The organism is Streptomyces sp. NBC_00670, from assembly GCF_036226765.1.
In the GTDB taxonomy this organism is placed as follows: domain Bacteria; phylum Actinomycetota; class Actinomycetes; order Streptomycetales; family Streptomycetaceae; genus Streptomyces.
This window is the reverse complement of sequence record NZ_CP109017.1, coordinates 5975501-6436873: the sequence shown is the minus strand read 5'-3', so window position 1 is coordinate 6436873 and position 461373 is coordinate 5975501. Positions and strand designations below refer to the sequence as shown.

The following is a 461373-nucleotide window of genomic DNA, read 5'->3' as shown; positions in this document are numbered from 1 at the left end:
GCGCGGGCGACCCGCACGGTCTCGCCCTGCCCGGACTGATCGCCTGGGCGCGGGAGTTGGCGGCGGATGTGGAGCGCGGCGGCGAGCCGGTGGACGCGGCGGCCCGGGCCCCTCGGCTGCGCGGTGACGCACGGGGCTGAGCCCTCGCCCGGAGCGCCGCACGGAGCCTTTGGACGGAGCCGCCGCACGCGTGGTCAGTGGCGTGCGGCAGACTCGGGGACGTGCGAGAGATTCATGTCATCGGCATCGGCGCGGGCGACCCCGACCAGCTCACCCTGCAAGCGGTCAGGGCGCTGAGGAGCACCGACGTGTTCTTCCTCCTGGACAAGGGCGAGGTGAAGTCGGACCTCGTACGGCTGCGCCGCGACATCCTCGACGCGCACCTGCCCGAGGGCACGTACCGGGTGGCCGAGGCCCGCGACCCCGAGCGCGACCGGACGGCCGGCAGCGCCGCCTACTCCCCCGCCGTCGGCGACTGGCGCAGCGCCCGCGCCGGCATCTACGAGCGGCTGATCGCCGAGGAACTCGGCGAGGAGGAGAGCGGGGCGTTCCTGGTCTGGGGCGACCCCGCGCTGTACGACAGCACGCTGGGCATCCTGGAGGAGGTGCTGGAGCGGGGGAAGGTCACGTTCACGTACGACGTCGTCCCCGGCATCAGCAGCGTCTCCGCACTGGCCGCCCGGCACCGCACGGGCCTGAACCGGGTGGCCCGCCCGGTCCAGATCACCACCGGCCGCCGCCTCGCGGAGGGCTTCCCGGAGGGGGTGGACGACGTGGTGGTGATGCTCGACGCGCACCAGGCGTTCCTGCGCCATGCGCAGGACGACGACCTCGACATCTACTGGGGGGCGTACATCGGCACGCCGGACGAGATCCTGGCGTCGGGTCCGATCACGGAGACGGCTCCCGAGATCGAACGGCTGCGGGCGGAGGCGCGGGAGCGGAAGGGTTGGATCATGGACACGTATCTGCTCCGCAGGAGGCCGGGGAATTAAGGGCGCCCTACGCCCTACCTCCGCGTGCGCGAAAGAGCTCGGGGGCGGTCGGTTCGTTGGCGGGCGCGGGTGGGTTGGTGGTTGCTCGCGCAGTTCCCCGCGCCCCTGAAGGGGCGCGGGGAACTGCGCGAAACGGGGCGAAGCCCCGCGCCGGGGTCCAAGGGGCGGAGCCCCTTGAGGGGATGGGAAGGGCAGGGGCGGCGGGGGCGAAAAAACACCCGGTCGAACACCCCCCACATGCGCCCCCACACCCCCGGTGTGATCGTGAACCCGTGACCACGACCGAGGACACCGCGCGCGCCCCCGCCCAGCAACCCCCCGTCCTGGACCGCCGCCGCCGCAACATCGTCTTCGCCACGATCATGCTCGGCATGCTCCTCGCCGCCCTCGACCAGACCATCGTCGGCACCGCGCTGCCCACGATCGTCGCGGACCTCGGCGGCGCCGCACACATGTCGTGGGTCGTCACGTCGTACCTGCTCGCGGAGACCGTCGCGACCGTCCTCGTCGGCAAGTTCGGCGACCTCTTCGGCCGCAAGATCGTCTTCCAGCTCAGCGCGGTCGTCTTCATCACCGGCTCGTTCCTCTGCGGCCTCGCCACCAACATGACGCTGCTGATCGCCTGGCGGGCGATGCAGGGGGTGGGCGCCGGCGGCCTGATGGTGACGGCGATGGCGCTGATCGCGGACGTCATCCCGCTGCGGGAGCGCGGCAAGTACCAGGGCGCGATCGGCGCCGTCTTCGGCGTGGCCACGGTGATCGGCCCGCTGCTCGGCGGCCTGTTCACCGACCACCTGAGCTGGCGCTGGGCGTTCTACGTCAACGTGCCGGTGGCGATCGTCGTGGTGGTCGCCGCGGCCCGCACGATTCCCCGGGTCCGGGCTGCGGTCCGCCCGCGCATCGACTACCTGGGCATCGCCCTGGTCGCGATCGGCGCGAGCGCGCTGATCCTGGCGACGAGCTGGGGCGGCAACCAGTACCCGTGGGGCTCCGGGGTGATCATCGGCCTGTTCGCGCTGGGCGCGGCCGGTCTGGTGCTGTTCTGCTGGGCGGAGACGCGGGCCACCGAGCCGATGCTGCCGATGCGGCTGTTCGGTACGCCGGTGTTCGCCGTCTGTTCGATCCTGAGCTTCATCGTCGGTTTCGCGATGCTCGGCGCGCTCACCTATCTGCCGACGTATCTGCAGTATGTGGACGGCGACTCGGCGACGATCTCCGGCGTGCGCACGCTGCCCATGGTGATCGGTCTGCTGATCGCCTCGGTCGCGAGCGGCAACGTGGTGAGCCGGACCGGTCACTACCGGTACTTTCCGATCGTCGGCTCGCTGGTGATGGCGCTCGGGCTGTTTCTGATGTCGCGCATGGGCCCGGACAGCGGCGTATGGCTGGAGTCGCTGTACATGTTCGTGCTCGGCACCGGCATCGGGCTGTCGATGCAGGTGCTGACGATCGCCGTGCAGAACACCGTGGACTACGCCGACCTCGGCACCGCGACCTCCGGCGTCACCTTCTTCCGCACGCTGGGCAGCTCGTTCGGCACGGCGGTGTTCGGCACGATCTACGCCAACTCGCTGACGCCGAACCTGACGGACGGGGTCGCGGCCGCGGCCCGGACGGGCGCCGCGGACCCGGCGACGCTGGCCCGGGCCGCGCAGAGCCCGGAGGGGGTGCACTCCCTGCCGCCCGCGGCGGCGTCGCCGATCGTGAACGCGTACGCCGACACCTTGCAGACGGTGTTCCTGTGGACCGTGCCGGTCGCGCTGCTCGGCTTCGTCGTCGCGCTGTGCCTGCGGCAGGTACGGCTGCGGGACAGCGCGCGGGCCGGGTCCTCGGACCTCGGCGAGGGGTTCGCGTCGCCGAGCAGCGCGGACTCGCGGCTCCAGCTCGAACGAGCCGTCGCGAAGATTCTCGGCAGTACGGAACGGGCCACGGCCCGGCGGATCGTCCGGGAGTCCGAGACCCGGCTGGACGTGGCCGGGGCGTGGGCGGTGATGCAGGTCGAACTGTTCACCCGGCTGGTGGGGCACGCGAGCCTGGGGCTGCTGGCGGCCGGACGGCGGGTGCCGCCGGAGGTGCTGCTGCCGGTGTTCGACCGGATGGTGGCGGAGGGGTATCTGACCCGGGACGGCACGCTGTACTCCCACACGGAGGCGGGCGAACGGGAGGCGCGGCTGATCACGGCGGCGTGGGGACGGTGGCTGGCGGACCGGGTGGAGCGGGATGTGGGGCGGGCGTCGGATGCGGAGTTGAGGGCGGCGGTGGACGGGATCGCGAAGCGGGTGCTGGCGGAGGATCTCGCGCATGACCTGCCGTCCCGGCTGGCGGAGGGGGCGCCTGCGCGGGGCTGAGTCGGGCGGGGCCCGGGGTGTGGGCTGCGCCCAAGAGCTCGGGAGGATGCGTTTTTGGGCGAGTGCGGGGTGCGTTGTGGCTTGTCGCGCCCACGCGGCGGAGCCGCAGATCGACACAGCCCCGGGCCCCTACTCAGCCAGGCCCAGGCTTCGCAACGCACCCGGCACATCCCCCACCGCCGTAACCCCCTCCGGCAGCGGAGGGCGTTGGACGAGCACGACCGGAACGTCCAGTCGGTGGGCCGCCGTGAGTTTCGGGACCGTCGCCCTGCCGCCGCTGTCCTTCGTCACCAGGAGCTGGATGGCGTGGTGGCGGAGGAGGGTCAGCTCGTCGTCGAGGGTGAAGGGGCCCCGGGCGAGGAGTACCTCCGTGTGGGCCGGCAGTGGAGGATCCGGGGGTTCCACCGAACGTACGACGAACTCGTGGTGGTCCAGTGCGGCGAACGCCGCCAGGCCCAGGCGGCCGGTGGTGAGGAGGATCCGGCGGGGGTCGAGCCCGGCCAGGGTCTCGGCCGCGGCGGTCAGGGACGGGACCGGGGTCCAGTGGGCGTCCGGGGTGGTGGGGGTGAAGCCGGGGCGGCGCAGGAACACCGCCGGGACGCCGGTCGCCGCGGCGGCCCGGGCCGCGTGGGCGGTGATGCGCTCGGCGAAGGGATGGGTGGCGTCGACCAGGGCGTCGACGGCGTGGGCGCGCAGCCAGTCGGCGAGCCCCTCGGCGCCGCCGAAGCCGCCGATGCGTACCTCGCCGGGGAGTGCGCCGGGGCGGGCGACGCGGCCGGCGAGGGAAGTGGTCACCCGTACGCCGGGGCGGGCGGAGAGCGCGGCGGCGAGGTGCCGGGCCTCTGTGGTGCCGCCGAGGATCAGGACGTGCGGGGACATGCCGGTGAGCGTACGTGCCGGGCTCACCGCAGGAGGAGCTGGATGCCTCCGACGACGGTCGCCGCGATGACGAGGCGTTCGAAGAGGCGCTGGTTGATGCGGTGCACGGCCCACTTGCCGAGGAGGGCGCCCGGGACCACGAACGCCACGAGCGCCGCGTCGAGCAGCAGCGAGGAGCCGTCGATCAGGCCGAGAGCCGCGCTGAACGGCACCTTGGAGACGTTGACGATGAGGAAGAAGAACGCGGAGGTGCCCAGGAAGCCGAGCTTGCGGAAGCCCGCGGAGAGCAGGTAAAGCGACATCACGGGGCCGCCCGCGTTGGCGACCATCGTGGTGAAACCGCCGAGGACGCCGTAGGAGCGGGCCTTGACACGGCCGCTCCGGGTGGTCACCGCCTCGGGGTCGCTCTCGTGTGCGGCGGTGCGCCGGCGCCACACCGTGACCGCCGCCATCAGCAGCAGGATCGCGCCGATCGACACCCGTACGACCCCGTCGTCTGCCCACACCAGGAACCCGGTGCCGAGGACGACGCCGACCGCGACCGCGGGGAACAGCCGCCACAGGGTGGGCCAGTGGGCGTGCCGCCGGTAGGTGAGGACGGCGAGGACGTCACCGGCGATGAGGATGGGCAGCAGTACGCCGGTCGACGCGCGGGCCGGCAGCACGGCCGCGAAGACCGCCAGGCTGACGGTGTTGGCGCCGCTCACCGCGGTCTTGGAGAAGCCGACGAGGAGGGCCGCGGCGGCGAGCGCGGCGAACCCCCACGGGGAGATGTGCGTCAGCGAGATCGTGTCCATGCGGGAACCGATGCTATGCCCGCCCCACCTGGGAGGTAAGGAGCGTCTCGCCTGTCGGTCCTGGGCGGTGCGGGCGGTCCGGGCCGGGTTTCCGACGGGGGGTCGTGGGCACCCGCGTGAGCGTGGGGAAGAGACGCGGGGCCCCGAGAACCCGCGAGGAGAGACAAGACTAAGGAGAACCGCGGCATGACCGTTGTGAAGAGCACGCTCCCCGACGAGGCCCGTCGAGTGGCCGGGGACGCCCTCCAGCAGACGCTGGTGGATCTGCTCGGCCTCTCGCTCGTCGGCAAGCAGGCCCACTGGAGCATCGTCGGGCCCCGGTTCCGTTCGATCCACCTCCAGCTCGACGAGGTCGTGGACACCGCCCGTACGTACTCCGACACCGTGGCCGAGCGCGCCGCGGCGATCGGCGTGCCGCCGGACGGCCGTCCCGAGACCATCGCCGCCTCGTTCAACCTGGGCGGCCCGAAGGTCGGCTGGGTGCGCGACACCGATGTCGTCCAGGTGATCGTGGACGCCCTGGAGGCCGCCATCAAGCGGCTGCGGGAGCGGATCGAGGCCACCGACAAGCCGGACCCGGTCACCCAGGACCTGCTGATCGCGATCACCGCCGATCTGGAGAAGCAGCGGTGGATGTTCGACGCGGAGAACTACCCGCACGAGGAGGGCTGACCCCTCGGGAACACGGCGGGCCCGCGACGACGACGGCGCCCGCCGGCGGCACGTCCGGATACGCGCACGGAAGGGGTACGTCATGACGGACGCCCTCGAACTCGACACGCTGTGGGACGAGTTCCACCGCGTGGTGAACATGACCTCCCAGGAACTGGCGGCCTGGCTGCGGGTCCAGGACGCCGGGGAGGAGACCGAGCCACTGCCCGAGCAGGCCGGCCCGGAGACCGGTCAGCACGTGCTGGCCATCCTGCAGAAGCGGCGCACGGACCTCACCGACGCCGACATCGACGTGATGTACGAGGTCGTGGACGCCGTCAACGCCGAGCAGGACCGGGCCGACGAGCCCGAGCCGGAGCGGGCCGACAGCGACGCGGACACGGCCCGGCGCCACCGCCTGATGTCCCTCGGCCACGACCCGCTCAAACCGGACCGGACGGAGTCCCGGTCGCAGGCCCGATGAGCCCGGCGCAACAGACGAGCACCGATGAGCACTGACGACGCCCTGCCCGTCCTGCACACGCTCGGCGAGCTGGGCGCCCTGGTGCGGGGCGAACCGGATCTGTACGTCCGCTGGTCGCACGGCCCGCACGCCGATCTGGGCGCGCAGGGCAGCAGGGACGATCTGACGGGCGTGCGGATGCCCGGTCTGTCGGCCAATCCGCTCGGCGTGGAGCCGTGGTGGGAGGACCGGCCGGTGGAGCTGTGGGTGGCCCGCCGGCTCCACGACTACTCCCATCTGCCCCGCGAGAAGGGCCCCGGCGTGCGCCCCTGGGTGCTGCGGGGCCAGGAGCTGGGGCGCGGCCCGGACAACGAGCCGCTGGTGCGGGACGTGGAACCGGTCGGCTGGATAGACGAACGCGTGATCAAGGAAGCTCGCACGGCGGTCGACCGCCAGGGCGGCGACTGGGGCCCCCTGCGGCGTGCGCCGTAGGGGGCCTTCCCGTAGGACGCCCCAACCTCACCCGTCCGCACGAGTTCAGCTCCCGCTCCCCCGGGTACTCAGGCGGCTCCGCCGTGCGACTCCCCCCGCGCGCGGCGCAGCCGAGGATTCACCGTGGGAGCGCGATGACTGACAAGAACCCCGTGAGGGCATTCGCAGAGAAGGCCGCCGACGCACTCCGCGGCGACGGACCGCCCGAGGGCATACCGGGCCGTCCGGGCCCGGAGACCCCCACCGTCGCGGAGCCGACCGAGCCCCGGGAGCCGCTGCCGCCCAAGCCGGACCAGGGCACCCCGGAGACCGTCAGCCCCACCGGCCAGGAGACCGGCACCGATCCGAGGCGGATGGGGCAGGCCGGCGCCTATCTGACCACGGCGCAGGGCGCGCGGCTCTACGACACCGACCACTCCCTCAAGGCCGGTCCGCGCGGTCCCGTGCTGTTGCAGGACCACCATCTGCGGGAGAAGATCACCCACTTCGACCACGAGCGCATCCCGGAGCGGGTCGTGCACGCGCGCGGTGCCGCGGCGCACGGCGTCTTCAAGGGGTACGGCACCGCGGCGAGCGTCACCAAGGCGGCGTTCCTCGGCAAGGACGTCGAGACGCCGGTGTTCACCCGCTTCTCCACGGTGCTCGGCTCGCGCGGCTCGGCGGACACCGTGCGCGACACCCGGGGCTTCGCGACGAAGTTCTACACCACCGAGGGCACGTTCGACCTGGTCGGGAACAACATCCCGGTCTTCTTCATCCAGGACGCGATCAAGTTCCCGGACATCGTGCACGCCGCCAAGCCGCACCCCGACCGGGAGATCCCGCAGGCCCAGTCCGCGCACGACACGCACTGGGACTTCGTCACCCTGCACACCGAGGCCACCCACCACGTGCTGTGGAACATGTCGGACCGGGGGATCCCGCGGTCGTACCGCATGATGGAGGGCTTCGGCGTCCACACCTTCCGGCTGGTGAACGCCGAGGGTGCCACCACGCTGGTGAAGTTCCACTGGAAGCCGAAGCTGGGCGTGCACTCCCTGGTGTGGGAGGAGGCGCAGATCACCGGCGGGGTGGACCCCGACTTCCACCGCCGGGACCTGGCCGACGCGATCGAGGCGGGCGCGTACCCGCAGTGGGAGCTGGGCATCCAGACGTTCCCGGACAACGCCGAGCAGATGTTCGAGGGGATCGATCTGCTCGATCCGACGAACATCGTCCCCGAGGAGCTGGCGCCGGTGCAGCCGATCGGGCTGCTGACGCTGAACCGGAACCCGTCGAACTACTTCGCGGAGACGGAGCAGGTCGCGTTCCACCCGGGCCATCTGGTGCCGGGCATCGACGTCACCGACGACCCGCTCCTTGCGGGGCGGCTGTTCTCGTACCTGGACACGCAGATCACCCGGCTCGCCGGCCCCAACTTCGCGCAGATCCCGATCAACCGCACGCACGCGCCGGTCAACGACATGCTGCGGGACGGCTTCCACCAGGACGCCGTGCACACGGGGGTGGCCCCGTACCGGCCCAACTCGCTCGACGGGGGCTGCCCGTTCACCGCGGGCGCGGACAACGGGGCGTTCGTCGAGGTGCCGGTGACGGTGCCGCAGTCGAAGAAGGTCCGCGAGGCTCCGGAGACGTTCGCGGACCACTTCAGCCAGCCGCGCAGGTTCTGGCGGAGCATGAGCCCGGTGGAGCGGGAACACATCGTCTCGGCGTACACCTTCGAGCTCGGCAAGTGCTACGAGCAGGCGGTCAAGGAGCGCGGACTGCAGGTGCTGGCCAACATCGACCCGGAGCTGTGCGCGCCGGTCGCCGCCGGGCTCGGGCTGCCCGCGCCGGCGCCGACGGTGGCCCTGGAGGAGGTCGAGCCGAGCCCGGCCCTGTCCCAGGTGGGGCGGAGCTGGCCGACGGACGGCCGGATGATCGCCGTCGTCACCGACGGGCAGGGCGACCTGGACGGTGTGCGCGCGGTACGGCAGGCCGTGCTCGACGGCGGCATGGTGCCGCTGGTCGTCGCCCCGGCGGGCGGCAAGCTGGACGCCGAGGGCGCCGAACCGGTCACCGTGCAGCGCACGTTCGCCACCGCGCGGTCGATCGAGTTCGACGCGGTGCTGGTGGCCGGGGTGCCGGGAGTGGGCGCCGACGCCTTCGGCGCCCGGGACGCGAAGGCGGCGGAGCCGGCGGCCGGGGCGGCGACGGACCCCCGGGTGCTGCTGTTGCTGGACGAGGCGTTCCGGCACGGGAAGGCGATCGCCGTCTGGGGCGGCGGGCAGGCCGTGCTGGAGGCGGCGGGCATCCCCGCCGGGGCGGCCGGCGTCGTGACGGCCGCCGACGGCCCGGCGGCCCTCGCCGAGGTGACGCAGCTCCTGGCCACCCACCGCGTCTGGGAGCGCTTCGCGGTCGCGGAGTAGGTCTGCGGAGCAGGTCTCCCCGCCCCCGCCGCCCCTTCAGGGCAGGTCGCCGCTCGTTCGGAGGTGCGGCTCTGTCGTGGCGGCGGGGGTCAGGGTGACGAACACGACCAGGGCCGCCAGGGCGAGCGCGGCCATGACCGTGGCCATGGGTACGGCGTCGTGCGCGTCCGGGAGCCCCACGAGCGGTGCGGCGAGCCCCCCGAACAGGAACTGGCCGCAGCCGAGGAGCGCCGCCGCCGCGCCGGCGTGGGAGCCGCGCTGCCGCAGCACCAGCGCGGGCGCGTTCGGCAGCACCAGTCCGACGTGGGCGATCGCCACGAACAGCGCCGCGAGGACCGGCCACAGCCCCGCGCCGGCGAGCGCGAGGACGAGCAGGACGACGCTCGCGGCGGCCGAACCGGTCACCCCGGCACGCAGCAGGGACCGGGCACCGAGGCGGCCGACGAGGACGCCGCTCACCCCCGCGGCGGCGACGAGTCCGCACGCGTTCACCGCGAACACCAGGCTGTACTGCCCGGCACCGAGTCCGTACAGGCTCTGCAGGACGAACGGGGAGCCCGCGATGTACGCGAACATCACCGCGAACGACAGGGCGTTGGCGAGGACGGGGCCGAGCAGGGAACGGTCGCGCAGCAGACGGCCGTAGACCGGGCCCGCCCGGCGCCAGGACCGTTCCTGGCGCAGATGCGGCGGGTGGCTCTCCGGCAGCGACCCCGCGCCCGCGGCGAGGACGAGGGCGCTGAGCACGGAGGTCGCCACGAAGACCGCCCGCCAGCCCCACGCCTGGAGGAGTTGCGCCCCGACGAGCGGGGCGAGCACCGGGGCCAGGCCGGTGACGAGCGTGAGCAGGGAGAAGTAGCGCGCCGCCGCCTTCCCCTCGTGCAGGTCGCTGACGTACGCGTAGGCGATCACCAGGGCGAAGGCCCCGCCGAGTCCCTGCGCCGCGCGCAGCACGACGAGCAGCCAGATCGTCGGGGCGAGGCCGCACAGCAGCCCCGCCCCGGTGTAGAGGCTCAGCCCGTACAGCAGGGGCCGCCGCCGGCCCAGCGCGTCGCTCAGCGGACCGGCCACCAGCTGGCCGACGGCCAGGCCCGCCAGGCAGGCGGTGACGGTGAGCTGGACCGCCCATGCCGGACTGTGCAGGCTCTCGGCGAGCCGGGGCAGACCGGGGATGTACGCGTCGATGGACACCGGGCCGAGGGCGCTGAGGCTCGCGAGGATCACCAGCACCCGGACCCTGTGGCCTGCCCCGGCCCCGGCCCCGTCGCCGGCCCGGGGAACCACCGCGTTCTCCGTCGTCATCGGGTCAGGAGGTCCGGGCCGTGCGCACCAGGTCCGCGAGGGGGCGCGGGGCGCGGCCGGTCACGTCGGCCACCACCCCGCTGACCCCGGCGAGGAACCCGCCGCGCGTGGCCGCACCGAACGAGGTCACGAGGTCCGCGACCGGCTCCGGCAGGCCCGCACTGCCCAGTGCGACGGCGAACGCGTGGTCGTCGACGTCCACGAGTTCGACGTCACGGCCGCCGAGGTCACGGGCGAGACGCAGCAGATCGAGGGCACCGACCGCCTCCGGACCGGTGACGTCCACGGCCTGGTTCTCGTACCCGCCCCGGGTGAGGATTTCGGCGGCCACCGCCGCGCAGTCCTCCCGGGTGACGTACGCCGCCGCGCCGCTGCCGCTGTTGGTCATCAGACGGCCCGTGGCGGCGGCCTGTTCCACGACGGACACCTGCATGTGCGCGTACAGGTTGTTGCGCAGGGCGGTCCAGCGCAGTCCGCTCTCCCGCAGCGCCCGCTCCGTTCCGGCGTGGTCGGCCACCACCACCGCGGGGTTGGCGGACACCGGCTCGGGAACGGAGGTGTACGCCACGTAGGAGACCCCTGCCCCGGCCGCCGCCGCGAGGGCGGCCCGCTGCTGGTCGAGGCGGGAGCCCACCGCGTCGGTGGAGATGAGCAGCAGCCGTTCGACACCGGCGAACGCCGCCTCCAGGGTGCGCGGGTCGCCGAAGTCGGCCCGCCTCACCCGCGCACCGCGGTCGGCGAGGTCGGCGAGCGCCTGTGGCGTCCGCGTGGTGAGGACCACCTCGCGGGGGTCGACGGTACGCAGCACCAGTTCGGCGGTGGCGCGTCCGAGGGAGCCGGACGCACCCGTGATGCCGATCATGATCACACCAATCCGTAGCAATGATGATTACAGTAGAGGACTGTAATCATCACGACTACGAAATGGCAAGGAGCTCCCGGCGAGCACCGGACCGACCGGGTCAGGTGCGGCGGTGCCGCAGGAGGGCGAACCGCAGGGCCGACAGCACCGGCTCCTCCGGGGGCGGGCCGTCCACGCTCCTGACGACCGCCCGCGCCACCAGCCGCAGCTTCACGTTCGCCCGCTGCGAGGTCTCCCGCAGGATCCCCCACGCCTCCTCCGCCGTGCACACCTCCGCCGCCATCAGCACGCCCGTCGCCCGGTCGATCAACGGCCGTGACACCAGGGCCTGTCGCAGCTGTTCGACCTCCTCCTCCAGCTGCCGGGCGAGCTCCTCCCGCTCCCGGGCGGCCGCCGACGGTCCGGGCGCCGGAGCCCCGTCGTCGTCGAGCGCGGTGAACTCCAGCACTCTGCGCGGCCGGCCGCTCCAGTGGACGGTCCGTACGGGGATGCCCGTACGCCGCTGGAAGTCGTCGACGGCCCGCAGGAAGGCGAGGCCGGCGGAGTCCATGTAGGTGACACCGGCCATGTCGAGCGTCACGCTCCCGGCGTCGGCGGGCACGCGCGTCAGGACGCCGGTCAGTGGCTCGACGGTGCCGTGGACGATCTCCCCGCGCAGGGTGAACAGCACACCGCCGTCACCACGCCTTTCGTCGACGACGATGCCCACGGACATGTCCGTGCCGGTGCACAGCATCTCCCAACCCCCGACGGGATGTCTCGGCGGCCCTTGGGATCACTCCTGCCCGGGGCGGGGTGTTCCACGCGTACGGGGCCCCGCGCAGGCGGCAAGAGGTCGGTAAGAGACGGGATCCGGGGGGCGGCGCGCGCACCGAGGGGCCGGAGTGACGGTCCGCCAACCGCCGCTCCGGCCCCTCCACCTACCCCTGTTTCCGGTAGTGGTCTCTGTTCCCCGTGCCCGTCTCAGTCCTCGCCCCGGATGATGTTCCCCTCGGAGTCCCGGACCGCTTCCGTCCCGCGCAGTTCGCCGCGCTCCTCGACCGCCGGCACGCAGGTGCGTACGCCCTTCCCCCGGACCTGCCTGGCCTTGGCCCAGCCGGTCTCCGGTCGGTCGGCGACGCAGGTTTCAGCTATGTGCGCGGTCACAGTGAGTCATCTTCCTTCTTCATCCTGGAAAACGGGACGTTCCGGTGCCCACGGCTGCGGGTGCCCTTCGCCCCACGGCCGAAACACCTCACAGCTCCCGGGGTTCCAGCGGCCGCAGGGCCGGGCCCTGGACGACCGCGCCGTCCGGGTCGAAGCGGGAGCCGTGGCACGGGCACTCCCAGGCGCGTTCGGCACGGTTGAAGGCGACCAGACAGCCCAGGTGGGTGCAGCGCGCGGAGACGGCGTGCAGGGCGCCGGCCTCGTCGCGGTACACGGCGGTGCGCTTGCCGTCGACGTGGACGATCGCGCCGTCACCGGGGGCGATCTCGTCGACGCCGGGGCCGCTCATCGAGGTGAGCCGGTCGCCGACGAAGTGCTTGGCGACCTTGGCCTGGTTCTTGAGGAACTCCCCGCCCTCGCGGACCACCGAGCCGAGCCGCCGCGGGTCGTACAGTCCGCTCCACTCGGGCGTGCGCCCGCCGATCAGATCGGCGAGCAGCCGGCCCGCCATGATGCCGCCGCTCAGCCCCCAGCCGCCGAACCCGGTGGCCACATAGGCGTGCCGGCTGCCCTGGTGCAGGGGGCCGACGAGCGGGACGGTGTCCGTGGAGTCGTTGTCCTGGGTGGCCCAGCGGTGGCTGAGGCGGAGGTCGCCGAAGTGGCGCCCGGCCCATTCGACGAGCCGGCCGAACCGCTCCTCGACGTCCTCCCCGGCGCCCGGGGTGAAGTGCTCGCCGGTGATCACCAGCAGCCGCTTGCCGTCCGTGTACGGGGCCGTCCGCACCGAACGGGTGTTCTCATCGGGCGTGATGTACATGCCGTGCGGTGCGGCCTCGGCCTCGATGGGGGCGGCGATCACGAGTTCGCGGCGCGGGGAGAGCCGGGTGAACAGCAGCGCACGGTCGAAGACGGGGTAGTGCGTGGCGACGACGACCGCCCCCGCCTTCACCTCCGCCCCCGCCTCCGTGGTGAGCACACAGGGCTCGCCCTCGGTGAGCCCGGTGACGCGGGTGTTCTCGTGCAGGGTGCCGCCCCGGCGGCGGATGTCCTCGGCGAGCGCCCTGAGGTACTTGACGGGGTGGAACTGGGCCTGGTCGGTGACCTTGACGGCGCCCGCGACGGGGAAGGGCAGGTCGGTGTCGGTGGTGAACTCGGCGGGCAGCCCGGCCTCGCGGGCGGCCTCGGCCTCGGCGCGCAGCTCGTCGACGCGGCCGGCCTGCCGCGTGAAGGTGTAGGCCGTGCTCTCCTCCCACTCGCACTCGATGCCGAGCTCGGCGGCGATCTCCCCGGCGTGCCGGACGGCCTCGTACTGGGAACGGGCGTACAGCCGGGCGGCCTCGGCGTCGCGGGTGCGGCGCAGCTTGTCGTAGATCAGGGTGTGCTGGGCGGTCAGCTTCGCCGTGGTGTACCCGGTGACCCCGGCGGCGAGCCGGCCGGCCTCCAGGACGGCGACGCGGTGGCCGTCGCGGGCCAGTTCCCAGGCGGTGCTGAGCCCGGCGATGCCGCCGCCGACGACGGCGACGTCCACGGTGAGGCCGTCGGCCGGGGGCGGTCCGGGTTCGCCCGCGGGGGCCGTCTCGAGCCAGTACGACCGGTGAAGTGCTGCCTGCTCGTCCATGTGGCCCCGGGTTCCCCCGGCGCCCGGGGCCACACCGCGCGGCGACGCTCGTCGCGCGTTCAGACCAGGTCGGCCCCCAGGACGGGGCGGCCCAGGGCGCGGCCGCCGGCGTCGGCGTCCCCGTCGCCGGCGTCGTCGCCGTCGGTTGCGTCGACGTCGTCGAGGAAGCCGCCCGACTGGTGCTGCCACAGCTTGGCGTAGGCCCCCTCGGAGGCGAGGAGCTGCTGGTGGGTGCCCTGCTCGATGATCCGGCCGCGGTCGAGGACGACGAGCCGGTCCATGCCGGCGACCGTGCTCAGCCGGTGGGCGACGACGAGCGCCGTGCGCCCCTCCATGAGCCGCCACAGTGCCTCCTGGATCAGCACCTCGCTCTCGGAGTCCAGGGCGCTGGTCGCCTCGTCGAGCAGCAGGATCGGCGCGTCCCGCAGGATCGCGCGGGCGAGGGCGACCCGCTGGCGCTGGCCGCCGGAGAGCTTGACGCCGCGCTCGCCGACCATGGTGTCGAAGCCGTCCGGCAGCCCGTCGGCGAACTCGGTGACGTGCGCCGCCTCGGCCGCGCGGCGGATCTCGGCCTCGGTGGCGCCCGGCCGGGCGAACGCGATGTTCTCGCGCAGGGTGCGGTGGAACATCGCCGGGTCCTGCGGCACGTACGCCATCAGGCTGCGCAGGTCGGCCTGGCGGAGCCGGGTGATGTCCTGGCCGCCGACCAGGATGCGGCCGGCGTCGATGTCCGTCATCCGCAGCAGCAGCCGGGTGAGGGTGGTCTTGCCGCCGCCGGAGCGGCCGACCAGGCCGATCTTCGCCCCGTCGGGCACGGTCAGCTCCAGGCCCCGGAAGAGCGGCTTGCCGCCGCCGTGGGCGAAGGTCACCCGGTCGAAGCGGATGCCGGCGGGCCCGGGGCGCAGCGGTTCGGGGGCGGGCGGGTCGAGCACGGTCGGCGGTTTCAGCAGCAGGTCGGTGAATTGCGCGGCCTCCGTCATCGCGCTCTCCAGGCGCCGGTAGATCTGGTTGAACTCGAACATGATCCGGGTGGCGTTGCCGTAGTAGGTGAACGCCACCACGACCGCCTCCACGCCGTGCGCGCCGCCGCCGAGGACGACGGCGAGCAGCAGGCCCAGCGCGTTGGTCAGCACCGACATCGGCGCGACGAAGGTGTCGATGCGCAGATTGCCGTAGTCCCACGAGCGCAGCGTCAGCCGCCGGGAGTGGGCGACGCGGTCGCGGTGTTCGGCGGCCTCGCGCTCCTCGGCGGCGAACGCGCGGACCGTGTCCATGTTCATCAGACTGTCGGCGACATGCCCCGCGACCCGGGCGATGGCCTCCTCGCGCCGGCGCACCAGGGCCTGTCGGCGCCGGATGAGGGGCGCCACGCAGAACGTCGTGGTCAGGAGCATCGCCAGCAGGCCGACGACGAGCAGCGGCTCGTAGCGCCACAGCACCACGGCCCCGAAGGCCAGGGGCACGATCCGGCCGATGACCTGGAACGTCATCGTGTCGACGCAGTCCTCGAAGCGGGAGGCGAAGCTGAGGACCCGTTTGGTCAGCGCCCCGGCGAAGTTGTCGTGGAAGAACGCGGCGTCCTTCGCGAACAGTTCGTCCATCCCGATGATGTACAGCCGTTCGATGCCGCGGGCGGCGAGGCGGTTGAGGCAGTGCAGGCCGAGGCGCCACAGCAGCTCGGCGAAGAGCAGGACCCCGGCGAAGCCGAGGACGTACGGCAACGAGCTGCCGAGGCCGAGCTCGGTGTGGTCCGCGATGCGTCCGACGAGCTTGGCGACGACCAGCGGGGCGACGTAGTTGATGCCGATGTTGCCCAGCGCGGGCAGCAGCATCGCGCCCGTGGTCAGCCACTTGCGCCGGGCGAGTTCCCGGCCGTAGTAACGGAGCGCGAGGAGGACGGGGCCGGTGCGTTTGGACCGGCCCGGCGGGGAATCGTGCACTTGTTGTGACTGCATGGAAACCCTCCGTAGTCATGAGGGGGCGCACCGCACGGCAGTCGTGTGTGAGGAGCCCGGTGGAAGAGGGCAGTGTCCCGCGCGGGGGCCGGGGCGGTCCAAGAGTTTTTTCGCCGCCCGTACGGTGTGCGAACAGGTTCGGCCACGGGTCCGTGCACGTCCGGGAATTCCTGCGCGTCCGGGAAATGCGTGCCCGCCCGGCTTCCGGGCCTGCGGGAATGACGAAGACCGGCCGGGAATGACGAAGGCCGGTTTCGGATGTCCTCCGAAACCGGCCCTGAACGGCGACTCTCGCGAGTCGGGACGACAGGATTTGAACCTGCGACCCCTTGACCCCCAGTCAAGTGCGCTACCAAGCTGCGCCACGTCCCGTTGCCCGTCTGACCTGGGGTTTCCCCCGGGTGAACGCGCACGGAAACCATACCGCACTCCGGGCGGTCGCCGCGCACGGCTTTTCCGCGCGGTGACCGCGCCGACGGGCGCGCGGTGCCCGGGCCGCGGGGTGCCGGTCAGCCGGTGGCCGGGAGGCCGAGCGTCGGGTGGGCCTCCAGGAGACGGGGCGGGGCCGCCTGACGCCAGGAGTCGGCGAGGATGTCGCGCAGCTCCGCCTCGTCCTCCAGGGCCGCGAGCCGTGCGCGCACCCAGGCGAAGGACGCCTCGTGGCCCGCGATCCAGAACTTGCCGGGCTCGGCGAGCACGAGTTCGTCGCGCTCCACCTTCGGGCAGCGCACGGCGAGCGACGTCTCGTCCTCGGGCAGGGTGGCGAACATCTTGCCCGCGACGCGGAACGTGGGCATGCTCCAGGCGGTCTTCTCCGCCGTGTCCGGCAGGGAGAGGGCGATACGGCGTACGTCTTCGGCATCCGGCATGCCCGCACGGTAACCAACGCCACTGACACCGGGGCGCCGGGGCGAGGTGCTTTCAGTGCGCCGTCGCGGCCTCGGTCAGCGCGTCCAGTACGGGGCGGATCAGCGGGTGCTCCTCCGCGCCCCGGCGCACCGCCGCGAACACCCGGCGCGTGGGGGCCACGCCGTCCACCGGCCGGACCACGACCCCGCTGAGGTCCATTCCGCGCAGCGCCGAGCGGGGCACGAGCGCCACGCCGGCCCCGGCGGAGGCCAGCGAGATGACGGCGCTGAAGTCGTCGGAGGAGTGTTCGAGACGGGGCTGGAAGCCGGCGTGCTCGCAGGCCAGGACGACCACGTCGTGGCAGGGGTTGCCCGGGTAGGGGCCGATCCAGGCGTCCTTGGCGAGCTCGGCGAGCGGCACGACCTCCGCCCCGGCCAGCCGGTGGGCGACCGGCACGACCGCCTCGAACGGTTCGGCGTACAGCGCGATGTGGGTGAGCCGGGGGTCGTCGGCGCCCGGGGCGCCCCGGTACTCGACGGCGACCGCCACGTCCACCTGCCGGGCCAGGACCATCGGCAGGCTGGCGTCGCCCTCGGCGTCCTGGACGCGGACGCGGATGCCGGGTGCGGTACGGCCCAGGGTGGCCAGGGCCGGGGCGACGACCAGGCCGATGCCGGTGGCGAACGCGGCGAGCGTCACCGTGCCCGCCGAGCCCCCGCTGTACGCCGCGAGCTCGGCCTCCGCGCGCTCCAGCTGGGCGAGGACGGCGTGGGTGTGACCGAGCAGGATCTCGCCGGCCGCGGTCAGCCGCACGCCCTTGGCGCCGCGCTCGACGAGGCGGTGACCGGTCTCCTGCTCCAGTGCGGCCAGTTGCTGCGAGACGGCGGACGGCGTGAGGTACAGCGCCGCGGCGGCCGCGGTCACCGTGCGGTGATCCGCCACCGCCCGAAGAATGTGCAACCGTCGCGCCTCAATCACGCGTCCGATTATCGCAAGCCGGGGGTTTTCGCCCCCGCCGCCCCTACCCTCCCCATCCCTTCAAGGGGCTCCGCCCCTTGGACCCCGGGGGGGGTGCGTTGTCGGCTGACGGCCGGTGGGGCTTCTCGCGCAGTTCCCCGCGCCCCTGAAGACTGGGGGGCACCCCCCCTTGCTTTTAAGGGGCGCGGGGAACTGCGCGAGCAACCACATCCCCGCCCGCGCCCGCCGACGAACCCCCAGCCACCCGAGCTCTCCCGCGCTCCCTCAGCCCGCCAGCTCGGCTCGTGCCGCGGCGAACGCCGCCACCGCCCGCTCCACGTCCTCCGTCGAGTGCGCGGCGGACAGCTGGACCCGGATGCGTGCCGCGCCCTCCGGTACCACCGGGTACGAGAACCCGATCACGTACACGCCCCGCTCCAGCAGCAGCTCGGCCATGCGGCCCGCTTCCGCCGCGTCACCGATCATCACCGGGGCGATCGCGTGGTCGCCGGGAAGGACGTCGAACCCCTCCTCCCCCATCCGCCGCCGGAACAGCTCCGTGTTCGCCGCCAGCCGCTCCCGCAGCTCCCCCGCCGACTCCAGCAGGTCCAGCACCTTCAGCGACGCCGCCGCGATCACCGGGGCCAGCGTGTTCGAGAACAGGTACGGCCGCGAGCGCTGGCGGAGCAGTGCGACGATCTCGGCGCGGGCGGCCACGTACCCGCCGGAGGCGCCGCCGAGGGCCTTGCCGAGCGTGCCGGTGAGGATGTCGACCCGGTCCATGACCCCGTGCAGTTCGGGCGTGCCCCGCCCGCCGGGTCCGACGAAGCCCACGGCGTGCGAGTCGTCGACCATGACCATGGCGTCGTACCGGTCGGCGAGGTCGCAGATCTCGGCGAGCGGCGCCACGTAGCCGTCCATCGAGAAGACGCCGTCGGTCACGATCAGCCGGCGCCGGGCGTCCCCGGCCGCCTTGAGCTGCGCCTCCAGGTCGGCCATGTCCCGGTTGGCGTAGCGGAAGCGGCGGGCCTTGGACAGCCGGATGCCGTCGATGATCGAGGCGTGGTTCAGCGCGTCGGAGATCACCGCGTCCTCGGCGCCGAGCAGCGTCTCGAAGACGCCGCCGTTGGCGTCGAAGCAGGAGGAGTAGAGGATCGTGTCCTCCTGGCCGAGGAAGGCGGAGAGCCGGGCCTCCAGCTCCTTGTGCACCTCCTGCGTGCCGCAGATGAAGCGGACGGAGGCCATGCCGTAACCCCAGCGGTCCAGCGCCTCGTGGGCGGCGGCGACCACCTCGGGGTGGTCGGCGAGGCCGAGGTAGTTGTTGGCGCAGAAGTTGAGGACCTCGCCGGGCCGCCCGCCGGCGGTGACGGCGACGGTCGCGGACTGCGGGGTGCCGAGGACGCGCTCGGGCTTGTGCAGCCCGGCGGCGCGGATCTCGTCGAGGGTGGCGCGGAGGTCGTCGCGTACGGAGGCGAACATGTCAGAAGCTCCTGGGGATGCGGGAGAGGAGGGTGGCTCACACGGTCCAGTCGAGGATGACCTTGCCGCCCCGGCCGCTCGCGGCGTCGGCGAACGCGGCCTCGTACTCGGCGTAGCCGTACCGGCCGGTGATGACGGGGGCGAGGTCGAGTCCGCCCTCCAGCAGGACGGACATCGCGTACCAGGTCTCGAACATCTCGCGGCCGTAGATGCCCTTGAGGGTGAGCATCGACGTGACGATCCGGGCGAAGTCGACGGGGAACTCCTCGGCGGGCAGGCCGAGCATGGCGATCCGGCCGCCGTGGGTCATGTTGGCGATCATGTCGCGCAGCGCCTCGGGGCGGCCGGACATCTCCAGGCCGACGTCGAAGCCCTCGCGCAGCCCCAGCTCGCGCTGTCCGTCGGCGATCGTGGCGCCGGAGACGTTCAGGGCGAGGCTGACGCCGATCTTGCGGGCCAGTTCGAGGCGCTCCTCGCTGACGTCGGTGACGACGACGTGGCGGGCGCCGGCGTGGCGGGCCACGGCGGCGGCCATCAGGCCGATGGGTCCGGCGCCGGTGACCAGCACGTCCTCGCCGACCAGCGGGAAGGACAGCGCGGTGTGCACGGCGTTGCCGAACGGGTCGAAGATGGCGGCGACGTCGAGATCGACGGGGACGCGGTGCACCCACACGTTGGACGCGGGCAGGGCGACGTACTCGGCGAACGCGCCGTCGCGCCCGACGCCGAGGCCGACGGTGGCCCGGCACAGATGGCGGCGTCCGGCCAGGCAGTTGCGGCACGTGCCGCACACCAGGTGGCCCTCGCCGCTGACCCGGTCGCCGGTGTCGATGCCGGTGACGTCGCGGCCGGTGTCGACGACCTCGCCGACGAACTCGTGGCCGAGCACCAGCGGGGTGGTGATGGTCTGCCGCGCCCACCCGTCCCAGGAGCGGATGTGCAGATCGGTGCCGCAGATCCCGGTGCGCAGCACCTTGATCAGTACGTCACCGGGGCCGATGGTCGGTTCGGGTACGTCCCGGAGCCACAGACCGGGCTCCGCCTTCTGCTTGACCAGCGCTTTCACGCGTACGGCTCCTGTGGTTCGACGGCGCGGTCCCCGGTGGGAGACCCCTGAGGGAATCTGCCGTACGGCCGGGCCGGCGGTCCATCGAGACTTTCTTAAGCGCGCCCGCAGCTTTCCTTCACGCGCGGTCGCGGTGGGGGTCGCGCCGACCGCCGTGCTCGTCCGTCCCGGGCACCTCGCGGGTCTCGTGCGCCTCGCGTCCCACGAGCCGTTCGGTCAGTTCCGCGGCGAGCCCCTTGATGGTCTGAAGCCCCTCCCGGCCCCAGCGGCGCGGGATGACGTCGGCGACGCAGACCGTGCCGAGCGCGATGCCGGACGGGTCGGGCAGCGGGGCGCCGAGGTAGGCGTGGACGCCGGTCTCGTCGACGATCGGGTTGCCGGCGAAGCGGGGGTAGTCGCGGACGTCCTCCAGGGCGAGCGCCCGGCGGCGGACCACGACGTGCGGGCAGAAGCCGTGGTCGCGGGCGAGCAGCCGGGCCCGTCCGGTGCCGTCCGCGCCGGTGGCCGCGGGCAGCGGGAGGCCGCCCGGGGTGTGCAGTCCGGCGAGGAACTGCCGTTGCTCACCGACGAAGTTGACCATCGCGTACGGCGCCGCCAGCACCTGGGCGAGCCGGTCCGCGAAGGCGTCCAGGGCGGGATCGGCGCGCTCCCCCGGTTCGAGGGCGAGACCGAGGGCGCGCAGCCGTCGTACGCGGGCGGGGGCGTCCTCGTCCTGGGGGGTCAGCAGCAGTCGGCGGGGGCTCATGTGCGGGCTCCGTGGTGCGGCGCCGGGGTGGCCGGAATGTGGGCGAGGAGGTGGGTGACGAGGGCGAGCAGGGTCTGCACGCCGGAGCTGGAGATCCGGGCGTCGCAGCGGACGACGGGGACGCGGCGGTCGAGGTCGAGGGCGGCGCGCACCTCCTCGGGGTCGTAGCGGTGGGCGCCGTCGAACTCGTTGATCGCGACGATGAAGCCGAGGCCGCGTTCCTCGAAGAAGTCGACGGCGGCGAAGCACTCCTGGAGCCGGCGGGTGTCGGCGAGGATCACCGCGCCGAGGGCGCCCTCGGAGAGTTCGTCCCACATGAACCAGAACCGTTCCTGGCCGGGGGTGCCGAACAGGTAGAGGACGTGGCGCGGGTCGAGGGTGATCCGGCCGAAGTCCATCGCCACGGTCGTCTCGACCTTGTTCTCGATGCCGTCGAGGTTGTCGGTGGCGGCGCTGACCGTGGTGAGGAGTTCCTCCGTGCTGAGCGGCGCGATCTCGCTGACCGCGCCCACGAAGGTGGTCTTGCCGACTCCGAACCCGCCCGCCACGAGGATCTTCAGCGCGGTGGGGAAGGGGTCAGAGCTGTCGTCGTAGTCCATCGAGCACTGCCTCCAGAAGGGACCGGTCCGTGGGGTTGTGGTGGAAGGCCGGGGGCCTGGTGGTGAGCGCCCCGCTGTCGACGAGGTCGGACAGCAGCACCTTGGCGACCGCGACCGGCAGCCCGAGCTGTCCGGCGACCTCGGCGACGGAGACGGGGCCCCGGCAGAGGTCGAGCGCCTGGGCGTACTCGGGGGCGAGGTGGCCGAGGGGGGTGGCCCCGGTGGCTCTCACCTGGGTGAGCAGGTCGAACGCGGCGGTCGGCCGGGTCCGCCCGTTGCTGACCTGGTACGGGCGGACCAGCCGGCCGGCCGCGTCGTCGAGCCAGGGCCCGTCGCCGGCGGTGGCCGCGCTCAAGGCCTGAGCGCCGGGGGGCGGCCGGCGGGCTGCCGGGGCGCGGTGACCAGGTACGGGCGGACGCTTTTGACCAGCATCGCCATCTCGTAGCCGAGCACGGCGGCGTCGGCCTCGCGGTCGGCGAGGACGGCGAGGCAGGTGCCGGAGCCGGCGGTGGAGACGAACAGCAGCGAGGAGTCGAGTTCGACGACGACCTGGCGGACGTCGCCGCCGCCCCCGAACCGGACGCCGGCGCTGCGGCCGAGCGAGTACAGGCCGGAGGCGAGCGCGGCCATGTGGTCGGCGCTGTCCTTCTCCAGCCCGTGCACGGACTTGACCAGCCCGTCGCAGGAGAGCAGCACCGCACTCCTGGTGTGCGGCACGCGCTGCACGAGAGAGCTCATCAGCCAGTCGAGGTCGGACGCGTGCCCGGTCGGCGCTTCACTCGCCATGGTGGATCGACTCCTTGGGGTATGGGGGGCGGGGGTAGGGGGGTTGCTGCGAAACGTCCTGCTCACCCGGCGGACCCTCTCCCGTCACGCCAGCCGGCGCCCTCGGAAGCGGCTCGCCCGCCGACTATGCGCACGGGGGCGCTGCCGCCGTCGCCGACGGAGCGGTGCGGCTCGGCGGCCGGGGCCGGGTGCGACGGTTCGCCCGGCGGGGCGGGCGCTTCGTACGACGGCTCGCCCGGCACGGGAGGAGCCTGGTGTGGTGGCTCGGTCGGCAGGGTGGGAGCCGGATGCCGCGGCCCGGGGAGGTCGCCGGGCGTCGGGCCGGGTGGCTCGGTCGGTCCACCGGCCGCCGGGCGGGACGGCTCCGACGGCTCCGTGGAAGGCGTCTGGGCCTCGGCGAGGCCGATGCCGCGTTGGAAGGCTGCCATCAGGCCGGGGTCGTGCTCGACGTACTCCCCGGTGTCCTCTCGGGGCCCGGGCACGGGGCCGCCGCGGAGCTGGGGTGCGAGGTGCTCCTGGGCGCGGCGGCGGGGCAGCTTGGGCTTGCCCATGGTGCCGCGGACGGGGCCGACGCGAGGGGTGGGCGGCAGCACCGTGTTCTCCGCGAGCAGCCGCCGGTGCCCGGCGCCGATGCCGGGCTGTGCCTCGGCGGGGTTCGGCCGCGCGGCGCGCTGCCCCCGCACGGGCAACGGCGGCGGAGCGCCGGGCCCGGCGTGGGCCACCTCGGCACCGGCGCCCGTGGGCGTGGGGCCGGGGGCGGATCCCTCGCTCCCGGTCACGCGCATGTCCGGGGCGCCGAACCCGGGGGCGTCGGGCCGGAACACGGACGGCGCCGGCATGCCGCGTCCGTCCGAGCCGGACGCGTCGACGGGCAGCCGCGCGTCCGGGGCACTTGGCGCGGGCGCGCCCGTACCGACGGCCCCGGGCCCCGGGGAGGTCCCGCCGAAGGTGGGCCCGCCGGCGTCCGGACCGTCCGGTCCCGCGTCCCGACGCCCGGCCGACGGAGCCGCCGTCGACTCCGGTCCCCGTCGATGCGTCGGCTCCGTGGCCCCCTCGCCCGCCCAGTCCTGCGGACGCGCCGCACCCGGCACCCGGCCGGACGCCCCGCCCGGCGCGGGCATCCCGCCGGGCGACGGCGCCCCACCCGAGGCCCCGGCCGCGCCGGACCCGGGCGCGCCCCGCCCCGGCGCCCCGCCCGCCACCGGCTGCGACGTCGGCGACAGCTCCGGCCGAGGTGCGCCCAGCACCTCTGTCGGCAGGACCAGGACCGCCTGGACGCCGCCGTAGATGTTGGTGCCCAGGCGCACCTGGATGCCATGCCGGCGGGCGAGCTGGGAGACGACGTACAGGCCGATCCGGCCGTCCTGCAGCAGGCTGGCGACGTTCACCTGGTCGGGGTCGGCGAGCAGCGCGTTCATCCGGTGCTGCTCGGCGAGCGGCATGCCCAGGCCCCGGTCCTCGACCTCGACCGCGAGCCCGGCGGTGACCAGGTTGGCGCGGAGCAGCACCTGGGTGTGCGGCGCGGAGAACACCGTCGCGTTCTCGACGAGTTCGGCCAGCAGATGGATGACGTCGGCGACGGCGTGCCCGCGCAGCCGGCCGTCGACCGGCGGCACCAGCCGCACCCGCGCGTACTGCTCGACCTCCGCGATGGCCGACCGCAGCACCTCGGTCATCTCCACCGGGTTGCTCCACTGCCGGCGGGAGACCGCGCCGCCAAGGACCGCCAGGTTCTCCGCGTGGCGGCGGATCCGGGTGGAGAGGTGGTCGACGTGGAAGAGGCCCTTGAGGAGGTCGGGGTCCTCGATCTCGTTCTCCAGCTCGTCCAGGGTGGAGATCTCCCGGTGGACGAGGGACTGCAGTCGCCGGGCCAGGTTGAGGAAGACCTCGAGCTTCTGCTCGCTGCCTGCCCGGCTGGAGAGCTGCGCGGCCCGCACAACGGCCGCGACCGCCCCGTCGCGCGCCCGGGCGAGGTCTGCGGCGAGGAGCTCGAAGTCGTCGGCCCCGGAGGTGTCGGCCGCAGGCCGCCCCCGCCCGCCCCGCTTCGGCACGGTCTCGCCGCGCCGCAGCGCCTCGACGAGGGCGCGCAGATCGGCCTCGCCGCGGGTGGCCGTACGCCGCAGCGTGTCCACCCGCTCCTTGACGGAGTCCGCCGCCCGGCCCGCGGCCACCGCCGCGGTCAGCACCCCCGCGACGGCCACCCCGAGCGCGCCGGCGAGCACACCCCACAGCGTCGGCGTGGGCAACGTGCCGGTGGAGCGGACGGTGAAGAGCACGGCGGCGCAGCCGGCGAGCGCCACCGCGACGGGGGGCAGCACCGCCAGCCGCAGCAGCTGCGGCCGCAGGTGCGTCTCGGCCGGGGCGGGGGCGGTGCGGGCGGCCGGTCGCCCGTGCCGCCCGCCCTCACGGCGGTCCGCACGGGCGGCCGGTGCGCGTAGGTGAGACATCGGTGTCCTCGTACTGGGGGCTCGGGGGCACATGGCTCCCGCGGTCGGCGCGACGTGGACGTGCGCCCTCGCTGTGCCGGCCGGGAGGCCCGCGAAAAGCGGTCCCGCGCCGTCCGGCGGCGACTCACAGTAGTCGGGGTGGGGCCGTGTGCGGCGGGCAGTTGGCAAAGTCCTCCGGGGAGCATCCCGCTCTGGTATGAGGCGTCGTACGACAGACCGATAACCGTCTCGGACGCACGTTCCCTCGATCGGGTGAAGCGATCAGAGCTGGTCAGAACCGGTCACGAGTGGGCGACGGCTCGGGCGGGGCCGCGACCCGGCCCGTCGCCGTCGGCCCGCTCCCGTACCCCGCCGACCGGCCCCCGTGGCACCCGCGGACCCCCGGCGGTCCACCCCGCCGCCCCCCCTCCGACGTCACGGGGCGTGTCCGCCCCGGCCATGGCCCCGCCCCGTCCCCGATCGGCCCGGAAGGGCGTCAGGAACTACTGTTGACAGCAGCGGGCCCCACCGGTCCCGCGGTGGCACGGCCCCCGGCCCCCGGGCCCACGGCGTCCGGACGCCACCGCGCGGCCCCGGCCGCGGCCCGACGCGCGAGGCAAGCGGGAGGCGACGTGGCGGCTGAGGGTGCCGCCGGCGGTGCCGGACACGGGCACCCGGCCGGCGAGCCGGACGGCCCCGGCCGCCCCGGCGAAGTCGACCGCCCCGGCGAAGCCGACGGCCGCGGCGACCCCGGCCGCCCCGGCGGTCCCGGCGCCCCACCGGAGGACCACGACGCCCGCACCGGCACCGACACCCCCGCACCCGCACCCGCACCCGCACCCGCACCCGCACCCGCCGAGGCCACTCCCCCAGGAACCCCCGACCCTCGAGCCACCCCCCACCACACCTCCCGCGACACCGTCCTCCACGCCCTCTCCGACATGAGCGAAGGCTTCCTCGCCCTCGACGACACCTGGCGGATCTCCTTCGCCAACCGGGAGGCCGTCCGCATCCTGGGCGCCGAACGGGTCCGGCCGGGCACCAGCCTCCGGGACGTGGCCGCGCTCGGCGTGCCCGGCCTGGAGGGCCAGTGCCGCCGCGCCGCCGCCGAGGGCCGGCCGATCGGCTTCGACCTCACCCACCCGATCGACGGACGCCTGTACCTCCTCCGTCTGGTCCCCGTCCCGGACGGCGGCCTCGGCATCTCCTTCGTCGACGTCACCGACCGCCGCCTGCGCGAGGCCGGCCACGACCCCGGCGAACCGGCCGGCGAGCGTGCCGCACGCATGTCCGAACTGACCCTTGCCCTGGCCGAGGCCGTCACGTCCAAGGACGTCGTACGGGCCGTCGCCGAGCACGTACTGCCTCCCGTCGGTGCCGACGGACTGGTCGTGGAGACCCTGGAGGCCGGCCGGATCCGCGTCGTGGACTCCGTGGGGTACGACCAGCGGTTCCTGGACCGGATCGACGGCATCCCGCTCGCCGACCACATGGCCGTCGCCGACGTGCTCCGCGACCGCACACCCCTGTTCGTCGGATCGGCCGCCGAGTTCGTGGAGCTCTACCCGAAGCTGGAGTACCTGTCGGACAACTCACCGTCCAAGGCCTGGGTCTTCCTGCCGCTGATCGTGTCCGGCCGGGCCACCGGCTCCTTCGTCATCTCCTTCTCCGAACCGCGCACCTTCAGCGAGGACGACCGCACCCTGCTCACCGCGCTCAGCGGCCTGGTCGCCCAGGCGCTGGAACGGGCCCGGCTGTTCGACGTCGAGCACACCCGCGCCCAGGGCCTCCAGCGCGGCCTGCTCCCCCGTACGCTGCCGTCGCTGCCCGCGGTCTCGGCGGCGGCGCGGTATCTGCCGGCCGGCCGGGGCGACGAGGTGGGCGGGGACTGGTACGACGTCATCCCGCTCTCCGGCGACCGGGTCGCCATGGTGATCGGCGACGTCATGGGGCACGGCATCACCGAGGCCGCCACCATGGGCCGGCTGCGCACGGCCGTGCGCACCCTGGCCGACCTGGACATGGACCCCGACGAGCTGCTGACCCACCTCAGCGAGATCGTCGGCGACCTCGGCTACGACTACTACGCGACCTGTCTGTACGCGGTGTTCGACCCGGTCACCCGGATCTGCTCGTACGCGCTCGCCGGTCATCTGCCGCCGGTCCTGGTCCACCCCGACGGCACGGTCCACTCCCCCGACGTCGACATCGACCCGCCCCTGGGCGCCGCCGACCCGCCGTTCGACGTGCACGAGCTGCGACTGCCGGACGAGAGCCTGCTGGTGTTCTGCACCGACGGGCTGGTCGAGTCCCCGGACCGGGACGCCGACCAGGGGATGGCGCTGCTGCGCCAGACCCTGGCCTCGGCGGTGGCCCGTACGGGGTACTTCGCCCCGCGGGAGGCCGGAACCCCGGGGGCGGGCACCGCCGACCGGCTGGACGAGCTGTGCGACCTCGTCGTCTCGACGCTCCTGCCGGACCACGCGGGCATCAACGACGACGCGGCCCTGCTGATCGCCCACACCCGCTCCACCCCCGCCGGCAATGTCGCCTCGTGCAGCCTCCCCGAGGACCCCCGGGCGGCCGGCCAGGCCCGGGAGTACGTGCGCAGCCAGCTCGACGTCTGGGGCCTCGACGACCTGGTGATGAGTACGGAGCTGCTGGTCAGCGAGCTGATCGGCAACGTCGTACGGCACGCCGGGGGACCGATCCGGCTCCGTCTGATGCGCAGCCGGTCCCTGATCTGCGAGGTCTACGACGGCAGCCTCACCACACCCCGCATCCGCCGCGTCGGCCAGACCGACGAGGGCGGCCGCGGCCTGCACCTGGTGGCCGCCCTGTCCCGCCGCTGGGGCACCCGCTTCCTGGCCGACGGCAAATGCATCTGGACGGAACAGGACCTGCCGGGACCGCCGGAGGCCCACTGACCACGCCCACGGACCGCACTTCCGTCACTGCCACCGCGGTGGCAGTGACGGAAGACGCGGAGGTTACTTCTCGATCCGCTCGCGCACCGCGGCGGCGGTCGCCTGGTGGCCGGCCGCGTTGGGGTGGGCGGAGCCGGGGGTCACCGGCAGCAGCGGGTTGATCCACCGCGTGGACTCGGGCCGGCACATGTCCTTGCCCTCGAACGCCTTGGACGTGTCGACGAAGTCGGCGTGCCGGGCGACCGCCGACGCCTCCAGCAGGGAGTTCAGCCGGTCGGTGGTCTGGTGGAGCCAGGTGACGTCGCCCTTGGCCAGCGGCACGGAGGAACCGCAGCCGCTTCCCTCGGCGGGGAACGGGTTGGGGTAGCCGACCACGACGACGCGGGCCTCGGGGCTGCGCTGCTCGATGTCCGCGACCGTCTCGGGCAGCCGGTCGGCCAGCTTGGTGAAGGCGGCCTCCACGTCACCGGAGACCTTGTCGCGGCAGGGAGCCCCTTCCTTGGTGACGAGTCCGGCCAGCACGCACTGGACGATTACGTCGGTGAAGCCGAGGTCGTTGCCGCCGAGCGTGACGGTCACCAGGTCGGTGTCCTGGGTGAGGGCGTCGAGCTGGGGTGCGGCCGAGCCGTCGCTGTCGCGCAGCGAGTCGGTGGTGGCCCCGCTGCAGGTGACGTCCGCGAACACCTCCGGCTCGAACGTGCCGGCCAGCAGCGAGGGGTAACTGCCCTTGCCGCGCTCGCAGTCCGCGTCGGTCTGTTCGGCCAGCCCGGTACCGGCGGCGTAGGAGTCACCGAGCGCGACGTAGTGCTTGTAGTTCCCCTGGGCCAAGTCGCCGGCCGCCGAGGCCGGGGCGGCCCCGCAGGTCAGCAGCGAGGCCGCGGCCGCGGTGACGGCGAGCGCGGCCATCCCCGCGCGGGCGTTCGGGAGTGGACGGAGATGAACCATGTGGTCCCCTTGAGACGGAGAGGGGCCGGCCGCAACGCCGGCCTGCCCCGTGCGCGGCGTCGCGCACGGGCATGTCGTCCGTCCAGACGGTGAGGGACCCCTTCCGGTTCACTCCGCGGCGGCACCAGAGGATCTCAACTCCCTTGCGGCGAGGCGGAGATCAGGCCTGGGTCAGCGCCCACCCGCGAGGTCGAGGTCCTCCTTCGTCGTCCCGGCCGCGCCCTCGATGTTCCGCGGGCGGCGCCACGGGCGCGGGATCGGGCGGGACACCGCCCGCCACCACGTCTCCACCGGCAGCTCCCCCGCCGGTTCGAAGGGCTCGCCCGGCCGGGGGAAGGCCACCGCCTGCCCCGCCTCCCCGGCGGCGTCCCTCGTCCACTCGGCCGGCTCGGCCCACGGGTGCGGTGCCAGGTTGAACGTGCCCCAGTGGATCGGCAGCAGTACTCCGCCCGGAGCGCCGCCCTGCAGGTCGAGGTGGGCGCGGACGGCCTCCTCGGGGGTCATGTGGATGTCCGGCCACATGTCGCTGTAGGCGCCGAGCTGGATCATCGTCGCGTCGAACGGGCCGTGTTCCGTGCCGATGTCCTTGAAGCCGAAGAAGTAGCCGGTGTCGCCGCTGTGGTAGATCCGGTGGTTCTCGCCCGCGACCACCCAGGACGCCCACAGGGTGTGCTGCCTGTTGCGGATGCCCCGGCCGCAGAAGTGGCGGGCGGGGGTGGCGGTCAGGGTGAGGCCGCCGATCTTCGCCGACTCGTTCCAGTCCAGCTCGCGCAGCCGGTCCGGGGAGACGCCCCAGCGTTCCAGGTGGGCGCCGACGCCGAGCGGCACCGCGAAGAGCGTGTCCGTGCCGGCCAGGGCCTTGATCGTGGGCAGGTCGAGGTGGTCGTAGTGGTCGTGCGAGATGACGACGACGTCGACCGGGCCGAGCGCGGCCAGCGGCAGCGGGACGGGGTGCAGCCGCTTGGGGCCGACGAAGTCGAACGGCGAGCAGCGCTTGCCCCACACCGGGTCGAACAGCACGCGGTGGCCGTCGATCTCGGCGAGGATGCTGGAGTGGCCCGTCCAGGTGAGCCGGAGGCCGGTCTTCGGGGGGCGGGCGAGGTCGGCGACGGTCGTGGCGTGCACGGGGATCGTGCCGGTGGGGGCGCGGCGGGCGCGGGAGTCCTTCTGGAAGTACTGCCTGGCCATGTCCAGGGCGGAGGCGCCGGACTCGCGGGTGCGGGTGCCGTCGGGGTTGACGAAGACGCCGCCGGAGAAGTTCGGGGAGCGGCGGATGCGGGCCATGCGCTCGCCCGTCGGGTCCGCGCCGAAGGAAAGGGGCCGTATCGGGCGCGGCCCGGGGGTGGGGGTACGTAGGCCGGTCACGGCGTCTCCTGTGGGGTACGTGGGGCGGTTCGTTCTCCGCGTCAACGGTTGTGGGGCGGCTGTGGGTTCCCGTGGGGGCGGGTGCGGCGGGGATTGTTCTCGCCCCCGCCGCCCCTGCCCTTCCCGCCCCCGGACCCCCAAGAGATTGCGCTCACGCGGCGGAGCCGCACATTGACACAGCCCCGCGCCCCTTGTTCAGACCGCCGTCCCGATCCGCATCCTGATGTCCTCGGGGGACAGGGGGCCCTTGGCCACCGCCTGGTCTCCGGAGGACTGGCCGCGCAGGCGGCGGCCTATCCACGGCACGAGATGCTCCCGCGCCCAGTGGATGTCGTCGCGGCGGATCTCCAGCGTGCCGCGCGGCGGCAGCGGCGGCCAGGGTTGGTCGGGGTCGGCCGGGACGTCGAGGCCGAGCAACTGGCCGGCGCGCAGCGCGACCCGGGTGTGGCCCTCGGGCGAGAGGTGCAGCCGGTCGGTGTCCCAGGCCCGGCGGTCCTGCACCGTCCGCAGCGACCACAGGTCGAGCACGGGGCAGCCGTACCGGTCGGCGATGGCCCGCACATGCCCGTTGTACGTCGCGATCTTGCCGCGCAGATGCTTGAGGACGGGGACGCCGCGGGTGTCGAAGCCGGTGGTGACCATCACCGTGCCGATCGTGCCGGTGAGGCGGGCCACCGCGCGTTCGAACCGTTCGGCGACCTCGTCCGGGTCGGTGCCGGGCCGGATGATGTCGTTGCCGCCCGCGCAGAAGGAGACCAGGTCGGGGGCGAGCGCCAGGGCCCGCGGGAGCTGGTCCGCGACGATCTGGTCGAGCAGCTTCCCGCGTACGGCGAGGTTGGTGTACCGGAAGTCGCCCTCGGGCCGCCGGTCGGCGAGGAGGACCGCGAAACGGTCGGCCCAGCCGACGAAGGCCCCGTCCGGGCCGGGGTCGCCGACGCCTTCGGTGAAGCTGTCCCCCACCGCCACGTACGACCCGATCACTGATCTGTTGTCACTCTTCGAATCGTCTGCCACGTCGGCCCATCCTTCCTCCTGGGATGTGAGCTACGCGACCGTAGGGAGGGGTTGACGGGCGGTGAGATACCCCACGGGTCAAGGCTTGGTCAACAGCGGAATAAGCCCTGATCCTGGTCCTGGTCCTGGTCCTGGTCCTGGTCCGGTGGAGTGTCCGGACACGGCCGAAGGCCGGACCCCGGGGATCGGGGGGTCCGGCCTTCGGGGAGGCGGGGGCCGTCAGACGGTGACGCCGTGGGCGCGCAGGTAGGCGACCGGGTCCACGTCCGAGCCGTAGTCCGGGGTGGTGCGGATCTCGAAGTGCAGGTGCGGCCCGGTGACGTTGCCGGTGGCACCGGAGAGGCCGAGCTGCTGGCCCTCGGTCACGGTCTGGCCGGCCGAGACGGAGAGCTGCGAGAGGTGGGCGTACTGGGCGTAGTAGCCGTCGGCGAGCTTCAGGACGACCTGGTTGCCGTACGCGCCGCCCCAGCCGGCGGAGACGACGGTGGCGTTGGCTATGGCCTTGACGCTGGTGCCGGTCGGGACCACGAAGTCGGTGCCGGTGTGGTAGCCGCTGGACCACATGCTGCCCGCGGTGTGGTAGGCGGTGCCGACGGTGGCGCCCTGGACCGGGAGCGTGTAGCCGGAGCCGCTGCTCGCGGCGGGCTTCGCGGCGGCGGAGTCGTCCTTGGCGGCGGACTGACTGCCCTGGGCGGCCTCGGACTTCTGCGCGGTACCGGACTTCTCGGCGGGCGCGGACTTCTCGGCGGAGCCGCTCTCGGCCGGGGACTCGTCCGAGGAGGAGCTGCCGGCGTGCGCGGGGGCCTTGGCGCCCAGCGTGAGCTTCAGGCCGGGGTGGATGAGCGACGGGTCGCTGCCGACGGCCTCGCGGTTGTCGTCGTAGAGCTTGTGCCAGCCGCCGGCGACGTGCTGCTCACCGGCGATCTTGGCGAGCCAGTCGCCGGACTTCACGGTGTAGGTCCGCGCGGCGTCCTCGTGCGCGCTCGCGGCGACGGAGGTGGCGGCGTGCTCGGGCGCGGCGGCCGGGGTGGCGGCGTGGGCGCCGGTGGCGCTCAAGAGGGGCAGCGCGAGCGCGGCGCCTCCGGTTCCGGCGGCGGCGAGGGTCGTGGTGATGAACCGGGCCTTGGTACGGCGGTGCTTACCCTTCGCGGGCATGTCGAATTCCTCTCCGGCGCCTGCGAGGTGAGCTGTCGGGTGCGAGCTGGAGATGCCCGGCCGCGCACTGTGCGCGGCTTTACCCCGAGCCTGTTCCGGAAGACCGGCCCAGGCGATGTACCTGTGGGTCCCCCGCTCCTGCCAGTACGGGTGGGTGAGTGCGGATTCCGGGCGGCGGCAGGATTCGGCGTTCCGCTCGGAACGTTGGGGAACGTAAGCGAAATGGCGCCGCGACCACAAGCTTTGGCTTTCCCCGGCACCGCTTTCCCTTGATCGATTCACAGAATTCACAGCACGGCACAGGAATGATCGATCTTCCCTTCCCGCCGAATTCCCCGACAGAACAGGTGAATTACGTGAACATGATGCTCGACGCCCCGTCACGAATATGACCCTGCTCACGCGTCACTCGTCGACGTAGCGCATTACCGGGCCAGTTGGACTGAAGGAGTCAATTCGGACAGAAAGGTCCGGATGGGGATTGGCCGGATAATCGAGTCGCCCGTTTCGCGGCATTCACGGTGGTACGGGGCACGGGTGGGATGTGTGTACGGAGCACGGTTGCCGGGGGCATCCGTGCCGTATCGTCGTCGGCGAACGCGCCCCGCCGACGAGCCGCGTCGGCGGACGGATGGGAGGAGCACCCGTGACACAGCAGGTCCCGTCGACCGAACCCGAGCTGGCCGGAGTGCGCAACTTCCGCGATCTGGGCGGGCTGCCGACCGCGGACGGCCGGCGCGTGGCCTACGGCAGGCTGTTCCGCAGCGGCCACCTCGCCCATGCGACGGCCGAGGACGCGGTCTTCCTCGCCTCCCTGAACCTGCGCACGGTCTTCGACTTCCGCAACGCCGCGGACCACAAGCTGGAGGGCCCGGACGTCGAGCTGCCGGGGGTGCGCAACGTCGGCCTGCCGCTGTCCGACCCGGCCGACGGGGCGGAGTTCTGGCGGCTGGTGCGCGAGGGTGACCTGGAGCAGCTGCGGGAACTGCTGTCCGACGGCCGGGCCGAGGCACGCATGCTCACCTCGTACCGGGCGATCGTGCGCGGGCGTACGGCGGAGCACGCGCGCGTGCTGGGCGCGCTGGCCGACGGCGGCGCGCCCGCGCTGATGCACTGTTCGGCGGGGAAGGACCGGGCGGGGCTGTCGATCGCCGTGACGCTGCTCGCGCTGGGCGTGGAGCGGGACGCGATCGTCGCCGACTATCTGGAGTCCAACGCGAAGCACCGCCGGTACAAGGTGCGGCGCAGCGCGTCCTCGGGGGACGCGTACTCCCCCGAGGTGATGGAGCTGCTCGCTCCGCTGTTCGACGCGCGTGCCGAGTACCTCCAGGCGGCGTTCGCCACGATCGAGGAGACCTGGGGCGGGGTGGACGCCTATCTGGAGCAGGGGCTCGGGGTCACCCCCGAGGTGCGCGCACGGCTACGCGAGCACCTGCTGGACTGAGGGCTTCCGGGGCAGCGGCTACTTGGCGCCCACCTCGAACAGCAGCCAGATGAACGCGGCGAAGAGGTGCCCGACGGCCAGGTACACGAGCAGCCTGACCCACAGGGCACGCGGGAACTTGGTCTCGAAGTCGCTCATGGGGTGTCTCCGGTGAGGGGGCCGAGGCAGAGCGCGGTGCTGGGGCTCTGCAGGAGGGTGTGGACGAACAGCAGGTCGCAGCCGGCGCGGTCGGCGGCGGCGAGGCGGTGCGGGGTGAGCGAGTCGAAGTGCGCGCTGTCCCCGGCGTCGAGGAGGTGCGCGGTGTCGCCGAGGCGGAGGCGGAGCCGGCCCTTGAGGACGTACAGCCACTCCTCGCCGGGGTGGACGCGGACGATGTCGCCCTGCGTGCCGTGGGGAACGTGGACGCGCAGTGCCTGCATGCCGCGGGCGGGGGCGCCGGCCTGCCAGTACGTCCAGCCGCCGGCGTGGGTCGGTTCCGCGTGGGCGGCGCGGACGACGGCGTCGCGTTCGGTGACGGTCTCGCCGAGCAGTTCGGAGACGGTCGTACCGTAGATGCGGGCGAGGGTGAGGAGGACGGGAAGGGAGGGGTGGCGGTGGCCGGTCTCCAGGCGGGAGAGGTGGGCCGGGGAGAGGTTCGCGGCCCGGGCCGCGGTCTCCAGGGTCATCGCTGTGCGGTGGCGGAGGGCGCGGAGCTGCGGGGCGACGGTGGGCAGACCCGCGCCGGGCTCCGCCGGAGGCGGCGGATCGGAAGCGCTCATACCCCCGATTGAGCCAGACTTTTGCCCAGGGGGCAATTTTCTTGCCTAGGAGGCAAAAGGCCGGTGGGTGGGGGTGCGCCCCCAGTTCATCGCCCCCGCGCCCCTGTCCAGGGGCGCGGGGAACTGCGCAAAACGGGGCGAAGCCCCGTACGGGGTCCAAGGGGCGGAGCCCCTTGAAGGGACGGGAAGGGTAGGGGCGGCGGGGGCGAAAAACCTCCCGGGCGAACCCCGCCCTACCTCGTCGCCACCGCCTGCTTCACCAGTGTCTTGCCGAAGTCCCACATGAGACCCCCGTCATGCGCGTCGTCCATCACCGCGGTGAACGCCTCCACGAACCGGTCGACATCCGCCTCGTCCACCACCAACGGCGGAATCAGCTTGATCACCTCCAAGTGGTCCCCCGACACCTGCGTCAGGATCCGGTGCCGCTGCAACAAAGGCACCACCACCATCTGCGCGAACAACCCCTTCCGCGCCGCCTGCAGCATCGCCCACCGACTCCGCAGTTTCAGCGACTTCGGCCGGCCGAACTCGATGCCGATCATCAGCCCCCGCCCCCGCACCTCGGCGAGCAGCTCGTACCGCTCCGTCAGCGCCGCGAGCCCCGACCTCAGCCGCTCCCCCATCGCCCGCGCATGGGCGACGGTCTGCTCGTTCTCCATGACGTGCAGCACCGCGAGACCCGCCGCCATCGCCTGCGCGTTGGCGCCGAAGCTGGCGGAGTGGACGAGCACGCGGTCCATGGACGAGTAGACCTTCTTGAAGATCCAGTCCTTGCCGAGCGTCGCCGACACCGGCACGTAACCGCCCGACAGGGACTTCGCCACGCACACCAGGTCCGGCTCGACGCCCTCCTCGTGCTGGTAGGCGTAGAAGTCGCCGGTGCGGCCGAGCCCGGTCTGCACCTCGTCGGCGATGAGCAGCGCCTTGTGCTTGTGCAGCAGCTCCTGCGCCGCGCGCAGATAGCCGGGCGGGGCCTCGTGCACGCCCTTGCCCTGGATCGGCTCGACGATGAGCGCGGCGACGTCGCCCTTCTTCAGCTCCCGGGCCAGCGCGTCGAGGTCGCCGAGCGGGACCGCGGTGTCGGGGAGCAGCGGCGCGAAGCCGTCGCGGAAGCTGTCCTCGCCGTTGACGGAAAGCGACCCGGTGGTCAGTCCGTGGAAGGCGTGGGCGCAGTACAGGACGCGGCGCCGCCCGGTGGCGTACCGGGCGAACTTGAGCGCGGTCTCGACCGCCTCGGTGCCGCTGTTGCCGAAGAAGACCCGGTCCAGGTGCGGGCTGTGGGACAGCAGCTTCTCGGCGAGCAGTCCGGGCAGCGGCGGGCAGTCGAACCGGGTCAGGTCGGCGAGGTCGGCGTCGAGGACGTCGTGCAGGGCCTTGCGCACCACCGGGTGATGGCGGCCGAGGCCCATGACGCCGAACCCGGCGAGCATGTCGAGATAGTCGTTGCCGTCGGCGTCCCAGAAGTGGGCGCCCTCGGCCCGTTCGTAGACCTTGTCGAAGCCGATGGTGTGCAGCATGCGCGGCAGCTGGTGGTTGACGTAGCGGCCGTGCAGGTCGTAGCGCTCGCCCCCGCGCGCGGCCAGCAGCCCCGCGAGGTCGAACTCCCCGCCCTTCGCGGCCTCCTGGCTCGGGGCGGATTCCGCGGTGGTCATACGTGGCTCTCCTCGGACGTCTTCGCTTGCGGTTCGGTCTGCTGCCCCGGCCGGGTGCCGACGGTGCCCTCCGCACCCGTCGTGAGGCAGCCGCTGATCCGGCCCGCGATCTCGACGGGGGTCAGCCCGATGTCGGCGAGCACCTCGCCGCGCTTGGCGTGCGCGAGGAACTGCTCCGGGATGCCGAAGCGCCGTACGGGCACGTCCACGTCGGCGTCGCCGAGGGCGAGCGCGACGGCGGAACCGACCCCGGCGGCCCGGCTGTTGTCCTCGACGACGGCGACGAGGCGGTGCCGGGCGGCGAGGCCGGGCAGGGCGGGGTCGACGGGTTTGACCCAGCGCGGGTCGACGACGGTGCAGTGGATGCCGCGCGCTTCGAGGAGGTCGGCCGCCTGGAGGCAGACGGGCGCCATGACGCCGACGGCGACCAGGAGCACCTGGGGGTCCTCCGCCCGGTGCAGTACGTCCATGCCGCCGACGCGGTCGAGCGCGGGGATCGCGGGGCCGACCGACTCCTTGGGGAAGCGGACCAGCGTGGGCGCGTCGTCCACGGCGAGGGCCTCGCGCAGTTCGGCACGGAGCTGGTCGGCGTCGCGCGGCGCGGCGATGCGCAGCCCGGGGACGACCTGAAGCATCGACATGTCCCACATGCCGTTGTGCGAGGGCCCGTCGACGCCGGTGACGCCGGCCCGGTCCAGGACGAAGGTGACCCCGCAGCGGTGCAGGGCCACGTCCATCAGGAGCTGGTCGAAGGCGCGGTTGAGGAAGGTGGCGTAGACGGCGACGACGGGGTGCAGTCCCCCGGTGGCGAGTCCGGCCGCGCTGACGGCGGCGTGCTGCTCGGCGATGCCGACGTCCCACACCCGGTCGGGGAACCGTTCGGCGAACTTCCCCAGGCCCACGGGGTGCAGCATGGCGGCCGTGATCGCGACGACGTCCTCGCGTTCCTCGCCGATCGCCGCGATCTCCTCGCCGAACACCGAGGTCCAGGAGGGGCCACCGGCCGGGGCGAGGGGTGCGCAGGTCAGCGGGTCCATGACGCCGACGGTGTGGAAGTGGTCCTCCTCATGGGCCAGCGCGGGTTCGTAGCCGCGGCCCTTCTCGGTGAGGCAGTGGACCAGGACGGGGCCGTGGAAGCGTTTCGCGCGCCGCAGCGCGGACTCGACGGCCCCGATGTCGTGTCCGTCGATGGGACCGACGTACTTCAGACCCAGGTCCTCGAACATGCCCTGCGGGGCGACGGCGTCCTTGAACCCCTTCTTGGCGCCGTGCAGGGCCTCGTAGACGGTGTTGCCGACGACGGGGGTGCGCTGGAGCATGCCCTTGCCCCAGGCGAGCGCCTTCTCGTAGCCGTCGGTGGTGCGCAGGGTGGCCAGGTGGTTGGCGAGGCCGCCGATGGTGGGCGCGTAGGAGCGTTCGTTGTCGTTGACGACGATGATCAGCGGCCGGTCCTTGGCGGCGGCGATGTTGTTCAGCGCCTCCCAGGCCATGCCACCGGTGAGCGCGCCGTCGCCGATGACGGCGACGACGTGCCCCTCCTCGCCACGCACCTCGCGGGCCTTGGCGAGGCCGTCGGCCCAGCCGAGCGCCGTGGAGGCGTGGCTGTTCTCGATGACGTCGTGCTCGGACTCCTCGCGCGAGGGGTAGCCGGACAGTCCGCCCTTGCCGCGCAGCTTGGAGAAGTCCTGACGGCCCGTCAGGAGCTTGTGGACGTAGCTCTGGTGGCCGGTGTCCCACAGGATGCGGTCGGCCGGCGACTCGAAGACCCGGTGGAGCGCGATGGTCAGTTCCACCACGCCCAGGTTGGGCCCCAGGTGTCCGCCGGTCCTGGCGACCGCGTGAATGAGGAACTCCCGGATCTCTTCGGACAGTTCACCGAGTTCCGCCTCGGACAGCGCCTTCAGGTCGCGTGGTCCCCGGATGTTCTCCAGCTTGGTCACGCTCGGGCCCCCTCTCGGTCCGTGCTGTTCAGCTCACGGTGACGGCCGGCTCCCCCGAACCGGTGCCGTCCTTCTCCATCTGCTCCGCGATCTTCATCGCCTCGTCGATGAGGGTCTCCACGATCTTCGACTCGGGGACGGTCTTGATGACCTCGCCCTTGACGAAGATCTGCCCCTTGCCGTTGCCGGAGGCCACCCCCAGGTCCGCCTCACGGGCCTCACCGGGCCCGTTCACGACACAGCCCATGACCGCGACGCGCAACGGCACCTCCATGCCCTCCAGGCCCGCCGTGACCTCCTCGGCCAGCTTGTAGACGTCCACCTGCGCCCGCCCGCAGGAGGGGCAGGAGACGATCTCCAGCCGGCGCTCCCGCAGCCCCAGCGACTGAAGGATCTGGATGCCGACCTTGACCTCCTCGGCCGGCGGCGCGGACAGCGACACCCGGATGGTGTCGCCGATGCCCTGCGAGAGCAGCGCACCGAAGGCGACCGCCGACTTGATCGTGCCCTGGAAGGCGGGGCCGGCCTCGGTGACGCCGAGGTGGAGCGGGTACTCGCAGGCCTCGGCGAGCTGCCGGTAGGCCTCGATCATCACGACCGGGTCGTTGTGCTTGACCGAGATCTTGATGTCCCGGAAGCCGTGCTCCTCGAAGAGGGACGCCTCCCACAGCGCGGACTCGACGAGAGCCTCGGGGGTGGCCTTGCCGTACTTCTGGAGCAGCCGGCGGTCCAGGGAGCCCGCGTTGACGCCGATGCGGATCGGCGTGCCGTGGTCCTTGGCCGCCCTGGCGATCTCCTTGACCTTGTCGTCGAACTGCTTGATGTTGCCCGGGTTGACGCGGACGGCCGCGCAGCCGGCCTCGATGGCGGCGAAGACGTACTTGGGCTGGAAGTGGATGTCCGCGATGACCGGGATCTGCGACTTCCGCGCGATGGTCGCCAGCGCGTCCGCGTCGTCCTGCGTGGGGCAGGCGACGCGGACGATCTGGCAGCCGGAGGCGGTCAGCTCCGCGATCTGCTGGAGCGTGGCGCCGATGTCGGAGGTACGGGTCGTCGTCATCGACTGCACCGACACCGGGGCACCGCCCCCGACCGCCACGGGACCGACGTGGATCTGCCGCGACACACGCCGCGGCGCCACCGGCCTCATGGGCACTTCGGGGACGCCCAGGGAAACGGCGGTCATGGCCTCACCTGGAGCTTCCCGCGTTCGCCGCGTTTCCGGCGACCGTCTCCCGCATGGCACGCAGGGACTCCTTGAGCGAGCCCATGGTGGCCATGACGGCGGTCGGCTCGTAGCCGCAGTGCGCCATGCAGTTGTCGCAGCGCGGGTCCTTGCCGCGGCCGTACTTGTCCCAGTCGGTCTTCTCGATCAGCTCCCGGTACGTCGGCACATAGCCGTCCGCCATCAGATAGCAGGGGCGCTGCCAGCCGAAGAGCGAGTAGTTGGGGATCGCCCAGGCGGTGCACGGGAAGTCGACCTTGCCCTCGAGGAAGTCGAGGAACAGCGGCGAGTGGTTGAGCCGCCACTTGCGGCGGTTGCCGCCCGCGAAGCTCTTCTTGAACAGCTCGCGGGTCTGCTCCACGCCCAGGAAGTGGTCCTGATCGGGCGCCTTCTCGTAGGCGTAGGCGGGCGAGATCATCATCTCGTCGACCTTGAGGTCGTCGTTGAGGTAGTTGAGCACCTCGATGATGGTCTGCGGGGTGTCGGTGTTGAAGAAGGTCGAGTTGGTGGTGACCCGGAAGCCGCGCCGCTTGGCCTCCTTGATCGCCTCCACCGCCTCGTCGAACACGCCCTCCTTGGCCACCGACTCGTCGTGGCGCTCGCGCAGGCCGTCGATGTGCACGGTGAACGCGAAGTAGGGGGAGGGCGTGAACTTGTCCATCTTCTTGCGCAGCAGCATGGCGTTGGTGCACAGGAAGACGTACTTCCGCTTCGCCACCAGCTGGCGCACGATCTCGTCGATCTGGGGGTGCATCAGCGGCTCGCCGCCGGCGATCGACACCATCGGCGCGCCGGACTCCAGCACCGCGCCGACGGCCTGGGCCACCGGCATGCGCTGCTTGAGCACCCCGGCCGGGTGCTGGATCTTGCCGCAGCCCTCGCACTTCAGATTGCAGGCGTAGAGAGGTTCCAGCTCGACGATGAGCGGAAACTTGTCCCGCTTGCGGAGCTTCTGTTCAGCCAGATACGTAGCGACCTTGATGGACTGGCGCAACGGCATGGCCATCGGGCTCACCTCCGGGGGAGCAGCAAGGATCGGTGCCATTCGAAAAATGCGGGAAGCACGGCACGGAGGACTCGGAAAGCAGATATTCCACCGCGCACCGTGCCGATTCGGACGAGTTCATGTTCTGGAGCGTCCACGACCACTCGGACGGCCGCAACCGGGCGCGCGCCCGTGCGTACGGCGCTGTGGAGCGTGGCGGCGGACTCCATGTCCACCGCGATCGCGCCGGTGGCGAGCAGGTCGGCGCGTTCGTGGCCGCGCACGACGTGGTCGGAGCCGGTGAGCGGGCCGGTGTGCACGGTACGGCCGGGCACGGCCCGTACCAACTCCTTGACCAGCAGTTCGGTGCCGACGCAGGGGGTGGCGCCGCGTGGATCGCGGGTCTCCTCCGCGACGACGAGGTCGCCGGGGTGCATGCCGGGCGCGAGCCCGGCGCAGAACCCCGTGGCCACCACGGCGGCGTCGCGCAGCGCGGGGCCGGCGAGCATCCGGGTGACCGCGCGCTCGGCGGCCTGGGGGCCCATGCCGGTGCGCAGTACGGTGACCGGCCCGCCCCCGGCGCCGGGACGGCCGGCGCCGCGCCCGCCGCCGCTGCGCAGCGCGAGGCGCTCGATGCCGAGCGCACAGGCGACGAGCAGCGGGGTGGGGGCGGGCCGGGTGGTCATCCGCGCCCCTCGGTGCCGGCGAGGGCCCCGCCCGTGCGCCCGGTGAGCTTGGTGAAGGGCTCGCCGTGGACGTAGCGGCCGAGCGCGGTCAGCGGGAAGACCTGCCGGTAGAGGTGGTAGTTGATGGAGAAGTCCCAGGGGAAGCCGGTGCCGGTGAACTGGGGTTCGTCCCAGGAGCCGTCCTCGCGCTGGGTGGCGGCCAGCCAGGCGATGCCCCGCTCGACGGCCTTGGAGTCGTGCTCCCCGGCCGCGAGGAGCGCCATCAGCGCCCAGGCGGTCTGGGAGGCGGTGGAGTCGCCGCGGCCGCTCCACTTGGCGACCTCGTGGTAGGAGCGCAGATCCTCGCCCCAGCCGCCGTCGTCGTTCTGCACGGACTCCAGCCAGGCCACCGCACGGCGGATGGCGGGGTGGGAGGCGGGCAGCCCGGCGGCGGTCAGCGCGGGCACCACCGAGCCGGTGCCGTAGATGTAGTTGACGCCCCAGCGCCCGAACCAGGAGCCGTCCTCCTCCTGTTCGGCGAGCAGCCAGTCGACGCCGCGGCGGGTGCGCGGGTCGTGGGCGAGGCCCTCGACGGCGAGCATCTCCACCACGTGCGCGGTGACGTCGGCGGACGGCGGGTCGATGACCTCGCCGAAGTCGCAGAACGGCAGCCGGTTGGGGAATCTGCTGGTGTTGTCGACGTCGAAGGCGCCCCAGGCGCCGTTCTTCGACTGCATGCCCAGGTTCCACACGACGCCGCGGGCGATCGCCTTCTCCACCCGCCGGGGGTCGTGGTGGCCGACCCGGCGCAGGGCGAGAACGACCTCGGCGGTGTCGTCGATGTCGGGGTAGTTGTCGTTGTGGAACTCGAACGCCCAGCCGCCGGGCGGCAGTCCGGGGCGCTTCACCGACCAGTCGCCGGGGCGCACGATCTGCTCGCCGAGCATCCAGTCGGCCGCCTTGACCAACTGCGGGTGGTCGGCGGGCAGTCCGGCGTCCGCGAGGGCGATGGTGGCGAGACAGGTGTCCCAGACCGGGGACTGGCAGGCCTCGATCATCCGGGCGCCGTCCTCGCGCCAGACGGCGAAACGGTCCAGCGAGTCCAGGCCCGCGCGCATCACGGGGTGCTGGAGGTCGTAGCCGAGCAGGTAGAGGGCGATGACGGAGTAGACGGCGGGCGGCTGGATGCCGCCCCAGCAGCCGTCGTTCTCCTGCCGTTCGACGATCCACCGGGCGGCGCTGTTCATGGCGGCCCGGCGCAGCCGGCGCGGTGCCACCTTGCGGAAACGGTGCAGCGCCTTGTCCAGACGCTGGAAGACGCCGTCCCAGGTGCCCAGGGGCGCGAACGGCCGGGGCGGATTGGGGCGGTCGGGGTCGACGTGGAGTTCGTCCAGGGGAAAGGGCGCCGGACGCACCGGGCGCTTGGCGGAGACGATGGTCAGGGGCACGATCGTCTGCCGTGCCCAGCAGCCGAAGTCATAAATGTTGAGCGGGAACCAAGTGGGGAAGTAAATGAGCTCCGGCGGGAGCTCGGGCAGGTCCTCCCATTTCCACCAGCCGAACAGGGCCAGCCAGATCCGGGTGAAGACGCGGGACGCGGCGATGCCGCCCTGTGCGCGGACCCAGGCGGAGGCCTTCGCCATGTGCGGGGCGTCCGGGGCGTCGCCGGCCAGCCGCAGGGCGACGTAGGCCTCGATGGTGGTGGACAGTTCGGCGGGGCCGCCGTGGAAGGTGGCCCAGGTGCCGTCCGCGCGCTGCTCGCCGCGGATGAAGAGGGCGGCGGCCTGGGTGGTGCGGTCGTCGCGGATGCCCAGGAACTGGCGGAGCAGGAGGTCCTCGGCGTCCATGGTGACGTTGGTCTCCAGGTCGCCCTTCCACCAGCCCTGGGCGTCCTGGCGGGCGAGCAGGAAGTCGGTGGCGCGCAGCATGGCGCGGGTGGCGACGTCGCGGGTGCCGGCCGCGGCGGGGGCCTTGGTGGTGCTGGTCGTGCTGATCTTTCCGGTGGTGCTGATGTTGCCGATGGTGCTTTCGCTGGCCGAGGCAGCGCGGGGCGGCAGGGCCCCGGTACTTCCGTCGGTCGTCGCTGTCATGGCTTCCCCTTCGTGCAGTGGTGTCTCTCTGCTGGGTCCGCCGTCGACCGGTGCTCGCGGCACCGGCCGGCGACTACGCGAGGCTCGTTGAACCGATAGTGATCATCTCTTCCGTACGACGACGAAGTCGGCGAGCGCGGTGAGCTGCGCCCGCACCTGGTCCGGCATCCGGACCGAGTCCAGTGCCCGCACGGCCACCTCGTGCTGGCGGCGGGCCTCCTTCTCGGTCCACTCGCGGCCGCCGGCCTCCTCGATCAGGGCGGCGCGCGCGGCGAACTCCTCCTCGGTGAAGTTCTCGAAGTCGCTGTTCTTGGCGTCCTCGGCGAGGATCCGCCCGAGCTTCTCGGAGGCGGGTCCGCCCGCGGCGAGCGCGGCGACGACGGGGAGGGACTTCTTGCGCTGACGCAGATCGCTCCAGGCCTGTTTGCCGGTGGCGTCCGGGTCGCCCCAGATGCCGAGGAGGTCGTCGACGGCCTGGAAGGCGAGGCCGAGGTGGTGGCCGTACGTCTCGAGGGTGTCGGCCGTCGCGTCGTCCGCGCCGCCGAGCACCGCGCCGATGGAGCAGGCGCAGGCGAGCAGGGCGCCGGTCTTGTTGCCCTCCATCTCCAGGCACTCCTCGACGCTGACGCGGTCGCGGTGCTCGTAGGAGATGTCCTGGGCCTGACCGTCGATCAGGGCGCGGCTGGCGGCGGTGAGCCGGCGGGTGGCGCGGCCGGCCTCGACGGTGCCGAGTTCCAGCAGCACCTCGTTGGCCAGCGCGAACAGGGCGTCGCCGACCAGGATGGCCTGGGCGGGGCCGTGCACCTTCCACACCGTGTCGCGGTGCCGGCGCTGCTCGTCGCCGTCCATCAGGTCGTCGTGCAGCAGGGAGAAGTTGTGCACCAGTTCGACGGCGACGGCGCCGGGGACGCCGACCTCGGGGGCGGCTCCGGCGGCCTGCGCGGAGAGCAGCGCGAGGGCGGGGCGCACGGCCTTGCCGCCGTCGCCGTCGGCGGGGTTGCCGGCCGCGTCGATCCAGCCGAAGTGGTAGGCGGCGACGGTGTCCATCGGCGGCGCCAAGCGGTCGACGGCCGCCCGAAGCACCGGGGTGGCCAGGGTGCGGCCGCGCTCCAGGAGCGCGGTCACGTCCACCGCGGTCGCTGACGCGGCCGGGGACGCCGGGGGCACGGTGGGCACAGTCTCTCCTCTTGTCGCATGAGCGGGAGCCCGGGTGGCAGTTCCCCGCTGATCGGCTTTCATGCCGCCTCCTCGTGCAGGGCGAGGAGATGGTCCCGGGGCCGGCCCAGCGCGCCGAGCGCGGCGTCCGCGGCGGCGGCGCCGCTGCGGACCGCGCCCTCCATGGTCGCGGGCCACCCGGTGGCGGTCCACGCGCCGGCCAGGTAGAGGCCGGGGGCGTGGGTGCGGGCGCCGGGCCGCAGCCGTGCGGTGCCCGGGGCGGGGGCGAAGGTGGCGGTGCGTTCCCGGGTGACGAAGAAGTCGCGCACGCGGGCCTCGCGGGCGGCGGGCAGCAGTCGCTCCAGCTCGGGCAGGAACCGCTCCCGCAGGGCGGCGACGGGCTCGTCGATCAGGTCCTGGGCGGCCGACTGGGACAGCGCCAGGTACTGGCCCTCGCGCAGCCCGGAGGCCTCGGTGCGGTCGAAGACCCACTGCACCGGTGAGCCGAGGGCGGCGAAGAAGGGCCGGGCCAGCACGCGGCGGTCGTAGACCACGTGGACGTTGAGGATCGGCGCGGTGCCGAGCTCCAGCAGCCGCTCCGGCTCCTCCAGCGCCCCCGCGGGCAGCAGGGCGTGCGCCTCGCGCTGGGGCACGGCGAGGACGACGGTGTCGGCCTCGAGGGTCTCGCCGGGAACCTGAACCGCCCAGCGCCCGTTCCCGTAAGGGGAGACGGAGGTGACTCGTGTACGGACTTCGGTACGCACGCCCGCGGAGTCGAGCGCCTTGCGGGCCAGGGTGTCGTGCAGTTCGCCCAGCGGGACGCGGGCCCAGCCGATGTCGGCGGCCCCCGGGTCGGACAGCAGACCGGTCTTGAACACCATCGCGGCGAGCGCCAGGGAGGCGTCCTGGGCCACCGCGTTGAGGGTGGCGACCCCCACGAGGTCCCACAGTGCCTCGACGGCACGCTCCGACTGACCGTGTGCGGCCAGCCAGCTGCCGAAGTCCTGGGTGTCCAGCGCCGGGTCCCCGAGGTCCAGGGCACGGAGGGCGAGGGCGGCTCTGCCCACCTTCGCGCGCTCGGCGAGCGAGAGGTGCGGGTAGGTGGCGAGGCTGCGCCCGAGGTGCAGGGGCACGGGCAGCGCGTCGCGCCGCAGGGTGCCGAGTCTGCGTCCCGGTTTTCGCCGCGGGTCGACGACGGGGACTTCGAGCCGGTCCTGCAACGGGGCGAGGGAGGCGGCGTCGATGCGGTCGAGGAACCAGCGGTAGGCGGTGCAGCAGCGCAAGTAGACGTGCTGGCCGTTGTCGACGGTGAGGTCGCCCCGGTGGAAGGAGAAGGCGAGGCCGCCCAGGCGCGGTCTGCCTTCGAGGAGGGTGACCCGTACGCCGGCGTCGGCGAGCGCGAGCGCGGCGGTGACGCCGGCGAGTCCGCCGCCGACCACGACGGCCGTGGCCGGTCCCCCGGCACCGCCGGCCGGTTCCGTCCCCGGCTCGCCCGGCAGCGTGGCCTCGCTCATCGCACACCCTCCCCCGCGGCGCCACCGCGCGGGCGCGCCACCGTTGTCAGGGACGCCGCGCACCGCCGGAGGGTTGCCTGCCGGTTCCCGCCGGTCACCGCAGGCCGCCGCGGGCGGAGGGGACCGTCCGGGCCGACGGCCGCCGACGCCGGCGGGCGAGCGGAGCCGCCGCCCGTCGCGGGCGCGCTCCCCGCTGCGCGTGCGCCGCACGCGCCGGTGACCGGCGAGGGCGGCAGGCGGTGCGCGCCGTCCCGGCCGGGCACCGCGGTGGCCTCCGGCGGCAGCGGGCAGTGGTCGCCCGGCGCGGGCGGCAGCGGGCGGGCCTGGTGGCCCGCGCCGGGTGCGGGCGGCGGTCCGTAGGTCGTTGCCTGGGTGCGGCGCATCACACGCGCCTCCTGACCGTGCGCCGGGTGACGTTGCGGGCGTCGAGGCCGGAGAGGCCGCGGACGGCGACGTAGGCCTTCTCGCGGCCGGGCAGCGAGACCCGGCCGCGCAGCACGGCCTCCGGTTCGCGTGCGATGCGGTCCAGGAGCCGGCGGTAGATGCCCGCCATCGCGGCGACGCACGCGCCGCTGCGCCGGTCGAGCATGGGCAGCAGCCGGTAGCCCTCGGCGAAAAGAGCGCGGGCCCGACGCACTTCGAAGTGCACGAGGCCCGCGAAGTCGGAGCCCTCCGGTGGAGTGGGTCCGCTGAACCCGGCCGAGCAGCCGAATTTGGCGAGGTCGTCGGCGGGCAGATAGGTACGCCCGGTCTCGGCGTCCTCCCGTACATCCCTGAGGATGTTGGTGAGCTGGAGGGCGAGCCCCAGGGTGTCGGCGTACTCGGAGGCCCGCTCGGCGCCGCGCGCCCCCGGCTCGGTGCCGAACACGCCGAGCGAGAGCCGTCCGATCGCGCCGGCGACGCAGCGGCAGTACGCCTTGAGGTCGTCCCACGTCTCGTAGGTCTCGCCGCCGACGTCCATCAGGACGCCGTCGATGAGCTCGTCGAGCCCGCCGAGCGGGATCGGGAACCGGTCGGCGGCGTGCGCGAGGGCGACGGCCACCGGGTCGGTGTCGTCCTCGCCGACCTCTCCCCCGCGCACCCGGGCGAGCAGTGCCCGGGTGTCCTCCAGACGGGTCTTCTTGACGTCGTCCGCCAGCTCGCCGTCACCGATGTCGTCCACCCGCCGGGAGAACGCGTACAGCGCGGACATCGCCCGGCGCTTCGGCGCCGGCAGCAGTCTGATGCCGTAGGCGAAGTTGCGGGCCTGCTGCCCGGTGACGGTCTCGCAGTAGCGGTACGCGGCGAGTACCGGTGGGGACACGTGCTGTTCCGACTCCACGGTCCGGATCACCCCTCTCCTCGCAGAGTCACGCCCACCTCGCGCAGCAACCGGAGCTTGCCGGGTTTGGGCGGGCCGGGAAGTACGTCGAAATCGGCGGCGGCGATCGCCCGGATCGCCGCCCTTCCTCCTGCCACGAACCCCGCGAGCAGCAGTCTGAGTCTGCCGTGGACGCTACCCACCAGGGGGGCGCCTTCATTCAGCAGGCCGAGGGCGCGTTCTGCTTCGTATGCAACCAGTGCGCGCACCGATGCGCCTGCTGAGGGGGTGGCGAGATCCGCCTCCTGGACGTGAAAGCGTTTCATGTCCTCGGCGGGGAGGTAGATGCGGTCGCGGCCCAGGTCCTCGGCGACGTCCTGGAGGTGCTCGACGATCTGCAGTGCGGTGCAGATGAGATCGGAGCGACGGACGCGCTCGGGGGTCGTGGTGCCGGTGACGGCGAGTACGAGCCGGCCGACGGGGTTGGCCGACAGCTCGCAGTAGGCGAGCAGGTCGTCGTAGGTCTCGTAGCGGTTGACGAGCTGGTCCTGGCGGTTGGCGGCGATCAGCCCGAGGAAGGGTTCGGGGGTCAGCGCGCGGCGCCGGACCGTCGGCTGCAAGCGGCGCAGCAGGGGGTGGCGCGGGGTGGCGTCGAAGACGCGGCGCAAATCGGCCTCGAAGGCGTCCAGCATGACGAGGCGGTCGTCCGCCTGTTCGGGTGCGACGCCGAGGAGCCGGGCGTCGGCTCCGCCGGGGGCGAGATCGCCGTCACCGATGTCGTCGACGAGGCGGGCGAAGCCGTAGACGGCCATCAGGTCGTCGCGCCAGGGGCGGGGCAGGAAGAACGGGGCCACCGGGAAGTTCTCGTCCGCGGCCTTGTCGAGGGTGTCGCGCTCGGGATCGCCGGCCCGCGTCGCGCCGGCGTCGGTCACCATGTGCCGCCCGGCCCGGGGACGGCGCATGCCTCGCGGAGGTGGAGATCATCCGTAGCCATTGCCGTCACAACTCCCGTTCTACCCTGCGGACCGAATACATCCTATTTAGAACACGTCGCCCGGATGTCCGCGCCGCGCGGCGTTCGTGCCGATGGCGCGCGTTATCGACCCAGTTGCCGCGAATCAGCACTCAGCTCAGCTTACGTTGTACAACTAAGCGTGCCGCGCGGGGGTGTCCTGCACATCACAACAACACACCGATTGCCGTCAAGATTCCTAACGCCCGCAGGAGTTGACGTTTCTTTTGCGAATGACAGGGGCCCCGCCGGAGTGATCCGGCGGGGCCCCTGGGCATGAGCGGGTCGTTGTGGGCTATTTGCCCGTGAACTTCTCGTACTCCTTGAGGACCTCGGCGGTCGGGCCGTCCATGCGCAGCTCACCGCGTTCCAGCCACAGCACCCGGTCGCAGGTGTCGCGGATCGACTTGTTGTTGTGGCTGACGAGGAAGACGGTGCCGGCCTGCTTGCGCAGTTCCCGGATGCGTTCCTCGGAGCGCTTCTGGAACTTGCGGTCGCCGGTGGCGAGCGCCTCGTCGATCATGAGGACGTCGTGGTCCTTGGCGGCGGCGATGGAGAACCGCAGCCGGGCCGCCATGCCGGAGGAGTACGTCCGCATCGGCAGCGTGATGAAGTCGCCCTTCTCGTTGATGCCCGAGAAGTCGACGATGGACTGGTAACGCTCCCTGATCTGCTCCCGGGACATGCCCATGGCGAGTCCGCCGAGGATGACGTTGCGTTCGCCGGTGAGGTCGTTCATCAGGGCCGCGTTGACGCCGAGCAGCGAGGGCTGGCCGTCGGTGTAGACCTTGCCGCTCTCGGCGGGCAGCAGTCCGGCGATGGCCCGCAGCAGGGTGGACTTGCCGGAGCCGTTGGAGCCGATCAGGCCGATGGCCTCGCCCCGGTAGGAGGTGAAGGAGACCCCGCGCACGGCGTGCACCTTGCGCACGCCCCGCTCCTCTCCCCGCTTCAGTATGCGGCTGAGGGCGGAGGTGGCGCTGCCCTTGCCGGTGCGGGCGCCGTTGACCCGGTAGACGATGTGCAGCTCGTCCGCGATCACGGTGGGGCGGTCGGAAAGCTCAGCCACGGCCGTACCTCTCTTCCGCCTTCCAGAAGAACACGAACCCGCCCGCGAAGAGGGCGACGGCCCAGAACGCCGCGATCGCCCAGACGTGCGACGGCAGGTTGGAGGAGCCGTACTCGTCGATCAGCGCGAAGCGCATCAGGTCCATGTAGACGGCCGCCGGGTTCACCTGGAGCACGTCGGCGATCCACCCCGGCTTGCCCTTGAGCATGTGCGTGATGGAGAACATGACGCCGGAGGCGTACATCCAGGTGCGCATCACGAACGGCATCAGCTGGGCGAGGTCCGGGGTCTTGGACCCCAACCGGGCCATGATCATCGCGAGCCCGGTGTTGAACAGGAACTGCAGCACCAGGACCGGCACGATCAGCACCCAGGACAGCCCCGGCAGGCTGCCGAAGCCGACCACCACGAGCACCATGACGATCATCGAGAACAGCAGCTGCTGGAGCTGCTGGAGGGCGAACGAGATGGGGAGCGAGGCGCGTGGGAAGTGCAGCGCGCGCACCAACCCGAGGTTGCCGGAGATCGCCCGCACGCCCGACATCACCGAGCTCTGGGTGAACGTGAAGGTGAAGACACCTGTCACCAGGAACGGGATGTACACGTCGTGCGACATGCCCCGGCTGGCGTTCAGGATCAGTCCGAAGATCAGGTAGTAGACGGCCGCGTTGAGCAGCGGCGTCGCCACCTGCCACAGCTGACCCAGCTTGGCCTGGCTGTACTGGGCGGTGAGCTTCGCCTGCGAGAAGGCGAGGATGAAGTGGCGCCGCCCCCACAGCTGGCGGACGTACTCGACGAGCCCGGGCCGGGCGCCGCTGACGCTCAGTCCGTACTTGGCGGCCAGGTCGGCCGCGCTCATCCCGTCATCGGGCGACGGCCGGGCGCTCACCGCGACTCCGCCGTCATGCGTGGTCTCACTCACAGGTAGGAAGCTTTCGTCCTCAAGGAAGCGCGCCGGATCGGGCAGGGAAGAGCCCGGGGCGTGGTGTCGCCCGCATGCTCTCAGATATCGAGCTTGTCAGATGACCGGAGGCCGGCCCAGTCGGGTCAGCCGCCACACCGTACGCCACTTCATGGGCCGCCGGGGTCCGCACGGGGACGCCCAGCCCTCGCGGAAGCCGCCGAACCAGGCCTTGAGCGCGGCCCCCGAGGGGCGCCGGGCCAGCGTGAGCAGCAGCCAGACCCCGAGATAGACGGGGACGAGCAGCGCGGGCAGGTTGCGGCGGGCGAGCCAGACGCGGTTGCGGGCGACCATGCGGTGGTAGACCGCGTGCCGGGAGGGCGCCGTCGTGGGGTGGTACAGCACCATGTCGGCGCGGTAGTCGATCATCCAGCCGGCGTTCAGCGCCCGCCAGGCCAGATCGGTCTCCTCGTGGGCGTAGAAGAACTCGTCGGGCAGCCCGCCGACCTCGGCGAACACCTTCGTGCGGACGGCGTTGGCGCCGCCGAGGAAGGTGGTCACCCGCGAGGAGCGCATCGGGTCCGACGCCCGCAGCCGCGGCACGTGACGGCGCTGGGTGACGCCGGTCTCGGGGTCCGCGATGCGGAAGCTGACGATGCCGAGTTCCGGGTCGGCGGCGAACGCCCGCCGGCACAGCTCGGCGGTGTCGGTGCGGGCGAGCAGGCCGTCGTCGTCCAGGAAGAGCAGGATGTCGACGTCCCGGCCGCCCGGGCCGAAGGCCTCGATGCCGACGTTGCGGCCGCCGGGGATGCCGAGGTTCTCCGGCAGCTCCACCGTCCGCACGCCGTCCGGGACCTCGGGCACCGGCGAGCCGTTGCCGACCACGACCGCCGCGACCGGGTCGCCGTCCTGCTTGGCGACCGAGTCGAGCAGGGCGCGCAGCTCGTCGGGGCGGTTGCCCATGGTGATGATCACCGCGCCGACCTTCGGGGCGGCGGTCTCCCCGCCGGTGCCGGTGCTCACTTCAGCCTGCTCGAGGCGAGGATGGACACCAGGTGCAGCAGGGTCTGCAGCAGCGCGATGCCCGCGAGGACGGCGACCCCGAGCCGGGAGAAGAACAGATCGCCGCGGATCTGGTCGACGATCGCGAGGACCAGGATCAGCAGGGACGCCTCGATGCCCAGCACGAGCCGGTGGAACTTGAACGCGGCGGCGGCCCGGCGGGCCAGCGCCATCCCGGAGGAGCGCGGCTCGGACGCCGACTCCTTGACGGGCTCCTTGCCGGTCTGGTGGCGGGCGACGCCGACCAGGTCGGTCTCCGCCTTGATCAGGATGGCGCCGAGCGCGGCGAGCGTGCCGAGGAAGGCCCACAGCCAGTCGATCCGCCCGCTGCCGAACAGGTCGGCGGCGCGCAGCCCGAAGCCGACCAGGACGGCGGCGTCGGTGAGGTAGGCGCCGACCCGGTCGAGGTAGACCCCGCCGAGCGAGAACTGCTTCTTCCAGCGGGCGACCTCGCCGTCCACGCAGTCAAGGAGCAGATACAGCTGGACGGCGACGACGCCGAGGACGGCGCCCGGGATGCCGGGCACCAGCAGCGCCGGTGCGGCAAGCACCCCGCAGACGGTCATCAGGTACGTCAGCTGGTTGGGCGTGACCCGGGTGTTCACCAGGTGCCGGTCTATGCGCAGCGAGATCTCGCGCATGTAGAGGCGGCCGCCCCAGTGCTCCCCGCTGCGCCGGTCCTTGACCCCCGCGGGGTGGACGACCGGGCGGAGCTCAGCTACCGATGGCTTTTGCATAGTCGGCGTATGCGTCCCTGATCTGGTCGGTGGACAGGTCGAGGTGTTCGAGGATGGTGTAGCGGCCGGGGCGGGTGCTCGGGGCGAACTCCACGACCTGGACGAACTCCTCCGGGGTGAAGCCGATCTCCTCCGGCAGCACCGGCAGGCCGTGGCGGCGCAGCACCGAGGCCATGTACGCCGCCTCCTCGCGCGCGCCGCGCAGATGCATCGCGAAGCCCGCGCCCAGCCCGCACTGCTCGCCGTGGCTGGCGGCGCGGCGCGGGAAGAGCAGGTCGAAGGCGTGGTTGATCTCGTGGCAGGCGCCGGAGGCGGGGCGGGAGTCGCCCGCGACCGACATGGAGATGCCGGTGAGGACCAGGCCCTCGGCGAGCACCTGGAGGAACCCGTCGTCGCCGACGCCGCCGGGGTGGCGCAGCACGGCCTCGCCGGCCTGCCGGGCCATCGCGGCGGCGAGGCCGTCTATGGACTCGCCCTTCTCGCGGTTGGCCAGCTCCCAGTCCGCCACCGCGGAGATGTTGGACAGGGCGTCGCCGATGCCGGAGCGCACATAGCGGACCGGGGCCTCGCGGATGACGTCGAGGTCGATGACGACCGCGATCGGGTTCGGCACGCCGTACGAGCCGCGCCCGGCGTCGTTGTCGAGGGTGGCGACGGGCGAGCACAGGCCGTCGTGCGACAGGTTGGTCGCGACGGCGACCAGCGGCAGGCCGACGCGCGCCGCGGCGAACTTGGCGCAGTCGATGATCTTGCCGCCGCCCAGGCCCACGACCGCGTCGTAGTGGCCGCGCTTCATGGCCTCGGCGAGCTTGATCGCGTTGTCCAGGGTGCCGCCGCCGACCTCGAACCAGTCGGCGTCGGGCAGCGCGGGCGAGATCCGCTCGCGCAGCCGGGCGCCGGAGCCGCCGCTGATGGCGACGGCGAGCTTGCCGGAGGAGGAGATCCGCTGGTCGGCCAGGACCGTGGCCAGATCGTCGAGGGCACCCGGGCGGATGTCCACGACGATCGGCGAGGGGATGAGCCTGGTCAGTACCGGCACGCGATCTCACGTCCCTTGGCGAGGTCGTCGTGGTTGTCGATCTCGACCCACTGGACGTCACCGATGGGCGCGACGTCGATCCGGAAGCCCCGGTTGACGAGCTCCTGGTAGCCGTGCTCGTAGAACTGCTGCGGGTCGGTCTCCCAGACCGTCTTCAGCGCGTCGCCGAGCTCGTCGGCGGCCTCGCCCTCGATGAGGGTGACGCCGATGTACTCGCCGGAGGCCTCGGCCGGGTCCATCAGCTTGGTGATCTTCGTCATGCCCTTGGCGGGGTCGACGACGACCTTCATCTCCTCGTCGGCCAGCGACTTCACCGTGTCGACGGCGAGGATGATCTTCCTTCCGTCGCCGCGGGCGGCCAGCAGGGTCTTCTCGACGGAGACCGGGTGCACGGTGTCGCCGTTGGCGAGGATCACCGAGTGCTTGATGGCGTCACGCCCGCACCACAGGGAGTAGGCGTTGTTCCACTCCTCGGCCTTGTCGTTGTCGATCAGGGTGATCTTCAGGCCGTAACGCTGCTCGAGGGCCTCGCGGCGCTCGTAGATGGCCTCCTTGGCGTACCCGACGATGATCGCGACCTCGGACAGGCCGATCTCGGCGAAGTTGCCGAGGGCGATGTCCAGGACGGTGATGCTGTCCTCCGCGCCTTCGGGGCCGACCGGCACCAGCGCCTTGGGCAGGGTGTCGGTGTAGGGGCGCAGACGCCGTCCGGCGCCGGCCGCCAGCACGAGGCCGATCATGCGGGTTCTCCTTCATCGTGTACGGCGGGTGCTCCTGCGGAGACCCAGAAGCGGATGCTCTCGGCGAGCACCACGAGTGCCACGGCCACGGCGAGGACCGTGAGCGCGACGGGAAAAGCGGTGGCGGTGAGGGCCGCGGCGAGGACGGCGACGAGCAGGGTCCTGCCGTCGTGCCCCCCGATCGCCCGCACCAGCCGGCGCGGGGGCGCGCCGGCGTTGCCGCGGATGCGGTACACCGTGTCGTAGTGATGGTAGGCGACCGCCGCAACCAGCCCGAAAGCCGCCGGCAGCGCCCCGTTCACCTCGGATTCGGCCGCGAGCACGAGGATCGTGCCGTATTCGGCGGCGCGGAAGAAGGGCGGCACGAGCCAGTCGAGCGCGCCGGTGAGGGGGCGTACGACGGCGGCGGCGGAGGTGAGCACGTAGACGGCGGCGCACGCCGCGGTGGCCCAGCTCGCGCCCCACACGGCGGCGGCGATCACGACGAGGGCACCGCCGAGGGCGGCGAGGAACGGGGCGGCGCCGCCGGGGACCCGGCGCACGGCCGGGGTCAGCGCCTCGGTGAGCGGTCCGGCGTCGGCGAGGTCGGCCAGCGCGCGGGCGGCGCGTTCGGTGCGGCGGGCCCTGCGGGTCAGCGAGCGCAGGACGCGCCCGGAGGTGGTGTAGAGGGCGGCGAGGGCGCAGCCGATCAGCAGCACGACGAAGGTGATGCGGGGGGTGGTGACCGCGGTGAGGACGGCGATCATGGCCCAGCGCTCGCCGATCGGCAGCACGATCATGCGGCGCAGCCAGACGGTCCAGCCGACGCTGTCGAGCTTGCCGGAGAGGGCGGCGGTGGGGCTGGTGTTGGCCTCGGCGTCGTGGTTGGCCTCGTTGAAGGAGAAGTCGACGACGTGCCGGCAGGTCTGGAGCACCATGGCGCCGAGCGCGAGCGCCCATACGTCGTCGTGGCCGCCGGAGCGGGCGGCGCCGAGGGCGAGGCCGGCGTAGTAGGCGTACTCCTTGGCGCGGTCGAAGGTAGCGTCGAGCCAGGCGCCGAGCGTGGAGTACTGCAGCGAGTAGCGGGCGAGCTGGCCGTCGGTGCAGTCCAGGACGAACGAGGCGATCAGCAGGATGCCGGCGGCGACGAAGCCGGGGCGGGTGCCGGTGGCCGCGCAGCCGGCCGCGATCAGCGCGGTGAGCAGGGAGGCGGTGGTGACCTGGTTGGGGGTCAGGCCGCGGCGGGCGCACCAGCGGGCGAGGTAGCGGGAGTAGGGGCTGATGAAGTGCGTGGTGAAGAACCCGTCGCGGGACTTCACGGCGGACTTCAGCCGGATCGCCTCGTCGTCGACGGCGGCGACGGCCTGCCGGGCCTCGTTGCGGGTCTGCGGGTCGGTGGGGACGGTGGCGACGAGCGAGCCGAGTTCGGGGCGGTGCACGGGGACGTCGTCGGCGTCCAGCCCGGCGGCCAGGCGCCCGGGAAGGTCGGGCAGCTCCTCCAGGACGACGGTGGCGGTGGCGCCGCCGGGGTCGGTGGCCCCGGCGGTGGCCGCGCGGGCGCCGGCCATGGCCCGGATCAGCGCCTGGCGGGCGGCGGGGCGCGCGGTGACGGCGCCGGGGAGGGCGGCGGCGTCGAAGCGGGGGTCGGTGAGGCCGAGCCGCAGGGCGTGCGGGTGGCCGACGAAGCGGGCGTCGACGAGGGCGACGCGCTGATCGGCGGGGAGGGTGGTGAGCAGGGCCTCGGCGTCACCGATGTCCGAGGCGACCCGCACGTCGAAGCCGAGGGACCGCAGATCGCCCTCGAGCGACGATCCGGGTACCGGCTGTCCGGTGAGGATGGCGGTCGACAGCGAACTCACTCCCTGGGCCGACGCGGGCACGCGGCGGGCGTGCGCGATGAAAGGGGACGCCGTACGTCCCTGGGCGTGCTGCCCGGTGGGGCGACGTGTCGGCAGAGGTTATCGGATGACCGGAAGCGCGAGTTCACCGCGTGTTCACACGCGGCTCGCCCCACCGGCCGACCGCCCCTGACCGCGATCATCTTGCGGGATACGGGCGGTGGGCTCCAAACCGGGGGGTTGCCCCACGGGGCGAACCGTACGAAATGGCTCCGCCGGCGGGGGGGGGTGGGTGGGCTCGCCCGGGGTTCGGTGCCGGGGGCACGGGGGTGGAGCGCCTTCTGGGTTGGGGGTTCGGGTGGGTCGGCGGGTGCGGGTGGGTTGGTGGCTGGTCGCGCAGTTCCCCGCGCCCCTGGGTTGGCCGGGGCCTGCCGGGGGCGTGAAGGCGCGGTCGGCCGCAGGAGGCCCGAGCCCCTGCTTTTAAGGGGCGCGGGGAACTGCGCGAGAAGTCCCCACCCGCCCGCACCCCCCGACGAAACCCCACCCACCCGAGCTCTCCCGGGGTGCAAGGGGCGGAGCCCCTTGAAGGGACGGGAAGGGTAGGGGCGGCGGGGGCGCGGACCCCGGCGTAAGGTGAGGCGTCATGACCTGGCTGATCACCGGCGGAGCCGGTTACATCGGGGCGCACGTGGTCCGGGCCATGACCACCGCGAACGAACCCGTCGTCGTCCTCGACGACCTCTCCGCCGGCGTCCCCGACCGCCTCCCCCCCGACATCCCCCTCGTCTCCGGCTCCTCCCTCGACGCCCCCCTCCTCAAGCGCGTGCTCTCCGAGCACGCCGTCACCGGCATCGTCCACCTCGCCGCCCGCAAACAGGTCGGCGAATCCGTCGCCGAGCCGGCCCGCTACTACCAGGAGAACATCGGCGGCCTCGCCACCCTCCTGGACGCCGCCGCCGGCGCCGGCGTCGAGCGGTTCCTCTTCTCCTCCTCCGCCGCCGTCTACGGCAACCCCGACGTGGACCTCATCACGGAGGACACCCCCTGCGCCCCCGTGAACCCCTACGGCGAGACGAAGCTCGCCGGCGAGTGGCTGGTCCGGGCCGCCGGCCGGGCGCACGGCATCGCGACGACCTGCCTGCGCTACTTCAACGTCGCCGGCGCCGGCGACCCCGTCCTCTCGGACACCGGCGTCTTCAACATCGTCCCCATGGTCTTCGACCGCCTCACCCGCGGCGAGGCCCCCCGGATCTTCGGCGACGACTACCCCACCCCGGACGGCACCTGCGTCCGCGACTACATCCATGTGGCGGACCTCGCCGAGGCCCACCTCGCCGCCACCCGCCGGCTCTCCTCCGGCACCGCGACCGGCGACCTGACGCTGAACATCGGCCGCGGCGAGGGCGTCTCCGTGCGCGAGCTGGTCACCCTCATCGGCGAGGTCACCGGCGACGCCACCCCGGCGCGCGTCGAACCGCGCCGCCCCGGCGACGCCCCGCGCGCCGTCGCGTCCGCCGCGCGCGCCGCGCGCGAACTGGACTGGCGCGCCCGGCGCGGGATGCGCGAGATGGTGGAGTCGGCCTGGCAGGGCTGGCAGCTGCACCACCCGGCGGCGGCACGCCGGTGAGTGCGCCCCGGCGGGGCGGTTCCCGGCCGCCGCCACCGGGCACGATCAGGACTCACGGCGACAACCGGTGACCGCCCGGTCACGTTCCGGTGGCCGCCGGGGCGACCGTCCGCGAGGCCCCCGCGGCCGGTTTCCCCCCCGGCGGCGACGGGACATGCGGGGCAGTGAAGTGCCGGGAGTGCCGGATTCGTACGGCAGACTTGGGGCTGGAAGACCGAGGCGAAGGATGGGTATGGCGATCACACCTGCCACCGCGACGCACAGTGCGTCGAACGGCACCGCGGAAGCGATCATGCTGGAGCTGGTGGACGAGGACGGCACCACGATCGGCACCGCGGAGAAGCTCGCCGCCCATCAGCCGCCGGGGCAGTTGCACCGGGCGTTCTCGGTGTTCCTCTTCGACGAACGGGGCCGGCTGCTGCTCCAGCAGCGCGCGCTCGGCAAGTACCACTCACCCGGCGTGTGGTCCAACACGTGCTGCGGCCACCCGTACCCCGACGAGTCCCCCTTCGCGGCGGCGGCCCGGCGGACGTACGAGGAGCTCGGCGTCTCGCCGACGCTGCTCGCCGAGGCGGGCACCGTCCGCTACAACCACCCGGACCCCGACTCCGGGCTGGTCGAGCAGGAGTACAACCACCTCTTCGTGGGCCTGGTGCAGTCGCCGGTGCGGCCGGATCCGGAGGAGGTCGGCGCGACCGCGTTCGTGACGCCGGAGGAGCTGGCGGAGCGCCACGCGCGGGACCGTTTCTCCTCCTGGTTCATGACCGTGCTCGACGCGGCCCGCCCGGCGGTCCGGGAGCTGACGGGCGACTCCGCGGGCTGGTAGCCCCGCAGGACATACGGACTACGGCAGCGGACGCAGCGGCAGGGTGGCCCAGATCACCTTGCCGCCGCTCGCCGTGTGCGCCATGTCGCACATCCCGCCCGCCTCCCGGGCGATCTCGCGCACCAGCAGCAGTCCGCGTCCGCCGGTGCGCCCGTGGTCGGTCTCCAGGGCGGTGGGCCGGTAGGGGTGCTCGTCCTCGACGGAGACGCGCACCCAGTCCGCGCCGACGGCCACCTCGACGGCGAGCATCGGGGAGAGCACCGCCGCGTGCCGGACCGCGTTGGTGGCCAGTTCGGAGACGATCAGCAGCAGTCCGTCGACCACGTCCTCGGCGGCGGGCACGCGTTGCCGGGCCAGCAGGTCCCGCACGGCCCGCCGGGCCTGCGGCACGGAGGCGTCCACGGCGGGCGCGGTGAACCGCCACACCCCCTCGTAGGGCAGCGCTCCCGGCGGTCTGCCGCCCTCGGGAGCCTCCCCGCCGTCGGGGCGTGGGCCGCCGGCCTCGCGCCCCGCGTCGTCCATCGTCCGGTCGCCGTCCTCGCGCTCGATTGTCACCACGAGTCGAGTGTTGGGAACGTACCGCGCCCCACCGAGAAGCTGAACACAAGTCAGCACGTATCGACGGCTTCCGATCGGTCTCGCATGCCCCGTGCGCCCTCCCGACCGCTTCCGATCGCACCGTGGCCGGGTGGATACCATCCGGTCATGCTCATGGAGCCCCAGCTGCTGCACCGGGTGACCGGCCCGGTCGCCACCGTCGTCCTCCACCATCCGGCCCGGCGCAACGCCATGACGGCCGGCATGTGGCGGGCGCTGCCGTCGCTGCTCGACCGCCTGGCCGCCGATCCCGCCGTACGGGTGCTGGTGCTGACCGGCGAGGGCGGCACGTTCTGCGCCGGCGCCGACCTCACCGGACTGCGGGACTCCCCGGAGGAGGCCCAGGGGCTCGCCGTCGAGGCCGAGGAGGCGCTGGCCGCCTTCCCCGGGCCGACGCTGGCCGCCGTGCGGGGGTACTGCGTGGGCGGCGGGGCGCAGCTGGCGGCCGCCTGCGATCTGCGGTTCGCCGAGGAGGGCGCCCGGTTCGGGGTGACACCGGCCAGGCTGGGCATCGTCTACCCGTCCTCCGCGACCCGGCGGCTGACCGCGCTGGTGGGTCCGGCCACCGCCAAGTACCTGCTGTTCTCGGGCGAGTTGATCGACACCGGGCGGGCGCTGCGTACGGGCCTGGTCGACGAGGTGCTGCCGGCCGGCGCGCTCGACGCGCGGGTCGCGGAGTTCACCGCCGTCCTGGCCGCGCGCTCGCGGCTCACCCAGGCCGCGGCGAAGGAGTTCGCGGACGGGCGCACGGACCGGGACGCGCACTGGACCGCGCAGGCGCGCGCGAGCGGCGACGCCGCGGAGGGCGTCGCCGCGTTCCTGGAGCGCCGGGAGCCGCACTTCGCCTGGACGCCGGAGACACCGGGCCGGACGACCGTGACTACACCTGAGTGAAGCGGCTCCGCTCGCGCAGCCGTTCGACGAGGCGAGCGGGCGCCTTCTCCGGTGATCCGGCGTCGTAGGGCGGCTGCGGGTCGTACTCGGTCAGCAACTGGACGGCCTGGGCGTGCTCGTCGCCCGCGATCCGGCCGAGCAGGGTGAGGCCCATGTCGATGCCGGAGGAGACGCCGGCGGCGGTGACGTACTTGCCGTCGGTCACCACCCGCTCCCCCGTCGGCTCGGCGCCGAACCGCTTCAGCTCGTTGAGCGCCAGCCAGTGGGAGGTGGCCCGGCGGCCCCGGAGCAGGCCGGCGGCGGCCAGCAGCAGGGAGCCGGTGCAGACGGAGGTGGTCCAGGCGCTGGTGGCGTCGGCGGCGCGCAGCCAGTCGAGCAGGACGGGGTTCTCCATCTGCGCGCTCTGCCCGGGGCCGCCGGGTACGACGACGAGGTCCGGGCGGGCGACCTCGGCGAGGGCCCGGTCGGCGGTGAGCGCGAGGGTGCCGCTCTCGTTGCGGACGGGGCCCGCCTGCTCGGCGACGAACACGGTTTCCGCGCCCGGGAGCCGGCCGAGGGTCTCGTAGGGGCCGACGGCGTCGAGGGCGGTGAAGCGGTCGAAGAGGACGACGGCGATCTGCATGCGGGTGCCTTTCGGGAGCGGGCGGGACGTGAGTGGTGGCGTCGGGGGGCCGTAGGAAAGCGGTGGCGGTCTCAGGGGCGCGTCGCCGGGCGGAAGCGGCGTCGGTACTCGGCGGGGGCCGTGCCGAGCGCCTTGACGAAGGCGCGGCGCATCGCCTCGGGTGTGCCGTAGCCGCTGGTGCGGGAGACCTCCTCGACCCCGTCGGCGGTGTCCTCCAGCAGGCGCCGGGCGTGTTCGAGGCGGACCCGGTCGACGTAGCGGCCGGGGGTCATACCCGTCTCGGCGCGGAAGGCACGGGCGAAGTGCCGGGGCGAGAGCCGGGCGCGGGCGGCGAGCGCGTCGACGCCGAGGTCGTCGCCGGGGTGCTCGGTGATCCACTGTTGGACCTCCCGCAGCGGCTCGCGCCGGGCGGTCTGCGCGGCCAGCTGGGCGCTGAACTGGGCCTGGCCGCCGGGGCGGCGCAGGAAGACGACGAGGTGGCGCGCGACGGTGAGCGCGGTCTCGCGGCCCAGGTCCTCCTCGACGAGGGCCAGCGCCAGGTCGATGCCGGAGGTGACCCCGGCGGAGGTGGCGATGCGTCCGTCGCGGACGTAGATGGGGTCGGGGTCGACGTCGATGCCCGGGTGTTCGCGGGCGAGCCGGTCGCAGTACGCCCAGTGGGTGGTGGCCCGGTGGCCCTCCAGCAGACCCGCCTCGGCGAGCAGCAGGGCGCCGGTGCAGACGGAGACCAGGCGGCCGGCGCGGGGGCCGTGGTGGCGCAGCCAGGCGAGCAGGTCCGGGTCGGGGGCGCGGGTGCCCTCGCCGCCGGGAACCAGCAGGGTGTCCGGGTCGGGGACGTCGGCGAGGGCGTGGTCGGGGACGAGGGTGAGGCCGGAGGAGGTGCGGACGGGGGCGCCGTCCAGGGAGGCGGTGGTGAGGCGGTAGGTCCCGGGGGTGTGTTGCTCGGCGCCCGCGAAGACCTCCACCGGGCCGGTGACGTCGAGGCTCTGCACACGGTCGAAGAGGACGACCAGGACGTTTCGCATGCTCACGATTGTGGGCGGCGGCCGTCGACGGCCGCAATGACGAGTACCCCACCTTTCCTGCCATCGGTTCCGGCCCCGGGGACCCTGCCGGCTTCCGTACGTACTGACCAGTCGGTAACCTCCGGACATGACCTCTTCTCTTCCGGAGCGCGCCGGGCGGCGCTGCCACAACGTGCTCAACCCGCTGCACTCGACGCACTACTTCTCGCCGGACCTGGGGCGGGAGCTGGCCGCGGTGGGGGTCGGGGACCCGGCGGCCGCCTATCTCGCGGCACGCGCGGCGGCGATGGGTGCGGTGGGCGCCGGGGTGGTGACCGCCGCGTTCTACAACTTCCGGCCCGGTCTGGTGGCGCGGCATGTGCCGGCCGTCTGGGAGGCCGCCTCCCCCGCCGTGGTGCTGGCAGCACGCGTGCGTGCCGTCGACGCGACGCTGCGGCGGCTGCTGGGCGAGGAGGTGCGCACCGCGAAGGAGGTGGCCGAGGCGGCGGAGCTGGCGCTGCGGGCCGCGGAGGCGTGTACGCCGGTCGCACGCCCCCTGTACGCGGCGCACGCCGGGCTGCCGGTGCCGGAGGAACCGCATCTCGCGCTCTGGCACGCGGCGACGCTGCTGCGCGAGCACCGCGGTGACGGTCATCTGGCGGTGTTGCTGGCCGCGGAGCTGGACCCGGTCGAGGCCCTGGTCAGCCATACCGCGACCGGCAAGGGCATGGCGCCGAAGTGGGCGCTGGGCACGCGGGGCTGGAAGCGGGAGGACTGGGAGGCGGCGGTCGGACGGCTGCGCGGGCGGGGGCTGCTCGACGGGGACGGGGAGCTGACCGGGGCCGGGGTCGCCCTGCGGCGGGAGATCGAGGTGGAGACGGACCGCCTTGACCGGGGGCCGTACGAGCATCTGGGGGCGGCGGGGGTCGGGCGGTTGACCGAACTGGCCGGGGAGTTGGCGGGGCGGGTGCTGGCGGCGGGGGCGTTTCCGGCGGGCATGGTGGGGAGGGGCTGAGGGTACCCGGATCTCTCCCGGCGGACCTGCCGGGAGAGTGGAAGGGGAAGTGCTGTGTTCCGAGCGATTGCGGATGTGCTGCGGCAGATCGGTGGGGCTGTGGCGACGGTGGTGACGTTGCCGTTCCGGGCGGTGGCGCGGTTGTTCGGGGGTGCGTCGAGCAGTACGCGGAGGGCTTGAGCGGGGTGGGTGGGGTTCGCGTGGGGGGTTTTCGCCCCCGCCGCCCCTACCCTTCCCGTCCCTTCAAGGGGCTCCGCCCCTTGGACCCCGGGGGTGCGTTGTCGGCTGCCGGCCGGTGAGGCTTCTCGCGCAGTTCCCCGCGCCCCATACGGGGCGCTGTCAGTGTCGCCTGTCAGAATTGCCCGGCAAGCCGGGAACTGAGAAGGCGGTACGGGAACGTGACGACAGCCGGGGTCATTGGGGCAGGGTCGATCGAGGGCAGGATCGCCGAGGAGCTCGGCGTGCGGGAGCGGCAGGTGAAGGCCGCGGTGGAGCTGCTCGACGGCGGTTCGACGGTGCCGTTCATCGCCCGCTACCGCAAGGAAGCGACCGAGATGCTCGACGACGCGCAGCTGCGCACGCTCGAGGAGCGGCTGCGCTATCTGCGTGAGCTGGAGGAGCGCCGCACGGCGGTCCTGGAGTCGGTGCGCGAGCAGGGCAAGCTCACCGACGAGCTTCAGGCGCGGATCCGCGGCGCCGAGACGAAGGCGCGGCTGGAGGACATCTACCTCCCGTACAAGCCCAAGCGCCGCACCAAGGCGCAGATCGCCCGCGAGGCGGGTCTGGAGCCGCTGGCGGAGGGGCTGCTCCGGGACCCGTCGGTCGAGCCGCTCGCCGCGGCCGCCGCGTTCGTGGACGCGGACAAGGGCGTCGCCGAGCCGCAGGCCGCGCTGGACGGCGCCCGGGCGATCCTGACCGAGCGGTTCTCGGAGGACGCCGACCTCATCGGCGAGCTGCGCGAGCGCATGTGGGTACGGGGCCGGCTGGCCGCGAAGGTGCGGGACGGCAAGGAGGAGGCGGGCGCCAAGTTCGCCGACTACTTCGACTTCGCGGAGCCGTTCACGGAGCTGCCCTCGCACCGGATCCTGGCGATGCTGCGCGGCGAGAAGGAGGAGGTCCTCGACCTCGTCCTGGAGCCGGAGGAGCCGACCGAGGGGCCGTCGTCGTACGAGGGGATCGTCGCCGGCCGGTTCGGGATCGCCGCCCAGGGGCGTCCGGCGGACAAGTGGCTGGCGGACACCGTCCGCTGGGCCTGGCGCACGCGCATCCTCGTCCACCTCGGCATCGACCTGCGGCTGCGGCTGCGGACGGCCGCCGAGGACGAGGCGGTACGGGTGTTCGCGGCCAACCTGCGCGATCTGCTGCTCGCCGCCCCGGCCGGCACGCGCGCGACGCTGGGCCTGGACCCCGGGTTCCGTACGGGTGTGAAGGTGGCGGTGGTGGACGCGACGGGCAAGGTGGTCGCGACCGACGTCATCCACCCGCACGTACCGGCCAACCGGTGGGACGAGGCGCTGGCCAAGCTGGCGCGGCTGGCGAAGGAGCACGCGGTCGAGCTGATCGCGATCGGCAACGGCACGGCGTCCCGGGAGACGGACAAGCTCGCCGGTGAACTGATCACCAAGCACCCGGAGTTGAAGCTCACCAAGGTGATGGTGTCGGAGGCGGGCGCGTCGGTGTACTCGGCGTCGGCGTTCGCCTCGCAGGAGCTGCCGGACATGGACGTGTCGCTGCGCGGCGCCGTCTCGATCGCGCGCCGGCTCCAGGACCCGCTGGCCGAGCTGGTGAAGATCGACCCGAAGTCGATCGGCGTCGGCCAGTACCAGCACGACCTGTCCGAGGTGAAGCTGTCCCGGTCGCTGGACGCGGTGGTGGAGGACTGCGTGAACGGCGTGGGCGTGGACGTCAACACGGCCTCCGCGCCGCTGCTGGCCCGGGTCTCCGGCATCACCTCCGGGCTCGCCGAGAACATCGTCACGCACCGGGACACCAACGGCCCGTTCACCTCCCGCGCGCAGCTGAAGAACGTGGCGCGGCTCGGTCCGAAGGCGTACGAGCAGTGCGCGGGCTTCCTGCGCATCCGCGGCGGCGAGGACCCGCTGGACGCGTCCAGCGTGCACCCGGAGGCGTACCCGGTGGTGCGGCGGATGGTGAAGACGGCGGGCAGCGAGGTGGCCGCGCTGATCGGCAACACGGGCGTGCTGCGGTCGCTGCGGCCGCAGGAGTTCGTCGACGACACGTTCGGGCTGCCGACGGTGACCGACATCCTCAAGGAGCTGGAGAAGCCGGGCCGCGACCCGCGTCCGGCCTTCAAGACTGCCGTCTTCAAGGAGGGCGTGGAGAAGATCTCCGACCTGTCCTCCGGGATGGTCCTGGAGGGTGTGGTGACGAACGTGGCGGCGTTCGGGGCGTTCGTGGACGTCGGGGTGCACCAGGACGGTCTGGTGCATGTGTCGGCGATGTCGAAGACGTTCGTGAAGGACCCGCGCGATGTGGTGAAGCCGGGCGACATCGTGAAGGTCAAAGTGCTGGACGTCGACATCCCGCGCAAGCGGATCTCGTTGACGTTGCGGCTGGACGACGAGGCGGGGGCGGCGTCGTCCTCTTCGGGCGGCGGGCGCCCGCAGCGGGGTGGCGGGCGGGCGCCGCAGCCGCGGCAGGGTGGTGGGCGCGGCGCTCCCCGGCAGGCGCCGGCCCCGGCCAACAGTGCGATGGCGGACGCGCTGCGGCGTGCGGGGCTGGTGAACCCGAAGGGTCGGTGACCGCGGAGGTTTCCGCCCCCGCCGCCCCTACCCTTCCCGTCCCCGGGGGCTCCGCCCCCCGGACCCCGGTAAAGGATTGCGCAGTTCCCCGCGCCCCTCGAAGGGGCGCGGGGCGCTGTAACGGCCGGATGGCGATCGTGTGGCGGGCGACGCCATGGACATGACGGGCCCGTCAGGGACTCAATAGGCTCCGTAACGGTTTCACCGGACCTCGGACCCCCACCCCTTGGAGTTCCCGTGCACCGCAGACTCATCGTTCCGGGCGCGCTCGCGGCCGCCTCCCTGCTGCTGGCGATCCCGGCATCGGCGGCCGGCGCCTCGCCCGGGGCGCCGGGTATCGGCGACCCCTACTACCCGTACTACGGCAACGGCGGCTACGACGTCTCCCACTACGACCTGCGGCTGACGTACCGGCCGACGACCGACGAGCTGTCCGGCACCGCGACGATCCTGGCCCGGACCACGCAGGACCTCTCCCGCTTCGACCTCGACTTCCTGCTCGACGTGAGCGAGGTCCGCGTCAACGGCGCCAGGGCGACGTTCGCCGCCTCCGGCGAGCACGAACTGGAGGTCACGCCGAGCAGCCCGCTGCCCGCGGGCACGCCGGTGACCGTCGTCGTCCGCTACAGCGGGGTGCCGTCGACGAAGAGCGCGTACGGGTTCACGACCTGGCACCGCACCCCGGACGGCGCGGTCGCGGCGGACGAGCCCGAGTCGGCGTGGTGGTGGTTCCCGAGCAACGACCACCCCAGCGACAAGGCCACCTACGACGTCTCGGTCGCCGTCCCCGACGGCACCCAGGCGGTCTCCAACGGCACGCTCCAGTCGACGAGTTCGCAGCGCGGCTGGACGCGTTACAACTGGCGGCAGAACAAACCCCAGGCGACATATCTGGCCACTCTCGCGCTCGGCCGCTTCGACATCACCACGGGCACCTCCGACGGCGGTGTCCCCGTCGTCAACGCCTACAGCAAGGACCTCGGCGACAACGACGGGGCGGCCCGGGCGAGCGTCGAGCGGACCGGGGAGATCGTCGACTGGCTGAGCGGCTACTTCGGCCCGTACCCGTTCTCCTCGGCCGGCGGGTATGTGCCGAACACGACCACCGGGTACGCGCTGGAGACCCAGACGCGGGTCTACTACTCCCCCAGGCAGTTCGCGAACGGGTCCAACACGTCGGTCGTGGTGCACGAGCTGGCCCACCAGTGGTACGGCGACGACGTGTCGCTCGCCGGGTGGAAGGACATCTGGCTGAACGAGGGCTTCGCCCGGTACGCGCAGTGGCTGTGGTCGGAGCACGAGGGCGAGGGGACGGCGCAGGAGCTGGCGGACTATGTGTACGCGTCGCATCCGGCGGACGATCCGTTCTGGACGGTCGCGCCCGGGGATCCGGGGGCGGAGAACCAGTTCGACACGGCGGTGTACGACCGGGGGGCGCTGGCGGTGCAGGCGTTGCGGAACGCGGTCGGGGACGAGACGTTCTTCGCGATCCTGAAGGGGTGGCCGAAGGAGCGGGCGTACGGGAACGCGTCCGTGGGGGATTTCCGGCGGTATGCGGAGGGGGTGTCCGGGCGGTCGTTGGGTGACCTGTTCGACACGTGGCTGTACGACACGGTGAAGCCGGCGGAGCCGGCGGTGGCGAGGCGGGGGGAAGCCGGGTTGGCCCCCGCGCGCCCCAAGTCCTGGCCCAAGATCCAGGCCACGAACGGGGTCCACGCCGGATAGTTTCCTCGCCCCCGCCGCCCCTACCCTTCCCATCCTCAACCCGGGGGCTCCGCCCCCAGGCTCCCCGGGGAGGGCGCGAGAGAGCTCGGGTGGGTGGGTTCGCCGGCGGATGCGGGTGGGTCCGTGGCTGGTCGCGCAGTTCCCCGCGCCCCTGACGGGGCACAGTGAGCGCTCGCGCCCACGCGGCGGAGCCGCAGAGCGACACAGCCCCGCGCCCCTGATCAGGGGCGCGGGGAACTGCGCAACGGGGCGGAGCCCCGTTCCGGGGTCCAAGGGGCGGAGCCCCTTGAAGGGACGGGAAGGGTAGGGGCGGCGGGGGCGGAAAAAATGCCCCGCCCCCTCTCCCGCACCCTCACCCCCCGTCCGCGAACCGCTCCCCCCGCTCAGCCATCCGCACCAACAACGCCGGCGGTGCGAACCGCTCCCCGTACCGCTCCGCCAACTCCCGCGCCCGCGCGACGAACCCCGGCAGCCCGCCCTCGTACCCGTTGACGTACTGCAGCACACCCCCCGTCCACCCCGGGAACCCGATCCCGAAGATCGACCCGATGTTCGCGTCGGCGACCGATGTCAGCACCCCCTCCTCAAGCAGCCGCACCGTGTCCAACGCCTCCGCGAACAACATCCGTTCCTGCATGTCACGGAACGGGATCTCATGCCCGGGCTTGGTGAAGTGCTCGCGCAGCCCCGGCCACAGGCCACCCCGCCGCCCGTCCTCGCCGTACTCGTAGAAGCCCGCGCCGCCACTGCGCCCGGTCCGCCCGAACTCGTCGACCATGCGGTCGACGACGGCCTCGGCGGGGTGCGCGGTCCACGTGCCGCCCGCCTCCTCCACCGCCCGCCGCGTCTCGGTACGGATCTTGCGCGGCAGGGTCAGCGTGAGCTCGTCCATCAGGGAGAGCACCTTCGCCGGGTATCCGGCCTGTGCCGCCGCCTGTTCGACCGACGCCGGTTCGATGCCCTCGCCGACCATCGCCACGCCCTCGTTGAGGAAGTGCCCGATGACCCGCGAGGTGAAGAAGCCGCGCGAGTCGTTGACGACGATCGGCGTCTTGTTGATCTGCCGGACCAGGTCGAACGCGCGGGCCAGCGCCTCGTCGCCGGTCCGCTCGCCCTTGATGATCTCGACGAGCGGCATCTTGTCGACGGGTGAGAAGAAGTGCAGCCCGATGAAGTCGGTCTGGCGTTCGACTCCCTCGGCGAGCGCCGTGATGGGGAGCGTGGAGGTGTTGGAGCAGAGCAGCGCGTCGGGGGCGACGACGTGCTCGATCTCCTGGAACACCTTGTGCTTGAGCGAGGTGTCCTCGAACACCGCCTCGATCACCGCGTCGCAGCCCGCGAGGTCGGCCGCCTCGGCGGTCGGCGTGATGCGGGCGAGCAGGGCGTCGGCCTTGTCCTGCGTGGTGCGGCCGCGCGAGACGGCCTTGGCGCACAGCTTCTCGCTGTACCCCTTGCCCTTGACGGCGGCCTCCAGGGACACGTCCTTGAGGACGACCTCGATGCCCGCGCGGGCGCAGGAGTAGGCGATGCCGGCGCCCATCATCCCGGCGCCGAGGACGGCGACCCGCCGCACCTGACGCTTGGCCACGTCCCTGGGCCGGTTGGCGCCGGAGTTGACGGCCTGGAGGTCGAAGAAGAACGCCTGGATCATGTTCTTGGCCGTCTGCCCGGCGGCCAGTTCGACGAAGTACCGCGCCTCGATGAGCTGCGCGGTCTCGAAGTCGACCTGGGAGCCCTCGACGGCGGCGGCCATGATGTTGCGCGGCGCCGGGTAGGGCGCGCCGTTCGTCTGCTTGCGCAGGTTGGCCGGGAAGGCGGGCAGGTTGGTCGCGAACTTGGGGTTGGCGGGGGTGCCGCCGGGGATGCGGTAACCCGGCTTGTCCCAGGGCTGGGCGGACTCGGGGTGGGCGTCGATGAAGGCGCGGGCCCTGGCGAGCATGTCCTCGGGGCTGTCGGCGACCTCGTCGACCAGGCCGTTCTCCTGGGCGCGGCGCGGGTTGTACTGGGTGCCCTGGAGGAGGACCTTCAGCAGCGCGTCGGCGATGCCGAGCATCCGTACCGTACGGACGACGCCGCCGCCCCCGGGGAGCAGGCCGAGGGTGACCTCGGGGCAGCCGATGCGGGAGCCGGGAGCGTCCAGGGCGACGCGGTGGTGGCAGGCGAGGGCGATCTCGTAACCGCCGCCGAGGGCCGCGCCGTTGAGCGCGGCGACGACCGGCTTGCCGAGGGTCTCGATGCGGCGCAGGTTCCGCTTGATCGCCATGCCGCCGTCGAAGAGTTCCTGGGCGGTCTCGGGCGTGACGCGGATGAGGTCGCGCAGGTCGCCGCCGGCGAAGAAGGTCTTCTTCGCGGAGGTGACGATGACGCCGCGGACCGCGTCCTTCTCGGCCTCCAGGCGGTCGGCGACCGCGGCGAGGGAGTCACGGAACGCCTGGTTCATGGTGTTCGCGGACTGGGCGGGGTCGTCGAGGACGAGGGTGACGATCCCGGTGTCGTCCTGTTCCCAGCGGATGGTGGTGGCTTCGGTGGTCATGAGGGGAGCTCCAGAGGATCAGGGGGTCGGTGGTCCGTCGGGAGGGGTCAGACGCGCTCGACGACGGTGGCGATGCCCATGCCGCCGCCCACGCAGAGGGTGGCGAGCCCGAACCGCTTGTCCTGGCGCTCCAGTTCGTCGACGAGCGTGCCGAGGATCATGGCGCCGGTGGCGCCGAGCGGGTGGCCGAGCGCGATGGCGCCGCCGTTGACGTTGACCTTGTCCAGGGACAGTCCCATGTCCTTGACGAAGCGGAGCACGACGGCCGCGAACGCCTCGTTGATCTCGACGAGGTCGATGTCGTCGATGGTCAGCCCGGCCCGGGCGAGCGCCTTGCGGGTGGCGGGGGCGGGACCGGTGAGCATGATGGTGGGCTCGGAGCCGGAGACGGCGGCGGAGACGATCCGGGCGCGCGGGGTGAGGCCGTAGCGCTCACCGATCTCCTTCGAGCCGATCGCGACGAGCGCGGAACCGTCCACGATGCCGGAGGAGTTGCCCGCGTGGTGGACGTGGTCGATCTTCTCCACCCAGTGGTACTTCTGCAGCGCGACGGCGTCGAAGCCGCCCAGGTCGCCGATGTCGGCGAAGGACGGCTTCAGCTTGGCGAGGGAGTCGGCGGTGGTGCCCGGCCGCAGGTGCTCGTCGTGGTCAAGGACGGTGAGCCCCGCGCGGTCCTTGACCGGGACGACGGACCGCTCGAAGCGGCCCTCCTTCCAGGCGGTGGCGGCGCGCTCCTGGGACAGGGCCGCGTACTCGTCGACGTCGCGCCGCGAGAATCCCTCGATCGTGGCGATGAGGTCGGCCCCGATGCCCTGGGGGACGAAGTTGGTGGCGAGGTTGGTCATCGGGTCGGCGAACCAGGCGCCGCCGTCGGAGGCCATCGGCACCCGGGACATCGACTCCACGCCGCCCGCCAGCACCAGGTCCTCCCAGCCGGAACGCACCTTGGCGGCGGCCATGTTGACCGCTTCGAGCCCGGAGGCGCAGAAGCGGTTCTCCTGCACGCCGGCCACCGTGTCGGGCAGTCCGGCGGCGATCGCGGCGATCCGGGCGATGTCGGAGCCCTGGTCGCCGACGGGGCCGACGACGCCGAGCACGATGTCGTCGACGGCGGCCGGGTCGAGTTGGGGCCAGCGGGCGCGCAGCTCGTGGATGAGGCCGGTGACGAGGTCGATGGGCTTGGTGCCGTGCAGGGCCCCGTTGGCCTTGCCACGGCCGCGCGGGGTGCGGATCGCGTCGTAGACGTACGCTTCGGTGCTCACGGGCTGACCTTTCGGGAGGCGTGCGGGGGTCGGGGGGCGTCGGTGGTGAGGTGCGGCAGGTCCCAGTCCCGGGCGACGGCCGCCGTGTCGGCGCCGGGCCGGGCGGGAGCGCTGCGGACGGCCGTGGGGGTCGCGGAGAAACGGGGCGCGGGGGCCGGCTGGGTGAGGCCGCCGTGGTCGGTGAAGGTACCGCGCGCGGCGAGGTGCGGGTCGGCCGGGGCCTCGCGCAGCGACCGGACGGGCGCCACGCAGGCGTCGGAGCCGGCGAAGACCTCGGTCCACTCGGCGCGGGTACGGGTGCGGAAGCGGGCGGCGACGGCGGCGCGCAGCTCGGGCCAGCGGGCCGGGTCGTCGCGCGGCGGAAGCGGTTCCTCGGTGCCGAGGAGGGCGGTGAACTCGGCGTAGAACCGTTCCTCCAGGGCGCCGACGGCCATGTGGTGGCCGTCGGAGGTCTCGTAGGTGCCGTAGAACGGGCAGCCGCCGTCGAGGAGGTTGGCGCCGCGCCGGTCCTGCCACGCCCCGGCGGCGAGCATGCCGTGCAGCATCGCGGTGAGGTGGACGGTGCCGTCGACGATGGCGGCGTCCACGACCTGGCCGGTGCCGGTGGCGCGGGCGTGGTGCAGTGCGGCGAGGGCGCCGACGACGAGGTAGAGGGCGCCGCCCGCGTAGTCGCCGAGGAGGTTGGCGGGGGCGACGGGCGGGCGGTCGGGGTCGCCGGTGATGCCGAGGGCGCCGGTGCGGGCGAGGTAGGCGAGGTCGTGGCCGGCGCGGTCGGCGAGGGGGCCCTCCTGGCCCCAGCCGGTCATCCGGCCGTAGACCAGGCGGGGGTTGCGGGCGTGGCAGTCGGCGGGGCCGACGCCGAGCCGTTCGGCGACGCCGGGGCGGTAGCCCTCCAGCAGGATGTCGGCGCGTGCGGCCAGGTCCAGGACGCGGGCGGGGCCGTCGGGGGATTTCAGGTCGAGGACGACGGAGCGCTTGTTGCGGTTGGTGACGTCGAGGGCGGGGTCGATGCCGAGGCCGGGGCCGGTGGGGCGGTCCACGCGGACGACGTCCGCGCCGAGGTCGGCGAGGAGCATGGCGGCGAAGGGGGCGGGGCCGATGCCGGCGAGTTCGACGACGCGGACGTCCGTGAGGGGGCCGGTGGGGGCGGGTGGTGGTGCGGGTGTCGCCGACGGTGCGGGTGGTGTCGTTGCCTCGGACATCGGGCTCCCCTGGGGCGAGCAAGCGCTTGGTTATGCGGTTGGGCTCCAAGGGTAGGCCACGGGGGGCGATTTTTCTCGCCCCCCGCCGCCCCTGGACTCAGGGAGTCGCCCTCTTCAGAGCCGCACGGCACAGGGTGTCCGCTCTGCGGGTTGTCTCCGGGAGGCGGTACCTCGGGGACAGGGCCAGGGTGTGGGCGCAGGCGTTGTCGAGGGTCACCCGGTGGCCCGTGGAGACGAAGACCGGTTTGACGCCGGTCCGGGTGCGCAGGGCGCGGCCTACCTCCTCGGTGCCGTCGGCGAGCAGGGGGCTGGTGCTGCCGCGCGGGGCGGCGGGAGGTTCGTAGGTGAAGGTGAACGGGTTCTTCGCGACGCCGATGACCGGGAGCCCGGTGAGGACGCCCAGGTGGCTGGCGAGGCCGAAGCGGCGGGGGTGGGCGCGGCCGTAGCCGTCGCAGACGACCAGGCCCGGGTCGCACGGCAGCGCCTCCAGCGCGGCCAGGACCGCGGGGAGCTCGCGGAAGGCCAGCAGGCCGGGCACGTACGGGAAGGAGACCTCGCCGACGGCGGTGGCCTCGGCCACCGGCTCCAGGGTGGCCGCGTCGAGGACGACGGCCGCCGCGGCGACGACGTTGCGCGCGTCGTCGTAGGCGACGTCCACGCCCGTCACGTTGCCGGTTCCCGGCGGCGGTCCGGGCTCGTCGAGGATCACCCGGCCGCGCAGGGCGTCCTGGACGGCCAGTGCCTCTTCCTCGGTGGCGGGGGCGGGCGGGCCCGCGGGGATGCGTACGGTCGTCATGGTGGGACGAGGGTACGGCCCCGCGGGCGGCGCTCACTTGCCGAGAGCTCGCTGGAGCTGGGCCTTGTTCATGTCCGAACGGCCGTGGACGTTCTTCTTCTTGGCCTCTTCGTAGAGCTGGTCGTACGTCGGTCCCTGCGCCCCCTTGCCGGAGCGCTGGCCGCCGCGCTTGCCGGACGACATGTCCTGGGTCGAGGTCCTGCTCTTCTGCTTGGCCTCGCCGGACCGGGCGCGCTCCTTGTTCACCGTGCGCGCGGCGATCTCCTTCGCGCGGCCGGTGCTCTCGCCGCGGTCCTCGGCGCTCTTCTTGATGTGCTCGTACTGGCGTTCACGCTTCGGGCTCGACCCGCTGGGCATGGACGTTCACTTCCTTTCGGGACACGTGAGGACCGGGTACCCCTCATCCCCCAGGCAAGCACCGCGTCCGTCGCACCGCGCGGCCACTACTCCGGCCGGGCGGGAACCGGGAGCCGCGCGCGGGTGTCTTCTCGAAGTGTCACGGTGTCCGGGTGTCGACGTCACGGTGATTGGACTCGGTGACAGAGGTCACTCGCACCTCGTGTGCACGGAACGGCCGGTTCCGGCGTCTTTTTGGACGACGGGTTCCGGCCACCGGGAGTCCGTCCGGCCCATCACAAGGGAGCAAGGCGATGTCCACCGTCATAGAGCAGCCCGTCGAGGCACGCCTGGTCGCCGCCGCGCCGCGGATGTCGAGCATCCCCGCCGCGCTCCACTACGACCGCGCGGACCCGTTCGCCGTCCGCATGACCTTCCCGGCGCCGGCGACGCTGGAAGGGGTGGACGTGTGCTGGACGTTCGCGCGGGAGCTGCTGGCGGCGGGGCTGGAGCGGGCGGAGGGGGACGGGGACGTGCGGGTGCGGCCGTACGGGTACGACCGGACGGTGCTGGAGTTCCATGCGCCGGAGGGGACGGCTGTGGTGCATGTGCACTCGCGTGACGTGCGGAGGTTCTTGCGGGCGGCGGGGGAATTGGTGCCGGTGGGGCTGGAGCATCTCCAGATCGACCTGGACCGGGACCTGGCGGAGCTGATGCGGGACGCGTGAGGAGTGAGGTGGGTGTGTTGTCGGGTGCGGGTGGGTGGGTGGGTGGTTGCTCGCGCAGTTCCCCGCGCCCCTGAAAGCGTGGGGCGCCCCCTGCTTTTGAGGGCTCGCCAACGAACCGAACCCCCGAGCTCTCAGGCGCCGCCCACCCTCGTCTCCACCGCCGCTGCCAGGCCTTCGCGGATCTCCCTCGCGACCGGGTCCGTCGCCAGGGCGGGCGCGGACGTGGCGGGGGGCAGCCCCGCCGTCGCCGCCAGCGCGGCCAGCGCCGCCTCGTCCGGCGGTGCCGCGGCTCCCGCGGTCAGCGCGCGGCGGACCGCGGCCTGGAGCGCCGTCGTCTTCTCGACGTCGACCAGCGTGTAGTCCACCGTCGGCAGGAAGCCCAGCGCCCGCCGCTTCCCGGGGCGGAGGAGGCCGTCGGCCGCCAGGCCGGCGCGTACCGCGTCGAGGGTGACGGAGGCGTGTGCCGTCACCCACTCCGCCCAGGTGCGCGGGCGGGACTCCTGGACCAGTTCGAGGAAGTCGTCGAGCGCGTCGTCGCCCGTCGTCGCGTCGAGGTCGACCGGGGTGACGATGCCGTCCACGTCGGCCAGCAGCCCGCGCCGCGCCAGTTCCGTGAGGGCGCCGGCCCGTACCAGGTACGGCAGCCGGTCGACGGCGACCGGCTCCCCCGTCGCCGTGTCCCAGGACAGCAGGCAGAGGCGGGCGGGCAGGCTGAGGGAGCCATCAAGCACGTCGGCCTCCTTGCGTCAGGTCGGACCGTGGGCCGGGGGCCGGTCCACGGATATTCCGTTGACACACCTCGTACCCGTTCCTACCGTGGACACCGGTTCTGTTGCCGTCGATCGGAGAAGGACGTTGCTCGTCTGAGGTCCTGGGACACCGCGCCGCACGCTCACCCGGCCGCGCTGAGTCGAGTCGAACTCAGCCCCGCCGTGCCGAGCCGCCCGCGCGTCGTGTGCGACCTCGATCCACGAGCCGTCCCGCCGACGGAGGACCGTCAGCCCTGCCGGGTCCTCCTCGCGGTGTCCCGTACGCGTGTTCATGATTCGCCCCCACACGCCCCTGCGAGGCCCGTATGCATACCCATACCTCTGTCACCTGTACGTCCCTGTCCTTCGCCTGGCCGGACGGCACCCCCGTCCTGGACGGTCTCGACGCGGCGTTCGGCCCCGGCCGCACCGGACTCGTCGGCGTCAACGGCTCGGGGAAGTCGACCCTGCTGAAACTGCTCGCCGGGGAACTGACCCCGGCGGACGGCACCGTGCGCGTCACCGGCGAGGTCGGGTACCTGCCGCAGAACGTCACGCTCGACACCTCCCTGCGCGTCGACGAGGCGCTCGGCATCGCCTCCGTGCGCGCCGCGCTGCACGCCATCGAGGCGGGCGACGTGGCCGAGGAGCACTTCACGGCCGTCGGCGACGACTGGGACGTCGAGGAGCGCGCGCTCGCGGTCCTCGGCGAGCTGGGCCTCGGCCACATCGGCCTGGACCGCACGCTCGGCGAGGTCTCCGGCGGCGAGTCCGTCCTGCTCCGGCTGGCCGCCCTGCTGCTGCGCCGCCCCGACGTGCTGCTGCTCGACGAGCCCACCAACAACCTCGACCTGCACGCGCGCCGCCGGCTGTACGAGGCGGTGGACGCGTGGTCCGGGCCGGGCGCGCTGGTGGTGGTCAGCCACGACCGCGATCTCCTCGACCGCGTCGACCAGATCGCCGATCTGCGCGCCGGGGAGCTCACCTGGTACGGCGGCAACCTCTCCGCGTACGAGGAGGCCCTCGCCGTCGAACAGGACGCCGCCGCGCGGATGGTGCGCGTGGCCGAGGCGGACCTGCGCAAGCAGAAGCGCGAACTCGTCGACGCGCAGGCGAAGCTGGCCCGCCGCAAGCGGTACGGGCAGAAGATGAACGACAACAAGCGCGAACCGAAGATCGTCATGGGAGCGCGCAAGCGGGCCGCGCAGGAGTCCGCGGGCAAGCACCGCATCCTGCACGAGGAGCGGCTGGCCGCGGCCCGGGAGCGGCTCGACGAGGCCGCCGACGCCGTCCGGGACGACGACGAGATCCGCGTCGAACTGCCGTACACGGCCGTGCCGCCGGGCCGGAGCGTGCTCACCCTGCGCGATCTGGAGGTGTCGTACGGGGGTCTGCTCGAGGGCGGGCTCGATCTGCACGGGCCCGAGCGGGTCGCGCTGATCGGGCGCAACGGCGCGGGCAAGACCACGCTGCTGCGCACGGTCGCGGGCGAGCTGCCGCCGGTGCGGGGCGAGGCGACGGTCCATGTGCCCGCGCGGTTCCTGCCGCAGCGGCTCGACGTGCTCGACGACACACTGACCGTGGCGCAGAACGTGGCCCGGTTCGCGCCCGGCGCCACCGACAACCGGATCCGGGCGCGGCTGGCCCGCTTCCTGTTCCGGGGTGCCCGGGCCGACCGGGCGGCGGGGACCCTGTCCGGCGGGGAGCGGTTCCGCGCGGCCCTGGCCGCGTTGATGCTCGCCGAGCCCGCGCCCCAGCTGCTGCTGCTCGACGAGCCGACCAACAACCTCGACATGGCGAGCGTGCGGCAGCTGACCTCCGCGCTGGAGTCGTACGAGGGCGCCCTCCTGATCGCCTCCCACGACCTGCCGTTCCTCCAGTCCGTCGGCATCACCCGCTGGCTGCTCCTGGACGGGGGCGAGCTGCGCGAGACGTCGGCCGAGGAGGTGGCGGCGGGTTGACCGGAAAGGAGTCCGGCGGACATGTGGTGCTGCTGATGCGCCTCTGATCCGTCCCTCGGTACGGAGGCGGGGACCGCGCGCCTGATCAGCGGCCTTTACAGCGCGCTTAACCTACGGCTGCGTAACCTACGGTCTCGTAGCCTACGACGCCGTAGGTTACGGCGCCGTAGGTCCCGTCGGCGCCGCCCCAGGCGTCGCAGGCCGTGCGGGCCCACCGCTCGGGTCCGCCCGCCGCACACACGCACCACCCTTCCGTCCCCCGTTCGTCCCCCTGGAGTGCCTCGTGACCGTTACCTCCCCCCTTCTCGGCAGCCCGTCCGCCTGGACCGACGCGCGGCTGCTGTACGCGCTGGAGGAAGTGGTCGAGCAGGAGCTGAACCGGCATCTGAAGGTCGCCAAGGACTGGATGCCGCACGAGTACGTGCCGTGGGGCGACGCGCGCAACTTCCCCGGGTTCTTCGAGGACGGCGAGGCCTGGCAGAAGGACCAGTCCAAGGTCACCGAGATCGGCCGCACCGCCCTGGTGGTCAATCTGCTGACCGAGGACAACCTCCCCAGCTACCACCACGAGATCGCCACCCTGTTCGGCCGCGACGGCGCCTGGGGCACCTGGGTGCACCGCTGGACGGCGGAGGAGGGCCGGCACGGCATCGTCATGCGCGACTATCTGCTCGCCTCGCGCGCGGTCGACCCGGACAAGCTGGAGCAGTTCCGGATGGCGCACATGAGCGAGGGCTTCGAGTCGGACAACGCGCACTCGATGCTCCACTCGATCGCGTACGTCGCCTTCCAGGAACTGGCCACGCGCATCTCGCACCGCAACACCGGGCACCAGTCGGGCGACCCGGTGTGCGACCGGATGCTGGCGCGGATCGCCACGGACGAGAACCTGCACATGGTCTTCTACCGCAACCTGCTCAAGGCCGCGTTCGAACTCGCGCCCGACCTGACGATGCGGGCGGTGCGGGACGTGGTCGTCGAGTTCCGCATGCCGGGCCACGGCATTCCCGGCTTCGAGCGGGCGGCGGCGCAGATGGCGATAGGCGAGGTCTACAACCTGCGCATCCACCACGACGACGTGCTCCAGCCGGTGCTGCGCCACCTGAAGGTGATGCAGCTCGACGGGCTGGGCCCGGAGGGGCTGAAGGCCCAGGAGGAACTGGGCCTGTTCATGGGTGGGCTGGACGCGGAGGCGTCGAAGTTCGACGAGAGGCTCGCGGCGCGGAAGGCGCGGATGGCGGCGCGGGCGGCGGGCTGACGCGGCGCGGTGTGCGGGCCCGCGAGGGCCTTCGGGCGCCGCGCTTCAGCCCTCGTCCGCGCGGACGAGGCGCAGGCGCTCCTTCTCCGACAGGCCGCCCCAGACACCGAATCGTTCGTCGTGGCGGAGGGCGTATTCGAGGCAGACGGAGCGGGTCTCGCACATGCCGCAGATGCGTTTGGCGTCGCGGAGGGAGCTGCCGGGCTCGGGGAAGAAGAAGTCCGCGCCCGTCTGGGCGCAGAGGGCGCGCTGCTGCCAGGCGAGGTCGGCGGCGGTGAGGGGTTCCGAGTGCATGGGGCGATGCTGCCGGGGCCCGAAAAACGTCCGATCAACGAGGGATCAACGGGGGTGGGTGCGGCATTTTTTCCTCGCCCCCGCCGCCCCTGCCCTTCCCGTCCCGACAAGGGGCTCCCGCCCCTTTGACCCCGGGAGAGCTCGGGTGGGTGGGGTTGTGTGGGGGGCGCGGGTGGGTGGGGGCTCTCGCGCAGTTCCTCGCGCCCCTCGAAAGCAGGGGGCGCCCCACGCTTTTAGGGGCGCGGGGAACTGCGCGATCGGCCACGGCGCACCCGCACCCGCCGACGTACCCGCCCGTCCGAGTTCTCGGGCGCCCCGCGCGTGGTGGGTGGAGGGATGGCAGACTCTCACGTGGGGACCACGGGACCTTGCGGAGGAGCCGGACATGCTCAGTACGCGTTACGTCAGCGGCGCACCCAACTGGCTCGACGTCGGCGCCCCCGACATCGACGCCGCCGCCTCCTTCTACGCCGCCCTCTTCGGCTGGCACTTCACCCCCGCCGGCCCGGGCGCCGGCGGCTACGGCTTCTTCCGGCTCACCGAGCAGACCGTCGCCGGGGGCATGCCGATCACCCCCGAGCAGGGCCCGCCGTCCTGGAACGTGTACTTCCAGGTCCCGGACGCCGGCGCCACCGCGAAGACCGTCGAGCAGGCGGGCGGCCGCGTCCTGGTGCCGCCGATGGACGTGATGGGCGAGGGCACGATGGCGGTCTTCGCCGACCGCGCGGGCGCCACGTTCGGCGTCTGGCAGCCGGGCCGCGTCAAGGGACTGGACGTCGCGGGCGGCCTCGGCGCCCTGTGCTGGGTCGAGCTGCACACCGCGGACGTCCCCGCCTCGGCCGCGTTCTACCACAAGGTCTTCGGCTGGGAGATCGAGGGCGTGCCCTGGCCCGGCGGCGACACGTACACCACCGTCAACCCGGCGGACGGCGGCCCGGACACCATGTTCGGCGGCCTGGTCGCGACGGCCGACGACCCCACCGGGGCCCAGGGCGGGGCGGACGCGCACTGGCTGCCGTACTTCTCCGTCGCGGACACGGACGCCGTGGCGACGAGGGCCGGGGACGAGGGCGGCGGCGTCCGGCTCCCGCCGACGGACGTACCCGACGTGGGCCGGATCGCCCGCCTCACCGACCCCTACGGCGCACGGTTCGCGGTGCTCAAGCCCGCGCCCCGCCAGGGCTGACCGGCAGCTCGCGGCACACGGTTCACGCGGAGGCGCGCCGCACCAGCGTGGTGGGCAGCACCATCCCGGCGGGCGTGCCGTCCGCCTCCGTGCCCACTCCTCCCCCGCCGCCGTCGCGGTCCAGCGTGCGCAGCAGCAGGCGGGCCATGAGCCGCCCCATCTCCTCGATGTCCTGGCGGACGGTGGTGAGCGGCGGGTCGGTCTGCTCGGCGACGGGCAGCATGTCGTCGAAGCCGACGACGGCGACGTCGTCCGGCACCCGCCGCCCCGTCTCCCGCAGCACCCGCAGGGCGCCCGCCGCGGTCAGGTCGTTGGCGGCGAACACGGCGTCCACGTCGGGCCGTCGCTCCAGCAGCTCCCGCATCGCCCGCTCCCCGCCGGCGGGTGTGAAGTCGCCCTCCGCCACGAGGCCGGGGTCGCCGTCGCCCATGACGTCCCGGAACCCTTCCAGCCGGTCCACGCCGGAGGTCTGGTCGAGGGCCCCGGCGATGTGCGCGATGCGCGTACGGCCGAGGGCGACGAGGTGGCGTACGGCCTCGCGGGCGCCGCCGCGGTTGTCGCTGTCGACGTAGACCGCCTCGCCCGTGCCGTCGGTGCCGTCGCCCCAGTCGGGCCGCCCGCCGAACACGGTGGGCACGCCGGCCCGGCGCACCAGGCTCGGCAGCGGGTCGTCGAGGTGCAGGGAGAAGACGAGCGCCCCGTCGACATGCCCGCCGGCGAGATAGCGGCCGACGCGGGCGTGGTCCTCGCGGCCCTCGGTGAGCAGCAGCACGAGCTGGGAGTCGTGGGCGGTGAGTTCCTTGCTGATGCCGCGCAGCTGGACGGCGAAGAAGGGGTCGGCGAAGACCCGGGCCTCGGGTTCGGCGATGACGACGGCGACGGCGTCGTGCCGCTTGGTGACGAGGCTGCGGGCGGCCTGGTTGGGTACGTAGCCGAGTTCGTCGACGGCCCGGCGCACCCGCTCGGCGAGGCGTTCGCGGACGCCGTCGCCGCCGTTGACGACCCGGGAGACGGTGGCCCGGGAGACACCGGCCCGGGCGGCCACCGCCTCCAGCGTGGGCCGCGGCGCGGTCTCGGTCACTCGGCACTCCTCCTCGGCGGGCTGCCGTCAGGATAGCTCCGCCGCTCACCCGTCCCCGGCCGTGCTCCGACGGCCACCGCGCGGGTGCGCCGGGGCGTCCTTGCGGGCGCGGCTGGGCTGTACGCGCTTGGGCTCGCCCGGCATCTTGGGGTACTCGGGCGGGTACGGCAGGTCGCCGAGGCCGTGTTCGTGCTCGTCGCGGCGGGCGAGGTCGAGGAGGGCGTCCAGGGAGTAGGCGTGGTCGTCCATGTCCGCGTGGACGTCGCCGAGTTCGGCGAAGCGGCGGGGCATGGTCTCCAGGTCGAAGTCGCGGGGGCGGGCGTCGGGGACCTCGTCCCAGCGCAGCGGGGCCGAGACGGGGGCGTGCGCCTTGGGCCGTACCGAGTAGGCGGAGGCGATGGTGCGGTCACGGGCGGTCTGGTTGTAGTCGACGAAGGTCTTGCTCCCGCGTTCCTCCTTCCACCACGCGGTGGTGACCTGTTCCGGCATCCGGCGCTCGACCTCGCGGGCGACGGCGATGGCGGCGCGGCGGACCTGGGTGAAGGTCCAGCGCGGCTCGATCGGCACGAAGACGTGCAGTCCCCGGCCGCCGGAGGTCTTGGGCCAGCCGCGCAGCCCGCCGAACTCCTCCAGTACGGCGCGGAGTTCGTGGGCGGCGCGGACGGCCTCGACGTAGCCGGTGCCGGGCTGCGGGTCGAGGTCGATGCGGAGTTCGTCGGGCCGGTCGACGTCCGTGCGCCGCACCGGCCAGGGGTGGAAGGTGAGGGTGCCGTACTGGGCGGCCCACAGGACGGCGGCCTCCTCGGTGGGGCACATCTCGTCGGCGCTGCGGCCGCTGGGGAAGGTGATGTGGGCGGTGGGGATCCAGTCGGGCATGCCCTTGGGCGCGCGCTTCTGGAAGAACCACTCGCCGCCGACGCCGTCCGGGTACCGCTCCAGGGTGGTGGGGCGGTCGCGCAGGGCGCGCAGGATGCCGGGGGCGACGGCCTGGTAGTAGCGCGCGACGTCCAGCTTGGTGAAGCCGCGCTCCGGAAAGAACACCTTGTCCGGGCTGGACAGCCGTACGGTCCGCCCCGCCACCCGCAGTTCCACCGCTTCGCCCATGCGAGCCACGGTAGGCGTACGCCGCATACCTCGCACACCGGGCGAAGGCGGGCGTACGGCCGCAGAATCGGGCCATGGACCTGCCGGTGATGCCTCCCGTTCTGCCGATGCTCGCCAAGTCCGTGGCGCGGATTCCGCCGGACATGCAGTACGAGGCGAAGTGGGACGGGTTCCGGGCGATCGTCTTCCGCGACGGCGCCGAGGTGGAGCTGGGCAGCCGCAATGGCAAGCCGCTGACCAGGTACTTCCCCGAGTTGGTGGACGCGCTGCGGGAGCGGCTGCCGGAGCGGTGCGTGGTGGACGGGGAGATCGTGGTCGCCCGGGACGGACGGCTGGACTTCGACGCGCTGAGCGAGCGCATCCACCCGGCGGCCTCGCGGGTGCGGACGCTCGCCGAGCGGACGCCGGCGTCGTTCGTCGCGTTCGATCTGCTGGCGCTGGACGACGAGGCGCTGCTGTCCGCCCCGCTCACGGACCGGCGCGCGCTGCTGGAGCGGGCGCTCGCCGGTGTCTCGGCGCCGGTGCACCTGGCGCCCGCGACGCGCGACCGGGCGGAGGCCGAGCGGTGGTTCGAACAGTTCGAGGGGGCGGGGCTCGACGGGGTGGTGGCCAAGCCGCTGACGTTGCGGTACCGGCCGGACGAGCGGGCGATGTTCAAGATCAAGCACGAGCGGACGGCGGACGTGGTGGTGGCCGGGTACCGCTTCCACAAGAGCGGCCCGGTCGTCGGCTCGCTGCTGCTCGGGCTGTACGACGGGGCGGGGGTGCTGCAGCACGTGGGGGTGTGCGCGGCGTTCACGATGAAGCGGCGGGCGGAGCTGGTGGAGGAGCTGGAGCCGCTGCGGATGGAGGACGTGGCGGGGCATCCGTGGGCGGCGTGGGGGGACGAGGCGGCGCATGCGGGGGCGCGGTTGCCGGGGGCGCCGAGTCGGTGGTCGGGGAAGAAGGATCTGTCGTGGGTGCCGGTGCGGCCGGAGCGGGTGGCCGAGGTGGCGTACGACCATATGGAGAACGGGGTGCGGTTTCGCCATACGGCGCGGTTTCGGCGGTGGCGGGTGGACCGGGACGCGGCGAGCTGCACGTTCGGCCAACTGGAGGAGCCGGTGCGGTACGACTTGGCGGAGGTGTTGGGGGGCGCCCTGTGAGGGGTTTCGCCCCCGCCGCCCCTACCCTCCCCGTCCTCTGCGGGCGGGTGGGTGGTTGCTCGCGCAGTTCCCCGCGCCCCTTCAGGGCGCGGGGTGTCAGGGGCGCGGGGAACTGCGCGACCGGCCACGACGCCCCCGCAGCCGCCGAACCACAGAAGCTCCCGAGCGGTTGGGCGCTTCGCGAAAGACCCCCTACGGCTTCATCAGGACCTTGACCGCGCCCTCCTGCTTCTTCTGGAACATGTCGTACGCGTGGGGCGCGTCCGACAGGGGGACGTGGTGCGTCGCGAACGTGTCGACGCCCAGGGGGTCCGCCTCCGTGAGGAGGGGGATGATGTCGTCGGTCCAGCGGCGCACGTTCGCCTGGCCCATGCGCAGCTGGATCTGTTTGTCGAACATGGTGAGCAGCGGCATCGGGTCCGCCTGCCCCCCGTACACCCCGGACAGCGAGATCGTGCCGCCCCGCCGCACCAGGTCGATCGCCGTGTACAGCGCGGCGAGCCGGTCGACGCTGAACCGTTCCGCGATCTTCGAGCCGATCGCCCGCGGCAGCACACCCGCCGCGGTCTGCGCGAGCTTCGCGGTCCCACTGCCGTGCGCCTCCGTGCCGACCGCGTCGATGACGGCGTCCGGGCCGCGCCCGGCGGTCTTGTCGCGGATCGCCTCGACGAGCTCCTTCTCGCTGTCGAAGTCGCGCAGGTCGAACGTCTCCACACCGCGCTCCCGCATCCGCCGCAGCCGCTCGGGCACGAGGTCCACGCCGAACACCCGCTCGGCACCCTGGTGGAGGGCGATCCGGCAGGCCATGTCCCCGATCGGCCCGAGGCCGAGCACGGCGACGGTGCCGCCGGCCGGGACGGCCGCGTACTGGACCGCCTGCCAGGCGGTGGGCAGCACGTCCGAGAGGTAGACGAAGCGGTCGTCCGGCGGCCCCTCGGGCACCTTCATCGGCCCGAACTGCGCCTGCGGCACCCGCAGGTACTCGGCCTGGGCGCCCGGCACGGCGCCGTAGAGCCGGGTGTAGCCGAACAGCGCGGCGCCCATGCCCTCGCCGGACACCTGGGTGGTCTCGCACTGCGTGTAGAGCCCCGTGCCGCACATCCAGCAGTGCCCGCAGGCGATCTGGAACGGTACGACCACGCGGTCGCCCGGCCGCAGGTTCGTCACCTCGGCCCCGACCTCCTCGACGATGCCCATGGGCTCGTGGCCCAGGATGTCGCCCGGGGTCATGAACGGCGTCAGCACCTCGTACAGGTGCAGGTCGGAGCCGCACAGGCCGCTGGAGGTGATGCGGATGACCGCGTCCGTGGGCTGCTCGATGCGCGGGTCGGGCACGTCCTCCACGCGCACGTCCCGTTTGCCCTGCCACGTCACTGCCTTCATCGGCTCGTGCCCCTTCGTTCAGGTCCGCTGGGTAGGGACCGACGGGTACCCGGGGCGCCGTGCGCGAACCCGCCCCGTTGCCCGGAACGGCCCTGTCCGGGGCGCGCCACGCGCTCCGCACCGGTATGGCAGGGATCGTACGAAGGTCACACAATTGACGGGTGGGCATGAGACGCACGACGGGGGCGGCCCGACCGGCCGCGAGAACGCGGACGACGGCGGCCGCGAGGCCGCGGACGACGCGGACGACACGGACGGCGGGCCTGACAGGCCTGGTCGCCGCCGCCCTGCTGGGCCCGCTCCTCGCGGGCTGCACCGGCGGGGACGGCGGCGGCGCGGACGACGGCGGCTCCGGGAGGCACAGCCGCAGCCCCGGCGAGAGCGCCCGGCCCGCCGGACCACTGCTCGCCGTCAAGGTCGACAACGTGGGCCCGGCCCGCCCGCAGGCCGGGCTCGACGCGGCGGACGTCGTCTACGCCGAGCAGGTCGAGGGCGGCCTGAGCCGGCTGATGGCCGTGTTCGCCACCGAGCTGCCCGAGGCGGTCGGCCCCGTCCGCAGCGCACGCGAGTCCGACCTGGAGCTGCTGCGCCAGTTCGACGACCCGACGCTCGCCTTCTCCGGCGCCCAGCACAAGCTCCTCCCCCTGATCGACAAGGCACCCCTGCGGGCCGCGACCCCGGAGTCGGCCCCGGACGCGTACGACCGGGCGAAGGGCCGCCCGGCACCGCACGACCTCTTCCTGCACCCGCGCGCGCTGCTGAAGTCCGCGCCGGGCGCGGACGCGCTCACCACCGGCTTCACCTTCGGTGACGCGCCCTCGGGCGGCTCCCCCGAGACCGACCGCACGGTCCGCTTCCCGGCGGCCCGGTTCGCCTTCGCCTGGTCCGCCGACCGGCACCGCTGGCTGGTCTCGACGGACGGACGGCCGACCGTGACGACCGACGGCACCCGGGTGGCCCCCGCCACGGTGGTCGTGCAGTACGTGACCGTGCGCGCCTCCCGCTTCCACGACTACCTCGGCAGCACGACGCCGTACACGCAGACCGTGGGCACGGGCCGGGCGGAGGTGCTGCGCGACGGCCGCGCGTACGAGGGCCACTGGAAGCGGGACTCCGCGACGGACGGCACGAAGTTCACCACCGCGGACGGTGCGCCGCTGAACTTCGCCAAGGGCCAGGTGTGGGTGGTGCTGGCGAAGAAGCCGTGACGGACCGGCCCGGGCGCCCCACGGGCTCAGACCGCGCGCAGCTTCTCCGCCGCGTCGGACACCCGGCCGATGAGGGCGAAGAACTGCTCCTGCTCCTCGGCGGTGAGCGGGGCGAGGAAGACCTGGTTCATCCGCGCCGTGCGGACCGTCAGCCGGCGGTGGACGCGCCCGCCCTCCTCGGTCAGGTCGAGCAGGAAGCGGCGGCCGTCCCGCGGGTCGCGGACCTTGTCGAGCAGACCCCGGCGGCTCAGCCGGCTGATGACCTCGGCGATGGTCGACCGGTCCAGGCCGACCCGCTCCCCCACCGTGCGCTGGTCGAGCCCCGGCTCGGCGACGAGCGCGTTGAGCACCGCGAACTGGGGCGAGGTGATCTCCTCGGAGACCATCGTGTTCCACAGCAGGTAGTGCGCCTGCTGGAGCCGCCGGGCCAGGTGCCCGGGATGGGTGGAGAGGTCCACCGCGGCCATGTGAGCTCCTCGGGATGCCGGGTGCCGGATTTCGTTGGTGCACTGAATGATATCCGGGGGAAGGGGACCGTGTCGCACCCTTCCACCAGTGCACCATTGCCGCTGTGACCTGCGAATTTACTGTCGAGGTCTTGACGGCACCGACGCGCGGTGGCAGCGTGTGGCTCACCTCGCTGAAATACTCAGTGCGCTGACTAAACGCCCCGCTTCGACGACGAAGGAGCCGCACGGATGGACAAGGTGATCGCCACGGCCGCGGAGGCGGTGGCGGACGTACCGGAGGGCGCGTCGCTCGCGGTGGGCGGGTTCGGGCTCAGCGGTGTGCCGAACGTGCTGATCGAGGCGCTGTACGAGCGGGGCGTCGGCGGACTGAGCGTGGTCTCCAACAACTGCGGCGCCATGGAGTCAGGCCTCGCGGTGCTGCTCGCGGCCGGGCGGATCGTCCGGGTGACCGGCTCCTACATCGGCGGGAACAAGGAGTTCGCCCGGCAGTACCTCGGCGGCGAACTGGAGCTGGAGCTCATCCCGCAGGGCACGCTGGCCGAGCGGCTGCGGGCCGGCGGCGCCGGGATCCCCGCGTTCTACACCCCGGCGGGCGTCGGCACCCAGGTCGCCGAGGGCGGGCTGCCCTGGCGCTACGACGGCTCCGGCGGGGTCGCGCTGGCCTCGCCGCCCAAGGAGGTCCGCGAGTTCGACGGCACGGAGTACGTGCTGGAGCGCGGCATCCGCACCGACTTCGCGCTGGTCCGGGCCGCGAAGGGCGACCGGCACGGCAACCTCGTCTTCCACAGGTCCACCCGCAACTTCAACCCGCTGGCGGCCATGGCGGGCAGGGTCGCGATCGCCGAGGTCGAGGAACTGGTGGAGCCCGGCGAGATCGAGCCGGACGCGGTCCATCTGCCCGGCATCTTCGTGCAGCGCGTGGTCGCGCTCACCCCCGAGCAGGCGGCCGACAAGCGGATCGAGAAGCGGACGGTGAGTTCCTGATGGCCTGGACACGCGAGCAGATGGCCGCCCGCGCGGCCCGTGAACTTCGGGACGGCCAGTACGTCAACCTGGGCATCGGCCTGCCCACCCTGATCCCGAACTACCTCCCCTCCGACGTCGAGGTGATCCTCGAGTCCGAGAACGGCATCCTGGGCACCGGCCCCTACCCCGCCGAGGACGCCGTCGACCCGGACCTGATCAACGCGGGCAAGGAGACCGTCACGGTCCTGCCGGGCGCCTCCTTCTTCGACTCGGCGCTCTCCTTCGGCATGATCCGCGGCGGTCACATCGACGTCGCCGTACTGGGCGCCATGCAGGTCTCCGAGAAGGGCGACCTGGCCAACTGGGCCGTCCCGGGCAAGATGGTCACCGGGATCGGCGGGGCGATGGACCTCGTCCACGGCGCCCGTACGGTCATCGTCGTGATGACGCACACCGCCAAGGACGGCTCGCCGAAGATCCGCACCGAGTGCGCGCTGCCGCTGACCGGCAAGGGGTGCGTCGACCGGATCATCACCGACCTCGGCGTCCTGGACGTCACCGACGACGGACTCGTCCTCGTCGAGACCGCCCCCGGTGTGACGGTGGCGGAGATCACCGCCGCGACCGACGCCGAACTCACCCTCGCGAAGGGCCTGGAGGAGCTGCTGTGAAGGACGTCTACCTCGTCGACGCGGTCCGTACCCCGATCGGCCGCTACAACGGCGGCCTGGCCTCCGTCCGCCCGGACGACCTCGCCGCCCATACCATCCGCCAACTCCTCGCCCGTACGCCCGACTTGGACCCCTCCCGCATCGAGGACGTCTACTACGGCAACGCCAACGGCGCCGGCGAGGAGAACCGCAACGTCGCCCGCATGGCAGGCCTGCTCGCCGGGCTGCCGACCTCCGTGCCCGGCGTCACCGTCAACCGCCTGTGCGCCTCCGGGCTCGAAGCCGTCGTCCAGGCGGCCCGCGCCATCGCCGTCGGAGACGCCTCCGTCGTCCTGGCGGGCGGCGTCGAGTCGATGACCCGGGCCCCGTACGTCCTGCCCAAGAGCGACAAGCCCTTCCCCGCCGCCCATACCGAGCTGTACTCCACCACCCTCGGCTGGCGCATGGCCAACCCGGACATGGACCCGCAGTGGACCGTCCCGCTCGGCGAATCGGCCGAACTCATCGCCGACAAGCACGGGATCGGCCGCGAGCAGCAGGACGAGTTCGCGTTCGGGAGCCACCAGAAGGCGGCGAAGGCGCAGGCCGAAGGGTTGTTCGACGCGGAGATCACTCCCGTGCCGGTCCCGCGGCGCAAGGGCGAGCAGGTCCTCTTCGACGCCGACGAGTCCGTACGCGGCAACGCCTCCCTCGACACGATGGCCAAGCTCAAGCCGTCCTTCCGCAAGGACGGCGGGACCGTCACCGCCGGGAACGCCTCGCCGTTGAACGACGGCGCCGCCGCCCTGCTCCTGACCGACGAGGAGGGCCTGAGGGCCACCGGCCGCGAGCCCCTCGCCCGTGTCTCCGCCACCGGCGTGCACGCCGTCGACCCGCACTACTTCGGCCTCGCCCCCGTCGAGGCCGTCAACCGGGCCCTCGCCAAGGCGGGGAGGTCCTTCGCCGACCTCGACGTGCTGGAGCTGAACGAGGCGTTCGCCGCCCAGGTGCTCGGCTGCCTCGCCGAGTGGCCCGAGTTCGACCCGGCGGTCCTCAACCCGCAGGGGGGCGCCATCGCCCTCGGCCACCCCCTCGGCGCCTCCGGAGCCCGTCTCGCCGGCACCGTCGCCCACCAGCTCGCCCGCAAGGGCGGCGGAGTCGGCGTCGCCACGCTGTGCATCGGCGTCGGCCAGGGCCTCGCACTCGTCCTCGAACGCTGAACCGCCACCCCCGCAAGGGCCCTCACACGACGAAGGAGTCCGGCCCATGGCCCTGACCCAGTACGACATCGACCAGGAGATGGCGGCGGAGCGCGAGGCGTACGACAAGCGCGTCGCCGGGGGCGCGCCCGTCGAGCACCACCCGCGCCGGGACTACGCCCCCTACCGCTCCTCGGTGCTGCGCCACCCCCGGCAGCCGCCCGTCGCGATCGACGTGACGAAGGACCCGGAGATGGTGGAGCTGTCCTCCCCCGCCTTCGGCGAGCGCGACCTCACCGCCATCGACAACGACCTCACCCGGCAGCACCCCGGGGAGCCGGTCGGCGAGCGCATCACCGTCTCGGGCCGGCTCCTGGATCGCGAAGGGCGCCCGGTGCGGGGGCAGTTGGTGGAGATCTGGCAGGCCAACTCGGCCGGCCGCTACGCCCACCAGCGCGAGCAGCACGACGCCCCGCTCGACCCCAACTTCACCGGCACCGGGCGCACCCTCACCGACGACGAGGGCCGCTACCGGTTCACCACCGTCCAGCCGGGCCCGTACCCGTGGCGCAACCACGTGGGCGCCTGGCGGCCGGCGCACATCCACTTCTCCCTGTTCGGGTCGGCGTTCACCCAGCGGCTGGTGACGCAGATGTACTTCCCGAACGACCCGCTGTTCCCGTACGACCCGATCCTGCAGTCGGTGACGGACGAGGCGGCCCGGCAGCGGCTGATCGCCACCTACGACCACAGTCTGTCGGTGCCGGAGTTCTCGCTCGGCTACCACTGGGACATCGTGCTCGACGGCCCGCACGCCACCTGGATCGAGGAAGGACGCTGACCTGCCATGACGAGGATCGACACGAGCAGCCCGGAGAGCGTGCTGCCCACCCCGTCGCACACGGTCGGGCCCTTCTACGGGTACTCCCTGCCGTTCACCGGCGGTGAGGAGATCGCCCCGCTGGGCCACCCGGACACCGTCACCGTGCACGGGTACGTGCGCGACGGCGAGGGCAACCCGCTGCCCGACGCGCTGGTCGAGGTGTGGGGCGCCGACCCGGAGGGCCGGGTGCCGACGGTCGACGGCTCCATGCGGCGCGACCCGGCGAGCGGCGGCTACCTCGGCCGCAACGGGGTGGAGTTCACCGGCTGGGGCCGTATCCAGACGGATGCCGACGGCCACTGGTACGTGCGGACGCTGCGGCCGGGGGCGCGTGGGAACAGCGCACCGTATCTGAGCGTGTGCGTGTTCGCGCGCGGGCTGCTGGTGCACCTGTTCACCCGGATCTATCTGCCGGGCGACGACGCCGCGCTCGCCGCCGACCCGCTGCTGGGGCGACTCGACGACGAGCGGCGGGCCACGCTGATCGCGACGGACGAGGGCGCCGCGTACCGTTTCGACATCCGCCTTCAGGGCGAAGGAGAAACGGTCTTTCTGGAGTACCGGTGACATTTACCGATCAGGACGCCGGCCGACCCGGTGAGCGGGACGCCGGTCTGCTCGCCCCCGGGTGGGTCGGCGCACCCGCCGAGGGCGCCGCCTCGGACGCCGCGTATCTGCGGGCCCTGCTGGAGGCGGAGGCCGCGCTCACCCGGGCGCAGGCGGCGCTGGGGCAGGCCCCGGCCGCCGCCGCGACCGCGGTGACCGAGGCGGCGGCCGACCCGGAGCGCTTCGCGCTCCGGGACCTCGCCGAGCGGGCCCGCGACGGCGGCAACCCGGTGATCCCGCTGGTCGGAGAGCTGACCCGGGCCGTCGGCGACGCGCACGGGCCGTACGTCCACCGGGGCGCGACCAGCCAGGACATCATGGACACGGCGACGATGCTGGTCGCCGCCCGCACCCTGGACCTCGTCCTCGCCGACCTCACCCGCACCGAACGGGCACTGGCCCGGCTGGCGGCCGAACACCGGGACACGGCGATGCCGGGCCGGACCCTCACCCAGCACGCGGTGCCGACCACCTTCGGGCTCAAGGCCGCCGGGTGGCGGTCACTGGTCCTGGACGCCCGGGACCGGGTACGTACCGTACGGGACCGGCTGCCCGCCCAACTCGGCGGCGCGGCGGGCACGTTGGCGGCGTTCACGGCGTACGGCGCCGAGGACGCGACCGCGCTGCCGGCCGCGTACGCCCGGGAACTCGGGCTCGCCGCCCCGGAGTTGCCCTGGCACACGCTGCGCACGCCGATCGCCGACCTCGCCGGGTGCCTCGCGTTCACGGCGGGCGCGCTGGGCAAGCTCGCGGCCGACGTGCTCGTCCTCGCCCGTACCGAGATCGCCGAGCTGGCGGAGGGCAGCGGCGGCGGCTCGTCCGCGATGCCGCACAAGGCCAACCCCGTGCGCGCCACGCTGCTCGCGGCGGCCGCCCGGCGGGCGCCGGGGCTCGCGGCGACGCTGTACGGGTCGCTGGCCGCCGAGGACGAGCGGCCGGCCGGCGCCTGGCACGCCGAGTGGGAGCCGCTGCGGGACCTGCTGCGGCTGACCGGCGGCGCCGCGCGGGACGCCGCCGAGCTGACCGAGGGGCTGCGGGTGCGTGCCGACGCGATGCGGCGCCATCTGGACCTCACCCACGGGCTGATCGTCTCCGAGCGGCTCTCGGCGGAGCTGGCGCCCGTGCTGGGCCGGGCGCGGGCGAAGGACCTGCTCACCGGGGCGGCCCGGCGCGCCTACGCGGAGGACCGCCCGCTCGCCGACGTCCTCGCCGAGGAGCCCGAGTTGAAGGGTGTGGTCGACCTGGCCGACCTCACCGACCCCGCCCACTACACCGGCTCCGCCGGAGCCCTCACCGACCGCGCCCTGGAGCGACGTTGACCGACACCCTCCTCGACCACCGTGCGGAAGGCCCCGCCTCCGCTCCCCCGCTGCTGCTCGGGCCCTCGCTGGGCACGTCGTCCGCGCTGTGGGACCGGGTCGCGCCCGAACTGTCCATATCCCACCGGGTGATCCGCTGGGACCTGCCCGGGCACGGCGGCTCGTCGCCGGATCTGATCGGGCCCGGTGCGACGGTCGCCGACCTCGCGGACCTCGTGCTCGCGCTCGCCGACTCGCTGGGGGTGGAGCGATTCGCGTACGCGGGGGTGTCGCTGGGCGGTGCGGTCGGGCTGCACCTCGCCGTCCATCACCCCGAGCGGGTCTCCTCGCTCGCCGTGCTCTGCTCCTCCGCGCACTTCGACGGGGCGAACGGGGCGCAGGGGTGGATCGAGCGGGCCGCGCGGGTGCGGGCGGAGGGGGTGGAGTGGCTGGCCGGGACCGCGGACGCGCGGTGGTTCACGCCCGGGTTCACGGTGCCGGAGCTGGTCGAGGACCAGCGGCGGGCCGATCCGGGGGCGTATGCGGCGTGCTGTGACGCGTTGGCCTCCTACGACCTGCGTGGGGAGCTGTCCCGGATCGGCGCGCCGACGCTGGTGGTCGCCGGGCGGGAGGATCCCGCGACGCCGCCGGCGCATCTGCGGGAGATCGCCGACGCGGTGCCGGGGGCGGCTCTCGTGGAGCTGCCGGGTGCCTCGCACCTGGCGCCGGCGGAGCGGCCGGAGGCCGTGCTGACCGCGTTGCGCGGACACTTCGGCGGTGCTGCCGGGGGTGCGCGGCGGGGGATGGCCGTGCGGCGGGAGGTGCTCGGGGATGCGCACGTGGACCGTGCGCAGGCGCGGCAGACGGCGTTCACCGCGCGGTTCCAGGACTTCATCTCGCGGTATGCGTGGGGGGAGGTGTGGACGGATCCGACGTTGTCGCGGCGGGAGCGGAGCATGGTGACGTTGACGGCGCTCGTCGCGCACGGGCATGACGAGGAGCTCGCGATGCATGTGCGGGCGGCGCGGCGGAACGGGCTGACGCCGGAGGAGATCGGGGCGGTGCTGTTGCAGGTGGGCGTGTACTGCGGGGTGCCCGCGGCGAACTCGGCGTTCGCGGTGGCGCAGCGGGTCCTGTCGGAGGAGACCTGAATCTTCTTCTTCGCCCCCGCCGCCCCTACCCTCCCCCTGCTCGAGCGAAGCCGAGAGCTTGGGGGAGGGTAGGGGCTGCGGGGGGCGAGGAAAGATCTCAGACGTGCCGCAGCGCGGAGATCGCTCGTGCCGCGACGCCGTCCGCCCCGCAGGACTCCGCCAGCGTCAGCGCACGTTCCAGCTCCGGCCGCGACGCTGTCGCGATGCCGTACTCCAGGCGCGCCGCCGCGTGCTCGTAGGCGGCCGGTGACGTCTCCAGATACGTCACCGCCCGCTCGTACAGCACCACCGCCCTCCGCCCCGTCTCCAACGCGGCAGCACACCGCAACGCCTCCCCGATCGCCGTATCCGTCCCGAACCGCTCCGCCTCCCGCCGCGCCCCCGCCGCCAGCTCCGCGGCCCGCCGCGGATCGGTCCCGGCCAGCGCCCGCGCGAGGTCCAGCGCCCACGGCGCGAGCACCGTGTTGTGGTGCCCCCGCGCACTCGCCGCCTTCTCCGCGTCCTCCAGCTCGTTGATGCCGTCCTGCGTACGCCCGGTGGCCAGCAGCAACCGCCCCCGCACGGACCGGATGTCGGGCAGCACGATCGTCGACGGGTACGGCGGCCCGAACCCGTACTCCTCGGCCACCTTCGCCGCCTCCTGAGCGTGCCCGCGCGCGAGCAGCGTGTCGACGAGGCCACAGGTCGCGGACCAGTGCAGCGGCAGCCCGCGGCCGACCCGCTCGGCGAGCCGGAGCGCCTCGCGCTGCGACTCCTCGGCCTCCCGCAGCCGCCCCCGCCTGCGGTGGGCGAGCCCGACGAAGGCATGGGCGAGGGCCAGGTGGCCGCCACTCCAGCCGGCGGTGGTGTAGGCGTGCAGGGCTTCGGAGAAGAGGGCCTCGGCGCGGTCGAGGTGGTCGGCGTAGGCGTACGAGCTGCCGAGCATCATCAGCAGCTCCATGCCCCACTCGGTGTCGGTCCAGCCGAGTCCGGGGGCGAGCCTGCCGTTGACGAGGGCGCGGTCGCTGAACTCCACGACCTGCTCGGCGCTCTCGCCGTGGGTCATGGCGTCGAAGCCGCGCAGGATCAATAACGCCCGCTCGGCGTTGTCCCGGCCGGTGCAGGCGGCCGCGAGGTCGGCGAGTCCGGTGGAGCGGGAGGGGGTGCCCTCCTCGGGGGCGTGTATGCCCTCCCACATGTAGTGCACGGCCCGCAGCCGGGTCCTCGCGGGACCGTCCGGCAGCCGCGCGGCCTCGGCGTCGACCGTGCGGACGGCCTCCTCCAGTTGGTCGTTGTGCAGCAGCGCCTGGGAGAGCCGGTGGACGGCGTCGACGCGGACGTCGCCCTCCAGACCGGGCAGGGCGAGGGCCTCGCGGAGGTATTCGACGGTGGTCGCGGGCGAGGTGAGCAGGCTGGCGCAGCCCAGTTCGTACAGGACGTGCGGGTGGACCTCGGGGCGGGGCGGTTCGGCGAGCGCGCGTTCCAAGCAGCGGCGGGCGGGGTCGGGGGCGCCGACGGCGAGGTGTTCGCGGGCGGCCTCCCGCATCTGCTCGACCAGTTCGGCGTCGTCGTCCGGGTGGACGAACATCAGGTGCCGGGAGATGACGGCGGCGCCCATGCCGCAGTCGGCGACGACCCGTGCGGCGATGCCGTGCATGGCGGTGCGCAGCGCGTCGGGGATCGCCTGGTAGATGTCGGTGGCGACCAGTGAGTGGACGAACTCCAGCTCGCCAACGAGGGCTCCACTGCCGAGGGCTCCGCCGCCGAGGCCTCCGCTGCCGGCGGTGGGGTCGGAGGCGGTGAGCACGCGGGCGGTGGTGAGGAGTTCGGCGCAGTGCGCGGCGTCCTGCCGGTCCAGGCCGGCGAGGCGGGCCACGAGGTCGACGGTGATGCCGTTGCCGAGGATCGCGGCGGCCCAGGCGAACCGGGTGGCGTCCACGCCGAGTTGTTCGAGGCGGGCGAGGAGTCCGCGGCCGCGGGCCGACTTGTTCAGTACGCGCAGCTCGGTGGCGGAGGACTCGACGGGTTCGAGCCGGCTGTCCCGCACCTTGGCGAGCAGTTCCACGGTGTCGTACGGGTTGCCGCCGGTGACCGCCCACACCTCGCGGCAGAAGGGGGCGTCGGCCCGTGCGCCGAGGGTGTCGCGGGTGAGTCCCGCGGTGGCCTCGGGGGTGAGCGGGCGCAGCGGGATCGCGGGGCGGGCGGCGCGGGCGGCGACGGCGTCGAGGTGGCGGGCGGCGGCCTCGCCGGCCTCGCCGGGGCGGCGGGCGACGACGACCAGGGCGGGCAGGTCGCCGCCCTGCTCGACGAACGCGGCGAGCCAGCCGAGGGTCTCCTGGTCGGCCCAGTGGGCGTCGTCGATGAGCAGCACGAGCGGCCATTCGCGGCGGGCGAGCCGGCGTACGGCGGTGACGAGGCCGTCGCACACGGCCTGCGGGTCCGGCGGGCGGGCGCCGGGGTCGGTTATGCCGAGGGCGGGGCCGGAGACCTCGTACCAGTCGCCGAGGTAGTCGTGGGCCTCGTCGGGGGTGAGCTGGACGAGTGCGGGCTGGAGGAGCTGGCGTAAGACGTTGAACGGGACGGAGGCGACGGTCTCGCCGCCGCGGGCGTACCAGACCGTGCAGCCGAGTTTCTCGGCGCGGTCGCGGACCTCGCCGAGCAGGGCGGTCTTGCCGAGCCCCGCCTCCCCGGTGACGACGAGCACGCTCCCGGTGCCCGGGGCGCCGCCGGCGTCGGCGGGCGCGTCGGCGCGCAGGGATTCGACGGCCCTGGAAACGGTGCGGAGCTCGTCCTCGCGTTCCCACAGGGAAGCCGAGGGGACCGCGTCCGGCGGTACCTCCGTCATCCCGCTACCTCCCCAGGCCGCCCAAATGACGTACAGGCATTGAGCGTAGCCGTCCCGGCCGACGGAGGGGACGGCTGTCGGACACGTGTTGCCGGTTGCACCGGAAACGGGGTACGGGGAGGCGGGGCGGTGGTATAGGAGCGGATCACGACGGGAAAGGGGTGCCCTCTCATCCCGCTTTCACGGTGGGCTCATACGGTGGGGTCATGACGCAGGTGACTCCCCCCGGGTGGTATCCCGACCCCGGGCAGAACAGTGACGGCCCCGCCACGGAACGCTGGTGGGACGGCAAGGCCTGGACGGAACGCATCCGCCCGGGTTCCGCGAGCACGGGGCTCGCGGGCGGGAGCCCGGCGGGCGACGACTCCGCCGCCGCGGGCGCGGACGCCGCTTCCACCGACGGGGGTCCGGCGGAGGCCGGCCCCACCGGGGCGGGGTCCGCGGCCGCTGGCGCGAGTCCGGCAGGTACCGGCTCCGCAGGCGCGCCGCCGGTGGGCGGAAGCCCTGCCGGCGCGGGCACCGCGGGCGCGGACGCCGCTTCCACCGGCGGGGATCCGGCGGACGCCGACCCCGCCGAAGCGGGCGCCGCGGGCTCGGTTCCCGGCGCGAGCCCGGCGGCTCCGGGTGGCGGCGGAGCCCCGGGTGCCGGGGGCCCGGCGACCCCGGGTGGGGCGGCCTTCGGCGGGGGGCCGGAGGCGGGCAGTGCGCAGGTCCCGTACGGCGGCCCGACTGCCGGCGGGCCCCCGGCCCCGGACGGGACCCCGTACTTCGGCGGGCCGCCGGCCCCCGGCGGAGCCTCCTACTTCGGCGGGGCCCCGGGCGGGGCGTACCCGGGGGCCTACCCCGCGCCGTATCCCGCCCCCGCCCCCGCCCCCGCGCGCCGAGGGCTTCGGGTCGGGATAGCCGTGGGTGCGGCCGTCGCCGTGCTGGCCGGGATCGGGGTCGGAACGTACGTGCTGACCAAGGACGACGGCGGCAACGGCGGGAGCAGCAGCGCGCAGGGGCCGGGCGGCGGTGGCCGCAACGGCGGTCAGGGCGGCGGCCCCTTCGGGCAGGGCGGCAACGGCGGACCGGAAGGCGGCTCCGGTGGCTCGGGGGGCTCCGGCGGTTCCGGTGGGGAGTCGCCGGCGCCGGACGAGTCCGAGGCGCCGAAGATCGAGAGCGGTTCCGTCACCGACCCGGTCGACGGGATCAGCCTGCCGGTCCCGGACGGCTGGTACGGCCAGCAGGGCCAGATCGGCGCCCAGCTGTCGTCGAAGGACTCGTACAAGTGCCCCGGCGACACGTCCAAGACGTGCACGCGCGGCGGCGCGTACTCCACGCCCGCGCTCGCCCTCGGCACCAAGGGCAGCACCGCCGAGGAGGTGGCGAAGGCGGACATCGCCGCCAACGCCGAGGAGTCCTACGGAGGCAGCAGCTACGGCAGCATCACCTCGCACGAGGTGCTCGCCTCCAAGGCGGTGACCGTGGCCGGCCAGAAGGGCTACCTGGTGCGCTGGAAGGCGGTCACCAGCAAGGGCGCGGACGGCTATGTGCAGTCGCTCGCGTTCCCGTCGCCCGCCAGTGCCAAGCAGATCGTCGTGGTCCGGTTCGGCGTCGACGTGGGGCAGAAGCAGTCCCTCCTCGACGACATCACCGAGGGCATCAAGGTCTCCGAGGGCGGCGGCAGCGGCCAGAACGTCTGACCCGCGCACCGCACACCGCACACACGGGTCCGGCCGGGTGGACCCCCTCTCCGCTCCGGAGGGGGTCCACCCGGCCGGGTGGTGCGCCGCGCCCGTCCCCACGGTGCGGCGCGCAGGCCGTCGTCCGGTCATCCCACGGACGGCGGGCCTGGTTCTAGGGCCCGTCCGGGCCGAGGCCGAGCGCCGGAAGGACCGCCGCCTCGACGAAACGCTCGAGGTACGCGCCGTCCGCGTACTTTCCCTCGAGCATGGGGCGGATCCGCGCCATGCCGATGATCTGCGCCGGCACGTACGGCAGCGCCGGGTGGTCCGCGCGCACCTCACCGCGCTCGACCCCCCGCCGCACGATCGCCTCCAGCATCCGCACCTCGGGCTCGACCAGCGCCTCGCGCAGCGCCCCCCGCAGTTCCTGGTCCAGCATCACCGCGTTGCCGAGCGCCTGCATCAGCCGGGTGTCCCGCCCGGACTCCCCCGCCGCCCGCGCGACCGCCCGCAGGTCCCCGGCGAGCGACCCGGTGTCGATGCCCGCGAACCGTACGCACCGGCTGGAGCGGAGTGCCGCGGCGACGAACCGCGGCTTGGACTGCCACTGCCGGTAGAGCGTGGACTTGCTGCAGCGGGTGGTGGCCGCGACGCCCTCCATGGTGACCGCCTCGTAGCCGCATTCGCGGACCTGTTCGAGTACGGCGTCGAAGAACTCCTGCTCGCGCTCGGGGGTGAGCTTGGAGCGGCGCGAGGCGGCCCCCGACGGGGACGCGTCCGCTGCCTGCGACGTCATGAACTCCGCGCCTCCCTCTCCTGCTCCCGCGCGCCTGCGCTTCCGGCTCGGTGGTGCCCCGCGGCCCGGTGGTTCAATCCGCGACGACCCGTGGTGCTCTTCACACAGTACATCGATACGCCAGTGTACCGATACGCGACCGTATCGGTACACTGGCGTATCGATGAGTCCGGCGTGCTCCCGCACGGCCCGGGCTCCGTACCACCGTCAGCAAAAGGACCGCGGGATGGCTTCCAGAACCGAGCCGCCGGACAGCGAACCATCCGGCAGCGGGACCGACGCGTCCGTCAGGCCGCCGCTCCTACGTGAACTCCTCCTCGTCGTCGGCCTGTTCCTTCTCTACAAGGCCGGCCGGCGACTGGCCGACGGCCATGTCGCGGAGGCCTTCGGCAACGCCCACCGGGTCTGGGACCTGGAACGGGCCGTGCACCTGCCGGGCGAGGGGGCCGTGCAGTCCCTGCTGCTGCACGGCGACGCCCTGGTGCACGTGGCCAACACCTACTACGCGGTGGTGCACTTCCCCGCCACCGTCGCCTTCCTCGTCTGGCTGTACCTGCGCCGCCCGGCGCACTACGTGTGGTCCCGCCGGGTCCTCGCCCTGGTCACCGGCGCGGCACTCGTCCTGCACCTGACCTTCCCGCTCGCCCCGCCGCGCCTGCTCGGCGCCGCCCGTCTGGTGGACACCGGACAGGTCTACGGGCCGACGGTCTACGGGGCCCACCCGGCGACCGACTCGATGGCGAACCAGTTCGCGGCCATGCCGTCGCTGCACTTCGGGTGGGCGCTGATGGTCGCGCTCGGGCTGATCGCGGCGACCCGGTCGCGGTGGCGGTGGCTGTGGCTGCTGCACCCGGCGGTGACGCTGCTGGTCATCGTCGGCACGGCGAACCACTTCTGGCTGGACTCCCTGGTGGTGGCGGCGCTGCTCGGCATCGCGCTCGCCGTCGTCCCGTCGCCGGTGCGGCGGGCGAAGGCAACGCGTAAGGCCACGGCCGGGGCGGGTGCGCCGCCGGACGGGGCCGAAGGCGGCCGACCGGCCGACACCCCGGGCGCCGAACCCGCCGCCGGGGGCGCGAGCACCGGAGGCAAGGGGCTCGTGGGGGCGCGGCGATGAGCGCGACCGTCCTCGCCGTCGCGCTGTCCCTGGTTTCCGCCGTCGCCTACGCGGCCGCCGCGGTGGCGCAGGAACGGCTCGCCGCCCGCAGCGCGCGCACCGGTCTGCTGCGACTGCTCGCGCACGGGGCCTGGTGGTGGTCGGTGCTGCTCAACGCGGCGGCCGCGCTGCTGCACGTCGCCGCGCTCACGTACGGCACCCTCACACTGGTGCAGCCGCTGGGCGCCCTGACCCTGGTGGCCGCGGTGCCGCTGGGGGCCCGGGCGGCCGGACGGCGGGTCACCGCGGCGGAGTGGCGCGGCACCGCGCTGACCCTGGCCGGGCTGGCGGCGCTGCTGGTCGCCGCGTCCGGGCCGGCCCCGGAGCGGATCCTGAGCCTGCCGCAGGCGCTCGCGGTCGCCGGGGCGACGACGGCGCTCATCGGCATGCTGGCCCGGCCGCGCGCCCGGCCCGGACTGCGGCACGCGACGGCGTCCGGAGTCGCGTCGGGTGTGGCCTCCGCGCTGACCCAGACGGTGACGGTGGCCGCGACCGACCGCGCCGAACCGGCGCTCGGCGCGCACGTCGTCGTCGTCGCGCTGCTGGTGGCGGCGTTCGCGGCGGCGGGCCTGCTGCTGTCGCAGACGGCGTACCGGGGCGGCCTGGGCGCGCCGCTCGCGGTGGTGACGCTGGCCAACCCGGTCGCGGCGGCGGCGATCGGCGTGACGCTGCTGGGCGATCGGCTGCGCGGCGGCCTGGAGGGACTGCCGGCCGGGGCGGTCGGGGCGGCGCTGGCCGCGTGGGGGGTCGTGGTGCTGTCCCGGGCGGCCCGGGACGTGGGCGCGCTACCGGTACCGGCCGCGGTGGCCGTGCCGGACGAGCACCCCGTCGCCGCGGTGCTCGCGCTGGACCCCGCGAGCTGCCCCACGGAGGCGGCGCCACGGCGCTCCTCGCCCCCGCCCGTCGTACCCGCTCCCCGGGGCTCGACGGTTCCCAGTCAGTGAGCCGGTGAAGGGGCCGGTGGAGGGGAGCGGACCCCGCCCCCCCTCCACCCTCCCGGGTTCGGCCCTCACAGATCCAGGACCAGCCGCTCCCCCCGGCACCGGGAGACGCAGATCATCATGGTCTCGCCCCCCGCCCGCTCCTCCTCGGTCAGCACCGAGTCACGATGCTCGGGCGCCCCTTCCAGCACGTCCGTCTCGCACGTCCCGCACGTCCCCTCCGTGCAGGAGTACAGCACCTCGACGCCCGCACCCCGCACCGCGTCCAGTACCGAGGTCCCCGCCGGCACGGTCACCCTCTTCCCCGACCGCCGCAGCTCCACCTCGAACTCCGCGTCCGGCCCGCCCGGCCGCTCCACCGGCCGGAACCGCTCCACGTGCAGCACCCCCGCCGGGCACCGCGACTCCATGGCGTCCAGCAGCGCCCCGGGCCCGCAGCAGTACACGAGCGTGCCCTCCGCGAGCCCGTCGAGCGCGGCGGCCAGGTCGAGCAGGCCCACCTCGTCCTGCGGGGCGAGGGTCACGCGGTCGCCGTACCGCCGCAGCAGCTCCTCGGTGAACGCCATCGACGCCCGCGTCCGCCCGCCGTACAGCAGTGACCACTCGGCGCCCGCCGCTTCCGCCGCCGCGAGCATCGGCAGCATCGGGGTGATGCCGATGCCGCCCGCGACGAACAGGTACCGCGTGGCGGGCCGCAGCGCGAAGTGGTTGCGCGGGCCGCGCACCCGCACCTTGTCGCCCTGCCGCAGCTCGCCGTGGACGTGAGCCGAACCTCCCCGCCCGCCCGGCTCGCGCAGCACGGCGATCCGCCAGGCGGTCCGGTCGGCGGGATCGCCGCACAGCGAGTACTGCCGTTCCAGCCCCGGTCCCAGCAGCAGGTCCACATGTGCGCCCGGCTCCCATCCGGGCAGCTCCCGCCCGAGCGGATGGCGAAGGGTGAGTGCCAGGACGCCTTCGGCCACCGGCTGCCGCGCGGACACGACGAGTTCCAGCTCGCTCATCGTGCGGTCCCTGTCTCCCCGAGCCGGTGCCCCTCGGGGTGGGCCAGCATCCACTCCCACATCTCCACCGGATCCTGCGCGGTGTGCTCCGTCCCGCAGTGACAGGTGCCGTGCAGAAGATCCGTGCCCGGCACCCAGTCGACGCGGTAGACCTCACCGGGAGAAGCCGCCCCGCTCACCGCACCCCCTCCACCGGCTTCTCGCCCTCCTCCACAAGGCGGGCCAGGATCCGCCGCGCCGCCAGGCCGCCGGTGTCGATGTTGATGCTCAGCTCCTGGTAGCCGGTGCGCTCGGTGCCGAGCGTGCGCTGCAGCAGGTTGAGCGCGTCGACGTCCTGCCTCACCACGGTGTGGTTGTTGGCCCGCAGGAACTCGGTGACCTCGGCGTCCTCGACCGCCCAGTCCCGCGAGACCATCCAGAAGTCGTACACGTGGCCGTCGGCGGAGGGCGTGATGGCGTACGTGATCTCGGTGTGGAAGCCGTGCGGGTCGCTGCCGTCCGGCTCGGGCACGACGCCGACCGGGGCGATGCGGCTGTGCAGCAGATACAGACAGGGGGCGTGGTACTCGATGTCCTGCCAACGGGAGATCCGGCCCTCGAGGCCGGTGGAGCGGGCGTAGAAGGAGGGGCACTCGGCGTCGTCCATGTGGCGGCTGACCCGTACGATCCCGGCGCCCTCGTCGACCTCCGTGGTGATCGGCGTCTCGGCGACCTCGGGGGTGCCGATGTAGCCGCCGTGGAGGTAGGTCTCGTGGGAGAGGTCGAGCAGGTTGTCCACGAGGAGCCCGTAGTCGGCGTCGATGGGCTCCATGCCGCGCACCGTGACCCAGCCGGGGGCGTCGAGGTGCCGGGCGCGCGGCACGGCCTCCGGATCGGCGAGCGCGGGGTCGCCGATCCACACCCACACCAGGGAGTCCCGCTCGACGACGGGATAGGAGGCGACACGGGCGGTACGCGGGACCCGCTTCTGTCCGGGTACGAACACGCAGGCGCCGGTGGTGTCGTAGGTGAACCCGTGGTAGCCGCAGACGACACGGTCGCCGTCGAGCCGGCTCGCGGAGAGCGGGTAGCGGCGGTGCACGCACCGGTCGTGCAGTGCGACGGGGGTGCCGTCCTCCTCGGTGCGGTAGAGGACGAGCGGCTCCCCGAGGATCGTCCGGCCGAGCAGTTCCTCGCGTCCGACCTCGTGACTGTAGGCGGCGACGTACCACTGGTTCCTGGCGAAGGCGGTGAGGTGCGGCATGGCGTTCCCGTCCCTGAGAGCGGGGCGTCGGCGCCCCGCGTGCCGTGGTTGACCACAGATTCGTGACGCACGACACACCCGGGCAAGGGCTCTTCCGTCAGACGGAACACCGCCTCACCGACGGCTCCGTGTCCGGGCGGATCGCGGACCGGCGCCGTACGCCCGTTGTACTTCCTCCCGTCACAGGAGTGCCCTCGCGCCCTTCCCTGTCGTTCGGTGCACTTGGAACACTCCATGCGCGTACGACGAAGCGCCCCCGGCGGGCCGGCCCGCCGGGGACCGAGCAGAAGGAGAGGGCCCCGCCCATGCCCGAGGTCAACCGGCGCCGATTCCTGCAACTGGCGGGCGCCACCGCCGGTTTCAGCGCCCTGTCCGGCAGCATCGAGCGCGCCGCCGCGCTCCCCGCGCACCACGGCTCCGGCACGATCGAGGACGTCGAGCACATCGTCGTCCTCATGCAGGAGAACCGGTCCTTCGACCACTACTTCGGCTCCCTCAGAGGCGTCCGCGGCTTCGGCGACCCGCACCCCGTGACCCTGCCGAGCGGGAAGTCCGTGTGGCACCAGCCGGACGGCGCCAAGGAGGTGCTGCCCTTCCGTCCCGACGCCGACGACCTGGGCCTGGCGTTCATCCAGGACCTCCCGCACGGCTGGAACGACGGCCACGCGGCGTTCGCCGGGGGGAGGTACGACGGCTGGGTGGGCGCCAAGTCGGCCACCACCATGGCGTATCTGACCCGCGAGGACATCCCGTTCCACTACGCCCTCGCCGACACCTTCACCGTCTGCGACGCCTACCACTGCTCGTTCCTCGGCTCCACCGACCCCAACCGCTACTACATGTGGACGGGGTACACCGGCAACGACGGCAGCGGCGGCGGCCCCGTCCTCGGCAACGACGAGGCCGGTTACCACTGGACGACGTACCCCGAGCGGCTGGAGAAGGCGGGCGTCTCCTGGAAGATCTACCAGGACGTCGGCGACGGCCTGGACGCGGCCGGCGGCTGGGGCTGGATCCAGGACGCCTACCGCGGCAACTACGGCGACAACTCGCTGCTCTACTTCGACCAGTACCGCGATGCCGAGCCCGGCGACCCGCTCTACGACAAGGCCCGCACCGGCACGGACGCCCGGAAGGGCGAGGGCTTCTTCGACCTGCTGCGCGCGGACGTCACCGGCGGCAGGCTCCCGAAGATCTCCTGGATCGTCGCCCCCGAGGCGTTCACCGAGCACCCCAACTGGCCCGCCAACTACGGCGCCTGGTACATCTCCCAGGTCCTGGACGCGCTCACCGCCGACCCCGGGGTGTGGGCGCGGACGGCGCTGTTCGTGACCTATGACGAGAACGACGGCTTCTTCGACCACGTTGTCCCGCCCTTCCCGCCCGCCTCCGCCGCGCAGGGCGGATCGGCGGTCGACGCGAGCCCGGACGTGTTCCCCGGGAACGCCTCGCTCGTCGCCGGGCCGTACGGCCTTGGCCAGCGGGTGCCGATGCTCGTCGTCTCGCCCTGGAGCAAGGGCGGTTACGTCTGCTCCGAGACGCTGGACCACACCTCGATCATCCGGTTCATGGAGCGCCGCTTCGGTGTCCACGAGCCGAACATCTCGCCCTGGCGACGCACGGTCTGCGGCGATCTGACCGCCGCGTTCGACTTCTCCCGCCGGGACACCGCGGACGTCTCACTGCCGGGCACGGACGGCTACCGCCCCAAGGACGACCGGCGCCACCCCGACTACGTGCCCACCCCGCCGGCCACCGGCGCCCTGCCCCGGCAGGAGCGCGGCACGCGCCCGGCGCGGCCCCTGAAGTACGTGCCCCACGTGGACGGTTCGATCGACCCGGCCGCCGGGACGCTGACGCTCACCTTCGCCTCCGGCGCGCACGCGGGGGCCGCGTTCCTGGTGACGTCCGGCGATGCCGCCGACGAGGGCCCGTGGACGTACACGGCGGCGTCCGGCCGTACGGTCTCCGGCACCTGGGACCGGGGCGCGGCGAAGGGCGCGTACGACCTCACCGTGCACGGGCCCAACGGGTTCCTGCGGGAGTTCGCGGGCACGACGGGGGCCGGCGCCCCCGAGGTGACCGCGCGGCACGCCCACGGCGACCTGGAGCTGACCTTCACGGGCGGCCGTACCGGCACCACGCGGTTCACGCTCACGGGAGCGCGGGGCGGGGCACGGACGGTGCGGGTGCGGGCCGGGGGACGGGTACGGCACCGGGTGCCGCTCGCGGCGAGCCGGCGCTGGTACGACCTGACCGTCACCGTCGAGGCGGACCCGTCCTTCCGGCGCCGGTTCGCGGGCCACGTGGAGAACGGCAGGGCGGGCGTGAGCGACCCGGCGCTGGGCGGCGAGTGACGGGGGTTGCGTCGTGGGTGGCTCGCGGTAGTGTGCCCCGGTGACCACGCATTCGAACACTCCTGCAGGCTGGTACCCGGATCCGCACGGTGCGGTACAGACCCTGCGCTACTGGGACGGCACCCAGTGGACCCAGCACACCACCCCGGATCAGCAGGGTGCGCAGCAGGCGCCGCCCGCCCCGGGGGCCGCCCCGGCCATGCCCCAGCAGCCCGCCGCGCCCGACCCCCGTGTGCAGCGCCAGGTGCAGCAGCAGGCGGGGATCGCCCCGGGCGCGGCGGGCGGCGGTTCGCTGTTCAGCGAGCCGGTGCTCGTGGTGAACCAGAAGGCCAAGCTGATCGAACTCACCAACGAGTACAAGGTCTTCGACCAGCAGGGCAACCAGATCGGCTCGGTGGCGGAGGTCGGGCAGAGCGGCCTGAAGAAGGCGCTGCGGTTCGTCTCCAGCCTGGACCAGTACATGACCCACAGGCTGGAGATCCGTGACGCGTACGGGCAGCCGCAGCTGCTGCTGACGCGGCCTGCGAAGTTCATCAAGTCCCGGGTGGTCGTGGAGCGTCCGGACGGGCAGCCGGTGGGCGAGATCGTCCAGCAGAACGCGATAGGGAAGATCAACTTCTCGATCAACGCGGGGGGTCAGAAGATCGGCGCGATCAAGGCCGAGAACTGGCGGGCGTGGAACTTCGCGATCACCGACCACTCGGAGAACGAGGTCGCCCGCATCACGAAGACGTGGGAGGGCCTCGCCAAGACGATGTTCACCACGTCGGACAACTACGTCCTCCAGATCCACTTCCAGCTCCCGGAGCCGCTGCGGAGCCTTGTCGTGGCGACGGCGCTGACGGTCGACACGGCGCTCAAGCAGGACGCGCGCGGCCTGGGCTGACGCCCACGGTCGATGCGGGCTCGCGCCCGAAGCCATGCGCGGGTCCGTTGTGGTTGCTCGCGCCCACGCGGCGGAGCCGCACATCGACACAGCCCCGCGCCCCTTGAAAGCCGGGGGGTGCCCCCAGGTTTTCAGGGGCGCGGGGAACTGCGCGACCAGCCCCCACCGGCCGTCAGCCGACAACGAACCCCACCCCCCAGCCCTCCGCAGGGGCACACCACGCTTTCATAACGTCAACAATATTGTCAGCCATGGCCATTGACCATGGCCCACCCGCACCTCTAACTTCCCGGGCAGCACCACTGCGCACCACCGTCGGATCACCGTCGCCGCACAGAGGAGCCAGCCCATGCGTCGCCTGCTCGCCGCGCTCGCGGTCGGAGCGTTCGTGGCCGCCACGTCGGCCTGCGGATCGTCGGACGGTTCCTCGGGGACGTCGTCCGCGTCCTCCGGCACCACCACCACGGTCAAGGTCGGGATCATCCCCATCCTCGATGTCGCCCCGCTCTACCTGGGGCAGCAACAGGGCATCTACAAGAAGCACGGCCTGAAGCTGGAGATGACCCCCGCCCAGGGCGGCGCGGCCATCGTGCCCGCCGTGGTCAGCGGCCAACTCCAGTTCGGCTTCAGCAACATGGCCTCGCTGATGCTCGCCCAGACCAACAACGTGCCCGTCAAGGCGGTCGTCGAGGGCGTCAACTCCACCGGCGTGGACGGCAAGGACTTCGGCGCGACCGTCGTCAAGAAGGGCAGCCCCCTCTCGTCCGCCAAGGACCTGGAGGGCAAGAAGGTCGCCGTCAACACGCTGAAGAACATCAACGACACCACCGTGCGCGAGTCGGTGCGCGAGGCCGGCGGCGACCCGTCGAAGGTGAAGCTCGTGGAGCTGGCCTTCGACCAGATGCCGGCCGCGCTCGACAAGGGCCAGGTCGACGCCGCGTTCGCGGTGGAGCCCGCGCTCACCACCATCAAGGAGCAGGGCGGCACCGAGATCGCCTCGTCGTACGTGGACGTGGCGAAGGACCTCACCGTGGCGATGTACTTCACCTCGCAGAGCTACGAGCAGAAGAACCCGGAGACGGTGAAGAAGTTCCGGGAGGCGACCGAGGAGTCCCTCAAGTACGCCGACGGACACCCGGACGAGGTCCGCAAGGTGCTCACCACGTACACCAAGATCCCCTCCACCCTGCTGTCGAAGCTGACGCTGCCGAGCTGGCCCGCCCAGGCCAACCGCGCCTCCATCGAGAAGCTCATGAAGCTCGGACAGCAGGACGGTCTGTACGCGTCCGAGCCCGACCTGGACAAGCTCCTGCCGTGAGCGGCCGGAACCGCGCACACCGCGGAACCTCCGAGAACACCCTCCTCGGCCTCACCGGCCTCCTCGCCTTCCTCGCCCTCGGCGAGGCGGTGCCCCGGCTCGGCCTGGTCAAGGAGGACTACTTCCCGCCCACCAGCCGTATCGCCGACGCCCTCGGCCACGAGCTCGCCGACGGCGCCTTCTGGACCGCCCTCGGCGACACCCTCACCGGCTGGGCGCTCGGCCTGGCGCTCGCGGTGGGCGCCGGCGTCGCGGCCGGGGTGCTCGTCTCCGTCGTGCCGTATCTGCGCGAGGTCACCGCCTCGACGATCGAGTTCCTGCGCCCCATCCCCTCCGTCGCCCTGATCCCCCTCGCCGTCCTCCTCTACGGCACCGAACTGCGCTCGGTCCTGCTGCTGGTGGTGTACGCCTCCTTCTGGCAGGTGCTCATCCAGGTGCTGTACGGCATCCAGGACGTCGACCCGGTGGCCGAGGAGACCGCCCGCGCCTACGACCTCGGCACCTGGGCCCGGATCCGCCACGTGCTGTGGCCGACCGCGCTGCCGTACGTCATGACCGGGGTCCGGCTGGCCGCCGCGGTCGCGCTGATCCTCGCCATCACCGCCGAACTCGTCATCGGGGCACCGGGGCTGGGCTCCCGCATCGCGGTGGCGCAGACCTCGCAGGCCGTGCCCGAGATGTACGCGCTCGTCGTCGTCACCGGGCTGCTCGGACTGCTGATCAACGTGGGCGCACGCGCGGTGGAGCGGCGTGCGCTGGCCTGGCACCAGTCGGTGCGCGGGGAGGTGGCGGTGTGAAACGGGTCCTGCTCGGGGTGGTGTACGCGGGCGCGCTGCCCGTCCTGCTGGTCGTCGGCTGGTGGCTGGCCTCCGACGGCTCCACCAACGTCTACTGGCCGCCGCTGCGCACGATCCTCGAGGCGTTCCCCGACGTGTGGACCGGCGACCGGCTGCGCGCCGACGTGCTGCCCAGCGTGTGGCGGCTGCTCGCCGGGTACGCGGCCGCCGCCGTCGTGGGTGTGGCGCTCGGCACGGTGATCGGCTCCCACCGGCGGGTGCGCGCGGTGTGCGAGCCGGTCCTGGAGTTCCTGCGGGCGGTGCCGCCGCCCGTCCTGGTACCGGTCATCATGCTGTTCGCGGGCATCGGCGACGGCATGAAGATCACCGTCATCGCGAGCGGCTGCGTCTGGCCGGTGCTGCTCAACACCGTCGAGGGCGTCCGCGCCGTGGACCCGGTGATGGCGGAGACGGCCCGCAGCTACGGCATCACCGGCACCGCCCGGCTGCGCACGGTGGTGCTGCGCGCGGCGAGCCCGGGGATCGTCGCCGGGCTGCGGCAGGCGCTGTCGATCGGCATCATCCTCATGGTCATCAGCGAGATGTTCGCGGCCGACAGCGGACTGGGCTTCACCATCGTGCAGTTCCAGCGCGGGTTCGCGATCCCCGGCATGTGGACCGGGATCCTGCTGCTCGGGCTGCTGGGGTTCGTGCTGTCGGTCCTGTTCCAGCTGGTCGAGCGGCGGGTGCTCGGCTGGTACCACGGGCTGCGCGCGGCCGGCCGGCGGTCCTCGTGAATCCTCCAGTCATGCGAAAGGGCAGTGCATGCTCGACGTACGCGGATTGAGAAAGGTCTACGAGGGCTCCGGGCGCCGGGTGGAGGCGGTCCGGGACCTCACGTTCACGGTCGCGGCGGGCGAACTGGTCTGCGTGGTGGGCCCGTCGGGCTGCGGCAAGACCACACTGCTGAAGTGCGTCGCCGGACTGCTCACCCCGACCGGCGGCGAGGTGCTCCTGGACGGGCGCCGGGTGACCGGTCCGCCGCCCGGCATGGCGGTGGTGTTCCAGGAGTACGGGCGCAGTCTCTTCCCCTGGATGCGGGTCGGCGAGAACGTCGAACTGCCCTTGAAGCAGAAGGGGTTGGCGAAGTCCCGGCGGCGGGAGCTGGTGGCCGACGCGCTGGCGTCGGTGGGGCTCGCGGACGCGGCGGGCGCCTACCCCTGGCAGCTCTCCGGCGGGATGCAGCAGCGGGTGGCGATCGCCCGCGCGCTGGCGTACGAGCCGGACGTGCTGCTGATGGACGAGCCGTTCGCGGCGGTGGACGCGCAGACCCGGGCCGATCTGGAGGACCTGGTCCGGGGGCTGTGGCGGGAGCGGCGCATCACCATCGTGTTCGTCACCCACGACATCGACGAGGCGGTCTACCTCGGCGAGCGGGTGGTGGTCCTGTCCGCCTCCCCCACCGTCGTGCGGGAGGAGCTGCGGGTGGACCTGCCCGAGGAGCGGGACCAGGTCCACACACGGGTCGCCCCGCGCTTCGCGGATCTGCGTACACATGTGTACGAGCAGATCCAGGCGGCGAAGCGCGGGACGGCCGTGCCGGGGCCGGGCCCGGCGGTGGGGTCCCCGGCGGGTCAGGAACCGCCGGGCGACCGGGCACCGGCCCTCGTCAAGGAGGATCTCCCGGATCCCCCGGGTCCCGCGGCGGCTACTGCAGATACGCCTCCACCTCGCTGAACTGGGCCGCCGGCCAGCCGGTGTTGGCGGTCACGTTCAGCTTCAGATAGCGCAGGTCGGCGTTGCTCGGCAGGGTGACGGTGGCCGTGTTGCCGGAGGCCGGGTCGAAGCGGTAGTCCTTCGACGCGACGACCGTGGAGTACCCGGAGCCGTCGGTGCTGCCGAGCACGGACAGGGTTTCGGTGCGGGCGCCCCACGCGGAGGACGGCGGCAGCTTCAGCACGAGCCGCCGTACGGCCTGCGCGGACCCCAGGTCGACGGTGAGCGCCTGCGGGAAGGCGTTGTTCGTCGACTCCCAGTAGCTGTTCGCGTCGCCGTCGACCGCCTTGCCCGGGGTGTAGACGTCCTGGGAGCCGGTGGCCGAGGCCGGGCGGCCCTTGGCGAGGTTGCGGCCGGGGTCGGGGTCGGGGTTGCCCTGGCCGGGCTGGGGCCAGGTGGAGCAGTCCGACCAGGTGCTGTCCCAGCCGGAGTTCCCGCCGCCGTCGGTGAGCGTGAACGTGCCCGAGTTGGCCGGGTAGGGGCAGTTGTAGATGCCGGCCGCGCCCACGCTGGTGGCGGTCACGTTCTTGAAGGTGGCCGCGCCCTGCGCCTCCGCCTGGACGACGACCGTGCCGGTGTTCTTCACCGTGGCGCCGGAGACGTTGACGTTCTTGACCGGGTAGCCGGTGCCACCGCCGGAGACGAATTCGAAGGCGCTGTACGGGCTGTCGGTGATCGTGGTGTTGGTGATGTTGACCGTGGCGTTGATCTGGCTGTCGTAGGAGTCGACGCGCAGCGCGCCCATCGGGTGCTTCCAGTTGGGGTTCATCGCCCCGGCGCGGACGAGCGTGTTGCCGTCGACCGTGATCGTTCCGGCGAGCGGGCTGAACGGGTCGAGGAACTTCTGGTTGGAGATGGCGATGCCGCTGCCGAGGGCGTTGGTGTCGGAGATCAGGTTGTTCTTCACCGTGATGTCGGTGCCGCCGTAGATGGCGATGCCGTTGGCGAGGTTGGGCTGCGAGATGGTGTTGTTCTCGAAGGCGCTGCCCGTGTCCGGTGAGTAGAGCGACCACATGGCGAGCGAGTCGTCGCCCTGGTTGCGCAGGAAGTTGTCGCGGACGTGGACGTTCTTGGCGCTGCCGTTGAGGTTGAGGCCGTCGGCGGTGGTGTCGAGGATGCGGTTGTTCTCGACGACGAGGTTGTCGTTGGTGCCGGTGAGCCAGAAGCCGCACTTGAGGTGCTGGAGCCACATCCCGGAGACGGAGGAGTTCGCGCCGAGGGAGCCGTTGACGAAGTTGTCCGGGCTGCCGTCGTTGCGCTCGGTGACCTCGCCGATCACCGCGAAGTCCTTGAGGTGGACGTTGCCCGCGCTGCTCTGCTGGTTGATGAAGCTGGAGCTGTGCACCACGGAGTGCCAGCTGCCGGCGCCCTGGAGGGTGACGTTCTGCACGTTCTGGAGCGAGGAGGACACCTTGTAGTCGCCCGGCGGTATCCACACCACCCCGCCCTGGGCGGCGGAGATGGCGTCGCGGAAGGCCTGGGTGGAGTCGCCCTGGCCGCTGGGGTCGGCGCCCTTGTCGGTGACGGAGACCGCCCCGGACGGCTTGCCGGCGGCGTCGGCGACCTGCTCGAAGTCGGCGACGTCGACGGTGACCTGCACGTTGGTGGCCTGGAAGGCGATCTTGTCGCCCGTCTGGACGTCGCGGCCGAGCAGCATCCGGGCGTTGTCGAAGAAGTGGTGGGTCTTGGAGCCGGTGATCCAGCTCGTGTCGACGTAGGAGTATTTCGAGGTGACGGGGAGCGTCTTGTCGAGCTTGGTGCCGTTGACGTACACGTCGAGGCTGCCGGACTGGCCGTCGGGCACGTTGTAGGAGACGTTCACGGCGTTGGCGGCGCGCGGCACGGTGAACTCCACGCGCTGGCCGGAGCTGAGGCGTACCGCCTGCCGTCCGGAGGCCTCGGAGGCGAGCGTGCCCTGGGTGTAGTCGGGGCCGATCTTGGCACCGGTGCTGCTCGCCGACTCGGCCTCGACGGAGGTGAACGGCAGGGTGGCCCCGGCGGCCGCGTGGGCGGCGGGTGCGCCGAGGGTGACGAGCATGCCGGCCGCGAGGGCCACGGCGGTGCCGACGGCGGAGAGCCGGCCGGCGGCTCTCACGGTGGTGCGGTGGTGCGTGGTGCCGTGTGACATGGTGCTGATCCCTTCGAGTGGGGGTGCGGGGATAGCGGGTCGCGCGGTCGTGGCCGTCAGTCGCGGAGCCAGACCGCGGTGTCCTGCGGCAGCCGCCCGTCGTCGGTCAACGGGCCGCTGGAGAGCAGGGGTTGGGCGGGGGTGGGGAGTGCGACGGGGTCCTCGCCGAGGTTCACCACGCAGCGGACGCCGTCGGCGCGGGTGAAGGCGAGGACTCCCTCCGGGGCGGGCAGCCAGGTGAGCGGCCCGTCGCCGAAGACGGGGCGGAGGCGGATCGCCTCGCGGTAGAGGGTGAGCATCGAGTGCGGGTCGGCGGCCTGCCGGTCGGCGGCGTACGCGGCCCAGTCGGCGGGCTGCGGCAGCCACGGCTCCTCGCGGGAGCCGAAACCGGCGTACGGCGCGCCGGCCGTCCAGGGCAGCGGGACCCGGCAGCCGTCGCGGCCGGGGTCGGTGCCGCCGGAGCGGGCGTGCATCGGGTCCTGGATGCGCTCGCGGGGGATGTCGGCCTCGGGCAGGCCCAGTTCCTCGCCCTGGTAGACGTAGACCGAGCCGGGCAGGGCGAGGGTCAGCAGGGCGGCGGCGCGGGCGCGGCGGGTGCCCAGCGCGAGGTCGGTGGGGGTGCCGAAGGCCTTGGTGGCGAACTCGAAGCCGGTGTCGGCGCGGCCGTAGCGGGTGACCGTACGGGTCACGTCGTGGTTGCAGAGCACCCAGGTGGCGGGGGCGCCGACGGGGGCGTGCTCGGCGAGGGTGTCGTCGATGGAGGCGCGCAGCCGGGCGGGGTCCCAGGGGCAGGAGAGGAAGGAGAAGTTGAAGGCGGTGTGCAGTTCGTCGGGGCGCAGATAGCGGGCGAAGCGCTCGGCGTCGGGGAGCCAGACCTCGCCGACGAAGACGCCGTCGTACTCGTCGGCGACGCGGCGCCAGGAGCGGTAGACGTCGTGGAGCTCGTCGCGGTCGACGTACGGGTGCGGGTCGCGCCCGGCGGTGAAGTCGGGCAGCGCGGGGTCCTTGACCAGGAGGGCGGCGGAGTCGATCCGCACCCCGGCGACGCCTCGCTCGAACCAGAACCGCAGCACGTCCTCGTGCTCCTGGCGGACGGCCGGGTGGGCCCAGTTGAGGTCGGGCTGCTCGGGGGCGAACAGGTGCAGGTACCAGTCGCCGTCGTCGAGCCGGCTCCAGGCGGGGCCGCCGAACTCCGACTGCCAGTCGTTGGGCGGGAGTTCGCCGTGGTCGCCGCGGCCGGTGCGGAAGTGGAACAGCTCGCGCTCGGGGCCGCCCTCCAGGGCCTTGCGGAACCAGGGGTGCTGGTCGGAGACATGGTTGGGGACGATGTCGACGATCGTGCGGATGCCCAGTTCGCGGGCCTCGGCGATCAGTTTCTCGGCCTCGGCGAGGGTGCCGAAGGCGGGGTCGATGGTGCGGTAGTCGGCGACGTCGTAGCCGCCGTCCTTCATCGGGGAGAGGTACCAGGGGCTGAACCACAGGGCGTCGACGCCGAGTTCGGCGAGGTGGGAGAGCCGGGCGCGGACGCCCGCGAGGTCGCCGGTGCCGTCCCCGTCGCCGTCGGCGAAGCTGCGGACGTACACCTGGTAGATGACGGCGGAGCGCCACCAGTCGGTCCCTTTTCGGGCAGGGGTGGGCTGTCCCACGGTGCGTGCCTTTCTGTTCGGTGGGGGTGGCGGGCGGGGCCGTCGCCGCGGAGACGGCCGTCAGCCCTTGGTGCTGCCCGCGCTGATGCCGGCGATGATGTGCCGCTGGAAGACGAGGAACAGGGCGACCATCGGGATGCTGGCGATCACCATGGCGGCGATGAGCACGGTGAGCTGGATGTTCTGCGACAGCTGCACCAGGGCGACGCTGATGGGCTGTTTGTCGGTGTCGGAGAACACCATCAGCGGCCACAGGAAGTCCTGCCAGACGGCGACCAGGGCGAAGATCGACACCACGCCGAGCACGGGCCGTGACATGGGCAGCACGACGGACCACAGGGTGCGCAGCTTGCCGGCGCCGTCGATCTCGGCGGCCTCCAGCACGTCCTTGGGGAGCTGGTCGAAGAACCGCTTGAGCAGGTAGAGGTTGAAGGCGTTGGCGACGGCGGGCAGCCAGATGCCGAGCGGGTCGTTGAGCAGACTGGTGTGCAGGAACGGCAGGTCGGCGACGGTGAGGTACTTCGGCACGACGAGTGCCTGCGTCGGCACCATCAGGGTGGCGAGGATGCCGCCGAGGATCACCTTGCCGAAGACGGGCCTCAGCCGGGACAGGGCGTAGGCGGCGGCGGTGCAGAACACCAGCTGGAAGGCCCAGGCGCCGGCGGCCTGGACAACGGTGTTCCACAGGTGCTGCGGGAGCTGCATCAGGTCCCAGGCGTCGGTGTAGCCGCTGAGGTGCCAGTGCTCGGGGACCAGGGTGGGCGGGGTGCGGGCGACCTCGTCCGGGGACTTCATCGCGCCGGTGACCATCCAGTACACGGGGAAGAGGAAGGCGAGCGCGAACAGCAGGACGACGGCGGTGAAGACGCCCCAGTAGATCGCCTTGCCGCGCGGGCGGGCCAGCGCGGCCGGGGAGACGAGGGTACGGGTGCCGTTGCTCATGCGTCCTCCCCGTCGGTGCGGGTGAGCCGGAGGTAGAGGGCGGAGAAGAGGCCGAGGAGCACGAGCAGCATGACGCTGAGCGCGCAGGCGCCGCCGAAGTCGTTGTAGAGGAAGGCGTACTTGTAGATGAGGTAGAGCACGGTGACGGTGGAGTTCTCCGGGCCGCCGCCGGTGATGACGAACGGTTCGGTGAAGACCTGCATGGTGGCGATGATCTGCAGCAGCATCAGCATGAGGATCACGAACCGGGTCTGCGGGATCGTGACGTGCCGTATCCGCTGGAGCAGACTGGCGCCGTCCAGTTCGGCGGCCTCGTAGAGCTCGCCGGGGATGGACTGCAGGGCCGCCAGGTAGATGAGGACGGTGCCGCCCATGTTGGCCCAGGTGGCGACGAGGACGAGGGAGACGAGTGCGGTGTCGGCACCGTTGGACCAGTTGGACGTGGGCAGGTGCAGGAACCGCAGCGCCTCGTTGGCGAGGCCGGAACCGGGGTCGTAGAACCACTTCCACAGCAGGGCGCTGACCACCGGCGGGATCATCACCGGCAGGTAGACGGCGACCCGGAAGAACGCCTTGGCGTGCCGGAGTTCGTTGAGGACCAGGGCGAGGACGAACGGGACGGCGAAGCCGATGAGCAGGGCGAGCCCGGTGAAGGTGAGCGTGTTGCGCCAGGCGTCGCCGAACTCGGGGTCGTGCAGGACGCGGGTGAAGTTGTCGGTGCCGACCCACTCCGGGGCGGAGCCGGGGGTGTACTTCTGGAAGGCGATCACGACCGCGCGGATCGCCGGGTACCAGGAGAACAGGGCGAAGCAGAGCAGTCCGCCGAGGAGGAAGGCGTAGGCGCGGGCCTGGTCGCCGAGGCGGCGCCGCCGGCCGGCCCCCGACGCCGGGGAGGGCGTCCTCGCGGGGGCCGGGCGGGCGGCGGGTGCCTCGACGGGAGGGCGGGAGGCCGTCTTGGTCATCGGTGCTCAGCTCCGGGCGAGGATGCTGTCGATCTTCCCGGAGGCCTCCTTGAGGAGTGAGTCGATGTCGGCGTCCTTCTTGGTGAGGACGGCGGAGACGACGCCGTCGAGGACGGAGTAGAGCTGCTGGGCGTGCGGCGGCTCGATCTTCATCTGAAGGCTCTGGTTGCCGTCCAGGAAGCTCTGGTAGTTCTCCACGGGCACGTTGGCGTTGGCCTTCTTGACCTGCTGGTCCTTGGCGTCGGCGGCGCCGGTGAACAGGCGCGGCTCGGGCAGTCCGACGGGGCCGCCGTTCTTCTTGGCGCGGGCGTAGTCGCCGAGGAAGCCCTTGCCGGGGGTGAGGAACATGTGGTCGAGCCACTTGAGGCCGGCGCGGATCTGGGCGGGGCTGTCCTTCTTGTTGAACATGTAGCCGTCGCCGCCGATGAGGGTGCCCTTGCCGCCGGGCATGGGGGCGAGCGCGAGGTCCTTGTAGTTGCCGCCCTTCTCCTTGACCAGGATCGGGATGTTGTCGGGGGCGGCGAGGTACATGCCGAGCTTGCCGGAACCCATCATCTGCTGGGCGTCGTTGATGACGAGGAGCTGCTTGCTGCCCATGGAGTCGTCGTTCCACCGCATGTCGTGCAGGTTCTGCAGGACGGCGTGGCCCTCGGGGGTGTCGACGGTGGCCTTCTTGCCGTCGGCGCTGACGACGTTGCCGCCCTGGGAGTACAGCTCGGCGGTGAAGTGCCAGCCGCCCTGGTTCTGGGCGCTGTAGTCGGCGTAGCCGACGGTGCCGTTGCCGAGGGCGGCGATCTTCTTGGCGTCGGCGCGCACCTCTTCCCAGGTGGCCGGGGGCTTGTCGGGGGCGAGTCCGGCCTTCTCGAACAGCTTCCGGTTGTAGATGAGGCCCATCGAGTAGCCGGTGCGCGGGATGCCGTAGACCTTGCCGTCGACGGTGTAGATGTCCTTGAGCTGCTTCTGCAGCGTGGAGTAGCTCTTCAACTCCTTGACGTACGGGGTGAGATCGGCGGCCTGGTTGATGTCGACGACGTGCCGCGCGTCGGTGAAGTACGTGTAGAACACGTCCTCCATCTGGCCGCCGGCGAGCTTGGCGTCGAAGGTCTTGGGGTCCTGGCAGGGGAAGGCGTCGTGGGCGACGACGTCGATGTCCGGGTTCTGCTTCTCGAAGGACGCGATGTCCTCCTCGAAGAACTTCCGGTCGACCTTGGCGCTCTTGGGCGGCATGCAGTTGACGGTGATGCGGGTCTTGCCGCCCGCCGCGTCGTCGTCGCTGCCGCCGCAGGCGGTGACGGCGAGGGAGGCGAGGGAACAGACGCCGATCGCGACGAAGGTACGGCGGAACCCGGTGCGTGTCATCGGTGGACCCCTTTGGGCAGGAGCGTGGAAAGGCCCACGGGGGTACGGCGACCGCGCTTGGCCGATGCGTGACCGCGCATGGTCCGTACCACCCGTGACTGGCGACGCACACTCAAGCACCGGGAGGGAGGTTGCGCAATAGATCGCGCGAACTTTGCAATTATTCGACAGCAGAGCGGATCTTGTCGGCTGCCGAGTGAATCGTTTCGACGTGAGTCAGGCGCGGGGTGCCTGCGCGGTCGAGCCCCGGACCACCAGCTCCGGCTCGAACAGCAGCTCGTCGGCGGGTACGGAGCTGCCGGCGATCTGCGCGTTGAGCAGTTCGACGGCGGCCTTGCCCATGGCGTCGATGGGCTGGCGGACGGTGGTCAGCGGGGGCTCGGTGCAGTTCATCAGCGCGGAGTCGTCGTAGCCGACGACGGAGATCTCGCCGGGGACGTCGAGCCCGCGGCGGCGGGCGGCGCGGATGACGCCGAGGGCGAGCGGGTCGGAGGCGCAGATGAACCCGGTGACGCCGCGGTCGATGAGCTTGGCCGCGGCCGCGTGGCCGCCCTCGATGGAGAAGATGGCGCGGCCGACGGCGTCGTCGGGCAGCGCGTCGCCCGCCACCGCGCGGGCGGCGGCGAGCTTGCGCGCGGAGGGCATGTGGTCGGCGGGGCCGAGCACCAGGCCGATCCGCTCGTGCCCGAGGGAGGCCAGGTGGCGCCAGGCCTGCTCGACGGCAACGGCGTCGTCGCAGGAGACGGCGGGGAAGCCGAGGCGGGCGATGGCGGCGTTCACCAGGACGACGGGGATGTTGCGCTCGGCGAGCTGGCGGTAGTGGTCGTGCGGGGCGTCGGCCTGGGCGTACAGGCCGCCGGCGAACACGACGCCGGACACTTGCTGTTGCAGGAGGAGGGTGACGTAGTCGGCCTCGGAGACGCCGCCCTTGGTCTGCGTGCACAGCACGGGGGTGAGCCCGTGCTGTGCGAGCGCGCCGCCGATCACCTCGGCGAAGGCCGGGAAGATCGGGTTCTGCAGCTCGGGCAGGACGAGGCCGACGAGGCGGGCGCGTTCGCCCCTGAGCTGGGTCGGGCGCTCGTACCCGAGGACGTCGAGCGCGGACAGAACGGACTGCCGGGTGGCCTCGGAGACCCCCGGCTTCCCGTTCAACACGCGACTGACGGTGGCTTCGCTGACCCCGACCTTTTTCGCGACCTCGGCGAGACGACGTGTCATGCCGCAAGGATAACGCAAGCCGCGCAAACGGCTTGCGTTGTTGTTGCGTTGCGGTGCGTGGGGGGGGTGGGGGTTCGTGTGGGCGGGCGAGTGCGGGTGGGTGAGTGGCTTGTGTCGCGCAGTTCCCCGCGCCCCTGGGGGTGGGGTGGTGAGCTTGCGTCGTCGGGTGCGAGTGGCTCGTGGCTGGTCGCGTCCACGCGGCGGAGCCGCACATCGGTACGGTCCCGCGCCCCTGGGGCCCCTGGGGCCTGGGGCACAGGAGGGACCTCGCCAGTGCACTCCCGACCAACCCCGGCCAACTCAGGGGCGCGGGGAACTGCGCGAGCGACCACATCGCATCTGCACCCGACCACGTACAGGCACCCCCAGTCCATAAGGCGCCCGGGGCCCGACCCCGGGACCCCGGCGCCGTCGGCGACCTGAACGTCGACGGAGCCGGGGTCCAGCTCTTGGCGGGAAGGGAGCCGGAGGGCGTCAGCCCTCCACGGCCGGCACCACCCGCAGGCGCGCCCCCGCCCTCGCCGCCTCCCGCAACACCAACGTCAACCGCACATACCCCACCTCACGCAGAGTCCGAGGCGTCTCCCCCACCACCCGGCACACCCCGCCCCACCGGGGGTCGGGGTGGTGCAACGGCCGCACCGCCCCGTCCGGCTCCCCCGCATCCGCCCCCACCGCCCGCAGCCAGTGCGGCACCCCGTGCCGATAGGCGACGTCCATGATCGGGTCCTGCGCGATCTCGCGCCGGATCGCCTGCAACCCCCGGTCGTGCCCGTGCCGCTCCACCGCCGACGCGAAGTCGGCGAGCATCGGCAGCGCCCAGCTCGACTCGTGCTCCCCGAGCACCCGCGCCGCGTCCGGATGGAACAGCACGAACCGCAGCAGGTTGTCGCCCGGCATGGCCGTGGGATGCGGCCCGACCCCCGCGAACAGCTCCTCGTACGCGGAGTTGGCGAGCACGACGTCCCACCGGTGGTCGTGGACGACCGACGGGAAGGGCGTGGACTCGAGCAGCGCCGCGTAGTCCCGCAGATACGCGCGCACCTCGGGACGTCCGGGCACGGACCGCGGTACCGACCGCTGTCCCCCTGCCTGCTGCACCATCGGGTGGTCACCCCTCTTGCCCTGGGTCCCGCACTCTCCGGCCGGTCCCGCTCACCCGCCGTCACGCGGAGCCCCGATACTCGGGGCCACCGCCGACGCGTGTCAACTATCGTGGCATTCCCGCGCCGGGGACGGCTGAATCTCGCCACAGTTGTGGCGAGACCTGGATGCGAGTTCGAAGGAGCCGTTACTCTCCGGGTGGTTCGGGACACACGACACGGGTCGTCCCTGTTCATACCCGCCCTTCCTGAGAGCGCGCTGAGGAAACGGCCTGAGAGACATGGGAGTTGGGTCGGTGACGGATGGCTACGAGGTTCCGGACGCCGCGGCGACGGGGCTGCTGACGGCCGTCGTCTCCCGGGTCACCGCCCTCGCCGACCGGCTCGGCGTACCGCACGCCGAGGTGTTCGACACCGGCCGCCTTTCAGCGGCGTCGGGCGTACCGGATCCCGTGGTGAAGGCGCTGCTCGCCGGGCGTCCGGCGGGCGAACCGGACCTCCAGGCCCGCTTCCTGCAACGGCTCGGACTGTTGCGCCGGACCCGGCTGAAACCGAACGGCCGCAAGTACACCCAGCAGGAGATCGCCGACGGCGCGGGCATGTCGCGCCAGCAGGCCGGCGCGCTCATCAACGGCGACCGCCGCCCCACGATGGAGCACTGCGACGCCATCCAGCGCTTCTTCCGCGTGCACGCCGGCTTCCTGACCGCCGACGACCCGGACGCGCTCGCCACCGCACTCCAGCACATCGAACAGGACCTGCTCCAGCAACTCGCGGACCGCGGGGGCACGGCGGGCCGCCCGGAGGGGCCGGACCGCGAGCGTACGGGCCAGGAACGCGCCGTGCGCGAGGACGGGACCGCCGCGCACGCGGACGCGCCACCCGCCCCCGACGATCCACTGGAACGGCTGCTGCAGGACCACGGCGTGCGCGGCATCGCCTGGCGGGCCGCGCAGTTGCCCACCGACCAGCACCGCGACAAGGTCGCGGAGTGGCTGGACATGCTCCTGGAGAGCGTCAAACGGCCCGAGTCCTGAGCCGGGAGGGGGAAGACCGACCATGGGCATTGGCAGGGACATGCGCCGTCTGTGCGGCGCACTCGTCGCGGAACTCACGCTCCCGGCACCGGCGGACCCGTCCGCCCTGTACGCGGCGCTGTGCTCCGGCATGAGCCGGCGGCGCGGCCGGCCCGTCCAGTTCCGTACCGCCGTCTTCCCGCCCGGGACGGCCAGCGGGCTCTGGCTGGACATGGCCGAGCAGGACCTCGTCGTCGTCGAGGAACGCACCGCCCCCGACCACCAGTTGGTGATCCTGGGCCACGAACTGTGGCACATGAGCGCCGGGCACCACGGCCACCACGTGGAGGGCGCCGCCGTCGCCGCGCGCTTACTGAGCGACACCGCCGATCTCCAGGCCACCGTCCACTCGGTGGCCGCCCGCACCCGGTTCGACCTCGCGCACGAGAAGGACGCCGAGAGCTTCGGCCTGCTCCTCGCCAGCAAGTGCCGTACCTGGCTGGCGGGTTCCTCGATGCGCGGTCCCGTGCGCCGCGACGACCTGGCCGGGCGCATCGAGGCGTCGCTCGGCTACCGCGGACCGCAGGGCTAGAGGGGACTGGCGCACCGACACGATGGACGGCTCCGGCTACTACCTCCCCTCCGCCGCGATGGCGGTGGCGCTCACCGTCAAGGCGCCCGCGTTGCGGCGCGCGTGGCGCGATCCGCTGCTGCGCTCGGTGTGCGTACTGCTCGCGCTGGCGGGCCTGGTCTTCTGCTTCGCCGCGCCGCCGACGATCGCGCAGGTCAACGAGTGGACCGGCATCGTCAACTTCTCGGCGCCGCTGGTGTACTGCCTGCTGAGCGCCTTCAGCGCGTCCTGTCTCGTGCTGGTGGTCAACTGGCGCGGCGGACCGCCCGCCCGGACCCGTCTGATCAACCGGTGGATCACCGCCGGGTACGGCGTGGTGATCGTCGCCCTCGTCGTGCTGTTCGTGCTCGGCAGCGCGCCGGTGGAGCGGCTGCGGGACTTCGACACGTACTACGCGCGCACGCCGTACCTCCGCGAGCTGATCGTGCTCTACCTCGTGGCGCTGACGGTGGCGGGCGTCGCGATGAACGTCATGTGCGGGCGCTGGGCGCTGCAGGTGCGGGGCTGGCTGCGGGCCGGGCTGCTGATCATCGTCGTCGGCTATCTGTTCAACCTGGCCTACCTGGCCACCAAGTTCACGGCGGTGATCGCCCGCTGGCGCGGGGCCGACCTGGACTATCTGAGCAGTGACTGGGCGCCGGTGCTGGCCTCCGCGGGGGCGCAGATCAGCGCGGTCGGGTTCTGCATCCCGCTGGCCTGCCGGCGGGCCGGGGACAGCTGGCAGACCTGGGCCACCTACCGTCGGCTCGGCCCGCTCTGGCGCGAACTGCGGCCGGTGGCCGCGCAGTCGCACCGGGGCGTGCGGATCGCCTGGTGGTCACCGGCCGAACTGCGGGTGACCCAGCGGGAGTCCGACATCCACGACGGCATGCTCGGCCTGTACCCGTACTTCGACGCCGGACTGCGCCGGCGCGCCCGGGACGCGGCGCTGGCCGCGGGGTCCGACCCCGAGCAGGCGCGGGCCGAGGCCGACGCGGCGATGGTGGCGGCGGCCGTACGGGCCCGGGCCGCCGACCCGGAGGGCAGGCTGATCGACGCGGCCGGCGCCCACGACGACGCCCGCCGCGCCACCGCCGAAGCGGCCCCGTCCGCCCCCTCCGCCTCCGACGACGGTCCCCGGGACCTCGTGCGGATGTCCCTCGCCCTGCGTCAGTCACCCGTCGTCGCGGCCGTCCGGGGACGGACCGCCACCAGGTCAGGAAGCGATCTCCATGAGTGAACCCGTCGGCACCGCCAGCGGTGCCGCACCCCGTCGTGCCGTCGTGATCGGCGGGGGCATGGCCGGCATGCTCGCCGCCGCCGCGCTGAGCGCGTACGCCGAGGTCACCGTCGTCGAGCGCGACGCGCTGCCCGAGGGCCCCGAGCCGCGCAAGGGGCTGCCGCAGGCCCGGCACGTGCACGTGATCTGGTCCGGGGGCGCCCGGGCGATGGAGGAGCTGCTGCCGGGGGTGACCGACGCGTGGCTGGCCGGCGGGGCACGGCGGATCCCGCTGCCGACGGGGCTGGTGTCGATGCAGCCGCGCGGCTGGTTCCGGCGGTGGCCGGAGATGCAGTTCATGATCGCGTGCAGCCGGGACCTGCTGGACTGGGTGGTGCGCGAACGGGTGGTCAAGGACCCGCGGGTCACCGTGGTGCAGCGGGCCGAACTGCTGTCCCTGGAGGGTGACGCCGGGCGGGTGACGGGCGTACGGGTACGGGCGACCGACGGCGAGGAGCGGGTGCTCTCCGCCGACCTCGTCGTCGACGCGGCCGGGCGCGGCTCCCGGGCGCAGCGGTGGCTGGGCGAACTGGGCGTGGCGGACGCGCCGATGGAGGAGGTCGACTCCGGGCTCGCCTACTCCAGCCGGCTCTACCGGGCGCCCGCGGGCACGGAGGAGTTCCCGCTGGTCAATGTGCAGTCGGACGCGACGGTGCCGGTGCCGGGGCGGACCACGACCATCGAGCCCGTGGAGGGCGGGCGCTGGCTGGTGACGCTGTCGGGCACGCGGGGCGGCGAACCGCCCGCCTCCGCCGAGGAGTTCGAGACGTTCGCGCGGGAGAGCGTGCGGCATCCGGTGGTGGGCGAGCTGATCGCGCACGCGGAGCCGCTGTCGGAGCCGGTGCTGACGCGCAGCACGGTCAACCGGCGGCGCTACTACGAGAAGGTGAAGGGCTGGCCGGAGGGGTTCGTCGCGATCGGCGACTGTGTCGCCACGTACAACCCCGTGTACGGGCACGGGCTGTCGGTCGCGGCGCAGGGCGTGCTCGCGCTGCGCGACGAGGTGGCCCGCGCGGGACTTTCCGCGGCGGGCCTTTCACGGCGGGTGCAGCGGGCGGTGGCGCGGCCGGTGGCGACGGCGTGGTCGCTGGCGACGAGCACGGACATCCACTATCCGGGGGCGATAGGCAAGGCGCCGGGGTTGGGCAACCGGGTGCTGGGGGCGTACGTCAACCGGTTGATGCTGACGGCGACGGGGCGGCCGTTGGTGGCGCGGGCGTTCTTCGACGTGGTGACGCTCTCGAAGCCGGTGACCGAGCTGGTGCGCCCGGCGGTCCTCATCGCGGTCCTGCGCGGCCCGCGCCGCGAGCGCCTCGCGGAGCCGCCGTTGACTGAGGCGGAGTGGGGGGCGGTGCGGGGCGGGTGACCGGCTGGGGGATGGGTGGCGGTGCGGCCGGTTTTCCCGCCCCCGCCGCCCCTTCCCGTCCCACCCCGGGGGGGGCAAGCCCCCGGACCCCCAGAAGATGCGCAGTTCCCCGCGCCCCTGTCGACGGACATGCGCCCCCGAGCCGTCAGGCGCCCACCGTCACCGCCGTCGCCAGCAGGCCCCGTCCCACGGTCCACCGGCCGTCGAACGCCCGCACGACGCGGCCGTCGACGAGCGGCCCGTCGACCAGCAGCGACGCCCGGAAGCCGCCGGACGTCGCGGAACCGGCGGCGGGGCGGATCTCCACGTCCGCCTCGAGGAAGTCCAGCCATCGCCCGGTCAGCGGGAACCACGCCTTGTAGACCGATTCCTTCGCGCTGAACAGCAGCCGGTCCCAGTGGACCGCCGGGTGTGCCGCCGACAGCGCGCGCACCCGCTCCCGCTCGCCGGGCGCGGCCACCGCGTCGAGCACGCCCTCGGGCAGCGCCTCGTGCGGCTCGGCGTCGATGCCGAGCGAGGCCAGGTCGCCGGCGCGGACGAGGGCCGCCGCGCAGTAGCCCGTGCAGTGGGTCATGCTGCCGAGCAGCCCCTCGGGCCAGCCCGGCGCCCCGCGCGTACCGGGCAGCACCGGCGCCGGCGCCACGCCGAGCTTCTCCATCGCGCGCCGCGCACAGACCCGTACCGCCGTGAACTCGCGCCGCCGCTTGGCGACCGCGCGGGCGACGACGGCCCGCTCCTCGGGATACAGCGGCGCGTCGTCGACGGCCGCCTCGGCGCCGTAGGCCTCCACGGCGACGACGGACCCCGGAAGCAGCTCCTCGATCACCGGTTCTCCCCTCCGCACGCGGCACGGCCGACGGCAACGACGGTAGCCCATGCGTGGCACTGCTCCGGAGGCCCTATGATCGCCCCAACACCTCCCACGGACGCGTCGAAAACGTACGTCGCCGCGGTGTGCCTCCTACTCCCTCCGGCCGGGCTCGGCCTGCTGTGCCGTGCCCGCGCGACCCCGAAAGGCGGCCTGCATGGTTTCTCCCGTACGCGTCTGGCTCAACCGCACGTACGCGGAGAACGTGTTCTTCATCGATCAGCTCCGACGAAATCCCGACGGCCGTGCCGTCGAGGTCCATGCCACGCACGGCGACGCCGACTCCCCCGTGCTGGCCGCCGCCGACACGGCCGAGCTGGAACCGGAGGGTCTGTCCCCGGCCGCGTACGTCGAGTACGCGCTCGCCCAGTGCCGCCGTCGGGGCATCGACGTGTTCGTGCCCCGGCTGCACCAGGAGGCGGTCGTCGCCCACCGCGCGGAGTTCACGGCCGCCGGTACGGCGCTGCTGGCGCCGTCCGCCGAGGCGGTCGCGGTGTTCGGGGACAAGGTGACGGCGTACGAGGCCGCGCGCTCGGTGGGGCTGCCCGTGCCGCCGTGGTTCCGGGTGCGCGACGAGGGTGAACTCCTGCACGCCGTGGAGGAGTTGGAGTCCGCCAGGCACACCGCGTGCTTCAAGCCGGCGGACGGCGCGGGCGGTGTCGGGTTCCGGGTGGTCACCCGGAACCGGTTCTCGCTGGCGCAGCTCGCCGGTTTCCCGAGCCCGCAGGTGCCGCTGGACCTCGTCGTCCGGGCGGTCCGGGAGGCCGGGGAGCCGGTGAACTGGCTGGTCATGCCCCGCCTTGGGCAGCCGGAGGTGTCCGTGGACTGTCTCACCGGGTCCGACAACCGTGTCCGCATGGCGATCGGCCGGACGAAGAACGGCCGCCGGCGCGGGTTCACGCTGCACGAGCGCTGGATCACCCCGGCGGTGCGGCTCGCGGAGACGTTCGGGCTGCACCATCTGTCGAACATCCAGTTCCGTATGTTCGAGGACCCCGGGCACCCCGAGGGCGTCCGTCCCGTCCTGCTCGACGTCAACACCCGCCCCGCGGGCGGGCTGCACCAGCTGTCGCTGTGCGGCGTGAACGCGCCCTGGGCCGCCGTCCGGCTCGCCCTCGGCGACGATCCGGGCCGGGTCGTACCGCCGTGCGTCGGGGACGACTACGCGGTGGTCTCCGGGCCCCGCCCGGTGCGGGCGGTCGGGGTGCCGAAGCCCCGGGAGGCGGCCGCGGGTTCCGCGCGGGCCGCGGCCACTCCCCTGCCTCTGTAGCCGCCCCGCCCGCGCACACATTCCCAGCCGGTCCGGACCAATTGCCGTCGTCCCCCTTGACGCCGCAATTGGTCCATACCAAATTGATGAGCGCACCCTTCCGCAGCACCTTGCTCGCACCGTCCCGCTGCGTCCGGCACCACTGCGTCCCGCACCACCCGGCACTCCCGAATTCCCCATTCCCCACAGGGAGATCGCGTGCGCACTCCTCGCTCATCGTCAGCCTCGTCAGGTTTCCTGGGGCGCTCCAGACGCGCCCTCGTCGCCGTGCTCGGCTCCGCCGCGCTGGCCCTCGCCGGGGCCCTCGCGGTACCCGGCACGGCCCACGCGGCCAACGTCCTGTCCAACCCCGGCTTCGAGTCGGGCTCCCTCTCCCCCTGGTCCTGTTCCGGCAACCTCGGCTCGGTCGTCTCCTCCCCGGTGCACGGCGGCTCCAAGGCCCTCGCGGGCGCGGTCACCTCCAGTGACAACGCCCAGTGCACCCAGACCGTTTCCGTCCAGCCCAACACCGCCTACACGCTGAGCGGTTGGGTCCGGGGCTCGTACGTCTACCTCGGCGTCGACGGCGGCGCCTCCACGTGGACCTCCTCGCCCTCCACGTACAGCCAGCTGAAGGTGCCGTTCACCACCGGCGCCTCCCAGACCAGCGTGAAGCTGTACGTCCACGGCTGGTACGCCCAGGGCACCTACTACGCCGACGACATCGCGCTCGACGGCCCGGGCGGCGGCAACAGCTCCGACACCCAGGCGCCCAGCGCGCCGACGAACCTGACGTCGACCGGCAAGACGTCCTCCAGCGTCTCGCTGTCCTGGTCGGCGGCCTCGGACAACGTGGGCGTCACCGGCTACGACGTCTACAGCGGCGGCAACCAGGTGCTCAGCGTCTCCGGCACCAGCGCCACCGTCGGCGGGCTGTCGGCGAGCACCGCCTACACGTTCACCGTCAAGGCGCGGGACGCGGCCGGGAACACCTCGGCGGCCTCCAACTCCGTGAGCGTCACCACCAGCGCGGGCAGTGGCAGCGGCACCGGCTTCAAGCAGGCGGCGCCCTACCTCTACCTCGGCTGGGGCGACCCGCCGAGCGCGACCTCGGTGATGAGCGCGACCGGCATCAAGTGGTACACGATGGCGTTCATGCTCGACTCGGGCGGCTGCAACCCCGCCTGGGACGGCAGCCGGGCGCTGACCGGCGGCGTCGACCAGAGCACCATCAACCAGATCCGCTCGGCCGGCGGCGACATCGTGCCCTCGTTCGGCGGCTGGCAGGGCAGCAAGCTCGGCGCCAACTGCTCCTCCGCGGGCGCGCTCGCCGGGGCGCTGCAGAAGGTGATCGACGCCTACTCGCTCAAGGCGATCGACATGGACATCGAGAACACGGACGAGTTCGAGAACGAGGCCGTCCAGGCGCGGATCCTCACCGCGCTGAAGACGGTCAAGGCGAACAACCCGGGCCTCAAGACCATCGTCACCTTCGGCACCTCGACGACCGGGCCGACCTACTACGGCAACCGGCTCATCGAGCAGGCCAAGTCGCTCGACGCCGGAATCGACGTCTTCACCATCATGCCGTTCGACTTCGGCGGCGGCTCCGACATGTACGGCAACACGGTGAACGCCGCCGAGGGCCTGAAGGCCAAGCTGAAGTCGACCTTCGGGTGGGACGACGCCACCGCCTACTCCCACATCGGCATCTCCGGCATGAACGGCCTCTCCGACCAGCAGGAGAACACCACCCCGGCGATCTGGACGTCGATCCGGGACTGGGCCAACTCGCACCACATCGCGCGGCTGGCGTACTGGGCGGTCAACCGCGACCGGCCGTGCGCGGGCGGCGGCGTGGTGAGCAACTGCTCCGGGATCTCCCAGAGCGACTGGCAGTTCACCTCGATCACGGCCGGTTTCACGGGCTGAGACCCGCGCTCCGGCGTCCGGCTCAGCGTGGGGGTACCCGCTCCGGGTACCCCCACTTCCGTGCCAACTCCCTCAGCCTGGGCGGCAGTTCGGCCTCCGGGTCGGCGGGACGGGCCCGCTGGACGCGACCGGACTTCAGGGTGCCGCTCCAGTCGCCGAGCTGCGGGCGGAAGGTGCCGTGGTCCTTGCTGCCGTAGTCGAGCATGCCGGGCTCCCACGGCACATCGAGATACCCGCACAGCGCCCGGGTGGCCCGTTCGGGGTCGGCGGTGAGCTCCTCGTACGTCAGCACGTGCGGGTCGAGGTGCTGCCGGGCCTCCTCCAGTTTCTCGGCGTACTCCAGCACCTCGGCGCGGATCGCGGCGTGGTCGGGGTCGGTGCGGCGGCTGGTGAGCGAGGTGACGACCGCGCCGGGCTCGCGCAGCAGCAGGATGTACCGGGCGTCGGGCCAGCACCGGCGCAGCCGGGGCCAGATGAGGGTGTTGGCCGGGGTCTTGTCGACGATGACGTCCTTGCCGCTGCGGGCGAGTTCGAGGTGCAGCACCCGGTCCCAGAGGACGTGCTCCAGCTCCGCGCGGTCCAGTTCCAGCGCCTTCATGGCCTCGGCGGTGAAGTCCCGGGACAGACGCACGTGCAGGGTGCGCAGATGCATCTCGTGCGGGGCGCGGATCCGGCTGTGGCTGTTGAGCAGGACCCGCAGCAGGGTCGAACCGGAGCGGACCGAGGAGAGCACGAAGACCGGCGAGGACACCAGCCGCGGGGCGCACGGCGCGGTGTACGCGGCGGTCTCCGGGGTGCGCGGGCCGGGTACGGCGTCCAGGGTGCGGCGCGGCGGGCTCACGGCCTGCATCACCAGTCTGCCGCGCCGCCTCAGTCCCTTGCCGATCACTGTGAGCCGGGGGTCCCGCACGGTGCCGCTCCCTTCCCTCGCGCGCCTTCGTCTGCTGCTCCGCATTGCAGGGGCGGCGGGCGAAGGGAAGGTGACGCGGAGGCGAAGCGCGGGGGCCGCGGCGGCCGGCGCACCGGTGGTGACCTGCGCACTTACCGCTCTCTTAATGTTTCATGGGAACGCGCGTCCGGCGGGCTACCGCAGATAGGCCAGGCCCGGGTGGACGGCGGTGTACCCCTCCACCAGCCTGCGGGCGACGTCGACCGAGTCGACGAGCGGGTGCAGGGCGAACGCCTTCACCGCGGTCGTACGGGACCCGGACGCGGCCGCCGACAGCACCTCGCGCTCGACCGCCTTCACCGCGCACACCAGTGCCGTGGCGTGGCCGGGCAGCGGGTCGACGGCGACCGGGTGCGCGCCGTTCGCGTCGACCAGGCAGGGCACCTCGATGACGGCGTCGGCGTCCAGGGCGGCGAGGGTGGTGCCGTTGCGGACGTTGAGGATGAGGGTGGCGCGTTCGTCGCGGGCGATGGCCCGCATCAGGGCGAGGGCGACGTTCTCGTAGCCGCCGGAGAGGTCCTCGGCGGCGCGCTCGCCGGCGCCGGCGGTCTCCCGGTTCTCCGCCATGTAGGTGGCCTCGCGTTCGGCGCGGGTGCGGTCCCACAGGTCGAGGGCGGGGATGTCCGGGCGGGCGGCGCGGGCGTAGAAGTCGGCCTGCTGGTCGAGGAGGAAGGCGCCGCGGGTCTTCTCCACCTCCTGGTAGGCGCGGACGGTCTCGCGGTTGAAGTAGTAGTAGTGCAGGTATTCGTTGGGGATCGCGCCGAGGGAGCGCAGCCAGTCGGGGCCGAAGAGCCTGCCCTCCTCGAAGGAGCCGAGCAGGGCGGGGTCGGCGAGCAGGCGCGGGAGTTCGTCGCGGCCGTCGACGTGGAGGCCGCGGACCCAGCCGAGGTGGTTGAGGCCGACGTAGTCGATCCACGCGGTGGCGGGGTCGGCGCCGAGGGTACGGGCGATGCGGCGGCCGAGGCCGACGGGGGAGTCGCAGATGCCGAGGACACGGTCGCCGAGGTGGTGGGACATGGCCTCGGTGACGAGGCCCGCGGGGTTGGTGAAGTTGATGACCCAGGCGTCGGGGGCGAGGCGGGCGATGCGGCGGGCGAGGTCGGTGGCGACGGGGACGGTGCGCAGGCCGTAGGCGATGCCGCCGGCGCCGACGGTCTCCTGGCCGAGGACGCCCTCGGCGAGCGCGACGCGCTCGTCGTTCGCGCGGCCTTCGAGGCCGCCGACGCGGATGGCGGAGAACACGAAGTCCGCGCCGCGGAGGGCTTCGTCGAGGTCGGTGGTGGAGGTGACGGTGAGGCGGGTGTGCTCTGGGTGCTGGGTGGCCTGGTCGGCCAGGACGCGGGTGATGGCGGTGAGGCGGGTGGGGTCGAGGTCGTGGAGGGTGAGGTGGGTGATGCGGTGGGGGTTTTCGGTGTCGGCGAGGAGGGCGGCGTGGACGAGGGGCACGCGGAATCCGCCCCCGCCGAGGAGGGTGAGCTTCATGAAGCCTTCCGGTTCGTACGGGTTGGGCTCCCCTCATTTTCCTCGCCCCCGCCGCCCTTACCCTTCCCATCCTTGACAAGGGGCTCCGCCCCTTGGACCCCGGGGGAGCTCGGGTGGGTGGGGTTGGGTGGGGAGTGCGGGTGGGTGGGGGGCTGGTCGCGCAGTTCCCCGCGCCCCTGAAGGGCGCGGGGCCGCGCACCCGGCCACGTACCCCAAGCCCTCTCCCCCTCCCCCTCCTCCGGCCGTCCGGCCTTCCTGCGGCATGCTGTGGGGGCCGCCCGCGTCGTCCCAGCCCGCGCCGAAGGAACCGTCATCGTCGAACAGCCACCCCGCTCCGCCCCCGACCGGCTTCTCTCCGTGCTCGCCGCGTTCGATCACGCGCATCCCGCCCTCTCCCTCTCCGAGATCGCCCGCCGCGCGGCGCTCCCGCTCACCACCACCCACCGTCTCGTCGGCGCGCTCACCGCGTGGGGCGCGCTGGAGCGGGACGGGGCCGGCGTGTACCACGTCGGCCTGCGGCTCTGGGAGGTCGCCGCGCTCGCCCCGCGCGGCCTCGCGCTGCGGCAGGTCGCGCTCCCGTACCTCGAGGACCTCTACGAGGCCACGCACGAGAACGTGCAGCTGGCCGTCCGCGACGGCGGCGAGGTCGTGTACATCGAGTGGCTGTCCGGCCGCAGCGCCGTGGGCGTGCACATCCGTGTCGGCGCCCGCTGGCCCCTGCACGCCACCGGCGTGGGGCTCGCCCTGCTGGCCCACAGCGACCAGTCCGTGCAGGAGGAGTACTGCGCCGGCCCGCTCGCCGCGTTCACCCCGCACACGGTCACCGACCCGGCCCAACTGCGCCGCCGGCTCGCCGAGGTGCGCCGCGCGGGCGTGGCGGTGAGCAGCCGCCAGATCACCGACGACGCGGTCTCGGTGGCGGCACCGGTCCGCGGCCCGGACGGCCGGGTGACGGCGGCGGTGTCGCTCGTCGTCCCCCTCGACGACGTCCACCTCCCGGCGCTCACCCCGACCGTACGCCTGGCCGCCCGCGGCATCAGCCGCGCCCTGGGGTGGCGCCCGGCAACGCCCTGAGCGACACGGAAGCCGCACGGCGCGGGGGGAGTGCGCCGTGCGGCTTCCGACCGTGAAGAGGGGGGAATCGGCGGCCGGGTTCCACGGACGCGGATCTTCTTCGACGACGGGCCTGCGGCGCACACGAGCCGCGCACCCCCCTCACGGCCGGGCCGTCCACCGGCTCGCGACCCGCTCCCACTCGCACCCCCACGCCGCGATCCGCCGCCGCCGCACCGCCCACGCGGCAGCCATGTACGCCAGCCGTCCCAGCACCAGCACCCCGGCTCCCGCGAGAATCCCGGACCCGATGGCCCGGCTGCGGATCTGCTCCGCCGTGAGCGGCGGCTCGGCGAGCGCGCCCGCCGCGTCCGTCCACACCCGTACCCGGTCCCCCGCCGTGAGCCCGGGCGCCACCTCGGCGGTGGCGGTGCGGACCGTCCCGTCGGCCGTGGTGTACCGCACCTTTGCCGGGTAGCGGCTCTCCTGCTCCTCCTCCGACCCGGGCTCCGGGTGCCGGGGCACGTCCTGGACCAGTACGGCGGTGGTGTGCCGCCCGGCGTCGACCTGCGCGCGGGCGCTGTGCGTCGCCCGGTCGTACACGGCGGTGCCGACGGCGTACCCGGTCAGCGGCGTGGCCGCGGCGACCACCGCGCCCAGCAGCAGTCCGGCCCAGGCAAGGAGCAGGTCCCCGGGCCGGCGCAGCGGGCCGGGGCGCCAGCGCCACCAGCGGTCGGCGGAAACGGCCGGCGGCGGTTCGGCACGCGGAACGAGGTCGGGCATGTCGCCTCCTTCGTACGACATCGGACAGGACGGACGGGACGGACGGGGCGGCCGGCCCCCGACGGTCAGGCGGGGCCCGCCGGGCCGACCGGTGTCGCCAGGACGGGATGGCGCCGCGCCGAGTCCAGCGCGGCGGCCGCCCCACGCACGGCGGCGGTGTGCGGCCGGGGCACCGGCCGGACGGAGGTGTTGAGCTGCCGGGCGAGCCGGTGGACCAGCTCCGGGCGCAGCGCGCCGCCCCCGCCGAGCAGCGGTCCCCGTGCGAGCGCGTCGACGAACTCCGGGCGGGGGTCCTCCCGCACGAGGCCGGTGACCGCCTCGGTGACCCGGTCGGCCAGTCGCCTCGCGGTCAGTGTCGGCAGATCGCCGGTGCCGTGTTCCACGCGGCGGGCGGCGGAGACGGTGCCGTCGCACAGCAGGGCGACCTCGGTGAGCTGGGCACCGAGGTCGACGACGAGCAGCGGCCGGGACAGGTCGGCACCGGCCGCGAGCGCGAGCGCACGGACGGTGTCGATCGCCAGCACGCTGCGCGGCCGCAGCCCGGCCAGCACCGCGGCGAGCTCCGCCCGGTGCTCCGCACCGCCGAGCACCGGGGTGGTGCACACGATCACGGGGCGGGCGTACCGGGGGACGCGGGGGGCGAGCAGCCGGGTGAGCAGCCGCGCGGCCCCGTCGGAGTCGACGATGGCACCGCGCTCGACGGGGCGGACGACACCGGCGTCGTCCGCGGGACCGAACGAGACCGTGGGCGCGTCGAGGATGGTGTGTGCCCGGGTCCAGACGCGCGTCCGGGCGCTGCCGAGGTCGAGCGCGAGGCCCGAGGAGCGCCGCAGCGCCCGCCACGCGGGCTCGCGCCGTGCGGACGTCACCGGTTCACCTCCCTGGTCCGGTGGCAGGGGGCGCAGTAGCGCGCCTGGGGGACGATGCGGAGGCGGGGCAGGTCCATGGGGTGGCCGCAGCGCAGGCAGAGTCCGTAGCTGCCCTCGTCCATCCGGGCGAGGGCGGCCTCGACGTCGGCGAGCACCATGCGGGCGGACGCACACAGCTTGACGTGCACCTCCAGCTGCGAGGGCACGCCCCGCTCCCGGGCCCGCTGGGCCCGCGCGGGCGCGACATGCCCGAGCTGCGCGAGCTGATCGAGCCGAAACGCCCGCTGCTCGACCAGACCCTCCCGCAACCCACCCAGCTCCCCGGGCCCGATCCCGGCATTGACACCACCGACAACGACCTGATGCTCCATCGCTTACCCCTCTCCGAACGGGACGCGACGCGGACGGCTGCCTACGAACCCCGGCCGCCCCCTGCTTTCAAGGGGCGCGGGGAACTGCGCGAGAAGCCCCCACCCACCCGCACCCCGGGGTCCAAGGGGCGGAGCCCCTTGAAGGGACGGGAAGGGTAGGGGCGGCGGGGGCGAAGAAACCCTCGTCACCCCACCCGCTGCGCACACGGCACGCACGACCCCGCATAGGGAAGGATCTCCAGCCGCTCCACCGGAATCGGCTTCGCACACCCCCCGCACACCCCGTAGGACCCGTCCTCCAGCCTCCCGAACGCCGCCTCGATGTCCTTCAGCGCCCTCCGCACAGCCATCCGCTGCGCCGACACCAGGTCGTCGGCGACCGCGTCCCCCTGCCCCTCGCGCAACGCCTCCAACTGCGCGAGCCGCGTGTTGCGCTCGTGCTCCAGGCGCTGCCGGGCCTCGTGCATGCTCAGACGCCCGGCGGACGAGCCGGCGCGGGCGGTGTCCAGCGACATCGCAACAGGTCCTTTCCACGAAAAGCGGCTCCGGGGCCCGGGCCGGCCCGTCCGTCCCTCACGTCGGACGGACCGACCCCGACCGGGGCCGACGGGCGCCCCGGGAGCCGGGCGGGAAGCTGACGGTCTCCCCGCTCGCCCTCCACCCTCGTCGACCACCCCTGAACGGGCCATCGGTCGCGGACCCCATTTCCGGTGGGTCGCGCAGTGCACTCCGACGGGCCCCCCGGCCCCCGCGCGCCACGCAGATGGGGCCCGCTCCCCATCGACCCCCGCCCGCCCGGCACGGCAGTCTTGGCACTGGGGCGGCCACCGCGCCACCCCACCCTCCGTGACCCCACGGCCGGTGGCCGCCCGCGAACGGCGATAGTGGACGTACGCGCACACCCGACACGTACCGAACGACCGAGCACGTACCGCACGACCGAGCGCGTACCCGATGACAACGACGGAAGGCATGACCCCCGGTGTCCCTGTTCTGGCGGATCTTCGGCCTGAACGCCCTCGTCCTGGGCGCGGCCACCGCGCTCCTGCTGTGGGCCCCGGTGACCGTCTCGGTGCCGGTGGTGCTGACCGAGGCCGTGATCCTGCTGGCCGGCCTCGCGGTGATGCTGGTGGCCAACGCCGCCCTGCTCCGCATCGGCCTGGCCCCGCTGGAGCGGCTGTCGCGGCTGATGTCCACCGTCGATCTGCTGCGCCCGGGGCAGCGGCTGCCCGTCCCCGCGCAGAGCGGCGTCGCGGAGCTGATCCGCACGTTCAACGCGATGCTGGACCGGCTGGAGACCGAGCGCGCCACCTCCAGCGCCCGCGTGCTGTCCGCCCAGGAGGCCGAGCGGCGCCGGATCGCCGCCGAGCTGCACGACGAGGTCGGCCAGAGCCTGACCGCCGTGCTGCTCGGCCTGAAGCGCGCCGCCGACCAGGCACCGGAACCGCTCCGCGAGGATCTGCGGCAGGCGCAGGAGATCACCCGGGAGAGCCTGGACGAGGTGCGCCGGCTGGCCCGCCGGCTGCGTCCCGGCGTGCTGGAGGACCTCGGCCTGATCGCCGCGCTCACCTCGCTCGCCACCGACTTCGCCACCCACACCGGACTGCGGGTCGTGCGCCGGCTGGAGAACGGGCTGCCCCCGCTGGACCGGGAGGCGGAGCTGGTGCTCTACCGGGTCGCCCAGGAGGGCCTGACGAACATCGCCCGGCACGCGGAGGCGGAGTGCGCCGTGCTCGCCCTGCGCCGCACCGGCACCGCCGTCGTCCTGGAGATCACCGACGACGGCCGTGGCATCGGCCCGGCCCGGGAGGGCGCCGGCATCCGCGGCATGCGGGAGCGCGCCCTGCTGCTGGGCGCCGCCCTCGACCTCTCCCCCGCCCCCGAGGGCGGCACCCGGCTCCTGCTGACCGTGCCCACCACGACCGTGCCCCCCGCCCCGACCGAGCCGCCGCCCGCCCCCGCCGCACCCACCCGGAAGAACGCCTGACCCATGACCGAACCGACCACCCCACCGGCCGCCGCCACCCGCACCCGCATCCTGCTGGCCGACGACCACGCCCTGGTGCGCCGCGGGGTGCGGCTCATCCTGGAGGGCGAACCCGACTTCGAGGTCGTCGCGGAGGCCGGTGACGGCGCCGAGGCCGTCCAGGCCGCCCGAACCCACCGCCCCGACCTCGCGATCCTGGACGTCGCCATGCCGCGCATGACCGGACTCCAGGCCGCCCGGGAGCTCTCCCAGCTCCAGCCCGACCTGCGCATCCTCATGCTGAGCATGTACGACAACGAGCAGTACTTCTTCCAGGCCCTCAAGGCCGGCGCGTGCGGCTACGTCCTGAAGTCGGTGGCCGACCGCGACCTGGTCGAGGCCTGCCGCGCTGCGGTACGGGGCGAGCCGTTCCTGTACCCGGGCGCGGTCACGGCGCTGATCCGCAACTTCCTGGACCGGGTCCGCTCGGGCGACGAGGCCCCGGACAGCGTGCTGACGCCGCGCGAGGAGGAGGTCCTCAAGCTGATCGCGGAGGGCCACTCCTCCAAGGAGATCGCCGACACCCTGTTCATCAGCATCAAGACCGTCCAGCGCCACCGGGCGAACCTGCTGCACAAGCTCGGCCTGCGGGACCGCCTGGAACTGACCCGGTACGCCATCCGGGCGGGCCTGGTCGAACCCTGACCGTCCGGCCGGGCTCCCACCCCGGCCCGCTCCCCCCTGACACACCGGCACGGCACGCGTCGGACGACCTCGCGCGCCGACCTGCATACCCATACCCCGTACCCGTATCCGTACCTACCCACAAGCCGTACGGCTGGAGCCCTCCTGTGAAACGCGTCGACCGCGTGCAACGCGCCTCCCGTGTGCGGGCCGTCCTGGCCCTCGTCGTCCTGGCCCTGTCCGTGTACATCGCGCTCACCGTCCCGCCCCGGCTGGGGCTCGACCTGCGCGGCGGCACGCAGATCGTGCTGCAGACCCGCGACTCGGACACCGCGAAGGCGGACGCGGACGCCACCGACCGGGCCCTGGAGGTGCTGCGCCGCCGGATCGACGGACTGGGGGTGTCGGAACCCAACCTGGTCCGCTCCGGCGAGGACCGGATCATCGTCGAGCTGCCGGGCGTGCAGGATCCGCGCCAGGCCGCCGACGTCCTCGGCCGCACCGCACAGATGACGTTCCACCCCGTCCTCGGCACCGCCGCCCAGCAGGACTCGGGCTCCTCCGGCGGGCGCGTCCTGGCCGACGAGGACGGGCAGCGGCTGCGGCTCGGTCCGGCCGCGATGACCGGCGAGCACGTCAAGGGCGCCGAGGGCCGGATCGACCCGCAGCAGGCGGTGGGCTGGTTCGTCACCGTGGACTTCGGCGGCAAGGGCAGCGACCTGTGGGCGAAGCTGACCGGTGAGGCCGCGTGCAACCCGGCCGGGGACCCGGCCCGCCGGGTGGCCATCGTCCTCGACGACGAGATCATCTCCTCGCCCCAGGTCGACCCGTCGGTCTCCTGCGGCACGGGGATCGCGGGCGGCTCGACGCAGATCACCGGCGGGTTCTCCGACAGCGAGGCGAAGGAGCTGGCGCTGCTGGTCAACGGCGGGGCGCTGCCCGTGCCGGTGGAGACGATCGAGCAGCGCACGATCGGCCCCACCCTGGGCGCGGAGGCGATCACCGCGAGCGCGTGGGCCGCCGTCATCGGCGCGGCGCTGACCTCGCTGTTCGTGATCGTCGTCTACCGGCTGCTCGGCGCGCTCGCCACCCTCGCGCTGGCCTGCTACGCCCTCGTCTCCTACGCCGCCCTGGCCGCGCTCGGCGCCACGCTCACCCTGCCGGGGCTGGCCGGCTTCGTGCTGGCGATCGGCATGGCGGTGGACGCCAACGTCCTGGTCTTCGAACGGGCGCGGGAGGAGTACACCGCGCGCCGGAGCACGACCCCGCGCACGGCGCTCAACGTGGGCTTCCGCAAGGCGTTCAGCGCGATCGCGGACTCCAACATCACCACGCTGATCGCGGCCGGACTGCTGTTCTTCCTCGCCTCGGGGCCGGTGCGCGGCTTCGGTGTCACCCTCTGCATCGGGGTGCTGGCGTCGATGTTCAGCGCGCTGGTCATCACCCGGGTGCTGGCCGAGTTCGCCGTCAACCGGCGTGCGGTGCGCACGCGTCCGGCGTGGTCCGGCATCGACCGCACGGGGCGGGTGCGGGCCTGGCTGGGCCGCCGCGACCCGGATCTGATGCGGCGGCCGCGGCGCTGGCTGGCCGTGTCGGGGGTCGCGCTGGTGCTGGCGACGGCGGGCATCGCGATGCGCGGGGTGGAGCTGGGAGTGGAGTTCACCGGCGGCCGGCTCATCGAGTACTCCACCCCCCGCACCGTCTCCGCCGACGACGCCCGGGAGGCGCTCGCGGACGCCGGGTTCCCGCGCGCGGTCGTGCACTCCTCCGCCGACGGCGATCTCACCGTCCGTACGACCGATCTGACCGACGCCGAGGAGCGGGAGGTACGGGAGGCCGTCGGCGAACTCGGCGGGAAGACGGCGAAGGTGCGCGACGAGATGATCGGGCCCAGCCTCGGCGACGAACTGCGCACCAACGCGCTGCTCGCCCTCGGCGCCGCCCTCGCGACCCAACTGCTGTATCTCGCCGTACGGTTCCGCTGGACGTACGCGACCTCGGCCGTGGTGGCGCTCGCCCATGACGTCGTCCTGCTGATCGGGGTGTTCGCCTGGCTCGGCAAGCCGCTCGACGGCGTCTTCCTGGCGGCCCTGCTCACGGTCATCGGCTACTCGGTCAACGACTCCGTCGTCGTCTTCGACCGGGTCCGCGAACTCACCGCCGGCGACCGGAGCGGACCCTTCGTGAGGATCGCCAACTCGGCGGTCCTCAGCACCCTGCCACGGACCGTCAACACGGGGATCGGGGCGCTGTTCATCCTGGTCGCCCTGGTGGTGCTGGGCGGCGACACGTTGACGGACTTCGCGCTGGCCCTGCTCATCGGCATCGTGGTGGGCACGTACTCGTCGGTCTTCACGGCGACCCCGCTGGCCGTGGCGCTACAGGGCCGCGAGACGCGAGGGTCCGGCGGGCGCGGCGGACGGCGCGACGGCGGCTCCGAGGGCGCGCGGGGCGCCCGTACGCCGTCCCGGGCGTCCTGACCGGGGAGGCGACGAGACGAAGGGGGCGGTGCATCCCGTACCGCCCCCTACCGCCCCCTTCACTCCTTGAACTCCCGCACACGGAAAGTGATTTCCCCGCTTTACCTCTTGACGGCCGGGGCACCGGAGAGCACATTGAGCGCGCGCTCTGAGAGCGCTCTCAGCAGGCTCCCGGAGTGCATGCACCACCCGCGTACCCCCACTCCCCGTACGTGAAGAGGCATTCATCAGATGACCGAGACATCCTCCTCCGGCAGCCGCCGGACCCACCACAGACGCCGTTCACTGCGGCGCGCGCTCGTCGCCGTCATCGGCACCCTGGGCCTGGCGGCCGCCGCGGCGACCGCCACCACCGGTTCCGCCAGCGCCTCGGCGCCCACTCCCCCGGCGGGCTGGTCCCAGGTCTTCCTGGACGACTTCAACGGTGCCGCGGGCACCGGGGTCGACACCAACAACTGGCAGTACGACACGGGCACTTCGTACCCCGGCGGCGCCGCCAACTGGGGCACGGGCGAGGTCGAGACGATGACCTCCAGCACCAGCAACGTCGCGCTCGACGGGGCCGGCAATCTGCAGATCACCCCGCGCCGCGACGCCTCCGGGCACTGGACCTCCGGCCGCATCGAGACCCGCCGCACCGACTTCCAGCCGCCGGCCGGCGGGAAGCTGCGGGTGCAGGCCCGCATCCAGCTGCCCAACGTCACCGGCGCGGCGGCCAAGGGCTACTGGCCGGCGTTCTGGACGCTGGGCGCCCCGTTCCGCGGCAACTACCAGAACTGGCCGGCCGTCGGTGAGCTGGACATCATGGAGAACGTCCAGGGGCTCAACACCGACTGGGCCACGATGCACTGCGGCACCAACCCGGGCGGCCCCTGCAACGAGACGACCGGCATCGGCGGTTCGACCCCGTGCAGCGGCACCACCTGCCAGGCCGGGTTCCACACCTACGCGATGGAGTGGGACAGGTCGACGAGCCCGGAGGAGGTGCGGTTCTACCTCGACGGGGTCAACTTCCACACCGTGCGGGCCAATCAGGTCGACGCGACGACGTGGGCGAACGCCACGAACCACGGCTACTTCGTGATTCTCAACGTCGCGATGGGCGGGGGCTTCCCGGGCGCCTTCGGCGGCGGTCCGGACGCCGGCACGGAGCCGGGGCACCCGATGACCGTGGACTATGTGCAGGTGCTGTCGTCCTCGGGCGATGGGAGCGGTACCACCCCGCCGCCGACCGGGAACCGGGATGCCTACGGGACGATCCAGGCGGAGTCGTTCGACAGCCAGTCGGGGACGTTCACGGAGTCCACGTCCGACAGCGGCGGCGGCCAGAACATCGGCGCGGTCGCGAACGGGGACTGGGCGCTCTACAAGGGCGTCAACTTCGGGTCCAGCGCGGCGCACCAGTTCAGTGCGCGGGTCGCGAGCGGGGCGGGGAGCGGGGTGAGCGGTCTGGTCGAAGTACGGCTGGACAGCCGCAGCGCGGCGCCGATCGGGAGTTTCGCGCTGGCGAACACGGGGGGCTGGCAGAGCTGGCGGACGGTGCCGGCGAACATCAGTGGGGTGACGGGGACGCATGACGTCTACCTGACCTTCACCAGCGGCCAGCCGGCCGACTTCGTCAACGTCAACTGGTTCACCTTCGGCCACTGAGGTGCAACCCCCGCCGCCCCTGCCCGCCCCCGGGCTCCCGGCGTCCCCCCTGGTCGGGGGAGGCCGGGAAGCCGGGAGGCGGGGCAGGGGCGGCGTTCCTTCATGGCGGGGAACGGCATGATGCCTGTCTGTTCCACCCCGCTTCAGGACGCCGGAACCCGCACCCCGTACGCTCAGCCGGGATCAGCCCTGCGGGACCAGCTTCCCCCGCTTGAGCATCAGGGTCTCGTCGCAGGCGGCGGCGACCTCCCTGGAGTGCGTCACGACGATCACGCACTTGCCGTCGTCGTGCGCCAGCTTCTGGAAGACCTTGATGATGCCGGCGGCGGTCTCGTGGTCGAGGGCGCCGGTCGGCTCGTCGGCGAAGAGGATGTCGACCTCGCAGGCGAGCGCGCGGGCGATGGCGACGCGCTGCTGCTGGCCACCCGAGAGTTGGAGGGTGCGGCGGGTGCGGTCGACGGGCTCGATGCCGAGGAGCTCGAGCAGTTCGTTGGCGCGCTGCTTCCTGCGGCCGCCCCTGACACCGGTGATCTCCATGGCGGAGGTCACGTTCTGGACGGCGTTCATGTAGGTGAGCAGGTTCAGTGACTGGAACACGGTGGCCACGTGCCGGTTGCGGTACGTGCCGAGTCCGAGCTCGGCCACGTCGCGGCCCTGGAAGCGGATGCTTCCCGAGGTGGGCGCGTCGAGGCCGCTGGCCAGGGACAGCAGCGTCGTCTTGCCGGAGCCGGACGGGCCGACGACGGCGTACATGCGGCCGGTCTCGAAGGCGTACGAGACGGACTTGAGGACGACGCGGCGACGGTTGCCGGTGCTGTACGTGCGGGTCACGTCGGCGAGTTCGAGGATCGGCGCGGCCGGTGCGCCGGGTGCGTTCGGGTCGGTGGCGGGAGCGGTGGTCACGTCAGTTGCCCTTCGTGAGGATGTCGCGCGGGTTGAGGCGCAGGACGCGGGCGCCGGGGACGAGGGTGGCCAGGGCGGCGATGCCGAGTCCGGTGGCACCGACCTCGGCGATGTCGGCCGGGCCGAGGTGCACGTCGAGCGAGTCGATCGGCCCGGCCTCGGGCCCGCCGTCTTCCCGCATGCTCACGCCGTTGGGGTCGCTGGGGTCGCGTCGGAGGCTGTCGTTCTCGGCATCCTGCCTGGCCGAGTCGACCTCGCCGGCGAGCAACTTGTTGCCGATCGCCTCGGAGAGGAACTGGCTGCTCACGCCCGCGAGTCCGATCGCGATGACGGCGCAGGCGACGACTTCGACGAGGTGCTGGCCGAGCAGCTTGGGCTTCTTCTCGCCGAGGGAGAGCAGGACGCCCAGCTCGCCGCGGCGCTCGCGCAGGTTGGAGGCGACAATGAGGGCGAGGATGAGCGTGCCGGCGACGGCGACGAGCCACACAGTGACCGTCGCGAAGCCCGCGGTCTTGGTGATGGGGCCGACGAGCGTCTTGTACTGCTTGTCGTTGACCGAGATCGGGAAGATCTGGAGATCTGCGCCCGCCTTCCGGGCGTCTTCCTTGAGCCGGCCCAGGTCATCGGGGTCGGCCAGCGTGAAGGTGGCCGCTCTGAGGGTGCCGCCGTCCTTGGTGGTCTTTCCGCCGAGGAGGCTGGCTCCCTCGATGCTCGTGTAGACCTGGTTGGCCGGGTCCATCATCGCGGGCACGTACTGGCCCGTGTCGGCCGTGCCGTTCTTGTAGATGCCGATGACCTCGAACTCGTGCTCCGAGGTGTCCACGCCCGGCATGACCTCGCCGATCTTGAGTTTGGCCCTGTCACCGATCCCGAGCCTGTTCTCCTTGGCCACCCGCTCCTCGACGACGATCTCGTCCTTCTTGGTGTCCGGCCCGATGCCCTTTCCGGCGATCATCCTGGAGTCGCCGTTGCGGAAGGCGCTCACCTCGGAGAGCTTGCGCACTCCGTCCACCTTGAACAGGTCGGTGCCGGCGCTGTCCTGGCCGACAGGCGCCGGGACCGGCTGGTAGAGCTTGGTGGTCGCGGTGGGGAAGGCTGCTCCGTCGGCCGTGTAGTTGCAGTCGGTGACCACCGACGACCCGCAGATCTTGTCGACCAGGTCGCGCTTCAGATCGCCGGCAGATCCGATGGTGCCGGGGTTCGGCCCGCTGCCCTGGTTCCCGTCGTTCTTGCCCGACGCCATCAACCCGTTCAGGTCGAGCTGCATCGTGGCCGCCGCGCCCACGCTCTTCTTGGCGCTGTCGGCCGCGCGCGCCGCCGCCGACCGGATCAGAAAGCCGGACAGCGCCAGGGTGCAGACGACGAAGAACAGGCCGACCAGCGTCAAGGTCTTGCCCGGGGCTCCGGTGAGCCGCCACCACGCACGTTTGGAGAAGTTCATGGACGGCACGCTATGAGGCCGGCGTTTTGAGTGACATTTGCCAGGAGAGTCACTCACGCGCACTCTCATACACGAATCAAATACGGCATCTGGTAGACGTGACGGAAACACCGGAAACGGTCGGAATCCCTTCGGCCGCGCCCCGGCTTCTCAGGAATTTCTCAGAAACGGCGAAAGGGCGGTGCCCGTGCGGGTTTTAGTGGTCGAGGACGAGCAGTACATGGCGCGCGTCCTGGAACTCGGGCTGCGACGCGAGGCCATCGCCGTCGACGTCGTCCACGACGGGACGACGGCCTTGGAGCGGGTCACGGTGTACGACTACGACGCCGTGGTCCTGGACCGCGACCTGCCGGGGGTGCACGGCGACGAGGTGTGCCGCCGCATCGTCGCCATGGGCGCGGAATGCCGCGTGCTGATGCTCACAGCGGCCGGCCGGCTCGGCGACAAGGTGGAGGGCCTGGGCCTCGGCGCAGACGACTATCTCGCGAAGCCCTTCGACTTCCCCGAACTGGTCGCCCGACTCCGCGCCCTGTACCGGCGCAGCCCCATGGCTCACTCCCCGACCCTGACATTCGCCGGCCTGACCCTCGACACCCATAGGCGCCAGGCGGTCCGCGACGGCACGGAAATCAGACTCACTCCGAAGGAAATGGCCGTCCTGGAACTGCTGATGCGCGCCAACGGCGGAGTACTGAGCGCGGAATACCTGCTCGACAAGGCGTGGGACGCGCACGCCGATCCGCTCACGAACGCCGTCCGGCTCGTGGTGCACACGCTGCGCAAGAAGCTCGGCGAGCCACGACTCGTGCACACCGCGATCGGCGCGGGCTATTACCTGGGCGCGAAGTGAGGCGGCCTCGGAGCCGCGAACACCGGCCGCGCACACTGAGCATCCACACCCGGCTCTTCCTCGGCTTCGGCACCGCGCTCGCGGCCTGCTCCACACTCATGGTGGCGATCATCTACACCGGGATCCGTTACCTGCCGACATACGACTTCACGACACCGATCGCCCTGCCGCGGACCGAGGCGAGCCCGCCCCACGTCGCACCGACGTACGAGCCGGACGTCCAGGACCCGCCCCTGAAGCGGGGCGAGCCGATCGATGCGTCCGGCCTGATCCGCGACAAGGAGGATGTGTGGGCCACGGTCCTCGCGCTGTCCATCGGCGGCGTGATCGTGGTCCTCGGCATCGGCCTGGGCGCGGGCTGGCTCCTGTCACGCCGGCTGCTCGCACCACTGCACACCATCAACCGGGCGGCGGCCAAGGCCGGCGAGGGCGACCTGACCTATCGGATCAACGCCCAAGGCCCCCACGACGAACTGAAGCAGCTCGCCGACACCTTCGACACGACGCTGGCGCGCCTTGAGGAATCGTTCGCGGCGCACCGGCGGTTCGCCGCGAACGCCTCACACGAACTGCTGACACCGCTCGCGACAACGCGGGCGATCCTCCAGATGACCGGCAGTGACACGTCGGAGGAGGAGTTCGCCGAACTGCTGCCGATGCTGCGCGAGACCAACGAGCGCAACATCCAGGTCGTGCAGCAGTTGCTGCGGCTCGCGGCAACGGAGCGGGAGATCCATGACACCGAACCGGTGGACCTGGCCGAACTGACGGAAAAGACCGTCGCCGAGCAGCGGGCCGGGACCGGCAACGTGACGATCACCGCCGCGATCGACACCCGCGAACCCTGGGAGGTCATGGGCAGCGAGACGCTGCTGCGGCAGCTCGTCGTGAACCTCCTCGACAACGCCTGTACGCACAATGTGTCCGACGGGACGGTCGATGTACGGGTCGACCGGGTGGACGACGCGATCGTCCTGGAGGTCGCCAACACGGGTCCGGCGGTCGACCCCGAGGCGGTGGACCGGCTCTTCGAACCCTTCTACCGGGCCCGCCCCCGCGTGGCCAGCGACCGCAGCGGCCACGGTCTGGGCCTCGCGATCGTACGCTCCATCGTGCACGGCCACCACGGCACCGTGACGGCACGGGCGCGGGCCACCGGCGGTCTCCTCGTACGCGTCGAGCTGCCGGCCTGGCAGGAGACCGATGGGGCTCCCGTGGGAGCACGTTGAGGAGGACACGTGGACGGCAGAAGCGATTTCCCGCAGGCCCGGCTCAGCGACGCTCTCGCCGCCGCGGGGGTGCCGGAAAAGGAGGTGGCCGACGTACGGGGACTCGGCGGTGGCACCTTCAACACCGTCTTCCGGGTGCGCCGGACCGACGGCACCCAACTGGTGGTGAAGCTGGCACCCGATCCGAGCGAGCCCGTACTGCGGTACGAGCACCGCATCCTAGCCACGGAGGCCTGGTTCTACGACACGGTCCGGAAGGCCACCGGCGTCCCCGTACCGGCCGTCCTCACTCCGCCCGGTGACAAGGGCACCGCCGCCGGCGACCACCTGGTCATGTCGGAGTGCCCCGGCGGCAACTGGTACGAGTTGGGGGACGCGGTGGAGGCCGGTGACCGGCGACGCCTGCGCACCGAGCTGGGGCGCTTCACGGCCGCCCTGCACTCGATCACCGGCGAGGCCTTCGGGTATCCGGCCGAACCGCTGGGTCCGTTGCGCGGGAGCTGGCGGGAGGCGTTCCTCGAGATGGTCGGCGCCGTCCTCACGGACGCCGGGCGCTTCGCCGTCGAGCTGCCCGAAGACGCCGATCGCATCCGGGAGTTGTTCGCGGCGCAGAGCGCGGTCCTCGACGAGGTGAGCACTCCGCGGCTCGTCCACTTCGACCTGTGGGACGGCAACATCCTGGTGGACCGCGGCCCGGCGGGCGCACGGATCGGCGCGCTCATCGATGCCGAGCGGGCCTTCTGGGGCGATCCGCTGGCCGAGTTCGTCTCGCTGTCGCTCTTCGACGACATGGAGCGTGACGACGCCTTCCTGGAAGGGTACCGAACGGCGGGCGGCACCGTGACGTTCGACGCGTCCGCGCGACGGCGGCTGACCCTCTACCGTTCGTACCTCTACTTGATCATGTGGGTGGAGGCGGTGCCACGCCGGTTCGACGCCGAGCGGTGCGCCTGGCTCCGTCGGCAGGTCGTACAACCCCTCGCGGCCACCTTCGATCTCTGGGCGGCCCAGGGGCGGGAAAGGCCGGCATGATCGCGACACCGGCCTCCGGCGCTACACCGCGCGTACACGTCCCCGGGCTGTACGCCCAGGCCGAGCGGGAGAGGAGGCTTCTGCTGGCTCCCCCCCCCCGGACGCCCCCGGACGCCCCCGACGTAGTCGCCAGACGGCGCATCACCGACCTGTATCTGGCGTACACGCGCCTGCGGTTGCGCCGGACACGAGACGAGGACGCCACGTCGTTCCGCCGCCCGTCCACATGCGTCGCGGAGGTGACCGACGACCTCCGCTTCACCGGTGGCAGCCTCGTGGGTGCCGCGCGGGAGGAACTGCTGTCCTGGCCGGCCGAGTACGGACTGGAGGGCACTGTCCGGCCCGCGTGTCCGACCGACCGGAACTCTCGGTCGAACAGTGGTCCCCCGGCTCACCCCTGACCGCGCGGCGCGTCGAGGAGCCACCGGCCGGGGCGTGCGGAGGGAACACGGGAAACCGCCCCCTCACCCCACCTCCGCTCGAAACATCGCCGGCGTCAGCCCGGTCCGCTGGTGGAAGTACTTCGAGAAGTTCGCCGCGTCCGGGAACCCAAGAGCCGCGCCCACGCGGCCCACCGGCACATCCGTATGCGCCAACAACCGCTTCGCCTCCAGCACCACCCTCTTGTCGATGAACCCCTTCGGCGTCTCCCCCGTCGCCGCGCGCACCGCGCGCACCAGCGTGCGCCGGCTGTACCCGAGCGCATCCGCGTACGCGCTCACGCTGTGGTTGGTCGCGAAGTCCCGTTCCACCGCCTCCCGGAACCGCCCGAACGTCGTGCTGTCCGCCCCCTCCGCTCCCGGCCGCCCCGCCGAGCCGACGGCGAGGTGGGCGAGGCGGTACAGGAACGCCGTCAGCGTGTGCCGCAGCACCGCCGTGTGCAGGCTCAACGGCAACGTCGCCGTGTCGACGTACTCCCGCTCCAGCTGCCGCAAGCAGTGCCGCAGCGCATCCAACTGCGCCGGATCGGGGCGCAGCAGCGGCGGCAGGTCGTACCGGTACAGCCCCGTCGCCTCGACGATCGCCCGCGGCAGGAACCCGGGCTGCATCGTCAGCGCGGTCCCCCGGTACGCGTGCGCGGGCCGGAACCGGTGGACCTGCCCGGGCCGGATCCACAGCACGTCACCCGCCCGCGCCTCATGATCGGTGAAGTCGATCATGTGGGTCACCGGCCCCCCGGTGAACAGCATGACGACGTGGAAGTCCACCCGGTGGACCCGCTCCGGCACCGCCCGGGACTGCCACGTCGGCCCGTCCTCCCCCATGGGCCCGATCTGCATCCCGACCCCGCTCACGCTCGCGCGCGGATCGAACGGAAAGGTCTGGATCGCCCCCGCCGGTCTCTGCGAGGGGCCGATCTCCTCGTCGGAGGTCTGGAACGCGTCTCCGTAGGTACCCGTGCCCGTGTCCACCATGTCCGTCTCGTGTGAGTTCATCCGGCCGCACGGCGCCCGCCGACCGGGGCCGTGTCCCACTTTCACCGAAGCGTGGCACAGTGCGACCTGGCCCGCCAAAAGTCAGACTTTTAGATTTGAAGGCGTCCGACCGGTCTATCCGCATGATGTGAGGACTTCTTGAAGATGAGTATTCAGAACCTCGGCCGCCCCGGCCGCCTGGAGTGGACCGAGCTCGACCGCCGTGCCGTCGACACGGCCCGTGTCCTGGCCGCCGACGCCGTGCAGAAGGTCGGCAACGGCCACCCGGGTACGGCGATGAGCCTGGCCCCGGCGGCGTACACGCTCTTTCAGAAGGTGATGCGGCACGACCCGGCCGACCCGGAGTGGACCGGCCGCGACCGCTTCGTCCTCTCCCCGGGCCACACCTCCCTCACGCTCTACACCCAGCTCTACCTCTCCGGTTACGAGCTGGAGCTGGACGACCTGAAGGCGTTCCGCACCCACGGCTCCAAGACCCCCGGCCACCCCGAGTACGGGCACACGGCCGGCGTCGAGACGACGACGGGACCGCTGGGCCAGGGCGTGGCCAACGCCGTCGGCATGGCGATGGCCGCCCGCTACGAGCGCGGTCTGTTCGACCCGGAGGCACCCGAGGGCGAGTCCCCCTTCGACCACACCGTCTGGGCGATCGTCTCCGACGGCGACCTGGAGGAGGGCATCTCCGCCGAGGCCTCCTCGCTCGCCGGCCACCAGCGGCTCGGCAACCTCGTCTTCCTCTACGACGACAACCACATCTCCATCGAGGGCGACACCGCGACCGCGTTCTCCGAGGACGTACTGAAGCGCTACGAGGCGTACGGGTGGCACGTCCAGCGCATCGAGCCCGCCGAGAACGGCGACGTCGATGTGCACGCGCTGTACACGGCGCTCGGTGAGGCGCAGGCCGAGACCGCGCGCCCCTCGATCATCGCCATGCGCACGATCATCGCCTGGCCCGCCCCGCACGCCCAGAATACCGAGGCCGCGCACGGCTCGGCGCTCGGCGCGGACGAGGTCGCGGCCACCAAGCGCGTCCTGGGCTTCGACCCGGACAAGAGCTTCGAGGTCGCCGACGACGTCCTCGCGCACACCCGCAAGGCGCTCGACCGGGGCGCGGAGGCGCACGCGGCCTGGGACAAGGAGCTGGCCGGCTGGCGCGAGGCCGACGGCGAGCGCGCGGAGCTGTTCGACCGGGTCGTGGCCGGCCGCCTGCCCGAGGGCTGGGAGGACGCCCTGCCGGTGTTCGAGGAGGGCAAGGCCGTCGCCACCCGCGCCGCCTCCGGCAAGGTGCTCCAGGCGCTCGGCGCGATCCTGCCCGAACTGTGGGGCGGCTCCGCCGACCTCGCCGGTTCGAACAACACCACGATCGACAAGACCAGCTCCTTCCTCCCGAAGGGCAACCCGCTCCCCGAGGCCGACCCGTACGGCCGCACGGTGCACTTCGGCATCCGCGAGCACAGCATGGCCGCGGAGATGAACGGCATCGCGCTGCACGGCAACACCCGCGTGTACGGCGGCACGTTCCTGGTCTTCTCCGACTACATGCGCAACGCCGTACGGCTGTCCGCCCTCATGCAGCTCCCGGTGACGTACGTCTGGACGCACGACTCCATCGGCCTCGGCGAGGACGGCCCCACGCACCAGCCGGTCGAACACCTGGCCTCGCTGCGCGCGATCCCCGGCCTCAACGTCGTCCGCCCGGCCGACGCCAACGAGACCGCGCTCGCCTGGGCCGAGATCCTGCGCCGGCACGCCACGCACCCGGCCCCGCACGGCCTGGCCCTGACCCGCCAGGGCGTGCCGACGTACGCGCCCAATCCCGAGACGGTCAAGGGCGCCTACATCCTCCAGGAGGCCTCCACCGGCACCCCGGACGTCATCCTGCTCGCCACCGGCTCCGAGGTGCAGCTCGCCGTAGGCGCCCGGGAGCAGCTGGAGGCCGAGGGCGTCGCCACCCGCGTGGTGTCGGTGCCGTCGGTCGAGTGGTTCGAGGAGCAGGGCCCGGAGTACCGCGAGCGGGTACTGCCGGCCGCCGTGAAGGCGCGCGTCGCCGTCGAAGCCGGCATCGGCCTGACCTGGCACAAGTACGTCGGGGACGCCGGCCGCATCGTCTCCCTCGAACACTTCGGCGCCTCCGCGGACGCCAAGACGCTCTTCGCCGAGTTCGGGTTCACCGCGGAGCACGTGGCCGCCGCGGCGAAGGAGTCCCTGGCCGCCGCGCGCGGCTGACCCGCGCCGCTTCCCGCCCGCATCCGCAGCAGAAGGAAAGAAAGATCACTGTGACCACCGAAGGAACGTCCGCCGCCTCCTCCCCCGAGCCGCTCGCGCTGCTGGCGAAGGAGGGTGTCTCCGTGTGGCTGGACGACCTCTCCCGCCGCCGTATCGCCTCCGGCAACCTGGCCGGGCTGATCGCGGACAAGCACGTCGTCGGCGTGACCACCAACCCGTCCATCTTCCGCGCGGCCATCGGCTCGGGCGAGGGGTACGAGGAGCAGCTCGCCGACCTGGCCGTGCGCGGGGTGACGGTCGACGAGGCCGTACGGATGATGACCACCGCCGACGTACGGGCCGCCGCCGACGTGCTGCGCCCGGTGTACGAGGCGACCGGCGGCCGGGACGGCCGGGTCTCCATCGAGGTGGATCCGCGGCTCGCGCACGACACGGACGCCACGGTCGCCGAGGCCGTGCAGCTGTCCTGGCTGGTCGACCGGCCCAACGTGATGATCAAGATTCCGGCCACCGGGGCCGGGCTGCCCGCGATCACCGAGGTGATCGCCCGGGGCATCAGCGTCAACGTGACGCTGATCTTCTCCCTGGCCCGCTACCGCCAGGTGATGGACGCCTACCTCACCGGTCTGGAGCAGGCCCGGGAGCGCGGCACGGAGCTGTCCGGCATCCACTCGGTGGCCTCGTTCTTCGTCTCCCGCGTGGACGCCGAGATCGACAAGCGGCTGACCGCGCTGGGCACGGACGAGGCCCTCGGCCTGCGCGGCCGCGCGGCGCTCGCCAACGCGCGCCTGGCCTACCAGGCGTACGAGGAGCTCTTCGGGACGGAGCGCTGGGCGGCCCTGGAGAGCGCCGGAGCCAACCGGCAGCGCCCCCTGTGGGCCTCCACCGGGGTGAAGGACCCCGCCTACAAGGACACCCTGTACGTGGACGAACTGGTCGCCCCCGGCACCGTCAACACCATGCCGGAGGCCACGCTGGACGCCACCGCCGATCACGGTGACGTCCGGGGTGACACGGTCACCGGTGGGTACGCGCAGGCCCGGGCCGACCTCGACGCGGTGGCACGGCTGGGCATCTCGTACGACGAGGTGGTCGGGCTGCTGGAGGACGAGGGCGTGGCGAAGTTCGAGGCCGCCTGGCAGGAGCTGCTGGACGCGGTCGCGGCCTCGCTGCGCGGCAAGGACGGCGCCGACGACGACGGCAAGGAGGTGCACGCCTGATGAGCGACGACGAGACGGCCGCCAAGGCCACCAAGCGCGCGGCCAAGGGCACGAGGAGCAGGGCCACCGGGTCCGCCGGGACCGGGTCCCGGGCTGCCGGGCCCAAGGCGGCCCGGGCATCCGAGGCCCAGGCAACCCCAGCCCGGGCAACCGAAGGGACGCCACAGAGTCCCGAGGAGTCCCAGGAACCCACAGCCCCACAGAACTCCCAGAACCCCCGAGCCGCCCAGGAAGCCGTGGGCGCCTGCGCCACCCCGGACGAGCTGCTCGGCGACTGGGCCAACGAGCTGCGTGACCCCCGGGACCGCCGGCTGCCCCGTATCGCTGGCCCCTCCGGCCTGGTGATCTTCGGCGTCACGGGCGACCTGTCCCGCCGCAAGCTGATGCCGGCCGTGTACGACCTGGCCAACCGCGGTCTGCTGCCGCCGGGCTTCTCACTGGTCGGGTTCGCCCGCCGGGACTGGGAGGACCAGGACTTCGCGCAGGTCGTGCACGACGCGGTGCGCGAGCACGCCCGTACGCCGTTCCGCGAGGAGGTCTGGCAGCAGCTCGCCGAGGGCATGCGGTTCATCCCCGGCGACTTCGACGACGACACGGCGTTCAAGCAGCTCCGCGCCGCCGTCGACGAGCTGGACGCCTCCCGCGGCACCTGCGGCAACTACGCCTTCTACCTCTCCGTGCCGCCGAAGTTCTTCCCCAAGGTCGTCCAGCAGCTCAAGAAGCACGGGCTGGCGGACGCCCCGCAGGGTTCCTGGCGGCGCGCGGTCATCGAGAAGCCGTTCGGCCGGGACCTGGGAAGCGCGCGCGAGCTGAACGCGCTCGTGCACGAGGTGTTCGCCCCGGACCAGGTGTTCCGCATCGACCACTACCTGGGCAAGGAGACCGTCCAGAACATCCTGGCGCTGCGCTTCGCCAACCAGATGTACGAGCCGATCTGGAACCGCTCGTTCGTCGACCATGTGCAGATCACGATGGCCGAGGACATCGGCATCGGCGGCCGGGCCGGCTACTACGACGGCATCGGCTCGGCGCGTGACGTCATCCAGAACCACCTGCTCCAACTGCTCGCGCTCACCGCGATGGAGGAGCCGGCCGCGTTCGACGCGGAGTCGCTGCTGACCGAGAAGCTGAAGGTGCTCAAGGCGGTCAAGCTGCCCGAGGACCTGGGCGCGCACACCGTGCGCGGGCAGTACGAGGGCGGCTGGCAGGGCGGCGAGCCGGTGCGCGGCTATCTGGAGGAGGACGGCATCGACCCCGGGTCGAAGACCGACACCTTCGCCGCGATCAAACTGGAGATCGACAACCGCCGCTGGGCGGGCGTGCCGTTCTACCTGCGCACCGGCAAGCGGCTCGGCCGCCGGGTCACCGAGATCGCGGTCGTCCTCCAGCGGGCCCCGCACTCGCCGTTCGACTCGACGGCCACCGAGGAGCTGGGCCAGAACGCGATCGTGTTCCGGGTCCAGCCCGACGAGGGCATGACCGTGCGGTTCGGCTCCAAGGTGCCGGGCACGTCCATGGAGATCCGGGACGTGACGATGGACTTCGCCTACGGCGAGTCGTTCACCGAGTCCAGCCCGGAGGCGTACGAGCGGCTCATCCTCGACGTACTGCTCGGCGACGCCAACCTGTTCCCGCGCCACCAGGAAGTGGAAGAGTCCTGGAAGATCCTCGACCCGATCGAGGGGTACTGGGACGCGCACGGCACGCCCGCGCAGTACGCCTCGGGAAGCTGGGGTCCCGAGGAAGCCGACGAGATGCTCGCACGAGACGGACGGAGCTGGCGCAGGCCATGAAGATCGACCTGACCGACACCACGGCAAGCAAGATCAACAAGGCGTTGGTGCGGGGCCGCCGCGCGATCGGCACCCCGGCCGTGGGCATGGTCCTGACGATGGTGATCGTCACGGACGAGGAGAACGCCTACGACGCCCTGAAGGCGGCCGAGGAGGCCTCGCACGAGCACCCCTCGCGCACCCTGGTCGTCATCAAGCGGCACGCCCGTACCCTGCGCGACCGCACCACCTCCCGGCTGGACGCCGAGGTGCGGGTCGGCTCCGAGGCGGGCACCGGCGAGACGGTCGTCCTGCGGCTGTACGGCGAGGTGACCGGGCACGCGGACTCGGTGGTGCTGCCGCTGCTGCTGCCGGACGCGCCCGTCGTCGTCTGGTGGCCGGTGGACGCGCCGGAGAACCCGGCGAAGGACCCGCTGGGCGCGCTCGCCCAGCGCCGGATCACAGATCTGTACGCCGTCGAGTCCCCGATGGACGTACTGCGCACCCGGGCCGCCTCCTACGCGCCCGGCGACACCGACCTGGCCTGGACCCGGCTCACCCTGTGGCGGTCGATGCTGGCCGCCGCCCTGGACCAGGCCCGTACGCCGGTGACCTCGGCAGCGGTGGAGGCCGAGGCCGACAACCCCAGCGCCGAGCTGCTGGCGCGCTGGCTGGAGGCCCGGCTGAAGGTGGACGTGGACCGGGTGGAGAGCGGCGGCCCGGTGGTGACGACGGTGCGGCTCGGCACGGACAAGGGCGAGATCGTCCTGGACCGCCCGGCCGGACCGCTGGCCACGCTCACGCTGCCCGGGCAGCCCCCGCGCTCCCTGGCGCTGAAGGTGCGCCCGCTGTCCGAGCTGATCGCCGAGGAGCTGCGTCGGCTGGACGCGGACGAGATGTACGAGGTGGCACTGCGCGGCGCCGACGCCTCCACCGAGGAGGCCGTGGCCCGTGTCTGAGCCCGTTTCCCCCTCCTCCGGCCACCACCCCTGGCTCACCCGCCGCCCCGAGTGGACGGCCCTGGAGGACCACCGCGCCGACGCGATACCGCAGCCCCGGCTGCGCGAGCTGTTCGCCACGGACCCCGGGCGCGCCCAGCGGTACCGCGTCCGGGCCGGCGATCTGCTCATCGACTACTCCAAGCACCTGATCACCGACGAGACGCTGGCCCTGCTCCAGGAACTGGCCACCGCCACCGACGTGTTCGGACGGCGGGACGCGATGTTCCGCGGCGAGCGCGTCAACACCACGGAGAACCGCGCGGTCCTGCACACCGCGCTGCGCGCCCCGCGGGACGCGGTGATCGAGGTGGACGGCGAGAACGTCGTCCCGGCCGTGCACCAAGTCCTGGACCGCATGGCCGACTTCGCGGACCGCGTCCGCTCCGGCGAGTGGACCGGCCACACCGGCCGCCGCATCCGGAACGTCGTCAACATCGGCATCGGCGGCTCCGACCTGGGCCCCGCGATGGCCTACGAGGCGCTGCGCGCGTTCACCGACCGGGATCTCACCGTCCGGTTCGTGTCGAACGTGGACGGCGCGGACCTGCACGAGAACCTGCGGGACCTGGACCCGGCGGAGACGCTGTTCATCGTGGCGTCGAAGACGTTCACGACGATCGAGACGATCACCAACGCCACGTCGGCCCGCTCCTGGCTGCTCGCCGGGCTCGGCGGCGAGGACAAGGCGGTCGCGAAGCACTTCGTGGCGCTGTCGACGAACGCGGATAGGGTTTCCGACTTCGGCATCCACACGGCCAACATGTTCGAGTTCTGGGACTGGGTCGGCGGCCGCTACTCGTACGACTCGGCGATCGGCCTCTCGCTCATGCTGGCGATCGGCCCGGACCGCTTCCGCGAGATGCTCGACGGCTTCCACACCATCGACGAGCACTTCCGCACCGCCCCCGCCGAGGCCAACGCCCCGCTGCTCCTCGCCCTGCTGGGCATCTGGTACGGCAACTTCCACGACGCGCAGTCGCACGCCGTGCTGCCGTACTCGCACTATCTCTCCCGGTTCACCGCCTACCTCCAGCAGCTCGACATGGAGTCCAACGGCAAGTCCGTCGACCTCGACGGCCGTCCGGTGGAGTGGCAGACGGGGCCCGTGGTGTGGGGCACCCCCGGCACCAACGGCCAACACGCGTACTACCAGTTGATCCACCAGGGCACCAGGCTCATCCCGGCGGACTTCATCGGCTTCGCCCGTCCGGTGGCGGAGCTGAGCGACGAACTGGCGGCGCAGCACGACCTGTTGATGGCCAACTTCTTCGCCCAGACGCAAGCACTCGCGTTCGGCAGGACGGCGGAGGAGGTGCGCGCGGAGGGCGTGCCGGAGGAGCAGGTGCCGCACCGCACGTTCCGCGGCAACCACCCCACCACCACGATCCTCGCCCCCGAACTGACCCCCTCGGTCCTCGGCCAGCTCATCGCGCTCTACGAGCACAAGGTGTTCGTGCAGGGCGCGGTGTGGGGGATCGACTCCTTCGACCAGTGGGGCGTCGAACTGGGCAAGGTCCTCGCCAAGCGCGTCGAGCCCGCGCTCAGCGAGGGCGCCGATGTCCCCGGTCTCGACCCGTCCACGGCCGCGCTGGTGGCCGACTACCGTGAACTCAAGTCCAGGGAAGTGAAGTGACATGCAGCTCGGCCTGATCGGTCTCGGCAAGATGGGCGGCAACATGCGGGAGCGGCTGCGCCGCGCCGGCCACACCGTCGTCGGCTACGACCGCAACCCCGACCTCTCCGACGTCAAGGACCTCGCGGAACTGGTCGACAAGCTCGAAGCCCCGCGCACCGTCTGGGTGATGGTCCCGGCCGGCAACGCCACCCAGTCCGTCATCGACGAGCTGAAGGATCTGCTCTCCCCCGGTGACACGGTGGTCGACGGCGGCAACTCCCGCTGGTCGGACGACGAGAAGCACGCCGCCGAACTCGGCGTCAAGGAGATCGGCTTCGTCGACGCGGGCGTCTCCGGCGGCGTGTGGGGCCTGGAGAACGGCTACGCGCTCATGGTCGGCGGCAGCAAGGAGCACGTGGACCGGCTCCAGCCGATCTTCGACGCGCTCAAGCCGGAGGGCCCGTACGGCTACGTCCACGCGGGCAAGGTGGGCGCCGGGCACTTCTCCAAGATGGTCCACAACGGCATCGAGTACGCCATGATGCAGGCGTACGCCGAGGGCTGGGAGCTCCTGGAGAAGGTCAAGTCGGTGGACAACGTCCGCGAGGTGTTCCGCTCCTGGCAGGAGGGCACGGTCATCCGCTCCTGGCTGCTCGACCTCGCGGTCAACGCCCTGGACGACGACGCCCACCTGGACAAGCTGCGCGGCTACGCCGAGGACTCCGGCGAGGGCCGCTGGACGGTCGAGGCGGCCATCGACAACGCGGTCCCGCTGCCCGCCATCACGGCCTCCCTGTTCGCCCGGTTCGCCTCGCGCCAGGACGACTCGCCGCAGATGAAGATGGTCGCGGCACTGCGCAACCAGTTCGGCGGCCACGCGGTGGAGTCCGCGAAGAAGTAGGCCACATGAAGGTGCGGCCGGTCCCGGGGACCGGCCGCACCTTCGTGCCGTCGGGGGGCTGTTGACATCCGGGGCCGCCCCGGCGAAAGTCCCCGTTGATGGAGATCAACGAGCTGACGGCGGCCGAGCGGCGCGTGTGGGAGGCGTTCCCCGACGGCACGGAGGTGGACTTCCGGCAGTCACCGGACGAGGACCCCGCCGACGGCGCCGGCTGGGGCCCCGAACGCACCGTACGCGCCCGGGTGTTGCGGTCCCTGCTCCTGGACGGCCCCGCCCGCGCCGCCGAGATACCGGTCCTCAAACTCAACGGCGCCCGCATCACCGGCAAGCTCGACCTCAAGTACGCCACGATCGACCACGCCGTGGAGCTGAAGCACTGCCACTTCGCGGACGGCCCCGCGCTGTACGACTTCCGCGTCCGCCAGCTCAACCTGCGCGGCTCGGTCATGCCCGGCCTGCACGCCGCGCGCCTCCAGGTGGACGGCGTCCTGCGGCTGACCGGCTGCCGGATCACCCATCAGGTACGGCTCGGCGGCTCCCGCATCGCCGGAGCACTGTTCCTCGACGAGGCACACCTCACCTCTTCGGACCTGACCGAACCGGTGCTCCAGCTCAACCAGGTCACCATCGGCGACGCGCTCTGGGCCCCGGGACTGCGGGTCGAGGGCGAAACGCGACTGGAGAGCGCGACGGTGACCGGCATGGTCATGCTCAAGAACGCCCACTTCCACCACCCCGGTGCGACGGCCCTGCAGGGGCGGAACCTCACGGTGGACTCCGACGTGCAGGCGGGCTGCCTGGTCGCCCACGGCATGCTGAACCTGCGCGGTGCGCGCATCCCCGGTCAACTGAACCTGTCGTACGGCCGGCTGTCCCACTCCGAGGGCACGGCGCTGCGGGTGAGCAGCGCGGTGATCGGCGAGCTGTGGCTGCGCGAGCCCGAGGGGATCGAGGGCGCGCTCAACCTCCGCCGCGCCCGTATCGACGCGCTGCACGCGGCGCCGGAGGTGTGGCCCGAGGAGCTGTGCCTGGACAGCCTCACGTACACCACCCTCACCCCGCACGCCGCGGCGGAGCGGCGCCTGGCCGTGCTCGAGCGGGACGCGGACGGCTATGTCCCGTACGCCTACGAGCAGTTGGCGGCGGCGTACCGACGCGTCGGCGACGAGCACGCCGCCCGTACGGTGCAGCTCGCGAAGCTGCGGCGGCACCGGGGGACGCTGCCGTGGTACGGGAGGGTGTGGGGGCATGTGCAGGACGCGACGGTGGGCTACGGGTTCCGGCCGTTGCGGGCGGCCGGGTGGCTGCTGTCGCTGCTGGTGGTCGGCGCGGTGGCGTTCGGCGTGCACCCGCCCGCCGCGCTCAAGCCGGCCGAGGCCCCGCCCTTCAACCCGGTCTTCTACGCCCTGGACCTGATGCTCCCGGTCATCTCCTTCGGCCAGGAGGCCGCGTTCGCCCCCCGGGGCTGGTACCAGGCCCTGTCCTACGCCCTGATCCTGACGGGCTGGATCCTGGCGACGACGGTACTGGCAGGCGTCACCCGCGCGGTGAGCCGCCAGTAGTTCTTCCGCCCCCGCCGCCCCTACCCGACCCATCCTCGACAAGGGGCTCCGCCCCTTGCACCCCGTTGGGCGCGTTGTCCGCTGACGGCCGGTGGGGGCTTGTCGCGCAGTTCCCCGCGCCCCGTGAAAGCCGGGGACGCCCCTCGATCTTTCAGGGGCGCGGGGAACTGCGCGAGCAACCACGAACCCGCCCGCACCCGCCAACGAACCCGGGATCCAAGGGGCGGAGCCCCTTGAGGGGACGGGAAGGGTAAGGGCGGCGGGGGCGAGAAACTCACCGTTCACCCACCGCCGCATCCAACACCACCCCCAACTCCCCCACCACCGCCTCCAACGCCCGCACATCCCGCTCCGCCCGCGCCACCACCACCGCCCCCTCCACCGCGCTCACCATCACCACGGCGAGCCCCCCGGCTCGCCCCGCCGGCACACCCATCCCCACCAACGCCTCCCCCACCGCCCCCACCCACTCCCCGAACGCCCCCGCCGCCGCCACCCGCGTCGACTCCACCGACTCCGCACACCCCACGGTCGCCGCCACCACCGGGCAACCCCCCGCGAACCCCTCCCGCGCGAACTCCTCCGTCCACTGCCCCACCATCGCCGCGAACAGCCCACTCGGCGTCGGCTCCGCCATCCCCGCCACGAACCTCGCGACCCGCTTCGCCGCATACCGCCCGGCCCACCGCACCGCCTCGTTGACGAGCTGCTCCTTCCCGCCCGGGAAGTAGTGCTGCAACGACCCCCGCGGCGCATGCGCGTGCGCCACCACGTCCCGCATCCCCGCCCCGGCCACTCCCCGCCGCCGGATGAGCTGAGCGGCACTGAAGACCATCCGCTCCCGAGGCCCCCGCTCGGACTCCGTCATCGTCCACCTCCTCACCCGCCCCGAACCACCCGAAGCGGGCGGACAGCTTACGACCGCGTCCGAACCCCACCCCGCCATGACAGCTGTCATAATCAGCCCACTATGACAACCGTCATAGCCAGCCGTCACACACACCCGGTGGTCGCAATGCGCACAGTGGGATTCCTCGGCCTCGGCGTCATGGGCACCCCCATGGCCCTCAACCTGGCCCGCGCGGGCACCCCCCTCATCACCTGGAACCGCACCCCCCACAGAACGGAACCCCTCCGCACCGCCGGCGCGACGATCGCCGCGACCCCCGCGGAAGTCTTCGCGAAGGCCGACACCGTCATCCTCATGCTGGCGAACGACCACGCCACCGACGCCGTACTCGAACGCGGAACCCCCGCCTTCCGCGCCCTCACCGCCGACCGCACGGTGGTGAACATGGGCACCACCGCCCCCGAGTACGCCCGCGCCCTGGCGGCGGACATCCACGAAGCGGGCGGCCGCTACGTAGAAGCCCCGGTCTCCGGCTCCCGCATCCCCGCCGAACAGGGAAAGCTGGTGGCCATGCTGGCCGGAGACGAGGAAGCCGTGACAGACATCGCACCCCTCCTCTCCCCCATGTGCCACGAGACGTTCTCCTGCGGCCCCGTACCGAACGCCCTCCTCATGAAACTGTCCGTGAACCTCTTCCTGATCACCCAGGTCACCGGCCTCACGGAGGCGTTCCACTTCGCCGACCGGCACCACCTCGACCGCCGGCTCTTCCTCGACGTCCTGGACGCGGGCCCCATGGCCAGCGCGGTCTCCCGCATGAAGGCACCCAAACTCCTGCACCGCGACTTCGCCGTGCAGGCGGCCGCCGGCGACGTCCTGATGAACAACCACCTGATCAGCGACGCGGCCCGCACCACCGGCCTGGCCACCCCCCTCCTCGACACCTGCCACGCCCTGTTCAAGGAGACCGTCGCCCTGGGCCACGGCACACAGGACATGGTGGCGGTCCTCCACGCCCTGGAGGCCCGCACCGAAACGTCCTAACGCCGCGGAACGCCGTACACCCGCTCGACCGGCAGCCGCAGCACGAGCCGCCGGTCCCGCACCATGGCGGCCCGGTACTCGTCCCAGTCGGGATGCTCGCCCCGCACGTCCCGGTAGAGCCGCACCAGCTCCTCGACCGTGGCGTCGTGCGGATCCTCCGCGACCGGGGTCAGATCGGCCGTCCCCTCGGCGACCGCGTACGCCCAGCGGTCCGCCGTCGTCACGTGGTACGAGGCCCGTGGGTCCCGCCGCAGATTGCGGGTCTTGGCCCGGTCGTCGGTCAGGGAGATCCGGAGGAGCCGCTCGTCCGGGTAGTACACATGGGCGACATTCGACAACTGCGGCCGACCGTCCCGCTTGAGGGTGACCAGCACCCCACCCTTGTGCTCGGCAAGAAGCCCGAGCAGCGCTTCGTCCATGACACCAACCTCCTGAGCGGGGCACCGTCTCCCCACGAGGTACCCGGCAGGCGTCCGACCACCCCCACCAGGGAAGGGAGACCCCCATGAAGGACCTGCGACAAGAAGTGGACCCCACCGAGGCCGGCCTGGACCCTCACGCCCTGGCCCGCCTGAACGCCCACTTCACCCGCGCGGTGCGGGACGCCAGACTCCCCGGCTACCTGCTCTCCCTCTCCCGCCACGGCCACGTGGCCCACCTCACCACCCACGGAGAACGCGACCGGCGGACGCACGCCCCCGTCACCACCGACACCCTCTGGCGCATGTACTCCATGACCAAACCGGTGACATCCGTCGCCGCACTGATGCTCATCGAGGAAGGAGGAATCACCCTCGACACACCCCTTGCCGAGATCCTCCCGTCCTTCGCGAACCCCCGGGTCTACGTGGACGCCACCCACACCCGCCCGGCCTCGAACCCACTCCTCATCCGCCACCTGATGACCCACACGGCGGGCCTGACCTTCGGCTTCTACCACGACCACCCGGTCGACGCGCTCTACCGCGAGGCCCGTCTGGAGTCCTCCGTCGTCCCCGGCACCACCCTCGCCGAGACCTGCGAGGCCTACGCCCGCCTCCCCCTCCAGTTCGACCCCGGCACGGCCTGGAACTACTCGGTGGCGACGAACATCCTGGGCCGCGTCATCGAAACGGTCTCCGCCTCCCCACTGGACGACTTCTTCCGCGACCGCATCTTCACCCCCCTGGACATGCGCGACGCCGGCTTCCACGTCACCCCCGAACAGGCTCCCCGCCTGGCCGAGCTGTACGGCGAGACAGAGACCGGCGGCATCGAGCCCGTCCCCGGCCTCCCCCTCCACACCCGCCCCAAGCTCCTCTCCGGCAGCGGCGGCATGGTGGCAACGGCCCGCGATTACCACCGCTTCATGGAGTTCCTCCGCCGCAAGGGCGAACTGAACGGCACCCGCCTCCTCACCCCCCACTCCGTCACCCTCATGACGTCGAACCACCTCCCCCACCACACCGATCTGCACAACTACGGCACCCCACCCCACCGCACGCAGACCAACAAGAACACGGGCTTCGGCCTGGGCGTCTCCGTGGGCCCCACCGGCACCTACGGCTGGAGCGGAGTGGCAAGCACAACGTTCTGGGTGGACCCCGCCCACGACCTCACCGTGCAGTTCCTCACCCAGGTCCGCCCCAAAGCCGGCAACCCGTTCTTCCAGGACCTGCGCAGACTGGTCGCCGAAGCGATCATCGCCTGACCTACGGGAAAGCCGCCCACGCACGGACGGACCGCACCCGGAGACACGCACCTCAAGAGGACTGCACCACCGCGTCCAGATGCGGCAGATAGTGGTCCAACCGCTCCCGCTTGGTCCGCAGATACGTGATGTTGTTCTCGCACGGCGGTATCAGCAACGGTACCTGCGTCTCGACCTTCACCCCGTGCCGCTCCAACGACTCCCGCTTCCGCGGGTTGTTGGACAGCAACCGCACCGACCGCACCCCCAGATCCCGCAGCATCTCCGCGGCCACGCGGTAGTCCCGCGCGTCCACCGGCAACCCCAGCGCGAGATTCGCCTCGACCGTGTCGAGCCCCTCCGCCTGGAGCTTCATCGCCCGCAGCTTCCCCAGCAGCCCGATGCCCCGCCCCTCGTGCCCCCGCAAGTACACCAGCACGCCCCGCCCCTCGGCCACGATCTCCCGCAGCGCGGTGATGAGCTGGGGCCCGCACTCGCAGTGCGTGGACCCGAACGCGTCTCCCGTCAGGCATTCGGAATGCAGCCGGACAAGCATTCCCTCCGCCTGCACGTCCCCGTACACCAACGCCACTTGCTCGTCACCACGGACGTTGTCCTGGTAGCCGACCGCCTCGAAATCACCGTATTTCGTGGGCAACGGCGCGGTAACCACCCGAGTGACCCCGGCGACAATTTCTGTCATGATCAGTTCCTATCTGAAGAACACATTGAGGAAGGGAAGCCACAAAATGAAGAAAGAAGCACCGAACAACACCACCGGCGTCCTCCCGACCGACACCACCGAGGACGTACGACGCCGGGCCGTCGGCCGGCACCCCCAGGTCGCCGTCCTCCCCATCGGCAGCTTCGAACAACACGGCCCCTGCCTGCCGTTGGCGACGGACACCCTCGTCGCCTGCGCGATAGCCCGCGCGGTCGCCGCGCGATATCCGGTGCATCTCCTGCCCCCGGTGACCATCGCCTGTTCGCACGAGCACGCGGACTGGCCGGGCACGGTCAGCATCTCCTCCGTCACTCTCCACGCGGTGGTACGGGACATCGCACAATCGCTGCGCCGCTCCGGCGTTGAGGCCCTCGTCCTGGTCAACGGCCACGGCGGCAATTACGTACTCGGCAATGTGGTGCAGGAATCCACCGCGGCCGAAGGACCCACCATGGCGCTTTTCCCGGCCCCGGAGGACTGGGAATCCGCACGCGAACGGGCCGGAGTCGAGACCTCGTTGCTGACCGACATGCACGCGGGGGAAATAGAGACCTCCCTCCTCCTCCACTGTCATCCCGAGGTGGTCCGCGGCGGATACGAGGCCACCGATTTCGTCGCCGACGACCGGCGGCACCTGCTGACGACCGGCATGGCGGCCTACACGGAGTCCGGTGTCATCGGCCGTCCTTCACTCGCCTCGGCGGAGAAGGGGGAACGCATACTCACCGCACTGACCGACTCCTTCGCCGCGTACTTCACCCTGCTGAACCCCTCGGCGTAACGGGAACCCGCCCCCGCCTCCGACCCCGCCGGAGGCGACCGGGGAAACGGAACATGGGACAGCACCCGCGAACCACCGACCCACCGCACCACCAGCACGACAGCCCCCGGCAGACTCGCCACGAAGCTCAGCACCCCGTACACGACGGCGACACTCAGCCCCGTCCCCGCACCCAGCCCCGCCGCCCCGAACGCCCAGGCGGTGACGCCCTCCCGGGGACCCCAGCCGCCGACGTTCAGCGGCAGCCCCATCGCGATCAGCGCGAGCATGGCGAGCGGCAGCAGCCGCAGCGGACTCACGTCGGCCCCGGCGGCGCGCGCCGCAACGAGGAACATCAGCAGATACCCGCCGAGCACGGCGAGGGAAGAGAGGAGCACCCCACCCCCGACCCGCCGGTCGAGCAACACACCCCGCGCCTCGACGAATGCCGCACGCACGGCCCGCCCCCGACGCGCACCCGGCACCGGCCGTACACCCGCTCCCGAACGCCCCATCCGCACCGCAGCCACCACGGCCACCACGCCCACGACCACCACCCCGAGCACGGCCACACCGTGCCGCACCTGGTGCACCACGGGCGACTCGACCAGGAGCAGCACCGGCACCCCCGCCGCGACCAACGCCAGCTGCCCCGCCGTCCGTTCCATCACCACGGCCCGCACCCCGCGCCCGAGGTCCCCGGAGTCGCGCCCGTGCCGCACGGCACGGTGCACGTCGCCGAGGACGCCACCGGGCAGGGCGGCGTTGAGGAACAGCGCCCGGTAGTAGTCGGCGACGGCGTCCCGCAGCCGCAGCCGGATGCCGAGGCGCCGCGCCACCAGGCACCAGCGCCAGGCGCTGAGCACGGTGGTGAGCAGCCCGATGCCGAGCCCCGCGAGCAGCGTCGGCGTATCGATGCGCCGCAGCCCGTCCAGGAACACCCCGGTACCGAGCCGCCACAGCAACACCGCGAGGATGACCACCCCGGCCACACTCCCGAAGTGCCGCCGCACGCCCGCCGGCACCCGAGGCCGCCCCGCACGGACCACCCCGGCCCCGGCCGCCTCCGCCGTCACCTCCGAGACCGCCGAGACCTCCGAGACCGCTGAGACCTCCGAGACCTCCACCGTCACCTCTGAAACCGCGGTAGTCACTACACCCCACCCGCCCCCGGCAGCACGAGCACATCACTGTGCCCGACCACAACCCCCAGCTCCCCGCCCCCGCACTGGGCGAGCCGCTCCCGCAGATACGTATCCGCACGCGCCGCCAGCTCCGGCCGCTGCTCGACGGCCGCGCCGACCCAGCCACGCAGCCACTCCCCCGCCAGCTCCGCGTGCTCGGCCCCGAGCCGCCACGGACTGGGATGCACCCGCACCGTCGCACCGAGCCGGCCGAACGCCTCGCAGGCCGCGGTGACCGCGTCCGGGCCGAGCAGTTCACCCCGGCGCTGGTGGGCGTCGAACGCGGCGGCGAGCTCCGCGTCGAGCGGACGGGAGGGCGTCAGCTCGACCCGTCCGACGACGGACAGCGTGAGCAGCGCGGGGACGCCCGCCCCGACGCAGGCCGCCGCGAGCGTGTCGATCTCCTCGCGGGTGAGCACGTCGAGCAGCGCGGACGCGGTGACGAGAGAGGCACCGGCGAGCGCGTCGGCGGTGAGCCGGCCGAGGTCGCCGCGTTGCGTGGTGACGTCGATCCGGCTGCCGTCGGCGGCGGACCGGGGCGCCCCCACGGCGGCGAAGTGCAGCAGGTAGGGGTCGCGGTCGTGCAGGATCCAGTGCTGGGGCCCGTCGAGCAGGGGCGCCAGCCAGCGGCCCATGGAGCCGGTGCCGCAGCCGAGGTCGTGCACGACGAGCCCGGCCCCGCGCCGGCCCGGCCGGTTGGCGAGCCGGATGCGCAACGGGTCCAGCAAATCGTGGGCGCGCGCGGCGGCGTCGGCGGGCTCGCGCAGCCGCAGCCACTGGGGGGCGTACCGGGGCACGCCCGACTCGTCGTCGACGGGCCCGGCGCCGGGCGCGGGCAGGGCGGAAAGCGAACCGCCGGGACCCGCACCCGAGTGCACACCCGCACCCGCGCTCACGTTCGCATCCACACTCGCATCCACACCCACGTCGGCACCCGCACCGACACCCGCCGCCCCCGTCCTCACGCCGCCTCCCGGGACTCGGGCCGCAGCCGGCCCAGTACCCCCGCGAGGCTGCGCGCGGTGGTGGCCCAGCCGTCGAGCGCGGCCCGGCGCCCCCGCGCGGCGGCCTTCAGCCGGCGCCGTACGTCCGCCTCGCCGAACCACCCGCGCAGCTCGGCGGCGAGCGCGGCGGGGTCCTCCGGCGGTACGAGGATGCCGGGCACCCCGCCGTCCGGCGCGCGCCCCACCGCTTCGGGCAGCCCGCCCACGTCGGTGGCGAGGACGGGGATGCCCCGGGCGAGCGCCTCGGTGACGGCCATGCCGTAGGTCTCGGCGTAGGAGGCGAGGACCATCAGGTCGGCGGCGGCGTAGCTGGCGTCGAGCGCGGCGCCGGAGCGCGGTCCGACGAGGTGGAACCGGTCGCCGAGCCCGTGCGCGGTGATCAGTTCCCGGACCCCGGCGACGTACTCGGGGTCCTGCGTGAGCGAGCCGACGCACACACAGCTCCACGGCAGGTCGGGGACGGTCGCCAGCGCCTCGACCAGCCGGTGCTGCCCCTTGCGCGGGGTCACGGAGGCGACGCACAGGAGCTGCGAGAGGCCGTCGGTGCCGGAGGCGAGGGGGGCGATGTCGGCGCCGGGGGCGGCGACGTGCACGCGGTCGGGGGCGAGCCCGTGGTGGGAGACGAGCCGGCGTACGGCCCAGTCGCTGGTGGCGATCACCGCGGAGACGGCGCGCAGGGTCTCGCGCTCCGTGGCGTCGAGCGCGGCGGCGACGTCGGCGTCGAGCCCGGTCTCGTCGCCGAGCGGGAGGTGGACGAGGACGGCGAGACAGAGCCGTCCGGCCTCCGGGACGACGACCTCGGGGACGCCGCAGGCGACGAGGCCGTCGAGCAGCACGACCGTGCCGTCGGGCAGTTCGCGCAGGGTGCGGGCGAGGGCGGCGCGGGAGTCGGCGCCGGGGGCGGGCCAGGCGCCGCCGACGGTGTGCTTGACGACCTGCCAGCCGAAGCCGGGGAGGTCGAGGCAGATCCGGCGGTCGTAGGCGTTGCCGCCGCTGGGGTTGGCGGGGTCGTCGACGCCGGCCGGCAGCACGAAGTGCAGGGTGCGCAGGGACATGGGGATGATCTCGGCGTGGGTGGGGGCGGGAGCGGGGGCGGTCTGCTGCACGGGCACGTAGTCCAGCCGGCGACGAGCCGCCGGAGCCGTACCGGCGGGGGGAGCCGCCTGCCCCGCGGCGGGACGGGCCGTCTGCTGGGTGATCACGTCACTCACAGGTCACGCTCGTAACTCGCCCAGGCGATGTGCGACTCGTGCAGGGTGACGGTGAGCCCGGTGAGCCCGCGGGCCCCCTCGCCGAGCCGGCCGTCCTGGACGCGCTGCGCGAGCCGGTCGGCGACGACCTTCGCGAGGAACTCCGTCGAGGTGTTGGTGTCGGCGAAGTCGGGCTCGTTGTCGAGGTTGCGGTAGTTCAGCTCGGCGACGACGGCGCCGAGTTCCTGCGTGGCCAGTCCTATGTCGACGACGATGTTGTCGTCGTCCAGCTCGGGGCGGCGGAAGGTGGCGTCCACGAGGAACGTCGCTCCGTGCAGGCGCTGCGCGGGGCCGAAGACCTCGCCGCGGAAGCTGTGGGCGATCATCAGGTGATCGCGGACCGTGATGCTGAACAACGGACGACCCTCCAGGTGCGGTGCGTCTGAGCGCCCGGCCGGCGCCCCCGTCACGGGGGACGGGGAACTCCGGCCGGGCCAGGCATGCCGTGTAGTACGGCCGATCGGCACGGGTTGTTCAGCAGCGGCTTGTCCGCTTCACGGACCGCCCGGGACGGAAGCCGACCTCAGCCGTGACACGAGGTGCCCTCAGGCGTACGTCACCCGGTGACACAGTCCGCCCGACTCCCCCGAGGCGAGCCGGGGCAGCAGCTCCGGCAGCTCCTCGAACGGGGTGTCGCCGCTGAGGAGCACGTCGAACGCGGGGTCGGCGAGCAGGTCGAGGGCGAGGGCGAGCCGGTCGCCGTACGTCCGCCCGGACCGCGCACGCGGCGACACCGTGCCGACCTGGCTGCTGCGCACGGTGAGCCGCCGGGAGTGGAAGGCCTCGCCGAGCGGCAGCCCGACGACCCGGTCCCCGTACCAGCTCATCTCGATCAACGTGCCCTCGTGGGCGAGCAGTTCGAGTGAGCGCCGGGCCCCGGCCTCGCTCGCGCTGGCGTGCACGACGAGGTCGCACTCCCCCAGCGCCTCCTCCGGCAGGGCGAAGTCGACCCCGAGCACGCGGGCGACGCCGGCCCGTCCCGCGTCGGCGTCGACGAGCTGGACCCGCACCCCGGGGAACCGGGCGAGCAGCGCGGCGACACCGCATCCGACCATCCCGCCCCCCACGACGGCGATGCGGTCGCCGAGCAGCGGCGCGGCGTCCCACAGGGCATTGACGGCGGTCTCGACGGTCCCCGCGAGGACGGCCCGCCCGGCCGGCACGCGCTCGGGCACGAGGGTGACGGCGGAGGCGGGCACGACGTACCGCGTCTGATGCGGGAAGAGGCAGAACACGTTCCGTCCCAGCAGTTCCCCGGGCCCCCACTCGACGACCCCGACGCTGAGGTAGCCGTACTTGACCGGGGCGGGGAAGTCGCCGTCCTGGAAGGGCGCGCGCATGGCGCCGTACTGGTTCGCGGGCACGCCGCCCCGGAAGACGAGGGTCTCGGTGCCGCGGCTGACCCCGGAGTACAGCGCCCGTACGACCACGTCGCCCTCGCCCGGCTCGGGCAGCCCGACGTCGCGGATCTCGCCGCACCCGGGCTCCCGCAGCCAGAAGGCCCGGGCTGAACGCTCCGTGCTTCCTGTGCTTTTCATATGCACCCCTCTGAACGATCGACGGATTCCCCACGTACCGCAGCTACAAGAAGTCCCGAAGCACCTCACGAAGTCGCGCACAACGTACGCAACGAAGATCGAATCTGTCACTCGACGATCTCGCTGATCTCGCTGATCTCACAGATCTCGCTGATCTCGCTGATCTCGACGACACCGGCCGGAGGATGAGCGGTGGCCCTGAACCACACATACGACGCGAGGCTGTTGCAGCAGGAGACGACCGTGGGGGCGGGCGTGCAGGTGTTGCTGCTGGCCCTGCTGGGCACGGCGACGGGCATGAGTCCGGCGGGCTGGCTGACCGGCCTGGCCTTCGCCCTCGCCACCTGGGCCGTCCTCACCCGCGCCGTGCTCCGCTCCCGGCTGACCTCGTTCGGACCGGCCAACCGGGTCACGCTGGGGCGGGCCACGCTGGTGGGCGGGGTGACGGCGCTGGTGGCGGACTCCTTCGAGACGGCGCCGCCCGTCACGCTCTTCGTGGGGCTGACGGCGATCGCCCTGATCCTGGACGGCGTCGACGGCAAGGTCGCCCGCCGCACGGGCACGTCCTCGGTGCTCGGCGCCCGCTTCGACATGGAGGTGGACGCGTTCCTCATCCTCGTCCTGAGCGTGTACGTGTCGATGTCGCTGGGCCCGTGGGTCCTGCTGATCGGCGCGATGCGCTACCTGTTCGTGGCGGCGGCCCGCTTCCAGCCGTGGCTCAACGCCCCGCTCCCGCACAGCATGGCCCGCAAGACGGTGGCGGCGTACCAGGGCATCGCCCTGCTGGCGGCGGCCTCGGGCTGGCTCCCGTACCAGGCGTCGGCGGTCCTGGTGTCGTCGGCGCTGGGGTGGCTGGTGTGGTCGTTCGGACGGGACGTGGGCTGGCTGTGGACGGAACGGGACGAGCCGGAGCAGGAGCCGATGCCGGAGCAGGAGCGGATGCCGACGCCGACGCCGACGTTGACGGCCGAGGAGAGGACGCAGCCGACGACCCCACTGCCGGAACTGGCGGGCCGAGCCTGAGGCGGACGCGTGGCCTCCGACCCGCGCAAGGGTCGGCGGAAGGGAGGCGGAGACCGCCGACGTGGCCTCCCCTTGTGCGCCCTTTCGTGACGGGGTCCGTCCCGTCACACTGAGATCCTTCGGCACTGTCCGGCCTCCGTCCGGGCGGTGGAGGCGCGGCTGGGGGGAGTGAGCGTCGCGGTGACGAACGACGACCCGTCCGACGACGAGGTGCACGAGGCGCTCGACGCGTTCTCGGCACGCGGCCGGCGCAGGCGTCCGGGGCCGGCTCCGACGGATTTCCGGCTCTCCCGGCTGCACCTGCTCGAGGCCTCCGTCACCCGCCGCATCGAGGAGCGCTCCGAGAGGACACACCACCGGCCCGGCACCGTCGACCTCTCGGAGCGGCCGCTCTACGACGTGCTGCGGGACTACAAGCTCGGCCCGCACGAGAAGCCCGTCGACCGGCCGATCGATCTGGTCAGGCGCGGCACGGCGCATCTGGCGTCCTGCGACTGCGGCAACGGCCGACGGCAGTGCGCCGACTGCAAGGGAATGAGATACCGCCCGTGCGAGCCCGCCCAGGTGTGCACGGTGTGCCACGGTGTCACCGCGTGCACGCAGCTCCTCAAACACGGTGGCCTGCCCAGTACCCCACCACGGCCGGTGAAGCCGGGCAGGGCCGACCACCCCCAGGAACGGGTGGACTGCGAGGCCTGCCGGACACCCGACAGCGCGTGTCCCGGATGCCGGGGCTGGGGGAAGGTGAAGTGCACGGAGTGCGGGGCGAGGGGGCGTATCCCCTGCGTGCCGTGCAAGGCGTCGGGCACCGTCGACTGCACCACGTGCGAGGGGCACGGGAGCCTCACGTCCTGGACCGCCGGACGACTAGAGTGGATCTCTCGAACCCGCCAGGTGCCGCCTCCCGTCCCGAGGCCCCGCCAGGTGGCGTCGGAACTGGGCTCGGCCGGCTGGCGCGAGGACCGGCTCGACGCCCACGATCCGCTCCCCGACGACCTCCTCCCCGCCCATCGCTCCGCACTGGAGCCCGAACTGGGTGCGCGGCCGGGAGAGAAGGAACGCGAGATCGTCCTCCGGCGGCTCACGGTCGTCAGGGCGACACCGCCCGCTTCCGGCAACCTCGAGCTCTACGTCTTCCGGGACGCCGGCGGACAACTCACGGTGCGACGGCGGGTGTCGGAGGAGGGACGGCGCAAAGCCCTGCTGGCGGTGGCGGTGACCGTCGCTGTTGTCGTCCTGGTGCTGCTCCTGGCCCATTGACCGCTCGGCGCCGACGTGGCGGCAGGCAGGACGGCGGAACCACTACCGGGAGCCGCCGACTCACCGCGAACCGCCCACTCAACGGGAGCCACCCACCCACCGCGAACCGCCCACTCACCGCGGACCGCCCCCGCCCCGCAACCCGTCGACGAGGACGTCGAGCATCCGCCCCCGCCGCTCCCGCCACGCGGCCCCGTCGCGGCCGCTCTCCCAGAGGAACGCCCCGAGAATGAGCACGTCCTCCGCCCCGGCGTCCGCCCGCACCTGCCCCGCGTCCTTTCCCGCCGCGAGCAGCAGCTCCAGCGCGGCGAGGACGGGCGGGTGGCACCGCCCGTACCGCCCTCCCCCGTCGGCGATCCGCTCCAGCCACAACCGCAGCGCCGCCAGCGGCTCGTGCTCCTCCAGCAGCCGCCCGGCGTCCTCGGCCAGCCCGGCGACCTCCGCCTCGTGGACGGCGAGCAGCAGCTCTTCCCGGCCGGAGAAGTGCCGGTAGAGCGTGCCCTGTCCCACCCCGGCCGCCTTGGCGATGGAGGCGAGGCTCGCGGAGGGGTCGGCGGAGAAGGCCTCGCGGGCGGACTCGACGAGGCGCGCGCGGTTCTCCCGTGCATCGGTGCGCGGCGCACGCCGCGGGCGGGCAGGGGGCATGGTCCGGCGCCTCTCGCGTTGCCTGGCCTGAGGTCTGCCATCCTGCTCCATTTGTTGGTCGGCTGACAAGTAAGTCGCTAGTCTGGCCCCATGACCACCCCCGCCCGCACCCAGAAACAGCGCCGCGACGAGGCGGAGGCGGCCCTGCTCAACGCCGCCGCCGAACTGGTCGCCGAGCAGGGCCTGCGCTCCCTGACCCTGGCCCGCGTCGGCGCACGCGCCGGCTACAGCCGGGGCCTCGTCACGCACTACTTCGGCTCCAAGCAGGCCCTGGTCGAACGCCTGGCCCGCGCGGCCCAGTCCGGCTTCGTCCCGGGCCTGGAGGACGTGCCCCCCGGCCTGGACCGCCTCCTCCGCCTCATCGACGGCTACCTCGCACAGCAGGCCAAGCACGAGCGGCCGCTGAACAAGGCGTTCCTCCTCCTCTGGATCGAGGCCGCGACCTCCCCGGACCTGGCCCCCCTCTTCCACGACCGCACGGAGGCCTTCCGCCGGGACCTGCGCGAGGACCTCACGGCAGGCATCGCCGAGGGCACGATCCACCCCGGCATCGCCCACACCCTCGACGAAACGACAGCCGCGATCGTCACCCAACTCCGCGGCCTGGCCCTCCAACTCATGGTCGACCGCGAGTCCGTGAACGTGGGCGAGATGCGGCGGTACCTGACGGAACACTGGCGCGGGGCGTTGACGCGCACTCCCCAGCCCCGGGATCACGACTCCGCGACGAGCGACGGCAGTTCGCGTCGATCATAGAGGAGCACGGTGTCCGGATCCACAGGCCTACGACATCCTCAGGCCTTCGGCGCCCGCGGCGGGTCCGTCAAACGAGCGGTGTCCCCGCCGAACCGCGCGGCAGTGCGTCGTCCCGCAGCAGGTCCCCCCGCGGCACCCGTGCCAGCACCGGCGGCTCGTGGTCGCCCTCGTAGCCGAGGTGGAGTTCACGGTGGGCGCGGGTGGCCAGGACGTAGTACGCCATGCGCAGGGTCGCGGACGTGGGGTCCTCGGCGGCGTCGGAGTGGGTGTCGGGGACGACGACGGTGTCGAAGCCGAGTCCCTTGGCACTGCGGCGATGGACGAGGACGATGCCCGGCCGGCCCAGGTCGAGGTTGCGGTACTGGCCGCCCCTGGCGTCGGACGTGTACAGCTGCGGCTTGAGCCGCGGTGCCCGGCGCGACAGGCTGTAGAGCAGGGAGAACTGCGTGTGCTTGGAGTTGGTGATCACGCCGATGCTCCGCCGGGGGTGCCGTTCGGCGAGCAGGATCAGCAGATCGGCGGCGCCCCGCTCGTGGAAGCGGTGCAGACGCGGCGGCGGCCCCTGCCGGTCGGGCAGGACCGGTGGTGTGGTGCCGGTGTGGAAGTGGGCGGCCAGCGCGGCTATCTGGGCGGTGTTGCGGTGGTTGTCGGCGAGTTCGTGACGGGCGCAGTGGCCGAGCCGTCCGGAGATCTCCTCCACCGTGGAGTTGGTGTCGGTGAGCCGCTGGTACTGGTCCGCGCAGACCGTCGTACGGGCGCCCAGCATCCGGCAGAGCGTGTAGAACTCGGGCGGCAGGTCCTGGCCTTCGTCGACGACCAGTGTGAGTCCGGGGACGGGGCCGGTGTCGGCGGCGCGGTCCCAGAGGGCCGGCCAGTCGTACCAGTCGCCGGAGCGCGGCGCGCCCGGCCCGTACCACTCGGCGAGCCACGCGTGCGCGGTCATGACGCGGACCGAGCGGTCGCCGGGTCCCAGCGCGTGCACCGCCTCGGCGAGCGACTGGCGCAGCAGGTTGGAGTACGTCAGCAGCACCACCGGAGTGCCGGTGAGGGCGAGCAGGACGGCACGCTGCACGGCCAGCAGACTCTTGCCGGTGCCGGGCGGGCCGCTGATCAAGTGGTTGCCGTCGAAGGGGAGCCCGTCCAGGCAGCCGCGCTGGTCCGGCGTGAGGTCGAGGTAGGTGAGGGTCATTCCTGCTCCAGTGCGTCGGCCGCGGCGGCCCGAGCGGCGGTGACGATCGTCTCCAGGTAGCCGGGCACGTGTGCGCCGCCGACGACGAGGGCCCGGTCCAGCAGGGTGTTGCCGGTCTCGCAGCTGGTCTCGGGGAGCAGCGCGCAGGCGTGGCAGGCGGCGCGGTTGAGGTTGCCGAAGCCCTGGCCGGTGTGTTCGGCGCACAGCGGGTCGGCCGAGCACCAGGCGGCGGCCTCGGTCATCCGCAGCAGGGTCTCGGCCAGGCGCGGCGGTTCGCCCTGGCGGACGAGGCCGCCGAGGGTGCCCTCGGCGTCCCCGGCGGCGGTGTAGACGAGGATGCCGTACTGGTCCTGTTCGGGGCGTGCGTAGATCCGTTCGCGCAGGCTCGCCGTGGTGTAGCCGGACTCGAAGGAGAGCTGGCGGATCAGCAGGTGGGCGAGGGTGTGCAGGAGTACGAACCGGGGGGCGAGCTCCGCGCCGGTGAGCGTTTCGAGGCGGTCCTTCTGGAAGGAGCGGTCGAGGTCGGCGCGCATTCCGGCCACGTGCTTGCGGACGTCCCGGTCGTCCTCCCACTCCGTCAGTGCCGTGCGGTTCAGCGTGAGGAGCAGGCCTTCGCCGAACACCTCGACGGCCGGCAGCCACTTCAGCCGGCGGGCGGTGTCGACGGGTACGACGGTCGCGTCCGGGGAGACCCGAGTGAAGCCGGACAGGGCGCGCACCTCCCGCAGCCGGTCGGCGAGGACGATCCGGCCGAAGCGGCGGCCGAGCGCGGCCCAGGGGTCGGCGGTCTCACCGCCGAGGCCGAGCGTCGTCTCGCGGAGTGCGAAGTCCCGGGTGGCGGGCGGTACGGGGGCGGTGAACGCGGCCCACTCCTCACGGCTGAGGTCGAGACGAGCCGCTCCACCACCGGCGTCGGGAGCCGTGCCCGCACCACCGGACGGCACGTCCGAAAGTGCCGCCTCCCCGGTCTCCTCCCCCAGCAACGCGTCGAGCAGCGCCTCGTCCGCCCCTGTGTCCTCCTGAATGATCGTCCGGTACATGACCGCCCGCGGCGTCCCCACCACCTGGCACAACGGCACCCACAGATGGTGCGCACGCACCTCGTCCGCGCGGGCGTCGTCCGTGTGCGCGGGCACGTCCGTCTCCGGGATGTCGAGCGCCGAGTGCGTGAGCGGGTAGTACAGGTTGCCGGCCGTGCGCTGCACGATCTGCACCGGTCGGACGCAGTCCACCGCGTCACCGGCCCGCTGCCAGGGGTTGCGTCCCGAGCAGCGCATGCCGTGGGTGCCGAGGATGTCGAGCAGGTCCCGGCCGGCGCCGCAGCCCTTGGCCGTGCAGACGACGGACAGCGCCTCGAGCCCGGAGGCCCGTTCAGAGACCTGGAAGCGCAGCCGCTCGCGTTCGCCGCAGCCGCGGCGCTCACCCGCGTCGCGTCGGGAGTGGGCCCAGAACCACCAGTCGACGTCACTCAGGTGCCCGGCCTGGCAGATCTGCACGAACCGCATGGGCGCCAGGGTCCGCGCCGGTGAGCAGGACGGGCAGCGCGGCGGCTGCCCGGGCTTCTCGTCGGCGATCCGCCACCGCTTCATCCGCCGGCAGGCGCCGCAGAACAGCCAGGACGGGAAGCGGATGTACGGGGCCCCGGGCGCGTCGGGGACGTCGAAGCGGTCGTTGACGGTGGCCGGCGCGGCGTGGAAGCCGCTGACGCCGAGGCGGGCGGCGAGCCGGGCCGACTCGATCCGCTGTCTGCCCCTGGCCGGCCAGTCCCCGATGCCCGTGGCCACGAACGACTCGCCCTGGATGTCGAAGACGGCCCCGACGCCGAACGGCACCACCGTCTGCGACTGACGTACCCGCAGTGTGCGGCTCACAGGTCGGCTCCCTTCACCATGACCTGGCATTCCCGGTCGACGTTGCGCATGGAGTTCGGTGTCTCCCAGAGGCCGTAGTTCTGTTCGAAACTCTTGATCAGGTTGGTCTGTCCCTTGCCCTGGCCGCGGTAGTACAGCTCGCGGCCGTCCCGGCGGGCCTCGCGTGCGGCGTCCTCCCAGTCGGCGATCAGTCCGGCCAGTTCCTTGCGGACCTCGTCCCCGGCCGACGGCTCGGCCGCCTCCGCCCGGACCGCCAGCTCCTCCGCGAGCGCCTCCACTTCGGGCAGCCGGTCGAGGACCTGTCCGGCCTGGTTCTCGGCGGCGAGCCCGAGCCGGTGCCGTACCAGGACGACGAGCGCGGCGTGCAGCGCCCGCCGCCGCGAGGGTACGGACCAGGGGGTGACGCTGGTCGGCTCGACGTGCCGGTACAGCGAGCGGTGATAGACGTCGAAGGTCTCGTAGTGCGAACGGTCCCTGGGCCGGGTGGCGTTGAAGAAGGTGACGACGAGACCGGGCACGGAGTGCCGGCCCACCCGGCTGGTGGCCTGGATGTACTCGGCGGTCGTCTTGGGCTGGCCCTGCATCAGCATCAGCGCGAGCCGCTTGACGTCGACGCCGACGGACAGCATGTTCGTGCAGGGCAGGAAGGACACCGACTGCGGGTCGTCCCACCGCTTCTCCAGCCGGTCGAGCAGCACGGGCTGTTCGGCGCGCGGCAGGTTACTGGTCAGCTCCTGCACCTGATGGTCCGTCAACTGCCGTACGCCGCTGCCGGTGCCCGGGTCGAGGCCGGCTAGCTGGGCGGGGATGTCGTCGGCCGCCGCGGTGACGGTACGGCCGAGTTCGCGCAGGCTGTGGTGGTAGGCGACGAGCGTCCAGTAGGCGTCCCGGTGCTCCTCGGGCAGCTCGTACGCGCCCTGGAGCAGCGAGGCGGCGGTGGCGACGGCGGCGCGGCCGGCGGTGTGTCCCTGGGCCATGACGCCGAGGTAGCGGCGGCCGGGGCGGGAGGTGTCGGGTTCGGCGAAGTAGGAGTGGCGGGCGTCGAGTCCGGCCGGCGGGAAGAGCTGGACGCCGCCGCCGTACAGGGCGCGGACCTGCTCGCCGGAGCGGCGGATGGTGGCCGTGGAGGCGACCACCTTGGGGCCGGTGCCGTCGGGCGCGGTGCACAGCCCGAGGACGGCCGCCTCGTACAGGCCGACGGTGGTACCGAGCGGGCCCGTGAGCAGATGCAGCTCGTCCTGGATGACGAGGGACGGCGGCAGGTTCCGTACCGGGGCCCCGCCCGCGGCCCCGAACAGCTGTCCGGCGCGCGGTTCCCAGGCCAGCCGGGCGAACTTGTCGACGGTACCGAGGACGAAGGTGGGCGGCCGGTCGTAGAGCTGCTCGTCGACGACGGCGACGGGCAGTTCGTCGTGGAAGACGCAGGCCTCGCGCGGGCAGAAGAAGGCGAAGGAGTCGGCGCCGGCGCGCACTCCGTAGTCGCCGATGTCGGGCGACTTGTGTGCGGGCAGGACGCGTGTGCCGCACCAGGGGCAGCGGTCGAGGATGAACACGTCCTCCGGCCGGGCGGCCTGACGGGCGTTGTCGAAGGCCGCGCGCGCCTTCTCGTAGGTGTTGGGTGTGGTGGTCTCGCCCACCCACAGGCCGATGGAGAAGGGCTCCTCGCCGTACGTGGCCGGTTCGGCGCGGCGCAGGGTCTCCAGGGCGCACACGGTGGTGGCGGCGCGCTGGAACTGCTGGGTGGTGAGCAGGCTGAGGGTGTAGCGGCTGAGTACGGCCGTGCCGCCGCCGTCGGGCCGGCGGCGGCGCAGCACCATGGCGAACGCGGCCAGCAGCAGGTAGGCCTCGGTCTTGCCACCACCGGTGGGGAACCAGATCAGGTCGGTGACGGACCGGTCCGGGTGCCGGGGGTCGGCCACCCCGTCCAAGGCGAGCAGGAAGAAGGCGAGCTGGAAGGGGCGCCAGTCGGCGTCGGCCGCGGGCTCCGCGCCTGCCGGTACGGCGTCCCGGCGGGAGCGCCGGGTGCCCGCGAGGTCGGGTGCGGAGTGCCGCATTTGCAGGGCCATCGCGCGGTTGGCGGCGCGGAAGGCGTGCAGCAGCTCGGGGCGGCGCGGATCGCACAGGGTGCGGACTCCGGACTCGATGCGGGTGACGGCGGCGTTGATCCGGCCGAGCACCCGGTCGGCGGCGTCGCGCCCCCACTCGGGGATGTCCGCGTTGAGCTGCCCCACGTACCAGGCGCGGTAGTCGGCGGCGAACTCGGCGAGCTCCTCGCGCAGTTGGTCGACGGGGACGTCCGGGTCGGCGAGGTGGCACAGGTTGAGCACGGGCGAGCCGCTGGGGCCGGCCGCCCGTACACCGGTGACCTCGGCCTCGGGGAGCACGGCGGCGCGCAGCCCGGTGACTCGCTCACCCGTCTCGTCGTACCGCTCCTCGACCGCGCATCCGTGGCCGACGGCGTGGGTACGGACGTGCCGGTACTGCAACCGCAGTTCCTGCTCCTCGGGGTCGCGGCTGGCCAGGCGCACGCTCGGGTACTGGAGCACTTGGCCGTTAACCGGCCGTCCCTCCAGCTCCACCTGGAACAGCATCCGGTCCCAGTGGGCGGCCTTTCCGAGGTCGGGCTCGTGTGTGGCGGAGTTGACGAGGGCGACGGTGATGAGCCGCCCGGTGCCGAATGCCCGTCGTCGCAGTCGGAGTTCGGCGCGGCCGTCCAGTACGGGGACGTGGTCGCGGTCGGGGCCGAGGGTGTGCGTCTCGGCGGACAGCGGGATGCGCTGCCAGCTCCGGCCGCGCTCACCCGTGCGCGAGCGGGTCGCGTAGTGGGCGGCCGCGCAGACGACCTCCACGGTGTCGGCGTCGGTGTAGAAGCTGAAGCCGAGGGAGGAGGGCAGCCAGGAGTTGGACTCGGGTACGGGGTCCCCGGCCGGTGCGGTGTCCTCGGCCCGCCCCTCCGTCCCCGCCCCCTCGCGCTCCTCGGCGGCGAGGTCCAACTGGCGCTGGAGGTCGGCCTCCTGGGGATAAAGGGTGCCCATCAGGTACTGGCGGTCGGGCGGGGCGTCGAGGGTCTCGTGCGCACCGCGGGCCGGGCCGACGAGTTGCCGCCGGAGGTAGGAGACGAGTTCGTGTCGGAGATCCATGTCGTTCCTGGTGATCGCGGTCTGTGGACTACTCGGACGGGAGGCGGGAGCTGGGGGGCTCAGGGCCGACGCCAGCGGTCCCGGAGGGAGGTACGGCTGTCGGCCGCCTCCTGCACGGCGGCGAGCTGCGCCTGGGTGTCGGCCAGCCGGGCCCGCAGATCGGTGAGGGCGACCCAGGCCTCGTGCTCACTCCGCGCGATGCGCTCGGTGGCCTGCCGCTCGGCCTCCTCGGCACTCGTGCGGGCCGCCTCGACGAACCGGTCCCGCTGTGCGAGCGCGGCCTCGCTCTCCCGCAGCCGCCGCTCCAGCTCGGCCACCCGCGCCTGGGCGCCCCGGCGGTACTCCTCCCGCGCCGATGCGGCCGCGCGCTCCCGCTCGGCCGCGGCCGCCTCGGCCTGCCGCAGCTCGGTCTCCCGCTCGGCGCCGGCCGCCCGGGCGTCCGCCAGCCGCGACTGGAGGTCGCTGATCCGGTTCTCGGCACCCTCGCGGTACGCACGCAGCCGCTCCCGGTGCTGCTCCTTCAGTTCCGCGAGCCGCTCCTCGGCCTGCCGCTGGAGATGCCTCTCGCGCCGCTCCCGCACCTGGTCCGCACGGTGCAGCAGCTCCTCCTCCCACGCGTCGAGCTGCCGCTCGCCCTCTGCCCGGACCGCCGCGAGACGTTCGTCGGCGCTGCAGCGTTCCTCCCTCAGCCGACGGTCGTACTCACGGACGAGCAGAGCCAGCCCGACCTCACGCCGGGTCCGTGCCCCGGCGACCAGCCCGTCGACGTCGTCCGTCAACGGCGCCGTGCTGGCCGGTGGTTCGACCGCCGGGGGTACGGCCGCCGACGGCGACTCCTCCATCGCGGACACGACCGCCGGCTCGGCCGCCACCGGTTCCGCGGCCGCCGGTACCACGCTCGACGGCTCGACGACCGGCGGCTCGACTGCCGCCACCGGCGGCTCCACCCGCGGCGGTTCGACCCGCGCGCGCTCCGCCGCCGGCGCTGCCGCGTGCCTCGCGGTGAACTCGCGGAGCGCCTCGCGCACGGCTCGGCGCGGCGCGACGCCCGTCAGGGGCGCTGCACGAAGGTGTGCCCGCGGCGTCGCGCCGGCCAGCGTCTTCGCGGGGTGCTCGAAGAAGTGCTCGGGCCGCAGCCCCAGCTCCCGCACGCCGTCGAAGACCTCCCTGAGCGCTTCGAGCGCCCGCACCACGGGGCGGTCGAGCGTCCCCCGCTCACGCGCGGCCCGTACCACCGCGTCCCCCGCGGACGAGCCCAGCAGGTCCGTCAGCTGCCGCTGCCCCAACGCCAGCACCGCGTACTCCGCGAGCCAGGGCACCCCTCCGCCCATGGGCGCTTGCGCCAGCGTCAGGGCCCTGCCCCACTCGGCGGCGATCTCCGGCGCGTTGGCCACCTCCGGTCCCTCCGCCACCTCCGGCTGCTCCGCTCGCCCCGGCTGCGCCGTCTCCTCCGGGCGGGCCGGCACCGCGGCCAGGAACTCGCGCAGCGCGTCCCGCACCGCGAGCCGCGACTCGCCGTTCACCAGCGGCCTGGTCGCGAGGTAGGCGCCGGGCGTCGTCCCGCGAAGCGCTTCGGTGGGCCGCCCGAAGAAGTCCTCGGGCCGCAGCCCCGCGTCCGCGACGTGGTCGAAGACGCGTCGGAGCACTTCGAGCGCGGTCAGCACCGGCCGGTCGGCCGGTTGCCGGTCCCGGGCGACCCGTACGGCCGCCTCGGCCGCCGTCTGCCCGAGGTACGCCACGAGGTTCTCCTGCCCCACGGCGGCGAGCGCGTACTCGGCGAGCCAACTCTGCCCGCCCGGCGCCTTCGCCAGCCGAAGGGCACGCGTCCAGTCGGCGGCGACCACGCCCGGCTTCCCGGCGCGCACGCCCTCGCCACCGTCAGGGGCCGCCCGTACGGGCTCCGCCGGGACCTCCGCGCCGCTGGAAACCTCCGGAGCGGGCTCCACGGGTGTCTCGACGCCGCCCGGAAGCGCCGTGACGGCCTCCTCCGAACCAGCCCGACCGCCACCCTCGACCGCCCTCACGGCCTCCGCCGAACCGACTCCACCGCCGCCCGGAACCACCGTGACGGGCTCCGCCGGTACCGGCTCCACCCGCACGGACTCCGACTCCGCCACGGTCCCCGCCATGCTCTCCGGCCGGGTCGCACTCTCCGTCCGCGTCACGCGCTCCGCCCCGGCCAGTCGTGCCGCCCGGGCCCGGCGGAGGGCCTGCCGGGCGCGGGCGGTCCGCGCCGCCTGCGTCGCCCGGGCGTACCGCGCCGACTTCGCGGCCACCGCCGCCTTCTCCGCCGCACGCTCGGCCCTCTCGCACGCCGCGTCGAGGCCGACCAGGCCCACCTCGCGCAGCCGCTCCCGCAGCGCGGGCCGCACCTTCGCCTCGATCTGCCGGATGCGCTCCCGTGTGACGCCGAACTCGCCTCCGAGCTCGTCCAGCGTCGACGGCTCCTGCCCGTCGAGCCCGAGGCGCCGCACGAGAATCCTCGCCTCGCGCTCCGTGAAGGTGTCCACCACGTCCAGCACGTCCCGTACGAAGAGCTCCCCCACCACCTGCTTCTCCACCGGCGGCAGCGCATGCGTGCGCGCCACGAAGTCCGCGAGGGTCGCGCCGTCGCCGATGACACGGTCCAGCGAGTCCGTGCGGCGGCTCAGCCGCCGGGCGTGCTCCACCTTCTCCAGCGTCATGTCGCAGGCCACCGCCACGTCGGCCGCGGTCGTGGGACGCCCCCGCGCGGCCAGGTTCCGTTCGGCCGCCGCCACTTTGCGCACCTGCTCGTGCATGTGGACGGGGATGCGGATCAGGGCACCTTCATCGGCGACGGCCCGGCTCATCGACTGCCGGATCCACCAGGTCGCGTACGTCGAGAACTTGTTGCCCATTCTCGGGTCGAACTTCCGCGCCGCCCGCATCAGCCCGAGCACACCGTGCTGGACCAGGTCTTCGTACTCCAGCCCCTGTTCCAGGTGCGACCGCACCAGGGAGTGCACGAGCCGCAGGTTGTGGACGACCAGGCAGTCCCTGGCACGGATACGGAGGTCGCCTCCCGGCAGCGCCTTCAGCTCCTCCTCCGAGGCCTCCTCCGCGATCCGCTCCGGCCCACCCCGCAGCAGTACGGCCAGCCCGACCTCGGCCTCCGCGCTCAGCAGCCGCTTCTCCGGTCCCCGCCGGAGGCGGTCCGTCTCCAGAACGGCCCGCGCCGCCGCCATCGCCCCGTCGAGACCGTCCGGCCCCTCCGCCACGTCCGCGACATCCGGGACGTCCGGAGCGGCGTCGTCGGCAACCGGCACATCCGCCGCGGCGTCACCGCTCCCCGGCACGACGCCGACCGGTCCCCCCGGACCACCCGCGGGCTCCGCCCGCCCCACCCGGACCCGTACCGCCGCACGCAGCTCCGCCGCCTCCGCCGCGTCGAGCCCCGCGAGCCGTACGACCCCCTCCAGCGCGCCGGAAGCGACCCGTCCCTCCGCGTCCGCGTAACGCGCCAGCAGCGCCCGCGCCGTCATGACACGCGCGGAGAACACATTTTCTTCACTCTTTCCGCCGACACGTGCAACCTTTTCCGCACCTCGCGAGTCGCCGTCTGTGTGCACGTGCAACCTCCGCACGGGCAGCCCCAGCCGGGCCAGCTCGTCGCGTACCCGCTCCCGCTCGTCGTCGCCGAGCGCGAGCTCCCGTACGGCCGCGAGGAAGGCCCCTTCCGGCACGACGCCGTCCACCGCCGCGCGCCTCAGCCGCTTCAGCAGCACACCCAGCGCCGCCCGTACGTCGGACGACTCCTCCCCGTTCACAGGTCGCAGCACCGTCCCGGTCACCCCCCAGCTTGTTTCAATCAGGACCGTAATTCCGCGCGTTGATGATGTCAACAGATAGAGCGCTACCGCTCCTCATCCATCTCGTGTACGGTGACGAACACTCAGCGCGCACAGGGGAACACGGACCACAGTGACAAGGGGAGCGGCAGTGAGCCAGGGGCTGGTCGACGGCAGATTCCGCGTCGGGCGCGTCATCGGCAGGGGCAACATGGGGGAGGTCCACCAGGCGGAGGACCTGCACGCCCCCGAGGGCACCCCGGAACGCACCGTCGCCCTCAAGACGGTCCTGCGCGGCCGCACCGGCAACCGGATCGACACCGGCGGCGACACCAAGGCGATGCAGCGCTTCGCACGCGAGGTGCGGATCATGCGCCGCCTCCGCCACCCCAACCTCACCCGCCTCATCGCGGGCGGCACCGTCGCCGCCGAGGACGAGGACGCCACCCCCCTCCCCTACCTCGCCATGGAGTTCCTGGACGGCGAGACCCTCCGCGATCTGATCGCGGAGGAACCGCAGCTCCCCGTCGCCTGGGCCGCCGCCATCGGCGCGCAGATCGCCGCCGGGCTGGCCGCCGCCCACACCGCGGGCGTCGTCCACCGCGACCTCAAGCCCGCCAACGTCGTCCTCACCCAGGGCGGCACCGTCAAGGTGCTGGACTTCGGCATGGGCAGCGTCGTCGAGGACCCCGACCAGACCCGGTTGACCAGTACCGGCGTCAGCGTCGGCACCGCCCGGTACATGGCGCCGGAGCAGTGCCAGGCCAAGCAGGTCACACAGGCCGCCGACCTCTACGCGTTGGGCTGTGTGCTGTACGAGATGCTGGTCGGCGTCCCGCCGTTCACCAGCGAGTCGGCGTACGAGCTGGCCGACCGGCACGTCAACCAGCCGCCCGCCCCCGTCCGGGCGATCCGCGCCGAGGTCCCCGCCGAGCTGGCCCGGCTGGTGGAACGGCTGCTGGCCAAGGATCCCGCGGACCGTCCCGCCGACGCCGTCACCGTACGGGACGCGCTCCTGCCCCTCGCCACGGCGGACGACGGACACCCCCTCCTCCCCCACTGGGGCGCCCTGGACCCCACGGCCCCTCTCCGCGAGCCGGCTCCCGCGCCCGCACCCGGACCCGGGAGAAGCCCCGAAGACGCCGCCACCCCGACCACCACGGCCACACCCCCGACGCCCTCCTCCGTCATGGACGTCTTCGGCGTCCACCGCGCCCTCATCAAGGACTACCGCTCCTTCACCGAGGGCGGCACCGTCATCCGTGACGACCGCGTCGCCGACTTCGTCGAGCGGGACCTGGACGGCAAGTCCCAGTGGCCCGACCCCTGGCTCTCCCTCAACCCCTTCTTCCAGGGCGGCGGCACGGTCGTCGAACTCGCCCAGGAGAAGGTGCTGCACCCCGAGTGCGCCCGCATCTTCCAGGCCCGCAAGACCGAGGGCGGCACCGTCTGCGACGGCCGGCCGCTCACCCTCCACCGCCACCAGCGCGACGCGATCGACGCCGCCGCCGCGGGGGCGTCCTACGTCCTGACGACGGGCACCGGCTCCGGCAAGTCGCTGTCCTACATCGTGCCGATCGTCGACAAGGTGCTGCGCGAGCGCGACCAGGAGGGTTCCGGGGCCACCAAGCGCGTCCGGGCGATCATCGTCTACCCGATGAACGCGCTCGCCAACAGCCAGCTCCGCGAGCTGGAGAAGTACCTGCGCGACGGGTACGGCGCCGGCCAGGAGCCCGTCACCTTCGCCCGGTACACCGGTCAGGAGGACGACGCCCGGCGCAAGGAGATCCGGGACAACCCGCCGGACATCCTGCTCACCAACTACGTGATGCTGGAGCTGATGCTCACCCGTCCCGCCGACCGGGCGAGCCTGATCACCATGGCGCGGGGCCTGGAGTTCCTCGTCTTCGACGAACTGCACACCTACCGCGGCCGCCAGGGCGCCGACGTGGCCCTGCTCATCCGCCGGGTCCGCGAGGCCTGCCAGGCTTCCGCCCTCCAGTGCGTCGGCACCTCCGCCACCATGTCGACGGAGGGCACGGCGGCCGACCAGCGCCAGGTGGTCGCCGATGTGGCGAGCACCCTGTTCGGCACCCGGGTGCGGCCGGAGCACGTCATCGGCGAGACCCTGGTCCGCGCCACCGGCGAGGCCCCGGACACCGTCCCGGCCGAGCGGCTGCGCACCCCCGCCGCCCCGCGCCGCTACGACGACCTGGTGCGCGACCCGCTGGCCCGCTGGATCGAGGGCCGCTTCGGCCTCGTCGAGGACGACGAGTCGGGCCGCCTGGTGCGGCAGCGGCCGGCGAAGATCGAGGCGGCGTCGCAGGAGCTGAGCGAGGCGTCCGGCGTGCCCGCCGAGGACTGCGCCGCCGCCATCCGCGCCGCTCTGGAGGCCGGTTCGCAGGCCCGCCACCCGGTCACCGAGCGGCCCCTGTTCGCGTTCCGGCTGCACCAGTTCCTCTCCAAGGGGGACACGGTCTACGTCACCCTGGAGGACAAGTCCTCCCGCCATCTCACCCGCTCCTACCAGCTCGAACAGCCCGGCAGCGGGGGCAAGTCGCTGATGCCGCTGGCGTTCTGCCGGGAGTGCGGGCAGGAGTACCTGACGGTGTGGCGCACCGAGAAGGACGGCGAGGTCCGCTACGAGGCCCGCCGGGACACCTCCGCGACGGGCGGCCGGCAGGGCGACGGCTATCTGTACGTCGACCACGAGCGCGAGTGGCCGTCGAACACGCAGTACGCCGTGGACGACCGCCGGCTGCCGGAGTCCTGGCTGGAGGTGGACGACCGCGGCCAGGAGGTCGTCAAGCGCGCCTACCGCGATCGTGTCCCGCGCGCGGTCACCGTCGACCCCCACGGCCGGGAGGGCCAGGGCGAGCTCAAGGCCGCCTTCGTCCCCTCCCCCTTCCTGTTCTGCCTCCACTGCGGTGTCGCCTACGAGCAGACCCGCGGCCGTGACTTCGCCAAGCTGGCCACCCTCGACCAGGAGGGCCGTTCCTCCGCCACCTCCCTCGTCTCGGCGTCCATCGTCCGCTCGCTGAAGTCGGTCCCGGAGGATGCCCTGGACAAGGAGGCGCGCAAGCTCCTCACCTTCGTCGACAACCGTCAGGACGCCTCCCTTCAGGCCGGCCACTTCAACGATTTCGTTCAGATCACCCAGTTGCGCGGCGCCCTGTACCGCGCGGCCCTGGACGCCGGCGCGGACGGTCTGCACCACGAGGAGCTGGCCTCGGCGGTGACGAACGCCCTCGCGCTCGCCCCCGCCGACTACACCGGCGACACCGACCTCTCCCCCGGCCTGGCCCGCAACGCCGCCCGGACGCTGCGTGACGTGGTCGCCTTCCGGCTCTATCTGGACCTGGAGCGCGGCTGGCGCATCACCATGCCGAACCTGGAGCAGACGGGCCTGCTGGAGATCGACTACGAGGACCTGCACTGGGTGGCCGGCAAGCAGGATCGCTGGGCGGACACGCACCCGGCGCTCCGGGACGCCGACCCCGCCCTGCGCGCGGAGATCGTCAAGACGCTGCTGAACGAGATGCGCCGCTCCCTCGCCATCGACGTGTCGTACTTCCGCGACGACACCTTCGAGTCGCTGCAACGCGCCACCGAGGAACGCCTGGTGGACCCCTGGATCCTCTCCGCCGGTGACAAGCCGCGGGTCGGCACGGCGTACCCGCACCCCTCCCGCCCGGGCGCCGACCGCTCCAGTCTGTTCCTCTCCGCGCGCGGCAAGTACGGCAAGTACCTGAAGCGGGCGGACGGTTCGTTCGCGGGCCTGGACCAGGACGACCTCCAGCTGATCATCGCCCAGCTGCTCACGGTCCTCACCGGAGCGGGCCTGGTGAAGGAGGTCGAGACCGCCCCGCGGCGCCCCGGCCGCTACCGCAGGCCCTCCGGTCCGACGACGACCGGCTACCGGGTCGCGGCGCAGTCGCTCGTCTGGCGGGCCGGCCGGGGCGAGTCGGGCGCGCACGACCCGCTCACCCGCACCTACCAGAGCGGCGACGGCCCGCGCATCAACTCCTTCTTCCTCAAGCTGTACCGGGAGACCGCCGACGCCCTCTCCGGGCTGTTCGCCCGCGAGCACACCGCGCAGGTGGCGCCGGAGGACCGGGAGAAGCGCGAGGAGGCCTTCCGCAAGGCCGAGTTGAAGCTGCTGTACTGCTCCCCGACGATGGAGCTGGGGGTCGACATCTCCTCGCTCAACGCGGTGATGATGCGCAACGTGCCGCCCACGCCCGCCAACTACGCCCAGCGCTCCGGCCGCGCGGGCCGCAGCGGCCAGCCCGCGCTGGTGACGACGTACTGCGCCACGGGCAACAGCCACGACCAGTACTACTTCCGCCGCTCCGAGCGCATGGTGGCGGGCGCGGTCGCCCCGCCCCGTCTGGACCTCGCCAACGAGGACCTGGTCCTCTCCCACCTCCAGGGCATCTGGATCGCCGAGGCGGGCCTGCGGCTCGGCCGCGCGATCCCCGAGGTCCTGGACGTCTCCCACCCCGACACCGGCGACCGCCCCGACCCGGCGCTGGAGCTCCTGCCGGAAATCGCGGCGGCCGCACACGACGAGGGCGCCCGGCGCCGCACGGTCGACGCCGCCCTGCGCGTCCTCGGCCCGCTGCTGCCCGACTTCGCCGACACCACCTGGTGGCACGACGACTGGATCCAGGACCGGGTGCGCACGGTCCCCGAGCGCTTCGACGACGCCTTCGACCGCTGGCGCGACCTGTTCCGGGCCGCTCTGCTGGACCAGTACACGCAGAACAAGCGGCGCCTGGACTACAGCCTCACCGAGTACGACCGCAACCGCGCCAACGCCCGCCGCCGCGAGGCGGAGACCCAGCTCAACCTGCTGATGAACGAGAGCGTCGACAGCAAGTCGGTCCTCTCGGACTTCAACCCCTACCGTTATCTGGCCTCCGAGGGCTTCCTGCCCGGCTACAGCTTCCCGCGCCTGCCGCTGGCCGCCTACATCCCGACGGTCGGCCGCCGCCGGGGCGACGGCGACTACCTCCAGCGGCCCCGTTTCCTCGCCATCCGCGAGTTCGGCCCCGGCGCGCTCATCTACCACGAGGGCGCCCGCTACCAGGTGACCCGCATCCAGCTCCCGCCGGACTCCTCCGGCGAGCTGACCACGGGCGAGGCCCGCCGCTGCGCCCACTGCGGCTACCACCACGACCCGCAGAACCGCGAGGACCGCTGCGGCTTCTGCGACGAGCCGCTGGGCTCGGCCACCTACGGGCTGCTCCACCTGCACACGGTGTACACCACCCGCCGGGAGCGGATCTCCTCCGACGAGGAGGAGCGGCGCCGGGCCGGGTTCCGGCTCCAGACGTCGTACCGCTTCCACGACCACGGCGCCCGCCGGGGCCGCCTCAACGCGAGCGTCGCCGACGCGGCGGGCGGGCCGCTCGCCGGGATCACGTACGGCGACTCGGCGACGGTCCGCATCACCAACACCGGCCGGGTGCGCGCCAAGCAGGACGAGCCGCCGGGCTACTGGCTCGACCTGGCCGACGGCCGCTGGATGACCGACAGGGACGCCGCCGAGGCCTCCGGCGACGTCAGCGAACTGGACCTGGTGGACGCCGACGGCAACGAGCGGCGCCGCAAGAAGCGGGTCATCCCGTTCGTGGAGGACCGCCGCAACATCCTCGTCGTCACCCTCGACGAGGCGCTGCCCGAGCCGGTCGCGCTGACGCTGATGTACGCGCTGGAGCGGGGCATCGAGGCGGCGTTCGAGCTGGAGGACGCGGAGCTGACCGCCGAGCTGCTGCCGCCGGACGACGGCCCCCGCCGCCGCATCCTGTTCATGGAGGCGGCCGAGGGCGGCGCGGGCGTGCTGCGCCGCCTCCAGGCCGAGGACGACGCGCTGGCCCGGGCGGCCCGCCGCGCCCTGGAGATCTGCCACTTCGCGGCCGACGGCACGGACGAGGGCGACGAGGCCCACCGCCCCGGCCGGGCCTGCGCGCGCGGTTGCTACGAGTGCCTGCTGACATACGGCAACCAGCTCGATCACGCCCGCATCGACCGCCACACGGTGGCGGCGCTCCTGGTGCGCCTCGCGTCGGCGACGGCGACGCGGGAGGCGCGCGGGGAGTCCCGCTCGGAGCAGTACCGCCGCCTGGTCGCGGACACCGCCGGGCCGACGGCGGTGCCGACGCCGGTGGAGGCCGCGGCGGCGGCCGAGCTGGCGGCGGAGGGCGATTTCCTGGGCTGGCTGAAGGCCCGGGGCCTGCATCTGCCGACGGAGACCGCCACCCTGCTCACCGAGGCCAACGCGATGCCCGACTACGTCTACCGGGAGCCCGGCACGCGCCTGGCCGTCTTCGTGGACCTGCCGGACACCGAGCAGAGCGCCCTGCGCGACGAGGACGCCGAGGAGCGCCTCCTCGACGCCGGCTGGGAGGCCGTACGCTTCCGCCCCGGCGACGACTGGGACGCGCTCGCCGCGTCCTACACCGACTGCTTCGGCACCCCCGCCGCCGACTGACCGCCCGCACCCGGCCCTTCGAGGAAACAGACGACTGACATGGCACTCACGTACTCCGCCGGCTCGCTGGTGACCGCACGCGGCCGGGACTGGGTCGTGCTCCCCGAGAGCGAGCCCGACCTGCTCGTACTGCGCCCGCTGGGCGGCTCGGACGACGACATCGCGGCGGTGTTCCCGGCCTTCGAGACGGTCAAGGGCGCCGAGTTCGCGCCCCCGGCCCCCGGCGACCTCGGCGACCAGCGTGCCGCCGGCCTGCTGCGCACCGCGCTCCGCGTCGGCTTCCGCTCGGGCGCGGGCCCGTTCCGCTCGCTGGCCGGAATCGCGGTCGAGCCGCGCGCCTACCAGCTCGTCCCGCTGCTGATGGCGCTGCGGCAGCGGACCGTGCGCATGCTGATCTCCGACGACGTCGGCATCGGCAAGACGATCGAGGCGGGCCTGATCGCGAGCGAGTTGCTGGCACAGGGCGAGGCGACGGGCCTGGCGGTGCTGTGCTCGCCCGCGCTGGCCGAGCAGTGGCAGCAGGAACTGCGCACCAAGTTCGGCATCGACGCCGAACTGGTGCTGTCCTCGACGGTCTCCCGCCTGGAGCGCGGCCTGGACCTCGGCCAGTCCCTCTTCGACCGCTACCCGCACGTCATCGTCTCCACGGACTTCATCAAGTCCACCCGCCACCGCGACGACTTCGTGCGCCACTGCCCCGATCTGGTGATCGTCGACGAGGCGCACACCTGTGTCACCGCCGACGACACGAAGGTGAGCACGCAGAACCAGCTCCGCCACGAGCTGCTGCGCCGCGTCGCCGAGGACGCCGAGCGTCACCTGCTGCTGGTGACGGCGACCCCGCACAGCGGCAAGGAGTCCGCGTTCCGCAATCTGCTGGCCCTGGTCAGACCCGAACTGGCGCGCGTGGACCTGGATTCGGAGTCCGGCCGGAAGCTGCTCGCCCAGCACTTCGTGGCGCGCAAGCGGGCGGACGTACGGCAGTACCTCACCAAGGAGGACGGCCTCGCGGACGACTCGCTCGCCGAGCGCACGGCGTTCCCCTCGGACCGCTACTTCAAGGACGAGACGTACAAGCTCTCCCCCGCCTACCGGGCCCTCCTCGACGACGCGATCGCCTACGCGAGCGAGCGCGTGGAGGAGGCGGACGGCCGGGGCCGGCGCGAGGCCCGTATCGCCTGGTGGTCGGCGATCGCGCTGCTGCGCTCGCTGGTGTCCTCCCCGAGGGCGGCCGCGCAGACCCTGCGCACCCGCTCCGCCGCCGCGGTGGCCGCCTCCGCCGAGGAGGCGGACCGGCTCGGCGCCCCGCTCACCAGCGACTCCGCGGACAGCGACGCGCTGGAGGGCATGGACGTGGCCCCCGGCGCGGAGACGGAGGAGAACGCGGGCTCGCGCCTGGCCGAACTCGCCGCACGGGCCAAGGAGTTGGAGGGCCCCGCGCAGGACCTGAAGCTGAAGGCGCTCATCAGGCATCTCAAGGCGCTCCTGGCCGACGGCCACAACCCGATCGTCTTCTGCCGTTACATCCCGACCGCCGAGTACCTGGCGGACCAGCTCGGCAACGACCCCGAGGCGAAGAAGCGCGGCCCGCTCGGCGCGCGGACGGTCGTCAGGGCGGTCACCGGCACGCTCTCCCCGCAGCAGCGCATCGAACGCATCGAGGAGCTGGCGGCGGAGGCCGGCGGGGACGCCGCCGCGCGCCGGGTCCTGATCGCCACCGACTGCCTCTCCGAGGGCGTCAACCTCCAGCACCACTTCGACGCCGTCCTCCACTACGACCTGGCCTGGAACCCCACCCGTCACGACCAGCGCGAGGGCCGCGTCGACCGCTACGGGCAGAAGCGCGACGAGGTCCGCGTCATCACGCTGTACGGCGAGGACAACGGCATCGACGGCAAGGTGCTCGAGGTGCTGATCAAGAAGCACCGCCAGATCAAGAAGGACCTCGGCATCTCCGTCTCCGTCCCCGACGAGATGTCGACGGGCGTCACGGACGCGATCGTGGAGTGGCTGCTGCTGCGCGGCCGCCAGGGCGAGCAGGAGGCCCTGTTCGAGTCGGACGCGTTCCAGCAGAGCTTCGCCGACCTGGAGCAGGACTGGAACTCGGCCGCAGACCGCGAGAAGGCGTCCCGCTCGCGGTTCGCACAGCGCTCGATCCACCCAGAGGAGGTGGCCCGCGAGGTCGCCGCCGTACGGGAGGCGCTGGGCGGCGCGGGCGAGCTCGACACGTTCGTACGGGAGTCGCTGAACGCGCTGGGCGCGGTGCTGCGCGAGTCCGGCGGACCGGGCGGTTCCGGCGTGTCCGAGGTGTCCAGTGGGTCCGCCTCCTCCGGCGCGGACTTCACCGCGCAGGTCGGCGGCACCCCGGCCGGCCTGCGGGACGCGCTCGCCCCGGTGCTCGGCCCGGAGACGGTGGAGCAGGACCGTCCGATCCCGTTCCGCACGGACCCGGCGGTGGCGCGCGGCGAGGCCGCCCTCGTCCGCACGGACCCGGTGGTGGGCGCGCTCGCCTCCCACGTGCTGAACGCCGCCCTGGACCCCGAGGCGGACGGCGCCCGCCCGGCCCGCCGCTGCGGCGTCGTCACGACGGACGCGGTGAGCACGCGCACCACGCTGCTCCTGGTCCGCTACCGCTTCCACCTCACCCTGCCCTCCCGCAACGGCGAGAAGCAGGTGGTGGCCGAGGACGCCCGCCTGCTCGCCTTCGAGGGAGCCCCCGGCAAGGCGGTCTGGCTCCCGCCGGAGCGCGCGACGGCGTTGCTGGACGCGCAGGCGACGGAGAACACGGCCCCCGCCTCCGGCGAGCGCACCATGACCCGCATCCTCGGCCAACTGGACGACGTACGCCCGTACCTGGAGTCGTACGGCGACGGCCTGGCCACCGAGCTGGACGCCTCGCACCGCAGGGTGCGGGCGGCCTCCGGCGAGATCGTCCGCGGCCTGTCCGTGACGGCCCAGAAGCCGGCCGACGTCCTGGGCGCCTACGTCTACCTGCCCGCCGCTCCCTCCGCTCCCACTGCTTCCGCTGCTCCCTCTGCTTCCGCTGGAGTGACCGCCTGATGTCCGCCACCACCCGCAACCAGGTGTTCACCGCCGTCCACACCGTCGGCGGCCTGCTCCCGGCGGACATGCTGGTCCGCGTCTCCGAGGGCAAGGACGTCCCCGGCTCGGGCCCTGCCGACTACGGCCTGCCGTCCTCGCGTTCGGTACGGGACGAGGCGGAGCGCAGCTGGGAGTACCTGAAGCCGCTCTGGCGCGACCTGCGCAAGCACCTGCCCGGGGCGGCGGAGACGGGCGCCCCGTCCACTGACCCCACCGGTCGCGCCGGCACGGACTGGCTCGCCCCGCTCTGGCGCGAGCTGGGCTTCGGCCGGCTCACCCCGGTCGGCCCGGCGGGCATCACGGCGGACTCCGACCCGGAGAAGAAGTTCCCCGTCTCCCACCACTGGCAGCACGCCCTCGTCCACCAGACCGCGTGGAACGCGGAGCTGGACAAGCGCCCGGCCGGCCCGGGCAGCGTCCCGCCCCAGTCGATGCTCCAGGAGTGCCTGAACCGCACGGAGGCCCACCTGTGGGCCGTCCTCACCAACGGCCGCCAGGTCCGCCTCCTCCGCGACTCCAGCGCCCTCGCGACGGCGTCCTACGTCGAGTTCGACCTCGAGTCGATCTTCGACGGCGAACTCTTCAGCGAGTTCGTGCTGCTGTACCGACTGCTGCACGTGTCCCGGTTCGAGGTGGCGGAGGGGGCGCCGCCGTCGGCGTGCTGGCTGGAGAGCTGGCGGACCGTCGCCATCGAGTCCGGCACCCGCGCGCTGGAGCACTACCGCGACGGCGTCCAGGCCGCCCTGACCGCGCTCGGCACGGGCTTCCTGCGCCACCCCGACAACGCGGCACTGCGCGAGAACCTGGACCCGGCCGCGTTCCAGTCCGCCCTGCTCCGCCTCGTCTACCGGCTGATCTTCCTCTTCGTCGCCGAGGACCGCGAGGCCCTGCCCGACCCGCGGGCCGACGAGCGGGCCCGCGAGCGCTACACCCGCTACTTCTCCACGGTCCGCCTCCGCGAGCGCGCCCTGCGCCGGACCGGCACCGCCCACAGCGACCAGTACGAGGCCCTGCAACTCGTCCTCGCCGCCCTCGGTGACGAGGAGGGCCGCCCCGAGCTCGCCCTGCGCGGCCTCGGCGGCCTGTTCAACACCACGGACGCCGACGGGCCCCTCGCCGGCGTCCGCCTCTCCAACCGGTACTTCCTGGAGGCCGTACGCCACCTCGCCCGCGTACGCGACCACGGCTCCTCGCGCTGGCGCCCGGTCAACTACCGCAACATGGGCGCCGAGGAACTGGGCTCGGTCTACGAGGCGCTGCTGGAGCTGGTCCCCAAGCACAGCGCCTCCGACCGCACCTTCGCCCTCGTCGACCGCCTCGGCAACGACCGCAAGAAGACCGGCAGTTACTACACGCCCACCGCGCTCACCGAGACACTTCTCGACTCGACGCTGAACCCGGTGATCGACGACGCCGTGAAGCGCGGCGAGCAGCGGGCGACGGTGTCCGGCCGCACGGACCCCGCCGACGCCGCCGGTGTCATCGTCGAGGAACTGCTGTCCCTCACCGTCTGCGACCCTGCCTGCGGCTCCGGCCACTTCCTCGTCGCCGCCGCCCGTCGCATCGCCAAGCGGGTCGCCTCAGTGCGCGAGCGCAACCCCGAGCCGACGGCGGAGGCGGTACGGCACGCGCTGCACGAGGTGGTCGAGCGCTGCGTCTACGGCGTCGACCTCAACCCCATGGCCGTGGAGCTGGCCAAGGTCTCCCTGTGGCTGGAGGCCATGGAACCGGGCCGTCCGCTGGGCTTTCTGGATGCCCACATCCGCCACGGCAACGGCCTGATCGGCGCGACGCCCGCGCTGATGCGGGACGGCATCCCCGACAAGGCGTTCAAGAAGGCCGAGGGCGACGACGAGGCCTGGGCGAAGATGCTGCTCGCCCGCAACGAGCAGGAACGGGCGGGGCAGGGCGGCCTGTTCGACGTCGAGTCCGAGACGCGGGTCGCCAACACGGCGTTCGCGTCCGGCCTGCGCCGCATCACGGCGGCCCCGGCCGGCGACCTCGCGGACGTACGCCGCAAGGAGGCCGCGTTCCGCGCGTGGTCGACGTCCGGCGACTACCGGCAGGCGCTGCACCTGGCCGACGCGTGGTGCGCGGCGTTCGTCTGGGTCAAGCGGGAGGACGCACCGCCGGCCGTCACGGACAAGGTGTTCCGCGGCCTGGAGGACCCCGAGGGCGACGCGGCCCCGGAATCCACACACGAGGAGATCACGCGCCTGCGGGACCAGTACGCGTTCTTCCACTGGCACCTGGAGTTCCCGGAGATCTTCACGGTTCCGGAGGACGGCTCGGCGGAGGCCGCGAAGGTCGACCCGGGCACGGGCTGGGCAGGCGGCTTCTCGTGCGTGGTGGGCAACCCGCCGTGGGACAAGGTCGACTTCGAGGACAAGAAGTACTTCAGCGTGGTCGACCCGGACATCGCGGCGATCTCCGGTACGGCTCGGCGTACGCGGATCGCGGAGTGGGAGGTCGAGCATCCGGAGGCGGGGGCGCGGTACCGGGAGGCGCGGCGGACGGTGAAGGGGAACTTCCACTTCCTGGCGAACTCGGGAGTGTTTCCGCTGTGTGCGAAGGGGTTGACGGTCAAGGGAGTGAACTCTCTCCAGACCGACACGTTGTTCGCCGAGCGCATGTCCAGCGTGGTGGGGGTGGAGGGGCGGTTCGGCGTGATCCTGCCGACCTCCATCGCGACGGGAGCGGGCTCACAACACCTCTTCTCCAGCTTCACACGCCAGAGGTCGCTGGTCTCACTCTACGACTTCGAGGTGAGGCGGCCCAGGTCGGCAGCGCTGCCCCAGGGCGGCAAGTGGTTCGACATCGATTCCAAGCAGTCGTTCTGCCTGCTCTCCCTCGCTGGACGTGGCCTGCGGCAGAGTGCTGCTCGGTTCGGCTTCTCCATCGGCGATATCACCGAACTCGACGATCCCGAGCGCGTCTTCGCCCTGAGTCCCGAGGACCTGGCCCTTATCAACCCCAATACGGGCACACTCCCGAAGTTCCGTTCCCAGCGCGACGCAGTCCTCACAGCAGGTATCTACCGGCGCATGCCAGTGCTGTGGAACGAAGGGAACCGGAACGGCAATCCGTGGGGGCTCAGCTTCAAGAACTTGTTCAACATGACCGATGACTCCGACCTCTTCCAGTCGCGGAAGGAACTGGAGGATGCCGGGTGGCGGTTGGACGGGAACCTGTTCCTGCGGGGCAGGGATCGGATGCTGCCCCTGTACGAAGGCAAGATGGCGCACCTGTTCGACCATCGTTGGAACAGCTACACGGGAACGGGCACCGAAGACCGCCGTCGGATCGATCTCACCGAGAAGCAGGACCCGACCGCCTGCGCCGACCCTCGCTACTGGGTCGCGGAACAAGGACCGATCGACACCGTTCGCAGAGGCAAGGAACTGGAGGAACGTGGCATCGCGGACCGCCTCGCCGAAGTGAACTGGGAGCATGACTGGTTGATCGGCTGGCGTGACGTCACGTACTTCACCAACGAGCGAACGGCCATTCCCGCGTTCCTGCCGCGAGCCGCCGTCGGCCACACATACCCTCTGATGCTCCCGCGCGTCTCCCCGCCCCTGGTCGCCGCCCTCATCGCCACCCAGTCCTCCCTGGTCTTCGACTTCGTCAGCCGACAGAAGATCAGCGACGCGCACATGAAGCTGTTCGTGTGGAAGCAACTGCCCGTCCCCACCCCCACCGCCCTCGAACCGCACCTCCCCTTCCTCCTCCCCCGCGTACTGGAACTCGTCTACACCGCCTACGACATGACCCCCCTCGCCCGCGACCTGGGCGACGAGGGCGAGCCGTTCCGTTGGGACGAGGCCCGTAGGGCACAGCTCCGTGCCGAGCTGGACGCCTACTTCTTCCACCTGTACGGCATCTCGGCCGAGGACACCGACTACATCCTGGAGACTTTCCAGTCGGAGTCGGGCGGCCTCAAGAACAACGAGATCGCCAAGTACGGCGAGTACCGCACCAAGCGCCTCGTCCTCACCGAGTACAACCGCATGGCACACGCCGGCCTCACCTTGGAGTCCCCCCTCGTGGGCAGCGAGGCCTACACCTCGCCCCTCACTCCGCCCCCTGGCCGCGGCCCCCGCCACAGCGCCTGACAGAACACACCACCGCCATCCACATCCCAGGGGGGACCATGAGCAACCCGACCCAGCCCGATCCGATGCCCTCGAAGTACGAACTCGAGGTGTGGGACTCCATCCAGCAGTACAAGGGCCGCCCACTGTCACAGGCGATGCAGAACGCCGGCGACCACGTGGCCAACGGCGTCACACGACTCGGCAAGCAGGCTGCGAAGCAGCTGGAAAAGTATCCGCGCGCCGCGTCGGCGGTGTCACGGGGACAGGAGTTCGTAGCCAAGGGCGCCTCCAAGGCCGGCGCGAAGGCACGCAACGCCGCCGAGAACATGCCGGAGTGGGGCGGCACGGCCGTGCAGTCCGTACGGAAGACGGTGGGGAAGATCTCGCGCGCGGGACTCTCTCCCAAACGGGTGGTGGCGCTCCACACCAAGCGAGGCCACGAAGTCGCCTCGCTCTCCGACGTGCGCCAACTCGACCTCGAACTTGTCGAGAAGGTGCGCGGCCGGGCGGCGAACTGGTACTACCCGATCATGGCGGCGCTCTCGGGAGCGGGTTCCGGGCTTGTGATCACCGGAGGTCAGCTCGCGATCACCGCCTCCGCCGGCGCCGCGGCGGCGCCTTCGGCCGGAGCGATCGCGGGCGCGTTCACTGCCGATACCGCAGCCGTACTCGGACTCTCGTCCCGGGCCGTCGGCCAGATCTCACTGTTCTACGGATACGACCCCGAAGACCCGTCCGAGAAGCTCTTCATCATGTCCGTCGTCAACTTGGGAACCGCAAGCTCGGCCACCGCCAAGAATGCCGCCATGGCCGACATCTCGAAGCTCACCCAGGCGCTCTTTCGCGGCAAGACGTGGGACGTCCTCAGCAACTCCTTCGTCACCAAGGTAGCCGAGAAGTTCGCCAAGGCGTTCGGCGTCCGCCTCACCAAGAAGGGGCTCGGCAAGGCCGTCCCCGCCTTCGGCATCGTCGTCGGCTCCACGCTCAACTGGGCGACGTTGGAAGGGATCGTCGACGCGGCCGAGATGGCATACCGACGCCGGTTCCTCCTGGAGAAGTACCCGTACCTCGCCGAGGAAGAGGCGTTCGTGACGTTCACCGACGCGGACGTCTCCGACGACGCCGACGAGAAGATCAGCGTGCTCGACGAGATCGTCGACGAGGGCGGCCCCGACCTCCGCTGACGTGGCTTCCCGGCGGTGCGCGTCCTGGCGCCCACCGCCGGGACGAGGCGGCTCAGTCCCCGGCCGCGAACCGTACGAAGCGCGACCACTCCTCACGCCCGAAGGCGAAGTGAGGACGCGTGACGTCCTTGGAGTCCCGTACATGGATGGTGTGCTGCGTGAGGGCGACCTCCACGCAGTCGTCCCCCTGCGCGCTGCTGTAGCTGGACTTGAACCAACCGAGTTCGGACGTGTTCATAGCGCTCCTCTGATCCGCATCAGCAGGCTCGTGGAGTCCTTGGGTGAGAGTGCCTGCGAACGCAGTCTTGCATAGCGCATATGGATGCGGCTCACCTCTTTCGCACCGGTGATCAAGCGGCCGTTCTCCTGCCCCTCGGAGTACGCTCGCCAGCGGCCGTCCGGCATCTCCAGCAGCCGTACGGGCCCCGAAAGGCAGGCGTGCTGCTCGCTGTTCGCAGACATGACCTGGACGGTGACATTGCGCAGCAGGCTGAGCTCGAGGATGAGGTCGAGCTGGTCCGCAGTAACGTGCGGACCTCCCAAGCGGCGCATGAACACAGCCTCATCGACGATGAAGTCGAACGCCGTGTTGGGGCGTTCGCGCAGCAGCTGCTGACGTTCCATGCGCACCTGCACGGTGGCTTCCAGAGCGTCGTCCGACAGCGGCGGGATCTCGTTGTCGCAGAGTGCCCGCACGTACCCCTCCGACTGCAACAGCCCAGGGATCAGCCGACACTCATACGTACAGAGACTCACCGCCGTACGCTCCAGCCTTGCCCACTGCCGGAACCACGCCGCAAGGCCCACATCCCCCCGGGTCAAAAATTTCGCCGACCGCCGCAGCGCCCCCGTGTTCCCCGTCGCCCCCTCCGCCCGCTCCACGAACGACTCGTCCGGCATCCTCCTCCCCAACTCCACGGACTCCACCGTGTGCCTGGAGAACCGCACCAGCTCACCGAACTCCGCCCGGCTCAGCCCCGCGTGCTCGCGCAACGCCTGCACCACCGCCCCGAACGTCCGCAGACTGTCGGACGGATCCGGCTCCCGCTCACACTCCCCACCCGACACCACCGGCTCCACCGGTTCCACATGATCGGTCGTCATTCGCGGCCCACCTCCAGGTGCTCACACGCCAGGTCCCACTCCCTGAGAACGCTCAGAGTGGCCGGAAGGAATTCGTACGATCCACCGAACGTGCCCGTACGCTGACTCACCGTACGTGCCGACGAGCTCGGATGAGGCCCCTGCTGATCGGCGCCGACGGACGATCGCGCCGACGCTTTTCGCCGGGCAGAGCCCTCTGCTCGCGCCGGCGGCATCGATAGGGTCGGCCTGTGACATACATAGTGACCCTCACCTCGGTCCAGATGGCCAAGAACGAAGACGACTGGCTCATCACTCAGCGGTTTACGAAAGGGCTGCCCACGGGGCTTGACACCTCTGAATCCGGCACCCGGTTAGCCTTACTGGTATGCGACAACAGGTCGCATCCCTCGAACAGCGGCCGCAGGGAGTTCTCCGAGCACGGCCGCTTCGTCACCTGGATCGGATCGGTACAGCGCTTCAACACTGTGGGACCGGTCGACAGCAGCATCACCATCGAGCCCATGCGTAGGTGCCCGAAACCGGTGCCCTTGGACGGCTCCGACGGAATCCTCGCCTCCCTCTCCTCCACGCACCGAGCACACGTAGAGCGGGCGCTGACCGGGAGCGCGGGGCACATCGGCAGAAGAACCTGGCAGGCGCTCCACGAAGCGATCCTCCGGTACAGCCCCGAGTTGGCCCCGTACATCGAGTGGCTGTTCGCCAATCTGAACCCGGTCGTCTTCGACGAAGAAGACCCGGCGGACAAGGCATGGCAGGAGCAGAGGGACGCCGCCCAGTTGCTGACCCGGGTGACCGACTTCCCCCACTCCGCCCTCTCGGCCTGGAGACGCCCCGCCTCACGAGATGCGCCGTACCTCGCGGGTCTTGTCCCGGAGCCGGTGGAGAACAGTTTGATCGACCACGATGTACGTGTCGGCCTGGGCGGCGATGGTCCCCGTTTCGACGACTGGTTGGGACTCGGCGACGCGCGGTGTGACATCCACGTGCTGGAGGACACCGACGGGCGCCGCCTCGAAGTCGTCAACGTCAATGCCACTCCGGTCGAGAGCCGACTGGGCACGGACATGATCTATTACCATCACCCAACCCACAGCTTCGTCCTCGTCCAGTACAAACGACTGGGCTCTCGGGACAAGGAATACCGGGTGAACAAACAACTCCTGGACCAGATGGACCGCTTGGAGAGTGTCTCGAAGCTCAGCTCGGACTCCGTGCACCCACACGAGTGGCGCCTCTCCCGGGACGCGTGCTTCCTGAAGTTCGCACACTGGCGGGACAGGGCGACTACCAACTCCGAGTTGGCGCCCGGCATGTACATCCCTCTCTCCTACGCCCGCATTCTGTTGAACGACGACTGCACACGCGGGAGCAGGGGTGGGCGCCTCTTCAGCTACAAGAGGGTGGAGCGCTACCTCGTCGGCTCGGATTTCGCGGAGTTGGTCAAGCTCGGCCTGGTCGGGACCGTGGGAACCAGCGTCGAGCAGTTGCGGGACTTCAGTCTGGAGCGCGCCCGCGAGGGATACAGCGTCGTACTGGGTGTCGAGACGAGTGAGGAGACGCCCCGTGAACGGGCCACACGCGTCCGTCAGCGCAGCGCGAAGAAGAGGCCGAAGGTGGTCTCCTACTCCCCGTCAGCGCCACAGCGGCAGGCGTCCGACGCACCGGACTTCTGAACGGGGGGCGGAGGCAGGGCTTCCGCCCGCGCCTCCATGTCGTTCGAGCATCCTCGACGGACGGGTCCTGGCCAGTTTCCGCAGGTGTTCTTGAAGCGGTTCCTGTCGCCCGCAGATGATGTCCGCGGTTCCTCCCACCAGCGGGTGCGGGGGCGTGGTGCAGTTCCGGTGTACGACGGGACGCAGGCTGGCGGACGGGGTGGGAGCGTGACGGTGCAGCGCGGAGGGCGAGCTGGTTGGCCGGAAGCCGGTGCCGTATGAGGCAGCGCCTGCAAGTCGTGCTGCAGATCCTGCTGGCCTTGGTCGCCTGTCTGCTGGGGATCGTCACCAACTACGCCACCAGTAAGGACGAGGCGCCCTGGGCGCTTGAGATGATCCAGCGGTGGTCCGTGCCGGCCATCGGGCTGCTGGTCGTCGCCATGGTGGTCGGTCAGGTCGTCGTGTACCGGCTGGAGAACCCGGCGCCCGCGCCGTCGGAGTGGCCGCGTGACCGGATTCCGTACCCAGGGCTGGACGCGTTCGGCGAAGACGAGGCGGCCGTCTACTTCGGCCGGGAGGCTCAGGCCGCCGAGTTGACGCGCAGGCTGCACGCCTCCGCGAGCCGTCCCGCCGACCGGTTCCTGCTGCTGACGGGTGCGTCCGGCAGCGGAAAGTCGTCGTTGGTCCGGGCCGGGGTCCTGCCCCGGCTTCGCCGGCGCCGGTGGACGATCGTGCCGACGTTCTCACCGGGGCCGAACCCCCTGCACGCGTTGGCCGCATCGCTGGCCGTGGCCGGGGGCGGAAGGGAGACAGCCGACGCGGTACTGCGGCGGCTGCGACAGGGTCCGGACAGTCTTGCGTCCGACGTGTCGAGGCTGCGGTCCGGGCAGTTCCAGCGGGTCCTGCTCGTCATCGACCAGTTCGAGGAGCTTGTCACCCTCGCGGGTGAGCGGGAACAGGCCCAGTTCCTGGAAGCGCTGCACACGTGTCTGCGGCAGGAGCCCTCCGTCCGGGTTCTGGCCACGTGCCGGGTGGATCTGCTGGGGCGGCTGCTCGGCACCGGCCACGCCCCGTTACTGCAGCATCCGGTCGCGATCGGCACGTTGAGCCGCGCGCAGCTCGTGCAAGTGGTGGAGCGGCCGGGCACGCTGGTGGGCATCTCCTTCGAACCCGGTCTCGTCGAGACCATCGTGGACGACACCGGCACGGACGACGCGCTGCCCCTGCTCGCCTACCTCCTCCAGGAGCTGTACTTCGCCTGCGGTCCGGGCGGCACGATCACCGAGGAGGCGTACCGGCAGCTCGGCGGCGTGGCGGGGGCACTGGCCCGGCAGGCGGACAACACCGTGGCCGCTCTCGGTACTGCTGGCGGCGTCGACTTCGCGCTGCGGGTGCTGCTGAAGTTCGTCACCGTCGAGGAACGGGACCTCGCCCGTCGTCCGGTGCCGTTGTCCGAGCTCACCGACCGGGAGCGGTACGTGGTGGACGCGTTCATCGAAGCGCGTCTCATCCGGTCCTACGCCGCCGAGCAGACCGCGGGGCACGCGGACGGTCACCGGGAGGCACGCGCGGAGGTGACGCACGAGGCACTGTTCCGGCAGTGGGCGCCGCTGCGCCAGGAGGCGGAAGCGCGGGCTGAACGGCTGCGGGAGCGGGCCGAGTTGGAGCGGTGGGCCGCCGACTGGGAGCGGTCCGGGCACAGCGTGGACTACCTCCTCACCGGCGAGCGCCTCACCGTCGCCCAGCGGTGGCTGGCCACGCTGGAGGAGGCCGGGCAGGCATCGGCTCTCGCCCGTGCGCTCGTCGACGCCTCGCAGCGTCGCGACTCGGCGTTCCTCTCCCGTGTCTCCGACAGCATCGGCCGACAGGTGCTCGCGAGCGCGGAGACCGAGCCGGAGCGGGCACTGCTGCTCTCTCTGGCCGCGCTCGGCGAGTGCGCTCCGACACTGGCCGCCCGGCGGGGACTGATGACGGCGCTGTCCGCGAGTCATTTGCGGACCAGGCTGGACGGTCACACGGACACGGTCCGGGACGTCGCCTGGTCCGCCGACGGACGACTGCTGGCGACCGCGTCCAGGGACGGGTCAGCCCGCGTGTACGACGCGGAGTCGGGACGTTCGCTGCGGGTACTGCCGTGTGACGGCGCCATGGTCGAGTCGGTGTCCTTCTCCACCGACGCGACACGGCTGGCCACTGCCGGGCGCGACCAGGTCGTACGCGTCTGGGACGCCGTGTCCGGTGAACCGGTCCGGCAGCTCGCCGGCGCCGGGGACATCGGTCGGCAGGTGGCGTGGTCGCCGGACGGGACGCGGATCGCCGCCACCTTCAAGGACCAGGTGGCCAGGGTGTGGGAGGCCGAAAGCGGTCGGCTCGTGCACGAACTGCGCGGCCACACCGGCGACGTCTGGGGCGTGGCCTGGGCGCCGGACGGTTCGCATCTGGCTACCGCCTCGCACGACCGGACGGTGATCGTCTGGGACGCGGCGACGGGAGCGGCCACGGTAACCCTGACCGGCCACACCGAGTTCGTCGAGGGCGTCACGTGGTCGCCGGACGGCGAGTCGCTGGCCACCGGGTCCGGTGACCACACCGCCCGGATCTGGGACGCGCGCACGGGCGCGCTGCGGCTGTTGCTGCGTGGTCACACGGACTACGTGTGGAACCCGGCCTTCTCGCCCGACGGTCGGCTGCTTGCCTCCCCGTCGTCCGACCGGACGGTGCGTGTCGTCAGCACCGAGGACGCGAAGGAGGTCGCGGTGCTGCGCGGCCACACCGACACGGTCTGGGCCGTCGTGTGGTCGCCGTCGGGGACCAGGCTTGCCACCGCGTCGACGGACGGTTCCGGCCGGGTGTGGGACCTCAAGCCCCGGGGAGCCGAGTCCACCCTGGCCGAGGGGCATGACGGGCCGGTGAACCAGGCGGCGTGGTCCGGCGACAGCACGCGTCTCGCCACCGCCTCGGACGACGGGACGGTGCGGATCTGGAGCGCGGAGTCCGGCGCGTCCGCCGGGCCCGTGACGGCGCCGGGCGAGCGGGTGTGGAGTGTGGCATGGGCACCGCAAGGAGACCGCCTCGCCCTCAGCACCGCGGACGGTCTGGTGCGAGTGGTGGACGGCTCCGGCGGCACGGTGTTCGACCTGCGCGGGGAGCCCGTCGAAGGCTGCTCGTGGTCCCCCGACGCCCGGCGGATCGCAACCGGCGGACACGACGGCACCGTACGCCTCGTGTCCGCCGTCGACGGCACCGAACTGCGGAAGCTGACCGGGCACCAGGATTGGGTGGGACGCGTGGCGTGGTCGCCGAGCGGGCGGAGGCTGGCCAGTTGCTCCGACGACCGCACCTGCCGCCTGTGGGACACCACCGACGGCACGCAACTGACCGTGCTGCGCGGGCACGGCAACTACGTGGAGGACGCGTCCTGGTCCCCGGACGAGGAGCGGGTGGCCACGGCGTCCGGTGACTGGACGGCAGCCGTGTGGGATGCGGTGACCGGTCGACGCATCGACGTGCTGAAGGGGCATGAGGGGCGGGTCCGGGCCGTCGCCTGGTCGCCGGACGGCCGCCGTGTGGCGACCGGTTCGGACGACCGGACGGTGCGGCTCTGGTCCGCCACCACGTTCGAGGAACTCGCCGTCGTCGGCGTCCACCGGGACAAGGTGATGTCCGTGGCGTGGTCCGGGGACGGCACGCGACTGCTCACCGCGTCCGCCGACGGCACCGCGCGGGTGTGGCCGGCGGATCCCGACTACGACCGGCTGGAGGCACGGGCACGCGCACGGGTGTTCCGCACGCTGGACGCGGAGGAACGGCGGCAGCACCTGCTGCCGCCGGATCCGGCGGACGGTCAGTAGCGCTGCTCGACCGTACGGTCGTCGGTGTGCAGGAGGTAGTCGTCCGGGTCGAGTCCCATCGCCTCGCGCTCGGGCGAGGCCCAGTACAGCGCGTTGCGTTCGGCGAAGGTCTCGGGGCCCTCGTAGGAGAGCAGCCAGACGAACTGGTTGCGCTCCCGGTCCACCCAGGCCCCGCCGATCTCGAAGCCCAACTTCAACCGCAACGGCACGATGTCACCACGCCACCGCTCGACCCACTCGTCGAGCAGCCCCTCGCGGACGGTGTACGTACGCAACTGCGTGGTCCTGGACATATCAGCCACGCCCGAGGAGCATCACGAACTTCGTCCAGCCGTCCCGTCCCACGGTGAAGGGGCGGCGCGTCACGTCCTTGGAGTCCCGTACGTGGATGGCGTGTTCGGTGACGGCGACCTCCACGCAGTTGTCACCGGCTGTGCCGCTGTAACTCGACTTGAACCAGGCCAGTTGACTGCTGCTCATAGCTCTCCTCTGATCCGCTCCAGCAGGCCCACGGAGTCATGGGGGGTGAGGGCCTGTGCGCGGAGTGTCGCATACCTCCTGTGGAGAACGGCAGCCTGTTTCGGTTCAGCGATCAATCGGCCGCTTTCCTGTCCTTCGGCATACGCCAGACATCTGCCTTCCGGCGTCTCCAGCAGTGCGAGCGGCCCGTCCAGGCCACCGTGGGACACAGTGCGGGTCGGCATGACCTGCACGGACACGTTGCGGAGCCGCGCGAGGTCCAGGATGTGATTCAACTGGTCGCGCAGCACCTCGTCGCCGCCGAGGGGGCGCTGCACGATGCACTCCTCCATCACGAAGCTGAACGAGGTGTTCGGGCGCTCCCTGATCAGGTGCTGCCGCTCCATCCGCGCGGCCACCTGCGCCTCCATCTGCTCGTCGGACAACGGCGGAATGCGAGTCTCGAAAGCCGCGCGAGCGTAACCCTCCGACTGCAAGAGGCCCGGCACCAACCGGCACTCGTACGTGCCCAAGCTCACCGCCACCCGCTCCAGCTTCGCCCACCGCCGGAACCACGCCGCAAGGCCCAGGTCCCCCCGGGTCAGAAATCTCGCCGAACGCCGCAGCGCCCCCGTATTACCGGTCGCCCCCTCCGCCCGCTCCACGAACGACTCGTCCGGCATCCTCCTCCCCAACTCCACGGACTCCACCGTGTGCCTGGAGAACCGCACCAGCTCACCGAACTCCGCACGGCTCAGTCCCGCGTGCTCGCGCAGCGCCTGCACGACCGCCCCGAACGTCCGCAGACTGTCCGACGGATCCGGCTCCCGCTCACACTCCCCACCCGACACCACCGGCTCCGCCGGTCCCCCCGGCTGCGCCGGGTCCACGGCCCACACGTGGTTAGTCGTCATACGAGGCCACCTCCAGATGCGTGCGCACGCGCCAAGCCCTCCGCTATCGAGGGCGCGAAGGTCCTCACGGTGACCCACAAGAACTCGTACAATCCAGCGAACATGTCCGTACGTTGACGCACCGTACGGATGAGTTCACGCAGCAGTCCGGCAGCAGCACTTCCGGATATGCCCGTTGCCGAGGTCAATGCGATGGCTGTTCGGTGGCGATCCGCCCCCGTCGGCGTTGACGCCGACCGGGAGCCCGGCGGTTGGTGCTCCTCGTTCGGATTGTCATCCCACTTTCCGTCAGGTCAGGGCCCTGCCTCGTCCGCCGCGTCGGCGCCGATCTCCCAGATCTTGCGAGAAGGACGCACGCCTTCCTCGGCCACCACCTCGCCTGCGCCGCACCCCCGGCCCCGGCGCGGCCGTCCCGTCCCGCCCGCCACCGCTCGGCGATGTGCCGGCCACGTCCCGTTTGGGAGAACTGGTCGAGACCGGAGCTGGCGGCGCGCTGAGTAGTGCAGAGAGCAACCGCGGAAAGGCTGACCGCCAACGACCGGACGCTCACACCGGCCACTCATGAAGTGAATCTCAGCCATTCATACGCCTTACGACTGGCCTGCGGCGGGTCCGACCAGAAGACTATCGACCAACCGCACCGTTGCGATCCGAGGTACTCCATGCCGAAGAAATTGTTCAGACACAGATGGCCTGTGACCTTAGTCGCTCTGTCCACGTTAGCAGTGTCGATGATAGGAGGGAGTCCTACGGCACAGGCGAACCCTCTCGACGGGCTCGTCGACATTGGCAAAGTGACGCAAACTGAAATAGCGTCCAAGCTGGCCTCTCCACAGCCGAAAAGCAACCTCAGCGACCAAGCGGCACCCTCCCGAAAGAGCTGCGAAACGTTCACGAACGGGGACAAACTCTGCAACCAAGTTGCAGCCAACTTGTCAGCGGCCACTAAATCAGCCATGTCGACTCTGGACGACACGGATGAGGCGCACGACGACGACTCGGACCCGGGGACTGACGGAGAAACTCCCGCGAGCTGCTCGGTTACGCTCAACTCGTACAACTATTCTCGATTCAGCTACTGCTACAACTTAACCGTCACTACGACATTCACTGACGCCAAAGATGGAGTGTTCGTTAGCCACAGCCTTATCAACGGCAGAGGGACTCTTCACAGAGACAGCGGATTCTGGCAAGAGGAGGATCTGATAATGCTTGTTGACGGCGAAGGGCCGTTGGCGACATCGAACGTCTTGTTCAACGCGGGGTGCAGCGGGGGATCCTGCGTGGCACTCTCGAATTGGCCCACGACAGGGGCCCCTATGGTTCCGGGAGAAAGTCTGACTGCGGATATCACCTTCAGCGCCGCCCCAGCAGCCGGCGAGAGCAACAACCTCTCACCTTCATACACCTACAGCGCAAGGCCGGCCACTAAGCCAGCTACTGGCACTCCGGCCACTTGGAGTGCCACGAGACCTGTTAGATGCGACAAAACCATGGTCAAGAATACGTCAATTGGATGCGTGATTGCATCCCACGTTCCCGTTCTCAGCATATCTGCTATGGACAACAGATACGGGGCCGCGGCAGTCACGTATCTGTACGGGGAGATCTACTTGGCGGGAAAGTTCGGAACCCCGGAATCCAAGCTGACACGTATCGACGATGCAGCCAAAAAGAAAAAGAACAGGAGACAGACCTGCGAGGATCTGGCTTCGGTGAAGTTTGAGCCCAGGGACGACATTGTACCGACCGACTCCTGCGATGAATACCCATTCGCGGGCACCACGCAGGGCGGAACCGACGGGGCACTGTGTGCCGAAATAGTCCCACTGTGGCACACCGACGACAAGTCGTGGCACATACATACTTTCGCCAACCATCCCAACACCGGCAAAGAACCGTGTGTCCGTTCACACGTTCCACTGCTACAGAACACCACTGCCGGCTCCAAGTACGCCGGGTTCATCAATAGCTGGCATGTAATTGGCGGCGAGGATTTCGTAGTTCACCCAACACTCACCTGATCTTCTGGCGTCGCGATCAGAGCTGACTTCAGCGAGAGCGGGCGCATGCTTCGAAAGGCGCCCGCCTGGGGGTAATAGTGTCATATCCATCAAGCGACGAGGATGCGCTGTTCGGGCTCGAACTCCCCGGATTCCAGTTGTCCTACATCCGCGGTGTTCCTGCAGACATTCTGATGCGTTGCATGGGAGCGGAACAGCCGGCCTCAAGCGGATCCACACTGGACCTGTGGGAATCGCAGAAGCTAGTTCCCTCCGACCCGGACGGTGCAGTGGTGCGAGTTACTGAGCTGGGCGAATGGTCCCTCTGTTTTGAAGCGTGGGGGGCGGCACCGATATGCCAGAATCTGTTGAGTGGCATCTCTCAACAGTCCGAGGCAGTGCTCTACCATAATGGCGGCACGGGAATGGATACGGTTTGGCGATGGGAGAGCGGGAACCTCGTTGAGGTTTTCGAAGTTCTCAATCCGTCGTCACTGCGCGCTTACACTCGGAGGACACTTTGGGATTCTGCTCAACGCCATGCAGTCAGGGTGGATGATCGGGATTCCGCCACTCTTCAGGCGATACACGAATACATCGGGCACACTCCCTCGATCGAATTACTGGTGGGACCGATGCGCACTGCGTGGGTACCTTATTCTGCGCTCCCTGAAAGGGTGGACGAAGTCTTCCCTCCGCGAGTCCCTCCCCAAAAGCACACAGATCCGCGTGAGCTCAATAATTGAGACCGACTGAAGACGCGGGTACGCGGACGGGTGTTCCGCACGCGGGACCTCGCCTGCATCAGTAACGCTGCTCGACCGTGCGGTCGTCGGTGTGCACGAGGTAGTCGTCCGGCGTGAGGCCCATCGCCTCGCGCTCGGGCGACGCCCAGTACAGCGCGTTGCGTTCGGCGAAGGTCTCGGGGCCCTCGTAGGAGAGCAGCCAGACAAACTGATTGCGCTCCCGGTCCACCCAAGCGCCGCCGATCTCGAAGCCCAACTTCAGCCGCAGCGGCACGATGTCACCACGCCATCGCTCGACCCACTCGTCGAGCAGCCCTTCACTGACGGTGTACGTACGCAGCTGCGTGGTCCTGGCCATATCGGCTACGCGGGTCCCTTCTCGACAAGTCCTCGAGCCGGCGGTACCGCCCCCAACGGCACGCCGTTCACCCGTTCCGAATGATGTTGCGAACGTAGATGCACCCGTGTCGGGGAGCCGCGAGGAACTGGATGAATCCGCGCCCCCGAAGAGGGGGAAGTTCCTGAGGCCGCCGGGTGCGTCATCCGGCCTGATGCCTGCCACTTCGGCGTCGATACCCCGCGCGGCGATTTCGGTGGCGATCCGCTCCACTTCGGCGATGACGCCGACGGGGAGCCCGGCGGTCAGGTACTCCTCGTTCGGGTTGTCATCCCACTTCCAGTCGGTCACACCCCGGCCTCGACCGCCGCGTCCGCGTGGATCTTCCGGATCTCCGCGATGGCATCCGTCGGATCCTCGACACCGGCACTCACGATCTCCTCCAGATGTCGCAGGTGCGCGCCGCGTGAGGGGTACCGCTGAATCGCGACGAACACACCCCACATGTGGACGAAGGTGCGCAGTGGCGCGAGGGACTGTTCCTGCTGAGCACTGGTGGTCGCCTCGACGAGATCACGCACGAATGTCGGCATGCGGCTCGGCGTCAGCCGCTCGACCGCAGCACGCAGCGCCTCAGGGATGAGTGCGGGCATGGGCATGAGTGGCTCACCGGCCTGCGGCTCTGCATGCGGTGCGGTCACGGTCGTCCTCCCGATTCACTGGTGAACGCGGTCCGCGTTGTCGACGTCACCCTCACCGCGCCAAGTCCCCCACTATCGAGGGCGCGAGGGTTCCCACAGTGGCCCACTCAGATTCGCACAGTCCACAAAACGTGTCCGTACGCTGACGCACCGTACGGACGGTACGGGCGACTTACCGAACGCGTTGACATCGCTAACACAAAAAACCCATACTCTCCCTGTGCACATCGCCGCCCCCGAGGGGCCGCGCCGCACCGTTCCCGTGAACAACACCACGCGCCGAACTCACGTGCGCCAGAGCTCAGTTGCTCCACGCAGACGAGGAGTCACCCCCCGCATGTCCGACAGCACGCCCGAGAGACCCGAAGCCGCACCCGCTTATCCGCTGCCCGCCACTCCCCCGGGGCCGGTTCCGCCGGCTCCCGGCGGCGGGGCCGGCCGACGGCGCAACCGCACCCGTCTCGTCGCCGCCACCGCGGCCGCCGTACTCGCCGTGGGCGGCGGTGTCGCGTACTGGGCGCTGTCGGGCGACGGGGACCCCATGGGCCATGTCGAGGTGTCCGGCGGCAAGTTGGTCACCGACGACAGCGATGTGGACGACGACAGCGACGACGACGCGTACTGCGACGACACGGACATCTACACGTTCAACGACTGCGACACGGACGACGACTCCGAGCCGGAGTCGACGTACGAGTTCGTCTACAAGATCACGAACGAGGGCGACGAACCCGCCAACTACTCCGTCCTCGTCAACGCCTTCGACAAGGACGGCGACTACGTCGGCCAGACCTACCTCGGCGCGGAACACCTGGCGCCGGGCAAGACGGACGCGGACAAGAGCGAGTTCACCTCCTACGGCACGTTCGAGGACAAGCACGGGGTCTCCGACATCGCGTCGGTGAGGGTCGCCTACGTGAAACGCACAGCACTGGCCAACTGACGAGCGTAACGACAAGGCGGCCGGGCCGGTTGGACGTCGTACCCGCGCCGAGAGCGGCCCGAACCCGCCCCACGAACTCCGCACCCCCGAAGAAGACGAGAGAGCGCCCGTGAACCCGTACAACGCCCCTCCGCCCCCGCGCTGGACCCCGCACCGCCCCCGGCCCTGGTGGCGGACCACCCCCGCCATGCTCGGCCTCCTGGCGCTCATGGCGGTGCTCAGCGCGGTGAGCGTTGGGCTGGGTTTCCTGGTGATGATCGCCGCGGTGGTGGCGGTGTGGGTGCTGCCGCCGTGGCGCTGGTACGCCAGGCTGGGCGCCACGTTCGGCGCGTTCCTCCTGACGGTGATCGCCGCGGGCATCGGCGGACAGCTCGACGACAGCGCACCGAGCACGACCGAGGCGGGCGCGAAGAACGCCGCGGCGAGCGCGTCCCCGAAGGCGTCGAAGGCCGCGCCTCTCGCCGACTACACGGGCAAGGCCCTGGACGAGGCGGAGAAGGGCGCCCGCGCGGCCGGCTACACCGTCGGGCGCCACGACGCATCGCCGGAAGGCCGACCCGTCGCGGGGCGGTCGGCGTGGACGGTGTGTTTCCAGAAGGCGGACGCCGCCGAGAAAGCCGTCGTCTTCGCTGCCGTGGAGGACGAGGAGCCCTGCCCGGCGAAGGACGGCGGCGCCCTCCCCTGGCCCACGATGCCGGACGTCGTCGGCGACACGTACAACACGGCGCTCAAGGCCCTGAACCACGCCGGCATCGACACGGCCGACGTCACTCTCGACGACGTCTACCTCGACGTCGACGCCCCCACGGCGAAGCAGGCCGCCGCGAAGGGCGACGAGTGGCGGGTCTGCTTCCAGCGCCCCGCCGAGGACAGCGACGTCACCTCCACGACCAAGGTCCGCCTGGACCTGGGCCGCTGGACCGACGCGGACACGGTCCAGAAGTGCCCGTCGAAGAAGAACACGACATACAAGATCCCCGCGAACGACCCCGACCACCACGACAAGACCCCCGACGCCCGCGCCACCACGGGCGGCAACTCGACCAACGGCGGGGCCGGGACCGGCGGTTCGAGCGGTGGCGGCAGCACGTCGTCCTCGGGCGGCAGCTCCTCGACGTCGTCCGGCGGCAGCAGCTCCACAAACGGCGGCAGCAGCTCGTCATCCGGTGGGAACAGTTCCTCGTCCGGGGGCAGCAGCTCCTCGTCCGGCGGCAGCGCCGGCACCGTCCACCCCGGCTCCTTCTGCTCCCCGCCCGGCGCCACCGGCGTCACCGCGGCAGGCACCCCCATGGTCTGCGGCCCCGGCTCGGACGGCCGCAACCGCTGGCACTCCTCTTGACTGATTGATCGGTCTCGTCACGTGCCACGGGCTGGAGCCTTCTCCAGTGCCACGAGGGCACGTCACGGCAGCTGCCGGCGTTGGCGTCCAGGACAAGTCCCTCGGTGACGATCAAGTGTTCCAGGGCACCGAGGACTGTCAGGCGGCTGCCGGGCCGTGAGAAGATTCCGCCTTCGAAGTGCCTTGCCGAGGCAGCACGTTGGACTGCCCGTGGCCTCTCGTCACCGCAGCTCGCAGGGCACTTCGCCGGTCGCGTGGGGAGCGCGCTCGGAGGTCACCCGGCGAATCCGGGAGGGAAGATGCGCGCAAGGCGCATGGCAAGGGGGGCTCCGCGGTGTTCTCGGTTTCGTCGTTGCGGCAGTGGTTGCAGGAGACACCCGACCTGGTCCTCTCGTTGTTCCGGCACGTCGAGAAGGCGCACGGACCGGACGCCCTGCAGTACCGGGGCGGCCCGGCGACCGCGAAGCTGCACAAGACGGCCGGTGTCCGCATGTGGGCCACCCGAGCACCGGAGCGGCTACTGATCAATGTCTGCAAATGCGGCACGATGATGGCTGAATCACGGCTGCGTGAGCTGGGGTACGCGGACCAGGTTCGGGACCCGGACCTCGATCGCCTCACGCGCATGCTGAAGGACCTGCCGCCGGACCTGGCCCAGTTGATGCTCCACGGCCTCTCGCTTTTCCCTGACATGCCGGCCCACCGATTCGCACACAGTCACGCGGAGAAGCTCCTGGAGGCCGCGCTGAGCGACGCCGCTCCCCTCATGGAAGCCGACTACGAGCGGCTGTCCTGCGCGGTACGGGTTCAAGAGGACACCGACGAGACGATCCGGCCGGCAGCCGACGGCATGACGGCCGTCCCAAGGGGAGAGCACGGGAGCGAGGGCGTGGTGGAACCGGACGCCGACGGGATCGAGTTGGAGATCGTGCGGCTGAACGAGGCAGCAGAGGCGCTGGCCGGAAGGCTGGACGTCCTCGCCGCGACGGTCCGCGACGGGCGCCTGGCCGACGGCCGGGAACTCTTGCACGACACGGTGTCATGGGTCCGGGAACGCCGGGCTCTGGCTCGGACCTTCGCGGCCGTGGACGCGGAAGGGGGATGGGGCGAGGACCAGGGCTGGTCCGCGGCTCGGGCGCTCGTCGAGCGGCTGCGGCAGGAGGAGCGCCGTCAGCAGGAGACCGATCAGGAGATCAAGAAGACCGAGCAGGCGCTGGACGAGGTCCGGACCATGTTCGACATGGCCACGAACGATCTGGTGCGGGAGAGCCTCCACGGTCAGATCACCGAGTTCGAGCAGCGCCTCCGGGATCTCGGCGGGAACTCGTCGACCGGCGGGACGGTACGGCCCGTCGGCGCGAGCGCCGCTGCTCCCGGCGGCGGAGCGGAGGCCGAGCCCCGGAGCGAGCCGGGATCACAACAGGTCGGCGTCTCCGAAGAGACCCTTGAGGCGCCTCGGTCCGACACCGCTCACGCGGTCGGCGCCGCGTCGCCGACCGCCGCGGCGGAAGACGCCGGACCTGACCTCCAAGAGGTGTCCGGCCCCGTCGGGCGAACGGGGCCGCAGGAGAAAACGGACGACCGCCGGGCGCCGGAAACCGCGCGCACCGAGGGGCCCGCGTCCAACAGCGGCATTGTCACGACAGCCGGAATCGGCGGATCCGCACCGGCCCAGGAGCCGTCCACCAGCGCTCCGGTGGAGAAGGCACTGTCGGCAGCTCACGTCCCGGCCGCCGTTCCTCAGGACACGGCGACGGACGAACCTTCCACCCCCGCCGCCCCCACCGTGTCGAACGTGTGGGCGGGCACTCCCGCCCCGGTGGAGGTCCTCGTCACCGAAGGCCGGCTGGCCGAGGCCTATTGGCTGTCGCGCGCCGCCGGCGCCCCCGCTCACCGCTGCCTCGCGCTCGCGTTCGCGGACGCCGCCTTCCACACTCCCCCGACCGGGGCCTCCGACCTTCAGGTGCGGGGCGAGGAACTCCTCGAGGCGTTGGACGAGGAGCACCCCTGGGACGACGACCGTGACGCCTACGTGGTCCTGCTGACCGCGGCCATCCGCAGCGGCCTGTCGGCCCGCTGGGCGAGCAGCGCCCTTACCGCCTTCACCTCGATGCCGGGTGTTCCCGAGCCGTGGGCGTCGGTGATGGACGAACTGGTGCACGCGGTGCGGCAGTCCACGGAGATACAGCCGGGCGACCTGGACAAGCCGACGACGACTCCGGTCACCGACCGGCGCGAGGAGATCGGCGACCGAGCACGGCAGCTCACCCTGGACCTGCCGCTGCGCACCATCAAGCTCCAGCGCGGCACTATCGTCCTGCAGACCCTCGCCGCACCCGACGGCCAACTCGGACGGACTCTGCACCTGATCCAGGGCTGGGCCGACGGGCGGATCGAGGCGGAACAACTCGCCAAGGAGATGGAGGAGCACTACAAGCGCTCCGACGCCGCCGACCGGATGATCGACACCACCGATCGGGCCAAACGAACGCCCAAGCAGTCCAAGAGCGACATCCACTCGGCGGCCCGTGAACAGCTCCGAGGCCACATCAAGTCGGTGCGGGACCTGCTGACGACGGCGCTGCACATCGCTTCGTCCCCTCGTCCGTCCGGCGGTCGTGACATCGGCCGGGACCTGATGCGCGCGATCGCGGACGCGCGTCAGGCCGCACCGCTGCCCGGTGCGGGAGGAGCCCTCCTCGCGCTCCTGCTGCGCTGGCTCGACGGCTCCTACGCCCCCGAGCCGCGCGACACGGGGTTCCGGCCGTCCGCCGAAGGCCTGTTGCACCTGCCCGAGCTGCGCTGGCACGTCCACGAGGAGCAGGACGAGCCCGACCTCGAGCACCCGGGCTCGCTCGGGGCGCTACTGGGTCTGCTCGCTCCGGCCGTCCCCGCCGCCGCGCTGCGATGCCACCAGGACGCGGGCGACCTCCACCTCGCGGACCGTCTGCTCGAACGGCTCGAGCACGGGCAGATCGTCGGAGCCGCCATGTCGGCCGCGGAACTCGCCGAGTGGCGGCAGCGCATCGCCGACGCGGCCACCACCTGGGGTCGCAAATGCGCTGAGGAACACCGACGCGCCCAATTGCTCCTCGCCCAGATCCGGGTGCAGAACCTGCTGAAGCCCGAGGAGGAGCACGACTTCACCGCCCGGCTCCTGGACCTGGAGGGCGACGACCACGGCGACCGCTTCGGGGAGCGCTTCCGGTCCATCGCCGCCATCGGCCACGACCTGCGCGTCCTGGAGCAACAGCAGACCGAGAAGCTCTACCGCCAGCTCGACGCGGCCCACCTCCCCGAGGCCGAGTACGGGCGCATCCACCGGCTGCTGGAGCGCGGCAAGACGGTCGCCGTCGAAGAACTCCTGTCGTTCGCCCGCCGTGGCGAGGCGCTGCCCGCACCCGCCGAGCCGGCCGGGGAGGAGCTGGCCCGCTTCCTGAAGGGCGTTGTCCACCCGGAGGCTCCCCAGTCCATTCGTCGCGGCGTCGGGGCCCGCTGGTGGGCCCAGCACTACGCGGAGGACGAACCGCTGGTGCAGAACGCGCTCTCCGGACTGGGCGCCTGGGAGGAACTGATCGGCGAGCGGGACCAGCGGAAGATCCGCGGTCTGGTCAAGAGCGTCCTGCGCCTACTCGGCCTGACCGTGAACGAGTCGAACGTCGAGGAGGCCCGGTACGGCATCACCCGGCTCAGCGTGCGCGCCGACATCACCGAGAGCACCCCCGGCTACGTCGCCGCCCTCGGTTCCCAGGCACGCCACATGTACAAGGTCGTCGTCATCGCCGACGAACTGCGCGGCGAAGGCCCGCTGCGTCACCTTCCCGAATCGGCCATCGGCGCCAATCTGATCCTCTATCTGCAGCCCCTCGGCACGGAAGGACGACGTCAACTGGCGCTCGCCTCCCGCGACCGCGGGCAACAGGCCCTGGTCGTCGACCCGGCCGTCGTCGGCTGGGTCGCCGCCCGCGCGCCGCGCTCGTTCCGGGCGACGCAGCGCGTCACCCTGCCGTGGACCGGCTACACCCCCTACACCCCGCACGTCGCGGGACTCGTTCCGCCGGAGGTCTTCAAGGGCCGCGCCGAGGAAATGCAGGAGATCCTCCGCCCGGACGGGTCCGTCTTCCTCTTCGGCGGTCGCCAGCTCGGCAAGTCGTCCCTTCTGCGGCAAGCCGTCGAGGTGTTCCAGAAGGCCGACCCGGACCGCCACATCGCCGTCTACATGGACCTCCTCAAGGCCGACATCGGACACGCCGAACCCCCTGAGGGCATCTGGCGCGTCCTGCTGGCCGAGCTGAAGCACCGCGGCGCCATCGGAGCGAACGTCTCCCACCGTGCCGCCAGCGTCGACGTGATCGCCGACGCGGTCCAGCACTGGATCGAGGCCGAACCCGGCCGCCGTGTCCTCCTACTCGCGGACGAGGCCGACGCCTTCCTCACCGCCGATGCCCAAGCCGTCTATACCGGTGGCGGTCAGTCGACCTTCCGCACCGTCAAGCGGCTCCAGCGCCTGATGGAGACCACCAACCGGTCGTTCAAGGTCGTCTTCGCCGGTCTCCACCAGGTCCAGCGTTTCAACCACCTCACCAACGTGGTCACCGCACACGGCGGACCGGGCATCCTCGTCGGTCCGCTCAAGCCGCAGGCCGCCGTCGGGCTCGTCGAGGAACCCCTGGCTGCCGTCGGTCTCACCTTCGAAACTCCCGACCTGGTCTGGCACATCCTCGGCGTCACCAATTACCAGGCCAACCTGGTGCAGATCTTCTGCGACCACCTCGTCGCCTACATGCAGCAGCGCGCCATGCCCGCCGGCGGCCGTCATGCCCCCATCACCTGGGACGACGTCCAGGCAGTGGCGAACCTGGAGCGGGTCCGCGAGCTCATCGCGGAACGTCTGCGCTACACCATCAATCTGGAGGACCGCTACCGCGTACTCACCCTCCTGATCGCCCTGCGCAGCCTCGAGGACGGCTACAGGCACGCGTCCCGGCCCAGCGAGTTGCTGGAGGCCGCCCACGAGATCTGGGACGAGGGCTTCCCGCTCAACAGCGAACGTCAGCTGACCATCTTCCTGGACGAAATGGTCGGTCTGGGCCTGCTCATCCGGGTTCCGGGCGAGGAGCGCGCCTACGCGATGCGCAGCCCCAACGTCGTCAACATGCTGGGCACCCGGCCCGAGCTCCGGAGCGAGCTGAACGACACCGAGTTCGACCTGCCCTACGACTACAACCCGCGTGCCGCCCGCCGGTCCATCGGTATTTCGGGCGGTGTCCAGCGGATGAGCCCGCTCACCGAGGGCCAGTTCGGCGACATGCTCAGCCATCCCACGCGTACCACGCTCGTGCCCTGCACCCGGGCGCTCGGCGACGACCAGGTCGAACACGGACTGCGCCTCTACGGCGGCGGGTACGGCCTCGACATCATCAGCGTCGCTCCCGACGACAGCCTCACCGAAGCGATCACCGCCAACTCACGTCGGAAGGGCTCCCGGGTTCTCTTCGTGGACCTGCGTGGCCGCAACGCCGACCAGGTCGGGGAGGCCGCCGAGCGACTCGTCAGACACACCGGTGGTACGACCCACGACGCTGACGCGACTCCCGGCGCGCCCCGCCGGTACGCCGTGGTTCTCTGTTCCCCGGATGCCACGGTGAAAGCGAGGGAGACAGGGGCCGGCCTCGTCCTGCCGCAGCGGTGGACCGTCGACAGCGTGCGTGCCTGGCCGGAGTCGCCGTTCGGTTCCCCGCAGGAACGACGTGGCCTCATCCAGTCCACCGGGGGGTGGCCCGGTCTGGTCGAGACCGCCATGCACAACGTCCGCTCCGGCATGCGGCAGAAGGAGGTCCTCCAGAGCCTGCGGGAGCTCTGGGGAACTCCCGATGCTGCGACGGCCCACCTGAAGGCAGCCGGTTTCACGCCCACCGATGTCTCTCGCCTCACCGCTTGGGCCCAGTTCTACAGCGACGAGGAGTACGCGGACGGCGAGGCAGCCATGAATCCGGGCGACATCGCCGCCGCGTTCTTCGACCAGAGCGATGAGAACCCCCTCGAAGCCGCCGAGCACCTTTTGAGGCGTCTCGACGGCCTGGCCGTCCTCGATCCCGACAAGTCCGGAGGCGTTCGTCTCGACCCGGTCACCTTCCGGGCGCTGAAAACGATCGGGCCGGCTCAGTGAAGGCCGTGAGCTCTGCCACCGCGGACTCCCCGGTACCGAAGTCCGCAGCGTCTGAGCCGGTCGCCGCGGGGACCGGCCGACAGATCACGGACGAGGATCTCGCCCGGCTCCCCGGTCCTCGTCGGCACCTCGACATGCTCGAGGCCGACCTGCGGGCCGGCCGCAGCTGCGTCTGGTACTTCCCCGACTCCGTCGTGGAATCCGGCCGCGCCGACTTCTTCGTGCGCGAGCTCACCCATCGCCTAGATGCGGTGATCCCCGTTCCCGGCGTCGTCTCCCACGCCGACCGCCGTGTCGGCCCGGCGTCCTTGCCCACGCCGCGCCCCCCGACCGCCGAGTCGAACGAGCCCTGGGCAGATTCGGTCCTCGGACAGGACACGATTCTGCCCGAGGACCCTTACACCAGTCTCCTGCGTCGGCTCGCCGCGCCCAGCGGCAGCGTCCGGTCCAGCCTGGCTCCGGCCACCGCCATGCCGACAGCCACGCTGGAGGAACGCCTCGCCAAGGAACTCGGCGTCACAAGCGACCCCGTAGAAGCCCTCGCCGAACAGGCCACAACCGCTCAAGTGCCCCATGTGATCGTCGTGCGTTGCTGGGACGAGTCCTCCCCGGAAGAGGCCGCCCGGCTCCTCCGCGTTGCTCAGGCCACCTTCCACGAAGCCGGTCTGACCGGTCGGGCACGGCCGCGTTTCCTCCTGACCGCACGCGCCGCCGACCTGTCCCGCGCCACCCTCGGCAGTCAAGGCCGCGCCGCCGTCCACTGGTGGTGGAAGGTCTGGTCCCGTCTCGACACCGAGGTCCTCATGGCCTGGCGTTCCCGCTCAGGAGTCACTGACGCCTCCGACACGCTCCTCCGCCGTGTCACCGACGCCGTCGTCGCCGAGGTCTGCGGCCCCGACATCGACCGCGCCCTCACTCTCCGCAACACCTGGGACGGCGGTGACCTCGGCACACTCCGCCACGCACTGGGCCAGATCCTGCCCGAGCCCGCAGCCGGCTCCGCAGAGCCCGTGTGGCCGAGGCGCCTGTCCACCGCCCACGCCTCCGCCCCCGATGCCGAGATACACGCTGCCTGGGCCCGCGGTGCCGTCGACAGTTGGGACGGACGCATCCACCCCACTCACGGCCGCTTCCTCCTGGACGCCAACTCGCAGGAACTGCGGGTCCTCGTCTGCCACGCTCAGAACCGCGTCCTCCTCCCGCTCATCGAGGAAGCACGCACCAGCCTGATACACCTCGTTCCCGGGCTGCTGCGCACACAGCAGTTCACCCTTCAGGACTTCTGCGAGAAGGCCCGCTCCCAGCACTGGAAGAAGACCGACGAAGCCGCCGTGCCCGATCTCGAGGAACTCGAACTCGGCGGCCTCTCCTACGCCTCCCACATGCTCGCCCTGACCACCACGCAACGTCATCGCCTTCGCACCTTGCACACGGCCCGCAACACTCTCTCCCACCGGACCCCTTTGGATCACGATGGACTCGTGTCCCTGACGCAGATACTGACCACGGACTGGGCCGCAGGCTGACTGCCATCGGCCGGACATCACGTGGGGGCACTGGCGTTTCCGCTCACCCCATGGCGTTCGTGAACGCGCATTGGTCGGCCTGCGCATTGTTTGAGCAGTGGTTGATGCCCCGGGGCGTGTAGGGCGAATGCCCCAGGGTGGGCCCCTCCTCGGCTACGGATGCAGCTTCTCGCCCTTCGCCAGCATCGCCACGTACTTCTCGATCCGCCGCGCCCGGGTCTCGGGCCGCTTCGCGTCCTGGATCCGGTACAGGATCGCGTAGCGGTTCTGCCGGTCCAGGGTCTCGAAGAACGCCGCCGCGGCCGGGTCGGCGGCCAGGGCCGCCGCGAGGTCGTCCGGCACCGTGGCGGTCCGCGAGCCGTCGTAGGCCGCCTCCCAGCGGCCGTCCGCCCTGGCGCGGTCGACCTCGGCCTGCCCCGGCGGACGCATCCGGCCCTGCTCGGTCAACGCGGCCACCTTGTCCCGGTTGACCTTGGACCACTTGCTGCCCGGCTTGCGCGGGGTGAACCGCTGGAGCCACCACTGGTCGTCGAACCCGGCCTTCTGCCCGTCGATCCAGCCGTAGCAGAGCGCCACGTCGAGCGCCTGGGCGTAGTCCAGCGCGACGACTCCGGGGGCCTTCTTGCGCAGCTTGAGCCAGATGCCGGGCGAGACGGCATGGTTCTCGCCGAGCCACGCCTCGAACGCCTCGGCGGATGCGAAGGCGACGGTCTCCAAGTCCTGAGTCATCCCCGTAGCGAACCACATCCGGCCCGGCCCTCGGCCGGCCCGCTCCGTACCGAAACGGACCCGACTCCGTTCAGCGTTCCCCCTTGCGCCACGCCACGCACGACGCGTTGTCCGTCACCTTGTCGCAGTCCACCCAGCCGGGCCCGTTTGCTGAACAGGTTCAGCTTGAAGGTCGTCGACTCGGCGCCCAGGCTGCCGTACCCCTCGAGGGGACCGGCGTTGAGCAGCGACGGGTACCGGAGGATCCGGCCGCCGAGGGACCGCAGATACCGCCACGCCTCGGTGAAGTCGCCGTCCGCGCTGGGCCGTAGGGAGGTGAGCTTGTTCTGCTCCGCCGCAGTCAGGGGCCGGTCCAGCGCGAGCTTCCAGTTGTCGATGCCGCTCTCGTCGTACATGGCCGCGGCTGTGAAGGGCTGCTCCGCCTGGTCCAGCGACTGCTCCGCGTCCTTCTCGTCCTTGACGCGGGAGTCGGCGGTGGAACGGTCGAACAAGTAGCCACCCACGAGGGTCAGTACGAAGGTGATCACCGAGATGGTCACCATCAGGCCGACGACCTGGAGTGACTTCCGCCGGGGCTGGTCCCCCGGGACCGGGAATGCCTGCTGCACGGCCAGGTCCCACGCGGACGGCTCGGCGGACGGTTGCGGGGTGCCCCGCGGAAGGCTGCGGAGTCGCGGCCGCAGACGGTTGCGCGGTCGAGCCCGCGGGTGGCTGCGGGGTCGAACTCGCGGGTGGCTGCGGAGTCGAGCCCGCGGCTGGCTGTCCGGGCGCGGCCTCGGAAGACGCGGGCGGTACCGGGGACGCGGGCTGCCCGGAGGGTGGCGCGGCCCCGTCGCCCGAGGGCCGCGGCTCCGGCGGAGGCTGTGTGGACGGGGGCATCGCGGTCAAGACCGGTCCTCCAGCGGGGTGCATCGCATCGGTCGCGGCTACGGAGCCACCGGCCGGCCCACGGCGAGGCACAGCGGTAACTCGTCTGGCCAAAGGGGGATTTGTGACGTCGGAAGGGCATCGTACAGCCGCCACGGCCGTTCCCACCCGACCCGCGTCGACAAACGCACGGCCCGACTCCGTCCCCGCACCCACCGCCGCCGTACGCTCACGCAGCGTACGGCGCTCCTGTATGGCGCGCGCCCCCGCGCGCCCCGCACGGTGGGCCCATGAACGTCACCACGTCCGCGTCGGCCGCCGCTGCCGTCAGGACTTTCGTACAGCAGTTGTCCTCCACCCGGCGCGGCGCGCGGCTCGCGCGGCTGCTCGCGGCGGCGCAGTTCCAGGCCTGGCAGGTGTCACCGTCCGTGGCCGAGCGGGGCGAGCAGATCGTCGCCGAGCTGGCCGCGAACGCGGCGTTGCACGGCCACGTCCAGGGCCGCGACTTCCGCCTCACGCTCCGCTTCGACCCGGCGGCCGGCCGGCTGTGGGTCGAGGTCACCGACGCACGCGGGGACCGCCTCCCCGCCCCCTCCCCCGTCGCGCCCACGGACTCCGAGTCCGGCCGCGGTCTCCTCCTGGTCACCGCCCTCGCCGACCGCTGGGGCACACGCCCGTACCCGCCGAGCGGCAAGACGGTGTGGGCGGAGTGCGGGCCCTGAGCGCGCTGGTCACCTGTCGGGGACCACTGTCAGTGGGAGCCCCTACTGTGTTGAGTCGGCCGTACGGTGAGCAAGCGGGAGAAAGCGTGGGGGATCGATGACTGTGGAGGGGCAGCGGACCGCGGCCTACCCGGAGTTCCGGTTGCGGCTGCCGAACGGCGGGCCCTACGCGCGGGGGCGGGTGCTGCCCGCGAAGGGGCTCAACGGCAGTCCCAAGTTCCTGCTGCTCGCCGGATCGCCCGTGCGGCCGGAGACGACCGCCGGCGCGGGGCGGTACGCGACGGAGCAGCGGGAGGCACTGATCGCCGAGGGGGCGGTCCGGCCGTCGGAGCGGTGGCCGGGGTATCTGGAGACCGCGCGGGACATCGAGTGCAACTCGCCCTCCGCCGCGGCCTCCCTCGCCGCCGGGCACGGCTCGAACGCGCTGTCGGAGTGGCGGACGGTGGAGGAGGACTTCCCCCTCGTCGACTACCTCGGCCACTCCTGGCGGCCGCCCCGCAAGGCGTGGCTGGTCCGCGGGTCGAACGTGGCGGGGCGGGACCTGGTGCGGCGGCTGTGGCTGCCGGAGGGCGTGGTCACGCTGGCCGCGGCGCACCTCCCGCCGGTCGGCGAGGAGGACCCCACCAAGAGCGCCCTGCGCCGGTACGTCCAGGAGGGTTACGACGCCACCGCCTCGTACAGCCAGAAGCAGGCGCTGGCCGACGAGTTGCACTACTTCCTGACCCAGATGCGGCCCGGCGACACGGTGTGCACGATTTCCGGCGGACAGTTGTACGTCGGCCTGGTCGAGGGGCGGGCGGAGCAGGTCGAGTCCGAGGGCGGGCTCGCCAACCTGCGCCGCAGAACGGCCTGGCGGCCCGAGGGCGTGCCGTACGACGCACTGCCGGAGGCATTGCAGCAGAAACTGTCCGTGCAGCATGACGTCGTGGACCTGACCCCCGTGCTCCCCCTCGTCGACGGACTCGGCCGCAGCGACGAGGAATTGGCCGAGGAGGCCGGGTCCGCGGACGGCGACGCCACCGCGGAGGCGGCGGCCCTCGTCGCCCGCCGCGACCCCGAACTGCCCGCGCCCACCGAGGCGCTCGCCGCCGAACTGCTGGTGCACGACCCCGCCTGGCTGGCCGAGGTGCGCGATCTGCTGGCCGATGAGCGGCAGTTGGTGTTCCACGGGCCGCCCGGCACCGGCAAGACCTTCCTCGCGCTCAGGTTCGCCGAGTACTTCGGGGGCGGGCCCGAGCAGGTCAAGCTGGTGCAGTTCCATCCCTCGTACGCGTACGAGGACTTCTTCGAGGGTTTCCGGCCCCAGGAGGATCCCGAGACACGGGAGGTCGCCTTCCGGCTGACCGCCGGACCACTGCGCGAACTCGCCGACCTCGCCTCCCGCGAGGGCAACGGGCACGTCCCGCACTTCCTGGTCATCGACGAGATCAACCGGGCCAACCTGGCGAAGGTCTTCGGCGAGCTGTACTTCCTCCTGGAGTACCGCAACAAGTCGGTGCGGCTGACGTACTCGGGGGACGACTTCGCGCTGCCGCCCAACCTGTTCGTGATCGGCACGATGAACACCGCCGACCGGTCCATCGCCCTGGTGGACGCGGCGATGCGGCGGCGGTTCGCGTTCGTGGAGCTGTCGCCGCGCGTGGAGCCGACGCGCGGGCTGCTGCGCCGCTGGCTCGCCCGGGAGGGGCGCGACGCCGAGCCCGCCGACCTGCTCGACGCGCTCAACTCCCGCATCGACGACCCCGACTTCCGCATCGGGCCGTCGTACCTGATGAAGAAGGGGGTCTACCGGGAGGGCGGCCTGGAGCGCACCTGGCGGACGAAGATCCTGCCCTTGCTGGAGGAGCACCACTACGGGGAGGGCGTGGACGTCGAGAAGCGGTACGGTCCGGCGGCGCTGCGGGAGTCGCTGGGGTGAGCGCGGTCGTCGAGCCGGTCGAGCACGGGCGGGCCCGGAGCATCGAGCTCGTCGAGCACGGCCCGGCCCGCAGCGTCGCCCTGCCCGACGCGGTGGGGCGGGCCCTCGCGGCCGGGAGCGTCGTGGACGCGGCCCCTGACCCGTACACGCCCGGGCGCTGGTCGCTGCGTGCCGGCAGCAAGGTCGGCGCGGTGGCCGTCACCGTGCCGGGGGCCGGGGAGCCCGTGACCGTGCGGGTCGCCCCCAAGGTGCCGATCGCCCGGCTGTTCTTCCTGCTCGGCTACAGCCTCGACCCGAAGGGTCCCTGGCGGGAGGGGGAGGTCGACGTCGCCGGGCACCGGGAGCTGCTCCCGGCGCTCGCCCACGCCGTCGAACGGCAGGTCGACCGGGCCCTGCGGCAGGGCCTGCTCCAGGGCTACCGGGAGACGGTGGAGAGCGCCCTGGTCGTACGCGGCCGCGTCCGGGAGGCCGAACAGATCCGGCGTCGGTTCGGCGCGATGCCGCCGGTGGAGGTGGCGTACGACGAGTTCACCACCGACATCGCCGAGAACCGCCTGCTGCGCACGGCGGTGGAGCGTCTGCTGCGGCTGCCCGGCGTGCCGCGCGAGGTGCGGCGCCGGCTGCTGCACCAGCGGGCCCGGCTCGCGGACGTCACCCCCGTCATCCGCGGCCAGCGGCTGCCGGACTGGCGGCCGACCCGCCTCAACGCCCGCTACCACCAGGCGCTGCGCCTGGCCGGTGCCGTCCTGGACGACGCCTCGCCCGAGCACGCGCCCGGCGGACTGCGCATCGAGGGGTTCCTGTTCGACATGAACCGGCTCTTCGAGGACTTCGTGACCCGCGCCCTGCGCGAGGCGGTGCGCGGCTCGGGGCACACGGCCCGGTTGCAGGACGCCCACACCCTCGACGAGGCGTCGGTCGTCCGGATGCGGCCCGACTTCGTGCTCTACGGGCCGGACGGCACCCCGTGCGCGGTCGCGGACGCCAAGTACAAGGCGGAGAGAGCTGTGAACAAGGCACGGAGGCCGGGCGGTTTCCCCGAGGCCGACCTGTACCAGATGCTGGCGTACTGCACCGCGCTCGGCCTGCCCGAAGGGCACCTGGTCTACGCGAAGGGCAACGCCGCGCACGCCGCCCACCGGGTGCGCCACGCGGGCGTCCTGATCCACCAGCACGCCCTCGACCTGGACCAGGAACCGGCGGGGCTGCTGGCCGACATCGGCGAGGTGGCAGACCGGATGCGGGCGGTTCCCTCACCCGTATGATCGAGGGCGTTTCGTCCGTTCAGGGTGGGGAGTGGGCCTCGTGCCGCAGCTGGCGTTCGCCAACAGCTTCTGGGAGAGCTACGACTCCCTGGAGAAGTCCGTCCGGAACGGCGTGCGCAAGGCGATGCAGAAGTTCCAGCTGCTCAGCGTCCCGGAGTTGCAGCGGGACAAGGGGCTGCACCTGGAGTCGGTCGAGAAGGCCGCCGACACCCGGATGCGGACCATCCGCATCAACGACTTCTGGCGCGGTGTCGTCCTCGCCCCCGACGACGGCAGCGACGTGTTCCTGCTCGTCAACGTCGTCCCGCACGACGACGCCTACACCTGGGCCGCCAAGCGGCTGTACACGACGAACTCGGCGACCCGCGCGCTGGAGGTCCGCAACGCCGTCGCGATCGACCAGCTCACCCCCGCCCTGGAGAAGGCGGCGGCCACCGCACCCACGCTGCTGTTCGCCAAGTACTCCGACACCGTGCTGCGCGAACTGGGCGTCGACGACCAGGTGTTGCGGGCGGTGCGGACCGTCATCGACAAGCAGCAGCTCGACGCCTTCCAGACGCTGCTGCCGGAGGACCAGTACGAGGTCCTGTACTTCCTGGCCGACGGGTACAGCCCCGAGGTCGTCTACCGGGACGTGGTCGCCGCCCGCCGTCCCGTCGACGCGGGGCCGGACCCGGACGAGAGCCTGGCCGCCGCCATCGCCAACACCCGCAGCCGGATCACGCTGGTCAGCGGGCCGGAGGAGCTGGCCGACATCCTGGAGAAGCCGTTCGCCGCCTGGCGGGTGTTCCTGCACCCCTCGCAGCGGCGGGTGGCCTACCGGGTGTCGTACGGCGGGCCGGTGCAGGTCACCGGCGGTCCGGGCACCGGAAAGACGGTCGCGGCCCTGCACCGCGTCAAGCATCTGCTGACCCGTTCCCCCGACAGCCGCATCCTGCTCACCACGTACACCAACGCGCTGGCCGCCTCGCTCCGCGAGAACCTCGCCCTCCTCCTGGGCAGCGGCGGCGACGGCGGCGCGGCACCGCTCGACCGGGTCGAGGTGACGACGGTCAACGCGTACGCGCACGCCGTCGTCACCCGTCTCGACGGCAGGGCGCCCTCTCCCGTCGGCGACCGCGACGAACGGCAGGTGTGGCAGCGCGTCGTCAAGCAGCTCGGCCTGCCGTGGACGGAGCAGTTCCTGGCGCAGGAGTACCGGCATGTGATCCTCGCCCAGGACCTGCGCACCCTCGACGCCTACCGGGCCGCCTCCCGGCGGGGCCGCGGCAGCGCGCTGTCCCCCGTCAGACGGGAGCAGCTGTGGCCGGCCGTCGAACTGTTCGAGCGGATGCTGCGCGACCGCGGGGCCACGACCTACCTGAAGGTGTGCGCCCGCGCGGCCGAACTGCTGTCCGCCTCCGCCCCGACGCACGACCACGTCGTCGTCGACGAGGCGCAGGACCTGCACCCCGCGCAGTGGCGGGTGCTGCGCGGCGCCGTACGGCCCGGCAGCGACGACCTGTTCCTCACGGGCGACCCGCACCAGCGGATCTACGACGCGAAGGTGTCGCTCGGCTCCCTGGGCATCCCGGTCGCCGGCCGCACCCACCGGCTGCGCGTCAACTACCGCAGTACGGAGGAGATCCTGACCTGGTCGACGGGGATCATGACGCCGGTGACGGTCGACGACCTCAGCGGCGAGGGCTCCGACACCCTGGCCGGCTACCGGTCCCTGCTGCACGGCCGCAGACCGCACGTGGACGGGTACGGCTCGGAGACGGCGGAGGTCGCGGCGCTCGTCGAGCGGGTGCGGGGGTGGATCGCGCAGGGCATCCGACCGTCCGAGATCGGCGTGTGCGCCCGTTTCAACGTGCTGCTCGACAAGGCGTACGACCGGCTGCGCGCGGCCGGGGTGCCGGTGGTCCGGGTCCGGGACAACCCGGGGGCGGACGAGGAGGGCGTACGGCTGGCCACCATGCACGCCATGAAGGGGCTGGAGTTCCGGTGCGTGGCGGTGCTGGGGGCGACGGCGAGCGCGGTGCCGTTCACCCGCGAGGTGACACCGGCGGCGGTGGACGCGTTGCAGCACGAGTCGGACCTGCTGCGCGAGCGGTGCCTGCTGTTCGTGGCCTGCACGAGGGCGCGGGAGGCGCTGGCGGTGTCGTGGAGCGGGACGGGGAGCCCGTTCGTACCGCGGGAGCGGTGACGGGTCCCGCGTCATGAGGGACCCGGGGGCGACGGCCGGGCCCCGCCCCGGTCCGCTCCCCCTTTCCCCGCCTCAGTCCCCCGGCCGCAACGCCCCGTTGCCCAACCCGTCCCGCGCCAGTGCCGCCGCCTCGCGGCTGAGCTCCGCCACTCGCCCGGCCCGTTCCTCGAACTCCCGCAGGGCGCGGAACGCCGCGCCGTACCGGCGTTGTTCGTCGATGTCCATCTGCGGGACGCGTGCGCCCTTGCCGTCCAGGCGGAACGTGCCGCTCGCGCTGGTGGAGCGCCGGTTGTTGGCGGCGCTGCGCAGGAAGCCGCGCAGGAAGTCCGTGTCGAGCTGGTCGCTGACGGAGGCGGGCTCGGGTGTGCCGTAGGCGACGAGCCCGGCGCGCGCGAGGTCGGCGACGCTGACCGTGGGGCCGTCCTGGATGCCGGGGCCGTCGGCGCCGGTGAGCGCCGGCAGCAGTTGGGCCAAGGCCCGTACCTGCTCGGCCAGTTCCGCGCGCAGCGCCTCGTACTCGGCGGCGTACTCGCGGTGGGTCTCCACGACGTGGCGGCCCGGGGTGAGGTCGACGGTGTCGTTGAGGAGGTCGATCAGCGCCACGTCGGCGCACTGGTCGGGCCGTGCCTCGAGCGTGCCGTCGGGGTCGTTCGTGGTCAGGTCGACCATGCGGACGTGCGTGGCGGCGTCACCCGGGGAGAGCGGGCGGCGCAGCTGCCACAGGTGCACGGGCAGCGCGTGGGAGACGGCCGTGCCCGGGGGCAGGGCGGTGACCTGGGTGAGGATGCCCCGGCGGACGAGTTCGGCCCGGATGCGGCGGCCGGCCTTGCGGTAGGCGACGGAGGCGGACATCACCATGAGGACCCGGCCGCCGGGTGCGGTGTGGGCGTAGGCGTGCTGGAGCCAGGCGAGTTCGCCCTCGGCCCGGGACGGAGTGCCCAGTTCCCAGCGGGGGTCGAGGAGGAGTTCCTCACGGCCCCAGTCGGAGTCGGCCACCGGTGGGTCGCAGACGACGAGGTCGGCCCTGAGCTCCGGCAGGCGGTCGTCGCGCAGGGAGTCGCCCGTCTCGATCTCGACGCCGCCGCGTCCGGTGAGGCGGGCGCGCAGCCGGGCGAAGCGGGCGCTGTCGGCGTCGGCCTCCTGGCCGTGCCGCTTCGGTCCCCGCTCGGGGCCGACGGCGAGGAGGAGCGTGCCGATGCCGCAGGCGGGGTCGAGGAGCGTGGCGTCGGCCGCCGGTTCGCCCGCGAAGTGCCGTACGGCGCGGACGACGCGCGGGGAGGTGATCTGGTCCGAACCGGCCCTGCGGACGGAGTCGGTGAGGCGTTCGACGAGAGCGGTCACCACGTCGTGCGCGGAGGTGTCCGCCGCCAGGGTGCGCACCAGGCGGGCCGCCTCCGCGGGAAGCCGGTCCGGGGTCTCGTCCGACGGTGCGGAGAGCACCTGGGCGACATCGGCGAGCCCGCGGATCATCTCGTCGCCGTAGGCGCTGCGCAGCGCCTGCCACAGCTGGACCTCGTCCGAGACCTCCTGCCCCTTGCGCTGCCGGTCCAGCCAGGCCTGCACCTCGGTGAGGGCGAACAGCGGGCTGTGGGCGCCGCCGCCGGCGGGCAGCGGGAAGTCGTCGTAACGCCGCCGCCAGTTGGAGACCGCCGCTCTGGTCACCCCCGCGAGCCGCGCGATCTCGGCGCCGGAGACCAGCGGACCGGCGGATGAAGCGGCGTTGTCCGTCATGTGGGTCACCGTACACGGGTAACAGATCCGCCTCAATGGCAAACGTGTTGATGTGGTACACAGTGCGCGCAATGTTAATAAATGTATACGGCACGTGCCATCGGGCGGGGTGGAGGGGAAGGTGTGCGGTCGGCGCCGGACGGCGCTCTCCCCTTCCCGGTACGCCAAAGTGCTGGTCGGCGGGCGGACGTGCGGGAGAGGATGGGGGCATGACGGTTGAAGGCAGCTCCATCGACCCCAGCAGGCCCAGCATCGCACGCGTGTATGACTACCTGCTCGGCGGCAAGGACAACTACGCGTCGGACCGCGAGGTCGGCGACGTGTTCAAGCGCGATCTGCCCGGCTCGGTGGCCATCGCCTTCGCCAACCGCGCGGCCCTGACCCGGGCGGTCGCGGAGATCGCGACGACGACCGGGATACGGCAGTTCGTCGACCTCGGCAGCGGCCTCCCGACCGCCGACAACGTCCATCAGGTGGCCCAGCGGCACGCGCCCGAGTCCCGGGTCGTGTACGTCGACATCGACCCCCAGGTACTGGTCCACGGCCGGGCGCTGCTGGAGCAGAACGACCGGACACGGGTGGTACGGGCGGACGTGCGCGACCCCGAGGGCGTCCGCAACCACCCGGACACGCTCGAACTGATCGACTTCGACCGCCCCGTCGCCGTCATGTTCAGCGCGATCCTCCACCACGTCAACGACGAGGAGGACCCGGCCGGAATCGTGCGCCACTGGCGCGACCACGTGGCGGCCGGGAGCTACTTCTTCGTCAGCCACTTCCGCTCCGGCAACAACCCGGAGACCGAGGAGGCCGAACGCGTCCTCCAGCAGACCTTCGGCCGCGGCCGGTGGCGCACGGACAAGGAGATCGAGGCGCTGCTGGACGGGCTGGAGATCCTCGAGCCCGGGATAGTGCCCGCGTCCCTGTGGCGTCCGGAGACGGTCGAGAGCCCGTGGGGCGACGGCGGCGGCGAACAGGAACTCACCGTCTGGCAGCGCCTCATCGCCGCCGGGCTGGCCCGGAAGGTGTAGGAGCACGTCACGTCCGAGCGGTTCGGACGCGGAAGCCGCGGGCGACAGCGGCGGATGGAACATCCAGGTCGACCGGGAGGGCAGGCGCCGGTCCCGGGGCCGGCGCCTGCCCTCCCCGCGCTCCGTGAGGGGAGCGCGGGGAGGGCCGGGCGACGCGGAGGCGACGGCGGGCAGGCACCGGCGTGTGTGGACACCTCCCCGTGCGGCCGGGCCGGCGCCCGCGCCGCGGCTCAGGTGGTGTGGATCTCCAGGGCCGCCCGCACCGCGGACTCCACGGCCCCCTCGATCCACGCCGGTTTGACGGACGTGTGGTCCCCGGCGAAGTGCAGCGGTCCCTCGGCCGTGGGGATGGCCGACAGCAACTCCGTGTGCTGGCCGGGCAGGAGTACGGACGCCTCCCCGTAGGCGTAGGGGTCGCGCAGCCAGCTCTGGGTGCGTCCCGCGCCGGTGTAGAAGACCTCGATGCGGCGGCCGTAGACCTGCTGGAGGCCGCACAGGGCGTGCGGATACCGTGCCTCGTCGTCCAGGGAGTCCCAGCGCATCGCGTCGTCCGCCCAGCTGTAGGAGGCGAGCACCACACCTCCCGCGCTGCCGGGAACCGGGTGGGAGGGGTGGTACATGAACCGGTTGGCGTTGTCCGAGAGCGAGCCGCCGCCCACGACGTGGGCCGCCTCCGGCTCGTCGCGCGCGAGCGCGCGGTTGGCGGCGTAGTGGGTGCGCTGACCGGCCGTGATGTGTCCGTGGGGCACGGAGGGGTGGGCGCCGAGCAGGCTGCCGTCCGCGGCGGCGCGGCCGGTGCGGTAGGCGTCGTAGAGGCCCGGGTCGATGGCGCGCAGCTCACGCTTCCAGTCGGCCTCGTCGAACTCCCACCAGCGGCGGCTGAACTCCAGCAGCACCTTGGTCGCGCTGTCGTAGTGCAGTTCGGTGACCGCACGGCGCTTGCGGTACGACAGGGGCGGGGCGATCTGCACGTGGCGCAGTCCGGCGAAGGGCACCGTGATCACGGCGGCGTCCGCGGTGAACTGCTCGCGCACGACGGGGCCTTCGCGGCCCTCGGAGACGGTGTCCACCCATACGTGCGGTCCCTTGTCCCGGACGTGCTCGGTGTCCGAGGAGGAGCGGTCGGGGTGGTGGTACTCGATGCGCGTGACGCGCCGGTCGAACCGCACGTCCTTGCGCACCCGTTCCAGGAGGGCGTCCGGCAACACGGCCGTGCCGCCCGTCAGTTCGTAGAAGGGGGTGTCGGGGCTGATGAGGGAGGACCCGATGAAGCTGTGGATGAAGGACAGGGGCAGCCGTGAGGTGAGGTTCTCCAGGGTGCCGATCAGGTCGACGGTCCGCTCGTCGAGGCCGGCGTGTTCGGTCAGGAAGCGGAACATCGACCAGTCGCCGAACCGCTGCACCACCCGGGCCCAGCCCCGCAGCCGCTCCGGGAGCGGCTTGTCGACCCGCTTGCCGTCATGGCCGACGGTACTGAACTCGTCGCGCACCGGGTCCAGCACGGAGCGCAGGATGGTGGCGGCGGGAGTGTCCCAGTGGGCCCGGGGGACGCCGAAGGACCGGTTCACCCGCCGGGGCGCGCGGGCATAGTCGGCGCGCCGCACGCGGATGCCGTTGACGTGGATCCAGGTGTGGTTGACGGGGCGTCCCTCGGAGTCGACGTCGACGTAGTAGAAGGGCCGCTTCTTCAGGCCGAACTTGTCGATCAGCTCCATCACCAGGGGGTGGCTGCCGGGGATGCGCATCGCGCCCGCTTCGGCGTACTGGCGGGGATCGGCGAAGGGCTGCTCGGCGCCCTCGTGGCCGCCCTTGCGGAAGGTCTTGATGCGTCCGCCCACGCGGTTGCCGTTGGCCTCGAGGACCGTCACCCGGTGGCCGGCCTCCCTCAGCAGCCAGGCGGCCACCAGCCCGGCCGGGCCGGCACCGACGACGAGTACGTCCTTGGCCCGAACGCGCCGCCCGGTGGGCAGTCCGTCCTTGAGGACGCGGCGGTACCGCGGGACGAGCTGGTGGTCGTCGGAGTCGAGGACGAGCAGTGCGCGGGCGACGGCGAGACACCGGTCGAAGCCGGGGCCGGACGCGGCCGGGGCGGTAGGGGCGGCCGGGGCCGCCGGTACGGGCAGGGCCGTGGCGGGCCCCGTGGTCAGGGCGGTCGCCGCGGCGGCCGTTCCCGCCACTGCCGCGAAGCTCCTGCGGGAAAGGCGGGAAGGACCGTCCTGTGCGCGGATCACCGCGTGTTCGTCAGCCATGGCGGCTTTTGTACCGGTGGCCTGGCCCCGGCGCCGCAGTTCAGGGCGTTGTTGACCCTAAGGAGCGAAACCCCGACAAACCCTGACGGTACGACGGGTCGACGGAAGCGGAGGCGCCGTCCCGCGGAAACGAAGGCGCGCCGTTCCACGGAAACGAAGGCGCGCCGTTCCACGGAAGCGGAGGCACGCCGTCCCGCGGGGCGCCCTGCGAGGACGGCGCCCCGCGGGACGGCGGGAAACCCGAAGGGATGAATGCCGACCGGACCCCGTCCACCGTCCTGGCCGGTCCTCCACACTGCGGACAAGGGTCCGCATCCGTGCTCTGCGGCGGCCCGCACGGCACCCCGCGTGCGCGGCGCCGGTCCGGCCGCGCACGAACGCCGGACGAGAAGGGGGAAGGAAGGGGGAGGAAGGGAGATGGCACCACGGCGCACTCCATTCGGCGCGAGAGCCCGTTACTGGTTCGACAGCACGCTCGCCCGCGGCACCTCCGCCCTCTTCGGCTGGATGGTGCTGTTGTGCCTGGGCGCCGTCGTCCCGGCCAGTGCGGTGCTGGTGTGGACCGACCCGGATGCGCCCGCGTCCCTGCGGGAGCGGCTGGCGCAGGTCTGGCACCTCACCGGGGAGACGCTGCGGCTGGGCGGTGCGACGGGCACACCGTTGCGGGTGCTGCTGTCGGTGCTGCTCGCGCTGATCGCCCTGCTGTACGTCTCGACGCTCGTCGGCCTGATCACGACGGCGCTCACGGAGCGGCTCACCGCGCTGCGGCGGGGCCGGTCCACCGTGCTCGAACAGGGGCACACGGTGGTCCTGGGGTGGTCGGAGCAGGTCTTCACGGTGGTCGGCGAGCTGGTGGCCGCCAACGCCAACCAGCGGCGGGCGGCGGTGGCCGTGCTGGCCGACCGGGACAAGACCGCGATGGAGGAGGCCCTGGGCACGAAGGTGGGCCCCCTGGGCCGTACCCGGCTGATCTGCCGCAGCGGTCCCACCACCGACCCGGCCGTGCTCGCCCTGGCCAGTCCCGCCACGGCCGGGGTCGTGCTGGTCCTGCCCCGTGACGAACCCGACGCCGACGCCGAGGTGGTGAAGACGCTGCTGGCGCTCAGGGCGGCGCTGGCCGGGAAGGGGAAGCACCCGCTCGTCGTCGCCGCCGTCCGGGACGACCGCCACCGTCTGGCCGCCGCGCTCGCCGCCGGGCCGGGCGGCATCGTCCTGGAGAGCGACACCGTCACCGCCCGGATGATCGTCCAGACCGCCCGCCGCTCCGGGCTCTCCCTCGTCCACCAGGAGCTGCTGGACTTCGCCGGCGACGAGTTCTACCTGGTGGCCGAGGCCTCCCTGACCGGGCGCCCGTTCGGCGACGCGCTGCTGTCCTATGCGACGTCGAGCGTCGTCGGTGTGTTGCGCGGGGACACTCCCCTGCTCAGCCCGCCGCCGCAAACGCCCCTGCTCCCGGACGACCTGCTCATCGTCCTCACCCGGGACGACGACACGGCCCGGCCGGAGGACTGCGCGGAGCTGGCCGAGGAGGAGGCGATGACATCCGGTCCTCCGACGCCCGCCCGGCCGGAGCGGATCCTGCTGCTGGGCTGGAACCGCCGCGCGCCGCTCGTCGTCGACCAGTTGCGCCGTCGCAGCCGGCCCGGATCGGCCGTCGACGTGGTGGCGGACGGCGGCGGAGCGACGGCACGGGAGGTCGACGAGACCGACGCGCGCGGCGGCACCGGTCTGACCCTGACCCTGCACCACGGGGACATCACCCGTCCCGACACCCTGCACCGCCTGGACGTCCACTCCTATGACAGCGTGATCGTGCTCGGCCGGGACCCCGCGCCCGGGCAGTCCCCGGACGACCCCGACAACCGCACGCTGGTCACCCTCCTGCTCCTGCGCCGGCTGGAGGAGGCCACCGGGCGCCAACTGCCGGTCGTGACCGAGCTGATCGACGACCGCAACCGGGCGCTGGCGCCGATCAGCCCCGGAGCCGACGTGATCATCAGCGGCAAGCTCATCGGGCTGCTCATGGCGCAGATCTCGCAGAACCGGCACCTGGCGGCGGTGTTCGAGGAGCTGTTCTCCGCGGACGGCGCCGGGGTCCGCCTGCGGCCGGCCGGCGACTACGTGGTGCCGGGGTGCGAGACGTCCTTCGCCACGGTCGTGGCCGCGGCGCGTCGCCGCGGCGAGTGCGCCATCGGTTACCGCAGCCACGACGGCTCCTCGTCGGGGCCCGGGCACGGTCTGCGGATCAACCCGCACAAGGCCGAGCGGCGCCGCTGGTCGGCCGAGGACGAGGTGGTCGTCATCGGCGAGGACTGAGGGGGGACGCCGACGGGCCACGGGGCACCGGGATGAGGAAGAGGACCGGGCGGACGAGCACGATGGCCGGATTCTCCGTCCGGACGCGAGCGGTACCGGCCGTGGCCGGGGCCCTTTCCGACGCTCGGAAATCGGTGGTGGGTGCGGGTCGCCCCGCACGAACATGGGACGCATGACCGACCAACCCGCACGATGGACACAGGCGACCGTCTACCCCGACATGTGGGTCGACCCGGACGACGACCCCCGCAACAGCGAGGGCCGGGCCCCGGACGGTGAACTCGCCACGCTGGCCGACTTCCTGGCCAACTACCGCATGACGCTGCGGATGAAGTGCGAGGGCCTGGACGCGGAGCAGCTGGCCCGGCGCTCGGCCCCGCCGTCGACGATGTCCCTGCTCGGCCTGGTCCGGCACCTCGCCGAGGCGGAACGGGACTGGCGCCGGTGGATCAGCGACGGCGACCCGCTGCCGAAGCTGTACGGCGCACGTGACGCGGACTTCGACGGCGCCGTCGCCGAGCCGGGGGAGATCGAGGCGGCGTACGAGGCGCTGGCCCGCGAACAGGCCGCGACCGACGCCGCACTGGCCGCGCACCCGGACCTCGGCGAGCGACTGGGCAGGGACGGGATCGCCGTCCGCGAACTCCTGGTCCACAGGATCGAGGAGTACGCCCGCCACTGCGGCCACGCGGACCTGTTGCGTGAGCGGATCGACGGGCGGGTGGGGCAGTGACGTAGCCGCCCCGTGCCCTTCCCGCCCGTCCCTCCCCCGCCCGTTCCCCACCCGTGCGTTTCTCACGGTGAGGTCATGACATACGTGACTGTCCGTCACGGCATGGTCTCTGGAAGTGTCTGAACCGGGCCGCCGAGTGGTTTCCGGAGCCGTCCGGACCGCCGGGTGGTGTCCGCGGGCGTCCGGAGCGGGTCACCGGGAGGAAGGGGCAGGAGCGGCATGGACAAGCGGTACGAGGTGTACGCGCTCGCCGACGGGCACTTCTACGACACGCCCGACCGGCTCTCCGCCGACGGGTCGGAGCCGGCGCCCCTGTTCGCGACGGCCCGGCGCCCGGTTCCCGACGGTTGGCACGCCGGCCGCACGGGTGACTGGCTGACGCTGACCCCGCTCGGCGCGGACGGCGCGCCGGCGCCGTCACCGGCGCAGGGCTGGAAGGTGCACTCCTCGGCGACCGCCGAGCACGCGGAGCGGATCGCGGAGATCGTGTGGGACTACTGCGTGCCGCGCCGCATCCCGTTCAAGTTCGTCCCCGGCCCGCACCTGCTGCACCTGCGCAACGCCAAGTACGCGGGCCGCGACACCAGCGGCAAGTTCGTCACCGTCTATCCGGCCGACGAGGAGCGGTTGCGGCAGGTCCTGGAGGAGCTCGGCGCGCTGCTCAAGGGCTTCGAGGGGCCGTACATCCTCACCGACCTGCGCTGGTACGACGGTCCGCTGTACGTCCGCCACGGCGCCTTCGCGCGCCGGTACGTGGTCGACGAGCGCGGCTCGCTGGTCCTGGCCGTGGAAAACGGCGAGGGACAGTTGGTCCCGGACCGGCGGACGCCGTCCTTCCAGGTACCCGAGTGGGTGACGCTGCCGGAGTTCCTGCGGCCGCACCTGGAGGCCCGCAACATCACGACGGTGGGCGACCTGCCGTACCGCATCGAGAAGGCGCTGCACTTCTCCAACGGCGGCGGCGTGTACGCCGGAACCGACACCCGGGACGGGCGCCGGGTGGTGCTGAAGGAGGCGCGGCCGCACGCGGGGCTGGCCGCCGACGGCGCGGACGCGGTGGCCCGGCTGGAACGCGAGAGAGCGGCGCTGGAACGGGTCGCCGGGACGGGCGTGGTGCCCGAGGTGCGGGACTGGTTCACGCTGGGCGAGCACCGGTTCCTGGTGATGGACCATCTGGAGGGCCGGCCGCTCAACTCCTTCTTCGCCGAACGGCATCCGCTGCTCACCGCGGACCCGGACCCGGCGGCGGTGGCGGCGTACACCGCCTGGGCACTGCGGATCCACCGGGCGGTGGAGCGGGCGGTGGCGGCCGTGCACGCGAAGGGGCTGGTCTTCAACGATCTGCACGTCTTCAACATCATGGTGGCCCCGGACGACGAGACGGTGTACCTGATCGACTTCGAGGCGGCGGCTCCGGTCGCGGAGAACGCCCGGCAGACGGTCGCCCACCCCGGCTTCTTCGCCCCGCCGGGCCGCCGGGGCCGGGACGTGGACCACTACGCCCTGGCCTGTCTGCGGCTGGCCCTGTTCCTGCCGGTCACCACGCTGTTCGTGGTGGACCGCGGGAAGGCGGCCCACCTGGCGGACGTGATCGCCGAGCAGTTCCCGGACGTGCCGCGCGCCTTCCTGGACGAGGCGGTCGCCGAGATCACCCGGGACATGCCGGGACGAGGCGCGTCCGCCCCGCCGGTGGTGCCGGGCGACTGGCCCTACAGCCGGGACTCGATGGTCAAGGCGATCCTCGCCTCCGCCACCCCGGAACGGCACGACCGGCTCTTCCCCGGTGACATCGCCCAGTTCTCCGACGGCGGCGGCCTCGGCCTCGCGCACGGCGCGGCCGGTGTGCTGTACGCGCTGGCGGCCTGCGGTGCCGCCCGCTACGAGGAGGGCGAGCGCTGGCTCCTCGACCGCACCGCCCCGCCGCCGCCCGGCACGCCGCTCGGTCTGTACGACGGGCTCGCGGGGGTCGCTCTGGTACTGGACCGGCTCGGGCACCGGCAGCGGGCGCTGGACCTGGTCGACGGCATCCTGCGGGAGAACTGGCACAACCTCTCCTCCGACCTGCACGGCGGGCTCGCTGGCCTCGGCCTGGTCCTCGGCCGTCTGGCGGGCACCACAGGCGAGCGCCGGCTCGGTGACCGGGCCGCCGAGGCCGCCGACATCCTCGTGCGGCGGCTCGCCGAACCGGTGCCGGACACGCCCCGGCGGCGCGCCGGACTGATGCGCGGTGCCGCCGGGCCCGCCCTGTTCCTGATCCGGCGGTACGAGGAGACCGGCGAGCCCCGGCTGCTGACGGCCGCGGCCGAGGCACTGCGCCGGGACCTGGCCCGCTGCGTCCGCCAGGAGGCGACGGGCGGCCTCGAGGTGGACGAGGGATGGCGGACGCTGCCCTACCTCGGTGACGGAAGCGCGGGAATCGGGCTGGTCCTCGACGACTACCTGGCACACGGCGCCGACCCGGACGGGGAGTTCGAGCGGGCCCGCGCCGGCATCCTCACCGCCGCCACCTCCCGTTTCTACGCGCAGCCCGGCCTGTTCCAGGGCCGCGCCGGAATGGTCCTGCACCTGGCCCGCAGCTCCGCGCCGGGCGCCACCGCCGAACGACTGGCGCAGCAGATCGCCGGGCTCGGCTGGTTCGCGATGGACTACCAGGGCCAACTGGCCTTCCCCGGACACCAGATGATGCGCCTGTCCATGGACCTCGCCACCGGAACGGCAGGGTGCCTGCTCGCGCTCGCGTCGGCACTCGACACGGAGCGCACCGCGCACCTGCCCTTCCTCCCGCCGCCACCGGCGGCCCACACACGCGGCGCCGTCACCTGACGGCGTCGTGACACAACCCTCCGTCCCCAAGAATGGGAAAGGAACCCATCATGGCCCTTCTCGACCTGCAGACCATGGAGTCCGACGAGCTCAACGGCGGCGGCGCCAGCACCGCGAGCCTGCTCTCCTGCGTCTCCGCGGCGAGCGTCCTGCTCTGCCTGTGACCTGCCGGTGAGCCCTGGCTCCGGGCGGCCCCTCACGGGGCGGCCCGGAGCCGTTCCGCGTCCGAACGGACGCGAGGCAGCCGCTGACGACTCGACGGATGCGAGGCAGCAGCCGATGACGTATCGTCCCGACGCCCCCGAGCGCCTCTCGCGCGCCGTGCTCCGGCACGACGTGGCCCGCTGCGCCGCGCTGTGCGCGGTGAGCACGGCGGCGACGGCGGCCGGTCTGCTGCTGCCCGCCGTGCTCGGCCGTACCCTGGACCGGCTGCTCGCTCACGCCCCCGCGGCCCGGTGGATCGCCTGCTGCGCGGCCCTGGTGCTGATGATCTCCCTGCTGGAGGCGGCCGCGGGCGTGCTGGCCGGCGTCGTCGACGCGCGGGCCACCGCCTGGCTGCGCCGCCGGACCACCGGGCACGTCCTGGCGCTCGGCCCGCGCGCGGCCGGCCGGTTCGATGCCGGGGACCTGGTGGCACGGCTCGTCGGCAGCGGCGCCCAGGCGGGTACGGCGCCGGGGGCGCTGGCCGCGCTGGCCGCCGCGCTCGCCGGTCCGGTCGGGGGTGTGGTGGCGCTCGGCCTCATCGACCCGTGGCTGGCGGCCGTGTTCCTGGCCGGGGCGCCGGTGCTGGCTCTGCTGCTGTGTGCCTTCGCCCGCGACACCTCGGCATGCGTGGCCGAGTACCAGCGGGTCCAGGGCCGTATCGCGGGCGCGCTCGCCGAGGCGGTCGACGGGTTCCGTACGATCCGGGCGGCGGGTGCCGAGGAGCGGGAGGCGGCCCGGATCCTGGCTCCGCTGCCGGAGCTGTCCGGCGCCGGGCACCGCATGTGGCGGGTGCAGGGGCGGGCCGCCGCCCAGGCGGTGACCGTGGCACCGCTGCTGCAACTGGGCGTGGTGGCGGTGGCCGGGCTGCTGCTCGCCCGGCACCGGCTCTCGGTGGGCGAGGTGCTGGCCGCCTCCCGGTACGCGGTGCTCGCGAGCGGAGTCGGGGTTCTGGTGGGGCAGCTCGCCGCGCTGAGCCGGGCCGGGGCCGCGACCGGCCGGCTCACCGAGGTCCTGGCCGTGTCCGCGCCGGCGCACGGCAGCCGCCGTCTGCCGCCCGGCCCCGGCCGGCTGGAGTTGCGGGGCGTGACCGCCCGCCGGGACGGGCGCGCGGTCCTTGCCGGGGTCGACCTGACCGTGCCCGGCGGCGGCACCCTCGCCGTCGTCGGCCGTTCCGGCACCGGCAAGTCCCTGCTCGCCGCCCTCGCCGGCCGCCTCACCGACCCGGACGCGGGAGAGGTGCTGCTCGACGGGGTCCCGCTGCACGGCCTCGCCCACGACGACCTGCGCCGCGCGGTCGCCTATGCCTTCGACCGCCCCGCCCTGCTCGGCACGACCGTCGAGGACGCCCTCGCCCTCGGGCTCGCCGCCCCCTCCCCCGCCCGGGTCCGGGCGGCCGCCCGCGCGGCCCGCGCCGACGCGTTCGTCCGCCGGCTGCCCGACGGCTACGCCACCCGCTGCGCCGCCGCTCCGCGCTCGGGCGGCGAGTCCCAGCGCCTCGGCCTGGCGCGCGCCTTCGCCCGCGGCGGGCGGCTGCTGATCCTCGACGACGCCCTGTCCAGCCTCGACACGGTGACGGAGCACGAGGTCGCCGACGCCCTCCTGGCGCCCGGCGGCCCCACCCGGCTGCTGATCGCCCACCGCGCGGCGACGGCCGCCCGCGCCGACGCGGTCGCCTGGCTGGACGGGGGCCGGGTACGGGCGGTGGGAACCCATGCGGAGCTGTGGCGGGATGCCGCGTACCGGGCGGTGTTCGCGAACCACGAGGACGACGAACCGGCCGCCGGGGCCCGTGACGCACCAGCGACCTGCGGAAACCCGACGGCCGATGCGCAACGAGCCGCTGATGCCGAACCAACGCCCGGCGCCGAACCGTCGTCCCGTACCGGACCCACAGCCCGCCCCGGACCGGCGGCCGGCCAGGACCCGGCGTGCGTCGGCGGGGCGGGGAGCCTGGACGGAGCCCCGCGGTGAGGGCCCGGGCGCTGCGGTTCCTGCGGGCGCACCGCCGGGCGCTCCTGCGGCTCACCGCCTGGTCGGTGCTGGAGGCCGGGCAGACCTTCCTCGTGGGCTACGCCCTCGCGCGTGCGCTGGACGCCGGTTTCCTGGCCGGGAACGAGCGCGTGGGCCTGCTGTGGCTCGCGGCGGCCGGACTCGCCGTCTGCGCCGGGGCGTACGGGACCGGACGCGTCTACGGCGCGGTCGCCGGACTCGTCGAACCGGCCCGGGACCGGCTGGTGGAGAGGGTGGTCGCACGCGGGGTGCGGGAGGCGGACGCCGGGGCGCTGTCCGGCCTCACCCAGCAGGTGGAGATCGCCCGGGACACCCTGGCCGGGCTGGTGATGGTGTCCCGCTCCTTCGTGTTCACCGCTGCGGGCGCCCTGGTCGGCCTGTTCTCGCTGGACCCACTGCTCCTGGTGGTCGTCGTACCGCCGCTGCTGGCCGGGGTGGGGCTGTTCGCGGCGACCCTCCGGCCGCTGGCCCGCCGTCAGGAGGCGTTCCTCGTCGCCGACGAGGCGCTCGCCGAGGACCTGGGCGCGGTGTGCTCCGGGCTGCGGGACATCACGGCCTCCGGTGCCGAGGCCCAGGTCGCGGCCGGCACCGGGCGGCGGATCGACGCGGAGCTCACGGCCGCCCGCGTGCTGGCCCACTGGAGCGTGGCGCGCGTGGCCGCGCTCGCCGTGGGCGGCCAGCTCCCCGTGGTGCTGCTGCTGGCCACCGCGCCCTGGCTGCTCGGCCGCGGGGTCACCCCCGGCGCCCTGGTCGGCGCGCTCGCCTACACCAGCCAGTCCCTGCTGCCCGCCCTGCAGAACCTCGTCCACGGTCTGGGCGCCGGCGGCTCCCGTCTCACGGTGGTCCTGCGCCGGCTGACCCGGCAGAGCCCGGCGGGATCCCGGGCGGCGTCGTCACCGCGTGCGCCTCGGCGCCGGGACCCGGCGCCGGTGCCCGCGGCGCCCGCCCTCTCCCTCACCTCGGTCACCTTCGCGTACGGCCCCGCGAGCGCCCCCGTCCTCGACGGGCTCGACCTCACCGTTCCGGCGGGCGGGCATCTGGCCGTCGTGGGGCCGAGCGGCATCGGGAAGTCGACGCTCACGGAACTGGTCGCGGGACTGCTCGCCCCCCGGCACGGCTCCGTCCGGGTGTACGGGCACACCGTGCCGGGCCCGGAGGCGGCCGCACTGCGGGTACTGATCCCGCAGCAGGCATACGTCCACGGCGGCACCCTCGCGGAGAACCTCAGCCTCCTCCGCCCGGAGCCGGTACCGGAGGCCGAACTGCTGGCCGCCGCCGAGGCGGTCGGGCTGGGCCCCTTGCTGCGGTCGCTGGGCGGACCCGGCGGCCGGGTCGTCCCCGACGCGCTGTCGGCGGGTGAACGGCAGTTGATCGCGCTGGCCCGCTCCTACCTCTCCCCCGCACCGCTCGCCCTGCTCGACGAGGCCACCTGTCATCTCGACCCGGAGGCGGAGGCACGCGCGGAGCGGGCCTTCGCCGCGCGCCGGGGCGGCACCCTGGTCGTCGTGGCGCACCGGATCAGCTCCGCCCGCCGTGCCGACCGTGTCCTGGTGATGGACGGGCCGCGCACCGCGCACGGCACGCACGAGGAGCTGCTGCGTGTGTCGGCCCTCTACCGGGATCTGGTCGGCGGCTGGGCAGCGACGCCCGATGCCCACGGCCGGGCCGGTCAGAGCCAGCCTTCGCCCTGAGAGATCCGGATCGCGTCGATCCGGTTTCGGGCCCCCGTCTTGCGCGTGATCGCCGCCATGTAGTTGCGGACCGTGCCGTGGGACAGGTTCAGACGGCCCGCGATCTCTCCGACGGACGCTCCCTCGGCCGCCAGGGACAGCACACTCAACTCCCGCCCGGTCAGCGGCATCTGCGCCGCTTTGAGGAAGCCGAACCCCAGCGAGGCGTCGACGAATCGTTCCCTCTCGGCGACACAGCGGATGGCGCGCACCAGCCGGTCCGGCGAACCGGCCTTGTCGACGAAGCCGAGCGCCCCCGCCTCGGCCGCCCGTCTGAGCAGTCCCGGCCGGTTCGCGTCGGCCAGCACCACGAGCGCCGGTGGTCTCCCTCCCGGGCCGGGCGGACGGAGAGCGCCGAACGGCGGGCTGTCGTGGCCGTCGGCACGGTCCAGGTCGGCCGCACACACGTCCGGGGAGACGGAGCGTATGCGGGAGGTCGCGGCCTTCCACGAGGTCTCCTCCACCTGGAGGCTCCGTTCGCCCCGCAGCCAGTGCGCCAGGACCGATCTCATCAGACACACGTCGTGCACAAGAAGTACCCGGATCACTGCCCGCCCCTTCAGCTCGCCGTACTTCGGGCCCGTCCCTCAGGTGTGCAGGAGGTGAACGTGCCCCATTGTTGGCGGCTGTCACGGATCGCCGGGGCGAAGAATCGGCCATTGGGTTGTGCGGGGGCGCACGTACGGGCGCCCGGTACCGCCGCGCGCAACAAGTGCGAGTGCATCCCTCCGGTACGGCCGGGTACTCGGGCGCGTTCGAGGCCGCGGGAGGGAAGCGCGCCCGCCCTGGTTCCGGTCACCTTCCGGTCCGGAATCAGCCCCTGGGCCGCAGCCCGCTTCCCGGCCGCAGCCCGCCCGCCTCGTCCATCTCGCCCAGGACCGCCGGCAGCCCCACCGTCAGCATCTTGCGGCGGACGCGGCCCAGGACCCGGGACATGAGGAGGCCGCCCGCGCCCGTGAAGCCGGTGTGGTCGTAGGTGAAGCGGGTGCCGCCGGCGTGGGGTTCGACGTGGTACGTGACCTCGGTGGTCTCGCCGCCGCCGTGGTCGGTCCACGAGTAGCGCAGCAGGCGAGGGGCGTCGGCCTCCCGTACGACGCAGTCGACGATGCCGCTCCAGCCAAGCTTCGGCTTCGCGACGAAGCGGAACTCCGTGCCGACGGCGGTGGCGAACCCCTCCGGGCGGGCGCCGGCGCCCGTCGCCGTCCACAGGGGGATGAGGTCGGGGTCGGTCACCGCCCGCCAGACCTTGGCGGGGGCGTACGGGTAGTCGCGGACGATGTGGATGGTGCTGCTCATGGCGCTCCCCTGGGCTGTGACCGCGACTCGGACCGATATCTACAGTCGCTAGAAAATTACAGTAACAGAAATTGTCCCGTCGCCGTACTACTCTGGCGGCATGAGCACGGTGGACTGGACCGCATGGCGCCCGCAGGCGGCGGAGCCCGGGGCCGAGGGGTTGCGGGAGCGGAAGAAGCGGCTGCTGCGACAGCGGCTCTCCGACGCCGCGACCGAAATGTTCCTCGAACGCGGCTTCGACGCCGTCCGCGTGTCGGAGATCGCCCGCGCCTGCGACGTGTCCGAGAAGACGGTCTTCAACCACTTCCCGACCAAGGAGTCGCTGATCCTGGACCGGGGCGAGGCCACGGCGGCCGCGCTGCGCACCGGTCTGGCCGATCCGGACCGCTCCCCGGTCGAGGCGGCGCTGGGGATCCTCTCCGACGAACTGCGCGCCCTGACCGCCTGGCTCGCCGCACAGGACGATCCGCGTGCCGCCGCCGCCCGGATCGGACGGTTCGGCGCGCTGATCAGGTCGACGCCCTCACTGCGGGCCTACCACCAGGACATGACGGACCGGCTCGTCGCCGTCGCCGCCGAGGCACTGGCCGGGCGCGGCGACGGCGGCGGTTCCCAGGACGATGCCGACGGTTCCCCGGACGACCCCGAACCGCACATCGCGGCGATCGCCCTGCTCGGGCTGTGGTCCGTGCAGTTCCGCAGCCTGGCGAGGCATCTCGCCGACGACACCCGCACCCCCGACCGGCTCCACGACGCGGTCACCGCCGACGTCCGCCGCGCGGCCGGCCTCCTCGACACCGGCCTCGCCGCCCTGGCCTCCCCCGCCTGAAACCGCCGTACGCCCGACGGCACTCGGGGCCGCGCCCCCGCGCACGCCCCCGCACGCACACCCGTACGCCCCACCGTCGAAAACATGCCAAGATGATGTTCTGACAGTCACTCACCACCCTTCGTTCGGCGGTGGGATGCGAGTCCAGGACGGAGCCAGCCTGCATGACCTCCCCGACCTCCCCCAGCACCGACGGCACTTCCGGCAGCGGCGGCGGTGACGCCTCGTACCGGATCGACACGAGCAAGCCGCACCCCGCCCGGATGTACGACTACTTCCTCGGCGGCAAGGACAACTACGAGGTCGACCAGGAGGCCGCCGAGCAGTTCATGAAGGTGGCGCCGGAGGTGCGGGACGGGGTGCGCGCCAACCGGTACTTCATGCACCGCGCCGTCCGGCACGTCGTCGCCGAGGGCGGGGTGCGGCAGATCCTCGACATCGGCACGGGGCTGCCCACCCCGCCCAACGTGCACCAGATCGCGCGGTCCGTCGCGCCCGGGACGCGGGTCGCCTACGTCGACAACGACCCGATCGTCAGCGCGCACTCCCGGGCCCTGCTCGACCAGGACGACACCTCCGTCGTCCTCGCCGACCTGCGCGACCCGCGCGGCGTCCTCGACCATCCCGAGGTCCGCCGGGTCATCGACTTCGACCAGCCGGTGGCGCTGCTGCTGGTGGCCATCGTGCATTTCCTGTCCGAGGCGCAGGACCCCGACGGCATCCTCGCCACCCTCCGCGACGCGCTGCCCACCGGCTCCTACCTCGTGCTGTCGCACGCCACGGGCGACCTGCACGAGGACCACCGCGAGGACGCCGCGGCCGTCTACCGGCGGGCCACCGCGAGCATGAACCTGCGTACGCACGCGCGCGTCCTGGACTTCTTCGGCGACTACGCCCTGGTGGAGCCCGGCCTGGTCTCGGTGACGGACTGGCGTCCGGACGAGCCCGCGGCGGCCGGTGCGCCGCCCATCGGCATCTACGGCGGCGTCGCCCGCAAGAACGGCTGACCGGGCCGACGGGCCACCGCCCCGGTCCCGACCCGGCCGACGGGCCACCGCCCCGGTCCCGCCGCGACGACCGGGCATGGCTCCGGGCCACCAGGCCCCGGTGCCGCACCGCCGCGCGGCAATGCCGCGGCATCGCGGCGCGGGACCGCCGGTCCTCCTCGGGCCACGGCGAGGGGCCGGTGGGCGGTCGGCCGGGCCCACACGCGCCGCGTGAGCGACGGCGCGTGTCACCTTCACCCGGGGCTGCCCGCGGGGGACGCCGTGGGCAGTTCCACGGTGATCAGGAGCCCGCCGGCGGGGCGCGGGGTGATCGTGAGCGTTCCGTCGTGCGCGTGGGTGATGGACTCGACGATGGCCAGGCCGAGGCCGACACCCCCATGGTCGGTGTGTACGCGCGCGGTGCCGCGCCGGAACGGCTCGGTGAGTGTCGGGATCAGCTCGGGGGCGATCCGTCCGCCGGTGTTCTCGACGGTGAGCACCACGGCCTTGGCGCGGTTTTCGGTGCTCACCCGCACACTGCCGCGTTCCGGGAGGTTGTGGACGATCGCGTTGTGCACGAGGTTCGTGGTCAGTTGCAGCAGCAGCGGTTCCGACCCGGTGGTGAGGGCCACGTCGCCGCCGGTCTCGAGGGTGACGCCGTTCCTCTCCGCCAGGGGCAGGAGTGTCTCGCCGGCCTCCTCCGCCAGGAGCGACAGGTCGACGGGTGCGCGGGTGAAGGACCGCCGGTCGGCGCGGCTGAGCAGGAGCAGCGCCTCGGTCAGGTCGATCGCCCGGGTGTTGACGGTGTGGAGCCGGTCGACGAGCGGATCGGCGGCCCGGTCCGGATCGGCACGGGCGACATCGAGCAGTGACTTCATGACCGACAGCGGGGTGCGCAGCTCGTGGGAGGCGTTGGCCGCGAATCTCCGCTGTTCGCCCACGTGGGCTTCGAGCTGCGCGAGCATCGTGTCGAAGGCGTCGGCGAGCTCGCGGAACTCGTCCTGGCGGCCGGGCAGCCGGATGCGGTGGGAGAGCGATCCGCTCGTGGCCGTGCGGGTGGCGTGGGTGATGCGGGTGAGTGGGGCGAGCATGCGGCCGGCGAGGACCCATCCCCCCAGGAGACCGAACACGAGCAGGAGCGCCGACACGACGGCCGCCTTCGGAGCGAAGGCACGCCAGAGGTCGGACCGGCCGGGAACGAAGCGACCGGGGCGGCCGGGGAGTCCGATCGGAGCGCCGGGCGGGCGGCGCGCGGGGAGCGAGACCGCTTCGTCGGGCACGTACCGCAGCAGGAACACCCACACGACCGCCAGGAGCAGGATTCCCGTGACCATGAGGAATCCGGCGTAGCTCAGGGTGAGCCTGAGGCGAACGCTCGGACCGGGCGCCCTATCCATGCTCGCCTCCCCCGCGCCCGGTCCCCCGCTGCGTGTCGATGCGGTAGCCGGCCCCCGGCACGGTGACGATGATCCACGGTTCGCCGAGACGCTTGCGCAGTGCCGAGACGGTGATGCGCACCGCGTTGGTGAACGGGTCGGCGTTCTCGTCCCAGGCCCGTTCCAGGAGTTCCTCGGCGCTGACGACACCGCCCTCGGCGGCGACCAGGACTTCGAGCACCGCGAACTGCTTCCTGGTCAGTGCGACGTAGCGGCCGTCCCGGTAGACCTCCCGGCGGAACGGGTCGAGCCTCAGCCCCGCGACCTCTCGCACCGGCGGCCTGCTGTGCGCACGCCTGCGGTCGAGCGCTCTGAGTCTGAGCACGAGTTCCCGCATGTCGAAGGGTTTCGTCAGGTAGTCGTCGGCTCCGAGTCGGAACCCGGAGGCCTTGTCGTCGAGGCGGTCGGCCGCGGTGAGCATGAGGATCGGCATGCCGCTGCCGGAGGCGACGATGCGCGTGGCGATCTCGTCACCGGAGGGAGCGGGGATGTCGCGGTCGAGGACCGCGATGTCGTAGCCGTTGACGCTCAGCAGCTCCCAGGCGGTGTCGCCGTCACCCGCGATGTCGGCCGCGATCGCCTCCAGGCGCAGGCCGTCGCGGATGGCCTCCGCCAGAAAGGGTTCGTCCTCGACGATCAGCACGCGCATGATGTCGAGGCTACGGGTGGGCTCATATCGTCGGTGTATCGAAAACCGCATACGTGCCGGCAACATCGCGGCCTCTTGACTGGCGGCATGCTTCCCACCACTGCCTCATCGCGCACCACCGCCCGACGGCTTCCCGCCGCCGGCCTGGCCGCCCTCGTGGCCGCGGTCGTCACCGCCTGCGGCGGGCAGGGCCCCGAGCCCCCGGCCCCCGCCTCCCCTTCGCACTCCACCTCCCCCTCGCACTCCGCTCCGGCCGCACGCGCCCCGTCGTCCGCCGCCGCACCCTCGCGCGGGCTCCGCCGGGACCATCGCGGTGCCCTGCGCGAGGCCGGCCGCGGGCTCGGCGAGGCCGACGGCGTCGTCCCCGACGGTACGACGGTCTTCGACGACGTCCCGGCGGTGACCAGGCTTGACCCGGATCTCCTCACGGCCCTGCGCCGGGCCGCGACCGATGCGAAGTACGGGCTGTGCCAGATCTACGAGAACGAGGCCTGGCACTACGAACTGCGCCCCGGGGCGATCGACGACGGCTGCCCGGCCATGTACGCCGACCCCATCCACGACCCGAGGATGCAGCCGTGACGAGTGAATGGCGCGCGCCCCGGCGCGTCGGCCGTCGGCATCTCCCCTGGTACGGGCTCTTTCGGACGAACGACGAACAGCAGTGAGCGAGGACGGACGATGACACAGGTCGACACGGTGGAGGACGGGCACCAAGGGGCCGGTCGCCAGGGCACCGGCCCGGATGGCCCCACCGATCCCGATGCCACCGCCGGCTCCCCTGCCCCCACCGGCTCCGGACGACCGGGCCGGGGCACAGGCCGGGGCACGGGAGGCGCTCGCCGGGTGATGCGCCTCGTCTCCCGTCCGGGCCCCTGGAAGCGCGGCCCGGTGCTCGCGGCGGCGGCGCTGCTGCTGGGCCTGCTCCTGCTGCTCCACACGTGGATCACGGACCGCGGGGGCCTCGGCAGTCTGGTGGAGACCTTCCTGCCCTGGTTCGGCCTGTGCGTACCGGTGCTGCTGCTCGCGGCGCTGTGGCGCCGCTCCGCCTCCGCGGTGATCGCGCTGCTGCTGCCGGTCGCGGTCTGGCTGAACCTGTTCGGCGGGCTGCTGGGCGACAAGTCCCACGCGGGCGGCGACCTCACCGTGGCCGAGCACAACGTCGGCGACGCCAATCCCGACCCGGCGGGCACCGCCCGCGCGCTGGCCGCCTCCGGGGCGGACGTGCTCGCCCTGGTGGAGCTGACCGAGCAGGCCCGGGGCACATACGAGAGGGAGCTGGCGAAGGCGTACCCCTACCACACCGTGCAGGGCACGGTCGGGCTGTGGAGCACGCTGCCGCTGTCGGACACCCGGCCGGTCGACACCGAGGCCGGCGGGCCGCTGGGGGCGACCAGGCCGGCCGCCGAGAAGTTGCCCGACAACCGGGCACTGCGCACCACGGTGGCCACGGATCGGGGCCCGCTGGCGGTGTACGTGGCCCACCTGGGATCCGTACGGCTGATGCCCGGAAGAGGCTTCTGGACGGAGAGCCGGGACCGCTCCGCGCGGGCGCTCGCCACGGCCCTCGCCGCCGAGCGGAACGAGCGGGTGGTGCTGCTCGGCGACCTGAACGGCACCACGGACGACCGCGCGCTCGACGGGATCACCTCGCGGCTGCGTTCGGCCCAGACCGAGGCCGGGAACGGCTTCGGCTTCACCTGGCCGGCGACGTTCCCGGTGGCCCGGATCGACCAGATCCTGGTCCGCGGAGTGCGGCCGGACAGCTCCCGGGTACTGCCGGCCACCGGCAGCGACCACCTCCCCGTGGCGGCCGGCCTCAGCTGGTGACACCGCTCGAAGCCGTCGGATCCGTGCCGCGGCACACGCGCGTGGCACGAACTCCGCACCCTTCGCCACGACCCGTCAGGTGGTCGTGGCGAAGGGCGCTCCTACGCCGCCGCCGTCACGCCGTGTGCAGCGTCAGTCCGTAGCGGTTGAGCACCTCGTTGATCGGCTGGAACCACGTCTCGCCGCCCGAGCTGCAGTTGCCCCAGCCGCCCGACGTCGTGCCCTGCGCCTGGTCGCCGCTGATGAACGAGCCGCCGGAGTCACCGGGTTCGGCGCACGCGTTCGTCTTGGTCATCTGGTGCACCGCGCCCTGGCTGTAGTTGACGGTCTCGTTCTTCGCGAGGACCGTCCCGCAGTGCCAGTGGGAGGTCGAGCCGGAACGGCATATCGACGCCCCGACCGGTGCCTCCCCCGAGCCCCGCACCAGCTGGTCGGAGACGGTGCCCCAGCCGAGGACGACCGGCACGGTCCACCAGCCGCTGCCGACGTTGACCCACGCGTAGTCGTTGTCGGGGAACGAGGAGCCCTGGAAGTTGCCGATGTAGGTGTGGTCCCAGCCGCTGACGCTCATGCCGGGCGTGCCGCAGTGGCCGGCGGTGATGAAGCCGCCGTACACCGAGAAGCCGATGGAACAGCGGACGTTGCCCGTGTAGTACGGGTCGCCGCCGACGGTCCCGGCGGCGAGCGTACGCGGCTGGTGGTCCGTCTCCTGGACGGTCACCGGGCCGGCCTTGCGGGCGCGGGCCACGAACGCCTCGACATCGTTGTCGCTCTTGTGGGTGTCGACGACGGTGACGGTGACGGTGCTCGACTTCGGGTCGACGTGCCAGCCGGCGACGCCGTCGGGCGCGTCCATCGCGTTGAGCTCGGTCATGGTCGAGTCGAGTGTGCGTTCGGTGTGTGCGACGCGGGTGACGTCGGCGCCGGTGGCCTCGACGGCGGCGCGGTGCGTGTCGTCCGCCAGGCCGACGACGAGCGTGCCGCGCTTGGCGTCGAACCACGAGCCGCCGTACGTGGCGCCGGCCGCCTTGCGGGCGGCCTTCTCGACGGTGCGGGCCGTGGTCTCGGCGGCGAGGCGGTCGGTGGCCTGGGACTTCGTCAGGTGCAGGTCGCGTTGGAGGGCGTCGATCAGGGCGGGGGAGGCGGCGGCGCTGCTCTTGGCGGGGGTGTCCTGGGGGGTGGCGCCGGGGGCGGCCGCGGAGGCCTGGCCGAGGCCTGCGGCGGCGGTGACGAGGAGGAGGGCGGTGGAGAGGGTGGTGGTGCGGAGGGTGGTGGTGCGTCTCATGGGGGGTGCCTTTCGTCGTCCGGTGCTCTGTGGGGTGGAGCGAGGTGGGGCGGACGGGCGGTACTGACTGAGAGCGCTCTCAGGGGTGGTTCTGAGGGAGAGGGTAACGGGGAAGTCAAGTCAGGTCCATGCCAATGGATGCGATTGGTACGGTCCATTTGTGCGGGGGGGGGTGGGGTTGAGTGGGGGGTGCGGGTGGACGGGGGCTGGTCGCGCAGTTCCCCGCGCCCCCTAAGAGCAGGAGGCGCCCCCAGTCCTTCAGGGGCGCGGGGAACTGCGCGACCAGCCAGCCCCCACCCGCATCCGGACACGAAGCCGATCCCCGAACCCCGAACCCCTCACCCCGGCTCGCGCTCCCGCGCGACCGACCCCGGCATCGCGGGATGGCGCGCGAGGACGAACACCCCTGTGACGACCGCCGCGAGGCCGGCCGTCGCCCACGCGAGGGCCGCCGGGTCGGTGTGGAGCCGGTCGCCGAGGAAGCCGATCCCGCAGGCGATCCCGGCGATCGGCTCCGCCGCGGTCAGCGCCGGCAGCGACATCCGCAACGGTCCCGCCTCGAACGCGCTCTGCACCAGCATCAGCCCGGTCACCGCGAGCGCGACGATCGTGTACGGCTCCCAGCTCACCAACAGCGCCGGGATGCCGTCGTCGGCGATGATCTGGCTGGAGACCCGGGTCAGCGCGTCCTGCAGCCCGTACAGCGCGCCCGCCGCCGCGGCCAGCAGCGGCGGCTCCTCGAAGAACGGCAGGTGCCGGGCCACCACGATCAGCGCCAGCGCCACGCCCACGACCAGGCCGAACACCAGCCAGTGCCGCAACGCGCCGACCTGCGCGTCGGTGCCGGTCGGCCGCCCGGCCAGGATGAACGCGGCCACCCCGCCGCTGAGCAGCAGCACCCCGCTCCAGCCGGAGCCGCCCAGCCGCTCCCCGCTCATCCAGCGGGCCAGCGCCATCGCGAAGAGCAGGTTCGTGGCCAGCAGCGGTTCCACCTTGGACAAGTCGCCCTTGCTGAGCGCCACCGCGCTGAGGATCTGACCCACCACCATGCAGCCGATGCCGCCCAGCCACAGCGGCACCCGGACCAGGTCCCACAGCAGCCGGAAGGAGAGCATGTCGGAGACGGGCGCCCGCTCGGCGGCGTGCTGCTGGAGCACGAAGCCGAGGCCGAGCAGACAGGCGGCGATCAGACCGAAGAGGTAGACCACGGGCGACTCGCTCCTCCGCGATATGTGTTCCCCCGTTTTCCCTTCCGTTCAGTCTCGCCCCCGGGCCCCCGGGCGGGACGCAATGGGGCGCGCGGCGGACATGTCCTATGATCACCGCACCTGATCGGGTGTGGTCCCCCGCACGACACCGGACCGGGCGAGGCGGGGGGCGCGCTTGCCCCTCGACGTACGAACCACGACGACACACACCGAGGGTCACCCCGTATGCATCCCCAGAACCACCAGTACCACCAGTACCTCCCGGGCGCGCCCGACTCCCCCGTCATCCTCCACGTCCCCCACTCCTCCCGCGCGATACCGCAGGACGTTCGGCAGGGGATCACGCTCGACGACGCCGCGCTCAACGCCGAGCTGGACCACATCACGGACGCGCACACGGCGGAGCTCGCCGCCGCCACCGCCGACCGCTGCGCCACCACCCCCTGGCGGTTCGTCAACCGGCTCTCGCGGCTGGTCGTGGACCCCGAGCGGTTCCCGGACCAACGCGAGGAGATGCTCTCCGTCGGCATGGGCGCGGTGTACACGCGGACCACGCACAGGGAAGAGCTCCGCCCGGCGTCGTACGACGCGCGGCCGCTCGTCGAGACGTACTTCCGTCCCTACGCCGCCGCCATGACCGACGCCGTCGCCGGGCGGCTGGCCGCCGTGGGGCGGGCGGTGATCGTGGACGTGCACTCGTACCCGACCGCGCGGCTGCCGTACGAACTGCACGGCGACGGCCCCCGCCCGCCGATCTGCCTGGGCCGGGACGCCTTCCACACCCCGGACGCGCTGCTCGCCCACGCGGAGCGGGCCTTCGCGCGCTTCGGCGGCACGGGGATCGACAGCCCGTTCCAGGGAACGTACGTTCCCCTGCGGTATTACGAGCGGGACCCCCGGGTCACCGCGCTGATGATCGAGATCCGGCGCGACGTCTACATGACGGAACCGGGCGGCCCGTACGGCCCGGGGCTCGAAGCGCTCGCGGACGCGCTGGCCGAGCTGGTCGACGGGGCCGGAACGAGCTGACCCTTTACCCACCGGCCCGGTCGGAGTGCCCGGGCCCCGAACAGCTCCACCAGGGGGACACCGCACATGCCCGACAAGAGATCGGGGCCGGCCGAGCAGCCGCCCTCCACGACAGGCGGAAAGGTCCGGCTGGAGAAGGACGTCGCAGCCCGCCCGAAGGCACTCGGGCGGCGGCGCCTCGCAGCGGTCCTCACCGCGACGGTCCTCGCGCTCGTCGCCCTCGTCACCCTCCTGGTGACCGGCGGCAGCGAGCAGGGATCGGCACGCTCCGGCACGGACGCCGACGTCCCGGCCGAGCCCGGGGCAGAGAAGAGCACGGCCGATCCGACCTCCGGGCCCCCTCACGTTTCCGTCCCGGAGTTCAGCTCCGCCGCCGCACGCGACGTGGCGTTCCTCGGCGACGTCGGCCAGTTCTCCACGTGGCCCGACGCCACGGAGTACGGAGCCATGTCGTCCGACGGTGGCGGTTACGACCTCTCGGACTTCCGCAAGGCCGTCCTCGGGGACGCGAGAGCCGTCTGCGAGGCCCTCACCGGTGGAGCCGACATGAACGACGTCCCCGACCTCGTGGGGCTGCCGCTCCCCGACCCGATCGACCAGGCCGCCTTCATCGTGGAGGCGGTCACCTTCTACTGCCCGGACCGGATCGGCGCCGTGACCGACGGCGTCTACAGCATGCCGGTGCCGACGAAGCAGGACGAGGACTGCCCGGCCGTCTCCACTCTGAAGACGACGGCCACGATCGAGCGGCCGGATGCCGACGACGACCCGACCTCGGCCACGTACACGGTGAAGGTCCGCAACACCTCCCCGTACGACGTGCGTGTCCAGCTCCAGCAGCGCTGGTTCGCGGACGGCAAGGCGCCCGGATGGGAGCTGTCCCCCGAGTGGGAGCCGAAGTGGGAGTTCTTCGGCGAGACGGGGGAGGACCAGTTCTTCACCATCGAGGCGGGCGGGACCTCCACCTACGAGGGGGAACAGAACGGCATCTACCACTGGAGTCGTACCGAGGTCCGCGTCGCCCCGAAGGAGTTCGTGTTCCTCGGATGCGGCTACCGGCCCGGCCCCGGCGCGGCCCCGAACCCATAGCGGCGGGACCGCACGTACGGCGACCTCGACTGCACCGGCCGGCCGACTGGGCGGACGAGTGCCAAGCGATCGCCACGCGAAGGGGCCGAGTACCAGCGGGTCCGGTCCCTGCTCGTCGTGGCGGCCACGCGCGTCCGGAACAGCCTGGACGTCTTCCGGCACGGGGAGCCGGGCCTGCGGCCTGACCCGGCCGGCGGCACGAGGAGCACAGGTGAGGGCCCCGACCTGACGGTCGGGGCCCTCACATGTTGTCGATCAAGCAAGTGTCCGAGGGGGGACTTGAACCCCCACGCCCGATAAAGGGCACTAGCACCTCAAGCTAGCGCGTCTGCCATTCCGCCACCCGGACGAGGTGTCCGTCGCCCGGCCGGGGTGGGGCCCCGCGGCGACACGGACAACAATACCAAGCTTTGGCGGTGCCTTTCACCTGCGTATCCGTCGGGTGGAGGGGGCGGACCGGGGGCGGGGGCCGGGTGGGGCGGTCAGTGGGCGAAAGCGGCGTCGAAGGCGGCGGAGGGTGGCTCGAAGTCGTACGTCCGCAGTCTGGCAAGGGCCTCCGGTGCGCCCTGGAGGCGGTCCATGCCGGCGTCCTCCCATTCGACGGAGACGGGGCCCCGGTAGCCGATGGAGCGCAGCATGCGGAAGACGTCCTCCCAGGGCACGTCCCCGTGGCCGGCCGAGACGAAGTCCCAGCCGCGCCGGGGGTCGCCCCAGGGCAGGTGGGAGCCGAGGCGGCCGTTGCGGCCGTCGAGGCGGGTGCGGGCCTCCTTGCAGTCGACGTGGTAGATCCGGTCGCGGAAGTCGTACAGGAAGCCGACCGGGTCCAGGTCCTGCCAGACGAAGTGCGAGGGGTCGAAGTTCAGGCCGAAGGCGGGGCGGTGGTCCACCGCCTCCAGGGTCCGCCGGGTGGTCCAGTAGTCGTACGCGATCTCGCCGGGGTGGACCTCGTGGGCGAACCGCACGCCCTCCGCGTCGTAGACGTCGAGGATCGGGTTCCAGCGGTCGGCGAAGTCCTCGTAGCCGCGTTCGATCATGGATTCGGGCGCGGGCGGGAACATGGCGACCAGGTGCCAGATGGACGAGCCGGTGAAGCCGATGACGGTGTCGACGCCGAAGCGGGCGGCGGCGCGTGCGGTGTCCGCGATCTCGTCGGCCGCGCGCCGCCGGACGCCCTCCGGTTCGCCGTCGCCCCAGATGCGGGTGGGGAGGATGGCCCGGTGGCGTTCGTCGATGATCGCGTCGCAGACGGCCTGGCCGACCAGGTGGTTCGAGATCGCCCGGCACTTCAGGCCGTACTTGTCGAGCAGTTGGTGGCGGGATTCCACGTAGGAGGGATCCGCGAGGGCTTTGTCGACCTCGAAGTGGTCGCCCCAGCAGGCGAGTTCGAGGCCGTCGTAGCCGAAGTCGCGGGCGTGGCGGCAGACCTCCTCCAGGGGCAGGTCGGCCCATTGGCCGGTGAAGAGCGTGAAGTCGCGCGGCATGTCGCTGCTCAGCCTCCTCAAGGGGCGATCGGGTCGGGTGCGGGGGCGGGTATCGGGGTGTAGACGGCGTTCTTCGCGGCGCTCTCCTCGACGGCGGCGAGCACGCGCTGCACCCGCAGTCCGTCGGCGAAGGAGGGCTCGGGCCGGCGGCCCTCGGCGATCGCGTGGACGAGGTCGCGGACCTGGTGGACGAAGGTGTGCTCGTAGCCGAGCCCGTGGCCCGGCGGCCACCAGGCGTCCAGGTAGGGGTGCTCGGGTTCGGTGACGAGGATGCGGCGGAAGCCCGCGTGCTCCCCCGGCTCCGTGCCGTCGTGGTACGAGAGTTCGTTGAGCCGCTCCAGGTCGAAGGCCAGCGAGCCGCGCTCACCGTTGAGTTCGAGGCGCAGGGAGTTCTTGCGGCCGGTGGCGCAGCGGGTGGCCTCGAAGGAGGCGAGGGCGCCGGAGGCGAAACGGCCGGTGAAGACGACGGCGTCGTCGACGGTGACCTCGCCGGTGGCATCGGCCTGGGACTCACCTTCGACGCCGTCCGCCGACCCCGCCGACAGCCCCCGCCCCCCACCGGTGGCCGACGGCAGCGGCCGGCGTCGTACGAACGTCTCGGTGAGCGCCGAGACGCCCGCGAGCGGCTCCCCGGTCAGGTACTGCGCCAGGTCGACGACATGGGCGCCGAGGTCGCCGAGTGCGCCGGAGCCGGCGCGTTCCCGGCGCAGCCGCCAGGTCAGCGGGGCGGCGGGGTCCACCAGCCAGTCCTGGAGGTAGGTCACCCGCACGTGCCGCAGCCGGCCGAGGCGCCCCTCGGCGACCATGCGGCGGGCCAGCGCGGTGGCCGGGAGGCGCCGGTAGTTGAAGCCGGTCATCGCCAACCGGCCCCGGCCGTACGCCTCTTCGGCGGCGCGGGTCATCACCTCCGCCTCCGCGACCGTGTTGGCCAGCGGCTTCTCGCACAGGACGTGCTTGCCGGCGGCGAGCGCGGCCAGCGCGATCTCGGCGTGGCTGTCACCGGGGGTGCAGATGTCGACGAGGTCGATGTCGTCGCGTGTCACCAGGGCCCGCCAGTCGGTCTCGGTGCTCGCCCAGCCGTGCCGGCCGGCGGCCAGGCGTACGGCGTCGGCGTCGCGCCCGCAGAGTGCCACCGGGACCGGGTTCAGCGGCAGGTCGAAGACGCGGCCCGCGGTGCGCCAGGCCTGGGAGTGGGCGGCGCCCATGAAGGCGTGGCCCACCATGCCGATCCGCAGCGGCGGCGCGGCCGCCGAGGGACGCGCGACCACCGCGGTGGCGCGCCCCCCGGCGACCTCCCCCACCTCCCCCGTTCCCCCCGGCTCCAGCGGCTCTCCCGGCTTCCCCGGTTCGACCGGCTCCCTCATGCGGCTGTCCTCCTCGTCGTCGTGGCGCGGCGGGCCCGGTGCGGCGCTGCCGGCCGCCTCACTTGAAGCCCGTGGACATGTACCGGTCGACGTTCTCCTTGTCGACGACGGCCGAGTAGCAGGTCAGCGACGTGGGGATCTCGAACTCGGCGAGTCCGGAGACCCCCTTGCCCTGGCCGAGCGCACGGGCCAGGTCGATCGCGGAGGCGGCCATCGTCGGCGGGTAGAGCACGGTCGCCTTCAGCACGCCCCGGTCCGCCTTGATGGCCTGGAACGCGGAGAGCGCGCCGGCGCCGCCGACCATCAGGAAGTCGTCCCGCCCGGCCTGCTCGATGGCGCGCAGCGCGCCCACGCCCTGGTCGTCGTCGTGGTTCCAGAGCGCGTCGAAGTCCTGCTGGGCCTGGAGGAGTTGGGCCATCTTGGCCTGCCCGGACTCGACGGTGAACTCGGCGGCCTGGCGGGCCACCTTCTTGATGTTCGGGTAGTTCTTCAGTGCGTCGTCGAACCCTTGCGTGCGCTGCTTGGTGAGTTCCAGGTTGTCCAGTCCGGCCAGTTCGACGACCTTGGCGTCCGCCTTGTCCTTGAGCCGTTCGCCGATGTAGTGGCCGGCGTTGAGGCCCATGCCGTAGTTGTCGCCGCCGATCCAGCAGCGGTAGGCCTGCGGGGAGTTGAAGACGCGGTCGAGGTTGACGACGGGGATGCCGGCGCGCATCGCCTTGAGCCCGGCCCGGGTGAGGGCCTTGCCGTCGGCGGGGAGGACGACCAGGACGTCGACCTTCTTGTTGATGAGGGTCTCGATCTGGCCGATCTGCTGGGCGGTGTCGTTGGAGCCCTCGGTGACCTCGAGGGTGACGTCCGTGTACTTCTCGGCGCGTTTCTTGGCGTTGTCGTTGATGGCGTTGAGCCAGCCGTGGTCGGCCTGCGGTCCCGCGTAGCCGATGGTGACGCGCTTGCCGGGCCTGTCGTCGGCGGCGGGGCTGTCGTTCGCGGCCGCCCCGCCGTCGCCGTCGTCGCCCGTGTCGTTGCTGGTGCAGCCGCTGAGGAGGGCACCGGCGGACACGGCGGCGGCTCCGAACAGCAGTCCTCTGCGGGAGGAGGTGAGCTGGTGCATGGCGGTGAACCCTTTCCTCAGGTCGTGCTCGCGGTACGGCGCTGGACCAGCACGGCGGCGACGATGATCGCGCCCTTGGCGATCTGCTGGACGTCGCTCTGCAGGTTGTTCAGGGCGAAGAGGTTGGTGATCGTGGTGAAGATCAGGACGCCGAGGACGGAACCGGTGAGGGTGCCCCGGCCGCCGCTGAGCAGGGTGCCGCCGATGATCACGGCGGCGATGGCGTCGAGTTCGTAGAGATTGCCGTTGGTGTTCTGGCCCGAGCCGGCCAGGACGACGAGCAGGAAGGCGGCGATGCCGCAGCACAGCCCGGAGAGCAGATAGAGGTAGAGCCGCTGGCGGCGGACGTCGATGCCGGCCAGCCGGGCGGCCTCCGGGTTGCCGCCGACGGCGACCGTGCGGCGGCCGAAGGTGGTCCGGTTGAACACCAGCCAGCCGACCACGGTGACGGCCGCGAACACCAGCACCAGCGGTGGCACGCCGAGCACGTAGGCGTCGCGCTCGCCGAGGTCGAGGACGCCCGGCACGGTGACGACCTGGGTGCGGCCGTCGGTGATCTGGAGGGCGAGGCCGCGTGCGGAGGCCAGCATGGCGAGGGTGGCGATGAACGGGACCAGGCCGCCGTACGCGATGAGCACCCCGTTGACCAGCCCGCAGCCGAGGCCGACCAGGACCGCGGTGAGAAGGATGCCGCCGAAGCCGTGGCTCTGGGTGGCGGCCGTGGTGGCCCACACCGAGGACAGGGCGACGATCGCGCCGACGGACAGGTCGATGCCGCCGGAGGTGATCACGAACGTCATGCCGACGCTGACGACGCCGATCACGGAGGCCTGGGTGAGGACGAGTTGGAGGTTGCGGGTGTCGAGGAACGCGTCGGGCTTGGTGAGGCCGCCGATGAGGACCAGGACGGCGAGGACGCCGAGCAGGGTGAGGGTGCGGACGTCCGCGTGGACCGGCAACCCCCGCCGGGCGGGCCGCCCGGCCGCCGGGGCCGCCTTTCCGGTGCCGTCCCGGGGCGGGGACACGTGCTGAGTCATGAGGCCGGGCTCCCTTCCCGGGAGGAGTCGCTGGACAGGTCCTCGCGCGCGTCCCGGTGCGCGTTCATGACGAGGTCGAGTACGCGGTGTTCGTCGAGGCCGCGGGCGGGTGCCTGGTGGACGACGCGGCCCTCGCGGAGCACCAGGACGCGGTCGGCGAGGCCGAGCACCTCGGGGATCTCGCTGGAGACCAGCAGGACGGCGAGGCCCGCGTCGGCCAGCCGCCGGATCACCGCGTAGAGCTCGGCGCGGGCGCCGACGTCGACGCCGCGCGTGGGTTCGTCGAGCAGCAGGACCCGGCAGCCGCGCAGCAGCCAGCGGGCGAGGACCGCCTTCTGCTGGTTGCCGCCGGACAGGGTGCGCACGGGTACGGCGGGGTCGTCGGGGCGCAGTGACAGCTCCCGGGTGGCGGTCCGGGCGGCCTCGCGTTCGGCGTGCCGGTCGAGCCAGCCGCCGCGCGCGAAGCGGGGCAGCGCGGCGACGGAGACGTTGCGGGTGACGGACTCCAGCATCAGCAGGGCCTGCGCCTTGCGCTCCTCGGGAGCGAGGCCGAGCCCGGCGCGGACGGCGGCGCGCACGCTGCCGGGTCTGAGCGGGCGGCCGTCGACGAGGACGTGGCCGGTGGTGGGGCGGCGGGCGCCGTAGACCGTCTCCAGGATCTCGGAGCGGCCGGAGCCGACAAGTCCGGCGAGGCCGACGATCTCGCCGGGGCGGACGTCGAGGTCGAGCGGGGCGAACTCGCCCTGCCGGGAGAGGCCGCGGACGCTCAGGACGGGGGTGGCGGCGCCGTCCGCCTGCCCCTCCGGCCGGTCCGGGAAGACGTACTCGATGCTGCGGCCGGTCATCAGCGCCACCACCTCGCGGGTGGGCGTCGACCGGGCAGGCAGTCCGCCGGCGACGGCCCGGCCGTCCTTGAGGACGGTGACCCGGTCGCCGATGCGGCGGATCTCCTCCAGGCGGTGCGAGATGTACACGACGGCGACATCGGCGGCGGTGAGGTCGGCGACGATGCGGAACAGGTTGTCGACCTCGTCGGGGTCGAGGGCGGCGGAGGGTTCGTCCATCACGAGGAGCCGTACGTCGTGCGAGAGCGCCCGCGCCATGGACACGATCTGCCGCTGTGCCGCCGGGAGTTCGCCGACCGGGCGGCCGGGGCGGATCTCCGGGTGCCCGAGCCGTTCGAGCAGCGCCGCCGTCGCCGACCTCGCCGCCCTTGCTCGTACGACGAAGCCGGCGCGGGTCGGCTCATGGCCCAGGTGGACGTTCTCGGCGACCGACAGATGGTCCACCAGGTCGAGTTCCTGGTGGAGGGTGGCGATGCCGAGGCGCAGGGCGGCCATGGGCGAGCGGAGGGTGACGGGCTCGCCGCGCCAGCGGAGGGTGCCGGAGTCGGGCTGGTAGGCGCCGGCCAGCACCTTGATGAGGGTGGACTTGCCGGCGCCGTTCTGGCCGAGCAGGCAGTGCACCTCGCCGGCCCGGACGTCGAGGTCGACGCCGTCCAGGGCCCGGACGCCGGGGAAGGTCTTGGTGACGGAGGACATGCTGAGCAGGGGTGGTTCCGGTGCCATGTGAGGTCCCCTCGGCGGGCGTACGGACGGCCGGAGTCAGGGCAGGGCTGCTCGGTGCGGTGGGGCCGGAGCGGTTCGGTGTGGTGTGCGGGAGCCGGTTCGCGGGGGCGCGGCCGGTTACGCGGGTGAGAACAGGTGGTCGCTGATGAGCCGGGCCGCGCCGATGACTCCGGCGGTGGGGCCCAGTTCGCCCAGCACGATGGGGAGGTTGCCGGTCGCCAGCGGCAGGGACTGGCGGTAGACCTGGGTGCGGATCGCGGCGAGCAGGGTGTGGCCGAGGCCGGTGACCCCGCCGCCGATCACCACGAGGCCCGGGTTGAAGAAGCTGACCAGGCCCGCGATGACCTGGCCGGTGCGGGTGCCGCCCTCCCTGATGAGGTCGAGCGAGGTGGCGTCGCCCGCGGCGGCCGCGGCGGCGACGTCGACGGCGCTCAGGCCGCCGTTCGCCTCCAGTCGGCTCGCGAGTTCGGCCGACAGGCCCTGCCGGGCGGCCTCCGCCGCGTCGCGGGCGAGCGCGGCACCGCTGAAGTGGGCCTCCAGGCAGCCCCGGTTGCCGCAGGCACACTGCCGTCCGTCGGGCACGGCCTGGATGTGCCCGATGTCGCCCGCGCTGCCCGTCGTGCCGCGGTGGACGTGGCCGCCGACGACGATGCCGCAGCCGATACCGGTGCCGATCTTGACGCAGAGGAAGTCGGCGACGGTGCGGGCGACGCCGGCGTGCTGCTCCCCCAGCGCCATGAGGTTCACGTCGTTGTCGACGAGGACCGGGCAGCCCAGCTCCTGGCCGAGCGCCTCCCGTACGGGGAAGCCGTCCCAGCCGGGCATGATCGGCGGCGCCACCGGGACGCCCTCGGGAAAGCGGACCGGCCCGGGGACGCCGATGCCGGCGCCGTCGAACCCCTCCGCCCACCCGGCGGCCCTGAGCTTCGCCGCCAGGGACAAAACCTGCTCGAAGACCGCGACCGGGCCCTCGCGCACGTCCATCGGTTCGTTGAGGTGACCGAGGATCTCCAGCTCGGCGTTGGTGACGGCGACGTCGACCGAGGTCGCGCCGATGTCGACGCCGAGAAAGCGGAGTTGCGGATTGAGGCGGACGTTGTGGGAGCGGCGGCCGCCGCGCGAGGCGGCGAGTCCGTCGGCCACGACGAGGCCCGTCTCCAGCAGCCGGTCCACCTCCACGGCCAGCCTGGACCGTGACAGATCGACCTGGTCGCCGAGGCGGGCCCGGGAGTTGGGGCCGCCGTCGCGCAACAGCCGCAGCAGGCGGGCCTGGTGTGCGTTTCCCGGACGTGCCGTCATGCGCCTCACGAGCCCCTCCCCGCCTCAATCAGGCCTGTGCGCGGCGGTGTTCGGCCGCGTTGGTGGCTTGCTCGGTAAGGGAACGTAGCAGCGCCTGCCGAACCTGGGAAGAAGCTGTGCGCGGATTGCTCGTTCTTTCTCCTCGCACAGGACAAAGTCCGGCCGCGGGCGGGCCGGCGGCGGGGATCAGTGGCGTATGTGCTCGGTGTGGGCGCGCATCAGTGCCGTCGCGCGGGCGGCGTCGCCGTCCGCGATCGCGGCCGTGATCGCCCGGTGTTCGGCCCAGGCCCGCGGGCCGCGCTGCCGGGCGGCGGGGTCGTGGTACCAGCGCACCCGGCGGTCGATCCGGGCGGCCAGTTCGGCGAGGACCGCGTTGCCGGAGAGTTCGATGACCTTGGCGTGGAAGCGGGCGCCGAGGGCGACCGCGCGGTCCAGGTCGCCCGCTGCCACGGCCCGTTCGCCCTCCGCGCACAGCACCTCGAGCGCGCCGACGCCGTCCGCGCCGGCGGCCGTGGCGGCGAGCCGGGCGGCCTCGCCCTCCAACAGTGTGCGTACCGTGCCCAGTTGCTCGGCCTCGGCCTCCGTCGGCTCGTGCACGAACGCGCCCTGGGCGGGTCTGAGGTCCACCCAGCCCTCGGTGCTCAGCCGCTGCAACGCCTCGCGCACCGGCTGCCGCGAGACGCCGAGGTGCCGGGCCAGTTCGCTCTCGACGAGATGCCGGCCGGGCGGCAGGGCGCGGCTGGTGATGAGGTCGAGCAGCGCCTCGTGGACCCGGTCGCGCAGCGGCCCGGGCCGCGCCGGCATCGCGCCCCGCGGCAGTTCCGTCGACAACGTCGGCTCCCTTCCGGAACCAGTGGTGGCCGGCCCACCCCCTTGGACGCTCAGGGGCAGCGGATCACCTGTCCCGCGTACGACAGATTGCCGCCGAAGCCGAAGAGGAGGACCGGGTCGCCGGTGGTCAGTTCGCCGCGCTCGACGAGCTTGGAGAGGGCGAGCGGAATGCTGGCGGCGGAGGTGTTGCCGGACTCGGTGACGTCCCGGGCGACGACGGCGTTGACGGCGCCGATCTTCTCGGCGAGCGGTTCGATGATGCGCAGGTTGGCCTGGTGCAGGACGACTCCGGCGAGGTCCGCGGGCGCGATGCCGGAGCGTTCGCACACCTGGCGGGCGATGGCGGGGAGGCGGGTGGTCGCCCAGCGGTAGACGCTCTGCCCCTCCTGGGCGAAGCGCGGCGGGGTGCCCTCGATGCGTACGGCGTGCCCCATCTCGGGTACGGAGCCCCACAGCACGGGCCCGATACCGGGGCGCGCGTCGGCCGCGGCGGCCCCGTCGGCCCCGGCGGGCCTTTCGACGTCGGCCTCGACGACGGCCGCGCCCGCCCCGTCGCCGACCAGGACGCAGGTCGTACGGTCCGTCCAGTCCGTGACCTCGGACATCTTGTCGGCGCCGATGACCAGCGCGCGGGTGGCGGCGCCCGCGCGGACGGCGTGGTCGGCGGTGGCCAGCGCGTGCGGGAACCCGGCGCAGACGACGTTGACGTCCATCGCGGCCGGCGAGGGGATGCCGAGCCGGGCGGCGACCCGGGCGGCGGTGTTCGGGGACCGGTCGATCGCCGTGGAGGTGGCGACGACGACGAGGTCGACGGTCTCGGGGCCGTGCCCGGCCGCGGCGAGGGCCTTGGCGGCGGCGTGCGCGGCGAGTTCGTCGACCGGCTCGTCGGGCCCGGCGACGTGCCGGGTGCGGATGCCCACCCGGCTGCGGATCCACTCGTCACTGGTGTCGACCATGCCCGCCAGGTCCTCGTTGGTGAGGATCCCGGCGGGCTGGTAATGGCCGACGGCGGTGAGGCGTGAGCCGTGCGTCATGGTGGTCCCCCTGGTGCGTGGGTGGCGGATCCACCAGTCTGATCAGTGACTCACGGGTACGGCGGCAGGCGAAGCGACAGGAAAGCGGGAGGCGGATTGTCGGCTTCCGTCAGTGCCCGGGGCCCCGGCCGCAAAGCGTTCGTTCACCCGGTGGGATCAGCCGGTGAACAGTTGCGTCGCCTTGCGCACCAGTTCGTACAGACCGTAGGCGAGCGGGGCGCCCACCCACAGCCAGGAGAGGGCGATCAGCGGACGGCGGTCAGGCGGCGGACTGCTCTCGCCGGTCATCGGCGGCCTCCTTGCCGGATACGGGGACGTGGTGACGGGGGTGGACGGGGCGGACGAGTTCGTTGGCGACGAAGCCGACGACGAGCAGCCCGATCATGATGAGGAAGGACAGGGTGTAGAGGTCGGCGCCGTGCTTGCCCGCGTCCTCCTGGTGGTCGGCGATCCAGTTGACGATCAGCGGGCCGAGCACACCGGCCAGGGACCAGGCGGTGAGCAGCCGGCCGTGGATGGCGCCGACCTGGTAGGTGCCGAAGAGGTCCTTCAGATAGGCGGGTGCGGTCGAGAAGCCGCCGCCGTAGAAGGAGAGGACGACCAGCGCGCACAGCACGAACAGCGGCTTGGAGTCGTCGCCGAACAGGGCGATCAGCGCGTACATCACGGCGCCGACGCCGAGGTAGACGCGGTAGATGTTCTTCCGGCCGATCAGGTCGGAGGTGGTGGACCAGCCGATGCGGCCGGCCATGTTGGCCGCGGACAGCAGGGCGACGAAGCCGGCCGCCGCGGAGACGGAGACGGGGGTCGACGAGCCCGCGAAGAAGTCCGTGATCATCGGCGCGGCCTTCTCCAGGATGCCGATGCCGGCGGTCACGTTGGTGACCAGCACGATCCACAGCAGCCAGAACTGCGGGGTGCGGACGGCACTGCGGGCGGAGACGTGGACGGGGGCGGCGACGGCCGGGGCCTCGGCTCCGGCCGTCTCCTCCCCGGCCGCCGGGACGACGGGGGCGCGCTCGCGCGGCACCCGGACGAGAAGGACACCGAGGGTCATGAAGACGGCGTACGCCAGTCCGTGCACGAGGAACGCGAGGGCGATGCCCCCGCTGTCGGTGCCGAAGGAGTCCAGCATCTGCGCCGACCAGGGCGAGGCGATCAGCGCACCGCCGCCGAAGCCCATGATGGCGATTCCGGTGGCCATGCCGGGGCGGTCCGGGAACCACTTGATGAGCGTGGAGACCGGGGAGATGTAGCCGATGCCGAGACCGATGCCGCCGACGAAGCCGTAGCCGAGGACGATCAGCCAGTACTGCTCGGTGGCAGCGCCGAGGGCGGACAGCAGGAAGCCGGAGGAGAAGCAGACCAGGGCGACGGTCATGGCCCAGCGGGGCCCCTTGCGCTCGACGAGCGTGCCGCCGAAGGCGGCGGACAGGCCGAGCATCACGATGCCGAGCTGGAAGGGGAGGGCGCTCTGAGTGCCGGAGAGGTCCAGGGCGGATTCGAGGGGCGGCTTGAACACGCTCCAGGCGTAGGCCTGGCCGATGGAGAGGTGAATGGCGAGGGCGGCCGGGGGAACGAGCCAGCGGCTCCAGCCGGGGGGTGCGACAGGGGGGCTCATGGATCAAGAACGGTAGGGACGTCGGGGGTAGTTGAGAAGGCAACGGTCTGCGCGTATGCGGTGAACGGTACGGTGCGCGCGACGAACGGTTCCTGTGGGGCGGTGAGCGGTCGAAGTGGTGGGGTTCGACGGCGTTCCGGGGCGCCCGGAGCCCGGGGGCTCCGCCCCTGGACCCCGGGTTGTTGCGCCGGGGAGCTCGGGGGGTGGGGTTCGTTGGCGGGTGCGGCTGCGTTGTGGCGTGTCGCGCAGTTCCCCGCGCCCCTGAAAAGCAGGGGGCGCCCCCGGCTGCGCAAGCGCGAGCAACCGCGACCCGTAAGGGGCGCGGGGGACTGCGCAATCAACCCCCACCCACCCGAGCTCTCGCGGGGTCCAAGGGGCGGAGCCCCTTGAAAGGACGGGAAGGGTAGGGGCGGCGGGGGCGAAAAAGCACACCGCCGCCGGAACTCAGAGGTAGCTGACCCCCGTCAGCCGCTCGGCCGTCTCCCACAGACGCCGGGCGATCCCGGGATCGGCCGCATCCCGGCTCAGACGCGCCTCGACCACCCGCCCCCGCGTCTCCCACAAACCCCCCGGCCCGAAGAACTGCCCACCCCGCACCCCCGGATCCGTCGCCGCCCGCAACTGCGGCAACGCCCCCCGCTCCACCGGCTGCGTGACCAGCAACCCGAGCCGCGCGATCACACTTCCCACCCTCCCCCGGTGCTCCCACGCCCGAGGCGTCAGATTCGTACGCGTGAGCCCCGGATGCGCGAGCACGCTCACCACCGACGCCCCCACCCCCCGCAGCCGCCGGTCGAGCTCCACCCCGAACACCGTCGCCGCGAGCTTCGACCGCCCGTACGCACGGGCCGCGTCGTAGTCCCGCTCCGACATCAGGTCGTCGAAGTCGAGGTGCGCGTTCTTGTGCGTGATCGAGCTGAGGCTCACCACTCGCGCGGCCGGCGCCGCCGAGAGACTGCCGAGCAGCAACCCGGTCAACGCGAAGTGCCCCAGCAGATTCGTGCCGAAGTGCAGCTCGAACCCGTCGGCAGACGTACGGCGCGGCCCCAGCAGCACCAGCCCCGCGTTGTTGACCAGCAGATCGATCACCGGGTAATCGGCCGCCAGCTTCGCGGCGAACGCCCGCACCGACGCGAGCGAGGCGAGATCCAGCTCCCGCACCTCGACGTCCCCGCCCATCCGGCGCGCGGCCTCCTCCCCGGCCGCGGTGTTCCGGACGGCGAGGACGACCCGGGCGCCCCGCCGCGCCAGCTCGGTCGCGGTGACCAGGCCGAGGCCCGAGTTGGCCCCGCTCACGACGGCGACCCTGCCGTGCTGGTCGGGAATGCGGTCGACGGTCCATCCGGTCATCTGCTGCTCCTGGTGGCATCGGTACGTCGGGTCGGCGGCACGCCGGCCCGGCCACGCTAGGAGCGGTGCGGGCCGGCTCGATGGTCCGCGTTTCCCTAGGTCCCCGGGACCTACCTTGCGCGTCCAGGAGGGCGGCACACTGGCCGTATGAGCAGCCCGCACCCGTACGCCCGCGAACTCGGCGACTTCCTGCGCGCCCGCCGCGGCCGGATCGCCCCGCGCGACGTCGGCCTGGAGCCGGGCGGCCGGCGCAAGGTGACCGGGCTGCGGCGCGAGGAGCTGGCCCTGCTGGCCGGGCTGAGCACCGACTACTACCAGCGGATGGAGCAGGGCCGGGAGGTACGCCCGTCCGACGGCGTCCTGGAGGCGCTGGCCGGCGCGCTCGGCCTCGACGACGCCGAGCGCCGGCACCTGTTCACCCTGGCCCGCGCCGCCCGCCGGCCCGCACCCGCCCCGGTGGACCGCGCCCCGGAACGCGTGCCGCGGCGCACCCGCCGGCTGCTGCGCGTCATGGACACCCCGGCCGTCGTCCTCGGCAGGCACCTGGACCTGCTCGACTGGAACGAGATGGCCGAGGCCCTGCTCGGCGACCCGTCCGGGCTCCCGCCCGACCGGCTCAACATGCTCCTGCTGCTGTTCGACGACGAACTGAACCACGGGCGGCGCTGCCAGGACTGGGAGCGCCAGGCCCTGGACTACATCGGCATGCTCCGCACCGCCGTCGCCACCGACCCCACGCATCCGCGCGCCACCGCGATCGTCGGCGAACTGAGCATCCGCAGCGCGGAGTTCCGGCGGCTGTGGGCCCGGCACGACGTGTGCGCGTCGGTCAGCGGCACGAAGACGTTCCGGGTGCCCGAGGTGGGCGACCTCGTCCTGGACTGGGACACGTACCCGCTGCCCGGCGACCCCGGTCCGGTGATGCTGGTGTTCACCGCCGAGCCCGGCCCCGCCGCGGACCGGCTGCGGCTGCTGGCGTCCCTGCGCGCGACCCGCTCGGCCCGGGCGGGACGGGGGCGGGGTGATTGATCCGGCGCCCCGTGGCAACCTCTGTTCCAAGGGCCGCTTCGGCCGCCAGTACGACGCAGGGAACCGGGGCTGATCGGGACATGGGACGGGTCACGGAACGACGCAGGGTCATCCGCATCCGCGACGGGGCGGTCTCCGCCCGGCCGGACACGCTCGTCGCCGAGGAGCCGCTGGAGATCCGGCTCAACGGCAAACAGCTCGCGATCACCATGCGCACCCCCGGCGACGACTTCGCGCTCGCCGCCGGGTTCCTGGTGAGCGAGGGGGTACTGGGCGCGGGCGACGAGCTGCGGAACATCGTGTACTGCGCGGGCGCGACGGGTGGGGGTCCCTCCCTGCTCGAGCGAAGCCGAGAGCTTGGGGGAGGGTCCAACACGTACAACGTCGTGGACGTGCAGACCGCGCCGGACGTCGTCATCCCCGACATCACGCTCGAACGCAATGTGTACACGACGTCGTCCTGCGGACTGTGCGGCAAGGCGAGCCTGGACGCGGTCCGTACGACGGCCCGCTGGGCGATCGACGACGGTGCCGCCGCGCCCATGACGCTGACGCCGGAGCTGCTGGCCGGCCTGCCGGACCGGCTCCGCGCGGCCCAGCGCGTCTTCGACCGCACGGGCGGGCTGCACGCGGCGGCGCTGTTCTCGGAGGACGGCGAGCTGCTGGACATACGGGAGGACGTGGGCCGGCACAACGCGGTCGACAAGCTGGTGGGCCGCGCGTTGCAGAACGACGCGCTGCCGTTGTCCCGCACGGTCCTGATGGTCTCGGGCCGGGCGTCCTTCGAGCTGGCCCAGAAGGCGGTCATGGCCGGCATCCCAGTCCTCGCCGCGGTCTCGGCCCCGTCCTCCCTGGCGGTCGACCTGGCAGCGGAATCGGGCCTCACGCTGGTCGGTTTCCTCCGCGGCACGTCCATGAACGTGTACGCGGGAGACCACCGGCTCGCCCTGGAGGCAGGGGGCGCCCTCTGTTTCTAGGGGCGCGGGGAACTGCGCGAGCAACCACCCACCCTCCCGCACCCGACAACGCACCCAAGGGGTCCAAGGGGCGGAGCCCCTTGAAGGGATGATGGGGGTCCCCCCTGCTCATGGGGGTCCCCCCTGCTCGAGCGCAGCCGAGAGCTTGGGGGAGAAGTTGAGAGCTTGGGGGAGGGTAGGGGCGGCGGGGGCGAGAACGGTCCGGGCCGGTGATGTCCTCCGTGCACCACCGACCCGGCCGGCGGCCGAACCGCCACCTACTTCAGCGTCCCGCCCGCCGCAACCGTCACTGCCCCGCCCGCCGCAGCCGAGCCCCACCCGCCAGCACCGCCCCCGCCAACGCCTCCGCCGCGACCCGAGCCGCCCCCGCCCGCTCCGCATGCACCAGCACGAAGTCCACCTCCCCCAGCACCGGCAGCCCCACCCGCTCCGGCACCCGCACCAACCCCGGCGGCACCAGCCCCCGCGAGTGCGCCATCACCCCCAGCCCCGCCCGCGCCGCCGCCACCAGCCCGTTGAGACTTCCGCTCGTGCAGGTGATCCGCCACGCCCGCCCCGCCCGCTCCAGCGCCCGCAAGGCCAGCTCCCGCGTGATCCCCGGCGGCGGATAGACGATCAACGGCACCGGCCGCGCCGGATCCAGCCGGAACCGCTCCGCCCCGATCCACACCAGCTCGTCGTGGCGGACGAGCTGCCCCCGCGGATCCCCGTCCCGCCGCTTGGCCAGCACCAGGTCCAGTTGCCCGGCCGCGAGCCGCTCGTGCAGGGTGCCCGACAGCTCCACCGTCAGCTCCAGATCGACCTCGGGGTTCTCGCGCCGGAACCCCTCCAGGATCTCCGGCAGCCGGGTCAGGACGAAGTCCTCAGACGCCCCGAACCGCAGCCGCCCCCGCGGCCGCGCACCGCCGAAGTGCGCCGCCGCCTGCTCGTGCACCTCCAGGATCCGGCGCGCGAAGCCGAGCATCGCCTCGCCGTCCTCCGTCAGCTCCACGGAGTGGGTGTCCCGGGCGAACAGTGCCCGGCCGGTCGCGTCCTCGAGCCGGCGCACATGCTGGCTGACCGTCGACTGGCGCAGCCCGAGCCGCCGGGCGGCCTGCGTGAAGCTCAGCGTCTGCGCCACCGCGAGGAAGGTACGCAGATGGGTGGGCTCGTACATGGCGGCCACCCTAGCCCTTCATCACGAAACACGATCGCAGTAAGAGCGGTGTACCGGTTTCCCGATAGCCCGGCGGGCCGGACGATGGAGACCTCGGAAGAAGGGCAGCCGAGCCTCGGAAGAAGCGCACCCGGGCCTCGGAAGCGCACCCGAGCCCGAATGACACACGACCCCGAATGACGCACAGCGTGGTGGAGCCCAGTGAAACGCCTGCGATGGCCGCGATGGATGCCCGTCGACCCGTACATCGTCCTGCTGCTGGCGACGGTGGGACTCGCGGCCCTCGTCCCGGCGCGCGACACCGCCGCCGACGCGGTCTCCGGCGCCTCCACGGCCGCGATCGCCTTCCTCTTCTTCCTCTACGGGGCTCGGCTCTCCACCCGTGAGGCGATGGACGGACTGCGCCACTGGCGGCTCCACGTCACCGTCCTGCTCTGCACCTTCGTCGTCTTCCCACTGCTCGGGCTGGCCGCGCGCGGGCTCGTGCCGGTGCTGCTGACGCACTCCCTGTACACCGGGCTGCTCTTCCTCACGCTCGTCCCCTCGACCATCCAGTCCTCGATCGCGTTCACCTCCATCGCCCGCGGCAACGTGCCCGCCGCGATCTGCGCGGGCTCCTTCTCCTCGCTCGCCGGGATCGTCGTCACGCCGTTGCTCGCGGCGGCGCTGCTCGGTGACAGCGGGGGCGGGTTCTCCCTGGACTCCCTGGTCAAGATCGTGCTCCAGCTCCTCGTGCCGTTCGTGGCCGGGCAGGTGCTGCGGCGCTGGATCGGGGGGTTCGTGGCCCGGCACAAGAAGGTGCTGGGGCTCGTCGACCGGGGTTCGATCCTGCTGGTCGTCTACTCGGCGTTCAGCGAGGGCATGGTGCGGGGCATCTGGCACCAGGTGAACGTGGTGCGGCTGGCCGGCCTCCTCGGGGTGGAGGCGGTGCTGCTCGCGGTGATGCTGGCGCTGACCTGGTACGGGGCGCGGGCGCTGGGGTTCGGGCGGGAGGACCGGATCGCGATCCAGTTCGCGGGGTCGAAGAAGTCGCTGGCGTCGGGGCTGCCGATGGCGAGCGTGCTGTTCGGGGCGCAGGCGTCGTTGGCGGTGCTGCCGCTGATGCTGTTCCACCAGATGCAGCTGATGGTGTGCGCGGTGATCGCCCGGCGGCGGGCCAAGGACGACGACGCGCGGCCACCGGGCGACCACCGGCCCGCCCCCACCCGAAAACGAACCCCTACTCCCCAGTAACCGTTCGCACCCGGTGCATGCCCCGGGCAGATCCCGTGGAGATTGCGGGCCCGGAACTTACCCTGACGTCAGGTTTCTGTCCCGCGCCGACCCATGTGAGCGCATTTTCACGCGCTGACCAGCACGTTCCGTGAACGGCGCTCATTTTTCACACCCCTCCCGCCCCGCCGCGCCGTGGGGTAGCTTTCACGCCCTGTCCGGGAGCGCACGAGGAGCGGGGTTTGCACGAGTTCACCAACCCTCCGCCGACGACGTCGCAACCGCCCGTGGGCGGACTGGCCGACGTCGTCTTCGAGCATGCCCACGAGGACCCCTCGCGCATCGCCCTGGGCCGCAAGGGCCCCGACGGCCGCTGGCGAGACGTCACCGCCGCCGAGTTCCGCGACGAGGTGCTGGCCCTCGCCAAGGGCCTGCTCGTCCAGGGGGTCCGCTTCGGCGACCGGGTCGCCATCATGTGCCCCACCCGCTACGAGTGGACCCTGTTCGACTTCGCGCTGTGGTCCATCGGCGCCGAGGTCGTCCCCGTCTACCCGACCTCCTCCGCCGAGCAGGTCTGCTGGATGCTGCACGACGCGCAGGTCAGCGCGGCGATGGTGGAGCACGAGGACCACGCGATGACGATCGCCACGGTCATCGACCGCCTCCCCCATCTGCGCCGGCTGTGGCAGCTGGACAAGGGCGCGGTGCAGGAGCTGTACGACGCGGGCGCGCATCTGGAGGACGACACGGTCCACCGGCACCGGCAGGCGGTCACCCCCGACACGGTGGCCACGATCATCTACACCTCGGGCACCACCGGCCGCCCCAAGGGCTGCGTCCTCACCCACGGCAACCTGATGTTCGAGACGGACACGGTGATCCAGCGCTGGGAGCCGGTGTTCCACTCCCGCCGCGGCGACCAGGCGTCCACCCTGCTGTTCCTGCCGCTGGCGCACGTCTTCGGGCGGATGGTGGAGGTCGCCGCGATCCGCGGCCGGGTCAAGTTCGGCCACCAGCCGCAGCTGAGCGCCTCCGCGCTGCTGCCCGACCTGGCCGCGTTCCGGCCGACGTTCTTCCTGGCGGTGCCGTACATCTTCGAGAAGGTCTTCAACGCCGCCCGCCGCAAGGCCGAGAAGGAGGGCAGGGCGGGACCGTTCGAGAAGGCCGTGGAGGTGGCGGTCAGATACGCCGACGCCGTGGAGGCCAAGGCCTGGGGCATCGGCCCGGGGCCGACGGCGGGGCTGCGGATGCAGCACCAGGTCTTCGACAAGCTGGTCTACGCCAAGATCCGCGCCGCGATGGGCGGCAGGGTGCGGCACGCGATGTCCGGCGGCTCGGCGATGGACCGCCGCCTCGGGCTGTTCTTCGCGGGCGCGGGCGTCCAGATCTACGAGGGCTACGGGCTGACGGAGTCCACGGCGGCCGCGACCGCCAACCCGCCCGAGCGCACCCGGTACGGCACGGTCGGCCAGGCCATCCCGGGCATGTCCGTGCACATCGCGGAGGACGGCGAGGTCTGGCTGCGCGGCGACAACGTCTTCCAGGGCTACCTCAACAACGAGAAGGCCACCGACGAGGCGCTGCACGACGGCTGGCTGGCCACCGGCGACCTCGGCACCCTCGACGAGGACGGCTACCTCACCATCACCGGGCGCAAGAAGGAGATCCTGGTCACCTCTGGTGGCAAGAGCGTTTCGCCCGGGCCGCTGGAGGAGCGGGTCCGGGACCATCCCCTGGTCGCCCAGTGCCTGGTCGTCGGCAACGACCGGCCGTACGTGGCGGCGCTGGTCACCCTGGACCAGGAGGCGGTGGAGCACTGGTTGCAGATGCGCGGCAAGCCGCGCCTGGAGCCGGCCCGGCTGGTGCGCGACCCGGACCTGGAGACCGAGGTGCGGCGCGCGGTGGTCGCCGCGAACACGCAGGTCTCCCGGGCGGAGCAGATCCGTACGTTCCGCATCCTGGCGAACCAGTTCACCGAGGAGCACGGGCTGCTCACGCCCTCGCTGAAGCTGAAGCGCCGGGCGATCGAGAACGCCTACGAGGCCGTGGTGGAGGCGCTGTACCAGGCGTGAGGGAACCTTTCGCCCCGCCGGGAACGGACCTCCCGGAATGCATCACGCAGTGTGATCGTTGACGATGGGGTAACCGGGCGGACGAACGGGCAGGAGCACTCTCGTGTGTCCTGCACGGGCGTCCCGCCCGCTGCACCCATCGACGACCTAAGGATTAGAGAGCTCGTGAGCAGCAAGGTCCCCCCGATCATCCTCAACAACGGCGTCGAGATGCCCCAGCTCGGCTTCGGCGTCTGGCAGGTGGCGGACGACGAGGCGGAGCGTGCCGTGAGCACCGCCCTTCAGGCGGGCTACCGCAGCATCGACACCGCGGCGATCTACGGCAACGAGGAGGGCACCGGCCGGGCGATCGCCTCCGCCGGGCTCCCCCGCGAGGAGCTCTTCGTCACCACCAAGCTCTGGAACGCCGACCAGGGCTACGACAGCGCCCTGCGCGGTTTCGACGCCTCCCTGAAGAAGCTCGGCCTGGACTACGTGGATCTGTACCTGATCCACTGGCCGATGCCGGACCGGGGCCTGTTCGTCGACACGTACAAGGCGTTCGAGAAGCTGTACGAGGAGGGCCGCGCCAAGGCGATCGGCGTCTCCAACTTCCTGCCCGAGCATCTGACGACGCTGCTGGAGGCGACGTCGGTCGTCCCGGCGGTCAACCAGATCGAGCTGCACCCGCATCTGCAGCAGCGGGCGGCGCGCGAGGTCCACGCGGAGCAGGGCATCGCGACCGAGGCCTGGTCCCCGCTCGGCTCCGGCAAGGGGCTGCTGGACGTGCCGGCGCTCGTGGCGATCGCGCAGAAGCACGGGCGGACGCCCGCGCAGGTGGTGCTGCGCTGGCATCTGCAGCTGGGCAACATCGTGATCCCGAAGTCCGTGACGCCGTCGCGGATCAAGGAGAACATCGAGGTCTTCGACTTCTCGCTGGACGACGAGGACCTGGGCGCGATCAGCGCGCTCAACGAGGACCGGCGGATCGGCTCCGACCCGGCCGACGTCAACGGCTGACACCGTCGCGGAGCCGGGCTCCGTTCCTCCGGCCGAAGGGACGGAGGAACGGAGCCCGGCTGCTACGGGCCGCCTACGACAGCGGCGGGTAGGCGTTCTTCATCAGTTCCTGGAACTGGGCGGAGAACCAGTGGCCCGACAGCGGGGCGTCCGGCAGGGCGCCCGACATGCTGTTGCCGTTGCGTGCGTTGCCCGTGTACGTCGGGTCGCACATCCGGTCGAAGCCCTTGCCCTCGTCGTTGTCGACGGCCTGGCTGGCGCCGTCGGACTCACCCGGGGGCTTCATCCACACGTAGGCGTCGATCCCGGCCTCGGGAGCGGCCTGCGGGCGCTCGCCCAGACCCGCGCCGGACTGGTTGCACCAGTTGCCGACGTGGATGCGGCGGTCGATGCGCCCGCCCTCGACGTACGTGTCGACACTGGTCTTGGCCCCCGGCCCGGTGGGCCGCTGGGAACCGCCCCAGCCGTTGCGGGAGGTGTCGATCAGCATGCCGATGTCGGAGTTGAAGCCGGCCGAGATCGCCTCCTCGCGGAAGGCCTGGGCGTACGACAGCTCGTCGACGTACCGGTTCCAGTCCACCCACTTGGACTGGCGCACGGAGGTGCCGTTGACGGTGTCGTTGATGGTGAAGTTCTCCTCCTTCAGGGCGCTGTAGTTGGCGGTGTTGGTGATGAAGCCCTGGACGTCGTCGACGGTCGCGCCCTCACTGGTGGCCGCCTGCGCGAACAGCTGTGCCGTGGGACCGAAGTTGTCGTCCCAGCCGAGCCAGCCGTGGTGGCCGGCGTCCACGTAGTTGTAGACGTTGGGGATCGCGCCGAGCTGGGCCAGCGCGTAGCCGACGCCCTTGATGTAGTTGCCGTTGGCCTTCATCGTGTCGCACTGGGGCGTGGCGGTCGCCTTGCCGCCGGTGTTGGTGATGAGGTTGGGCAGCGAGTCGATCTCGATGGTGGCGACGATCCGCAGCGAGGCGTACTTGCTGTCGGAGAGGATGTCGGCGATCGGGTCGATGAAGTCGGACTTGTACTTGTCGATGTCGTCGGGGCCGAGTTCGCCGTTGGAGGCGAGGGCGGAGCAGTCGCGGCCGGGCAGGTCGTAGACGACCAGCTGGACGACCTCCTCGCCGCTGCCCTTCTGCTCCAGCGCCGCGTCGAGGTGGTCGCGCAGGCCCATCCCGCCGTTGACGCCGTCGATGGCGGCGATACGGTCCAGCCACACCCCGGTCGGCTCGTCGGCGACCCGGTCGCCGCCCGGTTCGGCGGCCGCGTGGGCGGACCACTCGGGGTTCACGTACACCTTGGCGCCGGCGTACGGGTTGTCCACGCGGTCGGACGGGTCGGTGGTGCCGCCCCCGTCGTCCCCGCCGCCCCCGTCGTCCCCGCCGCCGCCGGCGTCGACGTTGCAGGTGACGCCGTCGAGGGTGAAGCTCGCGGGCACGGCGTTGGAGCCGCTGTAGGTGCCCTGGAAGCCGAAGCTGGTCGAACCGCCGGTGGCCAGGGTGCCGTTGTAGCTCTCGTTGCTCGCGGTGACGGTGCTGCCGCTCTGGCTGATCTTGGCGTTCCAGCCGCTGGCGACCTTCTGGCTGCCGGCGTAGGACCACTTCAGCGACCAGCTGGTCTTGGCGGCGCTGTTGTTCTTGACGGTGACGTTGGCGGTGAAGCCGGAGCCCCAGTCGTTCTGTATCCGGTAGTCGACGGAGCAGGGAACGGCCGCGGTGGCGGCGCCTGCGGTGGGTGCCATGAGGGCGGTGCCCGTCCCCCCGGCGACCAGCGCCAGGGCGGCGAACAACGCTGTTCTGGTACGGCTCATGAGTGCGGGTTTCCTTCTTCCTGTCGGGTGTTGTCCCGGTTCGGTCCGCGTGGTGCCGTGCGGGGTCATCCGTTCAGGGCGCGCAGATGGTCGCGCAGCCCGGCTCCGTACGACGTGGGTGTGCCGTCGTAGTCGGAGATCAGGGAGGGACCGGAGGAGCAGTCCCAGGTGTTCCAGGTCCAGCCCAGATAGGACAGGTCCCGGTCGTCGAACCACTTCATGACCTGGTCCGTGAAGGAGTGCGCGCAGGTGTTCTCGCCGATCTCCCCGGCCACCAGCGGCACCTCGGCCGCGACCGGGGCGAGCGTGGAGTTCCAGCAGCTCTCGTTCGCGCAGGTGTTGAAGTTGTAGACGTGGTAGGCGGCGGCGAGATTGCCGGCCGGGTCGTCCGGCTCGTACGTGAGCCACTGGCTCAGGTCGTTGGAGTACGCGAGCCCGCCGACGAGAATCAGGTTCTCGGCGCCGGTGTCGCGCACCGCGTCGACCAGGTCCTGCATGCCGGCCACCTCGTAGCCGATGCCGGGGCAGGTGCCGCCGTCCCGCCAGCACTGCCACGCCTGGGCGGTCGTGGCGGTCGCGCGGTCCGGGTAGGGCTCGTTGAACAGGTCGAACGCGACGGCCCGGTCGTCCTTGAAGGTGTCGGCCACCGACGACCAGAACGACGGCGTGTACTGGGCGTCCGGCATCGGTTTCTGGCAGGTGGCGTGCACGTCGGTGCAGCCCGCCGAGTTGCCGGTGTACTCGCCGTAGGTCCAGTGCAGTTCGACGACCGGGTTCATGCCGTGCGCCTCGACGCGGGCGACCAGATCCTTGACCGCGTTGATGTAGTTGGCGCCGCCGTACTCGGCCTTGACGTTCGAAAGGCCCAGCCAGCACTCCTCGTTGAGCGGGATGCGGACGGTGTTGGCGTCCCAGTCGGCGATCGCCTGGAGGGCGTCGTCGTCGACCGGGCCGTCCCAGATGCCATAGCCTTGGACGCACATGAACTCGCCGCCGGAGCGGTTCACGCCGAGCAGCCGCCGGTCCTTGCCGTCGGCGTCGACGATCCTGTTGCCGGAGACGTGCAGTGCGGGCGGCACACCGTCCGCACCGTCGTCCGGCGGGTCGGTGGGGTCGGTCGGCGGATCGGTGGGATCCGTCGTGCCGCCGTCGACGTTGCAGGCCGTGCCGTTGAGCGTGAACGACGTCGGCACCGCGTTGCTCCCCGACCACGAGGCCAGGAACCCGGCGCTGACGCTTCCACCGGACGGCAGCGAGCCGTTGTAGCTCTCGCCGGCGGCGGTGACACGTGTGCCGGACTGGGACCATTTCGCGTTCCAGCCCTGGTCGATCTTCTGGCCGTCGGCGAAGTCGAAGCCGAGTGTCCAGCCGCTGAGCGCCGCCGTGTTGTTGGTGATCTTCACGGAGCCCTGGAAGCCGCCGGCCCACTGGTTGGTGACGGAGTACTCCACCGTGCAGGCGGGGGCGGCGCCCGACGCCGTGACCACCGGAACCGTCACGCTCCCCAGGAGCGCGACCGCGCCGGCCACGGCTAAAAGCATTGAACGCGGGGGGTGTCGCATGAGCGACTCCTTGCAGCTCGGTCGCGTCCGGGACGGACGCGTCGACTGATGGAATCGCTCCCACTGGTGTGGGGAAGGTAACGCCAACTCACGGTCACAGCCAAGGGGGTTGCATGCGAAACTCCGCGAAACCGGCCCCTCACCGTAGGTGAAGCCGAGAGAATTCTTTTCGACTCTTCACACGACTTGACCGCGAGGGCCCCTCTCCCCACTATGGGAGCGCTCCCACTGGTTCACAGCTTGTCGCTCCTCCCCCCACTTGCCAGAGCCGCAAGGAGGAACCAGCACGATGGAACCCTCACGCAGTCCCAGAGCCGGACGCAGACGCAGACGCCGTACCGCACGGCGGCTGTGGACCGCCGCCGTGGCGGCTCTCGCCCTTCCGTTCGCCCTGCTGTCGGCGGGATCGACGACCGCACACGCGGCCTCGGTCCAGTGCGGCGTCGACTACAGGACCAACGACTGGGGCTCCGGCTTCACCGCCGAACTGACCCTCACCAACCGGGGCTCCGAGGCCCTGGACGGCTGGACCCTGACGTACTCCTACGCCGGCAACCAGAAGCTCAGCAACGGCTGGAACGGCACCTGGTCGCAGTCCGGGCAGTCGGTCACCGTCAAGAACGCCTCCTACAACGGCAAGGTCGCCGCCGGCGCCGCCGTCACCACGGGCGGGCAGTTCACCTACAGCGGCACCAACGCCGCGCCCACCGACTTCGCCGTCAACGGCACCAGCTGCACCGGCGCGCACCAGCCGCCGGTGACCGTGCTGACCAGCCCGAGCGCCGGCGCGGTCTACTCGCAGGGCGACGCGGTCCCGCTCGCGGCCACGGCCGCCGCGGCCGACGGGGCCTCGATCTCGAAGATCGAGTTCTACGACGACACCACGCTGCTCGGCACCGACACCAGCGCGCCCTACACCTACGCGGCCTCCGGTCTTTCCGTGGGCGGTCACTCGCTGGTGGCGAAGGCGTACGACAGCCTCGGCGCGTCGGCGGAGTCGACCCCGGTCGGCATCACCGTCGCCTCCGGACCCGCGATCGTCGCCTCACCCAGTCAACTGGGCGTCCAGCAGGGCAAGTCGGGCACCTACCAGGTGAAGCTGTCGACGAAGCCCGCGGCGAACGTGACCGTGACGACCGCCCGCACCGACGGCAACAGCGGACTGACCGTCACCGGCGGCGCCTCGCTGACCTTCACCCCGTCGAACTGGGACACCGCGCAGAAGGTGACCGTCAGCGCCGACGACTCCGGCACCGGCGCCGCCACCTTCACCTCGACGGCCACCGGCCACGCCAAGGCCACCGTGACCGTCACGGAGCTCTCCGCCTCCACGGCGTACGACGCCCGCTTCCTGGACCTCTACGGGAAGATCACCGACCCGGCCAACGGCTACTTCTCCCCCGAGGGCATCCCGTACCACTCGGTGGAGACGCTGATCGTCGAGGCGCCCGACTACGGTCATGAGACCACGTCGGAGGCGTACAGCTATCTGCTGTGGCTCCAGGCGATGTACGGCAAGGTCACCGGCGACTGGTCCAAGTTCAACGGCGCCTGGGACATCATGGAGAAGTACATGATCCCCACGCACGCCGACCAGCCGACCAACTCGTTCTACAACGCGTCCAAACCGGCCACCTACGCGCCCGAGTACGACACCCCGGACGAGTACCCGGCCGAGCTGGACACCGGCGTCTCGGTGGGCACGGACCCGATCGCGGGCGAGCTGAAGAGCGCGTACGGCACGGACGACGTCTACGGGATGCACTGGATCCAGGACGTCGACAACGTCTACGGGTACGGCAACGCGCCCGGCAAGTGCGAGGCCGGGCCCACCGCGGAGGGGCCGTCGTACCTCAACACCTTCCAGCGCGGCCCGCAGGAGTCGGTCTGGGAGACGGTCCCGCAGCCGACCTGCGACGCCTTCAAGTACGGCGGCAAGAACGGTTACCTGGACCTGTTCACCGGTGACGCCTCCTACGCCAAGCAGTGGAAGTACACCGACGCCCCCGACGCCGACGCGCGCGCCGTGCAGGCAGCGTACTGGGCGGACGTGTGGGCCAAGGAGCAGGGCAAGGGCAGCGACGTCTCCGCGACCGTCGGCAAGGCCGCGAAGATGGGCGACTATCTGCGCTACGCGATGTACGACAAGTACTTCAAGAAGATCGGCAACTGCGTCGGTCCGTCGGCCTGCGCGGCCGGCACCGGCAAGGACGCCTCGGCCTATCTGCTCTCCTGGTACTACGCCTGGGGCGGCGCCACCGACACCAGCGCCGGCTGGGCCTGGCGGATCGGCTCCAGCCACGTCCACGGCGGCTACCAGAACCCGCTGGCCGCGTACGCGCTCAGCTCCTACGCCGACCTGAAGCCCAAGTCGTCCACCGGCTCGGCCGACTGGTCCAAGTCCCTCGACCGGCAGCTGGAGTTCTACCGCTGGCTGCAGTCCGACGAGGGCGCGATCGCGGGCGGCGCGACCAACAGCTGGCAGGGCAGATACGCCACCCCGCCGAGCGGCACGTCCACGTTCTACGGCATGTACTACGACGAGGCCCCCGTCTACCACGACCCGCCGTCCAACCAGTGGTTCGGCTTCCAGGCGTGGTCGATGGAGCGCGTCGCCGAGTACTACCAGCAGACGGGCGACGCCGACGCCAAGACGGTCCTGGACAAGTGGGTCGACTGGGCGCTGTCCGAGACCACGATCAACCCGGACGGCACCTACCAGATCCCGTCCACGCTGCACTGGTCCGGGCAGCCGGACACCTGGAACGCCTCCAGCCCCGGTGACAACAGCGGCCTGCACGTCACCGTCGCCGACTACACCAACGACGTGGGCGTGGCCGCCGCGTACGCCAAGACGCTGACGTACTACGCCGCCAAGTCCGGTGACGCGGAGGCGAGGACGACGGCGAAGGCGCTGCTCGACGGCATGTGGGACAACTACCAGGACGACCTCGGCATCGCCGTCCCGGAGACCCGCGCCGACTACAACCGCTTCGGGGACAGCGTGTACGTCCCGAGCGGCTGGACCGGCACCATGCCCAACGGCGACACGATCGACTCCTCGTCGACGTTCGCCTCGATCCGCTCCTTCTACCAGGACGACCCGGCGTGGTCGAAGATCGAGAGCTATCTGGAGGGCGGCGCCGCGCCCGTGTTCACGTACCACCGGTTCTGGGCCCAGGCGGACATCGCGCTCGCGATGGGCTCGTACGCGGAACTCCTCGAATAGCCCCCGTCCGAGGTTCCGCGTACGGGGTCCCGTCGCCTGGGGACGGGACCCGCACCGGGCCGGGCGGCCCTCCGCGCACGCGGGCCGCCCGGCCGTCCGTTTCCCCCTTCGCTCCCCCACCTGGAAGCTCACCTGGAAGGGACCTCCCACCGTGCGAAGAACCCGTGTCCTCACGGCGGTGCTCGCGCTGACCGCCGGTCTGCTGTCCGGGGCCGCCCCCTCCGTGCGCGCGGCGGACGGTGCCGCGGCGCACCCACCGCCGCCGCGTGCCGCCGGCACGTACGCCTGGAAGAACGCGCGCGTCGACGGGGGCGGCTTCGTCCCCGGCATCGTCTTCAACCGCTCCGAGAAGAACCTCGCCTACGCCCGCACCGACATCGGCGGCGCCTACCGCTGGCAGCAGTCGTCGAAGACCTGGACCCCGCTCCTTGACTCGGTCGGCTGGGACGACTGGGGGCACACGGGGGTGGTGAGCCTCGCCTCCGACGCCGTCGACCCCGACAAGGTGTACGCGGCCGTCGGCACGTACACCAACGACTGGGACCCGACGAACGGTGCCGTGCTGCGCTCCGACGACCGGGGCGCGAGCTGGAAGAAGGCCGAGCTGCCGTTCAAGCTGGGCGGCAACATGCCGGGGCGCGGCATGGGCGAACGGCTCGCGGTCGACCCGCACAAGGACAGCGTGCTGTACCTCGGCGCGCCCGGCGGCAACGGGCTGTGGCGGTCGACGGACTCGGGGGTCACCTGGTCGCAGGTGAAGGACTTCCCCAATGTCGGGAACTACGCCCAGGACCCGTCCGACACCTCCGGGTACGCGAGCGACAACCAGGGCATCACCTGGGTCACCTTCGACGAGTCGACGGGCTCGGCGGGCAGCGCGACGCGGACGGTCTACGTCGGGGTCGCCGACAAGGACAACGCGGTCTACCGCTCGACGGACGCCGGCGCCACCTGGACCCGCCTCGCCGGGCAACCGACCGGCTACCTCGCCCACAAGGGCGTGCTCGACGCGGAGAACGGCTACCTCTACCTCGCCTACAGCGACACCGGCGGCCCGTACGACGGCGGCAAGGGGCGGCTGTGGCGGTACGCGACCGCGAGCGGCACCTGGACCGACATCAGCCCGGTGGCGGAGGCCGACACCTACTACGGCTTCAGCGGGCTCACCGTCGACCGGCAGCATCCGGGCACGGTGATGGCGACGGCGTACAGCTCCTGGTGGCCGGACACCCAGATCTTCCGCTCCACCGACAGCGGCGGCACCTGGACCAGGGCGTGGGACTACACGTCCTACCCCGACCGCGCGAACCGCTACACGATGGACGTGTCCGCCACCCCCTGGCTGACCTTCGGCGCGCACCCCTCACCGCCCGAACAGACCCCCAAACTGGGGTGGATGACGGAGTCGCTGGAGATCGACCCGTTCGACTCGGACCGGATGATGTACGGCACGGGCGCCACGGTCTACGGCACCGAGGACCTGACGAAGTGGGACAGCGGCGGCCGGTTCACGATCACGCCGATGGTGCGCGGCCTGGAGGAGACGGCGGTCAACGACCTGGCCGCTCCCCCGTCCGGCGACGCGCGGCTGCTCAGCGCGCTGGGCGACGTCGGCGGCTTCCGGCACACGGACCTGACGAAGGTGCCGTCGATGATGTACACTTCGCCGACGTTCACGTCGACGACGAGCCTGGACTTCGCCGAGTCCGACCCGGACACGGTGGTCCGCGTGGGCGATCTGGACTCGGGTCCGCATGTGGCGTTCTCGACGGACGACGGGGCCCACTGGTTCGCGGGCACCGACCCCGCGGGCGTGAGCGGCGGCGGTACGGTCGCGGCGGGTGCGGACGGCAGCCGGTTCGTGTGGAGTCCGGCGGGTGCCGGTGTGCAGTACACGACCGGGTTCGGTACGTCGTGGCAGGCGTCGAGCGGCATTCCCGCGGGTGCGGTGGTCGAGTCCGACCGGGTGGACCCGAAGACCTTCTACGGCTTCGAGTCCGGGAGGTTCTACGTCAGTACGGACGGCGGGGCGACCTTCACCGCGTCGGCCGCGACCGGGCTGCCCGCCGGGGACAGCGTGCGCTTCAAGGCGCTGCCCGGCACGAAGGGTGACGTGTGGCTGGCGGGCGGGGCGAGCGACGGGGCGTACGGCCTGTGGCACTCCACGGACGCCGGGGCGCACTGGACGAAGCTGCCGGACGTCGACCAGGCCGACACGATCGGCTTCGGCAGGGCGGCGCCGGGTGCGTCGTACCAGACGCTCTACACCAGCGCGAGGGTCGGCGGGGTGCGCGGCATCTTCCGCTCCACGGACAGGGGTCTGCACTGGACCCGGATCAACGACGACGCCCACCAGTGGGGCTGGACGGGCGCGGCGATCACCGGTGACCCGCGGGTGTACGGGCGCGTGTACGTCTCGACCAACGGCCGGGGAATCATCTACGGCGACCCGTCCGGCACGCGTGCCCGGGGCCGGACGGCGGACCCGTCCGGCTGACGGCAGGGGCACGGCGGGCGCGTGCCGGGATTCCGGTACGCGCCCGCTCGTGTGCTCAGTAGTTGCCGTTGGTGATCATGTCGCCGTCCTTGCCGTACACCGTGACGAGCCCGTTGTCGGACTCGTAGCAGCTGGTGAACGCCGAGGTGATCAGCTTGGCGTCGCCCGCGTTGGCGCTCATGAAGCCGCCGGTGAAGTCGGTGAAGACCTCGGCCGAGTCGAGGATGTCGTTCCGCTTGTCGGTGCCGGTCACCTTGGTGACGTGCTCGACGGCGTCCTTCTCGCCGGCGGTGCCCTTCTTGGCGACACAGGCCTTGAACTGGTCGGCCTGGCTGCCGGTCGACTTGTCGTCGCTCTTGTCGTCGTCCTTGGCGCCGCTGCCGCTCTTGTCGCCCTTGTCGCTCTTGGCGTCGTCGCCGCTCTTGGCCGCGTCGTCCTTCGCGGAGTCGTCCTTGGCCTGGCCGCTGGAGACGGTGCTCTTCTTGTCGTCGTCCCCGCCGCCCACCGCGGCGACGACGATGCCGAGGACCACGAAGAGGGCCAGCACGCCGAGACAGCTGAAGCCGACGATCCTGCCGGTGTTCCGGCGGGGCGGCTGCGGCATCGGCGGCGGGGTGCCCCAGCCGGGCTGCTGCGGGTACTGCGGCGGGTAGGGCGCCTGCTGCTGCGGGTTCTGCTGGTACACCGGCGGCTGCGGGTGCGGCGGGTACGGCGCCTGCTGCGGGTCCTGCGCGTGCTGCGGGTCCTGCGGGAACTGCGGGTTTTGCGGGTTTTGCGGGTTCATGGTCCCCCCATGGTGAGGCTGTGGTGCACGTGGATGACTCGTGTAAGGAGGACATGGTTGCGGAAACGAGACGTACATCACCCTTACGATTCATAGAGGGTCATTGGTGCGGGAGGGCCACGAGGGGAACGCGGGAGGCCGCCCGCGGTGTGCGGACGGCCTCCGAACGTGCTGCGGGGGGGACGTCAGGGGGTGTAGACCGAGGGGCGCGGGGCCGTCGACATGCCCGAGCCGAGGAAGAAGCTCGGGTGCGGCGGCTGGTTGTACGCGGTGTTCTGCCAGGCCAGCGCCGTGCGGTACTGGGTGTCGTGGAGCAGGGTGGTGATCCGGGTGCTCGTCTCGTACGGCGTGGAGTAGATCCGCAGGACGGTGTTGTTGGTGCTCGGCCAGACGACCTCCTCGCGCCAGTCGCCGAGGATGTCCCCGGCCAGCGACGGCGTCGCCTTGGTGCCGTTGTTGGAGTGGACCCCGGACGCGGTCAGCAGCCGGGTGTCGGACGAGGTGCCGTACTTGTCGATGTGCGTGGCGTCCAGCAGTTCGCGTGTGGTGTCGCCGTCCCACCAGGACAGGAAGTTGGTGCTGGACGGCTTGCGGCTCGCCACGACCGTGCCCTTGGGGTCGCGGATGCCGCTCTCCGACGACGACCAGGACTCGGCGCCCGCGCTGCCGGACCAGATGTCCCCGCAGACGCCCCGGCCGTTGTCGCCGCCCGCGGGGGTGGACCAGATGACCTGCCCGGTCCTCGCGTCCGCCATGTACGACGACGGTTTTGACGAGTCCTCGTCCACCTTGAACTCCTCCAGGCCGGAGCGGGAGGGGTCGAGGTCGCCGACGTGCATGGCGTCGCCGTGACCGTTCTTCGTGGTCCACAGCGCGTAGCCGTTGTCGTCGACGGCCATCGCGCCGTACACGATCTCGTCCTTGCCGTCGCCGTCGACGTCCGCGACGGAGAGCTGGTGGTTGCCCTGGCCGTCGTAGCCCTTGCCGCTGTTGGTGGAGGAGTTGGTGTCGAAGGTCCAGCGGCGGGTGAAGGCGCCGTTGCGCCAGTCCCAGGCGGCGACGACGGTACGGGTGTAGTAGCCGCGGGCCATGATCAGGGACGGGCGCTGCCCGTCGAGGTAGGCGGTGCCGGCGAGGAAGCGGTCGACGCGGTTGCCGTAGGAGTCGCCCCAGGAGGAGACGGTGCCGCGGGCCGGGACGTAGTCGACGGACTGCATGGCCTTGCCGGTCTGCCCGTTGAACATGGTCAGGTACTCGGGCCCGGAGAGGACGTAGCCGCTGGAGTTGCGGTGGTCGGCGGAGGAGCTGCCGAGGACGGTGCCGGTGCCGTCCTTGGTGCCGTCGGCGGTCTTCATGGCGATCTCGGCCTTGCCGTCGCCGTCGTAGTCGTACACCTGGAACTGGGTGTAGTGCGCGCCGGAGCGGATGTTCCTGCCGAGGTCGATGCGCCAGAGGCGGGTGCCGTCGAGCTTGATGCCGTCGACAACGGTGTTGCCGGTGTAGCCGGACTGGGAGTTGTCCTTGGCGTTGGTGGGCTGCCACTTGAGGACGAACTCCAGCTGTCCGTCGCCGTCGAGGTCGCCGACGGAGGCGTCGTTGGCCTCGTAGGTGTAGGAGACGCCGTCGGGGGTGGTGCCGCCCGCCGGGGCGCTGATGGGCACGTCCTTGTAGCCGCCGCGGAACTGGATGGCGTGCGCGGAGTCGCCCTGTTCGGTGCCGTTGACGACGGCGCGGACGGTGTAGTCGGCGGAGTCGGGGGCGCCGGAGTGGAAGTAGTCGGTGGAGCCGGTGACGGGGCTGGAGTTCACCTTGGTGCCGGCCCGGTAGACGTTGAACGACACGTCGTCGGGGTCGGTGGCGAGCCAGCGCCAGCTGATCAGGTTGCCGCTGTCGGTGTGCACGCTGACGAGGCCGCGGTCGAGCTTCTCGACCTGGCGTGCGGTGGTGGCGGCCGCGGCGGGGCCGGGGGCGAGGGTGGTGAGGGCGGTGGCGAGGAGGGCGGTGGTGGCCGCCAGGGCGAAGGAGAGGGTTCGTCTGGGGTGACCGTTTCCCACGGGGGACCTCCGGAGGCGGGGGCTGGGTTCCGTGGGTCAGTCGCCGCCGGGTGGGGGGAGGTTGCCGGGGTGGGCGGGCCCGGCCGCCTCAGTAGCGCTCGCGGTAGGCCTTGAGGACGTCCCTCGTGCGGGCGGCCGAGGCGGCGTGGGCGGACATGTGGTCCAGGACCTCGAGGTGGGTGGCAACCTCCTGGCGGTTGTCCAGGTAGAGCGCGCCCGTGAGGTACTCGCTGTAGACCATGTCGGGCAGTTCCGGCTGGGCGAAGCGGAACAGGGTGAAGGACGTGTACGTGCCGGGGTGCGGGCCGGACGCGAACTCGGCGACCTGGAGCGTGATCCGGTCGTTCTCGCAGGCTTCGAGGAGCCGGTCCAGCTGGTCCCGCATCACCTCGGGCCGCATGCTGACCGGCCGCAGCAGTGCCGTCTCGTCCATGATGACCCACAGGTGGGGGGCGTCCTCGCGGGCCAGCAGCTTCTGCCGGTGCATCCGCAGCGACACATGCCGTTCGACGTCCTGGGGGCTGGTCTGCCCGATCGTGCCGGCCTCCATCACGGCCCGCGCGTAGCCTTCCGTCTGGAGCAGCCCGGGCGCGAAGTGCGGCTCGTAGGAGCGGATGACGCGTGCCGCGCCCTCCAGGCTGACGTGCATGCTGAACCAGTCGGGCAGCACGTCGTGGTACCGCTGCCACCAGCCGGGTTCGTTGGCGGCCTCGACCAGCGCGACGAACGCGGCGACCTCGTGCTCGGGGACGCCGTACGTGGTGAGCAGCACCTGGACGTACGGGATCTTCAGCGTCACCTCGGCCATTTCCATGCGCCGCACGGTGGCCGGGGCGACCCGCAGTACCTGTGCGGCCACCTCCCGGCGCAGTCCGGCCGCCTCGCGCAGTTCCTGCAGGCGTCGGCCGAGCACGACCTGGCCCACGGTGGGCGCGGCCCGCCGTTCGCTCACGCCACGCCTCCCCACGTGCCGAAGTGTGCGTGCGGTGTGGCGTTTCCCTGAATCCGCCTCCACCGCTCCCCGCATGAGATCATGTCATCCGATCGGAATGCCAGTCCTCTGAGGTACTTGGGCGTCCCGGAGGGCGGGCGTACACCTGTGAATTCCGGGAGAGGAGCGAGGTCATGGCGGTCGAGCCGTTGTCGCAGGAGGAGATCGGTCACCGGCTGGCGGAGCTGCCCGGCTGGTCGCTGACGGACGGCCGGCTCACCCGGTCCTACCGCCTCGGCTCCCATTTCGCGGCGACCGCGATGGTCGTGCACATCGCCCAGGTCCAGGAGGAGTTGAACCACCACTCCGACCTCACCCTGGGGTACGACACGGTGGCGCTGACCGTGCACACGCACAGCGCGGGCGGCGCCGTCACCGCGCTCGACTTCGACCTCGCCCGCCGGGTGGCGGACCTCGCGCCCGTGCACGGCGCGCACTGACCCTGCCGAGCGCACCGAGGGGGAGGCCGGGATGCTCGACTACGACCAGGAGGCCGAGCGGTACGACGACCTGCGCGGCGGCGAGCCCCGTGCGGCGGCCGCCGCCGAGGCCGTGCTCGCGCTGCTGCCGGACGGGTGCCGCACGCTGCTGGACGCGGCGTGCGGCACGGGCATCGTCACCCGCCGCCTCGCCGCGGCGCGGCCGGGCACGCGGGTGGTGGGGGCCGACCTCTCCTTCGAGATGACCCGCCGGGCGGCCGCGCGGCTGCCCGGCGCGGTGGTGCGCGCGGACACCCGACGCCTGCCGTTCCCCGACGGACGCTTCGACGCGGTCGTCACCATATGGCTGCTGCACCTCGCCCCGCACGCGGACGAGGTACGGGCCATGGCCGCCGAGTGCGCGCGGGTGCTGGCGCCGGGCGGGGTGTGGGTGACGACGGTCGACAAGGCCGCGGCGCACAACGTGGGCAGCGACATCGACGCGGTGATGGCCTCCCGGCCGCGCAGTGAGCCGCGGGACGCGGCGGACGACGTCGCGGCGTACGCCGCCGGGGCCGGGCTGGTGCCCGCCGGGCGGGGCGGGTTCCGGGGGCAGGGACGCAGCCCCCGGCGGGCGCTCGCGGACCTGCGCCGGGGGTGGTTCGTGACGTTGCCGCCGGGGGATGCGGCGGCGGAGTCCTTCGCGGCGCAACTCGCCGCGCTCCCCGACCAGGACCGGGCCCGCCCGGCCCCCCGGTTCGCCCTACGGGCGTTCCGGAGGCCGGACGGCGCCCAGTAGCCCGGGGGTTCGGTTCGTTGGCGGGTGCGGGTGGGATGTGGTTGCTCGCGCCCACGCGGCGGAGCCGCACATCGACACAGCCCCGCGCCCCTGAAAAGCAGGGGGCGCCCCCTGCTTTTCAGGGGCGCGGGGAACTGCGCGACAAGCCACGACGCACCCGCACCCGCCAACGAACCGGACCCCCCGAGCTATGACGCGTTCTTCCCACCCCCGTCCTCCTCGTCAACGATCTCCGCGTCCACCACACCCTCCTCCGAACCGCCGGAGGCGGAGGCGGAGTCGGAGGGGGCCGCCCCCTGATACATCGCCTGCCCGAGCCGCTGGCTCACCTGGGCCACCTTCTCCACCCCCGCCCGGAGGGCACCCACCTCGGGCTCGCCGGACAGCAACCCCTTCAGCTCCCCCACCGCGGACTCCACGTCCGCCTTCACGTCCCCGGGGACCCGGTCCCCGTTCTCCCGCAGGAAGGCCTCCGTCTGGTACACGAGCTGTTCCGCCTGGTTCCGCGTCTCCACCGCCTCCCGGCGCCGGCGGTCGTCCTCCGCGTACTGCTCGGCGTCCCGCATCATCCGGTCGATGTCGTCCTTCGGCAGGGCGGAGCCGCCGGTGACCGTCATCTTCTGCTCGCGCCCGGTCGCGAGATCCTTCGCCGAGACGTGCATGATCCCGTTCGCGTCGATGTCGAAGGCGACCTCGATCTGCGGGATGCCGCGCGGGGACGGCGGCAGTCCGGTCAGGTCGAAGACGCCCAGCTTCTTGTTGTACGCGGCGATCTCGCGTTCGCCCTGGTAGACCTGGATGCCCACGGAGGGCTGGTTGTCCGCGGCGGTGGTGAAGATCTCCGAACGCCGGGTCGGAATGGTCGTGTTGCGCTCGATGAGCTTGGTCATGATGCCGCCCTTGGTCTCGATGCCCAGGGACAGCGGGGTGACGTCGAGGAGGAGGACGTCCTTGACGTCGCCGCGGATGACGCCCGCCTGGAGCGCCGCGCCGACGGCGACGACCTCGTCGGGGTTGACGCCCTTGTGCGGGTCCTTGCCGGTGAGTTCCTTGACCAGTTCGGTGACGGCCGGCATCCGGGTCGAGCCGCCGACGAGGATGACGTGGTCGATCGCGGAGAGCTTCACCCCGGCGTCCTTGACGGCCTGGTGGAAGGGCTGCTTGCAGCGCTCCAGGAGGTCGGCGGTGAGCTCCTGGAACTGGGCGCGGGTGAGCTTCTCCTCCAGGTGCAGCGGGCCGGCCGCGGAGGCGGTGATGTAGGGGAGGTTGATGGTCGTCTCGGAGGAGCTGGACAGCTCGATCTTGGCCTTCTCGGCGGCCTCGCGCAGCCGCTGGACGGCCATCTTGTCGGCGGCGAGGTCGACGCCGTGGTGGGCCTTGAACCGTGTGACGAGATGGTCCACGACCCGCTGGTCCCAGTCGTCGCCGCCCAGACGCGTGTCGCCGTTGGTGGCCTTGACCTCGATGACGCCGTCGCCCATCTCCAGGAGCGACACGTCGAACGTGCCGCCGCCGAGGTCGAAGACGAGGACGGTCTGCTCGTTCTCCTTGTCCAGGCCGTACGCCAGCGCGGCCGCCGTCGGCTCGTTGATGATGCGCAGCACCTTCAGGCCGGCGATCTCCCCGGCCTCCTTGGTGGCCTGCCGCTGGGCGTCGTCGAAGTAGGCGGGCACGGTGATCACCGCGTCCGTGACGTCCTCGCCGAGGTACGCCTCCGTGTCGCGCCGCAGTTTCTGCAGCACGCGGGCGGAGAGTTCCTGTGCCCGGTAGCGGGTGCCGTCCACCGAGCCCTGCTCCGGGAAGCGCCAGTCCGTGTCGCCCATGTACCGCTTGACGGAGCGCGCGGTGCGCTCGACGTTCGTCACGGCCTGCCGTTTGGCGACCTCGCCGACCAGTACCTCGCCGTTCTTGGCGAAGGCGACGACCGAGGGGGTGGTCCTGGCGCCCTCCGCGTTGGCGACGACCGTGGGATCACCGCCCTCCAGGACCGCCACCACCGAGTTCGTCGTCCCGAGATCGATCCCGACCGCACGCGCCATCGTCGTACCCCTTCTCGACCGGATTCCGCCCCTGCCCGTTCTCCTACGTGCCCTGCACACGCCACCGACTGCTCTGCACTCCAGCACAAAACTTGAGCGGGCTGTTGTCAACCCCTCTTTCGGCCCCCGTACGTCCGCCGGGCTCCGGGTACCCCGGGGACGACGAAAGCCGCGCCCCCCGAAGTGCGGGGACGCGGCTCGTCGTACGTGTACGGACCGTCAGGCGAGCTTCGCGGTCAGGGTGATCTCGGTGCCGGCCAGGGCCTGGCTGACCGGGCAGTTCTTCTTGGCGTCCTCGGCGGCGGCGGTGAACGCGTCGGCGTCCAGGCCGGGGACGGTGCCCTCGACGGTCAGGTGGATGCCGGTGATGCCCGTGCCCGGCTGGAAGGTGACGTCGGCCTTCGTCTCGATCTTGGTGGGCGGGGTGCCGGCGCCGGCCAGGCCGTGCGACAGCGCCATGGAGAAGCAGCTCGAGTGGGCGGCGGCGATCAGCTCTTCGGGGCTGGTCTTGCCGTTGGCCTGCTCGGCGCGCGACGGCCACGACACCGGCTGCTGGCCGATGCCGGAGGAGTCGAAGGTGACGACACCGTTGCCCTCGAGCAGGTTGCCTTCCCAGACGGTGTGCGCGGTGCGCGTGGTTGCCACTGTGCGTCCTTCTTTCGAATGTTGTGCGAAGCGGTTCCCGGCACGGGTACCGGCCCCATCCGATCACATTCCCGCCCGGCGCACCCGCCCGTTCAGGCCGCCCGCTCGTCGGCGTCGTCGCCGCCCTCGCCGCCGGTGACCGCGGGAGCGCGGTCGGTGGGCCGGGGGACGACCGTGCCCGGCTCGGGGTCGACGGGGATCTGCGGGCCGTCGCACTCGCGCAGCCAGCGCGCGAGCACCCGGTGCACCTCCTCCGCGCCGGTCAGCTCGGCACCGTCCGCGACGGGCGGGCTGAACTCCAGCGGCGACAGCAGGAACGGCCGCCCCTGCGCGCCCCCGAGCCCGCCGTGCGAGCCGATCTGCTCCTCGAAGGCGAGCACCTCGCCGTCGGCCGGGTCGTACCAGGAGTTGACCATGATGTCGGCGGTGTGCGGGAAGGAGTGCGTGCGCCGTACGGCGTCGGCGGCGCCGGGGCCGAAGTCGGCGAGCGGGCCCGGGTGGGCGTCGCTCAGCTCGTCCACCGGCACCTCGGCGCCGTGCGCGGCGAGCACCACCCCGCCGTGCTCCTCACTGCGCACCAGCAGGAAGCCGATGCCGGGGTGGTTGGCGAGGGTGGACAGCAGCGCCGGGTGGCGGCGGTCGATCTCCTCCTTGCTCATCCGGTGCGGCACGTCCGGAAAGGAGACCAGGCCGAGGTTGCCGGAGGCGAGCACGACGGGTTCGGCGGCGGAGCGGGGCGCGGGCACCGAGCGGCGGTCCGGGCGGGTGTGGCCGCATGCGGTGTGCCGGTGCCGGTCGCCGTCCCCCTCCACCGGGCGGCGCAGCGCGGCCCGTACGGCGGAGCGGGCCTCGGCGCCGCTGTGGGTGCGCTGCGCCCGGCGCGGCACGGGCAGCCCGCAGCCGGCCCGGACCAGATCGCCGAGGCCGAGTCCGTAGCGCGTCTGGAAGGTCTCGCCGGGGCTCTGGCCGTGGTCGGACAGGACGACGATCCGGTACGGGCGCGGCGCCATCTCGGCGACGTGCGCGATCAGCGCGAGCGCGCGGTCGAGCCGGGCGAGCACCTTCCCGGCGTCCCCGCTGTGCGGCCCGGAGTGGTGGGCGACCTCGTCGTAGGCGACCAGGTCGGCGTAGACGGCGGTGCGGCCGGCCAGCATGTCGCCCATCACCGCGGCGACGACGACGTCCCGTTCGACGACGGTCGCGAAGGCGCGGATGAACGGGTAGAGCCCGCCGCGGCCGACCCGGGGCCGCTGCTTGCGCAGCCGGGCACGGGTGGACTGGACGATCTCGCGGCACACCTCGGCGACGAAGGACAGGGCGGTGCGCACCGCGTTGGCGGGGTCGGAGAAGTAGGCGAAGTAGCCCGCGCGGGACCGGTTCGCCCGGCCGCGGCGCCGGATGGCTATCGACAGCACCAGGGCCTGTTCGCCGGCGCCGCCGCTGAAGAGGTTGCCGCGGCTGGCGCCGTCGACGGCGAGCAGTCCGCCGTGGCCGGTCCGCTCCACGGCCCGGCGCTGGAGTTCGGCGGCGCTGGTGGGCCGGTTGGCGACGACGGTCTCGCCGGTGTCCTTCTCGTACCAGCGGAAGGCGGGGACGTCGTGGTTGGAGCCGTGCAGGATGCCGAGCTGGCTGGCGCCGGTCTGGCTGGACCAGTCGGTGCGCCAGGGGATCAGCCGGTGGGTGGGAGCGGCCGCGGCGGCTCCCTGGGCGGGGGCGGTGCCGGGGACGGTGGCGGGGGTGACGACGGCATCGTCAGCGGTCTTCCTTTCGTGGCCGGGCGTGGCCGCCGTGCCCATGGCCACGCCCAGCCAGGCGGCGACGGCGGGCATCAGCCCCTTGAGCACGGCGTCCGTCAGTACGTCGTGGCCGACGCCGTCGAGCTGGAGGAAGACGGTGCCCGGGGAGGACGGCCCGGACTCCGCCGCCGCGCGCCGGCGGCGGCGGTCGGCGAGCCGGTACAGGCGTCTGCGGTAGGCGTCGTCGTCCCGTACGGCGAGGGTGGCGCCGGTCGCGGAGGCGACGGCGGACATCACGGCGGCGACCACGACCGCCGTCTCCGGGGCGGCCTCGCCCCGGCCCGAGGGGTTGAGGCGGAGGGCGACGAGGAGGAGGGAGCCGTTGAGGAAGAAGACGAGCAGGCCGAGGACGAGGGCGGGGACCAGAAGGAGGAACCGGACGAGGAGGGGCCAGGCGAGGGCGGAGAGCAGGCCGAAGACACCGGCGCCGGCGGCGGCGGTGACGGCGATGCGGGTGGCGCTGTCGCCGGTGTCGGACTGGAGCTGGAAGTCGGGGAGGAGGCCGGCGAGGACGAGCATGGTGAGGGTGGAGACGGCCCATACGGCGATGCTCCGCAGGGTGCCGCGGAACAGGCTCCGCCAGCGCTTGTTCCGCACGTCCACCTACCTCGCTCTTTTCCGGGCCAGGGTTCGCCCGGCCCTGCCCAGCGTGCCATACGTACGTATTTCGCCCCCGCGGAGGGGCTCCGCCCGTACCCCGGGCGCCTGAGAGCTCGGGTGGGTGGGTTCGTGGGCGGGTGCGGGTGGGTGGGGGCTTGTCGCGCAGTTCCCCGCGCCCCTTAGAAGCCAGAGGGTGCCCCACTGCTTTTAGGGGCGCGGGGAACTGCGCGATCAGCCACACTCGACCCGCGCAGCCGTCAGCGGCCGTCGTAGCCCGCCGTCGGCATGGACAGACGGCGGTGGACGCGCGCCTTCGCGTCCGCGTCGTACGCGGGCTCCGCCCGCCCGACCGTCTCCATCCGCACCCCCCGCCGCGCACACTCCGCCGCGAACTCCTCCACCGACGCCAGCGCCCGCTCCAGCACCCGCCGGCTCGGCGCGACGAACAGGTCGACGTGGCCCGACTCGACGTCCGACCACAGCGCCCCGTGGTCGGGACGCAGCCCGCGGACGAGGAGTTCGCGCGTGACCACGTACCCCCGCTCCGCCGCCCACCGCGCACACATCGCGTGCTGGCTGCGGGAGTCCACGAGGAAGGGGTCCGCGTCGAGTTCCTCCAGCGGCGTCAGACTGGCGATCGCCGCGACTCTCAGCGGCACGCCGCCCTCCCCCGTCGCGCATGGAACCGGGGAGCCGGGGCACGGCACTTCCGGAGCGGTACGCGGATCTCCCATGGTGTCCCCCCTCACCTCAGGGTTTCGCCGCCGACCCTACCGCTGCACGTAGGCTCGGGGGGAGTCGCACGAAGGGAGCAAAGGGAGTGCCGGTGGAGATCACCTGGTGGGGCCATGCCACCTGCACGGTCGAGGACTCCGGCACGCGGGTGCTGACCGATCCCCTCTTCACGCGCCGGCTCGCGCATCTGCGCCGCCGCCGGGGCGCCCCGCCCCCGCCGGCCGCCGCACTGGCGGACCTGGCGCTCGTCTCCCATCTGCACGCCGACCATCTGCACGTCCCCTCCCTGGCCCGGCTCGCACCCGGCACCCGGGTGCTGCTGCCGCGCGGTGCCGTACGTCAGGTGCCCTCCCTGCGCCGGCTCAGGCATCTGCGGCTCACCGAGGTCGCGCCCGGCGACGAGACGCGGATGGGCGGGCTGCTGGTGCGGACGGTGCCGGCCCGGCACGACGGCCGCCGGCTGCCGTTCGGGCCGCACCGCTCCCCCGCGCTCGGGTTCGTCGTCGAGGGCGCGGCCCGTACGTACTTCGCCGGGGACACCGGGTTGTTCGAGTCGATGGCGAAGGAGGTCGGACCGGTCGACGTGGCGCTGCTGCCGGTCGGCGGCTGGGGCCCGTACCTGGGCGAGGAGCACCTCGACGCGGACCGGGCGGCGCAGGCGCTGGCCCGGCTGGAGCCGCGCAGCGCGGTGCCGGTGCACTACGGCACGTACTGGCCGATCGGCATGGACGCGGTGCGCCCCCACGAGTTCCACACGCCGGGCGCGGAGTTCGTGCGCCGGGCGGCGGTGCACGCGCCGGAGGTGGCGGTGCATCTGCTGCGGCACGGCGAGAGCGTGCGGACCGGTGGGCCGGAGGGCGCCGCGTGAAGGCGCTCGCGCTGGTGCCCTCGATGCTGCCGGCGGCGCCCACGCAGCAGGCGTTCGGTTATCCCTCGCTGTTCCTGCTGGTGCTGATCGGGGCGCTGGTGCCGGTCGTGCCGACGGGGGCGCTGGTCAGCACGGCGGCGGTCGTCGCCTTCCACCAGAGCGCGCCGCTGGCGCTGCTGCTGGTCTTCCTGGTGGCCTCGCTCGCCGCGTTCCTCGGGGACGTGTCGCTGTACTGGCTGGGGCGGCGGGGGATGCGGTCGAAGAACGGGTCGCGGTGGCTGGAGGCGATACGGGCGCGGGCGCCGGAGGAGCGGTTGGCACAGGCGCAGGAGAAGTTGGGCGAGCACGAGGTCGCGGTGCTGACGCTTTCCCGGCTGGTGCCGGCGGGGCGGATACCGGTCATGTTGGCGTGTCTGATGGCCAGGATGCCGATGCGGACGTTCGTGCGGGGGGATGTGCCGGCGTGTGTGGCGTGGGCGGTGACGTATCAGTTGATCGGGATTCTGGGCGGCTCGCTGTTTCGCGAGCCGTGGGAGGGGGTGCTGGCGGCGGTGCTGTTGACGGTGACGATCAGTGTGGCGCCGAGTCTGTGGCGGCGGGTGCGCAGGGCTGCCGCCGGCTGAGCGAGGGTTTCCTCGCCCCCGCCGCCCCTACCCTTCCCGTCCCTTCAAGGGGCTCCGCCCCTTGGACCCCGCACGGGGCTCCGCCCCGTTTCGCGCAGTTCCCCGCGCCCCTTTCAGGGGCTCACGTCAGTACCGCTGAACCCCCCACCGGGAGGTCCCACAGGTCCTCGCGGGAGCGCCCCGTGCGGGTCCAGGCCGCGCGGACCCGTTCCAGAGGTTCCAGCACTGGCTCGGGGGACAGTACGAACGTGCCCCAGTGCATCGGGGCCATCCGCCGCGCGCCCACGTCGAGCGCGGCCTGCACCGCCTCCTCCGGGTCGCAGTGGACGTCCCGCAGCCACCACCGGGGGTCGTACGCGCCGATGGGGAGCAGCGCCAGGTCGATGCCGGGGTAGCGGCGGCCGATCGCGCGGAACCAGTGGCCGTAGCCCGTGTCGCCCGCGAAGTACACCCGCCGGCCGTCGGGCGCGGTGAGGACCCAGCCGCCCCACAGCGTGCGGCACGTGTCGGTGAGGCTGCGCTTGGACCAGTGGTGGGCGGGGACGAAGTCGAAGCGGACCCCGCCGAGTTCGGCCGCCTCCCACCAGTCCAGCTCGGTGACCCGGGTGAAGCGCCGGCGCCGGAACCAGCGGGCGAGGCCGGCCGGCACGAAGACCGGGGTGTCGCGCGGGAGCCGGCGCAGCGTGGGCGCGTCGAGGTGGTCGTAGTGGTTGTGGCTGATGACGACGGCGTCGACGTGCGGCAGGCTGCTCCAGGCCACGCCGACGGGGGTGATCCTGGCGGGGGTGCCGAGGATGCGGCGCGACCAGACCGGGTCGGTGAGCACGGTGAGGCCGCCGATCCGCACCACCCAGCTGGCGTGCCCGGCCCAGGTGACGGCGACGGTTCCGGCGTCCACCGCGGGCAGCGGCCGCGGGTCGTACGGCAGCAGCGGGATGTCCTTCAGCGCCTCGGGGCGGGGCCGTATCGCGCCCTCGCGGACGAGCCGGGCGTAGGCCCCGAGCCCGGGCAGGGGCGCGGTCAGCCGGTCGACGAAGGAGCGGGGCCAGCGGCGCGGTTCGCCGAGGGGGCGCGGGTCGGTGGGGTGCGGCGGGGCGAGGGCGGTGCGGGGGCCGGCGGCCGGGGACACCGGACCGCGGACGGGGAGGGAGGCGGCGGCGTCCGCCGGGGCAACGGATCTGGTGGTCGGCTCGGACTGCTGCGTCATCGAGTGGGCTCCCCTCGCTGGGCTTCGTCGCGTGGTTCGTCGTGGTGGTCAGTCGTCGCCGTGCCCGGGAGGGGGGCGGCCGGGCGGGCAGTCCCCGCGCAGGTCGTCGAAGACCGTGCGCAGCCGGGTCAACGCGCGTCGCACGTGCGGCAATTCCGTGGAGTCCGCTCCGGCGGCCGCCGCGTCGAGGCAGCGCAGCCGTTCCTCGGGGCCGGTGCCGAGCAGCGGGCCGGTGGACAGGCGTACGCGCAGGGCGTCGAGGTCGTCGCCGAACCGGTGGCCGCCCGGCACGGGACGGCCGAGCCGGGCGGTGAGGAACTCCTCCAGCTCCTGGGCGTCGCCGACGCCGTGCGCGGCGAGCGCGGGGCGCAGCGGTTCGAGGTCGGCGTACAGATGACGGCCGGCGGCCGGGGGCCGGGCCAGGGCGCCCGCGCCGACCACCGCGTCGTGCGCGGCGGCGGCCACGCGCGCGTGCAGCCGTACGGCGGCGGTGAGGCGGGCGGTGACGTCGGCGGGCTCCGCCAGCGCGTGGGCGGCCGCGGCGGCGACCGGGTCGGCGACGCGGGCGCCGAGCGCGGTGAGGACGTCCAGGACGCGGGCGTGCAGTCCGGCGCCGTCGGCGGTGGCGGGGAAGCGGGCGACGGCGGCGGGCCAGCCGGGCGGCAGGAAGGGGCCGGCCAGGTCGGTGAGGACGGTGACCCGGTCGGGGAGCATCTCGGCGGGGCTGAACTGGAGGGCCTGGTGCGGCCGGTGGAGGGTGTCGCGCCAGGTCTCGTCGCTGATCAGATACAGCCGCTCGGCGGCGGCCGCCTCCACGGTCTCGTGCACGAGTTCGGGCGGGGCGACGGTGCCGGTGGGGTCGTCGGCGGTCGACAGGACCAGGATGCGGGGGTCGCCGCCCTCGGCGCGGACCCGGCGGACGGTTTCGAGGAGCGCGTAGGGGTCGGGGACGCCGCCGCCCTCGGCGGGTATCGGCACGTGGAAGACGGCTCTGCCGAGCGCGCGGGCCAGCGGTGCCCACCAGGCGGCGCACGGCCGGGGCACGAGCACGTCGCCGCCGAGCGCGGCGGTGAGCGCGACGAGCAGGGCGGGGGCGCCGGGCGCGGCGGCCAGCCGGGCGGGGTCCGCGGGCAGCCGGCGGCGGCCGAAGTAACCCGCGGCGGCGTCGAGGAGGTCGGGCGTGCCGCCCGCGGGGGGTTCGCCGTCGGCGCGTTCGGCGCTGCCGCAGAGCGCGGCGGCCAGGCTCGGCAGGACGGGCAGTCCCTGGTCCGGCAGGGGCGGCCCGTACCGGACGGGGCCGTGCCCCTCGGGATCCGTCCGCCCCATGGCTGCCTCCGCGCGGTGGTGCCGGGCCCGGGGTCCCGGGCGTGCCCTGCCGTCCTCCTGGGGTGCCGCGTACGGTGCCGGCGGTGCCCTCGGGCTCTGAGTACCCCGAGTCACGCCGGGTCATGGGTGTCGCCCTGGGTCGCAGCCGTCACATGCTCATGGGCGCGGGTGGGCGAACCGGCGGCGCAGCCGGTGGACGGCGGCGCCGAACGCGCCCGCCATGAGGAGGGCACCGGCGGCCATCGCCGGCACGGAGTCGGTGAACGCGCCCCCGCGCCCGGCCTCCACACCGTGCTGCGCCCCGCCCGACGGCGCCTCGGTGGCCGGAGCGGCCGGACGGTGACTCGGCGCCGACGCGGAGGGCTGCGGGCGGGTGCCGGTGTCACCGGCGCCCGTGCCGCTTCCGGTACCCGTGCCGCTGTCGCTGCCGGTGCCGCTTCCGGTACCGGGCACGGCGGCGGGCGGCTCCTGCGCGAGCTGGGCGTCCACGCCGGGGTCGCCGACGTCGGCCCCCTCGGCCCCGCCTCCGTCCAGCCCGAAGGAGGTGCTCCACTGCTCCTGGGCCCCGCCGGGGGCCGCGGGACAGGCCCCGTCGACGGACCACTCCCCCGGCTCCGGTACGGCGTCGGGGGCGTCGTCGGCCGGGACCTGGGCGGTGCCGGTGTAGGTGAGGGCGGCGGTGCCGGTGGCGTCGACGCGGTGCAGCATCACCCTGCCCTCCTCGAACCCGCGCGAGGTGGCCTCGATGGAGGCGGGCGGAGCGTCTCCGGCGGCGTCGCAGGAGACGGAGACGGTCACGGTGCCGCCGGGGGTGGCGGCACCGGGTTCGACCTGCGCGGCGGGATCGGCCGCCGCGGCCACGCCCGGCGCGGCGAGCCCCAGGGCGGCCCCGGCCAGGGCGACGACGGTGAGAACACGGGGTGCAGGGCGACGCATGGGCGAACTCCTCGGACGGACGTCAAGCCTCACGTCCCATGACAGCCCCAGCCCACGGCTGCCGCCCGGGGCCAACCCCCATTAGCGCGACAAACGGCTCCTTCCGGGTGAACGGCCTCCCGCCCCTCACGCCTCCCGGAGTATCTGCTCCCGCAACCTCGCACAGCACCGGCTGATCAGCCGGGACACGTGCATCTGCGAGATCCCCAGCTGCTCCGCGATCCGGCTCTGCGTCATGTCCCCGAAGAACCGCATGTACAAAATGGCCCGCTCCCGCTCGGGGAGCGCGGCCAGCCGCGGCTTGACCGCTTCGCGGTCGACCACCGTGTCGAGCGCGGGATCGGCCGACCCGAGCGCGTCGCTCAGCGAGTACCCGTCGTCGCTGCCCGGCAGCTCCGCGTCGAGGGACAGCGCGGTGAAGCTCTCCAGCGCCTCGAGCCCCGTCTTGACGTCCTCCTCGCTCATGTGGGCGTGCGCGGCGATCTCGGCGACGGTGGGCCGGCGGCCGGAGACCGTCTGGGACAGGTCCTGGCAGGCGAACCGCACCCGGTTGCGGAGGTCCTGCACGCGCCGCGGCACGTGCAGCGTCCACATGTGGTCGCGGAAGTGCCGCTTGATCTCGCCGGTGACGGTGGGCACCGCGTAGCTCTCGAACGCGTTGCCGAGCTCGGGGTCGTACCGGTCGACGGCCTTGACGAGGCCGAGCGAGGCGACCTGGCGCAGGTCCTCGTAGCTCTCGCCGCGGCTGCGGAACCGTCCGGCGAGTCGTTCGGCCATGGGCAGCCAGGCCTCGATGATCCGGGAGCGGAGCGCGTCGCGTTCGGGGCCCTGGGGAAGTGCGGCGAGTCGGCGGAAGTCGGCGGAGGTGTCGGGGGCGTCGTCGTGGGGGTGGTGTTTCGCGCTTGCCTGGGTACGCATGGTGCTCGCAGCTCCCTGGGAGTGCTGTGCGGTGGACATTCACCGGGGAGCGCGCCGGCCGAGCGGGTCCGGACACACCCGTGACGACTCTCGCCGCTCCCACGGACGTGCCTCCTGTCCGAAGCACTGGGACTGCGCCTGCCCGAGCGCCTGGGGGGCAAACGCCCCGGAAAACACAAGCGGCGCCTGTGGTTCCGCGGGTTTTACCCCGTTTCGGGGACGCGTGCCTGGTGGCCCGGCCGATGGGGCGGCCGGCCCGCCCGCCGGGACCCGCGAAGACTTTCCCCGACTGTTGCCCGGCCTTGCCCGGCCTTTGCCGGGACGGTAGAGAGCCTTGGGGTCTCCTGGGTCCCCTCCGTCACACGCCGCCCTGCCGGGCTCCGGTCACAGCACCCGCGTACCGGTGCCGAGGGGGCCGCCGGTGCCCTCGGCGGTCGCGGTCGGGCCGGACGGAACGGCGGCGGCGGACGCGACGGCCGCGCCGTCGGCCGGGTCGGCGGCCGGAGCCGCCGGGAACACGAGGTCTTCGTACCGGTCCAGGGCCATGAGTACGCCCAGCATCACGAGCGGGATGATCACAGCGAGCACCACCATGGTTCGTCCTCCTCGAAGGACCCCAGTGGAATACCGCGCGGGGACTGCCGTGCCGGGTCACCACAACGCGCACCGCCAAACACGTCCGGGCAGGTCGGCGGCGCGGCGGCGCCGGAATCCGGGGCGTGGGCGCCTCCCGGCGGAACGGTCCCCGGACGGCCGTGTCGGTCCCGCCTCACCGGGTACGCGGGCACAACCCCCGAGAGTTGGAGTGCAGACATGCAGCGAGGCAGCGACAGGCTGAGCGTCCACCGGGACGACGAGATGAAGCACGAACTGCAGGGCATGCTGCGGTCCGGCCACCCGACGCGGAGCGAGGAGTGGCACGACCCGGAGCCCACCGCCGACGACGACCCCGAGGTCGCCGGCGGCCCGGTGGCCCCCGGTACGGCCGGTTCGCTGGAGAGCGTGCGCTACGAGCTGGCCCGTCGGCTGGGCCGTACGGCGTTCCCCGCGGGACCCGCCGAGCTGATCCGGGCGCTGCGCCGCGACAACGCCCCGGACGCGTTGATCGCGCCCCTGGAGGGGTTGCCGCACAAGGCGCGCTACGCCAACGCGCAGGAGCTCGCCGAGGCGGTCGTCGAGGCGGCCGAGGGCGGCGGCGGACAGCCATGACGGCGGTACTGGTCCGGGAGGTGATGACCCCCGGCATCGTCGCGGTGCTGCCGGACGCCCCGCTCGTCGAGGCCGCGCGGCTCATGCGGGCCCAGGACGTGGGCGAGGTGCTGGTGGCCGAGGGGGGACAGCTGATCGGTGTCCTGACCGACCGCGACATCGCCCTGCGGGCCGTCGCCGACGGCGCGGACCCGCTGACGGTGCTCGCCCAGGCGGTGTGCACGCCCCGCCCGGTGGTCGTCGGCCCGAACGACGACGTCACCGACGCCGTACGGCTGATGCGGCGGCACGCGGTACGGCGGCTGCCGGTCGTCCAGGACGGGCGCGCGGTCGGGATGGTGAGCCTCGGGGACGTGGCGCTCGCCCGGGACCCGGGCTCCGCGCTCGCCGACATCAGCCGCGCCGTACCCGACACCTGGCCGGGCCCCGCCCCGGAGCCGGACCTCACGGCCATGCAGAGAACCAGGTACGAAGAAGAGGAGCAGTGACCACGATGCGCATCGCATTCCTGACCGCCCCCGAGGGAGTCGAGCAGGTCGAGCTGACCGAGCCCTGGCAGGCGGTGACCGACGCCGGGCACGAACCCGTGCTCGTGTCGACGAAGTCCGGGGAGGTCCAGGCGTTCAACCACCTCGACAAGGCGGACACCTTCCCCGTGGCGGAGGTGACCGGCGAGGTGCCGGCGGAGTCCTTCGACGCGCTGGTGCTGCCGGGCGGCGTCGCCAACCCGGACGCGCTGCGGATGGACGAGAAGGCCGTGGCGTTCGTCCGCGCCTTCTTCGACCAGGGCCGCCCGGTCGCGGCGATCTGCCACGCCCCCTGGACGCTGATCGAGGCCGACGTCGTCTCCGGCCGCACCCTGACCTCGTGGCCGAGCCTGCGGACGGACCTGCGCAACGCGGGGGCCACGTGGGTCGACGAGCAGGTGAAGGTCTGCGACGGCGGCCCGAACGTACTGATCACGAGCCGCAAGCCGGACGACCTCAAGGCGTTCTGCGAGACGTTCCTGAAGGAGTTCGACAAGGCGGCGCAGAAGTGAAGTCGTAACAGCGGCCGTACGGCCGCCGTACGCGCGGCACCCGGGGCGGTGGCCGGCACCGGAGGAACCCGGTGCCGGCCACCGCCTCCGCTCCGTCAGTGCGGTGCCGCGCCGTCCGCGCAGCCGCGTTCCCGGGCGCCCTCCCGGGTACGGCCGGCGGAGACCAGCCGGCGCGGATGGCGGCGCAGATACTCGCCCTCCAGCTGCGCCATGCGCTCGTTGTGGGCGCGCAGCGCGTCGTCCGAGCCGTGCAGCAGGGTGTCGTGGCGTGTGCGGTGGATGGTCTCCAGCTCCTTCATGAGCTGGTCCTCACTGAATCGGTCCGGGGCGACTCCGGTGGTCGCGGTGTCCCGCGCGTCGTGTTCGTTCATGCCGTGCGGGTACCCGCTCCCGACGCAATACCCCCGAGCGGCACCCGGGAGGGAGCCATGGATCTCGCCTTTCTGCACCCCCTGTACGAACAGCCCGGCCCCTGGGCCTCCGTGTACGTGGACACCTCGCGGCACACGGAGTCGACGCCGCACGAACGCCATCTGACCGCCCAGGCCCTCTCCCAGGAGCTGGCCGGACAGGGCGCGGACGAGGCGACCTGTCAGGCGGTGCGGTCGGCCGTCGAGGAGCTGCGGCACTCCTCGGAACCGCACGGCAGGGCGCTGTTCGCGCGCGGTGGCGAGGTGGTGCTCGATCCGCCGCTGGCCGAGCGGCCGGCCGGCGGTTCCTCCGCCCGCTGGGCCCCGCTGCCGCGGACGACGCCGCTGCTCGAGCTGGCCGGTGAGGATCCGGTGTGTCTGGTGGCGTACATCGACCGCCGTGGCGCGGACTTCGAGCTGCGCGGGGCGCTGGGCCGCGAGGACGCCGGGTCGGTGACCGGGCGGCAGTGGCCGATCCACCGGACGCGTTCGGTGGACTGGTCCGAGCGGCACTTCCAGCTCGCGGTGGAGAACACCTGGGAGCACAACGCGGGGGAGGTCGCCGAGGCGCTGGCGGCGTGCCGGGAGGAGACCGGGGCGGACCTGGTGGTCCTCGTCGGTGACGACCGGGAGCGGCGCAGTGTGCACGAGCGGCTGCCGCAGGGGGTGCGGGAGCGGACCGTGGAGGCGTCGCACGGGCCGGGCAGCCGGCTGCTCGACGAGGACGTCGAGCGGATCCGCGCGGAGCATGTGCGGCACCGGGCGGAGGAGGACCTGGAGCGGTTCCTGGCGGCGCGGGCGCCGGACGCGGAGGGGCGGGCGCTGGCCGTCGAGGGGGTGCCGGCGGTGATCGAGGCGGCGCGGGAGCATCGCATCGACGAGTTGCTGGTCCGGCCGGACGGGGCGGACGCACACCAGGAGGTGTGGATCGGGGAGGACGCGGATCAGGTGGCGGTGCGGCGGACTGAGCTGAAGACGTTGGGTGAGCAGCATTCGTGGGCCGCGCGGGCGGACGATGCGTTGGTGCGGGCGGCTGTCGCGACGGGTGCGCCGGCGCTGTCGGTCGCGCCGGCGGATGCGACGGTCCGCTCGGACGCGCCCGTCGGCGGCCTCGGCGCGCTCCTCCGCTGGAAGTAGCCCCGTTTTTCCTCGCCCCCGCCGCCCCTACCCTTCCCGTCCCTTCAAGGGGCTCCGCCCCTTGGACCCCGTACGGGGCTTCGCCCCGTTGCGCAGTTCCCCGCGCCCCTATCCAGGGGCGCGGGGAACTGCGCGATCTTTTAGCGGGGTCTGGGGGCGCAGCCCCCAGGGATGGGACGGGTAGGGGCGGCGGGGGCGAAAAACCCTCCCCGCACCCCGCCATACACACAACCTCCCCCGGCGGGTAGGCGTTTCCGCATGAGCCCTGATGTCGACCTGACCGTCCGGCCCCCGGGCCGTCACCTCCTCCGGGACCGCCTGCTCGGCGCGGACCGCCGCCTGTTCGAAGCCGTCGCCGCCCGCCACTGGCCCGGCGCCGACCCCGTCCTCCCCCGCCTCAGCCACGCCGCCAACCACGGCGTACTGTGGTGCGCCGCGGCCGCCGCCCTCACCGCCGCCCGCACCCCCCGCGGCCGCCGCGCGGCAGCCCGCGGCCTCGCCTCCCTCGCCCTGGCCTCCGCCACCATCAACACCCTCGGCAAGCGCTCGGTCCGCCGCACCCGCCCCGTCCTGGACTCCGTCCCGCTCTCCCGCCGGCTCAAGCAGCAGCCGTTCACCACCTCCTTCCCCTCCGGGCACGCCGCCTCCGCCGCCGCCTTCGCCGCCGGCGTGGCGCTGGAGTCGCGCGGCCTGGGCGCGGCGGTGGCGCCGCTGGCTACCGCGGTCGCGGTCTCGCGCGTGTACACCGGCGTGCACTACCCCAGCGACGTCCTCGCCGGCGCCGCCCTCGGCGTCGGCGCCGCCTTCGCCGTACGCGGCCTGGTGCCCACCCGCGACCAGCTCCCCGCCCCCGGCCGGCCCCGCGCGGACGCGCCCGCGCTGCCCGCCGGCGAGGGCCTGGTGATCGTCGCCAACCGCGCCTCGGGCACCTCGGAGCGCGTCCGGAACCTCATGGAGCTGCTGCCGCGTGCCGAGACGGTGGAGTGCGAACCCTCCGACGTCCCCGAGGAGCTGGAGAAGGCGGCGGCCCGTGCCCGGGTGCTCGGCGTGTGCGGCGGCGACGGCACGGTGAACGCCGCCGCCCAGGTCGCCGTCCGCCACGCGCTGCCGCTGGCGGTCGTGCCGGGCGGCACCCTCAACCACTTCGCCCAGGACCTGTGCATCGAGGACGTCCGCGATCTGGCCCGCGCCCTGGAGCGCGGCGACGCCGTCCGCGTCGACGTGGGCCGCTGGTCCACCCCGGAGCGGGACGGCGTCTTCATCAACACCCTCAGCCTGGGCGTCTACCCGGAGCTGGTGCGCGAGCGGGAGCGCTGGTCGCACCGGATCGGCGCCTGGCCGGCGGGGGTGCTCGCGGCGCTGAAGGTGCTGCGCGCCGACCGGCATCCGTTGCAGGCCGAGATCCGGGGCCGCGCGCACCCGTTGTGGCTGCTGTTCGCGGGCAACGGCACCTACCACCGGCTGGGCCTCGCGCCCGGCCGCCGCTACGACCTGGCGGACGGCAAGCTCGACGTGCGGGTGGTGCACGGCGGCCGGCGCCCCGCGCTGCGGCTGCTGTCCGCGGCGGCGGCCGGCCCGCTCACCCGCTCCCCCGCGCACGCCGCCGTACGGGTGCGGCGGCTGCGCCTGGACGGGGTCGCGCCCGGCACGCTGCTCGCGTACGACGGCGAGGTCACCGAGGTGGCGGGCACGGTCACGCTGTTCAAGCAGCCGGAGGCCCTGACGGTCTACCGCCCGCTCTCCTAGACCTGTTGATTCCATTATTCAAGACAACTCGTCTCACCATGCGGTGAACGGCATACGGTGTCACGTACCGTCCCGCGGCCTCGGCGCTGCGGGGCGGCATGTCGTGTACCCGTACGTCCGTACGTCGTGAAGGGGAGAGACGCCATGTCGAAACCGCGGGAGACCGCCGTCTACACGCACGGCCACCACGAGTCCGTGCTGCGCTCGCACACCTGGCGGACGGCCGCCAACTCGGCGGGCTACCTCCTGGGCTCGCTCAAGCCCCACATGCGGATCCTGGACATCGGCTGCGGCCCCGGCACCATCACCGCGGACCTGGCGGAACTGGTCCCGGACGGCCATGTCACCGGCGTCGACCGCGCCCCGGAGATCGTGGCGAGGGCCAGGGCCACGGCGGCCGAACGCGGCCTGGACAACACCGACTTCGCGGTCGCGGACGTCCACGCCCTGGACTACCCGGACGACACGTTCTGCGTGGTCCACGCGCACCAGGTGCTCCAGCACGTCGGCGACCCGGTCCGAGCGCTGCGCGAGATGACGCGGGTCACCAGGCCCGGCGGCTTCATCGCCGTACGGGACTCCGACTACGCGGCGATGACCTGGTACCCGCTGGTGCCCGGTCTGGACGACTGGCTGGATCTGTACCGCCGGGTGGCGCGCGCCAACGGGGGCGAGCCGGACGCGGGGCGGCGGCTGTACTCCTGGGCGCTGGCGGCCGGGCTCACCGACGTGACGGCCACGTCGAGCACCTGGACCTTCGCCACCGAGGAGGAGCGGGCCTGGTGGAGCGGGCTGTGGGCGGACCGAACCGTCGCCTCCGCGTACGCCGACCGCGCCACCTCGGGCGGTCACGCCACCGAGGAGGAGCTGCGGGCGGTGTCGGGGGCGTGGCGGGAGTGGGGGCGCAGCACCGACGGCTGGTTCGCCGTCCTGCACGCGGAAATTCTGGCCCGCAAGGAAGTCTGAACGAGGAGTTAGGGGCAATAAGAACCGCAGGAGGTACAACAATCATGGTTCCCATTCTGCTGGTTCTTCTGCTGGCCCTCATTCTCTTCGGTGCCGGCTTCGCGGTGAAAATCCTCTGGTGGATCGCGCTCGTGGTTCTGGTGGTCTGGCTGCTGGGATTCCTGGTGCGCGGTACGAGTTCCTCCGGCTCCCGTGGCCGATGGTATAGGTGGTAACGGAAAGTACGACCGGGCCCCCGCGGGAATTCCCGCGGGGGCCCGGTCGTGCTCTCGTGCGAGAGGGGCCGGGGCGCGCGTCGCGCGCCCCGGCTCAGTCGCGCGGCAGCAGCGGGCCGAGCGGCCCGAGGTCCAGGTTGAGATCCTCGGGCCGCAGGCCGTAGCGGTCACGCAGCTCGGCCATCCGGTCCTCGAGCAGCATCAGCGTCAGCCCGATGCGCTCCTCCTGGTCCTCGGTGAGGTCCCCGGTGTCGAACCGGCGCACCGCCTGCCGCTCCATGAGCTGGCGCAGCAGTTCGACGACGGTCAGCACCAGCTTGATGAGGTCGCGCTCGACGGTGTCGGGCTCCAGCTCCATCCGCCGGCGCGGCCGCCCGTCGCGCGCGGGCGCCGGGTCGGTCCCACCGTCGGACGCGCCGTCGATCCAGCCGCCGCTCTCGCCGTTGATCCCGCCCTTGATCTCGCCGTTGATCCCGCCGTTGATCTCGCCACTGCTCTCGCTGTCGGTCATGGTCATTCGGCCTCCGGCCAGGGCGAGGGGACGTTCTCGTTGACGGAGCTGATCAGGGCGTTGAGATCGATGCGCACGAGGTCGACGTCGGCGATGCGCAGGGTGATGTCCCCGGTGATCACCACGCCGCCCGCGAGCAGCCGGTCGAGCAGGTCGACCAGCGCGATCTCCCGGCGTTCGACGACCGTCACGTCCGCTCCCCCGTGCTCTCGTCGGCGAGCCCGGTGAACGAGTACGCCGCCCACGGCCCGGTCAGTTCGACGCGAATTCCGGGGGTGTCGTCCTTCGTACGGTCGACCAGGGTCACGAATTCCTCGGACCGCGCCCGCGGCACGAGATAGGCGGCATTCAGCACATTACGGCCCGAGGCCCCGGAAAGCTGGGGGTTCTGCGGGGCGTGCAGCCGGGAATCCTCGGCCTGCGCGGAAAGCCGTTCGTGCAGTCGGCGGGCGAATTCCTCGACCTGCTGCCACTGTTCCTCGCGGGCCGTGGTGCGCATACGGCGCTGCCGGAGGTAATCCCGTCCGGACCTGGCCTTCGGGGCGGGAGTTCCGGTGCCGGCCTCCGCCGCCGCGCCCCCGCCGCCGCCCGCGTCCTCGTCCGGATTCTCCATGAAGATCTTGACGCCCCATTCGACGCGGCCGTCCAGCCGGTCGAGGGCGTGCCGGAACGCGTCCTCGCGCTTCTCCATCATCACGCGGACGGCGCTGTCGTCGCGGAACACGGTGGCCATGCGCAGCGGCAGCGGGGTGGTGACGCCGGTGAGCGCGTCGATGACGTTCTGGTGGGCGCGGGCCGTGGCGGTGAGCCAGTCCAGGTCCTCCAGACGGGTCCGCAGCGCCTCCTCGGCGAAGTCGGACTCCGGGACCTGGCTGACGACGGCGATCAGACCGTGGTGCTCCAGCTGGCGGGCCGGAGCGCCCGCCACCCCCCTCAGCTCGGCCTGGAGGGGGGCGGTGAGGGGGCGGCAGACGGCGTAGACGTACCGCAGCGCGGTCATGGGGACTCCTCCCTGCGGGGGGTGCGGGGGGCGGCACCCTCGGCGAGCTCGTGCTCCCCGCCGTGAGTACCACCCTCCAGCCGCTCCAGTCGGGCGCGCAGCTCGGCGTTCTCCCGCCGCAGCTCGTCGTGGCGGGCACGGGAGGACAGCGCCGGGTCGCTCTCCCACCAGTCGATGCCCATCTCCTTGGCCTTGTCGACGGAGGCGACGACGAGGCGCAGCTTGATGGTGAGCAGTTCGATGTCGAGCAGGTTGATCTTGATGTCGCCCGCGATCACCACACCTTTGTCGAGCACCCGTTCGAGGATGTCGGCCAGGTTGGCGCCGCTCGACGGACCCCCGTAGGGGTCGGGGAATCTCGCGGGGGACGTCATCGCCGGCTCCCGGAGGCGAGGCGCTCGTCCTCGGGCTCGGGTTCGTCCTCGGGCTCGGCCTCGGACTCGTCCTCGGGTTCGACCTCGTCGGTCTCCTCCTCGTAGTCCTCCTCGGGCTCCCGGTCCTCGGCGTCCTCCGTGCCCTCCTCGTCGTACCCGGCGTCCTCGTCCTCGTACTCGGCCTCGGGCTCCTCCTCGTAGGCGCCCTCCTCCTCGTCCTCGTAGCCCTCCTCGGGCTCGTCGGCGGAGTCCTCCGGCTCCTCCGACGCGGAATCGGACCCGGGCTCGGGCTCGGACTCGTCGGCGCCCTCGTAACCGTCCTCGGGCTCCTCCTCGCCCTCGGCCCGCCGGCCGGCCTCCTCTTCCTCCTCGGCGACCGCGTCCTCATGGCTGCGCACGACCTCGCCGTCGCGGATCTCGCCGCGCCAGCCGTCCGACGCCTCGCCCTTGAGGGTGAGGAAGCGGACGTAGTTCTTCAGGTCGAGCCGGGCCCGGCGGCCCTGGGCGCGCCAGATGTTGCCGGTCTTCTCGAACAGCCCCTTGGGGTAGTACTCGATGACCAGCAGCACCCGGGTGAGGTTCTCCCCCAGCGAGTGGAAGGAGACGACGCCCTTGGTGGTGCCCTTGGCGCCCTCCGAGCTCCAGGAGATCCGGTCGTCGGGGATCTGCTCGGTGGTCTTCGCCTTCCAGCTGCGGTTGGACCAGAACACCTTCAGCTGCCAGTCGGAGCTGGTGTCGTCGGCGCGGTTCGCGCTCTTGACGCCCTTGGCGAAGGTGCTGAAGTCCTGGTACTGCGTCCACTGGTCGTAGGCGGTGCGCAGCGGCACGCCCACGTCGACGGACTCCAGGATGACGGTGGGCTTCTGGCCCGCTCCGCCGCCCTTGCGCTTGCCCTTGCCTCCGGTGAGGTTCTTGAAGGCGTCGGTGACGCTGTCCTTGGCCCGGCCGGCGCCCACCTCCAGGGCGGAGCGCAGCGGCCCCTTGCCCTCGGCGAGCTTGCGGCCGCCGTCCAGGGCGAGCTTGGCGAAGCCGGGGCTGTTGCCCTCGGCGATGTCGTTGAGCTTCCCGGTGGTCTCGCCGAGCTTGCGGCCGAGTCCGGCCAGCGCGCGCTCGGCCTGGGCGCCGAGATAGCTCTGCAGTTCGCTCTTGAGGCGGTCGACCGCCTCGCTGCGGGCGACCCCGGAGAGGCCTCCCGTCGCCTTCCCGGCCGCGGATCCCACGGTGTCGGCCATGGTCACCGCCTCCCTTCACCGGACTGGCCGCCGGTGGAGCGGCGTGCGGCACCCTTGGCCGCGGTGGTCTTCTTGGCGGGCGCCTTCTTCGCGGTGCGCGCGGTCTTCTTCGCGGCGCCCGCGGCGCCCCCGGCGCCCTCGGCCGCCCGCTTGGCGGGCGCCTTCTTGGCCGCCTTCCGCGCGGGGGCCTTCTTCGCGGGCCGGCGGCGCGGAGCCTCGTCCCCGTCGTCGCCGGACCGCTCGTCGCCGGACCGCTCGTCGGAGTCCCGGTCCGCGCGCTCGTCGCGGTCCTCGGCGGACCCGCCGTCGTCCCGGTCCCGCTCGTCGGCCTCCTCGTCGTCCTCCCGGCCCCCGCCGCCCGTACCGGGCAGATCCGTGGCCTTGGAGGCGACGCCGGAGACCTGGTCGCGAAGCTGACCGGTGCGGTTGTGCAGCCGGTCGGCGATGCCGGAGATCTGCCGTTCGACGAGCGCGCCGGAGGCGGCCTTGCCGACCCCGCGCAGATCGGTCCGCAACTGGTCGCCGATCTCCTTGAACTGCGGGTTGTTCTTCAGCTGCTGGTTCACCAGATCGGCCACCGCGCGCGGGCTGAGCTGCATCTTCTTGCCCGCCACGAGCGTGCCGACGGCGAACGCCATCTTCATCTTCTTCGTACGTCCAAGGACGTACCCGGCCCCTACGGCGAGGCCCAGAGCCACTCGGTTCATCATGCCGTCCCGTTGCCTGTCGACGATGTACGGCCCATGCCGATCTCCATGCGGTCCAGGAGCGCGTCCTCCTGCGTGTCGAACTCGTCCTCAGTGATCTCGCCCGCCTCCAGCCGCTGCTCGAGCTGTGCGAGCTCGGCCCGGATGTTCGCCGGGTCGTAGTATTGGCGCTCGGCCTCGGCGACCACCTGTCTGATCGCCCAGAGGCTGCCGCGCGCGGGCGCGAACGGCAGCAGCAGGACCTCGCTGAGCAGTCCCATGGCTCACTCCTCGGCCGCCACCGTGCCGGTCGGCGTCGCGGCGGGCTCGGCGGGGCCGGGCTCGACGAAGCTGTAGGGCGGCAGCGGTCCGTTGACCCGCAGTTCGAGGTGCGGGTTGTTCTTGCGGACCTCCTCGACGGCCTCCACGAAGCGCGCGGAGGCGTCGCGGGGCACCAGGAAGGAGACGTTGGCGAGCCAGCCGGTGGACTCGGGGCCCGGGCTGACCGCCTCGGCGGCCGGCTCCAGCTGCCGCCGGACCTCACCGGCGTCCGTCGCCTCCAGGCGCTGCACGGCCTGTGCGACCATCTCGCCGAGCCGCAGCTTGTCCTCGTAACTGCCGCCGCCGGAGCGCCGGTTGGACTCCGCGAGGGCGCGCAGGTCCGGGTTCTCGGACATCACCCGGTGCAGTACCGCCTCCTCGTCGTGGCTGGCCTTGACGTTGTACTCGACGCGGCCGTCCAGGGCGGTCAGCCGCTCCCGGTAGTGGTCGGCGCGCTCGTCGAGCACCTGGGCGACGGCGTCGTCGTCCGGGGCGAGGCTGCCGAAGCGCATCGGCAGCACCGAACCGCCCGCGCCCGCCTCGCCGAGGACGGTCTGGTGGGCGAGCAGGTCCCTGCGCTTGGGGCGCAGCCCCTCGGGGGCGTCGCTGACGATGGCCGTCAGTCCGCCGCCCGTCACGGTCCTGAGCGGGCGCGGCGGATCGCCGACGCCGGCCAGTTCCTCCGGGAGCGAGGGGTGCGAGCCCGCGGCGATGCCGTAGACGTACGTGCTCACTCCGACTCCTCCTTCTTGCGCGCGGGGGCGGACCTGCGGGCCCGCGGCCGCGACTCGCTCTTGCCCTCGTCGCCCCGGCTCTCGTCACGGGCCTGGCTGAAGGCGTCGGATATGGTCTGCGCGGCGCCGGAGAGGGCGCCCTTGGACTTGCCGCGCGCGCCGGACTCGGTCATCTCGCCGACCAGTTCGGGCAGGCCGGTGCTCTTGTTGGGGCCCGACTCCAGGTCGAGCCGGTTGCAGGCCTCGGCGAAGCGCAGATAGGTGTCGACGCTGGCCACGACGACCCGGACGTCGATCTTCAGGATCTCGATACCGACGAGGGACACACGGACAAACGCGTCGATCACCAATCCCCGGTCGAGGACGAGCTCAAGGACGTCGTAGAGGCCGCTGGAGCCGCCTCCGCCTCCGGACTGCTGGGCCGGAACTACGGTCATACCGGTGATGCCTCCTTCTGTGACGTTTCGTGTTCGCGGGGGAAGCGCGCGGTCGCTCAGCCGCCCGACCGCCGGTCGGCCCGGCCCCGCTCGTAACGGCGGACCCGCCGGTAACCGGCCAGGTCGCCGTCGGCCGTGAGCTCCACCTCGTAACTGGCGAGCAGGCTCATCGTGTCGGGGACCCGGGACAGCTCCAGCACCTCGATCTCGAGGCTCCAGCCGTCGTCCGTGCGTGTGAACGACGACACGGATTCGGCCTCCAGGCCGGTGAGTTCCACGAACTGGGCGCTTCCCTTGCGCACGACTTCCATGGGTGTCAGGGATTTTCTTCTCTGGGGCTCTTTGCCCTCTTCGGATGCTTTGGACGTGTTGCTCTCTTCGGATGAATCTCGTGAATTCGATGCATGGGATGTGTTCGACATGGCCACCTCGTAAAGCGGGTGCCCCGCGTCTCTCCCGCAAACCTGTGGGGGCGGTTTTGAGACAGGGGTTCGCCGCCCCGGGCGCCGATGACCACTCGGGGCGAGCCGGTGACTCCGCGCTGTTGTCGTGCGTGGGGGGTCCGCGGAGTCCTGCGGAGAGTGCGGTCAGCGAAGGGCGTCGAGCCGGCGGCGGGCCGGGCCCAGGGCGCGGCCCCTGCGCAGCAGGCCGCGCCAGGGGTCGGTGCGGGCCTGGTCGGCGGCGTCGGCGAGAGTCCAGCGGCGGGCGTGCAGACCCGGGTCGTCGAGCTGGTCCCAGGACAGCGGTGCGGCGACGGGGGCGCCGGGCCGGGCCCGGACGCTCCAGGGGGCGACGGCGGTCTGCGCGTAGGCGTTGCGCTGGATGTCGAGGTAGAGCCGGTCGCCGCGGTCCTTCTTGCGGGCGGCGGTGGTGAGCCGGTCGGGGTGGGCGGCGGCGAGCGTGTCGGCGACGTCCCCGGCGAAGGCGCGCACCTCGTCGAAGCCGTGCCGCCCGTTGAGCGGGACGACGACGTGCAGGCCCCGGGAGCCGGTGGTCATCGGCGCGGAGGGCAGTCCGAGCGCGTCGAGCAGCTCCCCGAGGTGGTGGGCGGTCTCCCGGACCAGCGGGAAGTCGTCCTCGCCCGACGGGTCCAGGTCGAAGACCAGCCGGTCGGGGCGGTCGAGGTGACCGGTCCGGGAGAGCCAGCGGTGCAGGGTGAGGCTCGCCTGGTCGGCGAGGTACACCAGGGTGGCGGTGTCCTGGCACAGCGGATGGCAGACGGTGCCGCCCTCCTTGGCCACCTCGACCCGCGCGACCCAGTCCGGAGCGTGCGCGGAGACGTTCTTCTGCATGAAGCGCGGCCCGCCGACGCCGTCCGGGTACCGCTCCAGCATGAGCGGCCGGTCGCGCAGCTGCGGCAGCAGGTACGGGGCGACGGCCCGGTAGTACGCGACCAGATCGGCCTTGGTGTACTCCGGGCCGTCCCCGTCGTCCGGCGGCGGGAACAGCACCTTGTCCGGCCGGTGGATCTCCAGGGTGCGCCGCCCCGCCCGTACGCTCCGCCCGCCGCTCATGTCAGCGCACCACGGCCTGTTCCACCAGCAGCCGGGCCGCCGCCGCGATCGACTCCGCGTCGATGCCCGCCGCGTGCAGCTGTTCCTCCGGCGTCGCGGACCCCGGCATGTTGCGCACCGCGAGCCGGACCAGGCGGGGTACGGGGCGGCCGTCGCCGAAGGCGTCGAGGACCGCGTCCCCGATACCGCCCTCCTCGTGGTGGTCCTCGACGGTGATGAGGCAGCCGGTCTGCTCGGCGGCCTCGCGCAGGGTGCGCCGGTCGACGGGCTTGACCGAGTACAAGTCGACGACCCGGACCTTGATGCCTGCCTCGGCCAGCGTGTCGGCGGCGGCCAGCGCCTCGTGCACGGTGACCCCGGCGGCGACCAGGGTCAGCCGGTCCTCGTCGGAGGAGCGCAGCACCTTGCTGCCGCCGACCGGGAACTCCTCGTCGGGCCCGTAGAGCACGGGGGCCTCGCCGCGCGAGGTGCGCAGATAGCGGATGCCGTCGAGGCCGGCCATGGCGGCGGTGAGCTTGGCGGTCTGGTTGGCGTCGCACGGGTACAGCACCGTCGAGCCGTACACGGACCGGAACATCGCCAAATCCTCCAGGCCCATCTGCGACGGCCCGTCCTGACCGATGGCGACGCCCGCGTGCGAGCCGTTGACACAGATCCCGGCGCCGCTGATGGAGGCCATGCGGACGAAGTCGTAGGCGCGGGAGAGGAAGGCCGCGAAGGTCGACGCGTACGGCACCCAGCCGCGGGTGGCGACACCGACCGCGGCGGCGATCAGCTGCTGCTCGGCGATGTAGCACTCGATGTACCGCTCGGGGTGCTCCTTGGCGAAGAACTCCGCGCGCGTGGAGTCGCCGACCTCGCCGTCCAGGGCGACGACGTCGCCGCGGGCGGTGCCGAGCGCGGCGAGCGCCTCGCCGAAGGCGTTGCGGGTGGCGACCTCGTCGCCCTTGTCGTAGCGGGGCAGCTCGGGCGTGCCGGTGGGCACGGAGTGCAGCGCACGGGCCTCGGGCGGCGCCTGCACCGTGACCCGCAGGTCGCGGACGCCGCCCAGCTCCTCGATCGCCTCGTCGGCGTCCTTCACCGGTTTGCCGTGCAGGCCCTCGCGGTCCTCGGTGGCCTCGACGCCCTTGCCCTTGAGGGTGCGGGCGAGGATCACCGTGGGCTGCCCGGTGGTGGAGCGGGCCTCGCCGAAGGCGCGGTCGACGGCCTCCACGTCGTGGCCCTCGACCTCCACGGTGTGCCAGCCGAAGGCCTTGAAGCGGCGGGCGTAGGCGTCCAGGTCGTGCCCGTGCCGGGTGGCGCCGCGCTGGCCGAGCCGGTTGACGTCGACGATCGCGGTGAGGTTGGCCAGGTTCTCGTACCCGGCGTGCTCGGCGGCCTCCCAGACGGAGCCCTCGGCGAGTTCGCTGTCGCCGCACAGCACCCACACCCGGTAGTCGGCGTGGTCGAGCCGCTTGCCGGCGAGCGCGATGCCGACGCCGACCGGGAGCCCCTGGCCGAGCGAGCCGGTCGCGGTCTCCACCCAGGGCAACTGCCGGGGCGTGGGGTGCCCTTCGAGGCGGCTGCCCTGCTTGCGGAAGGTCAGCAGCTCCTCGTCGTCGACGACGCCGACGGCCTTGTACGCGGCGTAGAGCAGCGGAGAGGCGTGGCCCTTGGAGAGCACGAAGCGGTCGTTGGCGGGGTGCTGGGGGCGCTCGAAGTCGTAGCGCAGGTGGTGGGCGAGCAGGACGGCCATCAGATCGGCGGCCGACATCGAGGACGTGGGGTGCCCGGAGCCGGCGGCGGCCGCGGCACGCACACTGTCGACGCGCAACTGCTGCGCGAGCTCGGTCAGTTGCTCGTTGTTCATGAGGTCTTCCCGCTCCCGTTCTTCGCGTTCTTGTCGTGTGTCCCGCTGCCGTTCCCGCCGTTGCCGTTCTTCCCGCTCTTCGACTTCTCCGGGGCCCCGGGCATCCGCGCCAGCTCCGGCGAGTCGGTGTCCAGGGGCACCGACCAGGACCGTACGAGGCCCAACTGCACGCCCTGGCGCGGCAGTACGGCGTCCAGGAGCCAGTCGGCGGCGACCCGGATCCGGTTGCCGGGCATCGCGGCGAGGTGGTAGCCGCGGGTGACCGCGCCGGCCGGCAGACCGGACAGCGGGATGCCGAGCGGGTTGGCGGCGGCCTTGACCCCGCCGAGGTCGACGACGAAGCCGAGGTCGCGGTGGCGGTAGGGGCGCGGATCGCCCTGGCCGAAGGAGGCGGCGATGTTGTGGGCGCAGGTCTTGCCCTGCCGCCAGGCGTGCTGGGCGGTCATCGGGTAGTACGTGCCCGGATCCTCCAGGTTGGGCACGGCCGCCGCGTCGCCGCAGGCGAACACCTCGGGCCGGCCCGGCACTTGAAGCGTGGGCTCGACCAGCAGCCGGCCGCGCTCCAGGGTGAGCCCGGTGGACTCGGCGAGCGGGTCGGGGCGGACGCCGACGCACCACACCAGAGTGCGGGTGTCGACGAACTCGCCGTCGGTCAGCAGCACGCCCTCGGAGGTGGCCTCCTTCACGGAGGTGCCCATCCGCACGTCGACACCGCGTTCGCGCAGCACCTTGTCGGCGGTGCGCGAGAGCCGTTCGTCCAGCTCGGGCAGGACCTTCTTGGCCACGTCGAGGAGCAGCCAGCGCGGGCGCATCCCGGAGCGCAGCGGGTGGTCCTTCACCAGTTGATCGGTGAACATCTGTCCCTGCGCGGCGACCTCGGTACCGGTGTAGCCGGCGCCGACCACCACGAAGGTGCAGCGCGCGGTGCAGGCCTCGGGGTCGTCGGAGGCGGCGGCGAGTTCCACCTGGCGGGTGATGTGGTCGCGCAGGTAGAGGGCCTCGGGCAGGCCCCGGAAGCCGTGCGCGTGCTCGGCGATGCCGGGGATGGGCAGCAGCTTGTTGACGCTGCCGGCGGCGAGCACCAGCCGGTCGTAGCCGAGCGTGCCCTCGTCGCCCTCGGGGTTGGTGTAGTGCACCGTGCGGGCGTCGAGGTCGATGCCGTCGGCCTCGCCGAGCACCAGTTTCACCTTCGGCAGGGTGCCGGAGAGGGAGACGGTGACCCGGCGGGCCTCCAGGATGCCGGCGGACACCTGGGGCAGCAGGGGCAGGTAGAGGAAGTAGTCCGTCGGGTTGAGCAGGGTGATGTCGGCCTTGCCCCGGGCCAGCTTGGACAGCGTGCGGGCGGTCTGGTAGCCGGCGAATCCGGCTCCGATGATCAGAATGCGGGGTCGGCTCACGATTCGCCTCCGGCGGTGGTCGGCATGGGCTGGTGCCCCGTGGTCTCTGGTGTCCGGTGCTCGAACTTTCCGCGTCCCCCTGGTCAGGTCGGCCAAACGTGGCCCGGCCGGGGCGGCGCCGCGCGGGGCGGTATGTGGAGGGGCGCGGGGGGCGCGTTTCTCTCGGCAGGGGGCCGCGTTTCGCGGTATGCGGGGCGGTTACCCGAACGGATGACCGACCCCACCCCCGTCGCGGAGGTACCCCATGCCCGAGTACGGCTATTTCCTCTCCTGCGAGGAGCACGGCCCCGCGGATCTGATCGACCAGGCGCGGATGGCCGAGCAGGCCGGTTTCCAGGCGCTGTGGATCTCGGACCACTACCACCCGTGGCACGACGCGCAAGGCCAGAGCCCGTTCGTGTGGTCGGTGATCGGGGCGCTCTCCGAGGCGGTGTCGCTGCCCATCCAGACGGCGGTGACCTGCCCTACGGTCCGTACGCACCCGGCGGTCGTCGCGCAGGCCGCGGCGACCAGCGCGGTGATGACGCAGGGACGGTTCCGGCTGGGCGTCGGCACGGGCGAGGCGCTCAACGAGCACATCCTCGGCGACGCGTGGCCGCCGGCGCATGTGCGGATGGAGATGCTGGAGGAGTCCATCCAGGTGATGCGCCGGCTGTTCACCGGCGAGGAGGTCAGCCACCACGGCACGCACTACACCGTGGAGAACGCCCGCCTGTACACGGTCCCCGACGAGCCGGTGCCCATCGACATCTCCGGCTTCGGCCCGGCGGCCACGTCACTCGCCTCCCGGGTGGGCGACGGCTACATCACGATGATGCCGGACGAGTCGATGGTCGAGCAGTTCCGCAAGGGCGGCGGCGGCGCGAAGCCGGTGAGCGGCGGCACGAAGGTCTGCTACGGCACCGACAAGGACGCGGCGGTCCGCACGGTCCGTGACCTGTGGTTCAACGAACAGCTCCCCGGCGAGATGGGCCAGGTGCTCCCCTCCCCGAAGCACTACGAGCAGCTGAAGCCCCTGGTCACGGAGGACATGGTCCGCGACAACCGGGTCTGCGGCGACAACCCCGAGGAACACGTCCAGGCCCTGACCGCCTTCGCCGAGGCCGGCTTCGACCGCGTCTACGTCAACCAGATAGGCCCCGACCAACGCGGCTTCTTCGACTTCTACCGCACGAAGGTGCTCCCGCAGCTGACCTGACACAGCCCGGGCCAAGGACGGGAAGGGCGGGGGCGGCGGGGGCGAAAACGGCCAACTACCCTGACCCCCATGGAGATTATGGGAGCCACGCTACGCATCTGCGTCGACGACCTGGAATCGTCGATCCCCTTCTACGAGCGGATCGCCGCCGCCCCCGCCCTCCGCTTCGAACGCGGAGGCGTCAAGGTCGCCGCCATCGGATTCTTCCTCCTCATGAGCGGCCCCCAGGCGGAACTGGACATCCTCCGCAAGGTCACCGCGACCATCGCGGTCAAGGACGTGGAGGAGGCCCACCAGGACCTCTCCACCCTCGGCGCGCAGATCATCGCCGGCCCCGTCCCCACCCCCGCGGGCCGCAACATGATCGTCCGCCACCCCGACGGCTCGATCTTCGAGTACGTCGACCGTGCGGCCACCTCCTGACCCCACCACCCCCCCTCAGTCGCCGCCCGCCCGCATCCGGAAGTCGTAGCGCGCGGGCAGCGGCTCCCCCTCGCCCGCGACCCGCGCCCACAGCTCACCCAGCACCTCCTCCCCCTCCCGCAGATCGGGCACCTCCACCCCACCGTCGCACACGGCCCGCGCCCCCGCCCGGTCCCCCTCCGCGAGCAGCAACCGCGCCCCGAGCAACCGGAACCGCCCCCGCTCGCGCACCCGCTCCGGAAGCCGCTCCCAGACCCCCCGGGCATCCGCCACCCGCCCCGCCCCCAACAGGGCCTCGAGCGCCTCCCGTCCCAGAGCAGCGACGACGGCCTCACCGGCATGGGGCTCTCCGCACAGCTCGTCGTACGCCTCCGCATACCGTTCCGCGGCCCGCTCCCCGTCCCCCGCCACCCGGTCGGCGACAGCGAGACACCGCAGCAACGGCCACCGCACGGCCGCACATCGCAGCGCCCGCTCCCAACTGCGCACGGCCTGCGCCCGGTCACCGGCGTGCCACTGGGCGACCCCGAGGTGGTACTCGGTCGACGGCCCCGCGGGCGCGGTCTCCAGCATGTCCCGCCAGTGCGGGGCGACGAGGCTCTCCCCGGGCACCCCGGGCACCCGCGGCTCCGGCAGCGCCCCCGACCGCGACAACCGCACCCACGGCTCCTGTGCCTCGCCCAGCGTGCTCTCCTCGAACGGCGTACCCGGCAACTTCTCCCCCGCCCGCAGCACTTCGAGCGCACCCCAGCCGGACCCGACGGCGAGCACCTCGCCGGGCTCGGTGTCGGCGCAGGGCAGCCACGCCTCGTACGCCGCCGCGACGCGCGCGTGCGGCAGCGCCGCGTCGAGCCGCCGCTCCACCTCCGCCCGGGCCCCGGCCCAGTCGGCGCCGTGCACGGCGTCCGCGTCCGCCGCGAGCGGCCCGTAGGCCTCCAGCCAGCTGAACTCACTCCGCTCGTCGAGGCGTACGTGCTCCAGCTGGGTGCGGGCCAGGCCCGCCTGGATCTCGCAGTAGCCGCCGGTGCCGGGTTCGGTGAGCCACTCCTGCCAGCGCCGGCCGCCGGACCGGGCGCCCCAGACGAACAGCTTGCGGCCGCGCAGCGCGGCGGTGGACGTCTGCACGAGGCCGTGTCCGCTGTCGTCGAGCGCGGCGATCCAGCGGCGGGCGTCCTCGGGCAGCTCGTAGAAGTAGTCCGCCGCGTGCGGGCTGTTGAGCGGGTACGACCGGTCGGCGCCCGCCCACTCGGGCACGGGCACCCTGCGCAGCCGGCGTTCGTAGCCGAACTGCCACGCCTCGTCCGCGGGGGCGAGGACCCGGCACTCCTCCGGGACGGCGATGTTGGACCACCAGTAGACCGGCACCGGGCGGTCGTGCGGGTTGCGGACGCGGACCCCGACGTAGAGGAAGTCGGAGCCGTCCGGCAGCCACAGGTCGACCTGGAACGGCAGGTCGCGCAGCCGTTCCCACTCCCACAGCCGCAGCATCTCGCCGCCGTCGGGGGCGGTGACGCGGGCGGCGTGCAGGGGTGCGCAGGAGAGGGTGGTGTGGCCGGTCGCGCCGATGTTCCACTCGATGCCGCCGGAGTACCAGGCGCCGTTGAGCGCGAAGTTGGCGGGCTGGAACACCGGGTTGCGGTAGAGGAGTTCGCGTCCGGTGGACAACTGGAGGAGGGAGACGACGCGGCCGCCGAGGCCGGGCAGGACGGTGGCGCGCAGCCGGTCGTTCTCCAGGACGAGGGCGTCGAGCGTGCGGGGTGCGCGTTGTCTGCCGTAGCCGTCGCGGAGGGGGGTGGGCAGGACGCTGTCGAGGGGGGCGTAGCGGATCTGCCGGGCCATGTCGCGGGGCAACCCTTCGAGGTCCCGTTCGTCGACGTGGTGGGCCTCGTCGAGCGGGGTGAGGGGCGGCAGCGGGTTGGCGGGGCCGAGGTCGGCGGCGGGCAGGGTCACTGCGGCACGTCGGATCGTCGTCACCCGGTCATGGAACCCGCCCGTCGGCGCCCGGACCAGGGGGCGTTCCGGTCAGGATTGGGCAAAGGCGGCCCCGGCCGGCGCCTTCCCGGCGGTGCGGGCCCAGCGTTCGTGGTCGCGCCAGGCGCCGTCGATGAACAGGAAGTCGGGCGAATAGCCCTCCAGCCGGAAGCCGCAGCGGCGGGCGAGCGCGACGGAGGCGGCGTTGCCGGGCTGGACGTTGATCTCCAGTCGGTGCAGGCCGAGGGTGGTGAACGCGTGCGCGACGACGAGGTTCAGGCCCTCGGTCATCAGGCCGCGGCCGGCGGCGTGGGCGAAGGCGCCGTAGCCGAGGGCGCCGCTGAGGAAGGCGCCGTGGACGATGTTGTTGATGTTGATGTAGCCGGCCAGGGTGTCGTCGGTGCGGTCGCAGACGAGGAAGCCGGCCTTGGTGGGGTCTTCGATGAGGCGGCCGGCGTAGGCGCGGTAGGTGGGGGTGCTGTCGGGTGGGAACAGCCAGGGGTGGTGCAACGCCTTGCTCTCCCGGACTCGTCCGGTGAACTCGGCGGCGTCGTCGTAGGAGAACGGCCGTATCCCCACGCGGTCGCCTTCGGCGAGATAACGAACGGTCACGTGTTCACTGTACGACGTGGTGCCCGTCCCCCCGGGGGCAAGCCCCCGGACCCTCACCCGCGCCCCTGATAGGGGCGCGGGGAACTGCGCGAAACGGGGCCAAGCCCCGTGCCCGGGGTCCAAGGGGCGCAGCCCCTTGAAGGGACGGGACGGGTAAGGGCGGCGGGGGCGAGAAAAAACCGGCTCACGTCCCCCGCAGCCGCAGCCGCTCCACCCCCCGCAACCCGAAAACGTCCCCGTACAACCCCAGCTCCGCCTCCAACGCCCGCACCGTCGTCTCGGCACGACGGAACCCGTGCCCCTCCCCCTCGAACGTCAGATACGCGTGCGGCACACCACGCCCCGCCATCCGTTCCAGCAACCGCTCGCACTGCTCCGGCGGACAGATCACGTCGTCGAGCCCCTGCAACAGCAGGAACGGCACCGTGATCCCGTCCGCCCGCTCCACCGGCGACCGCTCCGCGTACGCCGGGGCCCCCACCGGCCCCACCAGCCCCTCCAGGTACCGCGACTCGAAGTCGTGCGTACCCCCGTCCGCCCAGCCCAGAAGGTCGAGCACCGGATAGCGGATCGCCCCGCACGCGTACACGTCCGTCGTCGCCAGCGACACCGCCGCCGTCCAGCCCCCCGCACTGCCGCCCCGCACGGCGAGCCGCCGCCGGTCGGCGGTGCCCTCCTCGGCCAGGGCGAGGGCGACGGCCGCGCAGTCCTCGACGTCGACGACGCCCCACTGCTCCCGCAGCCGCTCGCGGTACTCCCGCCCGTACCCCGTCGAACCGCCGTAGTCGACCTCGGCGACCCCGATGCCGCGCGAGGTGAAGTAGGCGATCTCCAGGTCGAGGACGACGGGCGCCCTGCTGGTGGGGCCGCCGTGCGCCCACACCACGTAGGGCGGCAGCTCACCGCCGGGCGCGGTGTGCCCGGGGTCGTGCGGCGGGTAGAGGCGGGCGTGGATGTCCCGTCCGGCGGGCCCGGTGAAGGTGCGGAGCTGCGGCTCGGGGTAGTAGGCGGGGTCGACGGGGTCGTGGGGCGCGGCGCCGATGACCCGAGCGTGTCCGGTGCGCGCGTCGAGTTCGATCACCGCGGGCGCGCTGCGCGGTCCCGCGCCGACGCCGACGATCCGGCTGCCGTGCACGGCGAGCGTGGGGGCGAACTCGCTCCAGGGACCGGCCGCGTCGACGACCTCGCCGGTCTCCGGGTCGAGGATGCCGAGCACGCTGGTGCCCCGGCCGTGCAGGACGGCGACCGGTCCGTCCGCCAGCGGGGCGAACCAGCGCTGCCCGACCGTCCACAGGGGGCCGCCGAACTCCTCCTCGCGCGGGCAGAGTTGCTGGTGCCGCCCGGTGTCGTCGAGCCGGTACGGGTTCCACCAGCCGCTGCGGTCGGAGACGTAGAGCAGGGTGCCGTCGGCGGCCCAGTCCGCCTGGGCGACGGATTCCCCGGGTCCGCCCGCGACCGTGCGGGGGTCGTGCAGGAGGCCGTCGTCGCCGACGTCCGCGACGAGGAGTTCGGTGCCGTCCCACGGCATCCTGGGGTGGTCCCAGGCCAGCCAGACCGCGCGGCGGCCGTCGGGCGAGAGGCGGGGGCCGGTGACGAACCGGTGCCGGGCGGGGGTGAGTTCGCGCACTGCGCCGCGGTCCTCGGCGGCGGAGCCGTCCAGCGGTACGGCGACGGCCACCCGCCGTACGTCGGACGGCCCCTCACCGGTGAACTCCTCCAGGACGCACCACACTTCGTCCCGCTCCGCACGCATCACCGGGTCCACCCAGCGCAGTCCGCCGCCGACCGGCGAGAGCGGGGTGAGCGGACGCGGCACGGCGCCGGGGGCGTCGGGTTCGTGGGCGTACAGCCGCTGGTCCGCGCCCTCGCTGAACACCACCAGCGGGCCCTCGGCGCGCATGACCCCGGCCCAGGGGTGGCCGCCGTACTCGTGGACCCGGCTGCGCACGTTCCAGGGCGCGGGCAGCACGGACTCCTCCGTGCCGTCGGCGGTGCGCCGCACGAGGGTGCGGCGGCCGCCCTCGGTGGGGCGCGGCTCGGTCCACCAGGGTTCGTCGCCGACGAAGCCGACGTGGTCCGGCCGGCCGTCGTGCGCGGCGGCCGTGGCCGCGTCGATCGGCGAGGGCCAGGTCCCGTAGGGGAGGGTGTGCACCATGTCCGGGCCCTCCTCAGGCCGTACGCAGGAAGCGGTCGAGGACGTGGACGCCGAAGTGCAGCGCCTCGACGGGGACGCGTTCGTCGACGCCGTGGAACATCGCCTGGTGGTCGAATCCCTCGGGGAGCCTGAGCGGGGCGAACCCGTAGCCGGTGATGCCGAGCCGGGAGAACTGCTTGGCGTCGGTGCCGCCCGACATGCAGTACGGCACGACGTGCCCCTCGGGCGCGAACTCCTCGACGGCCGCACGCATCCTGGCGTAGGTCGGCGAGTCCACGGGGGCCTGCAGGGCGACCTCGCGGTGCTCGAACTCCCAGTCGACGTCGGGGCCGGTGAGTCGGTCGAGGGTGGCGCGGAACTCGTCCTCGCCGCCCGGCAGGAACCGTCCGTCCACCTGGGCGACGGCCTCGCCGGGGATGACGTTGACCTTGTAACCGGCTTCCAGCATGGTCGGGTTGGCGCTGTTGCGGACGGTGGCCTCGACGAGGGCGGCGGCGGGGCCGAGCTTCTCCAGGAGGGCGTCCACCTCGGCGGCGGCGTCTTCCGTGCCGCTCGGGTCGGCCTCGATGCCGCTCAGGCCGGTCCTGGTGCCGCTCAGACTCGTCTCGATGCCGTAGAGCGCGGCGAGTTCGGTGAGGGCGGCGCGGACGGTCGGGGTGAGCCGCAGCGGCCAGCGGTGCTCGCCGATGCGGGTGACGGCCGCGGCGAGCCGGGTGACCGCGTTGTCGTGGTTGACCTTGGAGCCGTGCCCCGCGCGCCCGCGCGCGGTGAGCCTGAGCCAGCCGGTGCCGCGCTCCCCCGCCCCGATGGGGTAGATGCGACGCCCGGCGCCGTCGTGGAAGGTGTACGCGCCGGACTCGCCGATGGCCTCCGTACAGCCCTCGAACAGCCCGGGGTGGTGGTCGGCGAGGAAGCCGGAGCCGTCCACGGCGCTCGCCTCCTCGTCGGCGGTGAACGCGATGACGAGGTCACGCCGGGGGCGCACGCCCGCGCGCATCCAGTCGCGGACGACGGCGAGGATCATCGCGTCCATGTTCTTCATGTCGACGGCTCCACGCCCCCAGACCACGCCGTCGCGCACCTCGCCGGAGAACGGGTGCACGCTCCAGTCGTCCGCCTGCGCGGGGACGACGTCGAGATGACCGTGCACGAGCAGGGCGGGGGCCAAGGGGTCGGTACCCGTGAGGCGCGCGACGACGTTGGCGCGCCCCGGGGTGCGCTCGAGGAGCACCGGTTCGAGGCCGGCGTCGGCGAGCTGTTCCGCCGCGTACTCGGCGGCGGGCCGCTCGCGGCAGTCGCCGCCGCCCCGGTTGGTGGTGTCGATGCGGATGAGATCGGAGGTGAACCGGACGACTTCGTCCAACGCCCGCTCTCCGACGCGGTGTTCCGTGCTTCCTGCGTCAGCCATACTGCTCCTCCACGGCGGCCGAGGCGATCGTGGTGACCGCCTTGAAGGTGCGGATGCCCTCGTACATGGTGGCGCTGGTGTACGCCACCTTGCGCTCGCCGACGCGGTCGACGCCCGGGACGACGGTGGTGGCGGCGGCGAGATGCTCGGCGTCGAACTCCAACGCGAGGGTGAACGGCCCGTCCTGCGCGGGCGCGTGGCGGACGGCGAGGGCGGCCGCCTCCTTGGCGGCGGCGCGGATGTCGGCGGCGGTGCGGGCGGGGGTGCGGCAGACGGCCGCGTACCGGGAGACATGGTCCTTGACGGCGACCTTCAGCGCCTCGGGCGCGTAGCCGAGAGCGTCCTCGCAGGCCACGTCGTCGCCGGTGACGAGCACGACGGGGACGCCGTACTCCGCGGCGACGTGCGCGTTGAGCAGGCCCTCGCTGGCGCGTACGTCGTTGAGCCAGACGCCGGTGATCTGGTTGGCGAGGTAGGTGTGGGCGAGGACGCCCTCCATGCCGGCGCCGGCGTGGTAGCCGAGGAAGGCGATGCCGTCCACGTCCCCGTGCTGGACGCCTTCGACCATGGAGAGGGACTTGTGCCGGCCGGTGAGCATCTCGGCGCGGTCGTCCAGCTGTTCGAGGAGGAGGTTGCGCATGCTCCAGTGGGCCTCGTTGATGAGGACCTCGTCGGCACCGCCGTCGAAGAACCCCTGGACGGCGGCGTTGACGTCACCGGTGAACAGGGTGCGGCAGCGTTCCCACTGGGGGGTGCCGGGCAGCACGTCCGCGGGCCAGGTCACCCCGGTGGCGCCCTCCATATCGGCGCTGAGGAGGATCTTCATGCCGAAACGGTACGCGTTCTCTTTGCGTTTTTCGCCCCCGCCGCCCCTCGTTCAGGGGCGGCGGGGCTGTGTCGATGTGCGGCTCCGCCGCGTGGGCGCGAATCGGGGCGAACCCTCAGTCCTCATGCCCCAGGTGAAGGTCCCGCTCCGTCCGCCCGCCCCCCGCCATCCTCAACACCGTGGCCACCGGCGGGTACCCCGCCGCGATCACCGTGTACTCCCCCGACGAGAGGTCCACGAACCGGAACACCCCGTCGGCCCCCGTCGTCACCGAATCCACCACGTTCCCCGCGGCGTCCAGCAACGTCACCCTCGCGTCCTCCACCGGCCGCCCGCCCCCCGCCCGCACGGTCCCCCGCAACACCGCCCCACCCGCGAGCTCGACATCCTGCCGGGTCTCCCGGGACGCGTGCACGGTGACCGGCAGCGCCGCCGGCCGGAACGCGGGCGCGCTCGCCGCGAGCGTGTACTCGCCCGCCACCAGCTCGGTGATCAGATAGCCGCCCTCCGCCGCACTCCGCGTCGTACCGACGACCTCACCGTGCGCGTTGGTGAGCGTCACCGTCGCGTCCCGCACGGGCGTGCCGTCGGCGGTGAGCACACTGCCCGCCAGCCGCCCCGCACCCCCGAGCACCACATCGAGCTCGACCGGCCGCTCGCCGACCGTCACGGACACCGCCTGCGGCTGGTGCCCGCCGGCCGCCGCGATCAGCACGTACGCCCCCGGCCCGGGCGTCGCCAGCGCGTACCGCCCGTCCTCCCCGCTCGCCCCGCGCCCGATCTGCGCGCCGGTGACGTCGATGAGGGTGAGCGCCGCGCGCGGCACGACGGTGCCGTCGGGATGCTGCACGCTGCCGCAGACGGGCACCCCGGCACCGTAGGAGAGACGGGCCTGCGGGACCTGCCCGGCGGCGGGGGCTTCGGTGGGGGTGGGGTGGGACACCAGCGGTTTCTCCTTGAGGAAGCAGGCGATGAGCAGCCCGAGGACGAGGACCGGCACCAGATAGAGGAAGATGCGCGGCATCGCATCGGCGTACGCGCGCACATACGCGTCGCGCAGCGCGGGCGGGAGCGTGCGCACGAGTTGCGGGGTGAGCGACTCGGGGTCCGGCAGCCCGCGGCTCGCGTCGTGCGGGAGCCGGTCGCTCAGCGCGTCGGTGAGCCGCTGCGCGAAGAGCGTGCCGAAAACGGCGGCGCCGACGCTGCCGCCGATCTGCCGGAAGTAGTTGTTGGCGCTGGTCGCGGTGCCGAGGTCGGCGGGGCGCACGGCGTTCTGCACGGCGAGGACGAGCACGGGCATCACCATGCCGATGCCCGTGCCGAGAACGGCCATCCAGATGCTGTACTGCAGCCGGGGAGTGTCGGTGCCGAGCCCGGACAGCAGCCACATGCCGACGGCGGACAGCGCGCTGCCGAGCAGCGGGTACGGCTTGTAGCGGCCGGTGCGGCTGATGAGCTGCCCGCAGACGATGGAGGCGCCGACGATCCCGGCCATCATGGGCAGCATCAGCAGCCCGGACTCGGTGGCCGAGACCCCGTCGACCATCTGCAGGAAGGTCGGCAGATAGCTGGCCGCGCCGAACAGGGCGACGCCGATGACCAGTCCGACCAGCGCGGTGACGTTGAACACCGAGTCCCGGAACAGTCGCAGCGGGATGAGGGGTTCGGCGGCGAACCGCTCAGCGATCAGGAAGAGCACGGTCGCCAGGACCGCCCCCGCGCCGAGCCCGAGGACGACACGGGAGCCCCACGCGTACTCGGTGCCGCCCCAGCTCGTCAGCAGCACGAGGCAGGTGGAGGCGGCGGCCAGCAACAGCGCCCCCGGCACGTCGAGCCGGGCCCGGCGGTCGGGCTTGGGCAGCTTGAGGACGACGGCGACGACGGCGAGGGTGACCAGACCGAACGGCACGTTGACGTAGAAGCACCAGCGCCAGGAGAGGTGGTCGGTGAAGTAACCGCCGAGCAGCGGACCGGCGACCGAGGCGAGCCCGAACGCGGCGCCGATCGCGCCCATGTAGCGGCCGCGTTCACGGGGCGGCACGATGTCCGCGATGATCGCCTGCACGCCGATCATCAGCCCGCCGGCGCCGACGCCCTGGACCGCCCGGTAGGCGATCATCTGGTCCATGCTCCCGGCCCGGCCGGCCAGCGCGGAGCCGGCCACGAAGACCAGGATGGCGAACTGGAAGACGCCCTTGCGCCCGAAGAGGTCACCGGCCTTGCCGTAGACGGGCAGTCCGATGGTCGCGGTGAGCAGATACGCCGTGACGGCCCAGGACATCTTGTCCAGCCCGTGCAGCTCGCCGACGATCTTCGGCAGCGCGGTGGCGACGATCATCTGGTCCAGCGCGGCGAGCAGCAGCGCGAGCATCAGCCCGAGGAAGACCAGCCGGACCCGGCCCGGGGTGAGCGGGGCGTCCGGGGGCGGAAGCGGCGGCTCGGGGGCGCGCGGGGGCGCGAGTTCCACGTCCTCCTGCGCCAGAGTGATCCCACCCACGAAACGCTCCCCTCACCGCACCCTCCGCGCCCTGCCCGCGCCCCCACACAACTCCGCCCCACCACACGGAGTTACGGCACGAGAACCGGCAACGAGAAGATCCACCCGATCCGGTGAGGGAGAGGGGAAGAGAAGGGGGCTCCCCCACGCACCTCCGGGAATCACGGCGAGGGGGAGGGGGCGGAGCCCCCTTGACAGCAGGGGCTACGCCCTACTTCTCCGTCTCCGCGGCGAGCCGCGCAAGCACCGCGTCGTAGATGCGGCCCAGCCCTTTCGGCGCGAACGTCTTCTCGAAGAACCCGCCGATGCCCCCCGCCCCGTTCCACGTCGTCGTGACGACGACCCGCGCCCGTCCCTCACCCGCCGGCGTCACCCGCCAGGTCGTCACCATGGACGAGTTGCGGTCCTTCTCGACCAGCTCCCCGTCCGTCGGCTCGCTGACCTCCAGCAGACAGTCGCGCACCCGCTTGCTCGTGGCCTGGAGCTTCCAGTGGACGAGGGTGCCCTCGCCGTCGCCGCCCTCACGCACCTCGTACTCGCTGAAGTGCTCGGGCAGCAGCTTCGCGCGCGTGCCGGTGTAGTCGGCCAGGGAGTCGAACACCTTCTCCGCATCCGCAGCGATGACCCGCTCGGTGGTGGCCTCGACCTGCGCCATGACGTTCCTCTTCCTGTACGTGTGACGGGGGTACGGCCAATCCCACCACACCCGGAGTCGCGGGCGGACGCGGACCGGGACCCTACGCGCCCGCGCTCCGGCGCACGCGCCGTCCGCCGCGCCGGGCGGGAGCGCGGATCCGCCGGAAAAGCCCCAGGCCGGGACCACCTCCCTCGGATATCGAACATACGAACGACACCGCTCCCACGATCAAGGGAACGTATGTTCTATTCTGTGGGCGCAGCACTACCCGAGGAGGCGCCATGCGCTGGGAGAACCTCACCACCGATCCCACCGGGGACCGCGCCCGCGACGCCGCGCTGTTCGGCGCGGACGCGGTGACCACACGTACGTTCGACACTCCCGAGTTCCGCGGGATCACGTTCCACGAGGTGCGTGCCCGTTCGATCGTGAACCGGGTGCCGGGCGCCTCGCGCATGCCGTTCGAATGGACGGTCAACCCCTACCGGGGCTGCACGCACGCGTGTGTGTACTGCTTCGCCCGCAAGACGCACAGCTATCTGGACCTCGACACGGGCATCGGCTTCGACTCGCAGATCGTGGTGAAGGTCAACGCCCCCGAGCTGCTGCGCCGGCAGCTGACCTCGCCGCGCTGGGGCGGCGAGCACATCGCGATGGGCACCAACGTCGACTGCTACCAGCGGGCCGAGGGGCGCTACCGGCTGATGCCGGGGATCATCGCCGCCCTGCGCGACCGCGCCAACCCGTTCTCGATCCTCACCAAGGGCACGCTGATCCTGCGCGACCTGGACCTGCTGAAGCAGGCGTCCGAGGTCACCGACGTCGGCATCTCGGTCTCCGTGGGATTCACCGACCCCGCGCTGTGGCGCACGGTCGAGCCGGGCACCCCGGCCCCGGAACGGCGTCTGGAGGTGGTGCGCGTGCTGAGCGAGCACGGTATCGGCTGCGGGGTCCTGATGGCCCCCGTCATCCCGTTCCTCGGCGACCACCCCGACCAGCTGCGGGCCACCGTACGGGCGATCGCCGCGGCCGGGGCGACCTCGGTGACGCCCCTGGTGCTGCATCTGCGGCCGGGGGCGCGCGAGTGGTTCATGGCCTGGCTGGAGCACCACCATCCGCACCTCGTGCGCCGTTACGAGCGCCTGTACGCCGCGGGCGCCTACGCCCCGACGTGGTATCAGCGCCGGATCACCCGTCAGGTGCACGAGCTGGCGCGGGAGTACGGGATCGGCCCCACACGCTCGGGCATGCCCCGCCGGATCCGGCCCGCCGAGCCCGCGCCCGACCATGCCCTCGACCCGACGGCGGCCCCCGGCCCCATCCAGCTCTCCCTGCTCTGAGCCGCTGATCCCGCCGCATTCGGCCACGTGCGACGGCAGACGGCAGCCGGGCGCTTCCCGCGGCCCGATCGGCTGAAATTCCGCGGAACGGGTTCCCCAGGGGACGCTTCCCGGGACGATGCGGCGAGGACCGTGCCCTTCCCAGGGCACCGATTCCGCGTCCTGTCCCACGTTCCGGGAGGCCCGGCATGAGAAGAACCGCAGCGGTGCTGTGCGGTGCGGCGGTCGTGATGGCGGGGCTGCCGGCCGGCGCCCCGGCCGCGGCGAGCGCCGCCCCGCGCGCCGTGACGACCGCCGGCGCGAGCGCCACCGGCACGGCGAAGCTCGCCTGGAAGAAGTGCGCCACCGGCGACTACCCGACCCTCCAGTGCGCGACCCTCAGGGTGCCGCTCGATCACGCGAAGCCGAACGGGCGGAAGATCACGCTCGCCCTGTCCCGCGTCCCGCACACCGCGCGCACCTACCAGGGCCCGCTGCTGGTCAACCCGGGCGGGCCGGGCGGCAGCGGGCGGAGTCTCGCCGGGTTCGTCGCCTCCTCGCTGCCCAAGGCGGTGGCGGCGCAGTACGACGTGATCGGCTTCGACCCGCGCGGCGTGGGCGCGAGCACCCCCGCGCTGGACTGCGCGCCGGGGCACTTCGCCCCCGTGCGCCCCGACACCGTGCCGCGCACGCCCGCGCTCGAGCGCGCGAACCTCGACCGCGCACGCTCCTTCGCGCGGGCGTGCGGCGCCACGTACAAGAAGCTGCTGCCGTATCTCGACACGGTCAGCGCCGCGCGCGACATGGACGCGATGCGCCGGGCGCTCGGCGCCAAGAAGATCAACTACTTCGGGTACTCGTACGGCACCTATCTCGGTGCCGTCTACGCCAAGCTGTACCCGCAGCGGGTGCGGCGGCTGGTGCTCGACTCGATCGTGGACCCCAGGGGCGTCTGGTACGACGACAACCTCCAGCAGGACTACGCCTTCAACGACCGGCACCGGGCGTTCCTGGCGTGGATCGCCGAGCACGACGAGACGTACGGGCTCGGCACCGACCCCGCCCGGGTCGAGACCGAGTGGTACGCGATGCGCGCGGCGGTCGCCGCGCACCCGGCCGGGGGCAGGGTCGGCGCCGCCGAGCTGGAGGACACGTTCATTCCGGGCGGCTACTACGACGGCTACTGGCCCTACCTGGCCGAGGCGTTCGCGGCGTACGTCCACGACAAGGACGCGGACGCGCTGGTCGACGCGTACCAGACCTTCGGCGCGGTGGACGCCGCGGGCGACAACGGCTACAGCGTCTACACCTCCGTCCAGTGCCGTGACGCGGGCTGGCCGCGGGACTGGGAGCGGTGGCGCGAGGACAGCTGGGCGGTGTACTCCAAGGCGCCGTTCATGGTCTGGAACAACGCCTGGTACAACGCCCCGTGCGCGTTCTGGCCGACCCGGGCGAAGCAGCCGGTCGACGTGGCCAACGACAAGCTCCCGCCGGTGCTGCTGTTCCAGGCCACCGACGACGCGGCCACGCCGTACGAGGGCGGGGTGACGATGCATCACCTGCTGCGCGGTTCCGGCCTCGTCGTCGAGGAGGGCGGCGGGAACCACGGCATCACGCTGAGCGGCAACGCCTGCCTGGACGACCGCCTGGCGGCGTACCTGCGCACCGGCAAGGTGCCGCACGGCCGCGGCGAGGCCGACGCGACCTGCGCCGCGCTCCCCGCGCCGAAACCGCTCCCGGCCGAGACGACGTCCGAGGCGTCCAAGACCTCAAAGACGCAGAAGACGCAGAAGTCGCCGAAGACGTCCAAGGCGGCCTCGAAGCCCTCGCGCGGCGCGGCACTGCACGGGCTGCTCGGCTTCCGGGGCTGAGCCCGGCCGCCGCGGAACCGGCGGGGGCCGGGCGGCGGGCCGCGTTGTCAGACCCATGGTCCACCATGGATCCATGAGCCTGCCGACCCGCATCCCGGCCCCCGCCGGGGTCGCCCCCGCCGCCCAGTACAGCCATGTCGTCGCCGCCACCGGACGGTTCGTGGCCGTCTCCGGCCAGCTCGCGCTGGACGAGGACGGCACGCTCGTCGGAGAGGGCGACGCGGCGGCGCAGGCCCGTCAGGTCTTCGAGAACCTGCGCCGCTGTCTGTCGGCCGCCGGTGCGACCTTCGACGACGTGGTGAAGCTGACCTTCTTCGTCACGGACATGGCACACATGCCCGCGATCCGCGCGGCCCGCGCCGCCCACCTGCCCGACGACCGGCTGCCGGCCGCCTCCGCGATACAGGTCGCCGCGCTGGTGCGTCCCGAGTTCCTGATGGAGATCGAGGCGCTCGCGGTCGTGGCTCCGTAGGTCATCTCCCGTCCCCGCGCGGGCCGTTGGCGCCCGCCGGCCCGGACGCTCACCGGGCGCCCGGGATGCGGCCCAGGGCCCGGACGGCCGCCTCGGCCAGGGCGGGGTGGGCCAGGGCCTCGCGCAGGACGGGGACGGCGCGGGGGTCGCCGAGGGTGCCCAGGCCCTCGACGCAGGCCAGGGCGACACGGCGGTACGGGTCGTGCGGGCGCAGCCGGCGGCGCAGCGTGGTGATCAGCGCCGGGACGGCCTCGGGGGCGCGCAGTTCCGTCAGCAGGCGCACGGGGTACAGGGCGTAGGCGACGCGGAGTTCGTTGGTGGCGAGGGCGGCGGCCGCGCGGGCGGTGCGGGGGTCGTCCAGGCGGGCCAGGGCGTGGGCGGCCGAGGCGCAGCGGGGCGGGTCGCGGTGGTTGAGCAGGAGGACGAGCGATTCGAAGGCGCGGCGGTCACCGGCCAGGCCGAGGCGGAAGGCGGCGAGTTCCCGGGCCCACAGCGGGCGGCCGGGTGCGGTCAGGACGGCCGCGAGGTCGTCGGGGTCCTCCGTGGTCACCAGGCGCTCGAACTCCGGGCCGCCGCCCGCCTCGCGCCGTAAGCGCTCCGTGAGTGATCGCAACTCTTCGTCCATGGACGAGAGAGTAGGCGCGGTGCCGCGCGCGTGGGACGCGGATCACGAACAACCGCAACCCACGAGGTCTGGCGGGCTCATTACCGGTGAGTTAATCTCAGACGAGCGAGTTCACCCACTCGCAGCAGTACACGTACTCCTCATGGCGGTTTGGTGACGCAGCCGTTGTGAGGACGGAGCAGTCGGTTCGGTGCCCAGCCTTCTTTCCGGGCACCGCGGTGCGACCCGGCCTGGGGACAGGGCCGGTCGGAGACCGCACACCCGTACTCCTGACCGCAGCACCTTCCGCACGCACGCATCCTGCGTGCGTCCCGCACGCATCCGGTGCGCCGGACGGCGCAGAACGGGCGTGTTTCCCGTCGTCACCCACCTTCCTGGAGTCCCGCGATGGCCACTCCCCTCTCCGACACCTCCCTGTCCCCGCTGCGCACCGTCGCCGTCGTCGGCCTCGGCACCATGGGCACCGGCATCGCCGAAGTCCTCGCCCAGGCCGGCCGCGAGGTCGTCGGCATCGACCTCAGCGAGGCCGCGGCCACCCGGGCCGTCGCCGCCCTGGAGGCCGCCACCGCCCGTTCCGTGGCGCGCGGCCGGCTCACCGAGGAGCGGCGCGGCGACGTCCTCGCGCGCTTCCGCACCTTCACCGACCTCCAGGCGGCGGCCGACGCCGATCTGGTGATCGAGGTGGTCCCGGAGTCGTACGAGATCAAGCAGCAGGTGTTCCGGGAGCTCGACGCGGTCGTGCGCCCGGAGGCGATCCTGGCGACCGGCACCAACGCGCTCTCCGTCACCCGGCTCGCCGCCGAGTCCGCGCGCCCCGAGCGCGTGCTCGGCCTGCACTTCTTCAACCCGGCCCCGGCGATGCGGCTGGTCGAGGTCGTCTCCTCGGTGCTCACCGCCCCCGCGGCCGTCGCCGCCGTCACCGACCTCGCGCTCGACCTGGGCAAGGAGCCGGTCGCGGTCGGCGACCGCCCCGGCTTCGTCGCGGACGGGCTGCTGTTCGGCTACCTCAACCAGGCCGCCGCGATGTACGAGGCGAAGTACGCCTCCCGCGAGGACATCGACGCCGCGATGAAGCTGGGCTGCGGTCTGCCGATGGGCCCGCTCGCGCTGCTCGACCTGATCGGCGTGGACACCGCGCGTACGGTCCTGGAGGCGATGTACGCCGCCTCGCGCGACCGGCTGCACGCCCCCGCGCCCATCCTGCGCCAGCTCAGCGAGGCGGGGCTGACCGGCCGCAAGTCGGGCCGCGGCTTCTACACCTACGAGGCGCCCGGCAGCGCCACGGTCGTGCGGGACGCCCTCACCCCGCTCACCGGCGGTCCGGCCACCGGCACCGCCCGCCCCGTCCGCGCGGTGGGCGTCGCCGGCAGCGGCACCATGGCGTCCGGGATCGCCGAGGTGTTCGCCAAGGCGGGCTACGACGTCGTCCTCGCCGCCCGCACCGGGGAGAAGGCGGCGACCGCGCGGGCCAGGATCGGGAAGTCGCTCTCCCGCTCGGTGGACAAGGGCCGGATGACGGTGGAGGCGGCCGCGGCGGCCCTGGACCGGATCACCCCGGCCGACTCCCTCGACGCCTTCGCCGACGTCGACCTCGCGGTGGAGGCGGTGGCCGAGGACCTGGAGGTCAAGAAGCAGCTCTTCACCACGCTGGACAAGGTGTGCAAGCCGGGCGCGGTGCTGGCCACCACCACCTCCTCGCTGCCGGTCGTCGCCTGCGCCCGGGCCACCTCGCGCCCGCAGTCCGTGATCGGCATGCATTTCTTCAACCCGGCCCCGGCGATGAAGCTGGTCGAGGTGGTCCGCACGGTGCTGACCTCGGACGAGACGCACGCCACGGTCCGCGAGGTCTGCGGGCATCTGCGCAAGCACCCGGTGGACTGCGGCGACCGCGCCGGGTTCATCGTCAACGCGTTGCTGTTCCCGTACCTGAACAACGCGGTGAAGATGGTCCAGGAGCACTACGCGACGCTCGACGACATCGACGCCGCGATGAAGCTGGGCGGCGGCTACCCGATGGGCCCGTTCGAACTGCTCGACGTGGTGGGTCTTGACGTGTCCCTGGCCATCGAGAAGGTGCTGCACCGCGAGTTCCGCGACCCGGGCCTGGCGCCCGCCCCGCTCCTGGAGCATCTGGTGGCCGCGGGCTGCCTCGGCCGCAAGACGGGCCGCGGCTTCCGCGAACATGCCCGGCGCTGAGCGGCCGGGGCGGGCGCGGCCGGGGCGGGCGCGGCCGGAGGCCGTGCAGTCGGAGGCCGCGCGGCCCGGCGCGGGTGGCACGGAGTGCCCCGACGGCCGGTTCCCGGCGGGGCGGGAGTGGGGCGGGCTGCTCGATCCGGCCGCCCCGTCCCGTCCCCCGCACCCGCCTCCCGGAGGGCCGGTAAACCGGGGACATGCCCACCAAGCTGCGCACATGCAGTACGTTCAGGGCATGCCCCAGTCCGCCAAGTCCTCACGTATCGCCGCCTCGGCCAGCGCGCCGGAGAGCGCCGCCGGCAGCCGCGCCGCCGCCCAGCGGCTGAAGATGCGCCGCGAGTTGGCCGCGGCGGCCATGGAGCTCTTCTCCACGAAGGGGTACGAAGCGACCACGGTCGACGAGATCGCGGCGGCCGCCGGGGTCGCCCGCCGGACCTTCTTCCGCCACTTCCGCTCCAAGGAAGAGGCGATCTTCCCCGATCACGACGACACCCTGGTCCGCGCCGAGGCGGTGCTCAACGCCGCCCCCGCGCACGAGCACCCGCTCGACACGGTGTGCCGCGGCATCAAGGAGGTCATCCGGATGTACGCGGCCCAGCCGGAGATCTCGGTGGCCCGCTACCACCTGACCCGCGAGGTGCCGACGCTGCGGGAGGCGGAAATCGCGTCGGTCGCCCGCTACGAGCGGCTGTTCACGCGCTATCTGCTGGGCCACTTCGACGAGCGGGCGCACGCGGACGACGCCAACGACGATCCGCTGCTGGCCGAGGTCGCCGCGTCGGCCGTGGTCACCGCGCACAACCACGTACTGCGCCGCTGGCTGCGGGCGGACGGGCAGGGCGACGTGGAGACACAGCTGGACCACGCGTTCGCGATCGTCCGGCGGACGTTCGGCACGGGGATCGGCGCCGGCCGCGACACGGCACCGCCCGCGACGCCCCCGGCGACCACGGCCACGCAGGGCGAGGTCCTGGTCACGGTGGCCCGCACGGACGCCCCCCTGGACGAGGTCATGCGCACGATCGAAGCGGCCCTCCAGGCCCGCCGCTAACCCCGCGCCCGGCGCCGCGCCCCCTAAGGGGCGCGGGGAACTGCGCGAGCAACCACCCACCCACCCGCACGTCCGGGGTCAAAGGGGCAGAGCCCCTTGAGGATGGGACGGGTAGGGGCGGCGGGGGCGAGAAAACCGCACGCGAGTCGCGCCCCCACCCCCACCTGATCGATCATCGCTCACCTGAGCGCAGAAAAATTCACCTGAGACCATTTCTTGGCACTCCGTGCCTTGCGCCCTGGCACACCGTGCCATACGTTGGACATGTCCGAGCGACCGGCGCACGGCGCAATGTCCGTACGCCGGCCCTGTCCCCGGCGGCCCCGCCGCCCGCCCGGACGCCTGCGTCACAGGCACCCCTCGCGTACCCAGCAACCCCGAGCGCGCCACCCGCGCGCCGAACGCGCACCCCAAAACCTCGCCGAACCGACGGCACCCCTCCCCCAAGCCACCATTCCGCCGGAGGCCCACCGTGAAGGAAATCCTGGACGCGATCCAGTCGGGGACGGCCACGTCCGCCGACTACGCCGCACTCCCGCTCCCCGACTCGTACCGCGCGATGACCGTGCACAAGGACGAGACGGACATGTTCGAGGGCCTCGACACCCGCGACAAGGACCCCCGCAAGTCGCTCCACCTGGACGACGTCCCGCTCCCCGAACTCGGCCCGGGCGAGGCCCTGGTCGCCGTGATGGCCTCCTCGGTCAACTACAACTCGGTGTGGACGTCGATCTTCGAGCCGCTCTCCACCTTCGGCTTCCTGGAGCGCTACGGCCGCGTCAGCGAACTCACCAGGCGCCACGACCTGCCGTACCACGTCATCGGCTCCGACCTCGCCGGCGTCGTCCTGCGCACCGGCCCCGGCGTCAACTCCTGGAAGCCCGGCGACGAGGTCGTCGCGCACTGCCTGTCCGTCGAACTGGAGTCCTCCGACGGCCACAACGACACGATGCTCGACCCCGAGCAGCGCATCTGGGGCTTCGAGACGAACTTCGGCGGCCTCGCCGAGGTCGCGCTCGTCAAGTCCAACCAGCTGATGCCCAAGCCGGACCACCTCAGCTGGGAGGAGGCCGCCGCTCCGGGCCTGGTCAACTCCACCGCCTACCGGCAGCTCGTCTCCCGCAACGGCGCCGGCATGAAGCAGGGCGACAACGTGCTCATCTGGGGCGCGAGCGGCGGACTCGGCTCCTACGCCACACAGTTCGCGCTGGCCGGCGGCGCCACCCCGGTCTGTGTCGTCTCCTCCCCTCAGAAGGCGGAGATCTGCCGGACCATGGGCGCCGAGGCGATCATCGACCGCAACGCCGAGGACTACCGGTTCTGGAAGGACGAGCACACCCAGGACCCCAAGGAGTGGAAGCGGTTCGGCAAGCGCATCCGCGAACTCACCGGCGGCGAGGACATCGACATCGTCTTCGAGCACCCCGGCCGCGAGACCTTCGGCGCGAGCGTCTACGTCACGCGCAAGGGCGGCACCATCACCACCTGCGCCTCGACCTCGGGCTATCTGCACCAGTACGACAACCGCTACCTGTGGATGTCGCTGAAGCGGATCATCGGCTCGCACTTCGCCAACTACCGCGAGGCCTGGGAGGCCAACCGGCTCATCGCGAAGGGCAAGATCCACCCGACGCTGTCCAAGGTGTACCCGCTCAAGGACACCGGCCAGGCGGCGTACGACGTGCACCGCAACCTCCACCAGGGCAAGGTCGGCGTGCTGTGCCTGGCGCCCGAGGAGGGGCTCGGCGTGCGCGACGAGGAGAAGCGCGCCCGGCACGCCGACGCCATCAACCGCTTCCGGAACATCTAGGAGGCGCACATGAGTGAACGTCACAAGGACCGGCCGTGGCTCATGCGCACGTACGCCGGTCACTCCACCGCCGAGGCGTCCAACGCGCTGTACCGGCGCAACCTCGCCAAGGGCCAGACCGGACTGTCGGTCGCGTTCGACCTGCCGACGCAGACCGGCTACGACTCCGACCACGTCCTCGCCCGCGGGGAGGTGGGCCGGGTCGGGGTGCCGGTCGCGCACCTCGGTGACATGCGCCGGCTGTTCCAGGACATCCCGCTGGAGCGGATGAACACCTCGATGACCATCAACGCCACCGCCATGTGGCTGCTGGCGCTCTACCAGGTCGTCGCGGAGGAACAGGGCGCGGACGTCACCAAGCTCCAGGGCACGACGCAGAACGACATCGTCAAGGAGTACCTGTCCCGGGGGACGCACGTCTTCCCGCCGGGCCCCTCCCTCCGCCTGACGACGGACATGATCGCGTACACGGTGTCCCACCTGCCCAAGTGGAACCCCATCAACATCTGCAGCTACCACCTCCAGGAGGCGGGCGCCACGCCGGTGCAGGAGATCGCGTACGCGATGTCCACCGCGATCGCCGTCCTGGACGCCGTCCGTGACGGCGGCCAGGTGCCGCAGGAGCGCATGGGGGACGTCGTCGGCCGGATCTCCTTCTTCGTCAACGCGGGCGTCCGCTTCGTCGAGGAGATGTGCAAGATGCGGGCGTTCACCCGCATCTGGGACCGCATCACCCGCGAGCGGTACGGCATCGAGAACCCCAAGCACCGCCGCTTCCGGTACGGCGTCCAGGTCAACTCCCTGGGGCTGACGGAGGCGCAGCCGGAGAACAACGTCCAGCGGATCGTCCTGGAGATGCTGGCCGTCACCCTCTCCAAGGACGCACGCGCGCGTGCCGTGCAGTTGCCCGCGTGGAACGAGGCGCTGGGGCTGCCCCGGCCCTGGGACCAGCAGTGGTCGCTGCGCATCCAGCAGGTGCTGGCGCACGAGAGCGACCTGCTGGAGTACGAGGACCTCTTCGAGGGGTCGACGGTGATCGGCGCGAAGGTCGACGAGCTGGTCGAGGCGGCGTTCGCGGAGATCGAGCGGATCCAGGAGATGGGCGGCGCGATGGCCGCCGTCGAGTCGGGCTACCTCAAGTCGCAGCTGGTCGCCTCGCACGCCGAGCGGCGAGCCCGGATCGAGTCGGGCGAGGAGAAGATAGTGGGCGTCAACGCCTTCGAGGGCACCGAGCCCAATCCGCTGACCGCCGATCTGGACACCGCGGTCCAGACGGTGGACCCGGCGGTGGAGGCCCGTGTCGTCGCCGCGCTCCAGCACTGGCGGGACACCCGCTACCAGCCGCCGTTCAACCACCCGCGCCCCTGCAAGGCGCTGGAGAAGCTGCGGGAGGCCGCCAAGGGCACCGACAACCTCATGGAGGCCACCTTGGAGTGCGCCCGTGCCGGGGTGACGACCGGCGAGTGGGCGGGGGCGCTGCGCGAGGTGTTCGGCGAGTTCCGGGCGCCCACCGGGGTCTCGTCCGCCCCGGTCGCGGTGACCGCGGAGGAGGGCTCGGCCCTGTCGCGGGTGCGCCGCCGGGTGGAGCTGACCGCGCGTGACCTCGGCGTCGGCAAGCTGCGGTTCCTGGTCGGCAAGCCCGGCCTGGACGGGCACTCCAACGGGGCCGAGCAGATCGCCATACGGGCCCGGGACGCCGGCTTCGAGGTGGTCTACCAGGGCATCCGGCTCACCCCCGAGCAGATCGTGGACGCGGCCCTCGCCGAGGACGTGCACGCGGTGGGCCTGTCCATCCTCTCCGGTTCGCACGCGCAACTCGTGCCGGACGTCCTTGAGCGGCTGCGCGCGGCCGGCGCGGCCGACATCCCGGTGATCGCCGGCGGGATCATTCCGCACGCCGACGCCGAGAAACTGCGGGCCGCGGGAGTGGCCGCGGTCTTCACCCCGAAGGACTTCGACATCACCGGGATCATCGGCCGTATCGTCGACGAGATCCGCCACGCGAACCAGCTCGAACCCCTGCTCGAACCACAGCCCGAGCCCCGGCCCGACCCCCTGGAGGTCCCCGCATGACGACCGTCAACCGGCTCCGCCCCCGCCGCTCCTGTCTGGCCGTTCCCGGAAGCAATCCGCGCTTCCTGGAGAAGGCGCAGGGCCTCCCGGCGGACCAGGTGTTCCTGGACCTGGAGGACGCGTGCGCGCCGCTGGCCAAGCCCGACGCGCGGCACACCATCGTGAAGTTCCTCAACGAGGGCGACTGGACGGGCAAGACCCGCGTCGTGCGCGTCAACGACTGGACGACGGAGTGGACGTACCGCGACGTCGTGACGGTGGTGGAGGGCGCCGGCCCGAACCTGGACTGCATCATGCTCCCGAAGGTGCAGGACGCGGCGCAGATCGTCGCGCTCGACCTCCTGCTGACGCAGATCGAGAAGACGATGGGCTTCGAGGTCGGCCGCATCGGCATCGAGGCGCAGATCGAGAACGCGCGCGGCCTGAACAACGTCAACGCGATCGCCGAGGCCTCCCCGCGCATCGAGACCATCATCTTCGGCCCGGCCGACTTCATGGCGTCCATCAACATGAAGTCCCTGGTCGTGGGCGAGCAGCCGCCCGGTTACCCGGCGGACGCCTATCACTTCATCCTGATGAAGATCCTGATGGCGGCCCGCGCCAACGATCTCCAGGCGATCGACGGCCCCTACCTCCAGATCCGCAACGTCGACGGCTACCGCGAGGTCGCACAGCGCGCCGCCGCGCTCGGCTTCGACGGCAAGTGGGTGCTGCACCCGGGCCAGGTCGAGGCGTCCAACGAGATCTTCTCGCCCTCCCAGGAGGACTACGACCACGCCGAGCTGATCCTGGACGCGTACGACTACTACACGTCCGAGGCGGGCGGAAGGAAGGGCTCCGCGATGCTCGGCGACGAGATGATCGACGAGGCCAGCCGCAAGATGGCGCTGGTCGTCTCCGGCAAGGGACGGGCGGCCGGCATGACCCGCACGTCGAAGTTCGAGATCCCGGAGGCCTGAGCGCGATGCAGTTCGGACGCACCTTCGAGGAGTTCGAGGTCGGCGCCATCTACAAGCACTGGCCCGGCAAGACGGTCACCGAGTACGACGACCACATGTTCTGCCTGCTCACCATGAACCACCACCCGCTCCACCTGGACGCCCACTACGCCGAGGAGACCACCGACTTCGGCAGGAACGTGGTGGTCGGGAACTACATCTACTCGCTGCTGCTGGGCATGTCCGTCCCGGACGTCTCCGGCAAGGCGATCGCCAACCTGGAGATCGAGTCGCTGAAGCACGTGGCGCCGACCTTCCACGGCGACACGGTCTACGGCGAGACGACCGTGCTGGACAAGTGGCCCTCGAAGTCGAAGAACGACCGCGGCATCGTCCACGTCGAGACCAGGGGCTACAAGCAGGACGGGACGCTGGTGTGTGTGTTCCGCCGCAAGGTGATGGTGCCCACCGAGACGTACATCAAGGAGCGCGGCGGTGAGCAGCCCGGCCGCCCGGTACTGAAGGAACAGGGGAAGTAGCCATGGCGCGACTCGCCCGGACCGCCGGTCTGACCGACGTCCAGCAGGAGATCCTCTCCACCGTCAGGGACTTCGTCGACAAGGAGATCATCCCGGTCGCCACCGAGCTGGAGCACCGCGACGAGTACCCGCAGAAAATCGTCGACGGCCTCAAGGAACTCGGCCTCTTCGGACTGATGATCGACGAGGAGTACGGCGGCCTTGGCGAGTCGCTGCTCACGTACGCGCTGTGCGTGGAGGAGATCGCCCGCGGCTGGATGTCGGTCTCCGGCATCATCAACACGCACTTCATCGTGGCGTACATGCTCAAGCAGCACGGCACGCGGGAACAGAAGGAGTACTTCCTGCCGAAGATGGCGCTGGGCGAGACCCGCGGCGCCTTCTCCATGTCGGAACCCGGGCTGGGGTCCGACGTGTCGGCGATCACGTCGAAGGCGGTCAAGGAGGGCGACGAGTACGTCCTGAACGGCCAGAAGATGTGGCTCACCAACGGCGGCTCGTCCACCTTGGTCGCCGTCCTCGTCCGGAGTGACGAAGGCCACCCCGAGGGCACGGCCCCGCACAAGTCGATGACGACGTTCCTGGTGGAGAAGGAGCCCGGCTTCGGCGAGGTCCGTCCCGGTCTGACCATTCCGGGCAAGATCGAGAAAATGGGCTACAAGGGCGTCGACACCACCGAGCTGATCATGGACGGCCTGCGTGTACCGGCCGACCGCGTGCTCGGCGGGGTCACCGGCCGGGGCTTTTACCAGATGATGGACGGCGTCGAGGTCGGCCGCGTCAACGTCGCCGCCCGCGGCTGCGGCGTCGCCCAGCGGGCCTTCGAACTCGGTATCGACTACGCCCAGCAGCGGCACACCTTCGGCAAGCCGATCGCCCGCCACCAGGCCATCCAGTTCAAACTGGCGGAGATGGCCACCAAGGTGGAGGCCGCGCATGCGATGATGGTGAACGCGGCACGCAAAAAGGACTCGGGGGAACGAAACGATCTCGAGGCGGGGATGGCGAAGTACCTCGCCTCGGAGTACTGCAAGGAGGTCGTGGAGGACGCCTTCCGGATCCACGGCGGCTACGGCTTCTCCAAGGAGTACGAGATCGAGCGGCTCTACCGGGAGGCACCGATGCTGCTGATCGGTGAGGGTACCGCCGAAATCCAGAAAATGATCATCGGGCGCAGGCTGCTCGAGGAGTATCGATTCCAGGGCTGATGCCAGGATGATTGTCCGGGTTGGGGGTGTTTTCTTGGGGAAGAGGATCACACCCCGTCAGCCCTTCTCGGCCGCCGACTCGGCTTCCCGGCTTACCCAGTTGTGACCCTGAGCCGCTACGATCGCCGGAAAGCCGCCGTCCCCCTCACGCAGCGCGGCACATTCATCCGCTACGAAGGTCATCCATGCCCCACAGCCAAACCTCTGCACCTCGCGACAGCCTGGTCGGCGCACGCCTCGCGCGCGGAGCATCGCCGTGGCTCCTCCCGACCGTTGCCACCGCAGCCCTCAGCCTCGCCCGGTCGCGCCGCTCCCGCGCCGCCCGGGCCGTCGCGGTGCCCGCCACCGCTCTCGCGGCGGGCATGCTGTGGTTCTTCCGGGACCCCGAGCGGGAGATCGCTCCCGGCAGGGTCATCTCTCCCGCCGACGGCGTGGTGCAGAGCATCATGCCGTGGAAGGACGGGCGCACCCGCGTCGCGATCTTCATGAGCCCGCTGAACGTGCACGTGAACCGGGCCCCGCTGGCCGGCACGGTGACGTCCGTCGAGCACATCCCCGGCGGCTTCGTCCCCGCTTTCAACAAGGAGAGCGAGAACAACGAGCGGGTGGTCTGGCACTTCGACACCGAGCTCGGTGACATCGAGATGATCCAGATCGCCGGTGCCGTCGCCCGCCGGATCGTCCCCTACCTGCCGCAGGGCACCAAGGTCGAGCAGGGCGAGCGGATCGGGCTGATCCGGTTCGGCTCGCGCGTCGACATCTACCTGCCCGAGGGCGTCGAGGTGGCCGTCGAGGTCGGACAGAAGACCGTGGCTGGGGTGACTCGCATTGACCGTGATTGACCCGCAGACCCAGGCCGGCTGGGTGCCGGAGGCCGCGGACATCGACGGCGGGGCCGACGAGGAGGAGATGCCCCTCTCGCTGCGCCTGTCGATAGCGGACACGCTCACCCTCGGCAACGCCACGTGCGGCTTCATGGCGGTGTACTTCACCACCACCGGCATCCTCATCCCGCACCTCACGGGCAGCGACGAGTCGGCGGGCATGGCCCGCCACAGCGCGGCGACCGCGGTCATCCTGATGCTGTGCGCGGCCGTCTTCGACCTGTTCGACGGTCTCGTCGCCCGCAAGCTGCGGTCCTCGCCGATGGGTGCGGAGCTGGACAACCTCTCGGACCTCATCAGCTTCGGGCTCGCGCCGGCGTACTTCGTGCTGGTGTACGGCATGGTCGCCGATGACGCGCACCAGAGAGTGGCCGCGGTCGGTGGCATCGTGGTGTTGCTGGCGGTGGTGCTGCGGCTCGCGCGGTTCTCGTGCGTGACGCTCAAGGACGGCATGTTCCAGGGCATGCCCTCGCCGTTCGGGGCGCTCACGGTCGTCTCCATCGTCCTGCTGGAGCTGCCGTTCTTCGCGACGCTGCTGGCGATCCTGGGTACGGCGTGGCTGATGGTGAGCCGGGTCGAGTACCCGAAGCCGAGGGGGCGCCTCGCGGGTGCCATGCTGAGCTGGATCGTGCTGTCGATGGGGCTGCTGGCGGGGTGGGCGTTCGATGCGCCGAGCGGGCAGTTGCTGTTGCAGACGGGGTGTGCGTTGCAGCTTGTGATGGGCGCGGTGATTCCGTTGTTCGCGACGGCTCGGCGGGTGAACACCTTCCGCGACAACCGCCGCGAGGCGCGGGCGGCACAGCTCCCGTAGCCGTGCGTGCGCGTGGGGCCCCGTACCTGTTCCGGGTACGGGGCCCTTTCGCGTACGGCGGTGCGCGCCGCCGGGGGGTTTCCGCGCCCCCGCCGCCCCTGCCCGTCCCGTCCTCGAGGGGCTCCGCCCCTTTCACCCCGGAGAGCTCGGGTGGTGAGCTTCGTGGGTGGGTGCGGGTTCGACGTGGCTTGTCGCGCAGTTCCCCGCGCCCCCAAAAGCAAAAGCAGTGGGGCGCCCCCTGCTTTTGAGTCTTCAGGGGCGCGGGGAACTGCGCGAGCAACCACCCACTCACCCGCACTCCCCGACAAACCCACGCCACCCGAGCCCCCGGGGGTTGAAGGGGCGGAGCCCCTGGGGACGGGCAGGGGCGGCGGGGGCGAGGAAACGTCCGGCGTCAGCCCAGGCCCTGGTCGTGGGCCAGCCGCTCCGCGAGACGTTCGAGGAGCGGGCCCGCTTCGGCGACGCAGCGGGACACATCCGGTTCGAGGGACGTCAGCGCGTACGCCCGCGAGATCCCCACCCCCGCCAACACCTCCGGCGACAACGCCAACCGCCCGCACACCGCCACCACCCCCCGCCCGGCCCCCCGCGCCGCCGCAGCCACCCCCACCGGCGCCTTCCCGTGCAGCGTCTGCGCGTCCAACGCCCCCTCCCCCGTGATCACCAACGACGCCCGCTCCACCGCCGCCCCGAACCCCAGCACCTCCAGCATCACCTCGATACCCGCCCGGAACCGCGCCCCCACCAGCAGCGCCCCGTACCCGATCCCACCCGCGGCCCCCGCCCCCGGCGCCCCGGCGCACGCGACGGCGCGCGCGCCGACCGCCTGCTCCAGCACCCCGACGAACCGTACGAGCCCCGCGTCCAGCGCCTCGACGTCGTCCGGCGAGGCCCCCTTCTGCGGCCCGTACACCGCCGCCGCCCCCTTCGGCCCGGTCAGCGGATTGTCGACGTCACTGGCGAGCACGAGGTCGACGGAGGCGAGCCGCGGGTCGAGCCCGGAGAGGTCGGCGGCGACGACCGAGGCCAGCCCGCCGCCCCCCGGCGCCACCGGCTCGCCCTCCGCGTCCAGGAACCGCGCCCCCAGCGCGGTCAGCATCCCCGCGCCCCCGTCGGTGGTCGCGCTCCCGCCCACCCCGAAGACGATCGTGCGCGCGCCCTCGTCCAGCGCGGCGCGCAGCAGCTCCCCGCTGCCGTACGTGGACGCGGTGAGCGGCGCGAGGACACCTGCGGGCAGCCGCTGCAACCCGCTGGCCTCGGCCATCTCCACCACCGCGGTCGTGCCGCGCAGCGCGAAGGCCGCGGTGACTTCTTGGCCCAGCGGCCCGGCGACACGTGCTCCCCGGCGGGCGAAGCCGGCCGCGACCGCCGCGGCAACGGTGCCGTCGCCGCCGTCGGCCACGGGCAGCGACTCCACCTCCAGCTCCGGTGCGGCCCGGCGCAGCCCGGCCGTCACGCGCTCGGCGACCTCCACGGCCGTCAGCGACCCCTTGAACTTGTCCGCGGCGATGAGCACCCTGCGGGCGCCGGTCACGGCAGCGTTCGTCACGTTGGCTTCCCCTTGTGTCTGCAAGCGCTTTCTCATCCCGTGTGTGCGACCCTATCCGCGCCCCTCCCGCCCCGTCATGCCCCCGACCGCGCTCCGGACCACCCTGGGAACACGCTGTGCGCGCGCCCGGGCGGCCGTCGGAGGTGGTTACCCTGCCTGGATGAGCACTCTTGACTACGCCACGTACATCGCCGGCCTGCCGCGCGTCCTGGTGGGGGCCGCCGCGCTCTTCCGTGACACGCAGGGGCGGGTGCTGCTGGTCGAGCCGAACTACCGGGAGGGCTGGGCGCTGCCGGGCGGCACGGTCGAGTCGGACGACGGGGAGAGTCCGCGGCAGGGCGCGCGGCGCGAGACGGCCGAGGAGATCGGCCTGGACCGCACGCTCGGCCGGCTGCTCGCGGTGGACTGGGTGTCCGGCACCGCGGACCGTCCGCCCGTGGTCGCGTATCTGTACGACGGCGGGGTGCTCACCGCCGAGGAGCTCGCGGCGGTGAGGCTCCAGGAGTCGGAGCTGCTGTCCTGGCGGCTGGTGCCGCGCGCGGAACTCGCCGACCACCTCCTCGGCGAACTGGGCCGCCGCGTCCTCGCCGCCCTCGACGTGCTGGAGAGCGGCGGGCACACGGCGGAACTTGAGGACGGCCACCGGGCGGACCCGGTCGACGAGGTCAGCCCCGCCCTCTGAGCGGGGCCGCGGAACGGGACCACTGGCCGGGACCGCTGAGCGGGACTACGCCAGTTCCCGCAGCAGGCGCGGCAGCGCGGTGCCGATCGGTTCGCGCACGACCTCGTCGGCGATGCCGTCGTACGGCGTCGGCTCGGCGTTGACGACGACGAGCCGGGCGCCGTGCTCGGCGGCCACCTGGGCGAGCCCGGCCGCCGGGTGCACCTGGAGGCTGGAGCCGACGGCGAAGAACAGCGTGCACGCCTTGGCGATGGCCGCCGCCTCGGCCAGGACGGAGGGGTCGAGCGGCTCGCCGAACATCACCGTCGCCGGTCGCAGGACGCCGCCGCACTCCAGGCACGGCGGATCGTCCTCACCGGCGTCGATCCGGGCGAGCGCGTCCTCCATCGCGCCCTTGGCACCGCATTTGACGCACACCACGTGGCGCGCGCTGCCGTGCAGTTCGAGCACCTTGCGGGCGGGCATCCCGGCGCGCTGGTGCAGCCCGTCCACGTTCTGTGTGAGCACCCGTACCGGCACGCCGGAGCGCTCCAGTTCGACGACGGCCCGGTGCGCCGCGTTGGGCTCCGGGCGCAGTGCCCCCGTCCGCCGCCTCATCTGCCAGGAGCGCCGCCGGACGTCGGGGTCGCCCATGTAGTGCTCGTGGGTCACGAGCTTCTCGGCCTCGGGGTCCTGCCGCCACAGCCCGGCCGGGCCGCGGTAGTCGGGGATGCCGGAGTCGGTGGAGATCCCGGCGCCGCTCAGAAGCGCGACGAGGGGCTTGGTCGTCATGCGGTCGAGGGTAAGGCGGGGGCGCGGGCCGGTGCGACCGTATATTCGGCCTGCCACGGGCATATTCGGCCGCCCCTCGACGGCCCCCGCCGGCAGCCCCCGCCCACGCCTTGGAACAACCGCCCCTCGGCACGGCCGCGCCCTCAGAACAGCCCCGCCCGCTCCGCCCCGCTCTCGAACGCCAGCAGGCGCTTCTTGCGGTCGATGCCGCCGCCGTACCCCGTCATGCTGCCGTTGGCCCCCACCACGCGGTGGCACGGGACGACGATGCCGATCGGATTGCGGCCGTTGGCCAGCCCGACCGCGCGGGAGGCGCCGGGGCTGCCGAGCTCGGCGGCCAGTTCGCCGTACGAGCGGGTCTCGCCGTACGGAATGCGGCGCAGCGCGTCCCAGACCCGCCGCTGGAACGGCGTGCCGTGCATACGCAGGTCGAGGGTGAACTCCTTCAGCTCGCCCGCGAAGTACGCCGCGAGCTGCTCCTGCGCCGCCGCGAAGGGGACGTCGTCGGGGGCGCCGAAGCTCTCCTCGGGCGGGCGGTGGCGCTGCTCGGTCATGTAGAGGCCGCACAGGACGCCGTCGTCGGCGACGAGGGTGAGCGGGCCGTAGGGGCTGTCGATCACGGTGTGCTGTTTCACGGTCACGGGGATTCCTTCGACGGGTCCGTTCAGCGGTGACGGACCGGTGGTCGGTGGTCAGACGGGCAGGAAGTTGATCGGATGGTCGTCCGTAGCCCACAGGTACTGGACGGCGTACGCGCGCCAGGGGCGCCAGGCCGCCGCCCGGGCGGTGAGCGCGGCCGGGGCGGCCGGGAGGCCGAGGTCGCGGGCGGCGCGGCGGATGCCGAGGTCGGTGACGGGGAAGGCGTCGGGGTCGCCGAGGGCGCGCATGGCGATGACGTCGACCGTCCAGGGTCCGAGTCCGGGCAGGGCCAAGAGCTGCGCGCGGGACTCGGCCCAGTCGCTCTCGACGCCCAAGTGGAGTCTTCCCTCGGCGAGTTCGCGGACGAGGGTGGTGAAGGTGGTGCGGCGGGTGCGGGGCATGGCGAGCGTCTCGGGGTCGAGGGCGGCCAGTGCTCCGGGGGCCGGGAAGAGGTGGGTGAGGCCGCCCTCGGGGTCCTCGATCCGCTCGCCGTGCGCGGTGACGAGACGGGCGGCGTGGGTGCGGGCGGCGGCGGTGGAGACCTGCTGGCCGAGCACCGCGCGCAGCGCGAACTCCGCCTCGTCGACCGTGCGCGGCACCCGCCGGCCGGGCGCCTTGTCGACCAGCGGCGCCAGCAGCGTGTCGGTGCGGAGCTGGTCGTCGACGGCGACGGGGTCGGCGTCGAGGTCGAGCATGCGGCGGCAGCGGCTGATGGCGACGGGCAGGTCCCGCAGGTCGCTCAGGGTGAGCCGGCAGGCGATGTGGTCGGGGCGCGGGGTGAGGGCGACGACGCCGTGGCCGTACGGGAGGCGCAGGGTGCGGCGGTACGCGCCCTCGCGCCACTCCTCCACGCCGGGTACGGCGGTGGCGGCGAGGTGGCCGAAGAGGTTGTCGGGGTTGAGCGGGGCGCGGAACGGCAGCCGCAGGGAGAGTGCGCCGGGGGCGGTCACCGTCCGGCGCGGGCGCCGGGCGCGCAGTTCGCTCGGGGAGAGTGCGAAGACCTCGCGCACGGTGTCGTTGAAGGCGCGGATGGAGGAGAACCCGGCGGCGAAGGCGAGGTCGGCCATCGGCAGGGCGGTGGTCTCGATGAGCAGCCGGGCGGTCTGGGCGCGCTGGGCGCGGGCCAGGGCGAGCGGCCCGGCGCCCAGCTCGGCGAGGAGCTGGCGTTCGATCTGCCGAGTGCTGTAGCCAAGCCGGGCGGCGAGGCCGGGGACGCCCTCGCGGTCGACGACGCCGTCGGCGATCAGCCGCATGGCGCGGGCGACGGCGTCGGCGCGCTGGTTCCACTGCGGGGAGCCGGGCGTGGTGTCGGGACGGCAGCGTTTGCAGGCGCGGAAGCCGGCCTGCTGGCAGGCGGCGGCGCTGGGGTAGAAGGTCATGTTCTCGGGGCGGGGGGACACGGCCGGGCAGCTGGGCCGGCAGTAGATGCCGGTGGTCAGGACGGCGGTGAAGAACCAGCCGTCGAAGCGCGCGTCCTTGGAGCGGACAGCGCGGACGCAGCCTTCGGTGTCGGTGTGCATCGCGTTCCGCATGCCTCAAGTTTCGGGCATGCGGGGGCCTCCGGCTGGCAGGAATCCGACATGGAGGTGGGCGGGGGGTGCGGGGCGGGTGGGGTGGCTGTGGGGGTTTTCGCCCCCGCCGCCCCTACCCTCCCCCAAGCTCTCAACTTCGTTCGAGCAGGGGGGACCCCCATCGTCCCCGGGGGGCTTTGCCCCCCGGACCCCCCTACGGAGCTTCGCTCCGTTTTGCGCAGTTCCCCGCGCCCCTATACAGCTCAGGCGAACTTCGTCGCCGTCGGGCGGCGGGACAGGCGCATGGCGTCGTCCACGTCCGTCAGTGGGCGGAGGCGGTAGGTGTACGTGTAGTCGCGGTCGGGGAAGAGTTTGTACTCGTCGTGGGTATGGGCGCCCCAGCTGTTGTCGCCGCCGACGCCCATCTGCCGGTGGTTGACCCGCAGCACGACCTTCTCGCGCGGGGTGAGCTGGTAGTCGTGGCGGGCCCCGACGGACAGGTCCTCGGGGGTGAAGTGGGAGGCGTTGACTTCGAGGAGCGCGTCGCCGGTGACGAGGAGCCCGGTGCCGTCGCGGCCGGTGAGCGCGGCCCAGCGGATGTCGGTGCGGTTGCCGTTCTCCTGGGGGCGGATGTACGGGGTCCACTGGTCGGAGACGGTCCCGGAGTGCACGCCCACGTCGGTGCCGTCGTTGCGGTCCCAGTGGTTCTCCTCGGGGCCGCGCCCGTAGTAGCGCAGGTTCTCGAGGCGGCCCGGCAGGAAGAGCATGCTGCCGACCTCCGGGATGTACGGCAGGCTCGACGCGCCCGGGTGCAGGGTGTGGTCGACCTTGATCTCGCCGTTGCCGAAGACGGTGTACGTGGTGGTGTACGCGGACTCCACGGTGGTGGGCAGGGTGCCGGTGACCTTGATCTCGACGGCCTTGTCGCGCAGGGCGCGGACGGTGACATCGGTGACCTCGCGGCGGGCGCCGGCGTCGCGCCAGGTCTGGTTGCGGGTGTGCTGGCCGTTGCCCTTGTCGTTGTCGGTGGGCGCCCGCCAGAAGTTGGGCACGGGTCCGTCGGTGAGGAGGCGGTGCCCCGCGGCCTCGTAGGAGGTGAGGGTGCCGGTCTTCTTGTCGAGGGTGACGGAGAAGGTGCGGCCCTTGACGGTGACCGAGCTGTCGTCCTCGTCGTGGCGCAGGGACGGCACGCTCTCCAGCGGGACGGGGGTCACCTCGGGGCTGCCCGCGTCGACGGGGATCTGCTCGCGGGCGACCTCGAAGCCGGCCCTGGCCCACGGGGTGTGCTCCCGGGTGGTGAAGGACAGCTCCAGGAAGTACTCCGCGCCGGGCGCCGGGTCCTCCGGGAGGGGTACGGGCACGGTGATCCGCTTCTTCGACAGTGGCTCCACGTCGAGCTGGGCGCGGGTGAGCCTGCCGTGCCGTATCGTCCGGCCGTCGGCGACGAGCGCCCAACTGCCGTCGAATTCGCGAAGGTTGGTGAAGAGGTACTCGTTGGTGAGGGTGAGCGCGCCGTCGGTGAGGGTGTCGTCGCCGGAGGACGGGGCGGCGTGGATGGCCTGCTGGACGCGTTTGATCTCGGCGGCCTTGCCGGTGTGGCCGCGGTCGGCGGTGACGATGCCGTCGGCGCAGAAGTTGCCGTCGTTGGGGCTGTCGCCCCAGTCACCGCCGTAGGCCGGGAAGGTCCGCTCGTGGGGGCGCTTCTCGGTGTGTCCGACGGTGGCGGCGTCGAACCAGAAGCGCACGCCGTCGTCGCCGGGTTTCCGCGCGTCGGAGGCGAGTTCGGCGGCGGTCAGGGGGCGGGCGTAGACGCGGGCCCGGCGGATCGTGCCGCTGAACTCGCGCAGCGCGTTGTCCATGTCGGTCGCGAGGGAGACGGGGGTGACGGTGCTGTCGGGGCGTGCGGTGGTGGAGCGGGTGGCCTTCACCTCGCCGTCGACGTACAGGGTGAGCGTGCCGGCGTCGGCGTCGAAGACGCCCGCGAGGTGGTGTTCGGAGCCGGTCCAGCCGTCGGGCAGTTTCCAGCTCGCGCTGATCCACTGGCCGCCGGAGTGGATGAAGAACTCCAGGTTCTCGAAGGACTGCTTGAGCGCGTACTGGGTGTCGCCCTTGACCAGGATGGGCTGGTGGTCGCCGGTGTAGCGCTGGGTGACCCAGGCCTCCAGGGTCAGCGAGCCGGTGAGGTCCAGGCGGTCGTCGCGGGCGAAGACGGTGCCGCCGCTGACGCCCTTGTCGCGGTCGAAAGTGCCCTGCGGGGCGAGGACTTCGCCGCGCAGCGCGCCGGGTCCGGTCTCGGTGAGCAGGATGCGGGCGGGGGTGCGCCAGTTGAGGCCCTGGTCGACGAAGTCCCAGATCCAGCCGCCCTGGAGGACGTCGTGGGCGCGGACGGTGTCCCAGTACTTCTTGAAGTTGCCGTTGGAGTTCCCCATCGCGTGGCAGTACTCGATCATGACGTACGGCCGGGTGTCGGAGGTGTCCGCGGCGCGTTCGGCGATCCGGGCGGGGCTCTCGTACATCGCCGAGCGGATGTCGCTGATTCCGGGGCGGTCGTCGCCCTCGTACTGGATGACGCGGGTGGTGTCGTAGGAGCGGATCCAGTCGTGCATGGCGACGAAGGTGCTGCCGCCGCCGGCCTCGTTGCCGAGGGACCAGATGACGACCGAGGCGTGGTTCTTGTCGCGGTGCACCATGTTGCGGGCACGGGCCACGCACGCCGTCGTCCAGTCGGCGTGGTCGCCGGGGTACTCGCCGTTGATGCCGTGGGTCTCCAGGTTGGTCTCGCCGACGAGGTAGAGCCCGTACTCGTCGGCGAGTTCGAGCCACACCGGGTTGTTCGGGTAGTGCGAGGTGCGGACGGAGTTCATGTTCATCCGCTTGATGATCGTGACGTCCTTGACCATGTCCGCGCGGGTGAGGGCGGTGCCGCGGTCGGGGTGCATCTCGTGCCGGTTGGTGCCGCGGAACGAGACGGGTTTGCCGTTGATGCGCATGAGTCCGTCCTTGAGGGCGAACTCGCGCAGTCCGACGCGGTGGGAGAGGGTCTCGACCACCTTCCCGGCGGGGTCACGCAGACGCAGTACGGCCGTGTAGAGGTACGGGTGCTCGGCGGACCACAGCCGGGGGTCGGGCACGGCCCGCGAGGCGGTCACGGTGACGTCCTCACCGACGTCGACCGAGCCGAGGTCGGCGCTCTGGTTGAGCGGCCGTGACCAGACGGCGTGCCCGCGGTCGTCGTAGAGCTGCGTCTCGACGGTGTACCGGCCGCCGTCCCCGTCGCCGTAGGCGCGCACGCTCGCGGCGACCTTCAGCTCGGCGCTGGTGTACCCGTCGCCGAGCGGGGTCTCCAGCTTGAAGTCCCGCAGATGGACGCCGGGGGTGGAGTACAGGTAGACCGAGCGGAAGATGCCGCTCAGCCGGATCATGTCCTGGTCCTCCATCCAGTCGCCGTCGCTGTAGCGGTAGACCTCGACGGCGATCTGGTTGGTGCCGGACTTCAGATGGTCGGTGATGTCGTATTCGGCGGGGGTGTACGAGTCCTCGTGGTAGCCGACGAGGTGGCCGTTGATCCACACGTAGTGCGCGGACTTGACGCCCTCGAAGTGCAGAAAGGTGCGCCGGCCTTTCCAGTCGCGGGGGACGGTGAAGGTGCGTCTGTACTGGCCGACGGGGTTGTAGCGGGTGGGCGCGGCGGGCGGCTGCGGCTCCTCGCCCCGGCCGTTGGGGCCCCAGTACGGGTACGTGATGTTGACGTAGATGGGGGCGTCGTAGCCGTGGGTCTGCCAGGCGGAGGGGACGGGGAGGGTGTCCCAGGAGCGGTCGTCGAGGTCGGTGCGGTGGAAGTCGGGGTCCCGGTCCTCGGGGCGGTCGCTGTGCGCGAACTTCCAGGTGCCGTCGAGGCTGAGCCGGTACGGGGAGCGGGTGCGGTCGGCGGCGAGGGCCTGCCGGAGGTCGCCGTAGGGCATCAGGGTCGTGTGCGGGGGCTCGGTGCCGACCTGGAAGGTGGCGATGTGCCCGTTCCACTCCGGGGTGGCGGCGGCGTCACCGGCCGCCGGTACCCGGCCGGTGGTGAGGGCGGCGGCGGGGGTGGCGGAGAGGGCGAGCCCGCCGAGGACGGCGGCGGTGCCCTCCAGGAGTCGGCGGCGGCTGACGACCGCCGGGCGGGGGCCCGCGGGCCGGTCGGCGGATGGCGTGTGGGGGTGCGGCATGACCGTGGCCTTCCTCGGTGCGACAGGGTGCGTACTGCGCTGACTGAGGTGCGTCTGGTTCTGTTCGCTGTTGTCGGTAAAACCAACTCGGCTGGTCACACTAGAACCAGGCGTAGGGCTTGATCAATGCTGTTGTCGGACTCTGTTGGTTTTGCCGCCAGCCGCGCCGGATACTGTCAGCCCCGCCAGATGTTGTCGAACGCCGCCTTCTCGATGCTGCGGCGCTGGCGTACCGCCTCCAGTTCGGCCACCGCGTGGTGGACGGCGGCCAGGACGGTGACGAGGGACTCGTCGGCGAGGCTGCCGAAGTCCTCGGCCGGTTCGTCGTGGATGCCGAGGGCGGCGGCGAGCCCGGCGAGCACGGGGTCACCGGCCCGCCAGCGGACGGCGGCGCGGCGCCGGGCGGGCGAGTCCACCAGGGCGGTACGGCCGGTGCGCATGGGGATCCACGGGTGGCGCTGCCGGACCAGCAGGCCGTCCGCCTCCAGACCGGAGTGGTACGCCGCCGCCAGCCCGTTGCCCCGGCGCCACAGCCAGTCCTCGACCGACTCGTACGGCACCTCGCGCCGCAGGGAGGCCCCGGCCGCGCGCAGCAGCGCGTCCTCCGGCTCCACCGGGTCCGCCGGGTCCGCCGGGTCCGCCGGGTCCTTTGGTGCCGCGCCGGGCACGATGCGGTCGCCGTCCAGGACGAGGGCGTCGGTGCGCAGCAGATCGACCAGCTCGGCGCCGGCGAGGGCGAGCGAGAGGTCGCCCTGCCCGACCGGGTGGGCGGACGGGACGTCCAGGCTGACGATCAGCAGGTCCCGGGGTGTGGTCATGAGGGCATCCCGTTCCGTACGGTTCAGCTGAGCCGGGCGGCGAACGCGTCGTAGGCCCGTTCGTCGAGTAGGACGAACCGGACCTCTTCGGCCTCCGTCCGCACGGACCGTACCGTTTCCACGGCGATCCGGGCGGCGTCCTCGACCGGCCAGCCGTAGATCCCGGCGGAGACGGCGGGGAACGCGACCGTGCGCGCACCGAGTTCGTCGGCGACGCGCAGGGACTCGCGGTAGCAGGAGGCGAGGAGTGCGGAGCGGTCCTCGTCGGTGGAGTAGCGGGGGCCGACGGTGTGGATCACCCAGCGGGCGTCCAGATCACCGGCGGTGGTGGCGACGGCCTGGCCGGTCGGCAGACCGCGGCCGTACTTCGACGCGCGCAGGGCGCGGCAGTCGGCGAGGATCGCGGGCCCGCCCCGGCGGTGGATGGCGCCGTCGACCCCGCCGCCGCCGAGCAGCGAGGAGTTGGCGGCGTTGACGAGTGCGTCGGCGGACTGGCGGGTGAGGTCGCCGCGGATCACGGTGAGGGTCGTCATCGGTGGTGCGGCCTCCTCATGCGTAGGTGTGCGGGATGGTGGACGACGGGACCGGCACGGTCAGGTCTGGCGCAGCCGGCGCCACACCGCCTTCGCCGCGTTGTGGCCGGACATGCCGTGCACGCCGGGGCCCGGTGGGGTCGCCGAGGAGCAGAGGTAGACGGCCGGGTGCGGGGTGGCGTACGGGAACAGGGACAGCTTGGGGCGCAGCAGCAGCTGGAGTCCGGCGACGGAGCCGGTGGCGATGTCGCCGCCCACGTAGTTGGCGTTGCGCACGGCCAGTTCGGGCGGCCCGGCGGTGGCGCGGGCCAGCACCCGGTCCCGGAAGCCGGGGGCGAACCGCTCCAGTTGGCGTTCGATCGCGTCGGTGAGGTCGCCCGTCCAGCCGTTCGGCACATGGCCGTAGGCCCAGAAGACCTGTTTGCCCTCGGGCGCCCGGGTGGGGTCGACGACGCCGGGCTGCACGGTGATGAGGAAGGGCGCGTCGGGGGCACGGCCCGTACGGGCGGCGGCGTGCAGGGCGGTGCCGATGTCGTCGCTGGTGGGGCCGATCTGCACGGTGCCGGCGGTGCGCGCCTCCTTCGCGGTCCAGGGCACCAGGCCGTCCAGCGCGTAGTCGATCTTGAAGACGCCGGGGCCGTAGCGGTAGTTGTCGTACGTCCGGCCGAGTCCGGCGATGCGGGCCAGCGCGGTGGGCGAGGTGTCGAAGACGTAGGCGCGGGCCGGCGGGAGGTCGTCGAGCCGCTTGACCTCGTAGTCGGTGTGCAGGGTGCCGCCGAGTGCGGTGAGGTACCCGGCGAGCGCGTCGGAGATGGCCTGGGAGCCGCCGCGGGCGACGGGCCAGCCCCGGGCGTGCGCGGCCAGGGCGAAGACCAGGCCGACGGCGGAGGTGGCGAAGCCGCCGAGGGGTGCCATGACATGGGCGACGAGCCCGGCGAACAGACCCTTGGCCCGCTCGTCGCGGAAGCGGCGCAGCAGCCAGGTGGACGGGGGCAGTCCGACCAGGCCGAACCGGGCGAGGGTGACCGGGTCGCGGGGCAGCGCGGTGGCCGGCAGCGACATGAAGTCCTTCGCCAGGGTGTCCCACTTGTCGAGGAACGGGGCGACGAGCCTGCGGTAGGTGCCCGCGTCACGCGGACCGAAGGAGGCGGCCGTCTCGGCGACACTCCGGGCGAGGACGGCCGCCGTGCCGTCCGGGAACGGGTGCGCCATGGGCAGCTCCGGCTGGAGCCACTCCAGGCCGTGCCGTTCCAGGGGCAGCGCCCGGAACGCGGGCGAGTTGATGCCGAGCGGATGGGCGGCGGAACAGGGGTCGTGCCGGAAGCCGGGGAGGGTCAGCTCCTCGGTGCGCGCTCCCCCGCCGACGGTCTCCTTGGCCTCGAACACGGCCACCGAGAACCCCCGGCGGGCCAGCTCCACGGCGGCCGTCAGTCCATTCGGCCCCGCTCCCACCACGACCGCATCGAGCATTGACGGCACCTTCGGACTCCTTCGCCGGCCGACGGCCACTGAGGCATCAGGATATGCCGCACCTCCGACGGCGCCGGGGCGCGGGTGGACGGGCGGCCCCGCTCACCGGGCGCCGCCCAGCAGTTCCACCACCCTGCGGGCCGTGGCGCCGTCGCGCGCGGTGCTGAACGGCAGGGCGTTGCCGCCGGTGATACGGAACGGCACGCCGGCGCGCGTGAGGTGGGCGCCGCCCGCCTCCTCGACCAGGAGCAGCCCGGCCGCGTGGTCCCAGGCGGCCTCCCACGTGAACGCCGTGGCGTCCAGCTCGCCGCGGGCCACCGCCAGGTACTCCAGGCCCGCCGACCCGCAGGGCCGCGGCCGGACGCCTTCGGTGCGCAGGCCGAGCAGCGCCTCCTTCTGCGCGTCGGTGGTGTAGTCGGGGTGCGAGGTGGCCACCTCCAGGCCGGCGGCCGGCTCCGGGGAGCCGGCGTGCAGCCGAGTGCCGTCGAGGAACGCGCCCCGGCCACGCAGCGCGGTGGCGAACTGCTCGCGGGCGGGCGCGTACGTCCAGGAGGCGAGGAGTTCGCCGCCCCGGGCCAGCGCGACCAGCGTGCAGAAGCCGGTGTCCCCGTGGACGAACTGGCGGGTGCCGTCCACCGGGTCGACTATCCACACCGGGGCCTGGCCGCGTATCGCCTCGTACACGCGCGGGTCGGCGTGGACCGCCTCCTCGCCCACCACCACGGAGCCGGGCAGCAGCCGGGCCAGCTCCTCGGTGAGATACGCCTCGGCATTGCGGTCGGCGTCGGTGACCAGGTCGTGCGGGCCGGTCTTCTCGTCGACCTCGCGGGCCTCCAGGCGGCGGAAGCGCGGCATGATCTCGGTGGCGGCCGCCCTGCGGACCGCCGCCTCGACGTCGTCGGCGTGCCGGGTGAGGAACTCGTCGATGGTTCCCGTGCTGAGGTAGGTGCTCTCGATCATGGCTCCATGAGAGCACGCGCCACTGACATTCCCGTCCCGCCCGGTGCACAGCGGGCGGAATCGGGGTGAATTCCGGGCGTGCGGGGCACCCGGCGCCGCCCGCCCCGCGTGTGCCGTCGGCACGGGCCCCGCCCCCGGCTCCGTCGCTCTCCCTCAGCGTCCCGCCGCGTACCCCTGCATCCCCCGCGGGTTGGCCGCCGCGGAGAGCACGCCGGTCTCCGGGTCCCGGGCGACCGCGCTCAGCCGGCCCTCCGACCACGCCTGGCCCACCAGCACGTCGTGCCCGCGCCGCCGCAGCTCCGCGACGACCGCCGGGTCCGTGCGCGACTCGACGGTGAGCGCGCCGGGCCGCATCCCGCGCGGGAAGAAGGAGCCGGGGAAGCTGTCGTTGTGCCAGTTGGGGGCGTCGATCGCGCCCTGGAGGTCGAGGCCGCCGCGTATCCGGCCGCGCAGCGCCACGGCGAGGAAGAAGTGGGTCCCCCACTGGTCCTGCTGGTCGCCGCCGGGCGTCCCGAACGCCATGACCGGCACCCCGCCGCGCAGCGCCAGCGACGGGCTGAGCGTGGTGCGCGGGCGGCGCCCCGGAGTGAGGGAGCCCGGCAGTCCCTCGTCGAGCCAGGTCATCTGCAGCCGGGTGCCGAGCGGGAACCCCAGTTCGGGCACGACCGGGTTGGACTGCAGCCAGCCGCCGCTGGGGGTGGCCGCGATCATGTTGCCCCAGCGGTCGACGACGTCGAGATGGCAGGTGTCGCCCCGGGTCGAACCGTCACCGGCCACCGTCGGCTCCCCGTCCGCGCCCGCGCCCGCCCCCGCCGGTTCACCCGGCACCGGCGACAACGGGCTCTTGGCGACGGTCGGCTCGCCCACGCCGAGCGCGTCGTAACCCGACTCGGCGGAGGCGAGACCGAGCGCGTACCGGCTCAGCCGGGGCGTCCGCCCGCCGGGCGCGCCCGGTCGCAGCTCGTACGAGGCCGCCGCCCCGATCAGGGCCCGCCGCTGCGCGTTGTACGGGGCGGACAGCAGCTCCTCCAGGGGGACGGCGGCGGCGTCGCCGTACCAGGCCTCGCGGTCGGCCATGGCGAGCTTGCAGCCCTCGACGAGGAGGTGGACGTAGTCCGCGGAGGCGTACGGCGGCAGTTCGGGCGGGAGCAGGGCGAGCTGCTGGAGCAGTACCGGGCCCTGGCTCCAGGGTCCGGCCTTGCACACGGTCCAGCCGTTCCAGTCGTACGTCGCGGGCCGCTCCCACGTGGCGGACCAGGCGGCGAGGTCGGCCGCGGTGAGCGTCCCGGTGTGGTGCGTGCCGCTGGTGTCCAGGGTGGGCCGCGCGGACTGCCGCACCAGTGCCTCGGCGACGAACCCGGTGCGCCACACCTCGCGCGCCGCGTCGATCTCCGCCTCCCGGCCGCCCGCCCCGGCGACCTCGGCGAGCAGCCGTTTCCAGGTGGCGGCGAGGGCGGGGTTGCGGAAGAGCCGGCCGGGGCGCGGCGGCTCGCCGGCCGGCAGGTACACGGCGGCCGAGGAGGTCCACTCCGTCTCGAACAGCTCCCGTACGGTCTCCACGGTCCCGCCGACGCGCTCGACGGGGGCGTGCCCGTGTTCGGCGTACCCGATGGCGTACTTGAGGACGTCGGCGAGCGGCTTGGTGCCGTGGTCGCGCAGGAGCAGCATCCAGGCGTCGAAGGCACCGGGCACGGCGGCGGCCAGCGACCCGGTGCCGGGGACGAGGTCCAGGCCGAGGGAGCGGTAGTGGGCGATCGTGGCGCCGGCGGGGGCGACGCCCTGGCCGCACAGCACCCGTACCGGGCCCCCGGCCGGGGCGACGAGCGCCGGGAGCTCCCCGGCGGGCCCGTTGAGGTGCGGTTCGACGACGTGCAGGACGAAACCGGCGGCAACGGCCGCGTCGAAGGCGTTGCCGCCGTCCTCCAGTACGGCCATGGCGCAGCCGGAGGCGATCCAGTGGGTGGAGGACACCATGCCGAAGGTGCCCTGGAGGGTGGGCCGGGTCGTGAACATGCGGTTCGAACACCTCACTGATGACGGGGGTACCGGGGAATTCCGGGGGTCCTGCATGGCCCGCGTGCCCAGGGGTACTGCGTAACGTCCCACCACCTACCGGAGCCCCCCGCCGGACGAGGAGCCCCACCGACACAAGCAGCCGGCACGAGCGGCGGGAAGGAATGAGCCGCGGATGGCGAAACTGAGCCCGGTCGATCTCCAGCAGGCCCTCAAGGGCGCCGATTACCCGGCCACCGGCGAGGACCTGGCACGGCTGGCCCGGGACAACGGGGCCGCGAGCGCGCTCGTGGACGCGCTCGCGGCACACGGCAAGGACGAATTCGACGGCCCGAACAAGGTCAGCCGCACCGTTTTCGGTTCCGACTGACCCGCGCGTCCGGGTCCGACCGACAGGGGCCTCTCATGTCCATGCAGTACGGCAACTCCTCCTCCGAGCCGGGGTCCGCCCGCCGGGTGTCCGATCCGGGGCCCACCGGCCGGGGGGTGGACACCGCCGGTCTCGTTCCGCCGGGCGAGACCCCGCCGGCCGAGGACGGCATCTCGGGAACACTGCCCCGTGACACCGAGTACAACCCGCCGCGCGGCTGGGCCAAGGCACCGCTGGCGATCATTCTGCTGCTGGTGCTGCTGTTCGCCGCCGGGTTCATCGGCTACGCGATCGGGGTCTGAGCACCCGCGGCCCGGGTGCGCCGGGTCAGCCGGCCTTCTTCCAGGCCGTGGTGCCGAGCCGTCCCGTGTTGCCGAGGTCCAGGCCGCCGTCGACGGTCAGCACCGTGGTGGCGGCGCCCTTGACGGGGGCGATCCGCAGATAGGGGGCGTTGACGGCGGTGGTGGTGGGGTCGGTGACGGTGTTGCGCCACACCAGCGAGGTGGTGGCGGACTCGCCGCGGGCCAGGGCGACGGGATGCGGTCCGGGGTCGTCGAGCGTGGTGATCTCCCCCGGCCCCTTCAATACCTTCACGTCGTCGAGGGGTTCGTGGTCCGCGTCGAGCACGGTGAGGACGGGGTAGCCGCCGAGCCGGTGGACCGCCTTGCCGCAGTTGGTCAGCCGTACGGTCATCCCGCGCAACCCCATGGCCGCGTCGACGAGCCCCGGCTCGATGCGCACGCCGGAGGCGGGGCAGGCGGTGCTGGTGGGTGTCGGCGAACGCGTCGGCTCGCCCGGCAGGGCGCCGGTCCGCACCTCGCCGGGGGTCACGGCGGGCACCGCCGGGGTCGTCGCCGGTGCCGCGTCCGGGCGGCGGTCGGGATCGCTCTCCCGGTCCAGCTCCGCCGACAGCCCGCAGCCGACGGCCAGCAGGGAGACGACGAGGAGTCCGGCGGCGCTGCGGAGACGGCGGTGAACGGTCACGACGTGATCATGCCACGCGGCCCGGATCGGCGGGCCCACGGCCGGTCGCGGTAACCGGCGGTAGCACGCCGGTCGTCGGCCACGGTGACCGGAAACGGCGGGCCCGCGGTCGGTCACAGTGACCGCACAGGCACGGAGCGAGTTCGGCCTTTCCCCGCACAGGGAGTCGTGTGAGACTGTGCCTCCCGTCCGCAGTGCGGACCCTTTCCGCACCCTCCCCCACGAGAAGTGCCCGTGCGCTCACTTCCCCTGCCCCTCGCGCTCACCGCGCGACTGCTGCCGGTCGCCGTGCTCGCCTCGGCGGGCTGGGCACTGTCCTCCGGCCCCCTCGCCTCCGCGTCCGACTCGGACTCCGGCCATTCCGCCGCGGAGCGGTCGCCGGACGCCGGGAGTTCGGCCGGGAAGAAGGACGGCGACGGCTCCGGCTCGTCCGCCTCCCCCGCGGCCAAGGCGTACGACGCGGCGCCCGCGGCCTGCGACAGCATCGCCGAGAAGACCGTCAAGTCCCTTGTGCCGGGCGCCAAGACGGCCGGCAAGGAGATTCCGTCCACGGACGAGGCGGTGCGCCGCACCTGCTCCTGGAACGCCCTCAAGGGCTTCGACTACCGCTGGCTCGACGTCTCCTTCGAGATCGCGGACTCGGTGAAGGCCGCGCAGACGGCGTACGAGGACCGTACGAAGGAGAAGAGCGGCGGCGGCGCGGTGCCCGGACTCGGTGACCAGGGCTACTCCGTCGTCAACCTCACCACCGACAAGAAGCAGCAGACCCGCGAGGGCGTGGTGCTGGCCCGGGTGTCCAACGCGCTGGTGGTCGTCACCTACAACGGCAGCGACTTCGAGTCGAAGAAGGCGCCGGGCACGGACGAGATCAACAAGGGTGCGATCAAGGCGGCCAAGGAGGCGGTGGCGGCGCTGGGGAAGGGCTGACGGCCCCGATCCGCCCCGTTTCAGCCCGCGTTGACGGCGGGGATCACCGTGGTCCCGTACGCGTCGATGACGTCTTCCTGGGCGTCGTGCATGTCGTAGAGCGCGAACTGGTCGACGCCCAGGTCCCGCAGGGCGCGGAGTTTCTCGATGTGTGCCTGCGCTGGGCCGAGGACGCAGAACCGGTCGACGATGTCGTCCGGCACGAACGCGGTGTCCGGGTTGTCGGCACGGCCGTGGTGGGAGTAGTCGTAGCCCTCGCGGGACTTGATGTAGTCGGTGAGCGCGTCGGGCACGGCGGCGGAGTGCTCCCCGTAGCGGGCGACGAGGTCGGCGACGTGGTTGCCGACCATGCCGCCGAACCACCGGCACTGTTCCCGCGCGTGGGCGAGCGCCTCGGGCGAGTCGTCGGCGGTGACGTACGCGGGGGCGGCGACGCACACCGTCACCTCGCCGGGGTCGCGCCCGGCCGCCGCGGCGGCGTCCTTCACGGTGCGCACCATGGAGGCGGTGAGGTAGGGGTCGGCGAGCTGGAGGATGAACCCGTCGGCCTCCTCCCCCGCCATCCGCAGCGCCTTCGGCCCGTACGCGGCCATCCACACCGGGAGCTGAGCCCCCGGCCGGACCCACGGGAACCGGACGACCGTGCCGCCGCCGAGGTCGGCCTCCTCGCCCCGTGCCAGGGCCCGGATCACCTTCATCGCCGCGCTGATCCGGGCCAGGGTGTGGGGCTTACGGCCCGCGACACGCATCGCGGAGTCGCCGCGGCCGATCCCGCACACCGTGCGGTTGCCGAACATGTCGTTGAGGGTGGCGAAGGTGGAGGCGGTCACCTCCCAGGTGCGGGTGCCGGGGTTGGTGACCATCGGACCGACGGTCAGGGTGTCGGTGTGCGCCAGGATCTGGCTGTGGATGACGAACGGTTCCTGCCAGAGCACGGCCGAGTCGAAGGTCCAGCCGTACGTGAAGCCGTTGCGCTCGGCGCGCCGCATCAGGTCGACGACGCGCGAGGCGGGCGGGTCGGTCTGCAGGACGAGTCCGAAGTCCATGCGTCCGTCATCCATGCGCCACTCCTGGAAGGGTCCGGGTCGCCGACGGCGGCCGTCAGCCGAGGTACTGACAGGTGGCGCGCGGGAGGTATCTGCCGTGGCCCGCGCGGCCGGTGAACTCCCCCGCCGTGACGACCGGTTCGCCCCGCGAGAGCACGGTCTCGACCCGGCCGGTGATCCGCCGCCCCTCGTACGCCGAGTAGTCGACGTTCATGTGGTGGCTCGCGGCGGAGAGGACCTGCTCGGCGCCCGGGTCGTAGACGACGAGGTCGGCGTCGGAGCCGGGGGCGAGCGTGCCCTTCCTCGGGTAGAGGCCGAACATGCGGGCCGGGGTGGCGCAGGCGAGCTCGATCCAGCGGCGGCGGGAGAGGTGCCCGTCGACGACGGCCTGGTGGAGGAGGTCCATGCGGTTCTCCACCCCCGGCAGCCCGTTGGGGATCTTCGAGAAGTCGCCGCGGCCCAGCTCCTTCTGCCCGGTGAAGCAGAACGGGCAGTGGTCGGTGGAGACGACCTGGAGGTCGTTGGTGCGCAGCCCCCTCCACAGCGCCGCCTGGTGCTCGCGCGGGCGCAGCGGGGTGCTGCACACGTACTTGGCGCCCTCGAAGTCCGGCTCGGCGAGGTTGTCGGTGGACAGGAACAGATACTGCGGGCAGGTCTCGCCGAAGACGGGCAGCCCGTCGTCGCGGGCCCTGGCCAGTTCGGCGAGCGCCTCCCGCGCCGAGACGTGCACGACGTACAGGGGCGCCCCGGCGACCTGCGCGAGCCGGATGGCGCGGTGGGTGGCCTCGGCCTCCAGGAGGGCCTTGCGGACCTCGCCGTGGAAGCGGGGGTCGGTGTCGCCGCGGGCGAGGGCCTGCTCGACGAGGACGTCGATGGCGATGCCGTTCTCGGCGTGCATCATGATGAGCCCGCCGTTTCCGGCGGCGCGCTGCATGGCGCGCAGGATCTGGCCGTCGTCGGAGTAGAAGACCCCCGGGTAGGCCATGAACTGCTTGAACGAGGTCACGCCGTCGTGGTCGACGAGGCGGTCCATCTCCTTGAGCGTCGCGTCGTTGACGTCCGAGACGATCATGTGGAAGCCGTAGTCGATCGCGCAGTTGCCCTCCGCCTTGGCGTGCCAGGCGTCCAGGCCCTCGCGCAGGGTGCCGCCGACGCTCTGGATGGCGAAGTCGACGATGGTGGTGGTGCCGCCCCAGGCGGCGGCCCGGGTGCCGGTCTCGAAGGTGTCGGAGGCGTAGGTGCCGCCGAAGGGCATCTCCATGTGGGTGTGGCCGTCGACGCCGCCCGGGATGACGTACTTGCCGGTGGCGTCGAGGGTGCGCTCGGCGGTGAACGCCTCGGCGGCCGGGGTGCCGGTGGTGGCGAGGGCGGCGATACGGCCGTCCTCGATCAGGACGTCGGCGTGGAGTTCGTCGGAGGCGGTGACGACGAGGCCGCCACGGACGACGGTACGGCTGCTCATGCTGCCTGCCTCTCCCTGTCCCTGTTCCGGTACGGCTAGTGGGCGCTCCGCAGCGCGCGCAGAAGGATGTCGGCGCCCTCCTCCGCCTCGGCGGCGGTGAGGGTCAGGGGCGGGGCGATGCGCAGGGCGCTGGTGCTGTGGCCGCCGCCCTTGCCGATGAGGAGTCCGCCCTCGCGTGCGGCCTCCAGTACGGCGGCCGCGGCGGCCGGGTCCGCCTCGTCGGTGCCGGGGCGGACGAGTTCGACGCCGATCATCAGTCCGCGTCCGCGCACCTCCCGTACGGCCGGGTTGTCCGCGGTGCCCTCTCGCAGCCGTTCCAGGAGCCGCCCGCCCACCCGCCGGGCGTTGCCCTGGAGGTCGTGTTCCAGCAGGTAGGAGAGGTTGGCAAGGCCGGCCGCCATGGTGATCTGGGTGCCGCCGAAGGTGGAGATGCTGTTGGCGTCGAGGCAGTTCATGATCTCGGCGCGGGCCACCACGCCGCCGATGGACATGCCGTTGCCGATGCCCTTGGCGAAGGTCACCATGTCCGGCGGGCCGTTCTCGGCGTGCGCCTGCCAGCCCCAGAAGTGGTCGCCGGTGCGGCCCCAGCCGGTCTGCACCTCGTCGGCGATCCACAGGACGCCGCGCTCGCGCAGCACCTTGCGGAAGGCCGCGTACAGCCCGTCGGGCGGGGAGGTGAAGCCGCCGACGCCCTGCACCGGTTCGGCGATCAGCGCGGCCGGCGGGCGGGTGTGGCCGAGCAGGTCCTTCAGGTCCTCGACGCAGGCCGCGACGAACTCGGCGTCGCCCAGGTGCGCGTAGGGGCCGCGGGTGCGGACACCGCCGTGGACGTAGAGCGTCTGGAGCGGCGAGAGGGAGGTGGGCGACCAGCCGCGGTTGCCGGTGATGCCGACCGTGGAGAAGGAGCGGCCGTGGTAGCTGTTGCGCATCGCCAGCAGGGTGTTGCTGCGCCGGTAGGTGGTCGCGAGCAGCAGCGCGGTGTCGTTGGCCTCGGTGCCGGAGGTGGTGAAGAAGACCCGGGCGTCCGGGATGCCGCTCAACTCGGCGATCTTCTCGGCGAGTTCGACCATCGGGCGGTTGAGGTAGAGGGTGGAGGAGTGCAGGATGCGGCCGGCCTGCTCGCTCACCGCCTTGGTGACCTCGGGCAGGGCGTGCGCGGTCATGGTGGTGAGGATGCCGCCGAAGAAGTCGAGGTACTTGGTGCCCTCGGCGTCCCAGACGTGCCTGCCCTCGCCGTGGGTGATCTCCAGCGGGGTGTCGTAGTAGAGGGCCAGCCACTCGGGGAGTACGGCACGGTGGCGGGCGTGGAGGTCGTCGGTCACGGCTGCACCAGTCCTTCGTACGCGTCGGGGCGGCGGTCGCGGTAGAACGCCCATTGTTGCCGTACCGCGTCGATCTGCCCGAAGTCGAGGTCGCGGACGAGCAGTTGCTCCTCGGTGTCACTGGCGGCCCCGCCGACGAGCTGTCCGCGCGGGTCGACGAAGTAGGAGGTGCCGTAGAAGTCGTTGTCGCCGTACTCCTCCTGGCCGACGCGGTTGATCGCGGCGACGAAGTACGCGTTGGCGGCGGCCGCCGCGGGCTGCTCCAACTGCCACAGGTACGCGGAGAGGCCGCGGTGGGTGGCGGACGGGTTGTAGACCAACTGGGCACCGTTCAGACCGAGTTGCCGCCAGCCCTCGGGGAAGTGCCGGTCGTAGCAGATGTAGACGCCGACCCTGCCGACGGCGGTGTCGAACACGGGCCAGCCGGCGTTGCCGGGCCGGAAGTAGTACTTCTCCCAGAACCCCTCGACCTGGGGGATGTGGTGCTTGCGGTACTTGCCGAGGTAGCTGCCGTCGGCGTCGATCACGGCGGCGGTGTTGTAGTAGAACCCAGACTGCTCGACCTCGAACACGGGCACGACGAGCACCATCCCGGTCTCGCGCGCGAGCGCCCGCATCCGGGTGACGGTCGGCCCGTCCGGCACGGGTTCCGCCCAGCGGTAGTGCTCCGGCTCCTGCACCTGGCAGAAGTACGGCGCGTTGAACACCTCCTGGAACCCGATCACCCGGGCCCCCTGCCGGGCGGCCTCCCGGGCGTGCTCCTCATGCTTGACGATCATGGATTCGGTGTCCCCGGTCCAGCTCGCCTGCACCAACGCCGCCCGCACGACATGAGCCATGTGCCACACCTCCACAGACCCTCTACGCCCGTAGACACGACCACGGAACGACGACGGTAGGCCTCCGGGGCCGCCGTGCCAAGACACCGCGCCCCAGAGGGGCGCGGGGAACTGCGCGAGCAACCCACCCCAACCCGCACCCGCACACCCACAGGAACCCCCTCCCCCCTGGGCGCCCCATGCATAACAGCGGAGCGCAAGGGCACTCGCCGTGCGCACCCGCACCCAGAGCTATGGCGTCCCCGCACCGACCGGGAAGCCAGGGAACGGAAGGCCATGACCAGCGGCTTCACCCCGGAGGGCTTCGGTTCGGACCCCTTCGCAGAGTTCTTCGCCCGCTTCTTCGGCGGTGCCCGCCCCGGCCCCCGGCAGATCGACATCGGGCGGCTGCTCAGCCAGCCGGCCCGGGAGCTGGTCGCGGGGGCCGCCACCTACGCCGCCGAGCACGGCAGCCGTGACCTGGACACCCAGCACCTGCTCCGCGCCGCGCTCGCGGTCGAACCGACCCGGCGCATGCTCAGCCGCGCCGGTGCCGACCCCGACAACCTGGCCACGGAGATCGACGAGCGCTCCGGCCCCGCCCACGGCCCCGGCGAGGGCCCGCCGCCCACCTCCGTCGCCCTGACCCCGGCGGTCAAGCGCGCCCTCCTCGACGCGCACGACATGGCCCGGGCGAGCGGCGCCGGCTACATCGGGCCCGAGCACGTACTCAGCGCGCTCGCCGCCAACCCGGACTCCGCCGCCGGGCACATCCTCAATTCGCTGCGGTTCGGCGGTCCCGGCGGCCCGCTGCCGGCCGAGGCGCCGGAGGCCGCCGCGCAGGCCCGCCCCGAGCGGCCCCGGGGCAGCACCGGCACCCCCACCCTGGACAAGTACGGCCGCGATCTCACCGACCTCGCCCGCCAGGGCCGCGTCGACCCGGTGATCGGACGCGACGAGGAGATCGAGCAGACGATCGAGGTGCTCTCCCGGCGCGGCAAGAACAACCCGGTGCTCATCGGCGACGCGGGCGTCGGCAAGACCGCCATCGTGGAGGGGCTCGCCCAGCGCATCGCCGAGGGCGACGTGCCGGACATCCTGCTCGGCCGCCGGGTGGTCGCCCTCGACCTCACCGGCGTGGTGGCCGGAACCCGCTACCGGGGCGACTTCGAGGAACGGCTCAACACCATCGTCGACGAGGTCCGCACCCACTCCGACCAGCTCGTCGTCTTCATCGACGAGTTGCACACCGTGGTGGGCGCCGGGGGCGGCGGCGAGGGCGGCTCGATGGACGCCGGCAACATCCTCAAGCCCGCCCTGGCCCGCGGCGAACTGCACATCGTCGGCGCCACGACGCTGGAGGAGTTCCGGCGCATCGAGAAGGACGCGGCGCTCGCCCGCCGCTTCCAGCCGATCCTGGTGCCCGAGCCGTCCGTGCCCGACGCCGTCGAGATCCTGCGCGGGCTGCGTGACCGCTACGAGGCCCACCACCAGGTCCGCTACACCGACGAGGCGCTGGTCGCCGCCGTCGAGCTGTCCGACCGCTATCTCACCGACCGGCACCTGCCCGACAAGGCGATCGACCTCATGGACCAGGCCGGTGCCCGGGTGCGGCTGCGCTCGCGCACCAAGGGCACCGACGCCCGCGCCCTGGAGCGCGAGCTGGAGCAACTGGTCCGGGACAAGGACCAGGCGGTCGCCGACGAGCAGTACGAGCAGGCCACCCAGCTGCGCGACCGCATCGCGGAGCTGAAGGAGCGCATCGGCGACGGGAGCCAGGAGCAGGCCGTCGACGACGGACAGCACCTGGAGGTCACCACCGAGGCCATCGCGGAGGTCGTCTCCCGGCAGACCGGCATCCCCGTCGCCAGCCTCACCCAGGAGGAGAAGGACCGGCTGCTCGGCCTGGAGCGGCATCTGCACGAGCGGGTGGTCGGGCAGGACGAGGCGGTCCGCGCGGTCTCCGAGGCCGTCCTGCGCTCCCGGGCCGGACTCGCCAGTCCCGACCGGCCCATCGGCAGCTTCCTCTTCCTCGGCCCGACCGGCGTCGGCAAGACCGAGCTGGCCCGAGCGCTCGCGGAGGCGCTGTTCGGCAGCGAGGAGCGGATGGTGCGCCTGGACATGAGCGAGTACCAGGAGCGGCACACCGTCAGCCGGCTGGTCGGCGCCCCGCCCGGTTACGTCGGCCACGAGGAGGCCGGGCAGCTCACCGAGGTCGTACGGCGCCACCCGTACTCGCTGCTGCTGCTCGACGAGGTGGAGAAGGCGCACCCGGACGTCTTCAACATCCTGCTCCAGGTGCTCGACGACGGCCGGCTCACCGACTCCCAGGGCCGCACGGTCGACTTCTCCCACACCGTCATCGTGATGACCAGCAACCTCGGCTCGGAGGCCATCACCCGGCGCGGCGCCGGGCTCGGCTTCACGGCGGGCGGCACGGAGGCCGCCGAGGAGGCGCGGCGGGAGCAGATCCTGCGGCCGCTGCGCGAGCACTTCCGGCCGGAGTTCCTCAACCGGATCGACGAGGTCGTCGTCTTCCGGCAGCTCACCGAGGAGCAGCTCCGCCGCGTCACCGACCTGCTGCTCGATCAGACCCGGCGGCGGCTGCGGGCGCAGGACATCGACGTCGACTTCACCGACGCGGCCGTCGACCTGCTGGCCCGGCGTGGTTACCAGCCGGAGTACGGGGCGCGGCCGCTGCGGCGCACGATCCAGCGGGAGGTCGACAACGAATTGTCGCGCTTCCTCCTGGACGGGAGGGTGACGGCGGGGCATCGGGTGCGGGTGGATGTGGAGGGAGGGGAGCTGGTGTTCGACGCGGAGAGGTGAGCGGGGGGTGGGTGAGCGGTTCATGTGAGCGGCTTTTGTTCTCCCGCCGGCCCACCCCTCGCCGCGGTCAGCCGGTCGGCCGTACCACCATCGCCGAACCCCCTCCCCTGCGGACCTTCTCCGCCGCCGCCAGCCACTTGCCGTTCGGCAGGCGCTGGACGCCCGTCGCCGCGCCGATCTCCGGGTTCAGGGAGAACACGTGGCCGAGCGCCTCGAGGCGGGCCCGCTGCGCGCTGTCGTACAGGCCCGGTTCCAGTTCCGTCCTGGCCGCGTTGCGCTGGCTGGCGCGGGGCGCGGCGATCGCGTCGACGAGCGGCAGGCCGCGGTCGACGAAGTTGGTCAGGGTCTGCAGCACGGTGGTGATGATGGTCGCGCCGCCGGGCGAGCCGAGCGCGACCACCGGCCGGTCGTGCTTGTCCAGCACGATCGTCGGGGAGATCGACGAGCGCGGCCGCTTGCCGGGACCCGGCAGGTTCGGGTCGTGGACCGCCGGGTTGGCGGGGGCGAAGGAGAAGTCCGTCAGCTCGTTGTTGAGCAGGAACCCGCGCCCGGGGACGGTGATGCCGCTGCCGCCCGTCTGTTCGATGGTGAGGGTGTAGGAGACGACGTTGCCCCACTTGTCGGCGACCGTGAGGTGGGTGGTGTTCTCGCCCTCGTACGTCGTCGGGGCGGCCGTACCGCCCGCGCCGCAGGCGGCGGGGTGGCGCGGGTCGCCGGGGGCGAGGGGGCTGGTGAGGACCGCGTCGTCCTTGATCAGGCAGGCGCGCGAGTCGGCGTACTTCTGCGAGAGCAGCCCCTTGGTGGGCACGTCCTCGAAGGCGGGGTCGCCGACCCAGCGGCCCCGGTCGGCGAAGGCGATCCGGCTCGCCTCGATGTAGTGGTGCAGGTACTGCGTCTCGCTCGCCCTGGAGAGGTCGGTCTTCTCCAGGATGTTGAGCGCTTCGCCGACGGTGGTGCCACCGGAGGAGGACGGGGCGATGGAGTAGACGCCGAGGCCCCGGTAGTCGGTCTTCGTGGGGGCCTGGAGCTTGGCGCGGTAGGCGGCCAGGTCCTTCCGGGTCAGCTTGCCGGGGCGGGCGTTGTAGCCGGCGGCCGGGTCGATGGGCGGCTTGGCGGCGGTGGCGACGATGTCCGCGCCGAGGTCGCCGTGGTAGATCGCGCCGACGCCCTTGCGGGCCAGCTCGCGGTAGGTGCGGGCCAGGTCGGGGTTCTTGAAGGTGGAGCCGACGGCGGGCAGTTCGCCGCCGGGCAGGAACAGCTTCGCGGTGGCGGGGAAGTAGCGGAACCGGGTCTCGTTGGACGCGGTCTGGGAACGGAACGTCTCGTCGACGGTGAAGCCGCGGCGGGCGAGGCGTTCGGCGGGCCTCAGGACCGTACCGAGCCGTTCGCTGCCCCACTGGTCCAGCGCGGTGGCCCAGGTGGCGGGGGTGCCGGGGGTGCCGACGCTCAGTCCGCTGGTGACGGCGTCCGCGAAGGCGAGCGGCTTGCCGTCCTCGACGAAGAGGTTCTTGTCGGCGGTGAGCGGCGCGGTCTCGCGGCCGTCGATGGTGTGCACCGTGCGGGAGCGGGCGTCGTAGTAGACGAAGAACCCGCCGCCGCCGAGGCCGGAGGAGTACGGCTCGGTGACGCCGAGGGCGGCGGCGGTGGCGACGGCCGCGTCGACCGCGTTGCCGCCCTTCCTGAGCACCTCGATGCCGGCCGCCGAGGCGTCGGCGTCGACGCTCGCCACGGCACCGCCGTAGCCGACGGCGACCGGGACCTTCGCCGGTGTGGCGCTCGTGGCGGCGGTCGGGCCCGGCGGTGCGGACGGGGGCGCGGCGGCGCCCACCGACACCACCGCGGCCGAGACCGCGAGTACCGCCCAATTCCGTGCGACGGGACGACGCATGCGTACCTCCAGTCAAGAACCGTCCGCGCAGCGTAACGCCGTGGCGGCATGACCGCGACAAGGCATGGGGCGCCGCGCGTCGGCGGGAGACGCTTCGGGGGCGTCTGTTTCGCGGGGACCTGGTCGCGGGGGCATGTTCGCGGGGACCTGTTCGCAGGGACCTGTTCGCAGGGACCTGTTCGCGGGGACCTGTTCGCGGGGACCGTCGAACACCGTTGCGGCCGGGGCCGCTACCATGCGCGGCCATGACAGACGACGTGCGCAACATCGTCCTGGGAGTGATAGCGGCCGGCGTCAGCGCCTCGCTCGGCTGGATCGCCCGCACCTATCTGTGGCGGCGCAGGCTCCGGCGCAAGCAGGCCTTCTTCGGACTGCCCGCCCACTCCGAGTCGCTGCTCGTGGTCAACCGGGACGCGGGCAGTGCGGACCTGGCGGTGCACCGCCACGACGTGTTCGCGCTGCTCGAACTGTCCGCGCTCATCAAGGAGTGCGGGGCGGGCATCCAGGTGATCACCCAGGACGCGGCCCAGCAGGGCTTCGGCGAGCGCACCGAGTTCTGCGTCGGCGGGCCGGGCTCGAACCGGCGGATGGCGGCGCACATGCAGGCGATGCTGCCCGGGGTTCGGGTCCACACCGATCCCGAACCGGTCGTCGACCGGGCGGCGTTCCGCATCGGCACCGAGCGGTACCGGATGGAGGCCGGGGTCACCGAGTACGTGCTCCTCGCGCGGCTCACGGCGGGTCAGCCGGACCAGGTGCGGCCGGTGTTCCTGTTCGCCGGGCAGCGGGCCATCACCAACCAGGCGGCCACGCGCTACCTCGCCCGCCACCACACGCGGCTCGCCCGCAAGTACGGCAACGGCACGTTCGTCCTGCTGCTGAAGGTCGTCAACTCGCAGGCGTACGGCCCCGACGTGGTCGAACTCGTCGCGGACGTGACCCGTGCGGCGCAGACACCGCTGCCCGCCGAACCGGCGTCGGAGCGGCCGTCGCACCGGGCGGGCTGAAGACACGAGGGAGCCGGGGGGCCCGGCCCGTCCGGCGTGCAGCTGACCTCCTTCTCGTCGGCGGACGACCCGTCGTGCGGGCCGGTTCCGCCGTGCGAGCAGTGATCATCGGCTGCCGCCGGACAAGGCCGGCCGGGTGCGGTGCGCTGCTCCCCCTGGTGACGCGTGCCGTTCGATCGACGGACCGACAGCCGTGCGGGGTCAGCCTACTCGCTGCCGGCGCGGGCCTCCCGTACGGGCGCGGGCCGTGGCGCGCGCGGGGTGTGCGCGGGCGTGCGCGGGCCCGGGGCGGAGTGGTGCGCGGGGCGGGCGGCTCGGGGCGCGGGGCGGGGCGGTCCGAAGCGCGGGGTGGGGCTCGGGCTCACGCCACTTCCGCGTAGACCTGGGACAGTTCGGGTGCGCCGGTCACCGCCCAGTCCTGGCCGTCCGTCACCACGTCGACCTCCCGCCCGGTGGCCAGCAGGACCACGGGGTGCCCTGACCGGAGCTCCCAGACCGCGCCGGGCACCGTCCGCACGATGACCGTGCCGAGGTACAGCCCCGCGTCGTTGCCCAGCCAGGGCAGCAGTTCCTCGTCGTCCCGCCAGCGCGGGACCAGTTGGTCGAGCGCCGCCAGCGAGTCCGCCGTGTCGTCCAGCTCGACCCCCGCCCGCTCGGCCTGCGCGCGCAGCAGTTCACACTCGGCCAGCAGCGCGGCGATCCCCTCACGGCCGGAGCTGTCGGGGTCGCCTGCGGTGAGCACCGCACCCCCGAGGGCCGTCGCACCGTGACTCTTGCGCCAGTTGCCCAGAAAAGGGATGTTCATATGTCCAATGTGGCATCGTCCCCGCGCCGTGCACCACAAGCGCGCGGCACCGGTGTGTTCATCCGTGGTTCATTGACGATTCGCCTCCTCCTCCCTAGCTTCAAGAGGCATCTGGTGTCCCGTCAGTTCCTCTTTCCGTTCTCCCCTGTCGTTTTCTTACTTTCGAGTTCCTGCTTTCGAGTTCCTACTTTTGAGAGGAGCCCCTGGTGCGCCTGCGTCTCGGGTGGGTGGCCGCGGCCCTGGGGGTGTGCGCGGGGGCCCTGCTGCCCGGCGTGCCCGCGCGGGCGGCGGGGGCGGTCACGGGTCCGGGCGCCGGTTCCGGCGCCGTGTCGCTCGCGCGGCTGTTCGACAACGTGGCCGTCAGCGACGACGCCCGGCCGGACGCCGCGGACTTCGACGGGGCCGGGCGGTCGCTGTCGGCGCGGGACCTGACGGCGGCCGGCTGGACACCGGGGCGCGCGCTGACCGTCCAGGGCGCCCGGCTGACCTGGCCGCGCACCGCCCCGGGCGCGCCGGACAACGTACGCGCCGCCGGGCAGTCCGTACGGCTGCGGGGCCGCGGCGACGCACTCGCGTTCCTCGTCGCCGGCACCGGGGCCGAGGGCGCCGACGCCGGCGGCTCCGGCACGGTGCGGTACACGGACGGCTCGCGCTCCGCCTACCGGCTGACCGCCCCCGACTGGCGCACCGGGCCCCTCGCCACCAAGGCGCTCGCGCTGCCGCACCTCAACACGCCCACGGGGCCGCTCGCCGAGCGGGCGCGGCTGTACGTGGTGACGGTGCCGCTCGTACGCGGCCGGCCGGTGGCGTCGGTGGCGCTGCCGCGCGACCGCGACCTGCATGTCTTCGCACTGTCGGTGCGGTCCGCCGGGCGTGGCTGGACGGGCGGCTGGGCCGCCGCGCCCTCCGGGTACACCTCGGTCGGCCCGTGGACCGACCGCACGCTGCGGCTGGTCGTGCACACCTCCGCGGGCGGGCCGCGGGCGCGGCTGCGGTTCGCCAACACGTTCGCCTCAACGCCGGTACGGATCGGCGGGGCGACGGTGGCGGCGCGGGGTTCGGGGGCGGCGGCGGCCGGGAGGCCGGTGCCGCTGTCGTTCGGCGGGGCGCGGGGCCTGACCGTTCCGGCGGGTGCGGAGGCGGTCAGCGATCCGGTGCCGTTCGCGGTGCCCGCCGACGCCGATCTGCTGGTCAGCTTCCATCTGCCGGGCACCGTCACGGCGGCGCCCGTCCACCGGCTCGCGCTGCAACGGTCGTACCTCAGCGAACCGGGCGACCACACGCGCGACGCCGGACCGGAGGCGTACACCTCGACGCTGACGACCTGGCCGTTCCTCACCGGCGTCGACGTGAGCGGCGGCGCGGGCAGGGGCACCGGCGGCGGCCCGGGCACGGTGGTGGCGCTCGGGGACTCGATCACCGACGGCGAGAAGTCCGGCACGGACACCAACCGGCGCTGGCCGAACGTGCTGGCCGGCCGGCTGCTGCGGCAGCACGCGGTCCCCCGCTACGGGGTGCTCGACGAGGGGATCTCCGCGAACCGCGTGGTCACCGACCGCTACCCGGGCGACGGGGTCTCCACCGACACCGGCGGGGTGAGCGCACTGCACCGGCTGGACCGTGACGTGCTGGCGCAGACGTCGGTACGCACCGCCATCGTCTTCGAGGGCGTCAACGACGTCCGCTGGGGCACCACGGCGGACCAGGTGATCGCCGGGCTGCGTGAACTGGCCGACCGGGCGCACGCACGCGGGGTCCGGGTGCTGGCCGCCACGATCGCCCCGTGCGAGGGCGAGACGCTATGCACGGCCGCCGCGGACACGCGGCGCACGGCGGTCAACGCCTGGCTGCGCCGCGCCGACGGCACGTTCGACGGCCTCCTCGACTTCGACGCCGTGCTGCGCGACCCCGCCCACCCGGCGCGGCTGCGGCCGGAGTACGACAGCGGCGACCATCTGCACCCCGGTCCGACGGGCCTTGCCGCGCTGGCCGACTCGGTGGACCTGCGGCTGCTGTGAGACGGGGCGGGCGGCCTGGGCCTTTGGCCGTGCGGCCGGGGCGGGTGGGCCTACGGCTGCGGCGGCCGGTGTCTCAGACGTCCAGGTCCACCACCACCGGCGCGTGGTCCGAGGCGCCCTTGCCCTTGCGCTCCTCGCGGTCCACGTACGCGTCCTGGACGGCCTTGGCGAACGGTTCGTTGCCGTACACCAGGTCGATCCGCATGCCGCGGTTCTTGGGGAAGCAGAGCTGGCGGTAGTCCCAGTACGTGTACGGGTGGTCGTACTTCAGCGGGCGCGGGACCACGTCCGACAGGCCCGCCTCGCGCAGGGAGGCGAGTGCGGCGCGCTCGGCGGGGGTGACGTGGGTGGAGCCCTCGAAGGCGGCGCGGTCGTAGACGTCGTCGTCGGTCGGGGCCACGTTGTAGTCGCCGAGGACGGCGAACGGGCGGTCACCCGCCGCGTCCCCGGCGATCGCCGCGCGCAGCGCCTCGAACCACTGGAGCTTGTAGGCGTAGTGCGGGTGGTCGACCTCGCGGCCGTTGGGCACGTACACCGACCAGACGCGGACCGGGCCGCAGGTCGCGGAGACCGCGCGGGGCTCCTGGGCGCCGTCGTACCCGGGATCGCCGGGCAGGCCCTTGACGACGTCCGTCAGGCCGACGCGGGAGAGAACCGCCACGCCGTTCCACCGGCCGGTCGCGTGCACCGCGGACTCGTAGCCCAGCTCGCGCAGCGCGTCGGACGGGAACTGTTCCTCGGTGGTCTTGGCCTCCTGGACGCACAGCACGTCCGTCCCGCTGCTCTCCAGCCAGGCGAGCAGCCGGGGCAGCCGAGCGGTGATCGAGTTCACGTTCCAGGTCGCGATGCGCATGCCCTACAAACTACCGGGCGGGTCCGACAACGCGGTCCGGCCGGGCCCCGGGGTGCTCAGAGCTCGGCGGAGGCGCCGGAGCCGAGCCGCAGGTGCTCGGCGCCACCGAGGCCGCCGATCATGCCGTCGTAGACCGGGCGGGCGAGGTCGGTCAGCAGCGCGTCGTGGATGTCGTACGCACGCTGCGGCTTGACCTCGCGGACGTAGTCGATCACCTCGGCGATCTTGTTCCAGGGGGCCATCACCGGCAGCATCAGCGTCTCGACGGGATGGTCGGGGACGGTGAGCGCGTCGCCGGGGTGGAAGACGGCGCCGCCGTCGATCAGATAGCCGACGTTGGTGATCCGCGGGATGTCGGGGTGGATCACGGCGTGCAGCTCGCCGTGGACCTGGACGTCGAAGCCGGCGGCGGTGAACGTGTCGCCGTGGCCCACGGTGTGGACGCGGCCGGGGAACGCCGACGAGAGCTTCTCGGCGACCGACTTCAGGGTCCAGATACTGGCCCCGGGGTTGGCCTCGAGACCGGCCCGCAGCCGGCCCTCGTCGAAGTGGTCCATGTGCTCGTGCGTGACCAGGATCGCGTCCGCGCCGACCGCGGCGTCCTCCTCGCTGAGCATGCCGGGGTCGATGACGAGGGTGCGTCCGTCCTTCTCGAGGCGGACACAGGAGTGCGTCTTCTTCGTGAACTTCATGGTTCCATCGTGCCCCCGGCGCAGTGGTGGCGGAGCACCTCAGGGTGGTGCTCCCGCTGCCCGGATCATGGCCGGGCCCCCGGTTCACTCGGGGGTGGTCTCCTCCCGGATCACCTGCTGGGCCACCCGGAAGGCGCCCTGGGCGGCGGGGATGCCGCAGTAGACGGCGGTCTGCAGCAGCACCTCCTTGATCTCGGCGGGGGTGAGCCCGTTGCGCAGGGCGGCGCGGACGTGCGCGCCGAGCTCCTCGGTGTGTCCGCCGGCGATCAGCGCGGCGAGCGTGACGCAGCTGCGGGCGCGGCGGTCGAGTCCCGGGCGGTCCCAGATCTCGCCCCACGCGTACCGGGTGACGAGCTCCTGGAAGTCGCCGGAGAACTCGTCCGCCGCGGACAGCGCCTGGTCCACGTGCGCGTCGCCGAGCACCTCGCGGCGCACCTTGATCCCGGCGTCGTACGGGTCGGGCCGGCCCACCGGCTCGGGCTGGGCGGCGGCCGGGGCGATCGCGGCCAGCGGCGTGGTCCCCGGCCCCACGACCGGCGCCGGGGGCACCGGGACGGCCGGGAGCGGGATCTGGCCGGTGGCGGTGTCGAACACCGGCTGCTGCCAGGCGCTGGAGAAGTGGCGTACGAGCAGGTCGGTGACGGCGCCGGGCTGTTCGACCGGGACGAGGTGGGAGGCGCCGGGGACGACCGCGAGCCGGGCGTCGGGAATGCCGGCGACCAGCGTGCGCGCCTCGGCCGGTCCGGTGACCTGGTCCTCGGAGCCGGCCAGGACGAGCGTGGGCACGCCGATGCGGCCGAGCTCGCCGCGCACGTCGAAGGCGGCGAGGGCCTCGCAGGCGGCGATGTAGCAGCCGGGGTCGGTGGTGCGGACCATCTGCACCGCCCACTCGGTGATCGCGGGCTGCGCGGCCGCGAATCCGCCGGTGAACCAGCGCTCGGGAGAGGTACGGGCGATCGGGTCGAGCCCGTTGCTGCGGACGATCACCCCGCGCTGGCGGAACTCGTCCGCCGTGCCGAACCGGGGCGAGGCCGCGATCAGCACGAGGGAGGCGAGCCGCTCGGGGTGGCGCAGCGCCAGTTCGAGGCCGACGGCGCCGCCGAACGCGCAGCCCGCGTAGCCGAACCGCTGCACGCCGAGCGCGTCGAGCGTGGCCAGCAGCCGCCGGGCGAGATCGCCGACGGCCCCGGCCGGATGCGCGGGCGCACCCCCGTGCCCGGGCAGATCGAACCGGAGCACCCGCCACTGCTGGGCCAGTTCGGGGACCTGGCGGTCCCACATGTGCCAGGTGGTGCCGAGGGATGGTCCCAGGATCAGGACAGGGGCGTCTTCCGGCCCGTCAAAGCGGTACTGCAGCGTTTCGGTCTTGGCTTCGCTCACCGGTTCACACCTTTGTCCGTCACGATCCCTCACACGTCCCCTGCGAGACCTCCCCATGCCTGCGCCGCGGGAAGCAGGTCCGCCACGGCCGACGCCCGAGCATCGTACAGACGCCCCCTGCGAGAGCCGCTGGGTCCATGACGTCGTCCAGGGCACCCGCCCGGCGCCCCCGTCGTTTCACCACGCCTCGTGCACGTGTTCTGCCTCACCATCGGGTCCGCCGGGCAACCCGTACGGCGCCGGGCCCTTCTCCCCGTGGTGAAGATCTCCCACAGACGGCCCCGTCTGCTCATACTTCTGACCCTGGCCGTGGTGGCGGTGACGGTGACCGTCGTCGTGGTCGTCCGGGCGCACAGGATGGAAACGCTCTCCCCGCGCGCGGAACGTGACCGGGCCGCGTCCGGGGCGCGCATACCGCCCGGGCAGGTCGACTGCCGGAAGGCCAAGTGCATCGCGCTCACGTTCGACGGCAACCCGGGTGAACCCACCGACCGGCTGATGGACCTCCTCAAGGAGTACAAGGCGCCGTCGACCTTCTTCCTCGAGGGCCGCCGCATTCACCGGTTCCCGGACGTGGTGCGGCGGATCGCCCGGGACGGGCACGAGATCGGGGACCACACCTGGACTCACCCGGTGCTGACCGACGCCTCCGACGCGCGGATCCGCGACGAACTGCGCCGCACGGCACGGGCCATCTCCCGGCTGACCGGCAGCGAGCCGACGCTGATGCGCCCGCCCCAGGGCCGCACCGACGACCGCGTCTCCAGGGTCTGCAAGGAGTTGGGGATGGCGGAGGTGCTGTGGACGGTGACCGCGAAGGACTACGCCACGGACGACACCGCGCTGATCACCCGGCGCGTCCTCGAGGGTGCCGGCCGCGACGGGATCATCCTGCTCCACCCGCTGCACAAGGGCACCGTCCCGGCCATGCCGTCCATCCTGCGGGCGCTCAGGAAACAGGGCTACACCTTCGTGACCGTCTCCCAGCTGCTCGCTCCGGGCAAGGCCGAGCCCGGGAAGATCTACAAGTGACCGCGAGCGGACCGTGGTTTTCGAACAGTATCGAATGCATTGCCGGCCCTTCTCGGGCATGAGCATGATCGGCGCGACCGGTCGGACCGGTAACGGGGGCCGGCTCCGGCCGGCGCCGTCGTTGCCCGACTCGCACAGTGCCTGGCCGGCGACACCGACCGCCGCGGGGCGGCCTTCCGGCCTCGGCGCAGTGCTGAACCCGCGCTCCGGCGCGCAGGCGCACCCGCGCCCGGCGCGCCGGCGTGCCGGGCGCGGTCCTCAACGCGCCGCTCCCGGTGAGCTCTCCGTCCCGGTGGCCTTCCCCCGGCTGCCGTCGGCGTCCTTCCCCTCGCTGTTCCACTGGGCCAGCAGACGCATCGCGGCCTCGGAGGGGCTGCCGGGTTCGGTGTCGTAGACGAAGATCTTGCCCACGGCACAGCCCGTGTAGCGCGACGCGCGTGGGTGCCCCGCACGCTTCCGTCGGTCGCGTGCGGGGCACCGGGGGGCTTGTGGGCGGGCGGTGGCCGGAGCGGTTCCTGCGCACCGGCCGGTCCGCCCCCATCCCCGTGTGCGCGGGAGGCGGAGGCGGTCCCGTGTGTACCGGAGGCGGAGGCGCGTGTCCGGGACGCGCCGGTCAGCGGGTCGTCTCCGAAAGGTCCGTGAGGGCCGCGAGGATTTCGGTGGGCTCGGTGCGGGTCGTGTAGTTCGGGTGGACGTCGATCCAGCGCAGGGTGCCCCCGGCGTCGACGATCGCCACCGTCGGCATGACGATGTCGTGGGTACCGTCGGCGTTCACCTCGGCGAGGTCCACGCCGAGAGACGCCTGCGCGTGCCGCACCGGGTCGTCGGACCGGGTCACGATGCCGAGCGCCTGGCCGATCCCGTTGCCGGGGTCGGAAAGAACCGTGTACGTCAGCTCGTTGGCCTCCACGACGGTCAGCGAACCGTCCGGCTTCTGCGGGCTGACGGCAATCATCACGACGCCCCGCGCGTCCAGCTCGTCCGCCAGTTCCCGCTGGTAGGTGCGCAGGGCCAGGTTGCAGTACGGGCACCACGCGCCGCGGTAGAACACCACGACCGCCGGCCGACCCTGCCGGACCTGCTCCAGCGTGACGGAGCGGCCCCGCACGTCGAGCAGTGGCGCGTCCGGCATGGGAGTTCCGGGCTCCGCGATGCCGGACGGCACTCCGGCGGCGTCCAGCTCCGTCTGCTCGGCGCTGAGCACCTCCACGACCTCGGGCGGCAACTGCCCGGTGACGTTCTTCTGGAGGTCGGCGACCTGGTCCGCGATGGGGGTGGTGGTCATGGAGTGCGCCCTTCGTTCCTTCATTTCCGGAGTGGCCACTTTCCTAGAGCGACCACTCCAATCCTGACCGGAAGAGAAATAGAATGTCAACTCTAGAACAGGTCGGGATTTGGTAACGTGACCGGGTGACGAGCACCACCGGAACGCGCCGCCTGACCCCCAAGGGGCAGGCCACACGCGACCGCATCGCAGCGGCGGCGGCCGCACTGATGTACGAGCACGGCGTGGCGGGCACCAGCACCGAAGACATCCTCAAGGCCGCCCGGGTGAGCAGTCCCTCGCAGCTGTACCACTACTTCGGCGACAAGAAGTCGCTGGTCCAGGCCGTCATCGAGTACCAGACCGAGCGTGTCCTCGACTTCCAGCGACCGCTTCTCGGCCGACTGGACAGCTTCGAGGCACTGGAGGCGTGGCGGGACGCCGTCGTCCGGGCGCAGCACGCGCGCGACTGCCGGGGCGGCTGCCCGCTGGGATCCTTGTCCGCCGAGCTGTCCGACGCCGACCCGCAGGCCCGCGCCCGGCTCGTGGCGGCCTACGCCCAGTGGCAGGACGCCATCCGCGACGGGCTGCGGTCCATGCAGGAGCGCGGTGAGCTGGACGGGGACGCCGACCCCGACCGTCTCGCCCTCGCCCTGCTCACCGCGCTGCAGGGCGGCCTGCTGATGACGCAGGCCCATCGCGACACCGCCGCCCTCGAAGCGGTGCTCGACGCGATGATCGACCGCGTCCGCCGCCACGCGAGGTAGCACGAGGTAGTACGAGGTAGCGCGAGGTAGTACGAGGGTGGCCGAAGACCTTCGCCCTCCCTGAACGCCGGGAGACGGAGAAAGGTCGCCACGTCGACGGGGCGTGGTGTGCGCGGGCCGTCCCGCCCCGTCACGGTGTCGCGGGCAGCCCCACCGTCACGGTATGCCGCCCAGGCCGGTGAGCGCGCCGATCGGGTCGAGGTCGGGGGTGCCACGGGGCCACCAGTCCTCCGTGCCGGGTTCCGACTCGTAGGCGTACCAGAGGTGGTTCCGGCCGAGGCGGAGCTGGACGTGGCCGGCGGGGTGGGTGAGCCGGTTGCGCCAGGGCCGGAAGGCGGGCAGGTCGGCGGCGAGGAGCAGCGGGCGGGCCCGGTCGAAGCGGCCCGCCGGCGGGTCCCACGGCTCCTCCAGGACGGCGAGCCCCTCCGGTCCGCCCTGCCGCCAGGCGGCGACCGCGCGGGCCAGGTCGGCGGTCCTACGGCCGGTGGCGGCGGCGAGGGAGGCGTAGAGGGCGCGGGTGGTGGCGGTGAGGCCGGAGCCGGGGCGGGCGGCGGCGAGACGGACGGCGTCCTGCCACAGGGTCAGCTCGGCCACGGGGTCACGTCCCGTGGTGAGCAGGGCGTGGGCGCGGGCGGCCGCGTCGGTGGCGAGCTGGTCGAGGGCGAGCGGGTCCGGGCCGCCGGGGGCGGCGGGGTGGGCCGGTGGCTGCTCGGGGTGCGGGAGCGGGGGCAGCGGGGCGGGGAGCGGCGGGAGGGTGCGCGGGGCGAGGGCGTCGCGGGCGCGGACGCCGGGCAGGGCGGCCGTGTCGTGCGCGTCCTGTGCGGTGCGGGCCGCGCGGGCGGCGCTGCGGCGGGAGAGGGCGTCGAGCAGTGCGCGTTCGCCGCGGCCGCGGAGCAGGAGCAGGACGAAGGGGTCCTCGTCGAGCAGGCGTGCGGTCTGGTAGCAGAGGGCGGCGGCGTGCTTGCAGGGGTGGCCGCGGTCGGGGCAGCTGCACAGCGGTTCGAGGTCGCCGGGGCCGGGGAGCAGGGGGACGCCGCAGTCCGCGAGCGAGTGCGGCATCTCCTTGTCGAGGAGGGCGGCGATGTGGCCCGTCCGTTCCACGGCGGCGTCCAGGAAGCGGTCCCAGTCGGCGTCGGAGAGGGTACGGAGGCGGACCTGGGTGCGGTAGGGGCGGGGGCGGCTGCCGCGGACGTAGGCCAGGACCTGGCCGGGGGTGACGGTGATGGCGTCGACGTTGCCCTGGGCGGCGTAGGTGCGGCCGCGGGTGAGGCGGGCGGGGTCGAGGGCTCCCGCCTCCAGGGCGGTGAGCCAGGCGTTGCCCCACCAGGTGTGGGCGAACGGTTCGCGTGTGGCTCCGCCGGTTTGGGCGGGGAAGGTGGCGAACGTTCGCCGGAGGTCGCCGTCCCGGGAGGGGGCGGCCATGGTGCGGGGGGTTGGTGTGCGGGTGGGCGCGGAAGGGGGTGGGGTGTTCGGTGCGTTGGCGGGTGCGGGTGGGGTGGGGCTGGTCGCGCTCCGCGGTGGAACCGCAGATTGATCCAGTCCCGCGCCCCTGGCAGTGGGCGGAGGTTGCGGGGTGGCGTCGGGTGCGGTGCCCTCGGGCGCCGGAGAGCTCGGGGTGTTCGGTGCGTTGGCGGGTGCGGGTGCCTTCGGGCTCGTCGCGCTCCGCGGTGGAACCGCAGATTGATACACTCCCGCGCCCCTGAGGGTGGCCCTGGCTGTGCGTAGGGCCGCGCGAGCGGCGTCGCCCGGGCGGGCCGGCTTCGCCGGTTGTGGGGCGGGGCGGGGCCGCTCCGCTTCCGGCTCCGCGTGGTGCGCGCGGGCGCGGGCCTCGCGCAGGGCCTTGCGAGCCGCGTCGCCGGGCCTGGAACCCTCGTCGCCGTTCTCCTTGTCCGCCGTCATGACGTCGTTCTCCTCAGCGAGACGAGGTCGGACAGTTCGCGGTCGGTCAGTTCCGTGAGGGAGGTCTCGCCGGAGCCGAGGATCGCGTCGGCGAGGGCGCGCTTGGAGCGCAGCATGTCGTCGATGCGGTCCTCGACCGTGCCCTCGGTGATCAGCCGGTGCACCTGCACCGGCTGGGTCTGCCCGATGCGGTAGGCGCGGTCGGTGGCCTGTTCCTCGACCGCCGGGTTCCACCAGCGGTCGACATGGACGACGTGCCCCGCCCGCGTGAGGTTCAGGCCCGTGCCGGCGGCCTTGAGGGAGAGGACGAGCACCGGCGTCGTACCGGCCTGGAAGCGGTCCACCATGCGCTCGCGTTCCGGCACCGGGGTGCCGCCGTGCAGCAGGTCGGCGGGGACGGCGCGGGCTGCCAGGTGCGCGGTGATGAGCCGGGCCATGCCCACGTACTGGGTGAAGACCAGGGCGGAGCCGTCCTCCGAGAGGAGCGTGTCCAGGAGTTCGTCGAGGAGGGCCAGCTTCCCGGAGCGTTCCCCGAGGGACCGGGCCGTGGCCGGGTCCTCCTTGAGGTACAGCGCGGGGTGGTCGCAGATCTGTTTGAGGGACGTGAGGAGCCGCAGCACCATGCCGCGCCGGGCGATGCCCTCGGCCGTCTCGATCGCGAGCATCGACTCGCGCACCACCGCCTCGTAGAGCGCGGCCTGTTCGCGGGTGAGCGGCACCGGGTGGTCGGTCTCCGTCTTGGGCGGGAGTTCGGGGACGATGCCCGGGTCGGACTTCTTGCGGCGCAGCAGGAAGGGCCGGACCAGCCGGGCGAGGCGCTCGGCGGCGCCGGGGTCCTCGCCGCCCTCGACCGCGCGTGCGTGCCGGGCACGGAAGGACTTCAGGGGGCCGAGCAGCCCGGGCGTCGTCCAGTCCAGCAGCGCCCACAGCTCGGAGAGGTTGTTCTCCACCGGCGTGCCGGTCAGCGCGACCCGGGCGGGTGCCGGGATCGTGCGCAGCGCCTTGGCCGTGGCCGAGTAGGGGTTCTTCACGTGCTGCGCCTCGTCGGCGACGACGAGCCCCCAGGGCTGTTCGGCCAGCCGGGGCGCGGCCGAGCGCATGGTGCCGTAGGTGGTGAGGACGAAGCCGCCGTCGAGCCCGTCCAGCGTGCGGTCGGGGCCGTGGAAGCGGCGGACGGGGACGCCGGGCGCGAAGCGGGTGATCTCCCGCTGCCAGTTGCCGAGCAGGGAGGCGGGGCAGACGACGAGCGTGGGCTCGGGGCGGGCGCGGCGCAGATGGAGCGCGATCAGGGTGACCGTCTTGCCGAGGCCCATGTCGTCGGCGAGGCAGCCGCCGAGGCCGAGGGAGGTCATCAGGTCCAGCCAGGCCAGTCCGCGCAGCTGGTAGTCGCGCAGCCGGGCGTCGAGGCCGGGCGGCGGCTCGACGGCCGTGATGCCGGCGGTGAGCCGGTCCCGCAGGGCGGCCAGCGCACCGACCGGGACCGCCTCCACGGTCTCGCCGTCGACCTCCGCCGTGCCCGTGAGGGCGACGGACAGCGCGTCGACCGGGTCGAGCAGACCCAGCTCCCGTTTGCGGGCCTTGCGGACGAGGGCGGGGTCGACGAGCACCCACTGGTCGCGCAGCCGGACCACCGGCCGGTGCGCCTCCGCGAGGGCGTCCATCTCGGCCTCGGTGAGCGGGTCGCCGCGCAGGGCGAGCTGCCAGCCGAAGCGGAGCAGGTCCTCGCTCTCGAAGAAACCCGTGCCGTCGGTGGCGGAGCCGGGGGCCGGGTGCAGTACGGCGGTGGCGGTGAGGTCCTGGGCGAGGTCCCGCGGCCAGTGCACGGCGACGCCGGCGGCGCCGAGGCGGGTGGCGGCGACGCCGAGGAGGTCGGTCAGCTCCTCCTCGGACAGGGCCAGTACGTCGGGCACGTCCTGTTCCGCGAGCCGGTCCAGGGGCGGCCAGACGCGGGCCGCGCGGCGCACCGCGAGCGCGGCGTCCACGCGCGCGCGGGGCCCGAACGCCGCGTCGGACTCCCCCGCCCACAGGGCGGCGGCGTCGGTGACGAGCGTGGGGTCGGCGAGGCTGTGCACCTGGACGACGGCCGCTCCCGCGCGCGAGGCGCCCTCGGTGTCGTCGAACAGCTGGTACGCCGACAGGTCCAGGCGCAGCGAGATCCGTACGCCGGTGTCCATGCCGGCGGCGACCTCGGCGGCCCAGTCCCGGGCGCCGGGCAGGCGGGTGGTGGCGCGGGCGGCGAAGGGCCGGCCGGAGACGTGTGCCGCGGCGGGGGTGCGGGGCAGGGTGTCGGCGACCGCGTCCAGGAAGGCGCGCACCAGGGCCTCGGGCTCGGGCAGCCGGAGCGGGCCGCGCCCGGGGAGCGGCACGGCGTGCCCCTCGTGGGGGAGGGCGGCGGCGATGGCCCTCAGGTGGGCGATGTCGTCCCGTTCCAGGGGGCCCGCGCGCCAGGCGTCGTACCCCTCGGCGGTGAGACCGGGCAGCAGCCGGCCGCGGGCGACGAGCCGCAGGGCGTGCAGCGCGGCGGCGCCCCAGCAGGCGGTGGCGGGGTGGGCGCCCGGGGTGTGCCGGGCGGCGGTGAGGACGGGCAGCGCGGCCGCGACGGTGAGGGTGCGTGCGGGCACGGTGGCCCGGCGGACGGTGGTGCCGTGCGGCCGTACGACGACCAGGTCCTCGGCGGCGGGTGGCACGATGCCCTCGGGATCCGGGTCCCAGAAGGCGACGCGGCCCTGCCGGGGCACGGGGGCGGGCAGGAAGACGGCGGCGAGGCGCGCGGGCACCCGCGCGAGCGCGTTCTCCCTCTCCATCTCCATACGTACGGTCACCTCCCGCCCTTCTCGTCGTGTCAGGTGTCTACGACTGTACGGGCGGGGTCTGACAATCGGCTCCGGAGCCGGTGCCGGGGCGGCTCGGGCGGCCTCGCGGCGGCCCGCTGGCCCTCGGCCGGCGGGAACCGGGGCGCGCCCGGTCTACGGCACCGTGCGCGAGACGACGTACACCATCGGGTGCTTCGGGTTGGAGCGGTTGACCACGATGTCGTGCGTGGGGGCCGGGTCCTTCTGCTTGTGGACCAGCCCGTACCAGGGGCCGGGCCCGCTGAAGTCCCAGCCGATGACCCGCTGGTCACGGGTGCCGATGGCGATGTCGTCCTGCTTCAGCGCGGCCATGCCGGTGCCGGTCTCGCGCAGGAAGCGCTCCAGTCCCTCGTTGCTGGTCAGGAACTGGGTGTAGAGCCGGCTGGTCTTCCAGTTGTTGGTCTCGTAGTAGGCGACGTCGCGCGAGTACGGCGGGATGGGCACCTGGTAGAGGCGGCGCTGCACGCGCGAGGGCCAGCCGGCGGTGAGGCCGGTCGCCGACCACTTCTCCTCCTTGTCCTTGCCGCTGTCCCGGCTCTGGTTGGCGGAGATCACCAGATAGCCGGCCGGGACGCCGATGAGCAGCACGATCGTCAGGAGGGTGAGCGCGCGCCGGCGGATCATGTGCCGGCGGTCCTCGGGCGGACGCGCGGGCTTCTCCGAAGCGACGGGCTGGTGGGGTACCGCGGCGGACGTCACGAGGCGCCCTCCCGCTCGGTGCGGCGGGACTCGGCGTACCGCTCGTAGCGCTCGTAGCGCTCCACCCGGCGGCGCTTGGCGCGGCGGAAGCGGCGGGCGACGAGGCGGGCCAGGTCGGCGGCGCCGACCATGCCGGCCTCGGGGCCGAGCTGGGCGCGCACGATCCGCGCCTCGGGGCGGTAGCCGCGGCCGGTGAGGTGCCGTTTGAAGGCGTCCCGGGCGGGGCCGATGAGCAGGTCGTCGGCTGCGCTGACGCCGCCGCCGATCACGAAGCAGGACGGGTCGAGGGCGGCGGCCAGATTGGCGATGCCGACGCCGAGCCACTGCCCGATGTCCTGGAGCAGCTCGACGCACATGGCGTCGCCCTCGCGGGCCAGCTCGGTGATCATCGGGCCGGTGATGTCGCCGACCTGCCCCTTGACGTGCTCGATGATCCCGTACGCCACCGGGGAGTCGGCGGCAGCCAGCTCCCTGGCCTCGCGGACCAGGGCGTTGCCGGAGCTGTACTGCTCCCAGCAGCCCCGGTTGCCGCAGGGGCAGCGGTGGCCGCCGGGCACGACCTGCATGTGCCCGAACTCCCCCGCGACCCCGTACTTGCCCCGCTTGACCTGGCCGTCCTCCAGGATGGCGCCGCCGATGCCGGTGCCGAGGGTGATCATGACGAGGTGGTCCTCGCCGCGGCCGGCGCCGAAGCGCCACTCGGCCCAGGCGGCGGAGTTGGCGTCGTTGTCGACCAGGACGGGCACGGCCAGGCGCTCGGCCAGGCGGTCCCGCAGCGGCTCGTTGCGCCAGGACAGGTGGGGGGCGAACAGCACGCGGTTGCGGTCGGCGTCGACCCAGCCGGCCGCGCCGATGCCGACGGCGTGCACGTCGTGCCGGTCGGAGAGGTCGAGCACCAGCTCGGCGATCGTGTCCTCGACGACCTTGGGGCTCTTGGACTTGTCCGGGGTCTCCGTGCGCAGCCGCTCCAGGATGTTGCCGTCGGCGTCCACGACGCCCGCCATCACCTTGGTGCCGCCGATGTCGATGCCGACGGTCGGCACGCGGGGCGCCGTCAGGTGCGAGCGGCGCTCACGGGTGCCGACGGTGCGCAGGGCGGTGGCGCGGCGGGAGCCGATGGGGGCGCCGGCGGTGGCTCTGGCGGCGCCCAGTGCGCGGGGGAGGGAGAGGTCGCGGTAGGTGCTCATCGTGGCCGATTGTGCCGTATGACTCCGTCGGTTGGGGGGTGGGCTCCCTGCCCGGGGGGTTCTTGTGGCCGGGGGTTGGGAGGGTGTGTGCGGTTTGTTTTCGGGTGCGGGTGCGTTGTGGTTGCTCGCGCAGTTCCCCGCGCCCCCAAGACTGCATGGCTGCCCTCAAGCCGATCCATCTGTGGCCGCAACCCGCAGTTCATGCCTCAGGGCTTCCAGTTCCGAGCCCCCCGCCATCTGGGCCGTCAGCTCTTCCAGGGTGACCGTTTCCCTGGTGTACGTCGCTGTTGTCGTGCCTCTGTTGAGGAGGGTGTAGTGGTCGCCGACCAGGTGGGCGTGGTGGGGGTTGTGGGTGATGAGGACCACGCCGAGGCCGGCGTCGCGGGCGGCGGTGACGTACTTGAGGACGACGCCGGACTGTTTGACGCCGAGGGCCGCCGTCGGTTCGTCGAGGACGAGTACCTTCGCGCCGAAGTGGACGGCGCGGGCGATCGCGACGCACTGGCGTTCGCCGCCGGAGAGGGTGCCGATGGGCTGGTCGACGTCGCGCAGGTCGATGCCCATGCGCAGCAGTGCCTCGCGCGTGGTGCGGCGCATGAGGCCGGTGTCCAGTCGCTTGAGGGGGCCGAGGCCCTTGCGGGGTTCGGAGCCGAGGAAGAAGTTGCGCCACACCGGCATCAGGGGGACGACCGCGAGGTCCTGGTGGACGGTGGCGATGCCGCGGTCCAGGGCCTCGCGCGGGGAGGCGAGGCGGGTGGGTTCGCCGTCCAGTGCGAGGGTGCCGTCGTCGTGCGGGTGCAGTCCGGCGATGATCTTGATGAGGGTGGACTTGCCGGCGCCGTTGTCGCCCAGGACGCAGGTGATCTCGCCCGCGTGGACGCGCAGGGAGACGTCCTGGAGGGCGCGGACGTTGCCGTAGCGCTTGCTGACGCCGGTCAGCTCCACGAGGGGCGCGCGGGTCGCGGGCGCGGTCACTTGTTCGCCTCCGCGCGCCTGCGGACCCAGGTGTTGAGCAGGGTCGCGAGGAGCAGCATGGCTCCGAGGAAGAACTTGAACCAGTCGGGGTTCCACTCCGCGAAGACGATGCCCTTGCTGACCATGCCGAACAGCAGCGCGCCGAGGGCCGAGCCGGCGGCGGAGCCGTGGCCCCCGGTGATCAGACAGCCGCCGATGACGGCGGCGATGATGTAGATCAGTTCATTGCCGACGCCCTCGCCGGACTGCACGGCGTCGTACGCGAAGAGGAGGTGCTGTCCGCCGATCCAGGCGCCGAACGCGACGCCCATGTGGAGACCGATCCTGACCTTGGTGACGGGAACGCCGACCGCGCGGGCGGCGTCCGCGTTGCCGCCGACCGCGTAGATCCAGTTGCCGGCGCGGGTGCGCAGCAGGATCCAGGAGGCGACGGCGACGAGGGCGAGCCACCACAGGACGGTGATCCGGATCTGTACCCCGCCGATCGAGGGGGCGGAGGCGAAGACGGCGTGCGCGGCGGGGAAGCCCGCCATGTCGGCGATCGTCTTGGTGGAGACGGTGCCGTCGATGAGCTTGGTGAGGCCCAGGTTGGCGCCGGTCAGCATCAGGAAGGTGCCGAGGGTGACGATGAAGCTGGGCAGCTTCGTACGGGTGAGGACGTAGCCGTTGAACGCGCCGAGCCCCAGGGTGGCCAGGAGCGAGACGCCGGCGCCGACCCAGACGTTCGCCGTCATCTGATAACTGAACATCGAGGAGATCAGCGCGGAGGACGTCACCATGACGCCGGCGGACAGGTCGAACTCGCCGCCGATCATGAGCAGGGCGACGGGCACCGCCATGATGCCGATGGTCGAGGCGGCGTACAGGACGGTGCTGAGGCTGGAGGCGCGCAGGAAGCCGTCGGCGGCGAGCGCGAAGAAGGCGAAGACGGCGAGCGCGCCGACCAGTGAGCCGAGCTCGGGGCGGGTGAGGAGGCGGTCGAGGGGCGAGGTGGCGAGCAGCCGCTCGTCGGAGGTGGCGGCGCTCATCGGGTGCCCCGCTCGGTGTAGCGGCGCAGTTCGGCGGCCTGGTCCTTGGTGACGATCTGGGGGCCGGTGAGGACGGGTTTGCCGCCGCCGAGTGCGTCGGCGTTGTACTTGTACAGCCAGAGCAGGTCGACGGCCTCGTAGCCCTGGAGGTAGGGCTGCTGGTCGACGGCGAAGCCGAGGGTGCCCTTCTGGAGTCCGGCGGCGACCTTGGCGTTGAGGTCGAAGGTGTCGATCTCGGCCTTGCTGCCGGCGTTCTCCTCGGCCTTGACGGCGGTGTCGGCGTAGGGGGCGCCGAGGGTGACGACGGCGTCCAGGGAGGCGTCGGACTGGAGCTGGGCCTCCAGCGCGGACTGCACGTCGGGCATGCTCGTGCCGTTGACGTACAGGTCGCGCACGGTGCCGTCGAAGGTCTTCCTCACGCCGTCGCAGCGCTGCTCGTGGCCGACGTTGCCCTGTTCGTGCAGGACGCACAGGACCTTCTTGCGGCCACGCCGGTTGAGCTCCTCGCCGACGGCCTCGCCGGCGGTGGTCTCGTCCTGGCCGACGTGGGTGAGCGCGCCGAACTCCTTGGACTCCGCGGAGCCGGAGTTCACCGTGATCACGGGGATGCCGGCCTCCCTCGCGCGGGCGAGGGACGCCTTGAGCGCGTCGGGCTTGGCGAGGGAGACGATGATGCCGTCGACCTTCTTGTCGATCGCGGTCTGGACGAGCTGCGCCTGCTCCTTGGCCTCGTCGTCGTGCGAGTAGAGGAAGTCGACGTTGTCCTTGACGGCGGCCTGCTTGGCGCCGCTCTGCACGATGTCCCAGAAGGTGTCGCCGTCGCCGGAGTGCGTGATCATCGCGAAGGTCCAGAGGGGCGTCGACACCGCCGCCCGGCCCTGCGCCGACGCGGCCCTGCGGGCGTCCTCGGCGCGCTTGCCGCCGGTCGCGCTGCAGCCGGCCAGGGAGGTCCCCAGCACCGCCGCCAGCGCGATGATTGCCCAGCTCCGTCTCCGTACCACGAGACCGTCGCCCTTCTTGTCACCACTCGATCGAACAGACATTCCGTCCGATTATCGGTGATGCCGTGCGTGTATACGGACACGGGGCGCCCCGGGCAGGCGCCGGCGTACGGCGCGAAGGCCGAGGTCAGGGGGCCGATTCGCGCGCGGCGGGCGGGTGTTGGGGGTCGCGGGGGCGGTCGCTCAGCCGCGGACGAGGAGCTGAAATTCGAACGAGTAGCGGCTGGGGCGGTAGGTGTGCGTGCCGTACTCGACGGCGCGGCCGGTGTCGTCGAACGTGGTGCGCTGCATGGTCAGCAGCGGGGCGCCGGCGGGCTCGTCCAGCCGCTCCCCCTCCGCCGCGGTGGCCGCGCGGGCGCCGATGGACTGCCGGGCGCTGTGCAGGGTGATACCGGCCGCGCGCATCATGCGGTACAGGCCGGTCGCCTCCAGCTGTCCGCTGTCCAGGTCGAACAGCCCGGTCGGCAGGTAGTTGCACAGGTGTGCCATCGGCTCGCCGTGGGTCAGTCGCAGCCGCTCGATGCGGTGCACCTGGGTGCCCTCGGCGATCCCGAGGGTGGCGGCGACCTCGGCGGGGGCGGGCTCCAGGATGTTGGCGAGGACCTCGGTGGCGGGGCGCTGCCCGGCCGCCTCCAGGTCGTCGTAGAGGCTGCTGAGCTCCAGCGGGCGCTTGACCTGGCTGTGCACGACCTGGGTGCCGACGCCGCGCCGGCGCACGAGCAGCCCCTTGTCGACCAGGGACTGGATGGCCTGGCGCACCGTGGGCCGGGAGAGCCCGAGGCGCGCGGCGAGCTCGATCTCGTTGCCCAGCAGACTGCCCGGCGTCAGGGTCCCGTGCTCGATCGCGGCCTCGAGTTGCTGGGAGAGCTGGAAGTAGAGCGGCACCGGACTGCTGCGGTCGACGCTGAGTTCGAGCGACACGACGGGGTCCACCTCTGGTTTGGGCACGGCCCGAGCGTAGTCGCGGCGCCTGGGGACGGGAAGTTGCGCAGTCCGATTGTCCGGACAAACCATTGACACCGTGACGGCTGTCACCACACTTTGTTCACATGCGCATCGGACTCATCGGGGCGGGCCGGATCGGCACGCTCCACGCGGCCACGCTCAGCCGCCATCGCGACGTGGGGTCGCTGATCATCACGGACGTCGACCCGGCACGGGCCCAGGCGCTCGCCGACCGGCTGGGGGCGACGGCGGCGCCCGGAGTGGACGAGATCTTCACCTGGGGCGTGGACGCGGTGGTCATCACGGCGGCCACCACGGCGCACGGCGAGCTGATCGGCCGGGCGGCGCGGTCGGGGCTGCCGGTGTTCTGCGAGAAGCCGGTCGCGGTGGATCTGCCGGGCACGCTGGCCGCGCTCGCGGAGGTGAAGGCGGCGGGGACGGTGCTGCAGATGGGGTTCCAGCGCCGGTTCGACGCGGGGTACGCCGGCGCGCGGGAGGCCGTGCGCGCCGGGCGGCTCGGCCGGCTGCACACCGTACGGGCGCTGACGGCGGACCGCACGCCGCCGTCGGCCGCGCATCTGCGGATCTCGGGCGGGTTCTTCCGGGACACCCTGGTGCACGACTTCGACATGGTGCGGTGGGTGACCGGGCGCGAGGTCGTCGAGGTGTACGCGGCCGGGGCGGACGCCGGGCCGGAGGTGTTCCGGGAGACGGGCGACGTGGACACGGCGGCGGCCGTGCTCACGCTGGACGACGGGGTGCTCGCGACGGTGACGGGGGCGCGGGTGAACGGGGCGGGGTACGACGTGCGGATGGAGTTGGCGGGCGAGCGGGACACGGTGGTGGTGGGGCTGGACGACCGTACGCCGATCGCGTCCACGGAGCCGGCCGGGCCGCCGGCGGCGGACAAGCCGTGGCCGGGGTTTCTGGAGCGGTTCGCGCCGGCGTACGAGGGGGAACTGGGGGCGTTCGTGCGGGTGGTGCGGGGGGAGGCGGAGAATCCGTGCGACGGGTGGGAGGCGTTGGGGGCGCTTCGGGTCGCGGAGGCGTGTGAGGTGTCGCGGCGGGAGCGGAGGGTGGTGCGGGTGGAGGAGGTGGCGGGGGGTTAGGGGCGGGAAGCCAGGGGGTGGGGGTGGGTGGGCTCGCCACCCACCTACTACCAACGAATGGGCAAGGCGCGGAAACCCCGCATCAGCATGCCCGGTACCCGTGGGCCCGGGGGGCCGTCGAGGGTCAGGTGGGGGCAGCGCTCCAGTAGGGAGCGCAGTGCCGTGCGGGCCTCCAGGCGGGCCAGGGGGGCGCCCAGGCAGAAGTGGAGGCCGTGGCCGAACGCCAGGTGGCCCTGGGGGGCGCGGCGGATGTCGAAGCGGTCGGGCTCGGAGTAGCGCGCCCCGTCCCGGTTGGCCGAGTCGAGGCCGACCAGTACCCCCTCTCCCCTGCCGATCAGCCGCCCGCCCAGCTCCACGGGCTCCGCCGCGAAGCGGAACGTGGCCGTCTCCACCGGGCCCTCGTAGCGGAGCATCTCCTCGACCGCGCCGTCCATCAGCGACATGTCGGCCCGCAGCGCCGCCAACTGCTCGGGGTGGGTGAGCAGCCCGTACACCCCGTTGGTGAGGAGGTTGACCGTCGTCTCGTGGCCGGCGACGAGGAGAATGAAGGCCATGCCGCGCAGTTCCGTGCGGGAGAGCCGGTCGCCGTCCTCCGCGCGGGTGCGGATGAGGTCGCTGAGCAGGTCGTCGCCCGGAGCCGAGGAGCGTTTGTCCTCGATCAGCTCGTCCAGGTACGCGGCCATCTGCCGCATCGCGGTGAAGTGGCTGTCCCCGGCGGTCGGCGTCACGACCTCCGTCGACATCGTGCGGAACGCGTCGCGGTCCAGGTCGGGCACGCCGAGCAGCTCGCAGATGACGGTGATGGGCAGCGGGTAGGCGAAGGACTCCACCAGGTCGGCGCGGCCGCGGGGCAGCATCGCGTCCAGCAGGTCGTCGGTGACCCGCTGCACGCGCGGGGCCAGCGTCTGGATGCGCCGCGCGGTGAACGCCCGGGTGACCAGCGACCGCAGCCGGGTGTGCTCGGGCGGGTCGGAGACGAGCACGTGCCGCCCCATCATCTGCTCGTCGAAGCCCGGTCCGCCGAGCTTGCGGACGTCCTTGGCGAACCTCGGGTCCGCGAGCGCCGCCCGCGCCTCGTCGTACCCCACGACCAGCCAGCACTCCCACGGATCGGGCCCCGGCAACCGCACCCGGTGCACGGGCCCCCGCTCCCGCAGCTCCGCGTAGACCGGGAACGGGTCCTCGGCGAACGCCGTGCCGTACTGCCCGAGGTCGATCACGCCGCCCACGAATCCCACGACTCCCCCTTCGTCCGTCCTGCGTCACGCTTCCCGCTCCGGGCCGTCACACGGTGCAACGTACGGGCCCGCCGAATGGTGCCCGCTGCCGCCGCACCCGCCGGGACGACGGGGTGTCCGCCCGTCTCCCTTCCACCCCGGTGGAAGAATCACCGCCCATGCGCGCCGCTTACATCGAACAGCTCGGGTCGCCCGAGGTGATCCGGATCGGGGAACTGTCCGCGCCCGTGCCGGGGGCGGGTGAGGTGCTGGTGGACGTGGTGGCCACCGCCGTCGATCCGGTGGACACGCTGGTGCGGTCGGGGGTGTTCCGGACGCCGCTCACGTTTCCCTTCGTCGTCGGGCGGGATCTGGTGGGGACGGTCGTGGAGGCGGCCGCCGGGTTCGCGGCGGGCGAGACCGTGTGGTGCAACAGCCTGGGGCACGGCGGGCGGCAGGGGGCCGCCGCCGAGCGGGTCGTCGTCGCCGCGAACCGGCTGTACCGGCTGCCGCCGGGGGTGCCGCCGCTGGAGGCGGTGGCGGTGCTGCATCCGGCCGCCACCGCGTACCTCGCCCTCTTCAACCACGGGGAGCTGCTGCCCGGCGAGACCGTGCTGGTGGCGGGGGCCGCCGGCAATGTGGGCTCGGCGCTGGTGACGCTGGCCGCGCGGGCCGGGGCACGGGTGGTCGCCACCGCCTCGCCGCGCGATCACGAGCACGTACGGGCGCTGGGCGCGGACGCGGTCGTCGACTACCGGGAGCCGGTCGAACGGCTGGCCGAGGCGGCCCCGGACGGTGTCGACCTGCACATCGACACCTCCGGCCGGCACGACCTGGACGCGGCCGTCGACCTGCTCGCCCACCGGGGCCGCATCGTGCTGCTGGCCGGGCCCGGGGCGCGGCCCGTACTGCCGGTGGGGCCGCTGTACATGAAGGACGCCTCCGTGCGCGGCTTCGCGATCTCCCGGGCCACCGTGGCCGAGCTGGCGGAGGCCGCGGCGGCCCTGAACGACGCGCTCGCCCGGGGGCTGCTGCGTCCCCGCGCCCTCGAGGTGCTCCCGCTCGACGCGGCGGCCGAGGCCCACCGACGGCTGGAGGCCGGTGAGCTGCACGGCCGCCGGGTGGTGCTGCGGGTGCGGGACACGACGGAGGCCGGGGCTCAGTAGCTGCCGTACGTCGGGCGGCCGGCGCGGTCGTAGGTGTGGATCGCGACGCCGGCGCCCGTCATACGTGCCTCCACGTGCCGGAACGCGGTCGGTACGGCGCCCTCCGCGAACAGGCGGCGGCCGGCGCCGAGGACCACCGGGAAGACGCACAGGTGCACGGTGTCGATCAGGTCGTGGGCCAGCAGTGACTGCGCGAGGGTCGCGCTGCCGTGGATCTGGACCTCGTCGTCCGTGCGCTCCTTGAGCTGCTCGACCTCCTTGACGAGGTCGCCGCCGAGGACCGTGGTGTGCTGCCAGGCGGCGTCGGTGAGCGTCCGCGAGGCGACGTACTTCGGCAGGGCGTTCAGCTTCGTCGCGATCGGGTCGGCGGGGTCGGTCCGCTTCGGCCAGTACGAGGCGAAGATGTCGTACGTGCGGCGGCCGAGCAGGAACGCGCCGACGCGCCCGAAGTTCTCCACGACGAAGGCGCCGAAGTCGTCGTCGCCGAACGGCACGCTCCAGCCGCCCTGTTCGAACCCGCCGCTCGGGTCCTCCTGGGGGCCGCCGGGCGCCTGGTGGACGCCGTCGAGGGTGACGAACGCGGTGAGGGTGAGCTTTCCCATGCGGGGTGCCTTCTTTCGCGTCAGGCGGGCGGAGCCGGGCCGGTTCCGTTTCATGGGTGCAGACCGGCGAGGGGTGCTCGACTCATCGGTGGTTCGTCGTGGTTCCTCGGTTTCGCCTCGTGCGGGTCCTCCGGTGCCCCCTGCGCGCGTCCGGTCTCATCCCGCGTGCGTCGAGAACAGGCCGCCCGTGGGGCCCTGCTTGTCGCCGCCCTGGGCCTTCTTCAGGGCATTGGCCAGGCTCTCGATGGTGAGCGACTGCAGGATCACCCGGCCGTTGCCCTCCAGGGTGGCCAGGGACAGGCCCTCGCCGCCCAGGACCGCGTTCATGAGCCCCTGGCGGTTGAGGCCGCCGATGCGCTGGACGCCGTACCGGATGCCCTCCTCGAAGGCGACGACGCAGCCGGTGTCGACCTCGATCCGGCCGCCGAAGTCCGCCGGATCGAGGTCGATGAAGTTGCCGGCGCCGGCGATGATCACCGTGCCCTGTCCGGTGAACTTCTCCAGGATGAAGCCCTCGCCCCCGCTCATGCCCGTGCGGCCGCCCTGGAAGGCGATGCCGAACTCCACGCTCGACTCGGCGGCGACGAAGGCGTCCTTCTCCGCGAACCACGCGCGCGTGCCGTCCAGTTCCAGGGCGCGCATCTCGCCGGGGAGCACACCGGCGAAGCCGACGGTGCCCTCGCCGCCGGAGGCCGTGAAGTACTGGAACGCCAGGGACTCGCCGGCGAGCATCCGCTGGCCGGCCTGCATGGCGGTGCCCATGGCCTGGCGGAGCATGCCGCCCATGCCGCCGCTCCCGGAGCCCGAGCCGGCACCGGCCTGACCGCCGCCGCCGCTGCCCGGCGCGGACAGGCGCGTCTCCATCCTGACGTTCGTGGTCTTGAAGAGGAACTTGCCGGCCTCGCAGTACACGGTCTGGCCGGGACGCAGGTTGACGATCGCCATCTGCATGGCGTTGCCGACGATGTCTTGCCGAAGAGTCACACGGGCGGAACGAGTGGGTCCGGTCGCGGGTTCCCGCACCCGGCGGACGTCACCCGACCGCCGGGTAGGCTGCTGATCCCCGTCCCCCTGGATCCCGTGGCCCACCGGCCCCCGGACCCCCTGAAAGGAACGTGCCGTGCCGTCCTCGTCCAGCGCCGGCGACCGAGACGCCGCCAAGACCTCCGGCTCAGGTGGCGGCTCCGGTGGCGGTGTCCAGTCCCTGGAGCGCGCCTTCGACCTGCTGGAGCGGATGGCGGACGCGGGCGGCGAGGTCGGCCTGAGCGAGTTGGCGGCGAGCAGCGGGCTGCCGCTGCCCACCATCCACCGCCTCATGCGCACGCTGGTCGGCTCCGGGTACGTGCGCCAGCAGCCGAACCGGCGGTACGCGCTCGGCCCCCGGCTCATCCGCCTCGGCGAGTCCGCCTCCCGGCTGCTGGGTACCTGGGCCCGGCCGCAGCTCGCCCGACTCGTGGCGGAGACCGGCGAGACGGCCAACATGGCGCTGCTCGACGGCGACGAGATCGTGTACGTGGCGCAGGTGCCGTCCAAGCACTCGATGCGGATGTTCACCGAGGTGGGCCGCCGGGTGCTGCCGCACACCACGGGGGTCGGCAAGGCGCTGCTGGCCGGTCTGGAACCGGCGGAGGTGCGGGCCCTGCTGCGGCGTACGGGCATGCCGGCCGCGACGGAGAAGACGATCACGTCACCGGACGCGTTCCTCGCCGCCCTGGAGGAGGTGCGGCGCCAGGGGTACGCGGTCGACGACAGCGAGCAGGAGATCGGCGTGCGCTGCCTCGCGGTCCCGGTGCCGGGCGCCCCGACCGCCGCGGCCCTCTCCATCTCGGGCCCGGCCGGCCGGGTCACCGAGGCGGCGACGGCCACGATCGTGCCGGTGCTGCGGCAGGTCGCGGCGGAACTGTCGCGGGCGCTGGCGGACCAGGACCAGGGGGCCGTCGGGGAGGCGGGGCACTGACCGCCCCGCGCTCCTCCGCCCTCACGTCTGGCCGCAGACCCTACGCACGCGGCGTCCCGAACAGATCCACCGCGTCCCGCACCTCCTCCAGCCCCCGCGACAGCGCGCTCACGGAGCCGATCGACCCGGCGATCAGCAGCAGCGAACGTCGCAGCCGCCGCGTCTCCGGCGCGCCGCCCGCGGCCATCGCGGCCATCGCCGCGAGCTCGTCCTCGGCGATGGACCGGTCGGGGAACTGCGCCGGAAGCAGGGCGAGTTCACGCCGTAAGCGGGCGACTGCGGTCCGCAGTCCGGCCACTCTCGGGTCCTCGTCACTGCCGGTCACTCGTCTCTGCCCCAAGCTCCGCAACACAGCTCTCCCCCTTCGCACCTCGTCGTGCGCACGCCCCCATGACGCGGTTTCACCACCGCGCACGCCCCGGCGCACGGATCGGGCGCACGGGGGGTGCGGGTCAGTAAACGCCACCTGACGCCGCGTGCGCCACCGTCCGGACCGAAATTCGGCACCAACGGGTATGCAGGAGGGCATGCGAACGAATCAAGAGCGAACCGGGGCCGTCGATTCCGGCCCCGGTTCCGGCACCGGCCCCGCCCCCGTCGTCGGTCTGCTGCTCGCGGCCGGGGGCGGACGGCGGCTCGGCGGGCGCCCCAAGGCGCTGCTCGAGTACGACGGGCGCCCCCTGGTGGAGCACGCGGTCGAGGTGCTGCGCGCGGCCGGCTGCGCCCGCGTGCACGTCGTGCTGGGCGCGGCCGCCGACGAGGTGCGCGCCCGCGCGGAGCTGCCGGGCTGCGCCCTGGTGGACAACCCGGAGTGGGAGCGGGGCATGGGCACCTCCCTGCGCGCCGGGCTCGCCTCGCTGGCCGGGACGGGGGCGGGCGCGGCGCTGGTCGCGCTGGTGGACCAGCCGGGGATCGGCCCGCGCGCGACGGAGCGCGTACGTGCCGCGTACACCTCCCCCGCGACGCTCGCCTCGGCGGCGTACGACGGCGTACGGGGCCACCCGGTGCTGCTGGGCGCCGACCACTGGGCCGGCGTGGCCGCGACGGCGACCGGTGACCAGGGGGCGCGCGCGTATCTCAGGGCGCACGCGGGCGCGCTACGGCTCGTGGAGTGCGGGGACGTGGCCGAGCCGTACGACATCGACACCGAGGCGGACCTCGTCCGGCTGCGCACCGGGCGGCCGACGGCTTCCCCGGCCTCTCCAGCCTCCCCGGCTCCCCCTGCCTCTCCAGCCTCCCCGGCTTCCCCACCCTCCCCAACCATTGATCTTCCACAATGAGGAAACTAGGGTCCATCAAGCAGAAGACAGCGACCACAGAAGACAGCGACCAAGGATGTGACCCCCCGTGTCCGCACCCGTGCCGTCCCCGCCGCTCGTCGTCGACGCCGCCGCGCCCCTGCCCCGGCAGGAGGAGGTGCTGACCGAGGGGGCGCTCGCCTTCCTGGGCGAGCTGCACCGCCGGTTCACGCCCCGCCGCGACGAACTGCTCGCCCGCCGCGCGCAGCGCCGCGCCGAGATCGCCCGTACCGCGCGGCTGGACTTCCTCCCCGAGACGGCAGCGATCCGCGCGGACGACTCCTGGCGGGTGGCCCCCGCGCCGCCCGCCCTGGAGGACCGCCGGGTGGAGATCACCGGTCCCACCGACCGGAAGATGACCGTCAACGCGCTCAACTCCGGTGCCCGGATCTGGCTCGCCGACTTCGAGGACGCCTCGTCGCCCACCTGGGAGAACGTGGTCCTCGGCCAGCTCAACCTGATCGACGCCCACCGTCGCACCATCGACTTCACCGACGACCGCAGCGGCAAGTCGTACGCCCTGCGCCCCGACGCCGAGTTGGCCACGGCGGTCGTGCGCCCGCGCGGCTGGCACCTGGACGAACGCCATCTGGCCGACGGGGAGGACGGGTCCCGGATCCCGGGGGCGCTCGTCGACTTCGGGCTGTACTTCTTCCACAACGCGCGCCGGCTGCTCGACCTCGGCAAGGGACCGTACTTCTACCTCCCGAAGACGGAGTCGCATCTGGAGGCGCGCCTCTGGAACGACGTGTTCGTCTTCGCGCAGGACCACCTCGGCATCGCGCGCGGTACGGTCCGGGCCACCGTCCTGATCGAGACGATCACGGCGGCGTTCGAGATGGACGAGATCCTCTACGAACTGCGCGAGCACGCCTCGGGGTTGAACGCGGGCCGCTGGGACTATCTGTTCTCCCTGATCAAGAACTTCCGTGCCGCCGGGCCCGAGTTCGTGCTCCCGGACCGCAACGCGGTGACGATGACCGCCCCGTTCATGCGCGCGTACACCGAACTCCTCGTCCGCACCTGCCACCGGCGCGGCGCGCACGCGATCGGCGGCATGGCGGCGTTCATCCCCTCCCGGCGGGACGCGGAGGTCAACCGGGTCGCGTTCGAGAAGGTGCGCGCCGACAAGGACCGTGAGGCGCGCGACGGCTTCGACGGCTCCTGGGTCGCCCATCCCGACCTGGTGCCGATCGCCCGGGAGTCCTTCGACGCCGTGCTCGGCGACCGCCCGCACCAGAAGGACCGGCTGCGCGAGGACGTGGAGGTGACGGCCGCCGACCTGCTCGCGGTCGGCTCCCTCGACGCCCGCCCCACGCACGCGGGCCTGGTCAACGCCGTGCAGGTCGGCATCCGTTACATCGAGGCGTGGCTGCGCGGGCAGGGCGCGGTGGCCATCTTCCACCTCATGGAGGACGCCGCCACCGCGGAGATCTCGCGCTCCCAGCTCTGGCAGTGGGTGCACGCCGGTGTCGTCCTCGACGACGGCGAGAAGGTCACCGCGGAACTGGTCCGCCGGGTGGCCGCCGACGAACTCTCCGCCGTGCGGGCCGAGTCGGGAGCGGACGCCTTCGCCGCCGGGGCCTGGCAGGAGGCCCACGACCTGCTGGTGCGGGTGGCGCTCGACGAGGACTACGCGGAGTTCCTGACCCTGCCGGCGTACGAGCGGCTGGCGGGCTGACGCAGCGGGCGCCGGAACGGGCGCGCCCGCGAGCACGCCCCCGGGTCACCCCAGATGCCGCGACCAGTCCTGCTCCGCCGCCGGTCTGCCGTGCAGGTCGGGGACGTGCTGGAGCCAGGCCGGCCGGCCGCGCCGGGTGCGGGCCGCACGCCGGGCCTCCTCGGCGGCGCGCTCCTCGCGGGTGGGGAAGTCGGTGGGCAGCCAGACCGCGGACGCCCGGACGCGGGCGGCCAGATAACCGACGTACGCCGCACGGACCTCGTCGGGCGTGGCGAACCCCGCCTCCACGGTCAGCCACGCGTCGGGGACGGCGGCGGTGACCTCGCGCAGCAGCTCCTCGGTGACGCGCGGCGCCAGTTCCGCGTCGGCGGCCCGTACGTCCGGGGCGGCGTGGCCGAGCGCGTGGTGCCGGAAGTCGTACGTCTTCCCGGGTGCCGAGGTGTCCCAGCGGTGGTGGAAGACGAGGGCCGCGCCGTGGTCGATGAGCCACAGCCGCGGGGGCGCGACCCCGAGGGTGGGCCAGACCATGAGGTTGGAGCTGTGCACGGTGCGGTCGACGTTGACCGTGAGGGCGTCCAGCCAGACGATGCGGCCGGCCTCCAGCGGGTCCACGGGGAAGGTCTCGGCGAGCTCCGGGGTGTAGTCGGCGGCGCCCGGCAGGTAGTCCATGCCGAGGTTGAGGCCGGCGCTGGCGTCCAGCAGCTCGCGCACCTCCTGGTGCGGCTCGTGCGCGCCGACGGCGGGGTCGAAGCGGGCGCGCACCAGTTCGGGCACCCGCAGCCCGAGCGCACGGGCCAGCTCACCGACGATCACCTCGGCGACGAGGGCCTTGAGCCCCTGCGCGGAGGCGGTGAACTTGACGACATACGTGCCGAGGTCGTCCGCCTCGACGAGACCGGGGACGGAGCCGCCGGAGTGGAGGGGGGCGAGGTAGCGGGTCGCGGTGACCTCTCGCAGCTTCGTCAATGTCCCCGCGTCTCTCTCCCTGGGATGCTCCCAGCATAGTAACCGAGCGTGACGACCGGGGGAGCCTCGTCGAGGGCGCCTTCACGGGGCGCCCCCGAAGGGGCGCGGGGAACTGCGCGGCCAGCCACATCGCGCCCGCACCCGCCCCCCTCCCCCGGTCACCGCCCCCGCAACGGATTCTGAACGCCGGTATAACTCGCCGCCGCCCCGTCGGCCCCCGTCCACCGCAGCAACAGATTCGTCTTGCCCGGCAACGTCACCGCATCGGCCAACCCCACCGCCTCCTCCACCCCGGAAGCCCCCAACACCCCCCGAACCGCCGGCCACGGATCGAACCCCCCGAACCGCTCCGCCAACAACTCGGCGACCTCCCACAGGTGGTTGACGACCAGGCAGTACACCAACCGCTCCCACCCGGCTGCCCGCCCCACCTCACCCACCAACTTCACCCCCTCCGCATCCCGGAACACCGCCTGCGCCGGCACCCCCGCCCCGTCCACCGCGACCAGCACGTTCTGCAAGTGCGCCTCCAGCACCACCCCATGCCGGTCGAACGCCCCCAGCACCGGTGGCACGACCTGCCGGAGGTACGCCTCCCACCACCCCGCCGGCTCGACGACCCGGTCGAGCGGGCTGCCGTCGAACCCCTCGACCAGCCCTGCGGCCAGCACCGGCGTCGTCCCGGGCACCACACGCCCGCCCAGCCCGTCCCGCACGAGCACGGCCAGCTCCTCGAACGCGAACCCGGCGGTCCGGTACCCGCGGTCGCCGAGCCACGCCGCCGGCCCGGGCAACTCCGCGAACGCCGCCGTCACGGCCGCGTCCGTACGGCACAGCCGGCGCAGATCGTGCCGCCACAGCCGACGGATGTCGTTGGTGATCCGCACATCCAGGCTGAACTTCAGGAACAAGTCAGTCCCGGGCGCGTAGACCGTACGGATGGCGGCCGTCGGCCACACGACACCGTCCGTGCGGCCGAGCCGGACCAGCCGGCCGTCGGCGAAGGCGTCCCGCAACTCCGCGCCGATGAGGTCGAGTTGCCAGGGGTGGGCAGGCAGCAGCCGGTAGCCGGGCGGGGCCTCGCCCAGCGCGTCGAGGGCGCGCGTGTCCCCCTCCTCCACCACGACGTCCTCGCGCACCCCGAGCAGCACGAGCGGAAAGCGGGCGTACGCCTCCGGCGCGTACGGCAGCCACCCGGCGGCCGGACCACCGCCGCGCGCCTTGGGGGCGGGGTGGTGGGGGTGGCCCGTGAGCAGGGACTGCTCGGAGCGCAGATAGGGGTCGTCGGGCGGCGTGGCGCCGGCCCGCGCGGCGAGCAGCGCGGCGACGGCGGCCCGGCTGTCGAGCATCTCGCCGGGCAGTTCGGCGTTGCCCACCCCCGTGTACCGGCGCAACTCCTCCGCGACGAGTTTGACGAGCTCGGCGTGCGTGAGCCGCTGCCAGCCGCCGGCGGCGCGCAGCTCGGGGTCCCGGGGCCGACGGCCGCCCCGTACCCGCAGCAACCGCCCACTGGCGAGCAGCCGGTGCACACCGGGGGCGTCGGTGGGCTCGCCCACCTCCCGCAGCAGACAGTTGAGCAGGGGCGCGGCCGCGTACCCGTCGGCGACCGCACCGACGTCGTCCCCGGATACCCCGGGCGGCGCGGGCGGCCCGAACGGTTCGCACGCCGGCCGTTCCGGCGGCGCGGGCGACACGGCCGGCACGGCCGGCTCTTGCGGCATCGGGAGCTGCGGGTCCACGGGATCCATTCGTTCCGTACGGTGCACTGGTGATCAGTATGTCTGGCACCGCCCCACCCGGCGAAGCCGCGATCGGGCCGATTCGCGACGCGTCCGGCCACGCCGCCCGCCGCGCCCGGGCCCGTCCAGCCCCTTCCCGTCCCCGAGGAGCCCCGCCGTGTCCCGTCACCGTCCCGTGAGCGATGCCGAAGCCGAGCCGGTCGCCGCGCTCGACGCCGTGCGGCCCGCGCTGTCCGTCCCGTACACGGAGGCGCTGCCCGGCGCCCGGGCCGCCGTCCTGACCCGGCTGTGGCGGGCGCTGGCGCACGAGCCGCTGCCGTGGATCACCGCGCGCGAGCCCGCGTACGGCGCCCTGGTGCTGCGGCTGGCCGACGGGCGCCGGCTCAGCGGCCCGCCCTCCGACCCGTACGCGACCACCGACCACGTCACGGAGGTACGGCTCGACGACACCCCGTACGACCGCCCGGCCGCCCTCCTCACCGCGCTCGGCATCCCGCACGGCGCCGCCCTCGCGACCGAACTCGACGCCGGGACGGCCTCGTTGGCCCTGTCCCGGGCCGACCGCGGCGCCCCTCCCGCCACGGCCGACGAGCCCCCCGCCCCCGTCTGGGCGTGGGAGCAGAGCGTGGTCGACGGTCATCCCTACCACCCGGGCTGCCGCTCGCGCCCCGGTTTCTCGGTCGCCGAGCAGCTGGCGTACGGGCCCGAGCACCGGCCGGTGGTGCGGCTGGGCCTGGCGGCGGTGGACGACTGCCTGGTCACCGGGGAGTGGCCCGCGTGGCTGCGGGACGGCGGGCAGGTGCTGATCCCCGTCCACCCGTGGCAGTCGGCGCACGTGCTGGACCAGAAACCGGCGGTCTCCGCCGGACCGGCGGCGCATCCGCTGATGTCACTGCGCACGCTCGCCCTCCCCGACGGCGGCCCGCATGTGAAGACGACCCTCAGCACGCGCCTGACCTCCTCCGTGCGCGACATCTCGCCGTACTCGGTCCGGACCGCGGCGACGGTCTCGGCGTTCGTCGCGTCGGTCGCCGCCCGCACGGACGGGCTGCTGCACGTCACCCGCACCCTCGGCGCGGTCACCACCGGCTCGCCCGATCTCGCGGCGGTGCTGCGCGAGCCGCCGGAGCGGTACGCGGGGCCGGGCGAGCGGGTCGTACCGGTGGCCGCCCTGCCCGCGACCGGGCTGCCCCGCTCCCCCTCCTGGCTGGCCGGCTTCACCCGGCTCGCGCTCACCGTGGGGCTGCGCCTCCTCGACCTGGGCGTGGCGCTGGAGGCGCACGGACAGAACCTGCTGGTGGTCCTGGACGCGGCCACCGGCGCCCCGCTGCGGCTGGTCTACCGCGACCTCGCCGACATCCGCGTCAGTCCGGCCCGCGCGGCCCGACACGGGTTGCCGGTACCGGAGTTGACCGGCCGTCTGGTCAACGACGACCCAACGACCCTGCGCCGCAAGCTGTTCGGCTCGCTGGTCGCCGGGACCCTCGCGGCGACCGCCGGTTCGCACACGGCGATGGGCGAGGCGCTGGCCTCCGCCGTACCGCACCTCGCGCGTACCCCCGATCTGGAGGTACTGCGCCAGGAGCCGCTGCCCGCCAAGGCGTTGACGCTCATGCGGCTCACCCCGGACCGCACCGGCGACCTCTGGGCGGCGCTGCCCAACCCGCTGCACGAAGAGGTGCGGTGAGGCGGCCGTTTTGAAGGTGGACCCTTACGATCAATAGGATCCGCCGATGATCACAAGACAACGGCTGGCGGCGGGCGTCTGTGCCCTGCTCGCCGCCCTGGCGACGGGGCTCGCCGTCCCGTCCGGCGCCGCGGCCGACGAGACGGCGGACCGGGACGCACCCAAGGTGGACCTCGTCCTCGACGTCAGCGGCTCCATGCGCGCGAAGGACATCGACGGCGGCTCCCGGATGGCCGCGGCCAAGCAGGCCTTCAACGAGGTCCTGGACGCGACCCCGGAGGAGGTCCAGCTCGGCATCCGCACCCTGGGCGCCGACTACCCGGGCGACGACCGCAAGACGGGCTGCAAGGACACCGCGCAGCTCTACCCGGTCGGCCCGCTGGACCGCACCGAGGCCAAGACGGCGGTCGCCACGCTCACCCCGACCGGCTGGACCCCGATCGGCCCCGCGCTGCTCAAGTCCGCCGACGACCTGGACGGCGGCAACGGCTCCAAGCGGATCGTCCTCATCAGTGACGGCGAGGACACCTGCGCCCCGCTCGACCCCTGCGAGGTGGCCCGCGAGATCGCGGCCAAGGGCATCGGCCTGACCATCGACACCCTCGGCCTGGTGCCCAGCGCCAAGCTGAGCCGGCAGCTCAGCTGCATCGCCGAGGCGACCGGCGGCACGTACACCTCGGTCGAGCACCGGGACCAGCTCACCGACAAGGTCAACCAGCTGGTGGACCGAGCCGCCGACCCGGTCGTCAACCCGGTGGCGGTGGAGGGGACGTCGGCGTGCAGCAGCGCGCCGGCGCTCACGTCGGGGCTGTACACCGACCGCGAGGAGTTCGCGAAGCACCGTTACTACAAGGTCGACGTGGAGCCCGGTCAGGAGCTGCGCGCCTCGGTGAGCGTCTCCGCCGACCGCGCCGTCGACCCCGACTACGGCGTGAGCCTGCGCGCGCTCACCGTGCACGGGCGCGAGATCGTCCGCGGCGAGGCCACCGGCAGCGGCCGTACGGACGTGCTGTCGACGGGCCTGCGCTACCCGAAGGCGGAGTCCGACGATGACGACTCCGCCCCCGAGACGGTGTGCCTGGAGGTCGCGCACTCCTTCTCCCCGGCGTCCGGCGTGAAGACCACCCCCGGTCTGCCGCTGGAGCTGACGGTCGACGTGGTCGACGGACCGGACAAGGCGGGCGACGTCGCCGCCTTCGGTCTCGGGCGCGGCTGGTGGCTGCTGGGCGCGCTGGTGCTCGTCGGCTTCCTGGCGGGTCTGGTGTGGGGCTGGGTGTCGCGCTGGCGGGTCGCCGTCTGGAGGACGAACTGATGCGAGCGGCAAGAACTGTACGAGTCGTGCGAGCGGCGGGAGTCGCCGGAGCCGTGCGCGTACTGGCGGCGGCGGGGCTGCTGCTGGGCGCGGCGGTGACCCCGGCGGTCGCCGACTCCCCGTCCCCCACTGCCAGTTCCGCCTCCTCGGACGACGACTCGGCGCCGACCACGGCGGGCACGTCCTTCCGTACGGCGACGGAGATCGAGCAGGGCGAGAAGGCCACGGCGAGTGGTTCCACCGGTGACTACCTGTACTGGTCGTTCCCCGCGGACCTCGGGCAGCGGCCCACGGTGAAGGCGACCGTGAAGCTGCCGGAGTCCGCGAAGCGGAGCGCCGGGCAGACGTGGCAGATCGACGTGTTCGACGGGTTGCGGCGCCGCCAGGCGTGCCAGTACGGCGCCCAGACGCGGACGGCCGCGCCGGACGCGTCCTCCCTCGAACTGGCCTGCACGCTGCGGACGGTACGGGGCTGGGCGGAGCCGTGGGCCAACGACCCGCTGCCGGGCACGTACTACCTCCGGCTCACCGCGGTCTCGGTCGCCTCGGCCGACCTGGGGCTGCCGGCGAGCGCGGAGGTGGAGGTGGACTCCAAGGACATCGGCGGCTCGGCGGCGGTGGACGGCTCGCTGAGCAAGCCGCTGGTCCCCGGCATCGCGATGAAGTCGGAGGAGGAGTCGGACGACTCCGCCGTGCTGTCCTCCCTGGACCCCGACGACGGCTGGTCCTCCGGCTGGTGGACCGACCGCTGGATCTGGACGGCCGTCGGCGCCGTCCTCGCCGCCCTGGCAGGCATCGGCGGTTACACCCTGACCAAGGGCAACGGCCGCCCCCGCGGCGTGCCGCCGGCGTAGCTGCGGGCAATCGTGCCGCAGGGCGGCACGGGTGGGCGCAGCGGCACCTCGTATCGCCGAGTGGCGCTACTTCCGTGCCTCAGCCCACACCCACCTGCACACAACAAGAGGCCCGCCGCGGCGACAACCCCGGCGGGCCTCACCCATGCCGCTACTCCCCCCGCAACACCTTCGCCACCGCGGAGTCACCTTCCACCCCCACCACCCCCTCCCGCACAGCCGCACGCAGTGCGAGGTCGCCGCAGGCCAGCCCCGTCACCGTCGACGCGTCCAGCGTCAGCACCGCATCCGGCTCCCCGGCCCCGGCCACCCCCTCCCCGTACACCGGCCCCTCGTCCCCCGCGGCCCCCAGCCGCAGGAAGAACCGCCCTTCCTCCAGCCGCACCTCCACCACCCCGTCCCCCGCCCCGGCCCCCTCCAGCACCCGCACCAACGGCAACGCGAACCAGTGCGCCCGCACCGCGTCCGTCGCCCGCCGCTCCCCCAGCAACGGCCCACCCCACTCCCCCAACGCCTGCAGCACCGGCAGCAACTCCCGCCCCCGCGCGGTCAGTTCGTACACATACGCCACTCCCGGCGGCGGCAGCCGGCGACGCGTCGTCAGCCCGTCGCGCTCCATGTCCTTCAGCCGGGAGGCGAGTACGTCCGTGCTGACGCCCGGCAGGTCCGCGTGCAGATCGGTGTAGCGGCGCGGTCCGGCCAGCAGTTCACGGACGATCAGCAGGGTCCAGCGGTCCCCCACGGCGTCCAGCGCGCGGGCGGCGGAACAGTACTGGTCGTAGCTTCGGCGAGGTGACATGCGACGCAGTCTAGACAAGACGTTGGACTTTCCAAGCGGCAACTTGGTAAAACCAAGCAACACCAATTCCGGAGGGGCGGCACACGCATGGAGTTCCGGCAGTCGAGCAAGCTGAGCGACGTCTGTTACGAGATCCGCGGCCCGGTGATCGAGCACGCGGACGCACTGGAGGCGGCCGGCCACAGCGTGCTGCGCCTGAACACCGGCAACCCCGCCGCGTTCGGTTTCGAGGCGCCGGAGGAGATCCTCCAGGACATGATCCGCATGCTGCCGCAGGCGCACGGCTACACCGACTCGCGCGGCATCCTCTCCGCCCGCCGCGCGGTGGCCCAGCGCTACCAGGGCCTGGGCCTGGAGGTCGGCGTCGACGACGTGTTCCTGGGCAACGGCGTCTCCGAACTGATCTCCATGGCCGTGCAGGCGCTGATCGAGGACGGCGACGAAATCCTCATTCCCGCCCCGGACTTCCCGCTGTGGACCGCCGTCACCACCCTCGCGGGCGGCACGGCGGTGCACTACCTCTGCGACGAGCGGTCCGACTGGAACCCGGATCTCGCCGACATGGCGTCGAAGATCACGGACCGCACGAAGGCGGTCGTCCTCATCAACCCCAACAACCCCACCGGCGCGGTCTACCCGAAGGAGATCGTCGAGGGCGTCCTCGACCTCGCCCGCCGGCACGGACTGATGGTGCTCGCGGACGAGATCTACGACCAGATCCTGTACGACGACGCCGTCCACCACTCGGCCGCCGCCCTCGCCCCCGATCTGGTCGTCCTCACCTTCTGCGGGTTGTCGAAGACGTACCGCGTGGCGGGTTTCCGCTCCGGCTGGATGGTGGTGACCGGCCCGCGGCAGCACGCACGCGACTACCTGGAGGGCCTGACGATGCTGGCCTCCATGCGGCTGTGCGCCAACGCGCCCGCGCAGTTCGCCATCCAGGCCGCGCTCGGCGGCCGGCAGTCCATCCACGAGCTGACCGCGCCCGGCGGCAGGCTGCGCGAGCAGCGCGACCGGGCCTGGGAGAAGCTGAACGAGATCCCGGGCGTCTCCTGCGTCAAACCGAAGGGCGCGCTGTACGCGTTCCCGCGCCTGGACCCGGCCGTGCACAAGATCCACGACGACGAGAGGTTCGTCCTGGACCTGCTGCTGCGCGAGAAGATCCAGGTCGTCCAGGGCACCGGCTTCAACTGGCCGAGCCCCGACCACTTCCGCATCCTCACCCTGCCGCACGCCGACGACCTGGACGCGGCGATCAGCAGGATCGGCCGCTTCCTGAGCGGGTACCGGCAGTGACGGCCTGACGGGTGGTCCTTCTCCGGCCGGGCGTAGCCTGGAGTCGAAGTCGATCAAGAGACGTCGACAAGAGACGCGGTGGAGGGATCGCACATGGGTGACCTGCTGCTGGTACGGCACGGCGAGACCGAGTGGTCGCGCTCGGGCAAGCACACCGGGTCCAGCGACATCCCGCTGACCGACACCGGCCGCGAACAGGCACGACGGCTGGCCCCGCTGGTCGCCTCGCACCGGATCGCGACGGCGTTCGTCAGCCCGTTGCAGCGGGCGCGGGAGACCGCGCTGCTGGCCGGCGTGCCGGACGCGCAGGTCGACGAGGACCTGCGGGAGTGGGACTACGGCGGCTACGAGGGCGTCACGACGCACGAGATCCACCGCACCCGCCCGGACTGGTTCCTGTTCACGGACGGCGTCACCGAGGGCCCGCCCGAGCATCCCGGGGAGAGCCCGGAGGAGGTCGGGGCGCGGGCGGAGCGGATGCTCGCGAAGATCGACGCGGCGCTCGCCGACTCCGAGGGCAGCGTCGTCGTCTTCTCCCACGGCCACTTCCTGCGCGTCCTGACCGCCCGGCGCCTGGGCCTGCCCGCGCGGGACGGCGCGCTCTTCCAGCTCGGCACGGGGACGATCAGCCGGCTGAGCACGGAACACCGGCGCCATGTGGTGGCGGGATGGAATGTCAGACCCTCCTCGTAGTCTTTCCGCGTTGGTCCACCGACGGGGGAAGGAGCGTGGTGTGACGCGTCCGCCGACCGCCGCGCAGTGGCGGGTGATCGAGGCGGCCGACCCGGTGACGGGGCGGCTGCGGGGTACGCGGGCCCAGTACGAGGCCCTGGTCAAGCGCGGCCTGGCCTTCCGCCACCCGCGCCCGCCGCACGACCACTTCCTGACCCCGGCGGGCCACCGCATACGCGAGGAGGGCGCCGGGGAAGCCATCGGGGCCGGGGGTGCCACCGGGGCCGGGGACGCGGCGGGACCCGGCAGTGCGCCCGCCGCGACCGGGTCCGACGTGTTCGCCGCGCGGGTCGGCGGGGAGGACGCCCCGGAGGCGACGGCCCGCCGGATACGCGAGGTGCACAGCGCCTGGCAGGGGCTGCTGGAGCTGCGCCGGATGACGAACCCGGACGGGGACACCGGCCGGCCCTGCGGCTGGGAGCGGACGCAGCTGGTGCGGGCGGCCGCGCTCGCCCTGGAGGCCGACGGTCACGCCCCCGCCGGACCGGACCCGGCGGGGCCCGGCTACCGGGTACGGGCCACGCCCCAGCCGGAGGCGGTCGCCGTGCACGAGCCCGACCCCGGGGCGCTGCGCGCCTGCGCGGCCACGCTGGAACGGGCTGGGTGGCAGGTGAGCGAGCACGCCGAGGCGCGCACCGGCCGGCGGTACGTACTGGCGTCACCGCGCCGGAAGTAGCGCCATCGGCGTACGCGAAGGAACGCGGGCGCGCGAAGTGCGTGGCCCGGGAGCGGGCCGGGCAGCAGGCGGCGCCGTTGTCCGTGCCGCCCAGGGCTCCCGCGCGGCCTTCCTCGCTCCCGCCCACCGCCCCTGTCCGCGACGTGACCGTCCCGCAGGGGCCGGGGCGGCCGGAGCGAGGAGTTCACCGCGGGTTCTCCCCCAAGTGGGCGGCGTGCCGTCCGTCGCGCATCCGGGCGGGTATGTCTGGCGCGACGTGCCGAGCGGGGGTCGCCCCTCGCCGGTGCCGCATCCGACCCCGCCCCGTGCACGAGGGAGACACCATGCCGCTGGCGCGCCGTTCCCTGCTGACCGTTCTGGCCGCAGGCTCCGCGGGGGCCGCCGTCGCCTGCGCACCCGCCACCGCGGACGGCTCCTCGGGCGACATGGGCGGAGCCGGAGCCGTCGACGCCGGCGCGCGGGCCGCGGCCGCCGCCGCCCGGCGGCTGCTCCCCCACCACTGGCGGCAGCTCTCCTTCCGTACCGAGGGCGACCGCGACACGTTCGCCGTGTCCGGCGGCGCGGGCCGGCTCCATGTCTCCGGGGGCACGCCCGGGACCCAGCTCACCGGGCTCAACTGGTATCTGCGCCATGTCGCCGACGCCGACGTCAACTGGGCCGGGCAGCAGCTCGACCTGCCCCGCACCCTGCCCGGAGTCCCCGACGGCACGGTCACCCGCCGCGCCGACGTCCCCCACCGCTTCGCGCTCAATGACACCAACGACGGTTACACCGGCCCGTACCACGACTGGTCGTACTGGGAGCGCGAGCTCGACGTGCTCGCGCTGCACGGCTACAACGAGGTCCTGGTCACCGTGGGCACGGACGCGCTGTACCACCGGGTGTTCCAGGGGTTCGGGTACGGCGACGAGGAACTGCGGGCGTGGCTCCCGGGCCCGGCGCACCAGCCCTGGTGGCTGCTGCAGAACCTCTCGGCCTTCCCCGCATTTCCCGAACCGGTCTCCCGCCGTCTCCTCGACGCCCGGGCCGCGCTCGGCCGGCGCATCGCCGACCGGCTGCGGGAGCTGGGCATGGTGCCGGTGCTGCCCGGCTACTTCGGCACGGTCCCGCCCGGCTTCGCCGACCGCGCCCCGGGAGCGCGCACGGTGCCGCAGGGCACCTGGATGGGGTTCGACCGGCCCGACTGGCTGGACCCGCGCACCGACGTCTTCGCCCGCGTCGCGGGGGCCTTCTACCGCACGCAGGAGGAGCTGTTCGGCGCGTCCACCCTGTACAAGATGGATCTGCTGCACGAGGGCGGCACCGCCGGTGACGTGCCCGTCGGTGAGGCCGCGAAGGGTGTCGAGCGGGCGCTGCGCACGGCCCGGCCGGACGCGGTCTGGGTGATCCTCGGCTGGCAGCACAACCCGCCGCGCGCGATCCTCGACGCCGTCACCTCCGGCGGTTCCGACGGTTCCGACGGTTCCGACGGTTCCGGCAAGGACCGGATGCTCGTCCTGGACGGCCTCTCCGACCGCCGCCCCACCGTCACCGACCGGGAGGCCGACTGGGGCGGCGTCCCGTACGCCTTCGGCTCCATCTGGAACTTCGGCGGCCACACCGCGCTCGGCGCCAACACCCCCGACTGGGCCCGCCTGTACGACGCCTGGCGCACCAAGGAGGGCAGCGCGCTGCGCGGCATCGCACTGCTCCCGGAGGCCGCCGACAACAACCCGGCGGCGTTCGCCCTGTTCTCCGAACTCCCCTGGCGGGACGGCGAGCTGGACCTCAAGGCGTGGTTCGCGCGCTGGGCGCGGTCCCGGTACGGGGCGCACGACCCGCACGCCGAGGCCGCCTGGGACGTGCTGCGCCGCACCGCGTACGGCACCACGCGCGCCGACTCCTGGAGCGAGGGCGCGGACGGCCTGTTCGGCGCCCGCCCCTCGCTGACCGCACGGCGGGCGGCGTCCTGGTCGCCCAAGCAACTCCGATACGACGCGGACGAGTTCGAGCGCGCCCTCGACGAACTGCTGAAGGTGCGGCCGGGGCTGCGGGACTCGTCGGCGTACCGGCGGGACCTCCTGGACGTGGCCCGCCAGTGCCTGTCCAACCGCGGCCGGACCCTGCTGCCCCGGATCCGGCGGGCGTACGAGGCGCGGGACACGAAGGCGTTCGACGCGGCGACCGGGGACTGGCTGTCCGCGCTGGACCTGCTGGAGAAACTGCTGGCCACCGACTCCGCACATCTGCTGGGGCGTTGGGTCGCCGAGGCCCGCTCCTGGGGCGCGGACGACGCCGAGCGCGACCGTCTCCAGTACGACGCCCTCTCCCTGCTGACGGTCTGGGGCACCCGTCAGGGCGCGGACGCGGGGCTGCACGACTACGCCAACCGCGAGTGGGCGGGGCTGGTCGGCGGCCTGTACCGGCTGCGCTGGTCGACGTACTTCGCCGCACTGCGGACCGCCCTGCGCGAGGACCGGGCCCCGGCGGCGGTCGACTGGTACGCCCTGGAGGACCGCTGGACCCGCGCCCCGGGCCGCCTGGCCACCCGGCCGACGGGAGACGTCCACCGGATCGCCACGCAGGTCCGCGACCGGCTGCGGGCGCTGCCCCGAACGCGCTGAGAGCACGCCGGGGGAACGGGGCCGGCCGGCGGCGCGTGGCGGCCCTGTGAGTCCTCGGTTCCCCGGGGCGCGGTTCCGCAGGGCTCGAGGTGGGCGTCCGCCGGCCCGATCGCCGCCCCACGCTGGAGGGGAGCGGTCGCCGGAGGCCACCGCGGACCGTCCCACCATCAGTCCCCCTCGGGAAGGACCCACTCATGAGCAGGATCCTCGTCATCATGTCGGCCGCCGACGTCTGGACGCGCAACGACGGGTCGGCCTATCCGACCGGTTACTGGGCCGAGGAGGTGGCCGCGCCGCACGCGAAGTTCGTCGAGGCCGGCCACACGGTCGACTTCGCCTCCCCGGGCGGGGTGCTCCAGCCGCTCGACGCGCACAGCGCCGCCCCGGCGATCGCCGGGGCGGACTGCGCCCGCCATGTGGCACACGCGGAGAAGGCGCTGCGGGAGTTCGGCCCGCTGCTGAAGCTGGAGGAGATCGACGTCCACGACTACGCGGCGCTCGTCCTGCCCGGCGGTCACGGCCCGGTCGTCGACCTCTACCAGGACCCGGCCCTCGGGCGCCTGCTGACCGCCGCGGAGGCCTCCGGCGTCCTCGTCGGGGCCGTCTGCCACGGCCCGGCGGGCCTGCTCAGCGCCGTGGACGAGAACGGCGCGTGGTTGTACGAGGGACGCCGGATGACCGCCTTCACCGACGAGGAGGAGGCGCTGTTCGGCACGGCGGAGGGCGCTCCGTGGCTGCTCGCCGGCACTTTGCGGGAGAAGGGCGCCGAGCACGTCGGGGGCCCGGCCTACCAGCAGCACAACGTGCGCGACGGCAACCTGTTCACCGGCCAGAACCCGGCCTCCAGCACCCGCCTGGCCGAGGACATGATCGAGGCACTCGGCTGAGAAGGAGCACGCCCGCGTCCGCGGGTCCGCCCGGGGCGCAGTGCCCCGGGCGGTTTCGCGGACGGGTCGGGGGCTGATCCAAACGACAGGCCCTGGGCCCGTCCGACCACGGACCAGGTCATGGCCCCGGCGCTGCCGAGGTGGCCGGACGGGTCGGTCAGGCTCCGGATCCGGTGCTCGCCGAGCGCGGCGACGGCGTCCCGCCGGCAGTGCGCGCACGGGGCCCGACCCGGCCCCGGAGTCCCGGCGCAGCCGCTCGCGGTCGAGCCGGGCGGGTCGCAGCGTGCGGCGATGGCGTCCGCGGCGTCGGGCGGGACGACGCCCACCCGTGCCCGGGCCCGTGCGAGGGCCACCTCGACGCGGACGAGTGTTCCCAGATATGCCGTCTCGCCGAAGACGTCACGCATCGCGGGGATGCCGAACAAGTCCCGGGCAGCAGTCTCTCGCCCTCTCACCTGGTCAGCGTGCCGTCCGGAGTCTCCTGTACGAACACTTTCTTCGCCTGCCGGTCCAAGAGGCTGGACACGACCTTGCGGATACCGTCCGGGTCGTACAATTGCGCCGGAACCGAGCTGGAATTCTCGATGGCAGTCTGCAAGTACGCGGGGTTCCACGACGAGACGGCACCACTGACGTCGATACTCTCCACCCTTTCCGCGCCCACCTGTCTCTTTATCTCCCGCAGGATCTGGTCCGAGTACATGCCACCGGGCGCTTTGTACAGACTGGCATGACCGCCGACCTTGCCGCCGTTCCGGAGGTAGACGGTGATGGTCAAGCAGCTTGTGACCGAGGGATAGATGATCGTGCCGCCCGGGCCGACACTTTTGACCTCGCCCTCGGCAACGCTCTCCACCTCCGCCACGCCGGCTGTTGTGCCCCCGCCGGCGTTGTCGTTCCCGGCGCGCTGGACGGTCGGGGCCGTGCCACGTGGCGTGCGACCGCGGTCGGCCGCCAGCGCACGCGTTGTCGCGGCGTTGCCCGCCATGCGCTGCAGGACGGTCACCGCCGACGGGCCCAGGGGGCCGGCCGTTCCCCGCGACCGCGACAGGTCACCAGTTGGGCCGGTCGGAGCGGACCGCCGCGGTGCCCCGGCGGGTGCCCCTTTGGTCGATTCCCTGCGCATGCGCTCGTGTTGGTGCAAGGCGTCCCCCCTCGGATGGCTCGGCATGAGCAACTCACTCTGTTGCCCCCGCCATCGGGGCACAAGACGTGCGGGGGCAGACAAGAGGGCACTCCACCGTCGCTCCTGCGTGGACGCGGACGCCGCCGCCTAGGACGCGCAGGGCCAGTCGGGAACGGCCCGGATCGGCGAGACTGGGAGGCGTGGCTGAGACCAATCGTGAACTGGCCGACTTCCTCAGACGAGCCCGCGCGCAGGTCGACCCCTCGCGCGCCGGTCTCCCCCCGGACGGCCGGGTCCGGCGGGTGCCGGGCCTGCGCCGTGAGGAGGTCGCGCTGCTCGCCGGGGTGTCGACCGACTACTACGCCCGGCTGGAACAGGGCAGGCGCATCACGCCCTCCCCCGCCGTGGTCGAGGCCCTCGGGCGCGCCCTCGGTCTGGACGGTGCCGGCCGGGCCCATCTGCGGGACCTCTTCGGGATCGGCGCGGCTCCGGCGACCGGCGGCCGCCGTCCTGCCGGGGTCCAGCGCGTCCGGCCGGGCCTGTACCAGCTGATCGGCGCCCTCGACGGGGAACCCGTGCTGATCCTGGGCCGGCGCACCGACGTCCTCGCCGCCAACCGCATGGCCCGCGCGCTCTTCGCCGACTTCGACGGCATGCCGCGCCGGGAACGGAACTACGCGCGCTGGATGTTCCTCGACGAGGACGCCCGGGCGCTGTTCGCCGACTGGGAGGACCAGGCGCGCACGGCCGTGGAGAGTCTGCGTCTGGAGGTGGGCCGCGATCCCCGCGACCGGGCCACGGCCGAGCTGGTGGCGGAGTTGCGGGAGCACAGCGCCGAGTTCGACCGGTGGTGGGAGCAGCACCGGGTGCACCAGCGCACCCATGGCTCCAAGCGGCTCCGCCATCCCCTCGTCGGCGAGCTGACGGTCGAGTACGAGACCCTCACCCTGCCCGGGGACCCGGACACCACCCTGTTCGTCTACACCGCCGAGGCGGGCTCGCCGTCCCGGCGGGCCCTGGACCTGCTGGCGAGCTGGACCCTGACGGGGACGAGTGCGGAGAGCGGTCACGAGGCGTGATCCGGCGTCCACGGCCCCGTGCGTGCCGCAGGTGGCGTACCCGCCCTACGCAACCCTCAAATCAACCTCTGAACCCCGCGCCCGGCGCTTCAACCGCCCCCGGGCGCGGGCACATTCCCCGACACACGAGGCCCGCCGGCACGGGGGCGGCGGGCCTCGTGGACGTCACGCGGAACCGGCAGGGGTGTTCGGATCCGCGTCACGGAGAACCACCGGTCGCCGCGCACGCACGCGGTGAGCGGTGCGGCGCAGGGGCGGCCCAGGTCGTGGGGGCCGCCCCTGCGGCGTGCCCGGGGCCGAGGGCCGGAGGCCGTCAGCCCCGCCCGTCCGGATCCGCGTACCGCTCCCGGAGCTCCACCTTGCGGACCTTCCCGGAGACCGTCATCGGGAAGGAGTCGAGGACGCTCAGCCGGGTGGGCACCTTGTAGTGGGCCAACTGCCCGTCGCAGAAGGCGCGTACCTCCTCCAGGGTGGGCGGGTCGCCGGCGTCGCGCGGGATGACGCAGGCGAGCACCTCCTCGCCGTACCGCTCGTGCGGCACGCCGACCACCTGGACGTCGGCGATCTTCGGGTGGGCGTAGAGGAACTCCTCGATCTCGCGCGGGTAGACGTTCTCGCCGCCTCGGATGATCATGTCCTTGATGCGGCCGACGATCTCGACGTACCCGTCCTCGCGCATCATCGCGAGGTCCCCGGTGTGCATCCAGCGCCCGGCGTCGACGACCTCGGCGGTCTTCGCGGGCTCCTCCCAGTAGCCGAGCATCACGCTGTAGCCGCGGGTGCACAGTTCACCGGAGGTGCCGCGTGGCTGTGTCACCCCGGTCGCGGGGTCGACGACCTTGACCTCGATGTGCGGCAGGACGCGGCCGACGGTGCCGGTGCGGTGCTCCAGGTCGTCGTCGCGGCGGGTCTGGAGCGAGACGGGCGAGGTCTCCGTCATGCCGTAGCAGATGGACACCTCCTCCATGTGCATCTCGGCGACGACGCGCTTCATCACCTCGACCGGGCAGGGGGAGCCCGCCATGATGCCGGTGCGCAGGGTGGAGAGGTCGTAGGAGGCGAAGTCGGGGAGGTTCAGCTCCGCGATGAACATGGTGGGGACGCCGTACAGCGAGGTGCAGCGCTCGCGCTGGACGGCCTCCAGGGTCGCCGCCGGTTCGAAGGAGGGGGCCGGGACGACGATGCAGGCGCCGTGCGAGGTGGCGCCCAGGTTGCCCATCACCATGCCGAAGCAGTGGTAGAAGGGGACGGGCAGACAGATCCGGTCCTGTTCGCCGTAGCCGACCGTACGGCCCACCCAGTAACCGTTGTTGAGGATGTTGTGGTGGGAGAGGGTGGCGCCCTTGGGGAAGCCGGTGGTGCCCGAGGTGTACTGGATGTTGATGGGGTCGTCGCAGCTCAGCCCCGCCCCGATCTCCGCGAGCCGGGCGTGCGGGACGGCCGGGGCGCCGGCGGTGAGCGCGTCCCAGGACGGGTCGCCGATGTACACCGTCTCGCGCAACTGCGGGCACCGGCCCCGTACTTCCTCCACCAGGGATCGGTAGTCGCTGCCCTTGTGCGCGAGCGAGGCGATCAGCAGGGTGATCCCGGCCTGTTGGAGGACGTACTCCAACTCGTGGGCGCGGTAGGCGGGGTTGATGTTCACCATGATGGCGCCGATGCGGGCGGTGGCGTACTGGGTGAGCACCCACTCCGGGCAGTTGACCGCCCAGATGCCGACCCGGTCGCCGGTGGTGACGCCCTTGGCGAGCAGTCCGCGCGCCACCTCGTCGACGGCGGCGCCGAACTCGGCGTAGCTCCAGCGGCGTCCGGAGGGCACGTCGACGAGGGCGTCGCGGTCGGGGTACGCGGCGATCGCGCGGTCGAGGTTGGCGCCGATGGTGTCGCCGAGGAGGGGTGTCGTGCTGGTGCCGTGGGCGTACGAGAGCCCGTCCGGGGCCGGGTGTCCGGTCATCGGAAGTCCTCCTCGCGGTACTCGTCCGTCGAGCCGGCGGCCGTGGCCTCGCGCAACTCGATGCGGCGGATCTTGCCGGACACGGTCTTGGGCAGCGCGCCGAACTCCAGCCGGCGGATGCGCTTGTACGGGGCGAGGATCTCCCGGGAGTGCTCGAAGATCACCTTGGCGGTGTCGGGCCCCGGCTGCCAGCCCTCGGCGAGGACGACGTACGCCTTCGGCACCGCGAGCCGCACCTCGTCGGGGGCGGGCACGACGGCCGCCTCGGCGACCGCCTCGTGCTCCAGGAGCGCGCTCTCCAGCTCGAACGGACTGATCTTGTAGTCGCTCGCCTTGAAGACGTCGTCGCTGCGCCCGATGTAGGTGAGGTAGCCGTCCTCGTCCCGCGATCCGATGTCGCCGGTGCGGTAGTAGCCGCCGGCCATGGCCTCGGCGGTGCGGTCGGCGTCGCCGTGGTAGCCGGTCATCAGGCCGACGGGGTGGTCGGACATGTCGATGGCGATCTCGCCCTCGTCCGCGCCGGGGGCCCCGGAGACCGGGTCGAGCAGTTCGATGCGGTAGCCGGGGCTGGGGCGGCCCATCGAGCCGGTCTTGAGCCGCTGGCCGGGGCTGTTGGAGACCTGGACGGCCGTCTCGGTCTGCCCGAAGCCGTCCCGGATGGTGACGTCCCAGGCGCGCCGCACCTGCTCGATCACCTCGGGGTTGAGCGGCTCGCCGGCGGCGACGACCTCGCGCGGGCGGGTACGCAGCTGGCTCAGGTCGGCCTGGATGAGCATGCGCCACACGGTGGGCGGGGCGCAGAACGTGGTCACCCCGGCCTTGTCCATCTCGGCCATCAGCCGGGCCGCGTCGAAGCGGGTGTAGTTGAACAGGAAGACGGTCGCCTCGGCGTTCCAGGGGGCGAAGAGGTTGGACCAGGCGTGCTTGGCCCAGCCGGGCGAGGAGATGTTCAGATGCACGTCACCGGGCTTCAGCCCGATCCAGTACATGGTGGCGAGGTGGCCGACCGGGTACGAGGTGTGCGTGTGCTCGACCAGCTTGGGGCGGGCGGTGGTGCCGGAGGTGAAGTACAGCATCAGCGGGTCGTCGGAGTGCGTGGGCCCGTCCGGGCTGAAGCCGGCCGGTTCCTCGTAGGCGTCCTCGTACCGCTGCCAGCCGTCGGGGGCGCCGCCGACCGCGATACGCGTGTAGCGGCCGGGCACGTCGGCGAACTTCTCGGCGTCCGAGGTCCTTACGACGACGTGCCGGACACGGCCGCGCTCGACGCGGTCGCGCAGGTCGGCGGGGCCGAGGAGGGGGGTGGCGGGGATGACGACGGCGCGCAGCTTCATCGCGGCGAGCATGGTCTCCCACAGCTCTGCCTGGTTGCCCAGCATGACCAGGACCCGGTCCTCGGCGCGCACCCCGCGTCCGCGCAGCCAGTTCGCGACCCGGTCCGAGCGCTCCGACAGCTCCGCGAAGGACAGCCGTACGGTGCTGCCGTCCTCCTCGACGATGTGCAGGGCGGTGCGGTCGTTGCCGCGGGCGATGACGTCGAACCAGTCGAGCGCCCAGTTGAAGTACGCCGGACGGGGCCAGCGGAAGCCCTCGTAGGCCGTGGTCCAGTCCTCGCGGTGGGCGAGCAGGAAGTCCCGCGCGGCCCTGAACTCCTCGGTCGCGCCCGTGCCGGTGGTCGCCGTCATGTGTCCTCCTCGGTGCCGGACTCATTGCCGGACTCATTGCCGGACAGCCGTCCTCCATCGTCTAATCCGTGATGCGGGTCTCACCACCCCCGAACGGGGGGTGGGCGGCGGGTGCCCGCGGCGAAGGGCGGACGGTATGGCGGCTGACGCGGTCCAGGCGGCCGATGCGGTGGAGGTGCGGGGTGCGCTGGCGCGGCTGCGGCGGGCGACGGGGCTGCCGGTGGCGTTCGGCGGGCTCGTGGAGCCCGGGCGCGCGCAGATCCGCATCAGCGAGCTGAGCGGGACCGCGACGGCCGCGCTGCGCTCGCTCGCGGTGGTCTCCGGCAACGGGCTCGGCGGCAAGGTGGTGGCGCTGGCCCGGCCGTACGCGGTGACCGAGTACTCGGCGGCCCGGCACATCACCCACGAGTACGACGCGCCGGTGGCCCGGGAGGGGCTGCGGTCGGTGCTCGCGGTGCCGGTGGTGGTACGGCGGCGGGTGCGGGGGGTGCTGTACGGGGCGCTGCGCTCGGCCCAGCCGCTGGGCGACCGGACGCTGACGGCGGCGGTGGAGGCGGCGCGGGACGTGGAGCAGTCGCTGGTGGTGCGGGACGAGGCGGCGGGGCTGGTGGCGGCGGCGCGGGGGGCCGCCGGCGGGGCCGGGGCGGGCGGGGGTGACTGGGAGCGGGTGCGCGAGGCGCACGGGGCGCTGCGTGCGCTGGCGCCGCGCATCGCCGATCCGGTGCTGCGGGCGGAGCTGCTCGCGGTGTGCGGACGGCTGGCCGGGGGTTCCCGCGAGGCGGATCCGGGGCTGTCGCCCCGGGAGGTGGACGTGCTGTCGTGGGTCGCCGTCGGGGCGACGAACGTGGGGGTGGCGGAGCGGTTGGGCGTCCGCCCGGAGACGGTGAAGGGGTACCTGCGGTCGGCCATGCGCAAGCTGGGCGCCCGCACCCGAGGCGAAGCGGTCGTCGCCGCGCGGCACGCCGGCGCCCTCCCGTAGCCCTCCGGGCGGGGCGGGGGCTGGTGCGGACCGGGGGTCGGGGCGCCTGAGAACTCGGGGGTTCGGGTGGGCTCGGCGCCTGCGGGTGCGTCGTGGCCGGTCGCGCAGTTCCCCGCGCCCCTTGGAGGCCGGCCGGGGGCTGCGAACGGGAGCGCCCCCGAGCTGATCGCGCCCACGCGGCGAAGCCGCACATCGACACAGCCCCGCGCCCCTTGGAGGGCCGGCCGGGAGCTGCGAACGAGAGCGCCCCCGAGCTGATCGCGCCCACGCGGCGAAGCCGCACATCGACACAGCCCCGCGCCCCTTGGAGGGCCGGCCGGGAGCTGCGAACGGGAGCACGCCCGAGCTGATCGCGCCCACGCGGCGAAGCCGCACATCGACACAGCCCCGCGCCCCTTGGAGGGCCGGCCGGGAGCTGCGAACGGGAGCGCCCCCGAGCTGATCGCGCCCACGCGGCGAAGCCGCACATCGACACAGCCCCGCGCCCCTTGGAGGGCCGGCCGGGAGCTGCGAACGGGAGCACGCCCGAGCTGATCGCGCCCACGCGGCGAAGCCGCACATCGACACAGCCCCGCGCCCCTTGGAGGCCGGCCGGGAGCTGCGAACGGGAGCGCCCCCGAGCTGATCGCGCCCACGCCCTCAAGGCCAGGGAGCGGCCCCGATCTTTCAGGGGCGCGGGGAACTGCGCGATCAGCCCCCACCGGCCCGCACCCGCCCCACAACCCCACCCACCCAGCACTCGAAGCCAGGCGGCACCCCAGGTCTTTCAGGGGCGCGGGGAACTGCGCGATCAGCCCCCACCCGTCCGCACCCGACCCGCGACCCCGCCCGTCCCCGTCCCTCCACGCCTCCCAACTCGTCGCCCCTCCCGGGGTTGAAGGGGCGGAGCCCCTGGGGGATGGGGCGGGTAGGGGCGGCGGGGGCGGAAAACCTCCGTTCTGGGACGCTCGTGGCGCACTTAGGATTGGGCCCGGCCGACACGAGAAGGAGGCGGGAACCGTGGGACGCGAGTCCAAAGAACCCGGCAGAACCCGCCCCACCCCCCTCGTCGCCCGCGAGGACCTCGCCGCCACCGCCCGCGACCAACTCACCCGCGGCGGCAGCGTCCTCCTCCACGGCCCCGCCGGCATCGGCAAGTCCACCGTCCTGCGCACCCTCGCCACCGAGCACGCCACCACCGCGGCCACCGTCCTGCGCTGCTCCGCCACCGAGTCCGAGTCCCACCTCCCCTTCCTCGCCCTCGCCGACCTCCTCGGCCTGGTCGCCGCCGACGTCGCCGACCACCTCCCCACCGCCCAGCGCACCGCGCTGGAATCCGCGCTCACCGGCCGCGGCGAGTCCACCCTGGAGCGGGACGGCCTCGCGCTGCGCCTCGCCGTCCTGTCCACCCTCCGCGCACTCGCCGCCCGCGGCCCCGTCCTGATCGTCGCCGACGACCTCCAGTGGCTGGACCCCGCCAGCACCGAACTCCTCGGCTTCGCCGCCCGCCGCCTGGGCGACATGCCGATCCGGATGCTGTGCGCCGTCCGCACCGAGACCGACCCCCGCAGCCCGGGCCCCGAGCACGACCGTTTCCTGCGCGCCACACCCCCGGACACCCTCGCCGTCCGCGTCGGCCCGCTCTCCCGCCCGCAGACCGCCGAACTCCTCACCCGCCGCGGCTTCGGCGCGCTGCCCCGCTCCACCGTGCGGGACATCCACCGCACCTCCGGCGGCAACCCCCTCTTCGCCCTCGAACTGGGCCGCGCGCTCGCCGACAGCCCCGTCCCGCCGAGCCCCGGCGAACCCCTGCCCGTGCCGACCTCGCTGCGCGCCCTCGTCCTCAACCGGCTGGAGGCGCTGCCCGCCGAGGCCCGCCGCACCCTCCTCGTCGCCAGCGCCGGTGCCCGCCCCACCCCCGCCCTGCTGCGCGCCGCGGGCCGGGAGAACGCGGAGGCGGAGATCGCGCAGGCCGCCGCGCTCGGGCTGCTGGTGACCGACCGGGACTCCCCCGGCGTACGGTTCGCGCACCCGCTGATCTCGGCGGCCCTGTACGCGGAGGCGGGCCCGCAGGAGCGGCGCTCGGCACACGCGGCGCTGTCCACGGCCGCCTCCGACCCGATCGAACGCGCCCGGCACCTGGCCCTGGCCACCCCCGGCACCGACCCCGGCGTCGCCGAGCGGCTCGGCGAGGCCGCCGCCGCGGCCCGCGAGCGCGGGGCCCCCTCGGTGGCCGCCGGGCTCGGCCTGCTCGCCGCCCGGCACACCCCGGCGGACGCCGACCCGAGCCCCTCCGCACGGCGGCTCCAGGCGGCCGAGGACGCGCTGATCGCCGGCGAGACCGACCTCGCCCGCAACCTCGCCCGCCAGGTACTGGCCGACGCCACCGGGCCCGCCGAGCGCGTACGCGCCTGGATCGTCGTCATCGAGTCGGCCGGGCACGCGCTCGGCGAGGTCGACGCCGCCTACCCGCAGGCGCTCGCCGACGCCGGCGAGGACCCCCGGCTGCTCGCCCTCGTCCACTACCAGCTCGCCTGGCGGGCCATGCTCTACGAGGGCGACTTCGCCGAGGCCCGGCAGGAGGCCGCGCGGGCCGCCGCGCTGGCCGAGCGGGCCGGCGACCGGCGCACCGAACTGATGGCGCTCGCCTTCCAGGCGCAGGCCGAGACGCTGATGGGCCACCCGGACGCCCCCGCCACCATCAAGCGGGCGCTGAAGGAGCCGCAGGACCCGCGGGTCGCCTGCGACCACAACGGCGCCGGGTCGGCCCGCTTCCGCTGGCTGATCATGAGCGACCGGCTCGCCGAGGCCCGCACCACCATCAGCGCGCTGCTGCGCGAGGTGCGCCGGCGCGGCATGGTCGAGAGCGAGGTGCACTTCCTGCGCGGCCTGGCCGAGACGGAGCTGCGCTCCGGGCACTGCGCCCGCGCCCTCGACCTGGCCCGGGAGAGCCTGCGGCTGGCCCGTGACACCGGGATCGGCCAGGCCGCGGCGGCGATGTTCACCTCGCTCGCCGAGGCGGCGGGCGGTGACGTGGACCGGGCCCTCGCGCTGGCCCGGGAGGCGGTGGCGCGCGCCGAGGACCACGGTGACCAGGTGTACCTCTCCCGAGCACTGGGCGCGCTCGGGCACGCCCAGCTGGTGGCCGGGGACGCGGCGGGTGCGGTGCGGTCGCTGCGGCGGGTGCGGGGCCTGGAGGAGCAGCTCGGCGTCACCGACCCGGCGCGCGGCCGCTGGCACGGCGACCTCGCCGAGGCGCTGGTGCGGGTCGGGGAGCCGGCGGAGGCGCAGCGGCTCGTCGAGGTCACGCGCGTACGGGCGTCCGCGCTCGGGCGGGAGAGCGTGCTGGCGGTGCTGGACCGGGCGGAGGCCCTGGTGCGGGCCGCGCGGGGCGACGTCGACGGGGCGGTACGGCAGCTGACGTCGGCGCGGGACCGGTTGGGGCGGCTCGGGTACGGGTTGGAGGAGGCGCGGGCGGTGTACGCGCTGGCGGGGCTGGCCGGGCCGGCCGGGCTGCGGGGGCGGCGGCCGGGGGGTGCGTCCTACGAGGAGGCGGCGCGGTTGTTCCGGCGGTGCCGGGCGGTGCCGTGGTTGCGGCAGGTGGAGGCGGAGCCGGTGGACGGGGCGGGGGGCTCGGCGGCGACACGGGTGGGGGTGTCGCCGGGGGCGGCGGCGCTGGGGGGCCTTGCGGCCACGGAGCGGCAGGTGGCGGCGCTGGTGATGGAGGGGGCGACGAACCGGGAGATCGCGGCGCGGCTGTTCATCAGTGTGAAGACGGTGGAGGCGACGCTGACGAGGGTGTACCGGAAGCTGGGGATCCGCTCCCGGGTGGACATCGTGCGGCTGGCGGCGACGCGGCGCGTGGAGTGACGTTTTCCGCCCCCGCCGCCCTTTCCCGTCCCAACCCGGGGGCTGCGCCCCCGGACCCCCCTACGGAGCTTCGCTCCGTTTTGCGCAGTTCCCCGCGCCCCTATAGACGTCCGTCACCGACTGGACGTCCGTCACCGAGGGTTTTCCCTGTGGGCCGGGGCGTAGGGGGTTCCCCCCTTGGGAGTCCGGAACCGCACGCTTTAGCGTGTCACCCGTGCCGCTCGCCCGGGCAGACGGAGGACGGTCCCGCGTTCCCCGTCGCACACCGAGCCAGGGGGCGCTGCGGGCCTCCACGAGCGGCCCGCAACGCCCCCTGTCCATCGCGTGACGGGCCCCGGGCTATCTTGACGGCCATGCAGTCCTACACCATCGGCCAGGCCGCCCGCCTGCTCGGCGTCAGCCCGGACACCGCGCGCCGCTGGGCCGACGCCGGCCGCATGGCCACCCATCGCGACGAGGGCGGACGCCGCCTCATCGACGGCCGCGACCTCGCCGCCTTCTCCGTGGAGCTCGCCCGTACCGGCGGCACGGCGGACGGCGGCGACGGCCTCCCCTCGTACACCTCGGTCCGCAACGCGTTCCCCGGCATCGTCACGGCCGTCAAGCTCGGCGACGTGGCCGCGCAGGTGGAGATCCAGGCGGGCCCGCACCGTCTGGTCTCGCTGCTGACCCGCGAGGCGGTGGAGGAGCTGGGCCTGGAGGTGGGCGTGGAGGCCACGGCCCGGGTGAAGTCGACCAACGTGCACATCGACCGGGCCTGACGCCGCCGCCGGACTCAGCCCCGCCCGAACCCCCGTACGTACCGCTTCTGCCACGGCGTCTCCACCGCCCGCCGGTCGTAGTGCCGCCGGACGAACGCCACCGCGTCCTCGGCCGGTACGCCGTCGAGGACCGCGAGGCAGGCCAGCGCCGTGCCGGTCCGCCCGCGTCCGCCGCCGCAGGCGAGCTCGACGCGTTCGGCACCGGCCCGCTCCCACGCGTCGGTGAGCACCTCGCGGGCCCGCGCGCGGTCGGCGGGCAGCCGGAAGTCCGGCCAGCGCAGCCAGCAGGACTCCCAGTCGGTCTCCGGCGGCCGGCCGCCGAGCAGATAGACCCCGTACCGCGGCGTGCTGCCCGGCGGCAGCGGGCGCCGCAGTCCGCGCCCCCGGACCAGCCGGCCCGAGGGCAGTCGCAGGACGCCGGGGTCACCGGCCCGCCAGGTGTCGTCGGTCATGTCCCCAACCTAGGGCCCCTCAGGGCGCCGTACCCCGCTCACCCGTCATGTTCCGCGGGCGCGAGCTGGTCGGCGAGGCGGCGGGCCTGGGTGAGCAGGGTGCCGTACGTGGCGAGGTCCTCGGGGTCGCCGGTGGCCGCGTCGGGCAGCCGGCGGCGCAGTTCGTCGAGGGAGCGGCGCAGCCCCGCGACGGCCTCGTCGAGCTCCGCCGCGGAGCCGTCGTCGAAGCGGACCGCGCCGTAGAGGCGTACGGCGTCGGCGGCCCGGCGCAGGAACGCGGCGTAGGGGCCGGCGATCGTGGAGCCGGGCCAGGAGGCTTTGCGGTCCTCGCCCACGGTCTCCAGGACGGTGCGGGTGACGCCGGCGGTGTGGACGGCGACGTAGTCGAAGACGGCGACGGCGTCGTCGTACGCACTGCCCGGCTCGGCGACGGTACGGGAGCGGCGGCGCGGGTTGACGCGCAGGCTCTCCCGGCTCCACCCGAGGGCGGAGCGGGCCTGGTCGACGAGGCGGCTGAGGTGGAGGGCGCGCTCGTGCCAGTCGCCGGCCTCGGCCGCGTCCCACTCGCCGCCGTCGAGCCCCTCGGCCACGTCCTCCATCACGGACCGCGCCTCGTCGGCCGCGTCCTCCAGGGCGGCGCGCGGGCTGCGCAGATACACCGGCGGCCGGATCAGCACGTTGACGGCGATGCCGACCAGGGCGCCGAAGACGGCCTCGCCGATCCGGGCGGCGGAGGTCAGCACGCCGACGGACGGGCCGGTGAGGACGAAGAGGGCGCCGGTGGCCGCGTAGATCCCCTGGCTGTCCAGGCGCCGCCAGTTGCCCAGCAGGACGGCGGCGGGCAGCACCACGGCCATCGCGAGCAGCGTGCTGTTCAGGGCGAGGGCGAAGGCCGTGGCGACGACGGTTCCGGTGGCGATCGCGGCGAGCTGTTGCAGCCCGTGCGCGATGGAGCGGTACACCGTCGACTCGACGAGGACGATGGCGACCCAGGGGGCGACGAAGGCGACGGGCGCGTTCAGCCACCAGCCGGCGGCGAGCCAGGCGAGAAAGGCGGCGAGCGCCGCCTTGAACGCCTGCACGACCAGGTCACGTTCGCGACCCGGTCCCGCCCACGCCCGGTGGGCCGTGAGGACCCCGGCCCTCACCTGCCCGCGGACGGCCTGCGTCGCCGTGCGATACCAGTGCATGGGTGATCAGGTGCCACGTTGACGCCACCCAATGCGTGGCCCCTCGAGGGGAAGCGGGTGGGGTCGCTCACGTACGTCCGGACGGCACCGGTGCCGTCCGGGCGTCGCCGCGCGGGAACCGGACGCGCGCCGGCGGCCGTCGCTCAGGCCCGGGTGTAGCCGCCGTCGGCGAAGAGTTCGGCGCCGGTGACGAACGACGAGGCGTCCGAAGCCAGGAAGAGGGCGGCCTCGGCGATTTCCTCGGCGTCGGCCAGCCGCCCCAGGGGCACGGTGGCCTCGGCGAACCGGTCGGCGGCCGCCCCTGCCACGCCCAGCAGGCCGGGGGTCCGCGTGGGGCCCGGGCTGAGCACGTTGACCCGGAACCGGCGCTCCCGTGACTGCCGGGCCCAGTTGTGCACGAGGTTGCTCACCGCCGCCTTCGACGCGCTGTAGACCTCGAGCTGTTCATTGGGCCGCACGCTGTTGCTCGAGCCGACGACCACGAGAGAGGCGTTCTCCGCCAGCAGCGGAAGCGCCTTCTGGACGGTGAACAGCGTGCCCTTGACGTTGACGGCGAGCGTCAGGTCGACGTTCGTCTCGGTGTGGGCGCCGAGCGCGGCGTCCGCCACGATTCCCGCGTTGGCCACCAGCACGTCGATGCGTCCGGCCTCCTCGCGGACGCGCGCGTAGAGCGCGTCCAGGTCGGCCAGGTCCGAGACGTCGGCGCGTACGCCGGTGGCCGCGGGGCCCATCTCTGCGACCGCCGCTTCGAGGCGGTCGATGTCCCGGCCGGTCACGAAGACCCGTGCGCCCTCCCTGACGAAGCGGTGGGCGACGGCCAGCCCGATCCCGCTGGTCCCTCCGGTGATCACGGGCGACCGGGCTGGGCAAGGGCAGCCTGTACGGCGCCTTCGGCGACAAGGGCGAGCTGTTCCACCGCGTGTTCGGCGACTGGTGCGCCGCGGTCGTCGAGGTGGCCGAAGGGCGGCTGGCAGGCGGCCCGGACGCGGAGGCCTTCGCCCGGCTGTCGGGATACGTGCACCTCATGGCGGAGAACACCGCCGCCGACACCGAACGCCGCGGGTGCCTGCTGGCCAAGGGCGCGGCGGAACTGGCCCAGGGCGATCCGGCGGTCGCCGGACGGTCGGCCGAGACCATGACGGCACTGCTGTCCCTGCTGCGGACGGAGATCAGCGCCGCAGGTTGGCGGCACTGCTGCTGACCGTGGTCCGGGGTATCGAGGCGGTGGGCAAGGCCGGCCTGGACCCGGAGACGGTGCGGAACGTCGCGGACACCGCACTGGCGGTCCTGCCCGTGCCCGGGGAGCGGCAACGCCGGCCGTAGCCCGAGACGTCAGGGCTTCGACCACCGGCACAGCAGCCGGAAGACCCCGAACAACGCCAGCGGCCACACCGCCGCGAACGTCCAGATGACCGCCGGCTCCCCCGTGCAGATCCCCGTCACCATCAGCGCCACCGCCACGCACAGCCAGACACCCACCACCGCCGTCCGCGGCTCGTACGCCGCGAGCCGGCGCGGGTCCGGACCCCGGCGCACCCGCAGCGTCCGCAACCGCCGGTCCAGCCGCCGGTTGCCGCGCCGCAGAGCGGCCTCCATGTCCGCGAGTATCCGCTTCTCGTGATCAGGTATCCGGCCGGTGGTCACTGTGGGTCCTCCCGGAAACGCCTGGCCTGTGGACGCTCTGTGCGGGTGCCCGCAGACCCCGGAACTAACCACCGCGCGGGGCCCCCGACTCCCGTGTGCGAAGGGCCGCGAGCAGCCCCGCCGTACCGTCCCCCGCACCGGTCGTCACACCCGCCCCGGCCGCCCCGCGGAACTCCTCCCGCACCTGCCTGGCCGCCGCCCGTCCCGACGTCAGACACCAGTCCCACCAGTGCTCGAGGCGCCGTACGTCCAGCCGTTCGGCGCCGACCACCGCGGGCCAGCCGCAGGCGTGGGCCTGGGCGGTCACCTTCGCGCCGCCCTCGACCGGGTCGACGGCCAGCGCGGGCACCCCGGCCCGCAGCGCCAGCACCATGCCGTGCAGCCGGTCGGTCACCACCACGTCCAACCGGCTGATCACGGACTGGAGTTGACCCGCCGTCGCGGCCAGCCGCCAGTCGTGGGCGTCCAGCCGGGTCTCCAGCGGCAGCCGCGCGCAGTCCTTGCCGCCGAGCCAGCGCGTGAGCACGTCCGCGACCTCGTCGTGCCGTCGGCGTCCCCCGTACTCGCCCTGCCCGTGGGTCAGGACCACCCCGGCCACCGGCGCGGAGGACATCTGCGGCGCGCCCGCGGCGAGGTCCCGCACCGGTTCGCGGGAGGGCGCGTCCCGGGGCAGCACCCGGTGGAACCCGGTGACCGCCGCGCTGCCGGGGTCGACCACGGAGACGCCCACCGCGATCCGTACGCACCCGGGGAACCGCTCGTGCAGCGCCGCCACCTGCGGCCCGTGCAGCGGCCCGCACAGGAAAACCAGATGCGTGTAGTCCCCCGGCCGGACGGCGTCGAAGTGCAGCCCCCCGGGGCGGAAGCCGGGGCTCCAGACCGCGTCGTGGGCGAGGCCGGCCCGGTCGAGGACGTCCTCCACCCGGCGCAGGGCCAGGACGTCGCCCGCGGTCGCCTCGCCGTCCGCGAAGCTGAACCAGCCGACCAGCAGAATCCTTCGTCGCACAGTGCGCTCCCGTTGTCCGTCGGCGTGTGGTCCGCCTGCCCGTCGGCGTGTGGTCCGTCCGTCCGTCGGCGTGTGGTCCGCGCCCCGGCGGGAACCCGGAGGCGTCGAGAACGAGGAGCCGTCATGCCGACCGAAGAAGAACTGTCAGCCCGGGATCTCGACGACCTCCGTGCCCGGCTCACCGCGCAGGAGGAGGGGCTGCGCGCGGAGCTGGCGGCCGTGGACGCGCAGACCGCCACGCTCTACACGGACTGCGATCTGGACGCGGGCGATCTCGGCGCGAAGGTGACCGCCGCCGACCGTCTGCGCTCGGACGCCGAACGGGCGCGGACCCTGCTGGAGCGGACCCGCACCGCGCTGGACCGCCTCGGCACCCCCGCGTACGGGCGGTGCACGGTGTGCGGCGAGCCGATCGCGCGCGACCGGCTGCTCGCCGTTCCGCACGCCGACGTCTGCGTCCGCTGCGGCCGGGGGCCGGACAGGACCCGTTGAACTGGGCCGGACAGGACCCGTTGAGCTCCTGCGGACCAGAACCCGTTGGGCTCCTGCCGGTCAGGGCCCGTTGAGCCCCTCCGGACCGTCCTCGTCGTCGCGCTCCCCCTCGGCCTGCGAGGGCGTCGGGTGCGGGGTGTCCGCGCGGCCGGTGGCCGTGGCGCCGTCCGCGCCGTCCGCGCCGTCCTCGTCGTCCCGCTCGCCCTCCGCCTGGGAGGGGGTGACCTGCTCGTCCATGGCATCTCCGTCCGGTCGGCTGGGCCAGATCGTTTCGCCCCGTCCGGGTTTCCCGGCGCCCCGGTGCCAAACGGTCCGTACCGGGACGCATGGCCGTGCAGGGCGCGGAGCGTGATCGGGCCCGTCGGGGATACCCGCACCGTATGTCTCGGCTATCGAAACTAGGACACAGGCACCAGAACGCGGACGCCGACGCCGACGCGCGTGCGGACGCCGACGCGGGCGCTGCCGCGGGCGCGGACCCGGACGGCGGGGGCGAGGGCGGGGCACAGCGGTACGGTCCGGACCCGGACGTGGAGCGCCGTGCCCCGGACACGCCGACCGAGCTGCCCGCGCGCTCCTGGAAGGCGGTGCTCAAGGGCACCCTGCGCGAGTTCCAGGACGACGAGCTGACCGACCGCGCCGCCGCGCTCACCTACTACGGGGTGCTGGCCCTGTTCCCCGCGCTGCTGGTCCTGGTCTCGATACTCGGCATGACGGGGAAGTCGACCACCGACAAACTGCTGGACCAGGTCAACGACCTCGCCCCCGGTTCGGTCGGGGACATCGTCACCAACGCGGTGCACCAGTTGCAGGGCAGCGGCGGCATCGGCTCGATCATGGCGGTGGTCGGCATCGTCCTGGCGCTGTGGTCGGCGTCGGGCTACATCGCCGCGTTCATCCGTACGGCCAACGCGGTGTACGACATGCCCGAGGGCCGGCCGGTGTGGAAGGTGCTGCCGCTGCGGCTCGGGGTGACGGTGGTGCTGATGGTGCTGGCCGTCATCAGCTCCTGCATCGTGGTGTTCACCGGCGGCATCGCCAAGCGGGCCGGTGACGCCCTCGGGCTCGGTGACACGGCGCTGACGGTGTGGTCCATCGCGAAGTGGCCGGTGCTGGTGGTCCTGGTGACGATCATGATCGCGATCCTGTACTGGGCCACGCCCAACGCGAAGGTCCGCGGCTTCCGGTGGATCACCCCCGGCAGTGCGCTCGCGCTGCTGATCTGGCTCGTCGCCTCCGCCGGGTTCGCGTTCTACGTCGCCAACTTCGGCTCGTACAACAAGACGTACGGGACCATGGCCGGCGTCATCGTCTTCCTGGTGTGGCTGTGGATCAGCAACCTGGCGATCCTGCTGGGCCTGGAGTTCGACGCGGAGACCGCACGGCAGCGGGCGGTGGCGGGCGGCTTGCCGCCGGACGAGGAGCCGTACGCGGAACCGCGGGACACGCGGGCGTGGGACGAGCAGGACAAGCGTCGCCTGGAGAACGAGTGAGTGACCGCTACGAGGAAGGACATGTCGATGGCATCGATGGCTGAACGGAGTCCGTCCGGGCCCGGTGGGGGCACCCCCGCCACCAAGGAGGAGCTGCGCGCGCAGATCGCGCACACCCGTGAGGAGCTGGGCCGCACGGTGGAGGAGCTGGCCGCGAAGACGGATGTGAAGGCCAGGGCGCGGGAGAAGGCGGCGGCGGTGCGGGAGCGGGCGGCGGGGGTGCCGGTGGTGGGGGCGGCGGTGGCCGTGGGCGCCGTGGTGGTCGTGGGGGTGGGGGTTCTGGTGGTGCGGAGGGTGCGTCGGCGCTGAGCGCCGAGCCCGACCGTGGTGGGTGTGACGCCGCCCGAGGCTTGTGCCTCAGGCGGCGTCGCGCTGTTCCGTCGGGGTGGTGTCGGCGGGGGTGGTGCGGCCGCCGGGGATCAGCCGGAGGTGGTGACGGCGGCGGCTGTGCGGCGCACGGGCGTGGCGGGGTGTCTCGGGGGTGGTGAAGAGCCGTTCCTCCCACCAGGAGAGGGCGGCGAGTGTGACTCCGGCGAGGGGGAGCAGCAGGACGGCGACGACGACGAACACGGGGGCCCCTTTTCATGCGGTTCGCGTGGGCGGGTGCCCCGGGGATACGCGGGGATGGGGCGGACGAGGTGAAGGTCCGGTGACCGAGGACTCCTCGCCCCCGCCGGCGCAGGGGGACTCCCCGCGCCCGCCCTGCGCAGCCGCACATCGACACAGCCCCGCTCGCCCCCGCGCGGCGGAGCCGCAGAGCGGTACAGCCCGCGCTTCAAGGGGCGCGGGGAACTGCGCGACCGGCCACGTCCCACCCGCACCCGCCCACGCACCCCGCCACCCGAGCTCTCCCACGGTCTTCCCCACCCGCCCCCGGCTCCCCCACCCTCCCCGGGGGGCCCGGGGGCGGAGCCCCCCACGTTCAGGAGGGGGCGGCGGGGGCGAGGAAACTCCCCGGCGGTCAGGGACCGTACCGGCGCGCCTTCGAGCGGCGCTGGGCCTCGTCCAGCAGGCGCAGCCTGGATTCCACCTCCGGGGGCACCACCCTCCGCTCCCGCACCACCCACGGCACCCCCGCCACCGCCCACGCGAACCCCCGCACCGACGTCACATCCCACGGCACCGTCCGCACCATGTGCACCGTCCGCCGCAACGCCACCCCCACCGGCCTCCGCAACCACGAGAACCACAGCGTGTTCCGGATCCCGTGCGCCCGCCGCAACGCGGCGTCCCGCGCCACCGACGGCGCATGGTGGATCGTCAGCTCCTCCGCGTACGCCAGCCACCACCCCGCCGCCGCCAGGTCCGCCGCCAGCAGTTCCTCCTCCCCGCCCAGCCACAACCGGGGCGAGAACCCTCCGACCGCCCGGAACGCGTCCGCCCGCAGCACGGTCGCCGCCGCGAGGAAGGACCCGAGCGCGGGCCCGGGCAGCCACTCGGGCCCGGGGATCGGCGAGTCGCGCAGCTCGGCGACGATGGGGTCCTCGGTGCCCGCCGGTTCCACCAGGATCCGTGCGGTGACGGCGGCGAGCCGCGCGTGCCGGTCGAGCAGATCGGCCGCCGCGGCCAGCGCCCCCGGCTCCCACCAGGAGTCGTCGTCGCAGAACGCCACGTACGGGGTCCGCACCCGCTCCACGGCCAGGTTGCGGCCCACCGCGCCGAGGTTGCGGCCGGGCCGCAGCAGCGTCACCCAGGGGTGCCGCTCGGCGACCGCCTCCGCCGTGCCGTCGGTGGAGCCGTTGTCGGTGACGATCACCGGCGGCGCCTCCGGCAGCGCGGCCAACTTCTCCAGCGTGCGCAGGAGTTCGGCCCGCCGGTTGTGCGTGATGACGACGACGGTCGTACGGTCGTCCTCGTTTTCGCTCACGGCGCGCTCGTGGTCCGTCATACCGGCTCCTCCTGCCGCGCGGGGGCCCGCTCCAGCAGGCGGACGGCCCGTTCCACCTCCGGCGGCAGCGGTCGGCGCTGCCGCAGCGCGGCCGGCAGCCGCACCAGCGCCTCGCGCAGCGCGCGGCGGGCGACGGGGTCGTGGCGGGCGTCGGCGGCCAGCCGCCGGGTGCGGCCGGCGGCGTGGGGCAGGGGGCGGCGCAGCCAGGCGGTGAGCAGTTCGTTGCGGCGGACGACGGCGGAGCGGTGCGGGCGGTCCGAGACCGCCGGGTGGTGGTGGGCGACCACCTCGGGGCAGTGGGTGACGCCCCAGCCGCGGGCGGCGAGGTCGTAGGCGAGCAGGGTCTCCTCGGCGCCGAAGAACAACAGCGGGTGGTAGCCGCCCGCGTCGAGGTAGGCGGTGCGGCGGGCGACGGCGGCACAGCCGAGGAAGCCGAGGACGCGGGTGCCGGGCAGGTCGGGGTCCGTGCCGAGCGGGGAGCCGGCGAGGACGGCGTTGAGCGGGTCGGGCGCGTTCGCGGGACCGACCAGGGTGCGGGCGGAGAGCAGTCCGAGCCGGGGGTGGGCGTCGAGCAGCCGGGCGGCGGTGGCGAGGGCGCCGGGCTCCCACCAGGAATCGTCGTCGCTGAACGCCACGTAGGGGGTGTCGAGGGCGCGTACGGCGTCGGTGCGGGCGAGGGCGCCCCGATTGGCGGGGAGGGCGAGGACGCGGACCTCGGGGAAGCGGCGGGCGAGCATCGCGCGGGTGCCGTCGGTGGAGCCGTTGTCGGCGACGACGACGGGCGGCCGTTCCGGGAGCGCGAGCAGGTGTTCGAGGGTGGTGGCGAGGGTGTCGGCACGGTCGCGGGTGGCGAGGGCGATGCCGACGGCGGGGGCGCGGGTCATGGGGGTCACCGGGAGGCTGGGAGGGGGGCGGGGTCGGCGGCCGGCAGCCGGCGGAGGGCGTCGAGCACCTCGTCCGGGGTGATGCGGAGGAGTGCCGGGTCGGGGGTGGGGGCGTGCGGGTCGCCCGGCGGGCCGGGGTGCCACAGGGCGCGGTGGCGGGGGTGCGGGGGCGGGCCCCACTGGCTGGGCGGGACGGGTCCGAAGAGGGTGACGGACGGGGTGCCGTACGCGACGGCCAGATGCGCGAGCCCGGTGTCGCCGCTGACGACGGCGTCCGCGCCGGCGACGAGCGCGGCGAGCCCCGCGAGCGGCAGGCCGCCGGTGAGGACGTCCTCGGCGGGCATGTCCGCGCGCCGGGCCAGTCCGGCCGCCAGCTCCTCCTCCCCCGGTCCGGCGGTGACGACCACCCGCCGGCCCCTGGCGCGGAGCCCGGCGGCGACGGCGGCGTACCGGTCGACGGGCCAGCAGCGGGAGGGGGCCCCGGCGCCGGGGTGCAGGACGACCGCGCCGGGCGCCGGGGAGGGCGCGTCCGGCGGGGGGAGCCGCAGGTCGGCGGGGTCGGCGGGGATGCCGTAGGAGGTGAGCAGCCGGCACCAGCGGGCGCGTTCGTGCTCCTCGGCGTACCAGGGCGGGCCGTCCGGGGCCGCGAAGGCGAGGACCCGGCGGGGGTGCAGCGCCCGGAGCGGACGCAGGCTCTCGGGGCCCTTGCCGTGCAGGTCGACGGCGAGGTCGGGGGGCGGCCCGGTCCAGTCGAGGGCGGTGGGGACGGCCCGCCCCGGGGCGGCGGCGGGCAGCAGCCGGTCGACGGCGCCGCTCGCCGCGGCGAGGGGGGCCAGGTCCGCGGGCGCGGCCAGCACGGTCTCGTGCTCCGGGAAGGCCCGGCGCAGCGCGCGCAGCGCGGGCACCCCGGCGAGCAGGTCCCCGAGGCCCAGCGCCCGCAGCACGAGGAGGCGGGGACGGCGGGGAGCGGCGGGGGGCGGCGGGGCGGTGCGCTGGGTCATGGGGCGGGGCTCCGGGGGTCGGGGGTGGTGAGTGGGGGTGGGTGGCGGGGTCAGCCGCGCTGTCCGCCGTCGCTCCCGCCCGCTCCTCCCGCCGCCGCGGCGGCCGCCGCGCGGGCGGCGAGGCTGGTGCTGGAGCGGCCGTCGAGGTAGGGGAGCAGCACGGTCTGCCCGCCCCAGCCGTCGAGCAGCGCGGCCTCGGGAAGGTCGGCGTGGGTGTAGTCGCCGCCCTTGACCCACACGTCGGGCTTGAGCCGGGTGAGCAGGGCCTCGGGGGTGTCTTCGTCGAAGACGGCGACGGCGTCCACGCACTCCAGCGCGCGCAGCACCCGGACGCGGTCCGCGAGAGGGTTGACGGGGCGGCCGTCGCCCTTGCGGCGGCGCACGGAGGCGTCGGAGTTGACGCAGACGACGAGGCAGTCGCCGATCCGCCGGGCCGCCTGGAGCAGTCCGACGTGGCCGGCGTGCAGCAGGTCGAAGCAGCCGCCGGCGGCGACGACCGTGCCGCCGGTGGCGCGGACGTGCGCGAGGAGCCGCTCGGCGTCGCCCGCGGCGGGGTCGGCGTCACCAGTCGTACCGGTTTTCGCACCGACCGCCGTACGGGCCCTCGAACCGGCCGTCTCCCACCGCAGCCCGCCCGCCCCGCCCGCGCCGACGAAGGCGCAGGCCGTGGTGACCGCGCCCTGGACGGCCTCGTCGGTGGCGGCGCCGTCGGCGAGGAGCCCGGCGGCCGTGGCGGCGAACCGGTCGCCCGCGCCGCAGCTGTCGCCGCCGTGCGCCTCGGGCGCCGGGACGAGCAGCGGGAAGTCGCCGTACGACAGCAGGGCGCCGCGGGCGCCGAGGGTGACGGCGACCGAGCCGACCCGCCAGTCCCGTACGAGGGCGGCGGCGCCGTGGGCGGTGGCGCGCAGGTCGTTGTCGCGGGCGGGGGCTCCGCCGTCCCCGGTGAAGGCCTTGGCCTCGGCGGCGGCCGGCGTGACCAGGCGGGTGCCGGGCACGGGCGGGCCGCCGCGGGGGTGCGGGTCCCAGACGGCGGGGGGCCGTTCGGTGAGGGCGTCGCGCAGCACGTCGGCGGCGCCGCGCCCGTAATCGGAGACGAGTACCGCGCGGGCCGAGCGGACTGCGGCGCGGGCCTCGTCGGTGGCGGCGGCGGCACGGCCGGTGCCGCGGTCGACGCGGACCAGCGGGCGGCCCTGGGCCAGCACGCGGGTCTTCTCGGGGAGCGCGCCGGTGGTGGGCAGGGCGACGAGGGTGAGCCAGGGTTCGAGGAGCCGGCGCAGGGCGTGGGCGGCGGGGTCGTCGCCGAGGGCGGTGACGAGGGTGACCTCGCGGCCGTCGCGGGCGGCGAGGTAGGCGGCGAGGGCGGCGCCGCCGGGGCGCAGCCGTTCCTCGCCGTCGGCGACGACGGGGACGGGGGCGTCGGGGGCGAGCCGCTCGGCGCGCCCGGAGACGTCCCGGTCGAGCAGCGCGTCCCCGACGACGAGCAACGGCGCGCGCACGGTGGAGTCAGCCATCACGCCGCCCCTTCCGCCCGGCCCCACGCCCCGGCACGGCACGGTGCCGCCCGGTCCCGCCGCGGGACGTGGCAGCCTCGCGCCCATCACCGACCTGCGCCCGACCGGTGCCGTCGGCTCGGGGCCGCGGGGCTCCGTCGACCTCCGGCCGGACAGCGCCGCCGCCCCCGGGCCGACCGGCGCCGTCGCCCCCGGACCGGGGAGCACCGTCGAACGCCGCAGTCCGCCGCGCGGGTCCGTCGGCCGAGGCGCCGGCGCGGCCGGTGGGCTCTTCGGGGCGGCGGGCCTCGCCGCGTCGTCCGAGGGCGTGGCCGACGGCGCCGTCGGGTACGACAGGCTGCACGCCGTCGAGCCGCTGCGCACCGTCACGCGCGGGACGGGAGCCGGACGCGGTGCCCGTGCCGTCCGCCGGCGTGCCCGTCAGGCCAGATCGGGCGGGTCGGGCGCCGCCCCGGTCGGAGGCCGGCGCGCCCGGCGCGGGTGCGGCGCCCCGTGGGGAGCGCGAACCGTCGGACGTGGCCCCGTCGGCGTGGGCGCCGTGGCTGCTCAGGGAGCGGGCGATGCCCGTGCCGTGGGTCGTGGTGACTTCGCCGTCGGCATCGAGGAGGCCGTCGGCCTCCAGGGCGTCGTCGAAGGCGGCGCAGATCATGTGGACGGCGACCAGGTGGAGTTCCTGGACCGTCGCCGTCGAGGGGGCGTCCACGCAGAACGCCTCGTCGGCCGCGGCGGCCAGCGGGTTGGGGGCGGGGCCGGTCAGCGCCCACACGTGCAGACCGGCCGCCCGGCCGGCGTCCGCCGCGGAGAGCAGGTTGGCGCTGGCGCCGCTGGTCGACAGCAGTATGAGGACGTCGCCGGGGCGGCCGTGGGCGCGCACCTGGCGGGCGAACAGCTCGTCCACGCCGTAGTCGTTGGCGATCGCCGTCGTGCTGGAGGTGTCCGCGTGGAGGGCGATCGCGGAGAACGGCGGCCGGTCGGTGCGGTAGCGGCCGACGAGCTCGGCCGTGAGGTGCTGGGCCTGCGCCGCGCTGCCGCCGTTGCCCGCGGCCAGCAGCCGGCCGCCCCCGCACAGCGCGGCGGCCAGCCGCTCGCCCCACCGGCCGGCCACCGCGGCCGAGCGGCGGAACGGCCCCAGGGCGTCGAGGAGTTCGTCGCAATGGCTCACGACGGGGGCGTATGTCATCGGGCCTTCTCCTCCGCGAGAGGGTTCTCCGGTCGGTTCACGTCCACGGGACGACGGCGGGCCGGCAGCCCGCCGCACGCCGTACGCGGGCCGCGCATCAGGCGACCTCCGTGCGCAGCTCCCGGTCCGACGCGACCTGGCGGTACACCTGTTCCGCGCCGAGCGCCACCCGCTGCCAGGTGAAGCGGGCGAGGACGCGGTCGCGGCCGGCGGCGCCGTAGCGTCGCCGCAGCGCCGTGTCGTCGAGGAGTTCGCGGACCGCCGCGGCGATCGCGCCGGGGTCGCCGGGCGGGACGAGCCGCCCGGTGACCCGGTCGGCCACGCTGTCGCGGTGGCCGCCGACGTCCGTGGCCACGACCGGCACGCCGCAGGCCATGGCCTCCAGCGGCACGATCCCGAAGGGCTCGTACGCGGGCGTGCACAGGACGAGGTCGGCGCTGCGCATCAGTTCCGGCATCCGCGCCGGGTCGACCGCGCCGAGCAGCCGTACCCGGTCGCCGACGCCGAGGTCCCCGGCGAGCCGGACCAGCCGTTCGGCCTCGGCGTCGTCGGGGAGCAGGTGCTCCTGGGGGCCGCCGGCGATGAGCAGTTCGGTGTCGGGGATGCGCGGCAGGGCCTGGATGGCCTGGTCGTAGCCCTTGCGGCGGACCAGCCGGCCGATGGCGAGCAGCCGGTGCGCCGCCCGCCGCTCCGGCACCTGCCACCGCGCCGCCGTCCCGGAGCGTTCCGGGGCCTGCCACGCGCCCACCCGCGCGCCCCCGTCGGCACGCCCGGCCCCCGGCCGCTCCCCCGCCGGCCGGAACTGCTCCGGCCGGAACTGCTCCGCGTCCACCCCGCACGGCACCACCGACACCCGCCGCGACGGGACGCCCATCGCGGCGAGTTCGTGCACCTCGTCGCTGCACGTGGCGAGCACCCGGTCGCACGTACGCCCGATGCCCCGCTCCACGCCGATCCGTTCGGGCGGGCTGGTGTCCGCCCGTCCCTGGTGGCGCCGCTTGACCGTGCCGAGGGCGTGGAACGTCTGCACGACCGGGATGCCGTGCGGGTGCGCGCCGAGCTGCGCCGCGATGCCGGACATCCAGAAGTGCGCGTGCACCACCTCCGGCCGGTCCCGCTCACGGGCCCAGACCCGGGCCAGGTACGCCCCGAACGCGGGCATGTGCGCGAACAGTTCGTCCTTCGGGATCGGCTCGGCCGGCCCGGCCGGCACATGCTCGACGACGGCGCCGCACGGCAGTGGCACCCGGTCGGGCAGCGCTGCCGCGTCCCGCCGGGTGTAGACGGTGACCTGGTGGCCGCGCCTGGTCAGCTCCTCCGACAGGCGAGCCACGTACACGTTCTGGCCTCCGGCGTCGGGGCCGCCGAGCGCGGCGAGCGGACTCGCGTGCTCGGACACCATGGCGATCCTCATCGGGTCACCTCCTTGAACAGCCGCTCCCAGTCGTCGAGGAAGCGGGGAAGCCCGTAGCGGGCGAGCGCCGCCGCCCGGGCGCGCGCGCCGGTGCGGCGGGCCTGCTCGGGGTCGGCGACGAACTCCCGTACGGCGTCGGTGAGTACGTCGATCCGGTTGGAGACCACCCCGGCGTCCTCGGGCACGGCCTCGGCGACCTCGGTGGTGGCGAGGGCGACCACGGGCATGCCGAGGTGCATCGCCTCCAGCAGGGACAGGCCGAGGGAGGTCCAGCGGACGGGGTGGACGTAGAGGCGGCGCCGGGCGAGCGCCGTGTGCAGTTCGCTCTGCACGAGTTCGTGGTCCCGGCAGCGCGCGGGATCCAGGCCCACATGGCCGGCGAGGCCCGCGGTGCCCATGCCGAACACGTCGAGCGGCGCGGCGGCGGCGAAGGCGGGCAGCAGATCGGTGCCGGTGGTGCGGCCGCGCCGCACCGGCTCGTTGACGACGACGGCCGCGTGCGGGAGTTCGCCGGTGTAGAGCGGGCCGGGGTCGACGATGCCGTGCTCGACGACGGTGGCCGGGGCGGAACCGGTGTCCCACATCAGCCGGTTGAAGTGGGTGACGTGCACGACGGGGATGCCGGGCAGGTCGGCTGCGGGGTGCCGGGTGTCGGGGACGTCACCGTGCGGGGCGTTGTGCTCCAGGTAGACGGCGGGCACGTCCCGGCCGGGGGTGCGGCCGAGCCACTCGCGGGCGAGCGCGAACTCGTGCGGGCGTTGCAGCACGACGAGGTCGAGCTCGGTGTGCCGCAGCTCCTCGGGCGGGAGTTCGACGACGGAGGCCGGCCAGTCCCAGGTCCGGGCCCGGCCGAGGCCGTCGGGGCCGCGGTCGGGGGTGACGGGGACGACATAGGTGTGCGGGCCCTGGACGAACGCGGTGGTCCAGGAGCCGTGCACGTGCCAGATCAGGATCCTCATACGGCCCTCACCTTCTCGACGGCCTCCTTCTTGCCGGCCTTCTTCACGGCCGGTTCCTCCCGCGCCACCTTCTCGACGGCGGCCAGGACGTCGTGCGCGGTGACCGAGTCCAGGCAGGGGTGGCCCGGCACCGGGCAGGTCCGCGCCCTGCTGTCGGCGCACGGCGCGTCCTGGTCGCCGAGCAGCACGCACGGCACGCCGTAGGGCCGCCACCGTTCGGCGGGTACGACGGGCGCGAACAGGGAGACGACGGGGGTGCCGACGGCGGCGGCGAGGTGCGCGGGACCGGTGTTGCCGGTGACGACGGCCGAGGCACCGGCGAGGACACCGGCGAGCCGTTCGGCGTCGGTACGGCCGCCGAGGTCGAGCCCCCGTTCCCCGGCCACGTGCGCGGTCAGCGCCCGCTCCCCCGCGCCGCCGGTGACGACCACGCGGTGCCCGGCGGCGGCCAGTTCGCGCACGGCCTGGGCGCAGCGGTCGGGGCTCCAGGCGCGGGCGGGGACGCTGGCGCCCGGGTGCACCACGACGTAGGGCGAACTCCCGGTCAGGTCAAGGGTGTCGGGGGTGGCACGGATGCGGAGCCGGCCGTCGTCGACGGCCGGGAACCCGGCGGCGGCGGCGAGGTCGAGCGCGGCCTCCACCTCGTGCGCGTGCGGCGCCCGGTGGTGCCGTACGTCGAGCAGCGAGCCGGGGTAGTCCTCGCTGTCGGCGGCGATCCGGGCGACCCCGGCCAGCCGCAGCACGAGGGCGGTGGGCAGCGGGGACTGGTGGAAGGAGGTGAGGACGAGCGCGGTGTCGGCGTCGATGCGGCGGGTGAGCCGGTCGAGTTCCGCCCGGTTCACGTCCGGCGGCTCGAACCCGCCCCAGGGCGCGTCCCACACGAGGACGTCGTCCACCCCGGGCAGCAGCCGGGCGGCGGGCTCCCCCTTGGACCCGCACAGGAAGGTCACATGCCCGGCCCGCGCGGCGACGGCCCGCACGGCGGGCCCGGCGAGCAGCACGTCACCGAAGCTGTCGAGCCGCACGACGAGCGCGCGCCCGGCGGCGCGCGGGGCGCTCACAGGGGCCTCCCGGGCACGGCGGGTACGGCGGCGGTGGCGTGCTCGCCGGCCAGCAGCCCGCGGACGGCCGTCAGCAGGTCCGGTGCCACGTGCGGCGCGGCGGCGATCTCCTCCGGCCGGGTCACCGGGGTCGGTACGAGCACGCCGTACGTTCCGGCGCGGCGGGCGGCCTCGATGTCGGCGCCGATGTCGCCGACGACGACGCAGTTTTCGACGGGCACGCCGAGCCGCCCGGCGGCGGCGAGCACGAGCCCGGGGGCGGGTTTGCGGCAGGAGCAGCCGTCGTCGGGGCCGTGCGGGCACACCGCCCAGTCGTCGAACGGCCCGAGCAGGGCGTCGACGCGCGCGTTGACCCGTACGACGTCGGCGGCGCGGATCAGCCCGCGTGCCACCCCGGACTGGTTGCTGACGACGCCGGTCCGGATGCCGCGCTCCCGCAGCAGCGCCAGCGCCTCCCGCGCCCCGGCGACGGGCCGGACCCGCTCGGGGTCCCCGTTGTAGGGCACGTCCTCCACGAGCGTCCCGTCCCGGTCGAACAGCACGGCGCGCGGCGCGGGCGGGCCGCCGAAGGGTGTCGTGACGGTCATGACGTCGCCTCCCGCCAGGCGGGTGCGCGCCGGTGGCGCCAGGTGCCGGTGAGGCGGTGCCAGGTGGCGGCGGGCGGGATGAGGACGCTGGTCGCGAGCATCGTGTCGACCTCGTACCGGGTACGCGGTCCCGGCGCGATGCGGGACCAGGCGAACTCGGCGGTGCCCAGGGCCCAGCCGAGGCCGAGCGCGGCGGCGGCGCGCGGCCGGCCGAGGGCGGCGAGGACGCAGGCGCCCGCACCGGCGGCCGTGACGGCGACGTGGCTGCGGATCCGGCCGCGCGGCGCGGCGGCCTCGACCCACCAGTCGGGGCCGTGCAGCCGGCCCATCAGCGCGTCGTCGGCGTTGCCGCGCTGCGCGCGCAGCGAGACCCAGCGGTCGGCGGGCCGCACCGGATGCCGGGTGGTGCGCCGCCCGCGCCGGATGCCCCACCCGGCGTCGAGGACGCGCAGCGCGAGGTCGGCGTCCTCGCGGAAGGCGCGGCGGAAGCGTTCGTCGAAGCCGCCGACCTCCTTGAGCACGGCGGTGCGGTAGGCCATGTCGGCGGTGATCCAGCGCGCCTCGGCGAGCCCGGCGGTGCCGCGTTCCCAGTCGGTGGGGCGGCGTTCGCCGGGCAGCGGCACGGCGATGACGCCCTGGATGCCGGCGGTGTCGTCGGGGGCCTCCCCGATGTCCTCGGCGAGCTGGGCGCACCAGTGCGGTCCGACCTGGACGTCGTCGTCGAGGAAGACCGTCCAGGGCGCGCCGACGGTCCGCGCCCCGGTGTTGCGGGCGGCGGCGGGACCGCGGCCGCCGCTGGTCAACACCCGGGTGCGGTCGCGGAGTTCGCCGAGGACCCGGAGCGGGTGTTCGAGCGCGGCGGGGTCCGCGTCCGCCTCCGGCCGGTCGTCGACGAGGACGATCTCGGCCGGCCGCGGCCCGGTCGCGGCGACGAGCGCGGCGAGGCAGTCGGCGAGCGTGTCGCGGACCAGCGTCGGTATCACCACCGCGTACAGGGGCTCGAGCGCTTCGGTGGGGCCCGTCATGCGAACGCCCTCCCGCGGCGGACGGCGAACGGCCCGATCGCGAGCAGGTCCACGGGCGCGGAGCCGAAGCACTCCAGCGCGTCGCGCGGGTCGTCGACCATGGGCCGGCCGGCCGTGTTGAGGCTGGTGTTGACGACGACCGGGATGCCGGTGCGCCGTTCGAACGCGGCCAGCATCCGCGCGACCAGCGGTTCCTGGCCCTCGTCGACGGTCTGGATGCGGGCGGTGCCGTCGACGTGGACGACGGCGGGGATGCGGTCGCGCCAGTCGCGGCGCACGTCGTGCACGAAGAGCATGTACGGGCTGGGCAGCGGCCCGTCGAACAGGTCGGCGGCACGGTCGGCGAGCACCATGGGCGCGACGGGGCGGAACTCCTCGCGGCCCTTGACCTTGTTGAGCCGTTCGAGGTTCTCGGCCCGGCCGGGGTGGGCCATCAGCGAGCGGTGGCCGAGCGCGCGCGGCCCGAACTCGCTGCGGCCCTGGAACCAGGCGACGACTCCGTCGCGGGCGAGTTCCTCGGCGACCGTCTCGGCGATGTCGTCGGGCCGCTCGTAGGGGACGGCGGCCTCGTCGAGCCAGTGCCGGATCTCGTCGTCGCTCCAGCCGCGGCCGAGGTCGGCGCCGGGCATGGGCCGCGGGTCGCGGGCGACGTGCAGGGCGGCGCCGAGCGCGGTGCCGGCGTCGCCGGCGGCGGGCTGGACCCATACGTTCCGGTACGGGCCGAGGCGGGCGAGCTTGGAGTTGGCGACGCAGTTGAGGGCGACGCCGCCGGCCATGGCGAGCGAGTCGCCGCCGGCCTCGCCGTGCAGCCACTGGGCCAGCTCCAGGAGGGTCTCCTCCAGGACGGCCTGGGTGCTGGCGGCGAGGTCGGCGTGGTCCTGGTTCCACTCCTCGTCCTTGGCGCGGGCGGGCGCGAGGGCGGCCCAGTCGACGCCGTGCGCGGTGAAGCCGCCGTCGCCGGTGGCGTGCACGAACTGGCGTATCTGAGGCAGGAAGCGGGGCTTGCCGTAGGAGGCCAGCGCCATCACCTTGTACTCGTCGCTGGAGCGCAGGAAGCCGAGGTGCTCGGTGAGCTCCTCGTAGACCAGGCCGAGGGAGTGCGGCAGCGTCTGCTGGGCCAGGGTGTGCAGTTCGCCACCCTCGAAGCGGCCGGCAAGATGCGAGGCCGCCTCGCCGCGGCCGTCCAGGACGAGGACGGCGCTGTCCGGGTGCGGGGAGGCGGGCCCGGCGGAGGCGGCGTGCGCGGCGTGGTGCGGCACGAACACGACCTTCTCGGGGTCGAGTCCGGGCAGCGCCTCCGCGAGGAACTCGGGGGCGCGGCGGGCGTACTCCAGGCGCAGCGGGTCCCAGGGGTCGAACAGCCCCATGTCGGCGGCGGGGCGGGCGAGGCCGGGGTCGAAGGAGTACGCGACGGCGTCGAGCTCGTCGGCGCGTATCCCTGCCTGGGTCAGGCACCAGCGGGCCGCCTGCTCCGGCAGCTCCCACGCGGAGAACGGCACCGGGCGCTTGCCGTGCTTGCGCCGGCTGAACCGCTCCTCCTCCGCGGCCGCGACCGTGACGCCGTCGAGGACGAGGGCGGCGGCGGGGTCGTGGAAGAGGGCGTTGATGCCAAGGATGCGCATGGTGGGAACTCCGTCGCGTTCGGCGGGTGGGGGCCGTGTTCCTGTGGATACGGCGAGTGGCCTTCCGCAGCAGTCTTAAACTCTTTGAGACGACTCGGTGGGGTGTGCGACAGCTTGCAGCGGTTTGTCACCGTGGAGTGACCGGGCGCGCTCGCACCGCGGGGCGCCCTGATCGCTCACGGGATTCGGGGTCGGCGTACCGGGGAGGGACGGGACGGAGGAGGCGGTGATCAGGCCGCCATCGGCTGCGCCGTGAACCAGGCGATCGTGCGTTCGAGGCCGTCCGTCCAGGAGGTCGTGGGCTCCCAGCCCAGCCGCTCCCGCGCCCGCCCCGTGTCCGGCCGCCGCCGGGCCGGGTCGTCGACGGGCCGTTCGACGAACCGGATGCGGGAGGAGGAGCCCGTCAGCTCCACCACCCGTCGGGCCAGCTCCAGCATGGTGATCTCGTCGGCCCCGCCGATGTTCACGGGCCCGGTCTCCCCGGCCGCGCCCGCCAGCGCGAGCACCCCGCTCACCGTGTCGTCGACGTAGCACAGGGAGCGCGTCTGCCCGCCGTCCCCGGCGACGGTGAGCGGCATGCCGTCGAGCGCCTGTGCGATGAACGTCGGCACCGCTCGCCCGTCGCCCGTCCGCATCCGGGGTCCGTAGGTGTTGAAGATGCGGACGATCGCCGTGTCCGTGCCGTGCACCTGCCGGTGCGCGGTGACCAGCGCCTCCGCGAACCGCTTGGACTCGTCGTAGACGCTGCGCGGCCCGATCGGGTTGACGTTCCCCCAGTACGTCTCCGTCTGCGGGTGTTCGAGCGGGTCGCCGTACACCTCGGAGGTGGAGGCGAGCAGGAAGCGCGCACCGTCGCGCCGGGCGCGTTCGAGCGCGTGGCGGGTGCCGGTGCTGCCGACGTCCAGCGTCTCCAGCGGGAGCCGCAGATAGTCCACGGGCGAGGCGGGGCAGGCGAAGTGCAGTACGAGGTCGAAGGTACCGGGCAGCGAGCGGACGACGGCCGGGTCGGTGACGTCGCCGTGCACGAACCGGAAACCGGACCGCTGTTCGAAGGTAGCGACGTTCCCGCGCGATCCGGTGGCGAGGTTGTCCAGGCAGACGACCTCCGTCCCCTGATCGAGCAGACGTTCGCACAGATGCGAGCCGACGAAGCCCGCTCCCCCGGTCACCAGCGCGCGGCGCCACACGTGCACGTCCACGGGCCTCTCCTCACTCTCGCGTTCACTTGCGTGTGCGGCGAGTACCCGTTCGTGACGATATGCACCAGCGTGCCCCGGATCGCCCGCCGGGCGACCGGCCCCGTCCCGACCTACGATCGCCCCGTGGCCCTCTTCCAACTGGAACGCGTCGCCCCGCGGCTCACCGTCGACCAGGCCTGGCAGCGGCTGACGGACTGGCCGCGCCACGCCGACGTCGCCCCGCTGACCCGGATCACCGTGCTCACCGAGCCGCCCACCCACGAGGGCACGGCCTTCGTGGGCCGCACCGGCGTGGGCCCCCTGGGCTTCGACGACCCGATGGAGGTCACCGCCTGGGAACCCCCACCGGACCACACCCCGGCCCACTGCCGCCTGGAGAAGCACGGCCGGCTGCTCGGCGGCTGGGTGGACATCACCATCCACCCCCACCCCCCGGGCGGCGCCCGGGTGACCTGGCAGGAGGACCTACGCGTACGCGGCTTCCCCCGCCTCCTCGACCCCACCGTACGAATGGGCGCCCGTCGGGCGTACGGCTATGCGGTGGACCGCCTTCTGAAGACGTGACGACCGACTGTCGTACCCCCGTCCTACGCTTCCGCCCCATGACTTCCCCGATCCCTTCCCCCCTCACCACCACCCGCGCCTCCTACGACACCGCCGCCGTCTCGTACGACCGCCTGCTGCGCGACTCGCTGGCCGAACTGCCCTACGACCGAGCCGTACTGGACCTCTTCACCGGACAGGTGCGCGGCACGGGCATGGACGGCCCGGTGGCGGATCTCGGCTGCGGCACGGGCCGGGTGACGTCGTACCTGCGCGCCCTCGGCCTGGACGTCTTCGGCATCGACCTCTCCCCCGGCATGGTGGCCGTCGCCCGCGAGGCCTGCCCCGGCGTGCGGTTCGAGGTCGGCACGATGACGGACCTCGCCCTGCCGGACGCCTCCCTCGCCGGGGCGGTCGCCTGGTACTCCCTGGTCCACACCCCGCCGCACGAACTCCCGCGCCACTTCGCGGAGTTCTACCGAGCCCTGGCCCCCGGCGGTCAACTCGCCCTGGCCTACAAGGTGGGCGAGGACAACAGCGTCCACCTGGACCGGGCATACGGCCACGATCTCTCACTGGACGTCTACCGTTTCGCCCCCGACCGCCTGGCCCAGGCACTGACCGCGGCAGGCTTCACGGAAACAGCCCGCCTGACCCGCGAACCGGACCCGGCACTGCGGGAGAAGACCCCACAGGCGTACGTACTGGCCCGCCGCGAGTGACCGTCGGACGCGGGAAGTCCCGGACTCCACTCGGAAGCATCACCGTGACGAGGTCAACGCAACCGCGCTGTCGCGACGTGCACCTTGAAGGCGCAGGGGACGGTGCCCTCCGCCGTCGTCAGGTCACGTACTTCGGTGCAGAAGGCCGCGCGCAGCCGCTCCACGGCCGCACCGTCCAGCGGGCCGAGGTCGTAGAGGCCGGAGACGGCGGCCCACACCTGTTCCACCGGGCCGCTCAGGTCGATGGGGACGGTCTCCCAGTCCACCGCCGCGAAGCCGGCCGGGGCGAGGACTTCGTCGAGTCCGTCGCGGCTGCGGGTCCTCCGGTCGCCCAGTGCCGGGATGCGCTGCGTGGCGGGGGCCGCCCCGACCGTGTCCCGCAGCAGCCCGAGGAACCGGTCAAAGGCTTCACCGCCGACGGCCCCGCCCCCCACCACGCAGGCCAGGACCCCTCCCGGCACGAGGACCCGGGCGATCTCCGCCGCGACCTGCTCGATCTCGCCCATCAGCATCAGCGCCAGATGGGAGACGCAGGCGTCGAAACTGTTGTCCGCGAAGGGCAGCGCCTGGGCCCGCCCCTCCTCCAGCCGGGCCCCGGCGAGCGCCGGCCGGCGCCGTGCCAGTGCGAGGGAGTGCGGCGACAGGTCCACTCCCGCGAGCCGTCTTCCGCCGTCCCGCGCCAGGAACTCGAGCAACAGCCCGTCACCGCAACCGAGATCCAGCACGCGCCCGCACCCGGCCACCCGCTCGCACAGCACCTCATAACTGGACCGCCCGTCCGGAGCGCGGCCACGGCCGAACGCCTCCGCGGTCACCGCCGGGTACTCGGCGTGGAAGGAGTGCAGGAACGCCTCTTGGGATGCGATCGTCGCCATCCGTCCAACCTACGCGGGGCCGGGCCTGTGTACCGACCCCACGCGAATCACCGTCGCACGCGCGTGCCCTGCGGCTTCGTACGAAGCGGCAGGGCACGGTGGTGGTCGTACGGCGCCGGCTCAGCGTGCCCGTTCGCCGGCGTACCCGACGAACGCCGCCCAGGCGTCCCGATCGACGGCCAGCCCGGGCCGGGCCGTGTCCTTGGAGTCCCGGACATGAACGGCGGGAGCACCACCGAGGGCGACCTCGACACACTGGCCGCCCTCACCACTGCTGTAGGTGCTCTTGACCCAGGTCAGTTCCGCTACGCCCTTCACAGTTCCCCCAGCAACCTCTCGACGAAGGCCATCGACTCCCACGGAGTGAGAGCCTGGGCTCGGATAATCCCATACTGCGCCTCGAGGCCTCTTACGGAACTCCGTTCGGTGTAGAGAGAACTGCTCTTCTGCACCTCCACGTAGGCGATGCGCTGCCCCTCCCTCGTCTCGATCAGGGTGAACGGGCCGCCGAGCCCCGCGTGTTCTTCCCGCTGCAACGGCATGACCTGCATCTCGACACTGCGGTTCTGTCCCACGAGCAGAAGTTGCTCGAGCTGCCCCTGGTGGACTCGGGGACCGCCGATGGGACGGCGTAGCACGGCCTCTTCGATGACGAAGCTCATCAACGGCGCGGGCCGTCGCGAGAAGATGCCCTGCCTGTGCATGCGAGCGGTGACCCGCTGCTCGAGCGTCTCCTCGTCGAGGAGGGGACGCCGCATCGTGAAGACCGCCCGCGCGTACTCCTCCGTCTGCAGAAGCCCGTTGATCACTTGTGTGTCGCACACGTGCAGTTCGACCGCTTCCGCCTCCAACCGCGCCGCATCACGGAAGAACGCCGGGAACTGCGCCCGCGCGACCTCCTCCTTCATCTCTCGCAAGACGCCACCCGCGTCCAGGAGTTCGTCCGCCGCGTCGATGAACCGGGGCGGTGGTACGCGTCTGCCCTGCTCGTACGCCCCGATGGTGGACGGCGAATAGCCCGTCCGCGCACCGAACTCGACGCGCTCCAGCCCGGCCCGGATCCGGAACCGCTTCAACTGCCGCCCGAACACCCGCAGAATGCCCGACCCCGGCTCGGGCGGCGGTTCCGCGACCGCCGTCTCCTCCGAGCCCAGCGCGTTCATCCCGTCGGCCCCGTCCGGCTGCCGTACCGCTTCGCTCATCGCACCCGCCCGCCTCCACCGGTCCCGTCACCCGTCGAAAGCCCAACGCGCACCCCACCCCACCGACACGCCCCGCCCCGCGTACACCCGGCCCCTCGACGCCTACAGCGCCCGCCCGTGAGCAAGTCTGGGCCACTAACGCACTTCCTCCGCCACTTGCGGCACCGCCCGGCTCGACCGGGCCCTCATACGGCACACCAAGCGTTTCCCCACTTTCGGGAGTCACCGTGGGCTCATGTCCTTATGCTGAGCGCCCAGGGCCGAGCAGCGGGGGGCGTGCCCATGGAAGAAATGAAACCCAGCCGGAAGCCGGAACCCAAGCGCACAGGACGCCGAGTCTCCTGGAAGTTCCTCGCCACAGTGGCGGTCTTCTCGTACCTCATCTCCCGGGCGCTCAGGGACGGCTCCTGGTATCCGCCCCTGGTAGCGCTCCTGGCAGTGCTCCTTCTGGCTGTCGTCGTACTCGCCCTGCGGCACGGTCCGAACCTGAGCATGGCCGGCATGGGCCAGATGCTGCTCAATGCCCACCATCTGGACCCACTGCTCAAGCAATTGGCGAGAGCCAATCAACTGAGTATGGCCGGAGAGGTGGCCGCAGCCGCCGAGTTGCTGGAGTCCGTTGCCGCGGATCCGGCCGTACAGGAGTCCCCGCTCATGGCAGCCCTTGTCGCCATGACGCGCAGCGACTTGGCGGCGGCGCAGGGCGATCTGCAGACCGCCGAGTCGGAGGCGGTCGCCGCAGTGCGCCACCACGAACGGGGGCGTAACCGCTCAAGCCATTCCGAGGCCTTGGAAAAGCTCGGCAAGATCCAGATGCTGCGGGGCCGGAACGAAGAGTCGTACGCCACCATCACGCAAGCGGTGACGGTCGGTGGAGGCCGGATGTACCCGCTCAGCAGGGTTCGTGCGGAGCTGTACCTGGCCAACCTCGCCTTCGACCGGGGTGACACCCCGCGCGCATGCGAACACGCCATGGCTGCCCGTACGCTGGCCGCCAAGTGGCGCTGCCACCCTCAACATGCCGGCGCATGCGACACACTCGCTGCCTTGGCCCTCATGGAAAACAAGGTCGCCGATGCCGCCCGGTGGACCGCCGAGGCAGATAGTGCGCTCTCGAACGGCGGCGGCGCTCTGCCTCATCGCGTACGCCATCTGATCGCCACCGCTGCGGTCTCTCATGCACAGGGCAACGACAGGGGTGCTCTCGACGCGTACCTGGAGATGATGCGGGGCGTCGCCGAACTACGCACCCGCTGGGGCTGGCGCGATGCCCAGGAGTATTACACCGACCTCTACAGCGAGCACGAGTTCGCCGCCTACATCACGGCTCACACCCTCCATGAGGGTGGCGACCACCAGGCCTTGGACTCGTATGCGTCACTCCTCGACCTCGGCAGCCGAACCACCCTGCGCCGTATGTTGCGTGGTGAACTCGTCTCACGGGCACCCGACGACATCGAACAGCACGGCATGGCGGAGATCGCCGACCTGCTCAGTACGCTGGCCCGCGCCGAGGACACGGGTAGCGGGCCGGAGGGTGCGTTGTTCTCCGAGGTCCAGGCGGTCCCCGACCGGCCCGAGGCGGCGAGCCACCAGGCAGCACAGGTGTACGAACGTCTGGAGACGCTGGTGTCGTTGAGGTTTCGGTGGGTCATAGGAGCAGACCCTCACGCACCGACTGCCGATTCGCGTGCGTATGCGAGACGCTGGAACAGTCATGTGGTGCAGGCACGGCTCGTAACCAACGCCACGGAGAGCCGTGTCGTTGGCTTGTGGACGACTCCTGGGGGAACGAGGCACCCGTTCGTGCACCCGGTGCGGGGGGCCGCGGGAGCACTGTTGGGGGACGTGGCCGGCATTGACTCGCTACGGGACGGACGCGAATCGGTGACGACCCGGGAGCCGGATCACGCCGGGGAGACGGAGGGGGTGCGCGCGCAGGCACCGGACTGGCGGACGTCACCGCGCTGCCACCACCTGACCTCCCGTGACGTCTCACCCTGGGCGGCCCTGGCCGGTCTTCTGCTACCACCCGGCCTGCTGGAAACCCTGCGCCACATCGACCCCACTGGCTCGGTTCCCAAGCTGCTGGTCGTCCCCGATTCGAGCCTGTGGCGGGTGCCCTGGGCCGCGCTGAGTGTCGCGCCGGATGCCCGGGACGGGTATGTAGTGGATCGCGCCGTCCTCGCCATGTCGCCGAGCCTGTCCCTCATGGAAGAACAGCAACAAGCTCACCGGCTGCCATCGGGTACGGGGTCCGGGAGCCGAGAACGAGCATTCGCGTTTCTCTCTGGTGTGGATGCTGAAGGGCTGGACATGGAACGGGCCGCCCTGGACGCCGCGTACGGCTCGGACGTCACCCACGCCCACAGCCCCGAACAGCTCCTGTCGCTGCTGGCCCCCGATGGCGTCGACTACGCGCTGGGTACCGCCTCCGTGCACGGCAACGACAGACCAGGGCTCGCACACGCTCTGCGTCTGGACCGGACCACCACCCTGTCCACGGCCCGCATGCTCACGCTACGGTTCCCGCACACCCTGCTCATCAACGCTTGTCTCTCCGCCGAACTCGACGAGCGCCACGGCACCGACCCACTCGGCATCCCGACGGTCGCGTTGTGCCGGGGTGCCGAGACGGTCATCGGGGGAATCTTTCCGCTGCCGGACGGAAAGGCAAGAAACGCCCGGTACAGCCACCCGACGGCGCGCATCCTGGCCGTCCTCTACCAGCTCCTCGCCGAGGGCGTCGCACCTTCGACCGCGCTGCGCAGTGCACAGCGCCGATTCCGGGCAGAAGTCGGCTCCGTCCCGCCGCGACTTTGGGCGGGTCTCGTCAGTATCACGACGTCGTTCGACGACCCATTCACACCTGCTCCATCCCTGTCCGAAGCCACACAGTAAGGACGCGTGTCATGAAGCAACGGAACGGCGAGCCCGTGCCCGACCCTCAGAACGACGAGGGCGGAGGAATGGAGTGGGAGGACGAATTCGGTTTCTCCGAGCGTCAGTTCGTCGTCGAGGATCCCCTCGACGGGAGCGAGCTTCCCTTGCCGCCCGCAGTGACCAGCGCCCCGCCTGCACCCGCCGCCGAGCCGCCGGAGGACCCGAGTGCCCAGTAGTGTCATCGCCGCGGTGCTGCTGCTGGCCGCGATGACGCCGGGCTTCGCCTTCCATCAGGCCATGAGCCACTACCGCACCAAGGACACCCGGTCCTCCACCACCGAGGTCGTCGAGCTGTTCGGCGTGGGCGCACTGACGACCTCCGCCGGACTGTTGCTGACCCTCTTGATCGGTGAACTGGCGCCCTTTCTGGTCACGCTCCATGACGTTCCGAGAGCATCGGCCGACTTCCGGGAGCACCCTTGGTCGTGGGTCGGCGCCGTAGTGATGACCATGGTGCTGAGCATGGTGCTCAGCACCGTGGTCGGCGTGTATGCGGGCCGCAGGTCACCCAGACGTACGGGCGCCGCGGTACGGGAAGGCACAGTGGCCGTGCACGCCTTCACCGACCGGGCGGGGCCGGACGGGAAGCGCAAGCCGTTTCTTGCCGTCGAACTGTCCGACGGCCGACTGGTGGAGGGCTATGCGCGCTATGTGTCGACCGATCCGGACCCGGCCCGTCGCGACATCGTGCTCCAGCAGCCGATCGCCTGGACGGGCCCGGGCAACGTGCCGCGCACCCGGTCGACGGCCGCACATGTCTTCGTGCCGGCATCGCTCGTGCGGGTGGTGCACATCAGCTACCCGTACATTGCGGCATCGAGCGCCACGTCGACGCCCCCGCACCGGTCCCGGGCCGACCGATGAGCGGCTGGAGGCCGGGGCGATCCTGATGCCGGTGAGCACTTCCGAGACTCCCAGCGGTCACTCGAGTAGGAGGTCAGGCACGTGTACCAGGCCTGGCCGTCCCCTTCGTGGGCGCCGTGTCTGTTCCGCCGGATGATGTAGCGGAACCAAGGTCGGCTTCCTGTCACGCGTTCTCGTCGTGCATCCGTTCCCCCAGGTCCGTTGCCCAGGCGAGCGCCCATGACTTGAGCTCTTCGATCTGCCAGGGGGTGAGCCCGTACGCGGCGTAGTCCTCGTCCTCGTACCAGTCCGCGCCGGTGAGCCGGTCGCGGAGGTCTTCGAGGCTGAACTCGTCGTGGGCACGGCGGCGGCCCAGGGATTCGAGGTCGGCGGTGGAGCGGTGGCGGGAGGCGGCCTGGACGTCGATGAGGTCGCGGACGGTGCCGCGGTCGGCGAGGGCGCGAACCTTGGTGCCGATCACGTCGTCGAGGGAGAGGACGGGGCCGTAGGGAGTCCGGGCGGGCGGGGCCCAGAACGCCTCCTTGAGGACGTCGACCTCGCACTCCTCGCCGGTGTCCGGGGCGGTGACGAGGAACCGGCCACTGAGCGGGTCGCTCTGTACGTGCGTGGTCCGCCAGCCGCGCGTGGTGAGGCCGGCAGTGAGGGAGGCGATGATCTCGTCCATCGGGGCCGGGTTCTCGGTGGCGACGTCGAGGTCGCGGCTGACGCGTTCGACCAGGCCGTGGGCCTGCACGGCGTATCCGCCGGTGAGGACCAGTGGATAGGGGGAGCCGAGGTCGAGGATGTCGGCGAGGAGACGCTCGTGGAGCGGGGTCAGTTTCACGCGGCCGACGCGTCGGCTGCGGCGGTGCGGGCCAGCTCGGGGAAGGCGTTTTCCCAGACCTCACGGATGTAGGGGCTGACCAGGCGCCGCAGAACGGGCCACTGCTCGGTCAGCAGCCGGTGGTGCAGGAAGGCCGCGAGGTCCTCGCGCAGGCCCTCGGCGAGGACGGTGCGGTAGAGCGTCATGCGGGACTTCGGGCGGTCCAGGCTGTAGCTCGTCCGCCCGGACCAGACGATGTGCAGCGGCAGGTCGACGTCGCCCACAACGGGGCCGGCCAGGTCCCGCAGGCGTTCGGGCAGCCGACGTCGGTAACGCTCCCGCAGCACCTCGGCGCGGGGGGCGGTGATCGTCGCATCCATACGTCCAGTATCGCCGGTGGGCGGCGGTCGCACGGCGGATACGGAACTCCCGGTGGCGCCCGGGCTCTCCCCCCTTCCGCCGCACCCCTCAAGACCTCCGCAAATCCTTTGCGGCGCCATTACTCGCGGCTCAGACTGTGCCGATGCTGATCCGACGCGAGACGCCTGCCGATGTTCCCGCCGTGAATGCCGTCACCGCTGCGGCCTTCGCCAAACCGGAGACCGTGGTACCGGTGGAGGTGACGCTCCTCGACGAGCTGCGCACCTGCGACGCCTGGTTGCCGGAACTGTCGCTCGTGGCGCTCGGCGACAAGGGCGAGGTGGTGGGCCACGTGGTCTGCACCCGGGGCCGTGTCGGCACCGTCCCCGCCCTGGGCCTCGGCCCGCTCAGCGTGCACCCCGACCACCAGCGCCACGGCGTCGGTCTCGCCCTCGTCCACACCGTGCTCGGGGCGGCGGACGTCCTGGGCGAGCCCTTCGTCGCCCTCCTCGGCAGCCCGGCGTACTACGGCCGCTACGGTTTCCGCCCCAGCACGGACCACGGCATCACCGCGCCGGACCCCTCGTGGGGCGAGTACTTCCAGGTCCGCCCCCTGACCGCCCACGACCCCGCGCTGCGGGGCGTCTTCACGTACGCCGAGCCGTTCGAACGGGTCTGACCGCCGGCGCGGTCAGTATGCCGAGCAATCGGCGGGGCCCTGACGTACCGCGCTGGTTGTAGACGGGGGCGTGGGTCAACTCACGCGGTATGCCGGGGCACTCCGTGCGGCTGATTACCGGGGTGGTTCGCCGTCCTAGCATTCCGGGAGGCGGGCCCCGGGGGGCGCCGCATGGAACTGGCACAGCACGCAGAATGGGGGATTCCATGCAGTGGGGCCCGCCCTCCGGCCATCCGGGCTCCTCGCCCACACCGCCTCAGCCCGCGCCTGCCGCCCAGGGTGACGTGCGCCTGTTGGTACAGCGCATACACCGCCACAACCGGGTCTTCGTCCTCGCCCTCTTCCTCGGGATTCCGTTCACCTTCGGCGGGGTGCACTTCGGGGTGACGCGGCGGCCGACCGGGTTTCTCTTCGCGCTCGTCGGGCTGGTGGCCCTCGGGGTCGGGGGTGCGGCCTTCGCGCGTGTTCTGCGGCTGCGGCGGAGTCTGCGGGCGCTCACTCCGGACGCCTGGCGGTCGCCGGTGGCGCAGCTGCCCGTGGCCCGGCGGGCCGCCACGCTCGCGGCCTGGCTCAACGGGCTCCTCGTGGTGTTCGGGCTCGGTGCCGCCGGGTGGCTGCTGGTCATGGGTGCCGACTGGGGCGCGTACGGCAACTCCTTCGGTTTCGCGGCGCTGACACTCGGCGCCGCCCTCCCCCTCGGGCTCGGCCTCGCCGCCGCCTCGACCATCCCGCAACTGCTCCGTGTCGTCCCGGCGGGCGCCACCGTGGGGCAGGCGCTGTACGGGGTGTTCGTCGTCGTCGGCTCGATGATGTTCTTCCGCAACGACGACGTGCTGCCGAAGGTCGTCGGCGGGGCGCTCGTGCTCGTGAGCCTCGGCGCGGTGAAGCTGCTGAACGGTGCGGCACGGAGGATGCGGGGCGGGTCGCAGCCCCCGGCCGCTGCACCCCCGGTCGTCTCTCCTGCACCGCCCGCACCCGCACCCGCCCCTGGCTACGGTCCCGCCCCCTGGTCCCCACAGCCCCCGGCCCCCGCCCGCTCCGGCGGCCGCGGTCTGCTCACGGGCGTCCTCGCCCTCGCCCTGGTACTGCTCGTGACCGCCGGCACCGGCCTCTACTGGGCCCACCACAACGGCCTCCTCGACCGCCTCCTCGACGGCTCCGACGGCACCACCGCCGACACCGCCGAGAGCCCGCACGCCCGCACCTACGGCATCGACGGCGAGCGGAGGTCCGCCTGGGCCACTCCCCTCCCCAAGAGCGGGGACGGGACGTCCCTCCTCGGCACGCTGGCCGACGACCACGTCGTCGCGGGCGTCTACGCCGGCACCGTCGTCGGGTACGACCTCGCCACCGGCAAGCCCGCATGGACCGTCAGGAACGAGCCCGGCCTGCACGCCTGTGCCGTCTCCCCGAGCACGTCGAAGGGCATCGGCGCGGTCCTGTACCGCATGGGCGACCAGGGCGGCTGCACCCAGGCCGTCGCCGTCGACCTGGACTCCGGCAAGCGGCTCTGGAAGAAGACGCTGACGCAGGACCCGAACCGGGCCGGCGCGTACCGGCCCGCCATCGGCATCGAGAAGAACACCGTCGTCACCGGCACGTACTCCGCCCCCGTCGCACTCGACGCCCGCACGGGACGCACCCTCTGGACCGGAAGGACCCAGCGCTCCGCCGACGGCGGGGAACGCCGTCTGGACCACGTACAACTCGCCGACGGCCGGCTCATGGCGTCCTACGAGGACGACTCGGACACGTCGGACGCGGTGATCCTCACCCAGGACCTCGCCACCGGCCGGGTCCTCGACACACTGAACGCCCCGCCCGCCACGAAGCAGAACGGCACCGACTTCTCCGTCCGGCTGGTCCATCTCCACCCCCTCGTGGTCGCCGTGCCGAAGGGCGTGGACGCGGGCAACGAGGAGCTCTGCTTCTCCCGCACCAAGGGAGCCTGGCGGCAACTCCGTATCCAGGACGTGCGCGGGGAGGCCGCCCGGCCGCAGCGGTACGAGGGGGTCGCGGCGAACGGCGTCTTCGTGAAGGCGTGGACGATCGACGACCGCACCCTGGACGTCGGCTTCGACACCGTGGTCGCCGGCTTCGACCTGAGCACCGGCAAGGTGGCCTGGCAGCACCGGCTGCGCCGGGACGCGAGCGAGGCGGTGCTGTTCCCGGACTCGGTCAAGGGCGCCGTCCGCGCGGTCGCCTCCGACGACGACACCGGGCTCCAGCTCTACGCCTTCCCCTTCGGCACCGGCACCCCCGTACGCGGCGGTCGCCTCACCCTCTCCCCGGACTCCCCCCTATCAGCCACGCTCACCTCGATGTCCTACGCCACCGAGACGAACGGACGCCTCGTCGTGTGGAACGAGGCCGAGGGCGTCCTGACCGCCTTCCCGCTCGCATCCGCCTGAGCCGCGAAGCCCTACGGCGACCGGGTCCACCGACAGGGTCAACCGGTGGCGGGAAGCGTGATGCCGCGGTGGATCGGAACGTCCGCCCCCGTCAGCGGCACCCCCGTGCCGCCCCGCCGTACCGCCACCAGTTCCGCCGCGATGGAGACCGCCGTCTCCTCCGGGGTGTGCGCGCCCAGGTCGAGGCCGATCGGGGAGCGCAGGCGGGACAGTTCCGCCTCCGTCACGCCCGCCTCGCGGAGCCGGCGCACGCGGTCCTCGTGCGTACGCCGGGAGCCCATCGCGCCGACGTACGCGAGCGGGAGGCGCAGGGCGCGGCGCAGCAGGGGGACGTCGAACTTGGCGTCGTGGGTGAGCACGCACAGGGCCGTGCGGGTGTCGACCGGGGTGCGGTCCAGGTAGCGGTGCGGCCAGTCGACGACGACCTCGTCCGCCTCGGGGAAGCGGGCACGCGTCGCGAAGACGGGGCGGGCGTCGCACACCGTGACGTGGTGGCCGAGGAGCCTGCCCGCCCGGACCAGCGCGGCGGTGAAGTCGACCGCGCCGAAGACGATCAGCCGGGGCGGCGGCACGGACGTCTCGACCAGCACCGTGAGCGGCGCCCCGCAGCGGGACACCTCCAGCGTGCCGGTCCGCCCCGCGTCCAGGAAGGCGCGCGCCTCGGCCGCGACCGTGCGGTCCAGGGCCGGGTCGCCGCCGAGGCCGCCGGTGTGCGTGCCGTCGGGGCGGACGAGCAGGGCCCGGCCGTCGTACGGGTCCGGGCCCACCACCACGCGGGCCAGGGCCGCCGGATCGCCCGCCGCCGCGACCGCGACGGCGGCCTCGTACACCTCCCGGACCGGGTCCCCCGCCCGCACCGGCACCACCAGCACGTCGAGGACGCCGCCGCAGGTCAGGCCGACCGCGAAGGCGTCGTCGGCGTCGTCGCCGTCGTCGTAACCGAACCGCTCGCGAACGGGGCGGCCGTCGGCGAGGGCCTGCCGGCACAGGTCGTACACCGCGCCCTCGACGCAGCCGCCGGAGACCGAGCCGGTCACCGTGCCGGCGGAGTCCACCGCGAGGGCGGCGCCGGGCGCACGCGGCGCGCTGCCGTGGACGGCGACGACGGTGGCCACCGCCATCTCGCGCCCCTCGGTGAACCACCGGTGCAGTTCCTCGGCGATGTCCAGCATCTTCTCGGGCTCCTCCCGCGGCTTCACGCACGGCGGCTCAGCGCAGCGCGATGTGTTCCGGGCGTACCGGTACCCGGTTCAGCGCCAGACCCGTCGCGTCGCGGATCGCCGCGAGGACGGCCGGGGTCGAGGACAGGGTGGGGGCCTCGCCCGCGCCGCGCAGCCCGTACGGGGCGTGCGGGTCGGCCAGTTCGAGCAGGTCGACGGGGATCGGCGGGGTGTCGAGGATGGTCGGGATCAGGTAGTCCGTGAAGGACGGGTTGCCCACCCGGGCCGTCTCCGGGTCGACCACGATCTCCTCCATCACCGCGATGCCGAGCCCCTGCGCCGAGCCGCCCTGGATCTGCCCGGTGACGGAGAGCGGGTTGACGGCCCTGCCGACGTCCTGCGCGCAGGCCAGTTCGACGACCTTCACCAGGCCCAGTCCGGTGTCGACCTCCACCACCGCCCGGTGCGCGGCGAACGCGTACTGGACGTGGCCGTCGCCCTGCCCGGTGTGCCGGTCGAACGGCTCGGTCGGGCGGTGCCGCCACTCGCGTTCGACCTCCACCGCCTCCCCGCCGAGCACGTCCGCGAGCCCGCCGAGCACCTCGCCCCCGGCGGTGACCACCTTGCCGTCCGCCAGCAGCAACTCCTCGTCGAGCCAGGCGGGTCGGTCGGCTCCGAACCGGCGCCGGCCCAGCGCGAACACCCGCTCGCGGACCAGCGCGCAGGCGTGGCGCACGGCGCCGCCGGTGACGTACGTCTGCCGGGAGGCGGAGGTCGAACCGGCGCTGCCCACCCGGGTGTCGGCGGGGGCGAGCGTCACCCGGGCGACGCCCAGCTCGGTGCGGGCGATCTGCGCGTGGACGGTGACGCCGCCCTGGCCGACCTCGGCCATCGCGGTGTGGACGGTGGCGACGGGTTCGCCGCCGGTCACCTCCAGGCGGACCCTGGCCGTGGAGTGGTCGTCGAAGCCCTCGGAGAAGCCGACGTTCTTCATGCCGACGGCGTAGCCGACGCCCCGTACGACGTCCTCGCCGTGGGTGGTGTTGGACGGGCCGCCCGGCAGCTGCCGTACGTCCGCGCCCTCGGTGGTCTCCCACTGGCGCGCGGGCGGCAGCGGGCGGTCGCGGACCCGGCGCAGCAGTTCGGCGACCGGCGCCGGGGAGTCGACGCGCTGCCCGGTGGGCAGGACCGCGCCCTCGGCCATGGCGTTGCGCTGCCGCAACTCGACGGGGTGCAGGCCGAGTGCGGCGGCCAGTTTGTCCATCTGCGCCTCGTAGGCGAAGCACGCCTGCACGGCGCCGAAGCCGCGCATCGCGCCGCAGGGCGGGTTGTTGGTGTAGAGGGCGAGCGCCTCGACGTCCACGTCGTCCACGACGTACGGACCGACGCCGAGCGAGGCCGCGTTGCCGACGACCGCCGGGGAGGTGGACGCGTAGGCGCCGCCGTCGAGCACGATCCGGGCGCTGACGTGGGTCAGCCTGCCGTCGCGGGTGGCGCCGTGTTCGTAGCGCAGTCGCGCGGGGTGGCGGTGGACGTGGCCGAAGAAGGACTCGAAGCGGTCGTAGACCATCTTGACCGGGCGTCCGGTGCGCAGGGCCAGCAGACAGGCGTGGATCTGCATCGACAGGTCCTCGCGCCCGCCGAAGGCGCCGCCGACCCCGGCCAGGGTCAGCCGTACCAGTTCCTCGGGCAGGCCGAGCACGGGGGCGATCTGCCGCCGGTCGGCGTGCAGCCACTGGGTGGCGACGTGCAGGTCGACGCCGCCGTCCTCGGCGGGCACGGCGAGCCCGGACTCGGGGCCGAGGAAGGCCTGGTCCTGCATGCCGAAGACGTACTCGCCCGTCACGATCACGTCGGCGCGCTCCCGGGCCGCCGGGACGTCGCCGCGCCGGACGGGCTGGCGGTGCAGGACGTTGGGGTGCGGGACGTGGGCGGCGTGCCGGTCGGTGCGGCCGGGATGGAGGACGGGCGCGCCGGGGGCGAGCGCGCTCGACTCGTCGGTGACGACGGGGAGTTCGCGGTAGACGACCTTGATCAGGGCCGCCGCGCGGCGGGCGGTCTCGGGATGGTCGGCGGCGACGAGCGCGACGGGTTCGCCGTGGTGGCGGACGCGGTCGTGGGCGAGGACGGGGGTGTCGGGGATCTCCAGTCCGTAGTGGCGGACGGCGGTGGGCAGGTCCTCGTGGGTGAGGACGGCGTGCACGCCGGGGACGGCGAGGGCGTCGGTGGGGTCGAGGGCGACGATCTCGGCGTGGGCGACCGGGGAGCGCAGGGTGCGGCCCCAGAGCATGTCCTCGTGCCACAGGTCGGAGGAGTAGGCGAACTCGCCGGTGACCTTGAGGATGCCGTCGGGACGGAGGACGGACTCGCCGACGCCGCCGCGGGTGGACCGCGTCGTCGTGACGGGGAGGCCGGTCGCGGTGGCGGGCTCCCGCCTTCCGGTGGGCGCGCCGGTCGTCGCCGTCGGGGATCCGGTCGTCGCCATCGCGGATCAGTCCTCCTCGGAGCGCCGGGCGGCCGCCAGCCGGACCGCGTCCATGATCTTCTCGTAGCCGGTGCAGCGGCACAGGTTGCCCGCCAGCGCCTCGCGGATCTCCTCGTCGGTGGGACAGGGCCGCTGCCGCAGCAGTTCGTCGGCGGCGACCAGCAGCCCGGGCGTGCAGAAGCCGCACTGGACGGCCCCGGCGTCGAGGAACGCCCGCTGCACGGGGGCGAGTCCGGCGCCGTCCGCGAGCCCTTCGACGGTGTCGACCTCGCACCCCTCGGCCTGCCCGGCGGCGACCAGGCAGGCGCAGACGAGGACGCCGTCGAGCCGGACCGTGCACGAGCCGCACTCGCCCTGCTCGCAGGCGTTCTTGGCGCCGGGCAGCCCGAGCCGTTCGCGCAGTACGTAGAGGAGGGACTCGCCCTCCCAGACGTCGTCGGCCCGCCGGGGGCGTCCGTTGACGGTGAGACCGACGCGCATCAGGCGACTCCCTCCGCGAAGGCGGTGGCGCGGTACTCCTGCCACGCCCAGGTCAGCGTGCGCCGGGCCAGGACGCCGACCGCGTGGCGGCGGTAGCGGGCGGTGGAGCGCACGTCGTCGATGGGGTCACAGGCGGCGGCGCACAGCGCGGCGAACTTCCCGGCGGCCGACGGGGCGACGGCCCGCCCGGTGTCCCAGTGGCGGCCCTCCGCGAGGACACCGTTCAGGAACTCCTCGGCGGGCGCGGCGCGTACGGGCGTCGGGGCGGCCGAGCCGACGCCGGTGCGGACGGTACGGGTGGCCGGGTGCAGGGCGAGCCCGAAGGCGCACACCGCGATCACCATGGCGTTGCGGGTGCCGACCTTGGCGTACTGCTGGGGTCCGTCGGCGGTGCGGACGTGGACGGCGCGGATCAGTTCGTCGGGCGCGAGCGCGTTGCGTTTCACGCCGGTGTAGAAGTCGTCGACGGGGATGCGCCGGGTTCCCCGTACGGAGGCGGCCTCGACCTCGGCACCCGCGGCGAGCAGCGCGGGGTGGGCGTCGCCGGCCGGGGAGGCGGTGCCGAGGTTGCCGCCGACGCCGCCGCGGTGGCGGATCTGCGGGGAGGCGACCGTGCGGGCGGCGAGGGCGAGGCCCGGCAGCACGGGGCGCAGCCGCTCCATGATCGTCGCGTACGGCACGCAGGCGCCGAGGCGTACGGACCCGGCGCCGGTCTCCCACTCGTGCAGCTCGCGTACGCGGGTGAGGTCGAGGAGGCGTTCGGGGCGGCGGCGGCCGAAGTTGAGGTCCACCATCACGTCGGTGCCGCCGGCGAGCGGTACGGCGTCGGGGTGCTCGGCCTTGGCGGCGAGCGCCTCGTCCCAGTGGGCGGGGCGCAGGAATTCCATACCGGCTCCCTGTTCGATTCGAGCCAGGCCGGAGGCGGCGGCTCCGGCCGGGGGCGGCGTGCCGTGCGCGTGAGGTGCGGCCAGTACACCGCCCCACGGGGGTCGGGGTCAGTCACGGAAAACCCCAAGGAGTTCGCTGGCCACAACCATCATCTTGTAGATTCATATGAACGGAGGCCGTCGGCAACCCGGCCGCTCACGCGCGACGCCGCACCGCGGCCCCGTACGCACCAGGCCATGGCCCGTCGCGGCCGGAATCGCCCTGTTGCGAACAGACTTCCGACATGCTGTGAGAGACGAGAACGGCGGCGACGAGACATGCGGCTGCGCGCACTGCTGGACACCGATGCGCTGGGCCTGAGGCTGCTGGGCGGCGCCGACGAGCTGGACCGCACGGTGCGCGGGGTGATGACCACCGATCTGACCGACCCCGGCCGCTACCTCTCGGGCGGGGAACTGGTCCTGACGGGACTGGCCTGGCGGCACGGCCCGGCCGACTCGGAGCCGTTCGTGCGGATCCTGGTGGCCGCCGGGGTCGCCGCGCTCGCGGTCGGCGACGCGGAGCTGAGCGGCGTACCGGAGGACCTGGTCGCCGCGTGCGCCCGGCACCGGCTGCCGCTGCTGGCCGTGGACGAGTCGGTGGCGTTCGCGACGGTCACCGAGTACGTCGTGCGGCAGGTGTCGGGCGAACGGGCGGGCGATCTGGCGGCGGTGGTCGACCGACACCGGCGGATGATGACCTCCGGACCGGCCGGCGGCGGCCCCGACGTCGTCCTCGACCTGCTCGGCACCGACCTGGACCTGCGCGCCTGGGTGCTCTCCCCCACCGGCCGCGTCGTCGCCGGGCGCGGCGAGACGCTGCCGCCCGAGGTCTGCGCGCGGCTGGCCGCCGAGCACCTGGCGGGCTCGCGCGCGGGGCGGCGGGCGCCGTACCGGGTGACGGTGGACGAGGCGCCGTACTCCCTCTTCCCGGTGGGCGCCGGCCGCCCGCCCCGGGAGCCCGGCGACGCGCGCGCGAGCGTGCCGTCGGGCGACGCGCGCGGGGCACTGCTGTCCGGCTGGCTGCTCGCGGTGGCCGCGGACGCCGGGGACTGGCCCGAGGAGCGGCTCGACCTGCTGCACGGGGTGACCCAGCTCATCGCCGTGGAGCGGGACCGCCGGGACGCCGCGCGCACGGTGCGGCGGCGGCTGGCGCAGGAGGTGCTCGAACTGGTGCAGGCGGGCGCCGCGCCGGCCGAGATCGCGGCCCGGCTGCGGGTCGCCTCGCCGGTCCTGCTGCCCGGCCTCGGCGCGGCCCCGCACTGGCAGGTGGTCGTCGCCCGGGTCGAGTGGGAGGACGGCGGGGGTGGACCCGGCGGTGCGGGCGGGCCGGCGGCGCAGGCACTGCTCGAGGAGATCCTCGTCGACCCGCTCGCCACCGGACCCGAGCCCGCCGACCGGATCGCGGTCGCCCACACGGGTGAGGAGGCGATCGCCCTGGTACCGCTCCCGGCCGTCTCCGCCGAGCACGACGGCTCCGAGTCCGGCCTCCTCGCCGACGCGCTGCTGGACGCCGTACGGGAACCGCTCACCGCCGGGCTCGACGGCGACGGGCGGCTCACGCTGGGCGTCAGCGCGCCGGTGCACTCGGCGGAGGGACTGCGCGGGGCGCTGGAGGAGGCGCGGCACGCCCGCCGGGTCGCCGCCGCGCGGCAGGGCCGGGTCTGCGCGGCCGGCCACCACGAACTCGCCTCGCACGTCCTGCTGCTGCCGTTCGTACCGGACGACGTGCGCCGGGCGTTCACCGCGCGGCTGCTCGACCCCTTGCGCGAGTACGACCGCCGGCACCGCGCCGAGCTGATACCGACCCTGGAGGCGTTCCTCGACGCCGACGGCTCCTGGACCCGCTGCGCCACCCGCCTCCACCTGCACGTCAACACACTGCGCTACCGGGTGGGCCGCATCGAACAGCTCACCGGACGGGACCTGTCCCGCCTGGAGGACAAGCTGGACTTCTTCCTGGCGCTGCGGATGAGCTGAGGGGAGAGCGGGGCGGGCGCGGGGTGGGCGCGGGGTGGGCGTGAGGGCGCGCGCGGCGGGGCACCGGCGCCCGGGAGGGCGCGGCCGGTGGCCATGACTTTGTGAAATCCTTCACCCAGCCCCTTCCCGGGCTCCGTCATTGGTGCTGGAATGCCGCCACCACTCAACAGCTCGACGGCGCGCTCGGGGAGGGCAATGTGGCGCTCACCGCCATGTCTGGTACCGGAACGACCGCAGGTGACGATCCACTCCAGACCGCGATATGGCGGCTGCGCTCCCGCGCCTGCTGGGCCGACGCGGCGGCGCTGCTCGAACCCCGCACCGCGCCGGCCGCGCTCCAGCGCGTCTCGCTGCTGGTGGAGCGCTGCCTCTACGCCGAGCAGGGCTGGGACGAGGCCGAGGACGCGCTGCGGACGGCCGAGGCGCTGGCCCACACCGACGAGGAGCGGGGCGCGGCGGCCTGCGAGCGCGGGCAGCTCGCGTACGCGGCGACGCTGCTGCGGGTGCGGGACCGGGCGGACGAGGCGCGGTCCGCGTTCGGGCGGGCCGCGGCGCTGATCGCGCCGGGGGCGGTGGCGCGGGCGCAGCTGGACTTCCGGCGGG

At 72.8% G+C, this 461373-nt stretch carries 386 protein-coding genes, 2 tRNA genes, 3 pseudogenes and 1 riboswitch (2 of these 392 only partly in view); of the genes and pseudogenes, 167 read left to right on the top strand and 224 right to left on the bottom strand.

The annotated features are described in order from the left end of the window. From OIE12_RS28375 to OIE12_RS28365, 3 genes are all read left to right on the top strand, one after another. On the top strand, positions 1-140 hold the final stretch of the coding sequence (locus OIE12_RS28375; RefSeq protein ID WP_329140135.1) for a DUF309 domain-containing protein. The gene continues 391 nt to the left of window position 1, outside the view; 140 of the gene's 531 nt are visible here — the last part of the coding sequence; its start codon lies beyond the left edge, outside the window; the stop codon is at positions 138-140. An 81-nt stretch (positions 141-221) separates the two neighbouring features. Further along, complete coding sequence (gene cobF, locus OIE12_RS28370) at positions 222-995, top strand: precorrin-6A synthase (deacetylating) (protein WP_329140132.1); 774 nt, start codon at positions 222-224, stop codon at positions 993-995. A 272-nt stretch (positions 996-1267) separates the two neighbouring features. Further along, the gene (locus OIE12_RS28365) at positions 1268-3343 is read left to right on the top strand and encodes an MDR family MFS transporter (protein ID WP_329140130.1); all 2076 of its coding nucleotides are present in this window, start codon (positions 1268-1270) and stop codon (positions 3341-3343) included. Positions 3344-3472: 129 nt separating this feature from the next. Here OIE12_RS28365 and OIE12_RS28360 read toward each other — a convergent pair whose 3' ends face one another. Together OIE12_RS28360 and OIE12_RS28355 are read right to left on the bottom strand one after the other, a co-directional pair. After that, positions 3473-4222, bottom strand: coding sequence for a cobalt-precorrin-6A reductase (locus OIE12_RS28360; RefSeq protein WP_329140128.1), 750 nt, complete (start codon positions 4220-4222; stop codon positions 3473-3475). A gap of 23 nt (positions 4223-4245) precedes the next feature. Then, the gene (locus tag OIE12_RS28355; protein ID WP_329140126.1) at positions 4246-5019 is read right to left on the bottom strand and encodes a sulfite exporter TauE/SafE family protein; all 774 of its coding nucleotides are present in this window, start codon (positions 5017-5019) and stop codon (positions 4246-4248) included. A 186-nt stretch (positions 5020-5205) separates the two neighbouring features. Between OIE12_RS28355 and OIE12_RS28350 the strand changes: the two genes are divergently transcribed. From OIE12_RS28350 to OIE12_RS28335, 4 genes are all read left to right on the top strand, one after another. After that, positions 5206-5691: a Dps family protein gene (locus tag OIE12_RS28350; protein WP_329140124.1), complete on the top strand. Its 486-nt coding sequence runs from the start codon at positions 5206-5208 to the stop codon at positions 5689-5691. Positions 5692-5773: 82 nt separating this feature from the next. Further along, positions 5774-6154, top strand: a complete 381-nt coding sequence (locus OIE12_RS28345; RefSeq protein WP_329140122.1) for a DUF3140 domain-containing protein — start codon at positions 5774-5776, stop codon at positions 6152-6154. A gap of 24 nt (positions 6155-6178) precedes the next feature. Next, positions 6179-6625 (top strand): DUF6098 family protein, encoded by a 447-nt coding sequence (locus OIE12_RS28340; protein ID WP_329140120.1) that lies wholly within the window; start codon positions 6179-6181, stop codon positions 6623-6625. A gap of 134 nt (positions 6626-6759) precedes the next feature. Then, a complete protein-coding gene (locus OIE12_RS28335; RefSeq protein ID WP_329140118.1) occupies positions 6760-9033 on the top strand; it encodes a catalase in 2274 nt (757 codons plus the stop codon). A 36-nt stretch (positions 9034-9069) separates the two neighbouring features. Here the strand turns inward: OIE12_RS28335 and OIE12_RS28330 are convergent, their stop codons facing one another. The 16 genes from OIE12_RS28330 to OIE12_RS28255 form a co-directional block, all read right to left on the bottom strand. Then, the gene (locus tag OIE12_RS28330; protein WP_329140116.1) at positions 9070-10335 is read right to left on the bottom strand and encodes a multidrug effflux MFS transporter; all 1266 of its coding nucleotides are present in this window, start codon (positions 10333-10335) and stop codon (positions 9070-9072) included. A 4-nt stretch (positions 10336-10339) separates the two neighbouring features. Continuing rightward, positions 10340-11197, bottom strand: a complete 858-nt coding sequence (locus tag OIE12_RS28325) for an NAD(P)H-binding protein (RefSeq protein WP_329140114.1) — start codon at positions 11195-11197, stop codon at positions 10340-10342. A 100-nt stretch (positions 11198-11297) separates the two neighbouring features. Continuing rightward, on the bottom strand, positions 11298-11912 hold the full coding sequence (locus OIE12_RS28320; protein WP_329140112.1) for an ANTAR domain-containing protein: 615 nt from the start codon (positions 11910-11912) through the stop codon (positions 11298-11300). 248 nt (positions 11913-12160) lie between these two features. Then, on the bottom strand, positions 12161-12343 hold the full coding sequence (locus tag OIE12_RS28315; RefSeq protein WP_329140110.1) for a hypothetical protein: 183 nt from the start codon (positions 12341-12343) through the stop codon (positions 12161-12163). Positions 12344-12431: 88 nt separating this feature from the next. Next, positions 12432-13961, bottom strand: a complete 1530-nt coding sequence (locus OIE12_RS28310) for an FAD-dependent oxidoreductase (RefSeq protein WP_329140109.1) — start codon at positions 13959-13961, stop codon at positions 12432-12434. A gap of 59 nt (positions 13962-14020) precedes the next feature. After that, positions 14021-15916, bottom strand: coding sequence for an ABC transporter ATP-binding protein (locus OIE12_RS28305; RefSeq protein WP_329140107.1), 1896 nt, complete (start codon positions 15914-15916; stop codon positions 14021-14023). Between the two features lie 298 nt (positions 15917-16214). Then, positions 16215-16288, bottom strand: a tRNA-Pro gene (locus OIE12_RS28300). A 137-nt stretch (positions 16289-16425) separates the two neighbouring features. Continuing rightward, positions 16426-16785 (bottom strand): MmcQ/YjbR family DNA-binding protein, encoded by a 360-nt coding sequence (locus OIE12_RS28295; RefSeq protein WP_329140105.1) that lies wholly within the window; start codon positions 16783-16785, stop codon positions 16426-16428. 52 nt (positions 16786-16837) lie between these two features. Beyond that, entirely contained in the window at positions 16838-17743 is a 906-nt protein-coding gene (locus OIE12_RS28290; protein ID WP_329140103.1) for a LysR family transcriptional regulator, read from the bottom strand. A gap of 264 nt (positions 17744-18007) precedes the next feature. Next, the gene (locus OIE12_RS28285; RefSeq protein ID WP_329140101.1) at positions 18008-19201 is read right to left on the bottom strand and encodes a glycine C-acetyltransferase; all 1194 of its coding nucleotides are present in this window, start codon (positions 19199-19201) and stop codon (positions 18008-18010) included. 37 nt (positions 19202-19238) lie between these two features. Then, on the bottom strand, positions 19239-20267 hold the full coding sequence (gene tdh / locus OIE12_RS28280) for an L-threonine 3-dehydrogenase (RefSeq protein ID WP_329140099.1): 1029 nt from the start codon (positions 20265-20267) through the stop codon (positions 19239-19241). Between the two features lie 118 nt (positions 20268-20385). Continuing rightward, entirely contained in the window at positions 20386-21012 is a 627-nt protein-coding gene (locus OIE12_RS28275; protein WP_329140097.1) for a GAF domain-containing protein, read from the bottom strand. Then, positions 21009-21611 (bottom strand): GTP-binding protein, encoded by a 603-nt coding sequence (locus OIE12_RS28270; protein ID WP_329140095.1) that lies wholly within the window; start codon positions 21609-21611, stop codon positions 21009-21011. The genes OIE12_RS28275 and OIE12_RS28270 overlap by 4 nt, the downstream gene beginning before the upstream one ends. Continuing rightward, the gene (locus OIE12_RS28265) at positions 21589-21966 is read right to left on the bottom strand and encodes a DUF742 domain-containing protein (protein WP_329140093.1); all 378 of its coding nucleotides are present in this window, start codon (positions 21964-21966) and stop codon (positions 21589-21591) included. The genes OIE12_RS28270 and OIE12_RS28265 overlap by 23 nt, the downstream gene beginning before the upstream one ends. Further along, on the bottom strand, positions 21963-22397 hold the full coding sequence (locus OIE12_RS28260; protein ID WP_329140091.1) for a roadblock/LC7 domain-containing protein: 435 nt from the start codon (positions 22395-22397) through the stop codon (positions 21963-21965). The genes OIE12_RS28265 and OIE12_RS28260 overlap by 4 nt, the downstream gene beginning before the upstream one ends. A gap of 62 nt (positions 22398-22459) precedes the next feature. Further along, the gene (locus OIE12_RS28255; protein WP_329140089.1) at positions 22460-24844 is read right to left on the bottom strand and encodes a sensor histidine kinase; all 2385 of its coding nucleotides are present in this window, start codon (positions 24842-24844) and stop codon (positions 22460-22462) included. 611 nt (positions 24845-25455) lie between these two features. Between OIE12_RS28255 and OIE12_RS28250 the strand changes: the two genes are divergently transcribed. Beyond that, positions 25456-27750, top strand: coding sequence for a SpoIIE family protein phosphatase (locus OIE12_RS28250; protein ID WP_329140087.1), 2295 nt, complete (start codon positions 25456-25458; stop codon positions 27748-27750). A gap of 63 nt (positions 27751-27813) precedes the next feature. Here the strand turns inward: OIE12_RS28250 and OIE12_RS28245 are convergent, their stop codons facing one another. The 4 genes from OIE12_RS28245 to OIE12_RS28230 all read right to left on the bottom strand — a co-directional run bounded on the left by OIE12_RS28245 (position 27814) and on the right by OIE12_RS28230 (position 32229). After that, complete coding sequence (locus OIE12_RS28245) at positions 27814-28695, bottom strand: SGNH/GDSL hydrolase family protein (protein ID WP_329140085.1); 882 nt, start codon at positions 28693-28695, stop codon at positions 27814-27816. 171 nt (positions 28696-28866) lie between these two features. After that, on the bottom strand, positions 28867-30060 hold the full coding sequence (locus OIE12_RS28240; protein WP_329140083.1) for an MBL fold metallo-hydrolase: 1194 nt from the start codon (positions 30058-30060) through the stop codon (positions 28867-28869). 195 nt (positions 30061-30255) lie between these two features. After that, entirely contained in the window at positions 30256-31041 is a 786-nt protein-coding gene (locus OIE12_RS28235; protein ID WP_329142285.1) for an SGNH/GDSL hydrolase family protein, read from the bottom strand. A gap of 252 nt (positions 31042-31293) precedes the next feature. Beyond that, complete coding sequence (locus OIE12_RS28230; RefSeq protein ID WP_329140081.1) at positions 31294-32229, bottom strand: M23 family metallopeptidase; 936 nt, start codon at positions 32227-32229, stop codon at positions 31294-31296. Positions 32230-32233: 4 nt separating this feature from the next. Then, a riboswitch (cyclic di-AMP (ydaO/yuaA leader) is annotated at positions 32234-32396 on the bottom strand. Positions 32397-32875: 479 nt separating this feature from the next. On the opposite strand from OIE12_RS28230, the gene OIE12_RS28225 reads away from it, so the two are divergent. Beyond that, the gene (locus tag OIE12_RS28225) at positions 32876-33673 is read left to right on the top strand and encodes a tyrosine-protein phosphatase (protein ID WP_329140079.1); all 798 of its coding nucleotides are present in this window, start codon (positions 32876-32878) and stop codon (positions 33671-33673) included. A gap of 18 nt (positions 33674-33691) precedes the next feature. Here the strand turns inward: OIE12_RS28225 and OIE12_RS28220 are convergent, their stop codons facing one another. The 19 genes from OIE12_RS28220 to OIE12_RS28130 all read right to left on the bottom strand — a co-directional run bounded on the left by OIE12_RS28220 (position 33692) and on the right by OIE12_RS28130 (position 55346). Further along, positions 33692-33811, bottom strand: a complete 120-nt coding sequence (locus OIE12_RS28220; RefSeq protein ID WP_033226447.1) for a DUF6126 family protein — start codon at positions 33809-33811, stop codon at positions 33692-33694. After that, positions 33808-34431, bottom strand: coding sequence for a helix-turn-helix domain-containing protein (locus tag OIE12_RS28215; protein ID WP_329140076.1), 624 nt, complete (start codon positions 34429-34431; stop codon positions 33808-33810). The genes OIE12_RS28220 and OIE12_RS28215 overlap by 4 nt, the downstream gene beginning before the upstream one ends. Before the next feature lie 233 nt (positions 34432-34664). Then, positions 34665-36086 (bottom strand): aspartate aminotransferase family protein, encoded by a 1422-nt coding sequence (locus OIE12_RS28210; protein WP_329140074.1) that lies wholly within the window; start codon positions 36084-36086, stop codon positions 34665-34667. Further along, positions 36083-38026, bottom strand: coding sequence for a 1-deoxy-D-xylulose-5-phosphate synthase (gene dxs, locus OIE12_RS28205; RefSeq protein WP_329140072.1), 1944 nt, complete (start codon positions 38024-38026; stop codon positions 36083-36085). Before dxs ends, OIE12_RS28210 begins: the two co-directional genes overlap by 4 nt. Before the next feature lie 28 nt (positions 38027-38054). Continuing rightward, on the bottom strand, positions 38055-39212 hold the full coding sequence (gene ispG / locus OIE12_RS28200; RefSeq protein WP_329140070.1) for a flavodoxin-dependent (E)-4-hydroxy-3-methylbut-2-enyl-diphosphate synthase: 1158 nt from the start codon (positions 39210-39212) through the stop codon (positions 38055-38057). Positions 39213-39216: 4 nt separating this feature from the next. Continuing rightward, positions 39217-40257 (bottom strand): adenosyl-hopene transferase HpnH, encoded by a 1041-nt coding sequence (hpnH, locus tag OIE12_RS28195; RefSeq protein ID WP_329140069.1) that lies wholly within the window; start codon positions 40255-40257, stop codon positions 39217-39219. A gap of 5 nt (positions 40258-40262) precedes the next feature. Further along, complete coding sequence (locus OIE12_RS28190) at positions 40263-40922, bottom strand: phosphorylase family protein (RefSeq protein WP_329140067.1); 660 nt, start codon at positions 40920-40922, stop codon at positions 40263-40265. After that, a complete protein-coding gene (shc, locus tag OIE12_RS28185) occupies positions 40919-42991 on the bottom strand; it encodes a squalene--hopene cyclase (protein WP_329140065.1) in 2073 nt (690 codons plus the stop codon). Before shc ends, OIE12_RS28190 begins: the two co-directional genes overlap by 4 nt. 102 nt (positions 42992-43093) lie before the next feature. Continuing rightward, on the bottom strand, positions 43094-44230 hold the full coding sequence (locus tag OIE12_RS28180) for a polyprenyl synthetase family protein (RefSeq protein ID WP_329140063.1): 1137 nt from the start codon (positions 44228-44230) through the stop codon (positions 43094-43096). Next, on the bottom strand, positions 44227-45660 hold the full coding sequence (gene hpnE, locus OIE12_RS28175) for a hydroxysqualene dehydroxylase HpnE (protein ID WP_329140061.1): 1434 nt from the start codon (positions 45658-45660) through the stop codon (positions 44227-44229). Before hpnE ends, OIE12_RS28180 begins: the two co-directional genes overlap by 4 nt. Before the next feature lie 382 nt (positions 45661-46042). Further along, entirely contained in the window at positions 46043-46993 is a 951-nt protein-coding gene (gene hpnD / locus OIE12_RS28170) for a presqualene diphosphate synthase HpnD (RefSeq protein ID WP_329140059.1), read from the bottom strand. Further along, positions 46990-47922 carry a squalene synthase HpnC gene (gene hpnC / locus OIE12_RS28165; RefSeq protein ID WP_329140057.1) on the bottom strand — a complete coding sequence of 311 codons (933 nt, stop codon included), beginning with the start codon at positions 47920-47922 and terminating at the stop codon, positions 46990-46992. Before hpnC ends, hpnD begins: the two co-directional genes overlap by 4 nt. A 345-nt stretch (positions 47923-48267) precedes the next feature. Further along, the gene (locus tag OIE12_RS28160) at positions 48268-49038 is read right to left on the bottom strand and encodes an ABC transporter ATP-binding protein (RefSeq protein ID WP_329140055.1); all 771 of its coding nucleotides are present in this window, start codon (positions 49036-49038) and stop codon (positions 48268-48270) included. Further along, entirely contained in the window at positions 49031-49960 is a 930-nt protein-coding gene (locus OIE12_RS28155) for an ABC transporter permease (RefSeq protein WP_329140053.1), read from the bottom strand. The genes OIE12_RS28160 and OIE12_RS28155 overlap by 8 nt, the downstream gene beginning before the upstream one ends. A gap of 96 nt (positions 49961-50056) precedes the next feature. Beyond that, entirely contained in the window at positions 50057-50902 is an 846-nt protein-coding gene (locus OIE12_RS28150; RefSeq protein WP_329142283.1) for a glycosyltransferase family 2 protein, read from the bottom strand. Positions 50903-50958: 56 nt separating this feature from the next. Next, positions 50959-51738 carry a CDP-alcohol phosphatidyltransferase family protein gene (locus OIE12_RS28145; RefSeq protein ID WP_078618522.1) on the bottom strand — a complete coding sequence of 260 codons (780 nt, stop codon included), beginning with the start codon at positions 51736-51738 and terminating at the stop codon, positions 50959-50961. After that, positions 51716-52777, bottom strand: coding sequence for an iron-containing alcohol dehydrogenase family protein (locus OIE12_RS28140; RefSeq protein WP_030382752.1), 1062 nt, complete (start codon positions 52775-52777; stop codon positions 51716-51718). Before OIE12_RS28140 ends, OIE12_RS28145 begins: the two co-directional genes overlap by 23 nt. Then, complete coding sequence (locus OIE12_RS28135; protein ID WP_329140049.1) at positions 52765-53517, bottom strand: phosphocholine cytidylyltransferase family protein; 753 nt, start codon at positions 53515-53517, stop codon at positions 52765-52767. The genes OIE12_RS28140 and OIE12_RS28135 overlap by 13 nt, the downstream gene beginning before the upstream one ends. Beyond that, positions 53514-55346, bottom strand: coding sequence for a DUF5941 domain-containing protein (locus OIE12_RS28130; protein WP_329142282.1), 1833 nt, complete (start codon positions 55344-55346; stop codon positions 53514-53516). The genes OIE12_RS28135 and OIE12_RS28130 overlap by 4 nt, the downstream gene beginning before the upstream one ends. Positions 55347-55977: 631 nt before the next feature. On the opposite strand from OIE12_RS28130, the gene galE reads away from it, so the two are divergent. Both galE and idi read left to right on the top strand, forming a co-directional pair. Then, positions 55978-56961 carry a UDP-glucose 4-epimerase GalE gene (gene galE, locus OIE12_RS28125; protein WP_329140047.1) on the top strand — a complete coding sequence of 328 codons (984 nt, stop codon included), beginning with the start codon at positions 55978-55980 and terminating at the stop codon, positions 56959-56961. Between the two features lie 232 nt (positions 56962-57193). Then, a complete protein-coding gene (idi, locus tag OIE12_RS28120) occupies positions 57194-57787 on the top strand; it encodes an isopentenyl-diphosphate Delta-isomerase (RefSeq protein ID WP_329140045.1) in 594 nt (197 codons plus the stop codon). A gap of 18 nt (positions 57788-57805) precedes the next feature. Here idi and OIE12_RS28115 read toward each other — a convergent pair whose 3' ends face one another. Beyond that, a complete protein-coding gene (locus OIE12_RS28115) occupies positions 57806-58309 on the bottom strand; it encodes an ATP-binding protein (protein ID WP_329142280.1) in 504 nt (167 codons plus the stop codon). A gap of 189 nt (positions 58310-58498) precedes the next feature. Between OIE12_RS28115 and OIE12_RS28110 the strand changes: the two genes are divergently transcribed. Then, positions 58499-59278, top strand: a complete 780-nt coding sequence (locus tag OIE12_RS28110; RefSeq protein ID WP_329142278.1) for an enoyl-CoA hydratase/isomerase family protein — start codon at positions 58499-58501, stop codon at positions 59276-59278. Here OIE12_RS28110 and OIE12_RS28105 read toward each other — a convergent pair. Beyond that, complete coding sequence (locus OIE12_RS28105) at positions 59265-59900, bottom strand: DJ-1/PfpI family protein (protein WP_329140043.1); 636 nt, start codon at positions 59898-59900, stop codon at positions 59265-59267. The genes OIE12_RS28110 and OIE12_RS28105 overlap by 14 nt on opposite strands. A 71-nt stretch (positions 59901-59971) precedes the next feature. After that, positions 59972-60925, bottom strand: a complete 954-nt coding sequence (locus OIE12_RS28100) for a GlxA family transcriptional regulator (protein ID WP_329140040.1) — start codon at positions 60923-60925, stop codon at positions 59972-59974. A 127-nt stretch (positions 60926-61052) separates the two neighbouring features. Between OIE12_RS28100 and OIE12_RS28095 the strand changes: the two genes are divergently transcribed. The 4 genes from OIE12_RS28095 (at position 61053) to OIE12_RS28080 (ending at position 66406) form a co-directional block, all read left to right on the top strand. Then, entirely contained in the window at positions 61053-61919 is an 867-nt protein-coding gene (locus OIE12_RS28095; RefSeq protein ID WP_329140038.1) for an SCO6745 family protein, read from the top strand. A 54-nt stretch (positions 61920-61973) separates the two neighbouring features. Continuing rightward, the gene (locus OIE12_RS28090) at positions 61974-62099 is read left to right on the top strand and encodes an LPFR motif small protein (RefSeq protein ID WP_259297165.1); all 126 of its coding nucleotides are present in this window, start codon (positions 61974-61976) and stop codon (positions 62097-62099) included. A 218-nt stretch (positions 62100-62317) separates the two neighbouring features. Then, complete coding sequence (locus OIE12_RS28085) at positions 62318-64681, top strand: Tex family protein (RefSeq protein WP_329140035.1); 2364 nt, start codon at positions 62318-62320, stop codon at positions 64679-64681. Positions 64682-64918: 237 nt separating this feature from the next. Beyond that, positions 64919-66406 carry a M1 family metallopeptidase gene (locus tag OIE12_RS28080; protein WP_329140033.1) on the top strand — a complete coding sequence of 496 codons (1488 nt, stop codon included), beginning with the start codon at positions 64919-64921 and terminating at the stop codon, positions 66404-66406. Positions 66407-66758: 352 nt separating this feature from the next. Here OIE12_RS28080 and OIE12_RS28075 read toward each other — a convergent pair whose 3' ends face one another. The 5 genes from OIE12_RS28075 to OIE12_RS28055 form a co-directional block, all read right to left on the bottom strand. Then, positions 66759-68939, bottom strand: a complete 2181-nt coding sequence (locus tag OIE12_RS28075) for a 3-hydroxyacyl-CoA dehydrogenase NAD-binding domain-containing protein (protein WP_329140031.1) — start codon at positions 68937-68939, stop codon at positions 66759-66761. A 47-nt stretch (positions 68940-68986) separates the two neighbouring features. Continuing rightward, positions 68987-70201, bottom strand: coding sequence for an acetyl-CoA C-acetyltransferase (locus tag OIE12_RS28070; protein ID WP_329140029.1), 1215 nt, complete (start codon positions 70199-70201; stop codon positions 68987-68989). Then, positions 70198-71403, bottom strand: a complete 1206-nt coding sequence (locus tag OIE12_RS28065) for a CaiB/BaiF CoA transferase family protein (protein WP_329140027.1) — start codon at positions 71401-71403, stop codon at positions 70198-70200. The genes OIE12_RS28070 and OIE12_RS28065 overlap by 4 nt, the downstream gene beginning before the upstream one ends. A gap of 97 nt (positions 71404-71500) precedes the next feature. Continuing rightward, positions 71501-72199: an endonuclease V gene (locus OIE12_RS28060; protein WP_329140025.1), complete on the bottom strand. Its 699-nt coding sequence runs from the start codon at positions 72197-72199 to the stop codon at positions 71501-71503. 33 nt (positions 72200-72232) lie between these two features. Beyond that, entirely contained in the window at positions 72233-72556 is a 324-nt protein-coding gene (locus OIE12_RS28055; RefSeq protein ID WP_329140023.1) for a plasmid stabilization protein, read from the bottom strand. Positions 72557-72849: 293 nt separating this feature from the next. Here OIE12_RS28055 and OIE12_RS28050 point away from each other — a divergent pair, with 293 nt between their 5' ends. Then, the gene (locus OIE12_RS28050; protein ID WP_329140021.1) at positions 72850-73263 is read left to right on the top strand and encodes an SsgA family sporulation/cell division regulator; all 414 of its coding nucleotides are present in this window, start codon (positions 72850-72852) and stop codon (positions 73261-73263) included. Positions 73264-73394: 131 nt separating this feature from the next. Here the strand turns inward: OIE12_RS28050 and OIE12_RS28045 are convergent, their stop codons facing one another. Then, complete coding sequence (locus tag OIE12_RS28045) at positions 73395-73994, bottom strand: GOLPH3/VPS74 family protein (protein ID WP_329140019.1); 600 nt, start codon at positions 73992-73994, stop codon at positions 73395-73397. Between the two features lie 344 nt (positions 73995-74338). Here OIE12_RS28045 and OIE12_RS28040 point away from each other — a divergent pair, with 344 nt between their 5' ends. Next, positions 74339-75973: an ABC-F family ATP-binding cassette domain-containing protein gene (locus tag OIE12_RS28040; RefSeq protein ID WP_329140017.1), complete on the top strand. Its 1635-nt coding sequence runs from the start codon at positions 74339-74341 to the stop codon at positions 75971-75973. Between the two features lie 283 nt (positions 75974-76256). Continuing rightward, positions 76257-77231, top strand: a complete 975-nt coding sequence (locus tag OIE12_RS28035; protein ID WP_329140015.1) for an acyl-ACP desaturase — start codon at positions 76257-76259, stop codon at positions 77229-77231. Between the two features lie 45 nt (positions 77232-77276). Here OIE12_RS28035 and OIE12_RS28030 read toward each other — a convergent pair whose 3' ends face one another. Next, positions 77277-77525, bottom strand: coding sequence for a WhiB family transcriptional regulator (locus tag OIE12_RS28030; RefSeq protein ID WP_329140013.1), 249 nt, complete (start codon positions 77523-77525; stop codon positions 77277-77279). A gap of 385 nt (positions 77526-77910) precedes the next feature. On the opposite strand from OIE12_RS28030, the gene OIE12_RS28025 reads away from it, so the two are divergent. Then, the gene (locus tag OIE12_RS28025; RefSeq protein WP_329140011.1) at positions 77911-78711 is read left to right on the top strand and encodes a VOC family protein; all 801 of its coding nucleotides are present in this window, start codon (positions 77911-77913) and stop codon (positions 78709-78711) included. A gap of 22 nt (positions 78712-78733) precedes the next feature. Here the strand turns inward: OIE12_RS28025 and OIE12_RS28020 are convergent, their stop codons facing one another. Continuing rightward, positions 78734-79792: a LacI family DNA-binding transcriptional regulator gene (locus tag OIE12_RS28020; protein ID WP_329140009.1), complete on the bottom strand. Its 1059-nt coding sequence runs from the start codon at positions 79790-79792 to the stop codon at positions 78734-78736. Between the two features lie 45 nt (positions 79793-79837). Then, entirely contained in the window at positions 79838-80896 is a 1059-nt protein-coding gene (gene ligD / locus OIE12_RS28015; RefSeq protein ID WP_329140007.1) for a non-homologous end-joining DNA ligase, read from the bottom strand. Between the two features lie 74 nt (positions 80897-80970). Here ligD (OIE12_RS28015) and OIE12_RS28010 point away from each other — a divergent pair, with 74 nt between their 5' ends. After that, positions 80971-82041 (top strand): ATP-dependent DNA ligase, encoded by a 1071-nt coding sequence (locus OIE12_RS28010; RefSeq protein ID WP_329140005.1) that lies wholly within the window; start codon positions 80971-80973, stop codon positions 82039-82041. Between the two features lie 192 nt (positions 82042-82233). Here OIE12_RS28010 and OIE12_RS28005 read toward each other — a convergent pair whose 3' ends face one another. Then, positions 82234-83424 (bottom strand): zinc-dependent alcohol dehydrogenase, encoded by a 1191-nt coding sequence (locus OIE12_RS28005; protein ID WP_329140003.1) that lies wholly within the window; start codon positions 83422-83424, stop codon positions 82234-82236. Positions 83425-83591: 167 nt separating this feature from the next. Between OIE12_RS28005 and OIE12_RS28000 the strand changes: the two genes are divergently transcribed. Next, positions 83592-84632 (top strand): DUF3048 domain-containing protein, encoded by a 1041-nt coding sequence (locus OIE12_RS28000; protein ID WP_329140001.1) that lies wholly within the window; start codon positions 83592-83594, stop codon positions 84630-84632. Between the two features lie 26 nt (positions 84633-84658). Here the strand turns inward: OIE12_RS28000 and OIE12_RS27995 are convergent, their stop codons facing one another. Next, positions 84659-85099, bottom strand: coding sequence for a MarR family winged helix-turn-helix transcriptional regulator (locus OIE12_RS27995; protein ID WP_329139999.1), 441 nt, complete (start codon positions 85097-85099; stop codon positions 84659-84661). A 231-nt stretch (positions 85100-85330) separates the two neighbouring features. On the opposite strand from OIE12_RS27995, the gene OIE12_RS27990 reads away from it, so the two are divergent. From OIE12_RS27990 to pcaDC (OIE12_RS27960), 7 genes are read left to right on the top strand one after another with little or no spacing between them, the layout of a single operon-like run. Next, positions 85331-86086, top strand: a complete 756-nt coding sequence (locus OIE12_RS27990) for a CoA transferase subunit A (protein WP_329139997.1) — start codon at positions 85331-85333, stop codon at positions 86084-86086. Next, on the top strand, positions 86086-86739 hold the full coding sequence (locus tag OIE12_RS27985; RefSeq protein WP_329139995.1) for a CoA transferase subunit B: 654 nt from the start codon (positions 86086-86088) through the stop codon (positions 86737-86739). Before OIE12_RS27990 ends, OIE12_RS27985 begins: the two co-directional genes overlap by 1 nt. Further along, on the top strand, positions 86736-87938 hold the full coding sequence (locus OIE12_RS27980) for a thiolase family protein (RefSeq protein WP_329139993.1): 1203 nt from the start codon (positions 86736-86738) through the stop codon (positions 87936-87938). The genes OIE12_RS27985 and OIE12_RS27980 overlap by 4 nt, the downstream gene beginning before the upstream one ends. Before the next feature lie 46 nt (positions 87939-87984). Beyond that, on the top strand, positions 87985-88758 hold the full coding sequence (gene pcaH, locus OIE12_RS27975) for a protocatechuate 3,4-dioxygenase subunit beta (protein WP_329139990.1): 774 nt from the start codon (positions 87985-87987) through the stop codon (positions 88756-88758). A gap of 6 nt (positions 88759-88764) precedes the next feature. Continuing rightward, positions 88765-89367, top strand: coding sequence for a protocatechuate 3,4-dioxygenase subunit alpha (gene pcaG, locus OIE12_RS27970; RefSeq protein ID WP_329139988.1), 603 nt, complete (start codon positions 88765-88767; stop codon positions 89365-89367). Then, entirely contained in the window at positions 89364-90725 is a 1362-nt protein-coding gene (gene pcaB / locus OIE12_RS27965; protein WP_329139986.1) for a 3-carboxy-cis,cis-muconate cycloisomerase, read from the top strand. Before pcaG ends, pcaB begins: the two co-directional genes overlap by 4 nt. After that, positions 90722-91855, top strand: a complete 1134-nt coding sequence (pcaDC, locus tag OIE12_RS27960) for a bifunctional 3-oxoadipate enol-lactonase/4-carboxymuconolactone decarboxylase PcaDC (protein ID WP_329139984.1) — start codon at positions 90722-90724, stop codon at positions 91853-91855. The genes pcaB and pcaDC (OIE12_RS27960) overlap by 4 nt, the downstream gene beginning before the upstream one ends. A 97-nt stretch (positions 91856-91952) precedes the next feature. On the opposite strand, the gene OIE12_RS27955 is transcribed toward pcaDC (OIE12_RS27960), so the two are convergent. Beyond that, on the bottom strand, positions 91953-94679 hold the full coding sequence (locus OIE12_RS27955; protein WP_329139982.1) for an ATP-binding protein: 2727 nt from the start codon (positions 94677-94679) through the stop codon (positions 91953-91955). A 206-nt stretch (positions 94680-94885) separates the two neighbouring features. Between OIE12_RS27955 and OIE12_RS27950 the strand changes: the two are divergent. Together OIE12_RS27950 and OIE12_RS27945 are read left to right on the top strand one after the other, a co-directional pair. Next, positions 94886-94993, top strand: a pseudogene (locus OIE12_RS27950) (DUF2510 domain-containing protein); the annotation flags it as partial. A 177-nt stretch (positions 94994-95170) separates the two neighbouring features. Next, positions 95171-96364 carry a hypothetical protein gene (locus OIE12_RS27945; RefSeq protein WP_443054079.1) on the top strand — a complete coding sequence of 398 codons (1194 nt, stop codon included), beginning with the start codon at positions 95171-95173 and terminating at the stop codon, positions 96362-96364. A gap of 154 nt (positions 96365-96518) precedes the next feature. Here OIE12_RS27945 and OIE12_RS27940 read toward each other — a convergent pair whose 3' ends face one another. Beyond that, the gene (locus OIE12_RS27940) at positions 96519-97142 is read right to left on the bottom strand and encodes a TetR/AcrR family transcriptional regulator (RefSeq protein WP_329139980.1); all 624 of its coding nucleotides are present in this window, start codon (positions 97140-97142) and stop codon (positions 96519-96521) included. Between the two features lie 226 nt (positions 97143-97368). Here OIE12_RS27940 and OIE12_RS27935 point away from each other — a divergent pair, with 226 nt between their 5' ends. Both OIE12_RS27935 and OIE12_RS27930 read left to right on the top strand, forming a co-directional pair. Then, positions 97369-98256 carry a phosphatase PAP2 family protein gene (locus OIE12_RS27935; protein ID WP_329139978.1) on the top strand — a complete coding sequence of 296 codons (888 nt, stop codon included), beginning with the start codon at positions 97369-97371 and terminating at the stop codon, positions 98254-98256. Next, a complete protein-coding gene (locus tag OIE12_RS27930; protein ID WP_329139976.1) occupies positions 98253-99239 on the top strand; it encodes a hypothetical protein in 987 nt (328 codons plus the stop codon). Before OIE12_RS27935 ends, OIE12_RS27930 begins: the two co-directional genes overlap by 4 nt. A gap of 65 nt (positions 99240-99304) precedes the next feature. Here OIE12_RS27930 and OIE12_RS27925 read toward each other — a convergent pair whose 3' ends face one another. The 3 genes from OIE12_RS27925 to OIE12_RS27915 are packed head-to-tail and all read right to left on the bottom strand — an operon-like array spanning position 99305 to position 101480. Beyond that, entirely contained in the window at positions 99305-100237 is a 933-nt protein-coding gene (locus tag OIE12_RS27925; protein ID WP_329139974.1) for a PDR/VanB family oxidoreductase, read from the bottom strand. Next, a complete protein-coding gene (locus OIE12_RS27920) occupies positions 100234-100416 on the bottom strand; it encodes a hypothetical protein (protein WP_329139972.1) in 183 nt (60 codons plus the stop codon). The genes OIE12_RS27925 and OIE12_RS27920 overlap by 4 nt, the downstream gene beginning before the upstream one ends. After that, a complete protein-coding gene (locus OIE12_RS27915; protein WP_329139970.1) occupies positions 100413-101480 on the bottom strand; it encodes an aromatic ring-hydroxylating dioxygenase subunit alpha in 1068 nt (355 codons plus the stop codon). Before OIE12_RS27915 ends, OIE12_RS27920 begins: the two co-directional genes overlap by 4 nt. Positions 101481-101785: 305 nt before the next feature. Between OIE12_RS27915 and OIE12_RS27910 the strand changes: the two genes are divergently transcribed. The 6 genes from OIE12_RS27910 (at position 101786) to OIE12_RS27885 (ending at position 108554) form a co-directional block, all read left to right on the top strand. Continuing rightward, positions 101786-103837, top strand: coding sequence for a phosphocholine-specific phospholipase C (locus OIE12_RS27910; RefSeq protein ID WP_329139968.1), 2052 nt, complete (start codon positions 101786-101788; stop codon positions 103835-103837). Between the two features lie 40 nt (positions 103838-103877). Further along, positions 103878-104723, top strand: coding sequence for a phospholipid scramblase-related protein (locus tag OIE12_RS27905; RefSeq protein ID WP_329139966.1), 846 nt, complete (start codon positions 103878-103880; stop codon positions 104721-104723). A gap of 349 nt (positions 104724-105072) precedes the next feature. Further along, positions 105073-106041 carry an ABC transporter substrate-binding protein gene (locus OIE12_RS27900; RefSeq protein WP_329139964.1) on the top strand — a complete coding sequence of 323 codons (969 nt, stop codon included), beginning with the start codon at positions 105073-105075 and terminating at the stop codon, positions 106039-106041. Next, on the top strand, positions 106038-106838 hold the full coding sequence (locus OIE12_RS27895; protein ID WP_443053937.1) for an ABC transporter permease: 801 nt from the start codon (positions 106038-106040) through the stop codon (positions 106836-106838). Before OIE12_RS27900 ends, OIE12_RS27895 begins: the two co-directional genes overlap by 4 nt. Beyond that, positions 106835-107614 (top strand): ABC transporter permease, encoded by a 780-nt coding sequence (locus tag OIE12_RS27890; protein ID WP_329139962.1) that lies wholly within the window; start codon positions 106835-106837, stop codon positions 107612-107614. Before OIE12_RS27895 ends, OIE12_RS27890 begins: the two co-directional genes overlap by 4 nt. A 28-nt stretch (positions 107615-107642) precedes the next feature. Beyond that, positions 107643-108554, top strand: coding sequence for an ABC transporter ATP-binding protein (locus OIE12_RS27885; RefSeq protein WP_329139961.1), 912 nt, complete (start codon positions 107643-107645; stop codon positions 108552-108554). Here OIE12_RS27885 and OIE12_RS27880 read toward each other — a convergent pair. From OIE12_RS27880 to OIE12_RS27850, 7 genes are all read right to left on the bottom strand, one after another. After that, on the bottom strand, positions 108526-110721 hold the full coding sequence (locus tag OIE12_RS27880) for a discoidin domain-containing protein (RefSeq protein ID WP_329139959.1): 2196 nt from the start codon (positions 110719-110721) through the stop codon (positions 108526-108528). The genes OIE12_RS27885 and OIE12_RS27880 overlap by 29 nt on opposite strands. Before the next feature lie 56 nt (positions 110722-110777). Next, entirely contained in the window at positions 110778-112367 is a 1590-nt protein-coding gene (locus tag OIE12_RS27875; protein WP_329139957.1) for a glycoside hydrolase family 13 protein, read from the bottom strand. Positions 112368-112427: 60 nt separating this feature from the next. After that, positions 112428-113309 (bottom strand): carbohydrate ABC transporter permease, encoded by an 882-nt coding sequence (locus OIE12_RS27870; protein WP_329139955.1) that lies wholly within the window; start codon positions 113307-113309, stop codon positions 112428-112430. Next, positions 113306-114271, bottom strand: a complete 966-nt coding sequence (locus tag OIE12_RS27865) for a carbohydrate ABC transporter permease (protein ID WP_329139954.1) — start codon at positions 114269-114271, stop codon at positions 113306-113308. The genes OIE12_RS27870 and OIE12_RS27865 overlap by 4 nt, the downstream gene beginning before the upstream one ends. A gap of 6 nt (positions 114272-114277) precedes the next feature. Further along, positions 114278-115630, bottom strand: coding sequence for an ABC transporter substrate-binding protein (locus tag OIE12_RS27860; RefSeq protein WP_329139952.1), 1353 nt, complete (start codon positions 115628-115630; stop codon positions 114278-114280). A 216-nt stretch (positions 115631-115846) separates the two neighbouring features. Further along, a complete protein-coding gene (locus tag OIE12_RS27855) occupies positions 115847-116848 on the bottom strand; it encodes a LacI family DNA-binding transcriptional regulator (RefSeq protein WP_329139950.1) in 1002 nt (333 codons plus the stop codon). Between the two features lie 474 nt (positions 116849-117322). Beyond that, positions 117323-117952 carry an MmyB family transcriptional regulator gene (locus OIE12_RS27850; protein WP_329139948.1) on the bottom strand — a complete coding sequence of 210 codons (630 nt, stop codon included), beginning with the start codon at positions 117950-117952 and terminating at the stop codon, positions 117323-117325. 295 nt (positions 117953-118247) lie between these two features. On the opposite strand from OIE12_RS27850, the gene OIE12_RS27845 reads away from it, so the two are divergent. Genes OIE12_RS27845 through OIE12_RS27830 form a run of 4 tightly spaced genes read left to right on the top strand, consistent with a single transcriptional unit; the run spans position 118248 to position 122222 of the window. Then, positions 118248-118988 carry a helix-turn-helix domain-containing protein gene (locus tag OIE12_RS27845; RefSeq protein ID WP_329139946.1) on the top strand — a complete coding sequence of 247 codons (741 nt, stop codon included), beginning with the start codon at positions 118248-118250 and terminating at the stop codon, positions 118986-118988. Positions 118989-119010: 22 nt separating this feature from the next. Then, a complete protein-coding gene (locus OIE12_RS27840; protein WP_329139944.1) occupies positions 119011-119559 on the top strand; it encodes a toxin-antitoxin system, toxin component in 549 nt (182 codons plus the stop codon). 22 nt (positions 119560-119581) lie between these two features. Then, positions 119582-120817, top strand: coding sequence for an MAB_1171c family putative transporter (locus tag OIE12_RS27835; RefSeq protein WP_329139942.1), 1236 nt, complete (start codon positions 119582-119584; stop codon positions 120815-120817). After that, complete coding sequence (locus tag OIE12_RS27830) at positions 120810-122222, top strand: NAD(P)/FAD-dependent oxidoreductase (RefSeq protein ID WP_329139941.1); 1413 nt, start codon at positions 120810-120812, stop codon at positions 122220-122222. The genes OIE12_RS27835 and OIE12_RS27830 overlap by 8 nt, the downstream gene beginning before the upstream one ends. Positions 122223-122367: 145 nt before the next feature. Here the strand turns inward: OIE12_RS27830 and OIE12_RS27825 are convergent, their stop codons facing one another. Continuing rightward, positions 122368-123048, bottom strand: coding sequence for a 4'-phosphopantetheinyl transferase family protein (locus tag OIE12_RS27825; RefSeq protein WP_329139939.1), 681 nt, complete (start codon positions 123046-123048; stop codon positions 122368-122370). 199 nt (positions 123049-123247) lie between these two features. On the opposite strand from OIE12_RS27825, the gene OIE12_RS27820 reads away from it, so the two are divergent. Then, positions 123248-124360, top strand: a complete 1113-nt coding sequence (locus OIE12_RS27820) for an ATP-grasp domain-containing protein (RefSeq protein ID WP_329139936.1) — start codon at positions 123248-123250, stop codon at positions 124358-124360. A 237-nt stretch (positions 124361-124597) separates the two neighbouring features. Beyond that, positions 124598-126271: a carbohydrate binding domain-containing protein gene (locus tag OIE12_RS27815; RefSeq protein ID WP_329142274.1), complete on the top strand. Its 1674-nt coding sequence runs from the start codon at positions 124598-124600 to the stop codon at positions 126269-126271. A 22-nt stretch (positions 126272-126293) separates the two neighbouring features. On the opposite strand, the gene OIE12_RS27810 is transcribed toward OIE12_RS27815, so the two are convergent. Both OIE12_RS27810 and OIE12_RS27805 read right to left on the bottom strand, forming a co-directional pair. After that, positions 126294-127181, bottom strand: coding sequence for a sulfotransferase family protein (locus tag OIE12_RS27810; RefSeq protein ID WP_329139934.1), 888 nt, complete (start codon positions 127179-127181; stop codon positions 126294-126296). A gap of 174 nt (positions 127182-127355) precedes the next feature. Further along, positions 127356-128702 carry a 6-phospho-beta-glucosidase gene (locus OIE12_RS27805; RefSeq protein ID WP_329139932.1) on the bottom strand — a complete coding sequence of 449 codons (1347 nt, stop codon included), beginning with the start codon at positions 128700-128702 and terminating at the stop codon, positions 127356-127358. 312 nt (positions 128703-129014) lie between these two features. Between OIE12_RS27805 and OIE12_RS27800 the strand changes: the two genes are divergently transcribed. Then, positions 129015-129776 (top strand): IclR family transcriptional regulator, encoded by a 762-nt coding sequence (locus OIE12_RS27800; protein WP_329142272.1) that lies wholly within the window; start codon positions 129015-129017, stop codon positions 129774-129776. Positions 129777-129917: 141 nt separating this feature from the next. On the opposite strand, the gene OIE12_RS27795 is transcribed toward OIE12_RS27800, so the two are convergent. The 4 genes from OIE12_RS27795 to OIE12_RS27780 form a co-directional block, all read right to left on the bottom strand. Then, the gene (locus OIE12_RS27795; RefSeq protein ID WP_329139930.1) at positions 129918-130538 is read right to left on the bottom strand and encodes an Rv1733c family protein; all 621 of its coding nucleotides are present in this window, start codon (positions 130536-130538) and stop codon (positions 129918-129920) included. A 65-nt stretch (positions 130539-130603) separates the two neighbouring features. Then, complete coding sequence (locus tag OIE12_RS27790; RefSeq protein WP_329139928.1) at positions 130604-131407, bottom strand: rod shape-determining protein; 804 nt, start codon at positions 131405-131407, stop codon at positions 130604-130606. Further along, complete coding sequence (locus OIE12_RS27785) at positions 131404-131778, bottom strand: TraR/DksA family transcriptional regulator (protein WP_329139925.1); 375 nt, start codon at positions 131776-131778, stop codon at positions 131404-131406. Before OIE12_RS27785 ends, OIE12_RS27790 begins: the two co-directional genes overlap by 4 nt. A 185-nt stretch (positions 131779-131963) precedes the next feature. Continuing rightward, positions 131964-132293 carry a TraR/DksA C4-type zinc finger protein gene (locus OIE12_RS27780; RefSeq protein WP_329139923.1) on the bottom strand — a complete coding sequence of 110 codons (330 nt, stop codon included), beginning with the start codon at positions 132291-132293 and terminating at the stop codon, positions 131964-131966. A gap of 467 nt (positions 132294-132760) precedes the next feature. On the opposite strand from OIE12_RS27780, the gene OIE12_RS27775 reads away from it, so the two are divergent. From OIE12_RS27775 to OIE12_RS27760, 4 genes are all read left to right on the top strand, one after another. After that, the gene (locus tag OIE12_RS27775) at positions 132761-133765 is read left to right on the top strand and encodes a HAMP domain-containing sensor histidine kinase (RefSeq protein WP_329139921.1); all 1005 of its coding nucleotides are present in this window, start codon (positions 132761-132763) and stop codon (positions 133763-133765) included. A gap of 3 nt (positions 133766-133768) precedes the next feature. Next, positions 133769-134449, top strand: coding sequence for a response regulator transcription factor (locus OIE12_RS27770; RefSeq protein WP_329139920.1), 681 nt, complete (start codon positions 133769-133771; stop codon positions 134447-134449). A 146-nt stretch (positions 134450-134595) separates the two neighbouring features. Further along, positions 134596-136908, top strand: coding sequence for a protein translocase subunit SecD (gene secD, locus OIE12_RS27765; protein ID WP_329139918.1), 2313 nt, complete (start codon positions 134596-134598; stop codon positions 136906-136908). 231 nt (positions 136909-137139) lie between these two features. Further along, positions 137140-138558 (top strand): glycoside hydrolase family 16 protein, encoded by a 1419-nt coding sequence (locus tag OIE12_RS27760; RefSeq protein ID WP_329139916.1) that lies wholly within the window; start codon positions 137140-137142, stop codon positions 138556-138558. A 183-nt stretch (positions 138559-138741) separates the two neighbouring features. Here the strand turns inward: OIE12_RS27760 and OIE12_RS27755 are convergent, their stop codons facing one another. Both OIE12_RS27755 and OIE12_RS27750 read right to left on the bottom strand, forming a co-directional pair. Next, positions 138742-139461, bottom strand: a complete 720-nt coding sequence (locus OIE12_RS27755) for an ABC transporter ATP-binding protein (RefSeq protein WP_329139914.1) — start codon at positions 139459-139461, stop codon at positions 138742-138744. Position 139462: 1 nt separating this feature from the next. Beyond that, positions 139463-140902, bottom strand: a complete 1440-nt coding sequence (locus OIE12_RS27750) for an ABC transporter permease (RefSeq protein ID WP_329139913.1) — start codon at positions 140900-140902, stop codon at positions 139463-139465. Between the two features lie 187 nt (positions 140903-141089). On the opposite strand from OIE12_RS27750, the gene OIE12_RS27745 reads away from it, so the two are divergent. The 3 genes from OIE12_RS27745 to OIE12_RS27735 are packed head-to-tail and all read left to right on the top strand — an operon-like array spanning position 141090 to position 144013. Beyond that, a complete protein-coding gene (locus tag OIE12_RS27745; protein ID WP_329139910.1) occupies positions 141090-141752 on the top strand; it encodes a response regulator transcription factor in 663 nt (220 codons plus the stop codon). Beyond that, positions 141749-142981: a sensor histidine kinase gene (locus tag OIE12_RS27740; RefSeq protein WP_329139908.1), complete on the top strand. Its 1233-nt coding sequence runs from the start codon at positions 141749-141751 to the stop codon at positions 142979-142981. The genes OIE12_RS27745 and OIE12_RS27740 overlap by 4 nt, the downstream gene beginning before the upstream one ends. Before the next feature lie 9 nt (positions 142982-142990). Then, positions 142991-144013: a phosphotransferase family protein gene (locus tag OIE12_RS27735; RefSeq protein WP_329139906.1), complete on the top strand. Its 1023-nt coding sequence runs from the start codon at positions 142991-142993 to the stop codon at positions 144011-144013. A gap of 464 nt (positions 144014-144477) precedes the next feature. Here the strand turns inward: OIE12_RS27735 and OIE12_RS27730 are convergent, their stop codons facing one another. Beyond that, positions 144478-145449, bottom strand: a complete 972-nt coding sequence (locus OIE12_RS27730; RefSeq protein ID WP_329139905.1) for a helix-turn-helix domain-containing protein — start codon at positions 145447-145449, stop codon at positions 144478-144480. A 144-nt stretch (positions 145450-145593) separates the two neighbouring features. Between OIE12_RS27730 and tkt the strand changes: the two genes are divergently transcribed. From tkt to OIE12_RS27695, 7 genes are all read left to right on the top strand, one after another. Further along, positions 145594-147678 (top strand): transketolase, encoded by a 2085-nt coding sequence (tkt, locus tag OIE12_RS27725; RefSeq protein ID WP_329139902.1) that lies wholly within the window; start codon positions 145594-145596, stop codon positions 147676-147678. Positions 147679-147728: 50 nt separating this feature from the next. Then, on the top strand, positions 147729-148898 hold the full coding sequence (tal, locus tag OIE12_RS27720) for a transaldolase (RefSeq protein ID WP_443053933.1): 1170 nt from the start codon (positions 147729-147731) through the stop codon (positions 148896-148898). Then, the gene (zwf, locus tag OIE12_RS27715; protein ID WP_329139901.1) at positions 148898-150691 is read left to right on the top strand and encodes a glucose-6-phosphate dehydrogenase; all 1794 of its coding nucleotides are present in this window, start codon (positions 148898-148900) and stop codon (positions 150689-150691) included. The genes tal and zwf overlap by 1 nt, the downstream gene beginning before the upstream one ends. Then, a complete protein-coding gene (gene opcA, locus OIE12_RS27710) occupies positions 150688-151629 on the top strand; it encodes a glucose-6-phosphate dehydrogenase assembly protein OpcA (protein WP_329139898.1) in 942 nt (313 codons plus the stop codon). Before zwf ends, opcA begins: the two co-directional genes overlap by 4 nt. Beyond that, entirely contained in the window at positions 151622-153304 is a 1683-nt protein-coding gene (gene pgi, locus OIE12_RS27705; protein ID WP_329139895.1) for a glucose-6-phosphate isomerase, read from the top strand. The genes opcA and pgi overlap by 8 nt, the downstream gene beginning before the upstream one ends. Position 153305: 1 nt before the next feature. Continuing rightward, positions 153306-154187: a phosphogluconate dehydrogenase (NAD(+)-dependent, decarboxylating) gene (gene gnd, locus OIE12_RS27700; protein ID WP_329139893.1), complete on the top strand. Its 882-nt coding sequence runs from the start codon at positions 153306-153308 to the stop codon at positions 154185-154187. A 98-nt stretch (positions 154188-154285) separates the two neighbouring features. Continuing rightward, positions 154286-155749: a membrane-associated oxidoreductase gene (locus OIE12_RS27695; protein ID WP_329139891.1), complete on the top strand. Its 1464-nt coding sequence runs from the start codon at positions 154286-154288 to the stop codon at positions 155747-155749. A gap of 274 nt (positions 155750-156023) precedes the next feature. Here the strand turns inward: OIE12_RS27695 and OIE12_RS27690 are convergent, their stop codons facing one another. Then, positions 156024-156617 carry a TetR/AcrR family transcriptional regulator gene (locus OIE12_RS27690; protein WP_329139889.1) on the bottom strand — a complete coding sequence of 198 codons (594 nt, stop codon included), beginning with the start codon at positions 156615-156617 and terminating at the stop codon, positions 156024-156026. A 147-nt stretch (positions 156618-156764) separates the two neighbouring features. Here OIE12_RS27690 and OIE12_RS27685 point away from each other — a divergent pair, with 147 nt between their 5' ends. Next, entirely contained in the window at positions 156765-157643 is an 879-nt protein-coding gene (locus OIE12_RS27685) for an NAD(P)-dependent oxidoreductase (protein WP_443053932.1), read from the top strand. On the opposite strand, the gene OIE12_RS27680 is transcribed toward OIE12_RS27685, so the two are convergent. After that, positions 157640-158062 (bottom strand): PPOX class F420-dependent oxidoreductase, encoded by a 423-nt coding sequence (locus OIE12_RS27680; protein WP_329139885.1) that lies wholly within the window; start codon positions 158060-158062, stop codon positions 157640-157642. The two genes, OIE12_RS27685 and OIE12_RS27680, sit on opposite strands and share 4 nt — an antisense overlap. Positions 158063-158148: 86 nt before the next feature. On the opposite strand from OIE12_RS27680, the gene OIE12_RS27675 reads away from it, so the two are divergent. After that, entirely contained in the window at positions 158149-159333 is a 1185-nt protein-coding gene (locus tag OIE12_RS27675) for a serine hydrolase domain-containing protein (RefSeq protein ID WP_329139883.1), read from the top strand. 52 nt (positions 159334-159385) lie between these two features. Here the strand turns inward: OIE12_RS27675 and ribA are convergent, their stop codons facing one another. Then, entirely contained in the window at positions 159386-160015 is a 630-nt protein-coding gene (ribA, locus tag OIE12_RS27670; RefSeq protein ID WP_329139881.1) for a GTP cyclohydrolase II, read from the bottom strand. A 46-nt stretch (positions 160016-160061) separates the two neighbouring features. Here ribA and OIE12_RS27665 point away from each other — a divergent pair, with 46 nt between their 5' ends. After that, on the top strand, positions 160062-160817 hold the full coding sequence (locus OIE12_RS27665) for a creatininase family protein (protein WP_329139879.1): 756 nt from the start codon (positions 160062-160064) through the stop codon (positions 160815-160817). A gap of 116 nt (positions 160818-160933) precedes the next feature. Here OIE12_RS27665 and OIE12_RS27660 read toward each other — a convergent pair. The 5 genes and pseudogenes from OIE12_RS27660 to OIE12_RS27640 form a co-directional block, all read right to left on the bottom strand. Further along, positions 160934-161779, bottom strand: a pseudogene (locus OIE12_RS27660) (lysylphosphatidylglycerol synthase transmembrane domain-containing protein); the annotation flags it as partial. A 170-nt stretch (positions 161780-161949) separates the two neighbouring features. After that, entirely contained in the window at positions 161950-162888 is a 939-nt protein-coding gene (locus OIE12_RS27655) for a class I SAM-dependent methyltransferase (RefSeq protein WP_443053931.1), read from the bottom strand. Positions 162889-162941: 53 nt separating this feature from the next. After that, complete coding sequence (locus tag OIE12_RS27650) at positions 162942-164183, bottom strand: glycosyltransferase family 4 protein (RefSeq protein WP_443054078.1); 1242 nt, start codon at positions 164181-164183, stop codon at positions 162942-162944. A gap of 8 nt (positions 164184-164191) precedes the next feature. Next, complete coding sequence (locus OIE12_RS27645; protein WP_030378428.1) at positions 164192-164590, bottom strand: 6-pyruvoyl trahydropterin synthase family protein; 399 nt, start codon at positions 164588-164590, stop codon at positions 164192-164194. Between the two features lie 189 nt (positions 164591-164779). Continuing rightward, entirely contained in the window at positions 164780-165772 is a 993-nt protein-coding gene (locus OIE12_RS27640) for a zinc-dependent alcohol dehydrogenase (RefSeq protein ID WP_329139872.1), read from the bottom strand. A 192-nt stretch (positions 165773-165964) separates the two neighbouring features. On the opposite strand from OIE12_RS27640, the gene OIE12_RS27635 reads away from it, so the two are divergent. Next, entirely contained in the window at positions 165965-166795 is an 831-nt protein-coding gene (locus OIE12_RS27635; protein ID WP_329139870.1) for a CDP-alcohol phosphatidyltransferase family protein, read from the top strand. Between the two features lie 180 nt (positions 166796-166975). After that, positions 166976-168055, top strand: a complete 1080-nt coding sequence (locus OIE12_RS27630; RefSeq protein ID WP_329139868.1) for a hypothetical protein — start codon at positions 166976-166978, stop codon at positions 168053-168055. Between the two features lie 114 nt (positions 168056-168169). Here the strand turns inward: OIE12_RS27630 and OIE12_RS27625 are convergent, their stop codons facing one another. Continuing rightward, on the bottom strand, positions 168170-168700 hold the full coding sequence (locus OIE12_RS27625) for a TetR/AcrR family transcriptional regulator (RefSeq protein WP_329139866.1): 531 nt from the start codon (positions 168698-168700) through the stop codon (positions 168170-168172). Positions 168701-168790: 90 nt separating this feature from the next. Here OIE12_RS27625 and OIE12_RS27620 point away from each other — a divergent pair, with 90 nt between their 5' ends. Next, complete coding sequence (locus OIE12_RS27620; protein WP_329139864.1) at positions 168791-169456, top strand: TetR/AcrR family transcriptional regulator; 666 nt, start codon at positions 168791-168793, stop codon at positions 169454-169456. Between the two features lie 67 nt (positions 169457-169523). Here OIE12_RS27620 and OIE12_RS27615 read toward each other — a convergent pair whose 3' ends face one another. The 4 genes from OIE12_RS27615 to OIE12_RS27600 are packed head-to-tail and all read right to left on the bottom strand — an operon-like array spanning position 169524 to position 179456. Continuing rightward, on the bottom strand, positions 169524-170645 hold the full coding sequence (locus tag OIE12_RS27615) for an AAA family ATPase (RefSeq protein ID WP_329139862.1): 1122 nt from the start codon (positions 170643-170645) through the stop codon (positions 169524-169526). Next, a complete protein-coding gene (locus OIE12_RS27610; RefSeq protein ID WP_329139860.1) occupies positions 170642-172516 on the bottom strand; it encodes a DUF1998 domain-containing protein in 1875 nt (624 codons plus the stop codon). The genes OIE12_RS27615 and OIE12_RS27610 overlap by 4 nt, the downstream gene beginning before the upstream one ends. Beyond that, positions 172513-175656: a helicase-related protein gene (locus OIE12_RS27605; RefSeq protein ID WP_329139858.1), complete on the bottom strand. Its 3144-nt coding sequence runs from the start codon at positions 175654-175656 to the stop codon at positions 172513-172515. Before OIE12_RS27605 ends, OIE12_RS27610 begins: the two co-directional genes overlap by 4 nt. A gap of 59 nt (positions 175657-175715) precedes the next feature. After that, entirely contained in the window at positions 175716-179456 is a 3741-nt protein-coding gene (locus tag OIE12_RS27600; protein ID WP_329139855.1) for a sigma-70 family RNA polymerase sigma factor, read from the bottom strand. A 160-nt stretch (positions 179457-179616) separates the two neighbouring features. Between OIE12_RS27600 and OIE12_RS27595 the strand changes: the two genes are divergently transcribed. Genes OIE12_RS27595 through OIE12_RS27580 form a run of 4 tightly spaced genes read left to right on the top strand, consistent with a single transcriptional unit; the run spans position 179617 to position 194344 of the window. Next, positions 179617-185961 (top strand): protein kinase domain-containing protein, encoded by a 6345-nt coding sequence (locus OIE12_RS27595; RefSeq protein WP_329139853.1) that lies wholly within the window; start codon positions 179617-179619, stop codon positions 185959-185961. Between the two features lie 39 nt (positions 185962-186000). Further along, positions 186001-189021 (top strand): DEAD/DEAH box helicase, encoded by a 3021-nt coding sequence (locus tag OIE12_RS27590; RefSeq protein ID WP_329139851.1) that lies wholly within the window; start codon positions 186001-186003, stop codon positions 189019-189021. Further along, entirely contained in the window at positions 189021-193178 is a 4158-nt protein-coding gene (locus tag OIE12_RS27585; RefSeq protein ID WP_329139849.1) for an Eco57I restriction-modification methylase domain-containing protein, read from the top strand. Before OIE12_RS27590 ends, OIE12_RS27585 begins: the two co-directional genes overlap by 1 nt. A 38-nt stretch (positions 193179-193216) precedes the next feature. Beyond that, positions 193217-194344, top strand: coding sequence for an EcsC family protein (locus tag OIE12_RS27580; RefSeq protein WP_329139847.1), 1128 nt, complete (start codon positions 193217-193219; stop codon positions 194342-194344). Positions 194345-194396: 52 nt separating this feature from the next. Here the strand turns inward: OIE12_RS27580 and OIE12_RS27575 are convergent, their stop codons facing one another. Both OIE12_RS27575 and OIE12_RS27570 read right to left on the bottom strand, forming a co-directional pair. Continuing rightward, positions 194397-194582 (bottom strand): DUF397 domain-containing protein, encoded by a 186-nt coding sequence (locus OIE12_RS27575; RefSeq protein WP_329139845.1) that lies wholly within the window; start codon positions 194580-194582, stop codon positions 194397-194399. Beyond that, entirely contained in the window at positions 194579-195448 is an 870-nt protein-coding gene (locus tag OIE12_RS27570) for a helix-turn-helix domain-containing protein (RefSeq protein WP_329139843.1), read from the bottom strand. The genes OIE12_RS27575 and OIE12_RS27570 overlap by 4 nt, the downstream gene beginning before the upstream one ends. A gap of 230 nt (positions 195449-195678) precedes the next feature. On the opposite strand from OIE12_RS27570, the gene OIE12_RS27565 reads away from it, so the two are divergent. Next, complete coding sequence (locus OIE12_RS27565; protein WP_329139841.1) at positions 195679-197124, top strand: hypothetical protein; 1446 nt, start codon at positions 195679-195681, stop codon at positions 197122-197124. Positions 197125-197381: 257 nt separating this feature from the next. Then, complete coding sequence (locus tag OIE12_RS27560) at positions 197382-200954, top strand: WD40 repeat domain-containing protein (protein ID WP_329139839.1); 3573 nt, start codon at positions 197382-197384, stop codon at positions 200952-200954. On the opposite strand, the gene OIE12_RS27555 is transcribed toward OIE12_RS27560, so the two are convergent. From OIE12_RS27555 to OIE12_RS27545, 3 genes are read right to left on the bottom strand one after another with little or no spacing between them, the layout of a single operon-like run. Continuing rightward, complete coding sequence (locus OIE12_RS27555) at positions 200948-201247, bottom strand: NIPSNAP family protein (RefSeq protein WP_329142267.1); 300 nt, start codon at positions 201245-201247, stop codon at positions 200948-200950. The genes OIE12_RS27560 and OIE12_RS27555 overlap by 7 nt on opposite strands. Position 201248: 1 nt before the next feature. Beyond that, the gene (locus OIE12_RS27550) at positions 201249-201434 is read right to left on the bottom strand and encodes a DUF397 domain-containing protein (protein ID WP_329139837.1); all 186 of its coding nucleotides are present in this window, start codon (positions 201432-201434) and stop codon (positions 201249-201251) included. Beyond that, positions 201431-202327 (bottom strand): helix-turn-helix domain-containing protein, encoded by an 897-nt coding sequence (locus tag OIE12_RS27545; protein ID WP_329139835.1) that lies wholly within the window; start codon positions 202325-202327, stop codon positions 201431-201433. The genes OIE12_RS27550 and OIE12_RS27545 overlap by 4 nt, the downstream gene beginning before the upstream one ends. Before the next feature lie 956 nt (positions 202328-203283). Between OIE12_RS27545 and OIE12_RS27540 the strand changes: the two genes are divergently transcribed. Together OIE12_RS27540 and OIE12_RS33535 are read left to right on the top strand one after the other, a co-directional pair. Then, positions 203284-204351, top strand: coding sequence for a NucA/NucB deoxyribonuclease domain-containing protein (locus OIE12_RS27540; RefSeq protein ID WP_329139833.1), 1068 nt, complete (start codon positions 203284-203286; stop codon positions 204349-204351). A 77-nt stretch (positions 204352-204428) separates the two neighbouring features. Continuing rightward, the gene (locus OIE12_RS33535; protein WP_443053930.1) at positions 204429-205076 is read left to right on the top strand and encodes a DUF6461 domain-containing protein; all 648 of its coding nucleotides are present in this window, start codon (positions 204429-204431) and stop codon (positions 205074-205076) included. Positions 205077-205134: 58 nt separating this feature from the next. On the opposite strand, the gene OIE12_RS27535 is transcribed toward OIE12_RS33535, so the two are convergent. After that, positions 205135-205764, bottom strand: a complete 630-nt coding sequence (locus OIE12_RS27535; protein WP_329139831.1) for an NIPSNAP family protein — start codon at positions 205762-205764, stop codon at positions 205135-205137. Then, on the bottom strand, positions 205761-206114 hold the full coding sequence (locus tag OIE12_RS27530; protein WP_329139829.1) for a DUF6247 family protein: 354 nt from the start codon (positions 206112-206114) through the stop codon (positions 205761-205763). Before OIE12_RS27530 ends, OIE12_RS27535 begins: the two co-directional genes overlap by 4 nt. A 337-nt stretch (positions 206115-206451) precedes the next feature. Between OIE12_RS27530 and OIE12_RS27525 the strand changes: the two genes are divergently transcribed. From OIE12_RS27525 to OIE12_RS27510, 4 genes are all read left to right on the top strand, one after another. Next, positions 206452-207057, top strand: coding sequence for a hypothetical protein (locus tag OIE12_RS27525; RefSeq protein ID WP_329139827.1), 606 nt, complete (start codon positions 206452-206454; stop codon positions 207055-207057). A gap of 109 nt (positions 207058-207166) precedes the next feature. Further along, a complete protein-coding gene (locus OIE12_RS27520) occupies positions 207167-208396 on the top strand; it encodes a PASTA domain-containing protein (protein WP_329139826.1) in 1230 nt (409 codons plus the stop codon). 334 nt (positions 208397-208730) lie between these two features. After that, a complete protein-coding gene (locus OIE12_RS27515; protein WP_329139823.1) occupies positions 208731-214565 on the top strand; it encodes a hypothetical protein in 5835 nt (1944 codons plus the stop codon). 5 nt (positions 214566-214570) lie between these two features. Continuing rightward, the gene (locus OIE12_RS27510) at positions 214571-216091 is read left to right on the top strand and encodes a hypothetical protein (RefSeq protein WP_329139821.1); all 1521 of its coding nucleotides are present in this window, start codon (positions 214571-214573) and stop codon (positions 216089-216091) included. 153 nt (positions 216092-216244) lie between these two features. Here the strand turns inward: OIE12_RS27510 and OIE12_RS27505 are convergent, their stop codons facing one another. Both OIE12_RS27505 and OIE12_RS27500 read right to left on the bottom strand, forming a co-directional pair. Continuing rightward, a complete protein-coding gene (locus OIE12_RS27505; RefSeq protein ID WP_329139819.1) occupies positions 216245-216838 on the bottom strand; it encodes a YdeI/OmpD-associated family protein in 594 nt (197 codons plus the stop codon). Continuing rightward, positions 216817-217428, bottom strand: coding sequence for a hypothetical protein (locus tag OIE12_RS27500; protein ID WP_329139817.1), 612 nt, complete (start codon positions 217426-217428; stop codon positions 216817-216819). Before OIE12_RS27500 ends, OIE12_RS27505 begins: the two co-directional genes overlap by 22 nt. A gap of 549 nt (positions 217429-217977) precedes the next feature. Between OIE12_RS27500 and OIE12_RS27495 the strand changes: the two genes are divergently transcribed. The 4 genes from OIE12_RS27495 (at position 217978) to OIE12_RS27480 (ending at position 223780) form a co-directional block, all read left to right on the top strand. Continuing rightward, positions 217978-218409 (top strand): ATP-binding protein, encoded by a 432-nt coding sequence (locus OIE12_RS27495; RefSeq protein ID WP_329139815.1) that lies wholly within the window; start codon positions 217978-217980, stop codon positions 218407-218409. A 97-nt stretch (positions 218410-218506) separates the two neighbouring features. After that, entirely contained in the window at positions 218507-220327 is a 1821-nt protein-coding gene (locus OIE12_RS27490; protein WP_329139813.1) for an McrB family protein, read from the top strand. Continuing rightward, positions 220324-221592 carry an McrC family protein gene (locus OIE12_RS27485; protein ID WP_329139811.1) on the top strand — a complete coding sequence of 423 codons (1269 nt, stop codon included), beginning with the start codon at positions 220324-220326 and terminating at the stop codon, positions 221590-221592. Before OIE12_RS27490 ends, OIE12_RS27485 begins: the two co-directional genes overlap by 4 nt. Positions 221593-221632: 40 nt before the next feature. Beyond that, positions 221633-223780: a UvrD-helicase domain-containing protein gene (locus tag OIE12_RS27480; RefSeq protein ID WP_329139809.1), complete on the top strand. Its 2148-nt coding sequence runs from the start codon at positions 221633-221635 to the stop codon at positions 223778-223780. Between the two features lie 72 nt (positions 223781-223852). Here OIE12_RS27480 and OIE12_RS27475 read toward each other — a convergent pair whose 3' ends face one another. Further along, positions 223853-225511, bottom strand: a complete 1659-nt coding sequence (locus tag OIE12_RS27475; RefSeq protein ID WP_329139807.1) for an N-6 DNA methylase — start codon at positions 225509-225511, stop codon at positions 223853-223855. 209 nt (positions 225512-225720) lie between these two features. Between OIE12_RS27475 and OIE12_RS27470 the strand changes: the two genes are divergently transcribed. Then, positions 225721-226542 (top strand): SAM-dependent methyltransferase, encoded by an 822-nt coding sequence (locus tag OIE12_RS27470; RefSeq protein WP_329139805.1) that lies wholly within the window; start codon positions 225721-225723, stop codon positions 226540-226542. 230 nt (positions 226543-226772) lie between these two features. On the opposite strand, the gene OIE12_RS27465 is transcribed toward OIE12_RS27470, so the two are convergent. Then, positions 226773-228791 (bottom strand): flavin monoamine oxidase family protein, encoded by a 2019-nt coding sequence (locus OIE12_RS27465; RefSeq protein ID WP_329139804.1) that lies wholly within the window; start codon positions 228789-228791, stop codon positions 226773-226775. 417 nt (positions 228792-229208) lie between these two features. On the opposite strand from OIE12_RS27465, the gene OIE12_RS27460 reads away from it, so the two are divergent. The 6 genes from OIE12_RS27460 (at position 229209) to OIE12_RS27435 (ending at position 238568) form a co-directional block, all read left to right on the top strand. After that, positions 229209-231107 carry a CASTOR/POLLUX-related putative ion channel gene (locus OIE12_RS27460; protein ID WP_329139802.1) on the top strand — a complete coding sequence of 633 codons (1899 nt, stop codon included), beginning with the start codon at positions 229209-229211 and terminating at the stop codon, positions 231105-231107. 163 nt (positions 231108-231270) lie between these two features. Beyond that, on the top strand, positions 231271-231840 hold the full coding sequence (locus OIE12_RS27455; RefSeq protein WP_329139800.1) for a mycothiol transferase: 570 nt from the start codon (positions 231271-231273) through the stop codon (positions 231838-231840). A gap of 219 nt (positions 231841-232059) precedes the next feature. Beyond that, positions 232060-234663 (top strand): class III lanthionine synthetase LanKC, encoded by a 2604-nt coding sequence (gene lanKC / locus OIE12_RS27450; protein ID WP_329139798.1) that lies wholly within the window; start codon positions 232060-232062, stop codon positions 234661-234663. A 50-nt stretch (positions 234664-234713) separates the two neighbouring features. Next, entirely contained in the window at positions 234714-234827 is a 114-nt protein-coding gene (locus tag OIE12_RS27445; RefSeq protein ID WP_329139796.1) for a SapB/AmfS family lanthipeptide, read from the top strand. Between the two features lie 115 nt (positions 234828-234942). Next, complete coding sequence (locus tag OIE12_RS27440; RefSeq protein WP_329139794.1) at positions 234943-236838, top strand: ABC transporter ATP-binding protein; 1896 nt, start codon at positions 234943-234945, stop codon at positions 236836-236838. Continuing rightward, positions 236835-238568 carry an ABC transporter ATP-binding protein gene (locus OIE12_RS27435; RefSeq protein ID WP_329139792.1) on the top strand — a complete coding sequence of 578 codons (1734 nt, stop codon included), beginning with the start codon at positions 236835-236837 and terminating at the stop codon, positions 238566-238568. Before OIE12_RS27440 ends, OIE12_RS27435 begins: the two co-directional genes overlap by 4 nt. Here OIE12_RS27435 and OIE12_RS27430 read toward each other — a convergent pair. Both OIE12_RS27430 and OIE12_RS27425 read right to left on the bottom strand, forming a co-directional pair. Further along, positions 238547-239119, bottom strand: coding sequence for a response regulator transcription factor (locus OIE12_RS27430; RefSeq protein WP_443053928.1), 573 nt, complete (start codon positions 239117-239119; stop codon positions 238547-238549). The two genes, OIE12_RS27435 and OIE12_RS27430, sit on opposite strands and share 22 nt — an antisense overlap. 301 nt (positions 239120-239420) lie before the next feature. After that, positions 239421-239903, bottom strand: coding sequence for an SRPBCC family protein (locus OIE12_RS27425; protein WP_329139789.1), 483 nt, complete (start codon positions 239901-239903; stop codon positions 239421-239423). A gap of 100 nt (positions 239904-240003) precedes the next feature. Here OIE12_RS27425 and OIE12_RS27420 point away from each other — a divergent pair, with 100 nt between their 5' ends. Both OIE12_RS27420 and OIE12_RS27415 read left to right on the top strand, forming a co-directional pair. Beyond that, positions 240004-240732, top strand: coding sequence for a TetR/AcrR family transcriptional regulator (locus tag OIE12_RS27420; protein ID WP_329139787.1), 729 nt, complete (start codon positions 240004-240006; stop codon positions 240730-240732). 164 nt (positions 240733-240896) lie between these two features. Then, the gene (locus tag OIE12_RS27415; protein WP_329139785.1) at positions 240897-241739 is read left to right on the top strand and encodes an SAM-dependent methyltransferase; all 843 of its coding nucleotides are present in this window, start codon (positions 240897-240899) and stop codon (positions 241737-241739) included. A gap of 233 nt (positions 241740-241972) precedes the next feature. Here the strand turns inward: OIE12_RS27415 and OIE12_RS27410 are convergent, their stop codons facing one another. Together OIE12_RS27410 and OIE12_RS27405 are read right to left on the bottom strand one after the other, a co-directional pair. Further along, complete coding sequence (locus tag OIE12_RS27410) at positions 241973-243115, bottom strand: sensor histidine kinase (RefSeq protein ID WP_329139784.1); 1143 nt, start codon at positions 243113-243115, stop codon at positions 241973-241975. Beyond that, positions 243108-243803: a response regulator transcription factor gene (locus tag OIE12_RS27405; protein ID WP_329139782.1), complete on the bottom strand. Its 696-nt coding sequence runs from the start codon at positions 243801-243803 to the stop codon at positions 243108-243110. The genes OIE12_RS27410 and OIE12_RS27405 overlap by 8 nt, the downstream gene beginning before the upstream one ends. An 87-nt stretch (positions 243804-243890) precedes the next feature. On the opposite strand from OIE12_RS27405, the gene OIE12_RS27400 reads away from it, so the two are divergent. Both OIE12_RS27400 and OIE12_RS27395 read left to right on the top strand, forming a co-directional pair. Beyond that, entirely contained in the window at positions 243891-244385 is a 495-nt protein-coding gene (locus OIE12_RS27400; protein ID WP_329139780.1) for a hypothetical protein, read from the top strand. Positions 244386-244652: 267 nt separating this feature from the next. Continuing rightward, a complete protein-coding gene (locus OIE12_RS27395) occupies positions 244653-245633 on the top strand; it encodes an endonuclease/exonuclease/phosphatase family protein (protein WP_443053926.1) in 981 nt (326 codons plus the stop codon). Between the two features lie 115 nt (positions 245634-245748). Here OIE12_RS27395 and OIE12_RS27390 read toward each other — a convergent pair whose 3' ends face one another. Then, positions 245749-246918, bottom strand: a complete 1170-nt coding sequence (locus tag OIE12_RS27390; RefSeq protein WP_329139777.1) for a S1 family peptidase — start codon at positions 246916-246918, stop codon at positions 245749-245751. Between the two features lie 338 nt (positions 246919-247256). Next, positions 247257-248126 (bottom strand): DMT family transporter, encoded by an 870-nt coding sequence (locus OIE12_RS27385; protein ID WP_329139775.1) that lies wholly within the window; start codon positions 248124-248126, stop codon positions 247257-247259. Between the two features lie 225 nt (positions 248127-248351). On the opposite strand from OIE12_RS27385, the gene OIE12_RS27380 reads away from it, so the two are divergent. Continuing rightward, positions 248352-249155 (top strand): N-formylglutamate amidohydrolase, encoded by an 804-nt coding sequence (locus OIE12_RS27380; RefSeq protein ID WP_329139773.1) that lies wholly within the window; start codon positions 248352-248354, stop codon positions 249153-249155. Positions 249156-249221: 66 nt separating this feature from the next. Then, positions 249222-250244 carry a DUF732 domain-containing protein gene (locus tag OIE12_RS27375; RefSeq protein WP_329139771.1) on the top strand — a complete coding sequence of 341 codons (1023 nt, stop codon included), beginning with the start codon at positions 249222-249224 and terminating at the stop codon, positions 250242-250244. Between the two features lie 264 nt (positions 250245-250508). On the opposite strand, the gene OIE12_RS27370 is transcribed toward OIE12_RS27375, so the two are convergent. The 12 genes from OIE12_RS27370 to OIE12_RS27315 all read right to left on the bottom strand — a co-directional run bounded on the left by OIE12_RS27370 (position 250509) and on the right by OIE12_RS27315 (position 262940). Then, positions 250509-250593, bottom strand: a tRNA-Leu gene (locus OIE12_RS27370). A gap of 133 nt (positions 250594-250726) precedes the next feature. Continuing rightward, complete coding sequence (locus OIE12_RS27365) at positions 250727-251725, bottom strand: sugar phosphate isomerase/epimerase family protein (RefSeq protein WP_329139769.1); 999 nt, start codon at positions 251723-251725, stop codon at positions 250727-250729. A gap of 17 nt (positions 251726-251742) precedes the next feature. Further along, complete coding sequence (locus OIE12_RS27360) at positions 251743-253089, bottom strand: Gfo/Idh/MocA family protein (RefSeq protein ID WP_443053925.1); 1347 nt, start codon at positions 253087-253089, stop codon at positions 251743-251745. 58 nt (positions 253090-253147) lie between these two features. Continuing rightward, positions 253148-254200, bottom strand: coding sequence for a substrate-binding domain-containing protein (locus OIE12_RS27355; protein ID WP_329139767.1), 1053 nt, complete (start codon positions 254198-254200; stop codon positions 253148-253150). Positions 254201-254217: 17 nt separating this feature from the next. Beyond that, complete coding sequence (locus tag OIE12_RS27350) at positions 254218-255237, bottom strand: ABC transporter permease (protein WP_329139765.1); 1020 nt, start codon at positions 255235-255237, stop codon at positions 254218-254220. After that, positions 255234-256805: a sugar ABC transporter ATP-binding protein gene (locus OIE12_RS27345; RefSeq protein ID WP_329139763.1), complete on the bottom strand. Its 1572-nt coding sequence runs from the start codon at positions 256803-256805 to the stop codon at positions 255234-255236. Before OIE12_RS27345 ends, OIE12_RS27350 begins: the two co-directional genes overlap by 4 nt. 117 nt (positions 256806-256922) lie before the next feature. Beyond that, positions 256923-258104: an ROK family transcriptional regulator gene (locus OIE12_RS27340; protein WP_329139761.1), complete on the bottom strand. Its 1182-nt coding sequence runs from the start codon at positions 258102-258104 to the stop codon at positions 256923-256925. Positions 258105-258290: 186 nt separating this feature from the next. Continuing rightward, positions 258291-258908, bottom strand: coding sequence for a GntR family transcriptional regulator (locus tag OIE12_RS27335; protein ID WP_329142263.1), 618 nt, complete (start codon positions 258906-258908; stop codon positions 258291-258293). A gap of 77 nt (positions 258909-258985) precedes the next feature. Next, positions 258986-259969 (bottom strand): beta-ketoacyl-ACP synthase III, encoded by a 984-nt coding sequence (locus tag OIE12_RS27330; protein WP_329139757.1) that lies wholly within the window; start codon positions 259967-259969, stop codon positions 258986-258988. A 156-nt stretch (positions 259970-260125) separates the two neighbouring features. Further along, positions 260126-260257 carry an MFS transporter small subunit gene (locus OIE12_RS27325; protein WP_267881966.1) on the bottom strand — a complete coding sequence of 44 codons (132 nt, stop codon included), beginning with the start codon at positions 260255-260257 and terminating at the stop codon, positions 260126-260128. Then, positions 260229-261590 carry an OFA family MFS transporter gene (locus OIE12_RS27320; RefSeq protein WP_329139752.1) on the bottom strand — a complete coding sequence of 454 codons (1362 nt, stop codon included), beginning with the start codon at positions 261588-261590 and terminating at the stop codon, positions 260229-260231. Before OIE12_RS27320 ends, OIE12_RS27325 begins: the two co-directional genes overlap by 29 nt. A gap of 444 nt (positions 261591-262034) precedes the next feature. Beyond that, positions 262035-262940, bottom strand: coding sequence for an oxidoreductase (locus OIE12_RS27315; protein ID WP_329139750.1), 906 nt, complete (start codon positions 262938-262940; stop codon positions 262035-262037). A gap of 147 nt (positions 262941-263087) precedes the next feature. Here OIE12_RS27315 and OIE12_RS27310 point away from each other — a divergent pair, with 147 nt between their 5' ends. Beyond that, complete coding sequence (locus tag OIE12_RS27310; RefSeq protein ID WP_329139748.1) at positions 263088-263969, top strand: helix-turn-helix transcriptional regulator; 882 nt, start codon at positions 263088-263090, stop codon at positions 263967-263969. 80 nt (positions 263970-264049) lie between these two features. After that, a complete protein-coding gene (fdhD, locus tag OIE12_RS27305) occupies positions 264050-264946 on the top strand; it encodes a formate dehydrogenase accessory sulfurtransferase FdhD (RefSeq protein ID WP_329139745.1) in 897 nt (298 codons plus the stop codon). A gap of 286 nt (positions 264947-265232) precedes the next feature. On the opposite strand, the gene OIE12_RS27300 is transcribed toward fdhD, so the two are convergent. Continuing rightward, on the bottom strand, positions 265233-266102 hold the full coding sequence (locus OIE12_RS27300; RefSeq protein ID WP_329139743.1) for a LysR substrate-binding domain-containing protein: 870 nt from the start codon (positions 266100-266102) through the stop codon (positions 265233-265235). A gap of 201 nt (positions 266103-266303) precedes the next feature. Between OIE12_RS27300 and OIE12_RS27295 the strand changes: the two genes are divergently transcribed. The 3 genes from OIE12_RS27295 (at position 266304) to OIE12_RS27285 (ending at position 270385) form a co-directional block, all read left to right on the top strand. Further along, entirely contained in the window at positions 266304-267335 is a 1032-nt protein-coding gene (locus tag OIE12_RS27295; RefSeq protein ID WP_329139741.1) for a bile acid:sodium symporter family protein, read from the top strand. Between the two features lie 221 nt (positions 267336-267556). Continuing rightward, on the top strand, positions 267557-269386 hold the full coding sequence (locus OIE12_RS27290; RefSeq protein ID WP_329139739.1) for an AMP-dependent synthetase/ligase: 1830 nt from the start codon (positions 267557-267559) through the stop codon (positions 269384-269386). 165 nt (positions 269387-269551) lie between these two features. Then, a complete protein-coding gene (locus OIE12_RS27285; protein WP_329139737.1) occupies positions 269552-270385 on the top strand; it encodes an aldo/keto reductase in 834 nt (277 codons plus the stop codon). Between the two features lie 73 nt (positions 270386-270458). Here the strand turns inward: OIE12_RS27285 and OIE12_RS27280 are convergent, their stop codons facing one another. Together OIE12_RS27280 and OIE12_RS27275 are read right to left on the bottom strand one after the other, a co-directional pair. After that, positions 270459-272192, bottom strand: coding sequence for a glycoside hydrolase family 6 protein (locus OIE12_RS27280; RefSeq protein WP_329139733.1), 1734 nt, complete (start codon positions 272190-272192; stop codon positions 270459-270461). A 65-nt stretch (positions 272193-272257) separates the two neighbouring features. After that, on the bottom strand, positions 272258-273754 hold the full coding sequence (locus OIE12_RS27275; RefSeq protein WP_329139731.1) for a cellulose binding domain-containing protein: 1497 nt from the start codon (positions 273752-273754) through the stop codon (positions 272258-272260). A 289-nt stretch (positions 273755-274043) separates the two neighbouring features. On the opposite strand from OIE12_RS27275, the gene OIE12_RS27270 reads away from it, so the two are divergent. Next, the gene (locus OIE12_RS27270; protein WP_329139729.1) at positions 274044-276983 is read left to right on the top strand and encodes a glycoside hydrolase family 48 protein; all 2940 of its coding nucleotides are present in this window, start codon (positions 274044-274046) and stop codon (positions 276981-276983) included. 151 nt (positions 276984-277134) lie between these two features. After that, entirely contained in the window at positions 277135-279480 is a 2346-nt protein-coding gene (locus OIE12_RS27265; protein ID WP_443053924.1) for a xyloglucanase, read from the top strand. 55 nt (positions 279481-279535) lie between these two features. On the opposite strand, the gene OIE12_RS27260 is transcribed toward OIE12_RS27265, so the two are convergent. The 3 genes from OIE12_RS27260 to OIE12_RS27250 form a co-directional block, all read right to left on the bottom strand. Next, complete coding sequence (locus OIE12_RS27260) at positions 279536-280264, bottom strand: hypothetical protein (protein WP_329139727.1); 729 nt, start codon at positions 280262-280264, stop codon at positions 279536-279538. A 185-nt stretch (positions 280265-280449) separates the two neighbouring features. Then, complete coding sequence (locus OIE12_RS27255) at positions 280450-282318, bottom strand: rhamnogalacturonan lyase (RefSeq protein ID WP_443053923.1); 1869 nt, start codon at positions 282316-282318, stop codon at positions 280450-280452. An 88-nt stretch (positions 282319-282406) separates the two neighbouring features. After that, positions 282407-283270, bottom strand: a complete 864-nt coding sequence (locus OIE12_RS27250) for a helix-turn-helix domain-containing protein (RefSeq protein WP_329139725.1) — start codon at positions 283268-283270, stop codon at positions 282407-282409. 173 nt (positions 283271-283443) lie between these two features. On the opposite strand from OIE12_RS27250, the gene OIE12_RS27245 reads away from it, so the two are divergent. Both OIE12_RS27245 and OIE12_RS27240 read left to right on the top strand, forming a co-directional pair. Beyond that, positions 283444-283749, top strand: coding sequence for a 4a-hydroxytetrahydrobiopterin dehydratase (locus OIE12_RS27245; protein ID WP_329139723.1), 306 nt, complete (start codon positions 283444-283446; stop codon positions 283747-283749). 31 nt (positions 283750-283780) lie between these two features. Next, positions 283781-284527, top strand: coding sequence for a class I SAM-dependent methyltransferase (locus OIE12_RS27240; RefSeq protein WP_329139721.1), 747 nt, complete (start codon positions 283781-283783; stop codon positions 284525-284527). A gap of 188 nt (positions 284528-284715) precedes the next feature. On the opposite strand, the gene dnaK is transcribed toward OIE12_RS27240, so the two are convergent. From dnaK to OIE12_RS27220, 4 genes are all read right to left on the bottom strand, one after another. Further along, on the bottom strand, positions 284716-286566 hold the full coding sequence (dnaK, locus tag OIE12_RS27235; protein ID WP_329139719.1) for a molecular chaperone DnaK: 1851 nt from the start codon (positions 286564-286566) through the stop codon (positions 284716-284718). A gap of 219 nt (positions 286567-286785) precedes the next feature. Then, complete coding sequence (locus tag OIE12_RS27230) at positions 286786-287211, bottom strand: OsmC family protein (RefSeq protein ID WP_329139716.1); 426 nt, start codon at positions 287209-287211, stop codon at positions 286786-286788. Between the two features lie 92 nt (positions 287212-287303). Next, positions 287304-289604, bottom strand: coding sequence for a phage holin family protein (locus OIE12_RS27225; protein ID WP_329142258.1), 2301 nt, complete (start codon positions 289602-289604; stop codon positions 287304-287306). A gap of 260 nt (positions 289605-289864) precedes the next feature. After that, entirely contained in the window at positions 289865-290341 is a 477-nt protein-coding gene (locus tag OIE12_RS27220; RefSeq protein WP_443053921.1) for a hypothetical protein, read from the bottom strand. Between the two features lie 86 nt (positions 290342-290427). On the opposite strand from OIE12_RS27220, the gene OIE12_RS27215 reads away from it, so the two are divergent. Beyond that, positions 290428-291210, top strand: a complete 783-nt coding sequence (locus OIE12_RS27215) for an MBL fold metallo-hydrolase (RefSeq protein ID WP_329139714.1) — start codon at positions 290428-290430, stop codon at positions 291208-291210. A 23-nt stretch (positions 291211-291233) separates the two neighbouring features. Then, the gene (locus OIE12_RS27210; protein ID WP_329142255.1) at positions 291234-291833 is read left to right on the top strand and encodes a DedA family protein; all 600 of its coding nucleotides are present in this window, start codon (positions 291234-291236) and stop codon (positions 291831-291833) included. A 121-nt stretch (positions 291834-291954) separates the two neighbouring features. Here the strand turns inward: OIE12_RS27210 and OIE12_RS27205 are convergent, their stop codons facing one another. The 5 genes from OIE12_RS27205 to OIE12_RS27185 form a co-directional block, all read right to left on the bottom strand. After that, a complete protein-coding gene (locus tag OIE12_RS27205) occupies positions 291955-293040 on the bottom strand; it encodes an MBL fold metallo-hydrolase (protein WP_329139712.1) in 1086 nt (361 codons plus the stop codon). Positions 293041-293088: 48 nt separating this feature from the next. Further along, positions 293089-294366, bottom strand: coding sequence for an aminotransferase class I/II-fold pyridoxal phosphate-dependent enzyme (locus OIE12_RS27200; RefSeq protein ID WP_329139710.1), 1278 nt, complete (start codon positions 294364-294366; stop codon positions 293089-293091). 156 nt (positions 294367-294522) lie between these two features. Beyond that, entirely contained in the window at positions 294523-295302 is a 780-nt protein-coding gene (locus OIE12_RS27195) for a hypothetical protein (RefSeq protein WP_329139709.1), read from the bottom strand. Between the two features lie 126 nt (positions 295303-295428). After that, complete coding sequence (locus tag OIE12_RS27190) at positions 295429-296220, bottom strand: RNA polymerase sigma factor SigF (RefSeq protein WP_329139707.1); 792 nt, start codon at positions 296218-296220, stop codon at positions 295429-295431. A gap of 384 nt (positions 296221-296604) precedes the next feature. Next, positions 296605-296814, bottom strand: coding sequence for a hypothetical protein (locus OIE12_RS27185; RefSeq protein WP_329139705.1), 210 nt, complete (start codon positions 296812-296814; stop codon positions 296605-296607). 219 nt (positions 296815-297033) lie between these two features. Here OIE12_RS27185 and OIE12_RS27180 point away from each other — a divergent pair, with 219 nt between their 5' ends. Genes OIE12_RS27180 through OIE12_RS27170 form a run of 3 tightly spaced genes read left to right on the top strand, consistent with a single transcriptional unit; the run spans position 297034 to position 298468 of the window. Next, positions 297034-297429 (top strand): DUF2795 domain-containing protein, encoded by a 396-nt coding sequence (locus tag OIE12_RS27180; protein ID WP_329139703.1) that lies wholly within the window; start codon positions 297034-297036, stop codon positions 297427-297429. After that, positions 297426-297917, top strand: a complete 492-nt coding sequence (locus OIE12_RS27175; protein WP_329139701.1) for a CBS domain-containing protein — start codon at positions 297426-297428, stop codon at positions 297915-297917. Before OIE12_RS27180 ends, OIE12_RS27175 begins: the two co-directional genes overlap by 4 nt. A gap of 5 nt (positions 297918-297922) precedes the next feature. Further along, positions 297923-298468, top strand: coding sequence for a type 1 glutamine amidotransferase domain-containing protein (locus OIE12_RS27170; RefSeq protein ID WP_329139699.1), 546 nt, complete (start codon positions 297923-297925; stop codon positions 298466-298468). 95 nt (positions 298469-298563) lie between these two features. On the opposite strand, the gene OIE12_RS27165 is transcribed toward OIE12_RS27170, so the two are convergent. Beyond that, positions 298564-298839, bottom strand: a complete 276-nt coding sequence (locus OIE12_RS27165; RefSeq protein ID WP_329139697.1) for a DUF6158 family protein — start codon at positions 298837-298839, stop codon at positions 298564-298566. A 57-nt stretch (positions 298840-298896) separates the two neighbouring features. Between OIE12_RS27165 and OIE12_RS27160 the strand changes: the two genes are divergently transcribed. The 4 genes from OIE12_RS27160 (at position 298897) to OIE12_RS27145 (ending at position 302942) form a co-directional block, all read left to right on the top strand. Next, the gene (locus tag OIE12_RS27160; RefSeq protein WP_329139695.1) at positions 298897-300015 is read left to right on the top strand and encodes a baeRF2 domain-containing protein; all 1119 of its coding nucleotides are present in this window, start codon (positions 298897-298899) and stop codon (positions 300013-300015) included. Between the two features lie 258 nt (positions 300016-300273). Continuing rightward, positions 300274-301761: a bifunctional phosphatase PAP2/diacylglycerol kinase family protein gene (locus OIE12_RS27155; RefSeq protein WP_329139693.1), complete on the top strand. Its 1488-nt coding sequence runs from the start codon at positions 300274-300276 to the stop codon at positions 301759-301761. Between the two features lie 144 nt (positions 301762-301905). Beyond that, the gene (locus OIE12_RS27150; protein ID WP_329139692.1) at positions 301906-302727 is read left to right on the top strand and encodes a class I SAM-dependent methyltransferase; all 822 of its coding nucleotides are present in this window, start codon (positions 301906-301908) and stop codon (positions 302725-302727) included. Between the two features lie 44 nt (positions 302728-302771). Further along, complete coding sequence (locus tag OIE12_RS27145; RefSeq protein WP_006142940.1) at positions 302772-302942, top strand: hypothetical protein; 171 nt, start codon at positions 302772-302774, stop codon at positions 302940-302942. Positions 302943-303036: 94 nt separating this feature from the next. On the opposite strand, the gene OIE12_RS27140 is transcribed toward OIE12_RS27145, so the two are convergent. From OIE12_RS27140 to OIE12_RS27080, 13 genes are all read right to left on the bottom strand, one after another. Then, positions 303037-303300, bottom strand: coding sequence for a gas vesicle protein K (locus OIE12_RS27140; RefSeq protein WP_329142253.1), 264 nt, complete (start codon positions 303298-303300; stop codon positions 303037-303039). Between the two features lie 155 nt (positions 303301-303455). Beyond that, on the bottom strand, positions 303456-303644 hold the full coding sequence (locus OIE12_RS27135; protein WP_030378335.1) for a gas vesicle protein: 189 nt from the start codon (positions 303642-303644) through the stop codon (positions 303456-303458). Then, positions 303641-304453 carry a GvpL/GvpF family gas vesicle protein gene (locus OIE12_RS27130; protein ID WP_329139690.1) on the bottom strand — a complete coding sequence of 271 codons (813 nt, stop codon included), beginning with the start codon at positions 304451-304453 and terminating at the stop codon, positions 303641-303643. The genes OIE12_RS27135 and OIE12_RS27130 overlap by 4 nt, the downstream gene beginning before the upstream one ends. Continuing rightward, positions 304450-304827: a gas vesicle protein gene (locus OIE12_RS27125; RefSeq protein WP_329139687.1), complete on the bottom strand. Its 378-nt coding sequence runs from the start codon at positions 304825-304827 to the stop codon at positions 304450-304452. Before OIE12_RS27125 ends, OIE12_RS27130 begins: the two co-directional genes overlap by 4 nt. Then, the gene (locus OIE12_RS27120) at positions 304824-306059 is read right to left on the bottom strand and encodes an SRPBCC family protein (RefSeq protein WP_329139686.1); all 1236 of its coding nucleotides are present in this window, start codon (positions 306057-306059) and stop codon (positions 304824-304826) included. Before OIE12_RS27120 ends, OIE12_RS27125 begins: the two co-directional genes overlap by 4 nt. A 2-nt stretch (positions 306060-306061) precedes the next feature. Further along, on the bottom strand, positions 306062-306766 hold the full coding sequence (locus OIE12_RS27115; protein ID WP_329139683.1) for a DNA primase: 705 nt from the start codon (positions 306764-306766) through the stop codon (positions 306062-306064). Beyond that, a complete protein-coding gene (locus OIE12_RS27110) occupies positions 306766-307026 on the bottom strand; it encodes a gas vesicle protein GvpG (RefSeq protein ID WP_329139681.1) in 261 nt (86 codons plus the stop codon). The genes OIE12_RS27115 and OIE12_RS27110 overlap by 1 nt, the downstream gene beginning before the upstream one ends. 3 nt (positions 307027-307029) lie before the next feature. Beyond that, positions 307030-307800, bottom strand: a complete 771-nt coding sequence (locus OIE12_RS27105) for a GvpL/GvpF family gas vesicle protein (protein WP_329139679.1) — start codon at positions 307798-307800, stop codon at positions 307030-307032. After that, positions 307797-308237 (bottom strand): gas vesicle structural protein GvpA, encoded by a 441-nt coding sequence (locus OIE12_RS27100; protein WP_030378328.1) that lies wholly within the window; start codon positions 308235-308237, stop codon positions 307797-307799. Before OIE12_RS27100 ends, OIE12_RS27105 begins: the two co-directional genes overlap by 4 nt. Before the next feature lie 56 nt (positions 308238-308293). Then, positions 308294-308659 carry a gas vesicle protein GvpO gene (locus OIE12_RS27095; protein WP_329139676.1) on the bottom strand — a complete coding sequence of 122 codons (366 nt, stop codon included), beginning with the start codon at positions 308657-308659 and terminating at the stop codon, positions 308294-308296. A 165-nt stretch (positions 308660-308824) separates the two neighbouring features. After that, on the bottom strand, positions 308825-309751 hold the full coding sequence (gene ligD / locus OIE12_RS27090) for a non-homologous end-joining DNA ligase (RefSeq protein ID WP_329139674.1): 927 nt from the start codon (positions 309749-309751) through the stop codon (positions 308825-308827). A 1-nt stretch (position 309752) separates the two neighbouring features. Further along, on the bottom strand, positions 309753-311600 hold the full coding sequence (locus OIE12_RS27085) for a transketolase (protein WP_329139672.1): 1848 nt from the start codon (positions 311598-311600) through the stop codon (positions 309753-309755). Next, complete coding sequence (locus tag OIE12_RS27080; RefSeq protein WP_329139670.1) at positions 311597-312997, bottom strand: NAD(P)/FAD-dependent oxidoreductase; 1401 nt, start codon at positions 312995-312997, stop codon at positions 311597-311599. The genes OIE12_RS27085 and OIE12_RS27080 overlap by 4 nt, the downstream gene beginning before the upstream one ends. A 244-nt stretch (positions 312998-313241) precedes the next feature. Here OIE12_RS27080 and OIE12_RS27075 point away from each other — a divergent pair, with 244 nt between their 5' ends. Further along, the gene (locus OIE12_RS27075; RefSeq protein WP_329139667.1) at positions 313242-314195 is read left to right on the top strand and encodes an LLM class F420-dependent oxidoreductase; all 954 of its coding nucleotides are present in this window, start codon (positions 313242-313244) and stop codon (positions 314193-314195) included. A 69-nt stretch (positions 314196-314264) separates the two neighbouring features. Next, the gene (locus OIE12_RS27070) at positions 314265-314618 is read left to right on the top strand and encodes a VOC family protein (protein ID WP_329139666.1); all 354 of its coding nucleotides are present in this window, start codon (positions 314265-314267) and stop codon (positions 314616-314618) included. Positions 314619-314633: 15 nt separating this feature from the next. On the opposite strand, the gene OIE12_RS27065 is transcribed toward OIE12_RS27070, so the two are convergent. The 7 genes from OIE12_RS27065 to OIE12_RS27035 form a co-directional block, all read right to left on the bottom strand. After that, the gene (locus tag OIE12_RS27065) at positions 314634-316592 is read right to left on the bottom strand and encodes a DUF5107 domain-containing protein (protein ID WP_329139664.1); all 1959 of its coding nucleotides are present in this window, start codon (positions 316590-316592) and stop codon (positions 314634-314636) included. A gap of 48 nt (positions 316593-316640) precedes the next feature. Beyond that, entirely contained in the window at positions 316641-317201 is a 561-nt protein-coding gene (locus OIE12_RS27060) for a GNAT family N-acetyltransferase (protein ID WP_329139662.1), read from the bottom strand. A 184-nt stretch (positions 317202-317385) separates the two neighbouring features. Continuing rightward, a complete protein-coding gene (locus OIE12_RS27055; protein WP_329139659.1) occupies positions 317386-319356 on the bottom strand; it encodes a prolyl oligopeptidase family serine peptidase in 1971 nt (656 codons plus the stop codon). A 13-nt stretch (positions 319357-319369) separates the two neighbouring features. Beyond that, positions 319370-320764, bottom strand: a complete 1395-nt coding sequence (locus OIE12_RS27050) for a M20/M25/M40 family metallo-hydrolase (protein ID WP_329139657.1) — start codon at positions 320762-320764, stop codon at positions 319370-319372. Then, complete coding sequence (locus OIE12_RS27045) at positions 320757-321590, bottom strand: M55 family metallopeptidase (RefSeq protein ID WP_329139655.1); 834 nt, start codon at positions 321588-321590, stop codon at positions 320757-320759. The genes OIE12_RS27050 and OIE12_RS27045 overlap by 8 nt, the downstream gene beginning before the upstream one ends. A gap of 115 nt (positions 321591-321705) precedes the next feature. After that, positions 321706-324087 (bottom strand): MFS transporter, encoded by a 2382-nt coding sequence (locus tag OIE12_RS27040; protein ID WP_329139654.1) that lies wholly within the window; start codon positions 324085-324087, stop codon positions 321706-321708. A gap of 211 nt (positions 324088-324298) precedes the next feature. Then, positions 324299-324742, bottom strand: a complete 444-nt coding sequence (locus OIE12_RS27035) for an SRPBCC family protein (RefSeq protein WP_030378315.1) — start codon at positions 324740-324742, stop codon at positions 324299-324301. A 263-nt stretch (positions 324743-325005) separates the two neighbouring features. Here OIE12_RS27035 and OIE12_RS27030 point away from each other — a divergent pair, with 263 nt between their 5' ends. The 3 genes from OIE12_RS27030 (at position 325006) to OIE12_RS27020 (ending at position 328386) form a co-directional block, all read left to right on the top strand. Then, positions 325006-326064 (top strand): Rv2578c family radical SAM protein, encoded by a 1059-nt coding sequence (locus tag OIE12_RS27030; RefSeq protein ID WP_329139651.1) that lies wholly within the window; start codon positions 325006-325008, stop codon positions 326062-326064. 188 nt (positions 326065-326252) lie between these two features. Then, the gene (locus OIE12_RS27025) at positions 326253-327914 is read left to right on the top strand and encodes an alpha/beta hydrolase (RefSeq protein WP_329139649.1); all 1662 of its coding nucleotides are present in this window, start codon (positions 326253-326255) and stop codon (positions 327912-327914) included. Between the two features lie 73 nt (positions 327915-327987). After that, positions 327988-328386, top strand: a complete 399-nt coding sequence (locus OIE12_RS27020; protein ID WP_329139647.1) for a RidA family protein — start codon at positions 327988-327990, stop codon at positions 328384-328386. 49 nt (positions 328387-328435) lie between these two features. Here OIE12_RS27020 and OIE12_RS27015 read toward each other — a convergent pair whose 3' ends face one another. After that, positions 328436-329011, bottom strand: a complete 576-nt coding sequence (locus OIE12_RS27015; RefSeq protein ID WP_329139645.1) for an adenylosuccinate lyase — start codon at positions 329009-329011, stop codon at positions 328436-328438. A 387-nt stretch (positions 329012-329398) separates the two neighbouring features. Between OIE12_RS27015 and OIE12_RS27010 the strand changes: the two genes are divergently transcribed. The 9 genes from OIE12_RS27010 (at position 329399) to pssA (ending at position 340518) form a co-directional block, all read left to right on the top strand. Further along, positions 329399-331207 carry a 3-hydroxyacyl-CoA dehydrogenase family protein gene (locus OIE12_RS27010; RefSeq protein ID WP_329139643.1) on the top strand — a complete coding sequence of 603 codons (1809 nt, stop codon included), beginning with the start codon at positions 329399-329401 and terminating at the stop codon, positions 331205-331207. Positions 331208-331421: 214 nt separating this feature from the next. Then, positions 331422-332255, top strand: a complete 834-nt coding sequence (locus tag OIE12_RS27005; protein ID WP_329139641.1) for a TetR family transcriptional regulator — start codon at positions 331422-331424, stop codon at positions 332253-332255. A 472-nt stretch (positions 332256-332727) separates the two neighbouring features. Next, positions 332728-334065, top strand: a complete 1338-nt coding sequence (ccrA, locus tag OIE12_RS27000; RefSeq protein WP_329139639.1) for a crotonyl-CoA carboxylase/reductase — start codon at positions 332728-332730, stop codon at positions 334063-334065. 9 nt (positions 334066-334074) lie between these two features. Continuing rightward, complete coding sequence (locus tag OIE12_RS26995; RefSeq protein WP_329139637.1) at positions 334075-336138, top strand: protein meaA; 2064 nt, start codon at positions 334075-334077, stop codon at positions 336136-336138. Continuing rightward, entirely contained in the window at positions 336135-337097 is a 963-nt protein-coding gene (locus tag OIE12_RS26990) for an HpcH/HpaI aldolase/citrate lyase family protein (protein WP_329139635.1), read from the top strand. Before OIE12_RS26995 ends, OIE12_RS26990 begins: the two co-directional genes overlap by 4 nt. Positions 337098-337102: 5 nt before the next feature. Continuing rightward, positions 337103-337615, top strand: coding sequence for a MaoC family dehydratase (locus OIE12_RS26985; RefSeq protein ID WP_329139633.1), 513 nt, complete (start codon positions 337103-337105; stop codon positions 337613-337615). Between the two features lie 2 nt (positions 337616-337617). Further along, the gene (locus tag OIE12_RS26980) at positions 337618-338823 is read left to right on the top strand and encodes an acyl-CoA dehydrogenase family protein (protein WP_329139630.1); all 1206 of its coding nucleotides are present in this window, start codon (positions 337618-337620) and stop codon (positions 338821-338823) included. 185 nt (positions 338824-339008) lie between these two features. Beyond that, positions 339009-339665 (top strand): phosphatidylserine decarboxylase, encoded by a 657-nt coding sequence (locus tag OIE12_RS26975; RefSeq protein ID WP_329139628.1) that lies wholly within the window; start codon positions 339009-339011, stop codon positions 339663-339665. Positions 339666-339732: 67 nt separating this feature from the next. Next, complete coding sequence (pssA, locus tag OIE12_RS26970; protein WP_443054077.1) at positions 339733-340518, top strand: CDP-diacylglycerol--serine O-phosphatidyltransferase; 786 nt, start codon at positions 339733-339735, stop codon at positions 340516-340518. A 394-nt stretch (positions 340519-340912) separates the two neighbouring features. Here the strand turns inward: pssA and OIE12_RS26965 are convergent, their stop codons facing one another. Then, positions 340913-342052, bottom strand: a complete 1140-nt coding sequence (locus OIE12_RS26965) for a glycerate kinase (RefSeq protein ID WP_443054076.1) — start codon at positions 342050-342052, stop codon at positions 340913-340915. A 175-nt stretch (positions 342053-342227) separates the two neighbouring features. Here OIE12_RS26965 and OIE12_RS26960 point away from each other — a divergent pair, with 175 nt between their 5' ends. After that, positions 342228-342749 (top strand): NUDIX hydrolase, encoded by a 522-nt coding sequence (locus OIE12_RS26960; RefSeq protein WP_329139624.1) that lies wholly within the window; start codon positions 342228-342230, stop codon positions 342747-342749. Between the two features lie 45 nt (positions 342750-342794). Here OIE12_RS26960 and OIE12_RS26955 read toward each other — a convergent pair whose 3' ends face one another. The 9 genes from OIE12_RS26955 to OIE12_RS26915 form a co-directional block, all read right to left on the bottom strand. Further along, entirely contained in the window at positions 342795-343520 is a 726-nt protein-coding gene (locus OIE12_RS26955) for an SIR2 family NAD-dependent protein deacylase (RefSeq protein WP_329139622.1), read from the bottom strand. Between the two features lie 143 nt (positions 343521-343663). Continuing rightward, on the bottom strand, positions 343664-344155 hold the full coding sequence (locus OIE12_RS26950; protein ID WP_329142249.1) for a methylated-DNA--[protein]-cysteine S-methyltransferase: 492 nt from the start codon (positions 344153-344155) through the stop codon (positions 343664-343666). A 57-nt stretch (positions 344156-344212) separates the two neighbouring features. Continuing rightward, positions 344213-345679, bottom strand: coding sequence for an AlkA N-terminal domain-containing protein (locus OIE12_RS26945; RefSeq protein ID WP_329142247.1), 1467 nt, complete (start codon positions 345677-345679; stop codon positions 344213-344215). 254 nt (positions 345680-345933) lie between these two features. Then, positions 345934-349875 (bottom strand): glycoside hydrolase family 2 TIM barrel-domain containing protein, encoded by a 3942-nt coding sequence (locus OIE12_RS26940; RefSeq protein ID WP_329139620.1) that lies wholly within the window; start codon positions 349873-349875, stop codon positions 345934-345936. A gap of 176 nt (positions 349876-350051) precedes the next feature. After that, positions 350052-350693 (bottom strand): GPP34 family phosphoprotein, encoded by a 642-nt coding sequence (locus tag OIE12_RS26935; protein WP_329139618.1) that lies wholly within the window; start codon positions 350691-350693, stop codon positions 350052-350054. Between the two features lie 23 nt (positions 350694-350716). After that, the gene (locus tag OIE12_RS26930; RefSeq protein ID WP_329139616.1) at positions 350717-351226 is read right to left on the bottom strand and encodes an O-acetyl-ADP-ribose deacetylase; all 510 of its coding nucleotides are present in this window, start codon (positions 351224-351226) and stop codon (positions 350717-350719) included. A 60-nt stretch (positions 351227-351286) separates the two neighbouring features. Continuing rightward, positions 351287-352696 (bottom strand): phytoene desaturase family protein, encoded by a 1410-nt coding sequence (locus tag OIE12_RS26925; RefSeq protein WP_329139614.1) that lies wholly within the window; start codon positions 352694-352696, stop codon positions 351287-351289. Between the two features lie 102 nt (positions 352697-352798). Continuing rightward, entirely contained in the window at positions 352799-353656 is an 858-nt protein-coding gene (locus OIE12_RS26920; RefSeq protein ID WP_329139612.1) for an inositol monophosphatase family protein, read from the bottom strand. Between the two features lie 153 nt (positions 353657-353809). After that, entirely contained in the window at positions 353810-355669 is a 1860-nt protein-coding gene (locus OIE12_RS26915) for a gamma-glutamyltransferase family protein (protein WP_329139610.1), read from the bottom strand. 175 nt (positions 355670-355844) lie between these two features. Here OIE12_RS26915 and OIE12_RS26910 point away from each other — a divergent pair, with 175 nt between their 5' ends. Further along, the gene (locus tag OIE12_RS26910) at positions 355845-356039 is read left to right on the top strand and encodes a DUF2795 domain-containing protein (protein WP_329139608.1); all 195 of its coding nucleotides are present in this window, start codon (positions 355845-355847) and stop codon (positions 356037-356039) included. Between the two features lie 35 nt (positions 356040-356074). Beyond that, entirely contained in the window at positions 356075-356341 is a 267-nt protein-coding gene (locus OIE12_RS26905; RefSeq protein ID WP_329139607.1) for a DUF6480 family protein, read from the top strand. A gap of 25 nt (positions 356342-356366) precedes the next feature. On the opposite strand, the gene OIE12_RS26900 is transcribed toward OIE12_RS26905, so the two are convergent. Further along, positions 356367-357023, bottom strand: coding sequence for a DUF4232 domain-containing protein (locus tag OIE12_RS26900; protein ID WP_329139605.1), 657 nt, complete (start codon positions 357021-357023; stop codon positions 356367-356369). A 234-nt stretch (positions 357024-357257) separates the two neighbouring features. On the opposite strand from OIE12_RS26900, the gene OIE12_RS26895 reads away from it, so the two are divergent. Then, positions 357258-357950, top strand: coding sequence for a hypothetical protein (locus OIE12_RS26895; protein WP_329139603.1), 693 nt, complete (start codon positions 357258-357260; stop codon positions 357948-357950). Positions 357951-357970: 20 nt separating this feature from the next. Here the strand turns inward: OIE12_RS26895 and OIE12_RS26890 are convergent, their stop codons facing one another. Genes OIE12_RS26890 through OIE12_RS26875 form a run of 4 tightly spaced genes read right to left on the bottom strand, consistent with a single transcriptional unit; the run spans position 357971 to position 362619 of the window. Next, entirely contained in the window at positions 357971-358996 is a 1026-nt protein-coding gene (locus tag OIE12_RS26890) for a TIGR03842 family LLM class F420-dependent oxidoreductase (RefSeq protein WP_329142245.1), read from the bottom strand. A 55-nt stretch (positions 358997-359051) separates the two neighbouring features. After that, positions 359052-360458, bottom strand: coding sequence for a dihydropyrimidinase (gene hydA / locus OIE12_RS26885; protein ID WP_329139601.1), 1407 nt, complete (start codon positions 360456-360458; stop codon positions 359052-359054). Positions 360459-360493: 35 nt separating this feature from the next. Next, positions 360494-361780, bottom strand: coding sequence for an aspartate aminotransferase family protein (locus tag OIE12_RS26880; protein WP_329139599.1), 1287 nt, complete (start codon positions 361778-361780; stop codon positions 360494-360496). Continuing rightward, on the bottom strand, positions 361777-362619 hold the full coding sequence (locus OIE12_RS26875; RefSeq protein WP_329139597.1) for a nitrilase-related carbon-nitrogen hydrolase: 843 nt from the start codon (positions 362617-362619) through the stop codon (positions 361777-361779). The genes OIE12_RS26880 and OIE12_RS26875 overlap by 4 nt, the downstream gene beginning before the upstream one ends. Before the next feature lie 276 nt (positions 362620-362895). Between OIE12_RS26875 and OIE12_RS26870 the strand changes: the two genes are divergently transcribed. Next, positions 362896-365427 (top strand): ATP-dependent Clp protease ATP-binding subunit, encoded by a 2532-nt coding sequence (locus OIE12_RS26870; RefSeq protein WP_329139595.1) that lies wholly within the window; start codon positions 362896-362898, stop codon positions 365425-365427. Positions 365428-365494: 67 nt separating this feature from the next. Here OIE12_RS26870 and ggt read toward each other — a convergent pair whose 3' ends face one another. Beyond that, complete coding sequence (gene ggt / locus OIE12_RS26865) at positions 365495-367315, bottom strand: gamma-glutamyltransferase (protein WP_329139593.1); 1821 nt, start codon at positions 367313-367315, stop codon at positions 365495-365497. Positions 367316-367560: 245 nt separating this feature from the next. Here ggt and OIE12_RS26860 point away from each other — a divergent pair, with 245 nt between their 5' ends. Next, the gene (locus OIE12_RS26860) at positions 367561-368322 is read left to right on the top strand and encodes a hypothetical protein (protein ID WP_329139591.1); all 762 of its coding nucleotides are present in this window, start codon (positions 367561-367563) and stop codon (positions 368320-368322) included. A 361-nt stretch (positions 368323-368683) separates the two neighbouring features. On the opposite strand, the gene OIE12_RS26855 is transcribed toward OIE12_RS26860, so the two are convergent. Beyond that, positions 368684-369127: a DUF6278 family protein gene (locus OIE12_RS26855; protein WP_329139589.1), complete on the bottom strand. Its 444-nt coding sequence runs from the start codon at positions 369125-369127 to the stop codon at positions 368684-368686. A 206-nt stretch (positions 369128-369333) separates the two neighbouring features. On the opposite strand from OIE12_RS26855, the gene OIE12_RS26850 reads away from it, so the two are divergent. Then, positions 369334-371145, top strand: a complete 1812-nt coding sequence (locus tag OIE12_RS26850) for an SGNH/GDSL hydrolase family protein (protein ID WP_329139587.1) — start codon at positions 369334-369336, stop codon at positions 371143-371145. 73 nt (positions 371146-371218) lie between these two features. On the opposite strand, the gene OIE12_RS26845 is transcribed toward OIE12_RS26850, so the two are convergent. The 3 genes from OIE12_RS26845 to pcaDC (OIE12_RS26835) form a co-directional block, all read right to left on the bottom strand. After that, complete coding sequence (locus tag OIE12_RS26845) at positions 371219-371998, bottom strand: exodeoxyribonuclease III (RefSeq protein ID WP_329139585.1); 780 nt, start codon at positions 371996-371998, stop codon at positions 371219-371221. 56 nt (positions 371999-372054) lie between these two features. Further along, on the bottom strand, positions 372055-372690 hold the full coding sequence (locus OIE12_RS26840; RefSeq protein ID WP_329139583.1) for an MBL fold metallo-hydrolase: 636 nt from the start codon (positions 372688-372690) through the stop codon (positions 372055-372057). A gap of 84 nt (positions 372691-372774) precedes the next feature. Continuing rightward, positions 372775-374070: a bifunctional 3-oxoadipate enol-lactonase/4-carboxymuconolactone decarboxylase PcaDC gene (pcaDC, locus tag OIE12_RS26835; RefSeq protein ID WP_329139581.1), complete on the bottom strand. Its 1296-nt coding sequence runs from the start codon at positions 374068-374070 to the stop codon at positions 372775-372777. A gap of 258 nt (positions 374071-374328) precedes the next feature. Between pcaDC (OIE12_RS26835) and OIE12_RS26830 the strand changes: the two genes are divergently transcribed. Beyond that, positions 374329-375102: a polysaccharide deacetylase family protein gene (locus OIE12_RS26830; protein ID WP_329142243.1), complete on the top strand. Its 774-nt coding sequence runs from the start codon at positions 374329-374331 to the stop codon at positions 375100-375102. 258 nt (positions 375103-375360) lie between these two features. On the opposite strand, the gene OIE12_RS26825 is transcribed toward OIE12_RS26830, so the two are convergent. Both OIE12_RS26825 and OIE12_RS26820 read right to left on the bottom strand, forming a co-directional pair. Then, complete coding sequence (locus OIE12_RS26825) at positions 375361-375513, bottom strand: hypothetical protein (RefSeq protein WP_329139580.1); 153 nt, start codon at positions 375511-375513, stop codon at positions 375361-375363. 202 nt (positions 375514-375715) lie between these two features. Continuing rightward, positions 375716-376387, bottom strand: a complete 672-nt coding sequence (locus OIE12_RS26820; RefSeq protein WP_329139578.1) for a peroxiredoxin-like family protein — start codon at positions 376385-376387, stop codon at positions 375716-375718. Between the two features lie 125 nt (positions 376388-376512). Between OIE12_RS26820 and OIE12_RS26815 the strand changes: the two genes are divergently transcribed. After that, positions 376513-377133, top strand: a complete 621-nt coding sequence (locus OIE12_RS26815) for a TetR/AcrR family transcriptional regulator (RefSeq protein ID WP_329139576.1) — start codon at positions 376513-376515, stop codon at positions 377131-377133. Positions 377134-377289: 156 nt separating this feature from the next. Here OIE12_RS26815 and OIE12_RS26810 read toward each other — a convergent pair whose 3' ends face one another. From OIE12_RS26810 to OIE12_RS26775, 8 genes are all read right to left on the bottom strand, one after another. Next, entirely contained in the window at positions 377290-379032 is a 1743-nt protein-coding gene (locus OIE12_RS26810; protein WP_443053915.1) for an SWIM zinc finger family protein, read from the bottom strand. Next, entirely contained in the window at positions 379029-381842 is a 2814-nt protein-coding gene (locus OIE12_RS26805; RefSeq protein ID WP_329142241.1) for an SNF2-related protein, read from the bottom strand. The genes OIE12_RS26810 and OIE12_RS26805 overlap by 4 nt, the downstream gene beginning before the upstream one ends. Before the next feature lie 156 nt (positions 381843-381998). Continuing rightward, positions 381999-382583, bottom strand: coding sequence for a sugar kinase (locus OIE12_RS26800; protein ID WP_329139574.1), 585 nt, complete (start codon positions 382581-382583; stop codon positions 381999-382001). After that, positions 382580-383770, bottom strand: coding sequence for an ROK family glucokinase (locus OIE12_RS26795; protein WP_329139572.1), 1191 nt, complete (start codon positions 383768-383770; stop codon positions 382580-382582). The genes OIE12_RS26800 and OIE12_RS26795 overlap by 4 nt, the downstream gene beginning before the upstream one ends. 165 nt (positions 383771-383935) lie before the next feature. Continuing rightward, complete coding sequence (locus OIE12_RS26790; RefSeq protein ID WP_329139570.1) at positions 383936-384745, bottom strand: ATP-binding cassette domain-containing protein; 810 nt, start codon at positions 384743-384745, stop codon at positions 383936-383938. After that, on the bottom strand, positions 384742-385773 hold the full coding sequence (locus OIE12_RS26785) for an ABC transporter permease (RefSeq protein WP_329139568.1): 1032 nt from the start codon (positions 385771-385773) through the stop codon (positions 384742-384744). Before OIE12_RS26785 ends, OIE12_RS26790 begins: the two co-directional genes overlap by 4 nt. Next, positions 385770-386774, bottom strand: a complete 1005-nt coding sequence (locus OIE12_RS26780) for a sugar ABC transporter substrate-binding protein (protein ID WP_329142238.1) — start codon at positions 386772-386774, stop codon at positions 385770-385772. Before OIE12_RS26780 ends, OIE12_RS26785 begins: the two co-directional genes overlap by 4 nt. Before the next feature lie 183 nt (positions 386775-386957). Continuing rightward, entirely contained in the window at positions 386958-387695 is a 738-nt protein-coding gene (locus tag OIE12_RS26775) for a GntR family transcriptional regulator (RefSeq protein WP_329142236.1), read from the bottom strand. A 128-nt stretch (positions 387696-387823) separates the two neighbouring features. Here OIE12_RS26775 and OIE12_RS26770 point away from each other — a divergent pair, with 128 nt between their 5' ends. Then, a complete protein-coding gene (locus tag OIE12_RS26770; RefSeq protein WP_329139566.1) occupies positions 387824-388828 on the top strand; it encodes a Gfo/Idh/MocA family protein in 1005 nt (334 codons plus the stop codon). Positions 388829-388875: 47 nt separating this feature from the next. On the opposite strand, the gene OIE12_RS26765 is transcribed toward OIE12_RS26770, so the two are convergent. Beyond that, positions 388876-390057 carry a cytochrome P450 family protein gene (locus tag OIE12_RS26765; protein WP_329142234.1) on the bottom strand — a complete coding sequence of 394 codons (1182 nt, stop codon included), beginning with the start codon at positions 390055-390057 and terminating at the stop codon, positions 388876-388878. Positions 390058-390224: 167 nt separating this feature from the next. On the opposite strand from OIE12_RS26765, the gene OIE12_RS26760 reads away from it, so the two are divergent. Further along, positions 390225-391211: an NADPH:quinone reductase gene (locus OIE12_RS26760; protein ID WP_329139564.1), complete on the top strand. Its 987-nt coding sequence runs from the start codon at positions 390225-390227 to the stop codon at positions 391209-391211. On the opposite strand, the gene OIE12_RS26755 is transcribed toward OIE12_RS26760, so the two are convergent. Both OIE12_RS26755 and OIE12_RS26750 read right to left on the bottom strand, forming a co-directional pair. Beyond that, positions 391205-391813 (bottom strand): dihydrofolate reductase family protein, encoded by a 609-nt coding sequence (locus tag OIE12_RS26755; protein WP_329139562.1) that lies wholly within the window; start codon positions 391811-391813, stop codon positions 391205-391207. The two genes, OIE12_RS26760 and OIE12_RS26755, sit on opposite strands and share 7 nt — an antisense overlap. Positions 391814-391969: 156 nt before the next feature. Continuing rightward, positions 391970-392797 carry an AIM24 family protein gene (locus OIE12_RS26750; RefSeq protein ID WP_329139560.1) on the bottom strand — a complete coding sequence of 276 codons (828 nt, stop codon included), beginning with the start codon at positions 392795-392797 and terminating at the stop codon, positions 391970-391972. A 136-nt stretch (positions 392798-392933) separates the two neighbouring features. Between OIE12_RS26750 and OIE12_RS26745 the strand changes: the two genes are divergently transcribed. Beyond that, on the top strand, positions 392934-393770 hold the full coding sequence (locus tag OIE12_RS26745) for an IclR family transcriptional regulator (protein WP_329139558.1): 837 nt from the start codon (positions 392934-392936) through the stop codon (positions 393768-393770). Positions 393771-393810: 40 nt separating this feature from the next. Here the strand turns inward: OIE12_RS26745 and OIE12_RS26740 are convergent, their stop codons facing one another. Continuing rightward, on the bottom strand, positions 393811-394122 hold the full coding sequence (locus OIE12_RS26740; protein ID WP_329139556.1) for a DUF5955 family protein: 312 nt from the start codon (positions 394120-394122) through the stop codon (positions 393811-393813). Between the two features lie 175 nt (positions 394123-394297). On the opposite strand from OIE12_RS26740, the gene OIE12_RS26735 reads away from it, so the two are divergent. Both OIE12_RS26735 and aceB read left to right on the top strand, forming a co-directional pair. Next, positions 394298-395050 (top strand): nucleotidyltransferase family protein, encoded by a 753-nt coding sequence (locus OIE12_RS26735; protein WP_443053914.1) that lies wholly within the window; start codon positions 394298-394300, stop codon positions 395048-395050. A gap of 67 nt (positions 395051-395117) precedes the next feature. After that, positions 395118-396749: a malate synthase A gene (aceB, locus tag OIE12_RS26730; RefSeq protein ID WP_329139554.1), complete on the top strand. Its 1632-nt coding sequence runs from the start codon at positions 395118-395120 to the stop codon at positions 396747-396749. A 45-nt stretch (positions 396750-396794) separates the two neighbouring features. Here the strand turns inward: aceB and OIE12_RS26725 are convergent, their stop codons facing one another. Both OIE12_RS26725 and OIE12_RS26720 read right to left on the bottom strand, forming a co-directional pair. Next, on the bottom strand, positions 396795-397715 hold the full coding sequence (locus tag OIE12_RS26725; protein ID WP_329139552.1) for a HipA family kinase: 921 nt from the start codon (positions 397713-397715) through the stop codon (positions 396795-396797). Between the two features lie 158 nt (positions 397716-397873). Next, positions 397874-399463, bottom strand: coding sequence for an IucA/IucC family protein (locus OIE12_RS26720; RefSeq protein ID WP_329139550.1), 1590 nt, complete (start codon positions 399461-399463; stop codon positions 397874-397876). Between the two features lie 148 nt (positions 399464-399611). Between OIE12_RS26720 and OIE12_RS26715 the strand changes: the two genes are divergently transcribed. From OIE12_RS26715 to OIE12_RS26705, 3 genes are read left to right on the top strand one after another with little or no spacing between them, the layout of a single operon-like run. Continuing rightward, positions 399612-401141: an IucA/IucC family protein gene (locus OIE12_RS26715; protein ID WP_329139548.1), complete on the top strand. Its 1530-nt coding sequence runs from the start codon at positions 399612-399614 to the stop codon at positions 401139-401141. A 46-nt stretch (positions 401142-401187) separates the two neighbouring features. Further along, positions 401188-402453 carry a VWA domain-containing protein gene (locus OIE12_RS26710; RefSeq protein ID WP_329139546.1) on the top strand — a complete coding sequence of 422 codons (1266 nt, stop codon included), beginning with the start codon at positions 401188-401190 and terminating at the stop codon, positions 402451-402453. Continuing rightward, positions 402453-403307 carry a hypothetical protein gene (locus OIE12_RS26705; RefSeq protein ID WP_329139544.1) on the top strand — a complete coding sequence of 285 codons (855 nt, stop codon included), beginning with the start codon at positions 402453-402455 and terminating at the stop codon, positions 403305-403307. The genes OIE12_RS26710 and OIE12_RS26705 overlap by 1 nt, the downstream gene beginning before the upstream one ends. A 151-nt stretch (positions 403308-403458) precedes the next feature. Here OIE12_RS26705 and OIE12_RS26700 read toward each other — a convergent pair whose 3' ends face one another. Then, entirely contained in the window at positions 403459-404106 is a 648-nt protein-coding gene (locus OIE12_RS26700) for a winged helix-turn-helix transcriptional regulator (RefSeq protein WP_329139542.1), read from the bottom strand. Positions 404107-404193: 87 nt separating this feature from the next. On the opposite strand from OIE12_RS26700, the gene OIE12_RS26695 reads away from it, so the two are divergent. From OIE12_RS26695 to OIE12_RS26675, 5 genes are all read left to right on the top strand, one after another. Further along, positions 404194-405402 carry a pyridoxal phosphate-dependent aminotransferase gene (locus tag OIE12_RS26695; RefSeq protein ID WP_329139540.1) on the top strand — a complete coding sequence of 403 codons (1209 nt, stop codon included), beginning with the start codon at positions 404194-404196 and terminating at the stop codon, positions 405400-405402. Between the two features lie 93 nt (positions 405403-405495). Further along, positions 405496-406095, top strand: coding sequence for a histidine phosphatase family protein (locus OIE12_RS26690; RefSeq protein WP_329139538.1), 600 nt, complete (start codon positions 405496-405498; stop codon positions 406093-406095). Positions 406096-406135: 40 nt separating this feature from the next. Beyond that, on the top strand, positions 406136-406810 hold the full coding sequence (locus OIE12_RS26685) for a hypothetical protein (RefSeq protein WP_329139536.1): 675 nt from the start codon (positions 406136-406138) through the stop codon (positions 406808-406810). Between the two features lie 323 nt (positions 406811-407133). Continuing rightward, positions 407134-409413, top strand: coding sequence for an alpha-N-acetylglucosaminidase (locus OIE12_RS26680; protein WP_329139534.1), 2280 nt, complete (start codon positions 407134-407136; stop codon positions 409411-409413). 194 nt (positions 409414-409607) lie between these two features. Continuing rightward, complete coding sequence (locus OIE12_RS26675) at positions 409608-410300, top strand: type 1 glutamine amidotransferase domain-containing protein (protein ID WP_329139532.1); 693 nt, start codon at positions 409608-409610, stop codon at positions 410298-410300. Between the two features lie 451 nt (positions 410301-410751). Here OIE12_RS26675 and OIE12_RS26670 read toward each other — a convergent pair whose 3' ends face one another. After that, entirely contained in the window at positions 410752-411306 is a 555-nt protein-coding gene (locus OIE12_RS26670; RefSeq protein ID WP_329139530.1) for a hypothetical protein, read from the bottom strand. 320 nt (positions 411307-411626) lie between these two features. Here OIE12_RS26670 and OIE12_RS26665 point away from each other — a divergent pair, with 320 nt between their 5' ends. Continuing rightward, positions 411627-412505: a helix-turn-helix transcriptional regulator gene (locus OIE12_RS26665; RefSeq protein WP_329139528.1), complete on the top strand. Its 879-nt coding sequence runs from the start codon at positions 411627-411629 to the stop codon at positions 412503-412505. 313 nt (positions 412506-412818) lie between these two features. Here OIE12_RS26665 and OIE12_RS26660 read toward each other — a convergent pair whose 3' ends face one another. Next, the gene (locus OIE12_RS26660) at positions 412819-414459 is read right to left on the bottom strand and encodes an AMP-binding protein (RefSeq protein ID WP_329139526.1); all 1641 of its coding nucleotides are present in this window, start codon (positions 414457-414459) and stop codon (positions 412819-412821) included. Continuing rightward, entirely contained in the window at positions 414456-416141 is a 1686-nt protein-coding gene (locus OIE12_RS26655) for an AMP-binding protein (RefSeq protein WP_329139523.1), read from the bottom strand. Before OIE12_RS26655 ends, OIE12_RS26660 begins: the two co-directional genes overlap by 4 nt. A gap of 136 nt (positions 416142-416277) precedes the next feature. Here OIE12_RS26655 and OIE12_RS26650 point away from each other — a divergent pair, with 136 nt between their 5' ends. From OIE12_RS26650 to OIE12_RS26640, 3 genes are all read left to right on the top strand, one after another. Next, positions 416278-417120, top strand: coding sequence for a helix-turn-helix transcriptional regulator (locus tag OIE12_RS26650; protein ID WP_329139521.1), 843 nt, complete (start codon positions 416278-416280; stop codon positions 417118-417120). A 999-nt stretch (positions 417121-418119) separates the two neighbouring features. Continuing rightward, positions 418120-420969 (top strand): helix-turn-helix transcriptional regulator, encoded by a 2850-nt coding sequence (locus OIE12_RS26645; protein ID WP_329139519.1) that lies wholly within the window; start codon positions 418120-418122, stop codon positions 420967-420969. A 353-nt stretch (positions 420970-421322) separates the two neighbouring features. Next, positions 421323-421730, top strand: a complete 408-nt coding sequence (locus OIE12_RS26640; protein ID WP_030383260.1) for a TOBE domain-containing protein — start codon at positions 421323-421325, stop codon at positions 421728-421730. Positions 421731-421744: 14 nt separating this feature from the next. Here the strand turns inward: OIE12_RS26640 and OIE12_RS26635 are convergent, their stop codons facing one another. From OIE12_RS26635 to OIE12_RS26625, 3 genes are all read right to left on the bottom strand, one after another. Beyond that, positions 421745-422182: a protein-tyrosine phosphatase family protein gene (locus OIE12_RS26635; RefSeq protein WP_329139514.1), complete on the bottom strand. Its 438-nt coding sequence runs from the start codon at positions 422180-422182 to the stop codon at positions 421745-421747. Between the two features lie 38 nt (positions 422183-422220). Beyond that, complete coding sequence (locus tag OIE12_RS26630) at positions 422221-423372, bottom strand: FUSC family protein (RefSeq protein ID WP_329139512.1); 1152 nt, start codon at positions 423370-423372, stop codon at positions 422221-422223. Positions 423373-423515: 143 nt separating this feature from the next. Further along, positions 423516-424223, bottom strand: coding sequence for an SDR family NAD(P)-dependent oxidoreductase (locus OIE12_RS26625; protein WP_329139510.1), 708 nt, complete (start codon positions 424221-424223; stop codon positions 423516-423518). A 68-nt stretch (positions 424224-424291) separates the two neighbouring features. Between OIE12_RS26625 and OIE12_RS26620 the strand changes: the two genes are divergently transcribed. Together OIE12_RS26620 and OIE12_RS26615 are read left to right on the top strand one after the other, a co-directional pair. Further along, on the top strand, positions 424292-424573 hold the full coding sequence (locus OIE12_RS26620; RefSeq protein ID WP_329139508.1) for a hypothetical protein: 282 nt from the start codon (positions 424292-424294) through the stop codon (positions 424571-424573). Next, a complete protein-coding gene (locus OIE12_RS26615) occupies positions 424555-424695 on the top strand; it encodes a hypothetical protein (RefSeq protein ID WP_329139506.1) in 141 nt (46 codons plus the stop codon). The genes OIE12_RS26620 and OIE12_RS26615 overlap by 19 nt, the downstream gene beginning before the upstream one ends. A gap of 9 nt (positions 424696-424704) precedes the next feature. On the opposite strand, the gene OIE12_RS26610 is transcribed toward OIE12_RS26615, so the two are convergent. Beyond that, complete coding sequence (locus tag OIE12_RS26610) at positions 424705-424968, bottom strand: DUF3040 domain-containing protein (RefSeq protein ID WP_443053913.1); 264 nt, start codon at positions 424966-424968, stop codon at positions 424705-424707. A gap of 112 nt (positions 424969-425080) precedes the next feature. Continuing rightward, positions 425081-426022 carry a polysaccharide pyruvyl transferase family protein gene (locus OIE12_RS26605; RefSeq protein ID WP_329139502.1) on the bottom strand — a complete coding sequence of 314 codons (942 nt, stop codon included), beginning with the start codon at positions 426020-426022 and terminating at the stop codon, positions 425081-425083. Positions 426023-426145: 123 nt separating this feature from the next. On the opposite strand from OIE12_RS26605, the gene OIE12_RS26600 reads away from it, so the two are divergent. Further along, positions 426146-426514 carry a TraR/DksA family transcriptional regulator gene (locus tag OIE12_RS26600; protein WP_329139500.1) on the top strand — a complete coding sequence of 123 codons (369 nt, stop codon included), beginning with the start codon at positions 426146-426148 and terminating at the stop codon, positions 426512-426514. Positions 426515-426574: 60 nt separating this feature from the next. Here the strand turns inward: OIE12_RS26600 and OIE12_RS26595 are convergent, their stop codons facing one another. Then, positions 426575-426751: a hypothetical protein gene (locus tag OIE12_RS26595; RefSeq protein WP_329139498.1), complete on the bottom strand. Its 177-nt coding sequence runs from the start codon at positions 426749-426751 to the stop codon at positions 426575-426577. A 143-nt stretch (positions 426752-426894) separates the two neighbouring features. Here OIE12_RS26595 and OIE12_RS26590 point away from each other — a divergent pair, with 143 nt between their 5' ends. Both OIE12_RS26590 and OIE12_RS26585 read left to right on the top strand, forming a co-directional pair. Continuing rightward, entirely contained in the window at positions 426895-428007 is a 1113-nt protein-coding gene (locus OIE12_RS26590; RefSeq protein ID WP_329139496.1) for a YihY/virulence factor BrkB family protein, read from the top strand. Positions 428008-428034: 27 nt separating this feature from the next. Continuing rightward, positions 428035-428316 carry a DUF3618 domain-containing protein gene (locus OIE12_RS26585; protein WP_329139494.1) on the top strand — a complete coding sequence of 94 codons (282 nt, stop codon included), beginning with the start codon at positions 428035-428037 and terminating at the stop codon, positions 428314-428316. A 48-nt stretch (positions 428317-428364) separates the two neighbouring features. On the opposite strand, the gene OIE12_RS26580 is transcribed toward OIE12_RS26585, so the two are convergent. The 13 genes and pseudogenes from OIE12_RS26580 to OIE12_RS26520 form a co-directional block, all read right to left on the bottom strand. Continuing rightward, on the bottom strand, positions 428365-428577 hold the full coding sequence (locus OIE12_RS26580; RefSeq protein WP_329139492.1) for a hypothetical protein: 213 nt from the start codon (positions 428575-428577) through the stop codon (positions 428365-428367). Positions 428578-428968: 391 nt separating this feature from the next. Beyond that, positions 428969-429895 (bottom strand): glycosyltransferase family 2 protein, encoded by a 927-nt coding sequence (locus OIE12_RS26575; RefSeq protein ID WP_329139490.1) that lies wholly within the window; start codon positions 429893-429895, stop codon positions 428969-428971. Further along, positions 429892-430779: a glycosyltransferase family 2 protein gene (locus OIE12_RS26570; protein WP_329139488.1), complete on the bottom strand. Its 888-nt coding sequence runs from the start codon at positions 430777-430779 to the stop codon at positions 429892-429894. The genes OIE12_RS26575 and OIE12_RS26570 overlap by 4 nt, the downstream gene beginning before the upstream one ends. Positions 430780-430784: 5 nt before the next feature. Then, on the bottom strand, positions 430785-431780 hold the full coding sequence (locus tag OIE12_RS26565; protein ID WP_329139486.1) for a glycosyltransferase family 9 protein: 996 nt from the start codon (positions 431778-431780) through the stop codon (positions 430785-430787). Positions 431781-431830: 50 nt separating this feature from the next. Further along, complete coding sequence (rfaE2, locus tag OIE12_RS26560; RefSeq protein ID WP_329139484.1) at positions 431831-433291, bottom strand: D-glycero-beta-D-manno-heptose 1-phosphate adenylyltransferase; 1461 nt, start codon at positions 433289-433291, stop codon at positions 431831-431833. A gap of 613 nt (positions 433292-433904) precedes the next feature. Next, positions 433905-434471, bottom strand: a pseudogene (locus OIE12_RS26555) (D-sedoheptulose-7-phosphate isomerase); the annotation flags it as partial. A gap of 97 nt (positions 434472-434568) precedes the next feature. Next, entirely contained in the window at positions 434569-435885 is a 1317-nt protein-coding gene (locus OIE12_RS26550; RefSeq protein ID WP_329139482.1) for a glycosyltransferase, read from the bottom strand. Then, complete coding sequence (locus OIE12_RS26545) at positions 435882-436844, bottom strand: glycosyltransferase (protein ID WP_329139480.1); 963 nt, start codon at positions 436842-436844, stop codon at positions 435882-435884. The genes OIE12_RS26550 and OIE12_RS26545 overlap by 4 nt, the downstream gene beginning before the upstream one ends. Beyond that, entirely contained in the window at positions 436841-437905 is a 1065-nt protein-coding gene (locus tag OIE12_RS26540) for a glycosyltransferase family 9 protein (protein ID WP_329139478.1), read from the bottom strand. Before OIE12_RS26540 ends, OIE12_RS26545 begins: the two co-directional genes overlap by 4 nt. Beyond that, positions 437902-438492 (bottom strand): D-glycero-alpha-D-manno-heptose-1,7-bisphosphate 7-phosphatase, encoded by a 591-nt coding sequence (locus OIE12_RS26535; RefSeq protein WP_329139476.1) that lies wholly within the window; start codon positions 438490-438492, stop codon positions 437902-437904. Before OIE12_RS26535 ends, OIE12_RS26540 begins: the two co-directional genes overlap by 4 nt. Next, on the bottom strand, positions 438489-439517 hold the full coding sequence (locus tag OIE12_RS26530; protein ID WP_329139474.1) for a glycosyltransferase family 2 protein: 1029 nt from the start codon (positions 439515-439517) through the stop codon (positions 438489-438491). Before OIE12_RS26530 ends, OIE12_RS26535 begins: the two co-directional genes overlap by 4 nt. Further along, positions 439514-441139: a carbamoyltransferase family protein gene (locus OIE12_RS26525; RefSeq protein ID WP_329139472.1), complete on the bottom strand. Its 1626-nt coding sequence runs from the start codon at positions 441137-441139 to the stop codon at positions 439514-439516. The genes OIE12_RS26530 and OIE12_RS26525 overlap by 4 nt, the downstream gene beginning before the upstream one ends. A gap of 230 nt (positions 441140-441369) precedes the next feature. Continuing rightward, complete coding sequence (locus tag OIE12_RS26520) at positions 441370-442338, bottom strand: UDP-glucuronic acid decarboxylase family protein (RefSeq protein ID WP_329139470.1); 969 nt, start codon at positions 442336-442338, stop codon at positions 441370-441372. Between the two features lie 123 nt (positions 442339-442461). Here OIE12_RS26520 and OIE12_RS26515 point away from each other — a divergent pair, with 123 nt between their 5' ends. Both OIE12_RS26515 and OIE12_RS26510 read left to right on the top strand, forming a co-directional pair. Next, on the top strand, positions 442462-442902 hold the full coding sequence (locus OIE12_RS26515) for an SRPBCC family protein (protein ID WP_329139468.1): 441 nt from the start codon (positions 442462-442464) through the stop codon (positions 442900-442902). A gap of 38 nt (positions 442903-442940) precedes the next feature. After that, positions 442941-443603, top strand: coding sequence for a class I SAM-dependent DNA methyltransferase (locus tag OIE12_RS26510; protein ID WP_329139466.1), 663 nt, complete (start codon positions 442941-442943; stop codon positions 443601-443603). Positions 443604-443656: 53 nt separating this feature from the next. On the opposite strand, the gene OIE12_RS26505 is transcribed toward OIE12_RS26510, so the two are convergent. The 3 genes from OIE12_RS26505 to OIE12_RS26495 form a co-directional block, all read right to left on the bottom strand. Beyond that, positions 443657-444478 (bottom strand): class I SAM-dependent methyltransferase, encoded by an 822-nt coding sequence (locus OIE12_RS26505; RefSeq protein ID WP_329139462.1) that lies wholly within the window; start codon positions 444476-444478, stop codon positions 443657-443659. Positions 444479-444598: 120 nt separating this feature from the next. Continuing rightward, the gene (locus OIE12_RS26500; protein WP_329139460.1) at positions 444599-444796 is read right to left on the bottom strand and encodes a DUF397 domain-containing protein; all 198 of its coding nucleotides are present in this window, start codon (positions 444794-444796) and stop codon (positions 444599-444601) included. After that, a complete protein-coding gene (locus tag OIE12_RS26495) occupies positions 444793-445641 on the bottom strand; it encodes a helix-turn-helix domain-containing protein (RefSeq protein ID WP_329139458.1) in 849 nt (282 codons plus the stop codon). Before OIE12_RS26495 ends, OIE12_RS26500 begins: the two co-directional genes overlap by 4 nt. Before the next feature lie 321 nt (positions 445642-445962). Here OIE12_RS26495 and OIE12_RS26490 point away from each other — a divergent pair, with 321 nt between their 5' ends. Genes OIE12_RS26490 through OIE12_RS26480 form a run of 3 tightly spaced genes read left to right on the top strand, consistent with a single transcriptional unit; the run spans position 445963 to position 449487 of the window. Continuing rightward, complete coding sequence (locus tag OIE12_RS26490; protein ID WP_329142232.1) at positions 445963-448581, top strand: CHAT domain-containing protein; 2619 nt, start codon at positions 445963-445965, stop codon at positions 448579-448581. A gap of 11 nt (positions 448582-448592) precedes the next feature. After that, on the top strand, positions 448593-448799 hold the full coding sequence (locus tag OIE12_RS26485; protein ID WP_329139456.1) for a hypothetical protein: 207 nt from the start codon (positions 448593-448595) through the stop codon (positions 448797-448799). Between the two features lie 13 nt (positions 448800-448812). Beyond that, a complete protein-coding gene (locus OIE12_RS26480) occupies positions 448813-449487 on the top strand; it encodes a DUF6338 family protein (protein WP_329139454.1) in 675 nt (224 codons plus the stop codon). Positions 449488-449650: 163 nt separating this feature from the next. On the opposite strand, the gene OIE12_RS26475 is transcribed toward OIE12_RS26480, so the two are convergent. Further along, positions 449651-450310 carry a nucleotidyl transferase AbiEii/AbiGii toxin family protein gene (locus OIE12_RS26475; RefSeq protein ID WP_329139453.1) on the bottom strand — a complete coding sequence of 220 codons (660 nt, stop codon included), beginning with the start codon at positions 450308-450310 and terminating at the stop codon, positions 449651-449653. Then, positions 450307-450669, bottom strand: coding sequence for a hypothetical protein (locus OIE12_RS26470; RefSeq protein WP_329139451.1), 363 nt, complete (start codon positions 450667-450669; stop codon positions 450307-450309). The genes OIE12_RS26475 and OIE12_RS26470 overlap by 4 nt, the downstream gene beginning before the upstream one ends. A 143-nt stretch (positions 450670-450812) precedes the next feature. Between OIE12_RS26470 and OIE12_RS26465 the strand changes: the two genes are divergently transcribed. Together OIE12_RS26465 and OIE12_RS26460 are read left to right on the top strand one after the other, a co-directional pair. After that, complete coding sequence (locus tag OIE12_RS26465) at positions 450813-451328, top strand: GNAT family N-acetyltransferase (protein ID WP_329139449.1); 516 nt, start codon at positions 450813-450815, stop codon at positions 451326-451328. 293 nt (positions 451329-451621) lie between these two features. After that, positions 451622-453739, top strand: coding sequence for an outer membrane protein assembly factor BamB family protein (locus tag OIE12_RS26460; RefSeq protein ID WP_329139447.1), 2118 nt, complete (start codon positions 451622-451624; stop codon positions 453737-453739). Positions 453740-453777: 38 nt separating this feature from the next. Here the strand turns inward: OIE12_RS26460 and OIE12_RS26455 are convergent, their stop codons facing one another. Genes OIE12_RS26455 through OIE12_RS26440 form a run of 4 tightly spaced genes read right to left on the bottom strand, consistent with a single transcriptional unit; the run spans position 453778 to position 458751 of the window. Continuing rightward, on the bottom strand, positions 453778-454911 hold the full coding sequence (locus OIE12_RS26455; RefSeq protein ID WP_329139445.1) for an XdhC family protein: 1134 nt from the start codon (positions 454909-454911) through the stop codon (positions 453778-453780). A gap of 37 nt (positions 454912-454948) precedes the next feature. Next, positions 454949-457384, bottom strand: a complete 2436-nt coding sequence (gene pucD, locus OIE12_RS26450; protein ID WP_329139443.1) for a xanthine dehydrogenase subunit D — start codon at positions 457382-457384, stop codon at positions 454949-454951. 6 nt (positions 457385-457390) lie between these two features. Further along, a complete protein-coding gene (locus OIE12_RS26445) occupies positions 457391-457864 on the bottom strand; it encodes a (2Fe-2S)-binding protein (RefSeq protein WP_329139441.1) in 474 nt (157 codons plus the stop codon). Next, the gene (locus tag OIE12_RS26440) at positions 457864-458751 is read right to left on the bottom strand and encodes an FAD binding domain-containing protein (protein WP_329139439.1); all 888 of its coding nucleotides are present in this window, start codon (positions 458749-458751) and stop codon (positions 457864-457866) included. The genes OIE12_RS26445 and OIE12_RS26440 overlap by 1 nt, the downstream gene beginning before the upstream one ends. 318 nt (positions 458752-459069) lie before the next feature. On the opposite strand from OIE12_RS26440, the gene OIE12_RS26435 reads away from it, so the two are divergent. Both OIE12_RS26435 and OIE12_RS26430 read left to right on the top strand, forming a co-directional pair. Further along, positions 459070-460770, top strand: coding sequence for a PucR family transcriptional regulator (locus OIE12_RS26435; RefSeq protein ID WP_329139438.1), 1701 nt, complete (start codon positions 459070-459072; stop codon positions 460768-460770). A gap of 212 nt (positions 460771-460982) precedes the next feature. Next, positions 460983-461373: the 5' portion of a hypothetical protein gene (locus tag OIE12_RS26430; protein ID WP_329139436.1), read on the top strand. The gene runs 359 nt beyond the window's last position; only the first 391 of its 750 coding nucleotides appear in the window; it begins with the start codon at positions 460983-460985; its stop codon lies beyond the right edge, outside the window.

Coding starts and splice junctions, on each gene's coding strand:
- OIE12_RS27795 (WP_329139930.1), bottom strand. CDS start 130,538: ATGCCCGACCTCGTTCCGCGTGCCGAACCGCCGCCGGCCGTTTCCGCC.
- OIE12_RS27150 (WP_329139692.1), top strand. CDS start 301,906: ATGTCGAAACCGCGGGAGACCGCCGTCTACACGCACGGCCACCACGAG.
- fdhD (WP_329139745.1), top strand. CDS start 264,050: ATGGGACGGGTCACGGAACGACGCAGGGTCATCCGCATCCGCGACGGG.
- OIE12_RS28135 (WP_329140049.1), bottom strand. CDS start 53,517: ATGATCGGCCTCGTGCTGGCGGCCGGCGCCGGACGGCGTCTGCGCCCC.
- OIE12_RS27690 (WP_329139889.1), bottom strand. CDS start 156,617: ATGACGGAGTCCGAGCGGGGGCCTCGGGAGCGGATGGTCTTCAGTGCC.
- OIE12_RS26440 (WP_329139439.1), bottom strand. CDS start 458,751: ATGGAATTCCTGCGCCCCGCCCACTGGGACGAGGCGCTCGCCGCCAAG.
- OIE12_RS27300 (WP_329139743.1), bottom strand. CDS start 266,102: ATGTACGAGCCCACCCATCTGCGTACCTTCCTCGCGGTGGCGCAGACG.
- OIE12_RS26485 (WP_329139456.1), top strand. CDS start 448,593: ATGAAGCAACGGAACGGCGAGCCCGTGCCCGACCCTCAGAACGACGAG.
- OIE12_RS27575 (WP_329139845.1), bottom strand. CDS start 194,582: ATGAACACGTCCGAACTCGGTTGGTTCAAGTCCAGCTACAGCAGCGCG.
- OIE12_RS27935 (WP_329139978.1), top strand. CDS start 97,369: ATGGCTTCCAGAACCGAGCCGCCGGACAGCGAACCATCCGGCAGCGGG.
- OIE12_RS27665 (WP_329139879.1), top strand. CDS start 160,062: ATGAAGAAAGAAGCACCGAACAACACCACCGGCGTCCTCCCGACCGAC.
- OIE12_RS28310 (WP_329140109.1), bottom strand. CDS start 13,961: ATGGACGAGCAGGCAGCACTTCACCGGTCGTACTGGCTCGAGACGGCC.
- OIE12_RS27030 (WP_329139651.1), top strand. CDS start 325,006: ATGCGCTGGGAGAACCTCACCACCGATCCCACCGGGGACCGCGCCCGC.
- OIE12_RS26510 (WP_329139466.1), top strand. CDS start 442,941: ATGACTTCCCCGATCCCTTCCCCCCTCACCACCACCCGCGCCTCCTAC.
- OIE12_RS27820 (WP_329139936.1), top strand. CDS start 123,248: ATGGTTTCTCCCGTACGCGTCTGGCTCAACCGCACGTACGCGGAGAAC.
- OIE12_RS26550 (WP_329139482.1), bottom strand. CDS start 435,885: ATGAGGATCGCCATGGTGTCCGAGCACGCGAGTCCGCTCGCCGCGCTC.
- OIE12_RS26545 (WP_329139480.1), bottom strand. CDS start 436,844: ATGAGGATCCTGATCTGGCACGTGCACGGCTCCTGGACCACCGCGTTC.
- OIE12_RS28145 (WP_078618522.1), bottom strand. CDS start 51,738: ATGCAAAAGCCATCGGTAGCTGAGCTCCGCCCGGTCGTCCACCCCGCG.
- OIE12_RS26755 (WP_329139562.1), bottom strand. CDS start 391,813: ATGGGAAAGCTCACCCTCACCGCGTTCGTCACCCTCGACGGCGTCCAC.
- OIE12_RS28190 (WP_329140067.1), bottom strand. CDS start 40,922: ATGACCACCCGGCCCGCCCCCACCCCGCTGCTCGTCGCCTGTGCGCTC.
- OIE12_RS27425 (WP_329139789.1), bottom strand. CDS start 239,903: ATGAGCAGCACCATCCACATCGTCCGCGACTACCCGTACGCCCCCGCC.
- OIE12_RS27455 (WP_329139800.1), top strand. CDS start 231,271: ATGGGACGCATGACCGACCAACCCGCACGATGGACACAGGCGACCGTC.
- OIE12_RS26875 (WP_329139597.1), bottom strand. CDS start 362,619: ATGGCTCATGTCGTGCGGGCGGCGTTGGTGCAGGCGAGCTGGACCGGG.
- OIE12_RS27880 (WP_329139959.1), bottom strand. CDS start 110,721: ATGTCACACGGCACCACGCACCACCGCACCACCGTGAGAGCCGCCGGC.
- OIE12_RS26495 (WP_329139458.1), bottom strand. CDS start 445,641: ATGAACGCGCTGGGCTCGGAGGAGACGGCGGTCGCGGAACCGCCGCCC.
- OIE12_RS26660 (WP_329139526.1), bottom strand. CDS start 414,459: ATGACCGGACACCCGGCCCCGGACGGGCTCTCGTACGCCCACGGCACC.
- OIE12_RS27605 (WP_329139858.1), bottom strand. CDS start 175,656: ATGGATCTCCGACACGAACTCGTCTCCTACCTCCGGCGGCAACTCGTC.
- ispG (WP_329140070.1), bottom strand. CDS start 39,212: ATGACCGCCGTTTCCCTGGGCGTCCCCGAAGTGCCCATGAGGCCGGTG.
- OIE12_RS26610 (WP_443053913.1), bottom strand. CDS start 424,968: ATGGAGGCCGCTCTGCGGCGCGGCAACCGGCGGCTGGACCGGCGGTTG.
- OIE12_RS27590 (WP_329139851.1), top strand. CDS start 186,001: ATGGCACTCACGTACTCCGCCGGCTCGCTGGTGACCGCACGCGGCCGG.
- OIE12_RS28055 (WP_329140023.1), bottom strand. CDS start 72,556: ATGCCCAGCGGGTCGAGCCCGAAGCGTGAACGCCAGTACGAGCACATC.
- OIE12_RS27555 (WP_329142267.1), bottom strand. CDS start 201,247: ATGTCCAGGACCACGCAGTTGCGTACGTACACCGTCCGCGAGGGGCTG.
- OIE12_RS27220 (WP_443053921.1), bottom strand. CDS start 290,341: ATGGGAGATCCGCGTACCGCTCCGGAAGTGCCGTGCCCCGGCTCCCCG.
- OIE12_RS28060 (WP_329140025.1), bottom strand. CDS start 72,199: ATGACGACCGTACGCATCCCCGCGGGCCCGCCCGCCCCCGCCACCGAG.
- OIE12_RS27445 (WP_329139796.1), top strand. CDS start 234,714: ATGGCCCTTCTCGACCTGCAGACCATGGAGTCCGACGAGCTCAACGGC.
- OIE12_RS26840 (WP_329139583.1), bottom strand. CDS start 372,690: ATGAAGTTCACGAAGAAGACGCACTCCTGTGTCCGCCTCGAGAAGGAC.
- OIE12_RS27050 (WP_329139657.1), bottom strand. CDS start 320,764: ATGGCTGACGCAGGAAGCACGGAACACCGCGTCGGAGAGCGGGCGTTG.
- OIE12_RS28345 (WP_329140122.1), top strand. CDS start 5,774: ATGACGGACGCCCTCGAACTCGACACGCTGTGGGACGAGTTCCACCGC.
- dnaK (WP_329139719.1), bottom strand. CDS start 286,566: ATGGCGCGTGCGGTCGGGATCGATCTCGGGACGACGAACTCGGTGGTG.
- OIE12_RS27495 (WP_329139815.1), top strand. CDS start 217,978: ATGAACGTCACCACGTCCGCGTCGGCCGCCGCTGCCGTCAGGACTTTC.
- OIE12_RS27540 (WP_329139833.1), top strand. CDS start 203,284: ATGTCGACTCTGGACGACACGGATGAGGCGCACGACGACGACTCGGAC.
- OIE12_RS27760 (WP_329139916.1), top strand. CDS start 137,140: ATGACCGAGACATCCTCCTCCGGCAGCCGCCGGACCCACCACAGACGC.
- OIE12_RS26940 (WP_329139620.1), bottom strand. CDS start 349,875: ATGCCGCACCCCCACACGCCATCCGCCGACCGGCCCGCGGGCCCCCGC.
- zwf (WP_329139901.1), top strand. CDS start 148,898: ATGAGCGACGACGAGACGGCCGCCAAGGCCACCAAGCGCGCGGCCAAG.
- OIE12_RS27730 (WP_329139905.1), bottom strand. CDS start 145,449: ATGAACTCACACGAGACGGACATGGTGGACACGGGCACGGGTACCTAC.
- OIE12_RS27275 (WP_329139731.1), bottom strand. CDS start 273,754: ATGCGACACCCCCCGCGTTCAATGCTTTTAGCCGTGGCCGGCGCGGTC.
- OIE12_RS27545 (WP_329139835.1), bottom strand. CDS start 202,327: ATGACGACTAACCACGTGTGGGCCGTGGACCCGGCGCAGCCGGGGGGA.
- OIE12_RS27025 (WP_329139649.1), top strand. CDS start 326,253: ATGAGAAGAACCGCAGCGGTGCTGTGCGGTGCGGCGGTCGTGATGGCG.
- lanKC (WP_329139798.1), top strand. CDS start 232,060: ATGGACAAGCGGTACGAGGTGTACGCGCTCGCCGACGGGCACTTCTAC.
- OIE12_RS27365 (WP_329139769.1), bottom strand. CDS start 251,725: ATGCCGCGCGACTTCACGCTCTTCACCGGCCAATGGGCCGACCTGCCC.
- OIE12_RS27525 (WP_329139827.1), top strand. CDS start 206,452: ATGTCCGACAGCACGCCCGAGAGACCCGAAGCCGCACCCGCTTATCCG.
- OIE12_RS27675 (WP_329139883.1), top strand. CDS start 158,149: ATGAAGGACCTGCGACAAGAAGTGGACCCCACCGAGGCCGGCCTGGAC.
- OIE12_RS26455 (WP_329139445.1), bottom strand. CDS start 454,911: ATGCTGGACATCGCCGAGGAACTGCACCGGTGGTTCACCGAGGGGCGC.
- OIE12_RS27550 (WP_329139837.1), bottom strand. CDS start 201,434: ATGAGCAGCAGTCAACTGGCCTGGTTCAAGTCGAGTTACAGCGGCACA.
- OIE12_RS27910 (WP_329139968.1), top strand. CDS start 101,786: ATGCCCGAGGTCAACCGGCGCCGATTCCTGCAACTGGCGGGCGCCACC.
- OIE12_RS27125 (WP_329139687.1), bottom strand. CDS start 304,827: ATGACGTCCCCCGCGAGATTCCCCGACCCCTACGGGGGTCCGTCGAGC.
- OIE12_RS27850 (WP_329139948.1), bottom strand. CDS start 117,952: ATGGTGCAGCAGGCAGGGGGACAGCGGTCGGTACCGCGGTCCGTGCCC.
- OIE12_RS27310 (WP_329139748.1), top strand. CDS start 263,088: ATGAGCAGCCCGCACCCGTACGCCCGCGAACTCGGCGACTTCCTGCGC.
- OIE12_RS28105 (WP_329140043.1), bottom strand. CDS start 59,900: ATGCAGATCGCCGTCGTCCTCTTCGACCGCTTCACCGCCCTCGACGCC.
- OIE12_RS26845 (WP_329139585.1), bottom strand. CDS start 371,998: ATGCGCATCGCGACCTGGAACGTGAACTCGATCACCGCTCGGCTGCCC.
- OIE12_RS27120 (WP_329139686.1), bottom strand. CDS start 306,059: ATGGCCGACACCGTGGGATCCGCGGCCGGGAAGGCGACGGGAGGCCTC.
- OIE12_RS27625 (WP_329139866.1), bottom strand. CDS start 168,700: ATGCCCCCTGCCCGCCCGCGGCGTGCGCCGCGCACCGATGCACGGGAG.
- OIE12_RS27925 (WP_329139974.1), bottom strand. CDS start 100,237: ATGAGCGAGCTGGAACTCGTCGTGTCCGCGCGGCAGCCGGTGGCCGAA.
- rfaE2 (WP_329139484.1), bottom strand. CDS start 433,291: ATGGCTGACTCCACCGTGCGCGCGCCGTTGCTCGTCGTCGGGGACGCG.
- tkt (WP_329139902.1), top strand. CDS start 145,594: ATGAGTATTCAGAACCTCGGCCGCCCCGGCCGCCTGGAGTGGACCGAG.
- OIE12_RS28065 (WP_329140027.1), bottom strand. CDS start 71,403: ATGTCCGAGGCAACGACACCACCCGCACCGTCGGCGACACCCGCACCA.
- OIE12_RS27345 (WP_329139763.1), bottom strand. CDS start 256,805: ATGGCACCGGAACCACCCCTGCTCAGCATGTCCTCCGTCACCAAGACC.
- OIE12_RS28245 (WP_329140085.1), bottom strand. CDS start 28,695: ATGGTTCATCTCCGTCCACTCCCGAACGCCCGCGCGGGGATGGCCGCG.
- OIE12_RS26805 (WP_329142241.1), bottom strand. CDS start 381,842: ATGGAGATGGAGAGGGAGAACGCGCTCGCGCGGGTGCCCGCGCGCCTC.
- OIE12_RS27570 (WP_329139843.1), bottom strand. CDS start 195,448: ATGACGACCGATCATGTGGAACCGGTGGAGCCGGTGGTGTCGGGTGGG.
- OIE12_RS26925 (WP_329139614.1), bottom strand. CDS start 352,696: ATGCTCGATGCGGTCGTGGTGGGAGCGGGGCCGAATGGACTGACGGCC.
- OIE12_RS26530 (WP_329139474.1), bottom strand. CDS start 439,517: ATGACGGGCCCCACCGAAGCGCTCGAGCCCCTGTACGCGGTGGTGATA.
- OIE12_RS27240 (WP_329139721.1), top strand. CDS start 283,781: ATGCTCGACTACGACCAGGAGGCCGAGCGGTACGACGACCTGCGCGGC.
- OIE12_RS27505 (WP_329139819.1), bottom strand. CDS start 216,838: ATGTGGTTCGCTACGGGGATGACTCAGGACTTGGAGACCGTCGCCTTC.
- OIE12_RS28340 (WP_329140120.1), top strand. CDS start 6,179: ATGAGCACTGACGACGCCCTGCCCGTCCTGCACACGCTCGGCGAGCTG.
- OIE12_RS27695 (WP_329139891.1), top strand. CDS start 154,286: ATGGAGATCAACGAGCTGACGGCGGCCGAGCGGCGCGTGTGGGAGGCG.
- OIE12_RS27210 (WP_329142255.1), top strand. CDS start 291,234: ATGCTGCCGGCGGCGCCCACGCAGCAGGCGTTCGGTTATCCCTCGCTG.
- OIE12_RS26795 (WP_329139572.1), bottom strand. CDS start 383,770: ATGAGCACCTACCGCGACCTCTCCCTCCCCCGCGCACTGGGCGCCGCC.
- OIE12_RS27165 (WP_329139697.1), bottom strand. CDS start 298,839: ATGAACGAACACGACGCGCGGGACACCGCGACCACCGGAGTCGCCCCG.
- OIE12_RS27330 (WP_329139757.1), bottom strand. CDS start 259,969: ATGACGCACGGCTCACGCCTCACCGCCGTCGGCCATTACCAGCCCGCC.
- OIE12_RS27075 (WP_329139667.1), top strand. CDS start 313,242: ATGCCCGAGTACGGCTATTTCCTCTCCTGCGAGGAGCACGGCCCCGCG.
- pcaG (WP_329139988.1), top strand. CDS start 88,765: ATGACGAGGATCGACACGAGCAGCCCGGAGAGCGTGCTGCCCACCCCG.
- OIE12_RS26535 (WP_329139476.1), bottom strand. CDS start 438,492: ATGACCGTCACGACACCCTTCGGCGGCCCGCCCGCGCCGCGCGCCGTG.
- OIE12_RS27395 (WP_443053926.1), top strand. CDS start 244,653: ATGCGCCTCGTCTCCCGTCCGGGCCCCTGGAAGCGCGGCCCGGTGCTC.
- OIE12_RS27430 (WP_443053928.1), bottom strand. CDS start 239,119: ATGAGATCGGTCCTGGCGCACTGGCTGCGGGGCGAACGGAGCCTCCAG.
- OIE12_RS27870 (WP_329139955.1), bottom strand. CDS start 113,309: ATGAGCAACGGCACCCGTACCCTCGTCTCCCCGGCCGCGCTGGCCCGC.
- OIE12_RS28220 (WP_033226447.1), bottom strand. CDS start 33,811: ATGAGCGACTTCGAGACCAAGTTCCCGCGTGCCCTGTGGGTCAGGCTG.
- OIE12_RS26905 (WP_329139607.1), top strand. CDS start 356,075: ATGTCCATGCAGTACGGCAACTCCTCCTCCGAGCCGGGGTCCGCCCGC.
- OIE12_RS27400 (WP_329139780.1), top strand. CDS start 243,891: ATGCTTCCCACCACTGCCTCATCGCGCACCACCGCCCGACGGCTTCCC.
- OIE12_RS27615 (WP_329139862.1), bottom strand. CDS start 170,645: ATGACCCTCACCTACCTCGACCTCACGCCGGACCAGCGCGGCTGCCTG.
- OIE12_RS27620 (WP_329139864.1), top strand. CDS start 168,791: ATGACCACCCCCGCCCGCACCCAGAAACAGCGCCGCGACGAGGCGGAG.
- hpnC (WP_329140057.1), bottom strand. CDS start 47,922: ATGCGCCGTCCCCGGGCCGGGCGGCACATGGTGACCGACGCCGGCGCG.
- OIE12_RS26855 (WP_329139589.1), bottom strand. CDS start 369,127: ATGAACATCCCTTTTCTGGGCAACTGGCGCAAGAGTCACGGTGCGACG.
- OIE12_RS26860 (WP_329139591.1), top strand. CDS start 367,561: ATGACAGACGACGTGCGCAACATCGTCCTGGGAGTGATAGCGGCCGGC.
- gnd (WP_329139893.1), top strand. CDS start 153,306: ATGCAGCTCGGCCTGATCGGTCTCGGCAAGATGGGCGGCAACATGCGG.
- hpnH (WP_329140069.1), bottom strand. CDS start 40,257: ATGGCCATGCCGTTGCGCCAGTCCATCAAGGTCGCTACGTATCTGGCT.
- OIE12_RS27680 (WP_329139885.1), bottom strand. CDS start 158,062: ATGGACGAAGCGCTGCTCGGGCTTCTTGCCGAGCACAAGGGTGGGGTG.
- OIE12_RS27585 (WP_329139849.1), top strand. CDS start 189,021: ATGTCCGCCACCACCCGCAACCAGGTGTTCACCGCCGTCCACACCGTC.
- OIE12_RS27995 (WP_329139999.1), bottom strand. CDS start 85,099: ATGGCCGCGGTGGACCTCTCCACCCATCCCGGGCACCTGGCCCGGCGG.
- pucD (WP_329139443.1), bottom strand. CDS start 457,384: ATGGCGACGACCGGATCCCCGACGGCGACGACCGGCGCGCCCACCGGA.
- OIE12_RS26945 (WP_329142247.1), bottom strand. CDS start 345,679: ATGCACACCGACACCGAAGGCTGCGTCCGCGCTGTCCGCTCCAAGGAC.
- OIE12_RS26630 (WP_329139512.1), bottom strand. CDS start 423,372: ATGCACTGGTATCGCACGGCGACGCAGGCCGTCCGCGGGCAGGTGAGG.
- OIE12_RS26650 (WP_329139521.1), top strand. CDS start 416,278: ATGGCGGCTGACGCGGTCCAGGCGGCCGATGCGGTGGAGGTGCGGGGT.
- OIE12_RS27155 (WP_329139693.1), top strand. CDS start 300,274: ATGAGCCCTGATGTCGACCTGACCGTCCGGCCCCCGGGCCGTCACCTC.
- OIE12_RS27865 (WP_329139954.1), bottom strand. CDS start 114,271: ATGACCAAGACGGCCTCCCGCCCTCCCGTCGAGGCACCCGCCGCCCGC.
- OIE12_RS26785 (WP_329139568.1), bottom strand. CDS start 385,773: ATGAGCGCCGCCACCTCCGACGAGCGGCTGCTCGCCACCTCGCCCCTC.
- OIE12_RS27335 (WP_329142263.1), bottom strand. CDS start 258,908: ATGCCGGCGCGGCCCGGGCCGCTGCGCGACCGGGTCCACGAGGCGCTG.
- OIE12_RS27930 (WP_329139976.1), top strand. CDS start 98,253: ATGAGCGCGACCGTCCTCGCCGTCGCGCTGTCCCTGGTTTCCGCCGTC.
- OIE12_RS27985 (WP_329139995.1), top strand. CDS start 86,086: ATGGCCTGGACACGCGAGCAGATGGCCGCCCGCGCGGCCCGTGAACTT.
- OIE12_RS27115 (WP_329139683.1), bottom strand. CDS start 306,766: ATGAACCGAGTGGCTCTGGGCCTCGCCGTAGGGGCCGGGTACGTCCTT.
- OIE12_RS27465 (WP_329139804.1), bottom strand. CDS start 228,791: ATGGCTGACGAACACGCGGTGATCCGCGCACAGGACGGTCCTTCCCGC.
- OIE12_RS26705 (WP_329139544.1), top strand. CDS start 402,453: ATGCGAGCGGCAAGAACTGTACGAGTCGTGCGAGCGGCGGGAGTCGCC.
- OIE12_RS27070 (WP_329139666.1), top strand. CDS start 314,265: ATGGAGATTATGGGAGCCACGCTACGCATCTGCGTCGACGACCTGGAA.
- OIE12_RS28325 (WP_329140114.1), bottom strand. CDS start 11,197: ATGATCGGCATCACGGGTGCGTCCGGCTCCCTCGGACGCGCCACCGCC.
- OIE12_RS27940 (WP_329139980.1), bottom strand. CDS start 97,142: ATGACGTCGCAGGCAGCGGACGCGTCCCCGTCGGGGGCCGCCTCGCGC.
- OIE12_RS27160 (WP_329139695.1), top strand. CDS start 298,897: ATGGATCTCGCCTTTCTGCACCCCCTGTACGAACAGCCCGGCCCCTGG.
- OIE12_RS27010 (WP_329139643.1), top strand. CDS start 329,399: ATGGCCACTCCCCTCTCCGACACCTCCCTGTCCCCGCTGCGCACCGTC.
- hydA (WP_329139601.1), bottom strand. CDS start 360,458: ATGAGCAGCCGTACCGTCGTCCGTGGCGGCCTCGTCGTCACCGCCTCC.
- OIE12_RS27205 (WP_329139712.1), bottom strand. CDS start 293,040: ATGACGCAGCAGTCCGAGCCGACCACCAGATCCGTTGCCCCGGCGGAC.
- OIE12_RS26975 (WP_329139628.1), top strand. CDS start 339,009: ATGCCCCACAGCCAAACCTCTGCACCTCGCGACAGCCTGGTCGGCGCA.
- OIE12_RS26770 (WP_329139566.1), top strand. CDS start 387,824: ATGCGCATCGGACTCATCGGGGCGGGCCGGATCGGCACGCTCCACGCG.
- OIE12_RS27990 (WP_329139997.1), top strand. CDS start 85,331: ATGGACAAGGTGATCGCCACGGCCGCGGAGGCGGTGGCGGACGTACCG.
- OIE12_RS26710 (WP_329139546.1), top strand. CDS start 401,188: ATGATCACAAGACAACGGCTGGCGGCGGGCGTCTGTGCCCTGCTCGCC.
- OIE12_RS27055 (WP_329139659.1), bottom strand. CDS start 319,356: ATGGTGCACACCCTCCCCTACGGGACCTGGCCCTCGCCGATCGACGCG.
- OIE12_RS27315 (WP_329139750.1), bottom strand. CDS start 262,940: ATGACCGGATGGACCGTCGACCGCATTCCCGACCAGCACGGCAGGGTC.
- OIE12_RS28355 (WP_329140126.1), bottom strand. CDS start 5,019: ATGGACACGATCTCGCTGACGCACATCTCCCCGTGGGGGTTCGCCGCG.
- OIE12_RS26995 (WP_329139637.1), top strand. CDS start 334,075: ATGAGTGAACGTCACAAGGACCGGCCGTGGCTCATGCGCACGTACGCC.
- OIE12_RS28050 (WP_329140021.1), top strand. CDS start 72,850: ATGTCCACCGTCATAGAGCAGCCCGTCGAGGCACGCCTGGTCGCCGCC.
- OIE12_RS26590 (WP_329139496.1), top strand. CDS start 426,895: ATGTCTCGGCTATCGAAACTAGGACACAGGCACCAGAACGCGGACGCC.
- OIE12_RS28270 (WP_329140095.1), bottom strand. CDS start 21,611: ATGGACTACGACGACAGCTCTGACCCCTTCCCCACCGCGCTGAAGATC.
- opcA (WP_329139898.1), top strand. CDS start 150,688: ATGAAGATCGACCTGACCGACACCACGGCAAGCAAGATCAACAAGGCG.
- OIE12_RS26595 (WP_329139498.1), bottom strand. CDS start 426,751: ATGGACGAGCAGGTCACCCCCTCCCAGGCGGAGGGCGAGCGGGACGAC.
- galE (WP_329140047.1), top strand. CDS start 55,978: ATGACCTGGCTGATCACCGGCGGAGCCGGTTACATCGGGGCGCACGTG.
- OIE12_RS27415 (WP_329139785.1), top strand. CDS start 240,897: ATGACCTCCCCGACCTCCCCCAGCACCGACGGCACTTCCGGCAGCGGC.
- OIE12_RS27355 (WP_329139767.1), bottom strand. CDS start 254,200: ATGCACCAGCTCACCTCCTCCCGCAGAGGACTGCTGTTCGGAGCCGCC.
- OIE12_RS26635 (WP_329139514.1), bottom strand. CDS start 422,182: ATGACCGACGACACCTGGCGGGCCGGTGACCCCGGCGTCCTGCGACTG.
- OIE12_RS26760 (WP_329139564.1), top strand. CDS start 390,225: ATGCGCGCCGCTTACATCGAACAGCTCGGGTCGCCCGAGGTGATCCGG.
- OIE12_RS26575 (WP_329139490.1), bottom strand. CDS start 429,895: ATGACGGACCACGAGCGCGCCGTGAGCGAAAACGAGGACGACCGTACG.
- OIE12_RS27145 (WP_006142940.1), top strand. CDS start 302,772: ATGGTTCCCATTCTGCTGGTTCTTCTGCTGGCCCTCATTCTCTTCGGT.
- OIE12_RS27390 (WP_329139777.1), bottom strand. CDS start 246,918: ATGAGACGCACCACCACCCTCCGCACCACCACCCTCTCCACCGCCCTC.
- OIE12_RS27835 (WP_329139942.1), top strand. CDS start 119,582: ATGGACGGCTCCGGCTACTACCTCCCCTCCGCCGCGATGGCGGTGGCG.
- OIE12_RS27840 (WP_329139944.1), top strand. CDS start 119,011: ATGGGCATTGGCAGGGACATGCGCCGTCTGTGCGGCGCACTCGTCGCG.
- OIE12_RS26570 (WP_329139488.1), bottom strand. CDS start 430,779: ATGACCCGCGCCCCCGCCGTCGGCATCGCCCTCGCCACCCGCGACCGT.
- OIE12_RS27270 (WP_329139729.1), top strand. CDS start 274,044: ATGGAACCCTCACGCAGTCCCAGAGCCGGACGCAGACGCAGACGCCGT.
- OIE12_RS27750 (WP_329139913.1), bottom strand. CDS start 140,902: ATGAACTTCTCCAAACGTGCGTGGTGGCGGCTCACCGGAGCCCCGGGC.
- OIE12_RS27110 (WP_329139681.1), bottom strand. CDS start 307,026: ATGGGACTGCTCAGCGAGGTCCTGCTGCTGCCGTTCGCGCCCGCGCGC.
- OIE12_RS28305 (WP_329140107.1), bottom strand. CDS start 15,916: ATGCAGTCACAACAAGTGCACGATTCCCCGCCGGGCCGGTCCAAACGC.
- OIE12_RS26640 (WP_030383260.1), top strand. CDS start 421,323: ATGCAGTCCTACACCATCGGCCAGGCCGCCCGCCTGCTCGGCGTCAGC.
- ligD (WP_329139674.1), bottom strand. CDS start 309,751: ATGAGCGGCGGGCGGAGCGTACGGGCGGGGCGGCGCACCCTGGAGATC.
- OIE12_RS27140 (WP_329142253.1), bottom strand. CDS start 303,300: ATGGAGCTGGAGCCCGACACCGTCGAGCGCGACCTCATCAAGCTGGTG.
- OIE12_RS28115 (WP_329142280.1), bottom strand. CDS start 58,309: ATGGACGACGCGGGGCGCGAGGCCGGCGGCCCACGCCCCGACGGCGGG.
- OIE12_RS27460 (WP_329139802.1), top strand. CDS start 229,209: ATGGCACCACGGCGCACTCCATTCGGCGCGAGAGCCCGTTACTGGTTC.
- OIE12_RS28025 (WP_329140011.1), top strand. CDS start 77,911: ATGCTCAGTACGCGTTACGTCAGCGGCGCACCCAACTGGCTCGACGTC.
- OIE12_RS27440 (WP_329139794.1), top strand. CDS start 234,943: ATGACGTATCGTCCCGACGCCCCCGAGCGCCTCTCGCGCGCCGTGCTC.
- OIE12_RS26990 (WP_329139635.1), top strand. CDS start 336,135: ATGACGACCGTCAACCGGCTCCGCCCCCGCCGCTCCTGTCTGGCCGTT.
- OIE12_RS27245 (WP_329139723.1), top strand. CDS start 283,444: ATGGCGGTCGAGCCGTTGTCGCAGGAGGAGATCGGTCACCGGCTGGCG.
- OIE12_RS27325 (WP_267881966.1), bottom strand. CDS start 260,257: ATGACCGGCGAGAGCAGTCCGCCGCCTGACCGCCGTCCGCTGATCGCC.
- OIE12_RS27405 (WP_329139782.1), bottom strand. CDS start 243,803: ATGCGCGTGCTGATCGTCGAGGACGAACCCTTTCTGGCGGAGGCCATC.
- OIE12_RS26980 (WP_329139630.1), top strand. CDS start 337,618: ATGGCGCGACTCGCCCGGACCGCCGGTCTGACCGACGTCCAGCAGGAG.
- OIE12_RS27085 (WP_329139672.1), bottom strand. CDS start 311,600: ATGAACAACGAGCAACTGACCGAGCTCGCGCAGCAGTTGCGCGTCGAC.
- OIE12_RS27475 (WP_329139807.1), bottom strand. CDS start 225,511: ATGACGGACAACGCCGCTTCATCCGCCGGTCCGCTGGTCTCCGGCGCC.
- OIE12_RS28010 (WP_329140005.1), top strand. CDS start 80,971: ATGGACCTGCCGGTGATGCCTCCCGTTCTGCCGATGCTCGCCAAGTCC.
- OIE12_RS27005 (WP_329139641.1), top strand. CDS start 331,422: ATGCAGTACGTTCAGGGCATGCCCCAGTCCGCCAAGTCCTCACGTATC.
- OIE12_RS26920 (WP_329139612.1), bottom strand. CDS start 353,656: ATGATCGAGAGCACCTACCTCAGCACGGGAACCATCGACGAGTTCCTC.
- OIE12_RS26890 (WP_329142245.1), bottom strand. CDS start 358,996: ATGGACTTCGGACTCGTCCTGCAGACCGACCCGCCCGCCTCGCGCGTC.
- OIE12_RS26435 (WP_329139438.1), top strand. CDS start 459,070: ATGCGGCTGCGCGCACTGCTGGACACCGATGCGCTGGGCCTGAGGCTG.
- OIE12_RS26720 (WP_329139550.1), bottom strand. CDS start 399,463: ATGGATCCCGTGGACCCGCAGCTCCCGATGCCGCAAGAGCCGGCCGTG.
- ribA (WP_329139881.1), bottom strand. CDS start 160,015: ATGACAGAAATTGTCGCCGGGGTCACTCGGGTGGTTACCGCGCCGTTG.
- OIE12_RS26870 (WP_329139595.1), top strand. CDS start 362,896: ATGACCAGCGGCTTCACCCCGGAGGGCTTCGGTTCGGACCCCTTCGCA.
- OIE12_RS27340 (WP_329139761.1), bottom strand. CDS start 258,104: ATGACGGCACGTCCGGGAAACGCACACCAGGCCCGCCTGCTGCGGCTG.
- OIE12_RS26985 (WP_329139633.1), top strand. CDS start 337,103: ATGCAGTTCGGACGCACCTTCGAGGAGTTCGAGGTCGGCGCCATCTAC.
- OIE12_RS28275 (WP_329140097.1), bottom strand. CDS start 21,012: ATGAGCCCCCGCCGACTGCTGCTGACCCCCCAGGACGAGGACGCCCCC.
- OIE12_RS28075 (WP_329140031.1), bottom strand. CDS start 68,939: ATGACCACCGAAGCCACCACCATCCGCTGGGAACAGGACGACACCGGG.
- OIE12_RS27170 (WP_329139699.1), top strand. CDS start 297,923: ATGCGCATCGCATTCCTGACCGCCCCCGAGGGAGTCGAGCAGGTCGAG.
- hpnE (WP_329140061.1), bottom strand. CDS start 45,660: ATGAGCGAGGCCACGCTGCCGGGCGAGCCGGGGACGGAACCGGCCGGC.
- OIE12_RS26655 (WP_329139523.1), bottom strand. CDS start 416,141: ATGACGGCGACCACCGGCACGGGCGCGACCGAGGAGTTCAGGGCCGCG.
- OIE12_RS27855 (WP_329139950.1), bottom strand. CDS start 116,848: ATGACACGTCGTCTCGCCGAGGTCGCGAAAAAGGTCGGGGTCAGCGAA.
- OIE12_RS27885 (WP_329139961.1), top strand. CDS start 107,643: ATGCTCGACGTACGCGGATTGAGAAAGGTCTACGAGGGCTCCGGGCGC.
- OIE12_RS28330 (WP_329140116.1), bottom strand. CDS start 10,335: ATGACGACGGAGAACGCGGTGGTTCCCCGGGCCGGCGACGGGGCCGGG.
- OIE12_RS26585 (WP_329139494.1), top strand. CDS start 428,035: ATGGCATCGATGGCTGAACGGAGTCCGTCCGGGCCCGGTGGGGGCACC.
- OIE12_RS27640 (WP_329139872.1), bottom strand. CDS start 165,772: ATGAAAAGCACAGGAAGCACGGAGCGTTCAGCCCGGGCCTTCTGGCTG.
- OIE12_RS26490 (WP_329142232.1), top strand. CDS start 445,963: ATGGAAGAAATGAAACCCAGCCGGAAGCCGGAACCCAAGCGCACAGGA.
- OIE12_RS26935 (WP_329139618.1), bottom strand. CDS start 350,693: ATGACCACACCCCGGGACCTGCTGATCGTCAGCCTGGACGTCCCGTCC.
- OIE12_RS27095 (WP_329139676.1), bottom strand. CDS start 308,659: ATGTCGAACACATCCCATGCATCGAATTCACGAGATTCATCCGAAGAG.
- OIE12_RS27580 (WP_329139847.1), top strand. CDS start 193,217: ATGAGCAACCCGACCCAGCCCGATCCGATGCCCTCGAAGTACGAACTC.
- OIE12_RS26915 (WP_329139610.1), bottom strand. CDS start 355,669: ATGTTCACGACCCGGCCCACCCTCCAGGGCACCTTCGGCATGGTGTCC.
- pssA (WP_443054077.1), top strand. CDS start 339,733: ATGCCCCTCTCGCTGCGCCTGTCGATAGCGGACACGCTCACCCTCGGC.
- OIE12_RS26700 (WP_329139542.1), bottom strand. CDS start 404,106: ATGTCACCTCGCCGAAGCTACGACCAGTACTGTTCCGCCGCCCGCGCG.
- shc (WP_329140065.1), bottom strand. CDS start 42,991: ATGACAGCGACGACCGACGGAAGTACCGGGGCCCTGCCGCCCCGCGCT.
- OIE12_RS27805 (WP_329139932.1), bottom strand. CDS start 128,702: ATGAAGCTCACCCTCCTCGGCGGGGGCGGATTCCGCGTGCCCCTCGTC.
- OIE12_RS27015 (WP_329139645.1), bottom strand. CDS start 329,011: ATGGACGAAGAGTTGCGATCACTCACGGAGCGCTTACGGCGCGAGGCG.
- OIE12_RS28215 (WP_329140076.1), bottom strand. CDS start 34,431: ATGAGCGCTTCCGATCCGCCGCCTCCGGCGGAGCCCGGCGCGGGTCTG.
- OIE12_RS28320 (WP_329140112.1), bottom strand. CDS start 11,912: ATGTCCGTGGGCATCGTCGTCGACGAAAGGCGTGGTGACGGCGGTGTG.
- OIE12_RS27130 (WP_329139690.1), bottom strand. CDS start 304,453: ATGACCGCGCTGCGGTACGTCTACGCCGTCTGCCGCCCCCTCACCGCC.
- OIE12_RS28150 (WP_329142283.1), bottom strand. CDS start 50,902: ATGGGCAACCGCCCCGACGAGCTGCGCGCCCTGCTCGACTCGGTCGCC.
- OIE12_RS27955 (WP_329139982.1), bottom strand. CDS start 94,679: ATGACGGAGGTACCGCCGGACGCGGTCCCCTCGGCTTCCCTGTGGGAA.
- OIE12_RS27350 (WP_329139765.1), bottom strand. CDS start 255,237: ATGACTCAGCACGTGTCCCCGCCCCGGGACGGCACCGGAAAGGCGGCC.
- OIE12_RS27780 (WP_329139923.1), bottom strand. CDS start 132,293: ATGTCGCTGGACACCGCCCGCGCCGGCTCGTCCGCCGGGCGTCTGAGC.
- OIE12_RS26680 (WP_329139534.1), top strand. CDS start 407,134: ATGCCGCTGGCGCGCCGTTCCCTGCTGACCGTTCTGGCCGCAGGCTCC.
- OIE12_RS26810 (WP_443053915.1), bottom strand. CDS start 379,032: ATGACGGCGGACAAGGAGAACGGCGACGAGGGTTCCAGGCCCGGCGAC.
- OIE12_RS27020 (WP_329139647.1), top strand. CDS start 327,988: ATGAGCCTGCCGACCCGCATCCCGGCCCCCGCCGGGGTCGCCCCCGCC.
- OIE12_RS27860 (WP_329139952.1), bottom strand. CDS start 115,630: ATGACACGCACCGGGTTCCGCCGTACCTTCGTCGCGATCGGCGTCTGT.
- OIE12_RS28180 (WP_329140063.1), bottom strand. CDS start 44,230: ATGAAAGCCGATCAGCGGGGAACTGCCACCCGGGCTCCCGCTCATGCG.
- OIE12_RS27900 (WP_329139964.1), top strand. CDS start 105,073: ATGCGTCGCCTGCTCGCCGCGCTCGCGGTCGGAGCGTTCGTGGCCGCC.
- OIE12_RS27560 (WP_329139839.1), top strand. CDS start 197,382: ATGAGGCAGCGCCTGCAAGTCGTGCTGCAGATCCTGCTGGCCTTGGTC.
- OIE12_RS27420 (WP_329139787.1), top strand. CDS start 240,004: ATGAGCACGGTGGACTGGACCGCATGGCGCCCGCAGGCGGCGGAGCCC.
- OIE12_RS27785 (WP_329139925.1), bottom strand. CDS start 131,778: ATGGAGCATCAGGTCGTTGTCGGTGGTGTCAATGCCGGGATCGGGCCC.
- OIE12_RS26465 (WP_329139449.1), top strand. CDS start 450,813: ATGCTGATCCGACGCGAGACGCCTGCCGATGTTCCCGCCGTGAATGCC.
- OIE12_RS27410 (WP_329139784.1), bottom strand. CDS start 243,115: ATGGATAGGGCGCCCGGTCCGAGCGTTCGCCTCAGGCTCACCCTGAGC.
- ggt (WP_329139593.1), bottom strand. CDS start 367,315: ATGCGTCGTCCCGTCGCACGGAATTGGGCGGTACTCGCGGTCTCGGCC.
- OIE12_RS27490 (WP_329139813.1), top strand. CDS start 218,507: ATGACTGTGGAGGGGCAGCGGACCGCGGCCTACCCGGAGTTCCGGTTG.
- OIE12_RS27180 (WP_329139703.1), top strand. CDS start 297,034: ATGCAGCGAGGCAGCGACAGGCTGAGCGTCCACCGGGACGACGAGATG.
- OIE12_RS27190 (WP_329139707.1), bottom strand. CDS start 296,220: ATGCGTACCCAGGCAAGCGCGAAACACCACCCCCACGACGACGCCCCC.
- OIE12_RS27280 (WP_329139733.1), bottom strand. CDS start 272,192: ATGAGCCGTACCAGAACAGCGTTGTTCGCCGCCCTGGCGCTGGTCGCC.
- OIE12_RS28260 (WP_329140091.1), bottom strand. CDS start 22,397: ATGGCGAGTGAAGCGCCGACCGGGCACGCGTCCGACCTCGACTGGCTG.
- pcaH (WP_329139990.1), top strand. CDS start 87,985: ATGGCCCTGACCCAGTACGACATCGACCAGGAGATGGCGGCGGAGCGC.
- OIE12_RS28295 (WP_329140105.1), bottom strand. CDS start 16,785: ATGCCGGATGCCGAAGACGTACGCCGTATCGCCCTCTCCCTGCCGGAC.
- OIE12_RS26955 (WP_329139622.1), bottom strand. CDS start 343,520: ATGACGACCAAGCCCCTCGTCGCGCTTCTGAGCGGCGCCGGGATCTCC.
- OIE12_RS26470 (WP_329139451.1), bottom strand. CDS start 450,669: ATGGATGCGACGATCACCGCCCCCCGCGCCGAGGTGCTGCGGGAGCGT.
- OIE12_RS27185 (WP_329139705.1), bottom strand. CDS start 296,814: ATGGTGGTGCTCGCTGTGATCATCCCGCTCGTGATGCTGGGCGTACTC.
- OIE12_RS28335 (WP_329140118.1), top strand. CDS start 6,760: ATGACTGACAAGAACCCCGTGAGGGCATTCGCAGAGAAGGCCGCCGAC.
- OIE12_RS26695 (WP_329139540.1), top strand. CDS start 404,194: ATGGAGTTCCGGCAGTCGAGCAAGCTGAGCGACGTCTGTTACGAGATC.
- OIE12_RS28360 (WP_329140128.1), bottom strand. CDS start 4,222: ATGTCCCCGCACGTCCTGATCCTCGGCGGCACCACAGAGGCCCGGCAC.
- OIE12_RS26445 (WP_329139441.1), bottom strand. CDS start 457,864: ATGCGCGTCGGTCTCACCGTCAACGGACGCCCCCGGCGGGCCGACGAC.
- ligD (WP_329140007.1), bottom strand. CDS start 80,896: ATGGGCGAAGCGGTGGAACTGCGGGTGGCGGGGCGGACCGTACGGCTG.
- OIE12_RS28040 (WP_329140017.1), top strand. CDS start 74,339: ATGCATACCCATACCTCTGTCACCTGTACGTCCCTGTCCTTCGCCTGG.
- OIE12_RS27380 (WP_329139773.1), top strand. CDS start 248,352: ATGCATCCCCAGAACCACCAGTACCACCAGTACCTCCCGGGCGCGCCC.
- OIE12_RS27470 (WP_329139805.1), top strand. CDS start 225,721: ATGACGGTTGAAGGCAGCTCCATCGACCCCAGCAGGCCCAGCATCGCA.
- OIE12_RS27320 (WP_329139752.1), bottom strand. CDS start 261,590: ATGAGCCCCCCTGTCGCACCCCCCGGCTGGAGCCGCTGGCTCGTTCCC.
- OIE12_RS28210 (WP_329140074.1), bottom strand. CDS start 36,086: ATGACCACCGCGGAATCCGCCCCGAGCCAGGAGGCCGCGAAGGGCGGG.
- OIE12_RS27045 (WP_329139655.1), bottom strand. CDS start 321,590: ATGAAGATCCTCCTCAGCGCCGATATGGAGGGCGCCACCGGGGTGACC.
- OIE12_RS28255 (WP_329140089.1), bottom strand. CDS start 24,844: ATGTCTCACCTACGCGCACCGGCCGCCCGTGCGGACCGCCGTGAGGGC.
- OIE12_RS28230 (WP_329140081.1), bottom strand. CDS start 32,229: ATGCCCGCGAAGGGTAAGCACCGCCGTACCAAGGCCCGGTTCATCACC.
- OIE12_RS28350 (WP_329140124.1), top strand. CDS start 5,206: ATGACCGTTGTGAAGAGCACGCTCCCCGACGAGGCCCGTCGAGTGGCC.
- OIE12_RS27100 (WP_030378328.1), bottom strand. CDS start 308,237: ATGACCGTAGTTCCGGCCCAGCAGTCCGGAGGCGGAGGCGGCTCCAGC.
- OIE12_RS28000 (WP_329140001.1), top strand. CDS start 83,592: ATGAGACGCACGACGGGGGCGGCCCGACCGGCCGCGAGAACGCGGACG.
- OIE12_RS28095 (WP_329140038.1), top strand. CDS start 61,053: ATGACCTCTTCTCTTCCGGAGCGCGCCGGGCGGCGCTGCCACAACGTG.
- OIE12_RS28030 (WP_329140013.1), bottom strand. CDS start 77,525: ATGCACTCGGAACCCCTCACCGCCGCCGACCTCGCCTGGCAGCAGCGC.
- OIE12_RS27175 (WP_329139701.1), top strand. CDS start 297,426: ATGACGGCGGTACTGGTCCGGGAGGTGATGACCCCCGGCATCGTCGCG.
- OIE12_RS26505 (WP_329139462.1), bottom strand. CDS start 444,478: ATGGCGACGATCGCATCCCAAGAGGCGTTCCTGCACTCCTTCCACGCC.
- OIE12_RS27685 (WP_443053932.1), top strand. CDS start 156,765: ATGCGCACAGTGGGATTCCTCGGCCTCGGCGTCATGGGCACCCCCATG.
- OIE12_RS26735 (WP_443053914.1), top strand. CDS start 394,298: ATGCGAACGAATCAAGAGCGAACCGGGGCCGTCGATTCCGGCCCCGGT.
- OIE12_RS26960 (WP_329139624.1), top strand. CDS start 342,228: ATGAGCACTCTTGACTACGCCACGTACATCGCCGGCCTGCCGCGCGTC.
- OIE12_RS27260 (WP_329139727.1), bottom strand. CDS start 280,264: ATGAACCCGCAAAACCCGCAAAACCCGCAGTTCCCGCAGGACCCGCAG.
- OIE12_RS28100 (WP_329140040.1), bottom strand. CDS start 60,925: ATGCGAAACGTCCTGGTCGTCCTCTTCGACCGTGTGCAGAGCCTCGAC.
- OIE12_RS26600 (WP_329139500.1), top strand. CDS start 426,146: ATGCCGACCGAAGAAGAACTGTCAGCCCGGGATCTCGACGACCTCCGT.
- OIE12_RS28285 (WP_329140101.1), bottom strand. CDS start 19,201: ATGTTCGCCTCCGTACGCGACGACCTCCGCGCCACCCTCGACGAGATC.
- OIE12_RS26930 (WP_329139616.1), bottom strand. CDS start 351,226: ATGACGACCCTCACCGTGATCCGCGGCGACCTCACCCGCCAGTCCGCC.
- OIE12_RS26910 (WP_329139608.1), top strand. CDS start 355,845: ATGGCGAAACTGAGCCCGGTCGATCTCCAGCAGGCCCTCAAGGGCGCC.
- OIE12_RS27195 (WP_329139709.1), bottom strand. CDS start 295,302: ATGCGTCGCCCTGCACCCCGTGTTCTCACCGTCGTCGCCCTGGCCGGG.
- OIE12_RS27360 (WP_443053925.1), bottom strand. CDS start 253,089: ATGAGGGAGCCGGTCGAACCGGGGAAGCCGGGAGAGCCGCTGGAGCCG.
- OIE12_RS26690 (WP_329139538.1), top strand. CDS start 405,496: ATGGGTGACCTGCTGCTGGTACGGCACGGCGAGACCGAGTGGTCGCGC.
- idi (WP_329140045.1), top strand. CDS start 57,194: ATGGCGATCACACCTGCCACCGCGACGCACAGTGCGTCGAACGGCACC.
- OIE12_RS27915 (WP_329139970.1), bottom strand. CDS start 101,480: ATGCCGCACCTCACCGCCTTCGCCAGGAACCAGTGGTACGTCGCCGCC.
- OIE12_RS27830 (WP_329139941.1), top strand. CDS start 120,810: ATGAGTGAACCCGTCGGCACCGCCAGCGGTGCCGCACCCCGTCGTGCC.
- OIE12_RS27035 (WP_030378315.1), bottom strand. CDS start 324,742: ATGGCGCAGGTCGAGGCCACCACCGAGCGGGTCATCGCTGCGGATGCG.
- OIE12_RS26565 (WP_329139486.1), bottom strand. CDS start 431,780: ATGACCCAGCGCACCGCCCCGCCGCCCCCCGCCGCTCCCCGCCGTCCC.
- OIE12_RS27375 (WP_329139771.1), top strand. CDS start 249,222: ATGCCCGACAAGAGATCGGGGCCGGCCGAGCAGCCGCCCTCCACGACA.
- OIE12_RS26675 (WP_329139532.1), top strand. CDS start 409,608: ATGAGCAGGATCCTCGTCATCATGTCGGCCGCCGACGTCTGGACGCGC.
- OIE12_RS27200 (WP_329139710.1), bottom strand. CDS start 294,366: ATGGGGCGGACGGATCCCGAGGGGCACGGCCCCGTCCGGTACGGGCCG.
- OIE12_RS27770 (WP_329139920.1), top strand. CDS start 133,769: ATGACCGAACCGACCACCCCACCGGCCGCCGCCACCCGCACCCGCATC.
- OIE12_RS26525 (WP_329139472.1), bottom strand. CDS start 441,139: ATGCGCATCCTTGGCATCAACGCCCTCTTCCACGACCCCGCCGCCGCC.
- OIE12_RS26820 (WP_329139578.1), bottom strand. CDS start 376,387: ATGACCACCACCCCCATCGCGGACCAGGTCGCCGACCTCCAGAAGAAC.
- OIE12_RS28005 (WP_329140003.1), bottom strand. CDS start 83,424: ATGAAGGCAGTGACGTGGCAGGGCAAACGGGACGTGCGCGTGGAGGAC.
- OIE12_RS28110 (WP_329142278.1), top strand. CDS start 58,499: ATGGAGCCCCAGCTGCTGCACCGGGTGACCGGCCCGGTCGCCACCGTC.